At 63.2% G+C, this 452,319-nt stretch carries 457 protein-coding genes, 3 tRNA genes and 6 pseudogenes (1 of these 466 only partly in view); 234 read left to right on the top strand and 232 right to left on the bottom strand.

Features of this window, described 5'->3' with window-relative positions; genetic code table 11:
- A protein-coding gene (locus PF049_02330; GenBank protein WBY17022.1) for a DUF885 domain-containing protein crosses the window boundary here: on the bottom strand, positions 1-458 show its 5' end (the start). It extends 1,393 nt beyond the left edge of the window; the window shows 458 of its 1,851 coding nt (coding positions 1-458); its start codon is at positions 456-458; its stop codon lies beyond the left edge, outside the window.
- A 347-nt stretch (positions 459-805) separates the two neighbouring features.
- Here PF049_02330 and PF049_02325 point away from each other — a divergent pair, with 347 nt between their 5' ends.
- The 3 genes from PF049_02325 to PF049_02315 all read left to right on the top strand — a co-directional run bounded on the left by PF049_02325 (position 806) and on the right by PF049_02315 (position 5,543).
- Positions 806-1,843 carry a quinone-dependent dihydroorotate dehydrogenase gene (locus PF049_02325; protein ID WBY17961.1) on the top strand — a complete coding sequence of 346 codons (1,038 nt, stop codon included), beginning with the start codon at positions 806-808 and terminating at the stop codon, positions 1,841-1,843.
- A 10-nt stretch (positions 1,844-1,853) separates the two neighbouring features.
- Entirely contained in the window at positions 1,854-3,623 is a 1,770-nt protein-coding gene (gene ggt / locus PF049_02320; GenBank protein WBY17021.1) for a gamma-glutamyltransferase, read from the top strand.
- Between the two features lie 90 nt (positions 3,624-3,713).
- Positions 3,714-5,543 carry a long-chain fatty acid--CoA ligase gene (locus tag PF049_02315; protein ID WBY17020.1) on the top strand — a complete coding sequence of 610 codons (1,830 nt, stop codon included), beginning with the start codon at positions 3,714-3,716 and terminating at the stop codon, positions 5,541-5,543.
- Here PF049_02315 and PF049_02310 read toward each other — a convergent pair.
- The 3 genes from PF049_02310 to PF049_02300 form a co-directional block, all read right to left on the bottom strand.
- On the bottom strand, positions 5,540-5,872 hold the full coding sequence (locus PF049_02310) for a hypothetical protein (protein ID WBY17019.1): 333 nt from the start codon (positions 5,870-5,872) through the stop codon (positions 5,540-5,542). The genes PF049_02315 and PF049_02310 overlap by 4 nt on opposite strands.
- 162 nt (positions 5,873-6,034) lie before the next feature.
- Entirely contained in the window at positions 6,035-6,562 is a 528-nt protein-coding gene (locus PF049_02305) for a hypothetical protein (protein WBY17018.1), read from the bottom strand.
- 108 nt (positions 6,563-6,670) lie between these two features.
- Entirely contained in the window at positions 6,671-7,969 is a 1,299-nt protein-coding gene (locus PF049_02300; GenBank protein ID WBY17017.1) for a hemolysin family protein, read from the bottom strand.
- 192 nt (positions 7,970-8,161) lie between these two features.
- Here PF049_02300 and PF049_02295 point away from each other — a divergent pair, with 192 nt between their 5' ends.
- On the top strand, positions 8,162-8,857 hold the full coding sequence (locus tag PF049_02295; protein WBY17016.1) for an OmpA family protein: 696 nt from the start codon (positions 8,162-8,164) through the stop codon (positions 8,855-8,857).
- A 79-nt stretch (positions 8,858-8,936) separates the two neighbouring features.
- Here the strand turns inward: PF049_02295 and PF049_02290 are convergent, their stop codons facing one another.
- Positions 8,937-9,728 carry a 3'(2'),5'-bisphosphate nucleotidase CysQ gene (locus tag PF049_02290; GenBank protein ID WBY17015.1) on the bottom strand — a complete coding sequence of 264 codons (792 nt, stop codon included), beginning with the start codon at positions 9,726-9,728 and terminating at the stop codon, positions 8,937-8,939.
- A gap of 117 nt (positions 9,729-9,845) precedes the next feature.
- Here PF049_02290 and sucC point away from each other — a divergent pair, with 117 nt between their 5' ends.
- The 3 genes from sucC (at position 9,846) to PF049_02275 (ending at position 12,950) form a co-directional block, all read left to right on the top strand.
- Complete coding sequence (gene sucC, locus PF049_02285) at positions 9,846-11,045, top strand: ADP-forming succinate--CoA ligase subunit beta (GenBank protein WBY17014.1); 1,200 nt, start codon at positions 9,846-9,848, stop codon at positions 11,043-11,045.
- A 192-nt stretch (positions 11,046-11,237) separates the two neighbouring features.
- Positions 11,238-11,984: an electron transfer flavoprotein subunit beta/FixA family protein gene (locus PF049_02280; protein ID WBY17013.1), complete on the top strand. Its 747-nt coding sequence runs from the start codon at positions 11,238-11,240 to the stop codon at positions 11,982-11,984.
- A gap of 36 nt (positions 11,985-12,020) precedes the next feature.
- Complete coding sequence (locus tag PF049_02275) at positions 12,021-12,950, top strand: electron transfer flavoprotein subunit alpha/FixB family protein (protein WBY17012.1); 930 nt, start codon at positions 12,021-12,023, stop codon at positions 12,948-12,950.
- Between the two features lie 112 nt (positions 12,951-13,062).
- Here PF049_02275 and PF049_02270 read toward each other — a convergent pair whose 3' ends face one another.
- The 7 genes from PF049_02270 to PF049_02240 all read right to left on the bottom strand — a co-directional run bounded on the left by PF049_02270 (position 13,063) and on the right by PF049_02240 (position 21,063).
- A complete protein-coding gene (locus PF049_02270; GenBank protein ID WBY17011.1) occupies positions 13,063-13,770 on the bottom strand; it encodes a sigma factor in 708 nt (235 codons plus the stop codon).
- A gap of 80 nt (positions 13,771-13,850) precedes the next feature.
- Complete coding sequence (locus PF049_02265) at positions 13,851-15,071, bottom strand: DUF445 domain-containing protein (GenBank protein ID WBY17010.1); 1,221 nt, start codon at positions 15,069-15,071, stop codon at positions 13,851-13,853.
- 71 nt (positions 15,072-15,142) lie between these two features.
- The gene (locus PF049_02260; protein WBY17009.1) at positions 15,143-18,610 is read right to left on the bottom strand and encodes an efflux RND transporter permease subunit; all 3,468 of its coding nucleotides are present in this window, start codon (positions 18,608-18,610) and stop codon (positions 15,143-15,145) included.
- 3 nt (positions 18,611-18,613) lie between these two features.
- Positions 18,614-19,825 (bottom strand): efflux RND transporter periplasmic adaptor subunit, encoded by a 1,212-nt coding sequence (locus tag PF049_02255; GenBank protein ID WBY17008.1) that lies wholly within the window; start codon positions 19,823-19,825, stop codon positions 18,614-18,616.
- A gap of 226 nt (positions 19,826-20,051) precedes the next feature.
- On the bottom strand, positions 20,052-20,315 hold the full coding sequence (locus PF049_02250) for a GlsB/YeaQ/YmgE family stress response membrane protein (GenBank protein WBY17007.1): 264 nt from the start codon (positions 20,313-20,315) through the stop codon (positions 20,052-20,054).
- A 122-nt stretch (positions 20,316-20,437) separates the two neighbouring features.
- A complete protein-coding gene (locus PF049_02245; GenBank protein WBY17006.1) occupies positions 20,438-20,737 on the bottom strand; it encodes a DUF1153 domain-containing protein in 300 nt (99 codons plus the stop codon).
- Positions 20,734-21,063, bottom strand: a complete 330-nt coding sequence (locus PF049_02240; GenBank protein WBY17005.1) for a hypothetical protein — start codon at positions 21,061-21,063, stop codon at positions 20,734-20,736. Before PF049_02240 ends, PF049_02245 begins: the two co-directional genes overlap by 4 nt.
- A 146-nt stretch (positions 21,064-21,209) precedes the next feature.
- On the opposite strand from PF049_02240, the gene mnmA reads away from it, so the two are divergent.
- Both mnmA and PF049_02230 read left to right on the top strand, forming a co-directional pair.
- A complete protein-coding gene (mnmA, locus tag PF049_02235) occupies positions 21,210-22,385 on the top strand; it encodes a tRNA 2-thiouridine(34) synthase MnmA (GenBank protein WBY17004.1) in 1,176 nt (391 codons plus the stop codon).
- Positions 22,382-23,314, top strand: a complete 933-nt coding sequence (locus tag PF049_02230; protein WBY17003.1) for a hypothetical protein — start codon at positions 22,382-22,384, stop codon at positions 23,312-23,314. Before mnmA ends, PF049_02230 begins: the two co-directional genes overlap by 4 nt.
- Here the strand turns inward: PF049_02230 and PF049_02225 are convergent.
- Positions 23,311-23,676 carry a hypothetical protein gene (locus PF049_02225; GenBank protein WBY17002.1) on the bottom strand — a complete coding sequence of 122 codons (366 nt, stop codon included), beginning with the start codon at positions 23,674-23,676 and terminating at the stop codon, positions 23,311-23,313. The genes PF049_02230 and PF049_02225 overlap by 4 nt on opposite strands.
- Positions 23,677-23,700: 24 nt before the next feature.
- On the opposite strand from PF049_02225, the gene PF049_02220 reads away from it, so the two are divergent.
- Positions 23,701-24,855 (top strand): serine hydrolase, encoded by a 1,155-nt coding sequence (locus PF049_02220; protein ID WBY17001.1) that lies wholly within the window; start codon positions 23,701-23,703, stop codon positions 24,853-24,855.
- A gap of 3 nt (positions 24,856-24,858) precedes the next feature.
- On the opposite strand, the gene PF049_02215 is transcribed toward PF049_02220, so the two are convergent.
- The 3 genes from PF049_02215 to pdxH form a co-directional block, all read right to left on the bottom strand.
- Positions 24,859-25,656 (bottom strand): PhzF family phenazine biosynthesis protein, encoded by a 798-nt coding sequence (locus tag PF049_02215; protein WBY17000.1) that lies wholly within the window; start codon positions 25,654-25,656, stop codon positions 24,859-24,861.
- Positions 25,653-26,552: a cation diffusion facilitator family transporter gene (locus PF049_02210; protein ID WBY17960.1), complete on the bottom strand. Its 900-nt coding sequence runs from the start codon at positions 26,550-26,552 to the stop codon at positions 25,653-25,655. Before PF049_02210 ends, PF049_02215 begins: the two co-directional genes overlap by 4 nt.
- Before the next feature lie 64 nt (positions 26,553-26,616).
- Positions 26,617-27,252 (bottom strand): pyridoxamine 5'-phosphate oxidase, encoded by a 636-nt coding sequence (pdxH, locus tag PF049_02205; GenBank protein WBY16999.1) that lies wholly within the window; start codon positions 27,250-27,252, stop codon positions 26,617-26,619.
- Between the two features lie 166 nt (positions 27,253-27,418).
- On the opposite strand from pdxH, the gene PF049_02200 reads away from it, so the two are divergent.
- From PF049_02200 to PF049_02180, 5 genes are all read left to right on the top strand, one after another.
- Positions 27,419-28,375 (top strand): DnaJ C-terminal domain-containing protein, encoded by a 957-nt coding sequence (locus PF049_02200; GenBank protein ID WBY16998.1) that lies wholly within the window; start codon positions 27,419-27,421, stop codon positions 28,373-28,375.
- Positions 28,376-28,381: 6 nt separating this feature from the next.
- Positions 28,382-29,437 carry a YihY/virulence factor BrkB family protein gene (locus PF049_02195; GenBank protein ID WBY16997.1) on the top strand — a complete coding sequence of 352 codons (1,056 nt, stop codon included), beginning with the start codon at positions 28,382-28,384 and terminating at the stop codon, positions 29,435-29,437.
- Positions 29,434-30,240 carry an enoyl-ACP reductase FabI gene (gene fabI / locus PF049_02190; GenBank protein ID WBY16996.1) on the top strand — a complete coding sequence of 269 codons (807 nt, stop codon included), beginning with the start codon at positions 29,434-29,436 and terminating at the stop codon, positions 30,238-30,240. The genes PF049_02195 and fabI overlap by 4 nt, the downstream gene beginning before the upstream one ends.
- Before the next feature lie 148 nt (positions 30,241-30,388).
- A complete protein-coding gene (gene rfbA / locus PF049_02185) occupies positions 30,389-31,270 on the top strand; it encodes a glucose-1-phosphate thymidylyltransferase RfbA (GenBank protein WBY16995.1) in 882 nt (293 codons plus the stop codon).
- Positions 31,271-31,353: 83 nt separating this feature from the next.
- Complete coding sequence (locus PF049_02180) at positions 31,354-32,337, top strand: SDR family NAD(P)-dependent oxidoreductase (protein WBY16994.1); 984 nt, start codon at positions 31,354-31,356, stop codon at positions 32,335-32,337.
- A 30-nt stretch (positions 32,338-32,367) separates the two neighbouring features.
- On the opposite strand, the gene wecC is transcribed toward PF049_02180, so the two are convergent.
- From wecC to PF049_02130, 10 genes and pseudogenes are all read right to left on the bottom strand, one after another.
- Positions 32,368-33,669: a UDP-N-acetyl-D-mannosamine dehydrogenase gene (gene wecC, locus PF049_02175; protein ID WBY16993.1), complete on the bottom strand. Its 1,302-nt coding sequence runs from the start codon at positions 33,667-33,669 to the stop codon at positions 32,368-32,370.
- 90 nt (positions 33,670-33,759) lie between these two features.
- The gene (wecB, locus tag PF049_02170) at positions 33,760-34,878 is read right to left on the bottom strand and encodes a UDP-N-acetylglucosamine 2-epimerase (non-hydrolyzing) (GenBank protein WBY16992.1); all 1,119 of its coding nucleotides are present in this window, start codon (positions 34,876-34,878) and stop codon (positions 33,760-33,762) included.
- Between the two features lie 276 nt (positions 34,879-35,154).
- A pseudogene (locus PF049_02165) lies at positions 35,155-35,634 on the bottom strand (hypothetical protein).
- A 156-nt stretch (positions 35,635-35,790) separates the two neighbouring features.
- Positions 35,791-36,315 carry a demethoxyubiquinone hydroxylase family protein gene (locus PF049_02160; protein ID WBY16991.1) on the bottom strand — a complete coding sequence of 175 codons (525 nt, stop codon included), beginning with the start codon at positions 36,313-36,315 and terminating at the stop codon, positions 35,791-35,793.
- 13 nt (positions 36,316-36,328) lie between these two features.
- Positions 36,329-36,811, bottom strand: a complete 483-nt coding sequence (locus PF049_02155; GenBank protein ID WBY16990.1) for a disulfide bond formation protein B — start codon at positions 36,809-36,811, stop codon at positions 36,329-36,331.
- 6 nt (positions 36,812-36,817) lie between these two features.
- Positions 36,818-38,155 (bottom strand): S41 family peptidase, encoded by a 1,338-nt coding sequence (locus tag PF049_02150; protein WBY16989.1) that lies wholly within the window; start codon positions 38,153-38,155, stop codon positions 36,818-36,820.
- A 126-nt stretch (positions 38,156-38,281) separates the two neighbouring features.
- Positions 38,282-39,544 (bottom strand): peptidoglycan DD-metalloendopeptidase family protein, encoded by a 1,263-nt coding sequence (locus PF049_02145; protein WBY16988.1) that lies wholly within the window; start codon positions 39,542-39,544, stop codon positions 38,282-38,284.
- A gap of 4 nt (positions 39,545-39,548) precedes the next feature.
- On the bottom strand, positions 39,549-39,971 hold the full coding sequence (locus tag PF049_02140; GenBank protein ID WBY17959.1) for a 23S rRNA (pseudouridine(1915)-N(3))-methyltransferase RlmH: 423 nt from the start codon (positions 39,969-39,971) through the stop codon (positions 39,549-39,551).
- A 93-nt stretch (positions 39,972-40,064) separates the two neighbouring features.
- Positions 40,065-40,451, bottom strand: a complete 387-nt coding sequence (gene rsfS, locus PF049_02135) for a ribosome silencing factor (GenBank protein ID WBY17958.1) — start codon at positions 40,449-40,451, stop codon at positions 40,065-40,067.
- A 126-nt stretch (positions 40,452-40,577) separates the two neighbouring features.
- The gene (locus PF049_02130) at positions 40,578-41,231 is read right to left on the bottom strand and encodes a nicotinate-nucleotide adenylyltransferase (protein ID WBY16987.1); all 654 of its coding nucleotides are present in this window, start codon (positions 41,229-41,231) and stop codon (positions 40,578-40,580) included.
- Positions 41,232-41,573: 342 nt separating this feature from the next.
- Here PF049_02130 and PF049_02125 point away from each other — a divergent pair, with 342 nt between their 5' ends.
- Both PF049_02125 and PF049_02120 read left to right on the top strand, forming a co-directional pair.
- Entirely contained in the window at positions 41,574-42,701 is a 1,128-nt protein-coding gene (locus PF049_02125; protein WBY16986.1) for a peptidoglycan DD-metalloendopeptidase family protein, read from the top strand.
- Positions 42,694-43,104: a polymer-forming cytoskeletal protein gene (locus PF049_02120; protein WBY16985.1), complete on the top strand. Its 411-nt coding sequence runs from the start codon at positions 42,694-42,696 to the stop codon at positions 43,102-43,104. The genes PF049_02125 and PF049_02120 overlap by 8 nt, the downstream gene beginning before the upstream one ends.
- Before the next feature lie 45 nt (positions 43,105-43,149).
- On the opposite strand, the gene PF049_02115 is transcribed toward PF049_02120, so the two are convergent.
- The 5 genes from PF049_02115 to PF049_02095 all read right to left on the bottom strand — a co-directional run bounded on the left by PF049_02115 (position 43,150) and on the right by PF049_02095 (position 48,806).
- Entirely contained in the window at positions 43,150-44,838 is a 1,689-nt protein-coding gene (locus PF049_02115; protein WBY16984.1) for a long-chain fatty acid--CoA ligase, read from the bottom strand.
- A gap of 64 nt (positions 44,839-44,902) precedes the next feature.
- Positions 44,903-45,610 carry a DUF1013 domain-containing protein gene (locus PF049_02110; GenBank protein WBY16983.1) on the bottom strand — a complete coding sequence of 236 codons (708 nt, stop codon included), beginning with the start codon at positions 45,608-45,610 and terminating at the stop codon, positions 44,903-44,905.
- Between the two features lie 78 nt (positions 45,611-45,688).
- Positions 45,689-46,759, bottom strand: coding sequence for a glycosyltransferase family 1 protein (locus tag PF049_02105; GenBank protein ID WBY17957.1), 1,071 nt, complete (start codon positions 46,757-46,759; stop codon positions 45,689-45,691).
- Positions 46,760-46,776: 17 nt separating this feature from the next.
- Positions 46,777-47,688, bottom strand: a complete 912-nt coding sequence (locus tag PF049_02100) for a UDP-2,3-diacylglucosamine diphosphatase (GenBank protein ID WBY16982.1) — start codon at positions 47,686-47,688, stop codon at positions 46,777-46,779.
- A gap of 131 nt (positions 47,689-47,819) precedes the next feature.
- Entirely contained in the window at positions 47,820-48,806 is a 987-nt protein-coding gene (locus PF049_02095) for an NAD(P)H-quinone oxidoreductase (GenBank protein WBY17956.1), read from the bottom strand.
- Positions 48,807-48,947: 141 nt separating this feature from the next.
- On the opposite strand from PF049_02095, the gene PF049_02090 reads away from it, so the two are divergent.
- The 4 genes from PF049_02090 to PF049_02075 all read left to right on the top strand — a co-directional run bounded on the left by PF049_02090 (position 48,948) and on the right by PF049_02075 (position 54,441).
- Positions 48,948-49,154 carry a DUF1192 domain-containing protein gene (locus tag PF049_02090; protein ID WBY16981.1) on the top strand — a complete coding sequence of 69 codons (207 nt, stop codon included), beginning with the start codon at positions 48,948-48,950 and terminating at the stop codon, positions 49,152-49,154.
- 201 nt (positions 49,155-49,355) lie between these two features.
- Positions 49,356-51,743: an ATP-dependent Clp protease ATP-binding subunit ClpA gene (gene clpA, locus PF049_02085; GenBank protein ID WBY16980.1), complete on the top strand. Its 2,388-nt coding sequence runs from the start codon at positions 49,356-49,358 to the stop codon at positions 51,741-51,743.
- Between the two features lie 69 nt (positions 51,744-51,812).
- The gene (locus tag PF049_02080) at positions 51,813-52,832 is read left to right on the top strand and encodes a ligase-associated DNA damage response exonuclease (GenBank protein ID WBY16979.1); all 1,020 of its coding nucleotides are present in this window, start codon (positions 51,813-51,815) and stop codon (positions 52,830-52,832) included.
- Between the two features lies 1 nt (position 52,833).
- Positions 52,834-54,441, top strand: coding sequence for a cisplatin damage response ATP-dependent DNA ligase (locus PF049_02075; GenBank protein WBY16978.1), 1,608 nt, complete (start codon positions 52,834-52,836; stop codon positions 54,439-54,441).
- 68 nt (positions 54,442-54,509) lie between these two features.
- Here PF049_02075 and PF049_02070 read toward each other — a convergent pair whose 3' ends face one another.
- The 6 genes from PF049_02070 to PF049_02045 all read right to left on the bottom strand — a co-directional run bounded on the left by PF049_02070 (position 54,510) and on the right by PF049_02045 (position 61,225).
- On the bottom strand, positions 54,510-55,082 hold the full coding sequence (locus PF049_02070; protein ID WBY16977.1) for a gamma carbonic anhydrase family protein: 573 nt from the start codon (positions 55,080-55,082) through the stop codon (positions 54,510-54,512).
- The gene (locus tag PF049_02065) at positions 55,079-55,636 is read right to left on the bottom strand and encodes a GNAT family N-acetyltransferase (protein WBY16976.1); all 558 of its coding nucleotides are present in this window, start codon (positions 55,634-55,636) and stop codon (positions 55,079-55,081) included. Before PF049_02065 ends, PF049_02070 begins: the two co-directional genes overlap by 4 nt.
- Positions 55,629-56,228, bottom strand: coding sequence for a GNAT family N-acetyltransferase (locus PF049_02060; GenBank protein WBY16975.1), 600 nt, complete (start codon positions 56,226-56,228; stop codon positions 55,629-55,631). The genes PF049_02065 and PF049_02060 overlap by 8 nt, the downstream gene beginning before the upstream one ends.
- Before the next feature lie 8 nt (positions 56,229-56,236).
- Positions 56,237-58,537: a fused MFS/spermidine synthase gene (locus PF049_02055; protein ID WBY16974.1), complete on the bottom strand. Its 2,301-nt coding sequence runs from the start codon at positions 58,535-58,537 to the stop codon at positions 56,237-56,239.
- Positions 58,530-59,525, bottom strand: a complete 996-nt coding sequence (gene hemB / locus PF049_02050; protein ID WBY16973.1) for a porphobilinogen synthase — start codon at positions 59,523-59,525, stop codon at positions 58,530-58,532. The genes PF049_02055 and hemB overlap by 8 nt, the downstream gene beginning before the upstream one ends.
- Before the next feature lie 74 nt (positions 59,526-59,599).
- Positions 59,600-61,225 (bottom strand): M23 family metallopeptidase, encoded by a 1,626-nt coding sequence (locus PF049_02045; protein WBY16972.1) that lies wholly within the window; start codon positions 61,223-61,225, stop codon positions 59,600-59,602.
- 195 nt (positions 61,226-61,420) lie between these two features.
- Between PF049_02045 and PF049_02040 the strand changes: the two genes are divergently transcribed.
- From PF049_02040 to PF049_02010, 7 genes are all read left to right on the top strand, one after another.
- Positions 61,421-64,060: a helicase-related protein gene (locus PF049_02040; GenBank protein WBY16971.1), complete on the top strand. Its 2,640-nt coding sequence runs from the start codon at positions 61,421-61,423 to the stop codon at positions 64,058-64,060.
- Between the two features lie 10 nt (positions 64,061-64,070).
- A complete protein-coding gene (locus tag PF049_02035) occupies positions 64,071-64,382 on the top strand; it encodes a S4 domain-containing protein (protein WBY16970.1) in 312 nt (103 codons plus the stop codon).
- A complete protein-coding gene (locus PF049_02030; GenBank protein ID WBY16969.1) occupies positions 64,379-64,717 on the top strand; it encodes a ferredoxin family protein in 339 nt (112 codons plus the stop codon). The genes PF049_02035 and PF049_02030 overlap by 4 nt, the downstream gene beginning before the upstream one ends.
- A 59-nt stretch (positions 64,718-64,776) precedes the next feature.
- The gene (locus PF049_02025; protein WBY16968.1) at positions 64,777-65,550 is read left to right on the top strand and encodes a YihY/virulence factor BrkB family protein; all 774 of its coding nucleotides are present in this window, start codon (positions 64,777-64,779) and stop codon (positions 65,548-65,550) included.
- 210 nt (positions 65,551-65,760) lie between these two features.
- A complete protein-coding gene (locus PF049_02020) occupies positions 65,761-66,294 on the top strand; it encodes a CarD family transcriptional regulator (GenBank protein ID WBY16967.1) in 534 nt (177 codons plus the stop codon).
- A 125-nt stretch (positions 66,295-66,419) separates the two neighbouring features.
- Positions 66,420-67,400 (top strand): DUF2807 domain-containing protein, encoded by a 981-nt coding sequence (locus tag PF049_02015; GenBank protein ID WBY16966.1) that lies wholly within the window; start codon positions 66,420-66,422, stop codon positions 67,398-67,400.
- A 102-nt stretch (positions 67,401-67,502) separates the two neighbouring features.
- The gene (locus PF049_02010; protein ID WBY16965.1) at positions 67,503-67,826 is read left to right on the top strand and encodes a hypothetical protein; all 324 of its coding nucleotides are present in this window, start codon (positions 67,503-67,505) and stop codon (positions 67,824-67,826) included.
- 9 nt (positions 67,827-67,835) lie between these two features.
- Here PF049_02010 and PF049_02005 read toward each other — a convergent pair whose 3' ends face one another.
- Complete coding sequence (locus PF049_02005; GenBank protein ID WBY16964.1) at positions 67,836-68,780, bottom strand: L-threonylcarbamoyladenylate synthase; 945 nt, start codon at positions 68,778-68,780, stop codon at positions 67,836-67,838.
- A gap of 64 nt (positions 68,781-68,844) precedes the next feature.
- Between PF049_02005 and PF049_02000 the strand changes: the two genes are divergently transcribed.
- Positions 68,845-70,587, top strand: coding sequence for an acyl-CoA dehydrogenase (locus tag PF049_02000; protein WBY17955.1), 1,743 nt, complete (start codon positions 68,845-68,847; stop codon positions 70,585-70,587).
- Positions 70,588-70,616: 29 nt separating this feature from the next.
- Here the strand turns inward: PF049_02000 and PF049_01995 are convergent, their stop codons facing one another.
- A complete protein-coding gene (locus PF049_01995; GenBank protein ID WBY16963.1) occupies positions 70,617-72,080 on the bottom strand; it encodes a sorbosone dehydrogenase family protein in 1,464 nt (487 codons plus the stop codon).
- A gap of 88 nt (positions 72,081-72,168) precedes the next feature.
- Between PF049_01995 and PF049_01990 the strand changes: the two genes are divergently transcribed.
- Together PF049_01990 and PF049_01985 are read left to right on the top strand one after the other, a co-directional pair.
- Positions 72,169-72,651, top strand: coding sequence for a GAF domain-containing protein (locus PF049_01990; protein WBY16962.1), 483 nt, complete (start codon positions 72,169-72,171; stop codon positions 72,649-72,651).
- A 165-nt stretch (positions 72,652-72,816) separates the two neighbouring features.
- On the top strand, positions 72,817-73,815 hold the full coding sequence (locus PF049_01985) for a hypothetical protein (GenBank protein WBY16961.1): 999 nt from the start codon (positions 72,817-72,819) through the stop codon (positions 73,813-73,815).
- A gap of 21 nt (positions 73,816-73,836) precedes the next feature.
- On the opposite strand, the gene PF049_01980 is transcribed toward PF049_01985, so the two are convergent.
- The 9 genes from PF049_01980 to PF049_01940 all read right to left on the bottom strand — a co-directional run bounded on the left by PF049_01980 (position 73,837) and on the right by PF049_01940 (position 84,376).
- Positions 73,837-76,584, bottom strand: coding sequence for a carboxypeptidase regulatory-like domain-containing protein (locus PF049_01980; GenBank protein WBY16960.1), 2,748 nt, complete (start codon positions 76,582-76,584; stop codon positions 73,837-73,839).
- 46 nt (positions 76,585-76,630) lie between these two features.
- Complete coding sequence (locus PF049_01975; GenBank protein ID WBY16959.1) at positions 76,631-77,467, bottom strand: molecular chaperone; 837 nt, start codon at positions 77,465-77,467, stop codon at positions 76,631-76,633.
- Between the two features lie 200 nt (positions 77,468-77,667).
- Positions 77,668-78,309, bottom strand: coding sequence for a DUF4402 domain-containing protein (locus PF049_01970; protein ID WBY16958.1), 642 nt, complete (start codon positions 78,307-78,309; stop codon positions 77,668-77,670).
- Positions 78,310-78,510: 201 nt separating this feature from the next.
- Positions 78,511-79,500 (bottom strand): ParB/RepB/Spo0J family partition protein, encoded by a 990-nt coding sequence (locus PF049_01965; GenBank protein ID WBY16957.1) that lies wholly within the window; start codon positions 79,498-79,500, stop codon positions 78,511-78,513.
- On the bottom strand, positions 79,497-80,273 hold the full coding sequence (locus PF049_01960) for a ParA family protein (GenBank protein ID WBY16956.1): 777 nt from the start codon (positions 80,271-80,273) through the stop codon (positions 79,497-79,499). Before PF049_01960 ends, PF049_01965 begins: the two co-directional genes overlap by 4 nt.
- A complete protein-coding gene (gene rsmG, locus PF049_01955; GenBank protein WBY17954.1) occupies positions 80,270-80,860 on the bottom strand; it encodes a 16S rRNA (guanine(527)-N(7))-methyltransferase RsmG in 591 nt (196 codons plus the stop codon). The genes PF049_01960 and rsmG overlap by 4 nt, the downstream gene beginning before the upstream one ends.
- Positions 80,861-80,895: 35 nt before the next feature.
- Positions 80,896-82,755, bottom strand: a complete 1,860-nt coding sequence (gene mnmG, locus PF049_01950) for a tRNA uridine-5-carboxymethylaminomethyl(34) synthesis enzyme MnmG (GenBank protein ID WBY16955.1) — start codon at positions 82,753-82,755, stop codon at positions 80,896-80,898.
- Between the two features lie 55 nt (positions 82,756-82,810).
- Positions 82,811-84,079 (bottom strand): tRNA uridine-5-carboxymethylaminomethyl(34) synthesis GTPase MnmE, encoded by a 1,269-nt coding sequence (mnmE, locus tag PF049_01945; protein WBY16954.1) that lies wholly within the window; start codon positions 84,077-84,079, stop codon positions 82,811-82,813.
- 30 nt (positions 84,080-84,109) lie between these two features.
- Positions 84,110-84,376, bottom strand: a complete 267-nt coding sequence (locus PF049_01940; GenBank protein ID WBY16953.1) for a DUF6489 family protein — start codon at positions 84,374-84,376, stop codon at positions 84,110-84,112.
- 97 nt (positions 84,377-84,473) lie between these two features.
- Between PF049_01940 and PF049_01935 the strand changes: the two genes are divergently transcribed.
- The 3 genes from PF049_01935 to PF049_01925 are packed head-to-tail and all read left to right on the top strand — an operon-like array spanning position 84,474 to position 87,171.
- Positions 84,474-85,172, top strand: coding sequence for a dienelactone hydrolase family protein (locus PF049_01935; GenBank protein WBY16952.1), 699 nt, complete (start codon positions 84,474-84,476; stop codon positions 85,170-85,172).
- Positions 85,173-85,195: 23 nt separating this feature from the next.
- Complete coding sequence (locus PF049_01930) at positions 85,196-86,773, top strand: FMN-binding glutamate synthase family protein (GenBank protein WBY16951.1); 1,578 nt, start codon at positions 85,196-85,198, stop codon at positions 86,771-86,773.
- Entirely contained in the window at positions 86,770-87,171 is a 402-nt protein-coding gene (locus PF049_01925) for a nuclear transport factor 2 family protein (GenBank protein WBY16950.1), read from the top strand. Before PF049_01930 ends, PF049_01925 begins: the two co-directional genes overlap by 4 nt.
- On the opposite strand, the gene PF049_01920 is transcribed toward PF049_01925, so the two are convergent.
- The 4 genes from PF049_01920 to hemE all read right to left on the bottom strand — a co-directional run bounded on the left by PF049_01920 (position 87,168) and on the right by hemE (position 90,584).
- Entirely contained in the window at positions 87,168-87,569 is a 402-nt protein-coding gene (locus PF049_01920) for a BLUF domain-containing protein (GenBank protein WBY16949.1), read from the bottom strand. The two genes, PF049_01925 and PF049_01920, sit on opposite strands and share 4 nt — an antisense overlap.
- Positions 87,570-87,615: 46 nt before the next feature.
- Positions 87,616-88,881: a transcription termination factor Rho gene (gene rho, locus PF049_01915; protein WBY16948.1), complete on the bottom strand. Its 1,266-nt coding sequence runs from the start codon at positions 88,879-88,881 to the stop codon at positions 87,616-87,618.
- A gap of 190 nt (positions 88,882-89,071) precedes the next feature.
- Complete coding sequence (locus PF049_01910) at positions 89,072-89,515, bottom strand: CopD family protein (GenBank protein WBY16947.1); 444 nt, start codon at positions 89,513-89,515, stop codon at positions 89,072-89,074.
- Positions 89,516-89,546: 31 nt separating this feature from the next.
- On the bottom strand, positions 89,547-90,584 hold the full coding sequence (hemE, locus tag PF049_01905) for a uroporphyrinogen decarboxylase (GenBank protein WBY16946.1): 1,038 nt from the start codon (positions 90,582-90,584) through the stop codon (positions 89,547-89,549).
- Between the two features lie 336 nt (positions 90,585-90,920).
- On the opposite strand from hemE, the gene PF049_01900 reads away from it, so the two are divergent.
- The 10 genes from PF049_01900 to PF049_01855 all read left to right on the top strand — a co-directional run bounded on the left by PF049_01900 (position 90,921) and on the right by PF049_01855 (position 97,459).
- On the top strand, positions 90,921-91,757 hold the full coding sequence (locus PF049_01900; GenBank protein ID WBY17953.1) for a kinase/pyrophosphorylase: 837 nt from the start codon (positions 90,921-90,923) through the stop codon (positions 91,755-91,757).
- Complete coding sequence (locus PF049_01895; GenBank protein ID WBY16945.1) at positions 91,757-92,362, top strand: Maf family protein; 606 nt, start codon at positions 91,757-91,759, stop codon at positions 92,360-92,362. The genes PF049_01900 and PF049_01895 overlap by 1 nt, the downstream gene beginning before the upstream one ends.
- A complete protein-coding gene (locus PF049_01890) occupies positions 92,359-93,228 on the top strand; it encodes a shikimate dehydrogenase (GenBank protein WBY16944.1) in 870 nt (289 codons plus the stop codon). Before PF049_01895 ends, PF049_01890 begins: the two co-directional genes overlap by 4 nt.
- A complete protein-coding gene (gene coaE / locus PF049_01885) occupies positions 93,225-93,818 on the top strand; it encodes a dephospho-CoA kinase (protein ID WBY16943.1) in 594 nt (197 codons plus the stop codon). The genes PF049_01890 and coaE overlap by 4 nt, the downstream gene beginning before the upstream one ends.
- Before the next feature lie 64 nt (positions 93,819-93,882).
- Positions 93,883-94,572: a DNA polymerase III subunit epsilon gene (dnaQ, locus tag PF049_01880; protein WBY16942.1), complete on the top strand. Its 690-nt coding sequence runs from the start codon at positions 93,883-93,885 to the stop codon at positions 94,570-94,572.
- Between the two features lie 61 nt (positions 94,573-94,633).
- Positions 94,634-95,212 (top strand): ribosome-associated translation inhibitor RaiA, encoded by a 579-nt coding sequence (gene raiA, locus PF049_01875; GenBank protein WBY16941.1) that lies wholly within the window; start codon positions 94,634-94,636, stop codon positions 95,210-95,212.
- A gap of 95 nt (positions 95,213-95,307) precedes the next feature.
- Positions 95,308-95,772, top strand: a complete 465-nt coding sequence (locus tag PF049_01870) for a PTS sugar transporter subunit IIA (protein WBY16940.1) — start codon at positions 95,308-95,310, stop codon at positions 95,770-95,772.
- Positions 95,762-96,229, top strand: coding sequence for a PaaI family thioesterase (locus tag PF049_01865; GenBank protein WBY16939.1), 468 nt, complete (start codon positions 95,762-95,764; stop codon positions 96,227-96,229). The genes PF049_01870 and PF049_01865 overlap by 11 nt, the downstream gene beginning before the upstream one ends.
- Before the next feature lie 22 nt (positions 96,230-96,251).
- A complete protein-coding gene (locus PF049_01860) occupies positions 96,252-96,596 on the top strand; it encodes a DUF1491 family protein (protein ID WBY16938.1) in 345 nt (114 codons plus the stop codon).
- Positions 96,597-96,793: 197 nt separating this feature from the next.
- The gene (locus PF049_01855; GenBank protein ID WBY16937.1) at positions 96,794-97,459 is read left to right on the top strand and encodes a cell wall hydrolase; all 666 of its coding nucleotides are present in this window, start codon (positions 96,794-96,796) and stop codon (positions 97,457-97,459) included.
- A 91-nt stretch (positions 97,460-97,550) separates the two neighbouring features.
- On the opposite strand, the gene xth is transcribed toward PF049_01855, so the two are convergent.
- The 3 genes from xth to PF049_01840 are packed head-to-tail and all read right to left on the bottom strand — an operon-like array spanning position 97,551 to position 99,195.
- Positions 97,551-98,342: an exodeoxyribonuclease III gene (gene xth, locus PF049_01850; protein ID WBY16936.1), complete on the bottom strand. Its 792-nt coding sequence runs from the start codon at positions 98,340-98,342 to the stop codon at positions 97,551-97,553.
- Positions 98,343-98,380: 38 nt separating this feature from the next.
- Positions 98,381-98,722, bottom strand: a complete 342-nt coding sequence (locus PF049_01845) for an iron-sulfur cluster assembly accessory protein (protein ID WBY16935.1) — start codon at positions 98,720-98,722, stop codon at positions 98,381-98,383.
- 41 nt (positions 98,723-98,763) lie between these two features.
- Positions 98,764-99,195, bottom strand: coding sequence for a CBS domain-containing protein (locus PF049_01840; protein ID WBY16934.1), 432 nt, complete (start codon positions 99,193-99,195; stop codon positions 98,764-98,766).
- Between the two features lie 100 nt (positions 99,196-99,295).
- Here PF049_01840 and PF049_01835 point away from each other — a divergent pair, with 100 nt between their 5' ends.
- Entirely contained in the window at positions 99,296-99,592 is a 297-nt protein-coding gene (locus PF049_01835; GenBank protein ID WBY16933.1) for a hypothetical protein, read from the top strand.
- Here the strand turns inward: PF049_01835 and PF049_01830 are convergent.
- The 5 genes from PF049_01830 to PF049_01810 all read right to left on the bottom strand — a co-directional run bounded on the left by PF049_01830 (position 99,589) and on the right by PF049_01810 (position 104,850).
- Positions 99,589-99,969, bottom strand: coding sequence for a (2Fe-2S) ferredoxin domain-containing protein (locus PF049_01830; protein ID WBY16932.1), 381 nt, complete (start codon positions 99,967-99,969; stop codon positions 99,589-99,591). The genes PF049_01835 and PF049_01830 overlap by 4 nt on opposite strands.
- Complete coding sequence (locus tag PF049_01825) at positions 99,966-102,146, bottom strand: S9 family peptidase (protein ID WBY16931.1); 2,181 nt, start codon at positions 102,144-102,146, stop codon at positions 99,966-99,968. Before PF049_01825 ends, PF049_01830 begins: the two co-directional genes overlap by 4 nt.
- Before the next feature lie 74 nt (positions 102,147-102,220).
- Positions 102,221-102,763, bottom strand: coding sequence for a DUF2497 domain-containing protein (locus PF049_01820; GenBank protein WBY16930.1), 543 nt, complete (start codon positions 102,761-102,763; stop codon positions 102,221-102,223).
- 3 nt (positions 102,764-102,766) lie between these two features.
- Positions 102,767-104,269 carry a TolC family outer membrane protein gene (locus PF049_01815; protein ID WBY16929.1) on the bottom strand — a complete coding sequence of 501 codons (1,503 nt, stop codon included), beginning with the start codon at positions 104,267-104,269 and terminating at the stop codon, positions 102,767-102,769.
- Positions 104,270-104,271: 2 nt separating this feature from the next.
- A complete protein-coding gene (locus tag PF049_01810) occupies positions 104,272-104,850 on the bottom strand; it encodes a protein-L-isoaspartate O-methyltransferase (GenBank protein WBY16928.1) in 579 nt (192 codons plus the stop codon).
- A 212-nt stretch (positions 104,851-105,062) separates the two neighbouring features.
- Between PF049_01810 and PF049_01805 the strand changes: the two genes are divergently transcribed.
- The 3 genes from PF049_01805 to PF049_01795 all read left to right on the top strand — a co-directional run bounded on the left by PF049_01805 (position 105,063) and on the right by PF049_01795 (position 108,698).
- Positions 105,063-106,589 (top strand): fumarate hydratase, encoded by a 1,527-nt coding sequence (locus PF049_01805; protein WBY16927.1) that lies wholly within the window; start codon positions 105,063-105,065, stop codon positions 106,587-106,589.
- A gap of 91 nt (positions 106,590-106,680) precedes the next feature.
- The gene (locus PF049_01800) at positions 106,681-107,922 is read left to right on the top strand and encodes a histidine kinase (protein ID WBY16926.1); all 1,242 of its coding nucleotides are present in this window, start codon (positions 106,681-106,683) and stop codon (positions 107,920-107,922) included.
- Positions 107,919-108,698: a LytTR family DNA-binding domain-containing protein gene (locus tag PF049_01795; GenBank protein WBY16925.1), complete on the top strand. Its 780-nt coding sequence runs from the start codon at positions 107,919-107,921 to the stop codon at positions 108,696-108,698. Before PF049_01800 ends, PF049_01795 begins: the two co-directional genes overlap by 4 nt.
- A 126-nt stretch (positions 108,699-108,824) precedes the next feature.
- On the opposite strand, the gene PF049_01790 is transcribed toward PF049_01795, so the two are convergent.
- Positions 108,825-109,115 carry a UrcA family protein gene (locus PF049_01790; GenBank protein ID WBY16924.1) on the bottom strand — a complete coding sequence of 97 codons (291 nt, stop codon included), beginning with the start codon at positions 109,113-109,115 and terminating at the stop codon, positions 108,825-108,827.
- 93 nt (positions 109,116-109,208) lie between these two features.
- Here PF049_01790 and PF049_01785 point away from each other — a divergent pair, with 93 nt between their 5' ends.
- The 4 genes from PF049_01785 (at position 109,209) to PF049_01770 (ending at position 111,415) form a co-directional block, all read left to right on the top strand.
- Complete coding sequence (locus tag PF049_01785) at positions 109,209-109,331, top strand: hypothetical protein (protein ID WBY16923.1); 123 nt, start codon at positions 109,209-109,211, stop codon at positions 109,329-109,331.
- A 5-nt stretch (positions 109,332-109,336) separates the two neighbouring features.
- Complete coding sequence (locus PF049_01780) at positions 109,337-109,603, top strand: hypothetical protein (protein WBY16922.1); 267 nt, start codon at positions 109,337-109,339, stop codon at positions 109,601-109,603.
- A 94-nt stretch (positions 109,604-109,697) separates the two neighbouring features.
- Positions 109,698-110,552, top strand: coding sequence for an acylglycerol kinase family protein (locus PF049_01775; protein ID WBY16921.1), 855 nt, complete (start codon positions 109,698-109,700; stop codon positions 110,550-110,552).
- Complete coding sequence (locus tag PF049_01770) at positions 110,549-111,415, top strand: metallophosphoesterase (protein WBY16920.1); 867 nt, start codon at positions 110,549-110,551, stop codon at positions 111,413-111,415. Before PF049_01775 ends, PF049_01770 begins: the two co-directional genes overlap by 4 nt.
- A 109-nt stretch (positions 111,416-111,524) precedes the next feature.
- Here PF049_01770 and rpsI read toward each other — a convergent pair whose 3' ends face one another.
- From rpsI to PF049_01750, 4 genes are all read right to left on the bottom strand, one after another.
- Positions 111,525-112,169, bottom strand: coding sequence for a 30S ribosomal protein S9 (gene rpsI / locus PF049_01765; protein ID WBY16919.1), 645 nt, complete (start codon positions 112,167-112,169; stop codon positions 111,525-111,527).
- Positions 112,169-112,648, bottom strand: coding sequence for a 50S ribosomal protein L13 (rplM, locus tag PF049_01760; GenBank protein WBY16918.1), 480 nt, complete (start codon positions 112,646-112,648; stop codon positions 112,169-112,171). Before rplM ends, rpsI begins: the two co-directional genes overlap by 1 nt.
- A gap of 165 nt (positions 112,649-112,813) precedes the next feature.
- Complete coding sequence (locus PF049_01755) at positions 112,814-113,452, bottom strand: hypothetical protein (GenBank protein WBY16917.1); 639 nt, start codon at positions 113,450-113,452, stop codon at positions 112,814-112,816.
- A gap of 156 nt (positions 113,453-113,608) precedes the next feature.
- The gene (locus tag PF049_01750; GenBank protein WBY16916.1) at positions 113,609-114,703 is read right to left on the bottom strand and encodes a COX15/CtaA family protein; all 1,095 of its coding nucleotides are present in this window, start codon (positions 114,701-114,703) and stop codon (positions 113,609-113,611) included.
- Between the two features lie 120 nt (positions 114,704-114,823).
- Here PF049_01750 and PF049_01745 point away from each other — a divergent pair, with 120 nt between their 5' ends.
- Together PF049_01745 and thiS are read left to right on the top strand one after the other, a co-directional pair.
- Positions 114,824-115,207 (top strand): MerC domain-containing protein, encoded by a 384-nt coding sequence (locus tag PF049_01745; protein ID WBY16915.1) that lies wholly within the window; start codon positions 114,824-114,826, stop codon positions 115,205-115,207.
- A gap of 17 nt (positions 115,208-115,224) precedes the next feature.
- Positions 115,225-116,223 carry a sulfur carrier protein ThiS gene (thiS, locus tag PF049_01740; GenBank protein WBY16914.1) on the top strand — a complete coding sequence of 333 codons (999 nt, stop codon included), beginning with the start codon at positions 115,225-115,227 and terminating at the stop codon, positions 116,221-116,223.
- Between the two features lie 318 nt (positions 116,224-116,541).
- On the opposite strand, the gene PF049_01735 is transcribed toward thiS, so the two are convergent.
- From PF049_01735 to PF049_01675, 13 genes are all read right to left on the bottom strand, one after another.
- On the bottom strand, positions 116,542-116,952 hold the full coding sequence (locus tag PF049_01735; protein ID WBY16913.1) for a DUF3035 domain-containing protein: 411 nt from the start codon (positions 116,950-116,952) through the stop codon (positions 116,542-116,544).
- A complete protein-coding gene (gene lspA, locus PF049_01730) occupies positions 116,952-117,488 on the bottom strand; it encodes a signal peptidase II (protein WBY16912.1) in 537 nt (178 codons plus the stop codon). The genes PF049_01735 and lspA overlap by 1 nt, the downstream gene beginning before the upstream one ends.
- A complete protein-coding gene (gene ileS / locus PF049_01725; GenBank protein ID WBY16911.1) occupies positions 117,485-120,331 on the bottom strand; it encodes an isoleucine--tRNA ligase in 2,847 nt (948 codons plus the stop codon). Before ileS ends, lspA begins: the two co-directional genes overlap by 4 nt.
- 55 nt (positions 120,332-120,386) lie before the next feature.
- Positions 120,387-121,232 carry a dTDP-4-dehydrorhamnose reductase gene (rfbD, locus tag PF049_01720; GenBank protein ID WBY16910.1) on the bottom strand — a complete coding sequence of 282 codons (846 nt, stop codon included), beginning with the start codon at positions 121,230-121,232 and terminating at the stop codon, positions 120,387-120,389.
- Complete coding sequence (gene rfbB / locus PF049_01715; GenBank protein WBY16909.1) at positions 121,229-122,269, bottom strand: dTDP-glucose 4,6-dehydratase; 1,041 nt, start codon at positions 122,267-122,269, stop codon at positions 121,229-121,231. Before rfbB ends, rfbD begins: the two co-directional genes overlap by 4 nt.
- Before the next feature lie 3 nt (positions 122,270-122,272).
- The gene (gene rfbC, locus PF049_01710) at positions 122,273-122,857 is read right to left on the bottom strand and encodes a dTDP-4-dehydrorhamnose 3,5-epimerase (protein WBY16908.1); all 585 of its coding nucleotides are present in this window, start codon (positions 122,855-122,857) and stop codon (positions 122,273-122,275) included.
- Positions 122,858-122,939: 82 nt separating this feature from the next.
- Positions 122,940-123,986: a glycerophosphodiester phosphodiesterase family protein gene (locus PF049_01705; GenBank protein WBY16907.1), complete on the bottom strand. Its 1,047-nt coding sequence runs from the start codon at positions 123,984-123,986 to the stop codon at positions 122,940-122,942.
- Positions 123,983-124,918 (bottom strand): bifunctional riboflavin kinase/FAD synthetase, encoded by a 936-nt coding sequence (locus tag PF049_01700; protein WBY16906.1) that lies wholly within the window; start codon positions 124,916-124,918, stop codon positions 123,983-123,985. Before PF049_01700 ends, PF049_01705 begins: the two co-directional genes overlap by 4 nt.
- A complete protein-coding gene (locus PF049_01695; GenBank protein ID WBY16905.1) occupies positions 124,915-125,421 on the bottom strand; it encodes a dihydrofolate reductase in 507 nt (168 codons plus the stop codon). Before PF049_01695 ends, PF049_01700 begins: the two co-directional genes overlap by 4 nt.
- Complete coding sequence (locus tag PF049_01690) at positions 125,421-126,491, bottom strand: 5-(carboxyamino)imidazole ribonucleotide synthase (protein ID WBY16904.1); 1,071 nt, start codon at positions 126,489-126,491, stop codon at positions 125,421-125,423. Before PF049_01690 ends, PF049_01695 begins: the two co-directional genes overlap by 1 nt.
- An 8-nt stretch (positions 126,492-126,499) precedes the next feature.
- A complete protein-coding gene (purE, locus tag PF049_01685) occupies positions 126,500-127,024 on the bottom strand; it encodes a 5-(carboxyamino)imidazole ribonucleotide mutase (protein ID WBY16903.1) in 525 nt (174 codons plus the stop codon).
- A 1-nt stretch (position 127,025) separates the two neighbouring features.
- Positions 127,026-127,715: a 2,3-diphosphoglycerate-dependent phosphoglycerate mutase gene (gpmA, locus tag PF049_01680; GenBank protein ID WBY16902.1), complete on the bottom strand. Its 690-nt coding sequence runs from the start codon at positions 127,713-127,715 to the stop codon at positions 127,026-127,028.
- A 73-nt stretch (positions 127,716-127,788) separates the two neighbouring features.
- Positions 127,789-127,938 carry a hypothetical protein gene (locus PF049_01675; protein WBY16901.1) on the bottom strand — a complete coding sequence of 50 codons (150 nt, stop codon included), beginning with the start codon at positions 127,936-127,938 and terminating at the stop codon, positions 127,789-127,791.
- A 100-nt stretch (positions 127,939-128,038) separates the two neighbouring features.
- Here PF049_01675 and PF049_01670 point away from each other — a divergent pair.
- The 3 genes from PF049_01670 (at position 128,039) to PF049_01660 (ending at position 130,388) form a co-directional block, all read left to right on the top strand.
- Positions 128,039-128,113, top strand: a tRNA-Thr gene (locus PF049_01670).
- 152 nt (positions 128,114-128,265) lie between these two features.
- Positions 128,266-128,805 carry a PH domain-containing protein gene (locus tag PF049_01665; GenBank protein WBY16900.1) on the top strand — a complete coding sequence of 180 codons (540 nt, stop codon included), beginning with the start codon at positions 128,266-128,268 and terminating at the stop codon, positions 128,803-128,805.
- Positions 128,802-130,388: a PH domain-containing protein gene (locus PF049_01660; protein ID WBY16899.1), complete on the top strand. Its 1,587-nt coding sequence runs from the start codon at positions 128,802-128,804 to the stop codon at positions 130,386-130,388. The genes PF049_01665 and PF049_01660 overlap by 4 nt, the downstream gene beginning before the upstream one ends.
- Before the next feature lie 27 nt (positions 130,389-130,415).
- Here PF049_01660 and PF049_01655 read toward each other — a convergent pair whose 3' ends face one another.
- Positions 130,416-130,754 carry a GNAT family N-acetyltransferase gene (locus PF049_01655; GenBank protein ID WBY16898.1) on the bottom strand — a complete coding sequence of 113 codons (339 nt, stop codon included), beginning with the start codon at positions 130,752-130,754 and terminating at the stop codon, positions 130,416-130,418.
- 53 nt (positions 130,755-130,807) lie between these two features.
- On the opposite strand from PF049_01655, the gene PF049_01650 reads away from it, so the two are divergent.
- Both PF049_01650 and PF049_01645 read left to right on the top strand, forming a co-directional pair.
- A complete protein-coding gene (locus tag PF049_01650; GenBank protein WBY16897.1) occupies positions 130,808-131,806 on the top strand; it encodes a beta-eliminating lyase-related protein in 999 nt (332 codons plus the stop codon).
- Positions 131,807-131,823: 17 nt separating this feature from the next.
- A complete protein-coding gene (locus PF049_01645) occupies positions 131,824-132,801 on the top strand; it encodes a DMT family transporter (protein WBY17952.1) in 978 nt (325 codons plus the stop codon).
- On the opposite strand, the gene PF049_01640 is transcribed toward PF049_01645, so the two are convergent.
- Entirely contained in the window at positions 132,798-133,580 is a 783-nt protein-coding gene (locus PF049_01640; GenBank protein ID WBY16896.1) for an SDR family NAD(P)-dependent oxidoreductase, read from the bottom strand. The genes PF049_01645 and PF049_01640 overlap by 4 nt on opposite strands.
- A 54-nt stretch (positions 133,581-133,634) precedes the next feature.
- On the opposite strand from PF049_01640, the gene pepN reads away from it, so the two are divergent.
- The 9 genes from pepN (at position 133,635) to PF049_01595 (ending at position 143,428) form a co-directional block, all read left to right on the top strand.
- The gene (gene pepN, locus PF049_01635; GenBank protein ID WBY16895.1) at positions 133,635-136,280 is read left to right on the top strand and encodes an aminopeptidase N; all 2,646 of its coding nucleotides are present in this window, start codon (positions 133,635-133,637) and stop codon (positions 136,278-136,280) included.
- A complete protein-coding gene (pgeF, locus tag PF049_01630) occupies positions 136,252-137,028 on the top strand; it encodes a peptidoglycan editing factor PgeF (protein ID WBY16894.1) in 777 nt (258 codons plus the stop codon). Before pepN ends, pgeF begins: the two co-directional genes overlap by 29 nt.
- A gap of 199 nt (positions 137,029-137,227) precedes the next feature.
- Positions 137,228-137,818 (top strand): ubiquinol-cytochrome c reductase iron-sulfur subunit, encoded by a 591-nt coding sequence (gene petA / locus PF049_01625; protein WBY16893.1) that lies wholly within the window; start codon positions 137,228-137,230, stop codon positions 137,816-137,818.
- Positions 137,819-137,836: 18 nt separating this feature from the next.
- Positions 137,837-139,129: a cytochrome b/b6 gene (locus PF049_01620; GenBank protein WBY16892.1), complete on the top strand. Its 1,293-nt coding sequence runs from the start codon at positions 137,837-137,839 to the stop codon at positions 139,127-139,129.
- 23 nt (positions 139,130-139,152) lie between these two features.
- Positions 139,153-140,010, top strand: a complete 858-nt coding sequence (locus PF049_01615) for a cytochrome c1 (GenBank protein WBY16891.1) — start codon at positions 139,153-139,155, stop codon at positions 140,008-140,010.
- Between the two features lie 66 nt (positions 140,011-140,076).
- The gene (locus PF049_01610) at positions 140,077-140,607 is read left to right on the top strand and encodes an adenine phosphoribosyltransferase (protein WBY16890.1); all 531 of its coding nucleotides are present in this window, start codon (positions 140,077-140,079) and stop codon (positions 140,605-140,607) included.
- 132 nt (positions 140,608-140,739) lie between these two features.
- Positions 140,740-142,614 carry a sodium:proton antiporter gene (locus PF049_01605; GenBank protein ID WBY16889.1) on the top strand — a complete coding sequence of 625 codons (1,875 nt, stop codon included), beginning with the start codon at positions 140,740-140,742 and terminating at the stop codon, positions 142,612-142,614.
- Positions 142,611-143,279 carry an OmpA family protein gene (locus PF049_01600; protein WBY16888.1) on the top strand — a complete coding sequence of 223 codons (669 nt, stop codon included), beginning with the start codon at positions 142,611-142,613 and terminating at the stop codon, positions 143,277-143,279. Before PF049_01605 ends, PF049_01600 begins: the two co-directional genes overlap by 4 nt.
- Positions 143,280-143,354: 75 nt before the next feature.
- Positions 143,355-143,428, top strand: a tRNA-Gly gene (locus tag PF049_01595).
- 21 nt (positions 143,429-143,449) lie between these two features.
- On the opposite strand, the gene panC is transcribed toward PF049_01595, so the two are convergent.
- Entirely contained in the window at positions 143,450-144,313 is an 864-nt protein-coding gene (gene panC / locus PF049_01590) for a pantoate--beta-alanine ligase (protein WBY16887.1), read from the bottom strand.
- A gap of 99 nt (positions 144,314-144,412) precedes the next feature.
- On the opposite strand from panC, the gene PF049_01585 reads away from it, so the two are divergent.
- The 6 genes from PF049_01585 (at position 144,413) to PF049_01560 (ending at position 151,260) form a co-directional block, all read left to right on the top strand.
- Positions 144,413-145,234 carry a division plane positioning ATPase MipZ gene (locus tag PF049_01585; protein WBY16886.1) on the top strand — a complete coding sequence of 274 codons (822 nt, stop codon included), beginning with the start codon at positions 144,413-144,415 and terminating at the stop codon, positions 145,232-145,234.
- Positions 145,235-145,245: 11 nt separating this feature from the next.
- Positions 145,246-145,554 (top strand): J domain-containing protein, encoded by a 309-nt coding sequence (locus PF049_01580; GenBank protein ID WBY16885.1) that lies wholly within the window; start codon positions 145,246-145,248, stop codon positions 145,552-145,554.
- On the top strand, positions 145,551-146,954 hold the full coding sequence (locus PF049_01575) for a phosphomannomutase/phosphoglucomutase (protein ID WBY16884.1): 1,404 nt from the start codon (positions 145,551-145,553) through the stop codon (positions 146,952-146,954). Before PF049_01580 ends, PF049_01575 begins: the two co-directional genes overlap by 4 nt.
- A 16-nt stretch (positions 146,955-146,970) precedes the next feature.
- The gene (locus tag PF049_01570) at positions 146,971-147,792 is read left to right on the top strand and encodes a hypothetical protein (GenBank protein WBY16883.1); all 822 of its coding nucleotides are present in this window, start codon (positions 146,971-146,973) and stop codon (positions 147,790-147,792) included.
- 102 nt (positions 147,793-147,894) lie between these two features.
- Positions 147,895-148,725 carry a DUF2059 domain-containing protein gene (locus PF049_01565; GenBank protein ID WBY16882.1) on the top strand — a complete coding sequence of 277 codons (831 nt, stop codon included), beginning with the start codon at positions 147,895-147,897 and terminating at the stop codon, positions 148,723-148,725.
- Between the two features lie 69 nt (positions 148,726-148,794).
- Positions 148,795-151,260, top strand: a complete 2,466-nt coding sequence (locus tag PF049_01560) for a ligase-associated DNA damage response DEXH box helicase (GenBank protein WBY16881.1) — start codon at positions 148,795-148,797, stop codon at positions 151,258-151,260.
- Positions 151,261-151,354: 94 nt separating this feature from the next.
- Here PF049_01560 and PF049_01555 read toward each other — a convergent pair whose 3' ends face one another.
- From PF049_01555 to PF049_01540, 4 genes are all read right to left on the bottom strand, one after another.
- Positions 151,355-151,795, bottom strand: a complete 441-nt coding sequence (locus tag PF049_01555) for a biopolymer transporter ExbD (GenBank protein ID WBY16880.1) — start codon at positions 151,793-151,795, stop codon at positions 151,355-151,357.
- A gap of 31 nt (positions 151,796-151,826) precedes the next feature.
- Positions 151,827-152,354, bottom strand: a complete 528-nt coding sequence (locus PF049_01550) for a biopolymer transporter ExbD (GenBank protein WBY16879.1) — start codon at positions 152,352-152,354, stop codon at positions 151,827-151,829.
- Between the two features lie 71 nt (positions 152,355-152,425).
- Positions 152,426-153,229 carry a MotA/TolQ/ExbB proton channel family protein gene (locus PF049_01545; protein WBY16878.1) on the bottom strand — a complete coding sequence of 268 codons (804 nt, stop codon included), beginning with the start codon at positions 153,227-153,229 and terminating at the stop codon, positions 152,426-152,428.
- Positions 153,230-153,271: 42 nt separating this feature from the next.
- Positions 153,272-153,970, bottom strand: coding sequence for an energy transducer TonB (locus PF049_01540; protein WBY16877.1), 699 nt, complete (start codon positions 153,968-153,970; stop codon positions 153,272-153,274).
- A gap of 329 nt (positions 153,971-154,299) precedes the next feature.
- Between PF049_01540 and PF049_01535 the strand changes: the two genes are divergently transcribed.
- The 4 genes from PF049_01535 (at position 154,300) to PF049_01520 (ending at position 158,763) form a co-directional block, all read left to right on the top strand.
- Positions 154,300-155,175 (top strand): hypothetical protein, encoded by an 876-nt coding sequence (locus tag PF049_01535; GenBank protein ID WBY16876.1) that lies wholly within the window; start codon positions 154,300-154,302, stop codon positions 155,173-155,175.
- Between the two features lie 118 nt (positions 155,176-155,293).
- Positions 155,294-156,637, top strand: a complete 1,344-nt coding sequence (locus tag PF049_01530; protein WBY16875.1) for a homoserine dehydrogenase — start codon at positions 155,294-155,296, stop codon at positions 156,635-156,637.
- Between the two features lie 83 nt (positions 156,638-156,720).
- Entirely contained in the window at positions 156,721-157,701 is a 981-nt protein-coding gene (gene glpX, locus PF049_01525) for a class II fructose-bisphosphatase (protein WBY16874.1), read from the top strand.
- A 126-nt stretch (positions 157,702-157,827) separates the two neighbouring features.
- Entirely contained in the window at positions 157,828-158,763 is a 936-nt protein-coding gene (locus tag PF049_01520) for a ribose-phosphate pyrophosphokinase (GenBank protein ID WBY16873.1), read from the top strand.
- Positions 158,764-158,818: 55 nt separating this feature from the next.
- Here the strand turns inward: PF049_01520 and PF049_01515 are convergent, their stop codons facing one another.
- Positions 158,819-159,748, bottom strand: a complete 930-nt coding sequence (locus tag PF049_01515; GenBank protein ID WBY16872.1) for a helix-turn-helix domain-containing protein — start codon at positions 159,746-159,748, stop codon at positions 158,819-158,821.
- 107 nt (positions 159,749-159,855) lie between these two features.
- Here PF049_01515 and hisN point away from each other — a divergent pair, with 107 nt between their 5' ends.
- On the top strand, positions 159,856-160,626 hold the full coding sequence (gene hisN, locus PF049_01510) for a histidinol-phosphatase (GenBank protein ID WBY16871.1): 771 nt from the start codon (positions 159,856-159,858) through the stop codon (positions 160,624-160,626).
- A 9-nt stretch (positions 160,627-160,635) separates the two neighbouring features.
- On the opposite strand, the gene PF049_01505 is transcribed toward hisN, so the two are convergent.
- Entirely contained in the window at positions 160,636-161,121 is a 486-nt protein-coding gene (locus tag PF049_01505) for a hypothetical protein (GenBank protein WBY16870.1), read from the bottom strand.
- A gap of 90 nt (positions 161,122-161,211) precedes the next feature.
- On the opposite strand from PF049_01505, the gene PF049_01500 reads away from it, so the two are divergent.
- From PF049_01500 to PF049_01455, 10 genes are all read left to right on the top strand, one after another.
- Positions 161,212-161,976 (top strand): SDR family oxidoreductase, encoded by a 765-nt coding sequence (locus PF049_01500; GenBank protein ID WBY16869.1) that lies wholly within the window; start codon positions 161,212-161,214, stop codon positions 161,974-161,976.
- 165 nt (positions 161,977-162,141) lie between these two features.
- Positions 162,142-162,345 carry a 50S ribosomal protein L35 gene (gene rpmI, locus PF049_01495; protein ID WBY16868.1) on the top strand — a complete coding sequence of 68 codons (204 nt, stop codon included), beginning with the start codon at positions 162,142-162,144 and terminating at the stop codon, positions 162,343-162,345.
- A 17-nt stretch (positions 162,346-162,362) separates the two neighbouring features.
- The gene (gene rplT / locus PF049_01490) at positions 162,363-162,722 is read left to right on the top strand and encodes a 50S ribosomal protein L20 (GenBank protein WBY16867.1); all 360 of its coding nucleotides are present in this window, start codon (positions 162,363-162,365) and stop codon (positions 162,720-162,722) included.
- A gap of 154 nt (positions 162,723-162,876) precedes the next feature.
- Entirely contained in the window at positions 162,877-164,025 is a 1,149-nt protein-coding gene (gene pheS, locus PF049_01485) for a phenylalanine--tRNA ligase subunit alpha (protein ID WBY16866.1), read from the top strand.
- Entirely contained in the window at positions 164,022-166,454 is a 2,433-nt protein-coding gene (gene pheT / locus PF049_01480) for a phenylalanine--tRNA ligase subunit beta (protein ID WBY16865.1), read from the top strand. Before pheS ends, pheT begins: the two co-directional genes overlap by 4 nt.
- A gap of 18 nt (positions 166,455-166,472) precedes the next feature.
- Positions 166,473-168,020: a peptide chain release factor 3 gene (locus tag PF049_01475; protein WBY16864.1), complete on the top strand. Its 1,548-nt coding sequence runs from the start codon at positions 166,473-166,475 to the stop codon at positions 168,018-168,020.
- Positions 168,021-168,075: 55 nt separating this feature from the next.
- Positions 168,076-168,651, top strand: a complete 576-nt coding sequence (locus PF049_01470) for a pyridoxamine 5'-phosphate oxidase family protein (GenBank protein ID WBY16863.1) — start codon at positions 168,076-168,078, stop codon at positions 168,649-168,651.
- Positions 168,652-168,658: 7 nt separating this feature from the next.
- Entirely contained in the window at positions 168,659-169,354 is a 696-nt protein-coding gene (locus PF049_01465; protein WBY16862.1) for an endonuclease/exonuclease/phosphatase family protein, read from the top strand.
- Positions 169,355-169,515: 161 nt separating this feature from the next.
- Complete coding sequence (locus tag PF049_01460; protein WBY16861.1) at positions 169,516-169,854, top strand: P-II family nitrogen regulator; 339 nt, start codon at positions 169,516-169,518, stop codon at positions 169,852-169,854.
- Positions 169,851-171,236 (top strand): ammonium transporter, encoded by a 1,386-nt coding sequence (locus PF049_01455; GenBank protein WBY16860.1) that lies wholly within the window; start codon positions 169,851-169,853, stop codon positions 171,234-171,236. Before PF049_01460 ends, PF049_01455 begins: the two co-directional genes overlap by 4 nt.
- Before the next feature lie 371 nt (positions 171,237-171,607).
- On the opposite strand, the gene PF049_01450 is transcribed toward PF049_01455, so the two are convergent.
- Genes PF049_01450 through PF049_01435 form a run of 4 tightly spaced genes read right to left on the bottom strand, consistent with a single transcriptional unit; the run spans position 171,608 to position 175,071 of the window.
- Positions 171,608-173,194 carry a GMC family oxidoreductase N-terminal domain-containing protein gene (locus PF049_01450; GenBank protein ID WBY16859.1) on the bottom strand — a complete coding sequence of 529 codons (1,587 nt, stop codon included), beginning with the start codon at positions 173,192-173,194 and terminating at the stop codon, positions 171,608-171,610.
- A 24-nt stretch (positions 173,195-173,218) separates the two neighbouring features.
- Complete coding sequence (locus tag PF049_01445) at positions 173,219-174,178, bottom strand: sterol desaturase family protein (GenBank protein ID WBY16858.1); 960 nt, start codon at positions 174,176-174,178, stop codon at positions 173,219-173,221.
- A gap of 10 nt (positions 174,179-174,188) precedes the next feature.
- Entirely contained in the window at positions 174,189-174,605 is a 417-nt protein-coding gene (locus PF049_01440) for a hypothetical protein (protein WBY16857.1), read from the bottom strand.
- A 28-nt stretch (positions 174,606-174,633) separates the two neighbouring features.
- Positions 174,634-175,071, bottom strand: a complete 438-nt coding sequence (locus tag PF049_01435) for a TIGR01244 family sulfur transferase (protein ID WBY16856.1) — start codon at positions 175,069-175,071, stop codon at positions 174,634-174,636.
- A 345-nt stretch (positions 175,072-175,416) separates the two neighbouring features.
- On the opposite strand from PF049_01435, the gene PF049_01430 reads away from it, so the two are divergent.
- The 6 genes from PF049_01430 to PF049_01405 all read left to right on the top strand — a co-directional run bounded on the left by PF049_01430 (position 175,417) and on the right by PF049_01405 (position 181,801).
- Positions 175,417-176,202: a cold shock domain-containing protein gene (locus PF049_01430; protein ID WBY16855.1), complete on the top strand. Its 786-nt coding sequence runs from the start codon at positions 175,417-175,419 to the stop codon at positions 176,200-176,202.
- Positions 176,203-176,344: 142 nt separating this feature from the next.
- Positions 176,345-177,538, top strand: a complete 1,194-nt coding sequence (locus tag PF049_01425; GenBank protein WBY16854.1) for an aspartate aminotransferase family protein — start codon at positions 176,345-176,347, stop codon at positions 177,536-177,538.
- Positions 177,535-178,464 carry an ornithine carbamoyltransferase gene (gene argF, locus PF049_01420; GenBank protein ID WBY16853.1) on the top strand — a complete coding sequence of 310 codons (930 nt, stop codon included), beginning with the start codon at positions 177,535-177,537 and terminating at the stop codon, positions 178,462-178,464. The genes PF049_01425 and argF overlap by 4 nt, the downstream gene beginning before the upstream one ends.
- Positions 178,465-178,521: 57 nt before the next feature.
- On the top strand, positions 178,522-179,415 hold the full coding sequence (locus PF049_01415) for an Hsp33 family molecular chaperone HslO (GenBank protein ID WBY16852.1): 894 nt from the start codon (positions 178,522-178,524) through the stop codon (positions 179,413-179,415).
- Between the two features lie 58 nt (positions 179,416-179,473).
- The gene (gene queC, locus PF049_01410) at positions 179,474-180,175 is read left to right on the top strand and encodes a 7-cyano-7-deazaguanine synthase QueC (GenBank protein WBY16851.1); all 702 of its coding nucleotides are present in this window, start codon (positions 179,474-179,476) and stop codon (positions 180,173-180,175) included.
- Between the two features lie 42 nt (positions 180,176-180,217).
- Positions 180,218-181,801 carry an MFS transporter gene (locus PF049_01405; GenBank protein WBY16850.1) on the top strand — a complete coding sequence of 528 codons (1,584 nt, stop codon included), beginning with the start codon at positions 180,218-180,220 and terminating at the stop codon, positions 181,799-181,801.
- Positions 181,802-181,831: 30 nt separating this feature from the next.
- Here the strand turns inward: PF049_01405 and PF049_01400 are convergent, their stop codons facing one another.
- The 20 genes and pseudogenes from PF049_01400 to PF049_01305 form a co-directional block, all read right to left on the bottom strand.
- On the bottom strand, positions 181,832-182,362 hold the full coding sequence (locus tag PF049_01400; GenBank protein WBY16849.1) for a superoxide dismutase family protein: 531 nt from the start codon (positions 182,360-182,362) through the stop codon (positions 181,832-181,834).
- Positions 182,363-182,455: 93 nt separating this feature from the next.
- The gene (locus tag PF049_01395; protein ID WBY16848.1) at positions 182,456-183,574 is read right to left on the bottom strand and encodes an OmpA family protein; all 1,119 of its coding nucleotides are present in this window, start codon (positions 183,572-183,574) and stop codon (positions 182,456-182,458) included.
- A 235-nt stretch (positions 183,575-183,809) separates the two neighbouring features.
- Positions 183,810-184,259: a DUF2793 domain-containing protein gene (locus PF049_01390; protein ID WBY16847.1), complete on the bottom strand. Its 450-nt coding sequence runs from the start codon at positions 184,257-184,259 to the stop codon at positions 183,810-183,812.
- Between the two features lie 40 nt (positions 184,260-184,299).
- Positions 184,300-186,498 (bottom strand): phage tail protein, encoded by a 2,199-nt coding sequence (locus PF049_01385; protein WBY16846.1) that lies wholly within the window; start codon positions 186,496-186,498, stop codon positions 184,300-184,302.
- A gap of 63 nt (positions 186,499-186,561) precedes the next feature.
- Entirely contained in the window at positions 186,562-186,942 is a 381-nt protein-coding gene (locus PF049_01380; GenBank protein WBY16845.1) for a peptidoglycan endopeptidase, read from the bottom strand.
- A 41-nt stretch (positions 186,943-186,983) separates the two neighbouring features.
- Positions 186,984-187,762, bottom strand: a pseudogene (locus PF049_01375) (DUF2163 domain-containing protein).
- Entirely contained in the window at positions 187,759-190,092 is a 2,334-nt protein-coding gene (locus PF049_01370) for a DUF2460 domain-containing protein (protein WBY16844.1), read from the bottom strand. The pseudogene PF049_01375 and the gene PF049_01370 overlap by 4 nt, the downstream one beginning before the upstream one ends.
- Before the next feature lie 2 nt (positions 190,093-190,094).
- Positions 190,095-190,679, bottom strand: a complete 585-nt coding sequence (locus PF049_01365; GenBank protein ID WBY16843.1) for a tail tape measure protein — start codon at positions 190,677-190,679, stop codon at positions 190,095-190,097.
- Complete coding sequence (locus PF049_01360; GenBank protein WBY16842.1) at positions 190,672-190,881, bottom strand: phage tail assembly chaperone; 210 nt, start codon at positions 190,879-190,881, stop codon at positions 190,672-190,674. Before PF049_01360 ends, PF049_01365 begins: the two co-directional genes overlap by 8 nt.
- Complete coding sequence (locus PF049_01355) at positions 190,878-191,183, bottom strand: gene transfer agent family protein (protein ID WBY16841.1); 306 nt, start codon at positions 191,181-191,183, stop codon at positions 190,878-190,880. Before PF049_01355 ends, PF049_01360 begins: the two co-directional genes overlap by 4 nt.
- Positions 191,183-191,590: a phage major tail protein, TP901-1 family gene (locus PF049_01350; GenBank protein ID WBY16840.1), complete on the bottom strand. Its 408-nt coding sequence runs from the start codon at positions 191,588-191,590 to the stop codon at positions 191,183-191,185. The genes PF049_01355 and PF049_01350 overlap by 1 nt, the downstream gene beginning before the upstream one ends.
- A 31-nt stretch (positions 191,591-191,621) precedes the next feature.
- Complete coding sequence (locus tag PF049_01345) at positions 191,622-192,011, bottom strand: DUF3168 domain-containing protein (protein WBY16839.1); 390 nt, start codon at positions 192,009-192,011, stop codon at positions 191,622-191,624.
- 4 nt (positions 192,012-192,015) lie between these two features.
- Complete coding sequence (locus PF049_01340; GenBank protein WBY16838.1) at positions 192,016-192,177, bottom strand: hypothetical protein; 162 nt, start codon at positions 192,175-192,177, stop codon at positions 192,016-192,018.
- A gap of 5 nt (positions 192,178-192,182) precedes the next feature.
- The gene (locus tag PF049_01335) at positions 192,183-192,749 is read right to left on the bottom strand and encodes a hypothetical protein (GenBank protein WBY16837.1); all 567 of its coding nucleotides are present in this window, start codon (positions 192,747-192,749) and stop codon (positions 192,183-192,185) included.
- A 152-nt stretch (positions 192,750-192,901) separates the two neighbouring features.
- On the bottom strand, positions 192,902-194,089 hold the full coding sequence (locus PF049_01330) for a phage major capsid protein (protein ID WBY16836.1): 1,188 nt from the start codon (positions 194,087-194,089) through the stop codon (positions 192,902-192,904).
- A gap of 172 nt (positions 194,090-194,261) precedes the next feature.
- Positions 194,262-194,678 carry an HK97 family phage prohead protease gene (locus tag PF049_01325; GenBank protein ID WBY16835.1) on the bottom strand — a complete coding sequence of 139 codons (417 nt, stop codon included), beginning with the start codon at positions 194,676-194,678 and terminating at the stop codon, positions 194,262-194,264.
- Positions 194,675-194,995: a DUF6127 family protein gene (locus PF049_01320; protein WBY16834.1), complete on the bottom strand. Its 321-nt coding sequence runs from the start codon at positions 194,993-194,995 to the stop codon at positions 194,675-194,677. The genes PF049_01325 and PF049_01320 overlap by 4 nt, the downstream gene beginning before the upstream one ends.
- Positions 194,992-196,158: a phage portal protein gene (locus PF049_01315; GenBank protein ID WBY16833.1), complete on the bottom strand. Its 1,167-nt coding sequence runs from the start codon at positions 196,156-196,158 to the stop codon at positions 194,992-194,994. Before PF049_01315 ends, PF049_01320 begins: the two co-directional genes overlap by 4 nt.
- Positions 196,159-196,192: 34 nt before the next feature.
- The gene (locus tag PF049_01310) at positions 196,193-197,521 is read right to left on the bottom strand and encodes a terminase family protein (GenBank protein ID WBY17951.1); all 1,329 of its coding nucleotides are present in this window, start codon (positions 197,519-197,521) and stop codon (positions 196,193-196,195) included.
- 11 nt (positions 197,522-197,532) lie between these two features.
- Positions 197,533-198,057: a hypothetical protein gene (locus PF049_01305; protein WBY16832.1), complete on the bottom strand. Its 525-nt coding sequence runs from the start codon at positions 198,055-198,057 to the stop codon at positions 197,533-197,535.
- A gap of 244 nt (positions 198,058-198,301) precedes the next feature.
- Here PF049_01305 and PF049_01300 point away from each other — a divergent pair, with 244 nt between their 5' ends.
- Entirely contained in the window at positions 198,302-198,943 is a 642-nt protein-coding gene (locus PF049_01300; GenBank protein WBY16831.1) for a DedA family protein, read from the top strand.
- On the opposite strand, the gene PF049_01295 is transcribed toward PF049_01300, so the two are convergent.
- The 5 genes from PF049_01295 to PF049_01275 form a co-directional block, all read right to left on the bottom strand.
- Complete coding sequence (locus tag PF049_01295) at positions 198,940-199,629, bottom strand: Crp/Fnr family transcriptional regulator (GenBank protein ID WBY16830.1); 690 nt, start codon at positions 199,627-199,629, stop codon at positions 198,940-198,942. The genes PF049_01300 and PF049_01295 overlap by 4 nt on opposite strands.
- A gap of 246 nt (positions 199,630-199,875) precedes the next feature.
- Positions 199,876-200,307, bottom strand: a complete 432-nt coding sequence (locus tag PF049_01290) for an OsmC family protein (protein ID WBY16829.1) — start codon at positions 200,305-200,307, stop codon at positions 199,876-199,878.
- Between the two features lie 49 nt (positions 200,308-200,356).
- Positions 200,357-201,610, bottom strand: a complete 1,254-nt coding sequence (locus PF049_01285) for an aminotransferase class I/II-fold pyridoxal phosphate-dependent enzyme (GenBank protein WBY16828.1) — start codon at positions 201,608-201,610, stop codon at positions 200,357-200,359.
- Between the two features lie 6 nt (positions 201,611-201,616).
- On the bottom strand, positions 201,617-201,856 hold the full coding sequence (locus PF049_01280) for an acyl carrier protein (GenBank protein WBY16827.1): 240 nt from the start codon (positions 201,854-201,856) through the stop codon (positions 201,617-201,619).
- A 159-nt stretch (positions 201,857-202,015) separates the two neighbouring features.
- Complete coding sequence (locus PF049_01275; GenBank protein WBY16826.1) at positions 202,016-202,396, bottom strand: response regulator; 381 nt, start codon at positions 202,394-202,396, stop codon at positions 202,016-202,018.
- Positions 202,397-202,447: 51 nt separating this feature from the next.
- Between PF049_01275 and PF049_01270 the strand changes: the two genes are divergently transcribed.
- The 5 genes from PF049_01270 to PF049_01250 are packed head-to-tail and all read left to right on the top strand — an operon-like array spanning position 202,448 to position 205,765.
- Complete coding sequence (locus PF049_01270) at positions 202,448-202,750, top strand: DUF3572 domain-containing protein (GenBank protein WBY17950.1); 303 nt, start codon at positions 202,448-202,450, stop codon at positions 202,748-202,750.
- A 10-nt stretch (positions 202,751-202,760) separates the two neighbouring features.
- Complete coding sequence (locus PF049_01265; GenBank protein WBY16825.1) at positions 202,761-203,402, top strand: HAD family hydrolase; 642 nt, start codon at positions 202,761-202,763, stop codon at positions 203,400-203,402.
- A complete protein-coding gene (locus PF049_01260; GenBank protein ID WBY16824.1) occupies positions 203,399-203,860 on the top strand; it encodes a RidA family protein in 462 nt (153 codons plus the stop codon). Before PF049_01265 ends, PF049_01260 begins: the two co-directional genes overlap by 4 nt.
- Positions 203,832-204,605, top strand: a complete 774-nt coding sequence (locus PF049_01255; protein ID WBY16823.1) for a glycerophosphodiester phosphodiesterase family protein — start codon at positions 203,832-203,834, stop codon at positions 204,603-204,605. Before PF049_01260 ends, PF049_01255 begins: the two co-directional genes overlap by 29 nt.
- Positions 204,602-205,765 (top strand): GNAT family N-acetyltransferase, encoded by a 1,164-nt coding sequence (locus PF049_01250; GenBank protein WBY16822.1) that lies wholly within the window; start codon positions 204,602-204,604, stop codon positions 205,763-205,765. Before PF049_01255 ends, PF049_01250 begins: the two co-directional genes overlap by 4 nt.
- Here PF049_01250 and PF049_01245 read toward each other — a convergent pair whose 3' ends face one another.
- Positions 205,766-206,032 carry a hypothetical protein gene (locus tag PF049_01245; GenBank protein ID WBY17949.1) on the bottom strand — a complete coding sequence of 89 codons (267 nt, stop codon included), beginning with the start codon at positions 206,030-206,032 and terminating at the stop codon, positions 205,766-205,768.
- A 347-nt stretch (positions 206,033-206,379) separates the two neighbouring features.
- On the opposite strand from PF049_01245, the gene dksA reads away from it, so the two are divergent.
- The 7 genes from dksA (at position 206,380) to kynU (ending at position 212,215) form a co-directional block, all read left to right on the top strand.
- The gene (gene dksA, locus PF049_01240; GenBank protein ID WBY16821.1) at positions 206,380-206,838 is read left to right on the top strand and encodes an RNA polymerase-binding protein DksA; all 459 of its coding nucleotides are present in this window, start codon (positions 206,380-206,382) and stop codon (positions 206,836-206,838) included.
- 168 nt (positions 206,839-207,006) lie between these two features.
- Entirely contained in the window at positions 207,007-207,396 is a 390-nt protein-coding gene (locus PF049_01235) for a PilZ domain-containing protein (protein WBY16820.1), read from the top strand.
- 40 nt (positions 207,397-207,436) lie between these two features.
- Entirely contained in the window at positions 207,437-208,927 is a 1,491-nt protein-coding gene (locus tag PF049_01230) for an ABC transporter substrate-binding protein (GenBank protein WBY16819.1), read from the top strand.
- A gap of 116 nt (positions 208,928-209,043) precedes the next feature.
- Positions 209,044-209,433 carry a DUF4112 domain-containing protein gene (locus tag PF049_01225; protein WBY17948.1) on the top strand — a complete coding sequence of 130 codons (390 nt, stop codon included), beginning with the start codon at positions 209,044-209,046 and terminating at the stop codon, positions 209,431-209,433.
- 105 nt (positions 209,434-209,538) lie between these two features.
- A complete protein-coding gene (locus PF049_01220) occupies positions 209,539-210,330 on the top strand; it encodes a tryptophan 2,3-dioxygenase family protein (protein WBY16818.1) in 792 nt (263 codons plus the stop codon).
- Positions 210,327-210,983 carry an arylformamidase gene (gene kynB, locus PF049_01215; protein ID WBY16817.1) on the top strand — a complete coding sequence of 219 codons (657 nt, stop codon included), beginning with the start codon at positions 210,327-210,329 and terminating at the stop codon, positions 210,981-210,983. Before PF049_01220 ends, kynB begins: the two co-directional genes overlap by 4 nt.
- Before the next feature lie 14 nt (positions 210,984-210,997).
- Positions 210,998-212,215 (top strand): kynureninase, encoded by a 1,218-nt coding sequence (gene kynU, locus PF049_01210; protein WBY17947.1) that lies wholly within the window; start codon positions 210,998-211,000, stop codon positions 212,213-212,215.
- A 27-nt stretch (positions 212,216-212,242) separates the two neighbouring features.
- Here kynU and PF049_01205 read toward each other — a convergent pair whose 3' ends face one another.
- Both PF049_01205 and PF049_01200 read right to left on the bottom strand, forming a co-directional pair.
- On the bottom strand, positions 212,243-212,530 hold the full coding sequence (locus PF049_01205; protein WBY16816.1) for a hypothetical protein: 288 nt from the start codon (positions 212,528-212,530) through the stop codon (positions 212,243-212,245).
- A 107-nt stretch (positions 212,531-212,637) separates the two neighbouring features.
- Complete coding sequence (locus PF049_01200) at positions 212,638-213,246, bottom strand: HNH endonuclease (protein WBY16815.1); 609 nt, start codon at positions 213,244-213,246, stop codon at positions 212,638-212,640.
- 147 nt (positions 213,247-213,393) lie between these two features.
- On the opposite strand from PF049_01200, the gene gluQRS reads away from it, so the two are divergent.
- The 5 genes from gluQRS to PF049_01175 all read left to right on the top strand — a co-directional run bounded on the left by gluQRS (position 213,394) and on the right by PF049_01175 (position 216,421).
- Positions 213,394-214,224: a tRNA glutamyl-Q(34) synthetase GluQRS gene (gluQRS, locus tag PF049_01195; GenBank protein ID WBY16814.1), complete on the top strand. Its 831-nt coding sequence runs from the start codon at positions 213,394-213,396 to the stop codon at positions 214,222-214,224.
- A gap of 9 nt (positions 214,225-214,233) precedes the next feature.
- The gene (locus PF049_01190) at positions 214,234-214,464 is read left to right on the top strand and encodes an HIG1 domain-containing protein (GenBank protein WBY16813.1); all 231 of its coding nucleotides are present in this window, start codon (positions 214,234-214,236) and stop codon (positions 214,462-214,464) included.
- Positions 214,465-214,483: 19 nt separating this feature from the next.
- Positions 214,484-215,053 (top strand): cob(I)yrinic acid a,c-diamide adenosyltransferase, encoded by a 570-nt coding sequence (locus tag PF049_01185; protein ID WBY16812.1) that lies wholly within the window; start codon positions 214,484-214,486, stop codon positions 215,051-215,053.
- 87 nt (positions 215,054-215,140) lie between these two features.
- Positions 215,141-216,010, top strand: a complete 870-nt coding sequence (locus PF049_01180) for a 3-hydroxyacyl-CoA dehydrogenase NAD-binding domain-containing protein (GenBank protein ID WBY16811.1) — start codon at positions 215,141-215,143, stop codon at positions 216,008-216,010.
- 48 nt (positions 216,011-216,058) lie between these two features.
- Entirely contained in the window at positions 216,059-216,421 is a 363-nt protein-coding gene (locus PF049_01175; GenBank protein WBY16810.1) for a hypothetical protein, read from the top strand.
- A gap of 45 nt (positions 216,422-216,466) precedes the next feature.
- Here the strand turns inward: PF049_01175 and PF049_01170 are convergent, their stop codons facing one another.
- From PF049_01170 to mutS, 3 genes are read right to left on the bottom strand one after another with little or no spacing between them, the layout of a single operon-like run.
- The gene (locus tag PF049_01170) at positions 216,467-216,874 is read right to left on the bottom strand and encodes a DUF202 domain-containing protein (protein WBY16809.1); all 408 of its coding nucleotides are present in this window, start codon (positions 216,872-216,874) and stop codon (positions 216,467-216,469) included.
- 25 nt (positions 216,875-216,899) lie between these two features.
- Positions 216,900-217,310, bottom strand: a complete 411-nt coding sequence (locus PF049_01165) for a hypothetical protein (protein WBY16808.1) — start codon at positions 217,308-217,310, stop codon at positions 216,900-216,902.
- A 24-nt stretch (positions 217,311-217,334) separates the two neighbouring features.
- Positions 217,335-219,941, bottom strand: a complete 2,607-nt coding sequence (mutS, locus tag PF049_01160) for a DNA mismatch repair protein MutS (protein WBY16807.1) — start codon at positions 219,939-219,941, stop codon at positions 217,335-217,337.
- A gap of 134 nt (positions 219,942-220,075) precedes the next feature.
- On the opposite strand from mutS, the gene PF049_01155 reads away from it, so the two are divergent.
- Positions 220,076-222,352, top strand: coding sequence for an NADP-dependent malic enzyme (locus PF049_01155; protein WBY16806.1), 2,277 nt, complete (start codon positions 220,076-220,078; stop codon positions 222,350-222,352).
- 73 nt (positions 222,353-222,425) lie between these two features.
- Here PF049_01155 and PF049_01150 read toward each other — a convergent pair whose 3' ends face one another.
- From PF049_01150 to PF049_01115, 8 genes are all read right to left on the bottom strand, one after another.
- A complete protein-coding gene (locus PF049_01150) occupies positions 222,426-223,793 on the bottom strand; it encodes an NAD-dependent succinate-semialdehyde dehydrogenase (protein WBY16805.1) in 1,368 nt (455 codons plus the stop codon).
- On the bottom strand, positions 223,790-224,287 hold the full coding sequence (locus PF049_01145; GenBank protein ID WBY16804.1) for a DUF892 family protein: 498 nt from the start codon (positions 224,285-224,287) through the stop codon (positions 223,790-223,792). Before PF049_01145 ends, PF049_01150 begins: the two co-directional genes overlap by 4 nt.
- 73 nt (positions 224,288-224,360) lie before the next feature.
- Positions 224,361-225,065, bottom strand: a complete 705-nt coding sequence (locus tag PF049_01140; GenBank protein WBY16803.1) for a tRNA (guanine(46)-N(7))-methyltransferase TrmB — start codon at positions 225,063-225,065, stop codon at positions 224,361-224,363.
- Between the two features lie 60 nt (positions 225,066-225,125).
- Entirely contained in the window at positions 225,126-226,922 is a 1,797-nt protein-coding gene (locus PF049_01135) for an SLC13 family permease (protein ID WBY16802.1), read from the bottom strand.
- Between the two features lie 159 nt (positions 226,923-227,081).
- Positions 227,082-227,777, bottom strand: coding sequence for a response regulator transcription factor (locus PF049_01130; GenBank protein WBY16801.1), 696 nt, complete (start codon positions 227,775-227,777; stop codon positions 227,082-227,084).
- Positions 227,778-227,975: 198 nt separating this feature from the next.
- Positions 227,976-229,478, bottom strand: coding sequence for an RNA polymerase factor sigma-54 (rpoN, locus tag PF049_01125; GenBank protein WBY16800.1), 1,503 nt, complete (start codon positions 229,476-229,478; stop codon positions 227,976-227,978).
- A 26-nt stretch (positions 229,479-229,504) separates the two neighbouring features.
- Positions 229,505-230,296 carry an LPS export ABC transporter ATP-binding protein gene (lptB, locus tag PF049_01120; protein ID WBY17946.1) on the bottom strand — a complete coding sequence of 264 codons (792 nt, stop codon included), beginning with the start codon at positions 230,294-230,296 and terminating at the stop codon, positions 229,505-229,507.
- Complete coding sequence (locus PF049_01115) at positions 230,289-230,486, bottom strand: hypothetical protein (GenBank protein ID WBY16799.1); 198 nt, start codon at positions 230,484-230,486, stop codon at positions 230,289-230,291. Before PF049_01115 ends, lptB begins: the two co-directional genes overlap by 8 nt.
- A gap of 25 nt (positions 230,487-230,511) precedes the next feature.
- Between PF049_01115 and PF049_01110 the strand changes: the two genes are divergently transcribed.
- Positions 230,512-230,901: a hypothetical protein gene (locus tag PF049_01110; protein WBY16798.1), complete on the top strand. Its 390-nt coding sequence runs from the start codon at positions 230,512-230,514 to the stop codon at positions 230,899-230,901.
- A 20-nt stretch (positions 230,902-230,921) separates the two neighbouring features.
- Positions 230,922-232,406, top strand: coding sequence for a mechanosensitive ion channel family protein (locus PF049_01105; GenBank protein WBY16797.1), 1,485 nt, complete (start codon positions 230,922-230,924; stop codon positions 232,404-232,406).
- A gap of 33 nt (positions 232,407-232,439) precedes the next feature.
- On the opposite strand, the gene ppa is transcribed toward PF049_01105, so the two are convergent.
- Entirely contained in the window at positions 232,440-232,973 is a 534-nt protein-coding gene (ppa, locus tag PF049_01100; protein ID WBY16796.1) for an inorganic diphosphatase, read from the bottom strand.
- Between the two features lie 132 nt (positions 232,974-233,105).
- Between ppa and hisS the strand changes: the two genes are divergently transcribed.
- From hisS to metK, 6 genes are all read left to right on the top strand, one after another.
- The gene (gene hisS, locus PF049_01095; GenBank protein ID WBY16795.1) at positions 233,106-234,449 is read left to right on the top strand and encodes a histidine--tRNA ligase; all 1,344 of its coding nucleotides are present in this window, start codon (positions 233,106-233,108) and stop codon (positions 234,447-234,449) included.
- Positions 234,449-235,516 carry a peptide chain release factor 1 gene (prfA, locus tag PF049_01090; protein ID WBY16794.1) on the top strand — a complete coding sequence of 356 codons (1,068 nt, stop codon included), beginning with the start codon at positions 234,449-234,451 and terminating at the stop codon, positions 235,514-235,516. Before hisS ends, prfA begins: the two co-directional genes overlap by 1 nt.
- 19 nt (positions 235,517-235,535) lie before the next feature.
- Positions 235,536-236,387, top strand: a complete 852-nt coding sequence (prmC, locus tag PF049_01085) for a peptide chain release factor N(5)-glutamine methyltransferase (GenBank protein ID WBY16793.1) — start codon at positions 235,536-235,538, stop codon at positions 236,385-236,387.
- Between the two features lie 201 nt (positions 236,388-236,588).
- Positions 236,589-237,200, top strand: coding sequence for a DUF4167 domain-containing protein (locus tag PF049_01080; protein WBY16792.1), 612 nt, complete (start codon positions 236,589-236,591; stop codon positions 237,198-237,200).
- A 25-nt stretch (positions 237,201-237,225) separates the two neighbouring features.
- The gene (gene lnt / locus PF049_01075; GenBank protein WBY16791.1) at positions 237,226-238,830 is read left to right on the top strand and encodes an apolipoprotein N-acyltransferase; all 1,605 of its coding nucleotides are present in this window, start codon (positions 237,226-237,228) and stop codon (positions 238,828-238,830) included.
- Between the two features lie 49 nt (positions 238,831-238,879).
- Positions 238,880-240,115 (top strand): methionine adenosyltransferase, encoded by a 1,236-nt coding sequence (gene metK / locus PF049_01070; GenBank protein WBY16790.1) that lies wholly within the window; start codon positions 238,880-238,882, stop codon positions 240,113-240,115.
- Between the two features lie 51 nt (positions 240,116-240,166).
- On the opposite strand, the gene PF049_01065 is transcribed toward metK, so the two are convergent.
- The 6 genes from PF049_01065 to PF049_01040 all read right to left on the bottom strand — a co-directional run bounded on the left by PF049_01065 (position 240,167) and on the right by PF049_01040 (position 244,781).
- On the bottom strand, positions 240,167-240,574 hold the full coding sequence (locus PF049_01065) for a hypothetical protein (protein ID WBY16789.1): 408 nt from the start codon (positions 240,572-240,574) through the stop codon (positions 240,167-240,169).
- Positions 240,575-240,656: 82 nt separating this feature from the next.
- Positions 240,657-241,205 (bottom strand): MarR family transcriptional regulator, encoded by a 549-nt coding sequence (locus tag PF049_01060; GenBank protein ID WBY16788.1) that lies wholly within the window; start codon positions 241,203-241,205, stop codon positions 240,657-240,659.
- Between the two features lie 79 nt (positions 241,206-241,284).
- Positions 241,285-242,421, bottom strand: coding sequence for a CaiB/BaiF CoA-transferase family protein (locus PF049_01055; protein ID WBY16787.1), 1,137 nt, complete (start codon positions 242,419-242,421; stop codon positions 241,285-241,287).
- Positions 242,422-242,505: 84 nt separating this feature from the next.
- Positions 242,506-243,171 (bottom strand): CoA transferase subunit B, encoded by a 666-nt coding sequence (locus PF049_01050; GenBank protein WBY16786.1) that lies wholly within the window; start codon positions 243,169-243,171, stop codon positions 242,506-242,508.
- Between the two features lie 13 nt (positions 243,172-243,184).
- The gene (locus tag PF049_01045) at positions 243,185-244,054 is read right to left on the bottom strand and encodes a hypothetical protein (protein WBY16785.1); all 870 of its coding nucleotides are present in this window, start codon (positions 244,052-244,054) and stop codon (positions 243,185-243,187) included.
- A 7-nt stretch (positions 244,055-244,061) separates the two neighbouring features.
- The gene (locus PF049_01040) at positions 244,062-244,781 is read right to left on the bottom strand and encodes a CoA transferase subunit A (protein WBY17945.1); all 720 of its coding nucleotides are present in this window, start codon (positions 244,779-244,781) and stop codon (positions 244,062-244,064) included.
- 367 nt (positions 244,782-245,148) lie between these two features.
- On the opposite strand from PF049_01040, the gene PF049_01035 reads away from it, so the two are divergent.
- Complete coding sequence (locus tag PF049_01035) at positions 245,149-247,476, top strand: CDC48 family AAA ATPase (GenBank protein ID WBY16784.1); 2,328 nt, start codon at positions 245,149-245,151, stop codon at positions 247,474-247,476.
- A gap of 34 nt (positions 247,477-247,510) precedes the next feature.
- On the opposite strand, the gene PF049_01030 is transcribed toward PF049_01035, so the two are convergent.
- Both PF049_01030 and polA read right to left on the bottom strand, forming a co-directional pair.
- Positions 247,511-248,599, bottom strand: coding sequence for a mechanosensitive ion channel (locus PF049_01030; protein WBY16783.1), 1,089 nt, complete (start codon positions 248,597-248,599; stop codon positions 247,511-247,513).
- Positions 248,600-248,655: 56 nt separating this feature from the next.
- Complete coding sequence (polA, locus tag PF049_01025; protein ID WBY16782.1) at positions 248,656-251,511, bottom strand: DNA polymerase I; 2,856 nt, start codon at positions 251,509-251,511, stop codon at positions 248,656-248,658.
- 105 nt (positions 251,512-251,616) lie between these two features.
- On the opposite strand from polA, the gene PF049_01020 reads away from it, so the two are divergent.
- Entirely contained in the window at positions 251,617-252,099 is a 483-nt protein-coding gene (locus PF049_01020; GenBank protein ID WBY16781.1) for a hypothetical protein, read from the top strand.
- A 110-nt stretch (positions 252,100-252,209) separates the two neighbouring features.
- On the opposite strand, the gene PF049_01015 is transcribed toward PF049_01020, so the two are convergent.
- Complete coding sequence (locus tag PF049_01015) at positions 252,210-253,223, bottom strand: class A beta-lactamase-related serine hydrolase (protein WBY16780.1); 1,014 nt, start codon at positions 253,221-253,223, stop codon at positions 252,210-252,212.
- Positions 253,224-253,387: 164 nt separating this feature from the next.
- Positions 253,388-253,798: a host attachment protein gene (locus PF049_01010; GenBank protein ID WBY16779.1), complete on the bottom strand. Its 411-nt coding sequence runs from the start codon at positions 253,796-253,798 to the stop codon at positions 253,388-253,390.
- Positions 253,799-253,871: 73 nt separating this feature from the next.
- Here PF049_01010 and PF049_01005 point away from each other — a divergent pair, with 73 nt between their 5' ends.
- From PF049_01005 to PF049_00995, 3 genes are all read left to right on the top strand, one after another.
- Positions 253,872-255,236: a phosphotransferase gene (locus PF049_01005; GenBank protein WBY16778.1), complete on the top strand. Its 1,365-nt coding sequence runs from the start codon at positions 253,872-253,874 to the stop codon at positions 255,234-255,236.
- A gap of 4 nt (positions 255,237-255,240) precedes the next feature.
- Positions 255,241-256,533 (top strand): acyl-CoA dehydrogenase, encoded by a 1,293-nt coding sequence (locus PF049_01000; GenBank protein ID WBY16777.1) that lies wholly within the window; start codon positions 255,241-255,243, stop codon positions 256,531-256,533.
- 91 nt (positions 256,534-256,624) lie between these two features.
- On the top strand, positions 256,625-258,889 hold the full coding sequence (locus PF049_00995) for a DUF305 domain-containing protein (protein WBY16776.1): 2,265 nt from the start codon (positions 256,625-256,627) through the stop codon (positions 258,887-258,889).
- A gap of 1 nt (position 258,890) precedes the next feature.
- Here PF049_00995 and PF049_00990 read toward each other — a convergent pair whose 3' ends face one another.
- Positions 258,891-260,054 carry a copper resistance protein B gene (locus tag PF049_00990; protein WBY16775.1) on the bottom strand — a complete coding sequence of 388 codons (1,164 nt, stop codon included), beginning with the start codon at positions 260,052-260,054 and terminating at the stop codon, positions 258,891-258,893.
- Positions 260,051-261,865, bottom strand: coding sequence for a copper resistance system multicopper oxidase (locus tag PF049_00985; protein ID WBY16774.1), 1,815 nt, complete (start codon positions 261,863-261,865; stop codon positions 260,051-260,053). Before PF049_00985 ends, PF049_00990 begins: the two co-directional genes overlap by 4 nt.
- 49 nt (positions 261,866-261,914) lie before the next feature.
- On the opposite strand from PF049_00985, the gene PF049_00980 reads away from it, so the two are divergent.
- Positions 261,915-262,187: a metal-sensitive transcriptional regulator gene (locus PF049_00980; GenBank protein WBY16773.1), complete on the top strand. Its 273-nt coding sequence runs from the start codon at positions 261,915-261,917 to the stop codon at positions 262,185-262,187.
- Positions 262,188-262,233: 46 nt separating this feature from the next.
- Complete coding sequence (locus PF049_00975; GenBank protein ID WBY17944.1) at positions 262,234-262,746, top strand: DUF305 domain-containing protein; 513 nt, start codon at positions 262,234-262,236, stop codon at positions 262,744-262,746.
- A gap of 97 nt (positions 262,747-262,843) precedes the next feature.
- Here PF049_00975 and groL read toward each other — a convergent pair whose 3' ends face one another.
- From groL to PF049_00960, 3 genes are all read right to left on the bottom strand, one after another.
- Complete coding sequence (gene groL, locus PF049_00970) at positions 262,844-264,487, bottom strand: chaperonin GroEL (protein WBY16772.1); 1,644 nt, start codon at positions 264,485-264,487, stop codon at positions 262,844-262,846.
- A gap of 55 nt (positions 264,488-264,542) precedes the next feature.
- The gene (gene groES, locus PF049_00965) at positions 264,543-264,830 is read right to left on the bottom strand and encodes a co-chaperone GroES (GenBank protein WBY16771.1); all 288 of its coding nucleotides are present in this window, start codon (positions 264,828-264,830) and stop codon (positions 264,543-264,545) included.
- Positions 264,831-264,979: 149 nt separating this feature from the next.
- Positions 264,980-266,389 (bottom strand): MATE family efflux transporter, encoded by a 1,410-nt coding sequence (locus tag PF049_00960; GenBank protein ID WBY17943.1) that lies wholly within the window; start codon positions 266,387-266,389, stop codon positions 264,980-264,982.
- 238 nt (positions 266,390-266,627) lie between these two features.
- Here PF049_00960 and PF049_00955 point away from each other — a divergent pair, with 238 nt between their 5' ends.
- The gene (locus PF049_00955) at positions 266,628-267,176 is read left to right on the top strand and encodes an acyloxyacyl hydrolase (GenBank protein ID WBY16770.1); all 549 of its coding nucleotides are present in this window, start codon (positions 266,628-266,630) and stop codon (positions 267,174-267,176) included.
- 84 nt (positions 267,177-267,260) lie between these two features.
- On the opposite strand, the gene rplL is transcribed toward PF049_00955, so the two are convergent.
- From rplL to PF049_00920, 7 genes are all read right to left on the bottom strand, one after another.
- Positions 267,261-267,638: a 50S ribosomal protein L7/L12 gene (rplL, locus tag PF049_00950; GenBank protein ID WBY16769.1), complete on the bottom strand. Its 378-nt coding sequence runs from the start codon at positions 267,636-267,638 to the stop codon at positions 267,261-267,263.
- 83 nt (positions 267,639-267,721) lie between these two features.
- Positions 267,722-268,237 (bottom strand): 50S ribosomal protein L10, encoded by a 516-nt coding sequence (gene rplJ / locus PF049_00945; protein WBY16768.1) that lies wholly within the window; start codon positions 268,235-268,237, stop codon positions 267,722-267,724.
- A gap of 319 nt (positions 268,238-268,556) precedes the next feature.
- Complete coding sequence (locus PF049_00940; GenBank protein ID WBY16767.1) at positions 268,557-268,838, bottom strand: hypothetical protein; 282 nt, start codon at positions 268,836-268,838, stop codon at positions 268,557-268,559.
- Positions 268,839-268,989: 151 nt separating this feature from the next.
- Positions 268,990-269,277, bottom strand: coding sequence for a hypothetical protein (locus PF049_00935; GenBank protein ID WBY16766.1), 288 nt, complete (start codon positions 269,275-269,277; stop codon positions 268,990-268,992).
- 71 nt (positions 269,278-269,348) lie between these two features.
- Positions 269,349-270,071 (bottom strand): hypothetical protein, encoded by a 723-nt coding sequence (locus tag PF049_00930; protein WBY16765.1) that lies wholly within the window; start codon positions 270,069-270,071, stop codon positions 269,349-269,351.
- Complete coding sequence (locus PF049_00925) at positions 270,068-270,295, bottom strand: helix-turn-helix transcriptional regulator (protein ID WBY16764.1); 228 nt, start codon at positions 270,293-270,295, stop codon at positions 270,068-270,070. The genes PF049_00930 and PF049_00925 overlap by 4 nt, the downstream gene beginning before the upstream one ends.
- Positions 270,295-270,798: a DUF2975 domain-containing protein gene (locus PF049_00920; protein WBY16763.1), complete on the bottom strand. Its 504-nt coding sequence runs from the start codon at positions 270,796-270,798 to the stop codon at positions 270,295-270,297. The genes PF049_00925 and PF049_00920 overlap by 1 nt, the downstream gene beginning before the upstream one ends.
- A gap of 376 nt (positions 270,799-271,174) precedes the next feature.
- On the opposite strand from PF049_00920, the gene rpoB reads away from it, so the two are divergent.
- From rpoB to gltX, 4 genes are all read left to right on the top strand, one after another.
- Positions 271,175-275,359 carry a DNA-directed RNA polymerase subunit beta gene (gene rpoB, locus PF049_00915; GenBank protein ID WBY16762.1) on the top strand — a complete coding sequence of 1,395 codons (4,185 nt, stop codon included), beginning with the start codon at positions 271,175-271,177 and terminating at the stop codon, positions 275,357-275,359.
- A gap of 83 nt (positions 275,360-275,442) precedes the next feature.
- On the top strand, positions 275,443-279,855 hold the full coding sequence (rpoC, locus tag PF049_00910) for a DNA-directed RNA polymerase subunit beta' (GenBank protein WBY16761.1): 4,413 nt from the start codon (positions 275,443-275,445) through the stop codon (positions 279,853-279,855).
- A gap of 89 nt (positions 279,856-279,944) precedes the next feature.
- Complete coding sequence (locus PF049_00905; protein WBY16760.1) at positions 279,945-280,814, top strand: hypothetical protein; 870 nt, start codon at positions 279,945-279,947, stop codon at positions 280,812-280,814.
- Between the two features lie 121 nt (positions 280,815-280,935).
- Positions 280,936-282,261 (top strand): glutamate--tRNA ligase, encoded by a 1,326-nt coding sequence (gltX, locus tag PF049_00900; protein ID WBY16759.1) that lies wholly within the window; start codon positions 280,936-280,938, stop codon positions 282,259-282,261.
- On the opposite strand, the gene pyk is transcribed toward gltX, so the two are convergent.
- Positions 282,258-283,739 (bottom strand): pyruvate kinase, encoded by a 1,482-nt coding sequence (pyk, locus tag PF049_00895; protein WBY16758.1) that lies wholly within the window; start codon positions 283,737-283,739, stop codon positions 282,258-282,260. The two genes, gltX and pyk, sit on opposite strands and share 4 nt — an antisense overlap.
- Positions 283,740-283,786: 47 nt before the next feature.
- On the opposite strand from pyk, the gene PF049_00890 reads away from it, so the two are divergent.
- The 3 genes from PF049_00890 (at position 283,787) to PF049_00880 (ending at position 284,847) form a co-directional block, all read left to right on the top strand.
- Positions 283,787-284,107: a DUF1244 domain-containing protein gene (locus PF049_00890; GenBank protein WBY16757.1), complete on the top strand. Its 321-nt coding sequence runs from the start codon at positions 283,787-283,789 to the stop codon at positions 284,105-284,107.
- Positions 284,108-284,201: 94 nt separating this feature from the next.
- Positions 284,202-284,450, top strand: coding sequence for a DUF2312 domain-containing protein (locus tag PF049_00885; protein ID WBY16756.1), 249 nt, complete (start codon positions 284,202-284,204; stop codon positions 284,448-284,450).
- Positions 284,451-284,496: 46 nt separating this feature from the next.
- Entirely contained in the window at positions 284,497-284,847 is a 351-nt protein-coding gene (locus PF049_00880; GenBank protein WBY16755.1) for a heavy metal-binding domain-containing protein, read from the top strand.
- A gap of 19 nt (positions 284,848-284,866) precedes the next feature.
- On the opposite strand, the gene PF049_00875 is transcribed toward PF049_00880, so the two are convergent.
- Complete coding sequence (locus tag PF049_00875; protein WBY16754.1) at positions 284,867-285,646, bottom strand: CPBP family glutamic-type intramembrane protease; 780 nt, start codon at positions 285,644-285,646, stop codon at positions 284,867-284,869.
- A 55-nt stretch (positions 285,647-285,701) separates the two neighbouring features.
- Here PF049_00875 and PF049_00870 point away from each other — a divergent pair, with 55 nt between their 5' ends.
- From PF049_00870 to PF049_00845, 6 genes are all read left to right on the top strand, one after another.
- Entirely contained in the window at positions 285,702-286,448 is a 747-nt protein-coding gene (locus PF049_00870; protein WBY16753.1) for a YebC/PmpR family DNA-binding transcriptional regulator, read from the top strand.
- Entirely contained in the window at positions 286,445-286,915 is a 471-nt protein-coding gene (gene ruvC / locus PF049_00865; protein WBY16752.1) for a crossover junction endodeoxyribonuclease RuvC, read from the top strand. Before PF049_00870 ends, ruvC begins: the two co-directional genes overlap by 4 nt.
- Before the next feature lie 92 nt (positions 286,916-287,007).
- Positions 287,008-287,358 carry a hypothetical protein gene (locus tag PF049_00860; protein WBY16751.1) on the top strand — a complete coding sequence of 117 codons (351 nt, stop codon included), beginning with the start codon at positions 287,008-287,010 and terminating at the stop codon, positions 287,356-287,358.
- Positions 287,359-287,406: 48 nt separating this feature from the next.
- Entirely contained in the window at positions 287,407-287,721 is a 315-nt protein-coding gene (locus PF049_00855) for an antibiotic biosynthesis monooxygenase (GenBank protein WBY16750.1), read from the top strand.
- A gap of 114 nt (positions 287,722-287,835) precedes the next feature.
- A complete protein-coding gene (locus tag PF049_00850; protein WBY16749.1) occupies positions 287,836-288,189 on the top strand; it encodes an ArsC family reductase in 354 nt (117 codons plus the stop codon).
- Positions 288,180-289,250, top strand: coding sequence for a glycerophosphodiester phosphodiesterase (locus PF049_00845; protein ID WBY16748.1), 1,071 nt, complete (start codon positions 288,180-288,182; stop codon positions 289,248-289,250). The genes PF049_00850 and PF049_00845 overlap by 10 nt, the downstream gene beginning before the upstream one ends.
- Here the strand turns inward: PF049_00845 and ubiG are convergent.
- Positions 289,247-290,017 (bottom strand): bifunctional 2-polyprenyl-6-hydroxyphenol methylase/3-demethylubiquinol 3-O-methyltransferase UbiG, encoded by a 771-nt coding sequence (gene ubiG, locus PF049_00840; protein ID WBY16747.1) that lies wholly within the window; start codon positions 290,015-290,017, stop codon positions 289,247-289,249. The two genes, PF049_00845 and ubiG, sit on opposite strands and share 4 nt — an antisense overlap.
- 62 nt (positions 290,018-290,079) lie before the next feature.
- Between ubiG and PF049_00835 the strand changes: the two genes are divergently transcribed.
- The 4 genes from PF049_00835 (at position 290,080) to PF049_00820 (ending at position 295,375) form a co-directional block, all read left to right on the top strand.
- Positions 290,080-291,372, top strand: coding sequence for an aspartate kinase (locus PF049_00835; GenBank protein ID WBY16746.1), 1,293 nt, complete (start codon positions 290,080-290,082; stop codon positions 291,370-291,372).
- 394 nt (positions 291,373-291,766) lie between these two features.
- On the top strand, positions 291,767-292,972 hold the full coding sequence (locus PF049_00830; protein WBY16745.1) for a PepSY-associated TM helix domain-containing protein: 1,206 nt from the start codon (positions 291,767-291,769) through the stop codon (positions 292,970-292,972).
- A 26-nt stretch (positions 292,973-292,998) separates the two neighbouring features.
- Complete coding sequence (locus PF049_00825; GenBank protein ID WBY16744.1) at positions 292,999-293,163, top strand: hypothetical protein; 165 nt, start codon at positions 292,999-293,001, stop codon at positions 293,161-293,163.
- Positions 293,164-293,203: 40 nt separating this feature from the next.
- Entirely contained in the window at positions 293,204-295,375 is a 2,172-nt protein-coding gene (locus tag PF049_00820) for a TonB-dependent siderophore receptor (GenBank protein WBY16743.1), read from the top strand.
- A gap of 56 nt (positions 295,376-295,431) precedes the next feature.
- Here the strand turns inward: PF049_00820 and PF049_00815 are convergent, their stop codons facing one another.
- Positions 295,432-295,845 (bottom strand): hypothetical protein, encoded by a 414-nt coding sequence (locus PF049_00815; GenBank protein WBY16742.1) that lies wholly within the window; start codon positions 295,843-295,845, stop codon positions 295,432-295,434.
- Here PF049_00815 and PF049_00810 point away from each other — a divergent pair.
- From PF049_00810 to PF049_00800, 3 genes are read left to right on the top strand one after another with little or no spacing between them, the layout of a single operon-like run.
- The gene (locus PF049_00810) at positions 295,844-296,878 is read left to right on the top strand and encodes a nitronate monooxygenase (protein ID WBY16741.1); all 1,035 of its coding nucleotides are present in this window, start codon (positions 295,844-295,846) and stop codon (positions 296,876-296,878) included. The genes PF049_00815 and PF049_00810 overlap by 2 nt on opposite strands.
- On the top strand, positions 296,875-297,729 hold the full coding sequence (purU, locus tag PF049_00805) for a formyltetrahydrofolate deformylase (GenBank protein ID WBY16740.1): 855 nt from the start codon (positions 296,875-296,877) through the stop codon (positions 297,727-297,729). Before PF049_00810 ends, purU begins: the two co-directional genes overlap by 4 nt.
- 35 nt (positions 297,730-297,764) lie before the next feature.
- Positions 297,765-298,526: an SDR family NAD(P)-dependent oxidoreductase gene (locus PF049_00800; GenBank protein WBY16739.1), complete on the top strand. Its 762-nt coding sequence runs from the start codon at positions 297,765-297,767 to the stop codon at positions 298,524-298,526.
- On the opposite strand, the gene PF049_00795 is transcribed toward PF049_00800, so the two are convergent.
- Positions 298,523-299,335: a LytTR family transcriptional regulator DNA-binding domain-containing protein gene (locus PF049_00795; GenBank protein WBY16738.1), complete on the bottom strand. Its 813-nt coding sequence runs from the start codon at positions 299,333-299,335 to the stop codon at positions 298,523-298,525. The genes PF049_00800 and PF049_00795 overlap by 4 nt on opposite strands.
- A 154-nt stretch (positions 299,336-299,489) precedes the next feature.
- Here PF049_00795 and PF049_00790 point away from each other — a divergent pair, with 154 nt between their 5' ends.
- Positions 299,490-300,041: a DUF2306 domain-containing protein gene (locus PF049_00790; protein ID WBY16737.1), complete on the top strand. Its 552-nt coding sequence runs from the start codon at positions 299,490-299,492 to the stop codon at positions 300,039-300,041.
- 25 nt (positions 300,042-300,066) lie between these two features.
- Here the strand turns inward: PF049_00790 and PF049_00785 are convergent, their stop codons facing one another.
- A complete protein-coding gene (locus PF049_00785; protein ID WBY17942.1) occupies positions 300,067-302,196 on the bottom strand; it encodes a PQQ-dependent dehydrogenase, methanol/ethanol family in 2,130 nt (709 codons plus the stop codon).
- Positions 302,197-302,354: 158 nt separating this feature from the next.
- Here PF049_00785 and PF049_00780 point away from each other — a divergent pair, with 158 nt between their 5' ends.
- The 3 genes from PF049_00780 (at position 302,355) to PF049_00770 (ending at position 304,813) form a co-directional block, all read left to right on the top strand.
- Positions 302,355-303,248 (top strand): dienelactone hydrolase family protein, encoded by an 894-nt coding sequence (locus PF049_00780; protein ID WBY16736.1) that lies wholly within the window; start codon positions 302,355-302,357, stop codon positions 303,246-303,248.
- 67 nt (positions 303,249-303,315) lie between these two features.
- Positions 303,316-304,317 (top strand): SPFH/Band 7/PHB domain protein, encoded by a 1,002-nt coding sequence (locus PF049_00775; protein WBY16735.1) that lies wholly within the window; start codon positions 303,316-303,318, stop codon positions 304,315-304,317.
- A 22-nt stretch (positions 304,318-304,339) separates the two neighbouring features.
- Positions 304,340-304,813, top strand: coding sequence for an NfeD family protein (locus PF049_00770; protein WBY16734.1), 474 nt, complete (start codon positions 304,340-304,342; stop codon positions 304,811-304,813).
- 17 nt (positions 304,814-304,830) lie between these two features.
- Here the strand turns inward: PF049_00770 and PF049_00765 are convergent, their stop codons facing one another.
- The 3 genes from PF049_00765 to PF049_00755 form a co-directional block, all read right to left on the bottom strand.
- A complete protein-coding gene (locus PF049_00765; GenBank protein WBY16733.1) occupies positions 304,831-305,787 on the bottom strand; it encodes a complex I NDUFA9 subunit family protein in 957 nt (318 codons plus the stop codon).
- Positions 305,788-305,959: 172 nt separating this feature from the next.
- Positions 305,960-306,298, bottom strand: coding sequence for a metalloregulator ArsR/SmtB family transcription factor (locus tag PF049_00760; GenBank protein ID WBY16732.1), 339 nt, complete (start codon positions 306,296-306,298; stop codon positions 305,960-305,962).
- Positions 306,295-306,963 (bottom strand): peroxiredoxin, encoded by a 669-nt coding sequence (locus PF049_00755; protein WBY16731.1) that lies wholly within the window; start codon positions 306,961-306,963, stop codon positions 306,295-306,297. The genes PF049_00760 and PF049_00755 overlap by 4 nt, the downstream gene beginning before the upstream one ends.
- Positions 306,964-307,056: 93 nt before the next feature.
- Here PF049_00755 and PF049_00750 point away from each other — a divergent pair, with 93 nt between their 5' ends.
- The 17 genes from PF049_00750 (at position 307,057) to PF049_00670 (ending at position 325,454) form a co-directional block, all read left to right on the top strand.
- Positions 307,057-307,968 (top strand): MBL fold metallo-hydrolase, encoded by a 912-nt coding sequence (locus tag PF049_00750; protein WBY17941.1) that lies wholly within the window; start codon positions 307,057-307,059, stop codon positions 307,966-307,968.
- Entirely contained in the window at positions 307,965-308,411 is a 447-nt protein-coding gene (locus PF049_00745; GenBank protein ID WBY16730.1) for a YeeE/YedE thiosulfate transporter family protein, read from the top strand. Before PF049_00750 ends, PF049_00745 begins: the two co-directional genes overlap by 4 nt.
- The gene (locus PF049_00740; GenBank protein WBY16729.1) at positions 308,411-308,830 is read left to right on the top strand and encodes a YeeE/YedE family protein; all 420 of its coding nucleotides are present in this window, start codon (positions 308,411-308,413) and stop codon (positions 308,828-308,830) included. Before PF049_00745 ends, PF049_00740 begins: the two co-directional genes overlap by 1 nt.
- A complete protein-coding gene (locus tag PF049_00735) occupies positions 308,827-309,240 on the top strand; it encodes a TIGR01244 family sulfur transferase (protein WBY16728.1) in 414 nt (137 codons plus the stop codon). The genes PF049_00740 and PF049_00735 overlap by 4 nt, the downstream gene beginning before the upstream one ends.
- A gap of 24 nt (positions 309,241-309,264) precedes the next feature.
- Positions 309,265-310,497 carry an FAD/NAD(P)-binding oxidoreductase gene (locus PF049_00730; protein ID WBY16727.1) on the top strand — a complete coding sequence of 411 codons (1,233 nt, stop codon included), beginning with the start codon at positions 309,265-309,267 and terminating at the stop codon, positions 310,495-310,497.
- Positions 310,461-312,320, top strand: a complete 1,860-nt coding sequence (gene sulP, locus PF049_00725; GenBank protein ID WBY16726.1) for a sulfate permease — start codon at positions 310,461-310,463, stop codon at positions 312,318-312,320. Before PF049_00730 ends, sulP begins: the two co-directional genes overlap by 37 nt.
- A 70-nt stretch (positions 312,321-312,390) precedes the next feature.
- A complete protein-coding gene (locus PF049_00720) occupies positions 312,391-313,836 on the top strand; it encodes a cytochrome ubiquinol oxidase subunit I (protein ID WBY16725.1) in 1,446 nt (481 codons plus the stop codon).
- Positions 313,836-314,831 (top strand): cytochrome d ubiquinol oxidase subunit II, encoded by a 996-nt coding sequence (gene cydB / locus PF049_00715; protein WBY17940.1) that lies wholly within the window; start codon positions 313,836-313,838, stop codon positions 314,829-314,831. Before PF049_00720 ends, cydB begins: the two co-directional genes overlap by 1 nt.
- Positions 314,831-314,953, top strand: coding sequence for a DUF2474 domain-containing protein (locus PF049_00710; protein WBY16724.1), 123 nt, complete (start codon positions 314,831-314,833; stop codon positions 314,951-314,953). Before cydB ends, PF049_00710 begins: the two co-directional genes overlap by 1 nt.
- 538 nt (positions 314,954-315,491) lie before the next feature.
- Positions 315,492-315,701 (top strand): hypothetical protein, encoded by a 210-nt coding sequence (locus tag PF049_00705; GenBank protein ID WBY16723.1) that lies wholly within the window; start codon positions 315,492-315,494, stop codon positions 315,699-315,701.
- Positions 315,702-315,710: 9 nt separating this feature from the next.
- Positions 315,711-316,943, top strand: a complete 1,233-nt coding sequence (locus PF049_00700) for an NAD-dependent epimerase/dehydratase family protein (protein WBY16722.1) — start codon at positions 315,711-315,713, stop codon at positions 316,941-316,943.
- A gap of 1 nt (position 316,944) precedes the next feature.
- Positions 316,945-318,501: a hypothetical protein gene (locus tag PF049_00695; protein WBY16721.1), complete on the top strand. Its 1,557-nt coding sequence runs from the start codon at positions 316,945-316,947 to the stop codon at positions 318,499-318,501.
- Positions 318,498-320,330: a glycosyltransferase gene (locus tag PF049_00690; GenBank protein WBY16720.1), complete on the top strand. Its 1,833-nt coding sequence runs from the start codon at positions 318,498-318,500 to the stop codon at positions 320,328-320,330. Before PF049_00695 ends, PF049_00690 begins: the two co-directional genes overlap by 4 nt.
- A complete protein-coding gene (locus PF049_00685; GenBank protein ID WBY16719.1) occupies positions 320,327-321,250 on the top strand; it encodes a hypothetical protein in 924 nt (307 codons plus the stop codon). The genes PF049_00690 and PF049_00685 overlap by 4 nt, the downstream gene beginning before the upstream one ends.
- Positions 321,216-322,412, top strand: a complete 1,197-nt coding sequence (locus PF049_00680) for an endo-1,4-beta-xylanase (protein WBY16718.1) — start codon at positions 321,216-321,218, stop codon at positions 322,410-322,412. Before PF049_00685 ends, PF049_00680 begins: the two co-directional genes overlap by 35 nt.
- Before the next feature lie 153 nt (positions 322,413-322,565).
- On the top strand, positions 322,566-323,198 hold the full coding sequence (locus tag PF049_00675) for a tyrosine-type recombinase/integrase (protein WBY16717.1): 633 nt from the start codon (positions 322,566-322,568) through the stop codon (positions 323,196-323,198).
- Between the two features lie 609 nt (positions 323,199-323,807).
- A complete protein-coding gene (locus PF049_00670) occupies positions 323,808-325,454 on the top strand; it encodes a hypothetical protein (protein WBY16716.1) in 1,647 nt (548 codons plus the stop codon).
- A 63-nt stretch (positions 325,455-325,517) separates the two neighbouring features.
- On the opposite strand, the gene PF049_00665 is transcribed toward PF049_00670, so the two are convergent.
- Complete coding sequence (locus PF049_00665; protein ID WBY16715.1) at positions 325,518-326,303, bottom strand: GSU2403 family nucleotidyltransferase fold protein; 786 nt, start codon at positions 326,301-326,303, stop codon at positions 325,518-325,520.
- Here PF049_00665 and PF049_00660 point away from each other — a divergent pair.
- The 6 genes from PF049_00660 to PF049_00635 all read left to right on the top strand — a co-directional run bounded on the left by PF049_00660 (position 326,286) and on the right by PF049_00635 (position 332,907).
- Positions 326,286-326,636, top strand: a complete 351-nt coding sequence (locus PF049_00660) for a hypothetical protein (GenBank protein ID WBY16714.1) — start codon at positions 326,286-326,288, stop codon at positions 326,634-326,636. The two genes, PF049_00665 and PF049_00660, sit on opposite strands and share 18 nt — an antisense overlap.
- Before the next feature lie 381 nt (positions 326,637-327,017).
- On the top strand, positions 327,018-327,209 hold the full coding sequence (locus PF049_00655) for an AlpA family phage regulatory protein (protein ID WBY16713.1): 192 nt from the start codon (positions 327,018-327,020) through the stop codon (positions 327,207-327,209).
- 42 nt (positions 327,210-327,251) lie between these two features.
- A complete protein-coding gene (locus PF049_00650; GenBank protein ID WBY16712.1) occupies positions 327,252-327,767 on the top strand; it encodes a hypothetical protein in 516 nt (171 codons plus the stop codon).
- A gap of 204 nt (positions 327,768-327,971) precedes the next feature.
- Positions 327,972-328,343, top strand: a complete 372-nt coding sequence (locus PF049_00645) for a hypothetical protein (protein ID WBY16711.1) — start codon at positions 327,972-327,974, stop codon at positions 328,341-328,343.
- Positions 328,340-330,160, top strand: coding sequence for a type IV secretion system DNA-binding domain-containing protein (locus PF049_00640; protein WBY16710.1), 1,821 nt, complete (start codon positions 328,340-328,342; stop codon positions 330,158-330,160). Before PF049_00645 ends, PF049_00640 begins: the two co-directional genes overlap by 4 nt.
- Positions 330,160-332,907 (top strand): relaxase domain-containing protein, encoded by a 2,748-nt coding sequence (locus PF049_00635; protein WBY16709.1) that lies wholly within the window; start codon positions 330,160-330,162, stop codon positions 332,905-332,907. Before PF049_00640 ends, PF049_00635 begins: the two co-directional genes overlap by 1 nt.
- 16 nt (positions 332,908-332,923) lie before the next feature.
- On the opposite strand, the gene PF049_00630 is transcribed toward PF049_00635, so the two are convergent.
- Genes PF049_00630 through dcm form a run of 3 tightly spaced genes read right to left on the bottom strand, consistent with a single transcriptional unit; the run spans position 332,924 to position 335,920 of the window.
- Positions 332,924-334,243 carry an MvaI/BcnI family restriction endonuclease gene (locus PF049_00630; GenBank protein WBY16708.1) on the bottom strand — a complete coding sequence of 440 codons (1,320 nt, stop codon included), beginning with the start codon at positions 334,241-334,243 and terminating at the stop codon, positions 332,924-332,926.
- The gene (locus PF049_00625; GenBank protein ID WBY16707.1) at positions 334,244-334,696 is read right to left on the bottom strand and encodes a very short patch repair endonuclease; all 453 of its coding nucleotides are present in this window, start codon (positions 334,694-334,696) and stop codon (positions 334,244-334,246) included.
- A gap of 3 nt (positions 334,697-334,699) precedes the next feature.
- Positions 334,700-335,920, bottom strand: coding sequence for a DNA (cytosine-5-)-methyltransferase (gene dcm, locus PF049_00620; GenBank protein ID WBY16706.1), 1,221 nt, complete (start codon positions 335,918-335,920; stop codon positions 334,700-334,702).
- Positions 335,921-336,051: 131 nt separating this feature from the next.
- Here dcm and PF049_00615 point away from each other — a divergent pair, with 131 nt between their 5' ends.
- The 4 genes from PF049_00615 (at position 336,052) to PF049_00600 (ending at position 337,667) form a co-directional block, all read left to right on the top strand.
- Positions 336,052-336,252 carry a hypothetical protein gene (locus PF049_00615; GenBank protein WBY16705.1) on the top strand — a complete coding sequence of 67 codons (201 nt, stop codon included), beginning with the start codon at positions 336,052-336,054 and terminating at the stop codon, positions 336,250-336,252.
- A 319-nt stretch (positions 336,253-336,571) separates the two neighbouring features.
- Positions 336,572-336,760 (top strand): hypothetical protein, encoded by a 189-nt coding sequence (locus tag PF049_00610; GenBank protein WBY16704.1) that lies wholly within the window; start codon positions 336,572-336,574, stop codon positions 336,758-336,760.
- Positions 336,757-337,140: a DUF3768 domain-containing protein gene (locus PF049_00605; protein ID WBY16703.1), complete on the top strand. Its 384-nt coding sequence runs from the start codon at positions 336,757-336,759 to the stop codon at positions 337,138-337,140. Before PF049_00610 ends, PF049_00605 begins: the two co-directional genes overlap by 4 nt.
- Before the next feature lie 302 nt (positions 337,141-337,442).
- Positions 337,443-337,667 carry a hypothetical protein gene (locus tag PF049_00600; GenBank protein ID WBY16702.1) on the top strand — a complete coding sequence of 75 codons (225 nt, stop codon included), beginning with the start codon at positions 337,443-337,445 and terminating at the stop codon, positions 337,665-337,667.
- A gap of 118 nt (positions 337,668-337,785) precedes the next feature.
- Here the strand turns inward: PF049_00600 and PF049_00595 are convergent, their stop codons facing one another.
- The 3 genes from PF049_00595 to PF049_00585 are packed head-to-tail and all read right to left on the bottom strand — an operon-like array spanning position 337,786 to position 340,623.
- A complete protein-coding gene (locus tag PF049_00595) occupies positions 337,786-338,331 on the bottom strand; it encodes an AAA family ATPase (GenBank protein WBY16701.1) in 546 nt (181 codons plus the stop codon).
- Positions 338,328-339,869 carry a GNAT family N-acetyltransferase gene (locus PF049_00590; GenBank protein ID WBY16700.1) on the bottom strand — a complete coding sequence of 514 codons (1,542 nt, stop codon included), beginning with the start codon at positions 339,867-339,869 and terminating at the stop codon, positions 338,328-338,330. Before PF049_00590 ends, PF049_00595 begins: the two co-directional genes overlap by 4 nt.
- On the bottom strand, positions 339,820-340,623 hold the full coding sequence (locus tag PF049_00585) for a helix-turn-helix domain-containing protein (GenBank protein WBY16699.1): 804 nt from the start codon (positions 340,621-340,623) through the stop codon (positions 339,820-339,822). The genes PF049_00590 and PF049_00585 overlap by 50 nt, the downstream gene beginning before the upstream one ends.
- A 538-nt stretch (positions 340,624-341,161) precedes the next feature.
- Between PF049_00585 and PF049_00580 the strand changes: the two genes are divergently transcribed.
- The 4 genes from PF049_00580 to PF049_00565 all read left to right on the top strand — a co-directional run bounded on the left by PF049_00580 (position 341,162) and on the right by PF049_00565 (position 345,861).
- Positions 341,162-341,542, top strand: coding sequence for a hypothetical protein (locus tag PF049_00580; protein WBY16698.1), 381 nt, complete (start codon positions 341,162-341,164; stop codon positions 341,540-341,542).
- A gap of 365 nt (positions 341,543-341,907) precedes the next feature.
- Positions 341,908-343,695: a ribonuclease H-like domain-containing protein gene (locus PF049_00575; protein WBY16697.1), complete on the top strand. Its 1,788-nt coding sequence runs from the start codon at positions 341,908-341,910 to the stop codon at positions 343,693-343,695.
- The gene (locus tag PF049_00570; GenBank protein ID WBY16696.1) at positions 343,695-344,741 is read left to right on the top strand and encodes an adenylosuccinate synthetase; all 1,047 of its coding nucleotides are present in this window, start codon (positions 343,695-343,697) and stop codon (positions 344,739-344,741) included. The genes PF049_00575 and PF049_00570 overlap by 1 nt, the downstream gene beginning before the upstream one ends.
- Positions 344,725-345,861, top strand: coding sequence for a hypothetical protein (locus PF049_00565; protein ID WBY16695.1), 1,137 nt, complete (start codon positions 344,725-344,727; stop codon positions 345,859-345,861). The genes PF049_00570 and PF049_00565 overlap by 17 nt, the downstream gene beginning before the upstream one ends.
- Positions 345,862-345,981: 120 nt before the next feature.
- On the opposite strand, the gene PF049_00560 is transcribed toward PF049_00565, so the two are convergent.
- From PF049_00560 to PF049_00545, 4 genes are all read right to left on the bottom strand, one after another.
- Positions 345,982-347,184 (bottom strand): tyrosine-type recombinase/integrase, encoded by a 1,203-nt coding sequence (locus PF049_00560; GenBank protein WBY16694.1) that lies wholly within the window; start codon positions 347,182-347,184, stop codon positions 345,982-345,984.
- A 176-nt stretch (positions 347,185-347,360) separates the two neighbouring features.
- A tRNA-Leu gene (locus PF049_00555) sits at positions 347,361-347,447 on the bottom strand.
- Between the two features lie 206 nt (positions 347,448-347,653).
- Positions 347,654-348,790: an acyl-CoA dehydrogenase gene (locus PF049_00550; GenBank protein ID WBY16693.1), complete on the bottom strand. Its 1,137-nt coding sequence runs from the start codon at positions 348,788-348,790 to the stop codon at positions 347,654-347,656.
- 37 nt (positions 348,791-348,827) lie between these two features.
- A complete protein-coding gene (locus PF049_00545) occupies positions 348,828-350,024 on the bottom strand; it encodes an acyl-CoA dehydrogenase family protein (protein WBY16692.1) in 1,197 nt (398 codons plus the stop codon).
- A 362-nt stretch (positions 350,025-350,386) separates the two neighbouring features.
- Between PF049_00545 and PF049_00540 the strand changes: the two genes are divergently transcribed.
- Positions 350,387-350,938, top strand: coding sequence for a pseudouridine synthase (locus tag PF049_00540; GenBank protein ID WBY16691.1), 552 nt, complete (start codon positions 350,387-350,389; stop codon positions 350,936-350,938).
- On the opposite strand, the gene PF049_00535 is transcribed toward PF049_00540, so the two are convergent.
- Positions 350,939-352,093, bottom strand: coding sequence for a cupin domain-containing protein (locus PF049_00535; GenBank protein WBY16690.1), 1,155 nt, complete (start codon positions 352,091-352,093; stop codon positions 350,939-350,941). It abuts the gene before it with no gap.
- Complete coding sequence (locus PF049_00530) at positions 352,090-352,350, bottom strand: hypothetical protein (protein WBY16689.1); 261 nt, start codon at positions 352,348-352,350, stop codon at positions 352,090-352,092. Before PF049_00530 ends, PF049_00535 begins: the two co-directional genes overlap by 4 nt.
- Before the next feature lie 104 nt (positions 352,351-352,454).
- On the opposite strand from PF049_00530, the gene PF049_00525 reads away from it, so the two are divergent.
- Positions 352,455-354,347: an ABC-F family ATP-binding cassette domain-containing protein gene (locus tag PF049_00525; GenBank protein WBY16688.1), complete on the top strand. Its 1,893-nt coding sequence runs from the start codon at positions 352,455-352,457 to the stop codon at positions 354,345-354,347.
- A gap of 34 nt (positions 354,348-354,381) precedes the next feature.
- Here the strand turns inward: PF049_00525 and PF049_00520 are convergent, their stop codons facing one another.
- The 3 genes from PF049_00520 to PF049_00510 form a co-directional block, all read right to left on the bottom strand.
- Positions 354,382-355,062 (bottom strand): flavin reductase family protein, encoded by a 681-nt coding sequence (locus PF049_00520; GenBank protein ID WBY16687.1) that lies wholly within the window; start codon positions 355,060-355,062, stop codon positions 354,382-354,384.
- Between the two features lie 66 nt (positions 355,063-355,128).
- Entirely contained in the window at positions 355,129-355,911 is a 783-nt protein-coding gene (locus PF049_00515) for an enoyl-CoA hydratase-related protein (GenBank protein ID WBY16686.1), read from the bottom strand.
- A gap of 113 nt (positions 355,912-356,024) precedes the next feature.
- Positions 356,025-356,825, bottom strand: a complete 801-nt coding sequence (locus PF049_00510; GenBank protein WBY17939.1) for a crotonase/enoyl-CoA hydratase family protein — start codon at positions 356,823-356,825, stop codon at positions 356,025-356,027.
- Positions 356,826-356,869: 44 nt separating this feature from the next.
- On the opposite strand from PF049_00510, the gene PF049_00505 reads away from it, so the two are divergent.
- The 8 genes and pseudogenes from PF049_00505 (at position 356,870) to PF049_00470 (ending at position 363,157) form a co-directional block, all read left to right on the top strand.
- Entirely contained in the window at positions 356,870-358,048 is a 1,179-nt protein-coding gene (locus tag PF049_00505) for an acyl-CoA dehydrogenase family protein (GenBank protein WBY16685.1), read from the top strand.
- A gap of 38 nt (positions 358,049-358,086) precedes the next feature.
- Positions 358,087-358,902 carry an acyl-CoA dehydrogenase family protein gene (locus PF049_00500; GenBank protein ID WBY16684.1) on the top strand — a complete coding sequence of 272 codons (816 nt, stop codon included), beginning with the start codon at positions 358,087-358,089 and terminating at the stop codon, positions 358,900-358,902.
- A gap of 47 nt (positions 358,903-358,949) precedes the next feature.
- A complete protein-coding gene (locus PF049_00495; protein WBY16683.1) occupies positions 358,950-360,050 on the top strand; it encodes a histidine kinase dimerization/phospho-acceptor domain-containing protein in 1,101 nt (366 codons plus the stop codon).
- On the top strand, positions 360,047-360,679 hold the full coding sequence (locus PF049_00490; protein ID WBY16682.1) for an ATP-binding protein: 633 nt from the start codon (positions 360,047-360,049) through the stop codon (positions 360,677-360,679). The genes PF049_00495 and PF049_00490 overlap by 4 nt, the downstream gene beginning before the upstream one ends.
- A 118-nt stretch (positions 360,680-360,797) precedes the next feature.
- Positions 360,798-362,153 (top strand): PAS domain-containing protein, encoded by a 1,356-nt coding sequence (locus PF049_00485; protein ID WBY16681.1) that lies wholly within the window; start codon positions 360,798-360,800, stop codon positions 362,151-362,153.
- Positions 362,154-362,300: 147 nt separating this feature from the next.
- Positions 362,301-362,618, top strand: a pseudogene (locus tag PF049_00480) (heme NO-binding domain-containing protein).
- A gap of 94 nt (positions 362,619-362,712) precedes the next feature.
- Positions 362,713-362,943, top strand: a complete 231-nt coding sequence (locus PF049_00475; GenBank protein ID WBY17988.1) for a response regulator — start codon at positions 362,713-362,715, stop codon at positions 362,941-362,943.
- A 40-nt stretch (positions 362,944-362,983) separates the two neighbouring features.
- Positions 362,984-363,157, top strand: a complete 174-nt coding sequence (locus PF049_00470; protein WBY16680.1) for a helix-turn-helix domain-containing protein — start codon at positions 362,984-362,986, stop codon at positions 363,155-363,157.
- A 21-nt stretch (positions 363,158-363,178) separates the two neighbouring features.
- Here PF049_00470 and PF049_00465 read toward each other — a convergent pair whose 3' ends face one another.
- Positions 363,179-364,444 (bottom strand): acetyl-CoA C-acetyltransferase, encoded by a 1,266-nt coding sequence (locus PF049_00465; GenBank protein ID WBY16679.1) that lies wholly within the window; start codon positions 364,442-364,444, stop codon positions 363,179-363,181.
- A gap of 95 nt (positions 364,445-364,539) precedes the next feature.
- Between PF049_00465 and PF049_00460 the strand changes: the two genes are divergently transcribed.
- The 4 genes from PF049_00460 to PF049_00445 all read left to right on the top strand — a co-directional run bounded on the left by PF049_00460 (position 364,540) and on the right by PF049_00445 (position 369,299).
- Complete coding sequence (locus tag PF049_00460; GenBank protein WBY16678.1) at positions 364,540-365,313, top strand: crotonase/enoyl-CoA hydratase family protein; 774 nt, start codon at positions 364,540-364,542, stop codon at positions 365,311-365,313.
- A gap of 2 nt (positions 365,314-365,315) precedes the next feature.
- A complete protein-coding gene (locus PF049_00455) occupies positions 365,316-366,476 on the top strand; it encodes a CaiB/BaiF CoA-transferase family protein (GenBank protein ID WBY16677.1) in 1,161 nt (386 codons plus the stop codon).
- A 17-nt stretch (positions 366,477-366,493) separates the two neighbouring features.
- The gene (locus PF049_00450; protein WBY16676.1) at positions 366,494-367,636 is read left to right on the top strand and encodes an acyl-CoA dehydrogenase family protein; all 1,143 of its coding nucleotides are present in this window, start codon (positions 366,494-366,496) and stop codon (positions 367,634-367,636) included.
- 97 nt (positions 367,637-367,733) lie between these two features.
- Positions 367,734-369,299, top strand: a complete 1,566-nt coding sequence (locus PF049_00445; protein WBY16675.1) for an ATP-binding protein — start codon at positions 367,734-367,736, stop codon at positions 369,297-369,299.
- Positions 369,300-369,344: 45 nt separating this feature from the next.
- Here the strand turns inward: PF049_00445 and PF049_00440 are convergent, their stop codons facing one another.
- Entirely contained in the window at positions 369,345-370,220 is an 876-nt protein-coding gene (locus PF049_00440; protein WBY16674.1) for an alpha/beta hydrolase, read from the bottom strand.
- A 97-nt stretch (positions 370,221-370,317) separates the two neighbouring features.
- Between PF049_00440 and PF049_00435 the strand changes: the two genes are divergently transcribed.
- Together PF049_00435 and PF049_00430 are read left to right on the top strand one after the other, a co-directional pair.
- Complete coding sequence (locus tag PF049_00435; GenBank protein WBY16673.1) at positions 370,318-371,481, top strand: acyl-CoA dehydrogenase family protein; 1,164 nt, start codon at positions 370,318-370,320, stop codon at positions 371,479-371,481.
- Between the two features lie 60 nt (positions 371,482-371,541).
- Complete coding sequence (locus tag PF049_00430) at positions 371,542-372,153, top strand: exopolysaccharide biosynthesis protein (GenBank protein WBY16672.1); 612 nt, start codon at positions 371,542-371,544, stop codon at positions 372,151-372,153.
- Between the two features lies 1 nt (position 372,154).
- Here the strand turns inward: PF049_00430 and PF049_00425 are convergent, their stop codons facing one another.
- From PF049_00425 to PF049_00410, 4 genes are all read right to left on the bottom strand, one after another.
- The gene (locus PF049_00425) at positions 372,155-373,534 is read right to left on the bottom strand and encodes an efflux transporter outer membrane subunit (GenBank protein WBY17938.1); all 1,380 of its coding nucleotides are present in this window, start codon (positions 373,532-373,534) and stop codon (positions 372,155-372,157) included.
- An 86-nt stretch (positions 373,535-373,620) separates the two neighbouring features.
- Positions 373,621-374,694 (bottom strand): efflux RND transporter periplasmic adaptor subunit, encoded by a 1,074-nt coding sequence (locus PF049_00420; GenBank protein ID WBY16671.1) that lies wholly within the window; start codon positions 374,692-374,694, stop codon positions 373,621-373,623.
- A gap of 13 nt (positions 374,695-374,707) precedes the next feature.
- Positions 374,708-375,424: an ABC transporter ATP-binding protein gene (locus PF049_00415; GenBank protein ID WBY16670.1), complete on the bottom strand. Its 717-nt coding sequence runs from the start codon at positions 375,422-375,424 to the stop codon at positions 374,708-374,710.
- Positions 375,424-376,560, bottom strand: a complete 1,137-nt coding sequence (locus PF049_00410) for an FtsX-like permease family protein (GenBank protein ID WBY16669.1) — start codon at positions 376,558-376,560, stop codon at positions 375,424-375,426. The genes PF049_00415 and PF049_00410 overlap by 1 nt, the downstream gene beginning before the upstream one ends.
- A gap of 93 nt (positions 376,561-376,653) precedes the next feature.
- On the opposite strand from PF049_00410, the gene PF049_00405 reads away from it, so the two are divergent.
- The 5 genes from PF049_00405 to PF049_00385 all read left to right on the top strand — a co-directional run bounded on the left by PF049_00405 (position 376,654) and on the right by PF049_00385 (position 380,455).
- On the top strand, positions 376,654-377,292 hold the full coding sequence (locus PF049_00405; GenBank protein ID WBY16668.1) for a TetR/AcrR family transcriptional regulator: 639 nt from the start codon (positions 376,654-376,656) through the stop codon (positions 377,290-377,292).
- Between the two features lie 99 nt (positions 377,293-377,391).
- The gene (gene ftsH, locus PF049_00400) at positions 377,392-379,365 is read left to right on the top strand and encodes an ATP-dependent zinc metalloprotease FtsH (GenBank protein WBY16667.1); all 1,974 of its coding nucleotides are present in this window, start codon (positions 377,392-377,394) and stop codon (positions 379,363-379,365) included.
- Positions 379,366-379,397: 32 nt separating this feature from the next.
- Positions 379,398-379,673 (top strand): hypothetical protein, encoded by a 276-nt coding sequence (locus PF049_00395; GenBank protein ID WBY16666.1) that lies wholly within the window; start codon positions 379,398-379,400, stop codon positions 379,671-379,673.
- Between the two features lie 77 nt (positions 379,674-379,750).
- Positions 379,751-379,984 (top strand): DUF3072 domain-containing protein, encoded by a 234-nt coding sequence (locus PF049_00390; protein ID WBY16665.1) that lies wholly within the window; start codon positions 379,751-379,753, stop codon positions 379,982-379,984.
- 81 nt (positions 379,985-380,065) lie between these two features.
- Positions 380,066-380,455 carry a hypothetical protein gene (locus tag PF049_00385; protein ID WBY16664.1) on the top strand — a complete coding sequence of 130 codons (390 nt, stop codon included), beginning with the start codon at positions 380,066-380,068 and terminating at the stop codon, positions 380,453-380,455.
- Here PF049_00385 and PF049_00380 read toward each other — a convergent pair.
- Positions 380,452-381,558, bottom strand: a complete 1,107-nt coding sequence (locus PF049_00380; GenBank protein ID WBY16663.1) for a DUF3667 domain-containing protein — start codon at positions 381,556-381,558, stop codon at positions 380,452-380,454. The genes PF049_00385 and PF049_00380 overlap by 4 nt on opposite strands.
- 9 nt (positions 381,559-381,567) lie before the next feature.
- On the bottom strand, positions 381,568-382,539 hold the full coding sequence (locus PF049_00375; GenBank protein WBY16662.1) for a DUF3667 domain-containing protein: 972 nt from the start codon (positions 382,537-382,539) through the stop codon (positions 381,568-381,570).
- A 97-nt stretch (positions 382,540-382,636) separates the two neighbouring features.
- Between PF049_00375 and PF049_00370 the strand changes: the two genes are divergently transcribed.
- The gene (locus PF049_00370; GenBank protein ID WBY16661.1) at positions 382,637-383,452 is read left to right on the top strand and encodes a sterol desaturase family protein; all 816 of its coding nucleotides are present in this window, start codon (positions 382,637-382,639) and stop codon (positions 383,450-383,452) included.
- A 3-nt stretch (positions 383,453-383,455) separates the two neighbouring features.
- Here the strand turns inward: PF049_00370 and PF049_00365 are convergent, their stop codons facing one another.
- Positions 383,456-384,190 (bottom strand): ParA family protein, encoded by a 735-nt coding sequence (locus tag PF049_00365; GenBank protein ID WBY16660.1) that lies wholly within the window; start codon positions 384,188-384,190, stop codon positions 383,456-383,458.
- A 123-nt stretch (positions 384,191-384,313) separates the two neighbouring features.
- Entirely contained in the window at positions 384,314-384,658 is a 345-nt protein-coding gene (gene rpoZ / locus PF049_00360) for a DNA-directed RNA polymerase subunit omega (GenBank protein ID WBY16659.1), read from the bottom strand.
- A 146-nt stretch (positions 384,659-384,804) separates the two neighbouring features.
- On the opposite strand from rpoZ, the gene PF049_00355 reads away from it, so the two are divergent.
- Positions 384,805-386,010 carry a phosphatidylserine/phosphatidylglycerophosphate/cardiolipin synthase family protein gene (locus tag PF049_00355; GenBank protein ID WBY16658.1) on the top strand — a complete coding sequence of 402 codons (1,206 nt, stop codon included), beginning with the start codon at positions 384,805-384,807 and terminating at the stop codon, positions 386,008-386,010.
- An 8-nt stretch (positions 386,011-386,018) separates the two neighbouring features.
- On the opposite strand, the gene PF049_00350 is transcribed toward PF049_00355, so the two are convergent.
- On the bottom strand, positions 386,019-387,554 hold the full coding sequence (locus PF049_00350; GenBank protein ID WBY16657.1) for a replicative DNA helicase: 1,536 nt from the start codon (positions 387,552-387,554) through the stop codon (positions 386,019-386,021).
- A gap of 130 nt (positions 387,555-387,684) precedes the next feature.
- Here PF049_00350 and PF049_00345 point away from each other — a divergent pair, with 130 nt between their 5' ends.
- The 3 genes from PF049_00345 to PF049_00335 are packed head-to-tail and all read left to right on the top strand — an operon-like array spanning position 387,685 to position 389,312.
- Positions 387,685-388,179 carry a UPF0262 family protein gene (locus PF049_00345; GenBank protein WBY16656.1) on the top strand — a complete coding sequence of 165 codons (495 nt, stop codon included), beginning with the start codon at positions 387,685-387,687 and terminating at the stop codon, positions 388,177-388,179.
- Positions 388,180-388,185: 6 nt separating this feature from the next.
- Entirely contained in the window at positions 388,186-388,887 is a 702-nt protein-coding gene (locus PF049_00340) for a glycoside hydrolase family 25 protein (GenBank protein WBY16655.1), read from the top strand.
- Positions 388,884-389,312, top strand: a complete 429-nt coding sequence (locus tag PF049_00335) for a cytidine deaminase (GenBank protein WBY16654.1) — start codon at positions 388,884-388,886, stop codon at positions 389,310-389,312. The genes PF049_00340 and PF049_00335 overlap by 4 nt, the downstream gene beginning before the upstream one ends.
- Before the next feature lie 3 nt (positions 389,313-389,315).
- Here PF049_00335 and PF049_00330 read toward each other — a convergent pair whose 3' ends face one another.
- From PF049_00330 to PF049_00320, 3 genes are all read right to left on the bottom strand, one after another.
- Positions 389,316-389,597, bottom strand: a complete 282-nt coding sequence (locus PF049_00330) for a hypothetical protein (GenBank protein WBY16653.1) — start codon at positions 389,595-389,597, stop codon at positions 389,316-389,318.
- A gap of 259 nt (positions 389,598-389,856) precedes the next feature.
- A complete protein-coding gene (locus PF049_00325) occupies positions 389,857-390,990 on the bottom strand; it encodes a M14-type cytosolic carboxypeptidase (GenBank protein WBY16652.1) in 1,134 nt (377 codons plus the stop codon).
- Entirely contained in the window at positions 390,990-391,601 is a 612-nt protein-coding gene (locus PF049_00320) for a hypothetical protein (protein ID WBY16651.1), read from the bottom strand. Before PF049_00320 ends, PF049_00325 begins: the two co-directional genes overlap by 1 nt.
- 99 nt (positions 391,602-391,700) lie before the next feature.
- On the opposite strand from PF049_00320, the gene galE reads away from it, so the two are divergent.
- From galE to PF049_00305, 3 genes are all read left to right on the top strand, one after another.
- Entirely contained in the window at positions 391,701-392,732 is a 1,032-nt protein-coding gene (gene galE, locus PF049_00315) for a UDP-glucose 4-epimerase GalE (protein ID WBY16650.1), read from the top strand.
- Positions 392,733-392,822: 90 nt separating this feature from the next.
- Positions 392,823-392,948, top strand: a complete 126-nt coding sequence (gene ykgO / locus PF049_00310; GenBank protein WBY16649.1) for a type B 50S ribosomal protein L36 — start codon at positions 392,823-392,825, stop codon at positions 392,946-392,948.
- A 143-nt stretch (positions 392,949-393,091) separates the two neighbouring features.
- On the top strand, positions 393,092-393,742 hold the full coding sequence (locus PF049_00305; protein ID WBY16648.1) for an HAD family phosphatase: 651 nt from the start codon (positions 393,092-393,094) through the stop codon (positions 393,740-393,742).
- 138 nt (positions 393,743-393,880) lie between these two features.
- Here PF049_00305 and PF049_00300 read toward each other — a convergent pair whose 3' ends face one another.
- On the bottom strand, positions 393,881-394,216 hold the full coding sequence (locus PF049_00300) for a hypothetical protein (protein ID WBY16647.1): 336 nt from the start codon (positions 394,214-394,216) through the stop codon (positions 393,881-393,883).
- Between the two features lie 174 nt (positions 394,217-394,390).
- On the opposite strand from PF049_00300, the gene PF049_00295 reads away from it, so the two are divergent.
- Positions 394,391-394,945 carry a helix-turn-helix domain-containing protein gene (locus PF049_00295; protein WBY16646.1) on the top strand — a complete coding sequence of 185 codons (555 nt, stop codon included), beginning with the start codon at positions 394,391-394,393 and terminating at the stop codon, positions 394,943-394,945.
- 128 nt (positions 394,946-395,073) lie between these two features.
- Positions 395,074-395,295, top strand: coding sequence for a hypothetical protein (locus PF049_00290; GenBank protein ID WBY17937.1), 222 nt, complete (start codon positions 395,074-395,076; stop codon positions 395,293-395,295).
- Positions 395,296-395,306: 11 nt separating this feature from the next.
- On the opposite strand, the gene PF049_00285 is transcribed toward PF049_00290, so the two are convergent.
- Together PF049_00285 and PF049_00280 are read right to left on the bottom strand one after the other, a co-directional pair.
- The gene (locus tag PF049_00285) at positions 395,307-396,395 is read right to left on the bottom strand and encodes a helix-turn-helix transcriptional regulator (protein WBY16645.1); all 1,089 of its coding nucleotides are present in this window, start codon (positions 396,393-396,395) and stop codon (positions 395,307-395,309) included.
- Positions 396,396-396,596: 201 nt separating this feature from the next.
- Positions 396,597-397,469: pseudogene (locus PF049_00280) on the bottom strand (ATP-binding protein).
- A 188-nt stretch (positions 397,470-397,657) separates the two neighbouring features.
- On the opposite strand from PF049_00280, the gene PF049_00275 reads away from it, so the two are divergent.
- Both PF049_00275 and PF049_00270 read left to right on the top strand, forming a co-directional pair.
- Positions 397,658-398,365: a hypothetical protein gene (locus tag PF049_00275; protein ID WBY16644.1), complete on the top strand. Its 708-nt coding sequence runs from the start codon at positions 397,658-397,660 to the stop codon at positions 398,363-398,365.
- An 81-nt stretch (positions 398,366-398,446) separates the two neighbouring features.
- Positions 398,447-399,466: a hypothetical protein gene (locus tag PF049_00270; GenBank protein ID WBY16643.1), complete on the top strand. Its 1,020-nt coding sequence runs from the start codon at positions 398,447-398,449 to the stop codon at positions 399,464-399,466.
- Between the two features lie 158 nt (positions 399,467-399,624).
- On the opposite strand, the gene PF049_00265 is transcribed toward PF049_00270, so the two are convergent.
- Together PF049_00265 and PF049_00260 are read right to left on the bottom strand one after the other, a co-directional pair.
- On the bottom strand, positions 399,625-400,332 hold the full coding sequence (locus tag PF049_00265; protein ID WBY16642.1) for a hypothetical protein: 708 nt from the start codon (positions 400,330-400,332) through the stop codon (positions 399,625-399,627).
- Between the two features lie 331 nt (positions 400,333-400,663).
- A complete protein-coding gene (locus PF049_00260; protein ID WBY16641.1) occupies positions 400,664-401,119 on the bottom strand; it encodes a hypothetical protein in 456 nt (151 codons plus the stop codon).
- 949 nt (positions 401,120-402,068) lie between these two features.
- On the opposite strand from PF049_00260, the gene PF049_00255 reads away from it, so the two are divergent.
- The gene (locus PF049_00255; protein ID WBY16640.1) at positions 402,069-403,499 is read left to right on the top strand and encodes a DEAD/DEAH box helicase family protein; all 1,431 of its coding nucleotides are present in this window, start codon (positions 402,069-402,071) and stop codon (positions 403,497-403,499) included.
- Here the strand turns inward: PF049_00255 and PF049_00250 are convergent.
- Positions 403,461-404,257, bottom strand: a pseudogene (locus PF049_00250) (IS5 family transposase). The gene PF049_00255 and the pseudogene PF049_00250 sit on opposite strands and share 39 nt — an antisense overlap.
- A gap of 73 nt (positions 404,258-404,330) precedes the next feature.
- The gene (locus tag PF049_00245) at positions 404,331-404,822 is read right to left on the bottom strand and encodes a hypothetical protein (protein WBY16639.1); all 492 of its coding nucleotides are present in this window, start codon (positions 404,820-404,822) and stop codon (positions 404,331-404,333) included.
- A gap of 419 nt (positions 404,823-405,241) precedes the next feature.
- Between PF049_00245 and PF049_00240 the strand changes: the two genes are divergently transcribed.
- Positions 405,242-405,862: a hypothetical protein gene (locus tag PF049_00240; GenBank protein ID WBY16638.1), complete on the top strand. Its 621-nt coding sequence runs from the start codon at positions 405,242-405,244 to the stop codon at positions 405,860-405,862.
- Between the two features lie 61 nt (positions 405,863-405,923).
- On the top strand, positions 405,924-406,208 hold the full coding sequence (locus PF049_00235) for a hypothetical protein (protein ID WBY16637.1): 285 nt from the start codon (positions 405,924-405,926) through the stop codon (positions 406,206-406,208).
- Positions 406,209-406,222: 14 nt separating this feature from the next.
- Here PF049_00235 and PF049_00230 read toward each other — a convergent pair whose 3' ends face one another.
- The 20 genes from PF049_00230 to PF049_00135 form a co-directional block, all read right to left on the bottom strand.
- Complete coding sequence (locus PF049_00230; protein ID WBY16636.1) at positions 406,223-406,936, bottom strand: hypothetical protein; 714 nt, start codon at positions 406,934-406,936, stop codon at positions 406,223-406,225.
- A 38-nt stretch (positions 406,937-406,974) separates the two neighbouring features.
- On the bottom strand, positions 406,975-407,538 hold the full coding sequence (locus tag PF049_00225; GenBank protein ID WBY16635.1) for a hypothetical protein: 564 nt from the start codon (positions 407,536-407,538) through the stop codon (positions 406,975-406,977).
- 20 nt (positions 407,539-407,558) lie between these two features.
- Positions 407,559-413,270, bottom strand: coding sequence for a hypothetical protein (locus PF049_00220; protein WBY16634.1), 5,712 nt, complete (start codon positions 413,268-413,270; stop codon positions 407,559-407,561).
- 22 nt (positions 413,271-413,292) lie between these two features.
- Complete coding sequence (locus tag PF049_00215; protein WBY16633.1) at positions 413,293-414,054, bottom strand: hypothetical protein; 762 nt, start codon at positions 414,052-414,054, stop codon at positions 413,293-413,295.
- The gene (locus tag PF049_00210) at positions 414,054-414,407 is read right to left on the bottom strand and encodes a hypothetical protein (GenBank protein WBY16632.1); all 354 of its coding nucleotides are present in this window, start codon (positions 414,405-414,407) and stop codon (positions 414,054-414,056) included. The genes PF049_00215 and PF049_00210 overlap by 1 nt, the downstream gene beginning before the upstream one ends.
- A gap of 14 nt (positions 414,408-414,421) precedes the next feature.
- Positions 414,422-418,273, bottom strand: coding sequence for a hypothetical protein (locus tag PF049_00205; GenBank protein ID WBY16631.1), 3,852 nt, complete (start codon positions 418,271-418,273; stop codon positions 414,422-414,424).
- A gap of 359 nt (positions 418,274-418,632) precedes the next feature.
- On the bottom strand, positions 418,633-419,088 hold the full coding sequence (locus tag PF049_00200) for a hypothetical protein (protein WBY16630.1): 456 nt from the start codon (positions 419,086-419,088) through the stop codon (positions 418,633-418,635).
- Between the two features lie 120 nt (positions 419,089-419,208).
- Positions 419,209-420,117, bottom strand: coding sequence for a phage tail tube protein (locus PF049_00195; protein ID WBY16629.1), 909 nt, complete (start codon positions 420,115-420,117; stop codon positions 419,209-419,211).
- A gap of 69 nt (positions 420,118-420,186) precedes the next feature.
- A complete protein-coding gene (locus PF049_00190) occupies positions 420,187-420,627 on the bottom strand; it encodes a hypothetical protein (protein WBY16628.1) in 441 nt (146 codons plus the stop codon).
- A 9-nt stretch (positions 420,628-420,636) separates the two neighbouring features.
- Positions 420,637-420,933 (bottom strand): hypothetical protein, encoded by a 297-nt coding sequence (locus PF049_00185; GenBank protein ID WBY16627.1) that lies wholly within the window; start codon positions 420,931-420,933, stop codon positions 420,637-420,639.
- Entirely contained in the window at positions 420,933-421,274 is a 342-nt protein-coding gene (locus PF049_00180) for a hypothetical protein (GenBank protein ID WBY16626.1), read from the bottom strand. Before PF049_00180 ends, PF049_00185 begins: the two co-directional genes overlap by 1 nt.
- Positions 421,271-421,663 carry a hypothetical protein gene (locus PF049_00175; GenBank protein WBY16625.1) on the bottom strand — a complete coding sequence of 131 codons (393 nt, stop codon included), beginning with the start codon at positions 421,661-421,663 and terminating at the stop codon, positions 421,271-421,273. Before PF049_00175 ends, PF049_00180 begins: the two co-directional genes overlap by 4 nt.
- Before the next feature lie 73 nt (positions 421,664-421,736).
- Positions 421,737-422,750, bottom strand: coding sequence for a hypothetical protein (locus tag PF049_00170; protein ID WBY16624.1), 1,014 nt, complete (start codon positions 422,748-422,750; stop codon positions 421,737-421,739).
- Between the two features lie 119 nt (positions 422,751-422,869).
- The gene (locus tag PF049_00165) at positions 422,870-423,517 is read right to left on the bottom strand and encodes a hypothetical protein (GenBank protein ID WBY16623.1); all 648 of its coding nucleotides are present in this window, start codon (positions 423,515-423,517) and stop codon (positions 422,870-422,872) included.
- Between the two features lie 76 nt (positions 423,518-423,593).
- Positions 423,594-424,661, bottom strand: a complete 1,068-nt coding sequence (locus tag PF049_00160; GenBank protein ID WBY16622.1) for a minor capsid protein — start codon at positions 424,659-424,661, stop codon at positions 423,594-423,596.
- Entirely contained in the window at positions 424,661-426,052 is a 1,392-nt protein-coding gene (locus PF049_00155; GenBank protein WBY16621.1) for a DUF4055 domain-containing protein, read from the bottom strand. The genes PF049_00160 and PF049_00155 overlap by 1 nt, the downstream gene beginning before the upstream one ends.
- Before the next feature lie 70 nt (positions 426,053-426,122).
- On the bottom strand, positions 426,123-427,511 hold the full coding sequence (locus tag PF049_00150) for a phage terminase large subunit (protein ID WBY16620.1): 1,389 nt from the start codon (positions 427,509-427,511) through the stop codon (positions 426,123-426,125).
- 169 nt (positions 427,512-427,680) lie between these two features.
- Positions 427,681-428,217, bottom strand: coding sequence for a recombinase family protein (locus PF049_00145; GenBank protein ID WBY16619.1), 537 nt, complete (start codon positions 428,215-428,217; stop codon positions 427,681-427,683).
- Between the two features lie 204 nt (positions 428,218-428,421).
- Positions 428,422-428,961 carry a hypothetical protein gene (locus PF049_00140; protein ID WBY16618.1) on the bottom strand — a complete coding sequence of 180 codons (540 nt, stop codon included), beginning with the start codon at positions 428,959-428,961 and terminating at the stop codon, positions 428,422-428,424.
- 623 nt (positions 428,962-429,584) lie between these two features.
- Positions 429,585-429,968, bottom strand: a complete 384-nt coding sequence (locus tag PF049_00135; GenBank protein WBY16617.1) for a hypothetical protein — start codon at positions 429,966-429,968, stop codon at positions 429,585-429,587.
- Positions 429,969-430,273: 305 nt separating this feature from the next.
- Between PF049_00135 and PF049_00130 the strand changes: the two genes are divergently transcribed.
- Positions 430,274-430,813, top strand: coding sequence for a hypothetical protein (locus PF049_00130; GenBank protein WBY16616.1), 540 nt, complete (start codon positions 430,274-430,276; stop codon positions 430,811-430,813).
- Between the two features lie 154 nt (positions 430,814-430,967).
- Here the strand turns inward: PF049_00130 and PF049_00125 are convergent, their stop codons facing one another.
- From PF049_00125 to PF049_00095, 7 genes and pseudogenes are all read right to left on the bottom strand, one after another.
- On the bottom strand, positions 430,968-431,117 hold the full coding sequence (locus PF049_00125; protein ID WBY16615.1) for a hypothetical protein: 150 nt from the start codon (positions 431,115-431,117) through the stop codon (positions 430,968-430,970).
- Position 431,118: 1 nt separating this feature from the next.
- Positions 431,119-431,469 (bottom strand): hypothetical protein, encoded by a 351-nt coding sequence (locus tag PF049_00120; protein WBY16614.1) that lies wholly within the window; start codon positions 431,467-431,469, stop codon positions 431,119-431,121.
- Between the two features lie 839 nt (positions 431,470-432,308).
- Entirely contained in the window at positions 432,309-432,485 is a 177-nt protein-coding gene (locus PF049_00115; protein WBY16613.1) for a hypothetical protein, read from the bottom strand.
- Between the two features lie 885 nt (positions 432,486-433,370).
- Positions 433,371-433,733 carry a hypothetical protein gene (locus tag PF049_00110; protein ID WBY16612.1) on the bottom strand — a complete coding sequence of 121 codons (363 nt, stop codon included), beginning with the start codon at positions 433,731-433,733 and terminating at the stop codon, positions 433,371-433,373.
- 20 nt (positions 433,734-433,753) lie between these two features.
- The gene (locus tag PF049_00105) at positions 433,754-434,956 is read right to left on the bottom strand and encodes an SHOCT domain-containing protein (GenBank protein WBY16611.1); all 1,203 of its coding nucleotides are present in this window, start codon (positions 434,954-434,956) and stop codon (positions 433,754-433,756) included.
- Positions 434,957-434,985: 29 nt separating this feature from the next.
- On the bottom strand, positions 434,986-436,656 hold the full coding sequence (locus tag PF049_00100; protein ID WBY16610.1) for a recombinase family protein: 1,671 nt from the start codon (positions 436,654-436,656) through the stop codon (positions 434,986-434,988).
- 41 nt (positions 436,657-436,697) lie between these two features.
- A pseudogene (locus PF049_00095) lies at positions 436,698-437,336 on the bottom strand (magnesium chelatase domain-containing protein).
- A 173-nt stretch (positions 437,337-437,509) separates the two neighbouring features.
- Here PF049_00095 and PF049_00090 point away from each other — a divergent pair.
- The 11 genes from PF049_00090 to PF049_00040 all read left to right on the top strand — a co-directional run bounded on the left by PF049_00090 (position 437,510) and on the right by PF049_00040 (position 446,627).
- A complete protein-coding gene (locus PF049_00090) occupies positions 437,510-438,277 on the top strand; it encodes an alpha/beta hydrolase (GenBank protein WBY16609.1) in 768 nt (255 codons plus the stop codon).
- A 99-nt stretch (positions 438,278-438,376) separates the two neighbouring features.
- On the top strand, positions 438,377-438,511 hold the full coding sequence (gene rpmH, locus PF049_00085; GenBank protein ID WBY16608.1) for a 50S ribosomal protein L34: 135 nt from the start codon (positions 438,377-438,379) through the stop codon (positions 438,509-438,511).
- Positions 438,512-438,675: 164 nt separating this feature from the next.
- The gene (gene rnpA, locus PF049_00080; GenBank protein WBY16607.1) at positions 438,676-439,083 is read left to right on the top strand and encodes a ribonuclease P protein component; all 408 of its coding nucleotides are present in this window, start codon (positions 438,676-438,678) and stop codon (positions 439,081-439,083) included.
- A complete protein-coding gene (gene yidD, locus PF049_00075) occupies positions 439,080-439,289 on the top strand; it encodes a membrane protein insertion efficiency factor YidD (GenBank protein ID WBY16606.1) in 210 nt (69 codons plus the stop codon). The genes rnpA and yidD overlap by 4 nt, the downstream gene beginning before the upstream one ends.
- Before the next feature lie 58 nt (positions 439,290-439,347).
- Complete coding sequence (yidC, locus tag PF049_00070; GenBank protein WBY16605.1) at positions 439,348-441,096, top strand: membrane protein insertase YidC; 1,749 nt, start codon at positions 439,348-439,350, stop codon at positions 441,094-441,096.
- Positions 441,093-441,734, top strand: coding sequence for a ribosome biogenesis GTP-binding protein YihA/YsxC (yihA, locus tag PF049_00065; protein ID WBY16604.1), 642 nt, complete (start codon positions 441,093-441,095; stop codon positions 441,732-441,734). Before yidC ends, yihA begins: the two co-directional genes overlap by 4 nt.
- Before the next feature lie 40 nt (positions 441,735-441,774).
- On the top strand, positions 441,775-442,611 hold the full coding sequence (locus PF049_00060; protein ID WBY16603.1) for an alpha/beta hydrolase: 837 nt from the start codon (positions 441,775-441,777) through the stop codon (positions 442,609-442,611).
- 73 nt (positions 442,612-442,684) lie between these two features.
- A complete protein-coding gene (locus PF049_00055) occupies positions 442,685-443,359 on the top strand; it encodes a glutathione S-transferase family protein (GenBank protein WBY16602.1) in 675 nt (224 codons plus the stop codon).
- The gene (locus PF049_00050; GenBank protein WBY16601.1) at positions 443,356-444,231 is read left to right on the top strand and encodes a S1/P1 nuclease; all 876 of its coding nucleotides are present in this window, start codon (positions 443,356-443,358) and stop codon (positions 444,229-444,231) included. Before PF049_00055 ends, PF049_00050 begins: the two co-directional genes overlap by 4 nt.
- Positions 444,228-445,364: a succinyl-diaminopimelate desuccinylase gene (gene dapE, locus PF049_00045; protein WBY16600.1), complete on the top strand. Its 1,137-nt coding sequence runs from the start codon at positions 444,228-444,230 to the stop codon at positions 445,362-445,364. The genes PF049_00050 and dapE overlap by 4 nt, the downstream gene beginning before the upstream one ends.
- 24 nt (positions 445,365-445,388) lie before the next feature.
- On the top strand, positions 445,389-446,627 hold the full coding sequence (locus PF049_00040; protein WBY16599.1) for a dicarboxylate/amino acid:cation symporter: 1,239 nt from the start codon (positions 445,389-445,391) through the stop codon (positions 446,625-446,627).
- 13 nt (positions 446,628-446,640) lie between these two features.
- Here PF049_00040 and PF049_00035 read toward each other — a convergent pair whose 3' ends face one another.
- Genes PF049_00035 through dapB form a run of 4 tightly spaced genes read right to left on the bottom strand, consistent with a single transcriptional unit; the run spans position 446,641 to position 448,895 of the window.
- On the bottom strand, positions 446,641-447,078 hold the full coding sequence (locus PF049_00035; GenBank protein WBY16598.1) for a hypothetical protein: 438 nt from the start codon (positions 447,076-447,078) through the stop codon (positions 446,641-446,643).
- A 49-nt stretch (positions 447,079-447,127) separates the two neighbouring features.
- Positions 447,128-447,799 carry an endonuclease III gene (gene nth / locus PF049_00030; GenBank protein WBY16597.1) on the bottom strand — a complete coding sequence of 224 codons (672 nt, stop codon included), beginning with the start codon at positions 447,797-447,799 and terminating at the stop codon, positions 447,128-447,130.
- Positions 447,796-448,167, bottom strand: a complete 372-nt coding sequence (locus PF049_00025; GenBank protein WBY16596.1) for a hypothetical protein — start codon at positions 448,165-448,167, stop codon at positions 447,796-447,798. The genes nth and PF049_00025 overlap by 4 nt, the downstream gene beginning before the upstream one ends.
- A complete protein-coding gene (dapB, locus tag PF049_00020; GenBank protein ID WBY16595.1) occupies positions 448,164-448,895 on the bottom strand; it encodes a 4-hydroxy-tetrahydrodipicolinate reductase in 732 nt (243 codons plus the stop codon). The genes PF049_00025 and dapB overlap by 4 nt, the downstream gene beginning before the upstream one ends.
- Before the next feature lie 34 nt (positions 448,896-448,929).
- Here dapB and PF049_00015 point away from each other — a divergent pair, with 34 nt between their 5' ends.
- Complete coding sequence (locus PF049_00015; GenBank protein ID WBY16594.1) at positions 448,930-449,628, top strand: NAD-dependent deacylase; 699 nt, start codon at positions 448,930-448,932, stop codon at positions 449,626-449,628.
- Positions 449,629-449,962: 334 nt separating this feature from the next.
- Here the strand turns inward: PF049_00015 and PF049_00010 are convergent, their stop codons facing one another.
- Both PF049_00010 and dnaA read right to left on the bottom strand, forming a co-directional pair.
- On the bottom strand, positions 449,963-450,775 hold the full coding sequence (locus tag PF049_00010) for a HesA/MoeB/ThiF family protein (protein WBY16593.1): 813 nt from the start codon (positions 450,773-450,775) through the stop codon (positions 449,963-449,965).
- Between the two features lie 41 nt (positions 450,776-450,816).
- Complete coding sequence (gene dnaA / locus PF049_00005; protein ID WBY17936.1) at positions 450,817-452,274, bottom strand: chromosomal replication initiator protein DnaA; 1,458 nt, start codon at positions 452,272-452,274, stop codon at positions 450,817-450,819.
- Between the last annotated feature and the right edge of the window lie 45 nt (positions 452,275-452,319).

Genomic DNA, 452,319 nt, shown 5'->3' with positions numbered 1-452,319 from the left:
ATCTGGTCGAAGATGTAGCCGTATTTGCGATACGGGAAAAGCGATGCGCGCCGTTCTTCAACCGCTTCGAACAGGCGATAGGACAAGGCGTCCTGCTCCGGCAACGCATCCACGTCGAACTTGCCGCGCATCTGCTCTGCCGTGAATTGCAGCAGCTCGAACGACTGACGCTCGCCCGCATCGGTGAAATCGCCCCATTCGCCGTAATCCTCGTCGCGAATGCCGCGATAGGCCTTGCCCAGCGGCGAAAGCTCGAGCGATGCGTCGTCATACGCCTCGAACAGGGAACCGATATTTTCCGCTGCGGCAATCGCGGAGGCGTTGACCGGGCTTGCCGTTTCGGGCGCGACGGGCTGAACGGTGGCGGCGGACGCCGTGCCATCCGCCCCGTAACCGTCCACCGTCGCACATCCCCCGAGTGCCAGACCGGCCACGCCGATTACCCAAACTGCCTTCATTACCCGCTCCTGAATTCTGCTGTCTTCGCGCCACCTGTGTAGCATGAAAGCGCGATGCGCCAGAGGCAACGACAGGAAACCGGTCCGGAATGGGGTATAGCCGCGAGGAAAAGGCGCAAAAAAAAGGCGGCCCGGAACTTCGTCCCGATGGCCGCCCTGAAAGGAAAGAACTCTAGCATCGCTGCTTTAGAGCCCTTCGGGTCGCAAACGAGGTGCTACCGATTCGCTTCTGGATTTGATTGTATGGAAACGACACATCGTCCTGAGCCTTCGCTTCGTCGCACGCGGTGGCGGTCTTCAGGATCGGCTCGACACGGTTCGCCGGCTTCTTCATAGCAGCGCCCGTCATGCTGTTTCCCCTCGTCAGGCCCGCGATTTTCATGCTCGACCCGGAAAAGGCCCATCGCCTTTCCATTGCGGGCCTTTCGATGCTTCCCCCGGGCAAACCTGCCCCACGCGATGCCGTGCTGGCCTGTAATGTCGGCGGGCTCGATTTCCCCAATGCCGTGGGGGTCGCCGCCGGTTACGACAAGGATGCGGAAGTTCCCGACGCGCTGCTGGGCCTCGGCTTCGGCCATGTCGAGATCGGGTCTGTCACGCCGCGCCCACAGGCCGGCAATCCCAAGCCGCGCCTGTTCCGGCTGAAGGAAGACCGGGCCGTCATCAACCGGATGGGGTTCAACAATGCAGGCGGCGACAAGGCGGCACAGCGCCTTGCGAAGCGGAAAGGGCGTGGCGGGATCGTCGGGGTCAATATCGGCGCGAACAAGGATTCCGCCGACCGGATCGACGATTATGCAAGAATGGCGCGCCTGATGGCGCCGCAGGGCGACTACCTGACGATCAACATCTCCAGCCCCAACACGCCCGGCCTGCGCGCCTTGCAGGACGAGAGCGCCCTGACCGGTCTGATCGACGCTGTCTTCGCAGCGCTGGACGAACAACCTGCGAGGCATCCCGTCTTCCTGAAAGTGGCACCCGATCTCGAACCGGCAGACATCGATGCCATCGCCCGCATCGCGCTGGAATCGCGGCTGTCCGCGCTGATCGTGTCGAACACCACGATTTCGCGGCCTGTCCTGTCGTCCTCGGACCGCGCTGAGGCAGGCGGCCTGTCGGGTGCACCGCTCAGGGACCTTGCCCTGCAGCGGGTCCGCGATTTCCACCTGGCGACAGGCGGCCGCATACCCCTGATCGGAGTGGGAGGCATCGGTTCGGCCGAGGACGCATGGGCGCGCATCCGGGCGGGGGCCAGCATGGTCCAGCTCTACAGCGCGATGGTCTATGAAGGACCGGGCCTTGCCCGCAGGATCAACCGGGACCTGAAGGCGCTGGTGCAGCGCGAGGGCTTTTCCACCATTGCCGAGGCGGTCGGAACACAATAGCCCTGCGGGCATGAAAGCACGCACCCTGACCGCCGCCCTGGTTACAGCTCTCTCGCCGCTCGCGCTCAGCGCCTGCGCGGCAGCTTATGGCGAAGCGTCCCCTGCGCCGCAGCCCCTCCCTCCGCAGCCGCAGGAGCAATCGGCGGCGCCGGTAGCGAAGGGCGTCGTGGCGACCGCCGATTTCCGCGCAACCGCGGCCGGGGAGGAAATCCTCGCCGCCGGCGGCAGCGCGACCGATGCCGCGATTGCCATCATGCTGGCCCTGACAGTGGTCGAGCCGCAAAGCTCCGGCATTGGCGGGGGCGGCTTCTTCGTGCGCGGAACACCGGACGGCAACGTCGTGACCTATGACGGGCGCGAGAAAGCGCCGCATGCCGCCACCCCCGACTGGTTCCTCGATGCAGAGGGCAACCCGCTTCCCGGGAAAGAGGCGACCATCAGCGGGCTGAGCGTGGGCGTGCCGGGCAATGTCGCCCTGGCGAAGCTGGCCCATGAACGCCACGGGAAGCTGGAATGGGCGCGGCTGGTGGAACCGGCCATCCGGCTCGCCCGCGACGGCTTCGTCGTCAATCCGCGCCTCGTCACCGTGCTGGAAGGCCGCCTCGACCGGGCAGGCTACGATGCGAAGGCGCGCGCGACCTTCTTCGAACCCGACGGCACGCCCAAGGCGATAGGAACGACGATCCGCCAGCCGGAACTCGCGGCAACGCTGACGAAACTGGCCGAGGAGGGGCCGGGCAGCTTCTACAGCGGCGATTTCGCAGCCGGGCTTGCCCGCCATGTCGCGGCGGACACCCCGCGGGCGCAGACGATGACGGCCAGCGACGTGGAACAGTACGAACCGGCCATGCGCGATGCCGTCTGCGGGAGCTATCGCGGATACCGGGTATGCGGCATGGGCCCGCCATCTTCGGGTGGGATTGCGGTGCTGCAGATGCTTGGCCAGCTGGAGCGGTTCGACCTTGCCAGCATGGGCCCGCGTTCTGTCGAGGCATGGCACCTGTTCCTGGAATCGCAGCGGCTCGCCTATACCGACCGGGAGCTTTACACCGGCGACGCGGATTTCGTGGACGTCCCGGTGTCCGGGCTAGTCGATCCTGCCTATCTCGCCGGGCGCTCGCTGCTTCTCGACCCGAAGCGGCGGAGCGAGGATTTCGCACCCGGCACGCCCGAGGGCGCACCGCAGGCCCGCGCCGTGGGTGGCCACTACCCGGAAAGCGGCACGACTCATTTCGTCACTATCGGACCCGACGGCACCATGATCAGTTACACCTCGACCATCGAGGGCGCTTTCGGATCGGGCCTGATGTATCGCGGGTTCTATCTCAATAACGAGCTGACGGATTTCAGCTTCTCGCCCGAACGCGGCGGCGTGCCGGTCGCGAACCGTGTGGAAGGGGGCAAGCGGCCGCGCAGTTCGATGTCGCCGACCGTGGTGTACGACCCTTCCGGCAAGCCCTTCCTGGCAGTCGGCGCCGCTGGCGGACCGACCATTCCGATCCAGACCGCGAGAGCCATTGTCGGAGTAATCGATTTCGGCCTGCCCCTGCGCGAGGCGCTGGCCCAGCCGATGATCATGGGCTTTGGCGACCGCGTGATCGTGGAAGACAATAGCTGGCTGGAAGAGGCGATCCCGCAGCTGGCGGCGCTGGGTCATACGAGGATCGAGACCAGCGATTTCCTCTACCGGACCAACGGGGCCCTGCGAACCGGCAATGGGTGGGACGCGGTGTACGATCCGCGCCTCGATTCCGTCCTCCGCCTTTCGGGCGCGGAATAGGCTGCGCTTGTCGCCCGACGGGCAGCAGCGTAGAGCCAGCGCGAAAGCCGCGCAGACGGTGGACCTTCTTGGGATGCAGGAGCAGCAGGTTTGCAACTGAGTAATATCGAACAGGCGAGCAATCTCGTCGATCTCTTCCTCAAGCGCGCCGACGAGAACGGCGACAAGCCGTTCCTTGGCAGGAAGACGGGCGGCGAGTGGAAGACCCAGAGCTGGCGCGAAGTCGCCGAGCAGGTCTGCGTCCTGGCCGAAAACCTGCGCCGCATCGGCCTTGCCGAGGGCGACCGTGTGATGCTGGTGTCGGAAAACCGGCCCGAATGGTGCATCGCCGACCTCGCCATCATGGCGGCAGGCTGCATCACCGTGCCGGCCTACACCACGAATACCGAGCGCGATCATGTCCATATCCTGGACAATTCGGGCGCGAAGGCCGTCATCGTGTCGAACGAGAAACTGTCGGCCCCGCTGATCCCCGCCATCTTCCGCACAGGGATTGCCGAACATATCATCCCGATCGACGGCGTGCGCTCCTACCAAGGTGGCAATCTGCATTGCCACGAATGGGCCGGACTGGTGGACGGCGACGCACAGGAAGCCCGCGCTGCGGTCGAAGCGCGCCTTGCCGGCATCACGCGCGAGACGACGGCCTGCATCATCTACACCAGCGGGACGGGCGGCGCACCGCGCGGCGTCATGCAGCATCACGGCGCTATCCTGTGCAATGTCGTGGGCGCGGCTGAAATCCTGATGCACGATCTCGGGCTGGAGGAAGACGAGCGCTTCCTGTCGTTCCTTCCGCTCAGCCACGCATACGAGCATTCCGGCGGGCAATTCCTGCCGATCGGCGTCGGCGCGCAGATCTATTACGCCGAAGGGCTGGAAAAGCTCGCCAGCAATATCGAGGAAACCAGGCCGACCATCATGGTCGTCGTCCCCCGCCTGTTCGAAGTCCTGCGCACGCGCATCATGAAGCAGGTGGCGAAGCAGGGCGGCGCTGCCAACTACATGATGGACCGCGCGCTGCAGATCGGGGAACGGCGCGCGGAAGGCCGGACCAAGCTGCTGGACAGGCCGATGGACTTCATCCTCGAGCGCACGCTGCGTCCGAAGATCCGCGACCGTTTCGGCGGCCGGATCAAGGCGATGGTATCAGGCGGCGCGCCGCTCAATCCCGATGTCGGCATCTTTTTCGATTCGATGGGGCTGACGATGCTGCAGGGCTACGGCCAGACCGAAAGCGGTCCGGTCATCAGCTGCAACCGCCCGGCTGCCGGGATCGCCATGGACACGGTCGGCCCGCCGATGAAAGGCGTGGAGGTGAAGATCGCCGAGGACGGCGAAATCCTCTGCCGCGGCGAGCTGGTGATGAAGGGATACTGGCAGAACGAGGCCGAAACGAAGCGCACCCTGATCCCCGACCCCGCCGATCCCTCGGGCGAACCGTGGCTGCATACCGGTGATATCGGCCATATCGACGAGGCAGGCCGGATCAAGATCACCGACCGCAAGAAGGACATGATCGTCAACGACAAGGGCGATAATGTCGCGCCGCAGAAGATCGAGGGCATGCTGACGCTGCAGCCGGAAATCGGACAGGCCATGGTGAGCGGCGATCGCCGTCCCTACGTCGTCGGCCTGATCGTGCCCGACGCCGAGTGGCAGCTGGAATGGTGCCAGTCGCAGGGCAAGAAATTCGATTGCAGCGCGGTACAGGACCTGCCCGAGTTCAAGGCCGCGATCCGCGCAGCGGTCGACCGCGTGAACAAGGAATTGTCGGTCACCGAAAAGGTCCGCCAGTTCACCTTCGCGGACGAGCCGTTCGCCGTCGAGAACGAGGAAATGACCCCCAGCATGAAAATCCGCCGCCACAAGATACGCGAGCGGTATCAGGACCGGCTGGACGGATTGTATCGGAGTTAGTGTCCACGCACAGTTTTGATCAGCGCGCTGTCTGCAAGCAAAGCATCGACATGATCGCAGATTGATCGACCATCATTGGTCACCTGGCGCAGCAACTCTTGGCACTCTGCTTCTGTCCATACCCGGTCCGGTGTCACATCTGTAAGATCTCTTGGCAGATGCCGGGTCTGAAGGAATTTCTGGCCAGCTTCATCGAACAGAATTCGGACTGAAGCATGGGCTAGCAAGTTTCGATAAGGACGGTTCGAGCACCATCTCCCAATCCGCGTGTCGAGCGCTTTTGCTTTTCTACCGCCCGAGCCTTGCAGCAGATTTCGGACTTCGTTCAAAGAACTGAGAGAGCCATTTGTGATTGGCAGCTGCAATGCAATCGATAGGCGACCCAAAGCCTGCTCGGCTCGTGCGAAATGGTCGAGAATCTTCCCGCACCAGGAATATGGCTCGAACTCTGCCTGGACAGGGGAACTTTGCATTTCCAATTGAACTTGCCGTCAAGCCGCTTCCGCTTCCACATATTCGGGATAGAAGCCGGGTTCCGTTTCCGACCATCCCGGTGCTGTCGCGGCAGCTTCGCTGAGCGATTGCAGCAGCATCCGGCGGCGTTCCGGGCGAATGTGCGGCAGGGCCGCTGCGGCGACGAAGGCGCTCGGCAGCCATGGCCGGGCCTGCGCGCCGAGTAGGCGTTCGTAGAGGAAGCGGAAAGCGGAGAACCCGTCGATCCTTTCCTGCGACAGGTCGAAGGCCGCCACCCGGGTCAGCGTCCCGATGAATCCGTCGATATGGTCCCCTTCGGGATCGGCAGGCATGTCCTCGCGCAGCCGCTTTAGCTCTTGGTAGGCCACATATTGCCGCCGGATACCGGCATTCTCCGCAGCGTCGCGTGCCCATGTCTTGAACGCGTCGCACCGGCCGAAGCCGACATCCAGGCTGCGGCGGATGTAACGCTGCTCTGCAGCAGTGAAGCTTGCAAATTCGCGCATTTCGGCAATGGCGAGAGAAGCGTTGGCAGTCTGCGGCATCGGTATATCCCCCTTGTCCGGGGACCGGTATCGCGCAGGATGGTTAACAGCCGGTAAGCATGTCCGACGATTCTGCTCTGACGGGTTAGCGAGGTGGATGAACGCCCCTCATTCGGGCGTGCGGCTGACCAGCAATTTGTCGATCTTGCGCCCGTCCATGTCGACGATCTCGAACGTCCAGCCCTGTTCGCCGAAGCTTTCGCCTTCCTGCGGGAAATGCTTCAGCACCGCCAGCGCGAACCCTGCCACGGTCGCGAATTCACGCGATTCGTCGTATTCGATGCCGATCTTGTCCGCCAGCGCATCGGCCGCCATCGCGCCCGACACCAGCAGGGAGCCGTCGGCACGTTCGACGATTTCCGGGATGTCGCCCTGGTCCACATCGCTGGCAAACTGCCCGACAATGGCGGTGAGGAGATCGACCGAGGTCACGATCCCGTCGAGATGCCCGTATTCGTCATGCACCATCGCCATCGCGATATCCGCCTGCTGCAGCACGCGCAGCGCATCGAGCGCGTCGAGCTGGTCCGGCACGATCTCGGGCTTTTTCGAGAGGGCCTGCAAGTCGACCGGCAGCCCGGCAAGCTGCGCGGCCAGGACTTCGCGTACCTTGACGACGCCCAGAACCTTGTCCGGGGAGCCCTGCGCAATAGGCAGGAGCGAATGCGGGCTCTCCGCTATCTTGAGGGCGATGGCCGCCTCGTCGTCGTCGATGTCCAGCCAGTCGAGTTCGGTTCGCGGCGTCATCACTTCGCGCACAGGCCTTTCGGCAAGGCGGACGACGCCGGTCAGGATGGCGCTCTGTTCTTCCTCCAGCACACCCGTCTGGGTCGCGTCGGCGAACAGCATGTGCAGTTCTTCCGCCGTGACGCTCGCCTGCCCGCCGGGGCGGACACCCAGCAGGCGAACGATGGCGGCGGACGAGGTATCGAGGACCCAGACGAAAGGCGCGGCGATAATGGCCAGCCAGCGCATGGGTCCGGCCATGGCGACGGCGATGGGCACTGCCAGCCTGAGCGCCAGCTGCTTGGGCACGAGTTCACCGATGACCAGCGTGAAATAGGTCGTCAGCGCGATGACCAGCGCAAACCCGGCCCGGTCTGCGAGGTCGGCCGGCAAGCCCAGACCGACCAGCCGTTCGCCGACCGGGCCACCCAGGCTCGCACCCGAATACGCACCCGAGATGATGGCCACGAGGGTGATCCCGATCTGGACGGTCGAGAGAAACTTGCCGGGATTGCCCGCCAGTTCGATAGCCGTCTCGGCCCCGCGGCTTCCCTTGTCGGCCTTCGCCCGCAGTTTCGTGGGCTTGGCAGAGACGATAGCCAGTTCCGACATCGCGAAGATGCCGTTGAGCACAATCAGTCCCGCGATGATGAGCAGGTCGGTCCAGGGAAAGGGTGTCACAGTTCGCCCGCGCTAGCACAATTGTGCGGCCACGCCAGCCTGTCCGGTACATGGCCCTGCCGTTCATCACGGGAACAGGAGACCGCGACCAAGGTTGGTATAGCGAGAAGCGCGCGGTGGGCGCGCACTATCGTGACGTGCGGGGAAATGCCCGCCGGCCCTTCCGGGCCGAATTTTTGGGGAATGACCATAATGAAGAAATCTCGTATTCTCGTCTCGGCGCTGGCCGCAACCTCGCTGATGGGCCTGTCGGCCTGCGTTACCGATCCCAACACCGGGGAGCAGAAGATTTCCCGCACGGCGATCGGCTCCGTGCTGGGCGGTGCGGCTGGCTACCTGCTGGGCGACGTGATCGGCGGTTCGACCGCGCGCATCATCGGTGCCGGCATCGGCGGTAGCGCGGGCGCAGTCATCGGGAAGCAGTTCGACGACCAGATCAAGGAACTGGACGAGATGACCGAAGGCACGGGCGTCGACGTGACCGAGATCGGCGACCAGGAAGCGATCCTGGTGAACCTGCCCGATGGCGTTACCTTCGCAGTCGATTCGGCAACCATCACGCCTGCCTTCCAGGGAACGCTCGACGTGATCGCCAACAGCCTGATCAAATATCCCAACAGCCTGATCGACGTGTACGGCTTCACCGATTCGACCGGTTCGGACGCCTACAACCTCGAACTGTCGCAGCGCCGCGCGAATGCGGTTGCCGACTATCTCGCTGCTCGCGGCGTGGCCCGTGCCCGGATGGCGACGCAGGGCTACGGCGAAGATCCGCGTTACTTCAAGTCGACGAACGACACCCCGGCCGGCCGCGCAGCGAACCGCCGCGTCGAAATCAAGATCACCCCGATCAGCCAGGCCGATGTGGCCCAGGCCCAGGGCAACTGATCAGCCTCGCGCCGATGCAAGAAAAAGGGGGCCTGCAGCGATGCGGGCCCCTTTTTCATGACCGCCGCGAATTCCCGGCCTAGTCCTTGGGACGAGCGGCCACGATCCGCGCCCGGTCGGCGAGGTGGTCCACCGCCTGACGGTGAATGCCGGGGGCGCTGACGAGCAGCCCGAAACTGCGGGGATCGCGCTTGTTATAGGCAAAGACCCTGCCGAACGCATCGCTGACCGCAGCCCCTGCCTCGCGGGCGATCAGGGTTGCGGCGCCTATGTCCCATTCGAACCCCCAGCGCAGCGTCGCGATCAGGTCCGCTTCGTCGGCAGCAACCATGGCGACGCGCAGCGCGATGGAATTGGGCTTGTCGACCATTTCCATCAGCCGGTCTTCCTTCATCAGCGAATCGGCCGGGATACGCGCGCCGGACAAATCCTCCCGCGTCGATGCTTTCAGCACCTGTCCGTTGCGGGTCGAGCCCTGTCCCGCCACCGCGATCCATTCTTCCCCCCGCGCCAGTGCGCTGAGCATCCCGATGAGCGGGCGTCCTTCGCTGACCAAGGCGACGGATACCGCCCAGCCCTTGCGACCGCGGATGAAATCGCGCGTACCGTCCACCGGGTCGACCAGCCAGATCAGCCGCTGCTGCTGGCGCTCGGGCGTATCGGTCGTTTCCTCGGACAGCCACCCGGCCGCCGGCAGCAACGCGCCCAGTTCGCGGCGCAGGAAGCGATCGACGGCGAGGTCCGCCTCGCAGACGGGATCGCCCGGCTTTTTCTCCCACGACTCCAGGTCATGGCCTGCACCGGGCCAGTGGGAATGGGCGATCGCGCCCGCCTCGCGGACGATCGCGGCAAAGCGTTCGTGGTCGATCATGATCTCTGGCGCTGCAATTGGACGCGCCGCAGGCACTTTTCAAGCTGGCTCATCCATGCAAAGGCCCCACAGCAAAGCCATCCTTCCCCTGACGAGAACAACAGGACACAGCGCCCCATGAACATCCATGAGTACCAAGCCAAGGAACTGCTCGCGAAATACGGCATCGCCGTTCCCACGGGACACGCCGCGATGACGGTCGAAGAAGCGGTCGAAGGCGCGAAGAAGCTTCCCGGGCCGCTCTATGTCGTGAAGGCGCAGATCCACGCAGGCGGCCGCGGCAAGGGCAAGTTCAAGGAACTGGGCCCCGATGCCAAGGGCGGCGTGCGTCTGTCGCAGAGCATCGACGATGTCGAAGCGAATGCGAAGGAAATGCTCGGCAACACGCTGGTCACCATCCAGACCGGTGACGAGGGCAAGCAGGTGAACCGCCTCTACGTCACCGACGGCGTCGACATCGAACACGAATACTACCTGTCGATGCTGGTCGATCGCGCCACCGGCCAGGTTGCCATGATCGCGTCGACCGAAGGCGGGATGGACATCGAGGACGTCGCGCACGAGACGCCCGAGAAGATCACCACCATCACCATCGACCCGGCGCAGGGCTTCATGCCCCATCACGGCCGTGCCGTTGCCTTCGCGCTCAAGCTGACGGGCGACACCAACAAGCAGTGCCAGAAGCTGGCGAAACAGCTCTACACCGCCTTCATGGACCTCGACATGGAAATGCTCGAGATCAATCCGCTGGTGGAAGACAAGGAAGGCAATCTCCTCGTCCTCGACACCAAGATGAGCTTCGACGGCAACGCGCTCTATCGCCACAAGGACGTGGAAGAGATGCGCGACGAGACCGAGGAAGACCCGGCCGAAGTCGAAGCGAGCGAATACGACCTCGCCTACATCAAGCTGGACGGCAATATCGGCTGCATGGTCAATGGCGCAGGCCTGGCCATGGCAACGATGGACATCATCAAGCTGAACGGCGCCTTCCCGGCGAACTTCCTCGACGTGGGCGGCGGCGCGACGACCGAGAAGGTCACCGCGGCGTTCAAGATCATCCTGAAGGACCCGGCGGTCGAGGGCATCCTCGTCAATATCTTCGGCGGCATCATGCGCTGCGACACGATTGCGGAAGGCATCGTCGTGGCGGCCAGGGAAGTCGAACTGGACGTGCCGCTGGTCGTCCGCCTCGAAGGCACCAATGTCGACCAGGGCAAGGACATCCTGAACAATTCCGGCCTGCCCATCGTTGCGGCCGACGACCTGGGCGATGCGGCGAAGAAAATCGTCGCGGAGGTCAAGCAGGCGGCCTGATTCGCCTGTCACGGGGCCAACCGCGCTGCCCGATGCGGCAACCTGCCGCTACGTCAGCGCGGTGCCTCCTGCCCTGCCCTTGACGTAAACGTAAATGGAACGCAAACGCTGTTCCATCATTCGATGAAGTAAGCGGCCGCCGATGCGGCCTGCCCCGTTTCGGGGCACCAATTTCGAGAGGAAGGAACCCACATGAAAATCCTCGTCCCCGTCAAGCGGGTGATCGACTACAACGTGAAGCCCCGTGTGAAAGCGGACGGCTCCGGCGTGGATCTTGCCAACGTGAAGATGAGCATGAACCCCTTCGACGAAATCGCCGTCGAGGAAGCCATCCGCCTGAAGGAAGCCGGCAAGGCAGAGGAAATCGTTGCCGTCTCCATCGGCCCGGCAAAGGCGCAGGAAACGCTGCGTACCGCGCTCGCCATGGGTGCAGACCGCGCAATCCTGGTCGAAACCGATGACGAGGTCGAACCGCTGGCGGTTGCCAAGATCCTGAAGGCGATTGCCGAGGAAGAGAACCCCGGCATCGTCATGCTGGGCAAGCAGTCGATTTCCGACGACAGCAACCAGACCGGCCAGATGCTGGCCGCGCTGATGGATCGCCCCCAGGGCACCTTTGCCAACACCGTCGAAGTCGACGCCGACAGCGTGACGGTGAAGCGCGAAGTCGATGGCGGACTGCAGACGGTCAAGCTGACCCTGCCGGCCATAGTCACCACCGACCTTCGCCTGAACGAGCCGCGCTACGCATCGCTGCCCAACATCATGAAGGCGAAGAAGAAGCCGCTCGACACGAAGACGCCGGCCGATTTCGGTGTCGATACCGGGCTGCGCCTGACCACGACGAACGTTTCCGAGCCGCCCGTTCGCCAGGCTGGCGAGAAGGTCGAGGACGTCGACGCGCTGGTAGCCAAGATCAAGGCGCTCGGCATCGCGTAAGCGAGCCTCGAGCCCTCAAGGAAAAGGAAAACGGACATGAACACTCTGGTTCTGGTCGAACACGACAACAACTCGGTCAACGATGCCACGCTGGCTGTGGTGACCGCCGCTGCGAAGCTGGGCGATGTGACTGCACTGGTCGCTGGCTCCAACTGCGGCGGTGCTGCCGACGCTGCTGCGAAGATCGCTGGCGTGTCGAAGGTCCTGAAGGCCGACGATGCCGCCTACGAGCACCAACTGGCCGAAAACGTGGCCCCGCTGGCGGCCAAGATCATGGCGGATTACGACGCCTTCCTCGCACCCGCCACGACCAACGGGAAAAATATCGCCCCGCGCGTCGCAGCCCATCTCGACGTGATGCAGGTGTCCGACATCCTGTCGGTCGAAGGCGAGAAGACCTTCACCCGTCCGATCTATGCCGGCAACGCCATCGCGACGGTGGAATCCAGCGATCCCAAGCTGGTCATCACCGTGCGCGGCACGGCTTTCGACAAGGCCGAGGCCGAAGGCGGCTCTGCCAGCGTAGAGGACGTAACCGGTCCGGGCGATGCTGGCACGTCGAGCTTCGTGGGTGAGGAAATCGCCGAGAGCGACCGCCCCGAACTTACCAGCGCAAACGTCATCGTTTCGGGTGGCCGCGCACTGAAGGATGCCGACACGTTCGAGGAAATCATCACCCCGCTGGCTGACAAGCTGGGTGCCGGCATCGGCGCCAGCCGTGCCGCCGTCGATGCGGGCTACGTCCCCAACGACTACCAGGTCGGCCAGACGGGCAAGATCGTGGCCCCGGAAGTCTACATCGCCATCGGTATCTCGGGTGCGATCCAGCACCTCGCCGGGATGAAGGATTCCAAGACCATCATCGCGATCAACAAGGACGAGGACGCTCCGATCTTCCAGGTCGCCGACATCGGCCTCGTCGCCGATCTCTACAAGGCCGTACCGGAACTAACCGGCAAGCTCTGAGGCACGGCAACAGTTTCGACAGGTGATCGATCAAGCCCCCGGTTCGCGGCTTGTCAGGCAGGCACCTGCGCTCCGGGGGTATTCCATTCGGCAACCGCAAGACCCGTAACGATCAGGCACCCGCCATCGCAGCGTGGATGGCGAAGCAATGCCGCGCCACGCGCCTTCCGGCCTGGCGCTGCCTCTCCCGCGCGGCACGATTGCCCTGCCCGCCTTCCATCCAGTAGCGCCACGCCCGGTCCCCATCGCGGTGCGTGATGCGCTTTTCGTCCGAAGCCGCGCCGATCAGCCCCCTTGCCCAACGTGACGCAAGGTGCGCCGAAGCCCCTTCCTCCACCATTTGCTGCGCGGTTTCGTCGACGATCTCGAGCGCGGCGGCTGCGTCGTCCTCGTGGCCCAGGCCAAGGGCCACGGTGACAATTGAGGCATTGCGCGCGCTTGTCCTCTGGTCGAGCCGAACGCGGTGGCGCAGGGATTGCAGCTCTCCCCGCATCGCCCAGGTCGCGTGGGTCGCAAACGCGGCCTTTTGCGGGTCGTAGCTAGCGATGGCGCGGTGGATACCGATGGCACAGGCCTGCGCTGCGTCGTCCGCCATGTCGTCCAGACCATAGCGCCGCGTCAGGTAACGGATCCGTGCGGACAGGGCTGAGACGATGCGGCGGAATTCTCGGTCGGCTTCGCTCTGCATCCTGCGGCCCGGTGGCGATCCCTCTTCCAGAAAACCGGACCTGAGAGAGCGATAATGCTGCACCAGAACTTCCAGCGTTTGCGTGCTTTGCTGCGCCACCGCGATGCTCCCCTTCCATGACAAGTGGAGCATTGTGTGCCGCCTGCATGGCTAGCGAGTGCCGAAGGACAGCATAGGTAATGGCGGCTAGGGGATTTTGCCGGGGCCGCGGTTCAGATCAGGATGTCGAGCGTGTGGATGGCCATGCCGACCAGGCCGCCCACGATGGTCCCGTTGATACGAATAAACTGGAGATCGCGGCCGACCGCACCCTCCACCCGGTCGGTGACCGTGGTGGCGTCCCACCGGCGGACGGTTTCAGACACCAACTGCACGATCTGCGCGCCATAACGCGTCGCGACCCCGACAGCGGTGCGGCGGGCGAACCGGTTGACCTGCATCTGCAGGCGCTGGTCCTGCCGCAGCGCATTGCCCAGCTCTGCCAAACCCTTGCGCATTTCATCGCCCAGTGCGCTGTCTGGATCGCGCGCCCGGCGGATCAGCGACAGGCGGATGCGTTCCCATACGCCCATCCACCATTCCGCGAGCGCCGGATTCTCGAGCATTTCGCGCTTCAGGTCCTCGACCCGCTCCCGCGTCTGCGCATCGTGCTGGAGATCGTGCGCCAGTTTCTCCATGCCTTCCTGAATTTTCCCGCGCAGTTCATGGTCGGGATCGACCAGAACCTCGGCCAGCAGGCGGTACAGCCCGTCGAGGACGGATGTCGCAATGCGTTCGTCCAGCCCGGTCCAGCGTAGGACCGAATTGGCCCGCTGGCTGATGATTTCGCGAACCGTTTCCTCGTTGTCTTCCAGCGTCAGTCCGGTCCAGCGGATCACCCCGTCCATCAGCGGCAGATGCCGCGAATCGGCAATCGCGTTTTCCAGCATTCGCCCGACCAGCGGCGCGACATCGATCTTGGCGAATTGCGAGGCGAGCCCGCTGCGCACCTGCGTGCCGAGCCGGTTGGGATCGAGCGATTCGAGGACTTCGGCAAACAGTTCGGCCGCCCCGCCGGTGATGCGCGACCGCGTGCCGCCGTCCGCCTCTGACGCCGGGTCCACCAGGAAATCGCCCGCGGCACCGGCCACGTTCATGCCCTGCATCCGCCGCGCCACCACGGCGGGGGTCAGGAAATTGGTGCGCAGGAAATCCGCCATCGTGTCGGCGATGCGGTCCTTGTTCTTGGGGATGATCGCGGTGTGCGGGATCGGCAGGCCCAGCGGATGCCGGAACAGGGCCGTCACCGCGAACCAGTCAGCCAGTCCGCCCACCATGGCCGCCTCGGCAAAGGCATTAACGAACCCCCATGCCGGGTGCAGGTCCAGCACCTGTTTCGACGCGACGAAGATGCACGCCATCGCCAGCAGCATGAGCGTTGCGGTGATCCGCATCGCACGGGCCGCGTCGGGAGATACAGCAGTGTTGGCAGCCGCTGTCGGTGCCGAAGGGCTCTCGCGATCGATCACTCGGCAGGAACGGGGGTATGGCCGCCGGGTTCCGGACTCGTCTTCCCGTCATCGCCGGGACGATAGGTCAGGAACTTGCCGCGCAGCCACGGACCGAGCCTCCGCTCGAGGCCGTCGGCCAGGCTGAAACCCGCCGGAACGATCAGGAGCGTGAGCAGGGTCGACACGATCAGCCCGCCGATGACGACGATGCCCATGGGCTGGCGCCACGCACCGTCCCCGGTCAGGGCGATGGCGGTCGGCACCATGCCCGCCGTCATGGCGACGGTCGTCATCACGATGGGCTGGGCGCGCTTGTGCCCGGCATCGATGATGGCATCGAGCTTGCGGGTGCCGCGGTCCATTTCCTCGATCGCGAAGTCGATCAGGAGGATGGAGTTCTTCGACACGATGCCCAGCAACAGCAGCATCCCGATATAGACCGGCATGGATTGCTCGCCATCCAGTAGCCAGAGCAGGAAGATACCGCCCAGCGGTGCAAGCGCCAGCGAGGTCATGTTGACCAGCGGACTCATCAGGCGCTTGTAGAGCAGTACCAGCACGGCGAAGACCAGCAGCACGCCGGCAACGATGGCGATGATCAGGCTCTGGATCAGCTCCTGCTGCCATTCTTCCTCGCCCACGACGTCGCGGATGACGCCTTGCGGCAGGTCTTGCAGGACCGGCAGCGCGTCGATTTCCGCCTGCGCTTCGCCCTTGACGACACCCTGCGCCAGATCCGCTCCGACCAGTACGCGGCGGTTCTGGTTGTACCGCTGGATGGTCGTCGGGCCGGAACCGAAGCTGATCTCGGCGACGCGGGACAGCGGCACGCTGCCGCCGGTCATGGTCTGGACCGGCAGGTTCTCGATCGTGGTCAGGTCCTCGCGCGATTGCGTAGGCAGCTTCACGCGGATGGGAATCTGGCGGTCGGACAGGGAGAACTTGGCCGCGTTCTGCTCGATCTCGCCCAGCGTGGCGATGCGGATCGTCTGGCTGATGGCCGCCGTCGTGACGCCCAGCTCGGCCGCGAGGTCGGGGCGCGGGGTGATGATCAGTTCGGGCCGGTTGATGTCGGCGCTGATGCGCGGGGCGATCAGGGAATCGATGCCCTTCATCTGCTCGACCAGCGTGGCCGCGGTTTCTTCCAGCAGTTCCGGATTCGACCCGGCGAGCATCACGGTCATGTCGCGCCCGCTGCCGAAGCCGCCGGACTGCGAGGCGAAACGGACCCGCGCATCGGGAATTTTCGCCAGTTCGGGTGCAAGCGCCCGTTCGAACTGGATCGAGGTCCGCTCACGGTCGTCGGTCAGGCGGATATAGATCGTCGCCTGGCCTTCGCGCACGCGTTCCAGCGCACGGTCGACTTCCGGCTCCTCATACAGCAGGTCGGCAACCCGGCGGGACACGCGTTCGGTGGTCGCCAGCGTGGTTCCGGGGACCATCTCGATCTCGACCCGGCTGCTGTCATTGTCGATCTGCGGCTGGAACTGGCCCGGAACGCTGGCGAATAGCAGGACCGTCAGGAGCAGCGCGAAATAGCCGATCATCAGCATCCACGCGCGGTGATCGTAGAACCGCGCCTCCATCCACAGCCAGCCATTGCGGACCCAGCCGCCCAGGGCGCGGAACGGCAGGCCCAGCAGCTTGAGCGCGGCAAGTCCGGCGAAGAACCCTGCCAGGATGACAAGCGCAAACTGCAGCAGACCGATAATGCGGTTGCCCACCACGGCCAGCTTGGAATCGGGGTCGCTGCTGATCGCGGTGCCGATCTTTTCGGGAATGTCGAGCTCCGCAAGCGCGGCGTGACCCTGTGTCACGACGAAGGCCGGCACGACGAGAAGGATCAGGATGACCAGGAGGAAGGCGATGGCATAGAAAACACGGTGCCGGGGCGCTTCCAGACCGGCGCGCCGGGCATACATCTTCCCCCGGTCGAGCGACCAGCGAAGGATGCCCATGTAACGGTCCATCATCGGCCCTTCGCCGTGATCGGCGTGACCTTTCGCCTTGAGGAAATAGGCCGCAAGCATTGGCGTGATCATGCGCGCCACGGCGAGCGACATCAGAACGGCGACGACGACCGTGAAGCCGAAATTCTTGAAGAACTCGCCCGAGATGCCGGGCATCGCACCGACCGGGAAGAACACGGCCACGATGCAGAAACTGGTCGCGACCACCGGCAGGCCGATTTCGTCGGCGGCGTCGATACTGGCCTGATAGGCGCTCTTGCCCATCCTCATATGACGCACGATATTCTCGATCTCGACGATGGCGTCATCGACCAGCACACCCGCCACCAGCGCGAGGGCGAGCAGTGACAGCGTATTCAGGTTGAAGCCCAGCAGGTCCATGAACCAGAAGGTCGGAATGGCGGACAGCGGAATGGCAACGGCGGAAATGATGGTCGCCCGCCAGTCGCGCAGGAAGAAGAACACCACGACGACGGCAAGAATGGCGCCTTCGATCATGGCCGCCATGGAGCTGTTGTACTGTTCTTTCGTGTAATCCACGCTGTTGGTCAGCGGGATGAAGCGCACGCCGGGATTTTCTTCCTCGATCTCGGCGATTTTCTCCAGCGCGGCGTCATACACCGTGACGTCGGACGCACCCTTCGCGCGGGACATGGCGAAGTTGACGACTTCCTTGCCGCGCACCTTGCTGATCGAGGTCCGCTCGCTGTAGCCGTCGCGCACGGTGGCGACATCCGCCAGCTTGACCGTGGTGCCATTGCCCAGCTGAATCTGCTGCTGCGAAAGCTCGTAAGCGGTATCGCTGCTGCCGAGTACACGGACCGACTGGCGCGTTCCGCCGACTTCGGTCGCGCCGCCCGCTGCATCGATATTGGTCTGGCGCAGCACCGCGTTGATCTGGCTGGCCGTAACGCCGAAAGCCTGCATCCGCTGCAGGTCGAGAATGACCTCGATCTCGCGGTCGACGCCGCCGAAGCGGTTGACCTCCGCCATGCCTTCGACGCTGAGCAATTGCTTGGCTATGGTATCGTCGATGAACCAGCTGAGCTGTTCGATCGTCATGTCGTTTGCCTCGACGGCATAAATGCCGAGGAAACCGCCCGAAATGTCCTGCTTGTTGACCCGGGGCTCGAGAATCCCGTCGGGCAGGCTGCCGCGGATCGTGTCGACCGCGTTCTTCACCTCTGCCACGGCGTCGTTCGGATCGGTACCGATCTCGAATTCGATGAAGGTGTTGGAATTGCCTTCGCGCGCGGTGGAATTGATAGATGCCACGCCGTTGATCGAACGGACCGCGGATTCCACGCGCTGGGTAATCTGGTTCTCGATTTCCGTGGGGGCCGCGCCCGGCTGCGAGATCGATACGCTGACGGCCGGAAATTCGACGTCCGGGTTATTGACCACGTCCATGCGCGCAAAGGCGAGCAGGCCCGCGAACAGCAGGCCGGTGAACAGGACCAGCGGGATGACCGGGTTGCGGATCGACCACGCGGAGATGTTCTGGAAATTCATCGGTCAGCCGCCCCGTACCGTGGTGTTTTGCGGCGCGATGGTCTCGCCCTCCGTCACGAAGCCGCCTGCGCGCAAGACGACCCGTTCCGTCCCGTCGAGCCCTTGCGTGATCGCGATGCCCTCGCTCGTGACCATGCCGGTCGTGACCGAACGGCGGACCGCCTTGTTGCCTTCGCCGACAATGAAGACGAAGCTTCCGTCATTGTCGGACAGGACCGCGGATTCCGGTAGGAGCGGGGCGACGATCGTACCGCTCTTGATGACGGCGGTCGCAAAGCCGCCGGGACGCAGCTCGCTCGCATAGGGAAGCGAAATGCGCGCCACGCCCTGCCGGTTCTGTTCGTCGATGGTCGGGGCAAGCTGCCAGACCTGGCCGGTGAAGGCCTTGTCCGTGCCGGCCGGGGTCACCGTCGCCTGCACGCCGGTCGACAGCCTGGCGAGGTCGTTCTCACCCACGCGGGCGAGCAATTCCATTTCCCCGCCGCGCGCGATGCGGAACAGGGGCGGCGAACCGGCACTAACGGTCTGCCCCGGCTCGACACTGCGCTCGAGGACGAGGCCGGATACGGGCGCGACCACGTTGAGACGCGCGTTTCGCGCCTGCAGTTCGGACAGCTGTGCCTGTGCGACGTTCACACGGGCGCGCGCCGCATCGCGGGTCGCGGTCAGGCGATCGACATCGGCGCGGGAGATGAACCCACGATCGACCAGCTGGAGCGCGCGGTCCAGATTGCTTTGCGCCAGCTGCGCGTCGGAGCGGGCGACTTCTACCTGTGCCGCTTGGGCGCGGGCCTGCTGGTTCTGGACGGAGCGGTCGATCGACACGAGCACCTGGCCCGCATTGACCCATTCGCCCTGCTCGGCCGCCACGGCAACGACGCGGCCGCCTTCGCCCACGACGCCGACGGGAATGTCCCGCCGTGCGGCCAGCGTGCCGGTAGCGGAAATTTCGCCTTCGATCGTCGCCTGGCCGGGAGAGATGACGGAAACGCGCGGCGCCTGTTCGTCGCGGTCGGCCGCCGGTGTCGCAGCGCCGTCACCGCCGGTGACGAAGTAATAGGCCCCTGCAATGACGGCGGCGAGAAGCACGGCAATGCCCACCCAGACCCACAGGCGGCGCGAGGATTTCTTCTCCGGCTGGCCGTCCAGTCCGACCGGCGCTTCGTCGAGTTTCGGCGCGGTTTCGCTGTATTCGCTGGTCGAGTGGTAATTCATATCAGGCCCGTCACTGGTTTCCCTAGTGTGTTATACGGGTATATCACCCCGCGCAATCCCCATACCGCGCGCGATCGGGCCTTGGCAATCGAACCTTCTACCAACGGCGTTGAGCAAAAGACCGGCGTCAGGAAGATACTTCGCAGCGGGACTAAGTCGTGCAACGAAAAAAGGGCCGACTCTTGCGAGCCGGCCCTTGTCCGTAAATCGTTCTGAATGCGACGACTTAACGCACGCGGCCACGCTGGATCAGGTTCATGATGGCCAGTAGGACGATCGCACCGATAACGGCGATGATCAGTCCGGTCAGGCTGAATTCCTGGATCGAACCGGCCCAGCCGAATGCACCGGCGATCACATTGCCGATGACCGAGCCGATGATACCGACGACGATGTTCCAGAAGATGCCCATCGAGGCATCGCGGTTCATGACCAGGCTTGCGAGCCAGCCGGCGACACCGCCGACGATAATTGCGATAATCCAACCCATTGTTCTTTCCTCCTGTTGCAGGCGTATCGGGGCTTTCAACGGACCGATTGCGCGCCGGTTCCCGAACGAAAGCATTATAGCCTTTGGGAGGTATACACCCGTCCGGGCGTTTGCCTAGCGCGTTAGTATTTGAGCTGGCGCTCGTAGAGATCGCGGTAGTGCTGGATGCGGGTCACCCGCAGGCCCTGCATCCCCGAACGGTCCACTGCCCGCTGCCAGGAAGCGAACTCCTCGAGCGTCAGATTGTAACGCTCCAGGACCTCGTCGAGGGTCAGCAGGCCACCGTTCACGGCAGCGACGACTTCGGCCTTGCGCCGCACGACCCAGCGTTTCGTCTTGGGCGAAGGGAGGTCGGCCACGGTAAGCGGTTCGCCCAGGGGGCCGATCACTTCTGCGGGCCGGATTTTCTGGTTCTCTATCATTGTGTCTCTCGGTCGACATGGTCCGCGTGAGCCGCGGTCGGGGCAGACAATGCGTCGCCAGCTTTGCCGTCGGTTAAACCAACAAGGTTAATCGGCTTTTTATTTTTGCAATTTGGATGAGCGCCGCTCGCATCCAGGAGCTTTTCCGCTTTCAGGAAACTGCCCCCTGCCGCAGGCCGGGCGTCGGCCAGGACCGTGCGAACATCGCGGGTCGCGGCAAGGCGAGCGACCAGTTCCGGCCACGCAAAGGGGCGGAGCGAAGGCGAATCGACGCCCGTTGCAGCCTCACGCAGGGCCGTGTCGGCAAGGTTGGTGTTTTCGAACATGCCCCGTCCAATAGGGCGGGCTGGTCAAGATCGGGTAAACCCGTGATTTACTTCGGGTTAGGATTACCGGAAAAACGGCTGCGGAGCGCGGAAACGTGGATGGCGCACCCTTTGCGGAAAACCTAATTGCGCCCTATATGGCCGCCATGTCCGACACGCTGACCATGACACCGGCACAGGCTGCCGAACTGTTCGACCTGCCCGGCCCCATGGCCGAACGGCGTATCGTCGTTGCGATGTCGGGCGGCGTCGATTCCTCCGTGGTCGCAGCGCTTGCCTCGCGCAGCGGTGCACATGTCATCGGCATCACCCTGCAATTGTACGATTACGGCGCGGCCACGGGCCGCAAGGGCGCGTGCTGCGCCGGCGACGATATCGCCGATGCGCGCGCCGTGTCGGACAGGCTCGGCATCGCACACTACGTCTTCGATCACGAAAGCGCTTTTCGCGAGGACGTGGTCGAGCAATTTGCCGACGATTACCTGCAGGGCCGCACGCCGGTTCCCTGCATCCGCTGCAATATGGGTCCGAAATTTACCGACCTGCTCCGCATGGCGCGTGAATTGGGGGCCGACTGCCTGGCCACGGGCCATTATGTGCGGCGCGTGACCGGTCCGGGCGGGCCGGAACTGCACCGTGCCCACGACCCCGCGCGCGACCAGTCCTATTTCCTTTACGGGACGACGCAGGACCAGCTCGACTTCCTGCGCTTCCCGCTGGGCGGCCTGCCCAAGGCGCAGGTGCGCGAGTTGGCCGAGGAGGCGGGTCTGCGCAATGCGGCAAAACCCGACAGCCAGGACATCTGCTTCGTGCCCGATGGCGATTACGCCAAGATCGTGCGCAAGATGCGGCCCGAAGGCGGGCAGGCCGGCAAAATCGTCCATGCGGGTACAGGGGAAACGCTGGGCTCTCACAAGGGCGTCATTCATTACACCGTCGGCCAGCGCCGCGGTCTCGATATTGGCGGGCAGCCGGAGCCGCTTTATGTCGTCGGCATCGACGCGGAGCGGGCGCAGGTTCGGGTCGGGCCCAAGCGGATGCTGGCCATTGCCGAGGCGAAGCTTATAGAAACGAACCGCATCGGCCCCCTCCCCGATACACAGCTTACCGCAAAGGTTCGCTCGCTATCGAAGCCCGTGCCTGTTGCGGTTGCCGGCGCGCTGGGTGACGGGGCCCAGGCCACCCTGCATTTCGAAACGGCGGAGCTGGGCGTTGCGCCGGGACAGGCCGCGGTCATCTATGCCGGGGACCGGGTCGTGGGAGGCGGATGGATCGACCAGACGGTTGCAGCCGACCCTGCGCTCGGTGCAGCTGCCGGGTGAAACCCCCGCGCAACAGGAACGGGCGGATCCCTCCCGCCGCGCTGGCGCTGTTACTGGCCATCCTTGCCCTGCCCTTCGTCTACCACCTCCTGCCGGACAGCCGGATATGGACCGACCCCGGCTTCGCCCCTCCCCGCGTCGAACTTCGCTGGGAAGTCGAGCCGGGCGACGAAGACGCACCGCCGACCATCGGCATGGTGTTCGACGACGAAGGACTCGCTTCGGTCGGGGATGCGCCGCAAGTCCTGCCGGTCGAGACCTACGGCCCCGGCGAAATCGGCTCTTTTCCCGATCCCCCGGTCCAGCCCGACGTCGCCCGCTTCATCCTGGCCCTGCCGCACGAGATAACTCTTGGTCCGAATGCGCAGCGGGAGCGTGTGTCGACCTGTACCCTCGAGGGCGAGGCGCGATATGAAGGCCGTATTGTTCTCCACGATGGCTGCCTCCGCCTGCAACGCGGCGGGGATGCGGCGCCCGGCCCGATCGTGATGGGGTATTTCGCGGTGTTCCGCGATGCCGAAAATTACCTGACGATCGGGGCAATGGACGGACGACCCGAAGCAGCATTGAGGGTCGGCGAGCCCCGTGCGCAGCTTTCCGGCATCGGATGTTCGAAAGACAAGCCCGTAAAGGCGCCGCCAGCTCTCGCGAAGCTCTGCCAGGCGGAAACGATGATACGGATCGGCACCATCCGCCGCGAATCGATTTGCTCCGAAGACCGCATCGCGGATCTCGTCAGGCAGGCATCCGACTACCGCATTGTCAGCGACCGCCTTCGCGCGGAAAACGCGGCCTGCATCGCCGAAAACGGTCGCGGCGCGCCCTGTCCGCCTGCTGCCGCTCCATTGCCTCCGCCCGGCGCGCAGACCTGCCGGATGCCGGAGGGCGCGGCCGAGAGGATCGAGCGTGCGATGCGCCCCTCAGCCTAGCCCTCCCAGGGGTCCAGCACGCAGCCATAGCCGTCCTTGAGGCGCGCCGTATCGCTCGCCACGAGGGGGAACGTCGCGGTGACGCTCTTCGCCTCCTCGTCCTCGCTCAGCATGACCAGTTCCATGCCGGGCAACTGGTCCTTGCCGCAATCGTCCAGATCGCGCCCCGCCACGAAGCGGCAAGAGCAGGCGACCCGCGCGGAATAGGCCGTGCCGGCATTGCCATAGCCGGCGATGGGCGCACGGTACGTGTAGGCAAGCGCCGCCACGGCCAGCAGCACGATCAGAAGAACAATAGGCCATCGGCGCGCCCTTCTCGCCGGGCCGTTTCGGGCGTGGGAACGCGGGGCGGGTTTTGCCATTGCAGGTCGATTTCCATCATGCGAGTGAGCCGCACCATGCCGATGCGCCGCGCCTCCCCTATCGCCATCCCCGCCGTCATCACAAGCCTTGCGGCGCTGGCGCTGGCCGCCTGCGATTCGGACCCCGCCGAGCTGCCCCCGCTGAGCGAAGAGGCGCTGGCCGCTGTCGCGGACGACCCCGGTGCCCCCAAAGACCAACTCGCGCGCCAGCTGGACGAATGGTTTACCGACGAAACGGTGGGCGAAACCCGCGCGGCACTGGTCATGCGTGGCGGCGAAATTGCGGCCGAGCGTTATGCAGAGGGCTACGACGCGGACACCCGCTTCATCAGCTGGTCGATGGCGAAGACGGTCACTGCCGTGCTGATCGGGATGCTGGTCGCCGACGGGAAACTGTCGCTCGACGAAAGTCCGCCCATCCCGCGCTGGCGCAGGCCGGGCGACCCGCGCGGCGAAATCACGCTGCGCCAGCTGCTGCAGATGCGCGCAGGCCTGCGCCATACGGAGGCCGGCAACCCGCCATACGAATCGTCCGAAGTGCGGATGCTGTTCCTCGACGGGCGCGACGACATGGCGGATTATGCCACCGCGCAGCCGCTGGAGGACGAGCCGGGGCGGACCTTCAAATATTCCAGCAATACGACCGTAATTTTGGCCGATATCGCGGCGCGGGTCCTGTCCGACGACAGCCCCGATCCGGAGGTGCGGCGCCGGGCGGTGGCCGAGTACCTGCAGTCCCGCCTGTTCGGACCGCTGGGGATGGAATCCATGGTTCCCGAATTCGACGCCGCCGGCACCCTGATTGGGGGCAGCCTGATGCATGCGACGGCGCGCGACTGGGGGCGGTTCGGAGATTTCCTGAGGAATCGTGGCTCCTATCGCGGATCACAGCTTCTGCCGCGCAGCTGGGTCGATTTAATGACCAGCCCCAGCCCGGCCTCGGAAAATTACGGCGGCCAGACCTGGCTCAATCGCGGCATCGGACTGGACCAGGACGGCAACAAGGCCAATCGGGGTCCGGACACGCTGTATTCGGCCATCGGGCACATGGGGCAGTATGTCCTGGTCTCGCCGGACCAGAAGCTGACACTGGTCCGGCTGGGGCATTCGAGCAGCGAGGAACGCGCCGTCCTGATGGACCAGATGATGGACGTGATCGAACTCTACCCGGCCGAGTAGCGCCTAGCCCGGCAGGTGGAAGCTCCCCTCGACGACGGTCACGCAGCCACCGCCGAGCCAGGCGCGGTCTCCGTCCAGACGCAGGGCGAGATCGCCGCCACGCTGCGAGGCCTGGTGCGCGGTGAAGCTGTCCCGGCCGAGCCGCGCCGCCCAGAAGGGGGTAAGGGCGGCATGCGCGCTGCCGGTCACGCTGTCTTCGTCGACGCCGCCACCGGGCACGAAGACGCGGCTCACGATATCCGTCCGCTCGCCGGGCGCGGTGCAGATGAACTGGTCGTCGCCCAGCGCGCCCAGCCCCTTGAGATCCGGATCCAGCGCGCGCACCTCGGCCTCGCTCGAGAATAGGTAGATCCCGTAACGCGCCTCGTTTTGCCAAACTTCCACCGGACGAGCGCCCAGCAGGGCGACTGCTTCCGGCCAGTCCTCCGGCGAAACGGGAATGACCGGCAGGGCCAGCTCGTAACCCGCCGCGCTCGGCCGCACTTCGAGTTCGCCCGCCTGCCGCGTGCGGAAGGTCACCCTCTCGCCGCCGTCCCGTTCCAGCAGCACGTGACCGCTCGCCAGCGTCGCATGGCCGCACAGCCGGATTTCGGTGGCCGGCGTGAACCAGCGCAATTCCCAATCGCTGCTGCCGGTGTCGTCCTTCACGATGAAAGCCGTTTCCGCAAAATTATTTTCCTCCGCGATGGCCTGCAGCACATCGTCGGGCAGCCAGTCCTCGAGCGGCATGACGGCCGCTTGGTTCCCCGTGAAAGGACGGTCGGCGAAAGCATCGACATGCCAGTAGGGCAGGGAAATCATGGCGTCTCGTCCTCCAGTTTTTCGAACTCGTCGGCTTCGACCAGGTCGTTGCCCGGTTCGTCGACATGGCCCGCAGGGTCTATGTGGATCAGCAGCTCCGTTCCGGGAAACGCGCTGCGCAGGTCGGCCTCCACACGGTCGATCACTTCATGCGCCTCGCGCACGGTCATTTCTCCAGGCAGGTCGACATGGAATTGCACGAAATCGCGATTGCCCGCCGTACGGGTCCGCAAATCGTGCAGGTTCGACAGTTCGGGATGGGTCGCGGCCCGGGCGACGAAGGCGCTGCGGCGGTCCTCCGGCCATTCGCGGTCCATCAGGTGATCGACCGCCTCGTGGGAGGCATCCCATGCGCCATAGGCCAGCCAGGCCGCGATGCCGAGGCCGAAGAACGCATCCGCCTTGCCCAGCCCCAGCTGCGTCTGCAGGACCAGCGCCGCGATCACGGCAAGGTTCAGCAGCAGGTCGCCCTGGTAATGGACGTGGTCCGTCCGGATGGCGACCGAACCGGTTCGCGACAGGACGTAACGCTGCCACCACAGCAGCACGAAGGTCAGCGCGATGGCGGCCACCGACACCCCGATCCCCACGGGCGCCTCGCCCACGGGGGCGTCCTCCATCCAATGCTGGATGCTGCGCACGACCAGGGCAAAGGCGCTGAGCGCGATGAGGACGACCTGGACGATGGCGGCGATCGCCTCCGCCTTGCCGTGGCCGAAACGGTGATCGTCATCCGCCGGCATCGCGGCATAGACCACGCCGAACAGGGTCACGAGGCTGGCGACCAGGTCCAGCGCGCTGTCGGCCAGGCTGCCGAGCATGGCGACCGAATTCGTCTCGACACTGGCCCACAGTTTCAGGGCGACCAGAACGGCCGCCACCGTGATCGATGCCATCGCGGCGCTCCGCGCCAGCCGGTTGCGGGTCAGTCGGTCGTGATCCTGGGTCACGCAGTCTCCATTAGGGGTAGAGCAGCGTGTCGGTCCAGCCGTCTCCTGCGCGGGTGAAGACCCGGCGATCATGCAGGCGGTTCGGCCGGTCGAGCCAGAACTCGATGGCTTGCGGCGCGAGCGTGAACCCGGTCCAGTGCGCGGGGCGCTCTACCTCGTCGCCTTCGAATTGCTGCTTCACCTGCTCGAACCGGTCGAGGAAGACCTGGCGTTCTTCCAGCGGGCTGGACTGGTAAGACGCGACCGCACCCAGCTGCGAATCCCTGCTGCGGGAATGAAAATAGGCGGTCGCCGTTTCCGGATCGACTTCAGTCAGCGTCCCTTCGATGCGGATTTGCCGGCGCAGGCTCTTCCAGTGAAACAGCACCGCTGCCTGGTCGTTTGCGCGAATTTCCTCGCCCTTGCGGCTTTTTGCATTGGTGTAGAAGGTGAAGCCACCCTTGGGGCCACCGACATCCCGCCCGTGCCCCTTTAGCAGGACCATGCGCACCGACGGCGCACCATCGGGCGCAGCGGTTGCCAGCGCCATGGCATTGGGATCGTTCGGCTCGCTCTCCTTCGCCTCCGCCAGCCATTCGTCGAACAGGGCGAAGGGGTCGGTCGCGGGGATGGCGCTTTTGCCGGGGTCTGTCTCGGCAGAATTCATCGAGGTTTCCTCAATATCGGGGAAGCGTGAATGCATTGTCCAATCGATCGGGCTTTGTCGATGTTCCCACCTGCGTCCCGAAGGGACCGGCCCCAGCCTTCATTTCCGCCGATTGCAGAACGTTACCGCGCTTGCATGGGGCGCATCGCCTCCCTAGCTGCATGGAATGGCCGATCCTTATGCCACACTGGGTGTCCCGCGAACCGCCTCCGAGAAGGAGATCAAGAGCGCGTATCGCAAGCTTGCGAAAGAACTGCACCCCGACACCAACAAGGACAATCCCGCCGCCGCCGACAAGTTCGGCAAGGTGACGCAGGCCTACGACCTGCTGTCCGACAAGGACAAGCGCGCGCAATACGATCGGGGCGAGATCGACGGCGACGGCAATCCTGCGAACCCGTTTGCCGGCATGGGCGAAGGCGGTTTCGGTGGCTATGGGGGCGGAGGCGGCCAGCAGGGCGGCTTCCGGGCAGAGGATTTCCAGGGCTTTGGCGGCGGCGAGGCCGATCTGGGCGATATTTTCGAAGGCCTGTTCGGCGGCGGCGGGGCCCGCCAGCGCGGCGGTTCTCCCTTTGGTGGCGGGCGCAGGCCCCCTCCGCCGCAGAAGGGTGCCGACATCGCCTATCGACTGCGCGTCCCCTTTACCGAGGCGGCGACGCGCGCCGACCAGCGCATCACGCTGGCCGATGGCAAGACGATCGACCTCAAATTGCCCGCCGGTGTTGAGGATGGCACGCAGATGCGGTTGAAAGGCAAGGGCGAGCGCGGACCGGGCGGCAATGGCGACGGCCTGGTCACCGTATCGATCGACCGCCACGCCTATTTCGAGCGTGACGGACAGGACGTGCGGCTGGACCTCCCGGTCAGCGTTTCGGAAGCGGTGAAGGGCGCAAAGATCAAGGTCCCGACCGTCGATGGTCCGGTCATGCTGACGGTGAAGCCCGGACTGTCCGGCGGCACGGTCATGCGGCTGAAGGGACGCGGTTTCTCGACCAAGAGCGGTGGGCGCGGCGACCAGCTGGTGACCTTGCGTATCACCCTGCCAGAGGACCTTTCGTCGCTGGAAGAGGCGCTGGGGGACTGGTCCGATCCCGGAAACCCCCGGGCTTCCCTTGGGGTGTAATCCGTCATGAAGGGCTGGCGCGAGGTCTATGACCCGGACGAACGCCTGCCGGATCCCGAAGAACGGATCGTCCAGTCCCTGAGTCCGGAAGACAGGCGCCGCCACGCCATTCGCTTTTCAGGTGCTGTAACAGGCCGGGTCACCGAACGGGTCGGGCCCGGCACGCGCATTTTCGAAATCGTCAAACGGGTCGCGGTCGGTACCTTCAACGACGGGTTCATTCACGCGGGCAATCTGGCCTATCTGTCGATGCTGGCCATCTTCCCGTTCTTCATCACTGGCGCTGCGCTGTTCTCGGTGATCGGTGAGGACTCGGAGCGGGCCGCCACGATCAACGCCGTCATCCTCGCCCTGCCGCCGGTGGTGGCCGAGGTCATCGAACCCGTGGCCCGCAACGTCATCGACTCGCGGTCCGGCTGGCTGTTATGGGCCGGCGGGCTGGTGGGACTGTGGACGGTCAGCAGCCTCATCGAAACCATCCGCGACATGCTGCGCCGTGCCTATGGGACGCAGGCGACCCAGGCTTTCTGGAAATACCGCATAGCATCGGCCGGAGTCATCATCGGGGCCGTCATCCTGCTGATGCTGTCGCTGCTGGCGCAGGTCATCATCGGAACGGCGCAGCAGGTCATCGACGCGTATTTCCCGTGGCTGACAGACGTCATATCCCAGCTTGCGCTGGCGCGCTTCGTCCCGGCGCTGGGCCTGTTCGGGTCGATGTACATGCTGTTTTATACGCTGACGCCCAAATCCTATCGCAATCGCCGCTATCCGAAGTGGCCGGGCGCGCTGGCCGTCACAATCTGGTGGGTCGGGGTGACCATCGCCCTGCCCGTCGTGCTGCGGCAGTTCTTCGCCTACGATCTCACCTACGGATCGCTGGCGGGCATGATGATCACGCTTTTCTTTTTCTGGCTGGTGGGCCTAGGGATGGTGGTCGGCGCGGAACTGAACGCCGCGCTTGCCGAAACGCCCGAGGAAGAAGATGTGATCGGGCAGGCGGATAATCGCAGACGGGCGGCCGAACGTGCTGCCGCCGCTGCCAGGGAAGGTGCAGAATGACCGGATTGATGGCTGGAAAGCGCGGGCTGATCATGGGCCTCGCCAACAACAAATCGCTTGCCTGGGGGATTGCGAAACAGCTCGCCGACCAGGGCGCAGAGCTGGCCTTCAGTTATCAGGGCGACGCGCTGGCCAAGCGGGTAAAACCGCTGGCGCAGGAACTGGGAAGCGACTTCACCTTCGAATGCGACGTGTCCGACATGGATTCGCTGGACGCTGCCTTCGCCACGCTGGCAGAGCGGTGGGACAGCCTGGACTTCGTGATCCATGCCATCGGATATTCGGACAAGAACGAACTGCGCGGCAAATATGTCGATACCAGTCTCGACAATTTCCTGACCACGATGAACATCTCCGCCTACTCGCTCGTCGCGGTGGCGCAGCGTGCGGCGACGATGATGCCGGAAACCGGCGGCTCCATCGTCACGCTGAGCTATTACGGAGCGGAAAAGGTCATCCCGCATTACAACGTCATGGGCGTTGCCAAGGCAGCGCTGGAGGCCAGTGTCCGCTACCTTGCGAACGATCTGGGCCCCGACGGCATCCGCGTGAACGCGATCAGCGCCGGCCCGATCAAGACGCTGGCTGCCAGCGGTATCGGCGATTTTCGCTACATCCTGAAATGGAACGAATACAACGCACCGATGCGCCGCAATGTCAGCATCGAGGATGTGGGCGGCGCCGGCCTCTATTTGTGCAGCGACCTGTCGGCAGGCGTTACCGGCGAAGTGCACCATGTCGATGCGGGCTATCACACGGTCGGCATGAAGCAGGAAGATGCCCCCGACATCTCGGTCGAATGAACATTTGTCGAATGCTGCGATGGGCGATGCGTTAAAGCAATATCTCGGGCTCTGACGGCGATAGCCGGTCGACTTGTGTCGGTGCGAGCGCGCCTCTAGGCGGAGCCGGCGAAGGCAATCACCATTAGACAAACGGGAATAGGCGAAGATGAAGGGTATTATTCTGGCAGGCGGCAGCGGAACGCGCCTCTATCCTGCGACGATGGCGGTGTCGAAGCAGATTTTGCCCGTCTTCGACAAACCGATGATCTATTATCCGCTGTCGGTCCTGATGCTGGCAGGCATTCGCGAAGTCCTGATTATCTCCACCCCCCGCGACCTGCCCGTGTTCGAGGCCCTGCTCGGCGATGGCAGCGCGTTCGGCATCGACCTGTCTTATGCCGTGCAACCCGATCCGAATGGCCTTGCCGAGGCATTCATCATAGGGCGCGATTTCGTGAACGGACAGCCCAGCGCACTGATCCTGGGCGACAACATCTATCACGGCGACAAGATGGGCGAAAAATGCCGCGCTGCTGCCGAAGAGGCGCAGGCCCGCGGTGCCAATGTCTTCGCCTATCACGTCGATGACCCGGAGCGGTACGGCGTCGTCGATTTCGACAGCAGCGGCAAGGCAACGTCGGTCGAGGAGAAGCCTTCCGAACCCAAATCGAACTGGGCGATTACCGGTCTCTATTTCTACGACAGCCAGGTGTGCGACATCGCTGCGAACATCGCGCCCAGCGCGCGCGGCGAACTGGAGATCACCGACGTCAACCGCACCTATCTGGAAAAGGACGCGCTGACCGTCAGCCGTCTGGGCCGGGGATATGCCTGGCTCGATACCGGAACGCATGATTCTCTGCACGAGGCGAGCGCCTATGTCCGCACGTTGGAGCACCGCACCGGGATCAAGATCGCCTGTCTCGAGGAAATCGGGCTGGAACTGGGGTGGATCAACGCCGATGCCGTGCTGGCCCGGGCCGATGGGCTGGGGAAGACCGGCTACGCCGATTACCTGCGCCGCCGCGTGCGCGAACTGGCACGCTGACGCCACCGAGCTTGCACCGAATGAAACCCGCGTTCGGGCTTATTGCTTAAAAACGGACCTGCTCAACAAGGGGTGATCGCACCATGCGCGTTCTCATTACCGGGGCTGCCGGTTTCATCGGCGCGGCGCTGGCCGAGCGGTTGCTGACCCGAGGCGATCAGGTGCTCGGCGTCGACAATCTCAACGATTATTACCAGGTGTCGCTGAAGGAAGACCGGCTGAAGCGCCTCGGCGACGGCTTTTCGTTCCGGAAAGTCGATTTCGCCGACAACGCCGCCCTCTCCACCGCGCTGGAGGGGGAGGCATTCGACAGGATCGTGCATCTCGGCGCGCAGGCAGGCGTGCGGTATTCGATCGAGAACCCGCATGCCTACGTCCAGTCGAACCTCGTGGGGCACGTCAACATGCTGGAACTGGCCCGGGCGCGCGAAGTCCCGATGGTCTATGCCAGTTCGTCCAGCGTCTATGGGGGCAATACGAAACTGCCCTTCGCGGTCGAGGACCGGGCGGATCATCCCGTCTCGCTCTATGCCGCGACCAAGAAGGCGGACGAGTTGATGAGCGAAACCTACGCCCATCTCTACCGCATTTCGCTGACCGGCCTCCGGTTTTTCACCGTTTACGGGCCGTGGGGCCGCCCCGACATGATGCTCTGGAAATTCACCAAGCGCATCCTAGCAGGGGAAACCATTCCGGTTTTCAACAACGGCGATATGTACCGGGACTTCACCTTCATCGACGATATCGTTTCAGGGGTCGTCGCCTGCATCGATGCGCCGCCGGCAGACGATGGCACCGTGAAGGCGGGCGGCAGCGTGAAGCCGCACGCGCTCTACAATATCGGCAATCACCGGTCGGAAAACCTGATGGACGTCATCGCCGTCCTGGAAAGCGCGATCGGCCGCAAGGCGGAGATGGAGATGCTCCCCATGCAGCCGGGCGACGTCCACAAGACCTATGCCGATATCGAGGCGATCCGCCGCGATCTGGGGTACGAGCCGACCACGGGTGTCGAGGCCGGCGTGCCGGCCTTCGTCGACTGGTACCGCTCCTATCACCGCGTCTAGGCGGACCCGCCGGCCACCGCCCGGAAACCCTCAGCTGGCGAGACGCAGACCCGGCGCCGTGCGCTTCACGTGCGCGTCCGGCCAGATGCCGCGCGTGTCGTAGATGGCCGCGTGGGCGCGCTCTTCCGCCGGGATGACCTTGAAGACGTCATGGTCCACCAGCACGATCATGACGTCGCACGTTTCGAGCGCGGCATCGATGTCGACCAGAGACGCTCCGGTGCCGTCGAATTCCCTCGGCAATTCTGCCGCATAGGGTTCGACCACGCTGATGCGCTCGCCGTAATCGCGGGCCAGCGCCGCGGCCACGTATCGGGCCGGGCTTTCGCGGAAATCGTCGATATTCGCCTTGAAGGCGAGGCCGAGGCAGGCGACCTGCGCATTCGGGTTTTGGTCCACCAGCGCTTTGGCCCGGGCAAGGACGTGATGCATCTTCGCATCGTTGGTCTCCCGCGCCTGCCGGATCATGTTCGCCTGCTCCGGCGCGCCATGGACGATGAACCACGGATCGACCGCGATGCAGTGCCCGCCCACGCCGGGTCCGGGCTGGAGGATGTTGACCCGCGGGTGGCGGTTGGCCAGCCGGATTACTTCCCAGACGTCCAGTCCCTGCGCATCGGCAATCATGCTGAGCTCGTTCGCAAAGGCGATATTGGTGTCGCGAAACGCGTTTTCGACCAGCTTGGTCATCTCTGCGCTGGCGGCATCGGTCGTCACGCATTCACCGCGCACGAAACGCTTGTAGAATGCGAGCGCCTTGCGCGCGCAGCGTGGCGTGATGCCGCCGATGGACCGATCGTTGCGGATCAGCTCTTCCAGGATTTTGCCGGGCAGAACGCGCTCCGGGCAATAGGCGATCGAGACGTCGGGCGTCCGGTCGGTCAGCCCGGGCATGGCGAGATCGGGCCGCAAGCCTGCAATGAGGTCGCGCATCGCCGCGGTCGTACCTACCGGCGATGTCGATTCCAGGATGATCGTGTCGCCTGCCGTCAGCACGCCTGCGACTTCCGTCGCCGCGCTCATGACATGGCTGGTGTCGGGCGTGTGCTTGCCGTCCTTCTCGAACGGGGTCGGCACGGCGATGACGAATACGTCTGCCGGCTGGACCTGCGTGGACGCCTTCAGCGTGCCGCGCTGGACGACCGAGCGAACCAGCCCGTCGAGGTCGACTTCCTCGATATGGATCTCGCCCCGATTGATCGTGTCGACAACGGCCTGGCTGACATCGATGCCCGTGACCGGGCAGCCGCTACTGGCAATGACCGCCGCAGTCGGGAGGCCGATGTAACCGAGGCCGACAACGCAGACGTCGGGTTTGTTTTCGCCAATCATGGTGGTCGTGTGTCCTGCTAGCTAAGTCTGGCCGCCAGCCTTGGCAGGACGAGGTAAATATAGCGGTAACGCTTGCGCGAGTGCCGTGTCTTATTGCGCCAGCAGGTCGGCGATCCGCATCGCTGAACGGCCATCGCCGAACGGATTGTGGGCGCGGGCCATGGCTTCATAGGCTGCGGGGTCGTCCAGCAGCGCCGTCACTTCGGCCACGATCCTGTCGGCATCCGTGCACACCAGCTTCGCTGTGCCGGCATCGACGCCTTCCGGCCGCTCTGTCGTCTCGCGCATCACCAGTACGGGTTTGCCAAGCGCGGGTGCCTCTTCCTGCACACCGCCGCTGTCGGTCAGCATCAGGTGGCATATATCCAGAAGGCGGGCGAAATGCGGGTAATCGAGCGGTTCCAGCAGCGCGACATTATCCAGCCCCGACAATTCCTCGTTCATCACCGCGCGGACATTGGGGTTCAGGTGGACCGGGAACACGATCGCGGTATCGTCCCACGCGGCGATCCGTTTGACGGCGTCGGCAATGGCCCGCATGCCCTCCCCGAAATTTTCGCGCCGATGGCTGGTCATGCCGATGATACGCTTGCCGGCAAAGCGCTTCTCCACCTCGGCAAGACCGCTCGCCAGGCCGGGCTCTGCCTCGACCTTCGCGGTGATCCAGTGGAGCGCGTCGATCACCGTGTTGCCGGTCACATGGACGATGGCGGGATCGACGTTCTCGCGCAGCAACGCAGCCTGCGAAACCTCGGTCGGCGCACAATGGATCGCAGCCATGCTGCCGATGATCTTCCGGTTCACCTCTTCGGGCCAGGGATGATAGATATCCCCGCTGCGAAGGCCCGCTTCGACATGGCAGACCGGGATTTTGCGGTAATAGGCTGCCAGCGCGCCGCACATGGCCGTGGCCGTATCGCCCTGCACCACGACGTGGTCTGGCCTCACCCGGTCCATGACTTCGCCGATACCGGTCAGAAGGCGCGCGGTGAGTGCATCCAGCGTCTGGTCCGGCTGCATCACGTCCAGATCGTCGTCCGGCGTGATCCCCGCGATGTCCAGCACCTGGTCCAGCATCCCGCGATGCTGCCCCGTCACCAGGACATGGCTGTCGAACCGCTCATCGGCTTCCAGCACGTGGACGAGCGGGAAGAGTTTTATGGCTTCGGGACGGGTGCCGAATACGGTCAGGATCTTGCGCGTGGTCATGCCGCCGCCATTAACCATCGAAGGTTAAGGCGATGCTAGCCCACACGGCGAATTGCGCAGCGAATTGCGCGACGATTTGACTTAACGGGCTCGGACAACAGCCGAACCCGCACCGCGTCAGTTATCGCCGCCGATCTGTGCCGGCGCGCTGGCATCGACCGGCAACGGCTCCTCGGCGCCGTCGTCGAACGGACCTTCGCGCTCCGGGGCGGACGGGATGGCGCGGCCTTCGGTGTCGATGAGCGGCGGCGGGCTGCCGTCGACGACTTCGTCGCCTACGGGTGCGGCGCGCTCCGCCTCCAGCCGTTCGAGATACTCGCGTTCGATCGCCTCGACCTCTGCCTGGCGAATGGCCGCGTCTTCGTCAATTGTCGCAAGCCGGGCGGCGCGCGCTTCGGCGATCAACTGCCCGAAGCGCACTTCGGAGCTTTCGCGCCGCTCGCCATAGGCCGCGTCGATCAGTTCTTGGGTACAGCCGGTCGATCCGCCGGCGCCCGTGGGGGAGCAGGAAAACGTGCCGAAATCGCCGATGAACTGGAAACTTTCGACCCGTTGCGCCCACGCGGTATTGGAGGGATCGTCGCTGAAGCGCAGGGTTTCGGGAATGCGGTAACGCTCGCTCTCGGGAAGGCGCGCGACGACGACGATCTCGTCCGCATTGGCCGTCGGCTGCACATCGTCGTCGCCATAGACGATGACCATGTTCACGCGGTCGCCCGCCGAATCCTGCGCCAGCGCCGGAGTGGAAGCGGCCATGATTCCGGCGGCGAGCGGGAGAGTGAGAGAGCGCAAGTGCATTGGTTTCCTACCTTTGGGATCGGGCGTGAATGGCAGCCATAAACGGCGCACGGCCCTGAATATCGTCTGAAGTGTGTACCTGAAAAGCGTATCGGCCGCCCGGGCGTTCCCGTTTCAGATTCGCTCGCTTATTCGGATTGCCGCCTTGCAGCCCAAGCGGATCACGCCCGACAGCAGCGGATAGGCCGGTGCCTTCTCCGCGCCGGCAGCCAGCGCGGCGTCGCGGTGCTCGCGCTCGTCCTCGCGGAAGCGTTCGATCATGTCGGCGAGCCTGGGGTCCGCGCCGCTTTCCTCCAGCCGGTCTAGCTGGTCGGAATAATGCTTGTCGATTTCCTCTTCGACCGCAGCGGTGCACGCCATGGCCGCCTCGGGCCCGATCAGCGCGGTGGCAGCGCCCAGCGCGTAACCGGCGACATTCCAGAAGGGCTGGAGCGCGGTCGGGCGAACGCCGCGCTCTGCCATCAGGGCATCGAATTCGGCCCGGTGCCCTTCTTCCTGCCGGGCCATGGCGCGGATTTCCCCCGAATGGGGTCCGCGGTCGCCCATCACGGCAAGCTGGCCTTCATAGATGCGGGTCGCCCCGAATTCGCCCGCCTGGTCCACCCGGATCATGCGATCGATGTCGTTCTTGCTCGTCATAGCTTCGGTCCGTTCATGCCAACGCCGGGTCCTTGCGGCCGATCAGCCACAGGATGGCAATCGCCGCGCCGGTCGAAATCAGGAAGTTCCATCCTGCAAGAGATACGCCCAGCAGGTCCCAGGGTGCCTGGTCGCATCGCACCAGCGGCGCATTGAGGATGGAATCGAGCGCATCGCCCGCTGCCACGGTGTTCGAGGTGGCGCATCCGGTGATGCCTTCCCACCAGCCATATTCGACCCCCGCATGGAAACCGCCGATCAGTCCCGACGTAAGGATCGCCAGCGCGGCAAAGGCGGTCCAGACGCGCGCCGGGCCGACAAATGCGGCAAGCAATCCCAAAGCGACCGCTGCGAAATGCGGCCATCGCTGCCACCAGCACATCTCGCACGGATAGAGGCCGAATGCATACTGGCCGACATAGGCGCCCGCCAGCAGCAGGGCCGGAACCGCGAGGGCGATCTGCCGGGCAAGCCGGACCGAGGGCGTTTCGGTCATGCGGCCCTACTTGCGGATGGCGACGGAACTGGGCGTCGTCCGGCGCAGGGTTTCCAGAGCGTAATGCAGCTGGAAATCCTTGATGCCTTCCGCTTCCAGTTCCTCCGCCGTTTTCACGAAGCGCGGATCGATCGTCTTGTCGTTCTCGAGCTCTTCGTCCTTGAGGCCGAGCTCGTTGACGAGATGCCCGCGAAGGTCCGATTCGCGCATCTGGTATTTCGTGCGGCGGGCAAGATCGGGATCCGACAATTGCGGCACCTTGATGTCGGGCTTGATACCGCCCTCCTGCACCGAATGGCCCGACGGCGTATAGTACCGCGCCGTCGTCAGTTTCAGCGCCGCGTCACGGCCCAGCGGCAACAGCGACTGGACGCTGCCCTTGCCGAAACTGCGTTCGCCCATCACCAGCGCACGGCGGTGGTCCTGCAGCGCTCCGGCGACGATTTCACTGGCAGAAGCGGAGCCTGCGTCGATCAGGACCACGATGGGCACGCCCTTTGCCATGTCTCCGCGGAAGATGGATTCGGCTTCGTACAGGCGGTTCTCGCCACGCTCGCGCCCGCGCTGCGATACGATGCTGCCCGAATCGAGGAACAGGTCCGAAAGCGCGACCGCCTCGTCCAGCGAACCGCCGGGATTGGAGCGCATGTCGAGGACCAGGCCGTTCACCCGGCCGGACGCTTCCTGTTGCAGCGCATCCCACGCGGCATAGACGTCGGCCCCGACATCGCGGGAGAATTCGTTGACGCTGATATGGCCGATATTGCCGTCCATCAGTTCATGGGTCACAGGCTCCAGCTCGATCACGCCGCGCGTCACGGTGACGTCGAACGGCTCGTCGTGGCCGGCGCGGAACAGCGTGAGGGTGATGTCGGTTCCCGCCTGCCCGCGCATCTGCTGGACAGCATCGTCGAGGTCGCCGCCATAGATCAGCTTGCCGTCGAGGTGCGTGATGAAGTCCCCGGCCTTCACCCCCGACTGTTCCGCCGGACTGCCGCGGAACGGGCTGATGACCTTGACCGCGCCATCATCCATGATGACCGACAGGCCCAGTCCCGAATAATTCCCGTCGATCAGGGTTTCGAGGCGTTGCAGGTCGCTGCCGTCGAGATAGACCGAATGGGGATCGAGGCTGGCCAGCATCCCGTCGATCGCCCCGCGCACGAGTTGCTCGTTATCGACCTCGTCGACATAGGCCGCCTTGATCTGCTGGTAGGTCGCAAACAGCTTCGCGAATTCCGGACCGGCGCGGCCATCGACCTGTGCGAAGCCGGCCGTGGTTGCCGGAATCAGCGCGACTGCGGTGACAAGCGCGGCAGAGCGGATGATGGGAGCGAATTTCATAATACGTGTTCTCCGGACATTACCGACACTATCGCGCATCAGGCGTGAACGGAAGATGAGGATTTGGACCACTGTCCCGGCCTTGGCCCGCAGTCCTGCCCTGGGCGACAAGGGGCGAGGATACCGTCAGCCCACGTAATCGAGCGGATTGACGGCCCTCTGGCCGCGCCTGAGTTCCAGCGTGACCTCGGGATCCTCCACCCCTGCGACACCCAGCGGGGCGCCCGCCACCAGTTCCTCGCCAACGTCGACATCGCTGCGCGCGAGGCCGGTGACGAGGCTGGTCCAGCCGCCGCCATGCTCCAGGATGACGATCCGCCCGAACCCGCGATAAGGTCCGGCAAAGGCCACGCGCCCGGCTGCCGGCGCGATGACCTGGGCGCCGCCGCGCGGGACGATGGTCACGCCTTCCGAACGGATGCCCGACGGCGTGACCGATCCGAACCCCGCGACCGTCCGTCCAGCAACAGGCAGTTGCAGGTCCACCGGGGCGAGGCGGCCCCTTCCAGCGGTCGCGTTCGAGGCGCTGGCCGTGGCCGATGGGGTCGCATCGGGCGTTTGCGCGGCGACTGCCGCGTTGTCGCCGAAAGGACGCAGGACGGGGCCGGGAAGTGCCGCCAGTTCCTCGCGAAGCTCGGCCGCAGAGGACAGTTCGCGCACCAGGCCCGACAGGTCACGCGCTTCTTCCGACAGGGCCAGCGCCCGCTCCGCCTCCCTCGCCGCTGCCCCGCTGGCCTGCCGCGACACGATACGCTGGCGGCTTTCGAGTGCAGCGAGCTCACGCTGCCTGCCGCCGAGCACCGTCTCCTGCTCTCGCAGCGTGACAATCGCCTGGTCCGCTTCGCGTGCCAGCGCCTGCCCCCGCTCGATCGAGCCGCGTAGGGCAGCCGTGCGTTGACGGACCTGTGGCACGGTCGAATCGAGCAGGGCCCTGAGATAGACCGTCTCTCGCAGCGAGCCGGGCTTCAGCGCCGACACGGCCAGCGGCCTGCGGGCAAAATTCTGCAAGGCGGCGGTCAATCGCACCAGCGGTTCGCGCCTCTGCGCCAGCTGCCGGTCGAGCTTGCGTCGTGCCGCCTGGATCAGGGACAGGCGCGATTCGGCAGCCACGATCCCTGCTTCCGCTTCCTGGATGCGAGCGGCCAGCGCGGCGGCTTCCTGCGCGGTTTTCTCTGCCTTGGCGGTTGCTTTCGCCGCTTCTTCCTCGAGCTGGGCGCCGCGCTGCCGGGCCCGCTTCGCCTCGGCCTCGGCGCGTTGCATGGCGGCGCGGGTCGATTCGGGATCGTCCAGCGCGCTATCCTGCTGCCCGGTGACCGGAACCGCCACCAGCATGGCCGCGCCCAGCGCGCCAGCGCCGATCAGGGCGGTTATGAAGAGGCGCGGGCTCATGCGGTCAGCCTGCCCGATGATAGGGGTGGCCGGCAAGGATGGCGGTCGCCCGGTAAAGCTGCTCCATCAGCATCGCGCGGGCCATCAGGTGCGGCCATGTCGCGCTGCCGAAGGCAAGCAGCAGATCGGCCTCGTCCCGCTCCGCATCGGTATGCCCATCCGCCGCGCCCAGCACGAACCGGGTTTCCCGGATTCCGTCATCCCGCCAGCGTTCCAGCGTTTCGGCCAGCTTCTCGGACGCGAGATCCATCCCCCGCTCGTCGAGCAGGACGGTGCGGAAAGGGGACTGGGGATCGGGTATCCGGCCCCCTGTTTCGGGCAGTTCGGTCAGTTTGAGCGGCCATGTCAGCCGCTTTTCGTATCGCGCAACGAGCTCGGCCTCCGGGGACCGGGCAATCTTCCCGCGGGCGATGACGTGGAGGAGGATAATCGTATCTCCCGGCCTGGCCTGCGCCCCCGCGCGCTTAGCGAAAGCGGCGCAGGGTCGGATGCGGTGTCAGACCCAGTGTCAGACCCACTATTAAACGTTGCCGCCGACGGGCGGCGCGTCTCCGAACGCCCACATGCGCTCCAGATTGTAGAAGCTGCGAACCTCTGGCCGGAACAGGTGCACGACCACGTCGCCGCAATCGATCAGCACCCAGTCCGCGGCCGGAAGGCCTTCCAGCCGCACAGGGCCATGGCCCGCCTGCTTCACCGTTTCGGCCAGTTTCTGCGCCATCGAGGCGACCTGACGCGTGGAGCGGCCCGACGCGATCACCATGTGATCCGCAATCGAGCTTTTCCCGGCGAGCGGGATCGAAACCATTTCCTGTGCCTGGTCATCGTCCAGCTGCGTCAGAACCAGATGGTGCAGCGAACCGGGCTCCGCCTGTTCGAGCGGGTTTTCGGGCAGGCTGTCATCCATTTCTGCGGGAATGGAGCTGGGATCGGAATGAGGCATATCGGTTTGCGCCTGCGTCATCGGCGTCGTGGTTACTCCTGTCATGACAAGTAGATGGGGTGCGTCCGGGCAATTTGCGAGTCGGCGCGTTCACCCCGTCACGCCTTCGCCGGGGAACAGTCGGTGCGTTACCTGGTCGCGCAGCGGTCCGCTGCCCATGCGCGCAGCCCATTCCGGATCGCTGCGACGAATGGAAGTCGCCGAGCGCGGGTCGGGATCGAAACGCATCATCACCAGGGTCGGCGCACTCCATTGGCCCCGTTTGCGAAAGACGGCCGGCGACACGCGGTGGGGCGCAAGCCACGCCATTGCGGGGCTGGCAACGGCAGCGGCATCATAGCCGGGCCGTGCAATCGTCGCAATCGGCATGATTCGCGCGATGTCGCGCCAGTCTTTCCAGCGGTGGAACGAGGCGAGGTTGTCCGATCCCATCAACCACACGAAATCCCGTTTCCGGTAGCGGCGGGTAATCCGCGAAAGGGTATCCACCGTGTAGCGCGTACCAAGCTCCCGCTCGATCGCGGTGGGGCGTATCGGCGCGCGGCGAGACATCTTTACCGCGCTGCGATAGCGCGCCTGCAGCGGCGCCATGCCTTCCTTTGGTTTCAGCGGGTTCCCGGGAGAAACCAGCCACCAGACCTCGTCGAGGCCCAGCGCATCCATGGCAAACAGGGAGATACGGCGGTGTCCGCCATGGGCCGGATTGAAGCTGCCCCCGAGCAGGCCGGTTCGCATACCGGTCATACCGTCTCCGGGCCCGGCGACTGGCGGGAAGCGTTGCGAACCATGCGGTTGGCGGGGGAATCCGGCATGGGCTGCGCCTAGCAAGCATCAAGGTGCTTGTCATGGACGGGGAGCATCGGCGCAGAAGGATAGAAATGGGGTTCGCCGCGATTGGTTCCCGAAAAACCCGCGAATTTCCGCTCCGAATAACGTTTCACCGCTCGACCCTCTCGGTTCGGCCACAGAATCGCCGCCCGGATTCGACCTGCCGGGTTTCGCTGCCTAAGCCCCGCCCGGGTCAAAAAAGAAAAGTACGGGGTCGCTTTGATTTCTGGAACCGATAGCGGCGGTATTGCCGGCCGCATGGCAAACCTTTTTCCCGAGCGCGAATTCTTCATGCGCTCGCAGGGCAATGTCCGCTTCATCAAAATCTCTTCGCGCGCTCAGAAGCTGGTCGCCGGCGGTATCGTCGTCGCCCTGCTCGTCTGGGCCATCAGCATGGGCGTTATGAGCTGGCTGCAATACCGTGCAGCCGCCGATCGTCTCTCGCTGCTGGAACGCGAGGCGCAGGTCGCAACCGCGTCCGAGCGTGTCGAGGCCTATCGCGAAGACCTGGGGTCTGTCGCCAGCGATCTCGAACGCAGGCAGACCTTTATCGAAGACATGGTCGCCGCGCTGCCCAGCGATGCAAAGGCTGGCGAGACGGTAACCGATTCCTCCAGCGAAACGGCAAAGACCGTCGACAAGGTCAGCGCTGCCCTGCCCGAAGCCAGGAGCCTGGCCGAACTCGAAGCGCGCCAGCTTGCCTTCGTCGAACGCTTGACGCGCTATGCCGATCGCCGTGCGCAGCGCGCCGAGGAAGCCATCCGAAAGCTGGGTCTCAACCCGACCACGATGCTTGCCGGAGCAGAGCGCGAGGCCATGGGTGGTCCGCTGGAGAAATTCGGCGCCGACGGCGAAATCGATCCGCGGTTCGAGCGGCTGGGCCTGTCCCTTGCCCGCATGGGCGCGCTGGAGCGTGGCCTGGCAGGCATCCCTCAGGTTTCGCCCGCCGATGTCGCTGCCGTCACGTCGAGCTATGGCTATCGCCGCGACCCGTTCACCGGCGTCGGCGCAATGCATTCCGGCCTCGATTTCCGCGGTCCCACCGGTGCCCCCATCTTTGCGGCGGCAGACGGCACGGTCAGCTTCGTCGGGTCAAAGGGTGGTTACGGCAAGACGGTCGAAATCCAGCACGGCAACGGCCTGATGACCCGCTACGCCCACATGTCGCGCTTCGATGCCAAGGTCGGCCAGAAGGTCGAGGCTGGCAAGACCATCGGCGCCATCGGCAGCACCGGTCGCTCGACCGGCCCGCACCTCCATTTCGAGGTTCGCATCAACAATCGCGCGGTCAATCCGCGTCCCTTCCTGGAGGCAGCCCCCGATGTTCTCAAAGAAGCACGACGAGACACAGTCTCCGGCAGCGCCAAGGCTCGCACCGATGGCTAAGTCCAACAGCTCCGGCAGCTTTTCCGTCATCGGCGCAGATATCGTCATCACCGGCGACATCAGCGCAACGACCGAGCTTCACGTCGACGGGACGGTCAATGGCGACCTCACCTGTGCCAGCCTGGTCCAGGGCGAAGGAAGCAGCGTGAGGGGCGCGATCAAGGCGGAATCCGCCCGGCTCGCAGGGACGGTGGATGGATCCATCGATGCCCGCGAGCTGGTGATCCTGCGCTCTGCGACCATTACCGGCGACGTCCACTACGACGCGCTGACGATCGAACAGGGCGCGCAGGTCGATGGCCGGTTCGCCCCGCGCGGCAGCGGGAAGGCACAGCCGCAATCGCCACTGGCTGCGAAGCCTGGCAGCGCAGGCGACGAGCCGCAGCTCTCCATCGCTACCTGAACCGATTGCGCGGGAAGGGCCTGCCCTTTCCGGTCTGTCGCCCCGTCAGAGAACCTCGGCCCGAAGCGCCTTGCGGTCGAGCTTGCCGATCATCGTCTTGGGCAATTCGTCGCGGATGACGACTTCGTCGACCCGCTCGTGCTTGCCGACGCGCGCATTGAGCCAGTCTGCCAGTCCGTGCGCGGTGGCGTCCGCCCCCTCGTACAACGTGACATAGGCGCGCGGCACTTCGCCCCGGTAATCGTCCGGCACGCCGATCACCAGCGCTTCTTTCACCGCCTCGTTCTCGAGCAGCACGTCCTCGACCTGGCTCGGGAACACTTTGAACCCGCCGACCGCGATCATGTCCTTGATGCGGTCCACGATCTCGAGGAATCCGTCCTCGTCCACGGTAGCGACGTCGCCGGTGCGCAACCACTGCTTGCCGTGATGCTCCACGAAGACGTCCTTTGCCGCTTCTGGGCGGTTCCAGTATCCGGACATGATCTGTGGTCCGTGGATCGCCAGTTCTCCAGGCTCCCCGTCCGGGGCGATGACCGAAGGGTCCTCCTTGTCCAGCAGCAGGATTTCGGTCGATGCGACGGTCTGTCCGATGGTGCCGGGCTTGCGCAGGCCATCATAGGGATTGGCCGACACGACGCCGCTGCTCTCCGTCAGGCCATAGCCTTCGACGATGCGCACGCCCGTCCGTTCTTCCCATTTCTCGCGCAGCGGCGCCGGGAGGGGCGCACCGCCGGAAATGCATACCTTCAGGGTCGAAAGGTCGGTCTTGCCGATATCGGGATGGTCGAGCAGCGCCTGGAACATGGTCGGCACGCCCGGGAAGCCTGTGCAGCCGTATTTCTCGATCGTCTGCAGCACCTGCTTCGCCTCGAAGCGGGGCACGATGGCGATCGATCCGCCGCTTGCCACGGCATGGTTCAGCAATGCGGTGTTCGCAAAGACATGGAACATCGGCAACGCGCCCATGAAGACCTCGTCCGCCGGATCGCCGAACGGGTTGAGGCCCGCGACCTGCCGCGCATTGATCGAGAGGTTGGCATGGGTCAGCATCGCACCCTTGGGCGTGCCGGTCGTGCCGCCGGTATATTGCAGCAGGGCCACGTCGCCCGTTGCGGGCGGGCGCGTCTCGCTGCTGCTTTCCGCCAGCCAAGATCCCCATCCGGTACGGACCTGCAGATCGTCCCAGCGCAGGATGGTGTCCGAATAGGATACGGCGGCAATCTGGCTGCGCTTGAATACGCGCATGGCAACGCCCTTCAGCGGGGCAAGCATGTCGGAAATCCGGCCAACGACCAGCGTTTCGAGCGCAGACGCCTCAAGTACCTTCTCGGCAGTGGCGTACAGTTCCGGTGCATCGACCGTCACAAGCAACCGCGCACCGCTATCGGCGACCTGCTGGGACAATTCCTCGACGGAATAGAGAGGAGAGAAATTTACCACGATGGCCCCTGCCATCATCGCCCCGTAATAGGCAGAGACGTATATCGGCACGTTGGGCAGGAACAGCCCCACACGGTCGCCGCGCTTTATGCCGCGTTCGCGCAGCCCGCCCGCGAAACGCACCGACTGGGTGTAGAGATCGGCATAGCTGTAGGTGCGGCCCATGAAATGGATCAGGGGCCGGTCCGGTTGTCTTGCCGTGGTTTCGGCAAACATCTCCGGCAGCGTCATCGCTTCGAAAGTCGTATCCCACGGGACGGGATGGTGCGTCGGCAGCTTACTTACATCCATGTAAGCCCGAATGGCGGGTCACGCCTCGCGGTGCAAGGCGAAACCCGGCATTCTTTCGCAAAAATCACGCTTCTTCCGTGCCTTCTTCGGCGCGCTTGTTGGCCAGCCACTCGGCAGCTTCGGCCTCCTGCGCGGCTTCGGCAGCAGCTTTCTCGTTGGCGGTACGCTCGGCCCGCAATTCCTCGATCAGCTTGTCGCGGTCATTGGTGTCGCCGGCGGCCACTGCGGCGGCATCCCCTTCGAGCCCGGCCTTCTTGGCGGCCTTGGCCACCACGGCATCAAGCTCGCGCTGCGAACACAGGCCCAGCGTCACCGGGTCCTTCGCCTGGATGTTCTGGATGTTCCAGTGCGTGCGGTCGCGAATCGCGCCGATCGTGTTGCGGGTGGTGCCGATCAGCTTGCCGATCTGGGCGTCCGAAATCTCGGGGTGGCTGCGCAGGATCCAGGCGATGCCGTCCGGCTTGTCCTGGCGCTTCGACACGGGGGTGTAGCGCGGACCCTTGGTGCGCTTCACCTCGACCGGGGCCTTCTGCATGACCAGCGAATAGGAACTGTCCTTCTCGCCCTTCTCGATCTCCTCGTGCGTAAGTTCGCCCGAGTGGACGGGATCGCGGCCGGTATATTTGCTGCCCGCAAGATCGTCGGCCATCGCCTGCACTTCGAGAATGTGCAGACCGCAGAATTCCGCGATCTGTTCGAAGGCCAGCCCGGTATTGTCGATCAGCCAGGTGGCGGTCGCATGGGGCATCAGCGGAGTGGGTTGGTCGGCCATGAGGATATCCTTGACAAAATAGAAGGGCCGCCCCTTTCGGAGCGGCCGCTTGCTGCCCCATGTAAGCGTTTGCGCGGCTCAGGGCAAGGCGGCACGGTCCATCAGGCTCAGCCCGCTGACGAACTGGTCGGTTGCCGCGCTCCAGCTGTACCGCGCGCCGAACGCGGCGCAGTCCGCCCTGTCGCACAGCAGCGCTGCGGCCGCGGCACGGCGCAGATCTTCCGACAGGGCCCCGACGGCATCCTCGATAATGTCTGCCGGGCCGGCGACGGGGAAGGCGGCAACCGGTGTTCCGCAGGCCAGCGATTCGATCATGACGAGGCCGAACGTATCGGTCCTGCTGGGGAAGACGAAGACGTCGGCCCCGGCATAACATCCGGCAAGCTCCCGGCCCGAACGGCGGCCAAGGAAATGTGTTTCCGGGTAGCGAGCTTGCAGCGACCCGAGTGCGGGGCCGTCGCCGACCACGACCTTGCTGCCGGGAAAGTCCATGCCGAGAAACGCCTCGATATTCTTCTCTACCGCGACTCGCCCGACATAGAGCAGGATGGGTCCGGGCAGTTCCGCATATTCCGGCGGCGGCGGCGCATCGGGCGAAAAGCACTCGAGGTCCACGCCGCGGCTCCAGTGATGAAGATGGCCGAGTCCCTGGTCCCGCAATTCCCGCCGGATCGTCGGCGTGGCCACCATGATCGCCTGCGACGGGCGATGGAACCAGCGGATGAAGGGCCAGAACATGCTCGCCGGCAGGTTCGTGCGCCGCGCCAGGTAATCGGGGAACTGCGTGTGGTAGGCGGTGGTGAAGGGAATGTTCCGCCGCACGCAATAGGCCCGCGCGGCAAGGCCCAGCGGTCCCTCGGTCGCGATGTGGATCGCATCCGGCGCGAGGCTGGCCAGCGCCCGCCCGGTTGCTCCCGGCAGGGTAATGGCCAGCCGTATCTCTGGATAGGTCGGGCACGGGATGGACCGGTGGCCATCGGGCGACAGGATCGTGACGTCGCATCCACGATTCCGAAGATGCGCGGCGGTCGTGGACAGCGTGCGCACCACGCCATTGACCTGCGGATGCCAGGCATCGGTCACGATTGCGATGCGCGCGGGCAGGCTGCCGGAATGCTTTCCCGAACGGATCGCGGCGGGCAGGTCCATCTGGTCGGCGAGCGCGTTCATGCAGCGGCCCGTTCGGAAACTGCGCTCTCGCTCTCTTCCGCCTCGCGCCGGGCAACCTCGTCCGCCCAGTGGAGGATTTCCATCCGGCCATCCTCGTGCTCGACCAGTGCGTTGCAGCCTTCGACCCAGTCGCCGTCGTTCCAGTATTCGACGCTGCGCCCTTCATGGTCGAACATCCGGTGCTCGGCCGTATGGATATGGCCGCACACGACGCCGTCGACCCCGCGCTCGCCCGCCGCGCGCGCGACGACTTCCTCGTATTTCGAGATGAATTCGACGGCGTTCTTGACCTTGTGCTTCGCCGCCTTGGAAATCGACCAGTAGGGCAGGCCCAGCCGCTTGCGGACCAGAGCCACCCAGCCGTTTATCTTCATCATAATGTGGTAAAGCGCATCGCCCACGAAGGCGAGCCAGCGATGGGCCAGCATGACCGTGTCGAACTCGTCGCCATGCAGGACCATCAGCCTGCGCCCGTCGGCAGTGTCGTGAAACGCGGCGCGGGCGATTTCCACCCCGCCGAAATTCATGCCCGCGAAGGGCCGGATCATTTCGTCGTGATTGCCGGGAATGTAGACGATACGCGTGCCGCGCTTGGCACGCTTCAGGATGCGCCAGACGATGTCGTTATGCTCCGGCGGCCAGAAGATCTTCTTCTTCAGCCGCCAGCCGTCGATGATGTCGCCGACGAGATACATGGTGTCGCTGTCGGTGCGGTCGAGGAAATCGATCAGCAGGTCGGCATTGCACCCCTTAGTGCCCAGATGGACATCGCTGATCCAGATCGTGCGGAACCGGCGGCGCTTCTCGCCCTCTGGTTCGGGAATGGCGGGTTTTGCCGGGGGATGATGGATCCAGTCACCGATCGCGGTGAAGGACGAAGACGACGGCGCTTGCAACGTATCGAGCATGGGACGCTCCTGTCGTTTCAGCAGGGCCCGGGCCGGGCAACCTGTCGGAACGAGTCCAGTCCATGCCTTGCGATTGTGACAGGCGATTCACAGTTTGGTGACAGCGCCGCTTCTTTTGTTGCAGGACGGTGTCAGCCCGCGCCGATATCCAGCACGATCTTGCCGATGTGATCGCCCGCTTCCATGCGCTCGTGCGCCCCCGCCGCGTCGTCCAGCGGGAAGCTGCGATCCATCACGGGGAGTATCGTGCCATCGGCGACCAGCGGCCAGGCATGCTCCGCAATTTCGGCGCACAGCGCAGTCTTGAAACGGTCGGAGCGCGGGCGCAGCGTCGATCCGGTCATCACCAGTCGCCGGCTCATCAGATAGGCCATGTTGAGTGACGTCTTGGCACCGCCCAGAACGGCGATGGTCACATGCCGCCCGCCTTCGCGCAGGCATTGCAGGTTGCGCGGTACGTAATCGCCCGACACCATGTCGAGCACGATGTCGGCCCCTTCGCCCCCGGTGACACGCTTCACCTCCTCGACGAAATCGGCCGTCTTGTAATTGATGGCATGATCCGCGCCGACTTCCAGCGCTGCTTCGCACTTGTCGTCACTGCCGCAGGTGACGATCGACGTCATTCCGAAAGCCTTGGCCAGCATGATGGCCATGGTCCCGATCCCGCTGGTCCCGCCGTGAACCAGCATCGTCTCGCCCGGCTTCGCACAGCCGCGCTGGAAGACGTTGTGCCACACGGTGAACATCGTTTCCGGGAGAGCCGCCGCCTCGGCCAGCGGAAGATCGTTCGGTACGGCGAGGCAATGTCCGGCAGGGGCGATGCAATATTCCGCATATCCGCCGCCTGGCGTCAGTGCGGCAACCCGGTCGCCGACCGACCACTGCGTGACGTCATCGCCGATGGCAACGATCTCGCCCGCCACTTCCAGTCCCAGGATCGGCGATGCGCCGGGAGGGGCCGGATAATGTCCGGCGCGCTGGATGCAGTCGGGCCGGTTGACCCCTGCATGGGCCACGCGGATCAGGACGTCCTGCGGACCGCAGCCTGGCACGTCCACCGTCTGCACACACAGAACCTCGGGGCCGCCCGGTTCGGCAAAGCCTGCCGCGCGCATCGTGTCCGGAATGGTCAAACCCTTCGTCCCCCCTTGTGCCCGGTGCATTCCGGTCTCTCGCGGGCAGCCCTAGGGCGCAACCCCATTGACAGCAAGCCGCGATGCAGGCGAAACCCGTCGCCGGAACAGGTGGAGGCGCCGATGGAAGATGATGACCTGCCCCGCCCGCGCGGCGATGCTGCCGGCAAACTCGCCGGCGAGGACCTCGGCCCTTATTCGCAGGACGAATTGTCGCAGCGTATCCGCCTCCTGCAGCTCGAAATCGCCCGGGTAGAACAGCACCGCAGCCGGGCGGACAAGCATCGCGCCGCGGCCGACGCCCTGTTCAGTCCGAAATCCGGTACGTGACAGGCGCGGCGGGAATTTTCACCCGCATGCCCTTCGCCGGGCCCGTGCGCGAACACGGCATTCGGGCCGCGCTGGACTCTCGTCCGCCCGCCCCCATATTCCTGTCATACCCCCAAGAGGGGCGCCGCATTCCGTCCAGGCGAGCGCCTGACCGCCAGCTGCGAGTAACGCCCCGTTAACCACGAAGGTTCATTTTCCCCCATGCCCAGTTTTGCCGCAAACCTCGAAAAGACCCTCCACAACGCCCTCGCCTTCGCGTCGGAACGCCGGCATGAATATGCGACGCTGGAACACCTGCTCCTTGCCCTGGTCGGGGACGACGACGCGGCAGAGGTAATGAATGCCTGCGGGGTCGACATGGGCGAACTGGGCGATGTCGTTCAGACCTATCTCGACCAGGAATACCAGTCGCTGCAGACGGAAGACGGGGCCGATCCACAGCCCACGGCGGGGTTTCAGCGCGTGATCCAGCGCGCGATCCTGCACGTCCAGTCCGCGGCGAAGGACACGGTGACCGGCGCCAACGTGCTGGTCGCGCTGTTTTCCGAACGCGATTCCTATGCGGTCTATTTCCTGCAACAGCAGGACATGAGCCGGCTGGATGCGGTCAGCTTCATCAGCCACGGCATCGGCAAGGGCGGCAAGCAGGTCGATTCCCGTCCGGTCAACGGTGCGGAAGATACCGAGGCGGACGAGAAGGGCGACGGCAAGGGCAAGAAGGAAACCGCGCTCGACCAGTTCACCGTCAACCTCAATGCCAAGGCGGAGGCCGGGAAGGTCGATCCGCTGATCGGCCGCGGGCCCGAAGTCGACCGCACGGTCCAGATCCTGTGCCGCCGGTCCAAGAACAACCCGCTTTATGTCGGTGATCCGGGCGTCGGAAAGACCGCCATCGCCGAAGGGCTGGCACGCAAGATCGTCGAGAAGGACGTGCCCGAAGTCCTGGAAGATGCTGTCATCTACTCGCTCGACATGGGCGCGCTGCTGGCCGGCACGCGCTATCGCGGCGATTTCGAGGAACGGCTGAAGCAGGTCGTCTCCGAACTGGAGAAGATGCCCGAGGCGATCCTGTTCATCGACGAGATTCACACGGTCATCGGCGCCGGCGCGACCAGCGGCGGGGCGATGGACGCGTCCAACCTGCTGAAGCCTGCGCTTAGCGGCGGGACCATTCGCTGCATCGGTTCGACAACCTACAAGGAATTCCGCAATCACTTCGAGAAGGACCGCGCCCTGCTGCGCCGGTTCCAGAAGATCGACGTGAACGAGCCGACGATCGAGGATACGGTGAAGATCCTGCAGGGTCTGAAAAGCGCCTTCGAGGAGCACCACAAGGTCAAGTATACGGCCGACGCGCTGAAAACCGCGGTCGAGCTGTCGGCGCGCTACATCAACGACCGCAAACTGCCCGACAAGGCGATCGACGTGGTCGACGAAGTGGGTGCGATGCAGATGCTGGTCGCCCCCAGCCGCCGCAAGAAGAAGATTACCGCGCGCGAGATCGAGCAGGTCATCGCGACGATGGCGCGCATCCCCCCCAAATCCGTCAGCAAGGACGACAAGAAGGCGCTGGAAAATCTCGAGCGCGACCTGAAGCACGTCGTCTTCGGCCAGGACGCGGCGGTGAAGAAGCTGTCGACCGCAATGAAACTCAGCCGCGCGGGCCTGCGCGATCCGGACAAGCCCATCGGCAGCTTCCTGTTCAGCGGCCCTACCGGCGTCGGCAAGACCGAGGTCGCCCGCCAGCTCGCCAGCATCATGGGCATCGAGCTCAAGCGTTTCGACATGTCGGAATACATGGAGCGCCACTCGGTCAGCCGCCTGATCGGCGCGCCTCCGGGCTATGTTGGTTACGACCAGGGCGGCCTGCTGACCGATGCCGTCGACCAGAACCCGCATTGCGTGCTGCTGCTCGACGAGATCGAGAAGGCGCATCCCGACCTCTTCAACATCCTGCTGCAGGTGATGGATAACGGGCGCCTGACCGACCATCACGGCAAAACGGTCGATTTCCGCAATGTCGTGCTGATCATGACCACCAATGCCGGCGCCGCCGACATGGCGCGCCAGGGCATCGGTTTCGGCGACGTGAGCAAGGAAGACGCGAGCGAGGAAGCGGTGAAGCGCATGTTCACGCCGGAATTTCGCAACCGTCTCGATGCGATCGTGCCGTTCGGTTATCTCGGCAAGGACACGATTGCCCGCGTCGTCGACAAGTTCATCCTGCAACTGGAGCTCCAGCTGGCGGAACAGAATGTCGACATCCAGTTCGACGCCGATGCGCGCGAATGGCTGGGCGACAAGGGCTACGATCGCCTCTACGGCGCGCGCCCGATGGGCCGCCTGCTGCAGGAAAAGATCAAGCAGCCGCTGGCGGAGGAATTGCTGTTCGGCAAGCTGGCCGACGGCGGCGAGGTGCAGGTGAGCATCAGGGACGGCAAGCCCGCCTTCGAACTCACCCCCGCCCCGCCCAAGGCCAAGCGGACGACGCGCAAGACTGCCGCGAAGAAGAAGCCTGCTGCGAAAAAGGCCGCGCCCAAGAAGCCCGATGCCGATGCAGCGGACAAGGCGGATGGCGGCGACAGCTGATCCATCCAAACGACAAGCAAGGGGGCGCGAATTCGGGAACGGTTCGCGCCCCTTTTGCTTGAACCTTGCATGAGTGCCCCGTTTTCCTGGATCAGGCCCGAACCGTGGGGCATCCATGTCGTGCCTGCCGACGCCTGGGTCGATCCGGGCCGCGCGGTCGAGCGCGCGCTGGTTACCCATGGCCACGCCGATCACGCCCGCGGGGGACACGGGGCGACGATTGCCACGCCCGAAACGCTCGCCATCATGAAACTGCGATACATGACCGGAGAGGGTCCGGATGGTGGCGACACCACACCGGTCGAATATGGTGAGACCATCCGCCTGCCCGGCGGGGTTGATGCCACCTACATCCCGGCGGGCCACGTCCTTGGCAGCGCGCAGATCCTGCTCGAACATGCAGGCGAGCGGATCATCTGCACCGGCGATTACAAACGGCGTGCCGACCCGACCTGCCCGCCTTTCGAAGTAACCCCTTGCGATATCCTGATTACCGAGGCGACCTTCGGCCTGCCGCTGTTCACCCATCCCCCGATCGAGGACGAGATGGCAAAGCTGCTGGACCGGCTGGCTGCCCATCCCGATCGCTGCGTCCTGATCGGTGCCTACGCTCTGGGAAAGGCGCAGCGCGTAATCGCCGAATTGCGCCGTGCCGGACATAGGAAGCCGATCTACCTGCACGGCGCGATGGAGAAGATGTGCCGCCTTTATGAGGAACACGGTGTCGATCTGGGGGAACTGCGCCTCGTCGCGGATACGCCGAAGGACGAGATGCGCGGTCACATCGTCGTCAGCCCGCCCTCTGCCCTCAACGATCGGTGGAGCCGCCGCCTGCCCGACCCGGTTACTGCCATGGCGAGCGGGTGGATGTGCGTCCGGCAACGCGCGCGGCAGCGCAATGTCGAATTGCCTCTGGTCATTTCGGACCATGCCGACTGGAACGAGCTGACCCGGACGATCGAGGAGGTGAATCCGCAGGAAACGTGGATTACCCATGGCCGGGAAGAAGCGCTGCTGCGCTGGAACCAGCTGCACCAGCGCCGCGCCCGCGCCCTGGCCCTGGTGGGCCGCGAGGACGAGGATGAATAGGGTGGAAGAGTTTGCCGCCCTGATCGATGCACTGGTCTTTACCCGGTCCCGCAACGAGAAACTGCGACTGATCGCGGAATATCTGCGTGACGTGCCCGACCCCGATCGCGGCTGGGCGCTCGCCGCGCTGACCGACGGGCTGGATTTCCCGGCGGTGAAATCCTCGACCATCCGCAACATCATGAAGGACCGGATAGACCCGGTCCTGTGGTCGCTCAGCCGCGATTTCGTGGGCGACACGGCGGAAACGGCCAGCCTGCTGTGGGAAACCGCGCAGATGGGAAGCGATGCTGCCGACACGGAGCCCCTGACGGTCAGCGAAACGGTCGCCGCGCTGGAGGAAATGACGCGCAAGAGCGTCACCACGCAGCTTCCCGCCCTGCTGGACAGGCTCGACCCTTCGGGCCGCTATGCCCTTCTGAAACTGGCAACGGGTGCCATGCGGATCGGAGTCTCCAGCCGGCTGGGCAAGGTCGCGTTCGCGCAAGCCTTCGATGTCAGCGTGGAGGATGTCGAGGAGTACTGGCACGGGTTGCAGCCGCCCTATGGCGAGCTGTTCGCCTGGGCAGCGGGCGGTGCGGAGCCGCCCGACATCACCAACGTGCCAACCTTCCGCCCCTTCATGCTGGCACATCCGCTGGAGGACACGAGGGTCGACATGGCGGACTATGCGGCGGAATGGAAATGGGACGGCATCCGCGTCCAATTGGTCCATGCCGGCGGCGAAACCCGTGTCTATTCGCGCAGCGGAGACGACATTTCCGCGACCTTTCCCGAGATGGTCGACGCGCTGGATATCCCTGCCGTTCTGGACGGGGAATTGCTGGTGCGCGGCAATGTGCAAGGCGGAGAGGCTGGCGGCGCTGCCAGCTTCAACGCGCTGCAACAGCGCCTCGGCCGCAAGACCGTCAGCAAGAAGATGCTGACCGAAAGCCCCGCCTTCGTCCGGCTCTACGATGCGCTTTCCATCGAAGGAGACGACGTTCGCAACCTGCCGTGGAAGGATCGCCGCAAGCGGCTCGAGGCGTTCCTGCCGCGCCTGCCGGACAGTCATTTCGACATCAGCCAGATCGTCGAGGCAGGCGATTTCGACACGCTCGCCGGGATCCGCGAAGGGACCCGCGACGACGCGATCGAGGGCCTGATGCTGAAGCGGCGCGACAGCCCCTACATCGCCGGGCGCAAGACCGGACTGTGGTACAAGTGGAAACGCGACCCGCTGCTGGTCGATTGCGTGCTGATGTATGCCCAGCGCGGCAGCGGCAAGCGCTCCAGCTTCTTCTCGGACTACACCTTCGGATGCTGGGACGGCGATCCCGATTCCGGCGCGGAGCTGCTGCCGGTGGGCAAGGCCTATTCAGGCTTTACCGATGCAGAGCTGAAGAAGCTCGACAAGCATGTCCGCAGCAAGACCGTGAACCGCTTCGGCCCCGTGCGCGAAACCGACAAGAGCCTGGTGTTCGAAGTTGCATTCGACAGCGTACACGAGAGCAAGCGGCACAAGAGCGGCCTCGCCATGCGCTTCCCCCGCATCCACCGCATTCGCTGGGACAAGCCGCCCCACGAAGCCGACCGCATCGAAGCGCTGAGGGCGCTGGTGCGCGACTGACGCGGGGAGCGACGAGCGACGAGCGACAAGCGAGCAAGTAGCGCGGCGCAACACATGCCGCCGCGACGTCACCCGCCCAGCGCGTCGGCAACCGCCTTCGCATGGTCCTTCGCGTTGTGGGCATAGTGCGCCGTGCCCATCTTCATTCCGGCAATGGCAGCGTCGGACAGTTCCTTCATCGGCTTGGCCGGACGCCCTGCCCAGAGCGAACGCGGCTCTATCACCTTGCCTTCGGTCAGCATGGCGCCGGCTGCGAGCATGGAATCGCTCGCAATCACCGCCTTGTTCATCGCGATGGAGCCCAGGCCCATGAAGCCGCGGTCCTTGATGATGCAGCCATGCGCCATGACCATGTGGCCGACCAGCACATCGTCCCCGATCAGCAACGGCGAGCCGTCCGGATCGCCCGGCCGCTCCGGATCGCAGTGCAGCACGCTGCCGTCCTGGATGTTCGTCCGCTTGCCGATCACGATCCGGCTGACATCGGCGCGCAGCACGCAATTGTACCAGACCGAACTGTCTTCCCCGATCTCGACATCCCCGATGATCGTGCAGCCGGGGGCGATGAAGGCGCTGTCGTGGATGCGCGGGGTCTTGCCGTGGATCGGCACGATGTTCACGCCCGGGCGGTTCGTGGTCATTGCAAATTCTCCCATTGCTCTTTCGAGAGCGAATACTGGATCGTCGGGTTGTCTTGCGCCGGATAGGCCGGATCGTGGAAGTCGAGATCCCTCCGCCGGACCATGCCCAGTTTTTCCATCAGCTTCCAGCTGCCTGTATTCGCCGGACTGGTCAGCGCCACGAGATACGGCGCGCCGACGCGCGTGAACGCCCATTCGATGACGGCGCGCATGGCTTCCTCGGCATAGCCCCTTTGCCAGCGATCCTCGCGGATCTTCCACCCGATCTCGTGGTCGCCGGTATTGGGGGCGAGCGGGTTCTCGACGCGCTTGATCCCGCAATAGCCGACCATCTCGCCGCTCGCCTTCTCCACCGCGAGCAGGAAGCTGAAGCCCTCGCGCGCATACATCGCCATCGCTTTTGCATGGCGTGCCTCGATCTCGTGCGGTTCCATCACGCCGCCGATATGCCGCATGATGGTGGCCGAGTTCAGCAGCCGGTCGTGTTCCGCCTCGTCGCCTTCCGCAACGCCGCGCAGGACCAGTCGCTTCGTTTCGGCGACGATGTCAGCCATCCATCCTGCTCCGCAGCCTGTCCGCGCCGCGCGCGGCCCATTGCTCCCGGTCGATCCGGTAGACGATGAGCGTTTCGCCTTTCGCCCATGACGCGCTGTCTGCGAAATCCATGTCCGGGCGGCGTTCCATGCCCAGCCTCTCCATCAGGCCCCAGCTCTGTTTGTTGCCCTCCACGGTCAATGCAATGACATGAGGCGCGCCGAATTGCTGGAATGCAAGATCGATGGACGCACTAGCAGCCTCTCTCGCATAGCCCTTGCCCCACGCATCCTCGCGGAGGCGCCAGCCGGCCTCGAAATCGCCGACCGGGCCATTCGTTTCGTTGCACCTTTTGAGACCGCACCAGCCGAGGATTTCGCCGGACAGGTGTCCGCCGTCGTCGATCCTTTCGACGACCCAGAACGTGTGCCCGTATTCGCGGCTGTAACGCAGAAGCCTTTCCCGCGTCCGTGTGCGGTATGCTGCGTCCGCCACCCCGCCCAGGAAGCGGGAAACTGTGGGCGTATTGAGGTGGCGCCAGAACGGCTCCCAGTCTTCGTCCTGCCAGTCCCGCAATATCAGGCGCTGCGTGCGGTGTTCGAAGCCCGTCATGGCGGGCCCTATGGCCAGTCGCCGGTAAAGCTGCTCCACATCAGGTAGGGCAGGATCGATGCATAATCGTCGGTCCAGCTGCGTGTGGCCGGGTCCGGCATGTCCTGCCACTCGGCTTCGGGATTCGCGTTTCTCAGCTTGTCTGCTGCCGCGGCATCAGGGGAAAGGACCAGCCAGACCGAGTTCTCGATCGCGTCCGCGCCATTCGCCTGGTCGAAGCGCAGCATGGCCGACCAGCCGAAATCGCGGGCATGGGCGGACAGGACCGGACGGAGGTCGATGAAACGGTTCGAAATATGGATGACCAGCAGCCCGTCCGGCGACAGCGTATCGGCATAGGTCTGCATCGCTTCGCGGGTCATCAAGTGCATCGGAATCGCGTCGGAACTGAAGGCGTCCACGACCAGTACGTCGAAGGCGCCCTCAGGCTCCCGCGCCAGTTCCAGTCGTGCATCGCCGACCACGATCTCGGACTGCGGCGCGCATTCCTCGTGGAAGGTGAACGTGCCGTTGAAGGAATATTCCACTACCACCGGATCGATTTCGTACATCTTCCACGTCTGGCCGGGCTTGCGGTAGCACAGCAGTGTGCCCGCCCCCATGCCCACGACCCCGATGCTGGCATCGTCGCCGTAGTACGCGCCGGCATTGGAGAGTGCCAGTCCGGCCCCCGATGTCGGTCCGTAATAGGCGGTGGGTTGCAGGCGCCGCCCGGCATCGGTGAACTGCCTTCCATGCATGGTCGTGCCGTGCTTCAGCGTGCGCAAGCTCGCCTCGGGAATGTCGCCGATCGTGTAGACGCCGAAATAGCTTCGCTCACGCAGGTTCTGGACGCTCGTGCCGATGTTTTCGAACCCGCCGCGGAAGAACATCAGGATGGCGAGTACGGCGACGAGCGACCACCTCTTGCCCAGCGCAAGGACGCCGAGTACGGTGATGGCGGCAGTCAGTCCGAGCGTGACCCAGGGAAGATACCGCAGCACGGACCATTGGAGCCACACGCCAAGGGCAGCAGCGGCCGCCACCAGCAGCAGGCGCATGCGGCGCTGGCGCGCTTCCTCCCACCCCTTGCGGTCCATCCACGCCACCAGCGCACGGGGCGGCAGCAGGGCCGCTGCGGCGAGGATCAGCAGGGGATGCTCCCACACCCAGTCGAACAGCACCGGTGCGACCAGCGCAGCGAACATTCCGCCCAGCGCGCCGCCCGCGCTCATCACGAGGTAGAACAGGGTCAGGCGGTCCGGATCGGGGCGCAATTCGAACAGGTGACGATGCAGCGCCGCCGCGACGACGAGCAACATCACGATCGACCCGATGGCATCGGCAAGGTCGGCCTGTCCCGAACTCATCATCGCCTTCGCGCCGAGGAACAGGACGACAATAGGGGCAATCCGCGCAAAGAAGGCGGCAGCGCGGCTGACCGGATTGAACGCCAGCACGAAACTGAACAGATAGATGCCCAGCGGTATGACCCACAGCAGAGGCATGGCCACGAGATCGGTCGACAGATGCGTGGTGGTCGACAGCAAAAGGCCGGAGGGAACGGCAGACAGCGCCAGCCAGTGCGCGATGGTCCGCCAACCCGGTGCGGTGGATGCAGGCGCTATCGCAGCAGTCGCCTCTTCGCTTGCGGGCGGACGGTTCGCAGCCTGATCGCCGACCGTATTCCAGCGCCAGAACCCGACCAGCACCATGATGGCGACAAGCACGCCGTATCCGGTCGACCAGGCGAGCGACTGCCCGGTCGTCGTAAGCGTCGGCTCCAACAGCAGCGGAAAGGCGAGCAGGCCGGCGAAACTGCCGATATTCGATGCCGCATACAGCCAGTACGGATCGCCTGCGTCCGGGTCGGCCGCATACCAGCCCTGCAGAAGCGGGGCCTGCGCCGAGATCAGGACGAAGAGCGGCCCTACGCTGGCCAGCACCAGTGCCGGCACCCAGAGCACTTCCCAGCCTGCCCCGGCCCGCTCCAGATCGGCGAGCCCGACGGGCAGGAAAATTGCCGCCAAGGCGAGCAACGCGATATGGATGACGATCTGACGTCTGAGCGGCAGGCGCGAGAGCAGGTGGGCGTAGAGATACCCGCCGAGCAGGAGCATCTGGTAGACCAGCATCGCGCTGTTCCAGACCGCGGGCGCGCCGCCCAGCAGCGGCAGGGCCAGTCGCGCGATCAGGGGCTGGACCAGGAACAGCAGGAAACTGCCGCACAATATGGCCACCGCGAACAGCAGCGGATTGGCGCCGCGCCTGCTGCCCGTAATCGTATTCTCCAACGGCGCGGCCGTGTCCGCATGCATGGTTTCAGCCATTGAGTAATCGCGCAGCTAGAGGGGCATGATAGGTGAGGATCCCGGCGCAGCCGGCCCGCTTGAAAGCGATAAGTTTTTCCATGAGCAGCGGCTCGCGTTCGCCCACTCCGGCTGCGACACCGGCCTCGATCAGGGCGTATTCCCCGCTGACCTGGTAAGCGAAAATCGGCACGTCGAACCGGGCGCGGGCTCGGGCGATGACGTCGAGATAGGCCAGCCCCGGCTTGACCATCACGCTATCCGCACCCTCTGCAATGTCGAACGCGATCTCGCGCATGGCCTCGTCGCCGTTTGCGGGGTCCAGCTGGTAGCTTTTCTTGTCGCCTTTCAGCCGGTCGCCCGATCCCACGGCGTCGCGGAACGGGCCGTAGAAGGCGCTCGCGAATTTCGCGGAGTAGGCCATGACCTGCACATTGTGGTGCCCGCCCATTTCCAGCGCCATGCGGATCGCGTGGACGCGTCCGTCCATCATGTCGGACGGGGCCACGATGTCCGCGCCTGCTTCCGCCTGCACCACCGCCTGGTCGACGAGGACGGCGACGGTATCGTCGTTCACGACATAGCCGCGCGCATCCAGCAGCCCGTCCTGCCCGTGCGTCGTATAAGGGTCGAGCGCGACGTCGGTCAGGATGCCGAGATCGCCGCCCACCGCATCGCGGACGGCACGGATGGTCCGGCACATCAGGTTGTCGCTGTTGTAGGCCTCTGCCCCGTCCTCGCTGCGCTTCGCATCGGGCGTGTTGGGGAACAGGGCGATGGCCGGAATGCCGAGCTCCACGGCCTCCTTCGCTCGCGCCACGATCCCGTCGATCGACCAGCGCGACACGCCGGGCAGGCTGGCGACGGGTTCTTCCGCCCCCTTCCCCTCGAGTACGAAGAGCGGCCAGATCAGGTCGGCGCTGGTCATCACCGTCTCGCGGTGCAGCGCGCGGCTCCAGGCGGCGGTTCGGGTGCGCCGCAGGCGCGTCGCGGGATAGGAAGCTGTCATGGCGTCACCCCATGCCATGCTTTTGCCGAAACTCTCAATGATCCGCCCCCCTCGTGCCGGTATTGTGCCAGTACTCAGCGCCGCTGCGCGTAGGATGCATCCAGCTTGTCGATCTCGCGCCGCACCTCGACCTCTTGCGGGCCGGAGGGTTCGATGTCGGTCAGGGCCGCACCGGCTTCCACCGTCTTCAGCGAAGCGAGGCGCGACCGGAACCGGCGCAGCTCCTCGCCCGACAATTCGGCCCGGGTCACGTAGCTGACGGAGGCCGGGTCGATCTTCCGGTTGCCGCGATACATTTCGTAATGAAGATGCGGGCCGGTGCTGAGCCCCGTCGAACCGACATAGCCGATGACCTGTCCGCGCTGCACCGATGCACCCGCGCGCACGGCGATCCGGCTCATATGCGCATAGCCTGTCCCCAGGCCGCCTGCATGGTTCAGCCGCACGAAATTGCCATAGCCGCCCTTGCGCCCGGCGAAGGCCACGCGCCCGTCGGTCACCGCACGGATCGGCGTGCCGTATCCGCCGCGATAATCCTGCCCCGAATGCATCCGCTTGTAGCCCAGGATCGGATGACGCCGCATGCCGTAGCGCGAACTGATCGCCCCGGGCACCGGGCGGACGAGGCCGCTGCGGGTCTCCCCCACGCCCGACGCTTCGTAGAACTTGCCCTTGTCGCCCCAGCGCATCAGCTGCGCCTTCGGCTTTCCGTCCCGTTCGACCCCTGCATACAGCAGATTGCCGGCCTGCCGCTCACCCGTTTCGGCGCGGCGGTAGGAGATGATCATGTCGAACGTATCGCCGGAACCGACAGAGCGGTCCATGTCGAGATGACCGCCCAACGCCTTCAAGTACGCCTGTACGGCGCTGGCCGGTGCGCCCGCCGCACGCGCAGATCGGTACAGGCTGTCGCCGACGGTGCCGCGAATGCGCAGAGGCGTTTCGTCGACGGCGATCGGTTTACGAACGAGAGACAGGCCGGATGCGCCGCGCTCGACCGACAATGCCAGATCGAACCGCGCACGGAACGATAGCGATTCGAGGGGCCTCGGCTCACCCGGAGCGGTTCGGCGGCCAAGCGTTATGTCGAGCTGCGTGCCCGGTTCTATGTCCGCCGTGGCAATCGCGTTCTCGACCATGCCGGTAATCTGGGAAGCCTCGCTCTTTCCGACTCCGGCGCGCTGCAGCATGCGCTGGAAACTGTCGCCCCGGGCCAGTGTCGCGACCAGCTGTATCTGCGGACGCTCGGGCGCAGCGGCGAGTTTTCGCACCGCGCCGGTGGCCGCCATGTGCCGCCCGCTATCGCTGCCGAGGGCGAGCGGCATGATCGACTGGCTGCGAAACTCGTCCCGCACTTCGCTGTCCGCGATCATGGCGGGGGCCACTTCCAGCGGGGCGAAATCGGGCCAGAACGAGATGGCCGCAAAACCGAGCCCCAGCATCGTACCAAGCCCGCGCCACCAGCGCCGACTGCCGATATTCTCTGCCAGGCTGGGCGCGAGATCCAGCCCGTCCAGCCATGACGAGGCGTCGAGATGCCAGGCATCGAAACGGCTGCGGAACGTCGTGGTGCGGCGCAGCAGGTAGGAGCCGTCTTCGGCAATCACCTGTCCGTGCGAAAGCGCGGCGGCGCGCCAATGGCCCGCCCCGTCCTGTCCGGCATCGCTGCCGGCGCCGCCTTCGACACGTGCTACGTACATATGCCCTTCGTCCAAAAGGGGCCTGCCATGCTGTTGTGGTTTTACGACCCGGTCCGGCAGTCCCTGTGCCAAACCTGCCTGCAGGATTAAAGTTAATGTCGATTTAATCCCCGATGGGCGGGGCGGTATTGGCGATGAGTCGAAAGGCGTGCGCGCCGTCTTGCGATACCGCGCGCACAGTGCCAGACAGTGCAGATGAGCGACGCCCCGATCAAGGCGGTCCTCGGACCCACCAATACCGGCAAGACACATCTCGCTATCGAACGGATGTGCGGCCATTCGAGCGGGATGATAGGCTTCCCGCTGCGCCTGCTCGCGCGCGAAGTGTATGACCGCGTCGTGGCGATGAAGGGCGAGAAGCAGGTCGCCCTGATCACGGGCGAGGAACGGATAGAACCGCCCGGTGCGCGCTATTTCCTGTGCACGGCGGAAGCGATGGACCGGACCGGTGGCGGCCACGCCTTCGTCGCGCTGGACGAGGCACAATTGTCTGCCGACCGGGAACGGGGGCATATCTTCACCGACCGGCTGCTCAATGCCCGGGGTCGGGAGGAGACGATGTTCCTCGGCGCCGCCACGCTGGAGCCGTTGCTGCGCACCCTGGTCCCGAAGGCGGAAATCATGGAGCGCCCCCGGTTCTCCACCCTCACCCATATCGGCCCGCGCAAGCTGTCGCGCCTGCCCCCGCGCAGCGCCATCGTCGCCTTCAGCGCAGAGGGGGTGTACACTGCGGCGGAAATGCTGCGCCGGTACCGGGGCGGCGCGGCGGTGGTCATGGGTGCGCTAAGCCCCGAGACCCGCAACCGTCAGGTCGAGCTCTTCCAGTCCGGCGAAGTCGACTACATCGTTGCGACCGATGCCATCGGCATGGGGCTGAACCTCGATCTGAACCAAGTGGCGTTTGCGCAGCTCACAAAATTCGACGGGGTGGCGAAGCGGCGTCTCGCGCCGGCGGAAATGGCGCAGATTGCCGGCCGGGCCGGCCGCCATCAGCGGGACGGTACGTTCGGCGTGCTGGGCGGCGGTCTCGCCGGCAGTGATGGTGGCAGGCGCGGACGCGGCGTCCCCCTCGAATTCGAGGAAGAGGAAATCTACGCGATAGAGGAGAACCAGTTCGCGCCCCTTACGCACCTTTACTGGCGCAATGCCGAACCGCGTTTCGATACGCTCGCCGTGCTGATCGCGGATCTGGAGGCGCGGCCGCCACAGCGCGAATTGCGCGCTGCGCCCGAGGCGATCGATCTCGCCGTGCTGAAGAAACTGGCAGACGAGCCGCTTGCCCGTGACGTCAAGGGGGCGGGCCGGGTCCGGCGGTTCTGGGAAGCGTGCTCGCTGCCCGATTTCCGGCAGGCAGGCGCCGACCAGCACGCCCGTTTCGTCGCCCGGCTCTGGCGCGATCTGCAGGCCGGGTATATCGGCGCGGACTTCGTGGCCGCACGCATTGCCGAACTGGACAATGTGTCGGGCGACATCGCCACCCTGCAGGGGAGGATAGCCGCGATCCGATCCTGGGCCTATATCTGCCAGCGGCCCGACTGGGTGCTGGCGCGCGACGAAATGGCTTCCCGCGCCCGCGGTGTGGAGGCCCGCCTGTCCGACGCGCTCCATGCGCGTCTGACAGAGCGCTTTGTTAACCGGAGGACAGCGATCCTGATGAAAACCATGGGCGACGATCCGAGCCTGCTGCCCGTCACGCTGGATGATGACGGAACCTTGCGTGTCGAAAGCGAGTCCATCGGACAGGTCGACGGTTTCCGTTTCACCGTCGACACGCGGCTCGGCCACGATGACCGGCGTATGCTGCTGGCTGCCGGCGAGAAGGCGCTGCCACGCATTCTGTCGGACAAGGCCGACGGGCTGGCTGCGTCCGGGTTCGAAGGCGTCGAAATGGTTCGCGGCGAGATTTTCCACGCCGGGCAGAAACTCGCGCATCTGGAAGAAACCGCCGATCCGGCCAAGCCGCGCCTGGCGCTGGTGCGCGAGCTGGACGTCCTGCCCGATGCGGCGAAAACGCGGTTCGCCGCTGCGTTGCAGGACTGGACCGAAAAACAGCTCGAACCGCTGGCGCCCCTGTCGAAACTGGTCGAGGCGACCCGCGATCCGGAGGCCGGTTCGCAGGCCCGCGCGCTTCTTCACGCTCTGGTGGAAGGCCACGGCTATGCGCCAAGAGAGCGCGCAGGGATCCAGCACTTGCCCAAGGAAATGCGGCCCTTCCTTCGCCGCCTTGGCGTCACCTTCGGGGCGCTCGACATCTTTGCCCGCGACCTGCTGAAACCAGCGGCGCGCGCGGCGATGCACGCGGCCGGGATCGACAGGCGTCCGCTGGAGCCTGCCATGCGCTCGGTCCTGCCGGGCGAAGGCAAGCTGCCATCCGGTTACCGTCCTGCGGGCGACCAGTATGTCCGCGTCGACGTGGCCGAGAAGATCTTGCGCGCCGCGCACGAGAAGCGGGCGAAGGCGAAGGACAGCAAGTCGACCGTACTGGATGCAGCGCTGCCGGTATCCACGGGTCTTACCCCCGACAGCTGGCACCGGCTGCTGGGCGCGGCCGGTTTCCGCCTGCACAAGGGCAAGGCGCTGGCCGAGGATGCTTTCGGTCCGCCCGCGCCCGATCGCTGGAGCTGGCGTCCGGGCGGCCATGCCAATGCCCGCCCCGGAAGGGGAGCGCGGAACGACGGCCGAAAGGGGCGGGGTCCGAAACCCGGCGACGGGAAGAAGGGCTCGCCCAAGACCGGCTCGCCAGCGCGCGGCAGGCGCGACAAGCCCGCCCAAACCGCCAATTCCCCCGCAACCGGGAAGGCGTTTGCCGGCCTTGCCGACCTGCTGAAGCCCTGACGGAAGCCGGATGCGGCTGGACCTGCTGCTCTACCGCCTCCGGCTGGCCCGCACGCGGGGGCTGGCGCAGGCAAAAACGCTGACAGGTCATATCAGGGTCAACGGCAACAGGGTCCGCCGGGCAAGCCATGCGGTCTCCCCCGGTGACATGCTGACCATGCCCCATGGAAACGGGGTCCTGGTGTGCGAAGTCCTGCACCTGCCGGAGCGCCGCGGACCTGCCGCGGAAGCGCGTTGCTGCTATCGCGTGCTTGACCCCGATGCGCAAAGCGACTTAGCAGAGCGGCCAGATACGGATTGCCGAGGACCCGAGATTCCATGACCTACGTCGTCACCGATGCGTGCATCAAATGCAAATACACCGATTGCGTGGAGGTCTGCCCGGTAGACTGCTTCTACGAAGGCGAGAACATGCTGGTCATCAATCCCAGCGAATGCATCGACTGCGGCGTCTGCGAACCGGAATGCCCGGCAGAGGCGATCCTGCCTGATACCGAGGACAATCTCGAGAAGTGGCTCGAGATCAACACCAAGTTCTCTGCCGAATGGCCGAACATCACCAGCCAGAAGGAACCGCCTGCCGACGCCGACGAGCACAAGGGCGAGGAAGGCAAGTACGAGAAGTTCTTCAGCGAGAAGCCGGGCGAAGGCGACTGATTCGCTCCTGCCGGCCGCGCTTTCGCGGAACCGGCGACCTGCCCGTCAATTAAACGGGCATGCTGTCCCACCTGAAGAATGCCGCGGGCCGTCCGTATATCGGCCTCGCCGCGGCGGGTATCGCCTATTATACGTTCCTGGCCATGGTCCCGCTGATTGCCAGCGCGGTCCTGATTTTCGGCATCTGGGCCGACCCCGCCACCATCGGATCGCAGGTCGATGCCGTGGCGCAGTTGCTCCCGGGGGCAGCGGGCGAGCTGGTCGGAACGGAGATGCTGGAAATCGCAGCGGGCGACGATACCGCGCAGGGATTCGGTCTCGTCCTCGCCATCGCTCTTTCGCTGGTTGCAGCGCGCGGTGCGGCCATGGCGGTGATCGACGGGCTGGACCTTGCCTATCGCGCCCAAGACGAGCGGAGTTTCATCCGGCGAAACGCACTGGCACTGGGAATCACCGTGGCGGGTATCCTGGGCCTGGGCCTGATCGCGCTCGCCATCGGATATGCCGGGTTCACCGACGGGATCCTCTCGAGCGTCATTTCCTATTTCCTCCTGTTCTTTGCCGTCCTGCTGGGCGCGGCCCTTCTGTACCGCCGGGCACCCGACCGGCATCGTCCGCATTGGAAGGAGACCCTGCCGGGCGCGGCCCTCTTCGCCGCCGCATGGCTGGTCGGCACGGCGGGGTTCGGGACCTACGTCGCAAATTTCGGCAATTACGATGCGACCTACGGGTCGCTGGGTGCAATAGTAATCCTGCTGACCTGGATCTGGCTCAGCGCCTATCTTCTCTTGCTCGGTGCGGCCTTCAATTCGTCACGGCAGGGTATCGACTGACCTCCGGTTTGCCGCCAGCTGCCGACGACTCGCAATTTTCTTGCGACTGTGCTATATAATGCAACAACTGCCGGGGTGATGCCCCGCGCAGATGGTTAGGTTGAAAGGCAGGATCCCCCGACATTCCAGAAATCGCCGGTTGTCGCATCACCGCGGCACGAGGGTTTCTGAACGCGTCCCGGCGACCCGGCCCGATTGAAAGGATTACGCATGGCAGCCAAGGCTACCGCCTTCGATGTTGGCGATTACGTTGTCTATCCCAAGCACGGCGTGGGCCGTGTGATCGAACTTCAGAACGAAGAAATCGCCGGGATGCAGCTGGAACTCTACGTCCTGCGTTTTGAAAAAGAGCGCATGACGTTGCGCGTCCCCACCAACAAGGTCGAATCGATCGGCATGCGCAAGCTGTCGAGCGACAAGACTCTGAAGGAAGCGATGGAAACGCTGAAGGGGAAGCCCAAGGTCAAGCGTACCATGTGGAGCCGCCGCGCGCAGGAATACGAAGCGAAGATCAATTCGGGCGAGCTGGTCTCGATCGCCGAAGTGACCCGCGACCTGTTCCGCCCGGACGACCAGCCGGAACAGAGCTATTCCGAGCGCCAGATCTTCGAAGCGGCCTCCAGCCGCCTGGCCCGCGAACTCGCCGCGATGGAGAAAACGGACGAGCCGACCGCGCTCGAGAAGATTCTCGACATCCTGCGCGAGCATGCGCCGCAATATTACGAGAACACCGAAGAGGGCTGATTTCGCCCAACCGGCTTTTGCCATCGACGAAGGGCCATCCTGAAAGGGGTGGCCCTTCTGCCATGACCTTGCGAGACGTCTCCCAGTGTATTATAACGCTAACACACTTTGGACGGGAGAATGTCATGCTCACCAGCCTTTTGAAAAGACTTGCCCCGGTGGCGGCGATTATTGCCGCCTCCGCCAGTGCCGGATGCGACGGCCTCGATATTTCCATCGGAGATGACGACGGGGTGCCGCTGGCCGAACTCGACATGGGCGGCGATCCCCCGACCGGGATTGTTCTGGCCGGTCCCGACACCGTCATAGTGACCGAGGGCGAATCGCTCGACATCACGGTCGAGGGCGACGAACAGGCAGTAGATGCCGTCCGCTTTTCCCGCAGCGACGATTCGCTCGCCATCAGCCGGGAAAAGAATGGCTGGGACGAAGGGAAAGCGACCATCCGCGTCACCATGCCCCTCCCCGACAACGTCACACTGGCCGGCAGCGGCACGATCGAAGTGCCCGGAATGACGGACGCTGCCGAGGCGACGCTCGCCGGGTCCGGCACTGCGCGCCTGGGCCGTGTGTCGACCGACATGCTGGAAGTCACGATCGCGGGATCGGGCACGCTGGAGGCATCGGGTACGACCGCAATGCTGGAGCTGACGATTGCCGGATCGGGCAAGGCGAACATGGCCGGGCTGCGCGCTGAGGCAGCAGAAGTGACGATTGCCGGTTCCGGCGATGCGGAATTCGCGTCCGACGGCTCTGTCGAGGCGACGATCATGGGATCGGGCACGGTCAATGTGAACGGCAATGCGACGTGCGAAGTCAGTTCGATGGGTACGGGCAAGCTGCGCTGTCAAGGCGGTACGACCGAGGCCTCCTCTTCCGCTGAAGATCAAAGCGCGGAGGCCGCTGCGCCCGAAGCGCCAGCCGCTCCCACCCGGCCGGAAACCCCGGCAGCGGCAACGGATACGGCGAGTGCGGCGTCCGACGAAACCGCCAGCCCCGCCCTGCGCGCGGCCCGTGCCGAAGCGCGTGCCGCGAGGGCGGAAGCGGTTGCTGCGCGCGCGGAAGCCGATGCGGCCCGCGCAGAGGCCGACGCCGCAGCGGAGTAATTATCCGTCCGGCAGATATTTTCCCCGTGGTGACCTGCCGGTCATTATGGGGTAAGCCTCGGGCAGGCAATCAGGCTTTTCCTGCCGCCACGGAGTTCCATCATGCCTAGGGCCGTCCTTCTCTTCCCGCTCGCATTTCTAGTTCAGGGCTGTCTGGCGAAGGCTGCGCTCGACGTCGCGACCCTGCCCGTGAAGGCGGCCAGCCGTGCCGTCGATCTCGCCACCACCAGTCAGTCGGAAGCCGATGAGAAGCGCGGGCGCGAAATCCGCCGCAGGGAAGCCGAACTGGCCAAGCTGGAGCGCCGGTACGAGAGGGAGCGGGAAGACTGCGAGCGCGGCGATGCGGACGCTTGCGAGGATGCACGCGGGACCTACGCCGAGATCGAACGCCTGCTTCCCTCGGTCCCCGTCGAACCCACCCGCTAGCCCCTGTTGTCAGGCAGAGGCGCGGCGCAGCCGGTCATTGATCGCGGCGCCCAACCCTGCGTCAGGGACCGTTGCCACGGCGATGCGCGCATGCGGCGCCTCGGCGGCGCGGTGCAGCCCCGCGTAGAGCCGCGCCGCCGCCTCTGCCAGATCGCCGGTAGGCGATAGCGACCAGTCCCCTGCCGTTTCGCCGAAGCCCAGCAGGAACTCGTCTTTTCTTGCCTCCGCAGCATCCAGCCGGACAGGTTTCCCCGGCGCATAATGCCTCGCGAGCTGCCCCGGAGCCCTGATCCCGTCGCCCGCATCCACAGGCGGACTTCCCAGAACCGCAGCGACCTCGTCCGCTGTCACCGGTCCGGGTCGCAGTATGGACCAGCCACCTGACGGCTCCAGCGCCACGATCGTGGACTCGAGGCCCTGCCTGCTTTCCCCGCCATCGATAATTCCGTCGATCCGGCCATCGAGCGTGGACAGGACATGGCGCGCGCAGGTCGGGCTGACCGTCTCGCTCCTGTTGGCGGAGGGAGCAGCCAGCGCATGACCCGTCGCTTCCAGCACTTGCCGCATCACCGGATGCGCCGGGCAGCGCAAGGCCACGGTCGGCAGGCCCGCGGTGACTGCCGGGGCGAGGGGTGCACCGTCCCGGGCGGGCACGACCAACGTGAGCGGTCCGGGCCAGAAGGTGCGCGCCAGCAGACGTGCCCTTTCGTCCAAGTCGGCAAGACCCTCTGCCATCGCCATGTCGGGGGTATGGACAATCAGCGGATTGAACGAGGGGCGGCCTTTCGCCTCGAACACTCGGGCGACCGCCTGGGCATCATCCGCCCTTGCAGCGAGGCCATAGACCGTCTCCGTCGGCACGGCGACGATGCGCCCGGCGCACAGCAAGCTTGCAGCACGGGCGATTCCGTCGCTTTCGGCCGCCAGCCGTTCCGTAGCGTTCTTGCCGTTCATGCCTGCGCGCTATATTCGCGCCCGCAACAATCCAAGCCTTTTCGGACATGAGGAAAGACGCGTGATCCCCTATACCGCCCCCACCCAGGACCAATTGCTCGCCATCAAGGTCAATGCCGGTATCGGCGAACTGGCACAGCACGAACGCTTCGCCGCTGCCGAGGCCGACATGGTCGAGGCGATCGTCGGCGGCATCGGGGAATTCGCAGCCGGGGAATGGGCGCCACTCAACCGCATAGGCGACCTCGAAGGTGCGAAGCTGGAAAACGGCGTCGTTCGCCTGCCGGACGGCTTCGAAGCCGCGTACAAGGCCTATGTCGAGCAGGGCTGGAACGCGATTGCGGGACCGGTCGACCACGGCGGACAGGGCCTGCCCTTCACCCTAGCCTGCAATGTGCTGGAAAATCTCGGCGCGGCTAATTTCGCCTTCAACCTCCTGCCCATGCTCTCGGTCGGCGCGATCGAGGCGCTGGAGCACCATGGCAGCGATGCGCAGAAGGCGATGTACCTGCCCGATCTCGTGAGCGGTAAATGGTCCGGCACGATGAACCTGACGGAGCCACAGGCTGGCAGCGATGTCGGTGCCCTGCGTGCGACCGCCACCCCCATCGAAGAGGGCGATCATGCGGGCAAGTGGTCGATAAAGGGGCAGAAGATCTACATCACCTGGGGCGATCACGAGCTGGCGGAGAACATCATCCACCTCGTCCTTGCCCGCACACCCGGAGCGCCAGAAGGCAGCCGCGGCATCTCCCTGTTCGTCGTGCCGAAATATCACGTGAACGCCGATGGTTCGCTGGGCGCACGCAACGATCTTCGCCCCGTCAGCCTTGAGCACAAGCTGGGCATCAACGCATCGCCCACCTGCGTGATGAGCTATGGCGACAATGACGAATGTATCGGCGAGATGGTCGGCGACGAAAACCGCGGTCTCGCCGCCATGTTCACGATGATGAACAATGCGCGCATCAATGTCGGCGCGCAGGGCGTGCAGGTAGGTGAGCGCGCGACCCAGCAGGCGATGGGCTATGCCCGCGAGCGTATCCAGTCCGCCCGCGCCGGTTCGCCGGACAAGTCGCCGGTCGCCATCCTGGAACATCCCGATGTTCGCCGGATGCTGCTGCGCATGAAGGCACTGACCGAAGGCATGCGTGCCCTGCTCTATTACACGGCAGGGCAGGTCGATCGCGGTACGCTGGGCGATGAAGCCGCGAAGATGCGAGCCGAAGTGCTGGTACCGATGCTGAAGGCGTGGGCGACCGATACCGGTGTCGATGTCGCCAGCATCGGCGTGCAGATCCATGGCGGCATGGGCTTTGTCGAGGAAACCGGTGCCGCCCAGCATTACCGCGATGCACGGATCGCACCGATCTACGAAGGCACCAACGGCATCCAGGCCGCGGATCTCGTGACGCGGAAGCTGGGCCTTGCCGATGGCGAGGCGCTGATCTCGCTGTTCGAGGACATCGCCCGCGACGCAGCGGACGAGCCGGCCCTGTTCGCCCTTGCCGGCGACTGTGCAGCGATTGCCCGCTGGATGCGCGAGGACGCCAGTCTCGACGACCGGCTTGCCGGAAGCGTGCCGTTCACGGAAATGGCAGCCATCGCGGTGACGGCGTGGCAGTTGATGAAGCAGGCGAACGCGGTCGAGAGCGGCGAAGCCCCGGCACTCGCCAGGAGCAAGCCTGTGACCACCCGCTATTTCCTCGACCATGTCGTGCCCGAGGCTGCAGGCCTGAAGGCCGCGGCGACCGCCGGGGCGGACCTGCTCTATACGCTCGACGCGGACGCGCTGACCGGCACCTGATCGGCCGGTCACGCGCGCTTCGCGGAGGCTCAGTTCCCGAGCGGGGAAACCTCGCGTGCGAATTCCTCTGAGAAGCTGGCGGCCGGATCGCCGGTCAGTTCGCGCTGCGGCCTTAGCGATCCGCGCTGCTGGCGCTCGATCGCAGCGGCAGGCGCGGCGCCGGGGGCGATGACGCGCCACACGATTCCGGCGGTATCGTCCGTGACCAGCAGCGAACCGTCCTGCGCCCATTCGACCCAGGTCGGGCGGCCCTTGGTCGTGCCATCGTCGTTCAGGAAGCCGGTCAGGACGGGCTGCGGCTTGCCCTGCGGGTTGCCCCGCTCGTCGAAAGCCACATAGACCACGTCGTAACCCGATGGCGGCTTGCGGTTCCACGAGCCGTGCCGCGCGATGAACGCGCCTCGGCCGAACGCCTCGCCCATCCGGTTGCCTTCCGCGCTGAAGACGAGGCCGAGCGCAGCGACATGGGGTCCCATCGCATATTCCGGGCGGCGCGCATATTCGGTCAAATAGGCGGGCATCGGAGCCTCTACCCGTTCGTCGATATTGCTTTTCCAGTAGACCCACGGCCAGCCATACTGCGCGCCGACCGGGACATTGGTCAGGTAGTCGGGCACCAGGTCCCCGCCCAGCATGTCGCGTTCGTTCACGGTGGTCCAGAGCTCGCCCGACATCGGGTTCCAGTCGAGGCCGTTGGGATTGCGCAGGCCAACAGCGAATTGCCGCTGGCTGCCGGATTCGATGTCGTATTCCCAGATCATGGCGCGGCCTTCCTCGACCTCCATGCCCTTCTCGCCGACATTGCTGACGGAACCGACCGCGACGTACAGCTTCGTCCCTTCGGGGTTGAGTTCGATATTGCGCATCCAGTGACCGCCGCCCGGCGGCAGGTCCATCAACTTGCGCGGATTGCCGGAGACCGCGCTTTCGCCCAGTTCGTAGTCGAAAGCGAGCAGCGCGTCGTGATTGGCGACGTAGAGCGTGCTGTCGTTCCACGCCATGCCGGACGGGGAATCGAGTTCGTCCGCAATGACCTGCCGCATGTCCGCGACGCCATCGGCATCCGTATCGCGCATCAGGACGACCTGGTTCGCCGATTCGCCGGTCGCTCCGGCGCGGCTCATCAGGAGGTTGGAGATCCAGCTCATGAAGCCGCCGCTGCCTTCCTTCGCCGGGGCCCGGGTCAGCGTTACCAGAATATCGCCATTGGGCAGCGCGTAGAGGATGCGCGGGTGGTCGAGCCCGTCGGCGAAACGCTGCACGACCAGTCCCTCGGCCGCATCCGGCAATTCGCCGTCCTGCCAGCCCACCGGCTCTGCAATCGCAACGGTCGGCAGCAATCCGCCATCGGGCTCGGTCAGTTCCGGATCGGTCCCGGCCACGGCGTCGACCGAAAGATCGGCTGTATTCCCGCGCAAGAGGAAGAACAGGACCACCCCGACGAGTAGGAGGATCCCAAGGATGGTGAGGAGGATCTTGCGACGAGTGCTCATGGCGTCAGCGTTAGGCATAGCCGCCCTTTCCCGCAATGGGGCACATGGTCCTCGCCATTCGCGGCGCGTGTGGGCTAGGGGACGCACCATGTACGATTTTACACCCGATACGGAGTCCAGCCCCGAAGAACGCTATCGCCAGCTTGGCGAAGCGGCCACTGCCCTGATCGAAGGGGAAAGCGACGCGGTCGCCAACATGGCCAACCTTGCTGCGCTGCTGTGGGAGTTCATTCCGCGCATGAACTGGGCGGGTTTCTACCGCATGGTCGACGGCGAACTCGTACTGGGGCCGTTCCTGGGCAGGCCGGCCTGCATTCGGATTCCGGTCGGCCAGGGCGTATGCGGCGCGGCAGCCGCGACGGGCGAGACCCAGCTTGTGCCCGATGTCCATGCCTTTCCCGGACACATCGCCTGCGATGCCGTAACGCGTTCGGAAGTGGTCGTGCCCGTTATTCGTGACGGCGAGGTCATTGCGGTAATCGATTGCGACAGTCCGGAGGATGCCCGCTTCGAAGAGGCCGATGCGCGCGGGCTGGAGGCTTTGGCCGAGCGGATCGCTCCGCATATCTGACGCCCAAAAAACGACCTGACGTCTTCTCCCCGTTTCCGCCCCGAAACGGGACACGGGCCGTGCATCCCCCTGACTCCGGGGAACACGATGGTAGATTTTCCCTTAACGACAGGCGTGCCCCCGGTATCGGGGTGAAGTATCGCCGCTGTCCAAGGGAACTGGAACATGAAAATCCGTCACAGCTTCGTCGCATCGACCGCCATGGTCGCCGTTGCCGCCACAACGCCGGCCCTCGCCGCGCAGGAAATGAGCTACGAGCAGGACACTTACGAATTCGCACAGCCCCTGCCCGCCGGCGAGGTGCAGCCGATCTTCACGAGCGAGCCGGTCGTCCAGTCCGTCCCGGCACGTGTCGCACCGCCAGCCGTAACCGAGGTTTACGAGCGCGAGGTCGAGATCGAGGCGCCCACCGGCTATCACGGCGCGCCCGGGGTCGAGGTGATCCACCAGCCGGGCCATGCCTATCCGGCTGCGCCTGACTACCCGGTGGCGCATCATTCCGGTCCGCAGGCGTCTGTTCACCGCGCGCCGGCCTATCCCGTAAACACCTATCCCGCCCAGCATCATGCCGCCCCGCATCATACCGCGCAGCAGGTCCATGGCGGCCCGCCCCTCCCGTCCGAAATGGCTTTCGACCGTACCGGATGGCTCGATGCGTGCGAGGACGAACTGCGTGCCCGCAAGGAACGGGGTGCTGCAGGCGGCGGCCTGTTCGGCGCAATTGCCGGCGGCATCATCGGTAACCGCGTGGCCGACGGCGAACGCCTGGGCGGAACGCTGCTGGGCGCAGGCCTTGGCGGGATCGCCGGTGCCGCTATCGGATCGGCGATCGGGTCGGCCGTACGCGGGAACCCCTATCTGCGCGAGTGCAAGGCGTATCTCGAAAACTGGGAGCGCGGCGGATACAGACAGGCGAACTATGGCCAGTATTACGGACACCAGGCATATGGCTACGGCTACACCTACATGCCGGGCATCGCCTACGTCACCACGCACCAGCTCGAGCGGCCGGTCGTGCGTGAAATCGTGACCGAAGAATGGGTCGATGTCCCTGTGGAGCAGTACGAATATGAGACCGTGGTCGAGCATCAGCCGGTGCATCGCCCGGTCCAGTACATCAAACAGAAGCCGGTCCGGCAGGTGAAGTACCGCAAGGGCAAGTAAGACCCCGGCGCTGTCTCCAGATCAGGAACCGGATGCCGCCTCCTCCGCGATTTCGCCACCGGCGATCGTGGTCGGCAGCCCCGCTTCCAGTTTGATCGTCCCGAGGCGCGTGATCTCGTCGGGCTTGCCGACGGTGACGCCTGTTTCCAGTACGCTCTTGACCTCCAGGCGGCGGGCCATGCCCGGCGCGATGCGGAGCCGGTAGGTGCCGTAGGGAACGCCGTCGAACAGGAAGAACCCGTCAAACTCGCTGATCGTCTCTGCCATCACCGCTCCGCGCGCATCGACCAGTTCCAGTTGTACGCCCTGCATTTCGTAACCGCTGGTCGACAACAGCAACCCCTCGACCTCTCCGGACCGGCCGACCGGCAATTCGACTTCCAGCGGTACGCCCGGTCGCGGGACGATGACCATTCCGGTAGAGGCGGGCGTCAGGTAAGGATCGCCAAGCGACCCTTCATCCAGTCGGACGAGGACGGGCTTGTAAGGCGTAAGACCGTCGATCACCGTGCGCCCGTCCTCGTTGGTCGACACCTGGCTGATACGCATTCCTGCAGCGGCATCGACATCCGGCAGCAGCGGTTCCTCACCGTCCCGGATGCCATTACCGTTCTCGTCGAGGAACACCTTCACCACGGCCTGTCCGCGGCGGGCGATCCGCTCGTTGGTGACACGTACCCCGCCATTGGCCGGGTCGGGGCCCAGCGAGAAGGCGAGCGAGAGGCCGGCACCGATCGTACCCGCCGTGCTGTAGGAAGCATTGGCCGACAGGGCGAACTTGTCGAAAAGATGCGTGTAGCCGAGGTTGAAGAAACCGGTATCGCTACGCGGCAGGTAGTCTGCATTGACCGACAGGTCCGATCGCTCGGTCAGGCGCCTGCGCGTGGAAAGGCGAACGGATCGCAGACCCGTATCTTCGCCCGCCAGGCCGATTTCCGCCGTGCCGCGTACCCGCAGACCGAACACGCGCGCATTGGCGAGGACCTTCAATTCGGTATCGGTATCGATGCCCTCCTCCAGCGATTGCTCTACCACGCGGTGCGCAAGCTGGCTGGTTACATTCAAGCCCCTGATATTAAAGGATGTTGACCCGCTGAACTGTGTCGCAGACCGCCCATCCCGCAACGTCGTGCGGGCGACCGAAGCCTGCAATGGCAGGGTGAACCTTCCAAGCCTCAGCGAGGTGTCGGCCCGCAGGCTGACCTGGTGAGCCGTGCCCGGCGCCACGAACTCGCTTTCATATCCGCCGTTTATCCAGAGGACATCGGTCCCCAGGTTGAATCGCCCGACCCGGCCGGCCGCAGCAAGCCGCGTGGCAAATGCTCCGTCTTCATCGGCTGCTCCCGTCGCCTCCACTTGCCACGCCCCCTGGGTGCGGGTCAGGGTCGCTTCGGCGAAGTTTTTGCGCCGCCCTCGCAGGAATACACTGTGGAAGCCGCCGGAAACGCTGGTCTGCTGGTCGATGCCATGCTCGAACCCGACGCCAAGACGCCACGGTCCGCGCTGCTGTCCCGCGATTTCTGGAACGGAGCCGATCTCGATCAGGCTCTTGTTATCCTGCAAGGCGTGGGCCCAGTAATAGGTCTTGCCCGGTTCGATGGTATTGTAACCGACCGGCTGGGATATGCGCTCGCGCTTTTCCTGCCCTTGTGGGCCGTAGAGCACGATCTCGAATTCGTTACGTCCGTAATAGAGTTCCACATCCTCGAATTGGTAACGCCCGTCCCGCGCCTCTGCCTGGAAAGCGATCAGCTGCCCGTTGCGGTAGAGCTCGGCATCCCAGCCCACCGGCAACGTCCCGCGCAGTACCGTGGTGGAGAAGAGGTTGGAACGCCCTAGGGGCTGGTTGGACACATACAGCCCCCGCCCGATCCCCCCGAACGCCGTCAGACGACCCTGCTCGCCCGTCACGTCGCCGGCAATCACCTGCGTCGCCTTGAGCGGTCCAAGAAGATCGGCGTCCGGATCCTGCCGGAAGGCCCGAACGCGGACCGTGTTGGGCACGAAATTGTTGTCCGACGCTACCCGCGCCTCGATACTGGCGCCAAGCGCCTCTCCAGAGGCGAACAGCTCGTAGCGGCCATTGGCATTCGTGCCCCCTCCCTTTGCGTGACGCACGTCGGTACGCGCCACGACGTCGACCGAAGGGGTGCGCCACACACGGTAATCGGCATCGGCACGGGGATATTCCGACAGGTCGAAGCTGGCCTTTCGCGGACGAAGTCGCGCCGCGCGACTTCTGCGCTCGATCGCTTCCAGGAACGGCAGTTTCCGGTCGCTTTGGAGCGACACGATGGAATTGTAGATGTCCGGTCGGAAGGTCACGCCGAACCAGCGCGACAGGGCCTGCACCTCGACACACCAGCCCTCCGGCGTGTCGATGATGTCACCCGCCACAGGCGCCGGACCATTGTTCACGTTTTGTACCGTACCGGCTTCGCGGTCGAGTGCGAAGGATTGGTCTTCCGAGAACAGCCAGCCGGTTGCGCGGCGCGACTTCTTGTCGAGTCGCACGGGAAGATCGAGAGACTGAATGACGTCGGCCAGATCCAGGCAGACGTGATCACCGTCATTGAATTGATATCCGCGGATATCCAGCGGCATCGCATAACTGCCGACCCGCATCTGCAACATCAGGAAGTCGTCTTCGCTTACCGCGAAAGCGCCGTTCCCGTCCTGCGCTGTTGCCGGTGACGCCAGAACGCCGGAAAGCGCCGCCGCGATAGCCGCGACGGCGCCTGATTTCCGGAAGAAGGAGCGGACCGACATCGAATTTCAGACCTTGCGAAGGCTCCGCCCCGCGTCAGGAGCTTCCTCAGCCCAGATCCGCTTCGATCGACGCGATCACATCGCCACCGCGCTCCGGCGGTTCACGATATTCGAGACGAACCGGGCCGCGCAGGGCTGCGGCCTGTTCCTCGTCGAGCACGACGGTCACCATGCGGCGATCGAGTTCCGTGTAGACGGCAACCCCGCGGGCGAGGAACATCGGCTCGCCCCGGGCCGGGACGGCCACCAGATCGCCGAAGGTCGATGCATCGCCCGACCGGTCGATCGCGAAGGTAAGGACCGGGCGCCCATCGCCGGTCTGCAGCACGCGAAGATCCTGCAATGCGGCCTGCGCCTCGACCTGGCCATGGCGCACGATCAGCGGAATGGTCACGCCGTAGATCGGGATCAGCTTGACCGACAGACCCTCCGCCGGCGCGCCGTCCGACACGGCAGGGCGCGGCTTCGGAATAGCCTTGAACGAGAGATGCACGCGATATTCGCCATCCGGGAGATCCGTCGCCGGGCGCGCGGCAATGCGTACCGACTGCGGCTGCCCGGGCGGCAACTTGATGCGGCGGGGGGCGTAGCGAACCATCGACAAGGCGGCTTGCTCCAAGGCATTGGCCTCCTCGTTCGAAACTTCGACCAGGTTCCCATCGGGCCCCATGCGCCGGAGAACGAGACCGATTCGGTACGTCGCTTCTTCGCTGCCGATATTGCTCAGGACGACCTGCGCACCGCGGCGACCGTCCAGGATCACGCGTGTCGGGGCGACCAGCAGATCTCCCTGCGCCTGCGCGGCCGACGGGACCATCACGGCTCCTGCAAGCAAAGTCGCAGTGGCGAGCCGGGTTGCGTGACGGGCGATATGCTTCAGCATCGGATGAGGTCTCCTTGCGCCAGCGCCCCCGCGGCGCCGGCTGGTTCGATCCAAAATCTATGTGAAGAGGGTTAACAGCCCGCTAAGAGGCGGCGGTGCGGTTCCGCAACATGCTATGAATGTACGGAATTTCCGGATGACCAACGCAAAGAGGCCGCGCGCTTTCCAGCGCACGGCCCCCGAATTCGATCAGAGATCGATTAGTTGTAGTTCACTTCAACAGTGAAGGTGTGCTCGTAAAGGCCCGGCTCCTGACCAGCTGCCAGAGCGATCGAACCGCCGACCGGGAAGGTGGCCGTACCGCCGGTAAGCAGGACGCCGTCATACTGAACGAACAGCGGATCGCCGGAGATCGGGTCGACAGCCGGGAGGCCGCTGACCGGGTCGAGGACCGGCGTCGCCGAATCGAGCTTCGCATTGGTTTCGAATTCGGTGATGTCGATCGTGTGGACGGGGTTCACACCGTCATCATATTCCAGTTCGCCAACCGTGGCAGCGGCGTCGGGCAGCGCGATGCTGACAGCCTTGCCGTCCGAACCGGTCACTTCGAATTCGGCGACATCGGTAGCACCGGCGCAAACGAACGATGCGGCGGGGCAGGTGGCTGCGCTACCGTCGGACGGGACGGTCACGGTGCCGGCACCCAGAACGATGATCGAACCGAAGTCCAGCGAGGTGCCAGCGACGTTGGTGAGCGTCAGGCCAGCAAGAATTTCGGCGCGCGCATCGGCGTCGGCCTGGTTTGCGTTCGGATCGCCTGCGGTCTGCGCCATGGCAGGCATGGCAGCGAAAGCGACAGCGGCGATTGCAGTGCTGGCCGCACCGCGGAAAAACGTTTTCATGAGAGATAGTCCCTTTTTTGATTTGGTCTTCAAGTTGTCCCGGTGCGGGGACAACCAGCGACCGACCCCGCCGGACGGGTCTCATTCCGTCCGTGGCCTCTAGGTAGGACTACCGAGTAAGGGTTTTATGTGCGGACGTGGTTAACGCGTGAACGGTCTTGCGTTAACGATTTCACGCGGCTTGTCTGGAATTTCAGTGGGTTAGATGTCCCCGCCCGTCAGGCGCTGGCAAATCAGATCCAGCTGATCGAGCGTTTTGTATCGGATCGTGACCATGCCGGTGCGGGGGTCGGTGTCCGTTTTGATACGTACCGAGAGCCCGAGGAACTCTTCCAGATGCCGTTGGACGGCGGCGATATCGGCATCCTTTACGGGATCGCGCGACGGCACATTTGCCTTTCCGGGTTTCGCGGGAGCCCCGCCCTCCCCCTTGGCCAATTGCTCCACTTCTCGAACGGACAGCGATTTACGGACCGCCGTCTCCGCCAGAGACACGGCATCGTCATGGCCAATCAGCGCACGCGCATGACCCATGGAAAGCTTAGCTTCCTCGACAAGACCGATCACGTCTTCCGGCAGGGACAGGAGGCGCTGGAGGTTCGCCACATGGCTGCGCGACTTGTCGACCATGGTCGCGATATCGTTCTGGCTCAGCCCTTCTTCGTCGGCGAGCTTCTTGTAAGCGCGCGCTTCCTCGATCGGATTGAGGTCGACGCGCTGGAGGTTCTCGATCAGGGCCAGGGCCATGATCTCCCGCTTGTCGAGATCGCGGACGATGGCGGGAATTTCATGCAGCCGGGCCTTTTGCGTCGCACGCCAGCGGCGCTCACCCGCGACTAGCTGGTACCGGCCACCGGCAATCGGGCGAACGATGATGGGCTGGATGACCCCGCGCTGCGCGATCGAGGCAGCAAGTTCGGCCAAGGCCTCCTCGTCGAAATGCGTTCGCGGCTGGCCCGGGAGCGGCTCGATGGAAGCGACCGGAATGGACGACAGCCCCCCGCGCGGCGATGTTTCACGTGGAACATCGCCCTCCCCCACAGCTTGCTGCTCGCGATCGCTGGTGACAAGCGGTTCTTCCCGCCGCGTCTCGCCAAGAAGCGCGCCAAGTCCCTTGCCCAGCTTCTTCTTGCGATCAGCGGGACTGCGCGGCACGGGCGACAGATAGATGGGATCGTCCGAGTTGCTCATGCTGCCTTCCTTTCTTCAGGGAGCCGCCCGATGAGCTCTCTCGCCAGGCCCATATACGCCTTGCTGCCCGCGCAGGAGTGGTCGTAGACCAGTGCCGGCAAGCCATGGCTCGGCGCTTCGGACAGCCGGACATTTCGCGGTATGACGGTTTCGAACACGAGCTTCCCGAGGACTTCCCGGACGTCGTCCGCCACCTGGTCGGTCAGGCGATTGCGGCGATCGAACATGGTCAGCGCGACCCCGATGATTCCCAGATCGGGATTGAATCGTTGCTGCACCCGCTCCACCGTTTGCAAGAGCTGGCTGAGCCCCTCGAGTGCGAAGAACTCGCATTGCAGGGGAATCAGGAGCGTATTCGCCGCGCCAAGGGCGTTCAGGGTCAGGAGACCCAGCGACGGCGGACAGTCGATAAAGCAGATGTCATGATCCGCATGATCGGCCAGCGCCGCACTGAGCCGGTCCGTCCTGTCGGTGACCGAAACGAGTTCGACCTCTGCCCCGCTCAGATCGACGGTTGCAGGGACGACGTCCAGTCCGGGAATGGTGCTCGGCTGGATGCACTCGGAAAGCGGCGTCTGTTCGACGAGCAATTCGTAGCTCGAGTGAACACGGTCTTCTCCAGCGACACCCATGCCCGTGGAAGCATTCCCCTGCGGATCCAGATCGATCAGGAGGGTCCGCCAGCCGGTGGCCGCCATTGCCGTGGCAATGTTGATGGCAGTCGTGGTTTTCCCGACGCCGCCTTTCTGGTTGGCAATAGCAATGGTAATCATGTGCGTGCTCCCGCCTTCACCCTTCCTTTCCCGACGAGGATGGCTGCTTCATCATCGGTAGCGGAGCGTTCCACGTGAAACATGCTTCGCGCCTTCTTGGGAAGGTCCCGCAATTCTTGCGCTGCAGACCGCCCTTTGGGCAAGACCCAATCTGTTCGCGCGGTGGAAAACATTCCTGCGAGGTCGAGCAGCTTGGGCAGTGGCGCGAATGCCCGTGCGGTAATCACATCGGCCGGAAACGGCGGAAGAGATTCCAGGCGGCAACCGTGAACCACGCAATTTGTCAGCCCCAGATCAGTCGCAGCGTCCCTCAGCCAAGCGACGCGACGCTTGCGAGATTCCACAAGACGGAGCATCGCATCAGGACGCATGATGGCGAGAACGAGACCGGGGAATCCGGCTCCCGCCCCCAGATCCATCCAGTTGCCCGTTTCACGTGAAACGTGATCGACCAACTGCGCACTGTCGGCAATATGGCGAGACCAGACCTCGTCCATGGATGGACGCGACACGAGGTTCTGAAGTTCGTTCTCTTTTCGAAGCAAGGCAATAAGGGTATCCAGCATTGCGAAACGGGACGATGGCATTCGCGAGAGGACGAAGGCCCGTGCCTCTTCCTCGGTCACGCTGCTTCCTTTGCCAGGCGCTTGGCATGCACCATCAGAACCGCCAGGGCAGCAGGCGTTACGCCCCGAACCCGGCTCGCTGCCGACAAGGTATCCGGGCGGGCCTGCGTCAGCTTCTCGACCATCTCGTTCGAAAGGCCGGGCACGTCGCGATAAGCGAAATCGGGTGGCAGCGGGACGGCTTCGCTCGCCCGAAGGTCCCGCAGTTCCGCATCCTGTCGCTCGAGATAGGGGGCGTAAGCAGCATCCTCGACGATCTCCTGCGCAAGTTCGGCATCGATATCCGAGAGATCGAATGTTCCACGTGAAACGTGCTGCAGACCGACGGAAGGAAACCGAAGCCATTCCTTACCCGTTTTCTTCGTTCCGTCATCCCGGATGTCGGCGGCGGCGTTCACGAGCTCGCGGGATGAAAAATTCCGGTCGAGTACGGCATCGACCTTCGCCCGCTCCCCTTGGCGCTTCGTGAACCATTCGCGCCGTTCCGCGCCGACGCACCCCGCATCAAGCGCCACGGGCGTCAACCGGGTGGCCGAATTGTTTGCCCTGAGGCGAAGACGGTATTCCGCGCGGGAGGTCAGCATCCGGTAGGGCTCGCTCACGCCGTGAAGGGTCAGGTCGTCGACCATCACCGCGATGTAGCTGTTCGACCGGTCGAGCCGAGGCGCTTCCGATCCGCGAATGGCAGAAGCTGCGGAAAGTCCCGCAACCAGCCCCTGTGCCGCGGCCTCCTCGTATCCGGTCGTGCCGTTGATCTGTCCAGCACAGTAAAGACCCGGAACCTTCTGCACCATCAGACCCCGCGTCAAAGCCCGGGGATCGATATAATCATACTCGACCGCATATCCCGGCACGGCCATGGTCACATTGGCCAGCCCGTCCATGCTGCGCAGCATATCGAGTTGCACATCGACCGGGAGCGAAGTGCTTATCCCGTTCGGATAAACCATCGGGGTATTCAGCCCTTCCGGCTCCAGGAAGACCTGGTGACCGTCCCGATCTGCGAACCGGTGGATCTTGTCCTCGATAGAGGGGCAATAGCGCGGGCCCTGTGCGTCGATGGCACCGGAAAACAGGGGCGATCGGTCAAGGTTTTGCCGGATGATATCATGGCTCCGCGCATTCGTACGCGTGATCGCGCAGAAGACCTCGGGGTTTACGCGTTTCTCCGAGAGATCGGAGAGGGTCCACCCTTCCCCGTCCGACGGCTGTTCGGGGAGGCTCGCCCAATCGATAGTCCGCCCGTCGAGCCGTGGCGGCGTTCCGGTTTTCAGCCTTGCCATCGGCAAACCGAAGTCGCGGACCTGCTGCGCGAGGCGAGTCGCCGACGCTTCTCCGATCCGTCCACCTGTCAGGATCTCTTCGCCGCGGAACAGCTTTCCGCCAAGGAAGGTGCCGGTGCAGAGAATTACCGCAGGCGCATCGATCCGGGCGCCATCCCCGAGGATAACGCCAGAGATGCGTTCGCCCTTCAACTGCAACGCGGATACTTCACCCTCGACGATGGTCAGGTTGTCCTGCCGGGCCGCGATGTCCTGGACCGCCCGGCGGAACAGGGTCCTGTCGGCCTGGACGCGCGGACCCCATACGGCGCTACCCTTGGACCGGTTGAGCATCCGGTAATGAATCGCAGCTGCATCGGCAGCCCGCGCAATCACACCGTCGAAAGCATCCACTTCGCGAACAAGATGCCCCTTGCCGAGGCCACCGATGGCGGGATTGCAGCTCATCGCGCCCACGGTGGAGGCGTCGAAGGTGATCAGCGCCGTGCGCACACCCGTTCGGGCCGCTGCACAGGCTGCCTCGACCCCTGCGTGGCCCCCACCAACGACGACGATATCGTAGTTTTCGCTCATACGACTGTTATAGTGACAAATACGCCTTTCGGCACCCGTGTTTCACGTGAAACATCTATTTGCCGATGCAGAACCGTCCGAAAAGCGTATCAAGCACGTCCTCGGTCGCTGCATTACCGAGGATGCGATCGAACGCGCTTCGCGCCTGGCGCAATTGTTCGGATGCCAGGAGCAGATCGGGATGAGGAGCATCGCCCAGCGCGCTGCGGGCGATTGCAAGAAGCTCTCTCTGCCGCTGGTTGATCGTTCCGGCCCCGGGTTTGGGCAATATCGAAGAAGCGGCTCGAGCAAGGTCCTCGGTAAGACTTTCCAGCCCCTCGCCCGTCTTGCCGGACACGCGGTGGCGCGGCGCGTCCTTCATGGCCTTGCTCTCTTCGGACCGGGTCTCGATTTCCCATGCCCCTTCCGGTCCGTCGCCCTGCTGCCCCAGCCAAAGGACGATGTCCGCGCGCGTAACTTCATCTGCCGCGCGGTCCATGCCGATCTGTTCGATGGCATCGGCCGTGTGGTCGCGCAGGCCCGCTGTGTCGATAAACACGAAGGGAATACCCGCGATCGCGACCGGACGCTCGATGACGTCGCGCGTGGTTCCTGCCATGGGAGAGACAATGGCCGCCTCCGATTGCAGTATCGCGTTGAACAGGGTCGATTTTCCGGCATTGGGCGGCCCGGCCAGTACCACGCGAATGCCGTCCTTCAGCCGCTCCAGGCCCGGTCTATCCAGCACCTCGTCCAATTCCTGAGCAAGCAGCCGATAGGCAGGCAGAAAACTCTCCGGCAGGTCTGGAACATCGTCCTCGTCGGAGAAATCGAGAGCACTTTCGATCTGCGCAGAAAGGATAAGTAGCCGTTCCCGCCAATCGCCGAATTGCCGGGAAAGCCCACCTTCTGCCGCGCTGACCGCGACAGCGCGCTGCAATTCCGTTTCGGCCGAGAGAAGATCGGCAAGACCTTCCGCTTCCGCGAGGTCCAGGCGGCCATTGGCAAAGGCGCGCCGTGTGAACTCGCCTGCCTCGGCGGCGCGAAGGCCCGGTATGGCGGTCAATGCACGGCCGATGGCGGCGATGACCGCCCTGCCCCCGTGGCAGTGAATCTCCGCGCAGTCCTCCCCCGTTGCCGTGGCCGGGCCCGGGAACCAGAGGATCAGCGCTTCGTCGAGCAGGTCCCCGAAGGCATCGTGCAGCTTGGCTAGACTGGTACGGCGAGCAGGTGGCAGACGCCCGGCCAGGCTTTGCAGCGCGTTGCCGGCCTTGGGTCCGGAAATGCGGATAACCCCGATGGCGGCCGGCGGCGCTCCGCTCGACAAGGCAAAGATCGTGTCCATCGAAGACTTGCCGCCTGAACGGAGTGAGCGTCAGTCGCCCTTCTTTTCACCCTTGGGCGCGGACACATCTCGCGCAGCCATGCTGCCTTCGACGAAATTCTGGAACATTTTCAGCCCCATCTGCCCCATGGGCGCCATCGTTTTCGCAATGTCCTGCAGCTGGTCGGGGTTGGTGACACCCTTCATCGCCTTGGCCATGGTATCGACATAGACGCTGTTCGCCTTGCTCACATCGGGCAGACCCATGAAGGTCCGCGCCTCTTCCGGCGTGCAATCGATTTCCACATGGACCTTCATGGCGTTTCCTCCGTTTTTATGCTGTTGACAGATAATTGGGTTGGCGGCGGCGCTTTAGCAAGCGATACCGCACCCGAAGGCAAGAGGAGCCACGACAATGACGGCCAATGTAACCATCTCCACCCTTTCCGGCGACAACGAGTTTGCAGGATATTGTGCCCGCCCGGCGGGAGAGCCGAAAGCGGCGATTGTCGTCATCCAGGAAATCTTCGGCGTGAATGCCGGCATCAGGCGCAAGTGCGACCTGCTGGCGGAACAGGGGTATCTCGCGGTGGCGCCCGACCTCTTCTGGCAGCTGGAGCGCGGTATCGAACTCGATCCCGATATCGAACCCGAGTTTCAGCGCGCGCTGGACCTGATGGGCAAGTTCGACGCCGACGAAGGCGTTCGTGATATCGAGGCTGCGATCAAGTGGGCACGCGATGAAACCGGCGGCAAGAAAGTCGGCGCGGTCGGCTACTGCCTCGGCGGGAAGCTGGCTTACATGACCGCCGCCCGGACCGACAGCGATGCGACGGTGGGTTACTACGCCGTCGGCGTTCCCGACATGCTGGACGAGGCAAAGGCCATCGCTAATCCGCTCATGCTGCACATCCCCACCGAAGACGGATTCGTCGACAAGGAAGCGCAGAAGGCAATGCATGACGGGCTGGATGACCATCCGAAAGTTACGCTTCACGACTACGAAGGACTGGACCACGGCTTCGCCACGCAATTCGGTGAACGCCGGGACGAAGAAGGCGCGACGCTGGCGGACAGCCGGACGGACGCATTCTTTTCCGAACATCTCGGCTAAGCTGGCGCAAGGGGGGAGAAGGCATGGTTGCGTGGCGTTACCTGATCCCCCTTTTCGCGCTTGTGCTGGCAGGGCTCAGCGCATGGGTTCTGCCGTGGGCGCTTTTGCTGACAGCGCCAGCAGCCTTCATCGCCGTTTGGGATTTTCTCCAGTCCAATCATACCCTTAGACGGAATTACCCACTCATTGCGCGGATCCGCTGGATGATGGAAGACCTGCGCCCTTTCGCGCAGTCCTACCTTGTCGAAGGGGATCTCGACGGGCGACCGTTCAGCCATCAGGCCCGCGCCCTCGTCTATGCGCGGGCGAAGGGCGATCTCGATGCCCACCCCATGGGCACGGAACTCGCCGTCTATTCGGACGAGTACGAATGGATGAGCCATTCCATCGCCCCCGACGATAGCGTGCCCGACCAGTGGCGGGTCGATGTGGGCGCAGGGACCTGCAAGCAGCCCTACTCGTCCTCCCTCCTCAATATTTCCGCCATGAGCTTCGGCTCCCTTTCTGCCCGGGCGATCGAGGCGCTCAATGCCGGCGCGAAGATCGGCGACTTCGCCCACAATACCGGTGAAGGCAGTATCAGCCGCTATCACCGGGGGCCGGGCGCCGATCTGATATGGGAGCTGGGGAGCGGCTATTTCGGCGCGCGGGCGAAGGATGGCAGCTTCGATCCCGAACAGTTCAAGGACAATTCCGCGCCGGACCAGGTCAAGATGATCGAGGTCAAGCTGAGCCAGGGCGCCAAGCCGGGCCATGGCGGCGTTCTGCCGGGTGAGAAGGTGACGCAGGAAATCGCCGAGGCGCGCGGCGTGCCCGTGGGCGAAACCGTTACATCTCCCGCAGCGCATTCGGCATTCTCGACACCGATCGAGATGCTGGAATGGTTGACGCAGTTGCGGGACATGTCCGGCGGCAAACCGGTCGGTATCAAGCTGTGCGTGGGCCAGCCCCACGAGATCATGGCTATCGGCAAGGCCATGCTGGAAACGGGCCTGCACCCCGATTTCATCACGGTCGACGGCGCGGAGGGCGGGACTGGCGCTGCCCCGCTCGAACTGTCGAACAGCGTCGGTATGCCGCTGCGCGAAGGGCAGATCTGGATCCGCAACATGCTGGTCGGCACGGGCTTCAAGGACCGCGTGAAGATCGCCGCGGCCGGGAAAATCCATTCGGGTGCGCAGATGGCCAAATCCTTCGCCATCGGGGCCGACTGGTGCAATGCGGCACGCCCCTTCATGTTCTCGCTGGGATGCGTGCAGTCGATGGAATGCCATACGGGGCACTGCCCGACCGGCGTTGCGACCCAGGTGGCCTGGCGCCAGCGCGGTCTGGTGGTGGAGGACAAGGCCCCGCGCGTTGCCCGTTTCCAGCGCCAGACCCTGCATTCGCTGCGGGAAATAACGGTGGCCATGGGGCTGCAGAGCCCGTGGGACATCGCCCCGCGCGATATGCGGGAACGCGTCAACGGTGCGCGGTCCGATGCGATCGACCGCATCTATTCCTTTATCGAACCCGGTGCATTGGTCGATGATCCCGATGCGACCCCGATCGGCCATCACTGGCGCGCCGCACGCGCCGACAGTTTCCGGAGAGCTTCATGAACACCACCCAGCAGGGTCTAGCAGAATGGCATCAGCTGGCGACCTCGCCCGATCCCGAGCGCCTCGCCCGCCTCGTGCACGAAGATGCCGTGTTTCACTCACCCGTGGTCCACACCCCCCAGGAGGGGCGCGAGCTGGTGGTTGCCTATCTCTCGGCGGCTGCGGCGACGCTGGGCGCCAATGATTTCCGATATGAGCGCGAACTGGTCGACGGACAGGACGTGATGCTCGAATTCGCCTGCACGATGGACGACATCCACATAAACGGCATCGATCTGATCCGCTTCGACGACGACGGGAAGATCGCGGATTTCAAGGTCATGATCCGCCCGTTGAAGGCGGTAAACAAGGTCTGGGAGAAAATGGCGGCGCAGCTTCAGGCCGACCGCGCGCCTTAATTGGCAGGTCGGACCTTCAGGAAATCGTCGAGTATCGCCTGAACCCGCTCTCCGCCTTCCTTCGATTTCAGGATTACCCGCAATTCTTCCATTGCAGGCGGAGAATTGAAGGAAATCAGCTGCTTCATCTTCCAGTTGGGAAACCATCGCTCGACCGCGTCGCGGCGCTCCGCAATGTGCAGCGAATGATGGCGCGGATCGTCCTTAATCCGCGCCATTATCATATCGATATTGCCCGAAGGACCTTCGAGAAGCTGGAGAAACCGATTGTCCTCGAACAGGAGGAAGCCGGTCAGGTCGAGCGTTGCATTGTTTCGCGCCGATGCCTCGACAATGGCGAACACATCCTGCGTACCCGTATTGTCCGATGCTTCGCTGACATAGACGAGACGTTCCATAAGTCCCTGCTATTCCTTCGCAAAACCCCTCGGCGGGGAACCCGGATTACTGGTTCATCGTGTCGAAGAAGTCTTCGTTGGTCTTGGAATCCTTCATCTTGTCGAGGAGGAATTCCATCGCGTCGACCGTGCCCATCTGCATCAGGATACGGCGCAGGACCCACATCTTGGACAGCTTGTCCTTCTCGACCAGCAGTTCTTCCTTGCGGGTACCGGACTTGCCGACGTCGAGAGCCGGGAAGATACGCTTGTCGGCAACCTTGCGGTCGAGCACGATTTCGCTGTTGCCCGTCCCCTTGAACTCTTCGAAGATGACCTCGTCCATGCGGCTGCCGGTATCAATCAGCGCGGTGGCGATGATGGACAGCGAACCGCCCTCCTCGATGTTGCGCGCCGCGCCGAAGAAACGCTTGGGGCGTTGCAGGGCGTTGGCATCGACACCGCCCGTCAGCACCTTGCCGGAGCTGGGCACGACGGTGTTGTAGGCGCGGCCGAGACGCGTGATGGAATCGAGGAGGATCACGACGTCGCGCTTGTGCTCGACCAGGCGTTTCGCCTTCTCGATCACCATTTCGGCAACCTGCACGTGGCGCGTGGCAGGTTCGTCGAAGGTCGAGGAAATGACCTCGCCGTTCACGCTGCGCTGCATGTCTGTGACTTCTTCGGGGCGTTCGTCGACCAGCAGGACGAGCAGGAACACCTCGGGGTGGTTGTCGGTGATCGCCTTCGCAATGTTCTGCAGCAGCACGGTCTTACCGGTGCGCGGCGGAGCGACGATCAGCGCGCGCTGGCCCTTGCCCTGCGGCGAGATGATATCGATGACCCGCGCGCTCTTGTCCGCGACCGTGGGATCGAGCGTGTCGAGCGACAGCTTCTGCTCAGGGTAGAGCGGGGTCAGGTTGTCGAAATTGGTCCGCAGGCGAACCTGGTCCGGATCCTCGAAATTGACCGAAGTCAGCTTCGTCAGCGCGAAATAGCGTTCGCCTTCCTTCGGCGCGCGGATTTCGCCTTCGACCGTGTCGCCGGTGCGCAGGCCCATCTTGCGGACCTGATTGGGCGAGACGTAGATGTCGTCCGGACCGGCGAGATAATTCGCCTCGGGGCTGCGCAGGAAACCGAAGCCGTCCTGCAGCACCTCGATGGTGCCGATGCCCATGATCTTCTCGTCGTATTCCTCGTCTTCCGCGAGTTCGCGCAGGATGCAGAACATCAGGTCCTGCCGCCGCATCGTGCCGGCGGCCTCGACACCGAGTTCCTCGGCCATCTGGACGAGATCGGCCGGCGCTTTGAGTTTCAAATCCTTGAGATGCATGTGTGGTATTCCATCTGGGGGTAACGCCGGCACTTCCATCGGGCTTGGAGAAAGCGGGAAGCGGTCCCGGGCCAGGAAGCCGCGGTTACCGTATGCCGGTTGATGTGTTGCGATTAGGCGCGCGTCGTCGGCGCGTCAATCGAGAGATTGCGTGCCGCAGGCACCTCGCACGCCGCCTGCGGTCATTGGGTCAGAACGGCTTCACGATGACCAGCACGACCACCAGGATCGTGATGATGGCAGGCAGCTCGCCCCACAAACGCAGGGCTTTCTCGCTCAGCGGCCTCTCGCCCCGCGCCATGGCCTTTGCCTTGGCACTCATGAACCCGTGATAGCCCGACAGGACCAGCACCAGCAGCAGCTTTGCATGGAACCAGCCCTGCGTGTGCGCGCCGATCGTGGTCATCAGCAGCAGGCCCAGCGCCCAGACCACGATGATGCTGGGGATCAGGATAACTCTGGAAAGGGTGCGCGTGCGCTGCGCCCACAGGGCTTCTTCGTCCGAACCCGGCGCGCTCGGGTACATGTAAAGCATCTGGCGCGGCAGGATGAACAGGCCCGCCATCCAGAAGATGACGAAGATGATGTGCCCGGCCTTCAGCCAGAAATACAGCGTTGCGAGAATGTCCTGCATGGTCCCGATCTAGGCGTTCGAAGCCCTTCCGTCACCCCTGCCAGCCGCGAACCGCGGCGACCAGCGCCTCGACATTGGCAATGGGCGTGAACTGTCCGATGCCGTGGCCCAGATTGAAGACATGGGGACGATCGCGAAAGGTTTCCAGGATGGTGGTGGCCCGCGCGGCGATTTCTTCGGGCGAGCTCATCAGGATCAGCGGATCGAGATTGCCCTGCACCGGCATGCCTGCCGGCAGCACCGAGTGAGCCCAGGCCGGATCGACCGTCTCATCGAGGCCGATGGCATCGACCCCGGTTTCGCGGACATAGGCGGGAAGCTTCTCGCCCGAACCCTTCGGAAAACCGATGATCGGGGTATCCGGATGACGATCCTTCAGTGCAGACACGATGCGGGCGTTGGGAGCGATGACCCAGCGCTCGAACTGGTCGGGGGCGAGGCTGCCCGCCCAGCTGTCGAACAATTGCACCGCCTCCGCCCCGGCCTCGATCTGTCCGGAGAGGTAGGTGATGGAGCTTCCCACGATGGCATCGACGATTGCCCCCAGCACTGCCGGATCGCGGTACGCCATTTCGCGCGCTGCATGCTGGTCGCGGCTGCCCTCGCCTGCAACCATGTAGGTCGCAACGGTCCAGGGGCTGCCGACAAAACCCAGCATAGTCGCCGAATTGCCCGTCTCAGGGCCCAGGGCAGCACTGACCAGCCCCACGGTCCGGTAAACCGGGTCGAAGCGCTCAGGCACCCCTTGCAGGCTCTCCAGCGCATGATCGACCAGCTTGGGTGAGAGTTTCGGTCCCTCCCCTGCCAGGAATTCGAGATTCTGCCCCAGCGCGTGGGGTACGATCAGGATATCGGAAAACAGGATCGCCCCGTCGAACCCGAACCGGCGCAGCGGCTGGAGCGTGACTTCGCACGCTGCCTCGCTGTCATAGACCAGGTCCAGGAACCCGCCCTTTTCCTTACGCAGGGCACGGTATTCGGGAAGATACCGTCCTGCCTGCCGCATGAGCCAAAGGGGCACCTGCTCACCGCGCTTGCCGCGCAACGTGTCGATCAAAAGGCCGGGCATCGGGTCTGGTATCCAATCAATTCAATATATTTATAGAGTCTGTTGGAGTCTGTTGGCCCTGTGGAAAACGGGGATGGCGGCGCACTGCCCGATTTGTCGACCGGATTCCAGTCCTGCCTGCCATGACCGACTCGTGATGCGAACTGAGTCAAAGGAAAGCTGTCCCCGTTGTCCCCAGACTGTGGGAAAGGCAGCGATCCTGTCCAGAACCGGTTGCAGGAAAGGACTCGCAATGGCGGCAGAATTCCATCCCCGCCTTGTCCGCGATTTCCTCCCGTGGTTTATGCCGGTGTTTCTCCACAGGGCCGCAGCCGCCCGCCAACCGGAGCCCGTGCCCTGCCCCGTATCCATGTCCACCTGTTGTCGGATTCCACCGGTGAAACGCTGGAAATGATCGCCAAGGCCGCCCTCGCCCAGTTCGAGAATGCCGATGTCGTGCGCCATTTCTGGCCCATGGTGCGCAGCCAGGCGCATCTCGACCGGATCGCGCCCGAACTGGCAGCCAGCCCGGGCCTTGTCCTCTATACGCTGGTCAACGCGCAGACGCGAAAGGCGCTGGAGGAAAAGTGCCGGCAGATGTCGCTCCCCGCGGTCGATGCGCTCGATTCCGTCACTGTGGCGCTGGAAGCGCAGCTGGGGCAGGAGGCGCATGGCCGTCCCGGCCGACAGCACCGGATGGACGAAGCCTATTTCGACCGGGTGGAGGCAATCCAGTTCACCATCGCGCATGACGACGGGGTCGGTCACGAGAACTGGGAGCAGGCGGACATCCTGCTGGCAGGCGTGTCGCGTAGCTCCAAAACGCCGACCAGCATCTATCTCGCCAATCGCGGCTTCAAGGTCGCCAATATCCCGCTGGTGGTGGAAAGCCCCCCGCCCCCGGCGCTCTATGGCCTGAAACATCCCACCGTGGTCGGCCTGACGACCGCGCCCGAACGGCTGGTGCAGATCCGCCGCAACCGCCTGCTGACCCTGAACGAGCGGGAAGAAACCGCCTATATCGACAACGAGCGCGTGAAAAAGGAAGTGCAGTTCGCCCGCCGGCTTTTCTCCGACAACAACTGGCCGGTCATCGACGTGACCCGCCGTTCGATCGAGGAAACGGCCGCGGCCATCATTCGCATCCATAACGAGCGCACGAAACGCGTGAAGCCGGACGAGAAACCGATCTGATGCCGATAGCCGCCGCACAGGACCTGATCCTCGCCTCGAAGAGCGCCTCGCGCCGCGCCATGCTGGATGGTGCCGGGATAAAATATCGCTCGCGCCCGGCCGATATCGACGAGCGGGCGCTGGAGCGCGCAATGGACGGCGCGGACCCCGCCGAAATCGTGCAGGCGCTGGCCGCCGCGAAGGCTGCGGCGGTGTCCGCCGAGGAACCTTCCCCCTGGGTGCTGGGCAGCGATTCCCTGGTCGAAGTCGGCGGACAGCGCTTCGACAAGCCGCAGACCCGCGAACAGGCGGCGGACCATTTGCGCTTCTTTTCCGGCAAGCCGATGCATCTGCACAGCGCAGCGGCCCTCGCCCGGAATGGCGCGATCGACTGGATCGTGCCCAGCCTTGCCACGCTCCATGTGCGGGAGCTGTCGGATCACTTCATCGAAGGCTATCTCGGCGCCGAATGGCCGGAAATCGGGCACTGCGCAGGCGCTTTCCGGTTAGAGGCGATGGGCGTGCACCTGTTCGAGCGGATCATCGGTGACCATTTCACCGTGTTGGGCATGCCGCTTCTCCCCGTACTGGGCGCGCTGCGCGAACGCGGGATGATTGCGGAATGAGCAGGCCCTATGCCGAAGTCATCGGCGACCCCATCGCGCAGTCGAAATCTCCAATAATTCACGGCTTCTGGCTGGAACAGGCCGGGATCGATGCCGATTACCGGTCGCACCGGGTCGCGCCGGATGCGCTGGAAAGCTATCTCGCCAGCCGCCGCAGCGATCCGGCTTGGCTGGGCTGCAATGTGACCATGCCGCACAAGCAGGCGATCATCCCCTTGCTCGGACGGCTGGAGCCGCTGGCGAGGAAGGTCGGGGCCGTGAATACCGTGACGCGTGCGCGGGACGGAGAACTGGTCGGCTGGAACACCGATGTCGCCGGTTTCCTCGAACCTCTGCGGCCGCTTCTGGCAGAGCGCCACTATTTCCGCATGGCTCGGGTGCTGGGGACGGGCGGTGCGGCGCGGGCCATCGTCACAGCGCTCGCGGCGGAAGGTTTCACGATTGTCCTGGCCGGTCGCAATCCGGACAAGGCGAAGGCCATCCTGCTTGAGCTCGCCGGTGAAGGTGAAGGTGAAGGCGATCACCACGCCCCGCCGCTTTCCCATTTCGCCGAGCCGACCGATTTCGCCTTCGACGACCGGGAGGGGTGCTGCGATCTCGTCGTCAACGCCTCCCCGCTGGGCATGCGGGGTCAGCCCCCCCTGCCCTTCGACTGGAGCCATGCCCCGCCCGGCTCCATTGCCTACGACATCGTGACCGATCCGCTCGAAACACCGTTCCTTGGGGGGGCGGAAGCTGCCGGTTTCGAGACCATAGACGGCCTCTCCATGCTGATCGGCCAGGCCGCCGCGGCCTTCGAGAAATTCTTCGGCGTCCCCGCACCGCGCGATGCGGACGCTGCTTTACGTGAAAGGCTTGCCCCGTGAATCGTCCTCTCATCATCGGGCTGACCGGATCGATCGGCATGGGCAAATCGACCGTCGCTGCCATGTTCGAGGATCTGGGTGCGCCTGTCTTCGACGCCGATGCAGAGGTTCGCATCCTTCAGGGACCGGGCGGCGCGCTTCTCCCGGCGATCGAAGCGGCCTTTCCCGGGACGACCGGTCCCGGCGGGGTCGACCGCGACGCACTGGGCACTCTGGTGTTCGGCGATGCGGAAAAACTCGCCCAGCTCGAATTGCTGGTCCATCCCGCGGTGGCCGCAATCCGCGCCGATTTCATGGAAGATCACGCCGATGCGAAAGTGGTGGTCTTCGACATCCCCCTGCTGTTCGAGAAAGGCGGATTCGAAGCGGTCGATCATGTCGTGGTCGTGTCTGCGCCTGCCGAGGCGCAGCGGTCGCGCGTGCTGGCACGCCCCGGCATGACGGAAGACAAGTTCGCCAAGATCCTGGCCCTTCAGGTTCCAGATGCACAGAAGCGGGAGCGGGCCGATACGGTCATCGATACCGGCCAGTCGCTGGACGCCACGCGGGCCGACGTCGCGGCCCTGCTGGAAACCCTGTCCGCCGCCTGATCCACGCCGGCCATGCCGCGGCCCCTTGCCAGATGGCCGGACCGGGCCGATAGATAAACGACTCATGCGCGAAATTGTCTTCGATACGGAAACCACCGGCCTCGACCCCAAGAAGGGGGACCGGATGGTTGAAATCGGCTGCGTGGAGATGGTCAACCGGGTCGAGACCGGGGCCAGTTTCCATGCCTATTACAACCCCGAACGCGACATGCCGGCAGAGGCGGAGGCGGTTCACGGCCTGTCGATCCAGTTCCTGTCGGACAAGCCCCTGTTTGCCGACGGCGCGGCAGAGCTTCTGGAATTCATCGGCGATGCGCCGCTGGTCGCGCATAACGCCTCGTTCGATTTCGGTTTCCTCAATGCCGAGCTGGAACAATGCGGGCTGGCGCCCGTCAGCATGGACCGCATGGTCGACACGGTGACAATGGCCCGGCGCAAGTTTCCCGGCGCAAAGGTTTCGCTTGATGCGCTGTGCACCCGCTTCGGCGTCGACCGCAGCCACCGCGTCAAACATGGCGCGCTGCTGGATGCGGAACTCCTGGCGCAGGTCTATGTCGAACTGACGGGCGGCCGCCAGATCGGCCTGGAACTGGCAGCAGAGGCGGCATCAGACGAAGCGGAGATGGCGCAGGCGCAGATCGTGCGGCCCAGGCGCGAACCGCGTCCGGCCCGCCGGCACGAGGCCAGCGAGGAAGAACTTGCCCGCCACCGCGCCTTCATCGCCAAGATCCAGAAACCGCTCTGGACGCATTGAACCCCCGGCTCCGGAGTCCCGGATCGCGGGTTTCGGAGCGCAACAAAGGAGAAGCCGAGCCATGGATATTCGCGTTTCCGGTCACCAGGTCGAAACGGGCGCAGCCCTGCAGGATCATGCCCGCGACAGGATGGAAGGCATGGTCGAGAAATATTTCAACCGGGCCATCTCCAGCCACGTGACGTTCGGCAAGGCCGGGGCGGGCGCCTTTGCCTGCGACATCGTACTGCACGTGATGCAGGGGCTTATCCTGAAGGGCCACGCCGAAGCGCATGATGCGCACCAAGCCTGCGACAAGGCTGCCGCCAAGATCGAGAAGCAGCTTCGCCGCTACAAGCGCCGGTTGAAGGATCGCCACGAACAGGCGGATCATGCCGCGCGGCAGGAAGAGGCGGCCTACACCATTTTCGCTTCGCCCGAGCCTGCGGAAGAAGAACCCGAAACGGAAGAGGCCGGCGATGCCCCCGTCGTCGTCGCGGAGACCAAGGTCGACATCCCGGAAGCGTCGGTTGCCGATGCCGTGATGATGCTGGATCTGCGCGATACGGGTGCGCTGTTTTTCAAAAATGCTGGAACCGGTCGCCACAACATGGTCTATCGCCGCCGCGACGGATCGGTGGGCTGGGTCGAACCCGGCTGACCCGCCGGCCCCGAGCAGCCGTTTCCGGCAGCCATGCGCGGCATTCACGCCGCGTATGGTGCGGGCCCTTTCCAGCAGAGACAAGATTTTCGACGATGAGCGCGTTTTACCGAATATCGCCCGAAACCGTAGTCGTCAGCGATGCCGCGACGAAGGACGATATCCTGCGAGCAGTGGCAGGCCTGTTATCCGGAGACGAAGACGGGCCGACATCAGACGAACTCCTGAAATCTCTGCAGGAGCGCGAAGCGCTGGGCAGCACTGGGTTCGGCAACGGTATCGCCATGCCGCATGGGCGATCGGACAAGGTGCGTCGGCCCCGAGCCTGCCTGATGCGGCTGGAAAAGCCGGTCGATTTCGATGCGACGGACGGAGTGCCGGTCAGCCTGGTCCTGGGTCTTTTCTCGCCGGTGGACGCAGGCGTCAGCCACCTTCATGCACTGGCGGCCCTGTCGCGCATGGTTCGCAGCGAGGAAGTGCGCGACCTGCTGCTCTCTGCGCCGGATGCCGACGCGCTTTATGCTCTGATGGCCAATGTGAGCGAACGCCATGCCGCCTGAGAAGCCTGCAGAATCCGGGGCGATCTCGCATTACCGCGCACTGGAACGGCTTTACAGTTCCGCGCCGGTCAACAACCTTTTCCGGTCCCGCCTGCATATAGAAGAGGAGGGGCGTGCACGGCTCGTCTTCCATGTGACGCCGGATGCCTATCACGCGGCGGGCGCGGCCCACGGGACGATCTATTTCAAGATGCTGGACGATGCGGCCTTCTATGCCGCGAACACCATCGTCACCGACCGTTTCCTGCTGACGACATCCTTCAACCTGCATTTCACGAAGCCTGTGAAGGAGGGGGAAGTCATCGCGGAGGGCAAGTGGGTGAGCGGCCGCCGCCGCGTCCTGGTCGCAGAATCCCGTCTGATCGATCACGAGGGCGACGAAATCGGACGGGGGACGGGCACGTTCATGCGCTCGCACATCCCTCTTTCCGGCCTGCCCGGTTACGAATCGCCGTGAAAACGGCCGCAGGAAACCGGCCTTGACCGATTCGCGCCTGCCCGCTCACGTCGAAATCGGTGCGATCAGGCGCCTGGTCGAAGGGCGGGGCGGGTTTGCCAGCGTCTTGTTCAAAGGGGAACGCGATGCGGGAACCATCCTTCTCTTAACCATGCAAAACGGGTCCAGCGCGCAACTTTGGGAAAGGATGCCGCAGATGGACGGCACGCGTCGTTGGACGCCGGTTGTTCCAAAAGCCGTTGAAAACGAAGAGGATTTTACGGACTATTGCCGTAAAAGGCATGGTTCCGACCCGGATTTGTGGGTGCTGGAGGCAGATGTCGCTGATCCCGCACAGTTCGTCGAAACTCTGAACGCGTTAAGTTGACTTGAGCGTCAGGGCCCGTATCTGCCCGCCAGCTTCCAGCAGCGCAGGCGTCTCGTCATGGACATTGGGGTCCACGGGATAGCACGCAGACGGGGAGCGGCCGGCAGGCCAGAAAAGACCACCTAAATAATTGCATATAACGCAAACAGGTCTCCGCCTGCGTCAGTGTCCGTTCACCGCTCAAAAATGACGGTATAATGAGTCGAAAGACCCACAAGATTTCCCTTGCCGCCATCGCGGCAGGCTTTGTTCTAATCGCTGCCAGCGCCGAAGGTTCCGGCGCAAATGCAGAAGTCGGCGAAATCGAGCAGGTGCAGGCACCCGCCCCGGTCGTCGACGAGACGGTCCCGGTCTTCGTCACGGAAGAGGTGGTCCAGCCGCTTCCCGAAGAATCGACCGAAGATTCCCCGGCTGCCGAACCGGCCGAAGAACCCGCCCCTTCCGCATCGTCTCTGCGAGAGATGATCGCATCGATCGATGCCCCGGCCAATCTAAGCCGCGAACTCGAATGCTTGGCGGGTGCCGTGTATTTCGAATCGCGCGGCGAGCCGATCGACGGTCAGCTGGCCGTGGCGCAGGTCGTCATCAACCGGGCCGATTCGCACCAGTTTCCTTCCGACTATTGCGGGGTCGTCTACCAGCGCGCGCAGTTCAGTTTCGTGAAGAACGGCCGCATGCCGCGTATCTCGCGCGGCTCCAGCGCCTGGCAGAAGGCCAAGAAGATCGCCACAATCGCGCACCGCGGGCTGTGGGACAGCGAAGCCGAGGATTCGCTCTATTTCCATGCAAAGTATGTGAGCCCGCGCTGGGCCCGGGTGAAGTCGCGCCGCGTGGCGATCAACACGCACATCTTCTATCGCTGATTTCGGCGTCCTGCAGGGTCGCAGGAGATGAAAAAGGCCGCCGGCTCCCATCGGAGTCGGCGGCCTTTCATCTTGTCATCCGGTCGTCGCGCTAGTCCTGCGGCGCGAGCTCTACCCAGACAGGGGCGTGGTCGCTTGCCTTTTCGCGGCCTCGATATTCCTTGTCGACGCCGGCCGAAAGCAGCCGGTCGGCAAGTTCGGGCGACAACAGGCAGTGGTCGATCCGGAACCCGTGATCGCGCTGCCATGCCCCGCGCTGGTAATCCCAGTAGGTCCAGACGCCTCCGCGAGGGTTCAGTGTTCCCAGCGCGTCCGTCCAGCCATCGGCGAGCAGGTGGTTATAGGCATCGCGCGATTCCGGCTGGGTCAACGCATCGTCCGCCATGGCGCGCACCGAAAACGTGTCTTTCGCCTCCGGTATGACGTTAAAATCGCCCAGCACGATGGTGGGCAATTCCTGTCGCCACAATTCCTGCATCCGGGCGCGCAGGCGCTTCATCCAGTGCAGCTTGTAATCGAATTTGGGGCCCGGCTGCGGATTCCCGTTGGGCAGGTAGAGATTGCAAATGCGCACCCCGGCGACATCCGCTTCGAGATAGCGCGACTGTTCGTCCGGTTCCTCGCCTTCCGTCAGCGGTGGCAGGCCCCGCATGGTTTCTTCGGGCGCAGTCCCGTCCGCCAGGATCGCGACGCCGTTGAAGCTTTTCTGGCCGTGCCAGATCGCCTTGTAGCCGATCTTCTCGAATTCTTCCGCCGGGAAGCCATCGTCCTGAGACTTGATTTCCTGGAGGCAGGCGACGGCAGGGCGGGTTTCCTCCAGCCATTCGAGCAGGCGGGGAAGACGGGCCTTGATGCCGTTGATGTTGAATGTCGCAATACGCATGGGCGGTGTCTTGCCCGATGCGATGGCTCAGGTAAATTTCAAATCCCGAAGGACGATCCGCAGCCGCAGCCAGCCGCAGCCATCGGATTTTCCACCCGGAAGGCGGCGCCGCCCAGCGATTCCACGTAATCGACGCTGCTGCCTGCGACGAGGTCGAGGCTGACCGGGTCGATCACCAGCCGGGCCTCCGCCGTCTGGCTGGTCAGGTCGTCGTCCTCGGGCGCGTCGGCCAGTTCGAACTTGTACTGGAACCCGCTGCAACCGCCGCCCTCGACCGAAAGCCTCAGGATTGCGGGCTTGCCCTGTTTGTCGGCAATCCACGCGACGCGTTTCGCCGCAGCATCGGTCAGCATCGGGGTGCGGGTCTGTGTCTCGGCCATGAAGCACATGTAGGACGCGCGGGGCCCGTCCTCAAGCTGCGTCAGGCGGACTGGATGTAGGTCCGCATGGTCGCGGCTTCGCTTTCCACCTCGTCGATGCGGGATTTGACGATATCGCCGATCGACACAAAGCCGACGAAGCGCCCGTCATCGACCACCGGCAGGTGACGGATCCGGCGCCTGCTCATCAGGGCGAGGGCATCGTCGATCCGGTCGCGCGAGGTGATGGTGATGGCCGGCGATGTCATAACCTCGCCTACGGGACGCGCCAGGCAGGCCTCGCCCTCGTCGGCCAGGCGGTAGATGACGTCGCGTTCGGAGAAGATGCCCAGCACCCTGCCATCCTCGACCACGGGCAGGGCACCGATCCGCTTGCCTGCCAGCATCGCTACCGCCTCCCGGACAGGTAGCCTTGCTTCGCAAGTCAGGATATCGCCTGCCTCGCGCTGCGCGGTAATCCCTTCGATAAGCATTGGCGCCTCCTTTCCCTCCGGAAGAGAAGATGCCACGAAGCTGCGCAGATGGCGAATCCGGATGCAAGGCCGAAACCGCCACGATGAGGAACCAGTCCGCATGACGCCCAAATCACCGCTCGAAGACCCGGAAAAGGCTGCCTTTGCCTGGGCCCGTTACCGGCGGCTGATGCGGTTCATGCTGATGATCACCGTGGGCGTCGTGGGCATCGCGGTGGCCCTGCTCTACCTTCGGGAAGGCGTCGAATCGGTGCATTTCTACATTGCGGTCGCGCTGGGGATCGGCCTGTCGATGCTACTGACCAGCGCGCTGATGGGGCTGGTGTTCCTCTCCAATGGCACGGGCCACGATGCATCGATCGACGACCGGATCGAGGACGAGCGCCGCCGCGACTAGCCGGCTTCGCCGGGCGGGACGGTCAGCCGGAAATCCTCCACCGGATTGCCGCCGATAAGATGTTCCTGGATGATGCGTTCCAGTACGGCTTCGTCGCATGAGTGGTACCAGACATTGCCCGGCTGGACGACCGCGATCGGCCCCGCGGCGCATAGCTGGAGGCAATCCGCCTTCGTGCGCTGGACCGTGCCGCCGCGGCCCGTGAGGCGAAGCTCCTTCATCCTCTTCTTAAGGTATTTCCAAGCTTTTTCGCCTTCATCGCGCGAACAGCATTTCTGTTTCTCGGATATCGCGCACAGGAAGATATGGCGCTCGATCGTGTCGGCCCCGATCTTCACATAGGCCTTCTGCGCCTTCTCGATCTTGCCCTTGCTCATTCGGAATCCGCCTGCGGCTCCTGCTTCAGCCAGCGATCAAGCCAGCCGAACACGGTGCGGTGCCATTGCAGAGAATTGCCGGCACCAAGGACCCAGTGGTTCTCGTCCGGGAAGACCAGCAGTTCCGCCTCCACCCCCTGTTCCTGCAGCGCGGTGAAGCTGGCCAGGCCCTGCGTATAGGGGATCCGGAAGTCGCGCTCTCCGGCGATGACCAGCATCGGGGTGCGCCAGCTCTCGACATGGTTGACCGGGTTCCAGCGTTCATAGGTCTCGCGCGCTTGCGTATAGCTGCCGCCGAATTCCCAGCGCGGAAACCACAATTCCTCTGTCGTGTAATAGAACATCCGCATGTCGAACAGGCCGTCATGCTGGATCAGGCAATCGAACCGGTCCGGCCAGTTGCCCGCGATCCAGTTGACCATGTAGCCGCCATAGCTGGCGCCCATGGCGCAGGCGCGGCTGCCGTCGATCTGGCTGTCCTGCTCCAGCGCCGCGGCCAGGCCCTTTTGCAGGTCCTCCAGCGGCTTGCCGCCCCAGTCGCGGTTGATACTGTCGGTGAAGGCCTGCCCGTAACCCGTGCTTCCATGGAAATCGACGGAGATGACGGCATAGCCCTGGCTGGCCAGGACACGCGGGTTCCAGCGGCTGGACCAGCCATCGTTGAACGATCCTTGCGGTCCGCCATGGATGTAGAGAATTGCGGGCAGTCGGCCGTCATGCGCGGTGGGCTTTGTAATCTGACCCCAGACCGTGTCGCCGCCGGCCCCGGCAAAGGAAAAGCGCTGCGTGAGGACCGGATCGAGCGCGGCGATGCGATCGGTAGCCACGCCGGTGACCGCGCGCGCTTCCTGCCAGTTGTCCGACAGGTAAACCTCGGCAGGAGCGGCAATCGAATCGCGCGTGAACAGCAGCCGCCCACCGCCGAGTGGAACGATGCTGCCCAGATGCGCCTCGTTTCCGGGCATCAGGTCCAGCCGCTCGACCGATCCGGTCATGGGATCGATGCGGAAGGCAGGGCTGTCCAGCACATCCTGCGCGGTGGCGATGATCCAGCGCGAATCGGGCGTCCAGGCGAGCGAGTGGAAGCTGCGGTCGAAATCTTGGGTCAGGGCGCGGGTTTCGCCAGTGGCAAGATCGCGCAGCTGGATGACCATGCGATCCGATTCGTAACCGGGCCGCGCCATCGCTGCATAGGCCAGCCATTTCCCGTCAGGCGACGGGCTGGGCAGGGCGTCGGCGGCCCGGTTGGCATCGGTCAGGTTTACCGGAGTTGCACCTTCCCCGAGCGTGATGCGGTAGATGTCGGTATCGGTGGAGGTCGGCTCCGCCGCGTCCGACTTGCGGGCAGTGAAGAAGACATCGGCATGGTCGGCGCTGAACGCGATGTCTTCCGTCCCGCCGAATGGCTGGGTGGGCGTATCACCGACCAGCGCGTTTTCGCCCCCTGCCGGTCCATCGAGCGCGACGGGATTCGATACGCCTGCCGAACCCAGTTCGTAGGCGAAGGCGCGATTGTAATGGCCCGGCGTCTCCCACTGGTCCCAGTGGCGCACGAAGCCGTCTTCGTCGCGGTAGAGCCTGCCCGTACCGATGTCCGAACTCTCGCGGCTGGGCGTATCCAGCGTGCAATCGAGGTCGGTGCATCGGCGGTCGAGGCGGGAGACGAAGACCACGCCGCGCGCGTCCGCCGACAGCTTGTAATCGTCGATGTCGTTCAGGAAGCGCGTCAGCTGCACTGCCGGCCCGGGCTTTCCATCCTCACCCAAGACGGCGCGATGGAGCTGCATGGCCGAAGGCGCCGATGCGCGATCTTCCGCAGAGGCACCGTCTTCCGCCGAGCTTGCGGCTTTCAGGAAATACAGCGCCCCGTCGCCGCCCATCTGCACCGAAGCGGCCCCATCTGGCAGGGCGATCGGCGAAACATGCGGATTATCGCCCTGCAGGTCGATCACGGAATAGCGGCGGGTTCGCTTGAACGTCTCGGGGTCGGTTTCGGTGACCGGGACAAGCGCGAACCGGCCGCCCGGCATGGCGCTGGGCGCCCCGACCCGGGGCATGGTTACGAGATCCTCCGCCTGCATCGCGCGCGTGTCCTGCGCAAGAACGGGGGCGGTGGTCGTCAGCGCTGCCGCAAGCGCGAGGCCTGCGGCGCTACGGCGGAGAAGGGATGTGGTCATGCAGGCCGGTCTATCGCAAGTGCCGATGCCTGCAAGCCTTTTGCCAGCCTGCCGGTGCAGGCGCCTGACGCGCGTTACCGTTTCTTGCCGGCAATCCGGCTGATTTCGCTCTGCACCATGCGTTCGACCATCGGGGGCAGGTTCTCGTCCAGCCATTCGGCCAGCATCGGGCGAAGCATCTCGCGCACCATGCCTTCGAGCGAGGTTTCCCCGCTGCGCACGATTTGCGGGGCGGCAGGCGGCTGGGCGAGCATGGCCAATGCGGCGAGATTGCTGCGCATGGCGTCCGAGACGCTGTCGTTCAGCAGCGGCGAACGCTCGTCGTCGCTGTCATCGTCGTCCTGGTCGTGGTCTTCGCCGAACGCATCGCCCGTCGGTTCGACATCTTCCGAACCTACCAGCGAATCGCCGTCCGTGTCCGCAACCATGGCCGATTCGTCCAGATCGAGGACTTCCTCCGCCTCTTCCGGGGCGGCGGGTTCGGGCGTGTCCTCGACCTTGGCGGCTCGTTCACGGCGCATCCGGGCCTCTGCCGCGATCGAGCGGTTGTCACGCGCGATGACCTTCTTGATCGATTCGAGGATCTCTTCGACCGATGCCTCGTTCGGCTGTGCCATGCCCTATTCCCCCAGAACGCCGGACGTAATTTCTGCCGGGTCGTCCGGCTGCGTGTCGGCGGGGAGTGTCGCATTGGCGGCGGGGATGTCAACGGTGCGTGTCGAGACGGGCACCGGGTCCGGGTCGCGCTGCCAGTCCCACCATTGCCCCGACACGCGGTCGTAATTGACCAGCGGATCGTACAGCGTTCCGCCATCCAGGCCGAGATCGCGCGCCTCTGCCAGGCCCATCGCGGCCAGCAGGGAGAAGCCGGCAACATAGGCGTTGCGGCGCGCCGTCACGAGCTGGACCCGGGCGACAAGCAGTTCCTGTTCCGCGTTCAGAACGTCCAGCACCGTGCGATTGCCGATCGAGTTTTCCGCGCGCACGCCTTCGAGGCTGAGTTCCGCTGCCGACACGGCGGTGCGCGACGAATCGATGATCGACAGGGCCGCGCGGTAGCTGGCGAAGGAGGCGCGGACCTGCGCGATGACGTCGCGCTCTGCCGCGATGACCTGTTCCAGCGCCGCACCTTCGCGGGCCTGTGCCTGCCGCCGCAGCGCAGCGGGGCGGCCGCCCTGATAGATCGGGATTGTGAACTGGACCCCGGCATTGGCCGTCAGTTCAGACTGCGCGAACTGGGCCGAGGTCGGTCCGCCCAGCGAGCCGAAGAAGTTGGAATAGTCCGCCCCTGTAAAGACGTTGACGCGCGGCAGGCGGTTCGATCCAGCGACGCGGACATCGTAACCGGCGGCGTCGGCCCGTTCGCGCGCGGCGATAAGGTCGGGATTGCGCTCCAGCGCGACGTCCACGGCGGTATTGGGGCTGTCCGGCAGGTTGGGAAGCGGCGGCGGCGGCTCCAGATTGGTGGGGTATTCGCCCACCAGCCGGATATAGGTCTCGCGCGCACCGATGAGGTTGGAGCGCGCGCTTTGCAGGTCGCCTTCCGCCAGGGCCAGGCGGGACTGGGACTGCGCGACGTCGGTCCGGGTGAGGTCGCCGATCTCGAACCGGTCACCGGTCGCCTCGACATTGGTCGAAAGCACCTGCACCTGGTTCACGTTCAGGCCGACCAGAGCCTCTGCCTGGAGAACGTCCATATAGGCCGCGACCACCTGGCTGAAAATCGCGCTCTCGGTCCCGCGAAGGTCGGCTCGTCCCGCCTCGATCCGTTCGTCGGCCGCCCGAATCGCGTTCTTCACCGCGCCGCCCTGATAGACCGGAACGGAAAGATCCGGGCCGACCTGCAATGTGCGGTCGGGGGCCGTGAAACTGTTGCCCGAGGTTTTCAGGAACTCGATATACGTGCCTGCAACCGATGCATTGGGCCGGCCTGCGGCCCTTTCCACTGCAATGGTTTCATCGGTCGCCCGCTGCTGGGCCCGGGCCGCCTGCAGGACGGGGTTGGTCTCGTAAGCCTGTGCCAACGCTTCGCGCAGCGTGTCGGCATGGGCGGGGGTGGCCATGGCCATGCAACCCAGTGCGCTGCCCAGAAGCAGTGGCTTGATCGAAACCCTCCCCGGCATGATCAGAAGCTCCATTCCTTCTTGCGTGCAAAACCGCCGAGCGCGGGCAGGCTGGTGTCCGCCACGGTATCGAACGCCAGCCGGTCGCCGGTCCGGCGTCCCACGGCAAGGCGCGGCACGCCCCGTTCGATCAGGCCGGTGACGATCCGGCCATTGGCTGCGACGCATTTCACCAGCGCTTTGGACGGTTCCTCGATCGCGCCGTCGACCAGCACGAGATCGTAATCCTTCGCCTTTGTCTTGTTGGCGGCGACGGCGTCCGCATCGACCGTATCGACCGACGCAGCGACAGGACGAACCAGTTCGGCGAGGTATCCATTGCCGTTCTCGACCACCAGTACGCGCTCGCCCGGGCGGGGATGCGCCTCTGCCAGCATCCGCCCATGCGAGACGGGGGAGGCGAGGAAGCGGCCGTCGCCCAGCGGCAGGGCGCGGTCCATATAGGCCGTGCTGCGCGCACTCTCGGGCACGAAATCCTCGCGCGGGACGGTGCCCATGCGTTCGAGAACGAAGGGTTCGTTGACGCCGCTGGTGCGCAGTTGACTGTCGATCATGGCCCTGCGGGCGGTCTGGAAATCCATAAAACCTCTATGGGTGTATTACAATAACAACACAGCAGGTCAATGCCATAGGCGCAAACACGCAAAGCTGCCACCGTTTTGCCACCATTGCGCCAGTCGGGACCGAACATGGCGCGATGTTTGGCAGGCGACAATCGTGCCAATCGTTTTGACCCTTTAGGGACTGTCGGACTAAGGGGGAGCCCGGTTCGACTGACAGGAGCACAGCGTCGATGAGCGACATGATTACCATCACCGAAGACGATCTGATCGAAAGCGTCTGCGATGCGCTCCAGTATATCTCCTATTACCACCCGATGGATTACATCCGCGCGCTGGGCGAGGCCTACGAGGCGGAGCAGGGCGAAGCGGCGAAGGACGCCATCGCGCAGATCCTGACCAACAGCCGGATGTGCGCGGAGGGGCATCGCCCGATCTGCCAGGACACCGGCATCGTGAACGTGTTCGTCAAATGGGGGCAGGATTGCCGGCTGGCGAGCGACCGGTCGTTGCAGGAGGTCGTCGATGAAGGCGTGCGGCAGGCCTACAACCATTCCGAGAACAAGCTGCGCGCCTCGATCCTGGCCGATCCTGCCTTCACCCGCCGCAACACGCGGGACAACACGCCCTGCGTCCTGAATGTCGAGATGGTGCCCGGCAATACGGTATCGATCGACGTCGCAGCCAAGGGCGGCGGCAGCGAGAACAAGTCGAAGTTCAAGATGATGAACCCGAGCGACAATATCGTCGACTGGGTGGTCGAGCAGATCCCGTCCATGGGGGCGGGCTGGTGTCCGCCGGGAATGCTGGGCATCGGTATCGGCGGTACGGCAGAGCGCTGCATGCAGCTCGCCAAGGAAAGCCTGATGGATCCGATCGACATGGGCCAGCTGAAAGAGCGCGGCGCTCAGACCGATATCGAGCAACTGCGGATCGACATCTTCGATGCGGTCAATGCACAGGGCGTCGGGGCGCAGGGACTGGGCGGCCTGTCCACCGTGCTCGACGTGAAAATCCATGACTGGCCCTGCCATGCGGCCGGCAAGCCGGTGGCGATGATTCCCAATTGCGCGGCGACGCGCCACGCGCATTTCACCCTCGACGGGAGCGGCCCGAGCTATCTCGAGAAGCCGAACCTCGACGACTGGCCGAAGGTCAACTGGCAACCCGATTCCTCCGCACGCCGGGTCGATCTCGATTCGCTGACGCAGGAAGAGGTGAACAGCTGGAAGCACGGCGATCGCCTGCTGCTGTCGGGCCGGATGCTGACGGGCCGCGACGCGGCGCACAAGAGGATCCAGGATATGCTGGACAAGGGCGAGGAGTTGCCCGTCGATTTCAGGGGCCGCGCCATCTATTACGTCGGCCCTGTCGATCCGGTCATGGGCGAAGTCGTCGGCCCCGCCGGTCCGACCACCGCCACCCGGATGGACAAGTTCACCGAGATGATGCTCGATCTCGGCCTGCTGGCCATGATCGGGAAGGCCGAACGCGGTCATGACGCGGTCGAAGTCATCAGCCGTTACAAGGTCGCCTATCTCATGGCGACGGGCGGCGCGGCCTATCTTGTCAGCCGTGCAATCAAGGAATCGCGCGTCGTCGGGTTCGAGGATCTGGGCATGGAAGCGATCTACGAATTCACGGTGAAGGACATGCCCGTCACGGTCGCGGTCGATAGCGATGGCAACAACGTCCACACGCTGGCCCCGGCGCAGTGGAAAGAGCGTATCGCGAAGGAAAACCTGCTGCCCACAGGCTGATCCCTCGCAGGGCCGTGCGCTCGACGAAGGGCGCTGGCCTTTCGACCAGCGGTGCTGGCGCGCCTGCCCTGTATGGGCGTAGGATCAGGCCATGCTTGCCCTGCGTTCCGATCCGGATGGCCAGACGGCCCGCCTGCCATTCCGCCTCGTCTTGGCGACGATGGTGGGGCTGTGGCTGTTCTATTTCCTGCTGACGACACTCAGGGGATCGATCCTCGGCCTCGAACTGCAGCACGAAATGCTGTGGCGGCGCGGCGTGGTCAGCCTGGCAGGCGTGGCCGTGACCGCGGGACTGTGGCTTGTCTTGCGGCTGGTCGACGATCGCTCGATCGGCTGGAAAGTCGGCGTCACCGTCCTCGCCGCGCTACCGGCCTCGATCCTGATCGCCCAGATCAACCAGATGGTCTTTGCCGACCTGGAGGGGAAGATCGTCCAGAAGGTCGGCGAGCGCGAGGGTGTGAAGCTGCGCCGGGACGAGGCGGGCAACGTTCTGATCGACATACCGGGCGTGGCGGGGGAAGTGGACGATCCCGATACCGGCGGCAGCGACGGGCGCGGCGTGGTGACGGTGACGCTGCAGCGTGCGCCCAGCGGTTTCGACAAGTGGCGGCAGATCAGCGATATCGCGCTTGGCCGCTACTTCCTGCTGATCGCCTGGGCATCGCTCTACCTCGCGCTGCTGGCCGGGGCGCAGGCACAGGTGGCAGAGCGGCGCGAGGGAGAGTTTCGCCGCGCGGCAAAGGCAGCGGAGCTTCGGTCGCTGCGCTATCAGGTCAATCCGCATTTCCTGTTCAACACGCTCAATTCCCTGTCGTCGCTGGTCATGACGGGGCGCACGGAACGTGCCGAGGAAATGATCCAGGCGATGAGCAATTTCTACCGCCACAGCCTGGCCGAAGACACGATTGCCGACGTCCCGCTGGCGGACGAATTCGCGCTCCAGCAGCATTATCTCGAGATCGAGGAAGCGCGCTTCCCAGAGCGGCTGACCACGCGGTTCGACCTGCCCGGGCATCTCGCCGACTGCCGCGTTCCGGGCATGATCCTGCAGCCGCTGGTCGAGAACAGCGTGAAATACGCGGTCGCGCCGAGCAAGGCGAACGTCACCATCGCCGTCTCCGCACGGGAAGAGGGCGAGACCATCGTCATTCGCGTCGCGGATAACGGGGCGGGCGTTCCGGAACGCGTCGCCCACGGTTTCGGCATCGGCCTGACCAATGTCCGCGACCGGCTGAAAGCACGCTTCGGCGACGGAGTTGCCGTGACCTCCGGCGCGCGCGAGGACGGTCCCGGCTATGTTACCCAGATCATTCTGCCGAAGGATTGCGCATGACGAAACCGGAAAGCCAGACCGCGCCGTCCGCCGACACGGACGAACCGATGCGGACCCTGATCGTGGACGACGAGCCGCTGGCGGTCGAACGGATGCAGGTCATCTGTGCGAAGCTCGGCAGCCTGTCGGTGGTGGGCACGGCCAATGACGGCGAAGCCGCGCTCCGGCTGGCAAAGGCCCTTCGCCCCGATCTCGTGCTGCTCGACATGACGATGCCCGGCATGGACGGACTGGAAGTGGCGCGCAAACTGGCGGGGATGGCGGGCGACGACGGCGCGGGACCGGCCGTGATATTCGTCACCGCGCATGGCAATTTCGCCGTCGAGGCCTTCGATTGCGACGCCGTGGACTACGTGTTGAAGCCTGTCGCGAAAGACCGGCTTTCCCGGGCGATCGACCGCTCCGTAGAGCGCCGCGGATCGCTGCGCGAGGATGCCGGAAGCAAGTGGTTGAAGGAGCTGTGGGTTCCCCACCGCTCGGAACTGATCCGGCTCGAAACCTCGCAGGTCGACCGTGTCGATGCGGAGCGCGATTACGTCCGCCTGCATGTCGGGGATCGCTCCTACCTGCTGCTGCAGACGATTGCCGGGCTGGAGAAAAAGCTCGATCCTGCGCAGTTCATCCGCATCCATCGCTCCACCATCCTGCGCCGCGACAATATTCGCGGCCTGCGGCACGACGGGCTGGGCGTGTGGTCGGCAGAGCTGGAAAACGGCGAGGCGCTCAGGATTGGGCGGACCTATCTGTCCAAGGTGAAGGCGATGGCAGGCCGATAGTCCGCCTCGCGCGCCAGCGCGATTTCGCTGCTCTCCCGGCACCAAGGCACAAAAAACCCGGGCCGGGGACTGCGTCCGGCCCGGGTCGCAAGGGTCCCGGCAAGGGGACCCCGCCAGTTTGGCCGATCAGCCGCCGCGGATCCCGCCAGCCCGCGCGGAGGCGAAGGCGCGCACGGCACTCGCTTCGGCGCGATCGACGCAGCGCATGGCCTCGCCCGCCTTCATCGGTCCGCCGGCATGGGCGGAGCTGACCTTGCAAACCTTTCGTGCGGCTGAGTGGATGCGGGCATCCAGCGTTCGCTGGCCCTGCACGGTGCCGAGATCGAGATCGGCAGTGCGCACCTCGATCGTTTCCGCGCTTGCCGGGGCGGCGAGGGCGGTGGCTATGGCGGCAATGCCGAATGCAAGGGTTTTCATGGTCTCTCTCCTGTCGTGCGGGTCCCTGTTGCGAAGGGTTCGGGGGGATGAACAGGAACTTCCCGCCCGATCGTTTCTACGCCTGCAAGGGCGGTGAAGCGCGGTGTTCTCGACCTTCGCGCTGCCGGTATCGACTGGCGCTGCGGCCATCCGACGGGTGTCAGAAACCACCGGACGAAGGCCGGATTGCAATCGACGGGCGAGGTGGCACAGTGACGGCGATGGCCATCCTGATGATCTTCCTGCTCGGCATCGGCAATTTTGCCGTTCACAAGGCCGTGCTGGAAAGCGGACATCCGCTGATCGGGCAGGTGCCGTGGTTCGTGCACATGATGGGCGGGCGGATAACCCTCGCCTTCGAATTCCTCGTCCTGCTCGCAGCGCTCCTGCTGGCAGCCAATGGCTGGCCGGGTCTGGCCTGGGGCTATCTCGGCTATACGGCATTGAACGGTATCGCAGGCTGGCTGATCCTGACGAGAAGGGTCTGACGAGAAGGGTCTGACGAGAAGGGTCTGACGAGAAGGGTCTGACGGGAAGGGGAAAGAACGGGAACGTGTTGGCGGTCTCGAACGCTATCCCGGCATGGACCAAAGCCCGCGCACCTGGCTGATCTTGAACTGCAAGAGCGGCAGTCACACCCAGGGGCTGGAACGCGAACTGCAATCCTTGCTGGCCGAGGCCGGTTCGCCTGTGTCCCGCACCTTCGATTGCTCTTCGGAAGAGCTGCCGGAAATCGCCCGGCTCGATGCTGCTCGTGTCGGCCGCCTGGTCGTGCATGGCGGGGACGGGACCCTGAATTCCGTCATCCGCTCGCTTGACGGCTGGGACGGCGAAGTCCTGCCCCTGCCGGGCGGCACGGCGAACCTGTTGTGCAACAGGCTGTTCGACGACGTGGAAACACCTGCCATCATCGCCGCGCTGGGGCGCGGGGCCCTGGGGCCCGTCGCCCTCGACTGCATCAAGGGGCGAGACTGGATCGCCTTGTCGGAGATACTGGGCGGGCCCGGCGCCCTGTGGGCCGATGTGCGGGAGGAAATGCGTGACTGGGATGTCGCGGATACCATCACGAAATCGATGGAAGCCATTACCACCAGCCGCGACGGCCCGCTGGTCCGCGCATTCGCGGCCGGACGCGAGATCGGGCGGGAGCGCGGCTATGCCGGGGTTCGCCTGTCACCCGGTAACGAAGGTATGACGGTCCAGGCGTATCGCATCGAAAGCCTGTCAGAATTCGTGGCGCAGGGCGCTGCGATCCTCGGCCATGATTTCCGTACCGGCCCGCACGACGTGCTGGGATGCGAAGCGGAGGTCGTGCTGCGGTCCACCGAAAACGCTCCCATAGAACTGATGATAGACGGAGAACGCTTCGATGGAGGAGGCGAGGAGACATTTGTCCTTGCCCCGCTCGGCGTCGCCCTGCTTGGAAAGCCTGAATGACCCGACCGACCGATACGACATTGCTGTTCCACCTGTCCGACATCCATTTCGGACTGGAGGACAACGAGGCCCTCGACTGGGTGAAGCGCGAAATTGCGGAGCGCCAGCCCGCCGCGGTCGCCATCACCGGCGACCTTACGATGCGGGCGCGCCATTCCGAATTTGCTGCGGCCACCCGCTGGATCACCGGTCTGGGCGTTCCGGTGACGGTCGAAGTGGGCAATCACGACATGCCCTATTTCAACCCCATTGAACGGTTCTTCGATCCCTATCGCCGGTTCGAAGGAATGCAGGACATGGTCGAGAAGGAAATCGACCTGCCGGGCATCGCCATCATTCCGCTGAAAACCGCGGTTCGGGCGCAGCCGCGCCTTAACTGGTCGAAGGGCTGGGTAACGGACCGTGCACTGAAGAAATGCCTCGATGCGATCGACGCGCTGCCCCCGGGCACTCAGGCGCTGGTCGCGGTGCACCATCCTTTGCGCGAAGTCGGCACGCAGGGGACCGCGCTGACGAAGAACGGGTTGAAGGCGCTGACAGAGTTGGCGAAGCGGCCCGTGCTGGCCGTGCTGTCGGGCCATGTTCACGATGCCTTCGACCTGATGGAAGAGACGGTGCATGGCTCTGTCCGCATGATCGGTGCGGGAACCTTGTCGAAGCGTACGCGCTCCACGCCGCCGAGCTTCAACGAATTGCGCTGGGACGGCGAGACGCTGCAGGTCGAGGTCCGCAACCTGGAAGAGGTGTCCACCCCGGACATGATGATCCGGGACGTGCCGGAGGACGCCATCCCGCCGCGGTCTCCCGGAGAGCCGGTCGCGCCCGTGAACAAGGTGCCGCGCACGGACCCTCCCGTCCGATAGCTCCGTTCAGCCGGAACAGGCATGGCGCCTGGCCACGGCATGGAAAAGGGCGACCCCCTTGCGAGGGCCGCCCTTCCTGGTGATCTGTCGGCTGTGAAGCCTTGCCGAATTAGCGCTTCGAGAACTGGAAGCTACGACGTGCCTTGGCGCGGCCGTACTTCTTACGCTCGACCACACGGCTGTCGCGGGTCAGGAAGCCTGCCGCTTTGACCGTGGAACGCAGTTCCGGCTCGTAACGGGTCAGTGCCTGGCTGATGCCGTGCTTGACCGCACCGGCCTGGCCCGACAGGCCGCCGCCGCGAACGGTTGCGATCACATCGTACTGGCCTTCGCGGTCGGTGATGGTGAAGGGCTGGTTGATGATCAGGCGCAGGGTCGGACGCGCGAAATACGTTTCCTGTTCTTTGCCGTTGACCACGATCTTGCCCTTGCCCGGCTTGATCCACACGCGGGCCACGGCGTCCTTGCGGCGACCGGTGGCGTAGGCGCGGCCATGCTGGTCCAGCTCCTGCTCGCGCAGCGGCGTGGCGGGATTGTTGGCGATCGCTCCGGCATCGGCATCCGGCGCGTCGCCGGCGATGTCGCCCAGATCGGCGAGATCGGTGACCTTGTCGGACTTTTCCGAACCGGTCGGCGCAGCCGGCGTTTCGGTTGCATCCGTGGCGGGTGCTTCGCTCTTCGTCGCTTCGGTTTCGGCGCCCTTGGTTTCGGGCGTTTCAGCGGCGTCGGCGGGTTTCTTGTTGTCGTCGGCCATTATGCGGTAGCCTTGTTCTTGCGGTTCATCGAAGCAACGTCGAGCGTCTTCGGCTTCTGGCCGTCATGCGGATGCTCGGTGCCGTTATAGAGATGCAGGGCGCGCATCTGGTCGCGGCCCAGCGGGCCACGCGGGATCATGCGCTGCACGGCCTTTTCCAGGACGCGCTCGGGGAAGCGGCCTTCCAGCACCTTCGCCGGAGTCGTTTCCTTGATGCCGCCGGGGTGGCCGGTGTGCTTGTAATAGGTCTTGTCGGTCATCTTCTTGCCGGTGAACTTCACCTTGTCGGCATTGATGACGATGACGTGGTCGCCGCAATCGACATGCGGCGTGTAGCTCGGCTTGTGCTTGCCGCGCAGGATGTTGGCGATGATCGCTGCGAGACGACCTACGACGAGGTTCTCGGCATCGATGATGTGCCAGTCTTTTTCGACTTCGGCCGGCTTGATCGACCGGGTCGCCTTGTGGAGCGCCTTCATGGCTTGAAATCCTTATGTATCTGTTCCGGAGCGAGGCGTCCGATACGACGCCTCCGGGCAATGCGTGCGCAATACCCCGATCCGCGCGGCCAAATGGCCGGGAACGGCTTCTAAGTCAAGCTGGATGCGGCTTTGCGGAGAGGTAATATGATACCGCTCGGTAAATTAGGGAGCCGGCTCGCGCAATTCCCAACGCTCCGTGGACACACGCTCGCCCGCACCTGTCGATGTGACGATGCGGCGCGAGGCGGCCGAGAGAAGGCCGTCTGACGCCCGGTGCGCCGCCGAGTATTCGATCAGGACCGACCCTGTCGAACCATCCGGCAGGTCGAGCGCATATTCCTGCCGACCATTGCTTTGGACGGGATAGAACAGGTCGCGCGGAACCTGCCCCAGGAACCGCGACGATGCAGCAGTCACCTGCCGCACGAATGCGTTCATTGCGTTGGCCGCATCGCCTTCGGGCCGAATATCCCGGACCAATGCGAGTGCCACGCTCGCTGTCTCGCCGAGAGAGGCGGGTGCCGTCTTGCTACCTGGCGCGGTTATCAGGCCGTCCTCGTCCAGAATGGCCGGGAACAGGCCGCTTTCCGAGCGGCGTTCCTCGATTGCGGCGAGCGGGGCGAGGGCGGCGGGGGCATCGACGCGAACATGCGTTTGTTCGCCCTCGACGACCGTGGCGCCACCGGTCTCGCGGAAACGAATGTCCCAGCATCGCTCTACGACCAGAAACTCGCCATCCCGCAAGGAACGTTCGAGCGTTCGGCAAAGTTCAAACTCACCCGCTGGCGCAGGCTTCGCCAACGCTTGTGCATGCATCCCCGCTGCAGCAAGGACTAACACCAGCCAGAAGCCCGGCATGCGAACGCCACCCGAAAACCCCTGACCCGATACTGCGCGACCCATAAATGCCGCTCTATCAGAAGGATGCGGTGGCTCAAGGCCGCTTGGCGATGAGCCTCACGAGCGCGATGCAGCCAGCTGCGCGACAGAATCGACAGGGCGCCCTTGCACATTCGCAGCCCATGCGAATGCCGCCACCAGCAAAGCACCGACCAATTGGTGTGCCACGGCGATCCACAGCGCGACCCCTGTCACGACCGTCGCAATGCCGAGCAGCATCTGCGTGCCGAGCAGCGCATTGACCGCAATCGATGCGCGCCGGTCACGGGCCTTCACCCTCCGCGCGAAAAGGAGCAGCGCAAAAAACGCGACCCACGCCCACCAGCGGTGGATCCAGTGGATGAAGAACGGGTCGTGCGTCACGGCATGAAACACGCCGTTTGCACTGCCATATTCTGGTACGAAGCGGTCCTGCATCAAGGGCCAGCTATCCGAGACCAGACCCGCGTTCAGACCCGCCACCCATGCGCCGAACAGCAGCTGCACGAACAGCACGGTTGCCGTGACAAGCGCCCACCCATGAAGGCGTGAGGGCCGGTTCTTCCCCGTCCGCGCGAGGAATCTGAGGTCGAGCGCTGTCCAGACGAGCCCGGCGAGCGTAAACAGCGCGGTCAGCAGGTGGACGGAGAGCCAGAAATGGCTGACATCGGTCATCTGCCCCGACAGGCCCGAGCGGACCATGAACCAGCCGAATGCCCCCTGCAGCGCGCCGAGCGACAGCAGCACCACGAGCCGCAGCTTGTAGCCAGACGGGATCATGCCCCGAACCCAGAACCAGGCGAGTGGAAGGGCAAAGGCCAGCCCGATCAGGCGGCCGATGAAGCGGTGAAACCACTCCCAGAAATAGATGAACTTGAAATCGGCCAGGGTCATGCCGGTGACCGCAGCCTCGTAACGGTACTCCGGCGTTGCTCGGTATTCGGCGAATTCCGCCAGCCACGCTTCCTCGCTGAGTGGCGGCAGCGCACCGGTAACGGGCTGCCACTGCGTGATCGACAGGCCCGATTCGGTGAGCCGGGTGATTCCGCCGACGAACACGATTGTCACTACCATGCCGGCCACGAACAGCAGCCAGCGCATCAGAAGGTCGGGCCGGTCGTTCCGATTCGACTCGGCGCGGGATGGACGGAGTTGGGCGGCAGGAGTGGCCATGGCGTGCCTAGTGGGATGCCTTTCGCGCAGTTGCAAGACGGCGCATGGACCGTGTCGGCGTAGCCCCGCCGGAATCAATTCCTTGCGAAACGATACACTATTACATATCTGTGTTCGCACATGACACGATCCCTCAACCCGATGCGCCAGCGTATGGACCGGGCCGGCATACTTCTGTCGGGCCTGTGCGCCCTGCATTGTCTGGCGAGCATCCTGATCGTGTCGGCGGTGGGGATCGGCAGCCAATGGATCTTCGCCCCTGAAATCCACCGCTGGGGCCTGCTGGTCGCACTGGTCATTGCTGCCGTCACCATCGGCTGGGGAGCCTTGCGCCATCGCCGCCGTGCTCCTTTCGTCGTTGCCATGATGGGCCTGACCTTCATGGGCGGCGCACTGGCCGCCCCGCACGGATGGGAAGAGGCCGTGCTGACGATCATCGGCGTGGCGCTGGTTTCGCTTGGACACATACTGAACCTTCGTCCGCACTTGCCTGAGGCGCGCTGACCGCTATCTCGCACTGCATGAGCGAGACACAGGCCACCAGCATCACCGTAACCGTCAATGGCGATAGCCGCAGCACGTCGGCATCGACCGCCGCGCAGCTGGTGCGCGAGCTGGACCTCGACCCGGCAAGGGTCGCGGTCGAGCATAATGGCGAAATCGCCCCTCGGTCCACCCTGGCCGAGGTGGCCCTGTCCGAGGGCGACCGGCTGGAAATCGTCCATTTCGTCGGCGGCGGGGACCATGCCGGGCAGGACAGCTGGAGCGTTGCCGGGCGGACCTTCGCCTCGCGCCTGATTGTCGGCACGGGCAAGTACAAGGATTTCGAACAGAACGCCGCCGCGCTCGAGGCGAGCGGGGCGGAAATCGTCACCGTTGCCGTGCGCCGGGTCAATGTCAGCGATCCCAAGGCGCCGATGCTGACCGATTACATCGACCCCAAAAAGGTCACCTACCTGCCGAACACGGCCGGCTGCTTTACCGCCGACGAGGCGATCCGCACGCTGCGCCTCGCCCGGGAAGCGGGCGGCTGGGACCTGGTGAAGCTGGAAGTGCTGGGCGAAGCGCGCACGCTCTACCCCGATATGCGCGAAACGCTGAAGGCGACCGAGGTGCTGGCGAAGGAAGGCTTCCATCCGATGGTCTATTGCGCCGACGACCCGATCGCCGCGCAGCAGCTGGAGGAAGCGGGTGCGGTCGCGATCATGCCCCTGGGCGCGCCGATCGGAAGCGGCCTCGGCATCCAGAACCGCGTGACTATCCGCCTTATCGTGGAGGGTGCGAAGGTTCCGGTGCTGGTCGATGCGGGCGTGGGCACGGCGAGCGATGCGGCGGTCGCGATGGAGCTCGGCTGCGACGGTGTGTTGATGAATACCGCTATCGCCGAGGCACAGGACCCCATCCGCATGGCCCGCGCAATGAAACTGGCGGTCGAAGCCGGGCGCGATGCGTATTTGGCAGGGCGGATGGCGACCCGGAAATATGCGGATCCCAGTTCGCCGTTGGCGGGTTTGATTTAGAACCCGGTTACAGGCGTTGCGCGGGAGGCAGGGCGCGAGTTTTTTGTTTGGACCCTGCGGGCGGAGCGCGTCCGCGCTCCTTGCTTCCTCGCTCATGCGACCTGAAGGTCGCGTCGCTGCGGGCGGCCGGTCGGCCTTGCGGGGCCTCACGGCCCCGAACCATCCCAAGCCAATAGTTTGTCGCGAATTCCGGTGCGCGACTAGCGCGTCGCAAGGGCGACTGCACGCCCGCAGGTGCTCGACGCGAAGCGTCGAAATAGCACCGAGGACGAACCCGCGGAGGCGGGTTCGCAAATCAAAAAAGGTTATTCCGGGTCCTTAACCCGGAATAACCGCCTGCGCGGCCTGACCGTCGCCTTCCGGCGCGGCGATGATGTCGCGGGTTACGCGGCCCTTGGCGACGGTGTTCGTCCGCTCGCTGCCGACGACGGAACGGATCCCGGGAGCAGCCTCTCCGGCACGGTCGAGGACGCTGGTTTCCACGCTGGAGCGCGGGGCCGGGCCGCCGAACAGGGCGTCGAGCGCCTGTTCCTGCGCGGTGTTGCCGACCGGGCGCGGTGCGCCTTCGGACGGGGGAACGAGGTTGAAGTCCGGCGGCACGACCAGCGGGGCCTGCCGCTGCACGGCAAATTCGTCCGGACGGTCACGGTCCAGCAAGCCGCCACCGCCGCAGGCCGCAAGGGCGAGCGTGGGCAGGGCCAGGATGGCGGACTTCGCAAGGGTACGCATCAATTCGTCTCCGGGGACGCGGCTTCGGCGTCCTTTGGTGTGTCCTCTTCACTGTCGCGCAGGAAGAAGGAACGGGCAAGGATTATCAACACGCCGATGGTGATGGCCGCATCGGCGACGTTGAAGATGAGGAAGGGCCGGAATTCGCCGATATGCAGGTCGGCATAGTCGATCACGTAGCCCCAGGTGTAACGATCGTAGATATTGCCGAGCGCACCGCCCAGGATCAGCGCCAGGCCGAGGATGTCGCCCATCGCCCTCTCGCGCATCATCCAGATGGCGACGACCACGGCGATCAGCGCGGTGACGAGCACGAGAATCCAGCGCATTTCCACGCTGGTCGCCTCGAACATGCCGAGCGAGACGCCGAAATTCTGCGTCCAGCGCAGGTCGAAGAACGGGATCAGCTCGATCACGCCTTTCTCCCGCAGTTCAAGCGGCACGCGCACCAGCCACTTGATGTACTGGTCCGCCGCGCAGACGATCACCGCGATGGCGAGGCCGATCAGCCGGTTCTTCGTGAACAGGCTGCTCATGCCAGAACGCTTGCGCACCGGTCGCACAGCGCGCCGTCTTCCTCGACGGAAGGCAGCAGCCGCCAGCAGCGCCCGCACTTGTCTTCGCTGGATCTCGTGACTGTCACGCTGTCTCCATCGCCGCGCGCGACTGACGCGCAAATGAACAGCTCGGCCAGCGCTTCGTCGGTAAAGCCGTCGGGAACGGCAGAGGCCGGAACGACGACGTCGGCTTCGTTGCTGGAACGAATGGTCTTTTCTCGGCGCAGCGGCTCGATCGCCTCCGTCACCCGCTCACGCAGGTCGCGCAGTTTTTCCCAGCGCCAGACATCAGCGGTAACGGCGGGGACCTGCGGCCATTCGAGGAGGTGGACGCTGCCGCCCTGTTCGCCATCGTCCGGATAGCGCGTGCTCCAGACTTCTTCCGCCGTGAAGACCAGCACCGGTGCGACGTAGCGGACCAGCGCGTGGAACAGCAGGTCGAGCACCGTGCGGTAGGCATTGCGGACCGTGCTGTCCGGACCGTCGCAATACAGCGTATCCTTGCGGATATCGAAGAAGAAGGCGGAAAGGTCCTCGTTGCAGAAATCGACCAGCAGGCGGGTGTACGTGTTGAAATCGTATTCCAGCGCCGCCTTGCGCAGCTTGCCGTCGAGATCGGCCAGCAGCGAGAGGACGTAGATTTCCAGCTCCGGCACTTCGCCCGCATCGCTCATGTCGCCGACGAAACCGTCCAGCGCGCCGAGCAAATAGCGGAAGGTGTTGCGCAGGCGGCGATACTGGTCGCCCACGCCCTTCAGGATTTCGTCGCCGATCCGGTGGTCTTCGGTGTAATCCACCGAAAGCGCCCACAGGCGGATGATGTCCGCGCCGTATTGCTCCATCACTTTCAGCGGATCGATCGTGTTGCCGAGCGATTTCGACATCTTGCGCCCGTCGCTCGCCATGGTGAAGCCATGGGTCAGCACCTGGTCGTAGGGCGCGCGGCCGCGCGTGGCGCAGCTTTCGAGCAGCGAGGACTGGAACCAGCCGCGATGCTGGTCGCTGCCTTCGAGATAAAGGTTCGCCGGCCATTGCAGCGCCGGCCAGCGCCCGCTTTCCAGCACGAAGGCGTGGGTGCAGCCGCTGTCGAACCAGACATCGAGAATGTCGGTGACCATCTCGTAATTGTCTGCGTCGTAGCCGGAGCCGAGATAGTCGGCCTTCCGGTCCTCGGTCCAGGCATCGACGCCCTCGTCGCGGATGGCGGCCACGATGCGGGCGTTGACGTCTGCGTCCTGCAAATAGTCGTTGGTACCCTTCTTGACGAACAGCGTGATCGGGACACCCCATGCGCGCTGGCGGGAGAGCACCCAGTCGGGGCGGCCTTCCACCATGGAGCCGATGCGGTTGCGGCCCTTTTCGGGGATGAACTGGACGCGGTCGATTTCGGAGGTCGCACGGCTTCGCAGCGTGCCTTCACCTTCGAGTTCGCGGTCCATCGGCACGAACCATTGCGGGGTGCAGCGGAAAATGACCTTGGCCTTGCTGCGCCAGCTATGGGGGTAGGAGTGCTGGTAATCGTCGCTCGCCGAGAGCAGAGCGCCGACCTCGCGCAAATCGTTGCAGATCGGTCCGTCCGGCGCATTGAACGGCTTGTTGATGACGGAGCGGCGGCGTTCCTTGCCCTCTTCGTCGAGGTCGTCCGCACCCAGCCATTCCCAGTCGTCGCGATAGCGCCCGTCATCCATCACCGCGAATTGCGGTTCGAGTCCATGCGCCTTGCACAGCTCGAAATCGTCCTCGCCATGGTCGGGCGCCATGTGGACGAGGCCGGTGCCGGAGTCTGTCGTGACGAACTCGCCAGGCAGGAAGGGGCGGGGCCTGGCGTAGAACCCGCCGAGATGGTGCATCGGGTGGCGGACTATGGTTCCGGCGAGGTCGGAGCCTTTCCAGTGCTGAACATTGTCGCCATGCCTTTCACCTACTGCTCCGTAGATTTCCGAGTTCTCGGTCGCTTGTGGCCCTAAGCCAGCACGTTTCAGAAAATCGCCGAGCAACGCCGATGCGACGAGGAAGCGTGTTCCGTCTCGCTCGCGCCAAAGGACGTAATCAACCTCCGGCCCATAAGCCAAGGCCTGGTTCACAGGGATCGTCCACGGCGTCGTCGTCCAGATCACCGCATGCGCGCCGACCAATTCCGCGATCGGGCTCTCCGTAATCTCGAACGCCACGTCGATCTGGGTCGAAACGATGTCCTCGTACTCGACCTCCGCTTCGGCCAGCGCGGTCTTTTCGACCGGGCTCCACATCACCGGCTTCGATCCGCGGTAGAGATTGCCCGCCTCGACGAACTTCATAAGCTCCGCAACGATGGTCGCCTCGGCCTCGAAATCCATCGTCAGGTACGGGTTGTCCCAGTCGCCCATGATGCCAAGGCGCTTCAATTGCTCGCGCTGCGTATCGACCCATTTCTGGGCGTAGGCGCGGCATTCGGCGCGGAATTCGGCCGGGGGAACCTCGTCCTTGTTCAGCTTCTTCTTGCGGTACTGCTCCTCGACCTTCCATTCGATCGGCAGACCGTGGCAGTCCCAGCCGGGCACATAGGGCGCGTCCTTGCCCATCAGGTTCTGCGTGCGACAGACCATGTCCTTCAGCACATGGTTCAGCGCGTGGCCGATATGCATGTCGCCATTGGCGTAGGGCGGGCCATCGTGGAGGATGAACTTCTCCCGGCCTTCCCGCGCCGCGCGCAGTTCCTCGTACAGCTTCCCGCTTTCCCAGCGGGCCTGGATGCCCGGTTCCTTCTGCGGCAGGCCGGCCTTCATCGGGAAGTCGGTCTTCGGCAGGAAGACGGTGCTTTTATAGTCGGGAGCTTCAGACATGATGGGCAGGGCGGTTAGTGCATATCGCGGGGCGGATAAAGCCTGCAGATAGGTCTCAGCTGCGAAGCTGCGCGATCACCTGCGCCAGATCGCTGCGCCAGTCGGGCCGCGCGATACCGAACGTGGCCTCGGTCGCGCTGCAATCCATCCGCGAATTGAGCGGCCGGGCGGCCGGGGTGGAATAGGCGCTGGTGGGGATATCCTCGACCGTCACCGCCTCGCCCGCTTCCTCGAACACGGCTCGGGCGAAACCGGCCCATGTCGTGTCGGGCGCACCGGAGAAGTGGTAGGTTCCGGATTTCTCCGGGTCGTCTGCAAGCTGGTGCGCGATGGCATGGCACGCCTCGGCAATGGCGCGCGCAGGCGTCGGTCCGCCATGCTGGTCGCCCACCACGGTCAAATGGTCGCGGCTTTCGGCAAGGCGCAGCATCGTCTTCACGAAATTGTTGCCGTGGGCGGAGAAGACCCAGCTCGTCCGCAGGATCGCATGGACCCCGCCCGCGCTGCGCACCGCGTCCTCGCCCGCCAGCTTGGTCCGTCCATAGGCGCCGAGCGGTCCGGTGGGGTCGGAAGGCCGGAACGGCGCATCGCCCGCCCCGCCGAACACGTAATCGGTCGAGATATGGACGAAGGGAACGCCCTTGTCCGCCGCAGCCCGCGCCATCGCAGCGGGAGCCTCGGCATTGACGACGATTGCCGTGGCCTCGTCCTCCTCGGCCCTGTCGACCGCAGTATAGGCGGCCGCGTTGATCACCGCGGTGCAGTCCGCTGCGCGAATCGCCTGCGCGCACGATTCCGGATCGGACAGGTCAGCTTCCGCCCGCGACAGCGAGCGCACGTTTTCGAGCGCGGCCAGTTCGGTCCCGACCTGCCCGCTCGTCCCGAAGACGAGGACGGTCACCCTTTCGTGCCCAGTCGCTCGCCTACACCCTGCCGTTCCTGCAAGGCGCGCCACCAGTCCTCGTTTTCCAGGTACCAGTCGACGGTCGCGGACAGCCCCTCCTCCAGCGTCACACTGGGCCGCCAGCCCAGTTCGCTGCGGATGCGTTCGGGATCGATGGCATAGCGCATGTCGTGCCCCGGCCGGTCGGTGACGAAGGCGATCTGCTCCTCGCGCGGTTTGTTGGCCGGGCGCTTCTCGTCGAGCAGGCGGCAGATCGTCCGCACGATGTCGATGTTCTTCGCCTCGTTCTCGCCGCCGATATTGTAGGTGCGGCCCACGCGGCCCTTGTCCAGCACGGTCAGCAGCGCGTCGGCGTGATCCTCGACATAGAGCCAGTCGCGCACGTTCTCGCCCGCGCCGTAGACCGGGATTTCCTCGCCCGCCAGCGCGCGCAGAATGACCACCGGGATCAGTTTTTCCGGGAATTGGTAGGGTCCGTAATTGTTCGAACAATTGGTGACGATGACCGGCAGGCCGTAGGTTTCGCCCCATGCGCGGGCCAGATGGTCGCTGGCGGCCTTGCTGGCCGAGTAGGGGCTGCGCGGATCGTAGGGCGTGTCCTCGGTGAACATGCCCGTTTCACCGAGCGATCCGTAGACCTCGTCGGTCGAGACATGGTGGAAGCGGAAAGCTTCCGGCTTACCTGCCTCGGTCCAGTAGGCGCGCGCCGCCTCGAGCAGGTGGAACGTGCCCATGACATTGGTGTCGATGAACGTGCCCGGGCCGTCGATCGAGCGGTCGACATGGCTTTCCGCCGCGAGGTGCATGATGGCGTCAGGCTCGAACCCGCCGATCACCCGGTCGAGCGAATCGCGGTCGCGGATATCCACTTGCGCGAAGCTGTAAAGCGGGCTTTCCGACACGCTGGCGAGGTTGTCGAGGCAGGCGGCATAGGTCAGCGAATCGAGCGCGCAGACGTCGTGCCCGGCGGCGATAGCCTGCCGCGTGACGGCCGATCCGATAAATCCGGCAGCGCCGGTGACGAGGAGTCTCATGTCTCAGCTTTCATATTGGAAAGGCGTGCCCGCTTCGGCGAGCGAGGGTGCGGCGGCATCCTTGGCCGACAGCACGGCGTCTTCGCGGGCAATGCCCCAGTCGATGGCAAGGTCGGGATCGTCGAAACGAATCGTGCCGTCGCATTCGGGGGCGTAGAAATCGGAGCATTTGTACAATAGCTCGGTGTCCGGCTGCAAAGCGACGAAGCCGTGGAGGAAGCCGGCCGGGATGAAGAGCTGACGGCCGTTCTCCGCTGACAATTCGACCACGACATGCTGGCCGAACGTTGGCGAGCCTTCGCGGAAATCGACGGCGACATCGCGCACCGCGCCGCTGGCGACCCGCACCAGCTTCGCCTGTGCGTGCGGCGGGCTCTGGTAATGGAGGCCGCGTACCGTCCCTGCATCGCGGCTGAGCGAGTGGTTGTCCTGCACGAAATCGCACGTGATCCCCGCATCGGCGAGGGCGCGCTTCGAATATACCTCGCTGAACCAGCCGCGGTCGTCCCCGAACCGGCGCGGGGTCAGGATGAGGCAGCCGGGAAGGGCGGTTTGATCGACCTGCATGATGCCAGTATCCTCGGTCATGCGCCGAAAAAGGCGCGGAAATTTGATGGCGCGGCCTAGACCCTATTGCGGGAGAATTTGCAAGCTGGGTGCGCCTGCAGCGCTACCTGTTTGCGCGGCGGCGTTCCAGACCGTCGACGACTGCATCGATTTCGGCCTGGCTCCGATCGTCGAACCGCTGGATCAAGGCCGGGATGACCGCGAGGCTGTCGTCGACAAAAGCGTATCCGTTGAAGCTGGCCGGAATTTCGCCCAGCTGCTCGGGCAGGTCGAGGCCCGGCGGGTGCCCTTCGCCCTGCGGACCGACGATCACGATCCGTGTGCCATGTGCCTCGAGGCGGGCGATCATGCGATTGGGCCAGCCCCAGTATGCCCACTGGCGGTCGAGCGGTACGATGATCGTGCCGTTCCGGCAGCTTTGCGGAACATGGCCCGTCCAGCCGGATGCCACATAATCGCGTGAACACGCCTCGGCCTCCGCGCGGGTGAAGGCCCATGCGTCCGGCAGCAATTGCCGGATTCGCGCGACGGGCCCTGCAGAGCCGTAGAAAGCATCGCCTCGCGGGCCCGTGTCCCGGCCGGCTTTTTCAATCGCGGTGGCCAGCAGGTCGGCCTCCTCGGCGTCCTCGCTCTTGAAGCGGTAAAGCAGCCCGGCCCTGCCGGATGCCGCCATCGCTTCCTCGAGCGCAGGCATCATGCCCGTACCTTTTCCTCGGAAAGGATAGGTCGACCCGTCATCGGCGGTATAGCCGTGGCCGATATCGAGTGCCTTCAGCTCACCCAGCGTAGAATTCCGCGTGGCTCCGCTGCCATCCGTGCGGCAATCGACGGTGTCGTCGCCGAACACGGCCAGCCTTCCGTCGCGTGTGCGCGTGACATCGATTTCCACCAGATGCGCGCCGAGGCTAGCCGCCCGCTCGATCGAGGGGAGCGTGTTTTCGAGGTAATCGTGGACCGGGTCTTCGATCAGGGCGGCGGTGCAGGTGTCGCCCACGCGTCCGATGCCGGCTTCATGCTGGTGGATCCCGCCATGCGCAATCAGCTTGACCGCGCCTTTCGGCTCCGGCGCCAGCCAGCTGGCATTGAGCAGGGTCAGGCCCAGCAATGCGACGGCGAGCACGCCGCCGATGCGGATGGCCCAGCGTTTCATGCGCCTCCGTCACCCTGCGACAGGAGCGTGCGGGCGCGGCGGCAATCCTCGTCCATCTGGGCGATCAGGTCGTCCAGCGAATCGAACTTCGCCTCGCCGCGCAGGAAATGGTGGAAGGCGACTTCGATCTCCTGTCCGTAGAGATCGCCGGAAAAATCGAAGAAATGCGGCTCCAGCAATTCCTTCGGAGGTTCGAATTGCGGGCGCACGCCGATATTCGCCGCGCCCTTCAGCACCTCGCCCGTGGCCAGGATGCGCCCGGTCACCGCGTAGATGCCGTAGCGCGGGCGCAGATAGCTCTCGATGTCGAGATTGGCGGTGGGATAGCCGATCTCGCGCCCCCGCTTGTCGCCATGCTGGACGATGCCGCGGATGGCGAAGGGGCGGGTCAGCAGGTCGGTCGCGGTTTCGCAGTCGCCCTGCCTGAGCGCTTCGCGGATGCGGCTGGAAGATACCGGCGCCTCGCCCTGTTCGACGGGGGCTACGGTCCGGCTTGCGAGGGCGGGATGGGCGGCCAGAAGGTCGACATTCCCCGCCGCGCCCTTGCCGAAGGTGAAGTCCTCGCCCGTGACCACGCCGTGCGCGCCCAGCCGCTCCACCAGGATTTCGGCAATGAAATCTTCCGCGCTGGTCCCGGCGAGCTCTGCATCGAAATGGAAAACCAGCATCGCGGAGGCGCCTGCCGCAATGTAGAGTTCCTGCCGCTGTTCCAGCGTGGTCAGGCGGAAGGGCGGCGTATCAGGCTTGAAAAAACGCACCGGATGGGGATCGAAGGTCGCGACGATGGCCGGCCGCCCCTCTGCGCGGGCCCATTCGATCGCTTCGCCCGCGACCTGCTGGTGTCCGCGATGGAATCCGTCGAAATTGCCGAGCGCGATGATCGCACCGCGCAAGGGGCTGGGCACCGGTTCGCGGTGGTCCAGCCACCTCATGCCGCGTCCTGCGCCCGGCAGCGATAGGTCAGGAAGGAGAAAGCGGGCAGGTCGCCGTCCGCTTCCCGGTCGTCCCGCGCGGTCAGTTCCCAGCCTGCACCGAGCGGCTTCATGAACGTGTCGCCCGCAAAATCGGCGTGGATCTGGGTCAGCTCGATCCGGTCCGCCCGGGGGCGGAAGACGTCGTATACGGCCGAACCGCCCACGATGGCGATGTCGGTATCGGGGTCGTCCTCCCGCGCGGCGGCGAGGGCGGCCGGTACCGATCGCACGATCTGCGCGCCCTCGGCCTCGAAGCTGTCGCGCCGGGTCAGGACGATATGCCTGCGCCCCGGCAGGATGCCCGGCAGGCTTTCAAAGGTCTTGCGGCCCATGATCATCGGCTTGCCCAGCGTCAGTGCCTTGAACCGCTTCAGATCCTCGGGGATGTGCCACGGCAGTTTGCCGCCCTTGCCGATCGTGCCGTTGGCAGCACGCGCATAGATCAGGAATATCTCGCCCATCAGTCGAATTTCAACGTGGTGGTGTGGCCCATCTTGCGCCCGTCGAGCGCCCGTGCCTTGCCATAGAGATGGAGCTGGGTGGCCGGGTCAGAGAGCGATGCATGCGCCGTCTTCGCGTCCTTGCCCACGATGTTGTGCATGACCATCGCCGGTGCGACGGTTCGCGTGTCGCCCAGCGGCAGGCCGAGAATGGCCCGCACATGGTTCTGGAACTGGCTGGTGACTGCTCCTTCGATGGTCCAGTGCCCGGAATTGTGCACGCGCGGGGCCATTTCGTTGAACACCGGACCCTGCGCCGTGGCGAAGAATTCCAGCGTCAGCACACCGACATAGCCGAGTGCGTCGGCAACCTGCCGCGACAGGTCGCGCGCCTCGTCCACCTGCGCGGCAACGATTGCCGGCGCGGGGAGGACGGACCTGGCGAGCGTTCCATCCTCATGGATATTGTGCGTGCTGCCCCAGAACACGATCTCGCCGCCGCGTCCGCGAGTCAGGATGACGGAAAATTCTGCATCGAACTCGACCAGACCTTCGTAGATTGCGGGCCCGGCGGGTAGCGATACGCCATCGACCTCGTGCGCGGAACGGATGCGCCATTGCCCCTTGCCGTCATACCCGTCGCTCCGGGTCTTGAGGATACCGGGCGCGCCGATCCGCTCCACCGCGGAGGCGAGGTCGGCGCGGTTGTCGACCGGAGCGTATGGCGCAGCGCGGCCGCCCAGGCCCTCTACGAACCGCTTTTCATTGAGCCGGTCCTGCGCTGTTTCCAGCGCGCGGGGATGGGGGGCCAGCAGGTCGCCGAGCTGCGAGATCGCATCGACCGGGACATTCTCGAACTCCCATGTCACCACGTCGCAATTCTGCGCGAAGGCAGCCATGGCGGCGCGGTCGTCCCATGCGTTCTGGAACGTATCGGCGCATACGTCCGCGGCGACGATCTCTTTTTCCGGACTGTAGGTGATGCAGCGATAGCCCATCTGCGCGGCGGCCATGGCCATCATCCGGCCCAGCTGTCCGCCGCCCAGAATGCCGATCGTGCTGCCGGGTGCCAGCGGTTTCGTCTTCTTCATCGCTCGGGTCAGTCCACCGGGTGGTCGGCAACGGCATCGCTGCGCTTCGCACGCCATGCCTTGAGCCTGCCCGCAAGGGCGGTATCGCCGATGCTCAGGATGCTCGCGGCGAGCAGGCCTGCATTGGTCGCGCCAGCCTCGCCAATGGCCAGCGTGCCTGTCGGCACGCCTGCCGGCATCTGGACGATGGAAAGCAGGCTATCCATGCCCGAGAGGGCCTTTGACTGGACGGGCACGCCCAGCACCGGGAGATGGGTCATCGCGGCGATCATGCCGGGCAGGTGTGCAGCGCCGCCCGCGCCTGCGATGATGACCTTGATGCCTTCATCTTCAGCATTCCGGGCGAAATCGACCATGCGGCCGGGTGTGCGGTGGGCGCTGACGATCCGCGCCTCGTGCGCGACGCCCAGTTCCTCGAGCACTTTTGCAGCGCATTGCATTGTCGGCCAGTCGGACTGGCTGCCCATGACGATGGCGACGTCGATCGCGCCGCCTTTGCCGCCTCCTGCCTTCCCGTTCTCCCCCGCGATCATCTCAGCGATCCTTCAGGTAATAGCGTTCGCCCGGCGTCATCGCGTCGTCGAATTCGTAGACGATCGGTTGGCCGGTCGGGATTTCGAGCCCCGTGATATCCTCGTCGGAAATGTTTGATAGGTGCTTCACCAGTGCGCGCAGGGAATTGCCGTGGGCGGAGACGATGACCGGGCCGCCGTCCTTCAGGGCGGGAACGATCGCTTCCTCGTAATAGGGAAGGACGCGCTCGATCGTCATCTTCAGGCTTTCTGCGGATGGCACGTCGATGCCGGCGTAGCGCGGATCGGCCGACAGGTCGAATTCGCTGCCGTGTTCCATGTCCGGCGGGGGCACGTCGAAGCTGCGGCGCCAGATATGGACCTGCTCGTCACCGTGGCGGTCGCGCGTCTCCTGCTTGTCGAGGCCGGTCAGGCCGCCATAGTGCCGTTCGTTCAGGCGCCAGTCCTTCGTTTCCGGGATCCACAGCCGGTCGCAGGCTTCCAGTGCGAGATGCAGCGTCCGGATCGCGCGCGTCTGGAAGCTGGTGAAGGCTCGCACAGGCAGCATGTCGGGATGACGGGCAAGCAGTTCGCCGGCGGCGCGCGCCTCGGCGATGCCTTTTTCCGTCAGGCCGACATCCCACCAGCCGGTGAACCGGTTGGCGAGGTTCCATTCGCTCTGTCCGTGGCGAACGAGAATCAGCGTGGGCATTCAGGTCTCCGATCTGGCAAGCAGGGGCCGCATCGCCGGGCAGCGGGCGGCACGATGATGTCCGGGCGCCGCGTTAACCGCCACTGCCCTCCTTTGGAAGGGCTTCCGATGCTTCGTCCCGCTGGCCCATTTCGCGTGCCTGCGCCTTGCGGCGCCTCAGATTTTCCCGCAGCTTTGCCGCGAGGCGTTCTTCCCTACTGGTTGACGAGGCATTGTCGGTCATGGCGCGACCTTGCCAAGACGAACGCCCGCGCTCAAGCTTTGCTTGACTTGTCGGCCACATCCGACAATAGGCGCGCCTGCCTGGCAAACAGGTACTCGGCGCCGCGGTAGCTCAGTGGTAGAGCGCACCCTTGGTAAGGGTGAGGCCGAGAGTTCAATTCTCTCTCGTGGCACCATTTCCCCCATCCCCCCCATCCTCTTGGTGTCGCCTCGCGAATCGCGCGGCTGCCGATATTCAGGCCGTTACCGGCGGCCTGGATCCTTTCAGGAGCAGCCTTCGTCGAAGGGCGCTTGAAAAGCCGCTGCGCCCGATTCAGAAGATGGCCCCATGACACAGGGCGGAACCAATGGCGCGGGGGCACCGGGCACGCAGGACCCGGCGGAACCGGAACGGACAAGCGATTCATTTGAAGAGCCGCTTACCCGGCTTCACCCGAATCACGAGAAGGCGATGCGCGTTCAGGGCGCAGGCATCGCGCTGCCTTTCCTGATCTGCGCAGGCGTGCTCGATTTCGTGTTGCCCCTGCCGACGGGTGTCATTTTCGGACCGGTTTTCCTCTTGGCCATACTCCTCGTGCTGCGGATCCCGCACCGCCGTTTTGCCGCGCGCGGGTTTTCCATGTCCGGCGACCGATTGCGCGTCGTGCGCGGACTGCTTTTCCGGTCCGATACCGTCGTGCCGTTCGGCAGGGTGCAGCATATCGATGTCGATCGCGGACCGCTCGAGCGCTTCTACGACCTCGCGACGCTGACCCTTCACACGGCGGGCAGTCACAATGCCTCGGTCCACCTGCCCGGCCTGAAACACGATGATGCCCTGTCCATGCGCGAGGAAATCCGTGCGAAGATCAAGCGCGATTCGGCGTGACGGACGCCCTGCCTGACCGCGCGGTACAAGGCGAACCGGACGTACAGCGCACAGACCCCCTGTCGGTCGTGGTCAAGGCCATCGTCCTTTTGCCGCAACTCGTCCTTCCGATCGGCGCGGCGGCCTATTCCATTGGCGGCGACCTGGACGGCGGCGAGGCGGGTATCGATATGGGCAGCGGGATCGGCTGGCTTCTCTTGCTGCTGGCGGCGGTGATCGCTGCCAATCTGGCGGTCACCTTCTTGCAATGGCGCCGGTTCACCTACCGCGTCGGGGAGGCCGACATCCGGGTCGAAAGCGGCATCCTGTCGCGCGTCGCGCGCTCCGTTCCCTACGACCGTATCCAGGATGTCAGCCTGGAGCAGAAATTCGTCGCCCGCCTGCTGGGTCTGGTCGAGGTTCGCTTCGAGACGGGGGCCGGGGGGAAGGACGAACTGACGCTGGCCTATCTCTCGCAAGCCGATGGCGAGGCGCTGCGCGAGGTGGTGAGGGAAAGGCGCGACGATGCGCAAGGCGAAGACACGCCTGCTCAGGAGAAAGCCGTGTCCCCGGGAGCGGGGGGCGAGGCCATCTTCACAATGGGGCCGAGGCGGCTGGCCACATTCGGCCTGTTCGAATTCTCGCTGGCGGCGGTCGCGGTGCTCGCCGCGGCAGTGCAGCAGGCCGACTTCCTGTTGCCGTTCGACCTGTGGTCGGAGGATTTCTGGGGCGACGTCCTCGCCGGGCCCGGCAGGCAGCTCGCATCCCTCGGGCTGGTCGCGCAAATTACAGGCGTGGTTCTCGTCATCGGTACGCTGCTGGTCGTGGGGCTGGCGACCGGTCTCGTGCGTACGTTCCTGCGCGACTGGGATTTCCGGCTGGACCGCACTGCCAAGGGATTTCGCCGTCGGCGCGGCCTGCTGACCCGGACCGATGTCGTCATGCCGGCCCACCGTGTCCAGGCGTTGCGCCTGACGACCGGTGTGGTGCGAAGCCGGTTCGGCTGGCGGGGCCTGAAATTCGTGAGCCTCGCGCAGGATTCCGGAGATGCCAGCCATGTCGTCGCGCCTTTTGCGAAGGATGCGGAACTGCTGCCGATCGCAGCGGCAGCGGGGTTCTCCCCGCCGGGTGACGACTTGCGCTGGGCGAGGGCGAGCGGGAGTTTCCGGATAGTCAGCGCTATTGTCGAAGGCGGCACGTTCCTGCTGATCGCGCTGGGGATCGAAGTGGCTCTGGCGGTGTCCGGCGTGGACCTGATTCCCAATCAGGAACTTGTCGGCCTCGTACCGCTTGCCGCTGCGGCCGTGGTGGTCCTGTGGCAATATCTGCTCTGGCGAGCGGAACGGCACGCCATCAGCGAAGAGCAGGTCTTAATCCGCACCGGCTTCTTCTCACCCGAACTGTCCATCGGGAACAGGGTGAAGCTCCAATCGGCGGAAATTTCCCAAGGGCCGATCGCCCGCTGGCTGGGCTTTTGCACGCTGCATCTCGGTCTCGCCGGGGGCAAGCTGTCCGTGCCCGGAATGCCGGTCGACCGGGCCCGTGAATGGTGCAGCGCGGTGCTGGACAGCATGGTGACGCGGGACTTCTCCGGCTTGCTCTGACCCCTTGGCGTGCAGCGCCGCGCTAGCTCAGGCTCTAAGGTCGGACCAGTCCGGGTTCTCGTCGAACTTGCGTGCGACATAGGAACATTGCGGGACGATCTTGAAGCCTTTCTCGCGGGCATCCGACACCAGCTGGTCCACCAGCCGGGCAGCAACGCCGCGGCCGCCGATTTCCGACGGTACTACGGTGTGCGTGGCAATGCGCACATCGTCCTGCCGGATCGCTTCCTTCGGTTCCCATTCGAGGAAGCCACTCTGGTCGCTGTCGGCGAGATGCGCGACATAGCGGCCACCCTGCCCCTGCACCTCGTGCGTGATGGTCAGTTTCAGTTCGTCTTGCGTGGTTTGCATGGTTTGCGTGGTCATCGCGGACGTCTCCTTCTTGCAACCAACACAGGCCGGGCTAAGGGCGTTCCTGCATGACACGTTTTCTTTCCGACAACGCCGCCAGCGTGCATCCCGCCGTGTGGGACGCCCTGAAATCTGCCGACAGCGTGCAGTCGCCCTATGACGGTGACGACCTGTCGCAGCGGCTGGACGATGCATTCGGGGCGCTGTTCGGACGCGAAGTCGCCGTCCTGTGGGTGGCGACCGGCACGGCGGCCAACTGCCTCGCCCTGTCGGCCATGGTCCCCCCGCACGGAGCGGTCGTGTGTCACCGGGAAGCGCATATCGAGATGGACGAGGGCGGGGCGCCCGGCTTCTTCCTCCATGGTGCAAAGCTGTTGCTGGCGGACGGGGAGGGCGCGCGCATAACGCCGGATGCCGTTCGCACCGTCATCGACCCCATTCGGGACGATGTGCACCAGGTCCAGCCGCATGCGATTTCCGTCACGCAGGCGAGCGAATACGGGCGATGCTATCGCCCGGCCGAACTCGCGGCCATCGGTGCCCTGGCGAAGGAGCGCGGGCTGGGTTTCCATGTCGACGGGGCACGCTTCGCCAATGCCGTCGCGCATCTCGGCTGCGCGCCGATCAAGGCGGTCGGTCCGGCACAGGCGCTCAGCTTCGGCTGCGTGAAGAATGGCGGCATGAATGCAGAGGCGATCGTGTTCTTCGATTCCGCGCTGGCCGACGTCGTGCGATATCGCCGCAAGCGGTCGGGCCATTTGCAATCGAAGGGCCGCTTCCTTGCCGCGCAATTGCTGGCCATGGTCGAAGGCGATGTGTGGCTGGACAATGCCCGCCGCGCGAACGCTGCCGCTTCCGCCATCGTCGCCGGAGCCGCTGACCGCCTGCTCCACGCGGTAGAGGCGAACGAGGTGTTCATGCGCCTGTCTGCGGCCGAACGGGAAGCCCTGAGGAAGCAGGGATACCACTTCTACGATTGGGGCACGGATGCCGCCCGCTTCGTTGCCAGCTGGGACAGCGATCCGGCTACGGCAGAGGCGCTGGGCAATGCGATCGCTGCGCTGTGAGCCCCGACCAGTCCGACATGCTGAGCTGGCGGGTCATCGTCCCGTTCCTGCTGACCGGCACGATCTGGGGGTCCACCTGGTTTGTCATCACCGGCCAGATCGACGGGGTTCCGGCTGCGTGGTCGGTTTTCTACCGGTTCGCGCTGGCGACCCCGGCCCTGTTCACCGTGGCGGCATTGATGAAGCGGCGGCTTCGCCTGACCGGACCGGAACAGCGGCTGGCGATGATCGTCGGCCTGTTCCAGTTCAGCGGCAATTTCCTGTTCGTCTATCACGCGGAGCTTTACGTCACCTCCGGCATCGTGGCGATGATGTTCGGCCTGCTGATGGTGCCCAATGCCCTGTTTGCACGGGTCTTCCTGGGCGAGAAGGCGCGCTGTTCCTTCTGGGCGGGTAGCGCCATCGCCATCGTCGGGGTTTCGCTGCTGCTGGTGCACGAATGGCGCGCCAATCCCGACGCGGGCGTCATAGGCGGCAACGTGTCGCTCGGCATTGTGCTGGCGGCGCTGGGCATCCTTGCCGCCTCGCTCGCCAATGTCGTGCAGGCCAACCCGGTCGGTCGCGGCGTGCCGATGGTCAGCCTGCTGGCATGGGCAATGCTCTACGGCACGCTTTTCGACCTCGGGTTCGCCGTGCTCACCGCCGGGTCGCCGCCCGTTCCGACATCTGCCGGATATTGGGGCGGCATCGTCTACCTCGCGCTGATCGGGTCGGTCGTGACCTTCCCGCTGCATTACAATCTGGTCCGCGAAATCGGGGCGGGGCGCACGGCCTACAATTCGATCCTGACGATTTCCGTCGCGATGGCGATTTCGACCCTGTTCGAGGATTATCGCTGGACCGCCCTGACGCTGGGCGGGATGGGGCTGGCGGTGCTCGGCATGATCCTGGCGCTGCGCGCACGGCGCCAGAAATCGGTGCAGGTCCAGCAGAGCGCGCAAATGCGCGCCGCACCCGAAGAGGCCGGCGAACGGCAGGCCGCTCCCGAAACCTAGAGCAGGCTGCGCAGACCCTCGCGGTAGGTCGGATATTTCGGTCGCCAGCCCAGCACCCGCTTCGCCTTGCCATTGGCGACGCGGCGGTTCTCCGAATAGAAGCCGCGCGCCATCTCGCTGAGCCCGGCCGCATCGACCGTCTGGAGAGGCGGCGGAGAAACGGCAAGCAGCCGGCACGCTTCCTCGGTCACCGCATTCCCGCCGGCCGGCAAATCGTCCCCGAGATTGTATGCGCCCGGCGGGGCATCGCTTTCGACTGCCGCGACGACGCCCGACGCGATATCCTCGACATGCACGCGGCTGAAGACCTGCCCGGGAAGATCGATCCGCCGTGCCTTGCCGCTTTGCACCCGGTCCAGCGCACTGCGCCCGGGACCGTAGATTCCCGGCAGGCGGAACACCCGTGCACCGAGCTCGATCCAGAGCGCGTCTGCATAGTTCCTCGCATCGCGTCGTCCGATTCCGGTGGGCGAGTTTTCGTCGACCCATGCCCCCTGCTGGTCGCCATAGACCCCGGTCGAGGACAGGTATCCAACCCACGCGGTCGGAAATTCGCGCCCGTAAGTATCGAGCACCGGGTCGAGCCCGCTTTCCCTGTCGGGCGGAACCGAGGACAACACATGGCTCGACTGCGCCAGTGCCTCCAGCACGGCCTGCCGGTCGCCGAACGCAATCTCTGCGTCGCTGCCCGTGGCGACGACGTGCCAGCCGCGCTGTTCGAGCGCAGCCCTGATGCGCTTCGCCGAATAGCCGAGGCCGAAAATGAACATTTGCTTCATCGGGCGGTTCTACCCATCACGCAGACCTCTCGAACAGAAAGTACCCTATACCCCATGGACATCGCCCGCACCCCTTCGACAGCAGACGGAAATCCGCAACTGGCCGATGCCCCGCCCGAACCGAAGGAGCCGGCCATCATCCGGCGCGAGGATTACGCGCCGTTCGCGTGGCTGGTTCCGGAAGTGCACCTGGATTTCGATCTCGGACTGGAGACGACGAAAGTCACCGCGACCCTGAAGGTCCAGCGCAATCCCGCCGCCGATCCTTCGCCGACGATCCGGCTGAACGGTGACGGGCTGGAACTGGAATCGCTGTCCTGCGACGGCGGCGAATGTTCCAGCTGGTCGATGGATGGCGGCGACCTGCTGGTGTCGCTGGAAGGCGATTCGCACGAACTGACGATCACTACGGTCCTCAACCCGTCGGCCAACACCGCGCTGATGGGGCTGTTCGCATCGAACGGTATGCTGTGCACGCAGTGCGAGGCGGAAGGGTTCCGCCGCATCACCTTCTTCCCGGACCGGCCCGATGTCCTCTCCAGCTATACGGTGCGGATGGAGGGATCGCAGGAAGCGTTCCCGGTCCTGCTCGCCAATGGCAACGAGGTCGAATCCGGAGAGGTGGGCGAGGATCGCCATTACGCCGTCTGGAGGGATCCCTGGCTCAAGCCGTCCTATCTCTTCGCGCTGGTCGCGGGCGACCTGGTTGCGCGAAAGGACCGTTTCACCACCATGGGCGGGCGCGACGTGGAACTCGCCGTATGGGTCCGCGAGGGCGACGAGGGGCGCACCCACCACGCAATGGAATCGCTCAAGACATCCATGAAGTGGGACGAGGAAACCTTCGGCCGGGAATACGATCTCGACATCTACAACATCGTCGCGGTGAGCGATTTCAACATGGGCGCGATGGAGAACAAGGGGCTGAACGTCTTCAACACGAAATACGTGCTGGCCGACCGCGACACCGCGACGGACGGCGATTTCGACGCGGTCGAAGGCGTTATCGCGCACGAATATTTCCATAACTGGTCCGGCAACCGCGTGACCTGCCGCGACTGGTTCCAGCTCAGCCTGAAGGAAGGTTTCACCGTGCTGCGCGACCAGTTGTTCAGCCAGGACATGCAGGGCGAGGCAGTCAAGCGGATCGAGGATGTCCGCGTCCTGCGCGGTGTGCAGTTCCCGGAAGACAGCGGCCCGCTGGCCCATCCGATCCGGCCCGATTCCTACCGCGAGATCAGCAATTTCTACACCGCGACCGTCTATAACAAGGGGGCCGAGGTCATTCGGATGATGCGGGTCATGGCGGGCGAGAAGGCGTTCCGCGAGGCCTGCGATCTTTATTTCGAACGGCATGACGGGGAAGCCGCGACCTGCGAGGATTTCATCACCGCGATGGAAGACGGCACCGGGCTGGACCTGACGCAGTTTCGCCTGTGGTACAGCCAGGCCGGTACGCCGAAGGTCGACGTGGTAATGACCCATGACGGGGATACGGCCGTGCTGAGGCTGCGGCAGGACGTGCCTGCAACACCGGGCCAGCCGGCCAAGATGCCCATGCCGATCCCGCTGAAGATCGCCCTGCTCGACCGCGAGACGGGACGGCACGATGGCGAGCGGCTGGTCGTGCTCGACACCGCAGAGAAGACGCTGCAGTTCGAAGGGTTTGCGAAGCCTCCGGTCCTGTCGGTCAATCGCGGCTTCACCGCGCCGGTCGCGATCGAGCGCGTCGTCGACCAGGGCGACCTCGTTTTCCTCGCCCGCCACGACGATGACAGCTTCGCCCGCTACGAAGCGATGCAGGAACTGGTCGTCGGCGAATTGCTGGCGGCTGTCGACGGGGATAGAGACCGGGCTGCGGGCCGGGAGGCCGTGGCGAAGGCGCTGGGCACGATCCTGACCGACGAAACGCTGGACGATTCGATGCGCGGGGAATTGATGCTGCTTCCCAGCCAGACCTATCTCGCCGAACAGATGCTGGTGGCCCGGCCCGGCGCCATCCACCGCGAGCGCGAGGCACTGAAGGCCTATCTGGGCGATGCGCTGGGGGACGAACTCCATGCCCTCTACGATCGGGTGGAGGCGGTCCCCTATGCCATGACGCCTGCGGGCCGCGGCGCGCGCAAGGTGAAGACGCAGGTGCTGGTCTATGCAGCGGCGAGCGATCCCGCGAAAGCTGCGGAGTTGGCCGCGGCCCAATACAGTTCCGCGGACAACATGACCGACCGGCAAGGCGCGCTGATGGTGCTCGCCGGACTGGAGGGGATCGAGCGCACCGATGCGCTGATGGACTTCTACAACCGCTACAAGGGCAACGAACTGGTCATCGACAAGTGGTTCGCGATGCAGGCAAGCTCGCTCCATCCGTCGGTCATCGCGCATGTGAAAGCGCTGGCCGACCATCCCGATTTCACCATGAAGAACCCCAACCGTGTGCGGTCCCTGTTCATGGCCTTTTCCGGGAACCCGCATGGCTTCCATGCCGAGAGCGGTGAGGGTTACACCATGATCGCGGACACGATCCTCGAACTCGATTCCATCAATCCGCAGACGGCCGCGCGCTTCGTTTCGCCGCTCGGTCGTTGGCGCAGGATGGAGCCGGGCCGGGCGGCCCTGATGCGGCAGCAGCTGGAGCGTATTGCCGGCGCCGATGCCCTGTCGCGCGATACCTATGAACAGGTTAGCCGCAGCCTTGGCTGAGGTGCGGCCGATCCGGGCGCGCGTGCTGGAGGGCGTGCCTCATGGATTCCTGACACGCGAGGGCGGCGTTTCCACCGGAACCGTATCGGGCCTGCAATTCGGCGTCGGTGCGAGGGATGACCCCGGGGCGGTTGCCGAGAACAGGCGGCGCGGGGTCGAGGCGGTCCTGCCCGGTGCCATGCTCGCCATGCCGTACCAGGTGCATTCGCCCGATGCCGTTATCATCGACCGCGCGGTGGAAGGTGACGAACGCCCGCAAGCGGACGCCCTCGTCACCGCAACCCCCGGCCTGCTTGTGGGCGTGGTAACGGCCGATTGCGCGCCTGTCCTGCTGGCCGACCGGCGGGCAGGCGTGGTCGCTGCCGTCCATGCCGGATGGCGCGGCGCGGTGGGCGGCATCATCGATTCGGCCATTGCGAAAATGCTGGAGCTCGGTGCTCGCACCGGAGACATCTTCGCCGCCATCGGTCCCGCGATCGCGCAGGCGAATTACGAGGTCGGCCCGGAAATGCGCGGCGCCTTCGCGCCGGAGGACGAGGCATTTTTTGCGCAAGGGCGGGGCGACCGCCTGCACTTCGACCTGGAGGGTTACGTAGCGTCGCGGCTGCGACAGGCCGGCGTGACCCGGGTGGAGGCGCTCGGCCTCGATACCTATGGCGATGCCACACGGTTCTATTCCTTTCGCCGTTCCACCCATGCGAACGAAGCCGACTACGGGCGACAGGCCGCATTGATCGGCCTGCCCTGACTGGTCCAGGATAGCCACCAAGAGAGCGGAAAAGGCCATTGGCATTGCCGCAACTAGCAGCTAGTAGCCCGCCCAAACATGCGTGCGGCGACTGCCGCGGGCATCGGGGCACCGTGACCGGACACATGCTGGACCATGGCGGCTCTTTTTCGAAGAACCGGACGACCCGGACGGTCGTTCGCAGGCAAGGTAGGACTTGATGGCTGACACTTCGGGCACGGCGACTGCGACACCCGCAATCGAGCCTGCAGACCATGACGGAACCCACGACGGTGTGCGTCGCCGCGATTTCATCAACATCGCCGCGCTCGGCACGGCCGGTGTGGGCGGCCTCGCGGTAGTTTATCCGCTGATCAGTCAGATGGCGCCGAGCGCCGACGTGCTTGCCGAAAGCAGCACCGATGTCGACGTTTCCGCAATCCAGCCCGGACAGGCGATCAAGGCGGTTTTCCGCAAGCAGCCGCTGTTCGTTCGCCGCCTGACTCCTGCCGAAATGCAGGAGGCGAATGCAGTGGACACAGGCTCGCTCCGCGACGCGGAAAGCCTGGCCGACCGCACGAAGCCGGGTCACGAGGATATCCTGGTCACGATGGGTGTGTGTACCCATCTCGGCTGCGTCCCGCTGGGCGCTGCCGAGGGCGAGAACAAAGGCGAGTTCGGCGGCTATTTCTGCCCCTGCCACGGTTCGCAGTTCGATACCGCCGGCCGCATCCGCAAGGGGCCCGCGCCGACCAACCTCGAAGTGCCGGACTACGAATTTACCAGCGACACGACCATTCGCGTAGGCTGACCTGAGAAAGAATAGATCATGAGCTTTCCCTGGGCCAAACAATACACCCCCGCCAACGATCTGACGAAGTGGATCGACGAGAAGCTGCCGCTGCCGCGCCTCGTCTACAACGCGGTGGGTGCGGGCTATCCCGTTCCGCGCAACCTTTCCTACATGTGGAATTTCGGCGTGCTGGCGGGTTTCTGCCTCGTGCTGCAGATCGTCACCGGCGTCATCCTGGCGATGCATTATGCGCCGAACGCGCTGGTCGCCTTCGCCTCGACCGAGCACATCATGCGCGACGTCAACTGGGGCTGGATGCTGCGTTACGCCCACGCCAACGGGGCAAGCTTCTTCTTCCTGGTGCTGTACCTGCACATTTTCCGCGGCCTGTATTACTCCTCCTACAAGGCCCCGCGCGAGATGATCTGGCTGCTGGGTGTGGTGATCTTTCTGCTCGTGATGGCGACCGCCTTCATGGGGTACGTGCTGCCGTGGGGCCAGATGAGCTTCTGGGGCGCGAAGGTGATTACCGGCCTGTTCGGCGCGATCCCGCTGGTCGGCGAGCCGATCCAGGTGTGGTTGCTGGGCGGTTATGCGCCTGACAATGCCGCGCTGAACCGCTTCTTCTCGCTGCACTTCCTGCTGCCCTTCGTGACGGCAGGCGTGATTATCCTCCACATCTGGGCGCTGCACATCCCGGGTTCGTCGAACCCGACCGGCGTCGAGGTGAAGAGCGAGAGCGACACCGTGCCGTTCCACCCGTATTACACGGCCAAGGACGGCTTCGGGCTTGGCGTCTTCCTCATCATCTATTTCGCGATGGTGTTCTTCCTGCCGAACTATCTCGGTCACGCGGACAACTATATCGAGGCGAACCCGCTGGCGACGCCCGCCAATATCGTGCCGGAATGGTATTTCTGGCCGTTCTACGCGATCCTGCGTGCCTTCACCTTCGATTTCATCCTGCCGGCGAAGCTGTGGGGCGTGATCGGAATGTTCGCATCGATCCTGCTGTGGTTCATCCTGCCGTGGCTCGACCGTTCGCCCGTGCGTAGCGGCCATTATCGCCCGCTGTTCCGCAAGTTCTTCTGGTTCGGCCTGATCCCCTGCATCCTGGTGCTGGGCTATTGCGGCGGCGCCCATCTCTCGACCTTCACGATTCTGGCCAGCCAGATCGCGACGGCATACTACTTCCTGCACTTCCTGGTGATCCTGCCGCTCATCTCGTCCTTCGAGAAGCCCGAGCCGCTGCCCTACTCGATCACCGAAGCCGTGCTGGGGTCCGACAAGAAAGCCGTGCTGGGCGAAAACACCTCGCCCGCCGTCTGAAGCGAATAGGAAAGAGTTTTAACATGGTTCGCCTTCTCGCTATCGGCGCCGGCCTTCTCTTCACCTTCGTGGTGATGTTGTCCTTCGTTGCGGACGCGTATAACGCGGCCACGACAGAGGCGGAGGAATCGCCGGAATACGCCTTCCATCTCGAAGCCCGCGCACCCGAGGGAGGCTGGTCGTTCACAGGGCCGATCGGCACGTGGGACATCGGCCAGCTCCAGCGCGGCTACAAGGTCTACAAGGAAGTCTGTTCGGCCTGTCACGGGCTGAAATACGTCGCGTTCCGCAACCTTGCCGATCTTGGCTACACCGAGAACCAGGTCCGCGCCGAAGCGGCCACCTGGCAGGTTCCGGGTATCGACCCCGCGACCGGTGAAGCCGTGATGCGTGCGGCCGAGCCGACCGATTACTTCCCGTCGCCCTATCCCAACGACGTTGCCGCAGCTGCGGCGAACAACAATGCCATCCCGCCGGACCTTTCGCTGATCACGAAGGCCCGCCATCACGGCACGGACTACGTCTATTCGCTGCTGTCGGGCTATCAGCCGATCCCGGCAGAACTGACGGAAGAATTTCCCGATTTCCGGACGCCTGAGGGTCTCTATTTCAACCCCTACTTCGCGTATCTGAACATCGCGATGGCGCCGCCGCTCACCTCGACCGGCCAGGTGACGTTCGACGACGGGACCGAGGCGACCATCCCGCAGATGTCGGAAGACGTCACCGCGTTCCTGACCTGGGCGGCCGAGCCGACCCTGGTGAAGCGCAAGCAGACCGGCTGGCCGGTGCTCATCTTCCTGGTCTTCGCAACCGTCCTCGCCTGGATGGCGAAGCGCCAGATCTGGTCGGCGGTAAAGCCTGCCAAGCGCAAGGACTGATGGAACGGCGCCGCGTGTCGATCTCGTATCCCGCGGCGCCTTCCCGGACCTGCAGCGGTCCTGCCCATGACGCCTGACGAAATTCGCGCGTCGATCCGGACCGTTCCCGACTTTCCGAAGCCGGGAATCCAGTTCCGCGACATTTCCACCCTGCTTGCCGACGGAAACGCGCTGCGTGCCGCCGTGGACCATCTGGCAGAGCGCACGCAAGGCGCCGATGCCATCGCAGGGATGGAAGCGCGCGGCTTCATCTTCGGCGCTGCAGTGGCGATGCGCCTCGGCATCGGGTTCATACCGGTCCGAAAGCCGGGCAAGCTGCCTGTGCAGACCATCGGCATCGACTACGCGCTCGAATACGGCGCCGACCGTCTGGAGGTCGATCCCTCCGTCGTGTTCGAGGGGAGCCGCATCGCACTCGTCGACGATCTGATCGCCACCGGCGGCACGGCCTGCGCAGCAGCCGATCTCCTGTCACAGGCAGGGGCCGTGGTGACGAATGCCGCTTTCGTCATCGACCTGCCGGACCTCGGCGGTGCTGCGCGATTGCGTGCCAAGAGTCTCGAAGTATCCGCGCTGGTTTCGTTCGCCGACGAGTAGAAGACGAAGCGCATACAGGACGGGGCGCATTCACCCGGCCAACCCTTTGGGAAAGCTGGGATAGAATTTCGGCCCGGGGCGTTGTAGTCCCGTCTTGCGCCGCCCACCGGCTGCGCACCGCAGGAGGGCGGAATGGAATCGCAAGCGCTCGTTATCGCGACCGTCGGTGTGCTCGGCATCGGGGCGCAGTGGATCGCGTGGCGCACAGGCTGGCCCGCAATCGTCCTCATGCTGCTGGCCGGTTTCCTCGCCGGCCCGGTATTCGGCCTGTTCGATCCCGAAGAAACCTTTGGCGACCTGCTGGAGCCCATGATCGGACTGGGCGTGGCCCTGATCCTGTTCGAGGGCGGCCTCAGCCTCGATCTGAGGGAACTGCGCCATTCGGGCGACGGCGTCTGGCGACTGGTCGTGTTCGGCGTGCCTTTTGGCTGGCTGTTCGGGGCTCTTGCTGCCTATTACGTGGCCGGGCTGGTCTGGCCGGTCGCCATCCTGTTTGCCGGCATCCTGGTGGTGACCGGCCCCACGGTGGTCATCCCACTGCTCCGGCAATCCAGCGTGAAGACGCGGCCCGCCTCCATCCTGAAATGGGAAGCGATCGTGAACGATCCGTTCGGGGCGCTGGCAGCTGTCATCGCCTACGAATATTTCCGCATTTCCGCCGAGACGCCCGGCGCTTCGGTCTTCAATGTCGTTCCGCCGCTGATCCTGGCCGCCATCCTGGCCGGCCTGCTGGGCTTTGCAGCGGCTGCTGCCATCGCTTGGGCTTTCCCTCGCGGCGCCGTGCCCGAATACCTGAAAGTGCCGGTGCTCTTCACGACGGTGATCGGCGTCTTCGTCATCTCGAACAAGATCGAGCACGAGGCCGGGCTGGTCGCCGTGACCGTGATGGGCATCGCGCTTGCGAACATGAACGTCTCCAGCCTGCGGAGCATCCATCCGTTCAAGGAAAACATCGCGGTCATCCTCGTATCGGGCATCTTCATCCTGCTCTCCGCCGGCCTGGACTTCGATGAATTACGGGACTTCGAATGGCGCTTCGGGCTGTTCCTCCTCGCCCTGTTGTTCCTCGTGCGTCCGGCAACGGTCCTGATCAGCCTGCTGGGTAGTTCGGTCCCGTGGAACGAGCGCCTGTTCCTGGCATGGATCGCGCCGCGCGGCATCGTTCTCGTCGCCATTTGCGGCCTGTTTGCCCTCCGCCTCAACGAACTGGGTTACGGCGACGGTTCCATCCTTGTCGGGCTGAGCTTCGCGGTCGTCGTATCCACCATCATCGCGCATGGCTTCACCGTCGATATCGTCGCGAAGCTGCTGAAGGTGAAGGGCGACACGCGCCCGGGTCTGCTGATTGCCGGCAGCACATCGTGGACCATCGCGCTGGCCAAGCAGATGCTGGACCTGAAGACGCCGGTGATGATCGTCGATTCCAGCTGGCAGAGGCTGGCTCCGGCGCGCCGGGCGGGCGTACCCTATTACCACGGCGAAATTCTGAACGAGGCGACGGAGCACAATCTCGATCTCGGACCCTACCAGGTGCTGGTGGCGGCGACCGACAACGAGGCTTACAACGCCCTCGTCTGCAACGAATTCGCGCACGAGATCGGGCGCGACAGCGTCTACCAGCTCGGCGATTCGGATGACGAGGACCACCGGGCCCTGCCGGAATCCCTTCGCGGCCGGTCGCTGTTCGAAAGCGGCTTCGGCGTTGCCGATGTGCAGGAACGCCAGCAGCAGGGCTGGGTCTTCCGCCGCACGAAGTTGTCGGACCAGTTCGATTTCGAGGACGCGCAGGAAAAACTGCCCGAATCGACCCACATGCTGATGCTGTTGCGGGAGAGCGGCCGGATGCGCTTCTTCACCCATGCAGCCCGGCCCGAACCGCGCGCCGGCGATGTCATCGTATCGTTCAGCCCTCCGCAGTCCCGCACTCCGGAAGAGAATGCAGCGCGGCGCGAGCGCAAGGAACCAAAATCCACCGGAAAGGGCGGGCCCGACCCGCAGCCAGCATGAGACGACCCAGTATGAACGCCGCCCGCCCGGCACTCCGTCCCGCACTGACCGCCATCGCCTGCCTGGCCCTGGCTGCTTGCGGCGAGCGAGAGCCGGCGCCCGAACCGGAGGTCGAGGAGACGGTCGCAGAGCCTGACGCCGAAGCCACCGACCCGACGGACCGGGCATCGATCATCCGGCCCGATATCGAGATCGCTCGCACCGTGGATGTCGAACCGCTCGAAATGACGCTGGGTTTTGGCACCAGCGGAACACAGCTTTCCGCGGAGGCTGTTACAGCCCTCGCAGAGCTGATCGAGAGCCCGCAGGTGACCGAGTTCGATGGGACGATCACCTTGCGCGGCCACAGCGACGCGGGCGGCAACGATCCTGTCAATATGCGCCTCTCGCGCGAGCGTGCGGAGGCCGCTGCGCAGTGGCTGATCGAAAACGGCATCGACGAGGGGCGGATCGAAATCATCGCCTTCGGCGAACAGAACCCGGTCGCCCCCAATGCGTTGCCCGACGGGACCCCGGATGAGGAGGGACGCGCCACGAATCGCCGGGTCGAGATTACGGTAGCCGTGCCCGAAGGCGCGAACATTCCGGCTCCCGCCGAACCGACGCCTGAGCCGGCCGAGGAAAGCGCCGTCGACAGCGTGACACGTCAATTGTCCGGCGATTGAACCGGGCGGACCGAATTTGCGAGAAATGGTTGACCAGCGGCCCCTGCCGGTGGCATCGGCGTCACCTCTGGATGCGCGGGTATAGCTTAGTGGTAAAGCCCTAGCCTTCCAAGCTAGTTATGCGGGTTCGATTCCCGCTACCCGCTCCAGACCTTTCCTCCATCCTCGACCTAACCGGCGGCCTTCACCGCCATGTTATCGATCAGCCTCGTTCCACCGATTCGTGCCGCGACCAGCAGGCGCGCCGGTCTGTCGCCCGTCCTTTCCAGCCGTTGCAGGCTGTTCGCATCGGCCAGAGCGGCATAGTCGACACTGTCGAACCCGGATTCGCGCAGCACCCGTTCCAGCGTGGCGAGAGAGGTGGCCGCATCGCCGCCGGCCTCCATCTCGGCAATGGCGAGCTTCATGGCGTTGGGCAGGGCGGCGGCCATGGCCCGCAATTGCGGTGACAGGTACCGGTTGCGGCTCGACATGGCGAGCCCGTCCGGCTCGCGCACGGTCGGAATACCGACAATGTCCTCCGCCAGCGGCCGGGAGAGGTCGAGATCGCGCGCCATGTGCCTGATGACGGCCAGCTGCTGCCAGTCCTTCTCGCCGAACAGCGCCATGTCCGGCAGGACCTGGTTGAACAGCTTGCACACGACGGTGGCGACACCGTCGAAATGACCGGGCCGGTCCGCACCGCAGAAATCGCTGCTGACGCCTTCGACGCTGATCGAGCTGGCAAAGCCGCGCGGATACATGGCCTCGACTGTCGGGGCCCACAGCAGGTCGACGCCTTCCGCTTCCAGCATGGCGCTGTCTTCCGCCAGCTGGCGTGGATAGGCGTCGAGATCCTCTCCCTCGCCGAACTGGGTCGGGTTCACGAAGATAGAGACCGCCACGTGATCGGCACGCCGCTTCGCTTCGCGGACAAGGGTGAGGTGACCGTCATGCAATGCCCCCATGGTCGGGACCAGGGCGATCGTTCCGCCCCCACCGCGCAGGGCGCTCACGGCATTTCTCAACATTTCCAGCGTAGTGACGGTTTGCACGGATTCCAGCCCTCCGGTAAAACTAGCGGCTTCTGATAGCGAGGGTGTGCCATCGCCGCCACTTTTCGCATCGCCTTTCACAAGGATGATCCCGACGTCATGAAAGCCCAGTCCGCCAGGAAGCCCCATCGCATCGTTTTCGCGAACGAGAAGGGCGGCACGGGCAAATCGACCACCGCAGTCCATATCGCGGTGGCGCTGGCCTATGGCGGAGCGAGGGTCGCGGCGATCGATCTCGATCCGCGGCAACGGACGACGGATCGTTATCTCGAAAACCGCGCGGAGACGGCGAAACGGCGCGGCATCACCCTGCCCACGGCGAAATCGGCGGTGCTGGACAGCAGCGACCCGGCCGAGCTGGAAGCTCTGGTCGAAAGCCATGCGGGCGATGCCGATTTCGTCCTGTTCGATACGCCCGGCCGCGACGATCCGCTGGCTCGCCATGCCGCGACGCAGGCCGATACGCTGGTCACGCCGCTCAACGACAGCTTCGTCGATTTCGACCTGATCGGGCAGGTCGATGCGGAAACCTTCAAGGTCCGCCGCCTCAGCTTCTATGCCGAACTGATCTGGGAAGCGCGGCTGAAGCGGAGCAAGGCCACGATCGAGGAACAGCGCCGCGAAATGGACTGGGTCGTCGTGCGCAACCGCACCGGCCATACCGAAGCACGCAACATGGCCCGCATCGAGAAGGCGCTGGCTGAACTCAGCAAACGGGTCGGTTTCCGCGTGACCGCCGGCTTGTCGGAACGCGTCATCTACCGCGAACTCTTCCCCAGCGGGCTGACCCTGCTGGACAAGGGGCATCTGGGCGATCTCGGCACCAGCCACCTCGTCGCGCGGCAGGAGCTCAGGCAATTGCTCAAGGGCCTGAACCTGCCCGTCATTCCCAATGTAGCGCTGCAGCTCGAACCGGCGTAGGGTGACCGTCTATGGTGCGGTTCCTTGTCATTGCAGCGCTTCTGTCGCTCGCCTGCCGGATCGTCTTCGGCCGGTGGCCGTGGAAGTATCTGACATCGCGCAGCACACGCTCGCAGGCGCTCTTCAACGCGCGCAAGACGCTGGGCGTGCGCGCCGATGCCAACAGAAACGACATAATTGCCGCGCATAAGAGGCTGGTCGCCATGGTCCATCCCGACCGCGGCGGAACCAGCGCGCAGGTGCACGAGGCCAATGCCGCGCGCGATCTTTTGCTGAACGAACTCCCCGATGAAACGCCCAGAGGAACACCCCCGCGATGAGCCATGATTTCGTCTCCACCATTCTGCGCGAATACGACATTCGCGGCATTATCGGCGAAACGCTGGAGGCCGACGATGCCCGGGCGATCGGGCGTAGTTTCGGCACGATGCTGGCCCGCGCCGGCGGCAAGACCGTGGCGGTCGGCTATGATGGCCGGGTCAGCAGCCCGATCCTGGAAAGCGCGCTGGTCGAAGGGCTGACGGCAAGCGGCTGCAATGTCGTGACCATCGGACTGGGGCCGACCCCCATGCTCTATTACGCCGAGGCGTCAGGCGAAGAGATAGACGGCGGCATTCAGATAACCGGCAGCCACAATCCCGCCAATTACAACGGCTTCAAGATGGTATTTCAGGGGCGGCCGTTTTTCGGGCAGGACATCCAGGATCTCGGGCGGATGGCCGCTTCCGGGGACTGGGCGGACGGGACAGGCAATGTCGTGCACCGCCCCGTTCTCGACGATTACATAGACCGGATGCTCGCCGCACTGGACGGGGTCGATAGGGATCGTCTCGCCGACCTGCGCATCGGCTGGGACGCCGGGAACGGCGCTGCCGGACCCGCGCTCGAGAAGCTCGTCTCGAAGCTTCCGGGTGAACATCATCTCCTCTTCACGGAGGTCGACGGCAATTTTCCCAATCATCATCCCGATCCCACTGTCGAGGCCAATCTGGCCGACCTGCGCACCCTCGTCGCGGACAAGAACCTCGACTTCGGTGTGGCTTTCGACGGCGATGGCGACCGGATCGGCGCGATCGACGGCGAAGGCCGGGTCATCTGGGGGGACCAGCTGTTGATGATCTATGCAGAGGACCTCCTCGCAAAAACGCCTAACGCCACGATTATCGCCGATGTGAAGGCGAGCCGTGCCCTGTTCGATCACGTGGCCGAGCATGGCGGACAGCCGGTCATGTGGAAGACCGGGCACAGCCTGATTAAATCCAAAATGAAGGAAACGGGCGCACCGCTGGCCGGCGAGATGAGCGGCCATGTGTTTTTCGCCGACACCTATTACGGCTATGACGACGCGCTTTATGCCGGCATCCGCCTGATGACCGCCTCGGCAAATCTCGGCCGCTCGATCACCGAGCTGCGCGGCGCGATGAAGCCGATGGTGAACACGCCCGAGATGCGCTTCCAGGTGGACGAGGCACGCAAGTTCGCCGCGATCGAGGAAGTGAAGGCGCGGCTGGCGGACAGCCCTGCCAATGTCGACGGGACGGACGGCGTGCGCGTGACGACGGATGACGGCTGGTGGCTGCTGCGCGCCTCCAACACGCAGGATGTCCTTGTCGCACGCGCCGAGAGCGAGGCCGAAGGGGGGCTGGAGCGGCTGATGGCCCAGATCGACGAACAACTTGCGCTGAGCGGCCTCGAACGCGGGGAAAGCGTGGGGCACTGACCCTGGACGCGGCAATATGGCTGACAGTTCATGGGAAGTTCTAGGCATTCGGCCAACGAACGACGCTCTTGCGATCTATGATGCCAATCGCCGCCAACTCGGCAAGCTGAAGCTGGACAGCCCGGCGGAGCGGTATTCACAGCTGATGAATGCACGGACCGATGCGCTGAAGCAGGTCCGGGGGAATCAGAATTGGGAGGGCGGGCGACCGGAAGCAGCGGTCGCCTCCAGATCTGAGCAATGGAGTCAGCCGCAGGAGGCACACCCGGTCTCGCCGCGCGTCGTTCTTGTTGGCAGCGAGGAACAAAGGTCTGCGTCGGAAGGTTCCGGCCGTGCGTCGGAGGAATACCCGCCAGCGTTTTCCACTTATCCTTTTCTACACAAGCTGGATCGCTTTCGCCCTTATGCCGGGGCCTTTGGCCTCCTCTTGCTTGGCATCTTCATAGTCATGGAATTGGGCGACCATCTGCCTGCCGGAAACAACGAAGCTGGCGCCTATTACGACCAGATGGAGCCGCTTCCCGATGGCCCGGCCAGAGATCGCGCCCATGCGGCTGCGGCCCAGCTGTTCGGCCCCGACGTAACATGGCGACGGGTGGAGGAAGCCAATCCATGGATGGCAGCCGGGCTGGTTCGCCGCGTCGCGCTTGATGAAGAAGACGATTTCGCAACCAGTGTGACAGAGGCCCGCTCGAGCCTGCGTCTGGCTATGCTTTTTTCGCGCCTCGATTTGCCTCGCTCCGATGTCGTCGCGGTCAATCGGCTCTATCTCGGGTGGCTGAAGACCGCTCTGGAACAGGGTGACGGTGCGCCGATCGACTTGCTGCGCGGGATTTAGAGGCTCCGAGATTCCGCTGTCGCTCCTAAAAGATCTGTGGGAAGCAGATCGGATAGAACTGTTGCGCAAAGCGAGCGAGAGAGAGTGGTTATGAAGTTTGCTATGTCAATCGCTGCACCGCTGGGCGCGCTGGCCCTTTGCATGGCGGCACCGGCGACGGCGCAGGACGAAGCGATGTCGGGTGGGAAAATGTCGGACGCCGAACTGGCCGAGTTCGCGCAGATGATGGGCGGCGCGTTCCAGGCCGAACCGTTGACGGCAGAGCAGGAAGCCTTGCTCCCGCTGGCGAACGATGTGGTCGCGAAACTGGTGCCGGAAGGGTTCTACGAACAATTGATGGTCGACGTCCTCGACACGACGATGCGCCCGATGTTGTCCATGTTCTCCGGACCGGATTTCGTCGTCATGGGCAGTGTTTATCTGGACGAGGGGTTGCCCGAACTGACGGACGAGCAGATGGCCGAGCTCGCAGCCACGCTGGACCCGGCCTATTCGCGCCGCGCCGACGTAATGATCGAAGCCATGACCGGCGGCATGGGGGAAATGTTCGCCGCGATTGAGGGTCCGATGCGCGACGGCATGGCACGCTATTACGCGACCCGCTTCACCGGCCCGCAGCTGGGCGAAATCAAGGCTTTCTTCGAAACGCCGACCGGGGCGCTCTACGCCCGCGAATCCATGGCCATGGCAGCCGATCCGCAATTCATGTCGTCGATCATGGGATCGGTGCCCGGCATGATGGGCCAGATGGGCGAGTTCGAAGCGAGGATGGAAGCCGCCATGGCCGATATTCCCGAACCGCGCGGATTCGACGACCTGAGCGCGCAGGAGCGCACGCGCGCGGCCAGCCTGCTGGGTATCTCGGTTCCCGAACTGCAAGCCGCGATGGAAGCAGCCGACGCCGAGGACACCGCTGACAGTATGGAAGACTGACAGGGCACGTCCGGAGACCCGGACCTCGAACGTCGGACCCGAGTGGCCGGGTCGCTCGTTATCCCGTCGATGACCGTTCCTCCCGAAATCACCGCCTGGTTTGCCGGGCAGGACTGGCGCGTGCGCCGGCATCAGTCGGAAATGCTGGGGGCCAGCGATGCGGGTCGCCACGCCCTGCTGGTCGCAGATACCGGCGCGGGTAAGACGCTGGCAGGATTCCTGCCCACCCTTGCCGCCTTCACCCCCTCTCGCCTCGGCGATGCGCCGCAGCCCGAGGGGCTGCATACGCTCTACGTCTCGCCGCTGAAGGCGCTGGCGCACGATGTGCAGCGCAATCTCGTCCGCCCGGTCGAGGAAATGGGCCTGCCCATCAAGGTCGAGACACGCAGCGGCGATACCCCGTCCGATCGCAAGCGGCGGCAGCGGGACAAGCCCCCGCATGTCCTGCTGACGACACCGGAATCGCTGTCCCTCCTGCTCAGCTATCCGGAGGCGGAGACGCTTTTTGCCGGGCTGAAGCGCATCGTGATCGACGAGGTGCACGCCTTTGCCACCGGCAAGCGCGGTGATCTGCTCGCGCTTGCTTTGACGCGGTTGCAGGCCATTGCACCCGACATGCAGCGCGCGGCACTGTCGGCCACGGTCGCCAATCCGGAAAGATACCGTGAATGGCTGGCCCCGTGGGGCGACATCGACAGCGTCGCGCTGGTAGCGGGGGAGGACGGCGCGCCGGCCGACGTCGAGATCTTGCTGCCGGACGAGGAGCGTGTGCCATGGGGCGGCCACGCGGCGACCTGGGCGATTCCGCAGCTCTATGACCTCATCCGTGGCAATCGCACGACGCTGGTCTTCACCAATACGCGGTTCCTGTCCGAATATATCTTCCAGCACCTGTGGGATGTGAACGAGGACAAGCTGCCGATCGGCATCCATCACGGGTCGCTGAGCAAGGAAGCGCGGCGCAAGGTCGAAGGCGCCATGGCGCGCGGCGAACTGAGGGCGCTGGTGGCGACCGCCAGTCTTGATCTGGGCGTGGACTGGGGCGATATCGATTGCGTGGTGCAGATGGGCGCTCCCAAGGGCTCCAGCAGGCTGCTGCAGAGGATCGGCCGGGCCAATCACCGGCTCGATCTGCGAAGCCGGGCGATACTGGTTCCGGGCAACAGGTTCGAATTCCTGGAGGCAACCGCGGCGAAGGAAGCGGTCGACGCCGGGCAGCGCGACGGCGAGGATTTTCGCCCGGGTGGACTCGACGTTCTTGCCCAGCACGTGATGGGAACCGCCTGCGCCGGGCCGTTCGAGGAAGCTGCCTTGCTGGCGGAGGTACGGTCCAGCCTCGCCTATGCATGGATCGACGAAGAAATCTGGGACCGTGTGCTGACCTTCGTTGCGACCGGCGGATATGCGCTCAAGGCCTATGACAAGTTCCGGCGCATCGTGCGGGAGAAGGGCGCGGGCGGAGAGAGTGCGGTCTGGCGGCTGACCCATCCCGAGCAGGCGGCGCGCCACCGGCTGAATGCCGGGATCATCATGGACGGCGAGATGCTGGACGTGCGTTTCCGCAACGGCCGCTCGCTGGGCCGGGTCGAGGAACGCTTCGCCGCCCAGCTATCGCCGGGCGACACCTTCGCCTTTGCAGGGACGTCGCTGGAGGTCGAACAGCTGCGCGACATGGAAGTGGTGGTGCGGGCCTCTGCCAAGGCGGCGATGATCCCGTCCTATGGCGGGGCGCGCATGCCGCTGACCACGCATCTGGCCGACAGGGTGCGAGCCATGCTGGTCGATCGGGCCGGGTGGGCACGCTTTCCCGACGATGTCCGGGAATGGCTGGAAGTGCAGGACTGGCGGAGCGAAATGCCGGGGCCGGACAACCTGCTGGTCGAAAGCTTCCCCCATGCGAAGCGGCATTACACGGTCTATTATACCTTTACCGGGTGGAACGCGAACCAGTCGCTCGGGATGTTGATTACCAAGCGGATGGAGGATCGTGGGCTGATGCCCGGCGGGTTCGTGGCGAACGATTACTCGCTGGCCGTCTGGGGCCTGAAACCGGTGGCCGATCCGGCGCCGCTCCTTTCCCCGGACATCCTTGCGCATGAATTCGTGGACTGGGTGCAGGACAGCCATCTGCTGCGCCGTTCCTTCCGCGAGGTGGCGGTGATCGGCGGACTGGTGGAGCGACAGCATCCGGGCAGGCGCAAGAGCGGCAAGCAGGTCACCTTCAGCACCGACCTGATCTACGATGTGCTGCGAAAATACGAACCCGAGCACGTCCTCCTGGAAGCGGCATGGGCCGATGCGCGGGAAAGGATGACGGATGTGGGGCGGCTTGGCGACCTGCTCGGCACCGCGGCGGAGCGGCTGGTCCATGTCGAACTCGACCGGGTAAGCCCGCTTGCCGTGCCCGTCATGGTGATGATCGGGCGCGAGGCGACACCGCAGGGGGCGGTGGACGACGAGCTGCTGCTGGAGGCGGAGAGCCTGGCGGGACAGGCCATGCGGGTCGATGGTTCCGAAGAGCTTGGCGAGGCTTAGCGGGCGCAGCGGGGGCCGGTATCCAGATGCATGGGGCAAGAAAAAAGGGGCGGATCGCTCCGCCCCTTCTTGAAAGTCTGTTGCAGCTACGCGGTTACTCGGCCTTGCCGAATGTCCGGTATTGTTCGTTGCCGACGAAGCCGAAGCGGGTGACGCCCGAAGCCTTGATCACATTGAGAACGCGAGCCGACAGATCGTAGCTGGCGGTCGATTCCGGTTCGAACTGCAATTCGGGCTCGGGATCGATGTTCTTCGTGAACTGGAGGTTCCGGACCAGTTCGTTCTGGCTGATCGCGGTTCCGTTCCAGAGAATTTCGCCAGCCTGCGACAGAACGATCTTGTTCTTGTCCGGCTCGATCATGTTCTCTGGCGGAGGATTGGGATCGGGCTGCGGGAGGTCGATATTTACCGCATGGGTAGCGACGGGGATGGTGATGATGAACATGATAAGCAGAACGAGCAGAACGTCGATCAGCGGGGTCATGTTCATATCAAGCATCGGCGAACCGTCGTCTTTGCCGCCTGACATTGCCATGGTGTGTGCTCCTTAAATCTCTTCTACCCGATCAGCCGTTGGGGTCGACCGGGTTGGAGATGAATCCGACGGTCGGGTAACCGGCTGCCTGGACGTTGTAGATGGTCCCGGCAACGCAGCGCCACGGCGCATCCTTGTCTCCGCGAATGTGAACCTGCGGGATCGCATCGGGATCGTCGAGGATGGCTTCCGGGCCACCTGCACGCTGGACGATTGCGTCGAGACGGCGGAACGCCTCGTCATACAGTTCTTCCGAGGTCACGGGGGTGATATTGTTGAAATAGACGCGGCATTCGCCCTGGCGCGACGCGCCAAGATAGCCGGATTCACCGGCGCTGAGGCCGTTTTCGTCGGACGTGCTGACGGTAAGAAGAAGGTTTTCCACCTTATCTTCCGACTCGACCGATTCCATGATGGGGACTTCCAGCTGGTCGATCGTCTGGATAGCGACCGGAACCGCAATCAGGAAGATGATCAGCAGAACCAGCATCACATCCACGAGCGGCGTGGTGTTGATGTCGGACATCGGCGTTTCGCCGCCTGCCATCGAAATTGCCATGGTTACATCCTATCCGTTGGCCAGTTTTCGAGGGTGGAAGCAGGGCCGCCGGGACGGCCCCGCATTCGCACTTACTTCTTGACCGTGGTGGTGGTCGTCGTCGTGGCGGGCTTTGCAGCCGGTGCCTTGGCAGCGGTGGCGGCCGTCTTCGTCGAGGTCGAGGTCATCACTGCCGGCTTGATAGCGCCGTTCGAGTTGATGTTCGCCAGCAGGTCGGTCGAGAAGCTGGAGAGCTTTTCGGCGATCCGGCGATTACGGCTCTGCAGCCAGTTGTAGGCAAGCACGGCCGGGACGGCCACGAGCAGACCGATGGCGGTCATGATCAGGGCTTCACCGACCGGGCCTGCGACCTTGTCGATCGAAGCCGAACCGGCGAGACCGATATTGATCAGGGCGCGGTAGATACCGATCACGGTACCGAGCAGGCCGATGAACGGTGCGGTAGCGCCGACCGATGCCAGGAACGGCAGACCGCCGGCCAGCTTGGCATTGATGCTGTCTTCCGAACGCTGCAGCGAACCGTGCATCCAGTCGTGGGCTTCGAGCTTGTCGGTCATCTTGCCGTGACGTTCCTCGGCGACGAGGGCGTCGTCGACGAGCTGACGCCATGCGCTGTTCTTCTCGAGCTTGGTAGCGCCGTCCTTCAGCGAGTTGGTGCGCCAGAACTGCGAGCGGACCTGCTCGTACTGGCTGTTGATCTTGCGCTGTTCGAACAGCTTGGTGAACAGGATGTAGAACGAGCCCACGGACATGATCACGAGAACGCCGAAGATCGCCCATGCGATCACGCCGCCCTGTTCCATGGCTTCCATGAAGCCGAACTGGTTCTGCGGTGCGGCTTCCCCGGCCGCTGCGGTAAGAAGTTCGAAGGTCATTTGTCTGGTCCTCTCGAAAGGAGATTTAATCGGATAAAAGTCTTAGTCCGGCAGGACGTAACGGATCGCTTGCGTCGTCGTGCTGCTGATGGGGTTGCCCGCATCGTTCAGCGCAGGGTTGTAGCGTGCGTAACGCTCCATCCCGCGACAGGCTGCGTCGTCCAGCGAACTGGAGCCGGAGCTGCCAGTGACCGAACATGCCGATACGCGTCCGTTTGCGCCCACGGTGATCCGCATCGTGACGGTACCCTGTTCCTCGGCGCGAAGTGCGCGGGAGGGGTAGTCGCCCTGGATACGGCCGGCCCAGCGCTGCAGGCCGTCCGGCGACGCTCCACGTGCCTGCGAAGGCGGCGGCGGCGGCGGAGGAGGCGGCGGCGGCGGGGGCGGCGGAGCTGCTGCCGGCGGCGCGGGCGGCGGAATACGAACCGCAGGCGGCGACGGCGGCGGAATCGTCTGCACGGTACGGACCGGCGGAGGATTCGGCGCAATGCTGATGGGCGGCGGCGGAGCCACCGGCGGAGGCGGTGCCACCTCGGGAATTTCTTCGGGCGGGGGCGGCGGTTCTTCTTCTTCGGGCGGCGGCTCCTCGATATCGACCGTCGTCACGCGCTCCACGACCTTCTGGGCCGCTTCGTACGCAAGTCCGGTGACGAGGGTATAGCCGATAGCCACATGAATAAGAGCAACGATGATGATCGCAATTACGCGATTACCGCTCATCTCTTGGTCAGCGTAGGCCATGCAGTCGCATCACTCCGTCTGCACCGGGAAGGGATCCCGGCAGGGGGTTCTGTCAGGGGGGTGAAGTCCCCGACGCTATCAATCGAATCCCGATTTCCGAACCATGATGGAGTAGAGGCGAGCCCCGCTCCGGCCGTCGACCGGGAGTGTCATGGAGAGACCGATTCTGATCGTCGCCTTCCCCAAGACCGGCTGGTTCCTTAGCATTCACCGGCATCGGCGCAAACGCTTTCTCGGTTAAGCGGTAATTCACGCCAATCGTGGTCTCAATAGGTGCAAACTGCGAAAGTTCCGACTGCGGTCGGCGCCCATTCCCACCGGAGAACCCTATGCCACGCCCCTTCTGCATTCGTATCCACGGCCCTGCCCTCAAGGCGGTAGCGGCGGTCGCAGCGATGGGCGGTGCGATGACGATGCCGGCTCCGGTACTGGCGCAAAGCGGCAGCCTGCCGCCGTTTCAGGGTGCGCCGACCTATGCCGATCTGGCCGACCTCGCCGATGGTGCGCCGCTCGTGTTGAAGGCAGAGGTGAAGCGGCAGGCGCAGGTCAAGCCGGAGCGCGCCCCCGGTCTCGCGCCGGGCCACGCGCGGCTTTATCTCGAGGCGGAGACTCTCTCGCTGATCTCGGGAACGGTCCCGGTCGGCGAATCCCTGAAATATCTCGTCGACGTGCCGCTCGATTCCCGGGGAAAGGCGCCCAAGCTGAAGAAGAGCGAAGTGATACTGTTCGCGCGGCCCGTCACCGGCAGGGCGTCGGAAATCCAGCTGGTCAATCCCTCGGCGCAGCTGATGTGGTCGGCCCAGACCGAGCAGCGCATGCGCCCCATCCTTGCCGAACTCGCGTCGGCGGATGCCCCGCCGCGCGTGACCGGCATCCGCGATGCCCTGTCCGTTGCCGGGAACCTGGTGGGCGAGTCCGAAACACAGCTGTTCCTCGATACGGAAGGGCGGCGGCCTGCCTCGATCACCGTGACCCGCAGGCCCGACATGGAGCCTGCCTGGGGCGTATCCTGGACGGAAATCGTCGATCGCGCCGCCATGCAGCCTCGCCCGCAAAGCCTGCGCTGGTATCGGCTCGCCTGCTTCCTTCCCGCCTCCTTGCCCGCCGATGCCAACCTGTCGTCCGACAATGACGACCGGCAGCGTGCAGAGCGCGATTACGCCTATGTGATGCAGTCGCTGGGCCCGTGTCCGCGTAATCTCTGATCCCATTGCGAAAGGCCGCGCGCAGTCGGGCTGGCCGTCCCGATTGCAACGGGCGCTAGCGCGAGATGAAGATTAACTGCCTGCACGCGCCGCGTGCGGGCAGCTATGCGCCGGTGCCATGACACATGCCGAGAAACCTGCCGCCCGAAACACCGCCCCGCTTCGCCTCGGTATAGCGGGCCTCGGGACCGTGGGCGTCGGCGTCCTTCGCCTGCTGGAGCAAAACCGGGACCTGGTGCAGGCGCGCGCGGGCCGGGCCATAGAGGTGGTCGCCGTCCATGCACGGGACCGCGCGAAGGATCGCGGTGTCGATCTCGCTTCCTATGCCTGGGCAGAGACGATGGAGGATCTGGCCTCAAACCCCGATGTTGACCTGGTGGTGGAACTGGTCGGCGGATCGCACGGTCCTGCACTTTCGCTGGCCAAAGCCGCGCTGGAGCGGGGCAAGGGCGTGGTCACCGCCAACAAGGCCATGATCGCCCATCACGGCCACCGCCTGGCCAAGCTGTCGGAATCGGGTGGCGGCGCCTTGCGCTTCGAAGCGGCGGTTGCAGGCGGGATCCCTGTCATCTCCGGCCTGCGCGAAGGCGCGGCGGGCAATGCGCTGGAACGGGTTTACGGCATCCTCAACGGGACGTCGAACTACATCCTGTCGGAAATGGAATCCTCTGGCGCCGATTTCGCCGAAACACTGGACGAGGCGCAGAAGCTGGGCTATGCAGAGGCCGATCCGGCTTTCGATATCGACGGGGTCGATGCGGCGCACAAGCTCGCCATCCTGTCGGCCCTGTCCTTCGGCACGCAGGTGGATTTCGACGGGGTGGAGATCGAGGGCATCCGGCAGGTGCGCGCCGTCGACATCGCCCGGGCCGACGCGCTGGGCTATGTCGTGCGCCTGATCGGTGTGGCGGATATCGATGACAATGGAAGCGATGGCGACGCACCGCGCTTGCTGCAGCGGGTCCGGCCGTGCCTGATCGCCAAGAACCATCCGCTCGCGCCCATCGACGGGGCGACCAATGCGGTCGTCGCGGAGGGCAATTTCGCCGGCCGGCTGATGTTCCAGGGTGCAGGCGCGGGCGAGGGTCCGACGGCCAGTGCCGTGATGGCCGACATCGTGGCCGTCGCACGCGGCGATCGCACGCCGCCCTTCTCGGTCCTTGCAGACACATTGCGCGCCGCCGATCGCGCCGATTCGGGTGCGCGCATCGCGCGGTCCTACCTGCGCTTCAGCGTGGCCGACCGCCCGGGCGTCCTGGCAGAGCTGACGGCGGCCATGCGCGATGCCGACGTTTCCATCGAAAGCCTGATCCAGGACGGCGAGTCGGGCGAAGACGGCGTGCTGGTCGCCATGGTGACCCATGCCGGTCCGGTGGCGAATGTCCGGCGCGCCATCGCGCTGCTCGAAAATTCGCCCAGCCTGACGGATCAGCCGCTGGTCATGCCGATCCTCCGTAGCTGACGCCCCTGATTGCTCGACAGCGGCGACGGTCCCGTTTAAGCGCGTCGCGACCCATCCTCCCGCGACCACAGGACCTTGCTATCATGAGCGAAAGCCGCACCGAAAACGAACTCGACCGTGTTCTGGTCATGGAAATGGTCCGCGTGACCGAAGCCGCGGCTATCGCGGCATCGAAACTGATCGGGCGCGGGGACGAAAAGGCCGCCGACGCTGCAGCGGTAGAGGCGATGCGCGAGGCGTTCGACCATCTCTACATGGACGGCACCGTCGTGATCGGCGAGGGCGAACGCGACGAGGCGCCGATGCTGTATATCGGCGAAAAGGTCGGCGGCGCGCCGGGCAAGGGGCCGAAGATCGACATCGCGCTCGACCCGCTGGAAGGCACTACCATCACCGCGAAGGCCGGACCCAATTCGCTGGCCGTGCTGGCCGCTGCGGAACAGGGCTGCCTGCTGAATGCGCCCGACACCTACATGGACAAGCTGGCCGTGGGGCCGGGCTATCCCGAAGGCATCATCGACCTGGCGAAAAGCCCGACCGAGAACGTGAAGGCCGTGGCCGATGCCAAGGGTGTGAACCCGTCCGAAATTATCGTCTGCGTCCTCGATCGGCCGCGCCACGAAGCCATGATCGCAGAATTGCGAGAGCTGGGCTGCGGCGTGGTCCTGATCGGCGATGGCGATGTCGCGGGCGTTATTGCCACGACCGACGAAGACACGACGATCGACATGTATATGGGCCAGGGCGGCGCGCCGGAAGGTGTGCTGGCGGCAGCGGCCCTGCGCTGTGTCGGCGGCCAGTTCAATGGCCGGCTCGTCTTCCGTAATGACGAAGAAAAGGCGCGGGCCCGCAAATGGGGCATCCCTGACGAGGATTTCGACCGCATCTACAAGGTCGACGAACTGGCGAAGGGCGACTGTATCTTCGCGGCGACCGGCGTCACTTCGGGCTCGCTGCTGGAAGGCGTGAAGCGCAAGCGCGGCGGCATCATGACGACCGAAAGCGTGGTCATGCGCGCCAGTTCGGGCACGGTGCGCTGGATCAAGGGTGAGCATCGCGCCTGATCGCCGAAAGGGAACGCAACCGGGGAACCGGATGCGCGCTTCCTTGCGATTTCCCGCTGCCGGCCTAGACCGTTTGCCGACCCCCGCCCTGCTTTCGATACGCTACCTGCCAAGGACACTGCACGCATGAAAATCATGGCCGCCAATTCGAACCTGCCACTGGCCCGGGCCATTGCGGGCTATCTCGAGATGCCTCTCGTGGATGCCGGCGTTCGCCGTTTCGCGGACGAGGAAATCTTCGTGGAAATCCACGAGAACGTGCGGGGTGAAGACGTCTTCCTGGTCCAGTCGACCAGCTATCCGGCCAATGACAACCTGATGGAACTGCTGATCTGCATCGATGCGCTGCGGCGCGCATCCGCACGGCGCATCACGGCGGTCGTTCCGTATTTCGGTTATGCCCGGCAGGACCGGAAGCCTGGGCCACGCACGCCGATCTCGGCAAAGCTGGTTGCGAACCTGATTACGGAAGCCGGCGCCGACCGCGTGCTGGCGGTCGACCTGCACGCAGGGCAGATCCAGGGCTTCTTCGATATCCCGACCGACAACCTCTATGCCGCTCCGGTCATGGCGGCCGATATCCAGGCGCGTTACGGCGACCAGGACCTGATGGTCGTGTCGCCCGACGTTGGCGGCGTGGTTCGCGCCCGCGCGCTGGCAAAGCGGCTCGACAATGCGCCGCTCGCCATTGTCGACAAGCGCCGCGACCGCCCCGGCGAATCGGAAGTGATGAACATCATCGGCGACGTACAGGGCCGGCATTGCATCCTGATCGACGACATCGTGGATTCGGGCGGGACGCTGTGCAACGCGGCGCAGGCGCTACTGGATCAGGGCGCGAAAAGCGTGGCTGCCTACATCACGCACGGCGTCCTGTCGGGCGGGGCGGTCGCCCGGGTCGACGGTTCGGCGCTGAAGGAACTGGTGATTACCGATTCGATCCGGCCCACCGATGCCGCACAGGATTCCGACCGCATCCGGCTTCTTCCCATTGCACCGCTGATCGGCGAGGCGGTGCGCCGCATCGCGGATGAAAGCTCGGTCAGCTCGCTGTTCGATTGAGCCGAGCGGGGCGGGGCCGCCCACGGCGTAGGCCCCACCTGCTCATCGCGGGACGTCATTTGCTCCAGGGCAGGGGCTCGTCCGGCGTCCACCGCCCCATCGCTTCCAGCCTCCGGCTTTGCCGGATTTCCAGGTTCACCCGCAGCAGGGGGATGGCCCGCTGGGGCAGTTCGGACGGGGTCATCCCGAAGAAGTGGCGGATTTCCTTGATAAGGTGGGACTGGTCGAAATAGCGAAGCTCCAGTTCGCTCTGCTCGTCCGGCGCGACCACGCCGAGGATCGCCGCTGCCATGTCGAGTGCCCTCGCGCGCCGCAGAACCGTCTTAGGGGTCACGCCGTAATCGCGCATGACCAGCCGTTCGAGCGTGCGCGGGCTGATGCCGTGCTCCTCTGCAAAGCCGGCAATGGACATGTCGGGGGTGGACAGGCTGGCCCGCTCGAACGCGGTGATGACCGGATCGGGCGGGGCCGTATCGCGCAGGCAGAGAAACTTGCGCATCTCGTCCTCCATGGCGACCAGCCAGTCCTCGTCGCTCGCCGCCGGGTCGAAACGCGATGCCAGGTTTCCGTGGCCGACAATCGAATGGTGGTCGTAGATGCAGTCCCGGCTCTCGGTCTGCGCAGGCGCTTCGAGCACGGTCGATGCGCCTGCCCTGAGGTGCATGGTCAGGATGCGGAACGAGCCCTGGACGGTCAGCTTCATGTGCTGCGACTGCGGTCCGAAATAGAGCGCCATGCCGTCGCGCCCCGGATCGAACTTCATCAGCCCGCTGGCCGTCTCGGCAATCCAGGTCCCGCCAGTGATGATCCGCAGGCAGGCATGGTCCGTCAGCATCCCGCCGTGCAAGGCGGCTCCGGCAGGCAGGTCCAGCTTGCTGACGCCCAGCCAGTAAATCCAGTCGCGAATATCGCGCGCCGGTGCGCGCGCAGCCGAAAGCGGGCTGCCTATCGACGATCCATCGACAGGTGGCAGTCTCCTGGTCAAGAAAGCTCCATAGGCAGCACCCCGACTGGCCTGTTTCCCCTACCGGACGGGCGGAGCTGTCGTTAGGGACGCGGCCCGACCCTCTCAGTGCAAGGACACCTACAGCAATGGCTTTGGAAAAGGAAATCGCGCTTGCAGGCCGGCTCGCCGACGCGGCGGGGCAGGCTATCAAGCCATTGTTTCGCGGGGATTGGGCATCGGAGCGCAAGGACGACGCCTCGCCCGTGACCGAGGCGGACCGCACGGCCGAATCGGCCATGCGCGCCATCATCGAGGCGGAATTCCCCGGCGACGGTATCATCGGCGAGGAATACGGCACGCATAACGAAGGAGCCGGGCGGCAATGGGTGCTGGACCCGATCGACGGAACCATCAGCTTCATGGCCGGGCGCCCCATTTTCGGAACGCTCATCGCTCTTCTGCAGGACGGCTGGCCGGTCATGGGCGTCATCGACCAGCCGATTGCCGGGGAGCGCTGGATCGGCAGCATCGGAGAAGGCACGACATTCAACGGCAAGCCCGCCTCGACGCGCCGCTGCCGCCAATTGTCCGATGCCACCATCGCGTCTTCCGGCCCGCAGTATTTTACCGACGACCAGGGCGGCGCATTCATGTCGCTGGCCGCGCAGACATCGCAGATCGTCGTCTGGGGCGGCGATTGCTACAATTACGGGCTGCTGGCGAGCGGCCATCTCGACATCGTGTGCGAGGCCGGGCTGAAGCTCTACGACTATGCCGCGCTGGTGCCGATCGTGGAGGGCGCTGGCGGCATGATGGCCGATTGGCAGGGCAATCCTCTCGACGCGGAAAGCGACGGGACGGTCATCGCGCTGGGCGAACCGGCCCGACTGGAGGACGTGCTCGAAGCGATGGGCTGAGGCGCACGCCTATCGCTTGCATTCCGGCGGCACGTCCGGCGCTTCCGATACGGTGCCGCTGCGCAGCTGCTCGTACTGCCGCCCCGCGCTGCGCCGCTCTGCCGTATCGAGCACGATGTCACCGAGTTCGTCGGCCATGTCGCTCGCCCAGCCCCACGGCATTTTCCGGTCGACTTCCAGCTCGAGCAGGCAAGTGACGTAGAGGAAACTCGCATCCGCCGCCCTCTGTCCCAGCGCATCGTCCGACAGCCGCGCGGCCTTGAGCGAAAGCTCTTGCGCTCGCGCCCCGCGCATCTGGATAGCGAGTAGGTCGACATCGTCTGCGTATTGTTTCGCGATGCGACGCCGGACCCGGTCCCGCACGACAACATCGCCGACAATTGCGCGTTCGGCTTGGCTGGCTTCGAAGACCTCCGCAGGCAGCGCTTGAGGGGTCGCCGGCGCCGCGCTGCACGCGGCGCAGATTGCAGAGAGGAGACCCGCGCGCCATAGCATCGGAGCGGTTTGCTATGAGAGCGATCGATCGTCAACGCGCAACCACGCCGTTGCCGGGCACTACCCGTATCGCCCGGCGTTGGTGCCAGCATGGACAAGACGATATGCATTACTGGCGGGGCCGCCGGTATCGGCCGCGGAACTGCGCTGCACTTCCACGCGAAAGGTTGGCGCGTCTGCGTGCTCGACCGGGATGACGAGGCGCTGGACGAAATGCGCGCTTTGGTGCCGGACGACCGTTTGCTTGCAGTCGGCTGCGACGTCGGTGACGAGAGCGATGTCGGCAATGCGTTCGACAAGCTTGCGCACTGGCTGGGTGATGCTCCATTGGCCGCTCTCGTCAACAACGCGGCGCTCGCCGACCCCTATTGCGGCCCTCTCGAGGAGCTGTCGCTGGACGACTGGAACCGCTGGATCGACGCCAGCCTGACCGCAACCTTCCTGTGCAGCCGCGCAGCGATCCCGTTTCTACGACGGAAACCCGGGGCGAGCATCGTCAACATTTCCTCCACCCGCGCCCTGCAATCGGAACCGGACACTTTCGCGTATGCCGCGTCGAAGGGCGGGGTAAGCGCCCTGACGCATGCGATGGCGGTGTCGCTGGGGCCGGACATTCGCGTGAACGCTGTGCTGCCCGGCTGGATCGAGACCGGACCGTGGCAGAAGGAAAGCCAGCGCTCCGAGCCGGAACACAGGGATGTCGACCGCGAGCAGCATCCGGCAGGACGCGTCGGCCGGGTCGAGGACATTGCGGGGGCCATCGACTGGCTTGTTTCCGACGCGGCAGGATTCGTCACCGGGCAGCAGATCGTCGTCGATGGCGGGATGAGTGTTAAGATGATCTACGCGCACTAGCCCATTCCTTGCGCCCGGGCATCGCGCAAAGTCTTGCGTTTCCCGCCAGGTCCGCTATCTGCGCGCTCTTCACCGACACGTGATTCCTCTGCCGGTCTGGCCGTAAGGGCTGCCAGGGCTGGTCAGTACGTGTCTTCTGAACTCGTTATCCGACAGGAGATGAAAATGCCCAAGCTGAAGACCAAGAGCGGTGTGAAGAAACGCTTCAAGATCACCGCGACCGGCAAGATCAAGCACGGCGTCGCTGGCAAGCGTCACCGTCTCATCAGCCACAATGCGAAGTACATCCGCCAGAACCGCGGCACCGAGGTCCTCGCCAAGTGCGACCAGAAGGCCGTGAAGAAATGGGCCCCCTACGGGCTCGACTGAAGCAGGAGTACTGAGACATGCCACGCATCAAACGCGGCGTTACCACGCGCCAGAAGCACAAGCGGCTGCTCGACCAGGCCAAGGGCTATCGCGGTCGTCGCAAGAACACCATCCGCGTCGCGCGCCAGGCGGTCGAAAAGGCCGGCCAGTACGCCTATCGCGACCGCAAGGTTAAGAAGCGCAATTTCCGCGCCCTGTGGATCCAGCGCATCAACGCGGCCGTCCGCGCCGAAGGCCTCACCTATTCGCAGTTCATGCACGGGGTGAAGCTGGCCGGGATCGAGCTGGACCGCAAGGTCATGGCCGACCTCGCCATGAACGAAAGCGCTGCATTCGGCGCAATCATCAAGCAGGCGAAGGACGCGCTTCTCGCGTAACGCGCTTGCGCTGCCGGCGGCATCGCCCCGGCCGGAAACGACAAGGCGGCTCTCCCTCGCGGGCGGGCCGCCTTTTTTCGTGTCCGCCGCCATCGCGTGAAAGGGCCATGTTACCTTTGCCTTGCGAGCGATTTACGGGTAGCGGCCCAGCCCTATGGAAAGCACGGAATCTCGCCAGCAGGATACCCTGCAAGCAATCGCCGCCAGCGACACGATCGATGCGCTGGAAACGGTGCGCGTGGATGCGCTCGGCAAGAAGGGGTGGGTCAGCGCCCTCCTGAAGACGCTGGGCAAGATGTCGCCCGAGGAACGGCAGGTCGAAGGGCCGAAGATCCAGGGCGTGCGCGCCGCGATTGCCGATGCCATCACCGCCCGCAAGGCGGAACTGGAAGCAGCCGAACTGGAAGCGCGTCTGGCGTCCGAGACGCTGGACCTGACCCTGCCCGCGCCCGCATCGCCCAGGGGCTCCGTCCACCCGGTCAGCCAGGTGATGGACGAACTGGCGGAGATTTTCGCCGATCTCGGCTTTGCCGTCGCGACAGGCCCGGAGATCGAGGACGATTGGCACAATTTCACCGCCCTCAACATGGCGGAAACGCACCCCGCGCGCGCGATGCACGACACCTTCTATTTCCCCGACCACGATGCGATGGAGGCCCCCGCCTCAAGTAGCGAAGCGGTAGGCGAGAAAAGGCGCATGTTGCTCAGGACGCATACATCGCCGGTGCAGATCCGCAGCATGGTGGAGCAGGGCGCGCCGGTCCGCATCATCGCGCCGGGCCGCGTCTATCGCAGCGACAGCGACGCGACGCACACGCCGATGTTCCACCAGGTCGAAGGGCTGGTGATCGACCGCGACATCCATCTCGGGCACCTGAAATGGACGCTGGAAACCTTCCTCAAGGCGTTTTTCGAGCGTGACGACATCGTCCTGCGCCTTCGCCCCAGCTACTTCCCCTTCACCGAACCTTCGGTCGAGGTCGATGTCGGCTGGAAGGAAGAGAAAGGGCCCAATGGTTCCCGGCGCGTACTCGGCGGCAACGGCGATGCGCCCGGCCATGGCTGGATGGAATTGCTCGGCAGCGGGATGGTCAATGCCCGCGTGCTCGAATTCGCCGGGATCGACCCCGACGAATGGCAGGGTTTTGCCTTCGGCGTCGGCGTCGACCGGCTCGCCATGCTGAAATACGGGATGGACGATTTGCGCGCCTTCTTCGACGGTGACGGACGCTGGCTGGGCCATTACGGGTTCAGCGCGTTCGACCAGCCGACCCTTTCCGCCGGTGTGGGAGCACGCGCATGAAGTTCTCTCTCGAATGGCTGAAATACTTCCTCGAAACCGATGCGTCGGTGGAGGAGGTCGCTGCCGCGCTCAACCGCATCGGGCACGAGGTCGAGGGCATCGACGATCCGGCGCAGAAGCTGGACGGCTTCCGCGTGGCGGAGGTCCTGACCGCCGGACCGCATCCCGATGCGGACAAGTTGCAGGTGCTCAGTGTCGACACCGGCGAAGGCGACCCGCTGCAGGTCGTGTGCGGCGCGCCCAACGCCCGGGCAGGCATGAAGGGCGTTCTGGGCCTGCCCGGCGCGGTGGTTCCGGCCAACGGCATGGAGCTTCGCAAGAGCGCCATTCGGGGGGTCGAGAGCAACGGCATGATGTGCTCGGTCCGCGAACTGGAACTGGGCGAGGAGCATGACGGCATCATCGAACTGCCCGCCGATGCGCCGGTCGGACAGAGTTTTGCCGACTATCACGACGCCAGCCCGGTGTTCGACGTGGCCATTACGCCCGACCGCCCGGACTGCATGGGCGTACAAGGCATTGCACGCGACCTTGCCGCAGCAGGCCTCGGCACGTTCAAGCCGGTCGAGCCATCGGTCATCGAAGGCGCGTTTCCCTGCCCGGTGGAAATCCGCACCGACGATGCAGAGGGCTGCCCTGCCTTTTACGGGCGTGTCATCCGCGGCGTCGACAACAAGGCGGCAACGCCCGAATGGATGTGCCGCCGCCTGCTGGCTGCAGGCCAGCGGCCGATTTCGGCGATCGTCGACATCACCAATTACCTGATGCTGGCCTTCGGGCGTCCGGCCCATGTCTATGATCTCGGCAAGCTGAGCGGTCCCGTCGTCGCCCGCCGCGCGCGCGATGGCGAGACGGTCGAGGCGCTGAACGAGAAGACCTACACGCTGGACGGCACCATGACCGTGATCGCGGACGACAACGGCGTCCACGACATCGCCGGCATCATGGGCGGCGAACACTCGGGCGTCACCGAGGCGACAACCGATGTCCTCCTCGAAATCGCCTATTTCGATCCGGCGCGCATCGGCGTGACGGGCCGCAGGCTCGGCCTTGCATCCGATGCCCGCACTCGGTTCGAGCGGGGCGTCGACCCTGCGTTCCTGGACGACGGGCTCGCCATCATGACATCGTTGATCCAGCGCGTGTGCGGCGGCGAGGCGAGCGAGGTCGTGCGGGCCGGTTCGCCCCCAGCGCAGCCGATGACGGTGGCGTTCGAGCCCGACCTCGTGTGCCGGCTCGGCGGGATCGACGTGGACGAGGAAGAGCAGCTGCGCATCCTCGGTGCGCTCGATTTCGAAATCGGCAAGAAGGTCATCGGGGCCATCAACGATCAGAGGGGCGCGACCCGCTGGGACGTGACGGTCCCGCTGCGCCGCCACGACGTGGAAGGCCCGGCCGACCTGGTCGAGGAAGTCGTGCGTATCCATGGTATCGACAGCGTGCAGAGCGTCGCCCTGCCGCGGATGGAAGGCGTCGCGCGTCCGACCGCCACCCCGCAGCAGGCGATGGAGCGCAAGCTGCGCCGCGCCGCAGCCGCGCGCGGTCTGGACGAGGCGGTGACCTGGTCCTTCCTGCCCGTGCCGCATGCCGATCACTTCGCTGACGGGAATGCGCTGTGGGTTCTGGAGAACCCGATCAGCGAGGACATGAAGGCCATGCGTCCCTCGCTCGTGCCCGGCCTGCTCGCCGCGGCAAAGCGCAATGCCGATCGCGGGGCTGCCGGTTCGCGCCTGTTCGAAATCGGGCGGCGCTATTTCCGGGCGGCCGACGGCTCCAGCGACGAGAAATCGACGCTGGGTGTGGTCCTTGCCGGCGAAAAAGCCGCGCGGACTTGGGCGACCGGCAAGGCTGCTTCGTTCGATGCCTACGACGCGAAAGCGGAGGCCATGGCGCTGCTGGAAGCGGCGGGCGCGCCGGTCGCAAACCTGATGGTCATGAGCGAAGCAGGCGACCAGTTCCATCCCGGCCAGTCGGCGACCCTGCGACTGGGCCCGAAGAACGTGCTCGCCCGGTTCGGCGCGCTGCATCCCTCGACGCTGAAGGCCTTCGACATCGATGGCCCAGTCGTCGCAGTCGAGATCTTTCTGGATGCGATCCCGGCGAAAAAGGGCTCTGGCGGTTTTGCCCGTCCTGCCTATTCGCCGCCCGCCTTGCAGCCGGTGTCGCGCGATTTCGCGTTCCTCGTGCCGAGCGAACTTGCAGCGGGCGACCTGCTGCGAGCCGTGCGAGGCGCGGACAAGAAGGCCATCGTCGATGCACGCATTTTCGACGTGTTTGAAGGGCAAGGCGTGCCGGAGGGCAAGAAGTCCATCGCCCTGGAAGTGATCATGCAATCGGGCGACAAGAGCTTCACCGAGGAAGAGCTGAAAGCCATCTCCGACCGTGTCGTGGCCGCTGCCGCCAAACAGGGGGCAGAGCTGCGCGGCTGAGCCCGCACGCCGATCTCTATGTCCGATAAAGCCAATTCACGGCGTACCTTCGCCATCATCTCCCATCCCGACGCGGGCAAGACCACGCTGACCGAGAAGCTGCTGCTGACCGGCGGTGCGATTCACCTGGCGGGCGAGGTGAAGGCGCGCGGGGCAGCGCGGCGCGCGCGGTCCGACTGGATGAAGATCGAGCAGCAGCGCGGCATTTCCGTCACCTCGTCGGTCATGACGTTCGAACGGGAAGGGCCGGACGGGGAAACCGTCACCTTCAATCTCCTCGACACGCCCGGCCATGAGGACTTCTCGGAAGACACCTACCGCACGCTGACCGCGGTCGATTCGGCCATCATGGTGATCGACGCGGCCAAGGGTATCGAGCCGCAGACGCGCAAGCTGTTCGAGGTATGCCGCCTGCGCAACGTGCCGATCATCACCTTCGTCAACAAGGTGGACCGCGAAGGTCGCGATCCGTTCGAGACGCTCGACGAGGTAGCCGACATGCTGGCGCTGGATGTCAGCCCGCAGACCTGGCCGATCGGCATGGGCGGCGAATTCGAAGGCGTTCTGGACTTCGCGACCGGTCACGTCGCGAGACCGCAAGGCGACTCGCGCGAGTTCCTGGGCCAGTTCGACGAGGACCCGGAAATTCCCGAGCGCTTTGCCGAACAGGCGGAACTGGCCCAGATCGGTTACCCCGAGTTCGATGCGCAGGCTTACCGCAATGGTGACCTGACCCCGGTCTATTTCGGCAGCGCGCTGAAGAATTTCGGCGTCATCAAGCTGATCGAGGCCATTGCCGAGCACGCGCCGCCCCCGCGCCCGCAACCGGCCGGAGACGAACGGATCGAGCCCGAGCATGACGAGGTGACCGGCTTCGTGTTCAAGGTTCAGGCCAACATGGACCCCAACCACCGCGACCGCATCGCCTTCATGCGGCAGGTGTCGGGCACGTTCAAACGCGGCATGAAGCTGACGCCGAGCGGCCTCGGCAAGCCGATCGCCATCCATTCCCCGATCCTGTTCTTCGCGCAGGACCGCGAGATTGCCGACACCGCGCTTGCCGGCGACATCATCGGTATTCCCAACCATGGGACGCTGCGCGTGGGCGATACGCTGAGCGAGAAGAACGAGATCCGTTTCACCGGCCTGCCCAATTTCGCGCCGGAAATCCTGCGCCGCGTCCAGCTGAAGGACCCGACCAAGACCAAGCAGCTGCGCAAGGCGCTGGACGACCTGTCGGAAGAAGGCGTCATCCAGGTCTTCTATCCCGAGCTTGGCGCGCAGCATATCGTCGGCGTGGTCGGCCAGCTGCAGCTCGAGGTCCTCGTCTCGCGCCTATCGGCGGAATACAAGGTGGAGGCAGGTCTGGAAGCCTCGCCCTTCGCCACCGCCCGCTGGGTAAGCGGGGACGAGAAGGCGCTCGCGGAGTTCGAGCGTTTCAACCAGGCGAACCTGGCGAAGGACCGGGACGGCGACCTCGTCTTCATGGCCAAGAGCCCATGGGACGTCAGCTACCAGGAAGAGAAGAACCCCGACCTCGCCTTCTCGGCCACAAAGGAACGCTGACAGCAACGGTAACAGCAGCGGTGACAAGCTGCAGCCCAGCGCCTAGCCTTCTGGCATGGCAGACTTCTTCGATGCGCTGGGCGACGATCACGTCGCGATGATTGCGAGCCAGCCGGTGTTCTTCGTGGCGACCGCTGCGCCCGGCGCACGAATCAATCTGAGCCCCAAGGGGTACGACGCGTTTCGGGTGCTTTCGCCGACACAGGTCGCCTATCTGGACCTTGGCGGCTCGGGTAACGAGACCCATGCGCACCTGTCCGCCGATGGCCGCATCACGGTCATGTTCTGCAATTTCCAGCAGCCTGCGCTGATCCTGCGCATCTATGGCCGGGGAAGGCCGGTGCTGCCGCAGGATGCGGAATGGGACGCGCTCGCCAGCCGGTTCACGTTGCTGCCCGGAACGCGGCAGATCTTCGTCATCGATGTCGAAAGCGTGCAGACGAGCTGCGGTTGGGGTGTCCCTTTCATGGAACTGGAGGGGGAGCGCACAACGCTGCTCAAGGCCCATGCAAGGCAGGAGCCGGCCGCCTGGATGGAAAAAACGGCCGGTAGGACGAGCAGCATAGACGGCCTGCCAACCCGCGCGACCGACCGGTATATCGCAGGGGAACCGGGCACCCGGCCCTGCTGACAACGCCTTGGAACTGACCTTCGCCAGCTACAACATCCACAAGGCTGTGGGTGTGGACCGCAAGCGGGACCCGCTGCGCATCATTGCCGTGCTTCGCGAAATCGACGCCGATATCATCGCCCTGCAGGAAGCGGACCTGCGGTTCGGAGCGCGGGCCAGCGTCCTGCCGCGTGCCGCCCTGCAGGATACCGACTGGAAGGTGGTGGACGTCGCCAAGCGCCCGCAAAGTATCGGTTGGCACGGGAATGCCCTGCTGGTGCGCCGCGGCATCGATATCGTGCACGGCGAACCGCTCGACCTTCCGACGCTGGAGCCTCGCGGGGCTGTGTGTGCCGAGCTGGCCTGCGACGGGAAGCGCTTCCGCGTCGCGGGAATGCATCTCGACCTGTCGGGGCTCCGAAGGCGCGAGCAGTTCCACGCGGTGCTCAAGCACCTGGAAGATGCGCGGCCATGCTGTCCGGAAGTATTGATGGGCGATTTCAACCAGTGGCAGTCCCAGCGGGGTGCGATCCGCGCCTTTGGCGAGGAATGGCGCGTGCTCGCCCCCGGACCCAGCTTCCCCAGCCGCCGCCCGGTCGCGCGGCTGGACCGGATGGTGGTGTCGGCGTCGTGGGATGTGCTGTCACAGGATGTCCACCAGTCGGCATTGTCGCATGTCGCATCGGATCACTTGCCGATCTGCGCCAAGCTTCGGCTGCCGTGATTTTGGGCACTGCTTAAAAATTAAACACTGAATGAGGCGGTAACCGTACCGGCAGACCGCGCTCGTCCCGATAGCGGCGTTTGGCACACCTCTTGCTGCAAGTGCGAAGACCGGGAACGGGCCCGGTCGCAACAGGCACTGTTTCAGACAGGGGGCAGCACATGAAATTCATCATCGCCGTCATCAAGCCGTTCAAGCTCGACGAGGTGCGCGAAGCACTCGGCGGCATCGGCGTGGCGGGCATGACCGTATCCGAGGTCAAGGGCTTCGGGCGTCAGAAGGGCCAGACGGAAATCTATCGCGGGGCCGAGTACAGCACCAACATGCTGCCCAAGGTGAAGCTGGAAATCGCAGCCAGCGACGATCTGGCGTCGCAGGTCGTGGAAACGATCCAGCAGACCGCTGGCACCGATGCCATCGGCGACGGCAAGATCTTCGTCTTCGACCTCTCCAGCGCCACGCGCATTCGCACCGGTGAAACCGGGGAGACCGCGCTGTGACCTTTTCCACCAACACCAAGGGAGCCGCGACCATGCGTTTCCGTTCGCTCGTTTCCGTTGCCGGTCTTTCCGGCCTGGCAATGGCCACCCCAGTCTTCGCCGCTGTGCCAACTGCGACCGATGCGGCGGCGGAGGCTGCAGCCAGCGCCGTCGGCGGCGGCACGGCCTATATCCTCAACACACTGCTGTTCCTCATCGGCGGCTTCCTCGTCATGTGGATGGCGGCAGGCTTCGCCATGCTGGAAGCCGGTCTGGTCCGCGCCAAGAATACGTCCACACAGTGCCTTAAGAATATCGGCCTCTATTCGATTGCCGGCCTGATGTTCTGGATCGTGGGTTACAACATCGCCTATCCCGGCTTCGCCGAAGGCTCGCTGGGCCTCTTCGGTATCGGCGGCACGGCCTACGGAATGCAGGGCGTGGGCGAGGCGGACCTCGAGACGGGCTATTCCGTCGCGTCCGACTGGTTCTTCCAGATGGTCTTCTGCGCTACCACAGCCTCGATCGTGTCGGGCACACTGGCCGAACGCATCAAGATCGTGCCGTTCTTCATCTTCGTGACCGTCCTCACGGCGATTATCTACCCGGTGGTTGTCAGCTGGGAATGGGGCGGCGGCTACCTCGATTCCGTCTGGGGCTTCTCCGATTTCGCCGGTTCCACGCTGGTGCACTCGACCGGTGGCTGGGCTGCGCTCGTCGGTGCCATCATCCTCGGCCCGCGCCTGGGACGTTTCGTCGACGGCAAGATCGCGGTCTTCCCCGGCACGAACATCCCGCTCGCTACGCTGGGTACGTTTATCCTGTGGCTCGGCTGGTTCGGCTTTAACGGCGCATCGCAGCTGGCGATGGGTACGGTCGGCGATGTCAGCGACGTGTCGAAGATCTTCGTCAACACCAACATGGCCGCATGCGGCGGCGTGGTGGCCACGATCATCCTGACGCAGCTTCGCTACAAGAAGGCCGATGTCACCATGGCGCTGAACGGCGCGCTGGCCGGCCTCGTGTCGATCACCGCAGAGCCGCTGGCACCGACCGTAGGCCAGTCGATCCTGATCGGCATGATCGGCGGCGTCATCGTGGTGTTCACCGTCCCGCTTCTCGACAAGCTGAAGATCGACGACGTCGTCGGCGCCATCCCGGTCCACCTGTTCGCAGGCATCTGGGGCACGCTGGTCGTCGCCTGGACGGGCGATGCGACCTTCATGGGCCAGCTCGTCGGCGTCCTGCTGACCGGTGTCTGGGTCTCCTTGGCCTCGGCGGTGGTCTGGTTCGCCCTCAAGTTCACCATCGGCCTGCGCCCGTCGCCCGAAGTCGAGACCGCCGGTCTGGACATCGCGGAGACCGGTATCGAGGCCTATCCCGAATTCGCTCGGACCACCTGAGCGTAACGAATTGGCGCTGCGGGAGGATCCTCTCCCCCTCCCGCAGCGCCAACCCTTGTTCCTCCTGCGGACAATGACTTTGACGGGCCGGGGCATGGCGCTTCGGCCCCTTTTTTTGTATGGCCTCAAGCGCCGGCGTGCGCATCCGCGCACTTGGCTATCCTCCGGGGCCCCGACCCCTGCGGGGCCACCCCTCCGGGCGTGCGGTCGCGCTTGCGGTCGGCTGGTCGCCGACCGTACTCCGTAGCTTCATCGATAGTCTGGAACCAGTCAGGGTCGTCAGGGCCCGCAAGGGCGACTGCCCGCCCGCAGCGACGCGACCTTCAGGTCGCATGAGCGAGGAAATCGCGCGTCGGACGGCGTGCGGTCAATCAGCGTTCGGCGCTGATAACAAATTCCGCGCAGCGTTCGCCGATCATGATGCTGGGCGCGTTGGTATTGCCGGAAACGAGGCGCGGCATGATGCTGGCATCGGCGATCCAGAGGCCCTCGACGCCGCGCGCTCTCAGCGCCGTGTCGACGACGGCATCATCGTCCGAACCCATGCGGCAGGTGCCTACAGGATGGTAGACCGTATCGGCGCGGCTCCGGATCAGGTCATCGAGAGCCGCATCATCGTTGAGGTCGACCTCATGGCGGTCCCGCGGCGCATAGTCCGCAAGCGGCGGTGCGTCCGCGATGCGGTGCGACAGGCGGACCCCTTCCCGCAACGTCGCTATGTCCCGCTCGTCATCGAGGAAGTTCGGGTCGATGCGCGGGGCATCGGCGGCGTCGGCGGAATTCAGCCTGACGGTCCCCCGGCTTTCCGGGCGAAGGACACAGGCATGGAGAGAGAAGCCGTGTCCCTTCACCTTCTCGCGTCCGTGGTCTTCGAGCATGGCCGGCACGAAATGCCACTGGACGTCGGGGGCCGGTGCATCCGGCATCACGGTCCAGAAGCCGCCGCTTTCGGCATAGGGGGTCGTCATGATGCCCGTGCGTTTGCGGCGATGTTCCACCATCGCCTTCACCATGCGCAGCGACCCTTCCAGGCTGTCTCCGATCGGCACCCGGCTTTCGGTTTCCCAGCTGGAGACGTAATCGATGTGGTCCTGCAGGTCGCTGCCTACGGCAGGTCGGTCGACCCGCACCTCGATCCCGTTCTCCTTCAGGTGATCTGCCGGTCCGATGCCGGACAGCATCAGGATTTGCGGACTGTTGAATGCGCCGGCGGACAGGATTACGCCCTTGCGCGCGGTCAGAAGCGTGCTCCGGCCGCCTCGCTTCACCATGACGCCGGTCACCCGGCCGCCTTCGATCAGCAGGCGCTGTGTCAGCGTGCCGGTGCGAATGTCGATGTTGGGCTGGTTGCGAACAGGTTCGACGTAAGCGCGCGCGGCGGACCATCGCTCACCGTGGCGCTGCGTGACCTGGTAAAGGCCGAACCCTGCCTGTTTCTCGCCATTGAAGTCGTCATTGCGGGGCAGCTGCAGCCGCGTCGCACTCTCGACGAAGGCCCTGCTGGTGGGGTTGGCGTGTTTCTGGTCGGACACGAATAGCGGCCCGCCTTCGCCGTGATAGTCGTCGGCCCCGCGTTCGTTCGCCTCTGCCTTGCGGAACCAGGGCAGCACGTCGTCATAGGACCAGCCATCGCAGCCCAGATCGGCCCAATTGTCATAGTCCCAGCGGTTGCCGCGGATATAGACCATCGCATTGATGGCGCTCGACCCGCCCAGTCCCTTGCCGCGGGGCTGGTAGCCGATCCGGCCGTTCAGGCCTTTCTGGGGAACGGTGTCGTAGCGGTAATTGGTGTTCTTGAGCAGGAACGGCATGAAGCCGGGCGTCTTCACGAGCAGGTTGTTGTTGCGGCCGCCTGCCTCGACAAGGCAGACGCTCCGGGTTCCGTCCACCGCGAGGCGACCGGCCACGGCGGACCCCGCGCTGCCGCCACCGACAACGATATAATCATACTGGCTCATGCATTCTCTCCTCGAGAGAAACAGTTACGCGGCTTGAGGAGGCTCTTCAATCGGGTTTTGATCTGCCACCGTGTTTGGCGCAGGCGTTTGGGGCACGGAACCCTGTTGCCGGGCCAGCCAGCGCTGGCGGATCGTGTCCGACGTTTCGCGGCTGCCGTCGTGGCTCCAGCCCGGTTCGCGCAGCAGGTAGGACAGCTTGTGCCGCCAGGGCGCCGCCCGGATATCCCGGATCATGCCGATCCATTCATGGAACACCGCCCACAACAGGTTGAAGCTGCCCAGTTGCTTCACGATACCATAGCGAATGCGTTCCTCGTCCGGGCGCTCTTCCTCGAACGTGCCGAACATCCGGTCCCACACGATGAAGACACCGGCGTAATTGCGGTCGAGATAGCGCGGGTTCGTTGCATGGTGGACGCGGTGATGGCTGGGCGTGTTCATGACCGCTTCGAACCAGCGCGGCATCCTGCCGATGGCCTCTGTATGGATCCAGAACTGGTAGATCAGGTTGAACCCGCTGCAGATGGCGATCATCAGGGGATGGAAGCCGAGCAGCACCAGCGGCAGGGCGAAAACCAGGCCGAAGGTGAAGGCGCCGGTCCAGCTTTGCCGCAGAGCGGTCGACAGGTTGTAATGCTGGCTGGAGTGATGGTTCACATGGCTCGCCCACATCCACCGGATCCGGTGTCCGGCCCGGTGGACCCAGTAATATTTCAGGTCGTCCAGCACGAAGCATAACGGCCAGGCCCACCATTCCCAGCCGACGGTGAACAGCCGGTATTCATACGCTGCGAAAAACACAGCGACCGCCAGCCCGCCGAACAGGAGGCCTGCAACCGTGCTGCCCAGCCCGAAGCCGAGGCTGACGAGCGTATCGCGCGGCTCGTATGCGTCCGGTCGGCGGAAGCGGGCCCAGACCATCTCGATCAGGAGGAGCGCAACGAAGCCGGGAACGGCATAGTCGGTGGGTGAAAAGTCGGGCATCGAAAGCGGACTATAGGGCGTTGATCGCGTCGGCCCAAGCCTGAGCATCTCTCAGTTGCAGCGTGACCGCTCCGAAGGTCCGCTCCCCGCAATCGACCACCAGGCCTTCGCCGTCGTTTTCAGGGCTCGTCTTCGCGCTGGATGCGGGGCCGAGAATGCGGCTGGCGACATGGCTGCCATGAGGGCGCAGGAGCATTATCCGGCCATCCTCGCCTCGCGCCAGCGCGCCTCGTCCATCGGAACCCAATGCGATGGTGGCGGGCTCGAAACCGTCATGCGCATCGCGTGCCGCTTCTGCGACCTCGGCGTCGGTCAGGAGCTGCTTCTCGGGACCAAGGCCCAGCCAGCGCGCGAGCCACACCAGAAGCAGTATCGCGGCGAGAGAGCCGGCAAACTGTGCAATCAGCGATAGGCTTTCAGCGGACACGCTTGCTGGAAATGCCCGGGCCGCAGGATCAGCTGCGCGCCTGCCCTGCGAACATGTCCATCGCCGGACGGACGGGCGAGACATCGTAACCTGCATCGGCGGCGGCGGTCACGGCATCGGGGTCTGCACCCATGCTGGCCTGGGCAAGGGACCACAGCAGGGTCGAACGGGTGCCCGAGCGGCAATAGGCCAGCACCTTGCCCTCTGCTCCGCCCAGTGCCTCGGACATTGCCTTTACCTGCGGCTGGCTGAACCCGGCAGAGGTGACGGGAATCGCCAGATAATCGATGCCGGCTGCGGCAGCGGCGGATTCGATGTCTCCACCGGCAGGCTGGTCGGGCGATTCGCCGTCCGGACGATTGTTGACGATCAGCGTCACCCCTTGCGCCTTTGCGGCATCGATATCGGCAGGGGTAATCTGCGGGCTGGCCAGGACAGTGTCGGAAAGCTTCCTGAAATCGGTCATCGTGTCGTTCCCGTAATGGCTGGATATGCCTGCAAACGCGTGAGTTCTGCCGTGTCTAGCGAATTGCCCGGGCGGGACAAGCTTCGCACATTGCAGCGATGTCCGGCCTGAATATTTCGCATGGGATGAAGTGAATCCGCAACATATTTCGTCCAGTCCTGTCCCTGCTGTTAATTCGTTCGCATGGAGCGGCGTTATCCGCTACACAGAACGTCGAATAACTGCGTTGACTGGCTGCGGGGATCTCCGTCCGGCCAATTCGATGCGCGAACGGGTTTGCCGATTTTCCGTCCCCGGCAGGCTCTAATTGGTTTGCGGACGGGCGAGTAAGGTACACTACGAGTTATGGGTTACGACAGAGGACGTCGCAAAGGCCGCGACAAGCGGGACAATATCGGCGAAGACAGCTTCGATCCGTTTGGCGGAGGCGGCGATTTCGGCGGTAATCGTGGTGGCGACCGTGGCGGCTATGGCGGCGGTGGCGGTTACGGCGGCGGAGGCGGCGGCTTCGGCGGTGGCGATCGCGGCGGTTACGGCGGCGGTGGCGGCGGTGGTCGTGGCGGCTTCGGCGGCAGCGGCGGACCTCGCGGCGGCGGCGGTGGCGGCGGGTTCAACCGCATGCCGGCCCAGGTCGTCGGAACCGGCAAGGGAACCGTGAAGTTCTTCAACGCCCAGAAAGGCTTCGGCTTCATCCAGCAGGAAGGCGGGGGCGAAGACGTCTTCGTGCACATTTCCGCTGTCGAACGTGCCGGGCTCGAAGGCCTGGGCGAAGGACAGGGGCTGGAATTCAATCTCGTCGATCGCGGCGGAAAGGTATCCGCACAGGACCTGCAGATCGTCGGCGATGTCGTCGAAGTGCAGGGTGGCGGCACCGGCGCCGATCGCGGCGGTCCGCCCCAGCGCGAGCTGACCGGCGAGAAGGCAACCGGTACGGTCAAGTTCTTCAACTCGATGAAGGGCTTCGGCTTCCTCGTCCGCGACGATGGCCAGCCCGATGCGTTCGTGCACATCAGCGCGGTCGAACGTTCCGGCCTTTCGCAGATCAACGAAGGCGAACGCTACGAGTTCGACCTGGAAGTCGACCGCCGAGGGAAGCACTCGGCAGTGAACCTGGTGCCGGCGCAGGGCTAGTCTCCGGCATTTGGCCATTTCCGATGGATGTTTGACCCGTTCGGCCAGGCATCCTACTAAGACCACAAATGGCGGCTCCTTCCGGGGGTCGCCATTCGTGTTTCAGACCCAGTTTTCCATTCGGCTGAGGAGCCTTTTTCCGATGTCCATCACCCCGCTCATGCCCGTCTATCCCCGCTGCAGCGTGCGTCCGGTCCGCGGTGACAATTGCCACCTGATCGACGAGGACGGCACCCGCTATCTCGACTTCGCCAGCGGCATTGCGGTGAACCTGCTGGGCCACAGCCACGAAGGGCTCATCGGCGCGATCAAGGAACAGGCGGAGACGCTGATGCATGTCTCCAACCTCTATGGCAGCCCGCAGGGCGAGGCGCTGGCGCAGCAGCTGGTCGACAACACTTTTGCCGACACCGTATTCTTCACAAATTCCGGAGCGGAGGCGGTCGAGACCGCGATCAAGACCGCGCGTGCCTATCACCAGCATGGCGACCCCGACACGAAGCGCACGGAGATCATCACCTTCACCAATGCCTTCCACGGGCGCACGATGGCGACGATCAGCGCCAGCAACCAGGAGAAGATGCATCACGGGTTCAAGCCGCTCCTGCCCGGGTTCGTCTATTGCGAATTCGACAATCTCGACATGGCGAAGAGCCTCGTCAGCGAACGGACGGCCGGTTTCCTGGTGGAGCCGATCCAGGGCGAAGGCGGTATCCGCCCTGCCAGCCAGGAATTCATGGATGGCCTGAAGGCGCTGTGTGACGAGCACGACCTCATGCTGGTGCTGGACGAAGTCCAGTGCGGCGTCGCCCGCACCGGCAAGCTTTACGCCCACGAGCATTACGGCGTGACCCCCGATATCGTGGCGACGGCGAAGGGCATCGGCGGAGGCTTCCCGCTGGGCGCTTGCCTGGCAACGGAGAAGGCGGCGCGCGGCATGGTCTTCGGCACCCACGGATCCACCTATGGCGGCAATCCGCTGGCGATGGCCGCGGGCAAGGCCGTGATGGACGCGGTGGCGAACGAGGCTTTCCTCGCCGAAGTGACCGAAAAGGGCGAGCGCATCCGCACAAGGCTGGAACAGTTCATCGGCAACTATCCCGACCTGTTCGAACTCGTTCGCGGCAAGGGCCTGATGCTGGGTATCAAGATGAAGGTCGAAAGCCGGCCCTTCTTCGTCCACCTGCGGGACAATCACCAGCTCCTGATGGTGGCTGCCGGCGACCAGACCATCCGCGTCCTGCCCCCGCTTGTCATCGGCGACGACGAGATCGAGGAATTCTTCGAGAAACTGTCGGCCGGTGCGGCCAGTTACGAGGTTCCGGAAGCAGCATGAGCAAGCGCGATTTTCTCGACCTGTCCGATGCTGGCCGCGATACCATCGCCGCCATGATCAACGACGCACAGGACCGCAAGCTGGCCCGGCGCGACTGGGCGAAGGGCAAGCCCGACGCCGACGCCCCGCTCGCGGGACGCGTTCTGGCCATGATCTTCGAGAAAAGCTCGACACGCACCCGGGTCAGTTTCGACATGGCCATGCGTCAGCTCGGCGGATCGGCCATGGTCATGGAATCGGGCAGCATGCAGCTGGGCCGCGGGGAAAGCATCGCCGACACCGCGCGCGTTCTCAGCCGGATGGTCGATGCCATCATGATCCGGACCGACGATCATGCCAAGATCGAGGAACTGGCGGCCAATGCCAGCATCCCGGTCATCAACGGCCTGACCGATCGCAGTCATCCATGTCAGATCGTGGCCGACCTGCTGACGATGATCGAGCATGGCAAGGCGTTGCCGTGCCTCGAAGTGGCATGGCTGGGCGATGGCAACAACGTCCTCCACTCGATATTGGAGGCGGCCGGGCTGATGAAATTCAATGTCCGTATCGGATGCCCCGCAGGATACGAGCCGGAGGAGGAGTTCGTGTCCATGGCCCGCGCCGGTGGGGCCCGCGTCGACATCGTGCAGGACGCCGCACAGGCCGCCAGCGGCGCCGATGTCGTCATTACCGACACATGGGTTTCGATGGGGCAGGAGCATGCAGAGGCGAAGCTGGCGGCAATGCAGCCCTTCCAGGTCGACGCGGCCCTGATGAGGAATGCGAAGCCGGACGCCCTGTTTCTCCACTGCCTTCCGGCGCATCCCGGCGAGGAAGTGACGAGCGAGGTCATCGAGGGGCCGCAGTCTGCCGTGTTCGACGAGGCGGAAAACCGGATCCACGCCCAGAAATCCGTGCTGCGCTGGGCGTTCGGCCAGCTCTGACGCCGGCGCTCCATGCACCGGGGTGGCGATGCCGGGCATCGTCCCCATATCGGCCGCATGGACAAAATCACGGAAACATATTCGGACACGCTTCTTGGCTTCAGCCTGCCGGAGCGTGACGCACGCGGTCGCGCCGTCAGGCTCGACGATGTCGCCGATCTTATTCTCTCGGCCCACGCCTATCCGCGCCCTGTGGCGAAACTGCTCGAAGAGGCGCTCGTCCTCGCTGCGCTGATCGGCGGCGCGATCGACAAGGGCGAGGGGCAGATGACGTTGCAGGCCCAGTCAAGGGGCGGCGCGATTACGCTGCTCGTGTGCGACTACAAGGGCGGCCAGCTCAGGGGCTATGCCGACTTCGACGAAGACGCCGTAGCGGCGCTGCCCTCGCGTCCCGACCTGCAAGCCTTGTTCGGAGAGGGCCACCTGGCCATCACCTTCGACATGAATGACGAGCGGGGCCGCTACCAGGGGATCGTCCCGTTGGAGGGGCCGTCGCTGACCTCAGCCTGCCAGCACTACTTCATTCAGTCGGAACAGGTGCCCACCATCATCCGCACCGCGGTCAGCATGGAAGCGGACGGTGCACGTGCCGGCGGCCTGCTGATCCAGCACCTGCCCGACGGCGAGGAAGGGCGCGAGCGCCTGCATGTCCGGCTCGACAATCCGCACTGGGAGCATGTCTCCATCCTGGGCGGCAGCGTGCAGGCGGACGAACTGCTCGACCCGGATCTCTCCATGGAAGCGATCGTCTGGCGGTTGTTCCACGAGGAAAAGGAAGTGCGCGTCCTGAAAGGCGCGAAAGTCTCGCGTGGCTGCCGATGCTCGGTCGAGCACTACGAGGCGGTCATCGCCCGCTTTCCCAAAAACGAACAGGCCCAGATGCGCGACGACGATGGCAACATCCTCGTTGATTGCGCCTTCTGCTCAAAGGTTTTCACGCTCGGTTCCTAGAGACGAGATGCGCCGCTTTTTGCTTGGGGCGCGCAGCCGCATCCGCTAGCCGGAGGCGATGAACGGGAACACGGATACCACGGAAAAGGCGGCGGTCGTCCTGCTTTCGGGCGGGCTCGATTCGATGGTGACGGCAGCGATTGCGCAGGAGCAGGGCTTCCGCGTACATGCCCTCACCGTCGATTACGGGCAGCGTCATGTGCGAGAATTGCAGTCCGCGCGCGGCATCGCAGAGAAGCTCGGCGTGGTGCGTCACAGCGAGATTGCGCTCGACCTGCGCAGTTTCGGCGGCTCTGCCCTGACCGACGACATCGACGTTCCGAAGGATGGCGTGGGCTCCGACATACCCGTTACCTACGTTCCGGCGCGCAACCTTGTTTTCCTCGCCCTGACTACCGCCTTTGCCGAAGCGAGCGGGGCGACGGACATCTTCATCGGCGTGAACGCGCTGGATTATTCGGGCTACCCCGACTGCCGCCCCGAATTCATCGCCAGCTTCGCTGAGACCGCCCGGCTGGGGACGAAGGCAGGGGTCGAGGGCCAGCCCTTCAACATCCATGCCCCGCTGCAGCACATGACGAAGGCGGACATCGCCCGCGAGACCGACCGCCTCGGCCTCGATCCGGCGTGGAGCTGGTCGTGCTACGATCCGCTGCCGGATGGCCGGGCATGCGGGGAATGCGACAGTTGCCGGCTGCGCCTGAAAGGTTTTGAAGAAGCCGGGCTTGTGGATGGAACGGTTTACGGCAACAAGGACTGACAGGCGATCCCGCAAAGGGAGGCCTCTTCTGGGAGATGAGATTTGACAGCGGATTCCGCGCAGGCTGCCACGACCGATCCGGCGTTCGATCCCGATGGGAAGGTGCCGGCCTATAGCTGGTATGCACTCAGCATCCTGGTGATCGTCTACGTTCTCAATTTCGTGGACCGCAATATCATTTCGATCCTGGCAGAGGACATCAAGGCCGACCTGGGCCTGCGCGATGACCAGATCGGCTTTCTCTACGGCACCGCGTTCGGCGTCTTCTATGCCCTGTTCGGCATCCCCTTGGGGAAGCTTGCGGATAACTGGCACCGCGTGCGCCTGATGACCGCCGGCCTGTTTATCTGGTCCGCCTTCACCGCGCTGTCCGGTTTCGCGAAGAACTTCACCACTCTAAGCGTTGCCCGCATCGGCGTCGGCGTGGGTGAGGCCACCGCTAGTCCCAGTGCGTATTCGCTGATTTCCGACTGGTTTCCCAAGAAGATGCGCGCCACGGCGCTCGCGATCTATTCATCGGGCCTGTATATCGGCGGCGGTATCTCGCTGCTGATCGGCGGCGCGATCGTCGAAACATGGAACGGGAGCTATCCGGTCGATGCCCCGCTCGGACTGGCCGGCTGGCAGGCAGCCTTCATTGCGGTAGGCCTTCCGGGTATCCTCCTCGCCTGCCTTGTCTTCACGCTGAAGGAACCGCTTCGCGGCCAGAGCGAGGGGATCATCACCCCGCCTGCGAAGGACCCGTTCCGCGGGTTCGGACGCGAGCTTATTGCAGTCATTCCCCCGTTCACGTTGATCGGCGCGGCACAGGGCGGGATGCGCGGCATCCTGGTCAATCTTGCCGGCGCAGCCGTGATCGGCGCGGTGGCCTACTGGCTGGCCGTGGCGACGGGGAATTTCCAGCAGTGGGGGGCCGTCGGCATCGGCTATTACGCTATCTTCTCCTGGGCCTCGACGCTGAAGCGCCGGGACGAGCCTACCTTCCGCCTGATCTGGGGAACCCCTGCATTCCTTACGACGATCCTTGGCTACGGCATGGTCGCCTTCATGTCCTATGCGGCCACTTTCTGGGCGGCGCCTTATGCCATCCGGATACTGGAAGAAGCACCATCTACCGCTGGCTGGTGGATCGGCGGGCCCGGTGCAGTTGGCGGCTTCTTTGGCGTAGTTCTCGGCGGCCGGATGGCAGATTACCTGCGGCAGAGAAATCCTGCAGGCCGCCTGCTGGTGGTTGGCTTCGGACTGGTGGGCGCGGCGCCCTTCCTGTTCCTGATGTTCACCACGGAAACGCCGATGGTGTTCTACATCGCAGCCTTCCTGCAATCGCTGTTCGGCAGTTCGGCGCTGGGCGGTGCAGCGGCGACGACGCAAGACCTGGTGCTGCCGCGCATGCGGGGCACCGCAACCGCGACATTTTTCCTGGCGACGACGCTCGTCGGCCTTGCCCTTGGTCCCTACATGGCGGGGCAGGTGTCGACGATGACCGGCAGCCTTTCGATCGGGGGCCTCAGCCTTCTGGTCGCGGTCCCTGTCGGGCTTGTGCTGTTGATCGTGGCCTACCGCACAGTCCCCACTGCCGAGAGGACGGTACTGGAAAGGGCGAGGGCAGCTGGCGAGGACGTCTGAACGTCCTGCGCCCCCTGACGCCAGCGATACTCAGCTGCGCGTCAGGACGCCGCAGGCGATCCGCGGACCGGCATTGCCCGACGGATCGGTCGTGCCGTCGTCCGGATCGGCGTGGATCATGACCGCCGTTCCGTCGCTGTCGAACAGGTAACGCTCGATATCCGCGCGGCTGCCGCGCAGGTCCACCGTAGTCGTTACGGTTCCCGACGCCGGCACCATGAGGTTGGGGAGGTCGCCGAGGTGACTTCCGTCGGCGTCTTCCAGGCCGTGTCCCTCATTCGTGGGATTGAGGTGGCCACCTGCCGACTGGAAGTCCGGGCGTTCGCATTTGCCCGTCGTGTGAAGATGGAAACCATGCTCGCCCGCCGGAATACCGGTAGCAGCGATTGCGAGCGAGACGGTATCACCCGATGCGACGAGCTGGGCGGTGCCCGCCGGAACTCCGTTTGCGAGGGTCATGCGCGCGCTTCCGATGCGTTCGGTAGGAAGGTCGTAGACCGACTGGCATCCCGCGATAGCAAGAACGCTGGCAGCAAGTGCGAGGGTGGAAGGAATGCGCATGTGGGGTCTCCGAATTAGGTAACTCTCGACCACCCAACGAAAAAGGGGCCGGATCGCTCCGGCCCCTCTTCATTTTTTCGCTTGTCGCGAAACTTACATGCCCGAACCCGGACCGTAAGTGATCTCGACGCGACGGTTCTGCAGTTCGCGGACACCATCGGCAGTCGGGACGCGCGGCTGCGATTCGCCGAAGGCTTCGCTGCTGATGCGTGCACCCGGGACACCGCGGCCCGTGAGGTACTGACGGACAGATTCGTTACGACGCTCGGCCAGGCCGATGTTGTACTGGACGCTGCCCGAACGGTCGGTGTGACCTGCGAGCATGACCGAAGCCGTACCGCAGTTCGCGTAAGCCGAAACCGCATTGTTGAGAATGGTCGACGCTGCCGGCGTAATGTCCGACTGATCCCAGTCGAAGAACACGATGTACGGACCCGTGTTGCATTCCACGACCGGCGGAGGCGGCGGCGGAGGCGGCGGGGGAGGCGGCGGCGGGGGCGGCGGCGGCGGCGGGGGCGGCGGTGCTGCCGGTTCGCCGAAGTTAATTGCCAGCGTACCCAGGATCGAGTGCGAACGGAAGCGACCGTCGTTCTGACGACCGGCGCTGTCGATGATCGACACGTCGGGCTGCGTCAGCATGCGGTACTTCAGGCCCACATCGATGGTTTCCGTCAGCGGAGCGCGCACACCAGCGAGAAGCTGGTAAGCAAAGCCGGTGTCGGAATCGTCGAAACCGTCGGGCAGAGCCGTGTTGACCGTCGCGCCGATGTCGGTGCGTGCAACGCCGACACCGCCGCCGACGAATGCCTGCAGGCCGTCATCGGGACCGAAATCGGCCAGGCCGTTGATCATGAAGCTGAGGTTGCTGGTATCGCCGTTGGCAGGAAAGATGCCGTTGCGAGCCAGGCCAACCGGGCCACCGGCGGGGAAGCCGTCGGCGCCTGCGGTAATGCCTTCGATGTCGGCTTCGCGATAGCTGACTTCCGCTTCGAGGCGTGCGCCACCGAAGTCGTAACCGACGATACCGCCGAAGTCGAAGCCTTCGTCGTGACCGACTGCAAGGTCACCGGCCACACCGTTGATGTCGAGATCGATGTCTTCAACGACTGCAACGCCGCCATCGAGTTCGACGTACCAGGCATCTTCGCGGGCATGGGCCGGCACGGTAAGTGCCGTCGATGCCATCGCCATGCCTATGACGAGTTTCCGCATTATAAAATTCCCCTTTATCTAGCGAAATGGAGCCACCAAGAGGCCCCTCATCTAACTTTTCAACAGAGGTGAAGCAAGCAAACATCAGCGTCAAACTGTTGCAAGAATGCCGCGTTTTGCGGTCCAGCCTTACAAAACGCCTGATTCCTCCGCGTTGAACGTCGCTAACGGGGCTGGCGGGGGGAAGTTCCCGTCCTTTCGCAAGATTTCTTCAAGTCGCGGACTCGACCGGTTTTCAGGCAATTCCCGCATTCCGCAAAGCTTCGACGAGACCGGCAATGGCAGCCCTGGCCTCGCTGTCCTGCGTTGCGCCGCCGGCGGGAAGTTCGGGCATCGATGGCGCCTGCCATTCGCCGTCATAAAAGAGCGTCGCTCCGGAAGACCGGTCGTAGCAACGAAGGCCGTCCACGGGTTGTACGAAAACCCAGTCGCCACCCGACCAGCTGGCAAGAGCGCCTGCGAGCCCTTCCCATGCACCGGACGCGCCGGCGTCGACCAGCCATGATTTCCCTTCTTCCGGAGAGGATGGCGGAACGCTGCGCCGCTCCTCGATCACGGGGTGTAGCAGAGAGGCCACGCGGCACAGCGCCTCGTTGACGATGAATTCCTTCTGCGATTGCCCGGAAAACAGAAGCGGGAGATCGAAACGCGCGGTTCGTGCCTGGAAGGCGGTCGGACTGGTCATGGTCGAAAATTCCTTGGTCGAAGAAGAGAAGGCGTGTGGGTCAGAGATGGCCGAGGACCAGCGCGTCGGAGGCAGCGTGCGTCCCCTGCTGGCGCACCCAGACCGGACCGGCCCGTCCTGTCGCGGCAAGGTCGGCGATCGCTTCGCCATCGATGACGAAAGCCGGACTGGACGTGACCCAGCTGGCGTGCGGGGAGGCGAGCGGCCCGATGCCGACAAGGTAGGACTCGCTTTCCTCGACAAGCGGGGCGTCCACTCCGTCCGGCCAGGTCCACGCCCCTCGCGCCCGGCGAATCCAGCGCAGGCTGACGCCGCCGTTGGCCTGACGCGAAAACACGGGATGGACAGGCGAAGGCGGTCGCAGCGAACAAAGCGGATCCAGCGCAATGGCTTCGACCGGCTGGTTGTCCCCCAATGCGATCGCCGCAAGGGCGGGCGGGCCGGCCGTTGCGATTGCGGGATCGAGAGCAGCCAAGCGTTCATCGAGGAAGGCGACGGGTGTGCCCGCTGCGTGGCCGGCGCTGGCAGCGCCTTCCGTCGCGCCGCGCCCTCTCAGCAGTCCTTCGAGCTTCCAGAGTCCTTCGCCCAAGGGAGCGGGCCGCGAAAACTGCACGATCTCGCGCCCCACCAGCAGCCTGTTTGCGCCATTCGCCAAGGCTTCGAGGGAGGCGGGCGCCAGCCTGCTATCGTCGCCGGCACAACGGACCAGGAGCGCCGAACCCCCTTCGTATCGCAGGGCGGGCGAGGGAGGGAGCGGCTCCTCAAGCGCGCCCTGCAATGCATTTCCGCGCACGGGCGCCAGCGGGACAAGCTGGTCCTGTTCGACCGTGTGCAGCATCGCACTGGTCCCGGGTGGACTGGTTGTCAGCGCTGCGAAAACACGCGGCGTGTTCGGATCGCCGCTGCCATTCCAGGGCAGGCCGAATGCCATCAGCCGGGAAGGGCCGGCGACGATATCGGCCGGCGGCGTGATCCGGCCGGGATCCGCCTCGGTGTCCTGCGAGGCACTGCTCCGGTGTTCGGCAGCCTTGACCAGTTCGAGTTCGACCGCGCGTTCGCGCCATTCCCATGACGTGATGCGATAGATGCCATGCCTGCCGGGCAGGCGGACATGGCGTCCCGGTCCGATGGCGGGATCGATCTCGGCCATGCGCCAGGCGATTCTCTCTCCCTCCAGCACGGAGCGCTCTGCCGCTTCGTTGGCCAGCGCGCTGGCCCTGGTTGCGGATAGCGTGGCCGGGAACTCGATGATCTCCGGCCTGCCGCGCGGTGCCTGCCCACCCGCGCGCTGGATGCCGGGCTGGTAATCGCGCGCCGGGTCGTAATGCCGGACCCCGGTAATATCGGGCCCGCCGGAAACGGTGCGACGCGCCGCGATACCGTCTGCCTGCCCGAAGTCCTCGCCCTCCCATGCGCCGACCGATTGGATGGGCAGAAGCGGGATGTCATCTTCCGCATCCGGGCCGATTTGCGGCCGCGATACGCGCAAGGTATCTCCCGTAGCCTCCACCGAAAGCGGGTAGAGCTGGCCGAGTAGGGAGAGCTGACCGGCAACCGGGCCGCCCTCCGCCGCGAATCCTGTCAGCCCTTCCAGAGCCGACCCTGCGGCCAGGCCTGCTCCTGACGGTGCCACGATGCTGGCGAGATCGACATCCCCGTCATCCGCCAGGACCTCGAATGTCAGGGCAGGGATGCGATTGCCGAAATCGCCCAGTTGCAGGTCCTCGAACACGGCATAGGCCGTGCCGCGAAAGGCGGGCGCTGCCTCGCCCTGCGCAGAGGCGATCAGCGGATCGGGCTGTTGGCCTGCTTCTCCTGTATGAAGGCGCAGCGTGCCGCCCGCCTTCAGGTCGCCGCCGGCGCCGCGCAGCAGATTGCCGTCGGCCCAGATGCGCCCGATGCCCCTGATCGGACGGCTCGACAGAGCGACGGCGAAGGAGATGGAATAGCTGTAGCTGGTGGTGGAAGGACGGCCTTTCCCCCCGCCGCTGCTTTGGGTGCTTTCGACGAGATCGGTGGCCCAGATGATGCTGCCGCCCGAACGCGAGACGCCATGATGGCGAGCAATCGGCTGGCCATAGCTGGAGGTAGAGACGTCCAGTTCCTTCAGCCGCGGCCCGCCGCGCGAGCCGCCGCCGATGATGGCGCTGTCGAGCTGGCGTCCGGCCAGCGCGCCGATCGCACCGCCAAGCGGGCCGCCGACCATGGTGCCGACGGCGGTAAGGAGGAGTGTGGCCATGGGAACATGGTCCTTGTGTTGAGAAGACGTGGGCTTGGCCGAATCCAGGCCACTTCGCGTGCTTCAGGGGTGCCAGCGTGCGACGACCGGCCATTCGGGGTCGCCCGGTGTCAGGACGACGCGGCGAAGCCCGGCATGAGCGTGAATGAAGGAGCGCTGCCGACCTTCCGCAGGACCGGCAACGATCAGGACGTGATGCTGGCCGAAACCGATGGTGCACAGGCAGATGTCGCCTGTCGCGAAAGGCGGTGTGTCTGGGTCGAGCCGGTGAAGCGGCGCGTGTTCCATCTGCGCCACCAGCGGCGCGATGGACCGGTTGCGCAAGGCGTACCGGTCCGGAGGCCGGAAGCGGACGCCGATCCGCGCAAGCGAGGCCGCGACGAGCCCGACACAGTCGAGCCCGCTTGCCGGATCGCGCCCATGCAGCCGGAACGGGGTTCCCACCAGATCCCGCGCCGCGCCGGCCAGCGCGTGTCCGGCGGCGCTCAACCGGGGACTGCGTAGCGCGAGAGGTGGTCGTTGCCCGGCAGGAACGGTTCGCCCTGGAAATTGACAGCGTTGCCGAAGCGGCCGGAACAGGTCGCGATTCTATGGTCGCACCCTTCGCGGAGGGACACGGGCATGCCGGTTTCGAGCCGGTCTGCGGGAATTGTCCCCGGCAGGGGAATCCAGCCTTCGTCGATCGACCGGATCTGTGTCCTCAGGCCTGCAGCGGCGCCGGACAGCAATCGCAGTTCTCCATGCCCTTCGCCGCGTCCACCTGCGTGATTCGCGCTTGGTGCGTGAAGCGCGCGGCGGAGAGCGTGCAGCCTTCGCCGCAGAACCGCGCCCTGCAGGACGGGCTGGTGCGCGGGACCGGGTCGACATCCAGCATCGCCTTTGCCGATTGCAATTCGGCCACGAACGTGCCGCCGTCGCGCGATACGGCGCCCAGCGTACCGCTGAACAGCGCCAACGCCTCGCCCGTTTCCCAGTCGAGGGCGCCGACTTCCACGGTCGCATGATCGAACCGGCCCTGTTCGAGATCCGCGTCAGAAATGCTCCAATGGCCAAGCGGGCCGCGCATTTCCGCGCTGTCGCCGCCAAGCGTATCGGTCTTGCGCAGCGAGGCGGGAAGGATGCCGGGCGCTGCGCGGTGCAGGATGTCGTCCGATATCAGGTCGCGGTCATGGCTGACGAAGCCGAGCGTGCATCCGTCCGTGCGATAGATCCGCCAGTATGTCGCGACGCCTTCCAACTCGCTGGCAAAGAAGGTCCGGCTCATGTCGCCTCCCGGATCTCGATGAGGGGTACGGACGGCGCTTCCCCGACGGCGAAGCTGGCGCCTGTCACATCCAGCCTGTCCTGCGCGAAACGCACCGGCACGTCGAACAGGAACCCCGCAGTGATGCGGGAACCCTGGGCCGGAGCCTGTGCGAACACGATCGTCCCGCCATCGCCCAGCGTCCAGTCGGCAGTTTCGGAGCCGTCGACCGCGACGCGCACGGTTCCGGCGCGCGGGCGGGTGATTGGGCGGATTTGCGGATCGCCTGCCTCGCCATAGGATTTCACCAGCCGGAACGTCGCGGAGAGACCGTCGCCATCCCCGATATGCTGGTCACCGGGCGTCGGCGTGCCGGTCATCGCATTGGAACTGAAATCGAAGGGGTCGGGCAGGCGAAACCCCCGCGCCGCCCCGCGCCGGGCTCGAAAGAAGGCGATCAGCGTGCCCAGTTCCTTCTCGCTGCGTAGGCCGGGGCCGACATCGAAGCTGAGCCGGGCGTCCGACCATAGCGAATTGCGCCTTTCATGGCCCGAAGACGTCACGGCGACCGAGGTCGAGAATTCGGGACTGACCCCGGCATCGCGGCCCAGCGCCAGCGGGTAAAGCACATCGTCGAATGCCTGCATCGCGGCGTCCTCCTGATTGGGTAAGCGGGTGTATCCGTCGCGCGCGACCTGCGGCAGGGCCCAGACATAGCGCTGGGTGACGCCGCGCTGCCGCGCCTCGTCCAGCGCATCGTCGATCAGCGGCCAGAAGCGCGAGGCATCTTCCGCCCGCAGCACGAAACCGGAAAGATAGTCCTGCCGGTCCAGCGGATAGCCCAGCCGCTCGTCCACCGTCCGGTAGGCAGATTTGCGAAGTGCCTCCGCCCCGGCGGTCAGCCAGTCGTAATCTTCCAGCTGGAGCCGGTCGAAGGCGGGCCAGGCCCAGCCGGTGGGCAGGTTGGCGCGATATAGATCGGGCATGGCCGGATCGAGGATGGTCGGCGTGAAGGCCAGCAAGAGTATTTCCGCATCGCCGCTAGCTGCTTCCCGCACCGCCGAGGAGAGGGCTGCGGTCGACTCGGCCAGCACCTCGCCGGCAAGGTCGAGAACCGCGGTAAACCGGCCGCGTATCTCGCCGCGGACGTCGTCAATCCCGCGTAGCACGCCGAATTCCTCGCGGTTGCGATCGCTCATGGCGGCATCGTAGATGCAGATCGCGCCGGTTTCGGGGATCACCCACCACCATGGCTCGCCGATCTGGAACAGGACGGGCAGCCCCGCTGCTTCCTGCAAGGCGACGAAATGCGTGGCGACGGACCGGACATAACCCATTGCCGCGGAAATTGCGGGCGACAGCAAGGCAGAGGGCGGGTCCCAGCCTGTCCTCGCGTAGTTTCCGAAACGGTCGACCTGCTGCCAACCAAGCGGGCAATGCTCGGCAAACAATTCGTAGGAAAGCGAGACGACAGGGTCGATATCCGCCGCCCTGCAGGCTGCGAAGAACGCCTCGTGCCAGCAGATGGCGGGAGTGCACAACGCGCCCGACGGATCAACCAGCAAGCCTTCGCCTTCCCTGCGAAGCCGGAAGAAATGGCTCATGCCGACATAGTGAACCAGCCGGTCCCGGTAGCCGAGGCCGGTAATGTTGCGCATGATCCGCTCGGGCGTCTGGTTGAAGCTGTCGTCATAGGCGGTGGCAATCCGCTCGCCATGTTCCGGGACCATCACGTCGCCCACCGGGATCACGGCATTCGCGCCGTCGCAAACGATGTCCGACAGCTCCACCCAGCCGTCGGCACGGGCGGCAAGAGGCTCGGCGCTGCCTTCGGTAAAGCCCGGCGGCACGATGGAGATGAACATTCGGTCGATGTCGCCCGGATGCACCGCCTCGCCCGGCAGGACGAAGCCGGATTGCAATTGCGAGAACGGCAGGCGAATGACCGCGTCTTCCGGTGTCCCCTCGGCGTAGTTCCACAGCCGGACATACCAGCTGCGCGGGCTGCCGGCTGCATCGCGCCCTTCTATCGTCAATGTCGGGCCGTGCGCCGCATCGAGCGCGACGACCCCGCCGGACCGCCAGCGAAATTGCAGCGTGCAGTGGGCGTAGTCGCGCCGTGTCTCGTAGGCGAGGAGCGGGTGGTCCAGCGTGTCCTCGCTGTCCCAGATCAGCCCGGCCAGTTCGCCTTCATGGTGAAATTCGCAATCCACCCGCAGCCCGTCCGCCCCGGTCGTGACCACGCTGGCCATCATCGGGCGGGGAAAGTTCACGGTCCAGAACCGCGGATCGAAGCGCTGGATGAAATCGGTTTCCTGCCCGCGGCGTTTTTTCGCCAGCCAGAATGCCATCCCTAGTTCTCCCTGATCGCGCGGCGAAGCGCGCTTGCGACCTGGCGGCTGGAACGCTGCATGGCGGCGGGCGATGTCGCGCCCTTGTCGCCGTGTAGCCGGATGACCACGTTCACCTGCCGCGCGCCGCCATGCCCGCCGGTGGGTTCGACCCGTCCGGCGCTGGTCGGCACGAAGAGTTCCGGCCCGCGCTCGCCCACGACATAGCCGCGCCCGGGCGCGACAGGCCCGCCGGTGGCGCGCCCGGGCAGGCCAAGCAGGGCACCCAGCGTCCCGCCGAGCAGGCCGGACAATCCCGCACCGTTTCCGCGGGAACCGGCGCCTGCGAACACCCGGTCGAGGCCCAGTCCCAGCGCTTGGGCAGCGATCTGGTCCAGCGCGGCGCTGGCAGTGCGTTTCAGGTCGTCGAAACCGATACTGCCCTTGCGCAGCGCGCCCATCAGGCCGCGCTCCAGCACGCTGCCGGCTTTCTCGAATCCATCGACCAGCGTGGCATCGAAACTGCTTCGCATCTGTGCGATATCGGTCCGGAAGCCCTGCGTGCCGGCCCGTATCTCGACCAGCATTTCTTCTACGGAATCATCCATCGGCGTCGTGCTCCATCATTCTTTCGAGATCGGCGCGGGCCAGCAGATTTGCTCGCGGTGCTGACGGGTCGGTCAGGCTCAGCGCCAGTTCCGGCGGAGTCGCGGCCCAGAAGACGGGCGGGCTCCATCCAAGGTGCCGTGAGGCAATTCCGGCCAGGACCGGCACGCCAGCCGCGAAGCTCGCCTTGCCGGGCGTTTTCACGAAGAGCCTTGCAGGATTGCGCCCAGAAGGGTGCGCAGCGGCCGCGCACAGGCGGCAAGTCCCGCATCCATCACCGCCTCGCCCACATCGTCGCGGGTGAGCGCACCTGGCCTGGCGAGGCAGTGCCAGAACAGCGCGGCCATCTCCGCCAGTTTGAGCTGTCCGCTACCTGCCCGCTCGACAAGCGCGAACAGCGGGCCCAGCTCCTCTTCCGCCGCGACCAGCGCGGTGAAGGTCGGGCGCAGCAGGCAGGTGCGTCCGGCGACGACCAGTTCGGCCTCGCCCCTCATGCCGTTGGCCATCAGGAGGGCAGCACCGGGCCGGAGCTTTCCAGCTGGAGCGTGTAATTGCGCTCTCCATTGAAATCGCCTGCATGGTCCAGTCGCTGGACCAGGAAACGCCCGCGCATCCGCGTCCCGTCCTCGAAACTGAGCTCGTAATCGGCAAGCGTACCGGCCAGCGCCTGCGACTGGATCTGCGCCTCGGCTGCGGAGCCCAGGAAGATGCCCGCCGCCGATACGCTGACGGAGCGCGTGCCCGCACCCGACAGGAGATCGCGCCAGCCGCCCGATTCCTTGTGCGTGACGACCACGGTGTCGCCATTGATCGACATCTGCGTGGTCCTGAGCCCGGCGACGGTGCGGTATTCGGGCGGCTGCGCGCCGTCCGAAATCTTGAGAAGGAAGGCGGAGCCTGTCTGTGCGGTCATGAAGGGAACCTCTGCGTGTTTTTCTGGGGGGTCAGGCTGCAAGGCAGCGGAAGCGGTATTCGACGAGGCTAGCCCGTTCATGCCGGGCGCGTCGTTCGTGGCGGGTGCGAAGGAATTGGCGGGAGACGATGCGGAAATGCGGCTGGGCGGCGGGCAGGGACTCCAGCCGCCGCTCCAGCGCTTGGATAGTTTCGGCGGCATCGCCGGGCACATCGCCACGGTGCCGCAATTCCAGTGCGACGCGGATTTCGCGCCCGTCATGAGTCTTGCTGCTCCAGTCGGTCGATGCGCTGGCGATCAGGGCCAGCCACGGTATCGCGGCGCGGGTCGTTTCTGCCTCGTCCACGACATTGACGGCATCGGCGATGGCGGGATCGCCGCGCAGCCATTCGAGCAGCGCGGCGCGCAAGCGGGTTTCCATGGGATCAGTCCTCGAACAGGTCGGGCCAGAGCGCATCTGCGGCGCGGCTGGCAGGGAGGGTTCGCTGGCGAGACGTCGCCTCCACAGCGATGCGCGTGGCACGGGCGGCCAGGCGGCGGGTCAGCGCGGCGGCAGGCGGACGGATGCGCGTGTCGAATATGGCCACGCGGCTCAGGCGATCCGCATGATGCGCCAAGGCCGCCACAGGGCGGCGATGGCAGCAGGCGGCGCAGCGCGAGGCGCGGCTGCAACCTCGCCGTCCGCCCCGTTTCCGCGCGAGCGATAATGATGGGCGGCAAGGCGCAGGATACCGTGCTTGAGGCCTGCGGGCAGGCTCTCCCAATCGGCCGCAAGACCGGCGATATAGCGCACGGCGACCCTGCCGGCAGAGCCTGGCCGGACGACGCGGACGCAGGCCGTCCCGTCCGCGCCCAGCTCGGTCGCCCAGGCATCGCTCGCCAGGGCAAACCGCGCCCCGTCTGCCGGAACCCCCTCCATGCCCAACGCGGCCTGCACCGGCTGCGCCGCGATACCCTGCCAGTTTTTCACGACGGGCAGGATGCTCTCGCACTCCAGCGCCAAGGGGACTATGCCGGTAAATGCCTCGCACGCCTCGCAAGACGCGCCGAGCAGGCCGGAGAGCAGCGCGTTTTCCGCATCGCGCGTGACGCCCAGCCAGCCGCGCAGCTCGGCAAGCGCGGAACCCAGCTCGGGCCCCGCGAGGATGGTTCTTTGCATTTCGTTTTCTCCCCGCACCCCGTTCGGGGCGCGAAATCTTCGGATCATGCGACCTGAAGGCAGCATCGCTGCGGGCGCGCAGTCTTGCTTGCGGAGCCTTGCGGCCCCGAACCGTCCCGAGCCCGACCGAGCGCCCGCAGCAGCCCTCGGCCTTACTCCTCGATACGCAGCATTTTGATCGCGCTGCTGTCGAGAACCTGGCCGCCGACGCGCTTCGTCGCGTAGAAGTGGACGAAAGGCTTGTTGGTGAAGGGATCGCGCAGGATTTGCGTCGCGCTGCGTTCGGCGATCAGGTAGCCTGCGCGGAAATTGCCGAAGGCGATGGGGAATTCGCCCGCGCCGATATCCGGCATGTCTTCCGCCTCGACCACGTTGTAGCCCAGCAGGCGATCAGGCTGGCCCTCTACCAGGCCGGGCTGCCACAGGAACGCGCCGTCCGCGGTCTTCAGCTTGCGCACCTCTGCCAGCGTGGCCGAATTCATCACGAAGCACGCGCCCTGCCGGTGCCCGGCTTTCATCGTGTGGACGAGATCGATCAGCCTGGCATCGGGATTGACGCCGAAACCGGCTGCATCGCCGCTACCGACATATTGCAGCGTCCCGAATGCGCGCGCCCCGTCACCCAGGGTGGAGAACGGCGCGGACAGGAACCCTTCCGGCTGGTCGACACCCGTCCCGCCGACAAAGGCAGCGCCTTCCGCGCGGGCGAATTCCATGGCGATCTCGCTCGCCAGCCAGCTTTCTAGGTCGAGGCCCGCATCGTCGAGCATGGTCTGCGAGGCCGCCGGATTGGCGAACAGCTCGCCCGTCGGGGGCGAGATTTCCGCGAATTGCGGCGCGTCGGTTTCCGGGCGCCCGGCCGTCTCCGACACCCACCCGCTGGCCGTGCCGCCGGTGGACACGAGCTTGCGGTAGCCAGCGCTGCCGGTCTGGACGACCTGCGCGATGGCGCGGATCGGGCTGATTTCCTTCAGCTCGCGGGCGATCATCGCGTCGATGACCCGGGGCACGGCGTAGCCGCCATCGCCCGGCGCCTGCGTATTGAGCGATTTGATCTCGGTGACCGAGCCGCGGCGCAGGTACCCGTCGACGAAGCCCTTAACTTCGGGCGTGTCGATGCTGCCTCCGGATGCGGACGTTGGGGAGGGCGCGATGGCCGGACGGGCTGCCGCGCGGCTGATGCGATCGACGCGGGCCTTCACCTCGTCGACATCACTGCGTAGCGCAGCGACATCGGCTTCGGTCCGGTCCTGCCGCTCGGCAATGTCGAAGCTCTGCACTGCGGGATCGGTTTCAGGGCCTGTATCGATGGCGGAGATGTTGGAAGATATGGTGTCCATGAAGGGACCTTTCTTGGCGTGGGGGTTGGGAAGGAGCGTGAAGCAAGGATTGGCGGAGGGGCCCGGTCGGCAAGAAGCCGACCGCAAGGTCGACCGTCCGCCCGCAGGTGCTCGAGCCGGGACGGCTCGAAACAGCACCGAGGACGAACCCGCGGAGGCGGGTTCGAAAAACTTACGAAACAAAAATAACCCTGGCCCCGTCCTGCAGGGGGTGGGTGACCAGGCTGACTTCGAACAGGTCGATGTCGTCGAGCTGGCGACCGGCGGGATCGTCGCGGCTGGCGCGGGCGCGGTACCCGAAGCTCAGCCCGTCGACCGCGCGGCTCGCGAGCAAATGGGCAGGCCGGCTGGCGGGATTGTCGATCCGGGCGACGACGCGCAGGCCGCGCTCGTCCTCTTCCGCCCGCTCGATCCAGCCGATGCGCTGGTCCGGGCGATGCTGCCAGTACAGCGGCAACGGTTCGCTGCGCGTGGCCAGCGTGCGGCGGAAGGCGCCGGGATGGATCGTATCGCGCGCCGCATCGGGCGTGCCGAACAATGCGGCATAGCCGGCGAAGCGGATCGGGCCGCTACCCTTACCCGCGCTCAACGGATCATCCCCGGCACGCCGAGGCGCACGGCGATGCCGACCAGCAGCAGCGCGAACACGCCGCGCACCAGCCATTCCAGCGCCGCCTTCCACGCCCCGGCCTTGGCATCGCGCCAGGCAGAGAGCAGTTCGCGCAATTCGTCGATGTCGCCTTGCGCGCCGTCGTCCGCCAGGCCCATCCGGCCCAGCGCGCGGGCGGCTCCGGCCTCGCTCGCCTCCTCGACGATGGCGCGCAGGGTGACGAGTTCGCCGCCTTCGTGCGTGGCCTGCGCGATCAGGCGGGCGATCATGTCCTCGCGGTCGAAGGCGCGGCTCATGGCGTATCTCCTGCATCGATTCCCAGCATTGCGCGCTTTTCTCCGTCGGTCAGGAAGTCGGCGGAGGTGACGCGGGCCCACAGTGTCTCCCGGTCCTCCGCCAGAGCGGGCACATTATCGAGATCGACCGACAGCGCGGCGCCGGGGAACCACGGGGCGAGCCCTTCCGACAGGGCCGACAGGATCTTGCCTGCCAGCGGCAGCAGGCTGAGCCGCCAGAGCGCGCGATTGGCCTCGCGGTAATTGGCATAGGTGTTGTCGCCCGGCAGGCCGAGCAGCATGGGCGGCACGCCGAAGGCGAGCGCAATGTCGCGCGCGGCGGCGGCTTTCAGCGCGGCGAAGTCCATTTCCGCGGGGCTCATCGCCATCGATTGCCAGCTGAGCCCGCCGTCGAGCAGCATGGGCCGCCCGACATTGCTCTCGCCGGAAAAGGCGCGCTGCAATTCGTCCTTCAACCGGTCGAACTGTTCGCTGGTCAGGCTGGCCCCTTCGCCTGCCTCGTGGACCAGAGCGCCGCTGGGGCGGGCGGAATTGGCCAGCAGCGCCCGGTTCCATTCGCTGGCCGCATTGTGGATCGCGACCGCCCGCTCTGCCGCGGCGAGGCAGCCGGCGCCGTAATGGTCGTCGCCGGGATGGAAGCTGCGGATGTGGATGATGTCGGGCCAGCCATCCTCGTCTTCCGGCGTCAGGCCGACGACCCGCTCGCCCAGCCGGTAATCGTAGCGGCGGGGCCAGCCGTCCTCTCCGGGGACGACCGTGATCCGGTCGGGGCGCAGGGCGAACAGTTCGACCGGTCGGCCGGCGCCGTCTTTCAGGATCTGGACATAGCCGTTGCCGTGCAGGACGAGATGCGCGGCCAGCGTCTCGACGAGGCTCTGCCCGGCGCTGCGGGCGGATACCAGCGCGGCCAGCTGCGGATCGGGCTTGCCCCCGTCCTGCCTGACCGGCGCGCTGCCGACACCCTCTGCCACGATACGCACGGCCCGCTGGGCCACCGGGTTTTCGGCAAAGGAGGACTGCAGCGCGCTGCGGTAATCGAAATTGCGGCGCACCGGCCCGCCATCGAAAGCGGTCGCCCATGGCGAGATATGACCGCGCGCAATAGGCACGCGCGGCGCGCCCCCGCCTTTGAAAGCGGAGGCCAGCTGGTTGAGGAATGACATGGTGGTTCTCCGGGAAAGGGAGGAAGGAAACGCCTTACAGGGCGCGGATGGACGGGGGCGATTGCCGCCCCAGCATCAGTTCGGTCAGTGCCCAGACCAGGGCGTCGGCGCGGTCGGGCGACCTGCCCGGTCCTTCGTAGCTGCCGCCTGCCATCAGGCCGCACATCTCGTCCTCCAGCGCGGCGAACAGGCCGTGATGACGCACCCGCCCCGCTTCATAGAGCGCGGCGACGGGTTCGGCCCGGGCGGCCTTGCCCCGGCGGGCATGGACCAGCCGGACGGGCAGCGAGATATCGGCTGCGCGCAGGACGCTGCCGACCATGGCGCCGCCTTGGTTCGCCTCTGCCACCACCCGGTCCGCGCCCCACAGGGCGGCCGTATCGGCCACGGCCCGCGCCCAGCGCTCGGGACTGGCCTTGCGAATCGTGGCATCGGCCAGCACGGCCGCGTTCCCGCATCGATCGGTTCCGGCGACCACGATGCCGCACGCATCGCCGGTCGCAGAGGCCGGGGGGTCGACGCCGACCACGACCCGGGCCAGCAGGGGCGCTTCATCGCTGCGGCACTGTTCCAGCAGGCTGCGGGTCCACAGCGCGCCCTCCACATCGCCCAGCATTTCGCCCAGCAATTCCTGCCGCCCCAGCGACGTCCCGCCGAACTGGTCGGCCATCGCCTGGACGAAGGCTCCGGGCAGGTTGGCGGCATTGTCCCACGTGCTGCCCCGCGTCACCGCGACGGCTTCATCGGTTTCGAGCAGGCGTTTCATCAACGGCGACACACGCGGGGTCGTGGTGGCGACGATCCGCGGCCGCTCGCCCAGTCTCAGGCCCATGACGAGATTGTCCCATGTCCGCATGGCGCGGTCGCTCGAGCTGTCCCATTTGCCCACCTCGTCGCACCAGGCATAGCCGTGCTGCGGCCCGCGCAGTGCATCGGGCTCGGCCACGGAATAGAGCGTGGCCTGCGCGCCATTGCCCCAGGTCAGGCGGCGCAGGGACGGTTCGAAATGCGGCATCCGGCCGGGCGGGGAGATGTTCAGCAAACCGCTTTCCCCTTCCACCATGACTGCGCGAACCTCCGCGATCGACGATCCGACGAGGGCGATACGGGCGTCGGGGTCCCGCTTGGCCACCAGCCGCACCCATTCCGCACCGCAGCGCGTCTTGCCGAAACCGCGCCCGGCGCAGATCAGCCAGGTCCGCCAGTCGCCTTCCGGCGCGGTCTGGCCGGGCCGTGCCCATAGCCGCCAGTGGCGGCGCAGTTCGTCGCGCTCGGCCTCGCTCAGGGAAGCAAGAGCAGCGAAGCGCTCTTCCGGGGCCTGCCGCAACAGGTGACGAAGCCGCGCGCGGCGGCTCTTCTCCATATCCATATGCGTCAGGATTTCGCCGCCGTCGCTGCGCCGGACGCCGATGGGCGGCTGCGCAGGAGCGCGCGGGCCTGCAATTCGCGGCGACGCATCTGGTCGAGCTTACGGTCGATTTCGACGAGGATCGCGTCCTCGTCGCGATTGGCATCCATGGCCCGCTGGCGCGATACGCTGTCGCGGTGGGCCGCCAGCAGGCGCAGGGCTACGGCATTGTCGAACTTGCGCCGTGCCTTCTTCGTCGTGCCGCCCGACAATTCCCCTTCGCGCAGGCGCTGGAGCAGTTCGAGCTCGAGCTGGTCGTAGCCCTGCGCCAGCGCGGCCAGCCAGGCGCGCGAAAATTCGGCGTCCTTCGCACGCGTCTTGTAGGCGTGGCCGACGCTGGTTCCGGCCTTTTTCGCCGCTGCCGACACGTTCGACGTTTCGGCCAGGATTTCGAGGAAACGTTTCTGCCAGCGCGGGGCGGCCCGCCGCCTGGCTCGTGCAGGCACGGCCACAGGCGTGCCCGGCACAGCTGCCGGAGCATTGCTCGTCATGATGGTGTTCCCGGATGTCTGGAAGCGATTTAACCTGCGAGCCGGATGGAGCGGGAGGCGCTCCGCAGCCGACTCGTTCTATCGCGATGTTCCAGTTGTCTAGGTCAATAGCGTTACGATGTCAAGAAAAAAGAACCAAATAGGTTCGTCGCGATACATTCCAACGCGATTGCACCCCCGTCTCCGCTGTCCTAAGCGCCGCAAGGCCTTTCATGGGACCGATTTTCAGGGGCGGGACACGGCGATGCTGCGCGGATTATACGACTGGACGATGGACAAGGCGGCGCACCCCCATGCGGTGTGGTGGCTGACCTTCTTCTGCTTCATCGAGGCGAGCTTCTTCCCCATCCCGCCGCATCCGCTGCTGGGGCTGATGTGCCTGGCGGAACCGAAGAAGGCGATTCGTTTCGGTCTGATTGCGACCGGTGCGTCGGTTCTGGGCGGCGTCTTCGGCTATGCCATCGGGGCCTTCGCCTTCGACCTTGTCGGCATTCCGCTGATGAACGCCATCGGCCTCGGCGACAGCCTTCCGCAGGCGCAGTGCACCTTCGACGAATACGGTGTGGCCGCCGTCATCATTGCGGCGGCAACCCCGGTTCCGTTCAAGCTGCTGACCATCACCGCAGGCTTCCTCGGCATGGCCATCGTGCCGTTCCTGCTGGCGAGCATCGCGGGCCGCGCGTTGATCTTCCTGACCGTGGGCATTCTGTTCCGGGCCTTCGGTGCCCCGATCAAGCGGGTGATCGACAAGTATCTGGGCACGGTCACGACCGTCTTCGTTGTCCTGGTGGTGGGCGGCATTCTCGCCATCACACAGCTCGGGGGCGGGGAAGGCGAGGAAGCGGATGCCTGCGCCACCGTCCAGCAGGATGCCGCGGCGGCCTAGACGCCTTCGTCTTCGAGCCGCTCCAGATCCGCGACCTCGACCTTGCCATAGCAGCGGCGAATCGCGCCCTGCCGTTCCAGGTCGCGCAGGACGGACGCGGCGGTGGCGCGGGTCACCCCCGCCAGTCCCGCAATCTCGGCCTGCGTGATGACGATCGCGCTTTGCCCCGAATGACGCGCAGCATTGGCGATGACCGACGCGATCCGATTGCGCGCCGAACCGCCGCGAAAGCCCGCAAGATAGCCGAGCACTTCCTGCAGTTCGAGCGCCATGGCGCCCAGCAGGTCGCGCAGGATCGCCGGGTCTTGCGAAATCGCCTGTTCGTACCGCCCCCCGTCGATCCAGAGCAGTTCCGACGGCACGCGGGCCACGGCATCGGTCACCCGGCGGCTTTTTCCCATCAAGGCCAGCTCGCCATAGGAATCGCCCTCTCCGAGAGTCGCGATCGAGCGGAATTCCCCGTTCGAGCGAAACACGCCCAATTGCACGGCCCCGCTCTCGATCAGCCAGAATCCGGAGGCTCCGTCCCCGACCTGCTGGATCAGCGAAGCGGTGGGAAACAGGCGCCGGATCGCCTGCTGTTTCAGCCGACCCTGAAGCGATTCGGGCAACCGACTGAACAGGGTCGGGGCCTGCACCGTGCGCGATGTGCCGTTCCGGCTTTTGAAATGACGAGTATTTGACATTTCGCCGGGCTTTGGCTTGCTAACACCGCTGTCAGCAAGAGCGCCGCCGGTTTGGGCAAGCACTCTGGCGAAGCGCCTCGCGCGCGGCCTGTCGGTGTATGGGGGTATATCGACAGACCACGCTTGCTGCGGCCTTGCGAAGAAGACGGGAGAGAAGGCGACCGCCAAGAGTCGCTGCAGGTGCCCTTCGGGTCGCCGGGGCGGGACGGGTAGCAAGGCCGGTCCCGCCCCGTTTGGCGTAAAAAATCAGCCTTCGAAGGCGGTTTCCAGCGTGATCTCGCAATCCAGCAGCTTGGAAATGGGGCAATTCGCCTTTGCGTCGGCGGCCAGTTCCTCGAACTTCGCCTGGTCCAGCCCGGGAACCGATCCCTTCGTGCTGAGAGCCGATTTCGAGACCTTGAAGCCGTCATCCACCTTTTCCAGCGTGACGACCGCATCGGTTTCGACCGTGCCGTCCTCGTGCCCGGCCTCTGCCAGCTTGAACGACAGGGCCATGGTAAAGCAGCTGGCATGGGCTGCCGCGATCAGTTCTTCCGGATTGGTCCCGGCCTTGTCCTCGAACCGGGTCTGGAAGCCGTAGGGCTGGTCGGACAGCGCGCCCGATCCGGTCGACACATGGCCCTTGCCGCCCTTGCCGAGGCCTTCATATTTCGCAGCGCCTGTATTCGTCGTCTTCATCGTCAGTCTCCTTTGCGAGGAAGACGGATGAGACGGCGGGCCGGTTCCGTCAGATGATACCGGTTTTCTTGCCTGCCTGTTCGAACATATACAGGATGCGGTCCACTTCCTCGTTCGAATGTTCGGCGCATAGCGAGCAGCGAAGCAGGGTCATGTTGGCAGGCGTTGCCGGCGGCCGGGCGAGATTGACGTAAAGCCCCTCGTGCAGGAGAGCTTCCCACATCGCCGCACCCTGCGCGAGATCGGGCATGATCACCGCGATGATCGCGCTTTGGGCTTCCTTCGTACCGATATCGAAGCCGAGATCGCGCAGGCCCTTGTGCAGACGCTTGGAATTTTCCCACAGATGCGCGCGCTTTGCGGCGCTGTCGTCCTTCAACTTGCGAATGCTGGTGGCTGCCGTTGCCACCACGCTGGGCGGCAGGGACGCGGTGAAGACATAGGGCCGGCAGACCAGCCGCATGACTTCGAATTTCGGGTGGTTCGACACGCAGAAACCGCCGACTGTCCCGACGCTTTTCGAAAACGTGCCGATGATGAAATCGACATCGTCGATCACGCCCTGCGCCTCGACCACGCCGCGCCCGTTCTCGCCGATGAAGCCCATCGAATGCGCTTCGTCGACCAGTACCATCGCGCCGTGCTTCTTGGCGACGGCCACCATGTCCTTCAGAGGGGCGACGTCGCCCAGCATCGAATAGACGCCTTCCAGGATCACCAGCTTGCCGGCGCCTTCGGGGATGCGTTTCAGGCGTTTTTCCATCGCCTCGATATCGTTGTGCTTGAACGGCACGATTTCCGCATCGCCCAGCTTGCACCCGTCATAGATCGAGGCATGGCTGTCGATGTCGAGGATGACATAATCGCCCTTGCCGGCGATCGTGGAAATGATGCCCAGATTGGCGAGATAGCCGGTGGAAAAGACCATCGCGTGGTCCATCCCGTAAAATTCCTTAAGCGCGTCCTCGCACTCCTTGTGGCCCTGATAGGTGCCGTTCAGCACGCGGCTGCCCGTGGTGCCGGTGCCGAAATCCCTCAGCGCCTGATGGCCCGCCTCGATCACTTGCGGATCGAAGGTCATGCCCATGTAATTGTAGGTGCCCAGCAGGATCGTGTCGCGCCCGTTGCAAATCGCGCGCGTGGGCGAGAGCACCTGTTCCATGACCAGCGCGTACGGATCCTGCTGCCCGGTCGAGAGCAGGTCCTCGCGCATCTTGATCAGCGGATCGAACTTGCTGAAAAGATCCTTCTCGCCGCCTTCGACTTCCTGCGGCTTTTCCGACCGGGCAATGGCTTCGCTCATCTCGGATCAGTCCCGCTGCTTGTGCACGGCATCGACCAGCTGGCCGTAGGTTTCGATTTCCGCCTGCTGGTTCATCGAGATGATGATATCGAACTCGTCCTCGATCGCGGCAACGAAATCCATGACGGTCAGGCTGTCGAATTCCAGGTCGCCCTGGAACGTCGTGTTTCCCGTGATCGTGACGCCCTTCTTGTTGAAGGGTTCGATCTGCTCGCGAATGCGGCGGTCTGTATCTGCGCGGTCCATAGGGAGGGTCCTTAATCGCTGTATCCTGCAGGAAGCTGAACGCTTCCCCGGTTAGCGCGTGGCGCTAGCTGCGTTTGCCAGCCTAGTCCATACAGGCCGAGGTCCGAAGGGGCTGCTTCATGTAGGTTCAGCCCCCTGCCTGTTCAGCCCCCTGCCTGTTCAGCTAGCGTCCGCCGGGACCAGCAGGCGGTCGACCGCCATTCGGAACGGGCCGATCGAGACGGGTTTCGCCAGGTAATCGTTCGCCCCGGCGCTGCGGATCCGTTCCTCGTCGCCCTTCCCGGCATAGGCGGTGACGGCCAGTATCGGCACGGCCGACAGCGCGGCATCGGCGCGCAGCGCGACGATCAGGTCGAGGCCGGAGATATTGGGCAGCTGGATGTCCATGATAACGAGATCGGGTCCGAATGCGCGCGCGGCCGGCAGCACGCTTTCGCCGTCGGCGCACGGTTCCACCTCGTGACCGCCGGCGCGCAGCACGTCGCAGAACAGCTTGCGATTGAGGTCGTTGTCCTCGACAACGAGGATACGCTTTGCCACTGGTCCGGCCTCCTTCTTCGAAGGTCCCGCACTAGGCGAACCGAAAGGCACCTGACAATCATCCGCCAATCGAAATCACCTGCTTCCGCGCAAGAGGCCGAAACGCTGGCGCTGGGCGCGCTGGGCTGGGTCCTGACCGATGACGACCGGGCCGGGCGGCTGCTTGCGCTGACCGGCCTCACCCCCGATATCCTGCGGGAACGGCTGGCCGAGCGGCAGGTTCAGGCAGCAGTGCTCGAATTCCTCGCGCAGCACGAACCCGACCTCGTCGGCGCGGCGGAGGCGCTGGGCGTCGAACCGCAGGACCTTATCACCGCCCACCGGACGCTGGCCGGGGCACAGACATTCGATTGAGAGACCACGCATGACCTACAATCCGGACGGCCGACCGCTGGTCATCTCCGACTGCGACGAAGTGCTGCTCTACATGGTCAGCCATTTCCGCGACTGGCTGGACGAGACGCAAGGCATCGCCTTCGACATGGAAGGCAATGATTTCGCCAATGCGCTCAAGCGCAAGGATAGCGGCGAACCGGTGGAGCAGAAGGAAATCTGGCGGCTGCTGAATGCATTCTTCGACACGGAGATGGCGCGGCAGGACCCCATTCCCGGCGCAGTCGAGGCGATCGCCGCGCTGAAAGAGCATGCCGACGTCGTGATCCTGACCAACCTGCTGGACGAGCGCCGCGAGATGCGCGCCGCGCAATTGCAGGCCGTCGGCATCGATGCGAAGGTCTACACCAACCAGGGGCCGAAGGGTCCGGCGATTGCCGCCATCCTCGATGAATACCAGCCCAGCCACGCGATCTTCATCGACGATCTGGCGCAGCATCACGGCTCTGCCAAGGAAACGGTGCCCCATGTCACCCGCCTGCATCTGTGCGGCGAACCCGGCCTTGCCCCGCACATCACCTGCGGGGAGAAAGCGGGCCATGCCCATGCCCGGATCGACAGCTGGGACGAGGCCCTGCCCTGGATCATGAACAAACTGAAGGAACCGGCATGAATGTAGAAGCGCACCTCGAGGAACTGGGCATCGTCCTGCCGGAGGCTGCCGCCCCGGTGGCAAGCTATGTCGCCGTGGTTGTCGAAAACAACATCGCCTATGTCTCGGGCCAGCTGCCTTTCGTCGACGGCGAGCTTGCGACCGGGCGGCTGGGCGAGGATGTCTCGCTGGAAGACGGGCAGGCGGCGGCCCGTGCCTGCGGCCTGATGATCCTGGCGCAGCTCAAGGGTGCGCTCATCCCGCTGGAGCGGGTGAAACGGATCGTGAAGCTGGGCGGCTTCGTCAATTGCACCGCCGATTTCACCGACCAGCCCAAGGTCGTGAACGGCGCATCGGACCTGATGTTCGAAGTGTTCGGCGACCAGGGCCGCCATTCGCGCGCCGCCGTCGGCGTGCCGTCCCTGCCGCTGGGCGCGGCTGTCGAAGTCGATGCGATCATTGCCCTCCACGGCGATTGACAGCTTCCTGGCGCCGTCCCCCGATCCCGAAAGGACGGGGTGGCTGGGCCGGTGGACCTACGCCCATCGCGGCCTGCACGGGGAAGGGCGGGTGGAAAACGCCCGCGCAGCCTTCGCTGCCGCGCTGGAGGCGGGTGTGGGCATCGAATGCGACATCCAGCGCAGCGCCGACGACGTGCCGATGGTGTTCCACGACTGGGATTTCAAACGGCTGATCGGCCGCCCCGACCGGACCGAGGCACTGACGGCGGCCGAATGGCGCAAGCTCAGCTATCTGGAGCACGAGGACGCGCCGATGGACCTGGCGGAATTGCTCGCCATGGTGGACGGCAAGGTCCCGATCCTGATCGAGATCAAGTCCCGCAGGTCCTACGACGTCGAAACCACCTGCCTGAAAGTCCGCGATGCGCTGGCGGGCTATGACGGCCATCATGCCGTGATGAGCTTCGACCCCCGTGTCCCGCGCTGGCTGCGCCGCCACTCCCCCGAAACGCTACGCGGCCTCGTGATGAGGGAAGACGACAAGGGCTATACGCAAACTGCGTGGTCGCGCCGGATGGCGCTATGGATCGCGAAGCCGGATTTCATGGCCTATCACATCGATGCGCTGCCCAGCGCATGGGTCGCCGGGTTGAGGGCACGCGGGATGCCGGTCGCGACCTGGACCGTCCGCTCGGCGGCGGAGCGCGAGAGGGCGAGGGCCTGCGCCGATGCGCCGATCTGCGAAGGCGAGCTTCCGGCATGACCGAACTGTCGGCCCGCCTGCTGGGCTCCATCAACGAAGTCGAAGCCCGGGCGTGGGACGCTCTCAATACCTCCGGCAACCCGTTCGTCAGCCACGCCTTCCTGTCGACCTGCGAGGATTCCGGGTCGGTCGGGCCGGGCACCGGCTGGCAGGCCGCGCCGATCGTCATCGAAAGCGGCGCCGCGGATGGCGAGGGCGGCGTGCTGCTGGGCGCAATGCCCGCTTACCTTAAGGGCCACAGCCAAGGCGAATATGTCTTCGATCACAGCTGGGCGGATGCTTACGAGCGGGCGGGCGGGCGCTATTACCCCAAGCTCCAGATCGCTGCGCCCTTCACGCCCGCGACCGGCCCGCGCCTGCTTGTAGCCGACGATGCGCTGGCCCCGGCGCTGCTGGCCGCTGCGGAGCAATTGTGCGAGCAGAACGGGCTGTCGGGTGCCCATGCCACTTTCATCGAGCCCCGGCAGTTGCCGCTGTTCGAGGACAATGGCTGGATGCTGCGAAGCGATATCCAGTTCCATTGGCAAAACCGGGATTATTCCGACTTCGACGCCTTCCTCGCCGACCTGGCCAGCCGCAAGCGCAAGGACCTGAGAAAGGAACGGGCAAGGGCGCAGGCGCAGGTCGATATTCGCCATCTGACGGGGGAGGAGATCACGCAGGCCGACTGGGACGCGTTCTGGATTTTCTACCAGGATACAGGCGCCCGCAAATGGGGCACGCCCTATCTGACGCGGGAGGCGTTCACCCTGCTGGGCGAGAGGATGGGGGAGGACCTGCTGCTGGTCATGGCTTACCGTGACGGAGAGCCGGTCGCCGGCGCGCTGAACGTCATCGGCGAGGACGCGCTCTATGGTCGGTACTGGGGCTGCACGCAGCAAATCCCGTTCCTGCATTTCGAGCTATGCTACTACCAGGCCATTGACGCTGCGATCGAGCGCGGATTGTCGCGGGTGGAGGCGGGTGCGCAAGGCGGTCACAAGCTGGCGCGCGGCTATGCGCCGGTCGAGACTTGGTCTGCCCACTGGATCGCCGACCCCGGCTTTCGCGAGGCGGTGGCCGACTTTCTTACCCGGGAGCGGGAAGGCGTTGCCGCCGACAGGAATTACCTGGATCGACGAACGCCGTTCCGGAAAGGCGATCAGGCCGCCCCCGGATAGTCAGGCTGCGCGGCGACCCTCGGCCAGCCATTCGCGTGCCTGCCGCTGCGCTTCGGAAATCTCGCGGGCCGACATTTCGTCCGCGATATCGGCGCGGCACCAGCCTGCTTTCTCGTGCCCCTTGGATGCGGCGAGGTTGAACCACTTGTGCGCCTCGATCAGGTCGCAGTCGCAGCCGTGGCTGGCGGTCGAATACATGACGCCAAGATCGTAGAGCGCGTCGACATCCCCCGCCGCTGCATCGGTCAGCGCGTTCGTCACGGCCATGTCGGGCTGTGATCCGGTCACCTGCTGTCCGGCATTTTCGATGGTGGTAAACTGCATTCTGGCTGTCCCCCTGTCCTGCGCCGCCCGGAACGAGAAGCGCGACAGACACGGTTCTTGTCCATCATGGTCAACAAATCGTTAATGCCGGGATTAATGAAACGCGCCGCCCCTGTTCTGCCGCGCTTAAGCCACGGACGCGTAACTGTATTTTCGTATCGTCCATTCCGTGCTTGTGCGGCCTTGGGGCGATCCCTATAGGCCGCGCCATAAGGGTCGCTGGAAAGAGCCGGAAAACCGGACGAGGCGGCCTCGGGTATCGCGGACGAAGCTCTTTATGTGAGGAAGCCATGACCGCTGCGGCGCGCAAGGATAGCGAAGTTCTGGAGGCAGCCCAGCAGGCGCTGGGGCGCGATTACGTGCCGTCCGACGACGAGCCGTACATGAATTCCAACCAGCAGGAATATTTCCGTATCCTGCTGCTGGAATGGAAACGCTCAATCCACGATGCCGCCGATGCGACCCTGCAATCCCTCCAGGACGGGCCGATCCGCGAACCCGATCTCAACGACAGGGCGTCCAGCGAGACCGACTGGGGCATCGAGCTGCGAACCCGCGACCGCCAGCGCAAGCTGATCGCAAAGATCGATGCAGCCCTGCGCCGCATCGACGAAGGCGAATACGGCTATTGCGATAAGACAGGCGAACCCATCGGCCTGCGGCGACTGATCGCCCGTCCGGTGGCCACCATGACGGTCGAGGCGCAGGAAGCGCACGAACGGCGTGAAAAGGTTTCGCGCGACACCTGACGCAGATACGTTTTTGCACTGTTTTCGCAGGCTTTTCGAGAATTATCGACGTCTCGAAACCGGCTTATTCTTAAAGCTTCATTAGGCTTTTCCGCGATAGGGGCAGTCCACTACGGACGGACCGCGGGCATGGTGCCTTGCGGACATGCCAGGGAGCACGCAGAGACCATGTCAGGTGTCGATACCCGTCATATTGCTCGCGACAGCCTGTTCCTCATGGCCGATCTCCAGATCGGGGACGGCTCTCCTGCCAGCAAGGTGAAGGTCCGCAACCTCTCCAATGGCGGCATGATGGCCGAATGCGATCCGGCCATTGCCTCGAGGGTCCAGGGCGGTACGCATCTTTCTGTCCAGCTGCGCAATATCGGCTGGGTCGAAGGAACGGTCGCCTGGGTGCAAGACAACCGCTTCGGCATCGCTTTCTCGCGAGAGATCGACGCGGCGGATGCGCGCGCCCGGCCCGCGAACACCAATGATAGCGACACACCGCGTTACGTCCGGCCTGCCGGCCTGATGCCCGCCGCCATGGGCGACCCGTCGAAGCTGCGCAAAATCTGAACTGACGAAGGCCCGCCGGGATGCTACCCGTCCCCGGCCCATGCTGCGTCACCTTCTCCCCTTCCTGATCCCCGCTGCCCTGGCGCTGTCGTCCTGTTCCCGGGATGACGGCGGGCCGATCGATATCGTGGTGGTCGAACAGACCGACGACCTTCTAACGGGCGGAATGCGCCTGTCCTACGGGCAGCAACTGGTGCGAGGTGCGGTGTCCGAGGGACTGGTCACGCTCGATTCGAACGGAGAGACCGTGCCCGCGTTGGCTGAAAGCTGGATCGTGGTCGACGACGGGCGCAGCTTCATCTTCCGGCTGCGGGATACGACATGGGCCGACGGTACGCCGGTCGACGCCGCAAGCGTTCGCGCTGAAATCCTGCGCCAGATCCGCGATCTGGAGGGGACGTCTCTCGGCCTCGACCTCGCGCGGGTCAGCGAGATACGGGCGATGACCGGCAGGGTGATCGAAATCCGCCTGTCGCAGCCCATGCCCGCCTTCCTGCAATTGCTCGCCCAGCCGGAGCTTGGCCTGCGCCGGGACGGCAGCGGTATCGGCCCCATGCGCGCCACGACGGGCGCGGGCGGGGTGCTGCTGACCGCGGTGCCGCCACAATTGCGCGGGCTGCCGGAAGAACCCGGCTTCAGCGACCGTGCACGGTCCATCCGCATTCGCGCTCTCCCGGCTGAAGGGGCGGTCGATGCGTTTTTCGACACCGGCTCCGATCTTGTTGTCGGCGGTACGCTGGCCAGCCTGCCGCTCGCCGAGACCGGCCCCCTGTCGCGCGGCAATGTCCGGCTCGACAGCGCGCTGGGCCTGTTCGGCCTGCAGGTGACCGCCCCGGACGGCTTCCTGGCCGATGCCAGCCGCCGGGAGGCACTGTCGATGGCGATCGACCGGCCGACCCTGCTGGCGCCGTTCAACCTGTCCGGCTGGCCATCGACCACCCGGATCGTGCCGCCGGCCATGCTCGCCCAGGCCGGGCAGGATGCCGGGTCCACCTTCACCCCGGCGGAACGCTGGACGGACCTTTCGCTCGAAGTGCGCCGGTCGCGGGCCGCGCGCCGCGTCGCCGACTGGGAAGCGGCAAGCGGGCAGGAGGCAAGCGTGTCCCTCTACCTGCCGCAAGGGCCGGGATCGGACCTTTTGTTCCGCAAGCTGGCACAGGATTTCGCGACTATCGGCGTGGCGAGCGAGCGGGCAGCCGACCGGTCGGGGGCAGACCTGGTCCTGGTCGACAGGCTGGCCCGCTATGCCGCCCCGCGCTGGTTCCTCAACCAGTTCCATTGCTCGGTGCGCCGACAGGGATGCAGCGCCGCAGCCGATGCCCTGGTGTCCGGGGAGGTCGCGGGCCAGCAGACCCCCGAGACGATGCCGCCGCTGATCGAGGCGGAGACGCTGCTGGTCGACAGCAACAGCTATATCCCGCTGGGCGCGCCGCTGCGCTGGTCGCTGGTGCGCGGCGGGCTGGAGGGCTTTGCAGAGAACCGCTGGGCTACCCATCCCTTGTTCCCGCTCGCGATGGACCCCATCTCGTAAGGAGGAAGGAAAGCGCGATGAACGGCTTCGATGACAGGGACCGGCCCACAATCCGCCCCGCGGGCGAACGGGCCACGGGCAGCACAGAGGGCCGCTTTGCGGACGGGCCACAGGTCATGGGGCTGGACTTGCCGACCGGGAACGATCCCGCCTCCATCCGTCGCCGGATCGAGGCGATGGAACAGATGCTGGAACGCAGCTTCCGTATTCCGGGCTTTAACTATCCCGTGGGCCTCGATTCGATCATCGGTCTGGTGCCGGTCATCGGCGATTTCGTGACGGCGGCCATGGGCGCTTACATCGTCTGGGAAGCGCGCAATCTGGGCATTCCGAAGTGGAAGCTGTGGCGCATGGGCGGCAATATCGCCTTCGACAGCCTGCTGGGCGCGGTGCCGGTCGTGGGCGACGCCTTCGACCTCGTCTACCGGTCGAACACGCGCAACCTGCGGATCATCAAGAAGCACCTCGACAAGCACCATCCTGCCCAGCGCACCCTTGAGGGCTGAACACCGGGGCTGAGAACACCGGGGCTGAGAACACCGCGGCTGAGAAATGCGGGCCTGAATGCGTCAGGGCTGACCCTTGCTGCGGTTTGGTATAGGGACATCGCCATGTCCTCAGACGTTACCTATTCCAGCTATCTCGATCTCGACCGCATTCTTTCCGCGCAGCACCCCGTCTCGGGGGCGCATGACGAAATGCTGTTCATCATCGTCCACCAGGCGAGCGAGCTGTGGCTGAAACTGTGCCTGCACGAGCTGGAGCTGGCGCGGGAGCGCATCGCGGCGGACGATCTTCGCCCCGCCTTCAAGATGCTGGCCCGTGTGGCGCGGGCGCAGGGTCAGCTGATCCAGAGCTGGGATGTGCTGAGCACGATGACCCCGCACGATTATTCCACGGTGCGCCCGCATCTGGGCGGGTCGAGCGGGTTCCAGAGCGCGCAGTACCGGATGATGGAATTCCTGCTCGGCGGGCGCAAACCCGACATGGTGACCATGCACGAGGCAACGCCCGACGTCGCCGAGGAACTGCGGGCGGAACTGCGGCGGCCCAGCATCTATGCCGAAACGGTCGCGCTGCTGGCGCGGCGCGGGTTCGCCATTGCTGCAGACGTGCTGGAACGCCCGCTCGACGCGCCGTGGGAGCATGTGCCCAGCGTCGAGGCTGCATGGGCGGTTATCTACCGCGATCCGCAGACGCATTGGGACCTTTACGAACTGGCCGAAAAGCTGGTCGATCTGGAATACCATTTCCAGCGCTGGCGCTTCGGCCATTTGAAGACGGTCGAACGGATCATCGGCTTCAAGCAGGGCACCGGCGGAACGCCCGGCGTGCCCTACCTTGCGGGCGTGCTGAAGGCCGCATTCTTCCCTGAATTGCTGAGCGTGAGGACCGCCATATGAGCTCGTGGAAAAGCCAGCGGCGCATTTGGGATATCAGCCAGGTCCTGCGCCCTTCTAATGAAAAGGGGGGCCTGCCGGTGTGGCCGGGCGATACCGACTTCGCTTTCGAGCGCACATGGCGGATGGACGACGGCTCGCCGGTCAATGTCGGGCGGATGACGATGAGCACGCATTCCGGCACCCATGCCGATGCGCCGCTGCATTACGATGCCGAGGGGCTGGACGCGGCGAGCATGGCGCTCGATCCATTCATCGGCGAGTGCCTGGTGGTCGATGCGCGCGGCGTCTCGGGCGAGATCGACGTGGCCGACCTGCCGCATATCGAAAGCGCCGACCGCGTGCTGTTCCGCCAGTGGGACGCCTTCCCGCATGGCGAATGGCGCAGCGACTGGCTGCCGATCGCGGCGGAGACGGTGGAATGGCTCGCGCTGCAGGGCGTGAAGCTGATCGGCACCGATGCGCCGAGCGTCGACCCTCAGGACAGCAAGACAATGGACGCGCACAAGGCGGTGGCGAAGCACGATATGCGTATCCTCGAAGGTCTGGTGCTCGATGACGTACCGGAGGGGCGATACGAGCTGATCGCTTTGCCGCTGAAGGTCGGTGGCGGCGATGCGGGGCTCACCCGGGCGATTTTGCGAGAACTGCCATGAACATTCTCGGCCCCATGCTTGAGCGGGCGCGCGAACTGGATGCGGCGGACCCGCTGGCGCAATATCGCGACCGTTTCGACCTGCCCGAAGGCGTGATCTATCTCGACGGGAATTCGCTGGGCGCGTTGCCGAAATCGACGCCCGCGAGGCTGGAACAGGTGGTCCGCGAGGAATGGGGCGGCGATCTCATCAAGAGCTGGAACACCGCTGACTGGATCGGGCTCCCCCAGCGCGTCGGCGGCAAGATCGCTCCGCTGATCGGGGCCGAGGCGCACGAGGTGATCGTGGCGGACAGCGTGTCCGTGAACCTGTTCAAGCTGATCTCTGCGGCGCTGGCCATGCAATCGGGCCGCAAGGTGATCCTGAGCGAACCGGGCAACTTCCCGACTGACCTTTACATGATCCAGGGGCTGGAGAAGCAGGGCCTCGCAGAGCAGCGGCTGGCTGACCGCGATGCGATTGTCGATGCGCTAAACGATGATGTCGCGCTGCTGCTGCTCACCCACGTCCATTACAAGACCGGCCAGAAATACGACATGGCCGCGCTGACCAAAGCGGCGCAGGACGCGGGCGCACTGGTCCTGTGGGACCTGTCGCATACCGGCGGCGCGATGCCGGTGGCGCTGAACGAATGCGGGGCGGATTTCGCGGTCGGATGCGGATATAAATATCTGAATGGCGGCCCCGGTGCACCGGCCTATGCCTTCGTGGCCGAGCGCCATCACGGGGCCCTCGAGCAGCCCCTCAGTGGCTGGATGGGCCACGCGCAGCCTTTCGCCTTCGATGACGATTACCAGCCCGCCCCCGGCGTCGACCGCCTGCTATGCGGCACCGCCCCGATCCTCAGCGTCGCGGCGCTGGAGGAGGGCGTGCACCTCGTCGCCGAGATCGGTGTCGACCGGCTGTGGGAGAAGAGCCAAGCGCTGAGCGGTTTCCTGCTGGAATGCCTGTCCGAAGCCGGCGTTTCGCTCGACCTCGTCAGCCCCGAAGATGCAGACCAGCGTGGCAGCCAACTCAGCTTCCGCCACCAGGACGCCTACGCCCTGTGCCAGGCCCTGATCGCCCGCGGTGTCATCGGAGACTTCCGCGCCCCCGACGTCCTGCGGCTGGGCTTCGCCCCCGCCTACCTCCGCTTCGAAGACATGGCCGAAACCGCCCGGCACCTGGCCGAGGTACTGGAAAACGGGGAATGGCAGCGCCCGGAATTCAACAAGCGGGCGGCGGTGACATGATCGCGGCAGTCATGCGCCGCCAGAGGTTTATGCTGGCGGTTTCTTGGGCGAAGCGCGGTATTCCTCGATCGTCATGGCGTCTTCGTAGCCCTTTTCCTCGGGGCTGAGGCAAACGCCCGAAACCACGACGTTGCCGAACATCCCGCCGCGCGATCCCGCATATTTCGGGGCGATACGCGTCTCGACGCCCAATTCTTCGCCCATTTCCGTGCAGTAATCGGCAAGCTCGTTACCGGCACTGTTGATCGCCATGGCGGTGCATCCGCCAAGAGCAATAATCACCGGCACGAACCCGGCGAGACCCAGATTTTTCATGGATTTGGTATTCCCGGCACCCAGATTGGCGCGAGGCAATATTTATTTCAGTTCGGTATGGGCGACAAGGGAAAAAGCGAAGGCAGAATCCCTCTCAGCGCAACGTGTTACTCCTCCAGCTCGATGTCCCAGTAGAGCCAGTCGCGCCAGGTTTCGTGGAGGTAGTTCGGCGGGAAGCTCTTGCCGTATTGCTGCAATTGCCAGCTCGTCGGGCGGATCGGCTGGCTGGCGAGGTGCATATGCGCCTGCCGGGGCGTGCGACCGCCCTTCTTCATGTTGCACGGGGCGCAGGCGGTGGCGATATTTTCCCACGTCGTCTTGCCGCCGAGCCGGCGCGGGATCACGTGGTCGAACGTCAGCGTATCGGGGCTGCCGCAATACTGGCAGGTGAACCGGTCGCGCAGGAACAGGTTGAAGCGGGTGAAGGCCGGGAATTCGGAATGCTTCACATATTGCTTCAGCGCGATCACGCTGGGGATGGCCATGTCGAGCGAGGGGGAGTGCACTTCCCGGTCGTAGCTTTCGACGATGGTCACCCGGTCGAGGAACACCGCCTTGATAGCGGTCTGCCAGGGCCACAGGCTCAGCGGATAATAGGAAAGCGGGGTATAATCCGCGTTCAGCACCAGTGCCGGGCAAGCCGACAGGTTTCGTGTCGGATCGTCGTCGGCGCTCCTGAACCGCGCCGCGGTTTCGATCATCTCGGCCCTAAACATAGGCTGTGAACACGTCTCGCGTCCCTCCCGAATTGATACGAACATCCCTAATCAGACAAAAGCGTCAAGCCCGTGACACAGGTTATATCCATGCTTTTGCCCGGCAAAACCTGCCCCTTGGGCCCTGCATTGGTGTAAGGGGGCCCCATGACCGTCACCCGCTTCGCCCCCAGTCCCAATGGACCGCTGCACTGGGGCCATGCCTACAGCGCTATTGTCGCGCACGACCTGGCGCGGGAGGCAGGCGGGCGTTTCCTGCTCAGGATAGAGGATATCGACGGACCGCGATCGCGCCCGGAACTCAGCCACGAATTTCGCCGCGACCTGGAATGGCTGGGGCTGGAATGGGAGGAGGTGCCCGCGCAGGGCACGCGCGGGGCCAGCTACATCCTCGCGGCCCAGCGGCTGCGAGACGCCGGCCTGCTTTATCCCTGCACCTGCACCCGCGCGCAGATTGCCGAGGCCGCAACCACCATCGGTCCGGAGGGACCGGTCTATCCCGGAACCTGCCGCGGGCGCTCCGATGTCGGGGAAGAAAGCGCGGCATGGCGGCTCGATGTGCGCCGCGCGCTGGAACTGTCCGGCCCGCTGACATGGCACGATGCGCTGGCAGGCGAGCAGGCCGCCGACCCGCTTTCGATCGGCGACCCCGTGCTGGTGCGCAAGGACCTGCCGGCCAGCTACCACCTCGCCGTGACGCTGGACGATGCCGCCGACGGCGTCACGCTGGTCACGCGCGGGCGCGACCTGTTCGCCGCCACCCATGTCCACCGGCTGCTGCAGGCGGTGCTGGGCCTGCCCGTGCCGCGGTGGCATCACCACGCCTTGCTCTTGGACGAAGACGGCCGCAAGCTTGCCAAGCGGCGCGGGTCGAAAGCGCTGTCGGATCACCGCGAGACGGGCGAAAACGGCTTCGCCTGGGCGGAAAAGGTCCGTATGGGCGAATGGCCGTGTGGAAATCGGCTGGAAAAGGACTAGATACTGCCCATGCAAACGATCCTCATCATCGCCATCGTCATTCTCGCCCTGCTGGTCGTCGTATCGCTGGTGCGCGGGATCATCGCCTTCATGAAAAGCACGAAGATCGATCTGGAAAGCGGACAGGTGGACCAGGTGTCGGAAATGCAGCTTATGCAGAACAAGATGATGTTCAACCGCATCAAGTACCAGGCGCTGGCCATCGTGGTGGTGGCAATCCTCCTCGCGATTTCCCAGTAACGCCGCTAGGGCGGGCCGCATGGTCAAGCTCAACAGGATCTACACCCGCACCGGGGACGACGGCACCACCGGTCTCGTCGACGGGTCCCGCCGCGCGAAGCACGATCCGCGCATGGAGGCGATCGGGCTGGTGGACGAGGCGAACAGCGCCATCGGGCTCGCAGCCGCCGCGCTGGATGACGGCAAGAATGCCGCAACGCTGTTCCGCATCCAGAACGACCTGTTCGACCTCGGCGCGGACATCGCGACACCGGGAGAGGATTTCGAGCCGGGCGAGATGACGCTGCGCATGGTGGCATCGCAGACCCAGTGGCTGGAGACGCAGATCGACGCCCTGAACGATCGGCTGGAACCGCTCACCAGTTTCGTCCTTCCGGGCGGAAGCGAAGCGGCGGCCCGCGTCCATGTCGCCCGCGCCTCCACCCGCGCAGCCGAACGAGGCGTTGCCGCTCTCGCTGATGCCGAACCGGTCAATCCGGCGGCGCTGAGCTATATCAACCGCCTGTCCGACCTGCTGTTCGTCATGGCCCGGGTGCTGAACGACGATGGACGCGCTGACGTGAAATGGGTGCCGGGCCAGAACCGGTAAGGCGCGCTGTGCCTCTGCGGTAGCTTTCCGGGTGCGACCCCGCTAACAGCGCCTCTTTGCTGCAACTGCGAAGAGACGGATATCATTATGCAGACCATTGGCGTGATCGGGGCCGGACAGATGGGGTCGGGCATCGCCCAGACCGTGGCACAGCACGGGATGAAGGTGCTGCTGGCCGATATCGATCTCGCCACTGCGGAAGCCTCGCTCAAGAAAATCGACGCCGCCCTGGGCAAGCTGGTCGGGCGAGGCAAGATGGAAGTCGCCGATGCCGAGGCGCTGCTCGCCCGGATCGAGCCGGTCGGCGATTATTCTCCGATGGCGGAAGCCGACATGATCATCGAGGCCGCGACCGAGAAAGAGCCGATCAAGCAGGCGATCTTCGAGAAGGCGAGCGAAGTCCTGTCGCAAGGCGCGATCATGGCTTCCAACACCAGTTCCATCCCGATTACCCGGATGGCGAATTTCTCGCCCGATCCGGCACGGTTCATCGGCCTGCACTTCTTCAACCCGGTTCCCGTGATGGGCCTGATCGAAGTCATCCCCGGCCTTGCCACGTCCGAGGAGGTCACCCAGCGCACCGTCGCTTTCGCCGAAAGTCTGGGCAAGGAAGTCGTGCTGTCTCAGGACGAGCCCGGCTTCGTCGTCAACCGCATCCTGCTGCCGATGATCAACGAGGCGGTCTTCGTGCTAGGCCAGTCCACCGCCAGCATCGAAGATATCGACAAGGGGTGCCGCCTTGGCCTGAACCACCCGATGGGTCCGCTGCAGCTGGCCGATTTCGTCGGGCTCGATACCTGCCTCGACATCATCAAGGTCCTCTACAAGACCACGCGCGACACGAAGTATCGCCCCGCTCCGCTGCTGGTGAAATATGTCGAGGCCGGGTGGCTCGGCCGCAAGACGGGCCGTGGCTTCTACGACTATTCCGGTGAAGCGCCCGTCGCCACGCGGTAGGAACGGGTGGGGGCCATGCCCGTTGGTCATGCAAAGGAGATTTCCGGCATGACCGATACGAACAAGACCACCCCCGACGTTGGCGAAAGCAAGGAAGAGCGGATGGCGAACCTTGCGCCTGAAAACCACAATGACGAGCAGGACGACCATCGCAACCAGGCGCAGAAAGTCGCCCGCGAAGCACAGCAGACGACCCGCGAAACCGGCAGCCCGACCGAGAGCACGAAAAGCGACAACAGCTCAGGCCTGATGGGCGATTCGACCCAGGACACGGTCGATCATATGCGCGACATGGAAAGTTCGGGCCGGATTGATATGGACGCCTACAAGGGCGAGCCGAACCATGACGACAATGTTGACAAGTATGGCAAGGCGGTCAAGCCCGATGGCCTTCGCGGCGACGGCACCTGATTTGAACTGATTTACTCTGGTTCAGGCGGCGGCTGGTCTTCGAGATCAGCCGTCGTGCAGGACCCACAGGGCTATGGCGAGGAATACCGCGCCGGCAGTGACGCCCCATCCCAGCCAGCGAATACTGGGTATTTCCGGCGCATGAAGCTGGTGTGCGTTGAGCCGGGTAAAGGTCCGGCAAGCGCGCCGCTCTGCCGTGAACGCGACAAATGCGCCCAGCAGGATGAACGCGGTCGCGATGGCGCGGGCGAGCCATGGCGGGTCGAACTCGCCGAATACGGCCCTGAATGCGAGGCCGATACCGATGGCGGCAAAAGCCGTCCGCATCCACCCGGCAAAGGTCCTCTCCATTGCCATGATGTTGCGGTCTTCCGCCAGGTCCGTCCGTTCTGCAGCAAGGTCATTGCTGTCGGTATTCCGGTGCTTGTCGGAGATGTCGTGTTTCTCGCCCATGCGCGCCTAACGCACGAACGGCGCTCTAGGGTTCCAAACCCCCTGCGACCACCGGCGACCCGACACCCAATTGCGAGACGCCGTTCTCATTGCCTTCGATGACGCCGACCACTTCACCCTCTGCCGGGTCGTCGACGACGGGCGAGGGGTCGAACCCCCGCGCATCGTCGATCAGGCTCTCGTCATCGGCAAACTCGGTGGGAAATTGCGCGGGGGCAGGCGGCGAGGCGATCTCCGTTACGGCGGCCGGGGCAGTTGCATCAGGGTTGCGCGGTCCCGCTTCCGAAGACGCGGCGGCCTTTTCGGCCAGTGCCTTCGTCGCCGACGTCAGGGCGCCTTCATTGTCCTCGGTACCCACAAGGCTCGCCACACCGGCCAAGGTGAGGACGACGATGGCGATGGCGGCCACCCGGTTCCGGAGCATGGGACCTGACATGCCATAAACCTATCCACCGCGTCCTTAATCTTTGGTTTCGCCTGCCAGTCGCTTCAGATCGTAAAGCAGGTCCAGCGCTTCGCGCGGGGCGAGGGAATCGACGTCCAGTGCGTCCAGCCTGTCGCGCAGGGCATCGCTCTCGTCCGCCTCCGGCTGCGCCAGCGCTGCGGCAAACAGGGGCAAGTCGCCCAGGCCCGCCGCCAGCCCGCCGGTTTCCGCGCGGCCCTTCTCGAGCCGGTCGAGCACCGATTTGGCGCGTTTGACGACGCCCTGCGGCACGCCTGCCAGCTTGGCCACGGCAAGCCCGTAGCTGCGGTCTGCGGGCCCTTCTGCCAGTTCGTGAAGCAGGACCAAATCCCCTTTCCATTCACGGGCACGGACATGGTGCAGGCTCAGCGCATCGCAGCTATCCGCCAACCGCGACAATTCGTGGTAATGCGTCGCGAACAGGCAGCGGCTGCGGTTCGTCTCGTGCACCGCTTCCACGACCGCCCAGGCCAGCGCCAGCCCGTCATAGGTCGATGTGCCTCGCCCGACCTCGTCCAGGATCACGAAGCTGCGCTCCGTCGCCTGCGACAGGATGGCGGCGGTCTCCACCATCTCGACCATGAAGGTGGAACGGCCACGCGCCAGATTGTCCGATGCTCCTACACGGCTGAACAGGCGATCCACCAGCCCGATCCGCGCAGCGTCCGCCGGGACGTAGCCCCCGGCCTGGGCCAGCAGGACGATCAGCGCGTTCTGGCGCAGGAAGGTCGACTTGCCGCCCATGTTCGGCCCGCCGATCAGCCAGAGCCGATTGTCCGGTGCCAGCGTGCAGTCATTGGGCACGAACCGCTCGCCCGACGCGGCAAGAGCGCTCTCGACCACAGGATGCCGGCCGGCCGTAATTTCGAGGCAAGCTTCGTCCATTATCTCGGGCCGGGCCCAGTTTCCGTCGGCCGCCCGCTCCGCCTGCCCGGCGGATACGTCGATCCGGGCCAGTGCGTCGGCCGTCGCGGCGATGGCTTCGCGGCTGGCGGCAACCTGTTCGCACAATTCCTCGAAATGCGCCTCTTCCGCTGCCAGCGCCTTGCCGCCCGCTTCGCTGATGCGTCCGGCTTCCTCGTGCAGTTGCAGCGAGTTGAACCGGACGGCGCCGGCCATGGTCTGGCGATGGGTAAATCCGCTGTCCGGCGCCATCAGCGTGTCGGCATGCCTGCTCGGTACTTCGACGAAATAGCCCAGCACGCCATTATGCTTGATTTTCAGGTGCTCGACGCCGGTTTCATCGCGGTAGCGGGCCTCCAGCGCGGCGATCGCGCGGCGTGCATTGCCGGATGTGGCGCGCAATTCGTCGAGCGCTGCGTCGAACCCCTCGGCAACGAAGCCGCCCTGGTCGCGCGAGGTCGGCGGCGATGCCACCAGTGCGCGCTGCAGCAGGTCGACCAACGCTCCGTGGCCGCCCATTGCAGGCAACAGGCTTTCCAGCAGGGCCGGCCGGTCGGGCTTGGCCGAGAGATGGTCGCGCAGACGCCGCGATTCGGCCAGGCCGTCGCGCACCTGCCCCAGATCGCGGGGGCTTCCCCGGCCCGAGACGATCCGGCCTAGCGCCCGCCCGATATCGGGCACGGAGCGTAAGGCATCGCGCAGGTCCGACCGCAGCAGAGGATCCTCGTGGAAGAACCGCACCAGCGCGAGGCGTTCCTCGATCCCGGCGCTGTCGTATAGCGGCGCGCCCAGGTCCTCTGCCAGTTGCCGGGCTCCTGCGCCGGTTACGCAGCGATCGATGGCCGCCAGCAGGCTGCCTTCGCGCCGCCCGTCCTGTGCCGCCAGTATTTCCAGGCTGCTGCGCGTGGCGGCGTCCATCGCCATGTGGCGCTCGCCCCCCTGCACGACGGGTGGGAGCAGGAGGGGGAGGGTGCCGCGCCCGGCATGGTCCAGATACGCGACGAGGCCGCCCGCCGCTGCCAGCATGGCGCGGGAGAAGCTTCCGAACCCGTCCAGCGTCGCGACCTTGTGGATCGATTTCAGCCGTGCCTCGCCCTCGTCGCTGCCGAAATCCGTTTTCGGCCGAGCGATGGCGCCTGCCGGGCCAGGCTCCCACCCTTCGGGCACGATGACCTCGCTCGGCGAAAGGCGTGCCAGCGCCGCGTCCAGTGCGCCGTGCGCGACCTCCTCCAGCGTCATCCGTCCGGTGGAAATGTCGATGGCGGCGAGCCCGATAACACCCCGTACCTCGCATGCCGCAGCCAGCAGGTTCGCCCGGCGCGGTTCCAGCAGCGCATCTTCGGTCAGCGTACCGGCGGTCACGAAGCGCACGATGTCGCGCGCGACCAGCGCCTTCGACACCGGCGATCCCTCGCGCTTCGCGCGCTTCTTTGCTTCTTCAGGGGTCTCGGTCTGCTCGGCAATGGCGACGCGGCAGCCTGCCTTGATCAGCCGCGCGAGATACCCTTCCGCTGAATGCACCGGTACACCGCACATCGGCACCGGCTCCCCGTCCTGCTCTCCGCGAGAGGTCAGGGCGATGTCCAGCACGCCGGCCGCGACCTTCGCATCGTCGAAGAACAGTTCGAAGAAATCGCCCATGCGGTAGAACAGCAGGCACTCCCCGGCCTCTTCCTTCAGGGCCAGATATTGCTGCATCATGGGGGTCGATTTGGCTGCCACGGGGACGGCGTAGCCCCAGCGGCGACGATTCGGGAGTCACGCGGACACGGCTTTCCCCTATCGCTCGCGCCCGGCACGCGATAGTGGCACCTCCATCATTGCAAGAGGTTGGCATGGCAGACGATAACGCACCGGGTGAAAAGCAGGCCGGTTTCACCACGCGCGAGGCGCTTTTCTATCACGAGACGATCCGGCCGGGTAAGATCGAGATCGTCGCCAGCAAGCCCATGGCAACACAGCGCGACCTGAGCCTCGCCTATTCGCCGGGCGTGGCTGCACCGGTGGAAGCGATTGCCGAAAACCCCGCCGACGCGGCGAAATACACGGCGCGCGCGAACCTCGTGGCGGTCATTTCCAACGGGACGGCCATCCTTGGCCTCGGCAATCTGGGCGCGCTGGCATCGAAGCCGGTGATGGAAGGCAAGGCCGTCCTGTTCAAGCGCTTCGCCGACGTCGATTCGATCGATATCGAGCTGGACACGGAAGACCCGGACAAGTTCATCGAGGCGGTCGCCCTGATGGAGCCGAGCTTCGGCGGCGTGAACCTGGAAGACATCGCCGCGCCCGAATGCTTCATCATCGAACAGGCCCTGCGCGAACGCATGAATATTCCCGTCATGCATGACGACCAGCACGGCACCGCAATCATCGCGGCCGCCGGCCTGATCAATGCCTGCCACCTGACGGGCCGCAACCTGAAGGACTGCCGCATGGTGGTGAACGGCGCAGGCGCCAGCGCTCTCGCCTGCACCGCGCTGATCAAGGCGCTCGGTATCCCGCACGATCAGGTCATCGTATGCGATCGCTCCGGTCCGATCACTCCGGGGCGCGAGAATGTCGACCAGTGGAAGAGCGCCCACGCGGTGGAAACCGATGCGAAGGACCTGCACGAAGCGCTGAAGGGCGCGGACATCTTCCTCGGCCTGTCGGCGGCCGGCGCGCTGAAGCCGGAATGGATCGAGGACATGGCGGACCAGCCCATCATCTTCGCGATGGCCAACCCCGTGCCCGAGATCATGCCGGACGAGGCCAAGAAGGTCCGCCCCGACGCGATCATCGCCACCGGGCGCAGCGACTATCCCAACCAGGTCAACAACGTGCTGGGCTTCCCCTTCATCTTCCGCGGCGCTCTGGACGTGCGCGCGACCGCCATTAACGAGGAGATGAAGGTCGCGGCGGCCGAAGCCATCGCCGCGCTGGCCCGCGAACGCGTGCCCGAGGAAGTGGCCGCCGCCTATGGCATCAACCACAAATTCGGCAGCGATTACATCATCCCTGCTCCGTTCGACCCGCGCCTGATGGAAGTCGTGTCCTCGGCCGTGGCAAAGGCGGCGATGGACAGCGGCGTGGCGCAGGACCGGATCGAGGATTTCGATGCCTACCGCCTGAGCCTGAAGGCGCGGCTCAATCCCACCACTTCCGCGCTCACGCGGGTCTACGACCAGTGCAAGGCCAACCCGAAACGCATGGTGTTTGCAGAGGCGGAGGAAGACGTCGTCCTGCGCGCCGCGATCCAGTACCGCGATTTCGGCTACGGGACGCCCATCCTTGTCGGGCGGACGAAGAACGTCGTCGACCGCCTGCATGCCCTGGGCGTCGACGATCCGGGCAGTTTCGAGATCGAGAACTCGAACATCTCGGACAAGGTGCCGGAGATGAGAGAGTTCCTGTACAAACGCCTGCAGCGCAAGGGATACACCCAGCGCGACGTCAGCCGCATGGTCAACCAGGAACGCAATGTCTTCGCTGCGCTGCTGGTGGCGCTGGGTCATGGCGACGCGATGATATCGGGCCTGACCCGTACTTTCTCGCAGACGGCACGCGAAGTGAACCGCGTGCTGGACCCGAAAGAGGGCGCTGTCCCGTTCGGCATTCACATGATGATCGGCAAGTCGCACACGACCTTCCTCGCCGACACCACGATCAACGAACGGCCCACGGCGGAAGAATTGGCGCATATCGCCAAGGAAACGGCTGCCGTCGCGCGCCGCATGGGGCACGAGCCGCGCGTGGCGTTCCTGTCCTATTCCACCTTCGGCAACCCTTCGGGCCAATGGCTGAATAATATCCGCGAGGCTGTGGCCATCCTCGACGAGGAGGATGTCGGCTTCGAATATGAAGGCGAGATGGCGCCCGATGCCGCGCTGAACGAGAAGGTGATGCAGCAATATCCCTTCAGCCGTCTTTCCGGCCCCGCCAACGTCCTCATCATGCCGGGCCTGCAAAGCGCCAACCTGTCGGCCAAACTGTTGCGCGAACTGGGCGGGGATGCGACCGTTGGACCAATGCTGGTCGGCATGGAAAAGCCGGTCCAGATCGCGCCGATGACGGCGATCGCTCCGGACCTGCTGACACTGTCGGTGCTGGCAGCCGCAGGCGTCGTCGGGTAGGCCTCGTCTACCGGAGTGGGCGACTGTCCAATTACAATCACCCACTCCCGGACTACCGCGGATGACCCTCCGCTCAGGCGGGGTAGACCACCGTTTTCAGGTTCATGAATTCGTGCAGGCCGAACTGCGCCAGTTCGCGGCCATGGCCCGATTTCTTTATCCCGCCGAACGGGGCCTCGATCTTCGATCCGTTGACCGCGTTGAACGTGGTCATGCCGGCCTCGATATTGCGGGCGAAGAATTCCTGCTCGTCTTCGTCGGTGGTGCAAACCGCGGAGCCGAGGCCGTAGGGTATCGCGTTAGCGATCCTGACCGCGCCTTCCTTGTCCTGCGCTTTATAAAGCTGCCCGACGGGCCCGAAGATCTCGTCGGTACCTGTTTCGCTGCCCGGTTCCACATCGGTCAGCAGTCCGGCCGTCATCCAGGCGCCGTCGCGATCCAGTTTTTCCGCGCCGAACATCAGGGTCGCGCCCTCCTTCTTCGCGGTTTCGACCTGTTCCAGCACGGTATCGCGCTGTTCGGTGCTCGATAGCGGCCCCAGGCGGGTGTCCTCGTCCATCGGATCGCCCGGCTCGATATCCTTCATGGCCGCGACGAAGCGATCGGCGAAATCGTCGTGGATGTCTGCGTGGACGATCGTCCGCTTGCCGCAGATGCAGGACTGGCCATTGTTCTGGATACGGGCCGTCACGGCATCGGCGACAGCCTGATCGAGATCGGCGCTGGGCATCACGATGAAGGGATCGGAACCGCCCAGTTCCAGCACGACCTTCTTCAGGTGCTTTCCGGCCTGCTGGGCCACCGCGCTTCCGGCGCCTTCGCTGCCGGTCAGGGTGGCTGCCACGATGCGGTCGTCGGCAATGACGTCTCCGATGGGATCGGATGTGACGCACAGGTTCTGGAAGACGCCTTCGGGCCCGCCGGCTTCCAGGACCATTTCCTCCAGCTTTGCCGCGACGCCCTGCACGATGCTGGCATGTTTCAGTACGCCGACATTACCTGCAAGGATGGTCGGGGCGAGAAAGCGCACGACCTGCCAATACGGGAAGTTCCACGGCATGACCGCCAGGACCGGGCCCTGTGGCAACCAGCGGCCCACCGCCTTGCCGCCATCGCCGAGTTTCCACTCCAGCGGATCCAGCATGGGCGGTCCGTTCTCCGCGTAATGGCGAAACAGGCTGGCGCATTTCTCGACTTCGCTGCGGGCCTGCGAGATGGGCTTGCCCATCTCGGTGACGGCGAGCTTTGCCAGCTCGTCCGAATGCTGTTCATAGAGATCGCCGAGTTTCGCCAGCAGGTCGCAGCGCCGGCTGATCGAGGACCTGCTCCAGTCGGCATAGGCCTTGTCCGCCCGGGCCAGCTTTGCCTCGATGCCGGATGCCGACAATTCCTCGTATTCGGCGACGGTCTGGCCGGTGGCGGGGTTGGTCGTCGTGATCATGCTGCCTTCTCCAATGCCTTGCCACTCAGGAGGTCGTGCATGTCCGACTGGCCGTCCTGCGCGTTCTCGTAACAGGTCTGCAACGTATCGGCGTCGTCGGACAGGCCCAGCCTTTTCGCGAACTCGCTCAAGGTCTTGTAACCGGCGAGCCCGTAATAGGTCACATGCATGTATTGCGCGATGATCGCGGCATCCCGGCCGGCGTCATCGGGCAGGTCGGCGTCGAACACCCGCGCCTTCGTATCGGCGACGAGCCCGGCCATCGCTTCCGATACCGGTGCGTTCCCATCGCCCGACCCGTGTTTCTCGAGGACCGAGAGGACTTTCTCCAGCCCCTCCTCGATCCCGCAGGTTCCGTTCTCCAGGGCTTCGCGCAAGGCGTCGTCGCTCGCCCGGTCGCGCAGCTGCCTGGTCAGTTCGAGCGATTGCCGGTCGGCGCTCGCCATGGTCTGCAATTGCGAAAGATATACGGCTTTTAGGGAATTGTCGGCCACGGACCTGCTCCTGATTGGTTCAGGAGATCAAGCCATCCGGACCTCTGCCGGTTCCCCCGGCATCGCCATTTCCTCAGCCGCGGCGGCGATACCGGAAATACCAGACCTCGTGCCCCATCTGTGTGCGGGCCTTGTTCTCGTAACGGGTTTCGCACCAGCCGGATGGGCGATTTTCGAAGCTGGACCGGTGCTGCGCGACCCATTCGAACTGGTCGGTGAATCGCCGCATGACCATCAGCGCGTGGCGGACATAGACCGGGTGATCCGTGCCGAAACGAAACTCCCCGCCCGGCTTCAGCTTGTCGGCAATCATCTGCACCGGGCCGTTATTCATCATCCGGCGCTTGGCATGGCGCGCCTTGGGCCACGGGTCGGGGTGTAGGAGGTAGGCCATGGTCAGCGCGCCATCGGGAATACGTTCCAGCACCTGCAGTGCATCGCCGTGATGCAGCCTGATATTGGCGAGCTTCTCCTGCTCGATATGACCCAGCGCCTGCGCGACCCCATTGAGATAGGGTTCCGCGCCGATAAGACCGTGATTGGGCAGCAGGTCGGCGCGGTAGGCAAGGTGCTCCCCGCCGCCGAAGCCGATCTCGAGATGCAGGGGGCAATCCTCGCCGAACAGCCCTTCCGCGGTCACCGGGCCTTCCTCCGGAACGGCAAGGCGCGGCAGCAGGGTGTCGACCAGCTGCTGCTGGTGCTTGCGCAGGGGCTTTCCCTGGCTGCGGCCATAAAGGCGGTTGAGCGTCGTGGGATCGCCGGACTTGTGCGCTGTCATGGCGCGCGCGTTAGCGTCTGGGACGGGCGCGGTCCAGCGGTGCGCGGCTTGACGGCCCGCTCAGCCGAACGTCGCCCAGATGGCAAGCGAGACCGCCACGCCGACCCCGATATTCATCGGGATGCCGATCTTGACGAAATCGGCGAAGCGGTAATTCGCCGCGCCATAGACCAGCGTGTTTGTCTGGTATCCGATCGGCGTTGCGAAGCTGGCACTGGCCCCGAACATGACCGCGACGATCAGCGGGCGGGCATCGATCCCCGCCGCATCGGCCAGCCCGATGGCGATAGGGGTCATGATGACGGCGATGGCATTGTTCGTAATCGCCTCCGTCATCACGCTGGTGACGCCGTAGACGATCAGGATAAGCAGTAGCGGCGAACCGGCCATCATGAACGGCTGGATGGAGGCCACGATGAGCTCGATCGTTCCGGCATTTTCCAGCCCCTTGCCAAAAGCCAGCATGGCGAAGATCAGGACCAGCGTATTGCCGTCGAGACTGCCCCAGGCATCCCCCGGCTCGATACACCGCGTCAGCAGCACCAGCGCGACGCCGCAGATGGCCAGCGCCTCTATCGGAAGGCCGAACAGCGCTGCGCCCAGCACCACGGCTGCCAGGCTGGCGATGGCGATGGGCGCCTTGTTCCGGCGGAAGGAACGCGCGGTGCTTTCCGCCACGTCGGTCAATTGCATGTTGCCCTGCAGCGCCTGCGCCGCGTCCTGTCCCGCCGCGATCAGCAGCCGGTCGCCGGCGCGCACGCGAACTTCCGCGAGGACCGGTCCCGCAAGGTGGCGCGGGCGCGAAAGGCCAAGGACGCGGACCTGCAGGCGCGAAAGCAGCGGAATTTCCGCGAGCCTCTGGCCGACCACCGGGTGCGAGCCGGAAACCACCGCCTCGATCACACGCAGGTCGACGGGCCTGTCCGGCATGGCCGTTGCCACTCCGCCGCCCACGCCCACCAGCCCGGTACGGAAATCGGGTGCCTCGGCGAGCGAGGCGATTTCCTCGGGACTTGCCGCGACCACCAATTGGTCGCCCGCTTGCAGGACGACATTTTCCAGGTCCCGGCGCTGCAGTTCGGAACCGCGCTGGATCGCCTGTATCTTCAGTCCCGGACGCCGCGCGACATTGGTATCGCCCAGCCGCCTGCCGGCATAGCGACTGTCTGGATTGAGGATGAGGTGGGTGAGGTAAAGGTCGCTCTCGCGCTCCTCGTCCTCCATCCGTGGGCCGCGGTCGGGCAGCAGGAACGGCCCGAAAATCATCAGCACGGCCAGACCCGCCAGCGCCCCGACGAAGCCGACCGACGTAATCTCGAAAATACCGAACGGGGCTTGCCCGCGTTCCTGCGCGACCCCGTCGACCAGCAGGTTCGTCGACGTGCCAATCAGCGTCATCGTGCCGCCCAGGATGCAGATATAGGACAGCGGGATCAGCAGCCGTGTCGCCCCCGTCTTCAGGACGCCGGCAAGACGCTTGACCACCGGAATCATCACGATGACCACCGGCGTGTTGTTCATGAAAGCGGATGCGGCGAGGGTACCCAGTCCGATCTCGCCGATAGCGCGGCGCGGGGATTGCGTCGTGCGGTGGACGACCCAGCCCGATACCGCCTCCAGCGCCCCTGTCCGCAGCAGCGCGCCCGACAGGATGAACATGGCCGCAATGGTAATCGGGGCGGAGTTGGAGAACGTGCCAAGCATGTCCTTGGGAGACAGGTACCCCAGCACCAGCATCGCGGCACCCGCAACGATTGCGACGACCACGGGCGGACGGCGTTCCATGGCAAATGCGACGAAGGTCAGGAGCAGCAGGCCGAGGCCGATCTGGGCCGCGTAATCGGTAAGGAACGACATGGGGAACGCAACCGCTATTGTTGACACGCGCAAATCGCAAAAGCGGCCCATCTTGCCAAGCGAAATCGCGCGGCGATCACTTCAGAAACGCTGTGTCCGATTGCAGAAGACCCGGGACGTTTCCGCCCCGGGTCTTCTTTCGATACGAAACCGGAAGACTTACGCCGCTTCGGCAGCCTCGTCCGGATCGCGCAGCACGTAGCCGCGACCCCAGACCGTCTCGATGTAATTCTCGCCGCCGCAGGCGTGGGACAGCTTCTTGCGCAGCTTGCAGATGAAGACGTCGATGATCTTGAGTTCCGGTTCGTCCATCCCGCCATACAGGTGGTTGAGGAACATTTCCTTGGTCAGGGTCGTGCCCTTGCGCAAGCTGAGCAGCTCGAGCATCGCGTATTCCTTGCCCGTCAGGTGGACACGGGCGCCATCGACCTCGACCGTCTTGGCGTCGAGGTTCACGGCCAGCTTGCCCGTGCGGATGACCGACTGGCTGTGGCCCTTGGAGCGGCGCACCACGGCGTGGATGCGGGCGACCAGTTCTTCGCGGTGGAACGGCTTGGTCACGTAATCGTCGGCGCCGAAACCGAAGCTGCGGATCTTGGAATCCATCTCGGCAATGCCGGACAGGATCAGGACCGGCGTCTGCACCTTGGCGACGCGCAGTTTCTTGAGCACGTCGTATCCGTGCATGTCGGGCAGGTTAAGGTCCAGCAGGATGATGTCGTAATCATACAGCTTGCCCAGATCGAGGCCCTCTTCGCCCAGATCGGTCGAGTAGACGTTGAAGCCCTCGGTCGTCAGCATCAGCTCGATGGCCTTTGCCGTTGTCGGCTCGTCTTCGATCAACAATACGCGCATCGGGTAGTCCCCCTTGCCCCAGTAAACGTTTCGTTCGTGCCCCGTAAGGCCGCTAACCCCTCGTTCAGAGGTGTTGCCATGGATTAACCACAAAAGGTCTGAACGGAAAAGGTTAATATGGCGTAAACCCGCATGCCTGCGCGAGTCGCGGGGACATGAAGCGCCGTTAACGACCGGGTTAACCCGCTCTTGCGACAGTCAAAGTCCTGCGAGTTTCTTGGCCCGTCGGCGCTGGACACTGGACCCGATGCCCATCGCTTCGCGGTATTTCGCAACCGTGCGCCTTGCGATGTCGAACCCTTCCGCCTTCAGCATCTCGACCAGCTTGTCGTCGGACAGGATTTTCTTCGGCTCCTCGGCATCGGTCAGCGCCTTGATCCGTGCCTTGACCGCCTGGCTCGACGCGCCTTCGCCCTCCGCGCCCAGCCGGCCAACGCCGCTGGAGAAGAAATATTTGAGCTCGAATGTCCCGCGTTCGGTCGAGATGTACTTGTTGCTGGTCACGCGGCTGACCGTGCTTTCGTGCATCTCGATCTCCTCGGCCACTTCCCGCAAGGTGAGTGGCTTAAGCTTCGAGACGCCTTCCCGGAAAAAACCGGCCTGTTGTTTCACGATCTCTGCCGACACGGCCAGGATCGTCTTCTGCCGCTGGTCCAGCGCGTTGATAAGCCAGCGTGCATCGGCCAGCTTTTCCTTGAGCCACGACTTGCTCGCCCTGTCGGTGCAGCCGTCCTGCAATTCCAGGGCATAGTCCCGGTTCACCACCAGCCGGGGCAGGGTGTCCGGATTGAGCGCGATTTTCCATTCGCCCGCAGGGCTGCGCGACAGCAGGATATCGGGGACGACAGCCGACGCCTCGATGGAACCGAAGGCGAGGCCCGGCTTGGGATCGTATTGCCTCAGCTCGGCCAGCATGTCGGCGAAATCCTCGTCATCGACGTCGCACATCCGTTTCAGCCGGGCGAGATCGCCCTTCGCCACGAGGTCCAGATTGTCGATCAGACGCTGCATGCACGGATCGTAGCGGTCGGCCTCCCTTGCCTGCAGGGCCAGGCATTCGGACAGGCTGCGCGCGCCCACCCCCGTGGGATCGAGCGACTGGACCACGAACAGGGCGTCCTCCACATCGTCCAGCGTCGTGCCCAGCTCGCGCGCCACGGGGCGCAGGTCCGCCGGCAGGTAGCCGGCATCGTCGACCATGGCGATCAGGTGGCGCGCGATGAATTCCTCGCGCGGATTGGCGGCAATGCTGCCGACCTGTTCGAGCAGGTGGTCCGTCAGCGAAAGCTGGCCGCTGGTGCGTTCCTCGAAGGAGCCGGCGTCCTCCGGTGCTGCGGCCGCGCAGCCGCTACCCCATTCGCCGTCGCCCGTATCGCGGTCGCGGTCGATCGCGCTCACGCTGATGTCCAGCGCTTCGTCCCCGGTTCCGCTGTCGCCACCCCTGTCGCTGCCCCTGTCGCTGACGGTGTCGTCGGCGCTTCGTTCCGCGGCCGGGTCGCCGGTCGCTTCCGCATCGCCGTCCCCCTCCTGCTCGCGGCGGACTTCGCCTGCCTCCAGCAGCGGGTTTTCTTCCAGGGCTTCGGAAACGAATGTCTCGATCTCGAGGTTGGACGCTGCCAGCAGGCGGATGGCCTGCTGCAATTGCGGCGTCATCACCAGCGACTGCGATTGCCGAAGATCCAGCCTGGGACCGAGTGCCATGACCTAAACCCCGCCGCGCAGCATCGTCAGAGCGTGAAGTTTTCGCCCAGGTACAGGCGCTTCACATTCTCGTCCGCGACCAGTTCCTGCGGCGTACCGGCGAACAGGACCTGCCCGCCGTAGATGATGCAGGCGCGGTCGACGATTTCCAGGGTTTCGCGCACATTGTGGTCGGTGATCAGCACCCCGATGCCGCGCGTCTTCAGATCGGCGACGAGATCACGGATGTCGCTGATCGACAGCGGGTCGATCCCGGCGAAGGGTTCGTCGAGCAGCATGATCGACGGCTTCGCCGCCAAAGCGCGGGCAATCTCGCAGCGCCGTCTTTCACCGCCCGACAACGCCATTGCCGGCGAACCGCGCAGGCGCTGCAGGCCGAATTCGTCGAGCAAACGCTCCAGTTCGGCCCGGCGCGTGGCCTTGTCCGGTTCGTTGAGCTCCAACACCGAGTTGATGTTCTGTTCCACGGTCATGCCGCGAAAGATGCTGGTTTCCTGCGGCAGGTAGCCAAGGCCCAGGATCGCGCGCCGGTACATGGGCAGGGCAGTCACGTCCTCGCCGTCCATCAGGATGCGCCCGGCATCGGGCTTCACCAAACCCATGATGGAATAGAAGCAGGTCGTCTTGCCCGCACCGTTGGGGCCGAGCAGGCCGAGCACTTCGCCCTTGCCCACGGTCAGCGATATGTCGGTCAGGATCGCGCGCTTGTCATAGCTCTTGGCGATCGAGACGACTTCCAGCCCGCCCTGCGGGATGGGCGGCGCAGCGCCCGCCTCCAGCGCCTGTTCGTTCGGCACGGTCTCGTCGTGATCAAGCATGTCCATGGCCACTGTCTAGCATCGCCTGCCCGGCGCAAAACCCCCATTGGTCGATTTCTGGCAGGCTTTGTGCATGAGGCGTATGAAGATTGGGTTGTCGTAACCGCGCCAGATTCGCGATCCGCGCAAGATTCTTGCGAATTTCGAGGCAGGCTTGATTGCCCGTACCGACTTTGGGATATGTGTTCATCGGAGAGACATAAGGAGAGAGTCGAATGGCAAAAGCTATCGACGACAGGCGTCGCACCGTTTCCGGTTACGATCAGGCGCATGGCGCGCCGCGCGACTGGCGCAAATCGATGAGCGACAATGTCGCCTATGCCTTGCTGGCCTATACCGCGCTGCAGATTTTCGTGAGCGTCGCCGCGATGAAGGAAGGCACGTCCTCAATCCTGCCCTACCTCGCTCTCGTCATCCTCGTCGCAGCCATCATTCCGGCGTGCCGGGCCTTCGAAAACCGCTGGAAGTTCATCAGCGACGAAGAGGCGCACGATCCTGCCCTGTCCGGCCAATTCCGGCGGGACCAGCTTTTCCTGTGGGTCGTCGCCATCGGGCTCCCATTCCTGATTACCGGTCTGGCGAAGGCGTTTTTCGCACTGGTCTGACGACGCCTGACGCCGGCGCCATGCGTGTTCGCGGGAACCGGAATGCATGGCTGTCCGCTCTGTCGGTCATGAAGCCCTCTGCATTGTTCGCTGTGCGCACCTTCGCGGCCGCCATCTTCCTTGCGCTTGCCTCGCTGGTCGGTCCGTCCGCGCTGGCATTGCCGCTTGCCGGCACCGAGACCGAGGGATCCGGCACGGCGGAGGCCGCGCCGGGAATCGAGGCTTCTCCCGAGGCCGGGGCCGACGCGGCGATACGCGAACGCATGGGTGCAATCTTCGCGGAAATCTCCAGCCTGGAAAACGTGACCTACGAGGTTCGGTCCGGGGTCGTCACCCTGTCGGGCGAGGCGCCGGATGCCGACGCGATAGATCGGGCTGCGGACATTGCGGGCCGGATCGACGGGGTCGTCACGGTCCAGAACGATATCGAACGCTCCGCCAATGTGGATGACGGGATCGGCGTGCTCGACGAGATCGCGCAAAAGGCGAAGCGGTGGTCGGGCATGCTGCCGCTGATCGCGCTCGCCGTGTTCGTCGCGCTGGTCATCGGCGTCGTCGGGTACATCATCGCCGGCTTCGGCGCGCTGTGGAACAGGATCGCGCCCAACGGCTTCCTTGCCGAACTGATTGCCAGCGCCATCCGGTTCGTCTTCGTCATTCTCGGCATAGTCGTCGCGCTGGACATCATCGGCGCGGGCGCGCTGCTGGGCGCAGTCCTCGGCGGAGCAGGCGTGGTCGGCATCGCGCTGGGCTTTGCCATGCGCGACACGATCGAGAATTACGTCGCGTCCCTGATGCTGAGCCTGCGCCAGCCCTTCCGCGCCAACGACCACGTTATGATCGGGGAGCACGAGGGCAGGGTGATCCGGCTGACCAGCCGGGCAACCGTGCTGATGACGCTGGACGGCAATCACCTGCGCATTCCCAATGGCGAGGTGTTTCGGGCCGTCATCCTGAATTACACACGCAATCCGCAGCGACGGTTCGAATTCGCGCTGGGGGTCGATGCCGACGACGATGCGCGCGCCGCCCGCCGGCTGGGCCGCGAGACTCTGCAGGCCCTGCCCTTCATCCTCGACGAACCGCCTGCAGAGGCGCGCATCGTGGAGGTGGGGGATTCCAACGTCGTGATCCGCTTCATGGGCTGGATCGACCAGCGCGAGGCAGACTGGAACAAGGCCCAGAGCCGGGCGATCCCGGCGGTCAAGGAAGCGCTGGAGGATGCCGGGTTCGGACTGCCGGAACCGATTTATCGCCTCCGCTTCGATCCGCGCACCACGGCCCTGCCTTTCGAGAATATCGGCCAGCCGGCAGGGTCGGCTGCCGCGACCGGCGACCCTGCACCGGCCCCGGCAGCGACGCACAAGGCAAGAACGACGCGCCTGAGCGATGCCGACCATGAGGATGTTCGCCCCGGGGACGAAATCGCCTCGATGGTCGAGGCAGAGCGCGCGACCGGTGGCGAGGAAAAGGATTTGCTGGACAACAGCCGCCCGGTCGAGTGATCCCGTCCGGGCAGCGCTGCTGCAGGGACGCGATCAGCCGCCGGTCTTGTACCGCTCGATAGCTTCCAGGACGATCTGGCGCGATTCCGCCCGGTCGCCCCACTTGCCGATGCGGACCCACTTTTCCTTCTCCAGGTCCTTGTAGTGGGTGAAGAAGTGCTCGATCTGCTGGAAGATGATCGAGGGCAAATCCTTCGTCTCGCCGACGTCGGAGTAATAGGGGAAGGTCGTGTCGACCGGCACGCAAATCAGCTTTTCGTCCCCGCCATGTTCGTCTTCCAGGTTCAGCACGCCGATGGGCCGGGCGCGCACGACGCAGCCCGCCATGAACGGGCTGCGCGCGATGACCAGCGCATCCAGCGGATCGCCATCGGGCGACAGGGTGTGGGGCACGAACCCGTAATTGGCCGGATAGCGCATCGGCGTGTGCAGGATGCGGTCCACGAACAGCGCGCCCGATTCCTTGTCGAATTCGTACTTCACCGGTTCGCCGCCGGTCGGCACTTCGATGATGACGTTGAGATCGTCGGGGGGATTTTCGCCGGTCGGGATCTTGTCGATGCGCATGGTCGAACCTTGTAATCGCGTAGAAGGGATGTTGCGCCGCCGCGTCTAGCGCGGTCACGCGTCACTGCAACCGCCAATTGCTGCGCTGCGGCGATATTGCGGCAATCCGCCGCCTCGCCTAAGCGGCTGGTCATGAGCAAGACCCCCCAAGCCATCAGAGGCACGCAGGACATCTTCGGCGCGGATGCGGAAAGCTTCGCCTTTGTCGTCGAAACCTTCGAACGTGTCCGCAAGCTCTACCGCTTTCGCCGCGTCGAGATGCCGGTTTTCGAGAAGACCGAGGTGTTCAGCCGCGCCATCGGCGAAACGACCGACGTGGTGTCGAAGGAAATGTATTCGTTCGAGGATCGGGGCGGCGATTCCCTGACCCTGCGCCCGGAATTCACCGCAGGGATCGCGCGCGCATTCCTGACCAATGGATGGCAGCAGCATGCCCCGCTGAAGGCTGCGACCCATGGCCCGCTGTTCCGGTATGAACGCCCGCAGAAGGGCCGGTATCGCCAGTTCCACCAGCTGGACGCGGAAATCATCGGCGCGGCCGAACCGCAGGCGGATGTGGAACTGCTGGCGATGGCCGACCAGGTGCTGAAGGAGCTGGGCATTACCGATGTGACCCTGCATCTGAACACGCTGGGCGACGGCGACAGCCGCGAGGCGTGGCGCGCCGCACTGGTCGAGCATTTCCGCGCGGTGAAGGACGAGCTTTCGGAAGATTCGCAGGAGCGGCTGGAGAAAAACCCGCTGCGTATTCTTGACAGCAAGGACCACCGGGATCAGCGCTTTGTCGCCGACGCACCGAAGATCGACCAGTTTCTGTCGGGCGATGCCCGGGCGTTCTTCGATGCCGTGACCGGCGGTCTCGATGCAGCGGGCGTCAAATGGGTTCGCGCCGAAAGCCTCGTGCGCGGGCTCGATTATTATCGCCACACCGCATTCGAGTTCGTTCCCGACGAAGGCAGCGCGGCGGCGGATGCGCTGGGCAGCCAGAGCACAATTCTGGGCGGCGGGCGCTATGACGGGCTTATGGAGAGCCTCGGCGGTGCAGCCACACCTGCGGTTGGCTGGGCAGCAGGCATTGAGCGGCTGGCGATGGTTGCCCGCCCGCCGCTTTCGAATACAGAGGTATTCGGAGTGATTGCTGAGAACCCAGAATCTCTTACTCTCGCCCAAGAAATTGCGACCTTGCTTCGCTCACAAGCCCTAGAAGTCGATCAGGTATTTCAAAGTAACCCACGCAAGCAGATGGACAAATTGAAGAGAAGAGGGATCACCACAGCTCTGTTCATCGAGAGTATGCCCAACCAGAACGGAAAAAGATGCGGTTTGGTATACGCGAAGCGCACCCATGGTTTCCGCCACCCAGTACACAATATCGTCGGAAATCGAATTGGCCAGAAATACAAAATTGTAGCCTATGATCCCGATGGTTTCGAGCACGATAACCACCAGACAAAATTGATGTTCAGCGAGTATTGATGACCGTACCCGCCGAACGCCTGCGACAGATCGCCCAGCGCTTCGCCGAGATCGAGGCGCGTCTTGCTTCCGGCACGCTGGAAGGGGACGCCTTCGTCCAGGCGAGCCGCGACTATGCCGAACTCGAACCGGTGGCGAAGATCGCCGCGGAGGTCGAGGCTATGCGGGCGGAAACGGTCGAGCTCGAAGAGATGCTGGCCGATCCGGAGATGAAGGCCATGGCGGAGGAGGAACTCGCCGCAATTGCCGCCCGCCTGCCGGAGGCGGAGAAGCAGCTCGCCATCGCGATGTTGCCGCGCGACAGCGCCGATGCGAAGCCTGCCATGCTGGAAATCCGCGCCGGGACGGGCGGCGACGAGGCGGCGCTTTTTGCAGGCGATCTTTTCCGGATGTACGAACGCTTCGCTGCCGAACAGGGCTGGCGCGTCGAACCTGTCAGCATGAGCGCGAGCGAAGTCGGCGGCTTCAAGGAAATAGTCGCCAACGTCACCGGCAGCGGGGTTTTCGCCAAGCTGAAGTTCGAAAGCGGTGTCCACCGCGTCCAGCGCGTGCCCGAAACCGAAAGCGGGGGGCGCATTCACACCAGCGCCGCGACGGTCGCGGTCCTGCCGGAACCGGACGACGTCGATGTCCAGATCGACCCCACGGAACTGAAGATCGACACCTACCGCGCGAGCGGGGCGGGCGGCCAGCACGTCAACACGACCGACAGCGCCATTCGGATCACCCACCTGCCGACGAACACCGTCGTCACCTGCCAGGATGGCCGCAGCCAGCACAAGAACCGGGAGAAGGCGATGCAGGTCCTGCGCGCCCGCCTGTTCGAACAGCAGCGCGACGCCATGCAGGGCGCAGAAGCGGAAGCGCGCAAGGCGATGGTCGGCAGCGGCGATCGCTCCGAACGAATCCGGACGTATAATTTCCCGCAAGGCCGCGTGACCGACCACCGGATCGGCCTGACGCTGCACAAATTGCCGGAAATCATCGCCGGGCCCGGCCTTGGCGAACTGATTGGCGCACTGATCGCCGAAGACGAGGCGAAGCGCCTTGCAGCCCTCGCCGAATAGCGGGCCTGATTGTGTGCCCGTGACCGTCGCCGATGCCATCCGGCAGGCTGCCGGAAGATTGGCCACGGTCAGCGACACGGCTCGGCTCGACGCCGAATGGCTTATGGCAGCGGCGCTCGATGTTCCGCGCAGCACCATGCTGCTGACCCGCATGCAGGACCCCGCGCCGCAAACTTTCGCCGCGATGGTCCGGCGGCGCATGACGGGCGAACCGCTGGCCTATGTGACCGGCAGCCAGTCCTTTTACGGGCGCGAATTCATCGTTTCTCCGGCCGTCCTCATTCCCCGGGCCGACAGCGAATCCGTGGTGGAGGCGGCGTTGGGGCTTTTGCCGGAGCGTGCCCGCATCCTCGATTGCGGGACGGGATCGGGCGCGCTGTTGCTCACCTTGCTGGCGGAGCGGGCCGATGCCTCCGGTCTCGGGATGGACCGTTCGCCGTATGCGCTGGCCATCGCCCGGCGCAATGCAGAGGCGCTGGGCGTCGCAGGCAGGGCGGAACTGATCGAAGCCGACTGGACGCAGGCGGGCTGGAAATCCGGATTTGGCCGCTTCGACCTGGTCATCGCCAATCCGCCCTATGTGGAAAGCAGTGCAACACTCGACGACAGCGTCCGCAACTATGAACCGCATGAGGCGCTGTTTGCCGGGCCCGATGGGCTGGGCGACTACCGCGTCCTGATCCCGCAATTGCCATCGCTCCTGTCGCCCGGCGGGGCCGCGGTCGTCGAAATCGGGTGGCAGCAGGCCGAATCGGTCGGCGCGCTGGCGCGCGAATGCGGAGCCGACGCTGAGACGTTCCGTGACCTTGCCCAAAGGCCGCGGGGACTGGTTTTGCGCTTTGGGGTTGGCAAAGGCGCAGCGAAGGGCTAAATCGAAGTCAAGACCGGTGATAAGCGTTTATTTGCTGTCGCGGTCTTGATCCAACATTTGCCAGTGAAATGCGGGTCCCGGAGCGGGGCCTTGCGTGCTAGGCAAGTGAGGGGCCGTGACCTGAGCCACAGTGCGGGCACGGCGAGGGGCTTTGCGAGTGCGCCCCGATGAGAGCGCTACGCTACTGAGGAAGAGTATTCCTTGAACAACCAACGCAATAACAACAGGCGTCGCGGTCGCGGCAACCGCAACCAGGGCGGTGGCGGCAATCCCAATGCGATGAACCGCATCGACAGCCGCGCACGCGGCAACGCGCCCCAGCTTCTCGACAAGTACAAGAAGCTGGCGCAGGACGCGCATCACAATGGTGACCGTGTGCAGCAGGAATACTACCTGCAGTTCGCCGACCATTACTTCCGCGTCATCGCCGACAACAAGGCACGCCAGGACGAACAGCGCGCCAAGCGGGATGCCGAGCGCGGCAATGATCGCGGGTCGGACGACAATGACGACGATGGCGAGGAAAACCGCCGTCCCCGTCGCAATACGCGCCAGCGCCGCGACGGGAATGACGAGGGCCGGAACGAAAATCGCGACGACAATGCGTCCGATGACCGCGAAGTGGCCGAGGAAAAGCCCAAGGCGAAGCGTACGCGCAAGCCCAAGGCTGCCGAACCCGATGGCGAGATCGACGCAGCGGTCCTGCCGCCCTCGATCTCTGCCGATGACGGCGAGAAGAAGCCGAAGCGCGCACCCCGTGCCCGCAAGCCGAAATCGGATGACGACGATACTGCGCTAAGCGCGGTCGGCTGATCCCGTGCAGGCGCAGGGCGACGCGGTGTTGGATGCGCCGCGCGCACTTCCCGCAATCTTCGTCCGCTATCCGCGCCTAACAGCCATAGCTGCGGGCGCGGTGGGCGCCTTCGGCTACCCGCCTTACGGCCTGTGGCCCCTGGCGCTGCTTGCGATTGGCCTGCTGGGCTTCCTCGTGTGGAGCGCGGCAAGCTGGAAGCGGGCCGCCCTGATCGGCTGGCTCTGGGGCTGGTCGCATCTTTCGGTGGCGAACAACTGGATCGCCACGGCGTTTACCCACCAGGGCGAAATGCCCGCTTTCCTGGGCTGGATCGCGGTGCCTTTGCTCTGCGTCTATCTTGCAATCTATCCCGCGCTGGCAGCGCTTGCAGCCTGGCGGGCGACGCGGGGCCGAGGCGCCAACGTCTTCGTCCTTGCCTTCGCCGCTGCGTGGATCGTTACCGAGTGGCTGCGTAGCTGGGTTTTTACCGGCTATCCGTGGCCGCCGCTCGGGCTGACATTGCTCGGACCGCTCGACCGGCCCGGCTGGGCTTCGCTCCTGCCGTGGCTGGGGACTTATGCCCTGTCCGGTATGGTTGTCCTGTTCGGCGCATGGCTCGTGCTCTTCGCCTATCAGCGGCGCTGGGCCTGGCTCGCTGGCGGGTCTGCCCTCCTTGCTGCGGGGATGTACCTGCCAGGTGGGAACGACGCTGCGGAAGGGACCCTGCGCTACACGCTGGTCCAGCCCGATCTCGACCAGGCCGAACTGAACGATCCCAGACAATACGAACCGGCCTTCCTGACCCTGGCCGCGCTTTCCGCACGGGAGGACGACGCAGAGCCGCGCATCGTTCTGTGGCCGGAATCCGGGCTGCCTGACTACCTGCGACCCGGCTATCCGGCGCGCTATTACGCGGCGACCACCGCGCAGGCCGATCCCGACTACGCCCGCCAGCGGATCGGTAACGTCATCGGGGAAAACAGCCTGCTGCTGACAGGTGCACAGGACCTGCGGATCGAAACGGTGGACGGCGCTCCGAAAGCGACGGGGGCCTACAATGCCGTGACCGCGATCGACAGCGAGGGCGAACTGATCGGCAGTTACGCGAAGGCGCATCTCGTGCCTTACGGAGAATATCTTGCCCTTCGCTGGTTGCTGGAGCCGCTTGGCGCTTCCCGGCTCGTCGCAGGCACTATCGATTTCATCCCCGGCCCGGGGCCGGCGACGCAGGATTTCGGCCGATTTGGCCGCGTCGGGGTGCAGATTTGCTACGAGATCGTGTTCAGCGGGCAGGTGACGGAGCGCGGCAATCGGCCGGACTATATCTTCAACCCGTCCAATGACGGCTGGTTCAGCTATTGGGGGCCGCCGCAACACCTTGCACAGGCACGGATGAGGGCGATCGAGGAAGGCCTGCCGGTCCTGCGTTCGACCACCACGGGGATCAGCGCGGTGATCGATGCGGACGGAGTCGTTCGCGACCATCTGGGTCCGGGCGTGCTGGACCGGATGGAAGGGTTCGTGCCGCCGGCGAAGTCGCCGACCCTGTTTTCCCGCATGGGCAATGCGCTCGCCATCCTGTGGGCGCTCGTCCTGATCGGGGCGGCATACGCGGCCTCGTCGGTTGCAAGGCGGCGTACGCGTGGCTAAGTCCGTCTCAAACACATAAAGCTTTCTTTATATTGAGGCTCCCGACTTCATGCGCAGCAATTATCTCTTCACCTCCGAAAGCGTATCCGAGGGGCATCCCGACAAGGTTTCGGACCAGATTTCCGATGCCATCGTGGACCTCATGCTGGCGAAGGATCCGGAATCGCGCGTAGCCTGCGAAACGATGACGACGACGCAGCGCGTCATTCTTTCCGGAGAAATCCGCTGTGCCCCGATGTATAATGCCAAGAAGGAAGAATGGCGCGAGAACGGCGGCTGGGCGCCGGGCGCGAAGGAAGAGATCGAGAAGGTCGTTCGCCGCACCGTGCGCGAGATCGGGTACGAGCAGGAAGGTTTCCACTGGGAGACGCTGACCTTCGAGAACCACCTGCACGGCCAGTCGGTCGAAATTGCGCAAGGCGTCGATTCCAGCGGTAACAAGGACGAGGGTGCCGGGGACCAGGGCATCATGTTCGGCTTTGCCTGCGACGAGACGCCGGACCTGATGCCGGCGACCCTCGATTACAGCCACAAGATCCTCGAACAGCTCGCCGCCGATCGGAAAAGCGGCACGGCGCCGTTCCTCGAGCCGGACGCGAAAAGCCAGCTTTCGCTGCGCTACGAGAACGGCAAGCCGGTCGAATGCACCGCGGTTGTCGTCTCGACCCAGCATGCGAAGGGCTATCACGAGGGCGAGAAAGAAGCCGAGCTGAAGAAATACGTGAAGGGCGTGGTCGCCGCGATCCTGCCGGAAGGGTGGCTCAGCGACACGACCGAATGGCACATCAACCCCACCGGTGCCTTCGAGATCGGCGGGCCCGACGGGGATGCCGGGCTGACTGGTCGCAAGATCATCGTCGATACCTATGGCGGCGCGGCCCCGCATGGCGGCGGCGCGTTTTCGGGCAAGGATCCGACCAAGGTCGACCGCTCCGCCGCCTATATCACGCGCTATCTTGCCAAGAACATCGTGGCGGCGGGCCTCGCGACGCGCTGCACCATCCAGCTGGCCTATGCGATCGGCGTGTCGAAGCCGCTCTCGCTCTATGTCGATACGCACGGAAGCGGCACGGTTTCGGACGAGGCGCTGGAAAACGCCATCGGGACGATCGAGGCGCTTGGCGGCCTGACCCCGCGCGGCATCCGCGAACATCTGGGGCTCAACAAGCCGATCTATCGCAAGAGCGCGGCCTATGGCCATTTCGGCCGGACCTCGGAGGGCGATCATTTCCCGTGGGAACGGACCGATCTGGTCGGCGACCTCAAGGCCGCAGTCGGTTCATGAAAGAAAGGGCGGCCTGATCGGGCCGCCCTTTTCATTTCGGGTCGCAGGACGTCAGCCTAATGCGACGCCGGGTGCCTGCGGGCCTACAGGATTGCCGTAGCTGTCCTCGCGCAGCCATTCGCCCACCTTGCGGCCGAACTTGGCGACGGCGTTCATGTTGAAGAAGTGCATGATGCCGAGGACGACGACGACCAGCCCGATCTTGCTGGACAGGAACCGGATGGTCCCCGCGACGCTTTCGGGCGCGTCTCCGAACCGCAGGGTCAGGAGGATCCAGCCGAGATTCACCAGGTAGAAGCCCACGACCAGAAGGTGGTTGGTCGAACGGGCCAGCATGGCGTCATGCCCGAAGCACTCCTTCAGGAAGACGATGCCGTTCTTCGACAGGGTCCGCGCCACCCAGATGGTCAGGCCGACGCTGATAAGCAGGTAGGCGATATAGGCCGGGACGAGATACATAAGTTGCTCCTGTTATTTCTGTAATTTGAAATAGATGCTCGCGGTTCTGTCGTGGGTGCTCCTTGCTGTCAGGGGTTCGGGACTACGTGCCGCTCTTCCCACCGCCGGGTAGGAGCCTTGCGACCTTGCCCCCCAGCTTCATCAGGGTAATCAGCGTGGACTTGGGCAGGCGGCGCACATCGGCGTACCAGTTCGAAAGATTGCCGATGAAATCGTGCATGCGCTCGATCCGTTCGCGCACATGCGGAGCGACATCGTCCCGCTGTGCGAGGCTCTTCGAAAGCTCGCCGAGCAGCTGGATCGTCGGGTCGATTTCGCGGCGCTTTCGCTCCGCAGCGATCTTCATTAACATATTCCAAAGGTCGGTGTCCGCGACGAAGTGATCGCGTCGATCGCCCTCGACATGGACCCGTCGCACGATCTGGTAGGATTGCAGTTCCTTCAGCCCGCTCGAGACATTGGAACGCGCCAGACCCAGTGTCTCGCAGATTTCCTCCGCGTGACGCGGGCGGTCCGAAAGATAGAGCAGGGCGTGGATCTGGGCGACGGAGCGGTTGACCCCCCATTCGCTGCCCATCTCCCCCCAATGGAGAACGAAGGCGCGGACTTCGGGAATATCCTGCATCGGCATGACGACTCGCTCCGTTCGTTGTTTCTGTAATTACAGAAATCGCAGGAGCGGTCAGGGAATAGCAGCGCCGGCCCTTGTCCTAATCGTGCTTCCCGTGAGCGGGTGAGGGAGTGTCCAGCGCCAGTTCGGCGCCCGAAAACGCGAAGGGACTACGCACGCCCGCAACGCCATCCAGTTCGATCTTCATGCCCCGGTCCATGATTTGCGGATCGCTGAAAACCTGGTCGATGTCATTGATAGGACCGGCAGGCACGCCTGCCTCCGCGCAGGCGGCGAGGAGGTCGGACCGGGTCCGGGGCCGCGTTGCCTCCGCGATGATGCGGTCCAGCTGGTCCCTGTTGGCGAGCCTGCCCTCGTTCGTCGTGAACCGGTCGTCCTCCAGCAGGTCCTCGCGCCCCAGGACTTTCAGGGTCTTGCGGAACAGGCCGTCATTGGCCGGGGCGAGGACGATCTGTCCGTCGCTGGCCGGGAAGACGCCATAGGCGCTGACCTGCGCGTGCTCATTGCCCATGCGCGGCGGATTCTGGCCTGTCGCAAACAGGTGCATGGCCTGGCTTGCCAGCAGTGAAACCGAGCAATCGAGCAGTGCCATGTCCACATGCTGCCCGCGTCCGGTGCGCTCCCGCATCGCGAGCGCCGCCTGGATGCCGATGACCGAATACAGACCGCAGGTGAGGTCGGAGATGGAGATGCCCATTTTCATCGGCTGCCCGTCCGGTTCGCCGGTCAGCGCCATGAAGCCGCTCATGCCCTGTATCACGAAGTCGTAGCCTGCCTCGTGGGCGCGCGGCCCGGTCTGGCCGAATCCGGTCACCGAGCAGTAGACGAGCCCAGGATTGGCCGCCGATAGAGATGCGTAGTCGAGCCCGAATTTCGTCAGGCTGCCGGTCTTGAAGTTCTCGACCAGCACGTCGGCCCCGGCGGCCAGGGTACGAACGCGGTCGAGGTCGGCTGTGTCGCGAAAGTCTGCCACGATGGACCGCTTGCCGCGGTTCGCCGCGTGATAATAGGCAGCGGAACGTTCGCCATCGTGCTCGATCCACGGCGGGCCCCACTGGCGGGTTCCGTCGCCCTCCGGGCTTTCGACCTTGATGACGTCGGCCCCCAGATCGGCCAGCGTCTGCCCCACCCACGGCCCGGCGAGCACGCGTGCGAGTTCGAGGACTTTCAGCCCGGCGAGCGGGGCATTCGGATTGCGCGGTTTATCGAGCCACATGGTCTGGCCGATTGTGCCACCATCGTCACCGGGTCAAGGGACCGCGGCAGGTGAAACGCGCTGCAGGAAGCCGGCAAGCCTATGTCAGGCGGCCACGGCCAACGCCGTTTCGTAATGCGCCGTCGTCTTCTCTGCCACTTCATCGGCCGTGACGCCCGGCGCCAGCTCTATCAGGCGGAAGGGACCGTCATGGCTCTGACGCTGGAAGACGCCGAGGTTCGAGATGATCATGTCGACCACGTTCGTGCCGGTCAGCGGCAGCGTGCATTCGGGAATGAATTTCGGGCTGCCGTCCTTCGCATTGTGATCCATGACCACGATGATCTTCTTCACGCCCGCGACGAGGTCCATGGCGCCTCCCATGCCCTTGATCATCTTGCCCGGGATCATCCAGTTGGCGATATCGCCGTTCTCGGCCACTTCCATGGCGCCCAGCACGGTCAGGTCGATATGGCCCCCGCGGATCATCGAAAAGCTGGTTGCGCTGTCGAAATACGCGCTGTGGTCCAGTTCGCTGATCGTCTGCTTGCCCGCATTGATCAGGTCCGGGTCTTCCTCCCCCTCATAGGGAAAGGGCCCGATGCCGAGCATCCCGTTTTCCGACTGCAGCGTGACCTGCATGCCGTCGGGAATATGGTTCGCGACCAGCGTCGGGATGCCGATGCCCAGATTGACGTAGTAGCCGTCCTCGAGTTCCTGCGCCGCGCGGGCTGCCATCTGGTCGCGGGTCCATCCGTGTGTGTCAGTCATGACTATCCGTCTTTCAGTCGATTGGGTTGGGGGCGATGAACCACCGCGTTCCGATCAGGCGCTGCAGAGGAGCAGCGGATTCCGGGCGAAGCAGATGGTCGTAAAGTTCATCGAAATCGGCTTTCTCGTCGCCGAGCATTGCCAGGATACAATAATCCTCAGCCAGGTCCCTGCGCCTGGTCTGCTTCCGATCCGTTGGATAACGCATCGTTACCAGCGTGTCTTGTCCCGATACATCCAGGCCCGCGGCTGAAAGGCTGCGGCGCACCGCGCCCGCGCGATCCGCCGTATGGCCGGTAATCCAGAGCACTTCCACATCACGGTCCCTGAGGCCAGCAAGGGCCCGTCCAAGATGGGGATTGTTTCGCTGCGTGTTTGCAAGCGGGGCGAGCGCGTCCACGGGATCCATGTCGAGCAACACGGCGGATGGCTGATCGCCGCAATCGGTCAGTTCGGCGTCCAGCCTGTGCGGATTGAGCAGCATTGCGGACTGCCGCGCGTCGCCCGTTCCGGCCCCGCCGATTGCCTGGGCTAAGGCAGCGCCGAAAAACGCATCATACACTGGCTTAGCGGGCGCGGTGGCGGCGCTGTCGACCGATGATCCCATCGCCGCGCCATCGGCGACGACTTCCGGCGTTTCGGTATGTCCGCTTTCCTCCATCGCAACCATGCCGATACAGGACGCCGGTGCGAGAGTTGTGGCATTCACGCCAGCGTATTGTGCGATACCTTGTTCGGTCGCGGCAGCCGTCGCCTGCTCCTGCTGGCCGCGGGTGGCCATGATCGATCCGGCAGCGACCGGGATCAACGCCGCTGCGCAGCCGGATAGGAAGGAAGCCGCGATGGTCGCAGCGACAATCCGGGGCAAGGTGGCCTGGGACATGGCGAACTCAGGCAGTCTCGCGTTCGCGCACCGTGCGGAATTCGATCTTCTTGTCGTAGGGCGCGCCCACGATCATGCGCTGGACGAATACGCCGGGCAGGTGGATGTGATCGGGGTCGAGCGAGCCGGCCGGCACGATCTCCTCGACCTCGACGACACAGACCTTCCCGCAGGTCGCGGCCGGCTGGTTGAAGTTGCGCGCCGTCTTGCGAAACACGACGTTCCCCGTTTCATCCGCCTTCCATGCCTTCACGATGGAAAGGTCGGCAAACAGACCGTGCTCAAGGATATAATCCTCAGGCCCGTTGCCGGTGTCGAACTGCTTCACCTCCTTGCCTTCGGCCACTTGGGTGCCGACGCCGGTCTTCGTGTAGAAGCCGGGGATGCCTGCCCCGCCTGCGCGCATCCGCTCTGCCAGCGTGCCTTGCGGGCAGAACTCGACTTCCAGTTCGCCTGACAGGAACTGGCGTTCGAATTCCTTGTTCTCGCCGACATAGGAACTGATCATTTTCGCAACCTGCTTCGTGCGCAGCAGCTTGCCGATCCCTTCATTGTCGATCCCGGCATTGTTGCTGGCGAAGGTGAGGCCGGTCACCCCGCTGTCGCGGATCGCGTCCAGCAGGCGTTCCGGGATGCCGCACAGGCCGAAGCCCCCGCTGGCGATCAGCATGTTGTCCTGGAGGACGCCCTCGAGGGCAGCGGCGGCATCGGGATAGAGCTTGTTCATCGGGCCTCGTGCAAGCAGGTGGCGTTTCGGCATCGGGCAATAGGAGCCGCGCATGATTCTGTCACCCCTTCGGCACCATGTGCGGAATTCTCGAGTCCAGCTAAGCTGAAGCTCTAGTGTTGCGTATTTTGCAACAGATCATGCCCCTTTCGCACTTGCACAAAATCATGCTGCACTGCACATAGGGCAGGCCTTACAGGCATCCTCTCCCAAACTTTTCAAGCCCGGCCGGTTTATCCAGCCGGGCTTTTTTCTTGCCCGCTCCCGTCGTCGCAGGACCGATTGCGATGTTCGGTCATTTGAAAGCTGGGCGGGGCACTCCTAGCTAGGCGTCTCGCATCATGTTGAGCGAAGCACAGGAGAAAGCATGGCCGACGCGGATACGGCAGTCGAACAGAAGCAGGTGAGACTGCAGGTGGCAGCGGCCAGGCAGGAGGAATCGGGGCAGGGCATCGCCCGCATGCCGCGTTCCGCATTCCAGGCCCTGGGCATCACCGAAGGCGACGTCGTCGAGATCGAGGGCAAGCGTCCTACCGTCGCAATCGCCATGCCCGCCTATGACGAGGATCAGTCGCTGGAAGTGGTCCGGCTCGATGGCCTCCAGCGCGGCAATGCCGAGGCCGGCTCGGGCGAGCATGTTGTCATTCGTGCTGCCGAATCGAAGCCTGCGACCCGCGTCGTTTTCGCGCCCGCCAGCCGCGAAATGCGCCTGCAGGGCCCGACTCAGGCGCTGAAGCGCAATTTCTTCCGCAAGCCGGTACTGGCGGGCGATCTCGTCGCGACAACCGGGCAGCAGCCGGTCCAGAACATGCCGCCCGAAGTGCGCCGCATGTTCAACGCGCCGGCCTATGCGCTGACCCAGATCCGCCTGTCCGTCCATTCCACTACGCCCAAGGGTATCGTCCATATCGACGAGAATACCGAGGTCGAGCTGCGTGCCGAGTTCGAGGCGCCGCGCGATGCGCGTGCTGTCGTGAATTACGACGATGTCGGCGGCATTGATGATACGATCCAGCAATTGCGCGAAATGGTCGAACTGCCGCTGCGCTATCCCGAGCTGTTCACCCGCCTCGGTGTCGATCCGCCCAAGGGCGTGTTGCTGCATGGCCCGCCCGGAACCGGCAAGACGCGGCTGGCGCAGGCCGTTGCCAATGAAAGCGATGCCGATTTCTCTATCATCAACGGCCCGGAAATCATGGGGTCGGGCTATGGCGAGAGCGAGAAGCGCCTGCGCGAAGTGTTCGAACAGGCGGCGCAGAACGCGCCGGCGATCGTCTTCATCGACGAAATCGACTCCATCGCGCCCAAGCGCAGCCAGGTCAGCGGCGAGGCAGAAAAACGCCTGGTCGCACAGCTCCTGACCCTGATGGACGGCTTGGAAGCGCGCGTCAACGTAGTGGTGATCGCCGCTACCAATCGCCCCGATGCCATCGACGAGGCCTTGCGCCGACCGGGCCGCTTCGACCGGGAAATCGTTATCGGTGTGCCCGACGAAAGCGGCCGCCGCGAAATCCTCGGCATCCACACGCGCGGCATGCCGCTCGGCGACAGGGTCGATCTGAAGGAATTGTCGCGGATGACCTACGGCTTCGTCGGCGCGGATATTGCCGCGCTGGCCCGTGAGGCGGCGATCGACGCCGTGCGCCGGATCATGCCGCGCATCGATCTCGACGAGCGGACCATCCCGCCGGAGGTTCTCGAGGACCTGTGCGTGACCCGCGAGGATTTCCTCTCCGCCCTCAAGCGTATTCAGCCCAGCGCCATGCGCGAGGTGATGGTCCAGGTGCCGCAGGTCGGCTGGGACGATATCGGCGGCGTGGACGAGTCGATCGAGAAGCTGAAAGAAGGCATCGAGCTTCCGCTGAAGAACCAGGAGGCGTTCCGCAGGCTCGGTATCCGTCCGGCCAAGGGTTTCCTCCTCTACGGCCCGCCCGGCACCGGCAAGACCCTGCTGGCGAAGGCGGTCGCGAAGGAGGCGGAGGCGAACTTCATCTCGATGAAGAGCTCCGACCTGCTGTCCAAATGGTATGGCGAGAGCGAGCAGCAGATCGCCAAGATGTTCCAGCGCGCCCGCGCCGTCGCTCCGTGCGTCGTCTTCATCGACGAGATCGACAGCCTCGTGCCTGCCCGCGGTTCGTCCGGGATGGAGCCGCAGGTGACGGGCCGCGTGGTCAATACGGTGCTGGCGGAGATGGACGGTCTGGAGGAATTGCAGTCCGTCGTCGTAATCGGTGCGACCAACCGGCCCACGCTGGTCGATCCCGCGCTGCTGCGGCCGGGCCGGTTTGACGAACTGGTCTATGTCGGCACGCCGAACCGAAAGGGGCGCGAGCAGATCCTGGGCATTCATACCTCGGAAATGCCCCTGGCAGCGGATGTCGACCTCGGCGAAGTGGCCGCGAAGACGGACCGCTTCACCGGCGCCGACCTCGAAGACGTGGTCCGCCGCGCCGGCCTCAACGCGCTGCACCGGGAAGGTACGGAGGTGACCGAAGTCTCCGCCGCCGACTTCACCGAGGCGCTGGAGGACAGCCGTGCAACCGTGACCTCCAAGATGGAGGCGGAATACAAGAAAATGCGCGGCGAGCTGAAGAAGCGGGCGGCGGAAGCCATGCCGATCGGCTTCGTGCATGAGGGCATGGTCGAAAGCACCCGTGCGAAGAAGCACGGGGATACGACCGACCAGGCCGGCTAGGCTACGGCTTTCCGGTGCGAATGCGGGCGGGCCCTCAGGGTTCGCCCGGTTCGTTCGCCTTCGCATGGCCGCCCGGAACTTCCAGCCGGTGGCGGATCAGCGCCTCGGGCTGGGTCAGGTTGAGCCACTCGATCATGTGCTCGCGAACATCGCAGCGCAGGGCAAACAGATCGCCGATCGTATTCGCACTCATCGCGAGGCGCATTTCCTTCGATTCCGGATAGGCTTCTGTCAGCAGCGCGCCTGCGGTCCTCTTGTCCCACAGTTCGTGCCCCTCGACGAAACGCAGGAATTCGGCCCGGATCGCGGCGACATCGGCAATCGGGTCGAGATGGAGGAAGACCGGGCCGGTGAGCGATTCGTCGCGGCGCGACCAGTTCTCGAAGCTCTTGTCGAGAAACTCGCTGGTCGGCACGATCACCAGTCGCTCGTCCCACGTGCGCACGGTGACGAAGCTCATCTTGATTTCCTCGACCCGGCCCGTGTGTCCGTCGACCACCACCAGGTCGCCGATGCGGACCGGCTCGGTGATCGCCATCTGAAGGCCCGCGATGAGCGACTTCAGGGCCGGCTGCGCCGCAGCGCCGATGGCCAGGGCGGCCAGACCTGCCGAAGCGAGTAGCGTCGTGCCAATGTCCCGTACGCCCGGCACATCCAGCAGCATCAGGCCGACCGTGATGACGACGATGGCAACGGTCGCCGTGCGCGAGAGAATGGCGATCCGCGTCCGGCGGCTGCGCGTGGCCACGGGATCGTCGCTCGCCTCCAGCCGCATTTCCAGCGCGGCGGCCATGGCTTTCACCACGGTGTAGGCGATCCAGCCCAGGATGGCAGGCCGCACGAAGCGCGCGACCGGTTCCCAGAAGCTGCCGAGCCAGGCGTTGCTTTCCGCTGCGAGGGTGACGGACATGGCCAGCATCGCCCATTTTACGGGCTTGCGAAGCTTGTCGATGATCACCGCGCTGCTGCCATTGCGGTCGACGGCCACCAGTCGGCCCAGAATCGCGAAAATGACGCGGTAGAGAAGATAGGCGATGGCCAGGGCCAGCACCAGCACCACGCCTGCCTCCAGGGCGGCTTCGGTCGGCACCTGCCAGTTGGCGGGATTGAGCTTTTCGAACATTCCCGTCACTTATGGAACGGGGCAGCGCGGTTCAACGCCCGCGATGCAGCGCGTCGTCAGTGCGCGGCATCCCAGCTTGCCCCGGTCCCGATCTCGATCCCCAGTGGCACGCTGAGTTCGACGGCGGGCAGCGCCGCTTCCGCCATGACCCGCTCGATGACCGGGGAAGCTGCCGCGACATCGCCTTCGGGCAGTTCGAACACCAGTTCGTCGTGCACCTGCAGCAGCATGCGGACATCGTTCAGGCCGGCATCCGCCAGGGCAGGCAGCATGCGCGCCATCGCCCGCTTGATGATATCGGCGCTCGTCCCCTGAATCGGCGCATTGACCGCGGCGCGTTCGCTTCCCTGCCTCTCCGTCTGGTTCTTCGACGCGATGCGGGGGAACCATGTCTTGCGACCGAATAGCGTCTCTGAATAACCGCGTTCGCGGACCGATAGCAGCGTTTCGGAGATGTAGTTCTTGATACCGGGAAAGCGTTCGAAATAGCGGTCGATCATGGCCTGTGCCTCGTCCGCCTCGACCCCCAGCCGCCCGGCGAGGCCCCAACGCGAGATGCCGTAGAGGATGGCGAAGTTGATCGTCTTCGCCTGCGCACGGGTATCGCGGGTGACGTCGCCGTACATTTCCTGCGCGGTGCGGTTGTGGATGTCCTCGCCCTTCTCGAAAGCGTCCTTCAGCGCGTCGACATCGGCCATGTGCGCTGCCAGCCGCAATTCGATCTGGCTGTAATCGGCGGCCAGCAGGACATTGCCGTCCTCGGGCACGAATGCCTCGCGGATCTGGCGGCCAATGGGCGTGCGGATGGGGATGTTCTGCAGGTTCGGATCGGTGCTGGACAGTCGCCCGGTCTGCGCGCCGACGAGGCTGTAGCTGGTATGCACGCGTCCGGTATCGGGATTGATGGCCGCCTGCAACGCCTCGGTATAGGTGGAGCGAAGCTTGGTCAGTTGGCGCCATTCCAGCACCTTCTTCGCAATGTCCGCCCCTTGCGCGTCGAGCTTTTCCAGAACGCTCTGGTCGGTCGAATACTGGCCGCTCTTGCCTTTCTTGCCGCCCTTGTATCCCATCTTGTCGAACAGGATGTCGCCCAGCTGCTTCGGACTGCCGACGGAAAATTCCTCGCCAGCGATCTCGTGGATGTCCTTTTCCAGGCTCGCGGTCTGGCTGGCGAATTCCTCCGACAGCCTGGCGAGGCGGGAGCGATCGACCTTGATGCCTTCGCGTTCCATCCGCGCGACGACGGGGATCAGCGGGCGATCGACCCGCTCGTATATCTTCGTCCCGCCTTCTATCGGCAGGCGCGGCTTCAGGTGCCGGTGCAGTCGCCAGGTCACCTCGGCATCCTCCGCCGCGTATCGGGTGGCCTTGTCCAGCGGCACGTCGCCGAAGGGTATCTGCTTCTTGCCGGTACCGCACACCTCCTTGAAGGTCATGCAGGTATGGCCGAGATGGCGCTGGGCCAGTTCGTCCATCCCGTGGCCGCCGCCGATGCCGCTTTCCGCGCGGCCGGCATCCAGCGCGAAGCTGACGATCATCGTGTCGTCGATCGGGGCGACGTGGATGTCGTGGCGCGCCAGGACGTTCAGGTCGTACTTGATGTTCTGGCCGATCTTCAGGACCGCGTCGCTTTCCAGCAGCGGCTTGAGCGCGGCCAGCGCTTCGTCCAGCGGCACCTGTTCGGGCCGTTCGGCGAACATGTCGCTGCCGCCGCCATCGACATTGTGATGGGCAAGCGGGATGTAGCACGCCTCGCCCGCCCCGGTGCACAGACTCACCCCGACAAGGTCCGCCTGCATCGCGTCGAGCGCGCTGGTTTCGGTATCGACGGCGATTTCGCGGGCGGCGAATGCTTTCTCGATCCAGTGATCCAGCCGCTCGCGCGTCTGTACGGTTTCGTAGGCGTCGCGGTCGATCGCGGGCCAGTCGGGCAAAGGCTGCCGATCGCCGGCGGGCGCAGCATCGGCGCCCTTCTTGTCCGCCTTCACGGGATTGAGATCGTTCTTGCGATCGGGACTGCCCGAGCCTGCGTCCAGCCGCCGCAGAAGGCTGGTGAAACCATGGGTCTCGAGGAAATCGGCCAGCGGACCTTCGGGCACCCCGTCGAGCTTCATGTCTTCCAGCGGAACGGGGAGCGGGCAGTCTTGCTTCAGCGTCACCAGCACCCGGCTCAGCTCCGCATCGGCACGGTGTTCGAGCAGGCGTTCCTTCAGCTTGCTCTTCTTCATGTCGGCGGCGGCATCCAGAGCGCCGGTCAGCGATCCGTGTTCCTGGATCAGCTTGGTCGCGGTTTTCGGCCCGACCCCGAAAATGCCCGGGATATTGTCGACCGAATCGCCCATCAGGGCCAGCACGTCGCCCACCAGTTCGGGGCCGACACCGAATTTCTCCTCGACTTCCTCCGTCCCGATGCGCGCGCTCTTCATCGTGTCGAGCATGTCGATTGCGCCGATGCCGTCGCCGCCGGGACCGACCAGTTGCATCAGGTCCTTGTCCGAACTGACGATGGTGACGTCGAAGCCCTTCGCAGCGGCAGCCCGGGCGTAGCTGGCGATCATGTCGTCGGCCTCCACATCGGGTTCCTCGATGCAGGGGAGGCTGAAAGCGCGGGTGGCATCGCGGATCAGCGGGAACTGGGGGACCAGATCCTCTGGCGGGTCGGGCCGGTTGGCCTTGTATTCGCTGTAGATCTCGTTGCGGAACGAGTGGCTGGATTTGTCCAGGATGACCGCGAGATGCGTGGGCCCGTCCGCCTTGTCGAGGTCGTCGGCCAGCTTCCACAGCATGGTGGTATAGCCATAGACCGCGCCTACCGGCGTGCCTTCCGGGTTGGTCAACGGGGGCAGCCGGTGATAGGCGCGGAAGATATAGGCGGAACCGTCCACCAGGTAGAGATGCTGTTTATCGGACATGCCGCCCTGCTAGCAGCGCAGGGGAAGAAGGTCAGCCGCATTTCGTGTTGCGGGCGGCGCGAACGGACGATGTGCCTTCCTGGACATAGGATGCGGGCGCGCGCAATGATGGCGGAAAAGCGGCGGAAATGGGACATCCCGGCGCAGATTAAGGCAAGAATGTGGCGAATTATGGCAAAAAGGCTTGCGCTGCCACAAAGCCGCCACTATTTAGGGATTCGAAGCCGCCCATGTGGGGGAGGTTTCTCTACCAGGCCCGACACCGGGCCGGGTGGTCTAACCACTCGACAGAGTAAGGAAATTAATATGCGTAAGATTGCACTCGTCGCCGCTGCTACCGCAGCTCTCAGCCTTGCCGCTTGTTCGGAAGGCACGCAGGACGCTGCAGAAGCAACCGCCGAAGGCGCCATGGCTGACACCGAAGCCAACATGGACGCAATGGCTGAAGGCACCGAAGACGCAATGGCTGACGCCGAAGCCGGTGCTGAAGAAATGGCTGCAGACGCCGAAGCAGGCGCTGAAGAAGCTGCTGTCGAAGCAGAAGCTGCCATGGAAGGCGAAACCGAAGAAGAAGCTGCTGCTGATTAAGCGCGCTTCCCTTTCGGGAAAACAAGAAGGGCGGTGCCGCGAGGCGCCGCCCTTTCTTTATGTCCATTTGCCGAGCCGGCGTCGGGGTGCCGGCCTGCGTTCGTGTCCGGTCAGCCGCCCGGATAGGTTGCACCGGTCCAGTTGCGGCCGGGCCGGGCGACCATGCCGTCATAAAGGGCGCGCGCGATCTCCGCGATCTTGCGTTCGCGGTTCAGCTTCGCCCCCTGTCCGGTCACATAGATGGCGACCGCTATGGAGCGGCCATTGGGACCGCGGATGATGCCGACATCGCTCGACGTGTTGTTGAGCGAACCGGTCTTGTGCATCACTTCGGCCCCGGCAGGCATCAGCGCCGGAATCCGCCGCTTGCCCGTCCGCGTGCGGCTCATGGAACCGAGGATGACGCTGCGGCTGGCATCCGACAGGACACCGCCATTGTTCAGCGCCGCCAGCATCCGCACGATATCGCGCGGCGTCGCGCTGTCGCGCATGTCGATATAGGTCGCCGGGTCGTATTCGCCGTCGTCCCGCACCAGCGTCGCGATGTCGCGATCGATGCTGAAATTGCGGAAACCGTTGCGATAGGCCCAGGCGTTCACGGCCCGCGGGCCGCCGACTACGTCCAGCAGGGCGTCGGTGGCGGTATTGGACGACCGCGTGATCATGATCTCGATCAGGTCGCGTGCAGCCATGTAATTGCCCTTGCGCACGGGCGCGGTGGGCGAGCTGTACTTCGCCGAGCGAAGCGGAATGAGAAGCGGGAATTCGCTCGACAGGCTCCACCGCCCCTGCTCCGCGCCTTCGAGGAAGGTTGCGGCAACCGCGATCTTGCTGGTCGAGGCCATGGGGAAGCGCTGGTCGGCCAGCACCATGACTTCCTCGCCCGTGCTGAGGTCGAGCGCGGCGACCCCGATTCGTCCATCCGAACCGTCCGCGATTTGCGCAATGCGGCGTTCCAGCGCGGTATCGTAGACGGCGCTGAAACTCTGCGGCGCACGCACCTCGGTGCCGAACGTATTATCGAAGGCAGCTTCGAGATTGGTGGTCTGGGCAGAGGCCGGTGCGGCGGCAAGGCCGGTAAAGGCGGCGAGGGATACGGCGAGGGAAAAGAGAACGCGTTTCATAGGGTCCGGAACGTAGCTAAGCCATGGTTGGCAAATGCTTAACAGACTTTCGCGCGCGCTCCTGCAAGCCTGTTTCGGGTCCGGACGGGCTCCTGATGCGATGAACGACTCTGCATGTGCGACGGATCGATCACGCCGCACATGCAGGACATCGAAAAAGCCTTTTAGCTGTTGGCCAGGATCTCGCCGATCTTGTCGAGCGTCTCGCCGGTCACGGTCTTGTCGACTTCTCCGACCAGCCGCTTCTCCAGTTCCGAGTGATAGTGCCGCCGCATCTCGCCCAGCGTCTTGGGGTCGGCGACCACTACCAGTTCGCTGATCTCGCCTGCCACCGCCTTCTCGTTGAGCCATTCGGCAACGGCGGCACCGTGGGCCAGTTCGTCGAGCTGGGTACTGGTGCCCTTGTCCTGGCCGGCATCGTCCTGGTGCTTCACGCCGGCGCTGTAATTGCTCGCCGACAGGCTGGGTTCTTCCAGCTTCTCCAGCTTCGGCTCGAAAATCTGCCCGGTATTGCGGGTGAAGATGAAGCGTTCGCCATCGGCAATGGCGACATGGGCATTGTGGGGTATTTTCATGAGTGTCGTCTCTCCTTTTCCCTGTCCCAACGAGCGAGGCTGCGAATTGTTGCGTTGATAAAGGTGGCGGGGAATGCGACCACTGCCACCGATGGGAGACAGGGATAGCGATCTGGCAGAAGGGCTGGCCCGCGTGGCGGCACGGGCCGGACTGGGCCCGCCGGGTCCGCTGAAAAGGCTGACGGGCGGGGCCACGATGGAAAGCTGGCGGTTCGACGCCGGCGAAGAAAGCTACGTCCTGCGCCGTTCCCCCAGCGAGGCCTTCATGGCCGATCGCCCCTTCGGACACGATGTGGAGGCCGCAGTCATCCGCGCAGCCCATGCCGGAGGGGTGAGCGCGCCCGAAGTTGTGGCGGAGCTGGAGCCTGCCGACGGGATCGGTTCGGGCTTCGTCATGCGCGCCCTGCCCGGCACGCCCGATCCGAAGGTCATATTGGCTACCGGCGAAGCGGGCCGGCTCCTGGCCGAATGCGCAGCCCAGCTGGCACGTATCCATGCTTTGCCAGCGACCGCCATTCCGGGTTCCGTGCCGACGCTCGACCCGCGCGAGGGCATCGCCGCTTTCCGCGAGCAGTTCGAGGCTGCCGGGGGCGACAGGCCCGTCATCGCGCTCGGCATTCGCTGGCTGATGGACAATGTTCCGCCGCCTGTGGAGCCGGTGCTCAATCACGGCGATTACCGCGTCGGCAATCTGCTGGTGGAGGATGGCTGGCTGACCGGTGTGCTCGATTGGGAACTGGCGCACTGGAGCGACTGGCACGAGGACCTCGCTTTCGGCTGCATGGCTGTGTGGCGGTTCTCGCGCTACGAACGGGAGGCGCTGGGGCTGGGCAGTATCGAGGAGTATTGCGACGCGTATGAAGCGAATGGCGGGCGCGCAGTCGACCCCGGCCGATTTCGATTCTGGATGGTCTATCGCACGGTCTGGTGGGCGCTTGGCTGCCTGCGGATGGGCGAGACCTGGCGCAGCGGCGCGGACCGCACGCTGGAGCGGGCCGTGATCTCGCGGCGGACGAGTGAGCAGGAACTGGACCTGCTGATGCTGCTGGAAAGTGAGGCGGATGAAAGCGAGCGCGCCCACCGAGTCGAGCATCCCGGCTACAAACCGCTGCCGGAAGGGGAGGCCGGGTTCGGCGAGCTTGCCGCCGCGATCAGCGAATGGCTCGTTTCGATCAAGGACCGGATGGAAGGGCATGACCGTTTTCAGCTTGCGGTGGCCCGAAACGCACTCGGAATGATCGAACGGGAGGAAAGCATGGCCGCGCCGCACGATCTCGATCGCGATCTGGCGCAACGGCTGCTGGCAGGAGAGCGGTCGCTCTCCACGCCTTCGCTTCTCTGGCATTTGCGCAGTGTCGCGCTGGCAAAGGCCGAAGTCGATGCGCCCAGATACCCCGCGCTCGCTGTCGCGCGCAAGAAATGGACCGGAGAGGACTGACCGCATGGACTTCGCCATCCCGCAGGAACTGGAAGACTATTATGCCGAGCTCGTCGCCTTCATCGAGGCCGAGATCGAGCCGCTCCAGCACGAAGGCGACAACAACCGCTTCTTCGACCACCGGCGCGAGGATGCGCGGACCGACTGGCACCGCGACGGACTGCCGAACGAGGAATGGGAGGCGCTGCTGCGCGAAGCCACGAGCCGCGCCGATGCGGCGGGGCACTGGCGCTTTTCCGCGCCGAAGGAATATGGCGGGAAGGACGGATCGAACCTGTGGATGGCGGTCATTCGCGACCGCTTCGCCCAGCGCGGGCTGGGGCTGCACAACGACTTGCAGAACGAGCATTCGATCGTCGGCAATTTCCCCTTCGTCGCCATGTTCGACCAGTGGGGGACCGAGGCGCAAAGGCACGAATTCATCACCGGCGGCTTCGAGCGAAAACGCCGCGTCGCTTTCGGCCTGACCGAGCCCGACCATGGCTCCGACGCCACGCACATGGATACAGTCGCGGTGCGAGAGACGCGTGACGGGATCGACGGCTGGCGGATCGACGGGGCCAAGATGTGGATCACGGGCATGCAAGTCGCGACCCACGTCGCCCTGTTCGCCCGCACCGGCGGCGAGGATGGCGATGCAAAAGGCATCACCTGCTTCCTCGTCCCCAATCCCAGCGAGGGGCTGGAGATCGACGAATATGTCTGGACCTTCAACATGCCGACCGACCACGCGCGGTTTTGTCTGAAGGGCGTGTGGGTGCCCGGCAGCGCAATCCTTGGCGAGGAGGGGCGCGGGCTGTCGCTGGCGCAGAGCTTCGTCCACCAGAACCGTATTCGGCAGGCGGCCAGCAGCCTCGGCGCGGCGCAATATTGTGTGGAGGAGAGTGTGCGCTACGCCCGCCAGCGCAAGCCCTTCGGCGAGGAACTGGCAAAGAACCAGGCGATCCAGTTCCCGCTGGTCGAGCTGGCGACCCAGTGCGAAATGCTCCGCCTGCTCATCTACAAGACCGCGTGGGACATGGACCGGATGGACCACAAGGCAATTGAGAGGGATCTCTCCGACAAGGTCTCGATGTGCAATTACTGGGCGAACCGGCTGGTCTGCGAGGCTGCGGACCGGGCAATGCAGGTGCATGGCGGCATCGGCTACAGTCGGGAAAAGCCGTTCGAGCACATCTATCGCCACCACCGCCGCTACCGGATTACCGAAGGCGCGGAGGAGATCCAGATGCGGAAAGTCGCGGCCTACCTGTTCGGCTATCTCGGCCCGCGGCGGGAGACGTTCGCAGACCTGTGATCGCCCTTCGCAGACAGCGCCCTGCGTCCCGCTTGACCTGAGGGCGCGAATGCCGCTCTTTGCTGCCCATATATTTCGGGGAGCTATTACCATGACATCCTTCACCCGCACGCTGGCCGCCGGCCTGCTGCTTTCGACGTCCACCATCGCCGCAGCGCAGAACGCGCCCATCCTGCTCCCGGGTGCGCCCGGGGCCGAGCCGCGCGTCCTGACGGCGGAAGAGGCGACCGCCCTGTCGGACACCAGCTATTCGCCCGCCGATGTCGCCTTCATGCAGGGCATGATCGTGCATCACCGGCAGGCGGTCGACATGGCGGAACTGGTCCCCGACCGGACGAACAACGATGCGGTGACCAAGATCGCCGCGCGCATCCTCGACACGCAGGCGGACGAAATCTCGTTCATGACCGACTGGTTGAACGACCGGGACGAGCCGATCGCGATGGCAGGCATGATGGCGATGTCCGACATGCAGGGTCACGCGCATCATGCCGGACATGGCGGGATGCACAGGATGCAGGGCATGGCGACGCCTGCGCAGATGGCCGCGCTCACCGCGGCAAACGGGACCGAATTCGACCGCCAGTTCCTGACCCTGATGATCGAACATCACAAGGGCGCGCTGAAAATGGTGGAAGACCTGACCGATGCGCCAGGCAGCGCCTACGACCCGGTGATGTTCGAGTTCACCAACGACGTGGTGAAGGACCAGACCGACGAGATCGACCGGATGAACGCGATCCTGGCCGGGTTGTCGAGCGATCCGCGCGCCACGCTGGCGGCCGGTTTTCGCGATGCTGGCGAGGCCATCAGCGGCCTGCGCCTCGTCACCGCCATGCCCAAGCCCGCCGGTTTCTTCGACCCGGCGAACCCCGCGCAGCTCCAGCCCGAGAAGCCCAAAAAGGACGAGGAAGAAGGCAAGGGCGTAGTGGAGAGGACAGACAGCGCGGATGCCGGGGATGAGGAAGAAAAGCCCCAGTTCGGGGAGCGCGGCTCGCTGCTCAGTTTCGCCAATACCGACATGGCTTTTTCCGGCGACCTGATGGTGGCCGGTAGCTATCACGGCTTCAACATCTACCGGCTCGCCGCGGACGGCGTGCCGGCGCTGGTAAGCTCCGTCGTATGCCCCGGCGGGCAGGGCGATGTCTCGGTCGTCGGCGACCTGCTGGTGATGAGCGTGCAGGACAGCCGCGCACGCAAGGATTGCGGGCTGGAAGGCGTGACCGGCAAAGTGAGCGACGAACGCTTCCGCGGAATCCGTATCTTCGACATCGCCGATGCATCGCGCCCGCGTCAGGTCGGACAGGTGCAGACCTGCCGCGGCAGCCACACCCATTCGATCGTGAGCGCCGACGAAGACCGCATCGTGCTCTACAATTCCGGCACGTCCTATGTCCGCGACAACGAGGAACTGGCAGGCTGCTTCGACACCGCGGGCGACGAGACGGCGCTGTTCAGCATCGACGTTATCGAGATTCCCGTGGCCGATCCCGCGTCCGCCCGGCTGGTCGACAGCCCCCGCGTCTTTGCCGATGCGGCGACGGGCGACATCGCGGCGCTGTGGCGGGGCGGCGATCACGGGCGCAACCCCGATGGCAGCCCGACGCAGGAGACGAACTCCACGAACCACTGCCACGACATCACCGTGTTCCCGGCGAAGAACATCGCGGCGGGCGCGTGCTCGGGCAATGGCATTGTCATGGACATCAGCGACCCGATGAAGCCGGTGCGCGTGACCGACGTGACGGACAAGGGATTTGCCTACTGGCATTCCGCCACCTTCAACAATGACGGCACGAAGGTGCTGTTCACCGACGAATGGGGCGGCGGCGGGCGGCCGCGCTGCCAAGCCGGCGACCCGATGACATGGGGCGCGAATGCGATCTACGACCTGGAGGGCAGCAGCCTGCAGTTCCGCAGCACGTACAAGCTGCCGGCCCCGCAGGGCGACAAGGAGAACTGCGTCGCGCATAACGGGTCCATCATCCCGGTGCCGGGGCGCGATATCTTCGTGCAGGCCTGGTATCAGGGCGGCATCAGCGTGATCGATTTCACCGACAGCGCCAATCCGGTCGAGATCGCCTATTTCGACCGCGGCCCGGTAGACGAGGACCAGCTGGTGACTGGCGGATACTGGAGCGCCTACTGGTATAACGGACGCATCTACGGGACGGAAATCACCCGCGGGCTCGACGTGTTCGCGCTCGAGCCAAGCGAGTTCCTGACGGCAGAGGAAATCGCCGCTGCCGAGGCTGCCCAGTATGAAGGCGGCGTCTTCAACCCGCAGACCCAGACGCAGGTGACCTGGCCCGACGACATCGCCGCCGCGGCGATCGCCAGCCGCAAGGGCGGCTAGGTCAGAACCACGCGCGCAGGCCGAGGATCAGGGCGATGCCGTCCGGATCCTCGCCTGCCGCACGGGCGATGTCGGCGGTCTCGCCCAGCTTCGCTTCGTAGCCGACGCCGATATAGGGCGCGAATTCGCGGGCGAATTCGTAGCGCAGGCGCAGGCCCGTCTCGATCTTGGTGATGCCTGCACCGATTTCGCGTTCGGGTATGTCCTGCGCGGTGAGCTCGATCTCGGCGCGCGGTTGCAGGATCAGGCGCTGGGTCAGCTTGTAGTCGTATTCCCCTTCCAGCCGCGCGGTCAGGTCGCCGCGGTCGGACAGGAACAGCGCGCCGTCCACGTGCCACATGTAAGGCGCAAGACCCTGCACGCCGAGCACCAGATGACTGCGCGTTTCCGGCTCGACATCGAGCCGCGCTCCGGCTTGCAGGTCGAAGAACGGCCCGATCGCGTGGCCCCACAGGGCCTGCAGTTCGGCATCCTCGACCCCGTCTGAAAAGCCGCCTTCCCCTTCCGACTTGAAGACGAATTTGTCGATATCGCCGCCATACCAGCCCTGCACGTCCCACAGGAAACCGTCTTCGCCTTCGCGGATGCGGGCTTCTAGGCGCTCGGCCATGAAGGTGCCGACCTTCATGTCGCCATGGGTCGCGTGGTTGGTAGCGCGGGCCTCGGCCATGGCATCGGCGCCGAAGAACCGGTCGGCGGCGTGCTGGGGCCCTTCGAAGGCGCGGGCCGGGGGTCCGGAGCGGGGCAGCGCCGGATCGGGCGAGTGTCCCATGGCCGAATGATCCATCGCGCCATGCTCATGACTCGCTGGTGCATTCTTCGCCGGGCACTGCTCCGGGGGAAGGTGACCCATGGCGCAGTGATCCATTTCCGGCAAAGAGACCGGCTCAGGCGCCGAAGTTTCCTCTTCCTTCCCGCATTGCTTGGGCGGCAGATGGCCCATCGCACAATGGTCCATCGTGTCCGGAAGGGCGGGTTTGATATCCTGCGAAGGGCACTGCTCGGGCGGCAGGTGCCCGATCGCGCAATGATCCATCTCATCGCTTGGCTGCGCAGCTTGCATCGCGTGCCCGGCATGGCCCGAATGATCCTGCGCGGCCAGAGGCGGGGTGAACGGCGCTGCGGCGATCGCGGCAGCGAGCGGAAGAGCAAGACGCACGATCATGCGGGGAACGGCCGGACCGTCACGGTCTGCATCATGCCGGCATGCATGTGGTAGAGCAGGTGGCAGTGGAAGGCCCAGTCGCCCGGCTCGTTGGCCGTCACGTCGAAGGTCGCCGTGCTTCCCGGCTGGACGACGACCGTGTGCTTCAGCGGCTGGTTCATCATCCCTGCCCCGTTGACCAGCTCAAAGAAGTGGCCGTGCAAATGGATCGGGTGCGCCATCATGGTGTCGTTGACCAGCTTGACCCGCACCCGCTCGTCATAACCGAAACGGATCGGATCGTCGGTCACGGCGGAGAACTTCTTCCCGTCGAAGCTCCACATGTAGCGTTCCATGTTGCCGGTCAGGTGTATCTCGAGCTCGCGCTCCGGCATGCGGTGGGGGTTGGCGTTGCGCGCTCTGAGCTGCGTGTAGCGCAGGACGCGGTGATCGACATTGTCGAGGCCGAGGCCGGGAAAATCCATCCGGTCCGTCGGCATCGGCGCGACCATGTCGATCCCGGGGCCGACCTTCACGTCGGGCGGCAGGATGGAGGTGTCGCGCATCGAATGGTCCATCGAACCATGATCCATTGCACCATGGTCCGTCGCCGGCTTCGGCTCGGCGGGCATCGCATGCCCCTTTGCAGCTTGGTCTATCCCGCCATGGTCCATCCCGCCATGCGGGTCATGCTGCATCGCTCCGCCATGCGCGCCGTCCATCGCGCCCATGCCCATGTCCGCCATCGTCAGCGTCACCGGCTCGCGCAAGGGCGGCGGGGTTGCGCGGTGTCCGGCATGCGAGGTTAGCGAAGCCAGCCCCATGCCGCTGCGATCCATCGCCTCGGCCACTAGCGCATGGCTCCCATCGGGCGGGCGCACGATCACGTCATAGGTCTCGGCGACGCCGATCTGGAACTCGTCGACCTCGACAGGATCGACCTCCTGCCCATCCGCCGCGATCACCGTCATCGGCACGCCGGGAATGCGGACATTGAAAAACGTCATCGCGCTGCCGTTGATGACGCGCAGCCGCACCCGCTCGCCCGGGCGGAACAGGAATTCGAGATTGTCCATGGGCCCGTGCCCGTTGACGAGGAAGGTGTAGGTCGCACCCGTCACGTCGGAAATGTCGCGCGGGTTCATCCGCATCCCGCCCCACATCACCCGCTCCGATACGGGCATGTCCCCCTCGGTCGCGGTCTGCATGGTGTAGTTGTAATAATGCTCGCCGACCTTGAGCCGCCTCGCGATTTCGTGCGGGTGTTCGGGCGTAAATTCGCTCAGCAGCACCACGTAATCGCGATCGTAGCGCGAATCCGGCTCCGTCGCGTCGATCACCAGCGGCCCGTAATGTCCCGCCTGCTCCTGCAGCCCGGAATGGCTGTGCCACCAATATGTGCCGTTCTGGCGGATCGGGAATTCGTAGCTGAAAGTCTCGCCTGGCTTGATGCCGGGGAAGCTGACGCCGGGCACGCCATCGAACTGGAAGGGAAGCAGCAGGCCGTGCCAGTGAATGGAGCTGTCCTCCTCCAGATGGTTGGTGACGTTCAGTGTCAGGTCCTGCCCCTCCGTCAGCCGCACCAGCGGACCGGGCACGGTGTCGTTCACCGCGATAGCGTGGCCACTTCGCCCACCGGTGGTGAAATGGTGGTTGCCGATGGAAAGATTGATCGTGTCTCCCGACACTTCGCCAAATCCATTGCGCGCGTGGGAGAGGGACTGGCCGCGCGCCCATGCGGGAACGGAGAGGCCAGCGGCGGCCAGCGCACCGCTGCCCAGCAGGCCGGTACCCAGAAAGTTGCGCCGCGAAAGCGAAAGGGGTTGTGTCATTCCTCTCAGCTACATACCCTGGGGGGGTATATCAAGAGGACGAAGGACCATGGTCCAGCAGACAGACGCGCTGAAGAACCGGCTGGGCCGGATCGAGGGGCAGGTGCGCGGCATCACGCGCATGGTGGAGGAGGATCGCTATTGCATCGACATCCTGCACCAGATCCAGGCGGTGAAGGCCGCTCTCGCCAAGGCTGAGGACGAAATTCTGAAGACCCATGCAGCGCATTGCGTGGCCGATGCCATCGCCTCGGGCGATGCAAAGGAACAGCGCGCTAAGTTCGGCGAGCTGGTGGACCTGTTCGCCAACACGAAACGATAGGAGATCAGGCGTGAGGAACGAAGGAAACTACAAGCGCTTCATGGCGATGGTGGGCACGTCCACCCTCATCATGCTGGGGCTGATGTATCTCAATACCTATGCGCTGGACCACGTGTTCTGGAGCGAAACGCGCTTCTGGATGATGTTTGTCATGGGCGCGGTAATGGCGGTGGTGATGCTGCTGTTCATGTGGGGCATGTACCGGGACACGGCAAAGAACTGGATCATCATCGGCGTGTCTGTGGCGACCTTCGCCCTGTCGCTATTCCTCGTCCGCAGCCAGGTGAGCGTGGACGACAGCGAGTGGATGAGCGCGATGATCCCGCACCATTCCATCGCCATCATGACCAGCGAACGGGCGGGGATCGAGGATGCCCGCGTCCGCGCTCTTGCCAACGACATCATCCGCGCACAGCGCCGGGAGATCGCGGAGATGAAATGGCTAATGGAGGATATCGAGGCGAACGGGATCGCAGCGAGCGAAGAGGAAGCCCGCATGCGTCCTATTCCCGCCTTTAAAGGCGAAGTAAGCGAGGGAACGAGGCGGCCGACCCTATAACGCGGGGAACCATTTTCCCAAGCAAACGAAAAGGCCCCGCCGGATCGCTCCGACGGGGCCTCTTTCATATGGTCCGGGTGAGACCGGCGAGGTTGGCTTAGAAGCCGCCCATGCCGCCCATTCCGCCCATGTCGGGCATGCCACCACCGGCAGGCTTCTCTTCCGGAATTTCCGAAATGGCCGCTTCGGTGGTGATCAGCAGGCCGGCAACCGAAGCTGCGTCCTGCAGGGCGGTGCGAACGACCTTGGTCGGGTCGATCACGCCGGCATTGACCAGGTTTTCGTAGGTGTCGGTCGCAGCGTTGAAGCCCTGCGCTTCGTCACCTTCGCGAAGGAGGTTGCCCGAGACCACCGCACCGTCGTGACCGGCATTGGTCGCGATCTGGCGGATCGGTGCGAGGATCGCCTTGCGCACGATGTCGATACCGCGCGTCTGGTCATCATTCTCGCCCTTCAGGCCGTCGAGAGCCTTGGACGCGTAGAGCAGGGCGGTGCCGCCGCCCGGGACGATGCCTTCTTCGACGGCAGCACGGGTTGCGTGCAGCGCATCGTCGACGCGGTCCTTGCGTTCCTTCACTTCGACTTCCGACGCACCGCCGACCTTGATCACGGCAACACCCCCGGCGAGTTTCGCCAGGCGTTCCTGCAGCTTCTCGCGGTCGTAATCGGACGAGGTGTTGTCGATCTGCGTGCGGATTTCACCGACGCGCGCCTTGATGTCGTCTTCGCTGCCGGCACCGTCGACGATGGTCGTGTTGTCCTTGTCGATGGTGACGCGCTTGGCTTCGCCGAGCATGCCGAGGGTGACGTTTTCAAGCTTGATGCCGAGATCTTCGGAAATCATCTCGCCCTTGGTCAGGATCGCGATGTCCTGCAGCATGGCCTTGCGGCGATCGCCGAAGCCCGGTGCCTTGACCGCCGCGACCTTCAGACCGCCGCGCAGCTTGTTCACCACGAGGGTGGCCAGCGCTTCGCCTTCGATGTCTTCCGCGATGATCAGCAGCGGACGACCCGACTGCATGGCAGCTTCCAGAAGCGGCAGCATCGGCTGCAGGCTGGACAGCTTCTTCTCGTGGATCAGGATATAGGGGTTATCCAGTTCCACGGTCATCTTGTCGGGGTTCGTGATGAAGTAGGGCGACAGATAGCCGCGGTCGAACTGCATGCCTTCGACGACATCGAGTTCGAATTCGAGACCCTTGGCCTCTTCCACGGTGATGACGCCTTCCTTGCCGACCTTTTCCATGGCTTCGGCGATCTTTTCGCCGACTTCACGGTCGCCGTTCGCGGAGATGACGCCAACCTGGCTGATTTCCTCAGAGCCCGACACGTCCTTCGAACGGCCCTTCAGGTCTTCGACGATCTTGTGAACCGCCTGGTCGATGCCGCGCTTCAGGTCCATCGGGTTCATGCCCGCTGCGACCGACTTCATGCCTTCGCGCACGATGGCCTGGCCCAGCACGGTTGCCGTGGTGGTGCCGTCACCGGCGAGGTCGTTGGTCTTCGAGGCCACTTCGCGCAGCATCTGCGCGCCCATGTTCTCGTACTTGTCCTTGAGCTCGATTTCCTTGGCGACGGTAACGCCGTCCTTGGTGATGCGCGGTGCGCCGAAGCTCTTGTCGATCACGACGTTGCGACCCTTCGGGCCGAGCGTGACCTTCACTGCGTTGGCGAGGGTGTCGACACCCTTGAGGATGCCTTCGCGAGCGTCGCGGCCGAACTTTACGTCCTTGGCTGCCATGGTGTTTTCTCCTGAGAAATTACGTTGGTGTTGGAAAAGCGTTCGGGTCGGCGGATCAGCCGATGATTCCCATAATGTCGCTTTCCTTCATGATCAGCAGGTCTTCGCCATCGAGCTTGACCTCGGTGCCGGACCACTTGCCGAAAAGGATCTTGTCGCCGGCCTTCACGTCGAGCGGAGTGACCTTGCCGTCTTCTGCCTTGGCGCCCGAACCGACGGCGACGATTTCGCCCTCGCTCGGCTTTTCCTTGGCGCTGTCGGGAATAATGATCCCGCCGGCGGTCTTTTCTTCGGCTTCGATACGGCGGACCAGTACGCGGTCGTGCAACGGACGAAATGCCATAATGTTTGCCTCTTCAGGTTGCTGTTGTATGTTGATTGGCACTCCCACTGCGAGAGTGCCAGCGCGTCGCAAATGGTGCGCCGCCTGCATTGAGTCAACGGGGGCCGGGCTAAAAAAGTTGCGCGCCCTTTGCCGGGCTGTGCGACAGGTCAGGCAGGGCGGAGCTGCGCTGCTTCGCGCGATGTGAGTTGCAGCCGCTCGCGGGCGGTCCAGCGCCAGGTCAGCAGGATCGCGGCGACGAACAATCCGACCGCCAGCCCGATCCAGACACCGATCCCCTCCAGCGGGGTTGCGAAGCCGAGGGCCAGCGCAGTGCCGATGCCCGGGACCCAGTAGGCGAAGATGGCGAACCACATCGGCACGCGCGTATCCTGCAATCCGCGCAGCGCGCCGGCGGCGACCGCCTGCATCCCGTCGAACAGCTGGAAGGCGGCCGCAATGGCGAGATAGCTGAGGGCAAACGCAACCAGCTCTCCATTTGCGGGGTCGTATGGATCGATATAGATGGACAGCAGCGGCAATGGCACGAGGATCATGGCAGCGGCGGTCACGACCATGAAGCCCGTGCCCATGCCGATCCCGGTCCATCCGGCGCGGCCCATACCGGCTGCATCGCGCGCGCCATAGAAATAGCCGACCCTGATCGTGGCCGCCTGCCCGATGCCGAAGGGAACCTGGAAGGCGAGCGCGGCAATCTGCAGGGCCACCGTATGCGCGGCAAGCTGGGTCGCGCCGATATTGCCCATCAGGAAGGCGGCGGCCCCGAAAATGCCGGCCTCCGCGGTAATCGTGAGGGCGATGGGCGTTCCGATTGCAACAATTTGCCGGAACCGGGCCCAATCGGCGGCCCACCACCGGCCGAAGATGCGGTAGCGATGCATCCGGCGGTCGAGCCGGATCGCGGCAACATAAGCAGCCAGCGTCGCCAGGGAGGTCAGGATGGTCGCGACGGCGGCGCCCTTCAGGCCCAGTTCCGGCGCGCCGAAATTACCGAAGATGAAGGCGTAATTGGCCAGCGCGTTCACACCGATGCCGCCCGCCGTGATGGCAGTTGCGAAGATCGGGCGTCCCAGCGCCGACACGAAGTTGCGCAGGACGTTGTTGAACAGCATCGGCACCATCGACCAGATCAGCAGCACGTTGTAGCTGACGGCCAGCGCGATGATTTCCGGCTGCTGGCCGGTTGCTCGCATGATCGGCCCGAGCGCGAGGCATGCGCCCATGCCGGCGATACCGCTGGCCAGCGCCAGCCAGAGCGCCATGCGCGTTCCCCTTCGCACCGGACGAAGGGCCGGGCTGCGCTCGCCGAGTTCGGCGGAAATTACCGGCGCCACCGCCCCGGTCAGGCCCGACAATGCCCACAACACCATCCCGAACAGCGCGACCACCAGCGCCGAAGCTGCCAGCGGCTGTTCGCCCAGACGCGCGATGAAGATGACGTCGATCGCATAGGTCAGCATCTGCAGCAGGTTCGCGAGCGCCAGCGGCCAGCTCATGCGGAAGGTCGCGCCGATCTCCTCGCGCCAGCCAGAAGCGGGCACGATGTCTTCATCGGCCATTCCCGTCACCGGCGGGACCGGCACGGGTTCCGGCACCGTGTCCGGGGAGTGATCGGGAGAAGCGCCGCGTGTCATGGGGCCGGCTTGGTAGGCTGCGATGCGTCCGGTCGGCAAACGGAATTGGCGGACCGTGCCTGTAAGCCTTGGCGATGCGGCCTTCGGGGCACACGTTCAGCCCCCGTTGCGGGAGGGCGGGCTAGGCCATGGCACGAGTTTTTGAACAGGGGAGCCTTATTCCATGCCCACCATTCGATCTGCGGGCCTGCTGGCCGGTATCGCCGCTGCTACCAGCCTCGGCTCTCCTGCAATGGCCCAGGAGGTCTATGGCGGCGTCTACGCGCATGCGGTCGACACGCCTTTTACCTTCGACACGGGCGAGGGCGGGGTGGACCTGCAGGCGGGCTATCGTTTCGCCCCGATCGAGGGTCTGGCAGCTATCGGGTCGCCGGAGCCGTACATCTTCGGTTCGGTCAACCTGGACGGCGATACCAGCTTTGCCGGCGCGGGCCTTGGCTGGAAGGCGGAGATCGGCCCCGTTTATCTTCGTCCGGGGATCGGCCTGGTCGTCCACGATGCACCGTCCACGCGCGTGGACCCCGCGACCCGCATCCGCACCGATCTTGGCAGCCGCATCCTGTTCGCGCCCGAAATCGCCATCGGCACCCATCTGTCAGAGCGCGTGTCGGTAGAGGCGAGCTGGGTCCACATCAGCAACGCCCAGATCTTCGACAGCGAGCAGAACCCCGGTATCGATACGATGGGCCTGCGGATCAATTTCAAACTGTAGGAACCCAAACGGGAAAGGGCGCCACCATTGCTGGTGACGCCCCTTTCGTGATCCGCGAACGGATCGAAGCTGCAAGCGAGACGCTTACTTGAGTTCGACGGTACCGCCGGCTGCTTCGATCTTGCTCTTGATCTCTTCGGCTTCTGCCTTGGCAACGCCTTCCTTGAGCGGCTTCGGTGCGCCTTCGACCAGAGCCTTGGCTTCGCCCAGACCCAGACCGGTGATCGCACGGACTTCCTTGATGACCTGGATCTTCTTGCCACCGTCGCCGGTGAGAACCACGTCGAATTCGTCCTTTTCTTCAGCAGCGGCTGCATCGCCGCCACCAGCTGCCGGGCCTGCGACGGCGACGGCTGCTGCGGCGCTCACGCCCCACTCTTCTTCCAGTGCCTTGGCCAGCTCTGCAGCTTCCAGGACGGTCAGTTTGCTCAGTTCTTCAACCAGCTTGGCAATATCGGCCATGTTGTATCACTCCAAAATAATCGGCGGGGCGCAGCGTCATGCTGCAATCGAACCCCATTGAATGTCTGCTTTTGCGGAACCGCTTATGCTGCTTCCTTGGCGCCATAGGCACCGAAGACGCGAGCAAGCTTGTTGGCGGGCGCGTTGACGACCTGGGCGATTTTCGTCGCCGGGGCGTTGACGAGACCGACAATCGTGCCACGCAGCTCGTCGAGGCTCGGCATCGAGGCGAGTGCCTTGATCCCTGCTTCGTCGAGCACCTGTCCGCCCATGCTGCCGCCGACGATTTCGAGCTTGTCGTTCGTCTTGGCAAAATCGACAGCAGCTTTCGCTGCAGCGACCGGATCTTCGGAATAACCGAGAGCGGTCGGCCCCGACAGCATGTCTTCCATGCCGGCATACGGGGTGTCTTTCAGGGCGAGCTTGGCGAGGCGGTTCTTCGCAACCTTGTAGGACGCACCGGCTTCACGCATCTTCCCGCGCAGATCGGTGGACTGTTCCACCGTCAGGCCGAGATTGCGGGTCACGACGACCACGCCAACCTCGTTGAAGACTGCATTGAGCTGGGCGACCGCGTCGGCTTTCTGCGAACGATCCATGCCATACTCCTTCACAAATGGCCGACCGGAATGGCTCCCGGACGGCCGGCTACGTTTGTCCCGGACGCGAGCGAGGCCGCGCCAGGGGCGAGTCCGTTTGTCGAAGGGAAGGAGGAGGCGGGCAGCAACCCGCCAGGGGCCCCGTGCAGGCCGGGGCGAAATCTCTTTTCCCATCTCGGCTGGAGATTAAGAAGGGACAGGCCCTTCACCAGCTGTCTCGGACGGATGAGCGGCAGACACGAAAAGGCCCGCCGTTCGTGGCGGGCCTCTATACGCATGGCGCGGCGAGTCAAGGGCCGCGTAGAGTATCCTGCCTGTATCAGGACCCTGCGGTATCGGTCATGGTGTCGTTCATCGGCGCGTCTTCCACCATCATGGCATCGCCCGCTGCGCCTTCGTCGGTCATCGTCTCGTCCGGCACGACATCGTTCTGGAGAGGGCCGTCTTCGCCCGGCTCGTAATCGGCTGCACCTTCCATGCCGGTTTCACCGGTGGTCACGTCGCTGCCCAGATCGGCAGTATCCCCGCCATCGAGTTCTTCGCCGCAGGCAGTGACGGCGAGCGACAGGGGCAGGGCGGCAAGCAGTACGGTCTTCTTCATCGGGACATCCTTTCGTGCGGCGGACCATCCGAATGGCCCGGTATATGGGAGAAGGAACGGCCGGCCCTCGGCAATCGTTCCGGACGGCAGACACGAAAACAGCGCGCTTCCCGGGGGAAACGCGCTGTTTTCTTCAGGTTTGCAAAACCGATCAGATGCCGTCGGCAGTGTCTTCCAGTTCCTCGGCCTGCTGCTCGAGGTTCTCGGCCGACTGGTCTGCTTCTGCGGCGCCGACATCGTCGCCTTGTGCTTCGGCAACATCGGCACGTTCTTCGGCGAGGTCGGCTTCGGCTTCGACGACGCCGGCTTCTGCGTCCATCACTTCGGCTTCGGCTTCGGCCACGTCGTCCTGCTCTTCGGCGAGTTCTTCACCTGCGCCGTCGCACGCTGCGACGAGGAGGAGGGCGGGAAGCGTGGCGGCAGCAATAATCTTCTTCATGATTTGGACCCCTGTCCGGTTGATATCCGAGCTAATACTCCCGCCGTGCAAAGCGGTTCCCGAAAAAATGCCTACGCTGTTGCTGCATGGTTCCCGATGACGGGTCCGGGGCGGATGGCCGCGATCCAGTTGCCCGCGCCGATGACGATCGCAAGGGCGCCGACGACGAAGCTGTCGAGGATGAGCAGGGGCCATTTGAGCGCGTCCGGTGCGAAGATCGCCCCGATCCCCAGTCCGTAATGCACGACCATCAGCGGGAGCATCACCGTGAAGGTGAAGACGACCGCCCAGGCAAGAGAGGGTAGCATTTCGCGTGCCGAGCGCGCCGGCGACACCCAGATGCCCAGCGGCGCAGCGACCATCCAGCGCAGGAATAGCGGGGTCAGGACCAGCATCGCGGCGAACACGGCCAGCGAAACCGCAGGCGATCCCTGCATTGCGAACAGGTCCATCGCGGCAATTGCCAGCTGGATGAACAGGACGACGGCAAACGTCGCGGCGGCTCGCGGTTCCAGCGTGCGCGCAGCCGCCGCGTCGCGCCCACCCGCCAGGAAGCGGACCAGGGGATAGCCAATGAACGAGAGGGTGAAGATCTTGATCATCCCGGCCTGCATCCGTGCCGGTGCCGCCTCGGCCGCCTGCGCGCCGTCCGTCCCGTCATACATCCCGAGCCCCATCTCGACGTAATGCTGGAAAAGCTCGCCGACGACCGGGATCATCGCGATCAGGGGACATGCGAGCATGAAGGCGAGGGTCTCGCGATGGGCGTGGATGAATGCCTTTCCGAAAGTCATGAATCGTCTCCTTGGTCATAGGTCAGCAGGTCGCCGGGCTGGCAGTCCAGTTCGCGGCAGATGGCTTCGAGCGTGGTGAAACGGATGGCCTTGGCCTTGCCCGTCTTCAGGATGGACAGGTTGGCCAGCGTCAGGTCGATCCGCTGGGCAAGCTCGGTCATGGTCATGCTCCGGTCTTCCAGCAGCTGGTCGAGCCGGACGGATATGGATGTGCCCCCGGCCATCAGACCGTGCCCTCCAGGTCCTCGCGCATGGCGAGCCCCTCTGCGAAGATGCGGGCCAGCACGAGGAGGAGGCCCGATACGAGCCAGATCGAAAGGGAGGGCGACCAGCCGAGATATTCGCCCGTCTGCTCGCTCACGTCGATGGATGTCAGCCCGAAGGCGAGGTCGCCCACACCGATGCCCAGCATGCAAAGCGCAATGGTGCGCAGCGACCCGATGCTGGCGGGCGAGAACGCATCGCCCTGCTCGGAATCGCGGATCATGCGGCGCAGCCTGGTGAAGATGATGTGAGCGAGCGGAACGGTCAGGATGGACACGGCGCAGGCAACCCAGAGCCAGCGGACCAGCGCCCCCGTTTCGCGCGGATCGAACTCGGTCGCTATCTGGTTTGGCAATGCGGATGGCTCTATCGCGAGGAATGCAAACAGCAGGACGAACGGGACCCCGAGCGCCCAGTTGAGGCCGTTTAGTATGCCGAGGACAAGATGCGCGGTGCGAAGCATGGAGCGAAGCCTTTCGGTGCGAGTTATCGTTTTTCGATAAGCGCGATTCGCCTTATCGTCAATCGATAATATCGAAAAACGATAAGTAACCGATGTGGCCCGTTTGACAAAAGTGCGCCGCAATCCTATCTGGCCTCACACGCGCGCTTCGAGCACGGCCGATCCAAGCGCGGGGTTCGGCCAGGGATGGAAGCGGCGTACGCCATAATCGCGACGTTTGAAGACGAAAGCTGCAGTCCGCAGGCCCGGTGGGGCGTGCGAATCACTGCGGCCTTTTTCTGCGTCCGGCGATCATGGCCTTTCCCGTGACGAGCGAAATTTCATCGGCCGGCGGGATCCTCCTGCCGCCCGGGACGAGAGAAGGCGAAACTCCTCCATGGCGACCAAAGCGAAGAAACCGGCCCGCAAGCAGACCGGCACCGGCAAGAAGCGCATCCGCAAGATCTTCGGCGACATCCACGAAGTGGTGCAGATGCCGAACCTGATCGAGGTGCAGCGCGAGAGCTACGAACAGTTCCTGCGTTCCAACAAGGAGATCGATTACGTCTCCGGCCTGGAAAAGACCCTGCGCTCGGTCTTCCCGATTCGCGATTTCGCCGGCACGGCGGAGCTGGACTTCGTCGATTACGAGCTCGAGCCGCCGAAATACGACATCGTCGAATGCCGCCAGCGCGGCATCACCTATGCCGCGCCCATGCGCGTGACGCTGCGCCTGATCGTCTTCGAAGTCGACCAGGAAACCGAAACCCGCTCCGTGCTCGATATCAAGGAGCAGGAAGTCTACATGGGCGACATGCCGCTCATGACGGGCAACGGCACCTTCGTCATCAACGGTACCGAGCGCGTGATCGTCAGCCAAATGCACCGTTCGCCCGGTGTGCTGTTCGACCACGACCGCGGCAAGACGCACAGTTCCGGCAAGCTGCTGTTCGCCGCCCGCGTCATTCCCTATCGCGGCAGCTGGCTCGATTTCGAATTCGACGCGAAGGACGTCGTCAACGTCCGCATCGACCGCAAACGCAAGCTGCCGGTCACCAGCCTGCTGTTCGCGCTCGGCCTCGATAGCGAAGACATCCTGCATCACTTCTACGGCACCATGGAGTGGGAGCGAGCGAAGGACGGGTGGAAGATCCCGTTCGATGCGGAGGCATGGCGCAACCAGAAGCCGGGCTTTGCCCTGGTCGATGCGAAGACCGGCGAGGAAATTTTCCCTGCCGGCCAGAAGATCAGCCCGCGTGCCGCCAACAAGGCTGCCAAGGATGGCCTGGAAACGCTCCTGCTGCCGACCGAGGAAGTAATCGGCCGTTACGCATCGCGCGACATGATCGATGAAAGCACCGGCCGCATCTACATCGAGGCGGGCGACGAAGTGTCGGTCGAGAACCTCGAGGCGCTGGACGGCGCGGGTATCGACCGTCTCGAACTGCTCGACATCGACGAGATCAACACCGGCCCGTGGATCCGCAACACGCTGAAGGTCGACAAGGCCGAGAACCGCGACGAGGGCCTCGAGGCCATCTACAAGGTCATGCGTCCGGGCGAACCGCCGACCAAGGAAACGGCGGAAGCCCTGTTCGAAGGCCTGTTCTTCGACAGCGAGCGTTACGACCTGTCCGCCGTGGGCCGCGTCAAGCTCAACATGCGCCTCGACCTCGATGTCGAAGACACCGTCACCACGCTGCGCAAGGAAGACATCCTCGCCGTGGTGAAGGAAATGGTCGACCTGAAGGACGGCAAGGGCGAAGTCGACGACATCGACAACCTCGGCAACCGCCGTGTGCGTTCGGTCGGCGAACTGCTGGAAAACCAGTACCGCGTCGGCCTGCTGCGCATGGAACGCGCCGTGAAGGAACGCATGTCCAGCGTGGACGTGTCGACCGTCATGCCGAACGACCTGATCAACGCGAAGCCCGCTGTGGCTGCCGTGCGCGAGTTCTTCGGCTCCAGCCAGCTCTCGCAGTTCATGGACCAGACCAACCCGCTCTCGGAAGTCACCCACAAGCGCCGCGTCTCCGCGCTCGGGCCGGGTGGTCTCACGCGAGAGCGTGCGGGCTTCGAAGTCCGCGACGTCCACCCGACGCATTACGGCCGCATCTGTCCGATCGAAACGCCGGAAGGCCCGAACATCGGCCTCATTAACTCGCTCGCCAGCTTCAGCCGGGTGAACAAGTACGGCTTCATCGAAACGCCGTACCGCCAGGTGAAGGACGGCAAGGTCACCTCCGACGTGATCTACCTGTCCGCCATGGAAGAGCAGAAACACACCGTCGCACAGGCTTCGGCCGAACTGAACGACGACGGCAGCTTCGTGGAAGAGCTGATCAGCGCGCGCCAGAACGGCGACAACCTGATGGCTCCGCGCGAGACGATCACTCTGATGGACGTGTCGCCCAAGCAGCTCGTCTCGGTCGGTGCATCGCTCATTCCGTTCCTGGAAAACGATGACGCCAACCGTGCACTGATGGGTGCCAACATGCAGCGCCAGGCCGTGCCGCTGGTGAAGGCGGAAGCGCCCTTCGTCGGTACCGGCATGGAAGAGACCGTGGCCCGCGACAGCGGCGCGGCGATCACGGCGACCCGCGGTGGCATCGTCGACCAGGTCGACGCGACCCGTATCGTCATCCGTGCGCAGGGCGACGTCGAGCCCGGCCAGTCGGGCGTCGACATCTACACGCTGCAGAAGTTCCAGCGTTCGAACCAGGACACCTGCATCAACCAGCGTCCGCTGGTGAAGGTGGGCGACCTGATCGAACAGGGCGACATCATCGCCGACGGTCCCTCGACCGATCTCGGCGAGCTGGCGCTGGGCAAGAACAGCCTCGTCGCGTTCATGCCCTGGAACGGCTACAACTACGAGGACAGCATCCTCATCTCCGAGCGCATCGTGAAGGACGATGTCTTCACCTCGATCCACATCGAGGAATTCGAAGTCATGGCCCGCGACACGAAGCTGGGGCCGGAAGACATCACCCGCGACATTCCGAACGTCGGCGAGGAAGCCCTGCGCAACCTCGACGAGGCGGGCATCGTCTATATCGGCGCCGAAGTGCATCCGGGCGATATCCTGGCCGGCAAGATCACGCCGAAGGGCGAAAGCCCGATGACGCCGGAAGAAAAGCTGCTGCGCGCCATCTTCGGCGAAAAGGCCAGCGACGTGCGCGACACCTCGCTCCGCCTGCCGCCGGGCGTCGCCGGGACGGTGGTCGAGGTTCGCGTCTTCAACCGTCACGGTATCGAGATCGACGACCGTACGCGTGCCATCCAGAACGAGGAGATCGAACGCCTCAAGAAGGACAGCCAGGACGAACGCGCCATCCTCAACCGTGCGACCTACAACCGCTTGCGCGACATGCTGGTCGGCCAGACCGCCTCTGCCGCGCCCAAGGGCGTGAAGAAGGGCACGGAGATCGACGAGGACCTGCTCGAAGGCATTGACCGCCACGAATGGTTCAAGTTCGCAGTGGCCGACGACAATCGCCAGCAGCAGATCGAGGCGGTGAAGACCCAGTACGACGATGCGGTCAAGCTGATCGACGACAAGTTCGAAGACCGTAAGGAAAAGCTGGAGCGCGGCGACGAGCTGGCACCGGGCGTCCTGAAGATGGTAAAGGTCTTCGTCGCCGTGAAGCGCAAGCTGCAGCCGGGCGACAAGATGGCCGGCCGTCACGGGAACAAGGGTGTCATTTCGCGCATCCTGCCGGAAGAAGACATGCCGTTCCTGGAAGACGGCACGCCGGTCGACATCGTGCTGAACCCGCTGGGCGTGCCTTCGCGCATGAATGTCGGGCAGATCTTCGAGACCCATCTGGGCATGGCCGCACGCGGCCTCGGCCAGCAGGTCACGCAGGCACTGGAAGAGTGGAAGCTCGCCAACCCGAATGCGAAGGAAGACTACGCCAAGGCAGCACCGCCCAGCGCCGTCGTCGATCGCCTTAAGGAAGCCTACGGCGAGGACTATCACGACGAGATCGAAGCCCGTTCGACGGCAGAGATCGTGGAACTGGCCGGTCACCTCAAGATGGGCGTCCCGATGGGTACGCCGGTCTTCGACGGTGCCCGCGAAGGTGACGTGACGACCTATCTGGAAAAGGCGGACCTTCCGGGCAGCGGACAGGTGACCCTGTTCGATGGCCGCACGGGCGATGCCTTCGACCGCCAGGTGACCGTGGGCTACATCTACATGCTGAAGCTGCACCACCTCGTCGACGACAAGATCCACGCGCGTTCGATCGGACCGTACAGCCTCGTCACCCAGCAGCCGCTGGGCGGTAAGGCGCAGTTCGGCGGACAGCGCTTCGGCGAGATGGAGGTCTGGGCGCTCCAGGCCTACGGTGCGGCCTACACGCTGCAGGAAATGCTGACGGTGAAGTCCGACGACGTGATCGGCCGGACCAAGGTCTACGAAGCGATCGTCAAGGGCGACGACACCTTCGAGGCGGGCATTCCCGAAAGCTTCAACGTGCTCGTCAAGGAAATGCGCAGCCTCGGCCTCAACGTCGAACTCACCAGCCTGGGTGATGGCGACGAGGACGACGACGGCATGCAGATCGCCGCTGAATAATTCGGGGTGGGGCGGGCGCCGGTTCGACCGGTGACCCGCCCGCTCCTCTCGCCCCTGAATTCACCCGCAAGGGAACGTGAAAAATGAACGAACTGACCAAATTCACCAACCAGCTCGCGAAGCCGGAAACCTTCGACCAGATCCAGATCGGTCTGGCGAGCCCCGAGCGTATCCGCAGCTGGTCCTTCGGCGAGATCAAGAAGCCGGAAACCATCAACTACCGCACGTTCAAGCCCGAGCGTGACGGTCTCTTCTGCGCGCGCATCTTCGGTCCGGTGAAGGACTACGAATGCCTGTGCGGCAAGTACAAGCGCATGAAGTACAAGGGCGTCGTGTGCGAAAAATGCGGCGTCGAAGTCACCGTGACCAAGGTGCGCCGCGAGCGGATGGGCCACATCGAGCTCGCCGCCCCCGTCGCACATATCTGGTTCCTGAAGTCGCTGCCTTCGCGCATCGGCCTGCTGCTCGACATGCAGCTCAAGCAGCTGGAGCGCGTGCTTTATTTCGAGAGCTACATCGTCGTCGAGCCGGGCCTGACGCCGCTGGAGAAATTCCAGCTGCTGACGGAAGACGAACTGCTCGACGCGCAGGACGAATACGGCGAAGACGCTTTCAGCGCCGGCATCGGTGCCGAAGCGGTCAAGATCATGCTCATGGAGCTCGACCTCGAGCAGGAGCGTGATGACCTCATGGAAGAGCTTGCGACGACCAAGTCCAAGCTGAAGCCCGCCAAGATCATCAAGCGCCTGAAGGTCGTCGAAAGCTTCATCGATTCCGGCAACCGTCCGGAATGGATGATCCTGGAAGTCGTGCCGGTCATTCCGCCGGAACTGCGCCCGCTCGTCCCGCTGGACGGTGGCCGTTTCGCGACGTCCGACCTCAACGACCTCTATCGCCGCGTCATCAACCGCAACAACCGCCTAAAGCGCCTCATGGAACTGCGCGCGCCGGACATCATCGTCCGCAACGAAAAGCGCATGCTGCAGGAAGCTGTCGACGCCCTGTTCGACAACGGTCGCCGCGGCCGCGTGATCACGGGTGCGAACAAGCGTCCGCTGAAGTCGCTCAGCGACATGCTGAAGGGCAAGCAGGGCCGCTTCCGGCAGAACCTTCTGGGTAAGCGCGTCGACTATTCGGGCCGTTCCGTCATCGTGACCGGTCCGGAACTCAAACTGCACCAGTGCGGCCTGCCCAAGAAGATGGCATTGGAGCTGTTCAAGCCGTTCATCTACGCCCGCCTCGACGCCAAGGGTCTCTCCATGACCCTGAAGCAGGCGAAGAAGTGGGTCGAGAAGGAACGCAAGGAAGTCTGGGACATCCTGGATGAAGTCATTCGCGAGCACCCGGTCCTGCTGAACCGCGCTCCGACGCTTCACCGTCTAGGCATCCAGGCGTTCGAGCCCGTGCTGATCGAAGGCAAGGCGATCCAGCTGCACCCGCTCGTCTGCTCGGCCTTCAACGCCGACTTCGACGGTGACCAGATGGCCGTCCATGTGCCGCTCTCGCTGGAAGCCCAACTGGAAGCGCGCGTGCTGATGATGTCCACCAACAACATCCTTTCGCCCGCCAACGGCAAGCCGATTATCGTGCCTTCGCAGGACATGGTACTGGGTCTCTATTACCTGTCGATGGAACGGCAGGAGAGGAAGCCCGAATTCGTCGAGGAAAACGGCGAGAAGATCGAGATGCTGCCGCGCTTTGCCGACATGGCCGAAGTGCACCAGGCGCTCGAGACGAAGGCCGTCACGCTTCACACGAAGATCATCACCCGCGTCCCGCAGGCGGACGAGAAGGGCAAGATCGAAATGAAGCGTTTCGAGACGACCCCGGGCCGTATGCTGATCGGCGAATGCCTGCCTAAGAACCACAAGGTTCCCTTCGACATTGTCAACCGCCTGCTGACGAAGAAGGACATCGGCGACGTGATCGACGAGGTCTATCGTCACACCGGTCAGAAAGACACGGTGCTGTTTGCCGACGCCATCATGTCGCTGGGCTTCCGCCACGCGTTCAAGGCCGGTATTTCCTTCGGCAAGGACGACATGATCATCCCGGCCAGCAAGGAAGGCATGATCGAGAAGGCCAAGGACGAGGTTGCCGATTACGAGCAGCAGTACCAGGACGGCCTGATCACCCAGCAGGAAAAGTACAACAAGGTGATCGACGCCTGGAGCCGTACCGGCGACCAGGTGGCCGATGCCATGATGGAAGAGATCAAGTCGCAGCCGATCGACGACGACGGCCGCGAGGCGCCGATCAACTCGATCTACATGATGAGCCACTCCGGCGCCCGTGGTAGCCCCGCCCAGATGAAGCAGCTGGCAGGGATGCGCGGCCTGATGGCGAAGCCTTCGGGCGAAATCATCGAGACGCCGATCATCTCGAACTTCAAGGAAGGCCTGACCGTCCTCGAATACTTCAACTCGACCCACGGCGCCCGCAAGGGCCTGGCCGACACGGCTCTGAAAACGGCGAACTCGGGCTACCTGACCCGCCGTCTCGTCGACGTGTCGCAGGACTGCGTCATCGTGGAAGAGAACTGCAAGACGGATAACGCGCTGGAAATGCGTGCCATCGTGCAGGGCGGCAGCGTCATCGCTTCGCTGGGCGAGCGTATCCTGGGCCGCACCGTGGCCGAGGATATCGTCAATGCGGCGACGGACGAGGTCATCGTGAAGAAGGGCACGCTGGTCGACGAACCGATGGTCAAGGCCATCGAGGAAGCCGAAGTGCAGGTCGCCAAGATCCGCTCTCCGCTGGTCTGCGAAGCCGACCAGGGCGTGTGCGGCACGTGCTATGGCCGTGACCTTGCCCGCGGTACGCCGGTGAACATCGGTGAAGCTGTCGGCGTCATCGCCGCGCAGTCGATCGGTGAACCCGGCACGCAGCTGACCATGCGTACCTTCCACATCGGCGGTGCCGCGCAGCTCAACGAGACCAGCCACCTCGAATCCATCTCGGATGGTAAGGTCGTCTATCGCGACATGCCGACCATCGTGGACAAGAAGGGTCGTATCCTGTCGCTCGCCCGCAACGGCGAACTGGCAGTGATCGACGCCGAAGGCCGCGAGCGCGAGATCCACAAGGTGCCTTACGGTACCGTGCTGATGCACAAGGACGGCGAGAAGGTGACGGAAGGCGACCGGCTGGCGGAATGGGATCCGTTCACCCTGCCGATCATCACCGAAACCTCGGGCGTGGTGAAGTTCCAGGACCTGGTTGACGGCTCGACGATGGAAGAGCGCGTGGACGATGCAACGGGTATCGCCCAGCGTGTCGTGACCGAGAACCGGGCAACCGGGCGCAAGAAGAAGGAAGACCTTCGTCCGCGCCTGACCCTGCTCGGCGAAGGCCAGAGTGCCGATTCGGACGAGACCGAGGCCCAGCGCTACATGCTGGCCCCGGGCACGTCGCTGTCGGTCGATGACGGCCAGACGGTCGAAGCGGGTGACATCCTTGCCCGCGCCAGCCGCGAAGCTGCCAAGACTCGCGACATCACCGGCGGTCTGCCGCGTGTTGCCGAGCTGTTCGAAGCCCGTATTCCGAAGGATGTGTCGGTCATTGCCAAGATTTCAGGCAAGATCGAATTCGTCCGCGAATACAAGGCGAAGCGCAAGATCGCCATCGTCCCCGAGGAAGGGGATCCGGTGGAGTACCTGATCGCGAAGACCAAGGTCATCGACGTTCAGGAAGGCGACTTCGTGAAGAAGGGCGACACGCTGGTGTCCGGCTCTCCGAACCCGCACGACATCCTCGATGTCATGGGCGTGGAAGCGCTGGCCGAGTATCTCGTGAACGAGATCCAGGAAGTCTATCGACTGCAGGGCGTGAAGATCAACGACAAGCACATCGAGGTGATCGTTCGCCAGATGCTGCAGAAGGTCGAGATCACCGATGGCGGCGACACCGTGCTGCTGCCGGGCGAACAGGTCGACCTGGAGGAAATGCAGGAAGCGAATGCCAAGCTGACCCGCAGCAAGAAACCGGCACAGGGTACGCCGGTCCTGCTCGGCATCACCAAGGCCTCGCTCCAGACGCGTTCCTTCATCTCTGCCGCGTCGTTCCAGGAAACGACCCGCGTGCTCACGCAGGCGTCGGTCGAGGGCAAGAAGGACACGCTGATCGGCCTGAAGGAAAACGTGATCGTGGGCCGTCTCATCCCCGCCGGTACCGGCGCGGCGATGAACCGCGTTCGCGTCACCGCCTCCAGCCGCGATGCGGCCCTCCGCGCCCAGTGGAAGAAGCAGCAGGAAGCGCTCCTCGCTGCCGAAACCGCCAAGGAACAGCACGAAGCGGAACTGGCCCAGGATGCGGAAACTGCCGCGACCGGCGATGCCACCATGGCAGCGATGGTCGACAGCGGCACCGGGACCGATGCCGACGCCGGCGATTACCTGCGCGAAAACGAGGGCACTCAGCCCGAAGCCATCGCGAAGGAAGAGCAGGCACAGGACGACGGTGCTGCCGACGAGCCGAAGACCGACGACACCGAGTAATCGGCTAGCCCTACGGTAAAAATATCAAGCCCCGCCGGTTCGCTCCGGCGGGGCTTTTTATTCGTCGAGGCAACGCCTAATCTCGGCGCATGAGATGTCCCTTCGTCCTGGTTGCCATCGGGCTCAGTCTGGCAGGCTGCGGGCCGCAGGATGCGAGCCTGCGGCCGGAGAACGAGCTGCAGGACATCTCGACGAACGCGGAACCGGTGCCCGATCTGCAAGGGCACTGGACGGTCTCGCGACTAGATGGCGAGACACTGGACATGCGCATACCCCTGTCCGGCAGCAGCGATACGCTGGCGTGGGAACCCGGATGCGCCGGCTGGATCCTGTCATACAGGGCAGAAGAGGGTCAGCTGGTTATCGCAGACGATGTTTTTCCGCGCGGGATGCCAAGATGCGATATCGGCTATCCCGAACCCCTGCCTGCGGTCATGACAGCCCTTCAGGGGCGCTGGACTTCGACGAAAGAGCCAAACGGGAACATTGTCCTGTTGCGAGACGAAACCCGTCTCGTCCTTGAAGCACCTTCGTCGACGCCGCCGGAAACGCTGGAGGGAGAATGGGATGTCGTGCAGATCGACGGGCGCCCGTCAAAGCCAACCGGAAGCCTGCGCGTCACGGCAGATGCCCATGCAATCCGCGTCGAACCGGCATGCCTTGGGGGCGCCGTCCCCTATCGCATCGTGAACGAGCGTTTCATCGTCATGGAGATACCGGCGCCCCCTCCGCTCCCTCCGGGTGCAGAGCCGGCCCCGCTGCCCCAGGTTTGCGCGGTGGTCCCGCCAAAGGGCAGGAACACGGTTCTTTCCATCATCGGGAAGGCCGAGACGATTACACGCGGGGCCGAGCGCAAAGTTACACTGTCCGGTAGCGGCGGCAGTCTGACGCTGGCACGACGGGCTGCCGTTAGCACGCCCGGGGCAGGAACGCGGCAAAGTCAACCAAACCGGGAATAATCGACGGGAAGGGCGAGATGCGAAGCCCGATCTACCTGCCCAGCGCAGGGATGCAAAACTTCCCGTCCGCAGCCCCGGCGGCACTCGCGCTGCCGGCTCCTATCGGCTATCGGACTTGGCCATGACCACTACCCGTTTCGCCCCTTCGCCCACCGGACGGCTGCATGTCGGCAATATCCGCACGGCGCTGCACAACTGGTTCCTCGCCCGCAAATCCGGGGGGGCATTCCTGCTCCGCAGCGACGACACCGATGCCGAACGGTCGAAGGAGGAGTATGTCGATGCGATCCGCGCCGACCTCGCCTGGCTGGGGCTGGAGCCGGATGGCGAGGCGCGGCAATCCGATCGGCTGGCCCTCTACGACGAGGCTTTCGAGAAGCTGAAAGCCGAAGGCCGCGTCTACCCGGCTTACGAAACCGCCCGCGAGCTGGAGCTCAAGCGCAAGATCGCGCTGGGACGCGGCAAGCCGCCGATCTACGACCGCGCAGCACTCGCGCTGTCCGACGAGGAACGCGCGGCGAAGGAAGCAGACGGCGTCACTCCGCACTGGCGGTTTCGGCTCGACCATGACTCGCCGATCCAATGGGACGACGGCGTGCGCGGCGCGGTGAAATTCGACCCTGCGACCCTGTCCGACCCGGTGATCCGCCGCGCCGACGGAAGCTGGCTCTACATGCTGCCAAGCTGCGTCGACGATATCGACATGGGCGTGACTCAGGTGCTGCGCGGCGAAGACCATGTCAGCAACACCGCCGTGCAGGTGCAGATGTTCGAGGCGCTGGGAGCGACCCCGCCCGCTTTCGCGCACGAGGCGCTGCTGGTCGGCAAGGAAGGCAAGCTGTCGAAGCGACTGGGCTCGCTCGGCTGCGATGCATTCCGCGAGAAAGGGATCGAGCCCGAGGCGGTCATCGCGCTGCTGGCGCGGCTCGGCACCTCGCAGCCGGTCGAGCCGATCGCCGACCGCGAGAAGCTGCTCGAAACCTTCGACCTCTCCACCTTTGGCCGCGCGCCAGCCAAGTTCGACGAGGCCGAGCTGGAGCGAGTGAACACGGCCATCGTCCACCAGATGCCCTTCAGCGACGTGGCCGATCGTCTGCCCGCCGGCATGGACGAGGCCGGCTGGCACGCTGTGCAGCCCAACGTGTCGACCGTTGCCGAGGCGCAGGAATGGTGGCGGCTGGTCACCGGGCCGGTGGATGCCGTGGACTTCTCCGACGAGGATCGCGCCTATCTCGCCGAAGCGGCGCAGGCGCTGGAATGGGGCGAGAACCCTTGGGGTGCGCTGACCGGAAAGCTGAAGGAGGCCACGGGCCGCAAGGGCAAAGCGCTGTTCCTGCCGCTACGCCAGGCGCTGACCGGCATGAGCCACGGCCCCGACATGGGCGAACTGCTCCCGCTGATCGGCGAGACGGAGGCGCGCGCGCGGCTCGAGCGCGCTTCTGCCTAGCTGCCGTGTTTCTCCAGTTCGTCGCCGGTTAGCGTCACCACATGCAGCAGGTTCGTGCTGCCCGGGGTCCCGAAAGGCACGCCGGCGAGCGCGATCAGCTTGCTGCCCGCCTCGCCGAAGCCGTGGCGCAGGGCCATGCGCTTGCCCTTGGCGATCATCTCTTCGAAACTGCCGATGTCCTTCGTCGCAACGGCGTGCGCGCCCCATAGCAGGGCGAGGCGGCGCGCCGTGCGCATGCTGGGCGTCAGGACCAGCATCGGCACGCTCGGGCGTTCGCGGGCGACACGGCGGGCCGTGCTGCCGGAGCCTGTGAAGACCGTCACCGCGCCGATCTTCACTGTGTCCGCGATGGTCATGCAGGCATGGCTCAGCGCGTCGGCAGTGGTGGCGTCGGGCGGTGTGTCGAGGAAGCGCACGCGGGCGAGATATTCCGGATCGTTCTCAACCTTGGTCGCGATGCGGTGCATGATGGTGACCGCTTCTTCTGGCCAGTCGCCAGCAGCCGTCTCCGCGCTGAGCATCACGGCGTCGGCCCCGTCATAGACTGCATTGGCGACGTCGGAGACCTCGGCCCTGGTCGGGCTGGGGCTCTCGATCATGCTTTCCAGCATTTGCGTGGCGACGATCACCGGCTTGCCCGCCGTGCGCGTCTTGTTGACGATCGTCTTCTGCAGCGGCGGAACGTCTTCCGGATCTAGTTCCACGCCCAGGTCTCCGCGCGCGACCATGATGCCGTCGGACAGTTCGATGATCTCGTCCAGCCGGCGAACCGCCATGGGTTTCTCGATCTTGGCACACAGGGCGCCATAGCCGCCCATCAGCCGCCGCGCTTCGGCAAGGTCTTCGGGACGCTGGACGAAGCTGAGGCCGATCCAGTCCGCGCCCTGTTCCACGGCAAAGGCAAGATCCTTGCGGTCTTTCGCTGTCAGGGCCGGGATCGGGATTTCGGCATCGGGCACGTTCACGCCCTTGCGGTCCGAGATGACCCCGCCGACCTCTGCCGAGCACAGGATTGCGTCCTCGTCCGCCTTGATCACCCGCAACCGGATCTTGCCATCGTTGATCAGCAGGCGCTGGCCCTTTTCCAGCAGGCCGAACAGTTCGGGATGGGGCAGCTGAACCCGCGTTTCGTCGCCGGGTTCATCGCGCCGGTCGAGCGTGAAGTGCCCGGAATGGCGAATGACCGCCTTGCCATCCTTGAATTTGCCGACCCGCAGCTTGGGCCCCTGCAGGTCGCAGAAAACCGCGATCGGGCGGTGGAATTCCTTCTCCAGCGCGCGGATCGCCTTGATCGTTTCGGCATGCTGCGCGTGTTCGCCATGGCTCATGTTCACCCGGAACGCATCGACGCCTGCGCGAAAGAGGCGGCGCAGCATCTCGGGATCGCGGCTGGCAGGACCCGTCGTCGCGAGGATCTTGACCTTGCGGCCCCGGGGATCGAGTTTGGGCGGGGCGGATTTTGCAGGGCGCTTTTCCATGGCGGGAAGCTATGGCACCGCCACATTGCAACTCAAGGACGAAACGCATGGATACGAATACGCCCCGCTCGCAAGGCAGTCTCGATACGCTGGACGATGCCGTCGCAGCGGCTGCCTTCCGCAGGCTGGTGCGGCATTTGCAGCACCGCCACGATGCACAGAATATCGACCTGATGGGCTTGAGCGGTTTCTGCCGCAATTGTCTCGCCGACTGGATCATGGATGCCGGCTTCGAAGGCGACAAGGTCGCCGCACGCGAGCTCATCCACGGCATGCCGCAAGACGAATGGAAAGCCACGCGCCAGACCCCGGCAACGCGGGAACAACTGGACCGCATGGAAGCGAGCGTCGCAAAGAACGCGCGATAATAATCGTCCGATAAATCGGGTTGGCGGTTCACCCCTCCGGACTGGCTCGCTAAAGCGCGCGCAACTGATTCTCACACATGACCGGAGACCCCCGATGGCCGATACCGATGCCAATGCCGCCGATGACCGCCTGCGCCTGCTGATCGAACGGATCGAGCGGCTGGAAGAGGAAAAGAAGGGCATCGCCGAGGATATCCGCGACGTTTACGCAGAGGCGAAGGCGGTCGGGTACGATCCGAAGATCATGCGCCAGGTCGTCCGCCTGCGGAAGATGAAGCCGGACGATCGCAGCGAGCAGGAAATGGTGCTCGACACCTACAAGACGGCGCTCGGCATGGTGTGATCGCCCCTGCTGTGTCATGCTGGTGGCACAGTCAGAGGAGGACAGAATGGCCGGACCCTGGAGTGATGCGCGCGGCATCATCGTAACCACGACCCCGACGATCGAAGGACGCCCGATCGAGGCCTATCTCGGCATCTTGACGGGCGAAGTCATCGTCGGGGCGAACCTGTTCCGCGACCTGTTCGCCAATATCCGCGACATCGTGGGCGGGCGTTCGGGCAGCTACGAACGGATCCTGCGCGATGCCCGCCAGCAGGCGATCGACGAATTGCAGGCGAAATGCGGGGCGCTGGGCGGCAATGCCGTGGTCGGCGTCGATCTCGATTACGAGGTGATCGGCGATACCGGCTCCATGCTCATGGTGTCGGCCAGCGGTACGGCGGTGAAGCTTTCCTGATCAGGCTTGCCGGGCGCGCTCAACCGGCGCCCGGCAGCATCTCGCCAAGCACCAGAACCAGCGCGACCGCCGTGCCGTTGTGCATGGCGTGCAGCAGCATCGCTGCCCACAGCCCGTAATGGACGCGGGCATAGCCGAACAGCGCCCCGGCAATGAATTGCGGGATTACCAGCGGCAGCAGGATCAGCAGGGTCCCGTCGGTGTAATTGGCCAGGTGGACCAGCGCGAAAGCCAGTGTCACGAGCCAGAAGACGACCGGGAATGCAGCGGCAAACCAGCGGAAGGGCGCTCTTCCACGCAAGGTGTAGAGCGCCGCGACCGCACCCGCTCCGGTAAGAAGCGCGCCGCCGATCGCCTTGACGTTCACGGGCGCGTCGGACCGGGAGATGTCGGTCTGGGTCAGCAGGAAAAACCCCGCCGCCAAAACGCCGAGTACGAGCCAGTGGCCGGGCCTGCCCGAGAGCCAGCTGCGAAAGGCGGTTTCCTCCAGCAGGGGCGCGCCCAGCACGATGGCGGCAATCACCATCGGCGTCAGCGCGATCTCGTTCAGCGAGTTCGACGGGAATTCGAACCCTGCGGCAAGCGCTGCCATGGCCAGGATGCCGAGCAGGCTCATCGCCGCGAAATCAATTACGTAAAGGCGCAGGACGCCGAGAAAACCTTCCACGCCGATCCCCGTTGCGCGTTCCGGCAGGACTGGCCTGCGCAGGAAAGCGGCAAGCGGCGGCCTTAGGCCGGTCGAGGCAGGCGAAATGTCGTCGCGCTCCGGCGAGGGAAGGGTTGAGGGAGACGGGGTCATGGGGCTATGCGCACCTCTTACAGATTCATCCACTTACAATCGGTGCACGCGACCCATGGCAGGCCATTCCAAATTCAAGAACATCATGCACCGCAAGGGTGCGCAGGACAAGAAACGCTCCAACCTGTTTTCCAAGCTTTCGCGCGAAATTACGGTCGCGGCGAAAATGGGCACGCCCGATCCGGACATGAATCCGCGTCTGCGCCTGGCGATCAATACGGCCAAGGCGCAGTCCATGCCCAAGGACAACATCCAGCGCGCGATCGACAAGGCGAGCGCGGCGGATGGCGAGAATTACGAGGAAGTGCGCTACGAAGGCTACGGCCCCGGCGGTAGTGCCATCATCGTCGAGGCGCTGACCGACAACCGCAACCGCACCGCCACGGCCGTGCGCACCGCCTTCAGCAAGAATGGCGGCAATCTGGGGACCGAGGGCAGCGTTGCCCACGGCTTCGAACGGCTGGGCTATATCGAATACGGGCCCGAGGCAGGCGACGAGGAGAAGATCCTGGAAGCTGCCATGGAAGCCGGGGCGGAAGACATTTCCTCCAGCGAAGACGGCCACGAGATCTGGACGGCGGCAGAAGACCTGCACCAGGTGTCGAGCGACCTGGAAAAGTCGCTGGGCGAGGCGAAGGAAGTCAAGCTTGCATGGAAACCGAACCTGACCGTCGACATGGACGAGAAGGGCGCCGGCACGCTGCTGAAGCTGATCGACACGCTGGACGATGACGACGACGTCCAGACCGTGTGGGGCAATTACGAAATCTCTGACGAGGTGATGGCCAAGCTGGACGCGTGATCGTCCTCGGCCTCGACCCGTCGCTCAGCTGCACGGGCTGGGGCGTTATCCGCATCGAGGGAAGCCGCATCGCGCATATCGCGAATGGTCAGGTGCCCACCGCGCCGAAATCGCCCATGGCGGATCGGCTCGACCAGCTTTACTCCGCCATCGCTGCGGTCGTCGCTGCGCATCGCCCCGACCGCGCGGCGGCGGAGGAGATTTTCGCCAACAAGAACGCGCAGTCGACCATAAAGCTGGCGCAGGCGCGCGGCGCGGTGCTGGCGGCCTGCGGTGCTGGCGGGCTGAGGGTGAACGAGCATTCCGCGCGGCTGGTGAAGAAATCGGTCGTCGGAACCGGCGCAGCGGACAAGCGCCAGGTCCAAGCGATGCTGAAGGTCCTGCTTCCCGGCGTACAGGTCGCCGGAGCGGACGCTGCAGATGCGCTGGCTGTGGCTATCGCCGACGCGCATCTGTCGCCGCGGTGAATTCCCGCAAAGGAACAATGCCTTAGCTCGGCCGTAATACCGTCATGCCGCAGCGGCTTTGCCGAAGCAGGCGTTTCAAGCGGAGAGCCGGAATGCGAAAGATCCTGACGACTGCCTTTGCCACGACCACCTTGCTGCTGGGCGGATGCGCCACGGGCTATGGCGGCAATCCGATCGGTGCCGTGCTCGGATCGGTCCTTGGCGGGGCCGGAACGCAGGGCGGTTACGACACGAACCGCCTCAACGATTTCGAGCGGGCTGCGGCCAATGCGTGCGGCAGGGAAGCGTCGCGTTACGGACGCATTTCGCTGGAGCGGGTCGAGCAGCGCAGCCGCGACATCGTGCGCGTCGATGGCCGCATCGATTCCCGCGACCGCAATCGCGACCAATTCCTGTGCGAATTCCGCAGCGACGGCCGGATCGTGAATTTCCGTACCGGCTGATCGCGGGGAGCGATTGACTCCGGTGCATCGCCGACGGAAATGCCGGCGATGTTTCTTGTCGTTTTTCGCAACACGAAACGCGCCGATATGGACGCGCAGGCATATGCCGAGGACGCCGCGCGCATGGAGCGCGAGGCCTCCGGGCAGCCGAGATTCCTGTCCTTCAAGAGCTTTACTGCGGATGACGGGGAGGTGGTCGCCATATCCGAATGGGAGAGCCGGGAGGCGGCGGCTGCGTGGCGGCGACAGGCTTCCCACGCAAGGGCGCAGGCTCGTGGGCGCAATGCCTATTATGATCAATATACCGTCGTGACCTGCGACAATCCCGATATCCGGCGTTGGCAGGCGGGCGAACCGACCTGAAAAGACGTGCGTTCGGCCATGCTTAATATGAGCACTTGCAAGGACCTTGTCATATGCAGGTGCTGTGGCATTCCCGGCCCGGTGTGAATGTTCTCCAGCGAAGAAGTGCCAGTCATGACCATACAGCTTTTCGGCATCCCCAATTGCGACACGGTGAAGAAAGCACGCAAATGGTGCGATGCGAACGGCATCGATTACGCGTTCCACGACTACAAGAAAGAAGGCGTGGACCGCGATAGATTGGAACGCTGGGCCGATGAATGCGGGTGGGAGCCTTTGCTGAATCGGCGCGGGACGACCTATCGCAAGCTGGATGACGCGGACAAGTCGGACATGGACCGCGACAAGGCGCTGGACCTGCTGGTGGAACACCCGAGCATGATCAAGCGGCCAATTGCCCAGCACGAAGACGGTAGCCGCATCCTGGTCGGCTTCAACGAAAGCGAATGGGAGAACGCATGGTGCTGAGACTTTCCGCAAGGCTGTTGGCTCTGGCCGCATACGTCCTCGCGCCGATGCCCGCTACGGCGCAGGATGATCTTCTGGTGATTGCACATCGCGGCGCGAGCGGGGATCGCCCTGAACATACGCTGGCGGCCTACGAACTCGCGATCGACCAGGGGGCCGATTATATCGAACCCGACCTGGTCGCGACGAAGGACATGGTGCTGGTCGCCCGGCACGAGAGCGAGATCGGCGCAACGACGGACGTCGCCTCGCGCGACGAATTCCGCGACCGGCGGCGGAGCAAGACCATCGACGGCGAACTGGTTTCCGGCTGGTTCGTGGAAGATTTCACCCTGGCCGAACTTCGCACCTTGCGAGCCAAGGAGCGCCTGCCCGCACTGCGTCCCTCCAACACCCGTTTCGACGGTCTTTACCAGATCCCCACATTCGCGGAAATCGTGACATTGGTGCGGGCAAAGGAGGCGGAGACGGGCCGTGTGATCGGGCTTTACCCCGAATTGAAGCACCCCACTTTCCTGTTGCAGGACGCAGGCATCGACATGGTCGATCTGCTGGTGGCCGAATTGCGGGAAGCGGGGCTGGACGATGCGGACGACGCCGTGTTCGTCCAGAGTTTCGAAGTCGGCACGCTGGAACGGCTGGACCGGATGCTGGATGTCAGGCTGGTCCAGCTGGTGAAGGACGAGGGCGGCCCCGCCGACATGCGCGACCTCAGCTATGCCGACATGGTCTCGCCGGCGGGCCTGGCGGAGATTTCCGCCTACGCCGACGGTATCGGGGCACCCGTCGACCTGCTTTTCGGACCTGCCGGTACGGCGTTGCCGGTCATTGCCGACGCGAAGGAGGCGGGGCTGCTGGTCCATGCCTGGACCGTGCGGAAGGAAAACGCCTTCCTCCCCGAACAGCTCAGGGGGCGGGGCGGCCCGGCGCAGACGGGCTGCGACGAATCTCTTTATGCCACGCTCGCAAGCAGTGGTATTGACGGGGTCTTCACGGATGATCCGGGGCGCATGGTTTCGCCCGATCCCACCGGCAATCCGGTCTGCATGGGCGGAGGCTAGGCCGCGCGCACGCTCATGATGTAATTCAGCGAGAGATCGTCCGACAGGTGCAGCCCCTTGCCCGGTCGCCACGCGATCCCGCGTGTCTCGGTGACTTGCAGGCCCGTATCCGCCAGCAGCGCTTCCAGTTCTTCCGGGGTGACGAAATCGTCCCAGTGATGCGTGCCAGCGGGGATGGCGCCGGTGCCTTCTGCCGCGCCGACCAGGAGGAGACGGCTTGCGGCTGTCCGGTTGGGCGTGGACAGGACCATCAGGCCGCCCGGCTTCAGCCTCCGGGCAAGGCCCAACAGAAACGCGCCCTTGTCGGCGACGTGCTCCAGCACCTCTAGCGAAGTCACCAGGTCGAACTGGCCGAGCGCCGCATCCGACAGCTCTCCCGCACGATAGTCTATCTCCAGACCGCTGCCCGCCGCATGGGCGCGCGCCGCCACGATATTCTCTTCCGCCGCATCGAGCCCCGTCACTGCCGCGCCCATCCGGGCCAGCGGTTCGCATAGCAAGCCTGCCCCGCAGCCGACATCCAGCGCGCGTTTCCCTTCCAGCGGGCGCGGGCTGCGCACATCGCCGCCCCGGTGGGTATCGATCGCCTCGCGCACGAAGCCCAGCCGCACCGGATTGAGCTTGTGCAGCATGGCGGAGGAGCCCTTCGGATCCCACCATTCCGCTGCCAACGCACCGAAATGCGCGGCCTCGTCCGGGCGGATGGTGGCCGCTGCATTTGCCTGCGGCGTAGAATTGCTTCGCGCTTCGTGTCTTGCATCGCTCATGCCCGCTTCGTAACAGCGCCCGTCTGCCCGGGATAGGGGCGAGCAGCGGGAGTGACGGATACTTGGCGCGCATCGTGATGAAATTCGGCGGCACCTCCATGGCGGGGACCGAGCGCATTCGCCGCGTCGCGCAGATCGTGCGCCGCCAGGCCGCGCCCAAGCCCGATGGCACGCGTGACGAGGTCGTGGTCGTTGTCTCCGCCATGGCAGGCGAAACCGACCGCCTCGTCAATTTCGCGCGCGAGGCCCATGCCCTCTACGATCCCGCCGAATACGACGTCGTCGTCGCGAGCGGGGAACAGGTCACGTCCGGCCTTCTGGCGATGACCCTGCAATCCATGGGCTGCAAGGCCCGCAGCTGGCTTGGCTGGCAGCTCCCCGTCCGCACGGTGGAGGCGCATGCCAAGGCGCGGGTCGAGGGAATCGACGCCGATGCGCTCCTCGCCTCCCTTGCCGGAGGCTCCGTCGCCGTCGTCCCCGGTTTCCAGGGCATCAGCGCCGAAGGCCGCATCACCACGCTGGGCCGCGGCGGGTCCGATACCAGCGCCGTGGCCGTCGCCGCCGCGGTGAAGGCCGACCGCTGCGACATCTACACCGATGTCGACGGCGTTTACACCACCGATCCCCGTATCGTGGCCCGCGCGCGCAAGCTGAAGGCCGTGACCTACGAGGAGATGCTGGAACTTGCCAGCGTCGGGGCCAAGGTCCTGCAGACCCGCAGCGTGGGCCTGGCCATGAAGGAACAGGTCCGCGTGCAGGTCCTTTCCAGCTTTACAGACGACGATTCCCCTCCCGCAGACGACCTGCCCGGCACGCTGATCGTGTCCGACACCGAAATGGACGCGATCCTCGAAAGGAACGACATGGAACGCCAGCACGTCACCGGCATCGCCCACGACAAGAACGAGGCCAAGATCATCCTGACCCGCGTGCCGGACAAACCGGGCGCCGTGGCCGAGATTTTCGAACCGCTGGCCGCCGCGTCGATCAATGTCGACATGATCATCCAGAACGTGGGCCGCGACAAGGGCGAGACCGACGTCACCTTCACCGTGCCCCAGACCGACCTGCCGCGCGCGCAGGCCCTGCTGGAGGACCGGCGCAGCGGCATCGGCTTCAACCGCATCATCACCGACAGCCACATCGCCAAGATCAGCGTGGTGGGCGTGGGGATGAAGAGCCATGCAGGCGTCGCCAGCACGATGTTCCGCAGCCTGTCCGACCGCGGCATCAACATCCAGGCGATCAGCACGTCGGAAATCAAGGTCAGCGTGATGATCGACGAGGACGAGACCGAACTCGCCGTCCGCGTCCTCCACACCGCCTACGGCCTCGACGCCCCCGAGGAAGGCTGAGCAGAGGGCTGAGCACCCCCCCTCTCCGCTACGAAGTTGACAAAGTAAACACCGCCCCGCGGCGCGAAATCTCCTTTTCCCGTGGCACGTCAACAGCTTGCGCCCGAAAACGAAGTTGACACCTTGCCGGGGGCAAACGCGAAAACGCGCAACTCCTACACTTCGACGATGCCATTACGGCCCGGTGCCGCAGGTAGCGGTAGCAAGCGGGAGGCGTGTAGGAAAATCGTAATCCTGCGGGAACGCTCGGCCTCGGCTTCCGCGCTCGAATGCGCGGCCTCCCGCGCCCTGCAATGTGCTGCGCCAATCAATCCTGCGGGACCCAAGCTGAAATCAAATGCTATTGCGAATGATTATCATTGACACTTTTCGAGGGATCCATCACTAGCGCGCCATGACGCGCCGCAACATCCGGTTCTGGTATCTGGTCCACAAATGGAGCAGCCTCGTCCCGACGGCTTTCCTGCTGATGCTTTGCCTGACTGGCCTGCCGCTCATTTTCCACGACGAGATCGATACGGCTCTGGGCGAAGACTACGAGGTCATCCTGGAAGGACCGCCTTCAGCCGCGATGGCGAATGCGGGCGAGGGCGGCAAAACGGCCGGCGCGGGCCTGCCGCTCGACACCATGCTGGCGCGCGCACTCGCCGAAAGGCCGGGCGAGGTGCCGCTCTTCATGGCGTTCAGCCAGGACAGCCCGCTGCTGACTGTGACGACGGGCCCCGCACCCGACGCGCCCGGTTCGGAAATGACCCTGCTGTTCCTCGATCGCGCGACCGGCGAATCGCTCGGCCCGGCCCCATCGGGCGGCGTGATGGATTTCGTCCTGCAACTCCACACCGACATGCTGCTCGGCCAGTGGGGCATGTGGTTCCTTGGCGCGATGGGCGTGGCCTTTGTCGTCGCGCTGCTATCGGGCGTCGTGCTCTACGCACCCTTCATGCGGCGGTTGCCGTTCGGCACGCTCAGGGCGGGGCGGGCGAAGCGGACCGCGCGGCTCGACCAGCACAATCTCGTCGGCATCGTCATCCTCGCATGGGCACTCGTCATCGGCCTCACCGGGGCGATCAATGCGTTTGCAGATCCGCTGGTGGAAAGCTGGCGCGACGGCGAGGTTGCCGCGATGGCGCACGAATTCGGCAGCAAGGACGCGCTACCACCTGAACGTTACGGCTCGCTCGATACCGCGATGGCCAGCGCGCAGGCGGCGCTACCGGGACGCAGTCCACAATTCATCGGTTTCCCGGGCGGAGCATGGTCGAGCGGACGACACTATGCGATCTTCTTGCAGGGCGACCGTCCGCTGACTTCGCACCTGCTGACTCCGGCCTTTGTCGACGCGGAAACGGGCGCGCTGGCAGATGCGCGGACCATGCCTGCACTCAACCAAGCATTGATGCTGTCCAAGCCGCTCCATTTCGGCGATTACGGCGGCGTGCCGCTGAAATTGCTGTGGGCGGCGCTGACATTGGCGACGATCTGGGTGCTGTGGACAGGTATCTGGCTGTGGTTCGCGCGCCGGCCCGGCGCGGTCGACCGGCGGGTGGAAGAAATCCGGCGCGGTTCGCAGCTTGCCGACCGGCGCGGGTTTGCATCGTGAGTGTGCGACGTACCGCCCCCCGATCCATGACAGCCATTTTCGCGTGGCCGCTGGCACTCGGTATCGCCTGCCTTGCGGGCCTCGTCCTGGGCCTCACCGGTGACGGCTGGCGCGACCTTGCCGCCTGGCTGCTGCTCGGCGCGATGCCGCTCGTCATCCTCGCGGCGAGCCTGCGCCATCGCGGCACGTGACCTCCGATCCCGACATCCCCCCAAGAAAGAAAGATCTGAAATGCCCCACACCGTTCGCCTGCCTGCCTTCGTCATCGCTGCGGCTCTGGCTTCCCCCGCGGCTGCCCAGCAGGCTGAGGAGATCGTCGTCACCGCGCAGGGCCGCAACGCGACCGAAGTAGCGGCGGCAGGCGATCTCGGCGCGCTGGGCAACAAGGACGCGCTCGACGTGCCGTTCGTCGTGCGGACCTTCGATGAAAGCCTGATTGCCAACCAGCAGCCGCTGACGCTGGGCGAGGTGCTGGAGAACGACCCGACCGTTCGCACCACCTACGCATTCGGTAATGCAGCGGAACAATTCGTAATCCGCGGGTTCGAATTGTTCGGTGACGATGTCGGCATGAACGGCCTGTACGGTATTACTCCGCGCCAGCTCGTCGCGCCCGAACTGTATTCGGGCGTGCAGGTGCTGAACGGTGCGAACGCCTTCCTGAACGGTGCCGCGCCCGGCGGGACCGGCGTCGGCGGCAGCGTCAACCTGCAATTGAAGCGCGCCGAAAACTATCCGCTCGCCCGGGTCACCGCGAACTACATCGGCAGCGGGCATGTCGGCGGCAGTGCCGATATCTCCCGCCGCTTCGGCGCGGATGGCGCGCTGGGGCTGCGGATTAACGGGGCTTATCGCGATGGCGAGGTGTCGATCGACGACGAGGATCGGCGGACCGCGGTGCTGGGCGGAGCGCTCGATTTCGACCGCGGGGCGGTGCGCGCCAGCGTCGACGTCGCCTACCAGTCGATCCGCGTCGACCGGTTGCGGCCCAAGGTCGTGACCAATGTCGGCATTCCCGACGTGCCCGAAGGCGACACCAATTACGGGGCGAGCTACACGGTCACTGATCTCGACAGCCTGTTCGGCGTCGCGCGGGTCGAATGGGACGTGGCGGACGATGCCATGCTCTATGCCAGCGCCGGCGCGCTGGAGAGCGATGAATACGGCGTCTATGGCGATTTCACGCTGAGCGACCGGGATACCGGCGACGGGGCTTATTCCTTCGCCACGATCATCCCGGCGGAGCAGAGCAATCAGGCGGTGGAAGCAGGCTTTCGCACGAAGTTCGGCGCGGCGATCACGCACGAATTCAACATTGGCGGCAACGTCGCCTGGCAGGAATTCAGCACCGCGTACGATTTCCGCAGCGGCTATGCGAGCAGCCTCTATGATCCGCTCGATGCGCCGCTGTCGGACGTGCCGCTGTTCACCGGGGGCGACCTCGACGATCCCTTCCCGATCAGCAAATCGCGCCTGTCCAGCGTCTTCGCATCCGACACGATCGGCGTGTGGGACGACCGGATCCTTCTGACAGGCGGGTTGCGGCTGCAGGTGATCCACCAAGAAAGCTTCAGCTATTTCGGCGGCGACCTGACCAGCGAGTACGACGAGGATGCTGTCACGCCGGTTGTGGGTCTGGTGGTCAAACCGGCCGACGGCGTCTCGCTGTTCGCCAACCGTATCGAGGGCCTGCAGCCCGGCGCGATCGCCAATGCCACGGCGGCCGATCCGGCCGACCCTGCGACAATATTGCCCGTGACCAATGCCGGGCAGGCGCTTTCGCCCTATCGTTCGGTCCAGTATGAGATCGGTGGCAAGGTGGCCTTGGGCGGGCTGGAGGCAAGCCTGGCGCTGTTCGATATCGACCGTCCCATCGCCGGATTCGACCGCGACCCGGACAATCCGGCGCAACTGTTGTTCGCCACTTACGGCACCCAGCGCAATCGCGGGATAGAATTGTTCGCATCCGGCGAACCTGCTCCGGGCCTGCGTGTGATTGCGGGCGGCACGATCGTGGATGCCGAACTAATCGACACGATCGGTGGGCTGAACGAAGGAAACGACGCTGTCGGCGTTCCCGAATACACGGCCAATGCGAATGTCGAATGGGACCTGCCATTCGTGCCGGGCCTCACAATCACCGGCCGGGTCGTGCATACGGGGGCCCAGGCGGCGAACGTCACCAATACCCTCGGCCTGGATGACTGGACGCGCGTAGACCTCGGTGCGCGCTACGTAGTGGCCGCCGGGGATGCGCCCCTGACCGTGCGTCTGGGCGTCGATAACGTGGCCGATGCCGAATACTGGAGCAGCGCGTTTTCCGCGTTTGCTGCCGGCGACACCGCGCGCCTTCTGCAAGGCCGCCCGCGCACCTTCAAAGGCTCGGTCACGGTAGAATTCTGACGCAATTGCGGGCGGCGGGCTGTCGAAAATGCCCGCCGTCCGCCGTTCGGATTCGCCTAACTCCCCGAAATCTCCCCGCCCACGGGGGCGGCGGCTCTGAGGGTTTCGACCAGGGCCTGGCCTGCGGCCATGGCGGCGGCGGCGTCGCCTGCTTCCACCGCGTCGCGGATCGACTGCAGGTCCTCGCGCGCCGCTTCGACCAGCGGGGCGGGCAGGACGCGCTCGTTCTCGCCCAGATAGCTGGCCATGCGATCGACCACCACGGTGCGGTCGGCGCTGATCGTGGGGCGGGCCAGTTCACGCGCGGTCAGGCCGGCGCCGGAGATGGCCTGGTTGATCTCGGTCGCATCTTCGGAAATGCCGTAAGGGTCCGCGCCCGCCGTGGTCTGTGCCTGCGGCTCGCCCGCCGGGTCGGCTTCGGGCGCGGGCGCTTGCCCACCGCGCGCCGCTCCCCTAACCGCGGCTGCCATGACTATCTATCCCAAAAGCCACGCCCTGATGGAGCGCGGGCGCGAATTTCTCGGCTGCGAACACGCCGTCCTGTGCGGCGCGATGAGCTGGGTTTCCGAGCGCAACCTGGTCTCCGCCATTTCCAATGCCGGCGGCTTCGGCGTGATTGCCTGCGGGGCGATGACGCCCGACCTGCTGGACGCCGAAATCGCAGCGACGAAGGCGATGACGGACAGGCCGTTCGGCGTGAACCTCATCACCATGCATCCGGACCTGATGGACCTGATCGACGTGTGCGCGAAGCATGGCGTCGGCCATGTCGTGCTGGCAGGCGGCATCCCTCCCAAGGGCAGCGTCGAGCGGATAAAGGAGGGCGGGGCCAAGGTCATCGTCTTCGCCCCCACACTGGCGCTGGCGAAGAAACTGCTGCGGTCCGGTGGGGACGCGCTGGTGATCGAGGGCATGGAGGCGGGCGGCCATATCGGCCCCGTTTCCACCAGCGTGCTGGCGCAGGAATTCCTGCCCGAGCTTTCGGCAGATCACCTGGTTTTCGTTGCCGGCGGCATCGGCCGGGGCGAGGCGATTGCAGGCTATCTGGAGATGGGCGCGGTCGGCGTGCAACTGGGCACGCGCTTCGCCGCCGCCAGCGAAAGCATCGCCCATCCCGATTTCAAGAAGGCGTTCTTCCGCGCCAATGCCCGCGATGCCGTGGCATCGGTGCAGGTCGATCCGCGCCTGCCGGTCATCCCCGTGCGCGCGCTGAAGAACAAGGGCACCGAGGCCTTCACCGCCAAGCAGCGCGAAGTGGCGGGGCTGGTGGATACCGCCAAAGAGAATGGGGGCCTCGAGATGATGGAGGCTCAGCTGCAGATCGAGCATTACTGGGCAGGCGCCCTGCGCCGCGCGGTGATCGACGGCGATGTCGAGAACGGCAGCCTGATGGCCGGGCAGTCGGTCGGCATGGTGAAAGAGGAAGAGCCGGTGGCGGACATCTTGCGCGGCCTGATGGACCAGTGCGAACAGGCGCTCGGCCAGAGGCATGGCGCCGAATGAGCGAGCCGCTCGTCCTGACGCTCGCCTGCGAGGACCGGCCGGGCATCACGGCCGCCGTCACCTCGTTCCTGTTCGAACGCGGCGGCAATGTGCTTGAGGCGCAGCAGTTCGGCGACCACCAGAGCGGGCGGTTTTTCATGCGGGTGGAATTCGACTCCGCCGACACCTCGCGCGAGGTCCTGCGTCGCGAATTCGAAGACGTTGCGGGCCGCTTCGCAATGGACTGGAAGCTGGCCCTGCGGGACCGCCCGCGCCGGGTGCTGCTGATGGTCAGCAAGTTCGATCACTGCCTGGCCGACCTGCTCTATCGCTGGCGGATCGGGGAAATGGCGATCCGGCCGGTGGCCATCGTCTCCAACCATCCGCGCGAAAGCATCACGCATACCGATATCGGCGACGTGCCGTTCCACCACCTGCCTGTGACGCGCGAAACGAAGGCGGAGCAGGAGGCGCAGGTGCGCGCCATCGCGGACGAAACGGATGCCGAGCTGGTCGTGCTCGCCCGCTACATGCAGATCCTGTCGGACGAGCAGGCAGCCCATTTCGCCGGGCGCTGCATCAATATCCACCATTCCTTCCTGCCCGGCTTCAAGGGCGCGAAACCCTATCACCAGGCCCATGCGCGGGGCGTGAAGATGATCGGGGCGACGGCGCATTACGTGACCACCGACCTCGACGAAGGGCCGATCATCCACCAGGACGTGGAAGCCATCAGCCATGCCGACACGCCCGATGCGCTGGTGCGCAAGGGCCGCGACATCGAACGCCGCGTGCTGGCAGAGGCGGTGCGCCTCCATGTCGAGGAACGCGCATTGCTGAATGACGGGCGCACGGTGGTGTTCCAGCGATAGACGGCCAGTGATAGACGGGAAGTGGAAGAGAGAGCATGAACGGACCGGACCTGACAGGACGCGTGGCGCTGGTGACGGGCGCGTCCTCCGGCTTTGGCGAGCGGTTCGCCCGCGTGCTGGCCGCGCAGGGCGCGAAGGTCGTGCTGGCCGCGCGGCGTGTGGACCGGCTGGAGGCGCTGGCGGATGAACTCGGCCGCGAAAACGCGCTGCCGGTCGAGATGGACGCGAGCGATGCCGAGGCGCTGGTGGCGGCGGTGGAGGCGGGCGAACAGGCGTTCGGCACGATCGACATCCTCATCAACAATGCCGGCATTCCCGACGCGCAGCGTGCCCACAAGATGAGCCTGGAGCTGACCGACCGCGTGCTGGACGTGAACCTGCGCGCGCCGTGGGTGCTTTCCTGCGAGGTCGCGCGGCGGCTGATGGCGGCGGACAAGCCGGGGCGGATCGTCAACATCTCCAGCACGGCGCATTACCGCTACGATGGCGGCGGCGCGGCGCTCTATGCCGTGACCAAGACCGCGCTTGCCCGCATGACGGAGGCGCTGAGCGTCGAGTGGGCCTATGCGAACATCAACGTCAACGCGATCTGCCCCGGCATGTTCGTGACCGAGATGACCGACGGCATGTTCGAACGCATCGGCGATCCGAAGCCGGGCCTTGCTCGGCAGCGCGTGCCCGAGGTCGAGCAGATGGATTCCACCCTGCTCTACCTCGTCGATCCCGCCAGCGAATGCGTCACCGGCGCGGTGATCCGTGTGGATGACGGGCAGGCTGCAAGGGGGCGGGTTCGCTAGTCCGCCAGCCAGCCTGCCTTCCGGATCTCGGCCACGTTCGCGCGGCTGACCGGGGCCACGCTACCATCGACCAGTTCGAGTTCGACCGACCTGCCGCTGCGCCTTGCCTGTGCCACTGCGCCGTGGGCGACCCACCATGAACGGTGGACCTGCTCGCCATGCGTCTCGCCGATTTCGGCAATCGCGTCGCGCAAGGGAAGCAGGAGCATCTCCTGTCCGCCGTGGCCGATGGCGATCGTGTAGTGGTCCTCCACGCGCAGGGCCAGAACCGGTCCGAAGGCGGGCGGCAGGCGCTCGTGGAGCTTCGTATCGACCGGTAGCGAGGGATGCTCGAATGACGGGACGGGCGGCGTGGTGGCGGGCGGTGCGGCCAAGGTCCCGGTATCGCCCGTGCGCGCGGCGCTCAAGGCGAACAGACCACCGAACAGGAGAAAGATGGCAACACCCACGGCCAGTGTCTGGACGAACAGCAGGCCGAAGCGCACGTCGCCCTCCAGAACCGTTGGCGGCGCGGTCAGCCAGAACGCGACCAGGAACCCCGCGCACAGCAGCGGGAGCGCCATCAGGTAGGCCCAGTGCTCGCCGACTGCCAGCATCCTGCAGACGCCGCGCATCGGAATGACAAGAAGCTGCATGAGCATCCCCGCGCCGACGAGTCCGCCGATCCAGTAGGCGAGCCGGGCCGGCAACGGTAGCCCACCCGTGCCGAAAGCCCCGGCCAGTGCGAGTACCACCCCCAGCAAGGCGACGATGGCTGCGTGGGTTGCGAAGCCCACTCGGGTGTCTGGCGTGCTTGCTGCGTCAGTCATGCCCGTGCCTCATAGCAGCCATTCGCGAATGGGCGAATGGGCAACCACGCCCGCCTGCGTATCTCTCGCTTCGTCCACGCAATTCGCGTTGCGCGCTTCGCCTGCGCGGGCAAACTCGCAGCGGAAAAGGCGTCCAGAGAAAAGGAGTTACGAGGTGGACAATTCGATAGCCCGCGAGAAGAAAACTGCCGGCAAGCTGATCGGGACGATCCTGGTCACGGGCGCGATCACCGTTGCGATCACCATAGCCCTGACGCTGATGTCGGCCGCATCGGGCGGTTTCGCATCGGATGGCTCTGCATCGAACGGGGCCGGCGGATCGCGTCAGTGGACCTGGCCCATCGCCATACACCTCGCCACCGTGCTGCCGGCCTTCGCGATCGGCGGGTTCATGATCGCCCGGCCCAAGGGAACGCCGCTTCATCGCCTGCTCGGTCGGCTTTATTGCGTGCTGATGCTGACGACCGCCACGGCAACGCTGTTCATCCGCGCCCCGGGCGCGGGGCTTTTCGGGACGGGATACAGCCCGCTGCACCTTTTCACCGTGGTTGCCTTCACCACCGTCCCCTACGCCATCTGGACGATCCGCCGCGGGAACGTGCAGGCTCACCGCGAAGCGATGAAGGGCAGCTATATCGGCCTGTGCATCGCCGGGGCCTTCGCCTTCATCCCCGGCAGGCTGCTGTCGACGGCGCTTTTTGGATAGGGTGGGTTCGGGTGCGTTGGTCGCGTCAGCTTCCGCTCCGCGCACCCTCCATCGCCTTGTCCTCGTTCGCGCGGGCGATGACGTATTCGCGGATCGCGTCCATCTCTTCCTTGCTGAGCGATTCCGCGAAGCTGGCCATGCCGCTGTCTTTCAGCAGGCCGTCATGGACGACGCTGAGCCAGGCGGCCTTGTTGCCCAGCGTGCCTGAGCGCCTGAGGTCCGGCAGGACGGTGCTGCCGACGGCTCCGGGTGCGTGGCACACGGCGCAGTAGCGGGCGTATCTCGCCTTGCCGAGCGCAATGGTTTGCGCGCTTGCGCGGCTGGGCGGGGGGTCGAGCGGGATGTCGGCCAGCGCCGGTTCGGGCGGCAATGCCGCCTTAGCGCCCAGCCGGAAGACCAGCAGGCGCGATATGTTGCGCACCGGGGCCTTCGCCTTCATCAGGTCGCCGTCGACGCTGAGCGCATAGGGGCCGCCCCAGCCGGCCAGCACGGCGACATATTGCTGGCCGTCCACGGTGTAGGTGACGGGCGGCGCGACGATGCCGGTCTGCGCGGCGAAGCGCCACAATTCCTCGCCGCTGGCTGCGTCGAACGCCTTGAAGTCGCTGCCCGCCGTGCCCTGGAAGACCAGGCCGCCCGCGGTTGCCAGCAGGCCCCCGTTCCACGGCCCTTCGTGTTCGACGCTCCAGCGGGCCTTCTTCGCCACCGGGTCCCACGCGACCAGCATTCCGCGCAAGGTTCCGGCCACTTGCCTACGGAAGCCGAGATCGGGCGGCAAATCGCCTGCGCCAAGGTCGAAACCTACGTTGAAGCCGCGCGCCCGGTCGGGCTTCCAGTCGGCCTGAGGGGCGTAGACCATGCCTGCCTCGAAGGCCGGGATGTAGACGAGGTTTTCGCCCGGGTGATAGGCCATCGGGTGCCAGTTGTGCCCGCCCAGCGCGCCCGGCGTGACCATCGCCGGCTGGCCCGTCCGGTCGATGCGGGTTTCGGGGTTCTCGATCGGCCGGCCCGTTTCCGGGTCGATTCCGGTCGCCCAGTTGACGGTGACATAGGGATCGCCGCTGATGAACTCGCCGGTCGCGCGGTCGAGGACGTAGAAGAAGCCGTTCTTGGGCGCCTGCATCAGCACCTGACGCTCCCGCCCCCCGATTTCCATGTCGGCCAGCATGATGTGCTGCGTGGCGGTGAAGTCCCAGGTCTCGCCCGGCGTGGTCTGGTAATGCCAGACATATTCGCCGGTCGAGGGGCGCAGGGCCACGATGGAAGAGAGGTAGAGGTTGTCGCCTTCCCCGCGTCCGTCCGCGCCGGGGCTGCGATAGGCGCGGTTCCATGGGCTCCCGTTGCCGACGCCGATATACAGGAGGTCGAGTTCGGGGTCGTAGGCCATCGCGTCCCACACCGTGCCGCCGCCGCCGATGCCGTCCTCGCCCGTCAGCGTGTCGCCTTCCCAAGTGGCGGCCGCTTCGCGCAAATATTCGGGCGAGCCCTCCGTCTCCTCGCCATCCGGCACGGTGTAGAAGCGCCACAGCTCCTCGCCATCGACCGCGTCATAGGCCGCGATGTAGCCGCGCACGCCGAATTCCGCGCCGCCATTGCCGATGATGACCTTCCCGTCGATCACGCGCGGCGCGCCGGTCACGGTGTAGGACTTCGACTGGTCGACCGTGACGGTTTCCCAGACGACCGCGCCCGTATCCCGGTCCAGCGCCACCAGCCGCCCGTCCAGCGTGCCGAGGAACAGCCGGTCGCCCCATGCGGCAAGGCCGCGGTTCACGACGTCGCAGCACGCCTTGACCGCGGTTTCGCCGGGGACTTGCGGATCGTAGCTCCATAGCGGCTCGCCCGTTGCGGCATCGAATGCCTTCACCTTGCTCCACGCGGTGGTGAGGTAGAGCCTGGCGTCCATCACCAGCGGCGTTGCCTCCTGCCCGCGCGCGGTGTCCATGCCGGCGGCCCATGCAAGGCCCAGTTCGCCCACATTTTCGGCGGTGATCTGCGCCAGCGGGCTGAAGCGCTGCTCCGCATAATTGCGGCCGTAGGAAATCCAGTTCGCCCCGTCGGCCTGCGCGTTTAGCAGCCTTGCGCCGTCGATCCCGCCATTCGCTGCCGGGTCGTACCCCTCGCCGCACGAGCCGAGCGTGAACGGCAATGCCATTGCGGCCAGTGCCGCGAGCGCGAGACGCTTCATCCTATCCCCCTCCCAAGGCATCGACTCTTTTCCGGTCGCCGGTTGAAACGGAGTGTGCATCCTGCACGAAGACTTGTCCATCATCGCAAGTCGGCTAGGCTGGCCCCCGAAGAGGAGACGAGATCATGTGCAAGGACACCGGCAACACGCAGATCCCCGATACCGAGTGGTATCGCAGCCCCGTCAGCAGGCGGCAATTCGCAGCAGGGGGCGGCGCGCTGGCACTGGCCGCGTGTACCGGCATGGGGACGAATGGCGATGCCGCTGCGGGCGCTGGCGGACTTGCAGAAAACACCATCATAATCGACACGCCCGACGGAGATGCCGATGCGGTGTTCATCCATCCTGCCAGCGGCGCGCATCCGGCCATCGTGTTCTGGCCCGACATTGCGGGCGTGCGCGATGCGAACCGGATGATGGCCCGGCGAGTCGCGGCGGAAGGATACTCCGTGCTGCTGGTCAATCCCTATTACCGCGACGTAGCGGGCGAGCAGTTCGCCGATTTCGCCTCCTTCCGGGCGGGCGGCGGGTTCGACAAGGTCGGCCCGTGGCGCGACAAGCTCAGCAGCCAGGCCGTAATGCGCGATGCCACTGCACTGGTCGGCTGGCTTGACGGGCAGCAGGCGGTCGACACCGCGCGCGGCATCGGCAGCGAGGGATACTGCATGGGCGGTCCGTTCACGGTCTATACCGCCTCTGCCGTGCCGGGCCGCGTGAAGGCGGCGGCCAGTTTCCACGGCGGGGGGCTGGTGCGCGAGGACGAGCAGAGCCCGCACAAGCTGCTGACCGGCACGCCCGATACGTCCTACCTCTTCGCCATCGCGCAGGACGACGATGCCGATGCGCCGGAGAACAAGACGATACTGCGCGGCGCAGCGGATGCCGCCAATGTCCGCGCCGAAGTCGACGTCTATGCCGGGGACCATGGCTGGACCGTGCCCGACAGCCCGGCTTACGACCGCGCGGCGGCGGAACGCGCCTATGCGGCCAAGATGGCGCTTTACGGTTCGGCGCTCTGATCCGCTTTTCCTTGGCGGGGCCGGGGGCGTGCTCTAGATTGCCGCGGACTTGTGGGAAGGGGACGACATGGAACTGATTTTACTCGGACTGCTGCTGGCATTGCTGGTGGTATTTCTTCTGTCGGCGGTCACGGTGGTGAAGCAGGGCTTCGTCTATACCATCGAACGGTTCGGGAAATTCACCAAGGCCGCCGATCCCGGCCTGACCCTGATCGTCCCGTTCATCGAGCGGGTCGGCCACAAGATCAACATGATGGAACAGGTGCTCGACATTCCGGGCCAGGAAATCATCACCGCCGACAACGCCATGGTCGGCGTGGACGCGGTCGTCTTCTTCCAGGTGCTGGACGCGCCCAAGGCGGCGTATGAAGTCAGCGGCCTGCAGAACGCCATCATGGCGCTCACCACCACGAACCTGCGCACCGTGATGGGCAGCATGGATCTGGACGAAACGCTGTCCAAGCGCGACGAGATCAATGCCCGCCTGCTCAGCGTGGTGGACCATGCGACCTCGCCGTGGGGGATCAAGATCACCCGGGTCGAGATCAAGGATATCCGCCCGCCTCTGGACATCAGCGAGGCGATGGCCCGCCAGATGAAGGCGGAGCGCCTGAAGCGTGCCGAAATCCTGGAAGCGGAGGGCGACAAGACCAGCTCAATCCTGCGCGCCGAGGGCCGCAAGCAGTCCGCCATCCTCGAAGCCGAGGGCAAGCGCGAATCCCAGTTCCGCGACGCCGAAGCGCGCGAGCGCGCGGCCGAGGCGGAAGCCAGGGCGACGCAGATGGTGTCCGATGCCATTGCCAGTTCGGGCAGCCAGGCGATCAATTACTTCATCGCGCAGGAATATACGAAGGCGGTCGGCAAGTTCGCCGAAAGTCCCAATGCCAAGACCATCCTGTTCCCGGTGGAAGCGACCCAGCTCATCGGCTCGCTCGGCGGCATCGGCGAACTGGTGAAGGACGCGGTCACGGACGGCACGGTGCAGGCGAACAGCGGGGCCGAGCTGCCGAAGGGGCGCACGAAAGCCCCGGCGCGCGCCAGTGTCCCGCGCACGGGCGACGGGCGATAGATGCCGGTGACGCGAGGCCGCAATGCTTGACGGGATAGAACCGCACTGGATCTGGGTCGCCATCGGCCTGGCGCTGGCCATTACCGAGATACTGGTCCCGGGCGTGTTCCTGATCTGGCTGGCGGTGGCGGCGATTGCTACCGGCCTGCTGACCTTCCTGTTCGGCCTTCCATTGTCGCTGCAGGTCGTGCAATTCGTGGCGATTTCGCTGATCGCCGTCTACAGCGCACGGCGTCTGCTACGGGACAAGCCCATCACCAGCACCGACCCGCTGCTCAACAACCGGATGGGGCGGCTGGTCGGCGAAACCGCCATGGTGGTCGAGCCGATCGAGCACGGGCGCGGGCGCGTGCATCTCGGCGATAGCGACTGGACCGTGCGCGGCCCGGAAACCCCCGCGGGGGAGCGGGTTCGGGTCACCGGCCATGACGGTTCGATCCTGATCGTGGAACCGCTGACCCTGCTGCAGGACGAAGGCACGCAGCCGCCTGCCTGAGGGCTCTGGCCGAACGCTCAGCTCTTGCCAGCGCTCGCCAGCTTCTCGGAAAACCGGCCATGCTTGCGATAGCGGGTCATCCAGCGATCGAGGTAAAGGCCCAGCGGTGCAGGCTCGATCCCGAACGCCTTGAAGCCCGGCAGGTCGCCCGACACGGTGCTGCCCTGCTTCAGCAGGGTCCACTGGTCCGTGCCCATCGGCGTGCCGGGCAATGCGGCAAAGGCACCGGACAGGGCGTCGGGCATCGGGATGAAGCTACGTCGGCGACGCTGCGCCGCGGCGATCCGTTCGTTGATTTCCATCATCGTCAGCTTTTCCGGGCCGCCCAGTTCGTAGGTCTTGCCGCCGAACTTCGCAGGGTTTTCCGCCGCGATGGCGACCGCTTCGGCGCAGTCGTCGACATGGACCAGCTGAAGCTCCGACTCCGGTCCGAAGATGGGCAGGGCGGGCATCATGCGGATCAGCCCGGCAAACATGTTCAGGAAATTGTCGCCCTCGCCAAAGATGATGGACGGCCGCAGGATCGTCGCCCCGGGGAAGGCGTCGGACACCAGTTTCTCGCCCAGCGCCTTGGCCTGAGCGTACTGCGTCGGGCTGTCCGGATCGGCCCCGATGGCGCTGACCTGGACCATCGCGCCTGCGCCTTCATCGGCGGCCGCGCGGGCGATCGTGCCGGCCGCCTCGCCCATCAGCTTCATCAGATTGCCTTCGAACGATCCGACAAGGTTGACGACGACATCCGCGCCCTGGACACAGGCGCGCACGCTGCGTTCGTCCAGTACGTTGCAGCGGGCGAATTGCAGCTGGCCCAGATTGGCCAGCGGTTTCAGCGAGAATGCCGCTTCCGGATGCCGCGCCGCAATACGCAACCTCGCCCCGCGCGACAGAAGGGCCTGCGCGACATGCGTGCCGAAAAATCCGCTGCCGCCGAAAACGGTGACGAGCTTGCCGGAAAGCGGGCTGGACGAAGGCATGGGCGTGATCCTGAGCGGTTACGAAACGTGACGCTGGCGCTCTGCCCCAACCACCATCACAGGGCAACCGTTCCCCGAGGCGCGCAAGCGAAATACCGGCGCAAACCGGCCGAAGAAGGGCAGGGCCGCGCGTTCAGGACGCCGCGTCCGAAGCCGGGCTCCAGAAGCCGCGTCAGCCCAGCTTCGCGAAATTGGCCACTCCGGGGGCCGGACGGCGCGGTTCTTGCGCTGGCTCGCCGGCCAGCCCGCCAAGTTCCTGCGCGGTATCGAAAACCGTGGCCAGCATTCCCTCTTCGATGCGGTAATAGACGAGCTTCGCGTCCTTGCGCGTCTTCACGAGGCCGGCATTGCGAAGCACTGCGAGCTGCTGCGAAAGCGTAGGCTGGCCGATTTCGGCGGCCTCGTCGATTTCCCCGACATTGCGCTCCGTCCCGGCAAGCGCTCGCATGATCCGCAGCCGCACCGGATGTGCCAGCGCTTTCAGCGCATCGACCAGCTCCTCGTCGGTCATTTGCGAGAGCCTCGCCCGGTTTCCTTCAGGAACCAGTCGGTCTGGCCCTTTGCGGCATAGACCGTGTCGAGCGATGCGTCGGGCTGGGCGAGCAGGGCGTCCCCCCGGGACCAGTTCGCAGGGGCGAGCACAGGGCCGTCGTCCACTGCCTGGAGGGCATCCAGCGTTCGCAGCATTTCGGGCGTGGAGCGGCCCACATTCGCAGGATAGCAAGTCATCGCGCGGATGATCCCGCCGGGATCGATGAAGAATGTCGTTCGCACGGTGGCGCTGTCGTTATCGTTCGGGGCCACCATTCCGTAAGCCCGCCCGATCACGAGGGTCGGATCCTCCAGGATCGGGAACCGCACCTCGATGTCGTAGCGGTCGCGGATCAGGCGGAGCCAGGCGAAATGCGAGAACAGGCTGTCGACGGACAGCGCCATCAGCGCGCAGCCGCGTTTTTCGAACTCGTCCGCGGACCTGGCCAGCGCGACGAATTCGGTCGTGCAGACGGGTGTGAAGTCCGCAGGGTGCGAGAACAGGATTAGCCACCGGCCCCGATAATCCGACAGGCGGACCTCCCCTGCCGTGCTGCGCGCGGAAAAGTCCGGGGCGGCATCCCCGATACGCAGTCCGGCGCAGGGCGCGTCGCGTCGGGCACTGGGGTCTGTCATGTCGTTCATCAGGCCCTCCATATCACTTGACAGTTCAATAGCAAAACATATAAACAGTTTATGTAAACGTTTGGAGACAAAGCCGTGGCGGACGACCGGAACCTGAACAGCGCTGCCTCCCAGATCGAGCGCGCCCGGGCCGACAAGGGCCTTCGTCCCTCCATTGCGGGCTTTTTCGACGAGGCGACGAACACGGTTTCCTACGTCGTGCACGATCCGGCGACGAAGGAATCCGCCATTATCGACTCGGTGCTGGATTTCGAGGCGGCGTCAGGCCGGACCTCGAACGGGTCGGCCGACCGCATTATCGAATACGTCGCTTCTAATAATCTGAAAGTGAAGTGGCTTATCGAGACCCATGCCCATGCGGATCACATTTCGGCTGCGCCGTATCTGCAGGAACGCCTCGGCGGAAAGCTGGCGATCGGGCGGGACATCATCCGCGTTCAGGAGGTGTTCGGGAAACTCTTCAATGCCGGCACGGATTTCGAGCGCGACGGATCGCAATTCGACAAACTGTTCGAGGACGGAGAGACCTTCAAGGTTGGCGACCTGGAAGGCATCGCCCTGCACGTGCCCGGCCATACGCCGGCCGACATGGCCTTCATCATCGGTGACGCGGCATTTGTCGGCGACACGATTTTCATGCCGGATTTCGGGACGGCACGGGCCGATTTTCCCGGCGGGGATGCCGCCCAGCTCTATCGTTCGATCCGCCGGTTGCTCTCGCTTCCCGGTGAAACCCGCCTGTTCCTCTGTCATGATTACAAGGCCCCGGGCCGCGACGAATATGCTTGGGAAAGCACCGTCAGGCAGCAGCGCGAAGAGAACGTGCATGTGAAGGACGGGGTGAGCGAGGCCGAATTCGTCGAGATGCGGACGGGCCGGGACAGGACGCTGGCCATGCCGAAGCTGATCATGCCCTCTGTCCAGGTCAACATCCGCGGTGGCCGCCTGCCCGAACCGGAAGACAACGGGGTCAGCTACATCAAGATTCCGGTGAATGCCGTATGATGCTCCCCGGTTTCCCCGAAGCCGCCCCACTTGCCGGACTGGCGGGCGGTGTCCTGATCGGCCTCGCGGCGGCAGTGATGCTGCTCGGACTTGGCCGCATTGCCGGCGTGTCCGGCCTGGCCGCGAAGGCAGCCGGGCTTGGCGGCAGCGGTATTTCCGCAAGCGGCGCCTGGATGTTCGTGATCGGCCTGCCGCTGGGCGCGCTGGTCGTCATGCTGGCGTCGGGCGGGATCGAGGCCCGTTTCGCCAGCCCCCTGACGCTCGCGATAGCCGGGCTGGTGGTTGGCGTCGGAACGCGCCTCGGCAGCGGATGCACCAGCGGGCACGGTGTCTGCGGGGTCAGCCGCCTGTCCGCCCGATCGGTCGTCGCCACGCTCGTCTTCATGGCGACCGGCATTGCGACGGTCGCCGTCATGAATGCGCTGGGGCTGGAGGTATTGTGATGCGAACCGCTATCCCCTCGCTTGTCTCCGGCGTCCTGTTCGGTGCCGGCCTCGCCCTTGGCGGCATGACCGATCCTGTGCGTGTGCGCAGCTTCCTCGACATCTTCGGTGACTGGGATCCCACGCTCGCTTTCGTGATGGGAGGGGCCCTCATCGTGATGGCCATCGCATGGCGCATCGTACCGCGCCTCGCGCGGCCGGTTCTGGCGGCCGAGTTCCATTTGCCGACCAGGTCCGACCTGACCCCCCGGCTCATAGGCGGGGCGGCGCTGTTCGGCATCGGCTGGGGGATCGCCGGCCTGTGCCCGGGGCCGGGCATCGCCGCGCTCGTCATCGAACCGGTTTCCGCCGCCATCTTCGTGGCCGCGATGCTCGCCGGCATGGCCATCGTGCGTTTCGCAGAAGGAACCTCGTCGTGACATCGGCCCAGGTCAGCGAGGCGTTTGCGGTGTCGTCCCAGATCCGGCCCGGGGACCTGCAGGACATTGCAGATGCCGGGTATCGCACCGTGATCTGCAACAGGCCCGACGGCGAGGAGCCGGACCAGCCGACCGCGGCATCGATGCAGGACGCCGCCGAGGCCGCCGGTCTCGCCTTCCACCATATCCCGGTTTCGGGCGGCGAATTTCCGCCAGGCGCAGTCCGGGCCTTCGCCAGGGTCCGCGAAAAGGCGGATGGCAAGGTGCTCGCATATTGTCGCACCGGCATGCGTTCGATCACGCTCGATGCACTCGCCAACACCGCGAACGAGACCGCCGACCTGCGTATCGAGCGCGCCAGGCGAGCAGGTTACGATTTGTCCGGCCTGCGCGGCCGGCTCGGCGAATAGCGACATGATACAGGAGAGTCCGTCATGGCCCAAAGCCTGAAGCACGAAGTCGTCATCATCGGCGGAGGATCGGCGGGAATTGCGACGGCGGCTTCCATGTTGAAGCGGCGACCGTCGCTCGACATCGCGGTCGTCGAGCCGAGCGAGGACCATTATTACCAGCCCGGCTGGACGATGGTCGGCGGAGGCGTCTTCGAAGCGCCGGCCACCAGGCGCGCCACGCAGAGCGTGATGCCGAAACAGGCGACCTGGTTGAAAGTAGCCGTTGTCTCGTTCCAGCCGGAAAGCAACCAGGTCACGCTGGGCGACGGCACCACGATTGCCTACCGCGTCCTGATCGTCGCTCCGGGTATCCGGCTGGCGTGGGAGAAGATCGACGGGCTGGAGGAGACGCTGGGCAGGAACGGCGTCACGTCCAATTATCGCTACGACCTGGCGCCCTATACCTGGGACCTCATACGCAGCCTGAAATCGGGACGCGCGATCTTCAGCCAGCCGCCCATGCCCATCAAATGCGCCGGTGCGCCGCAAAAGGCCATGTACCTGGCCTGCGACGCGTGGATGGAACGCGGCGTGCTGGGCGATATCGACGTCGAATTCCGCAATGCCGGCGGGGTCCTGTTCGGGGTGAAGGAATATGTCCCGGCCCTGATGCAATATGTCGAGAAATACGGGATCGACCTGAAACTGGGCCATACCCTTGTCGCGGTCGATGGCCCCGGCAGGAAGGCGGTCTTCCGGAGCGCAGCGGGGGAGGAAACGGTCGAATTCGACATGCTTCACGCGGTTCCCCCGCAGGTCGCCCCGCAATTCGTCGCAGACAGCCCTCTCGCCAATGCGGAGAGCGGTTTCGTCGATGTCGACAAGTTCACGCTGCAGCACGTTCGCTATCCGAACGTTTTCGGCCTGGGCGATGCCGGGTCCATGCCCAATGCCAAGACGATGGCAGCCGCGCGCAAGCAGGCACCGATCGCTGCGGTAAATGCACTGGCCCGGCTCGATGCAAGGGAGCCGGTGGCCGATTACGACGGCTACGGCTCGTGTCCGCTGACCGTGGAACGCGGGAAGATCGTGCTGGCCGAATTCGGATATGACGGAAAGCTTCTGCCGAGCTTCCCGAAATGGGTGATCGAAGGCACCGAGCCGCGCAAGCTGAGCTGGCTCCTGAAGTCGGAGGCGCTGCCGTGGATCTACTGGAACGGCATGCTGAAGGGCCATGAGTGGCTCGCCAAACCGAATGTGAAGAAGGCCGCCTGATCGTGAGCCCCGGCCATCAGGGGCCTGGAGGCGAGCCCTCCGGCTTGCCGCGCCGTGACAAGCCCGGGCTGCTGGCGCAATATCTCCCCATCCTGGAATGGGGCCGCAGCTATGACGGTTCGGTCCTGACCAACGATCTCGTCGCAGCGGTGATCGTCACGATCATGCTGATCCCGCAGAGCCTGGCCTATGCTTTACTGGCAGGCCTGCCGCCGGTCGTCGGCCTCTATGCGTCGATACTCCCCCTCGTGGCCTATGCCATCTTCGGAACCAGCCGCACGCTCGCGGTGGGGCCGGTCGCGGTCGTGTCCCTGATGACGGCCAGCGCTGCCGGAGCAGTCGCGGCGCAGGGCACTGCGCTCTATCTCGAAGCGGCCATCACGCTTGCCGCGCTGTCCGGGGTGATGCTGGCCGTGCTCGGTTTCCTGCGCATGGGTTTCCTTGCGAACCTGCTCTCGCACCCGGTCATCAGCGGCTTCATCACCGCCAGCGGCATCCTGATCGCGACGAGCCAGCTGAAACACATCCTCGGCGTATCGGCAGGCGGCGACACATGGCCCGAAATGCTCGGCGGGCTGGTTGCGGCAATCGACACGGTCAACCCGTGGACCCTTGCCATCGGCATCCCCGCGACGCTGTTCCTGTTCTGGGTCCGCAAGGGGATGAAGCCCGCCCTCGTCGGACTGGGCCTGACCGAGAGGGCTGCCGACATCGCGGCCAAGGCGGGGCCGGTGATAGCGGTGGTCGCCACCATCCTCGCCGCTATCGGTCTCGAACTGGAGGAGCGCAGCGTCGACCTCGTGGGGGCGATACCGCAGGGCCTGCCGCCCTTCGCCCTGCCATCGACCGATCCGGGCCTGATCGGGCAGCTATGGGTGCCCGCGCTGCTCATTTCGGTCATCGGCTTCGTCGAAAGCGTGTCGGTCGCGCAGACCCTTGCGGCCAAGCGCAGGCAGAGGATCGCCCCCAACCAGGAGCTGATCGGGCTGGGGGCATCGAACATCGCCAGCGCGTTCTCGGGCGGCTATCCCGTCACGGGCGGCTTTGCCCGCTCCGTCGTCAATTTCGATGCCGGGGCGGAAACGCCTGCCGCCGGGGCCTATACCGCTGTCGGCATTGCGCTGGCAGGACTGTTCCTGACCCCGCTGCTCTACAGCCTGCCCATCGCGACCCTTGCTGCCACGATCATCGTCGCGGTTCTCAGCCTCGTCGACCTGAAAACGCCGGGGCAGCTGTGGAATTACTCCAAGGCCGATTTCGCCGCGCACATGGCGACGATTGCCATCACGCTGGTCGCAGGGGTCGAACTGGGTGTGATCGCGGGCGTCGGCGTCGGCCTGCTGCTCTATCTGTGGCGTGCCAGCCGCCCCCATGCCGCCAGTGTCGGCCGCGTTCCCGAGACCGAGCATTTCCGCAATGTCGAACGGCACCGTGTCTTCACCGTCCCGCACGTCCTGTCGATCAGGATCGACGAGAGCCTGACCTATCTCAATGCGCGGTGGCTGGAAGAATACGTGCTGGAGGAAATCGCCGAGCGCCCCGGCGTGCGGCACGTGATCCTGATGTGCAGCGCAGTCAACGAGATCGACGCCTCCGGTCTCGAAAGCCTCGAGGCGGTCAATCACCGCATGGTGGATGCAGGCATCGGCCTGCATCTTTCCGAAGTGAAGGGACCCGTGATGGACCGGTTGCAGCGGACCCGTTTCGTCGAGGAGCTGAGCGGTCAGGTGTTCCTCTCGCAAAACCGTGCCTTCAGGGAGCTCTCGGCCAATGGCGGGCCGCCAGCGGAACCGATCGCGGATGCTGCGAGGGGAATGATCTGATGCGTGCGGTGCACCACGCTGCGCGAAAAACGACATCGCCGCCTACACTCGAAAGGCTTATGACAAACCCATGTTCGAACAGCTAGACGCCCTGCTGCTGGCCCGCATCCAGTTCGCGTTTACCGTGAGCTTCCACTTCATATTTCCGGCCTTCTCCATCGGCCTCGCCAGCTACCTGGCGGTGCTGGAGGGGCTGTGGCTGAAGACCGGCAGGCAGCTTTATCTCGACCTGTTCAAATACTGGCTGAAAATCTTTGCCATCGCCTTCGCCATGGGCGTGGTGAGCGGGATCGTGATGAGCTACCAGTTCGGGACCAACTGGTCGGTCTTCTCCGACATCGCCGGGCCGGTCATCGGGCCGTTGATGGCGTACGAGGTCCTGACCGCATTCTTCCTGGAAGCGGGCTTCCTGGGCGTGATGCTGTTCGGCATGAACAGGGTCGGCAGGAAATTGCACTTCGCCGCCACGCTGATGGTGGCCATCGGAACCTTCATCAGCGCCTTCTGGATCCTGTCGGTGAACAGCTGGATGCAGACGCCGGTCGGATACGAGATCGGCGCGAACGGGCAATACCTGCCGGGCGACAGCTGGTGGGACATCGTCTTCAATCCCAGCTTCCCCTACCGGCTCGTGCACACGGTCATCGCTGCCTACCTCACGACGGCGTTCGTGGTGGGCGGGGTGGGGGCCTGGCACCTGCTGAAGGACCGGGCCAACCTCCACGCGCGCAAGATGTTCTCCATGGCCATGTGGATGGCCGCCATCGTCGCGCCTATCCAGATCTTTGCAGGCGACATGCACGGCCTCAACACGCTGGAGCACCAGCCGCAGAAGGTGATGGCGATGGAAGGGCATTTCGACAGCCATCCGGATGGCGCGCCGCTGATCCTGTTCGGCATTCCCAACAGCAAGGAAAAGCGGGTCGATTACGCGATCGAGATACCCAAGGCATCGTCCCTGATCCTGAAGCACGACCTTGATGCGCCGATGGCCGGGCTGGACACCATTCCCGATGACGAGGAACCGCCCGTCGGCATCGTCTTCTGGTCGTTCCGCGTCATGGTCGGCATCGGGTTCGCCATGCTGGGTCTGGGGATGTGGAGCCTCCTCGCAAGATCACGCAAGAAACTTTATGACTGGCCGATGCTGCACCGCGCGGCGCTGGTCATGGCCCCCAGCGGGTTCGTGGCCGTGCTGGCCGGCTGGATCACGACCGAGGTCGGCCGCCAGCCCTATGTCATCTACAACCTCCTGCGCACGGCCGACGCCGCGAGCCCGCTGGACGCCCCCGCGGTCGCTGCGTCGCTGGTGGCATTCGTGCTGGTCTATTTCGCGGTCTTCGGCGCGGGCGTGTGGTACATCCTCCACTTGATGCACAAACCGCCCCATGCCGGCGAAACCGGGGTCAAGCGCGGCGACAAGGGGCCGATCCGGACCGCCGGCATCACGCCCGGCCCGACGCAGAACCCGGGCGACGACGACACCCTGCCGGCATCGAAGAAGGAGGCGGAGTGATGGACCTGACCGTGATCTGGGCGTTCATCATCGCCTTTGCCGTCTTCGCCTATGTCGTGATGGACGGGTTCGACCTGGGGATCGGCATCCTGTTCCCCACCTTCGCCGTCGGGCCGGAACGCGACCGGGCGATGAATTCCATCGCGCCGGTCTGGGACGGGAACGAGACATGGCTGGTGCTGGGCGGAGGCGGCCTGTTCGCCGCTTTCCCGCTGGCCTATGCGGTCATCCTTCCCGCGACATACCCGCTCATCATCGCGATGCTGCTGGGGCTGGTGTTCCGCGGCGTTGCCTTCGAATACCGCTGGCGCGATCCGGGGCACCGCAGATACTGGGACGCGGCCTTTACCGGCGGATCGCTCGTCGCGGCGATGGCGCAGGGCATGACACTGGGCGCGCTGCTGCAAGGCATTGAAGTGGTCGACCGGTCCTATGCCGGCAGCTGGTTCGACTGGCTCACGCCCTACACCCTGCTCACCGGGCTCGGCACGGTTGCAGGCTACGCACTGCTCGGTGCGACATGGCTGGTGTGGAAGCTGGAGGGCGACAGCCAGCACCATGCGCGGCGCCTGGGCAAGCGGGCGGCATGGGCGACGCTGGTCCTGATGGGCGGGGTCAGCCTCTACAACGTCTTCCTCAACCCCGAATATGCAGAGCGCTGGCTGACCGCGCCCGAGATTTACTTCGCTGCGCCCGTTCCGATCCTGACCGCGATCATCGCCCTTGCCCTGCTGCGCGCCCTGTCGGTGGAACGGCACAGCAAGCCCTTCTGGCTCGGCATCGCGCTGTTCTTCTTCGGCATGGCGGGGCTGGGCGTGACGATGTGGCCCTATGTCGTGCCGCCGGGCCTCACCATCTGGGATGCCGCCGCCCCCGAACGCAGCCAGGTCTTCATGCTGGTGGGCGTTGCGATCACCATGCCGCTGATCATCGCCTACACGGCCTGGGCGTACTGGGTGTTCCGCGGGAAGGTCGGCGACGAGGGATACCACTGATGTCCGAAGCCGAAGAACGGCCCCTGTGGCAAAAGCTGGCCTGGATGGCGGGGATCTGGCTGGCAAGCGTGACAGCACTCGGCCTCGTCGCTTCCGTAATCAGGGCCTGGCTGAAGGTTTGAAGGACGCTGTGGCGGACGTTGCCGTCGCCGTTCGAGACCGCGGAAGTTGCCGATTCCCTCGTGTTTGGTGATGCCTTGGGCGGCTGTCAGGAAACAGTCTAATGGTGCCCCATAGAGGACGAAAATGGGCACTCAAATTATTGGAGAATGTTCGTGAAATTGCCTCGTTGATATCAACTTTGCGCCTCACTACCGGTCATTCGACATCTCGTCCGCGTGACCCGAAAACGGCCATTCCGCCCTTGGCCCAGCAAACGCAACTGAGCAGTTCGATAGAGGGAAAACCCGAAGGCCTCTAGTTGTCGCGTCGCCGCCGTTTCTGCTTGGGATTTGGTTAACGGTCCGGAAGCTTCGACGAATGGATCGATTGGCTGCGATATTCAATGCGAAACAAACTCGGAGAAGTTGCAAGGCTCTGCACCCGGAACGCCCGCAAGATTAAGTTTCCAGCGCCCAGCGGCAACCCGGAATTCCGTGCCAAATTGCTGTCTTGGTCAATGCGGCCTATCGGCGCCGGCCAACAGCAGCGAAATGTTGCTTGGCCGAAACCATTGAAGCCGAACTAGCAGGTCAATCGGCATCAATTTCGCGCGAAAAGGCATTCGCTGAATCTGCGGCCTTTCGTCAGACCGTGCATTTCGTGCGTATCGTCGAAAGGATTGGATGGCTCTGCGAAAAATCAGGTATGGAATTGAATACAACACGCAACTGCCTTCTGCTATGGCAACAAGCGAAGTTTCCGAAGTGAGAGTTACATATGATCGCACCAACGATAATTCTTGGTGGAGACGGCTTCTGCGGTTGGCCGACGGCACTGCATCTGTCAGCCGCGGGCCGCCCCGTGGTAATCGTCGACAATCTGAGCCGCCGCGCCATTGACGCGCAGTTGGGCGTCCAAAGCCTGACCCCGATCGCCAATATCGAAGAGCGTGTCGCGGCCTGGAAGGAGGTTTCCGGTAACAGCATCGAGTTCGAGAATATCGATATCGCCGGATCGCCAGTCGAGCTGACGCAATTGCTGGATCGTCTGCGCCCAGAAGCCATCGTCCATTTCGCCGAGCAGCGCGCCGCGCCCTACTCGATGCGTGGGCCCGAAGAGAAACGCTACACGGTCGACAACAACGTCAATGCCACGCACAACCTGCTGGTCGCGCTGGTCGAACTTGGCTTGGACGCACATCTCGTCCACTTGGGCACTATGGGTGTCTATGGCTATTCCGGGGCCGGCTTCACACTTCCCGAAGGCTATCTCGATGTCGAGATCCGCGACGACGAGGGCAACTCTCAGCCGCGCGAGATCCTCTACCCGACCAAGCCCGGCAGCGTCTATCACATGACGAAATCGATCGATCAATTGTTGTTCCAGTTCTACGCTCAGAACGACGAGCTGCGGATCACCGACCTGCACCAGGGCATCGTATGGGGGACGCAGACCGAGGAGACGCGCCGCGATCCCAGACTCATCAATCGTTTCGATTACGATGGCGAATACGGTACCGTATTGAACCGTTTTCTTGTGCAGGCGGCGGTGGGCCATCCGCTGACCGTGCACGGCACGGGCGGGCAAACGCGCGCCTTCATCAATATCCAGGACACGGTGCGGTCGGTTGCGCTCGCCCTGTCCGATCCGCCGGCGCGCGGCGAGCGCACCCGGATCATCAACCAGGCGACCGAGACGCTCCGCGTGCGCGAACTCGCCGAGTTGGTCGCCCGGATCACCGGCGCCGAGATCACGAATGTTACGAACCCGCGCGCCGAGGCGGACGAGAACGATCTGAAGGTGAGCAACGCCTCGCTTCTGCGCATGGGCCTAGACCCGATCACGCTGTCCGAGGGGCTTGCACAGGAAACCCTGGAGATTTCGCGCCGGTTTTCCGATCGGATCGACCTGGTGCACATTCCGGCCCGCAGTGCGTGGTCGGCAGAACGCGCAGAGGCCATTCGGGACGATCGAGAGCAAATATCGGCAATGCTCGAGGTGGAGGGCTGAAGTGCGACTGCTCGCCATAGGGATCGTCACCTTCCTCCTGCTTGGTGCCCTGTTCGTGTTCGGCCGGCAGGGCTTTGATGCGGATGACGAGGGGCTGGAACGGCGCGAAACGACGGTTTTCGAGGATACGCGAAGGTTGTCGTCGCAATTCGTGGATGCCGATGGTGACGAGGTATTCGCCATTCCCGTCTATCGCGAGGAGGCCCTGATCCTCTCCGGCCTGCCGTCCTACGCCACCCAGACATTCATGCTCCCGATCGATGCAAAGGCCATTGCCGGGGAATACCGGCTCGCCGTCACAACGCGTGTGGCCGAGGGCGTGGAAGGTGTGCTGCGGGTCAGCATCAATGGCGAGAAGCGTGGCGAGTTGCTGCTCGACGAAGGACGCAACCGCGAGAGCATGCAGGTCCAACTCGCTTCAACGGACCTGGTCGGGGAAGACCTGCAGATCGGGCTCAGCCTGCAGGGCCGTGGTCCCATTGCGGAATGCACGCCCGATGATGCCATCGCGGCAGTGGTCGAGGTCGAACCGGAAACCGGTCTCGCGCTCGCACTCGGGTCCGCCGACGCCAGCTTGCGGGATCGCATTGCCATTCATGGCGGGCGGGTGGACGGTGCCTGGCCGGCGGACGGGATCGACTTGCGAAGCCTCGTCAATCTCGCGCGGCTGGTCGACAAGGGATACGATTTCACGCTCGACAACACCGGATTGAGTAGCGGGGATCTGTCCGAGATCGCCCGCGAGGCGCCCTTGGCACCTTCGGAAACTACAGCGCAGTGGCCGGTGTCGCTCACGGGCGATGTCTCCAATGCGGGCGTCCGGCGGTTCGATCGCTACAGTTCGTGGCGCTTCGACTACGGCGTCGCAACGACTTCGCGCGGCACGCTGCCGTCCACGCTCGAACTGACGATGCGATACGGTCCGTCGAGCGAGGAGCGGCGGCATGACCTGGCAGTGATGGTCAATGATCGCCTCTTGCTCACTCGCAACCTGCCGGGCGCGGACGAAAACTTCATCGCGTCCGTGCCGATCCCCGCCGAAATCCAGGGGCCGGAGAACCGTGTCGAGATCGCCATCTCCTCCGCCGAGGAAGAAGTGCGCTGCGGCACCGTGACGCCGAGTTTCGCGGAATTGCTGCCAGAAACGAGATTGGCCGGGCCGGGCCTGAACCTGGAACGGTCGTTGCCCGGTATCGCTGCGCAACTCGCCGGTTCCGAGCGAGTGGCGCTTTGGGGTCAATCGATGTCGCCGGGCGAGGCGGAGCGCAGCGTCCGGCTGCTCGCGAGCCTCAATCCGCGCAGGATCCATTTCGTGACCGGCGAAGGCGACATGGCGATCCGCGTGATGGTCGGCGATCTCGCCGCGCAGTTTCCGCGCGGCCGACCTGCCGGCAATCGCTGGCTGGTCTATCGGCAGCAGGGAGAGGCCGGTGGGATCGTCGCCCGGCCTGCAACTTCCGCCAATGCGAGAGAGGCAGGGCGTGTGGCCCTGTTGATCGAAGGTGTCGGCCCAATGGCGAGCGCGCAACAGGGCGGCGCATCAGCGGCCAACCCATGAGCCCCGCCAGCGATGTCCCTCGCACGGGCTTCGCCTTTCGCTCGGTCGACAGCAGACCGACGGGTCTTTCCGCCTTCGTGCCGCGCTGGCGCGCGCCGATGCTGCTGCTTGTCTTCACCCTTCTCGCGGTGGTCCAGCTCGAAGCCTTCGATATCGGTGGATGGAGCGGCGCGTTTCCGGCAGGCGACTATGTCTTCGCGCCCTATGCGGGCGAGCATTCGATCGCGGTGAGGGTCTATATCCTGTCCTTCTTCGCCGCCTTCGCCCTGTTTGCCGCTGGCAGTCCGAAAGCGCGCGCCCTGTTGTGGCTCGATGCCAGCCTGCGCTTCATCGCGGTATGCGCCGTGCTCGACACGCTTAACGCCGGATTCCTCTCGATCGCGGGTGAGCCCTACCCGCTCAGCGTAGTGCAGATCATGGCGGGGCTGGCGGGTTTCGCGATCTTCTCGCTACTCCTGATGGAACGGGGCGTCATGCCGGAGGGCGTGCCGGTGAAAGCAGGCACTCACGATTTCCGGCGGGCCCTGCTACGGCTCGGGTTGACCACGGCGATCGCGGCGGTCCTCGCGCTGCTCGTCGGCACATCCAATCTCGCCGTGATCGAGCAGCTCCGCCAATTGACCCTGCTCGGCGGTATCGGGCCGGGCGTGATCCTGTTCCTCCCGCTGCTGTTCGTGCAGCTCTACGCGATCGCGGTGATCGAGCGCCGAATTGTCGCGCGCGAGCGCTTCGCTGCGCCCCTTTCCGTGATTGTCCCAGCGTTCAACGAAGCACATGTGATCGGTGCGACGATCGCCTATCTCGACCGTGCGGCGCTGGACTATCCGGAGAATGTCGAAGTGCTGGTGCTCGACAACGGCTCGAAGGACGATACCCCGGATGTCGCGCGCGATGCGCTCGCACAAGCGCAAGCGCTCGACGGCCGGGTCGTCAGTGTTCCGGAGCCAGGTAAAGCCAATGCGCTGAACCGCGGTATCGCCGAAGCGAAGAATGAGTTCGTCGTGAGGATCGATGCCGATACGCTGGTCGGTCCCGACAATCTGCGGCTGGCGATGCAGAACTTCGCGGACGCACCGATCGGCGTGGTCGGCGGCGTGCCATTGCCACCGGGCGGCGGGCTGTTCGATCGCGCGCGACTGGTCGAGGTGCTGGTCAAGCACGGCTATTACTCGCCGGCCCTGAGCGCGATCTACGGCCTCGTCGGCGTGCCGGGCATGTTCGTGATCTATCGCGCGGAGGCGCTGCGCCAGGTGGGCTCCTTCGCAGCGGGAATGAACGGTGAGGATACCGATATGTCGCTGCGTATCGGCGAGCTGGGCTATCATGCGATGATCGACCACCGCGTGCGCTATGTTTCCGAAGTCCCCGCGACGTTCTCGCATATGCGCGAGCAGCGCATGCGCTGGTTCCGCTCGGTCTACCACGTATCGGCAAGAGCGCGCGATCTCGTCTTCTCCTCGCGCGGAAGCATTCGCGGCAAGCTGGTGCTGCCCTATATGCTGCTGAACTCCGCTCGGCGGGCGATGATGGTGCCGATCGTGCTGTTCGGGATCGGCGAGTTGCTTTTCGCCAATGCCGATAACCTGCTCGTCTGGCAGGCGATCGCGGCGGTCCTCGTGGGTGCTCCTGCCATGGTTGCTGCCACCGCTGCCCTACTCAATCGCAAACCATCGGCCCTTCTCGCTCTGCCGGAATATATCCTGTTCCGCCTTCTACGCGCTTACTATACCTTGGAATCGATGCTCAGCATTGTCGTCACTCCCGGGCGCAATACGCTCGAACACCGCGAACGGCGCCGCATGATGTGGCGCCTGAAAGGACAGGCATGAAAGCCCTGATTTCACCGACGGCATTGCTCGCGATGGCCTTCGTGGGCTGTCCCGCCACGGCGCAGGATCCGGAGTCGGGCGATGGCGACGGGCCGCGGATCGAGGCCAGCGCGGCGATCGGTCGCGACGTCGTGCCGCCCGACGTCGTCGATATCACTGCGGTGCAGGATCGTATCGAAACCGTCGCGAGAGGCGGTGTCCGCATCGGTTACGAGCTCGGCGATACGCTGATCGATTTCGGAGCGGGGATCGAAGTGTTCCCCGAAGAAAGCCTCTACAACCGCTACCGCTTGGAGACAGGCGTGCTGCAGGAGATCGCGCTGACCGGGGATCGCGATTGGCGCCTGCGGCTCGGCGCGTCCTATGAATATGTACTGGGCGATGAAGGTCGGGTCTACGATCGCCCGCGCGCCGACGTGCAACTGGTGCGCCGCTGGTCGCCGACCAACACGACGATCGGGCGCGTGCGTTATGGCTATCGCAACCAGACCGAAAGGCGCTTCGTCGGTTACGACCAATCCGAATGGCTGCTGGAATTGCGCCATGCGTGGCGGCCCGGCAATGGTGCAACGTATCTGTCCATTACGGCGCTGGGCGATTTTCACGACGCAGATGACGATAGGTTTTCCTACGATGGCTACGGCGTCAGGCTGAGTGGGCGCACGCCGCTGGGTGGGCGATTCACCGGGCGCGGGACCTTCGCGTTGATCCAGCGTGATTATGAAGATCCGTTCTCAGGCCTCTATCCGTTCGCACGAGAAGATACCGACGTGCAGGCGACGCTGGGCGTGGAATACTTGCTGGACAGCGGCATCGCGCTGTTCGCGGAGGGCGGGTATCGGGACAACGCTTCGAACATTCCGACACGCGACTATTCGGGCTTCATTGGCCAACTGGGCGTGCGCTACGTTCCCGATTAGCCATTCGATGAAGCGCAGACGCTTTCTCCAATCCATCGCCGGCAGCCTGACGCTGGCCATGCCGGGCCCAAGTCTCGCGGCATCGCAGCGGGTCATTCCATCCCTCGCCGAACTGGCCGGACGCAAAGGCTTAACCTTCGGAAGCGCGGTATCGCGAACCGCTCTTAGAGATCCCGCCTATGCCGAACTGGTCAAGCGCCATTGCGCGATGCTGGTCGGCGAAAACGCGTTCAAGTGGAAATATCTCGAACCGCGCCCACGCAACGTTGAGCAGGACGAGGCCGAGTGGATCGCCGCGTTCGCGAGGCGCGTCGACATGCAACTGCGCGGGCATTGCTTTCTCTGGAATCATACTGAACGGATGCCGCCGTGGCTTGTGGATAGCGCACGCTCGCTGGACCGGCGCGACTATCGGCGACTGACCCGGCACATGTGGCGACATGGCGCACGACTCGCGCGCCTCTTCCCGCAGATCAGTCATTGGGACGCGATCAACGAAGCGATCGATCCGGCGACCGGGCGGATGCGTGAAACGCCTTTCACGCGCATCCTCGGCTCGCGCTTTTTCGACATCGCATTCCGCATCCTGCACGAAAAGCATCCCGAAGCGCAGCTGGTCTACAACGACACCATGGGGTGGGAAGCCAACGGCACACACCGCAATGGCGTATTGCGATTGCTCGAAGGTGCGCTGGCACGGGGCGTTCCGATCCACGCGCTCGGCATCCAAAGCCACATCGGCAAGACACTGGGCGAACTGCGTAACGAACGCGCGTGGCGCGATTTCCTCGGGGAAGTACAAGGCCTGGGGCTCGACATACATCTGACCGAGTTCGATTGCAGCGACCGCAATGTCGAGACGTCCGAACGGGCCATTCGGGATCGCGAGACCGCCGCGCACGCCAAGGGATATCTCGATCTCACGCTGGACTTTCCGAGCGTCCGCCAGCTGCTGGTGTGGTCTCTTAGCGACGGCCCTAGCTATATGAACCGCCCGAGCTATCCCGACTGGCGTCGTCGCGATGACGGCCGCGCGATGCGCGGCCATCCGTTCGATGAGACGTTGCGGCCCAAGCTACTCTACTTCGCGATGGCGAACGCCTTGCGCCATGCCCCACTGCGAGTTAGCCAACGACCGGTGGGGTCTACCGGTTCTGCTTAGCTGCCATTACCCAGCGCACATTTCTGGGGACGCTCAGATAGGAACTGATCGTAACGACGACGTGTGGAATCCCATCAGCTTTCGATATTTTTCCATCACCGATTGCCCAGTTTTGCGTTTGATTTGCGGTCATACTGACCACGAAGAACGAACATGGGACACTCACGATTTGATACGACACCGCGCCATCGTCCAGCATGGAACGCTGGTAAGAATGCAGGCACGAAGCGTCCGCTGACCCAGAAGCAAATTTGGACGATCCGCTTTCATCTCGGTCGCGATGGACGCTTGAGCGACAAGGCTCTTTTCGATCTCGCCATCGACAGCAAGCTGCGCGGTTGCGACCTGGTGAAGATCAAGATCGGTGATGTTGTAACAGGTGCTGATACTTGCAATCGGGCCACTGTCATCCAGCAAAAGACCAACCGGCCGGTGCAGTTCGAACTCACTGCCGATGTGCGAGCCACGCTACTAGCGTGGCTGGAACGCCGAGGCGGCTCGACAGACGACTATCTTTTTCCGAGCCGAGTCGACCAAAATGACCACTTGGGCACGCGACAGTATGCACGTCTGGTCGACGAATGGGTGAGCGCGATCGGACTACGCAAGGCCGAGTATGGCACCCACTCGCTACGGCGACCAAAGGCAGCGATGATCTACCGCGCCACTGGCAACATCCGAGCTATCCAGATCCTACTTGGCCACACCAGGATCGAGAATACGGTCCGTTACCTCGGCGTTGATGTTGAAGACGCCCTGCTGCTGGCCGAACGGACGGAAATCTAAAGCCACTCAGCGGTCGACCGTCCCGTAGGGTCGATCGCTCCCGGATGCGACAAAACAGTTAAGTCCAGTGAGGATAAAGCCTTATATAGTAGACGGCAGTTTCTGCGCTTCCGGAGCCGGGAACCGGACGGACAGCTTGCGGCCCAGAATCTGACAAAGGTGCCCAGCTTTGTTCGATTTGCCGTCCTGGATATGCGCGTTTCTATCCTTGAGTGAAAAATGGTGCCCAGAAGAGGACTCAAAGGGGAACAGCAATGGCAGAATTCTGCGGCAAAATGACCATGGGGGCCTCAAAAAGGGCCCCCACTAGAGCCCCCAATTTTTCATCCCTTCAGAAGGTTCGGTTCCCGAAATCTGGAGTTTTCGACCTCTGCTACGAGCATATTTCATAGCATGCCTCGGCTGAAAAGCCGCAGGGTTTGGCTTCAATCATCACGCGTAACGGCAGTGGTGAGATTGTCTCCCCCTACTTTCCAAGAGGCAAGTGCCAATTCGGCAGTTAACTACTCTTTTGCGTGAATGCGCACGAGGGCTGTTGTGCATTTGCAGTCCATACCAATTTGCATCCGCCGAGGTGGAAATTTGTGATCGAGGCAGTAGGAGTGGAAAATGTCGGCAGAATACTCAGAGCCAGTGAAACTCGTCGCGCGACAAGAGGTAATTTCTAGCGCGATCAGAACGCTTACCTCTGATCGCAACCAAGCTACCTTGTGCCGTCGATCGTATGTGCGAGAGGTGCGTGATGAACTCGTCGGCAGGGGTAGTTATGATGCTTATGCGGCAGAACATCTAAAAGACGAGACAATCGATCGCTGGGAAGCATTTTACGATTCCATTGCCCAGAGTAAGGAAGCGTCTAGCCTAAAGGTGGCTTATCTCTGTGGTCCGAATCCAGAAAATGACCTCCGCGTATTTTGTGCGGCTGGGATATTGCCTGAAAATATCTGGGCCTTCGAGTCGGATGCGACGTTGCATGACCAAGCAGTAGAGTCGGCGCTAGGGTCAGAATTTCCTTTCATCAAGGTGATTAAAGGAGGCATCGATGTCTTTCTTGAGGCCTCTCCGATGCGTTTTGACATTATCTATCTGGACTTCTGTGGCCCTCTGCCAAGTCGTAATAAGAAGCAAAAAACTCTACTTGCAGTTACTCGCGTGCTCGCGCGCCACGCGCTAAATTCCCCCGGGGCTCTAATCACCAATGTTTCCTTGCCCACCGAAGCTGGTGATGCTCTGGGACGTGCGCTCTTAGCTAAGCTGGTTGCCTGTTATCTTTATCCAAAGGAGTTCCTTGAAGGCGATGGTGATAATACCCCTGAGGGGCCAATCCCTAACGGGATGGAATTTGACGAATGGTTGGAGGTGGTCACGGGCGACCTCGAAGATTATTATGGTCAGTTCGTCACTCGCTTGCTGATGGATCATGCAAGCTTCATCTCTCCATACAATCGCTTTCCGAAGAAAAATCGGATTTATAGCAACTTTTTCAGACCCCTATTACCCAAGGACAGCACTGAGCTCACGGCATCAGCTTTTCATTTTCAGGATGATGAGATGAGCACCGGGGGCGACGTGATAATTGATGCTGGGCAGTATCCGGTCCTGTGGGCCTTTGCCGCTTTGGATAAAAAGACCAATGCGAAGGATGACAACTATCCCCAGTGGGTAAATGCTGATCCAAGTTTCGCCTCGTTGGCTGAAACGTTTTTGTCTCAGCTTCGCATCGACGGGAACAAAAATGATCTGATCGCAAATACCTGTGAGATGACATTTTCGATGCTAGGCGGCTCCAGCCAAGAGAGATTTCTATCGGAAGCGCTCTACAAAACGATTCTAGACTATGATTTCAGAGATTACTATCAATTCTGCGACCTCATGCTTGAGCATCAAATTGTTGAGTTGCTGTTCCGGCAGATCGCCGTGCCATATCACGTGAATGTCGAAATGACACGAAGGTGGCGATACCAAGCGAAGGACACTCCTATGTTCATGGATCTGACGATCTTGGATGAGTGTCGGTACCTTTACGACTGGATGCCAACGACCGAAATGGTCTCGGCAGGGTTCTCCGACCAAGAGCGTCAATTAGCCTATCGCTTCGTACTCGACGCCGTCTCGAAGCATCGCCGATGGTACAATACCGAATATTTCCACGGCACTGCGATCATTGATCAATACACAGAACCCTTTGAGGCAAAGATCCTGAAATTACGGGTCCAACTGAATGAAAATGATGAGCATCAGGCCGGAGATATGTAGTAGTAAGATAGCGTGGGGTCGGCGAGAACAACATCAATTAGTCAATTTGGCAGGTTTCGACAGCTATGTCTTATGCTGCCTCCATTCGAGCCAATAGGGCATCAATTCGCTAGGCAGACCTTCCAAGAACTCTTCGTCTAGCGGGTAGTGCGGCATTGCCTCAGATATTGCGTCGAGCAACGCAGCGCCCTGCACCAAATCCTTGCGGCGTTTGAGCGGGTCCCGCTTTGCCTGCGCACCAAGCCAGAGCTTGTGAAGGGCAAACCACCGCGGGTCAGGCGCGACTATTCGAGCCGGAGTGCCATCGCGGCAAGGAACGACCTGGTCCACCCGCCGACCGGGCAAGAGCCATTCCTGTTCGGGTAGAGGAACGGGTCGTGGCCGATCCTTTCCGGCGAGCGTTTCAACACGCGATGGCGCGACCAGCAATTCGACTTCATAGGCCTTGGCATTGCGCGCCTGAAATTCCCGTTCGGTATTGATCGTGAAAGTCGGGTCAACCGCTTTGAGCATGTCCCAAAGCTGCGTTCCGTATTCCGGTTCGTCAGCCGCCCAAGCGAGATCAAAGTCCTCTGTTTCGTCCGGCACGTCTCGGAAAGTTCCCGCCGCTTCGAGCGAGTAAGCGGCCATCGCGTTTGTGCCGACCACAAGCAGGTGGCTGCCAAGTAGGGAGCGTCTGTCTGCCTCTCGAAGGATAGGACCTGCGTCCGCCGAGAGGAGCGGCAAGCGCAGCGCACGGGCAATCCGGCTGCTTTCGCCAAGAGCGTCCTTCGCACCGTCCCGACGCTCCTTCAAAGCAATCTTTGCAGCCTTGTATTCTTCCAGCTGGGTTTGCTTTTCATCGTCCAAGGCACCGAGACTTTTCCCGTTCCCGCTGCGATCGAAGATCTCGTAAAGATACTCGTAATCGCCGACTTTCTTGCACCTCAGGTCGTAAGGCATGGAATAGAGTTCGCGCTCGGCTTCGATCCACGCATCATAGCGCTGGCGCATGTTGATGAGCGCGCGTTCCTGCTCGGCAGAGAAAGGTTGGATAACCGCCATCGATGCGGTTTATCCCACAAATCGCCATTTTTCAATAAACGCGGGATAAATCCGCCCGAGCCGGGGCAACGTGTAAAGATTTCTGCGTTTTCTTTGCATGTCCACAGCAACGTGCAAAGCGAACGCCTGTTTAGCTAACATGATCAGTGGCAATGCGATTCGCGCAGAATCCGGCAGCTGGCGCGCGAAATCACGCCGCTCAGGCGCAGAATCCGGTCGAAAATGCTCTTGCTGAGCAAGTCTGCCTCGCTTGCCACTTTTGAAGCAAAAAAATTTTCAGGTCTCGCAAGGCCCCAAATGGTCTCACATCGTTCCATCGGCGCAATGGAACCAATTTTGATCCCTTTTTGTTCTTTCCTACATGATTGCGATCCACATAGCCTCAATCACGTCACCGCAGCCTGGTGTCGCTGAGTTGAATATCTGATCGCACATTCCGCAACGGCAATCTGAAGGACAACCCATCGTCGCAGGGGAACGCGGCTTCGGTGACAGAACCTTGAAACGAAGGAATCTGTTATGCCGAATACTGAACTGCTCACCTGCCATGAGGTCATGCGCCTCACCGGCATCCGCAGCCGGACCACAATCTGGCGACGCATCCGCCGAGGTGCCTTTCCTCATCCGATAGACATTGGCGGCGGACGTATCCGCTGGCGTTCCACTGACATCGAGGAGTGGATCGAGGCCCTCCCCCTGCGCAGCTATTGACCCATCCAAGGCGGGCAATGGCCCGCAGAAAGCATCTCCCCCATGTCTATCCTTACCTTGATCAACGCGGCCCTGCAGAAGCATGGCTGGCTGATCGCCAGCCTTCCAAGCGACGAAGAAGAGCGCGCGGCCCGGCTCATCGAATTGCTCGTTGAAGACAATGCCGATGGGCGCGCCCGTCGCCACACATTGCAGCCCTGGCTCTGGTACGAACGCCCGGTCCGCGAGCGGTTTGTGGGGCACGAGTGTGACCTCACAGTCGAGGGCCCGGTCTACAAGGGCCGGGACGGAACCGGATATCCGCTTGGCAGTCAGCTTCGCACCGAATTCGGGTGGCTGGACCTCACGCCAGAAGAGACCAACCGGCTCGCAGATGACGTTCGATCAGCGATCGACCAGACCCTGCTTCGCTGGTTCACCGACCCTAAAATGGCCGCTCGCAAATTGCCTTGTCGGCAATCTCGCGATCGCCGGTACGAGGACGATACCTCCCAAAGACTGATCCTGTCTGCGACGCCTCCAACGGCAAGCATGGAGCAAGACGTCCATGCCGATTGACCGGATAAGGACTGGAGAAAGATGGGGCCACGATACTGCGTATCGGACCCGTAATTTCAATACACACCCCACGCACATGTGCATCGAGGATTTCGGCGGGTTTGAGGAGATGCGGATAGCATCGCGTTCAGGCCACTTGCCCGGAACTTGGGCAATTCCGCCATTCCTCGCGATGGCGGATAGCATCGCCATCGGAGCGGTCCGATGAGCGCGCGGGCGCAAACGGTGCGCCTCAGTCCGTCGCAATACCGGGTGCTGGCCGACTTCGCAAAGCGGAGGGGCCTGAGCGACTACGCCATGCTGGCGCGGGTCGTGGAAGCAGGCTTTCTCGCCATGCTTCACGGCACCGACAAGGAGACCGATCTTGCCGAACTGGCGCGCGAGATCGGGGCGATATCGGCGCGCCTGGCCGAGGCAGAACGGGTGCTCGACCGCACCCTGTTCACCGCCTGCGCGGCCTACGCTTACGCCCGCCATGCGGCGCTGGGAACGAAGAAATCTGACGAGACAATTGCAGCCGAAGCGCGCGCTGCGTTCGAGCGCCAGCGCTCGCTTGCCCTGGAGATCGAGCCATGAATTCGAACATCGATTTTGTTACCCGCGCCCATGCCCTGTGGCGGGTGCGCATGGCGCAATGGCAGCAACGGTTTCGCTTCTTTTCCACGATCACTTTTGGTGCAGCAGCGACTGGAGCAATCATCGCCCCGCAGCTCTTACTGCATGGCCCCGCTATAACGACAGCGGTGCAGTATGCGTGGGCCAACGTGCTGACCCTGCTCGGTTCCCTTGGGGGCAGCGACATCAAGATGAACATTGCGATGGAAGGCCAGCGCTGGACCGTGTCCGCCGCTTGGTTCGCCTCTGAACCGCTCTTCATCGATACCTTCTGGCAGGTCGTCAAAGTGATCGCTGGCGGTGCAATCACCGGGCTTGTGATAGGACTGTTCACAGTCTGGGTGCTCCAGCGAACCATGTCTGAACAGGGCAAGGATACGCTCGCCGACCGGGTCATCGGCGGCACCCGCGTGGCGGATGAAGAGGACGTCGCCGCACAAACCACATTGCTCTGTGGCAGGGATGCATTGCGCATCGGTCCGATCCCGGTTCCGCGCCGGATCGAGACCCGTCACTTTGCCATTCTCGGCACCACCGGCAGCGGGAAGACCACAGCCTTGCGCCAGATGCTTGATGGCATCGAAAGGCGTGGCGAAGCGGCGCTGGTCTATGACACATCGGGCGAGTTCATCGCGCACTATTACAACCCCGCGCGCGGCGACATCATCCTCAATCCCTTCGACGCGCGGTGTGCTTTCTGGACACCGTTCGACGAGATTTCGCACCCAGCCGACGCCGACCGGATTGCACGCCAGCTGGTCTCGGAAACCAGCAGTCAGGATGACGATGTCTGGCTCGAAACAAGCCGCATTCTTGTCGCCAACATGATCCGTTCACTCTGGGCGGAAAAGAACTGCAGCCTCGAAGCTTTGCTCGAAGCCTTGCAGGTCAAGGACAAGGAGCAATTGAAGGAGTGGCTGGGGCACACGTCGTCCGCCCGCACCTTTGCCAATGACGCCGATCGCGCCACCGGCAGCGTGCTCTTCATGCTCGCCAAGGCAGCGAACCTGATCCAGTTCCTCAAGGTCGAAGATGAGGGAGAGGACCGCTTCGCCTTCCGCGATTTCATCGCCAAGCTGGATGAGTGCGAAGGTGCAAAGCCCTGGATCTTTGTCCCCCGCAAGGAAGACTACTTCGAAGCGTCCAAGCCGCTCATGGCCTGCTGGCTCGAATGCGCGGCGAGTGCGGTACTGGGTCTGTCGCCATCGCCAGACCGCCGCATCTGGTTCGTGCTCGACGAGCTGGCCGACCTGCCTCGCGTCGAGAACCTTGCGCGGCTTTTGCCAGAAGGTCGCAAGTTTGGCGCAGCGATCGTGCTCACATTTCAGGCGCTCGGGCAGATGCGCAATCGCTATGGCGCGAACATCGCCGAAGCCATGCTCGCCTGCTGCAACACCAAACTGTTCCTGCAAACCGTCGATCAAGAAACGCGCAAATGGGCGAGCGAGACCATCGGTCAGTGCGAGGTGGAACTGCGCGTTGCTACCGACACGTTGTCGATTGGCAGCGAGGTGCCGCGCACGACCATCGCCACCCAGCGGCAATTCCGCCCCGCCGTGCTCGAAAGCGAACTGAGGCTCAGTCCACATCAAGGTTATTTGCTTCTTCCCGATGGACTGCCGGTTGCGCGCATTGGCCTCACCGCAGATCATATCACCCGGCGTGGCGAGCCGCGTCAGCCCGGTTACGTGCCTGGCGATCCGGCAGGCACGCTGTGGAGCCGGGTCAGCGAGATCGCCAAAGGCGCCGAGCCCGACGCCAAACCGGGACCGGTATAGTGGTCGCATCGGTCTCGGCTCTGTCGAGTGCCGGTCAGGCTGCCAGCTATTACGAAGCCGACGACTACTATGCCGAAGGTGGCATGGCTCCGTCCGAGTGGTTTGGCGAAGCGGCGGAAAAGCTGGGCTTGTCGGGCGAGGTCGATCGCGAGAAGTTTGCCGAACTGCTCGAAGGCCGCGTTGCCGGGCAACAACTTGGCACCACGCGCGATGGCAAAGTGGAGCACCGGCCAGGCTGGGACATCACCCTCTCCGCGCCCAAGTCGGTGTCGATCATGGCCGAGGTTGCCGGAGACAAGCGGTTGATCAAGGCGCATGGCGCGGCGGTGAAAGTGGCGCTAGCCCATGTCGAGAAGCACATGGCAGCAACGCGGATCAGGAAGGGCAGCGAGGTCCGGCGCGAGATGACCGGCAATCTCGCCATCGCCACCTTCCGCCATGCCACAAGCCGGGCGCAGGACCCGCAGTTGCATACCCACGGCGTCATCCTCAATGCCACGCAGGACAAGGATGGCAACTGGCGAAGCCTTGAGCCGCGCGCCTTTTACCAGCTGCAAAAGGAGATTGGCGCGATCTACCGGCAGGAACTGGTGCACGGCGTTGCCGCGCTGGGATACAAGATCGAAGTTGCCAAAGACTCGCTCTTCGAGATCGCAGGTGTTCCGGAGAAGGCCATCGATGCGTTGAGCCAGCGCACCGCAGCGATCGATGCCCGGCTCGCCGAGCGCGGCACGAGCCGCGCGGAGGCGAGTGCTGCTGAAAAGCAGATCGCCGCGCTCGATACGCGCGAGGCCAAGACCAGTGCGGATCATCGCAGTTTGCGAGCCGACTGGCGGGCGACTGCCGATGCCCACGGGTTCGACCAGGCAGCGCGAGACAGGCTGATCGGTAGGGCGAGAGAGTGGGTTAAAGGCAACGAAGCAGCCGCCAGCCCGGAATTGCTGGCGCGGCAGGCGGTGGCCTGGGCTGCAGCCAAGCTGTCCGAACGAGAGGCCGTATTCTCGGCCAGCACACTCGCGCGCGAAGCCGGAGACTTTGCCTTTGGCAAGGCCGGACACAGCCCAATCAGCGCAGCGATTGCCGAGGCCGGGAAGCGCGGCGAGCTTGTCACACGCACTTTCTTTGACCGGCGGGGCGCGGAGTTTGCCGGGTTCACGACGCCGCAGGCTATCGCAACCGAGCGCACAATGCTGGGCCTTGAGGAGGCGGGACGCGGCATGGAGCAAGCGCTCGCCAGTCCGGTGGCGGCAGCACGGACCATCGAGCGCGCGGCACGGCAGTCAGCCCGGTCCGGCTACGCCTGGACCGGGGATCAGAAGCGGGCGGCCGCAGACCTGCTCACCTCGCGTGACCGCGTCGCTGCGGTCCAGGGCTATGCCGGGACAGCCAAGACCACGACCGTGCTTGCAACCTATGCTCGCGAGGCCCAGCGGGGAGGACTTGCCGTGACTGCGCTCGCGCCAACCGCATCGGCAGCAACCGTGCTGGGCGAGGCGCTGAGCCTGCGTGGCGATACCGTGGCTCGGCACCTGCTCGCGCCCGAGGCGAAGAGACCAGGCAAGGAAGCCGTCTGGATCGTCGATGAAGCCTCGATGCTTTCGGCGCACGATATGACGAAACTCTTTACCCGTGCCGACAAGGCCGGAGCCCGGCTCGTTCTGGTCGGCGACGTCAAGCAGCTGGGATCGGTCGGCGCTGGCGCAGCCTTCGCCCAGTTGCAGCAGGCAGGCATGGCGACCGCCAAGCTTGCCGAGGTCGTCCGGCAGACCAATGCCGGGACCCGCGAAGCCGTGATGGCCTCAATCGAAGGCCATGCGGGCAAGGCTCTGGCCGCGCTTGAACGTGGCGGCGGCAAGGTGATGGAAGGCGCAACGCCAGATGAGCGCCTTGAGGCGATGGCCCGGCACTATCTGACTTTGTCGCCCTCAGAGCGCGCGCGAACCCTGGTCATCGAGCCATCGCGCGAGGGCCGCGACAAGCTTACTGACATGATCCGCACGAAACTGACCGGGCGCGGCGAGCTGTCAGCGGAGGCCGTCCTGTTCCACGCGCTTGAAGCGAAAGGCCTGACCCGTGCCGAAGCGCGCGAGGCTGCAAGCTATGCCCTCGGCGATGTTGTCCGGTTCAGCCGCGACTACGCCGCCAAGGGCGTGCGCCGAGGCGAGAGCTTTGCGATCGCCGCTTTCGATCCTGAACGCGGGCGTATTGCCCTGGAAGGCCGCGATGGAAGGTCGGTTGACTGGCATCCCCGGCAGTGGGGTGCAGGCAAAGCCGAGGTGTTCGAGCCCAATTCGATGGAACTCCGCATCGGCGACCGCGTGCAGTTCACGCGCAACGACCGCGAGGCCGGGCGGGTCAATGGCCTTGGCGGGTCCATTACCAGCATCGATTCCGACCGTGGCCGGGCAACCGTGAAGCTCGCCAATGGGCGCGAGCAGAAGCTCGATCTCTCCGATCCGCGCGATGCCCATTTACGCCACGCCTATGTCCAGACCGCCCACGCCGTCCAGGGCCAGACCGCCGAGCGTGTCCTGATTCACGCCGACAGCCGCTCCACCAATCTGGTTGACCAGAAGATGCTCTATGTCGCGCTGTCGCGTGCCAGGGCCGAGGCCGTGGTCGTTACCGACGATAAGGACCGGCTCGTTCGCGCGATCTGTGAGCGCGCAGGTGAGAAGCAGACGGCCATGACCGCGGGCACACCGGACGCCGGAACCTCGAAATCGATGGGTGCCGGGCTGGGCTGAGTTACTGCAATGCAGCTTACAGGCTGACTTTCTCAGATCGCCTGTAGAGTCCGGTGAGATCGTTGTGCGCAACGCGAAACTGGCTCCGGCGCTTGATCTCAGGTGTCATTGTAGACGCGTTCACCAACTTTATGGCGGGATCATAGTAGACCTGCCCTCTGGCGAACGCCTGGAGAAACATCAGGAAGTCAGTCTCTTCGCACAGGAGCACCTGTGGGCCGTAGCAATATTCAGGAGGCGGTGTTCGGAACAGTGAGGGCACATAGGCGGCCTGCGCATGCTTGCGGTTCCAGTGTGCCATCATCCCCTTGAAGCTCCAGGTCGCTGCGACCTCATCCCGGTCGCTGATCAGAATGAGCTCGCCATCAAGATCGCTGATCTTCCCGGTGATTTCATCATAGCCCGACAGCGTCATTCGCAGTCCGGTCAGCAGATGGTGCTTACGCTGGCAGTCGTACCGGCCACCAAAGTTGATGCGGTCTGCTTTCCCGGACTGATCGGGATATCCGAACCGCCGCATGAAAGCATCGACACCCTCTGTGCGGTAAATGCCCCCGGTAGGCTCAGGCGTCATCAGTGTGACCGGTGACTTCGCCTTGAAGGACAGGAAGTCGCGCACACCGTATTGCTTCACTTCCCAACCCAGATAGTCTGGCTCTGCATAGCCATTGGGCGTGACACCAAGTTCGGCTTCGAGCGTGTAGCCACCGCCATTGCGGGCAGCATATGGCGCTTTGGTGCCGTCAGCGGCCAGCTTCTGCGATGCGATCCAGTTCAGCCGGTATATCCGGCGCAGTTCGTCAAGAAGCTGCTCGCGGGGGTCCCTCGCATCATCAAGCGTAAGGGGCAGTTCGAGGAATACGCCGATCATCGGCCATTCGCGGGCGAGCAGCTCCCCCGCCACCGGGTCATCGCCTGATACCGCATAGGCCACGACTGACCCGGTGCGCGTGATGCCGACGAACAGCACGCGGCCTTCATCCCTTACCCGCATGATGTCCGATGGTGCCGCTTTGCAGCCGAGAAGGAAGCCCGACATGCGAACTTCGGGATACTTAGGATAGAGGATCAGGCCCGTGTTGGGGGCATGGTGGAGTCCGTCTTCATCCGCCCAGTAGAAGTCGACAGATGCCTTGGCGCGGTCACGCACGGCCCCGGCGACGTCAGTATCATCGCTGTAGATCTCACCATGCGGAATGATGTTGAGAGCCGAGAAGTCGCCGCCGAGATACACTTGGTTTTTCGAGTTATCGTTCGGCGCGAGACGTTTTGCGTAGATGCGGGTCGCGCCGTGATGCCGCAGGAGGTCTAGCAATTGCGCGAGTGATCCGGCCAATTAATTGCCCCTGAGCGTGATCGACGGTTCAGTCGACCTTACCCACAAGGCAAGTGCCTGCATAGTTTCAGCAAAATCTGGCTTCGTCCGGCCTTTCAGCGCGCATTCCCAGACCACGCCGACGCGCCATCCATCAGCCTGAAGTGCAGCGGCAGCCTTCTTATCATTGGCTGTATTGCGCCCGATCTTGTCCGCCCAGAATTCCTGCCGTGTCGCGGGCATTTTGAAGAGGTGACAATCATGCCCGTGCCAGAAGCAGCCATGGACGAAGATCACCGCATTGTGACGCGGGAATACGAGGTCAGGCTTTCCGGGCAGTTCCTTTGCATGAAGCCGGAAGCGAAGCCCGAGCGCGTGCAAAGCCCGGCGGACCTGGAGTTCCGGCTTCGTGTTGGCACCTCTGATCGCCGCCATGTTGCGGCTGCGCGTGGCAACGTCATGAACGTCGGCCATGCGTCAGGCCGCTTTGCTTCCCCTGACAGGCTCGACCAGAGCCTGAATATGGGGCTGCATAACGCGGGCCACGGCCTCAAAGACCGGCACTGCCACCGAGTTGCCGAATTGTTTGTAGGCCTGCGTGTCAGACACAGGGATGCGGTAGTCGTCGCCATAGCCCATGAGCCGTGCGCATTCGCGCGGCGTCAGGCGTCGCGGATTGCGTTTCGGCCCCTGACTGACAAGGATTTCCGAGCCATCCTTGTAATACCGGGCTGAAAGCGTGCGTGCGACATCGTCGGGCGTCACCAGGCCAAAGCCAAAGCCGTTGCCCGCAGCCTTGTGTTTTTCCGCATAGCCCTGGAGATACTGCCAGAGCTTGTCGGTCAGTGTGTACTTGCCGTTGACGGCAGCGTCCGGACCGAGGGTGTAAGGAGCCTCAGCTCTCTCCGAACCGTCTTCCGGATGAAGGATGCTGTTCAGCCGGACGCTCCCTTTGGGCGGGAGTCTCAGGTCGTCCCAGCTGAATGGCACGGCTTCGCGGAAGCCGACAATCACGATCCGTTCGCGATGCTGCGGCACAAAGTGCTGCGCATCGATCACCTGATGCCAGACCTTGTAGCCAAGTTCCTCGGTCAGCGTTCGCAGGATGACATCGATGGTCCGCCCCTTGTCATGGCTCTTGAGATTTTTCACGTTTTCCAGAAGGAAAGCCGCAGGCCGCTTTGCCCGGATGATGCGGGCTACGTCAAAGAACAGCGTACCCTGCGTTTCATCGAGGAAACCGTGCTTGCGACCCAGCGAGTTCTTTTTGGAAACACCGGCGATCGAGAACGGCTGACACGGGAAGCCCGCCAGCAGTACATCGTGATCCGGAATCTCGTCAGTTTCTATCGCTGTGATGTCGCCATGCGGGGGATGGTTGTCCCGGAAGTTTGCAGCGTAGGTTTCCTGAGCGAACTTGTTCCATTCGGAGGTGAACACACAGTGCCCGCCGATGGCATCGAAGCCCTTCCGGATGCCGCCGATCCCCGCGAACAGATCGATGAAGTTGAACCGGCTGCCTGACTGGACAGGCCCAACAGAAGCCATAGAGTGGAGCAGTCTGACAGCTGCCTCTCTCGGCTTTCCGTCCCCCGCTTCCCAGCGTTGCACGTGCCGGACGCTATAACCGGTCATTCGGGCAACATCGTCGAGAGAAAGACCAGCGCGGACGCGGAGAGCAGCAAATTCGTTGAGCATGACACCTCTGGGACAATTTACGACATGGTGTCGTTTTTATTCCCAGATAGCAAGCCCCGCGAGCAATTTTGTTCGCAATTTGTTCGGCGCCTGTCTGCCGAATCTGTGGAGCATTTTCAAGCTGGTTTTGAATGCTTGCTGAGAGTGCGTTGGGGGTAGAGCCCTACCGGGCTGCCCTTGCGGGCGACCTGCTCTATCCGCTGGCGCGGACCGGGCCTGTAGTCCCGGCCAGTTCGGGTGACGATCAGGAGCATTTGGAAGCGGAGCGGGAATTCCTGACGGACGCGCTCTGTCCCGCGCATTCTGCGCTCCTGAGGGCGCGGCATTCCTGAGCTAACCCGCAGGCACTCTTGCCTCTCTCATTGCCGGAGGCCCGCTGGCGCACTGATCGCGCGCGCAGGACCTCCGTCGGCTTCGCGCCGTTGCAAGGGTGCCATGCTTTCTGGATCGCCGGGCGATCCCTGGCGGGAACACCAAGGGCTTTGCCCTCTCGTTCCCGAAACCGGAAATAGACGCCCCCGTGTGGCGGGCTGTGCCCGCTGGCCCGCGCCAGGGCATCGATTCCGGTTTTCCCTCCCCCTCCCATCCTCGCCGGAAGGCAGGCCGCATGCCGCGTGTCGGACGCGGCTTTCAGCCGAAGGAGGGCAGAAAATGGGTGACCTGATCTTGAACTACCGGGCTTGCGGTGCCGAGTGCCGCGAGGACTGGTTGCGGATGCTGGCCAATGAGAACGGCTTGCCGTTCGTAACAGTGCGTCGGCTTGCCGAGGAGCTGGGCGAGCGCGAGGATTTCGGCGAGCTGGTTGATATTTGTGAGCGCGGCGGGAGGGCGGTGCAATGACCGCTGGCACTCTTTCCCGCAGTGAGCGGATTGCCCGGCTCAATGATAGGGCACGGCAGGCGATGGGCCTGGCCTGCGTTGCCGTGGCAACCGAGGGGTTCCGGGCCTTGCCCGAGCAAGATCAGTCGCGCGTGCGCGAACTGGTCGAGACGTTTGACGCCTTCACACCTGACAACGATCCTTACGGAGAACGCGATTTCGGGGCGATCTTTCAGGATGACGAAGGTAGCTGGACGACCACGCGACCTGCGCGGCCTGCCGAAACCGTGTTCTGGAAGATCGATGCATATGACCGCGATTTGCGGTTCGGGAGCGATGACCCGGCCAATCCTGCCGTGACCCGGCGCGTGCTGACGATCATGCTGGCATCGGAATATTAAAGCGGCGAGCAGCGTGCCGCCAAATGCGGTGCGCTTCCCATCCAATTCTTGGCGCTTGCTTGAACTGCAAACCGGATTCGACCGGAAGTCCGGTCTGGTTCCGCGCGGTGCAGCACGTGCGAGAATTCTCTTCTCATTGTCGGCTTCGTTTTGAGCACCCCGACTGGCCGCACTCGGTCAGCTTTCAATGTCCTGCCCGCGCCGGTTCGCTCCGCTCACCCGTGTTGGACATGAATCCTTACCTTGGCCGTTCGGCCTTCCTGTTTGGTGCAACGAGCCACCAGACACGAAAGGAAATCATCATGGCACGCAGCAATACCGCACCCGCACTGGAGACCAATCCGCCGGACTTCCTCGCCTGGCATGTCGCCAACAAAGGCGACAAGGGTTTCTGGACCCGCATCGGAGCCGCATGGTTCCACCGCGACCGAAAATGCCTCTCGCTTCAGCTGGAAGTCGTGCCGATAAATGGCCGGATCGTTCTGCGCACGCCGCTGGACGACGAGAAGAAGGAACCGGGCGCTTAGCGCCCGGCCTTCGGGCACTTTGACAAGTTTTGGATCGGAAGGCGACTGTCTGGTTTCGGAAGCAGAAAAAAGATGGCAGCCATCCGGCATGCAACCCAATCGATGACATTGCGTCTGACTACACCGCAGCCACGAGGAACTCTTGAAAGGCGGTCTGATCGGACCCTTTGATCAATTTCAGAGGAATATCTAACTCGCCGCATATTTCCCGCGCGGCACGTTCGGCCAAATTTTGATGCCGGCTAAGCAAATGTGAAGTTAGCGCGGGGCGATCGCGACGATGATCAGCCTGGCGGCGTTGGGCTATCAATTCTGGCTCGTCCCACAGGAAAGCCATGCTCTTACAACCTAGAGCATTGAAGACCTCCGCTGGAATGAATATCGGACCTGCTGCACCGTCTATGATCGTATGCCCATCGAACACCACCAGAGATCGAACTCCATGGGTCATCCGCGAGAATGCGGCCAGCATTAGAGCCTGATTATCGAGCACAGGACCGAGCCGAAGGTCCTCTGATGAACATGCGGATCCTGCCCGATGTTCCTGTTCTAGTTTAATCAGCGCGCTAGCCTGCAAGTGCAATAGATCAATGTCCATCGCTGCTCGCCGGATCGAGGTGGACTTGCCCACGCCCGATAGGCCAACGACGGCGACAGTTTTCATTGAAGCGAAAATCCCAAATCGAGCCGAGCCAACAGGGGCGCACGCCGTGTATGATCGAGCTTGAAGATCGACTGGGGTGGCTGCTTGGAAATCACTCCGGCCCTTCGGAGCTCGTCAATCTGCATAGCGGGTGACAAATGGCCTGCCAGTAGAAAGTTAATCACCTTGACCGGATTCTTGGGACTCGCATTCCATGACTGCAGCTGGCGTTCGCTGTAAACGGATCGCCCGCCAGCAAGTCGACGTAGTTCGTCGGTTGATCGAGCCAGTGCCATATTTTCGAAGATTCCGACTGTTGTAATCGCCTGCGACGGCATCCTCTCCGACTGTCCTTTGTAGAAGAACAACAAAGCGCCGCGCTCGCTCAGGTTCGCGGGCGCGTGGCAGAGATAGACTTTTCGGATTGTATTTCCCGCTTTTCGCGGTCCGGTACCGATGCCGCCAAATTCAAACAGGTCTTGTTGACGATCGTCACGAAGCTCTGGGAAGAGCACCTCGTGATAGTCTTCCTGAATCGGGATACCATAAGCAGCGACCGTAGAGTCGGCACAAAACCTCGGATATGACCGTGCCGCTACTTCGAACAAATCTGCGCCATTCTCACACGCGAGCGGCAATCGGCTTAAGCCTTTCTCAAATGTGAGTTCGCCGTCATCAGCAACCTTGGTTCGGCAAAAGCCATAGTATTCAATCAAGCTGATGAGCGCAGTCTGTTCAGGATACGTGGTGAGATACAGGACATCGTAACCGTTCTTCTGAGCGAACCAGAGGATTTGCTTCAGCAGCAGTTCGCCCAGCTTGAGACCGCGTCGCTCAGGCCGTACCTTGAATGTGCAAATCTTAAGTATCCGTTCGCCCGGCAAGGTCGCGTCGGTGTTGGTCGCGGTCTCATCTTTGCGTACGACAAGGCCGGCTAAGCCGTCGTTATCGGTCACAACCCAGCATTTGCGCAACTTCGCAACACAGCTGTCCCGCCACCAAGTGTCGAATTGCGGATAACCTTCTCTCAGACTTTCGAAGATTGGATCGGTGGTTGGGATAGTATGCGCGTCGACCTCTTCGACGTAGCGGAACTGAACCTCTTGCGGTTCATACGTCGAGCGCAAGAGCGCCGTGGCATCGGCAACAAAAAGGACGCGATCGGCAATGCCCGAGGCATAGCGGCGTGCGCGATCATGCAGCCCCCCATCCTCAGTTACGAGAAAGTCTACAACTCCAATCCGAAGTGCATGCAGTAACGTGGTATCGACTACGTCGTTTGGGCGGGAAAGCCCGCCAAATTCAGCTTCCAGGTCAGCGTTCGTCAAACCCCTAACCTTTGCAATGGTCGGGAATTTTGCGATTTTGCTCAATGATATCCGCCGTCGAGCGTCATCCTTGTCTCGCGCAATATCGTCTTTTGCGGCTTCATGGATAAAAACGCCGACACCGTGACGAGCAGCCAACTGCCGAAACGAAGCAAAATCCGGTGCTACTTCTCGCGAATCCTCAAGGCCGATGAATACATTGGTGTCGATCAGATATCTCACCCCACTCATGTCTCAGAGCCTCACGAAGTTCAGGTTTGGCATAACGATAGGATTGAGGGGGTTCAAAACCAAATCGTTCTCTTAGTTCAGTAAGATCCAGACTTCGGCGAAGCGGGCGAGCACTACGCAATTTAATGGCATGAGCACAGTCTGCGCCAGAGAAGTATGTGTCGAAATCATTTCGTCCGATGCAGGCGCGCTCCGCATATTCCGACCATATCGCGCTTGGCGTCCCAACTTCCACGCCCTCGATTTCGGCGATCCCTGTCAATGCTCGCGTTGGGCTAGTCGAGTAGATAAGGGCGATGGTCCCCTCGGGAACATACTTTGGAAACCGACGGCGGAGTTCGACGGTCTTCTCTCCCGTCTCAATCTTCTGCGAATAACGAGGCTTGACGCTAAAGATGAACTCGCGGTTCTGTGGTGCCCAACAGTCACCCAAAATCGGAACAATGAATTGGCCGTCTATAGTCTGATCGTCATGGGGCACCCCAAGATCATCGATCGCGGACGCGTCGAACCGTGCATTCAAATCGATCCCAGCCCCCAACACGCCTAAGTAGCGCTGTATCGTCGAAATACGCATGTCCGGCTCGTTCTCGATGCGTGACACCGCAGATTGCTGTACTCCTAGACGTCGGGCCACTTCGATTTGCGTTAGACCAGCGAACATGCGGGCACCCCTCAACCGCCGACCAATGTGATCGGTACCGGCTGAAGGGCGCGTATTGATGGGGTCAAGTGTTCTCGATTTTCTGGTCATTGGCGCTCCATTGGTCCCCTAGTATCATGTTGACATGATATTGGAATCCACTGATTATGGTTTTTTGATCTTGCCAGCCATGTAGGAGGCAGTCGGCACAATTCCGCAAACAAGATGCCTGTTCTGCAAAGCAGATTCATCGGCTTCTCGAAGTGTTGAGCACATCATTCCGGAATCACTCGGAAACACCCTTCATGTGCTACCACGGGGTGTTATCTGCGATCGCTGCAACAACTACTTCGCGCGAAAGGTTGAGGCACCTTTCCTCGAAAGCCCAGCGATAAAGAGTCTGCGATTTCATCAAGAGCTCGAGAACAAACGCGGTCGCGTTCCATCTATAGACGGACTGATTACTCCCTGTATCCCGGCCCTCGTAACTAGATTGCCACGAAAAAATTTGACGTCGGTCGAGGTGTCGCCAGACGCACTTGGGGCAATAGCCGCGAGACCGAATGGGCGACTAATTGTTCCTTTGACTGGATCTGCGCCATCCGACGCGGTGATTGCAAGGTTTCTCGCCAAGGTCGCGCTTGAGTTCATGGCTCAGCGATTAGTTAACGCTCCTGAAGGGCTCGCTTATCTTTGCGATGAAGAGCAGCTCGACCCACTCCGCAATTACGCCCGCGTAGGTTCGCCAAACTTGTGGCCCGTGCATATACGAACGATCTATGGTGCCAACGATTTCGTCCTCGACGCGAACGGACAACGTGTTCAGATTGTCCACGAGAGTGACTTCCTAGTAACGCCGATGGGGGAATGGTACTTTATCCTGGCGATCTTTGGCGTTGAATTCGCGATCAATATTGGCGCTCCTTCAACAGAGGGATACGTGCAATGGTTGGTAGCCAACCAAGGCTTAAGCCCACTTTATTCGGAGAAGAACTTGGCTTGCGGACCAATGCCGAGGAAAGCGCTCTGAGTTGTTGCCAGGTTACACTGCAGCCATCACTTTTCTTTATCTTTGCCGTAATCGGTGCCGGCACCATCACGGTCAAGAGCAACCGACGCGCCCATCTCCCGCACGATCGCGAAAATGCCGCTGACGCAGTAAGATGTTACGAAGCGTCAAGGTGTGGGGAAGGAGAGTGCCAAGCTGTGGAAGCGCTCCGAATGTCGCACCAGGTCGGGTGGTCTAAAATGCCCGCATTTAGGTCCAACCTATACAGCACAGGGCATCTATGGTGAAAGGCAAGCATGCGTCGAACAGCCCGAGCCCAGACTGCCAAACCAATCTCCAGGGAACTTCGGGATAAGCTAGCAATCTGTCACGAACATCCCGATCGAGTGCTATTTCTTGACATCGAAACGACAGGCTTGAGTCATTTTTACGATGAAATCACAATCGTAGGTTGGGCCATAGGCGGCAAATCCGGCACATTCATAAAGGGCCAAGATCCATCAGAGATGTTGCAGGTCGCTCAGCGGGCGATGGCGGTTGTCACATTCAACGGCATTCGGTTTGATCAGCGGTTTTTGAAGCAGGAGTTTCCGCAAGTCGGCCTTCCTGAAACACATATCGATCTGATGTACCTCTGTCGTCGAGTAGGCTTAACTGGTGGCCAGAAGGCAATCGAAGCGACATTGGGACTCAATTTTCGAGATGATCTGGAGGGGGTCGATGGGTTCGCAGCAGTGTTGTTGTGGCATCAGTATCTTCGTGGTGAACTAGGAGCTCTCAAGCGCCTGATCGCTTATAACCGGGCCGATATCGCTGCGATGGGAGGCCTAATGGATCATGCCTTGGCAATGCTGGGCTATGAACCCGATCTGATCGGCCAGCCTGTCAGGTTCGTTGATTGGTCCAACCCCAAAGACAGACAAAAGCTACCAAATGGGCTGAAGAAGGCCGCTCCAGAGTTGACGCGAGCACCAACGTTTCGCGAGTTATTTGATGGCCTTCGCGCCGAGACGTCCAGAATTGTCGGAATCGACCTGACCGGATCAGAAGCAAGGCCAACGGGGTGGTGCTTACTCGACGGGCGCAAGGCAAAGACCGAGACGATTTCTACCGACGAAGAGCTTGTTGAGCGGACGATGGCGGCATCGCCAGACCTAATTTCAATCGATTCCCCTCTTTGCCTGCCATTCGGTCGACAGACAGTGTTCGATGACGATCCGACGCGCGAAGAATTCGGCATAATGCGGTTTTGCGAGCGCGAACTTAAGCGGCGCGGCGTGAACGTTTACCCTAGCCTTCTCCCAAGCATGCAGAAGCTGACTGCACGTGGCATCAGGCTAGCACAGGTATTCAGATCGCACGGCCTGCCCGTCATCGAGAGTTACCCGGGCGCGGCTCAAGATGTGATGCGTATCCCGCGAAAGGGCGCTGGAGAAGAATGGCTTAAATTGGGTCTGAAGAACTTCGGCATTCGGGGCAAATACGAAACCACCAAGGTTACTCACGACGAGCTCGATGCAATCACTTCAGCTCTCGTCGGTACTTTCCACCTTGCCGGCCTTTCGGAGGAACTTGGTACGGCCAACGAACCACCACTGATCATCCCACGCCTGGACGTAAGTCGCACACCTTTTGTGATTGGCGTTAGCGGACCAATCGCAGCAGGAAAGACAACCTTGGCTGAAATCTTGCAAGCACATGGCTATGCCTACACCCGCTTCAGCCTGGTCATTGACGACATCCTGATGGAGCAAGGCTTGCCGCTTAACCGCAAAAACCGCCAGGCGGTCGGTATCGAGATCAATCGGGACGGACGGCAGAGAGAACTGGCAGAGCGTACGGTTTCAAGAGTTGAAGGAGCAAGTCAGATCGTCGTGGACGGACTCCGCTTCCCAGATGATCATGCCTTTCTGAAGGAAAAGTTTGGCTTCAGGTTTCACCATATTCATGTGTCCGCGCCCGATGAGGTCCGCAGAAAGCGATATGCTGCAAGGTTGGAGCTGTCACATTCGGAAGCTGGCAAGGCGTTTGAGGAAGCCAACGCTTCCGAAGTCGAGCGCATGGTGCCCACGCTTGGACGCCTCGCGCACGAAACGCTCTTCAACATCGGCACCAAGGACGATATGGCTACGTCGCTTCTGAGCCTGTCGGCGCAGTGGGAAGAGGGGAACTGATGCCAGTATCAATCGTCGTTGGTGGCCAATTTGGATCGGAAGGCAAGGGCAAGGTTTCCCTTGAGCTCGTCAGAATGGCGACTGAGCGGCAGATTGCGGTGGTTCGGGTCGGCGGCCCCAATTCCGGACATACAGCCTACGACCGTTCGGGTAGGAAGTTTGCGCTGCGCCAGCTTCCGGCGGGCGCGGTTGATCGCAATGTCGATGTCGTTTTCCCGGCCGGTTCATTTGTCGACGTTGATGTGTTGCTGCGTGAGATTGATGAACTTGATTACCCGCGCAAACGCATCTTCATAAGCCACTACGCAAACATCATCACTCCCGAGCAAAAGACCTGGGAGGTCGAGGCCGGGTTGGTTTCCGGAATTGGATCAACCGGTAGCGGCGTTGGCGCGGCGATCATGGCGCAGGTCGCCCGCGAGGCGTCCAATTTCCCGCTCCATCGGCACGATGCCGCGCATTGCGCACCTTTGGAACCATTCTTGCGCGACACGACGGCCTTGATGCGAACCTGGCTGGATGCTGGCGTTCGGATTGTCATCGAAGGAACGCAAGGGTTCGGCCTGTCACTATACGATGGTGGACATTGGCCCAAAGCCACCTCGCGCGCAACCACGGCGGCGGCGGCTTTGGCCGAGACAGGTCTGAGCCCAATGGACGTGGACAATGTTGTGCTCGTCATCCGGTCATATCCGATCCGGGTTGCTGGAAATTCCGGCCCGCTGCCAGGCGAGACGAGTTGGGAAGCGATTTCCGAGTCCATCGACGCGCAATCCGACCTGCGTGAATTTACGACAGTGACAAAGAAACTGCGCCGCGTCGGCCATTTCGATGCTTCGGTGGTGAAGGCCGCGATTGCTTGCAACAATCCAACGGCGATCGTGCTTAATCATTTGGACTATGTCGGTTCGGGACACATGGGCAATCAGGAGTACGCCAAGGTAGCGGGCTTTATAACGGAAGTTGAACGAGCAATCGGAAGGCCAATCGATCATCTTGGATTCTCACCTTTGTCGATGGAGCGCAGAAGTGCGTTTGCTGGCTGACGAGGCTGCGCCCGGAGAAAAATTGCTCGTCTCACGCGCTCGAGGCAAAAAGCTTGCCGAGGCTTGGGACAAGAAACCAAAACAGCTGAATATTCCCGACACACTTCTCACTTCGGCACACATAACTGAAGTGGTTGAGGCGACCGGTATAGTTGCGCCCTTTTTCTTCTCACAAGGTCTTCGGAAAGACCGCCTTAAGAAGGCGGCATATGAAGGCCGGATTGGAACTAGGGCATACATCTACCGAGACACAAACCGACCGGATCAAATCTTCGATCAGTCAAAAGATGAATATCTCACAGTCCCCCGGAACAGTATCGTATTTGTCGAAAGCGATCTGGATTTTCGGATTCCGGATTTCATTGCGCTGCGCTTCAACTTGCAGATTCAGCATGTTCATCGGGGGCTGCTGCTTGGCACAGGCCCGCTGATCGACCCTGGCTTTTGGGGCAAGCTATGCATACCGCTGCACAACCTGACTGATGAAGATTACCAAATCCCACGCGATGAGGGTTTGATCTGGATCGAGTTTACCAAGACAACCCTACCCACCGACGAATCCGACGCGGCCCGCGCTCCACAAGGAAGCTCTGTGGAGCCAAGGAAAGAACATTGGGATATTGAAAAATTCCTGCACAAAGCAGCGGACCAGTATCGAGGGCACAAAGTGCCTATCAAGAGTTCATTGCCAACAATGTTTGAGGCAGCGAACGCTTCAGTGAAGAAATCGGCGGCAGACGCGGAGACGGCAGCGGGCGAAGCTAAGTCTCTTCGCACTCTCAACATCTATGCAATGGTCGCGGCAGCCATAGCCCTAGCGGGGCTTACAATGGCATTTTGGAATTTTAACAGCGGATTGTCGTCACGGAATGAAGAGATAGCCGGAACGCTTAGGTCAGACACCGAGGCAATGCGCAGTGCGCTTGAGCGGCACGTTAGTGAAATAGACCGTTACAGCACAGCTCCCGATGAAGCGCGGGCTTCAGTTCCGGCACTGAGAGGTGAGGTGGAGCGGCAGCAGGCCGAAATCGATGCTCTGTCCCGGCAGGTTTCAGATTTGAAAGCCGAACTGGAGCGCGTCAGGCCCAATCCGCGCGACCCCAACCGGCCAGCTGGCTAAGGCTGCAGCCAGCTACCGATCCAAGACCGCCACCCTGTTGTCAGCTTTCGGGTAATCGGTGGTCGAACTTCAACTCCCGGGATCAGGGCGCAAAGCGGTGGCCCATGAAGCAAACCTGCATCAATGGCCTGTTTCGCCTTTTCGAAGCGTATCCAGATTATCACTCCACCACTGAGCCATTTTGACGCGCTCATCCCAGTAGTTCCCGCGGTTGTAGACCCCCCGGATCGCATTGCTGTCACCATGCGCGAGCGCCCGCTCGATGGCATCCGGATGCCACAAACCGCTTTCATTGAGCATCGTCGATGCCGTCGAGCGAAGCCCGTGAGCGGTCACTTCGTCTTTGGTGAAGCCCATGCGGCGGAAGGCCGCGTTGATCGTGTTCTCGCTCATGGGCCGTTGCCGGGTGTGGAAGGCAGGGAAAATGTACCCCTTCCCGCCGGAAATCGACTTGAGCTCACGAAGCAGTTCCAGGACCTGTCGCGACAAAGGCACGACATGAGTTCGGCGCGCCTTCATCTTGCCTTCCGGAATGGTCCAGATGGCCTTATCCCAGTCGATCTCCTCCCACTCCCCATGACGAAGTTCGCCGGGGCGGACGAAAATGTGAGGCGCGATCTGCAAAGCGAATTTCGTGACCGGATAGCATTCGTAGCCATCGATCGCGCGCAACAGTTGACCCAGTTTCTCTGGTTCGAGGATTGCTGCGTAGTGTCGCGCCTTGGGCGAAACTAGCGCGCCTTTCAGGATTGATGTCGGATCGGTCTCGCAAAGTCCCATGGCCGCTCCAAACCGGAACACCCGGCTTGCAAACGAACGGCACTTCTTCGCCGTTTCCAGATTGCCTTTCGCCTCCAGCTTCTTGAGCGCCGCCAGCATCAGCTGCGGATCGACATCATTGAGCGGCATATTCCCAACGGCAGGCTTGAGCAGATCGAGAAACCAGCGTGCCTTGCGAAGCGTGGCCTCGGCCCGCCCTTCCCGCACCATCTTCTCCTCGATGTAAGTTTGCGCCACTGATGCAAACGTGTTCTCTGCACCGAGTTTGATCTGCGCCTTTTCCCGCTTGCGCTCCCGCATGGGGTCGATGCCATCGGCAATCGCGAGGCGCGCGCGGTCCCTTTCATGACGCGCCTGTGCCAGGCCAACTTCAGGGAAAGGGCCAATCGGCATCTTCTTTTCCCTGCCGCCGAAGCGATACTTGAGATGCCAGAGCTTTGAGCCGTTCGGTTTTACGAGGAGGTACAGGCCTCTCTCATCGCCCTTTTTGTAAGGCTTGTCCTTCGGCTTAAACCCGCGAACCTGCTGATTCGTCAAAGCCATCCGGGGGCCTCACTCAGATTCGCGAACGCACCTTCGCCAAAATGAGCCCCCATTGAGGCCCCCAGTCGATGCAAAACACAGTGGAACAAAGCGGGACTCCAATCACTAGGACCGGAGAAAAAGTGGCAGAATTCCGCCATTTATGCAATAAGTTTGGACATCGCTGAACGCTGAAATGGTGCCCAGAAGAGGACTCGAACCTCCACACCCTCTCGGATACATGCACCTGAAGCATGCGCGTCTACCAATTCCGCCATCTGGGCACTCGCCTGGCGAATCCGTCATCCTGTGCGGTTTCGCCGGGGTAGGCGCGGGCAGTTAGCTCAGGGGGCGGGCTTGGTCAACACGGCAATGTCGCTTCATTGCAAAGAGTTTTTCGACCCGTGCGATTCCGGCGGGATATCCCGTATTTGCAGCGCTCCGACTGCGGGCGGATAGAGGGGCCGGCATCGAACCGGCCCCTGCATGATTAGCCCGCAGACAGCGCGATGTGGCGCTTCATGTGGTGGTCGATGCTGCCGAATTCGGACTTGAAGATCGTCAGCCGCTTGAAATAGCCGCCAATCGCCAGTTCGTCGGTCACGCCCATGCCGCCATGGATCTGGATCGCTTCCTCGCCGATATATTTCGCAGCCTGGCCCAGGCGGACCTTCGCCGCCGATACGGCCAGCTTGCGCTCTTTCTCCGGCGCATCCAGTTTCATCGTCGCGAGATAGGTCAGCGAGACGGACTGTTCGTATTCGGTATACATGTCGACCATGCGGTGCTGCAACACCTGGAACGAACCGATCGGCACGCCGAACTGCTTGCGCTGGCGCGAATAGTCGACCGTCATGGCGTGGGCGACCTTCATCGCGCCGCACGCCTCTGCGCAGGACGCGGCGATGGCTTCGTCCGCGACACGCTCGATCAGGGGCAGGGCCTTGCCTTCTTCGCCGAGCAGGCCATCCGCCGGAACCGACACGTTCTCGAAATAGACTTCAGAAGCCATGCGCCCGTCGAAGGTCGGGTAATCGCGGGTCGTGACCCCGTCGGCGGACTTGTCGACGATGAAGACGGACACCCCGTCATGGTCGCGCTGTTCGCCGGAAGTGCGTGCGGTCACGACGAGGTGGCTGGCCCACGGAGCGCCGATGACCACGGCCTTGTGACCGTTCAGCGTGTATCCGTCGCCATCCTTCTTCGCGGTTGTCTGCAGGTCGGCATAATCGTAGCGGCCCTGCGGTTCGGCATAGGCGAAGGCGAAGATGCGGCTGCCATCGACGATGCCGCCGATATGCTCTTCCTTCTGCGCATCCGTGCCGGCGTGCTTCAGGAAGCCGCCTGCGCAGACGACGGTCGGCACGAAGGGTTCGACGACCAGCCCCTTGCCCAGTTCTTCCATCACGACCATCGCGTCGACCGCGCCGCCGCCAAAGCCGCCATCCTCTTCGGAAAAAGGCATGCCGAGGATGCCCAGTTCGGCCAGCCGGGCCCAGATTTCGGGGCGCCAGCCGCTGTCGCTGTTCACGACGCCGCGGCGCGTTTCCCAGTCATACTCCTCGCGCACCAGCCGCGACAGCCCGTCGCGAACCATGTCCTGTTCTTCGGTGAAATTGAAATCCACGGTGTTTCCTCTCTAGTCTCTTCGTCTCTTGCCGGCCTTAGAGACCGAGGATCATCTTGCTGATGATGTTGCGCTGGATCTCGTTCGAACCGCCGTAGATCGATGCCTTGCGCATGTTGAAATAGGCTGCCGCGACGTGCTGGGCATGACCCGGCCCGACGGCGTATTCGTTGTTGCCCGGCACTTCCATCCGGCCATACATCGGCGTGCCGTAATGCCCGACCGCCTCCAGCGTCAGTTCCGTAAGGCGCTGCTGGATCTCGGTGCCCTTGATCTTCAGGATGGAGCTTTCCGGCCCCGGACCCTTGCCCGCCTGTTCACCGGCCAGCGTGCGCAGTTCGGTGATTTCCAGGGCGGCCAGGTCGATTTCGAGCTGGCTGACCTTCCGGGCGAAATCGACATCGTCCATCAGCGGTTCGCCGCCGACCTGTTCGGACCGGGCGATATCGCGCAGTTTCTCCACGCCGCGCTTCGACCGGGCGACGCCGGCAATGCCGGTGCGTTCATGGGCCAGCAGGAACTTGGCATAGGTCCAGCCCTTGTTCTCTTCACCCACAAGGTTCTCGACCGGCACGCGGACATCGGTCAGCCAGGTCTCGTTGACTTCGTAGCCGCCGTCGATCAGCTTGATCGGGCGCACTTCGATACCGGGTGTCTTCATGTCGATCAGGATGAAGCTGATACCTTCCTGCGGCTTGGCCGCATCGGGATCCGTGCGGCACAGGAAGAAACCCCAGTCGGCATGCTGGGCCAGCGTGGTCCAGGTCTTCTGGCCGTTGATTACGTAGTGATCGCCGTCGCGCACGGCGGTCGTCTTGAGCGAGGCGAGGTCGGAGCCTGCGCCGGGTTCGCTATAGCCCTGGCACCACCAGACATCGCCGCTGCGAATGCCGGGCAGGTGCTTCTCCTTCTGCTCTTCACTGCCGAAGGTGTAGATCACGGGGCCGACCATCGAGACGCCGAAGGGCAGCGGCATGAAGGTGTTGGCGCGCGCGTTTTCCTCCGACCAGATATAGCGCTGGGTCGGCGTCCAGTCGGTGCCGCCATACTGTTCCGGCCAGGCGGGGACGGACCAGCCCTTTTCGCCCAGCACCTTGTGCCAGGCGGTCATGTCTTCAGGCGACATGTCCTCGCGCATGCCGAAATCACCCAGGTGCTTGGGGTGGTTTTCCTCGATGAACGTACGCACCTCCTTGCGGAAGGCGATCTCTTCTGGGGTGAATTCAAGGTTCATGCGCTGTCTCTCCAATTCGTCGCTATTTGCGACAGGTCTGTGCCATGTGGACCTGTCTACACAAGGGCGAATTGCGAGTCACCGCGTCCCAAGGGGCAGGCTGAAACGCCCGACTTCGGCCATTCCCGGCATCCGGTACGGCGCGCCAAGCATGCGGTTGCCGTTACGCCTTCTGCGAAAAGCGGGGGAGCGACCGGTCCGGCCGAATGAGACAGTTGGAAGTCGGAGCGTGCGGTGAAATTTTTTTGCGGGGTTTCGGCCGGGGCGCTCTGCGCCAGCCGCCAATGGGCCCGGATGCATGGAAGCCGAAGCGCTTTCGCGAAGCTTGACTCAGGCGCGGCTTGCCCGAAGGCCTGACGGCCATGACCCGCCTCATCCTGTTCAACAAGCCGCACGGCGTGCTGTCGCAATTCACCGACCGGGGAAGCCCGACCACGCGGCAGACCCTGTCGGATTTCGTCGATGTGCCGGGTGTCTATCCGGCGGGACGGCTGGACCGGGACAGCGAGGGACTGCTGCTGCTGACCGATGACGGGAAACTGCAGGCGCGCATTGCCGATCCCAGGTTCAAACTGCCCAAGACCTATCTCGTTCAGGTGGAGGGGGAGCCGGACGAGGCGGCGCTGGCGGCTTTACGAAAAGGCGTTCGGCTGAAGGACGGCATGACCCGTCCCGCCGGTGCGGAGCGGATTGCCGACCCCGAGTTATGGCCGCGCGATCCGCCGATCAGGGTCCGCAAGTCCATACCCGACAGCTGGATCCGCCTGACCCTGCGCGAAGGGCGCAACCGGCAGGTGCGGCGCATGACGGCGGCGGTCGGCCATCCCACGCTGAGGCTGGTGCGGTGGTCGATCGGCGACTGGACGATTGCCGGGGTGGAGCCGGGGCGCTGGACCGAGCGAAGCGCCGGCTAGTCAGACTTCCTCGAAAGCCACGCAGCCGCGATTGCAGAGCGTGACGAGAAGCTGCGTCATTTCGGCATTCGCCTGCACAATCTCGACGCGCGGCGAAGCGCACAGTTCGGCGGCGAAGCGGGATGCGAGGCCCGTGCACCGGACGCCTTCGCCATCGACGTAAAGGTGCACCTCGTCCTCGCCCGTGCGGATGAAGGCGAAGCGGCTGGCGGGGTTGCGCAGGATTGCTGCACCACCGGCCAGCAGCGCAGCGACCTGCCGGGCGTCTGCCCTTTCTTCCGGCCGCCAGTCGATCAGGCCGTTCTTCGGCGCGGTCGCCAGCCGGCCGAACCAGAGGGCGAAGGCCTGCCGGTCGTTCAGCTTCTCGATTGCGGCGGCATGGAGGCGGCCAAGCGCGGCTTTCGTGATCTCGCCGGGATTGTCCTGCAGCGTCAGGTCGGGATCGGCATAGCGATCGTCCTCTGCCAGGGTGTCCAGCACCGCGTCCGTCCAGCCTTCCACCAATTCGCCCTGCGACGGCGCGCGAAAGCCGACCGAATAGGTCAAGCAGTCATGTCCGATGGCGGTCCCGCGGTGCGCAAGGCCGGGGGGCACGTAAAGCATGTCGCCCGGTTCCAGAACGAAGTCCTGCCGCGCGATAAACTGTGCCAGCAGGCGCAGGTCCTCATGCGGCAAGAGCGGCGTTTCGTCGTTGCACATATCGCCCAGTTCCCAGCGCCTGCGTCCGAGACCCTGGATCAGGAACACGTCGTACTGGTCGTAATGCGCGCCGACCCCGCCGCCATCGGTGGCGTAGCTGACCATGACATCGTCGATGCGCCAGTTCGGCACGAAGCGAAACGCATCCAGCAGCCCTGCGACTTCCGGCACGTGGTGATCGACCGCCTGCACCAGCAGGGTCCATGGCGACGTGCCGAGCGCATCGAACCGCTCCGCCGCCAGCGGGCCGTGCTCGACCGAAAGAGCGCCCTCGGCCCCGTGTACCAGTCGCGATTCGATCCCGCTTTCGCAGGCGAGACCGGCCAGTTCGTCCGGTTCGACCGGGTTAGACCAGTCGGCAAAGGCGCCGCGCACCAGCAGCGGTTTCTTCTGCCAGGTGTCGCGCAGGAAAGCCTGCGGATCGAAATCCGCAAGGGTGATGGCAGGCAGGTTCACGTGCCGCCCGCAGCGATGGCGATGTCCATGAAATTGCGCGCAGCTTCGCGGTCGGCCTCGTCCTCGAATGCGACGTCGAGGTCGGGCGCGGCGTCCAGCATGTAAAGCAGGCTCCACAGGGCGAAGCGATTGGCGCGGTCTTTCTCCATGCCCAGATCGACCAGCATCCGGTCGGTCGCGGCGGGGATGGCATCGACCTTGACCTGGGCGAGGTCGGTCGTGCCGAAATGGCGCAGCAGCAGGTTTTCCATGTCCATGAGCGGGCGCTAGACCGGGCGGGGCCGCTTGCAAAGGAGAACAGTGCCCGGCTTCGCGCCATATTCGATTGGGAAGACCCGCGCGGCTTGCTAGGGGCGCGGCCATGCTGACGATCGACGACATCACCGTGCGGCTGGGCGGGCGGCCCATCCTCGAACGCGCAAGCGCCGCCATCCCGGTGGGCGCGCGCGTCGGGCTGATCGGACGCAATGGGGCGGGCAAGTCCACCTTGATGAAGACCCTGATCGGCGAGATCGAACCCGATGCAGGCGAGATCGCCAAGGGTTCGCGCGTGAAGCTGGGCTATATCGCGCAGGAAGCACCCGCCGGATCGCTGACGCCCGAAGAAGCGGTTCTGGCTGCCGATACGGAACGTGCCGCGTTGCTGGAGGAATCGGAAACCTGCACCGACATGGACCGTCTGGGCGACGTGCACGAGCGGCTGCTGGCCATCGATGCCTACAGCGCGCCGTCGCGTGCCGCGCGGATCCTGACCGGGCTGGGCTTCGACGAGGACATGCAGAAGCGTCCGCTCGACACGTTCTCGGGCGGATGGAAGATGCGCGTCGCACTGGGGGCGCTGCTGTTCTCGCAGCCCGATGTGCTGTTGCTGGACGAACCGTCCAACCATCTCGACCTCGAAGCGACGTTGTGGCTGGAAAACTTCCTGAAGAGCTATCCCGCCACGCTGCTGCTCATCAGCCACGAGCGCGACCTTCTGAACAAGGTCGTCGATCACATCCTGCATCTGCAGGGCGGGCAGCTGACGCTCTATCCCGGCGGGTATGACAGCTTCGAAAAGCAGCGGGCCGAACGGGCGGCGCAGCTGGCCAGCGCCAAGGCCGCGCAGGACGCGCAGCGGGCCCGGCTGCAGGACTACGTCGCGCGCAACAGCGCCCGCGCCTCCACCGCGCGGCAGGCCCAGTCGCGGGCCAAGATGCTGGAGAAGATGCAGCCTATCGCCGCGCTGATGGAAGACCCCTCGCTCAGCTTCTCCTTCCCCGATCCCGCCGAGCTGAAACCGCCGATGATCACGATGGACATGGCCGCCGTCGGCTATGCGGAGGATACGCCCATCCTGCGCCGGATGAACCTGCGGATCGAGCCCGACGACCGGATCGCGCTGCTGGGCCGCAACGGCAACGGCAAGACGACGCTCGCCCGCCTGCTGGCAGCGCAGCTTCCCGCGATGGAAGGCGCGGTCAATGCGCTCGGCAAGATGAAGGTCGGCTATTTCACGCAGTACCAGGTGGAAGAACTGGACGGCGACGACACGCCGCTGGAACACATGACCCGCGCGATGGAGGGGCAGTCGCCCGGCGCGGTGCGCGCGCAGCTGGGCCGGTTCGGGTTCTCCGGCAACCGCGCGACGCAGGAAGTGGGCAAGCTGTCGGGCGGGGAGCGGGCGCGGCTGGCCCTGGCTCTCATCACCCGGGATGCACCGCACCTGCTGATCCTGGACGAGCCGACCAACCACCTGGACGTCGATGCCCGCGAGGCGCTGGTGCAGGCGCTGAACGACTATACGGGCGCGGTCATCCTGATCAGCCATGACCGTCACATGGTCGAATTGACCGCGGACCGGCTGGTGCTGGTGGACGAGGGCACGGCGCAGGAATTTCCCGGCAGCATGGAGGATTATATCGACTTCGTGCTCGGCGGTTCGCCGCCGCGCAAGGATACGGATGCCGCAGGCGGGAAGGACGCGAAGAAGGCGAACCGGGGGCGGGGCGGCCTGTCCGCGAAGGAGAAGGCCAAGCTGCGCAGCCTGCGCGCGGAACTGGCCAGGACCGAACAGGACATGGCCAGGCTGGAGAAGGAACGCACCGTCGTCGACCGCGCGATGTACGAACCGGCAAGCTCGGACCCGAGGCTGGCCGACCAGCCGATGAGCGAATTGCTCTCGCTCCGCGCAAAGATCACCGAGCGGCTGGAAGAGGCGGAGGCACGGTGGATGGAACTGGGCGAGACGATCGAGCAATTCTCGGCGGGCTAGCCGGGGCAGTTCCTCCGCGCTCAGGCCAGGGAAGTCAGATCAGCGCGCGCAGGACCTTCAGCGCGGCATCCAGATCGCCTTGCGCAAAATCGCCTGAAAGCGGGCCGGTCAGGGCCTGCTCGACCATTCCGGCCGCCAGGGCCAGTCGCTGGGCTTCGGTCTCGTCGGGCGAGCCTGCGCGCGGGCGGTGGTCGGCATAGCGCCCCCCGTGGAACAGAAGCGGCGCCTCGTCGCGCGCTTCGAAATCCACCACTTCGCCGACCATGATCACGTGGTCGCCGCCATCGTAGAGGTGGCGCGTGGTGCATTCGAAAAGCGCCGCGTGATCCGCGAAGACCGGGGAGCCGAGGCGGCCGGGGGTCCACGGGACGCCGCTGAACTTGTCCGCGCCGCGCCGCGCAAACCGGTTCGACAGCTCTTCCTGCGAGGCGGCCAGCACGTGGATAGCGAAATGGCCGCTTTCCTCGAAGGCGGCGCGCGACTGGCTGTCCTTGGCCAGCGACCAGAGGACCAGCGGGGGGGCAAGGCTGACGGAATTGAAACTGCTGGCCGTGACTCCGACCGGCTGACCTTCCGCATCCAGCGTGGTCGCGATGGTGACCCCGGTGGCGAAGGAGCCCAGTGCTTCCCGGAACGCGTCGCGGTGGCCATCGCCCATCGAGGGCGCGGTGCCGGACTGCGTGCTGCGATTGTCGTGGGAAGGAGGGCTGCTCACCTGTCCGCATCTATGCGCACAGGCGGCAGCCTTCAACTCATTCGTCTCCGCGTCCCTGCCGCCTGCCTACTTGCCGGTGAATTGCGGCTTCTGCTTGCTGAGGAACGATGCTGCGCCGACCATCGCGTCCTGCGTGCTGCCGGCGATGCGCTGGCCTGCGGCTTCTGCCGAGAGGGTGGAGGTGAAATCGGTTTCCAGTCCGCCGCGCAGGGTCTGCTTCATCTGGCCCAGCGCCACGGTCGGGCCATTGGCCAGCTTTTCCGTCAGGGCGTTCGCCTCGCCCATCAGGGCATCGTCCTCGACGCATTTGTAGATCAGCCCGATACGCTCGGCCTCTTCGCCGTGGATGCGCTCGCCCAGCATCATCATCCGGCTTGCCCGCGCCAGGCCGACCAGACGCGGCAGCATCCAGCTGGACCCGCCATCGGGAACGAGGCCGATATTGACGAAGGCCTGCAGGAAATAGCCGCTCTTGCCCGCGATCACGAAGTCCGCTGCCAGCGCGATCGAGCAGCCTATGCCCGCCGCCGGACCCTGCACTGCGGCGACCACCGGGACGCGCAGGCCCGCGAGCAGTTCGACCATCGGGTTATAATGCTTCTGCAGGGCGGTGTAGGACCGTGCGCCGCCGGTGATGGCGCTGTCGGCGCTGGATGCGAGATCCGCCCCGGAACAGAAGGCACGGCCCTCCCCGCTCAGCAGGACGGCGCGCGCGCCGTCCAGGTCGCGCAGGGCGTCGAACAGCTCGTCCGCCATCTCCGGCGGGCAGGCATTCAGCCGGTCGGGCCGGTTGAGGGTGATCTTCAGGACCGGACCGTCCTGCTCGGTACGCAAAGTGTTATAGGCCATCGCTCGCTCCTGTCTTGTTTTGTGCCGCTGCATTGCAGACCCGCTGCATCGCTGTCGAGACGCTGGTGCAGGGTTCCGTTACGGCACCCGCGACCCGCGCCGGGTAAAAAAGTTCAGCTGTCGCGGAAGTCGGGCTTCCGCTTCTCCATGAAGGCATCCACCGCCTCGTGGTGATCGTCCGTATGGTGGGCCAGCGCCTGGTAGGCGGCGCTCAGTTCAAGCAGAGGGCCCAGCTTCATGTCCTGCCCTTCGCGGAGCAGGCGCTTCGCCATGCGGGTCGAGTGACCGGGATTGACCGCGATTGCGCCTGCCACCTCGACGGCGCGCGGCAGGCATTCGTCATGCGGGACGCATTCGCTGATCAGCCCGAATTCCAGCGCCTTTGCCGCGTCGATGATCTCGCCGGTCAGCGTCATCTGCGTCGCACGCGCCATGCCGATCACGCGCGGCAGCAGCCATGCACCGCCATCGCCGGGGATGATGCCCAGTTTCACGAACGTCTCGCCGAAGATCGCTTTCTCGCTGCCGATGCGGATGTCGGCCATGCAGGCAAGGTCCAGTCCGGCGCCGATGGCAGGTCCGTTGACCGCGGCGACCACCGGCACTTCCAGGTCGTAGAGCGCCGCCGGAATCAGCTGGATGCCGGTGCGGTAGCGGTTGCGGATTTCGTAGGGGCTGCCTGCGAACATTGCCGATTTACCGACCATGTCCTTCACATTGCCACCCGCGCAAAAGGCGCTGCCTTCGCCGGTCAGGACGATGGCGCGCACGCTGCGGTCGCGGGTCATGTCGGCGCAGAACGCGGCGATTTCCTCGCTATGTGCGGTTTCCGAAATGGCGTTACGGGTGTCGGGGCGATTGAGGCTGGCGATGACGACGGGGCCATCGCGCTCTGTTTTCAGAAACGGTTCCATGGACGCTGTGCTAGGTTGCATGGCGGGCCCGCGTAAACCTAAATGTGCGGCAAGACTGCGGAGACGATGCCCTGTTCGACCAGATGACCCTTGCCGAGATACCGCGTGAAGACGAGGCGCTGCGCGAACAAGTGCGAGCGCTTGCGGCGGAGGCGGTGGCGGAGATGACGCCGGCCCAGCGATCGCGGTCGTGGTCGGGTTTCGATGCGGACTTCAGCCGCAAGCTGGGAGAGGCAGGGCTGCTCGGCCTGACCCTGCCGACCCAATATGGCGGGGGAGGCCGAGGCCCTTTCGCACGGTTCGTCGTGGTGGAGGAATTGCTGGTCGCGGGCGCACCGGTTGCCGCCCACTGGATCGCCGACCGGCAGAGCGCGCCGCTGATCCTGAATTTCGGGACCGAGGAACAGCGCCGCAAATATATCCCGGCCATCTGCCGCGGCGAATTGCTGTTCTGCATCGGGATGAGCGAGCCGGGCAGCGGTTCGGACCTTGCCAGCGTGCGCACACGCGCCGAACGCACCCAGGCCGGGTGGCGTCTCAACGGCCAGAAGATCTGGACCACCAATTCGATGCATTCGGATTACATGATCGCGCTGGTCCGCACATCGGGCACGGCAGACGACCGCCATCGCGGCCTGTCGCAGCTGATCGTGGACCTGAAAGCGCCCGGCGTGGATATCCGTCCGATCACCGACCTTGCCGGCGACGTGCATTTTGCCGAGGTTTTCTTCGAGGACGTGGACCTGCCTGCCGATGCGCTGATCGGTGAGGAAGGCGGCGGCTGGCAGCAGGTGGTCGCGGAACTCGCCTTCGAACGCAGCGGGCCGGAGCGGATCTATTCCAGCATCGTGCTGCTGGATGCGTGGCTGGCGCATTTGCGCCGCGTGCAGCGACGCGATCCGGCGACCCTGGCGCTGGTCGGCGGCTTCATGGCGAAGCTGGCGGCCCTGCGCGCCATGTCGCTCGCATGCACCGGGCAACTGGCGGCCGGGGAAAGTCCGGTGGTCGAGGCTTCGGTGGTGAAGGACCTGGGCACCGCCTTCGAACAGGCGCTGCCGATTGCCATCGGAGACGATCTGGCCGCCTATCCGGAAGAACCGGTGAGCGACGATTTTCGCGCGGCGCTGACCTATGTCACGCATATCGCGCCCAGCTTCTCGTTGCGGGGTGGGACCCGCGAAATCCTGCGCGGGATCATCGCGCGGGGTTTGGGCCTGAGATGAGGGGTCTGAGATGAGGGGCCTGAGATGAGGAGTCTGAGATGAGCGCGCCGGTGACCAACGAATATCTCGAACCGTTCGAACAGATGCTGGGCGAGCATTTCGCGCCCGCGCAGGTTCGCGCCATGGAGGCCGGCGAGGATACCGGGGCCATGCAGGCGGTCGAGGCGTCCGGCTTCCTCGATGCGCTGGTGGCCGAGGATGCGGGCGGGGCCGGGCTGGGCCTTACCGATGTCGCGCCGCTGTGGATGGCGCTGGGACGCCATGCCGTGCCCGCCGGGATTGGCGAGGCGATGATCGACCGCGCGACCGGCGAGAACGAACCGGAGCGGCGCGAGAACGCGGCCGCGCTGCTTCACGCTGCCCTGATCGCGGGCGCGGCGGACAGGCTGCTGGCCATGGCGGTCGATCATTCGAACGAGCGGGTCCAGTTCGGCAAGCCCATCGGCAAGCAGCAGGCGCTGCAGCAGCAACTGGCGGTCATGGCGCAGGACTGTGTCGCGATGCGGCTGGCAGTGGAACTGGCGGCGTCCGGCGGGTGGCCCGGGCGCGCGCAAGCGGCCATGGCAAAGACCGTCGCCGCAGAGGCCGCACCGCGCGTGGCGAACACTGCACACGCCGTCTTCGGTGCGATCGGCATCAGCGCGGAACACGACCTCAATCTCTACACGCGGGCCATCCACCGCTGGAGGCTGGAAGGCGGGGCGCAGACTTACTGGTCGCGCATGCTGGGCGAAGACGTCCTGTCCGGCGAAGTACCGGGCGATGCAAACTCAAGTGTCGACTGGGTCCGCGTCCATTTGTTCGGTCAGGCTTTACGATCGGGCGATCAACAATTGGTCGGGAAATGGCACTAGACTGCCTGAGGCGCGCATGTTCGAAGATGCCGCGATAGGAGTCTGTCTTGCGGCTTGGCCATCTCGGCACACGGGCGCTTGAGATCATCTTGCCGATCGGCCTGTTGTTGTTCGGCATTTCAACATGGGTCGCCTATGACGAGGCGCGCAGCCGCGAAATCGGATCCGCGCTTTCTGCACTGAGGGAAGATCGCACGCTGGCAGGCCGCGAATTGCAATCGCGCTTTGCCGAGATCGAGGCTGCCCAGCAATCCGCCATCGACCGGATGGAGCGGGAACTTGCAGGCGGCGGCATAGCGGCTGATGCCGGAGGCGACGAGATCGCCCGGCTCGACCGTGCCTTCGACGACATGGAAAGCCGTGTGACCCGCGAACGCCTGCGGCTGACGCAATCCTTCGATTTGCTGGTCGGTTCGCTCGAAGAGCACGCAGTCCTGCTGCTGGATGCGGAAGGGCGGATCACGCGGGCCAACCGTGCCGCGACGCAGGTCTATGGCTGGGACGCATCGAGCAATCTCGGTCTCGCGCAGGTGTGGGCACAGGTCGGAGAGCCGGGGGCAGGCCGGGGAGCCCCGGCAGGCGGTGCGGCAGCCACGCTCATGGCGCGCGAACTGCTGGCACAGGTGGCGCAGGAAGGCCGGGTCTCTCGCTCCAACGAACTGCGAGGCGGGCAGGGCCGCATCTTCTGGGCCGAAGAAGCGATCGAGGCGATTACCGACAATGCGGGCAAGCTGACCGGCTCTGCCTATATCGCGCGCGATATCAGTCAGCAGAAGGCCGCCGAGGACGCCCTGCTCGCCGCGCGGGACGATGCCCGTAACGCGGCGGAAAACCGCAAGACGCTGCTCGCGACGGTTAGCCATGAAATTCGCACGCCGATGACCGGTATCCTGGGAATGCTGGAACAGGTCCGGCAGGACAATTCGGCGCGCACGCGATCGGGCGCTGGCCACGATCGAGAATTCGGCAGAGGCACTGATGCGCGTGCTGGACGATGTGCTGCGAACGGCGCGGGCCGAAAGCAATGCTGTCCAGCTGGAGGAGCGACCGTTCGATACAGCCGAAATGGTCCGCCGGGCGGGCGAGCTGTTCGAACCGTTGGCGCGGCGCAAGGGCGTAGGCCTGGCGCTGGAGCCGGGGCCGCGTGAGATATTGCTGGGGGGACGAGGCGCGGATCCAGCAGATCCTCGCCAATTTCCTGTCCAATGCCATCAAGTTCACCGCCAGCGGCGAAGTGCGCATGGCGTGCGAAATCGTGCCGGTGGATGGCGACGACGTGCGCCTGCGCCTGTCCGTCACCGATACCGGCATCGGAATACCGGAAGACAGGCTGGACGCCCTGTTCACCCCGTTCGAACAGGTCGATGCCTCGACAGAGCGACGTTTCGGCGGCACCGGGCTCGGGCTCTCCATCTGCCGGACCTATGCCCGCGCTATGTGCGGGGATGTCGATGTGACGAGCGTGGAGGGCGAGGGCAGCACTTTTATCCTAGACCTGCCCGCACGGCGCGACCGGCGCGGCACCGCGAGGCTTCCGGGTACCGGGCTGACGGCGGCGATTGCCGGGGGCAGCGCCATTGCACGGCTGGCGGCGGAGGCTGCGCTGGAAGAACTGGGCTGCCGGGTCGTGGGCGAGGGGGATGACGGACACGATCCCGATATTGTCATCTGCCTCGACGGGGCAGCGCCCGGTCCCGGTCATACCGGGGCGCGGGTCATCACGCTTGGCGGCGTGCCCGATGCAGACATGATCGCGCAGGCGCTGGAGGACAGCTAGATGAAGATCGACACATCCGGCACGCCTTCGCCGGAACGGATGGCCGAGATACTCCAGCGCAAGCTGGCGCCCGCGCGGAAAGGCGCTGGCCGAGGCGGAGCGCGCGCTGGAAGGCCGGATGCGGGAACTCGACAGCGCCAACCGCGAATTGCGCAAGAGCGAGGAAGAGCTCGTTCGCCGGCTGGAACTGCAGAACCAGCAATTGGTGAGCGCCCAGCGCACCGGCGGTTTCGCCACGATCCACGGCGGTCCGGGGGAGCCTTTCACCAGCTCTGTCCAGCTCAGCCATATCTTCGGCTATCCGCCGGACAAGCAGATGACGCCGAAGGACGTGGTTGCCCGCATCCACCCGCTCGATGCTCGGCGGATGATGGCGGAAACGAAGCGCTTCTATTCCGAACTGCCGCCCGACATCGACTATGAATTCGACCATCGCATCGTCCATCCGGAGACGGGGACGCGCTGGCTGCGCTGGCATATGCGCCGTTCCACCGGGAAGGGCCGCACGGCGCGCGGTATCTATGGCTCAGTGCGGGACATAACCGAAATTCGCCAGAACGAGCGGACCGTGCGGATGCTGCAATTGCGGGCGGAACGGCGGGTGAAGGAGCTGGACCGCGTAACGCAGGACCTGGAGGTTGAAAGAACCCGCGCGGAGGACGCGCTGGCCGTCCGAACCGCTGCCGGTCGCGGCCGATGGCGACGGCGGCGAGGCGGTCCCGCTTCGCACCGGCGACGGGGACGCACCTTCCGTCCTGCTGGCCGAGGATACCGAGAGCAACCGGCAGATTATCGCTGCCCTGCTGGAGAAGCTGGGCTGCACGGTGCGGACCGTGACCAATGGTGCCGAGGCCGTGGACCTCGTAAGCCGCGAGGCATTCGACGCCGTGCTGAAGAACGTGCAGATGCCCGTCATGGACGGCGAAACAGCCGTCCGCACCATCCGGTCGATGGGGGGCGTCTCGCGCACACCGGTCATCGGCATTACCCCGCCCGCCTCCTCCAGCCTGACGCGAACCGCATTCCTCAACGGGCGAACCAGCCCGGCAGCGACGAGGGCGGGTTTCAGATCACGTGCAAACCGCTCCGGCGTTGCTCCGAGCGCGTCGACAGGATCGATGGACCCGAGGGCCATCATGCCGTCGGCGCCGACGGCATAAGTGCCGCTCAGCGCGTCGGGGTCGCCCAGGATCTCGACCAGCAGTCGATCGCCCGGAGCAAGCCGGAGGGTCGCCGTTCCCAGCTCACCTGGTGCGACCCGAAGGGCGCCGGGAACGGAGGGGAGGAGGGCATTGGTGCAGGAGGCCTGCGCGGAAGCTGCGTCCGGCGCGGTCCACTCGCCCTGCGGATGACGGTGCCGGCCGCCTCCTGTCCCGGCGCCCAGCGCGCCTGTGACAGGTTGGCAGGGGCCGTCCGGCAGCGCATCCGCCCAGCGTCATGGACGCGGCGGCAAGGCTGGCGAGCGGAGCGGTGAAGGGGGAACGGGGCATCGAACATCATCCGGTCAGGTTTCTGTGTGCCCCCTCCTGTTCAAGACCCGTGCCAAACCGGTAGCCTCCTTGAAAACATTGGGACTTCGCATCTTGCCTACTCGCCGTTCGCAAAATGCAACGGCTGATTTTTGCAAAATGAAAACATTTTCGCATTATGCGTCAGATTTGGCGGCACGCCGGTGGAAAGCCTGTGCGATGCCTATGGCGAATGGCTGTTCGGACGCTTCGTGGTCCTCTATCCCGACATCGTGGGACGCTATCCAAGTGCGGAATCCATGCTGGAACATGTGGGATCGCATATCGATGAAGAGGTCGTGGTGCTGTATCCCGATGCAAAACCCCCGCAGGTCAGCACCAGTTACGCAGAGGATGGTGCACTTCAGGTGCATTACAGTTCGCACCGCCCACTCGCCCATATCGCCCACGGCCTGATCCGCGGCTGCCTGAAGCATTACGGCGACCCGCGGCGGCCCGAATGGATCACGGATGCCGATCCCCCAGCGCCAGCTTCAGGATCGTCGGCGAAGAAAAGGCCGCCGCATGAACGCAGCGCGTATCCTGATCGTCGAAGACAGCGCATCGCTCGCCATGAGCTATGCCGCGCAATTGTCGGAAGCGGGGCACGAGGTGGAACTGGCCCAGACCGGGGCCGGGGCGGAGACGCAGTTGACCGGCGCGCGGTTCGACGTGACGTCATACCGCTGGAACTGCGGCGCCGCGCCCGGCGGCTCTTGCGACATCGCCCGGCCCGGACAGCCAGCAGGAGCATGATGGCGCTGCGGCCGTGCCGGCGGCATCGGCAACGCTCGGCATGACAGAGAATATGGGCGCGGATACGTCCACCACCCTGGATGCGATAGAGCGCGCGGCAATCGAGGCGCGGTTGGCGGCGATGGACGGCAACATCGTGCAGGCCGCCCGCACGCTGGGGGTCAGTCCGTCGACGATCTATCGCAAGATGGAGAAGTGGGAGCGCGCGGATTGACCGCCGCGCCCCCACACCGGATCAGACACGCTCCACCATGATGGCAGGAGCCATGCCGCCTGCCGCGCACATGGTGACAAGGCCGCGCTTCTTGTCCTGGCGTTCCAGTTCGTCGACCATCGTGCCGATCAGCATGGAGCCTGTCGCGCCGATGGGATGACCCAGCGCAATCGCGCCGCCATTCACGTTCACCTTGTCCCAGTCCAGCCCGAGATCGCGCACGAACTTCGCCGCGACCACGGCGAACGCCTCGTTGATCTCGAACAGGTCGATATCGTCCAGCGTCAGCCCGGCGCGCTCCAGCACGCGTTTCGCTGCCGGGACCGGGGCGTTGAGCATCAGCGTCGGATCGTCGCCCATATTCGCGGTCGCCACGATCTTCGCGCGCGGTTTCAGGCCGTGCTCGTCGCAATACTCCTTCGACGCGATCAGCACCGCCGCCGCACCGTCGACCACGCCGGAACTGTTGCCCGCATGGTGGAAATGCTCGATCTCGAGATCCGGGTATTTCCGGTTGATCAGCTTCCGGAACGTGGTCCCTTCCTTGTCCAGCGGTACGTCCGCCAGCTTGGTAAAGGCGGGCTCCAGCGCGGCGAGCGTTTCCATCGTCGTCTGCGGCCGGGGGAATTCTTCGCGGTCGAGAATGACATTGCCCTCGTCGTCGACCACGCTCACCAGCGACTTGTCGAAGCGGCCTTCCTCGATCGCCTGTGCGGCGCGCTGCTGGCTACGATAGCCGACCTCGTCCAGCTCCTCGCGCGTGAAGCCTTCCATGCTGGCAATCGCGTCGCCGCACACGCCCTGGTGGCTTTGCGGATGCTTTGCCTGCAGGCGCTCGTTATAGCTGCCCATCATCGGCGGGGCGATGCCGGCGGCCATCTTGTCCTTCGTCATCTGGGCCGTCAGGCTCATCATCTCGGTCCCGCCTGCAACGACGCAGTCGGCCATGCCGGACATGACCTGCGCGGCCGCCAGGTTCACCGAGGTGATGCCACCGCCGCAGAAGCGGTCCAGTGTCATGCCGCTGCTGGTAACGTCGTATCCGGCGTCGAGCGCGGCCATGCGGCCCATGTCGCCCGCCTGCTTCCCATCCTGCGTGCTGACCGACCAGATCACGTCGTCGACCGTCTTCGTGTCGAGGCCGCTGCGCTCTGCAATCGCTTTCAGCACAGTGGCAGCCAGGTGCTGCGGATGCTCTGCGGCGAGGGCGCCCTTGCCCTGCTTCCCGATGCCGCGCGGGGTGCGGACGGCATCGACGATATAGGCGGTATGGGGCTGTGCAGGCATGGAATCGGTCCTCTCTTCTTTTGTCGGTTGACGTTTTCGTAAAGGCTGGGCAGCACCGTCACAAGAAAAGTTTCAAAAAGCCACGGAGAGAGAGAATGACCGACACCGGGACCGACGAACTGCTGGCCGAAGTGAAGGACGGCGTGCTGATCCTCACGATCAACCGCCCCGAGGCGAAGAACGCCATGACCAAAGCGTGTTCGGAAGCCATCGCCGCCCAGCTCGACCGGCTGGACGAGGATGACGACCTGCGCGTCGGCATCCTGACCGGCGCAGGGGGCACCTTCTGTTCGGGCATGGACCTCAAGGGCTTCCTGCGCGGCGAGAGCCCCAGCGTTCCCGGCCGCGGTTTCGGCGGCCTGACGGAACAGAAGCCGGTCAAGCCGCTGATTGCCGCGGTCGAGGGCTATGCGCTGGCCGGCGGGCTGGAGCTGATGATCGCCTGCGACCTGGTGGTGGCGAGCTCGGGCGCGAAGTTCGGCATTCCCGAGGCGAAGCGCGGTCTGGCCGCGGCGGCGGGCGGCCTGATGGTCCTGCCCGATCTGATCCCGCACAAGGTTGCGATGGAACTGGCCCTGACCGGTGATTTCATCGATGCGGGTCGCGCCTACGATCTCGGCATGATCAACCGCGTGACCGATGGCGCCGCGCTGGACGGCGCGCTGGAACTGGCGAAGGCGATCACCGCCAATGGCCCCATCGCGGTGCGCGTGTCCAAGCAGATCATGGACGAATCGCGCGGCTGGCCCCTCGACAAACGATACGAGGAACAGGCCAAGTTGCTGCCGCAGGTCTTCATGTCGCAGGATGCGCAGGAAGGTAGCAAGGCCTTTGCCGAGAAGCGCGCCCCCAACTGGCAGGGCAAGTAATCGTGGCCGGGAACGGGGCGGGGCCCCTGCACGGCATCCGCATCATAGAATTCGCCGGGATCGGGCCGGGCCCCTTCTGCGGGATGATGCTGGCCGATCACGGCGCGGAGGTCATCCGCATCGACCGCGCTGTCGGCGGGCGGGGAGGCAGCCAGCCCATCACGACGAAGGACGTGCTGGCGCGCGGGCGCAAATCCATCGCGCTGAACCTCAAGAGCGAAGAAGGCGTCGCGCTCGCCCGCAAACTGTGTGCGAGTGCGGACGGTATCATCGAAGGCTTCCGGCCCGGGGTGATGGAACGGCTTGGCCTGGGTCCGGACGAACTGCTCTCCGACAATCCGAAGCTGGTCTACGGCCGCATGACGGGCTGGGGCCAGACAGGACCGTATGCACCCTATGCCGGGCATGATATCAATTATATCGCCCTTGCCGGCGCGCTCGCCCATTTCGGGCGCAAGGGCGAAAAGCCGACGCCGCCGATCAACATGGTCGGCGATTTCGGCGGCGGCGGGATGATGCTGGCCTTCGGGATGGTCGCCGCGCTGCTGGGCGTGGCCCGTGGCGGGGCCGGACAGGTGATCGACGCGGCCATGACCGACGGCACGGCGGTGCTGATGAGCATGATGCATGGCATGAAGAACACCGGCACCTGGCGCGAGGAGCTGGGCGTCAACCTGCTCGATACCGGCGCGCATTTCTACGACACCTACGAGACGGCGGACGGCAAGTTCGTCTCCATCGGCAGCATCGAGCCGCAATTCTATGCCGAACTTCGCAAGGTTGCCGGGCTGGAAGAGGACAGCGATTTCGACGCGCAGATGGACCCTGCCGCGTGGGACGGTCTGAAAGACAGGCTGGCTGCCCTTTTCAGGACGAAGACCCGCGACGAATGGGACGCCCTGATGGAGCATACCGATATCTGTTACGCACCGGTGCTGACCATGAGCGAAGCCGCACGGCATCCGCACAACACCGCGCGCGAGACCTTCATTGAGATCGGCGGCGATACGCAGCCCGCGCCTGCACCACGCTATTCGGGAACGCCTACGGCAAGGCCTGACCCGGCCCCGATGCCGGGCGACCAGACCGATGCCATACTGGCCGATCTGGGACTGGATGAAAGCGAGAGGGAAGCCCTGCGTGAAGCAGGCACCGTGAACTGAGAGGAGGCCAAACGGCCATGCTGCAAACAGCGACACGCACCGCATACACCGACGACCACGAGGCCTTCCGCGATACGGTTCGCAAGGTCCTGGCCGAACACATGGAGCCGTTCCTTGACGATCACGAGCGCGAGGGCATCGTCGGACGCGAGGCGTGGAAGGCGCTGGGCGAGGCAGGCATGCTGTGCCCTACCGTGGCCGAGGAACATGGCGGCTTAGGCCTCGATTTCGGTTTCAACTGCGTGATTGCGGAAGAACTCGCCTATCTCGGCTCGTCCGCCGGCTTCACCTTGCAGAACGACATCACCGTCAATTATTTCGAGCGCCTGGGCACGCCGGAGCAGAAGGCGAAATACCTGCCCGGCATGATCTCCGGCGACATCATTTCCGCCATCGCCATGACGGAACCGGGCGCGGGCAGCGACTTGCAGGGCATCAACACCACCGCGAAGGCGGACGGTGACGACCTGGTCATCAACGGGTCCAAGACCTACATCACCAACGGCCAGAACGCCGATGTCGTTATCGTCGTGGCGAAGACCGATCCCGCCGCGGGGGCGAAGGGGACGTCGCTGGTGCTGGTCGATGCTGGGGCCGAAGGGTTCGAGCGCGGACGCAATCTCGACAAGATCGGCCAGCATGCGGCCGACACGTCCGAGCTGTTCTTCAACGATGTCCGCGTGCCGAAGACCAATATCCTTGGCGGGGAGAACCGCGGCTTCATCCACCTGATGGAGGAATTGCCGCAGGAGCGCCTTTCGATCGCGGTCGGCGCGCAGGCCGGGGCCCAGCGCGCCTTCGACGAGGCGGTGAAGTTTACCAAGGAACGCGAGGCATTCGGCAAGACCGTGTTCGAATTCCAGAACACCCGCTTCACGCTGGCCGACCTGAAGGCGAAACTGCAGGTCGGCTGGGCCCATCTCGACTGGGCCATCGCCCGCCATTTGCGCGGCGAACTGACCACGGGCGAGGCGAGCGCTGCCAAGCTGTGGCACACGGAGATGCAATGGGACTGCGTCGACACCGCGCTGCAGCTTCATGGCGGCGCCGGCTACATGAACGAATACGTGATCGCCCGCCTGTGGCGTGATGCCCGCGTCCAGCGCATCTACGGCGGAACCAGCGAGATCATGAAGGAAGTCGTAAGCCGCGAGGTTTGAGCGCAGGCGCGGATCGCCTGCTTCCGCCCCCGCTGAAACGCTGGAAAACTTGGCGGGTCATCTTTGCGGTCACGCGCCAGATGCCTACGCCGAGAGAGTGAGCGCGCAGATCAACATCGGGCAGGATTCGGCCGACCGGGACATTGCCATCGATCTCGAGGAGTTGCTGGCCACCCGCTTGCTGGTCCAGGGCAATTCGGGGTCGGGCAAGTCGCACCTTCTTCGCCGCCTGCTGGAGGAATGCGCCGGGCAGGTGCAGCAGGTGGTCATCGACCCGGAGGGTGATTTCGTCACGCTTGCGGATCTGTTCGACCATGTCGTCATAGACGGGGCGGCCCATTCTCCCCGCGAGATCGAGGCACTGGCACAGCGCGTCCGGCAGCACCGGGCATCCGTGGTCCTCGCGCTCGACGAACTGGAGGTCGAACAGCAGATCCGCTGCGCGGCCCTGTTTCTTTCAGCGATGTTCGATGCTCCGCGAGAGCACTGGTATCCCGCGCTCGTCGTCGTCGACGAGGCTCAGATGTTCGCTCCGGCCGCGGCGGGGGAGATGTCCGACGACACGCGGCGCCTGACATTGTCGGCCATGACCAATCTCATGTGCCGCGGGCGCAAACGCGGACTTGCCGGGATCGTTGCGACCCAGCGACTGGCGAAACTGGCCAAGAACGTCGCGGCGGAGGCGTCCAATTTCCTCATGGGCCGAACCTTTCTGGACATCGACATGCAGCGGGCAGCCGACCTGCTCGGCATGGACCGTCGCCAGGCCGACCGCATACGGGATCTCCAGCGCGGCCAGTTCCTCGGCCTCGGTCCGGCCATCAGTCGCCGCCCGGTCGCCGTGAATGTCGGCCCGGTCCGCACACGCGGCAAGAACGCGAGTCAGGGCCTGATGCCGTTGCCGGATACGCCGTCCGAAGACATGGAGGCACTGCTTACGGACAAGCTGGAAGACGCGGTGACCGTGCGGAGCGCGCCGCCCGCGGCGGTGTCACGCAGACAGGCTATCGACTTCGACGAGGTGTTGCAGGCTGCGCCGCCATCGGCCCAGATGCGCCTGGCGGATCGTGCCGGCCCGGAAACGCGGGAGGATGATTGCGGCGCAGGGCAAGACCTGATTGGAGAAGCTGATACCGGCGAGACGAACGCGTCAGTGCCTGCCGTGCCCGCCGAAGCCGGACCGGTCGGGCCTGTTACCGATATAGCAGGCGTGATCCGCGAACTGGCGGCAGGCGAGGGTGCGACCTTCCGGCCCGCAACCTCGCTCTTCCGCGATTTCGCCGTCCGGTCCAGGCAATACGGTGTGCCGAGTGCGCATGTCGACATGATCCGGTTCCGGCGATTGTTCGCCTGCCAGATCGGCGGCCTGGACAGGCTGCAGGGGGCTGCCCGGGATGCCGCCGAGCAGATCATCGAAAATGTCGACGACGATGTTCTGGCGCCCTTCCTCGCCATGGTCGTGGCCACGGCCCTGGGCGAGGATATGCCCGGCGAAGACGATCTGGCGCTGCTTTACGGCAGTTCCTCGCCAAGCCGGGTTCGCCGCCTGCTGGACCATCTCGAGCGCAGCGGGCTGATTACCGTCCGGGAAGAATTCGGCGGAGAGCGGACGATCATCGTGCCCGGTGTTCACGACCTGATAAAATCGCGCGAAGCGGCCTGACGGCAGGCTACCGAGACCTGACTTTGCCGGGGTATCGATTGAGCCTCATTCGATGAATTGCCGCACCTCTTCAACGAAATCGTCGAACCGATCGTGATGGACCCAGTGGCCGGCGCGGTCATAGGCGCTGACCTGCACGTTCTCGCCGAAATGCCCGATGCGGCCGTCCTTCTCCGGATTGCTGGCCCAGCTGTCATTGCCATAGACCATCAGCGTGGGGCAGGCGACGCGCGCCCATAGCTCCTCCACCTGCTCGCTCGTCAGGTCGTCCGGCGGCCAGGCGTGCAGGTGGGGATCGAATTTCCAGCTCCACGTGCCATCCTCGTTGCGGATGGCGCCGTGGCGGGTCAGGTGCTCCGCCTGCGCGCGGCTGAGGTAGCTGTTGGCCTCGTGCATCCGGTCGAGCGCGTCCTCGAACGTGTTGTATTTGCGAATGGAGCGCGCGCTGGCCTCGCGCTTTTTCTCCATCCATTCCGTTCGCCGCTCGAACCACGGGGTCTGGTCCATTTCCGCCTGCACCTTGGGGCTGGGGCCCAGCCCCTCGATCGCGACCAGCTTGCGCACCTTTTCGGGGAACAGACCGGTAAAGCGGATAGCAACGTTGCCGCCCAGCGAGTGGGCGACGATGGTGACCGGTGCCAGTTCTAGCTGGTGGACCAGCTGCGCCAGGTCGTAGACGTAACTTCCGACGTGATAGACGCCTGTATTGGTCCATTCGCTGTCGCCATGGCCGCGCAGGTCGGGGCAGATGACATGCCAGTCCCGCCGCAGCTTCTCCGCCGTCCAGTCCCAGCTGCGGCAATGGTCGCGCCCGCCATGCAGCAGGATCAGCGGGGGCGCATCGGGATTGCCCCAGTCGGCATAGTGCAGCCGGGTGCGCTGGCTGATGAAGCTCTGCGAAGTGGGGCCGATCAACTCCATGAATCCGTCCTGTCGTCTATGGTCTTCGGAACGCGTTGCAGTCCGCTACCGATTATGTACGGTGGATGGCAATAAAACAAAACGAGAGGAATGCCCCATGCCCACCGTTAATGTGCCGCAGCCCGAATTCATGGAAGACGAGGAGATCGCGATCTTCGCCGATGCCGTGGGCAAGTTCTACCAGGACAAGGCGCCCGAAAAGCGGGTGCTGAAATGGCGCGAGGACGGGCAGGTCGAACGCGAATTCTGGAACGAGGCGGGCGAGGCCGGGCTGCTCGGCGTATCCGTGCCGGAGGAGTATGGCGGCCATGGCGGCGATTTCCGTCACGAGATGGTGGTCATCGACCAGCAGGCGAAGCACGGCGTGGAAGGCTTCGCCGCCAGCCTGCACAATACCGTGATCCTGCCGTATCTGGTGCGGCACGGGACGGAGGAGCAGAAGAAGAAATACCTGCCCAAGCTGGTGACGGGCGAACTGGTCAGCGCCATCGCCATGACCGAACCGGGTGTGGGCAGCGACCTGCAGGGCATCACGACGACAGCCCTGAAGGACGGCAACGGCTACCGCATTAACGGGGCCAAGACCTATATCTCCAACGGTCAGACCGCCGATTTCATCATCGTGGTCGCCAAGACCGATCCCAAGGAACGGGCCAAGGGCATCTCGCTGATGCTGCTCGAGACGGAGGGCGCGGAAGGCTTCCAGCGGGGCAAGAAGCTGGACAAGGTCGGGATGGATGCCGCCGACACCTCCGAACTGTTCTTCGACGACGTGTTCGTGCCGAGCGACGCGGTGCTCGGCGGCGAAGAGGGCAAGGGCTTCTACCAGCTGATGGGCGAGCTGCCTCAGGAACGCCTGATCATCGCCATGGGCGCCATGACCGGTATCGAGAAAGCGCTGGAAGTGACCATGGAATTCGTCAAGGAGCGCAAGGCGTTCGGGCAGACGATCTGGGATTTCCAGAACACGCAGTTCGTGCTGGCCGAACTCAATGCCAGGGCCACGGCGGCACGGGTGTTCGTCAATCACTGCATCGCGCAGCACCTGGAAGGCAAGCTGGACGTGCCCACGGCCTGCATGGCGAAACTGATGGTGACGGAGCTTCAGGGCGAAGTGGTCGACAAGTGCCTGCAGTTCCACGGCGGGGCGGGCTTCATCAACGACTACCCCATCGCCCGCATGTACCGCGATTGCCGCATCACCCGCATTTTCGGCGGGTCGAACGAGGTGATGAAGATGGTGATCGCCCGCTCCATGTAGGCCGCCTTCGGGATATTCTGCGCTCTCCTGTCGTTGAAGCGCGAACAGGGGAGACGCAGGATGAGCGAGAGCAAGGAACCCGAAAACCTCGAGGACGTCGTCGGTGGGCTGGAAAGCCTGGGCGAGGAAAACGCCGAAGTCTCGCTGGGCGATGCGCTGGAAGCGTTCGGCCATCGCAGTTTCTCGCCCCTGCTGATCGTGCTGCCGCTGATCGAGATCAGCCCGCTCGGCGGCATACCGGGCTTTCCCACCGTGCTCGCCACGATCATCGCGCTCATTGCCCTGCAATTGCTGGTCGGGCGCGACCACGTGTGGCTGCCGGACGTGATCGAGAACCGCAAGGTCGACGGGCGCAAGCTGGCCAAGGGAATGCATAAGCTCGACAAGACCGCCGTCTGGATCGACAATCACATCGGGGACCGCCTCGACTGGATGCTGAAAGGGGTCTGGCCCAGGATCGCGGCCATCGTGATCCTGCTGCTGTGCCTGTCGGTTCCGCCGCTGGAATTCCTGCCCTTCGCGAGCAGCGTCCCGATGATTGCCGTGGCCTGCATCGGACTCGCATTGCTGGTGCGGGACGGGCTGCTGCTGCTGCTGGTCGCGATGGTGCTGGGCGGCGGCTCGATGATCTTCGCGCTCAATACGCTGCTGTCGGGCAGCGGTTCGGGCTGAGCTAGGGCGTCTCCGGGCGATAACCGTCGCCGCCAAGCGCCTGCCACAGCAATACGCGCGCCCTGAGGGCCCGGCCCCGTGCCGCCGCCGTGCGTTCGCCGCTCGCATCTGCGGCCCGGCGGGCTTCCAGCACTTCGAGGAAGTTCGACAGACCCGCATTGAAGCGCGTTTCCGCCAGGCTTGCTGCACGCTGGGCGTTGGCCGCCTCGCGCGTAGCGGCGGCCAGTTCGCGGTCGGCGGCCGCGACCAGCCCATAGGCGGTTTCCGCATCGCCCAGCGCGGTGAACACGGCCCGGCGATAGGATTGGAAGACCAGTTTCTTGTCCGCCTCTGCGGCGTCGATGTCGGCCTCTATCCGCCCGAAATCGAGCACCGGCGCGAGGAGCCCGGCACTCGCGCTGCCGACAATGGCGTCCTCGCTGAACAGGTCGCCCAGGTCGAAGGCCAGCAGGCCCAGCGCGGCGGACAGGGTGAATTGCGGGAACCGTGCAGCGGAGGCGGCATAAAGCTCCGCGTCGCTGGCTTCCAGCCGGGCGGCGGCGGCCAGCACGTCGGGCCGGTTTGCCAGAAGCGAGGCGGGCAGCGTGGCCGGCGCAGGCGGCTCGCTGGCTGCGGGGGCAGGCACGGCAAGGCGGTCCAGTACCGACTGCGCGGGTTCGGCGGTCAGAGTGACCAGCCGCCCGGCAATCCGCGCCCGCTCGCTTGCCAAAGCGGCGATGCGGCTGCGGCTTGCCTCGGCAGCGCTCTCGGCGCGGACCCGGTCGAAGCCGGGGGCGATGCCTGCCCGTTCCCGCGATCCGGCAAGCGAGACGAGGCGCTCTGCCGAAGCGAGGTCGCTTTCGAGTTCGGCCTGCCTCGCGGCAAGCGTGCGCCAGTCGATGACAGCACCTGCGATTTCCGACAGCAAGGCCAGGCGAACGCCCTGCGCCTCGGCGCTCGCAGCCCCGAGACGGGCCGCCGCCGCCCGCTCGCGCGCGGCCAGCCGTCCGAACAGGTCGGGGTCCCAGCTGGCAAGAAGGTTCGCGCCGTAGCTGACGCGTTCCGTGTCGAAGGCGATCCCGCCTGGCAGGTCGCCGCCGAATTGGGCGGGATTGGTACGCGTCGCGGTCATCGCGGCATCCGCGTCGAGGCGGGGCAAGCGGTTTGCCCCTGCGCGGCGTGCAGATGCGCGTGCGGCCTCGATGCGTGCAGCCGCTTCGCCGAGTGTCGGCGCGCCGGCCAGGGCCATGGCGGCTAGCTGCCCGAATGCCGGATCGGCGGAAGGAAGCAGGGCTGCGACATCCGCCTGCGTCCCGGTGTCCGGCGCGAATGCGAAACGGTCCGGGATGGACGGAGGAGGCGTGGCGATCTCACCCACCGGACCTGCGGCGCAGGCGGCCAGTGCAAGCGACGAGGCGAGGCACAGGCCCCATGCAGCGCTACAGGAGCGTGGCCGATTGCGTGCGGGTGCGGGTTTGCTTGGGCGGCTCACGAAGCACCGTCCGCCTGGGTATCACGCCCGTCCTGCCGCGAAGGCGCGCCCGTGCTGCGCGCAGGAATGAAGGCATCGACCTGCTGCCCCACGCGGAAATCGCCGCGCGCATCGGCGGGGAGGGCGTAGATCACCTGCAGTACGCGCACATCGACCCGCTCTGCCGCGGTATTCGTCAGCTGGCGTTTGGGAACCACCTGCGGTTCGGCTCGCACGAAGCTGGCCTTCACCTGGTTTCGCGCCGCGCCGCGCGGCGACACGGTCGCCGGTTCGCCCATGGCGACGCGGGAGGCCTGCTCTTCGTCGATGTCGATGCGGATATGCAGCGGGCGCGTCTCGCCCATCGTGATGAACGGTTCTGCATTGCCGCCGCCCTGGTTGGAGAGGAATTCGCCCGGTCGGATATTCACCGCCAGTATTTCCCCGGCAATCGGCGCACGGACCACGGCGCGCCCCAGTTCGGTCCTCGTGCTGGCGGCTTGGGCCTGCGCGCTCTGGAGACGGGCCTGCGCGGCAGCGAGGCGAGCCTGGGCAAGCTGTCGCCGCTCGCGGGCCGCACTTGCCTCTCCCTCTGCGCGGATGACTTCGGCCCGGCTGACGGCGGCCGGATCGTCGACATTGCGGTAGAGCGCAAGCTGGCGTCCGGCCGTGTCCTCTGCTGCACGCGCTTCTGCGATCGCCGCCCGCGCCTCGCCCATGGCGGCGCTGGCTACGCCGATGGCCGCCTGCGTTTCCTCTGCCCTGGCGCGCAGCGCGCGGGTATCGACCGTGAACAGCGGCTGCCCCTTGTCGACGAATTGGCCGGGCTGGACCCGCAGGTCGGTGACCAGCCCGGCAAGCGCGGTGCCCACTTCGATGAGCTCGCTCGAAGGTTCGACGATACCGGCCCCTGCGACGCGCGGCGCGTCTGCCAGCTCGCCATCCGCGCTGGGCGGTTCGCGTTCCGGTTCGCCCAGTTCGCGGTCCGGCAGGCCGCCTGCGATGTAGATGGCCGCCACGACCAGCCCGATGACCGCGATCAGGGGCAGTCCCATGCGGGAGAAGCTGAAATTGTCGAGATTGAATGCCATGGTCGTCAGGTCCCTAGTGGCCGTCCGGCATTTCGGTGCCGTCATGGGTAATGCAGCCATCCTCGAGCACGAGGATACGGTCGGCGAGGTCGAATATGCGGTTGTCGTGGGTCACGATGATGCAGGCGCGGTCCTCTGCCACGGCGACGTCCCGCAGCAGGTCCATCACCCGCCTGCCGGAACTGGCGTCGAGCGCTGCGGTCGGTTCGTCGCACACCACCAGCCGCGGCTCGTGGACCAAAGCCCGGGCGATGGCGACGCGCTGCTGCTGCCCGCCCGATAGCTGGCTCGGCAGCTTGTCCGCCTGGTCGCCGATATTGAGCTTTTCGAGAATCGTGCGCGCCTTTTCCCGCGCTTCCAGCCGGTCCAATCCCTGCGCGATCAGCGGGACGGCGGCGTTGCTGGCAGCATCGATGGACGGGATGAGATTGTACTGCTGGAAGATGAAGCCGATATTCTCCAGGCGGAAATTCACCAGGTCGGTATCGTCCAGCGCGTAGATGTCCGTGCCGAACACCTCCACCTCGCCTTGCGTCGGGTAGAGAATGCCGCACATGATCGAAATCAGGGTGGTCTTGCCCGACCCGCTCTCCCCGACGAGGAAAGTCATCTCGCCCGACCGGATCTCGGTATCGATACCGTGCAGCACGGTGATGGTCTGCTGGCCGGACTTGAAGTCGCGCGTCACACCGCTGGTGCGGATGGCGGAAGATTGGGATGTCTCGGTCATCAGCGGAACACCGATGCCGGTTCGGTGCGGAACACGCTGCGTAGGGCCAGGACCCCCGTTATGGCGAGGATCAGGATGACCGCGACGAGGCTGACGAGCGGGATCTGCCACGGGATGTAGAACCCCTTGAAGAAGGGACTGCCGCTGAAGCCCCACAGGAACGCCACCGTCCCCAGCACGCCAAGGCCGTATCCGATCAGCCCGACCAGCGCCGCCTGCACTGTCACCATCCGCAATATGCGGCCATTGGTGACGCCGATCGCCTTCAGCGCGCCGAATTGCTTGATATTGTCGCGGATGAACAGGCTGAAGGTCAGCCCGACGATTGCCACCCCGACCACGAAACCCAGCACCACGGTGATGCCGAAATTGGTCGGGATGCCCGTATTCTCGATGATGAAATCCACCCCGGCCTGCGCGAATTCGTCGCGCGTCTCGGCCTTGAGGCCCGTCTGGCTCTCGATCCGGTCGGCGACCTCCTCCGCCGTAAGCCCGTCGGCCACCCCGGCCAGCACGAAGCTCATCCGGTTGCGCGTGCCCGGTACGTAATTCAGCGCCTGGCTGTATTTGGTGTAGAGCGTGACCTGGCTGGTGAAGCTGGGCGTGGCATCGGCGATGGCGCGTACCACGGCGCGCTGGTCGTTGAGCTCCAGCCGCTCCCCGATCGGGTCTCTTCCTTCGCCGAACATGTTGACCGCGCCGACATCGTCGATGATCACGCTGTCGGGCTGGGACAGGACGTCGATGCTGCCTTCCGCCATGCGTTTCGGCAGGCCGATCAGGGTGGCATCGTCGACCCCGATGATCGCCACCCCTTCCAGATCGCCGTCCCGCGTGCGGACCGATGCGGAGGAGCGCAGATGCGGCACGGCCCAGTCGACGCCCGGCACCCCGCGCACGGCGTCGAGCGCGGTGGCCGGCAAAGCATAGGTGATATCGGTCGTCCGGCTGACGGGGTCCATTACCCAGACCTCAGCCTCGCCGACATTGTACGCGCCGCTCGCCCCGCGTTCGATCAGGTTCACGAAGATCGTCAGCTGCTGCGTGATAAGCAGGGTCGAGAACGCGATCCCGAAGACGAGGCCGTAGAATTTCTGCTTGTCGCCGGTGAGCATGCGGATGGCGATCCAGAGCATTCGGGACTCGATCCTTTCCGGCCGGCGGTTGCATCACGGGGCGCGAATGCCCATAAATGAACGGTAGCGTTCAAATGAACGGAGTCGTTCAGTTTGTCAATCGATCCGGCAGAAAAACCCCTGCGACCCTCCAGCGAGGCCAAGCGCGACGCCATTCTGGCGGCGGCATCGGAGTCCTTCTTCTCCGACGGTTTCGCCGCGTCGTCGATCGAGGCGATTGCAGAGGCGGCCAGTGTCTCGAAAGTGACGGTGTACAACCATTTTGGCGACAAGAAGGGCCTGTTCACCGCCGCGGTCGAGCGGGAATGCGAGAAAATGCGCGGGCATTTCAGTATCGAGGCCATGCCCGGCTCGTCCCTGCGCGCGCGCCTGACAGCAATCGGGGAGGCGATGGTGGCGTTCCTCTCACGCCCCGAAATGGTCCGGTTCGAGCGGCGGATCGCGGCGGAGACGGAGCATGAGCCGACCATCGGCCGGGCGTTCCTGGCCGCCGGACCCCACCGGATGAAACAGGCTTTCGCAGACCTGTTGTCGGCAATGGATGCCGCAGGCGAAGTCCGGGTGCCGGATCCGGCGCTGGCGGCAGAGCAGTTTGCTTCGCTCTGCAAGGGGATGGGCGACCTCGACCGGCGGTTCGGTCTTCCTGCGGACCCTGCGCGCGACTGCCAGCGCATAGCGGGCGCGGTGGACCTGTTCTGCAAGGGTTATGCGACCGGCGATTGCGACGATTAGAATAATCGGCTTTTCCAACGCATCCCCCGCCTTCGGGCTAACTTGCCATTCACCCCCGCGCGCCTACATATCGGACATAGGAAAGGTACGCATCCGATCATGAGCGACAATAATCAGCCCGAAGAGCCCGGCCAGGGCGGTCCGAATCCCTGGGTGAAGAGCCTGATGATGTGGGGCGGGATATTCCTCGCGCTGCTGCTGGTCGTGTCGATGTTCGGCAATACGGGCCAGAATACCGGCACGCAGATCGGCTATTCCGACTTCCGCGAGCGCGTGGTCGCGGGCACCGTCGAAGAGGTACAGATCAGCGAAGACCGGATCACCGGCACGCTGAAGAACGACCAGGCCTTCTCCACCGTCCCCGTCGCCAATGATGCGGAACTGACGCGGCTGTTGGACGAAAACGGCGTGAAGTACTCCGGCACCGCACCGGAGGAGCCGAACCTGCTGCTCTACATCCTGATCCAGTCGCTGCCTTTCATCCTGATCCTGGGGATCGCCTTCTTCGCGCTGCGACAGGTGCAGAAGGGTGGAGGCGCCGGCGGCGCGATGGGCTTCGGCAAGTCGAAGGCCAAGATGCTGACGGAGAAACAGGGCAAGGTGACCTTTGCCGATGTCGCCGGCATCGACGAGGCACGCGAGGAGCTGGAGGAAATCGTCGAGTTCCTGAAGGACCCCTCGCGATTCTCGAAGCTGGGCGGCCAGATTCCCAAGGGCGCTTTGCTGGTCGGCTCGCCCGGTACGGGCAAGACGCTGCTGGCCCGCGCCATTGCTGGCGAGGCCGGCGTGCCGTTCTTCACCATTTCCGGTTCCGACTTCGTGGAAATGTTCGTCGGTGTCGGTGCCAGCCGCGTGCGCGACATGTTCGAACAGGCGAAGAAGAACGCGCCCTGCATCGTCTTCATCGACGAGATCGATGCGGTCGGCCGTTCGCGTGGCGGCGGCCTCGGGAATTCGAACGACGAACGCGAGCAGACGCTGAACCAGCTGCTGGTCGAGATGGACGGGTTCGAGGCGAACGAAGGTATCATCATCATCGCGGCGACCAACCGTCCCGACGTACTGGACCCTGCATTGCTGCGGCCGGGCCGCTTCGATCGCCAGGTCGTGGTGCCGATCCCCGACATCGACGGGCGCGAGAAGATCCTCGCCGTTCACATGAAGAAGGTGCCGCTGGCGCCTGATGTGAACAGCCGCACGATCGCGCGCGGCACGCCGGGCTTCTCCGGTGCCGATCTCGCCAATCTCGTCAACGAGGCAGCCCTGCTGGCAGCGCGCCGTAACAAGCGCCTGGTCGCGATGCAGGAATTCGAGGATGCGAAGGACAAGGTCATGATGGGCAGCGAGCGCCGCTCCATGGTCATGACCGACGACGAGAAGAAGATGACGGCCTATCACGAGGCGGGCCACGCGCTCGTCTCGCTGAACGAGCCGGCATCGGACCCCATCCACAAGGCGACGATCATTCCGCGCGGCCGTGCGCTGGGCATGGTGATGCGCCTGCCGGAACGCGACAATTACTCTTACCACCGCGACAAGATGCACGCCGACCTCGCCGTGGCGATGGGTGGCCGTGTGGCTGAGGAAATCATCTTCGGCCACGACAAGGTATCGAGCGGTGCGTCGTCCGACATCCAGTACGCGACCAACCTTGCCCGCAACATGGTGACCAAGTGGGGCATGTCCGAAAAGCTGGGGCCGCTGCAGTACGAGGACCAGCAGGAAGGCTATCTCGGCATGAGCGCGAGCCAGCGGACCATGGGCTCGGACGAGACCAACAAGCTGATCGACGCCGAGATCAAGGAACTGGTCGAAGGCGCGCTGAAGCGGGCGACGACAATCCTTACCGACCAGGAAGACAAGCTGCACCTGCTTGCCCAGGCCATGCTGGAATACGAAACGCTGACCGGCGATGAAATCGACCAGCTTCTGGAAAACGGCAAGCTCGACCGGCCCGACGAACCGAAGGGCCCGGCCAAGGTGCGGCCGGTCACCGGCAGCGCGATCCCCAAGGCCGGCAAGCGGTTCGGCAATGGCGGAAATGAAGGCGGTCCTGCCCCGCAGGGCGCGTGAAAGAGCCCGAGAGCTCGCAACGGAGATTGACTATGAACCGTGCAATTCTTTTTGCAGCCCTTGGCACCGGATTGCTGGTGGCAGGATGCTCCCAGCAGACGGAGCAGGACGCATCGGAAATGGTTGACCGTGCGGCGCAGGATGCCGAGGCCAATCTGGACGTCGCTGGCGAAGTGATCGAGGAAGGCGCGATCGACGCAGCGGACAGTGTCAGCGAAGGGGCGGCAAACCTGCGCGACAATCTGGAAGCGGGCGACGATGAAGAACCCGGGCCCGCACCGGTGCTGGGCGACGATCTGGGTTCCTGATTTCGCTCCGCCTTCACGTCGGACGTCGGGAACAAGTGTAGAACATAAGTGTTGATTCCGCAAAAGGAGTAACACTCATGACTGCACCGCAACCAAGCGAACATCCGAAGGCCGACCCGGTATCGAACGCCGAAAAGAAGCCGGAAAACTGGACCACCGGCGACGAGGCGATGACCGGCGCGCAGGCCAGCTACCTGAAGACACTGTCGGAAGAAGCGGGCCAGCCGGATGCCTACGACACCGAACTGACCAAGGCAGAGGCATCGCGCCGTATCGATGCGCTGCAAGGCGAAACGGGGCGGGGCGGGTAACACAGCCCCTCGTTGCCGGAAAGCTGCCGTTCATTGTCCGGCAGGCAGGACCCTCCCGTTAAATTTCGGGAGGGTTTTTCCATGCGCGGCGTCACGGTATTTCTTGGAGCATTGTCTTTGGCGGCCATGCCCGCTGGCCTGTCCGCCGCGCCCGGCGACATGAGCGTGGCGACGTTCCTTGCCAGGGCAGAGGCGCTGGAGAAGAAAGGGATGATGGCGATGTTCTCTTCCGACCTCAAGGTTCTGAAGGCGGAAGCGGAGGGCGCCGGGGACGCTTACCGCGCATCGCTCGCCGCCGATCGCAAGGCGGGCCGGACGCCGCACTCCTGTCCTCCGCCCAAGGGTAAGGCATCGATTTCCAGCGACGACATGCTCGCCCACCTGCGCAGCTATCCTGCCAGCAGGCGTCAGGCCATCCCGCTCAAAACCGCATTCGCCGACCTGATGAAAAAGCGTTATCCCTGCAGCTAGAATGCGCCGAGGATAAGCAGGAGCTGCAGGAACAGCCCTGTCACGATGGTGATGAACACCATGAGGGCCGCCAGCCGCCATGCCGCGCTGAACCTGCCCAGAGCGTAAGTGCCGCGTAGCTGCCTGTACATGTGCACCAGCGGGATCAGCAGCCCCGCCATCACCAGCCATCCCGGCGCGAAGCCGGCCGCACCGATGACCGACAGCGCAATGAACAGCAGGGTCATGGAGGACAGCGAATAGGTCACGAAGATGGCGTGATCGTAAGCCTTGAACCGCCGTTTCCAGAAAAACAGCAGCCACACGAACGGCACGGAAAGGGGGATCAGGAGCCAGCTGAACTTGTAACTGTTGGCCTGCAATTTGTAGACCATCAGCGACGGGTTCTCGCGCCACTTCTTGAAGATGCCGCTATCTATCGACTCGATGCCGGTCAGGTTGGCGGTGATCGACGACGTCTCGCTGCCATCGACGATGAGGTCGGTCGCGCGGTCGATCGCGTCGACTTCTTCCGATGCGTCCAGCAGCTGCTCTTCCAGCCTAGCGCGCTCCTGCTCCGTCAGGTCCGTGTCGGACAGGCGCTCGGCCAGCGCGTCGCGTCTCTGCGTTCGCTGCTCGGCCACCTGTTCCAGGTCGGCGCGCATTCCGTCCTGTGTCCTGATCTGCGTCGGAGCGGTCAGCCCGATCGCCTGGAACACGGCAAACATCAGGAACACGGCGAATAGGAACAGCGCCATGGGCGAGACGAAACGCGCCCGCTCTCCCTCGACATAGCGGCGCGTCAGTTCGCCCGGCTTCAGCACGAGCAGCGGCAGGGTGCGCCAGATCTTGCCGTCGAAATGGAGCGCCCCGTGCAGGAAATCGTGCCAGAACGCGGTCAGCGTGCGGTGCAGGCCCGCCTTCTGTCCGCAATTGCTGCAATACTTGCCGTGCAGAAGCGTGTCGCAATTCGCGCAGGTTATGGCGCCGAGCCGGGAGGTCACCGTGGCGTGCTGCTCCGGCGGCTTTTTGCCGCCCGGCCCGCCATGATCGGGCTCCAGCGATCCGGCGACGAGGCCGCCGGCCGCGATGGACCCGATTGCGTCGAATTCGTCCCCGCTCACCGGGCCAGCCTAACCCAGAATCCCGGAAAAGCTAAGCCCGGTCCCGATCACGCCCAGCACAGCGATCCCGGCGCCGATCAGCGCGGCGCTGCGCGCAGCAGACCCCGGCCAGGAAAGGTCGAACGCGCCCCGCACATGAACCGATGTATGGGCGAGCATCAGGATACCGGCCGCCGCAATCGCTAAAGAAACGGGTATTCCCGCCCCTACCAGCGCCGTTCCCGCAGCCATGACGAGCGCACCGAATGCGAGCGTAAAGACGAGGAAATGCGCGCGTTCCAGTGAACCCGCCTTGCTGCTTCCCGGCAGCAGCAAGCGCGTCACAGGCAGCAGGGCCGGGATCAGCAGCCAGCCGATCAGCGGGAATAGCGCAGGCAAGGCGGACGCGGCGCGTGCAATCGTGCCGCGCCATCCTGCCACGCTATCCTGCGACGAAGGGGCCGGGTTCCACGCCTTTACCGCCTGATCGGCGAAGAACTTGGTGCTGAGGGCCCTCTCGCGCCGTTCCTCCGCCGACAGCTTCGCGCGCGCGGCGCTGCTGTCGTCCTGCAACAGGCCGGGCGTATCCGGCCCCTCTTCGGCCTCTCCCTCGGCATAGGCATCGAGTGATGCCTGCGCGCGGGCCAGTGCCCGGTCTACGGAGCGTTCGTGACTGATCGCGCCGTCGCTCCCGCCGGTCATCCACTGGACTCCGTGCAGCACGATCATGGCGAACAGCAACATGGCGAACGGCGAGAGGAACCGCGCGCGGGCACCCGCATTATACGCCCTCGTCAGTGTTCCGGGCGAGGCGACGAGGCCGGTCAGCGTCTCGAAGAACCGGCCGCCGGGCGTCGCTACAGACCCCGCAAAGCGCTTCAACAGAGACGGGAAGCCCATGCCTATCCGCCGTTCCTGCCCGCAGGCATGGCAGAAGGCGCCGGAAAGCGACGTTTCGCAATTGCGGCAGGTCTCTGCGTCCGGGTTGGTCGGTTCCGGCATGAATGCTCCCATCTTGGCACAATCGGTATAGACCCGCCCCGCACCCACGCAATCGGAACGGCTTGCACAGGCGGGAAACGGGCCCGATATCATGTGCATGGAAATCTTCGGGATCAGCGCCCCGATCATGGGCTTCGGCGTTATCGCCGCTGCCTTCGCGCTGTTTGCGGCGCTGGAGCTGGCGCGCCCTTTCCGCCAATTCCCGCTTGGCCGCCTGCCGCGGTGGAGGACCAATCTGGGCCTCTACGCCATCGATACGCTGGCCGTTCGGCTGGTGCTGCCGCTCGCCATGGTCGGCGCAGCGGTGTGGGCGCGTGATGCGGGCTGGGGCCTGTTCAACGTCACGCAACTGCCGCCATGGGCAGAATTCATCGCGGCTATCGTGCTGCTCGACCTCGCGCTTTACATCCAGCACCGGGCCACCCACGAGATCCCCCTTCTTTGGAGGCTGCACAAGGTCCATCATACCGACACCGGCTTCGACATTACCACGGGTGCGCGCTTCCACCCGGCCGAGATCGTGCTGTCCATGGCGTACAAGATGGCGATCGTCGTCGCGCTGGGGGCAGCGCCGCTCGCCGTGTTCGTCTTCGAGATCGGCTTTGCCGTGGCCACGATCTTCACCCATGGCAATTTCCGCCTGCCATCGGGGCTCGAGGCTGCGTGGCGCAGGCTGTTCGTCACCCCCGACATGCACCGCATCCACCACTCAGCCAAAATGGATGAAACGAACAGCAATTACGGCACCGTCCTGTCGGGCTGGGACCGGTTGCTCGGCACCTATGTGGGCGCGGCGAAAAAAGGCCAGAACGGCCTGATCTTCGGTCTGGAAGGCTATCAGGACGAGCGGCCCGGCCGTCTCGGCTGGAGCCTTCGCCTGCCATTTGCGCGCCGGCACCCGGGCGAGGAATAGGGCCTATTTCCGCTTCGCCAGCTTGCGCTCTATGGCCGTCCACAGGTGCTGGAACGACCGAGCGGCGGGGCTGCGCGGGGCAAAGGCGCCGACCGGTTGCTGGCGCACTGCACATTGTTCGGCCGCGCTCGCCTGCGGAATGCTGGGCCAGTCGGGGTTTTCTTCCCGTGCCGAGCGATGGAGCGTGCGCCGCAAGTCCAGCATGGACAGCACGGGCAGGATCGGGGGATGGCGCGACGTGTTCGCCTTCACCTCTTCCACCACGCGGTCGAATGCGCGCGTCGAAAGCGGCGATGGCGGCAGCGGCACGATGATGAGGTCGGCGGCGCGCACGACCTGCGCGCTGGTTTCGTTGAGGACCGGCGGACAGTCGAAGATAATCCGCTCGTAATCCTTGCCCAACTGGGCGGCGATCTTGGCCAGCCGTTTGCGCTTGCCGATATCCATGAACTGGTTTTCCAGCGCGCGGATCGTCTCGTCCGCCGGCAGGACATCCAGCCTGCGATAACCCGTTGTCCGGATCAGCTTTTCCGGGTCCCGCTCCAGCGCGAACACGCTGGTCGCGACTTTTTTCTTCCGCGGTTCGACGCCGAGCAGGAAACTGGCCCCGCCCGATGCGTCCAGGTCCCACAGCAGGGTGCTGCGGCAGGAGATCTCGGCCGAGCACCAGGCGAGGTTGGCCGCCATCGTCGTCTTCCCGACGCCGCCCTTGACGCTGTAGACCGCTACGACTGCCATCGGTGCCTCGCTCTCCCTTGAAAGTGAAAGACCCGTGTGGACATGGGCCCGCGCCGTGCCGAGGCACAAAAAAAGGCCGCCCCGTTAAGGGACGGCCTTTTGTATCGTTCAAAGGACAAGGCCTCAGCCTTCGTAATCGGCCCCGATCGAGGTCGAGCGGGTCGGGGCGGAAGCGGTGATCCGCAGTGCCTCTGCCGACTGGCTGAGAGAACCGATTTCATCGATGTCGTCGTCGTCGTCCGGCAGGATCTTCTGCAGGTTGGTGACGACCGATTCCTTCAGTTCTTTCGGCTTGATGTTCTGTTCCGCGATTTCGCGCAGGGCGACGACGGGATTCTTGTCCCGGTCGCGTTCCAGGGTCAGCTCTGCACCGCCGGAAATGTCGCGTGCGCGCTGAGCTGCAAGCAGGACGAGATCGAAACGGTTGGGGATCTTGTCGACACAATCTTCGACGGTAACGCGCGCCATGCAGGTGCCCTCGCAAACAGGTATTGGAATTTCGGGGTTGACGCCGGATACGCCCCGGGGGCCGTAGAGTCAAGGAAATCGCGCTCCTCGGACGGCGCAGGGCGGCTATCTTGTCGGGGCGGGGCCGCCGCCGTAGGGATGCCGGGATGACCGATGTCCTTCCGCAAGACACCACAGGCGCGGCACCGCCGGTTCCACCGGAGGAATATTCCGATCCGCCCAGCTTTTCCGCCTCGGTCGACGGGCTGGATCTGTGGCTCTATCCGCGGGGCGGGGAACGTCTGGAGGCCCTGTTGGCGTTGGTCGAGGGGGCGAAGCACTCGCTCAAACTCTGCTTTTATATCTTCGCGAAGGACGATGTGGGCAGGCGCATGCGCACCGCGCTGACCGAGGCGGCGACACGCGGGGTCAAGGTCACGCTGATCGTGGACGGTTTCGGGGCGGAAGCCGATGCGAGGTTCTTCCGCGATTTCACTGCGGCCGGCGGGGATTTCCGCGTTTTCTCGTCACGCGCATCGCTGCGATACCTCATACGCAACCACCAGAAGATCGCGCTGGCCGACGATGAGCGCGCGATCGTCGGCGGTTTCAATATCGCCGACGACTATTTCGCGCCGCCGACAGACAATGGCTGGAACGACCTTGCCGTATGGCTGGAGGGGCGGGCAGTCTCGCCGCTGGTCGATTGGTACGACAACCTGCTGGAATGGACCGATTCCGACGGGGTGGAATGGAAGCATGTCCGCCACGCCGTGCGCGAGTGGGATGCGGGTGCGGGGGCGGTCCGATGGCTGATGGGCGGCCCGACGCGCAAGCTGTCGAGCTGGGCGCGCACGGTCGGCCGCGACCTGGAGAATGGCCGCCGCCTCGACCTGATGATGGCCTATTTCTCCCCGCCGAAACGGCTGCTGAGGAAGATCGGCAAGATTGCGCAGCAGGGGCAGGCCAACCTTGTGATGGCGGGCAAGTCCGACAATGCCGCCACCATCGGCGCCTCGCGCTCGCTTTACGATTACCTGCTGCACAAGGGTGCGGACGTCTACGAATTCGACGCCTGCAAGATGCATACGAAGCTGCTGGTGCTGGACGATGCCGTTTACCTAGGCAGCGCCAATTTCGACATGCGCAGCCTGTATATCAATCTCGAGATCGTCCTTCGGGTTGAGGACGCGGCCTTTGCCGACCGGATGCGCGAATTCATCGCCAGCCACCTGCCGGCCTCGCTCGACGTGACCCCGCAGGTGCATCGCAGGCGCAACACGCTGTGGAACAGGATCCGCTGGAATTTCAGCTGGTTCCTGGTCGGGGTGATGGATTACACGGTCAGCCGGCGGCTAAATCTCGGGCTATAGCCAGCGCGCTATTCGTAGCCGTAATCGCTGTAATCCTTCATGTTCGGGGACGAGAACTTCGTGATCTCGGGCTGGAAGTGCAGCGGGACGTTGCCGGTCGAACCATGACGCTGCTTGGCCACGATCAAGGTCGCGCGGTTTTTCAGTTCCAGGTAGCGTTCTTCCCAGATCGCGTATTTTTCCGCGATGTCGGGGCTGGAATTCTCGTTCGGCATGTCCGGGCGCAGCGCCTCGTGGTAATAGTCGCCGCGGAAGATGAACCAGACCATGTCGGCGTCCTGCTCGATCGAGCCGGATTCGCGAAGGTCGGACAACATCGGGCGCTTGTCCTCGCGCTGTTCCACCGCACGGCTCAGCTGGGACAGTGCGATGACCGGCACGGCCAGCTCCTTCGCCAGGGTCTTCAGCCCGCGACTGATTTCCGAGATTTCGTTGACGCGGCTGTCCTGGCTGCGCTTGGATCCCTGCATCAGCTGCAGGTAATCGACCACGATCAGCCCGATATCGTGCTTGCGCTTCAGCCGCCGCGCGCGGGTCCGCAGGCCGGAGACGGACAGGGCGGGCGTATCGTCGATATAGAGCGGCAGTTCCGCGAGCCGCTGGCTTGCATGGGCGAGCTTCTGGAACTCTTCCCGCTTCATCGTACCCGAACGCAGCGCCTCGGACGAGATTTCCGCCTGTTCGGCCAGGATACGCGTGGCAAGCTGGTCGGCGCTCATTTCCAGGCTGAAGAAGGCGACCGGCGCGCCCTGGTTCACATCGCCGCCGTCCTGCATGAACTTCAGGTGTTCTTCGGCGCAATTGAAGGCGATATTGGTGGCGAGCGAGGTCTTGCCCATGCCGGGGCGTCCGGCAAGGATGATGAGGTCGGAATCGTGCAGGCCGGCCGTCTTGTCGTCGAGCGATGCGAGGCCGGACGTCTTGCCCGACACGCCGCCGCCGGAATTCATGGCGGTTTCGGCCAGTTTGAGCGCGGTCAGGGCTGCGGAGCGGAAGGTCGACGCCTCGTTCCCGGTCGCCGCCCCTTCCGCCACTGCGAAGAGCGAGGCCTCCGCCTCCTCGATCTGGCGCATCGGCTCGACCGTCTCGCTGGTGTCCAGCGCGCCTTCGACGAGATCGCGGCCCACCGTCACCAGTTCGCGCAGCAGGGCAAGGTCGTAGATCTGGTCGGCCAGGTCGCGCGGGGCGAGCAGGCCCTGGCCGTCCGCCGTCAACTGGGCGAGATAGGTCGTCCCGCCCAGTTCCGACAATGCCCCGTCCCCTTCGAAATAGGGTTTGAGCGTCACCGGGCTGGCCGTCGCGTTCCGGTCGATCAGCGACAGTACGCGTTCGTAGATGCGGGCATGGATCGGGGCGTAGAAGTGCTGCGGGCCGATGGGCGTCTGCAAATCCTCGATCACCCGGTTGTCGATCAGCACAGCACCGAGGAACGCGGCCTCGGCCTCGATATTCGATGGCAGGCTGCGGCCCGATTCGCCCTCTTTCGCGCCACTATCGGCGGGAGTCGGCGCATCGGATCGGATCATGAGGTCTTGGTCTGCCATGGCCAGCGGTTTGGCCGCGCGGGCGGGTAGGCGCAAGGGCACTTCGGCAACACGGTGCTGTGGATATCGGGGATGGTTCGAAGGCCCTTGCGGCGGGGCGCGCCTATCTGCGAAAGCGGCTGGCGAAACCATGACCCAAACACTTCCCACCTGGCGCCTGTCGCATGTCGAACTCGACGAGGAGACGATTCTCTGGCGCAACGCCGATGTCGAGCAGGAGCGGCGCGTGGCGATCTACGACCTGATCGAGGAGAACGTGTTTCGCCCTGTCCGTGCCTCCGAAGCAGGGAAGAACGGGCCTTACCGGCTGAAACTGTCGGTGCAGGACGGGCGGCTGGCCATGGACATCCGCAGCGAACAGGACGAGGCGCTGGAGATGATCGTCCTGGGGCTGGCGCGGTTCCGCCGACCGATCCGCGAGTATTTCGCGATCTGCGACAGCTATTACCAGGCGATTCGCAAGGCGACCCCGGCCGAGATCGAGACGATCGACATGGCCCGGCGGGGGGTTCACAATACGGCGTCCGAACTGCTGCTCGACCGGCTGGAAGGCAAGGTCGAAACCGACTTCGCCACCGCGCGGCGGCTCTTTACCCTGATCTGCGTCCTGCACATCCGGGGCTGACGGCACATGGCGCGCAAGAGGAACCGGGGCGGCTGGCTCTGGAAGGGCGTATTGGCGCTGGCCGTCATGGCAGGCATCGCCGCTGCATGGCTGTGGTGGGACACGGCCCACTGGCGCCCGGACGAGGGAGCCTATCCGGACCAGGGCGTCGAGATCTCCGCCCGCGACGGGACCGTCAATTTCCGCACCCTGCGGGCATTGGGGGCGAAATTCGCCTATCTCCATGCGAGCGACGGAGAGACGGCGCAGGATCCGGCCTTCGTCGCCAATCTGCGCAGCGCGCGAGAGGCAGGGCTGCAGGTGGGCGCGATCCACCGCTTCGATCCGTGCCGCCCTGCCGACCGGCAATCCGCCAATTTCACGCGCATGGTCCCGCGCGACAACGACCTGCTGCCGCCGGTCATCGCCCTCACCCGGGGGACCGGCGAGTGCGCCGTGCGCGTGAACGAGGCCGCGGTCGAAAGCGAGCTCATGACGCTTGCCAACCAGATCGAGAATCACGAGGCCAAGCCGGTGATCCTGAAAATCACCCCGGAGTTCGAGGCGGAATACGGCATTGCCGGCCGGATAGAGCGCCAGTTATGGCTCGTCCGGACACGGTTCCTGCCCGACTATGGCGGGCGGCCATGGCTTATCTGGACGGCAAACGAGGAATTGCGCGTGGAAGCAACCGAAACCCCGCTTCGCTGGCTGGTGGTGCGATCATGACGGACACGCAGCGCGAAGATGCCCTGATTGCAGCGGCTCGGGATGCTGCGACCCGGTCCTACAGCCCCTATTCCGAATACAGCGTCGGCTCCGCGCTGGGGTTCGCCGACGGGTCGGTCGTGACCGGCACGAATATCGAGAATGCGAGCTACGGCCTAGCTCTGTGCGCGGAAACGGTGGCGGCCGCGAAGGCGATGGCAGACGGCGTGCGCGGAGGCCTGGAAATCGTGGCGGTCACGGGCCCTGCGGACAAGGGCGGGGGCGCGCCGATCACCCCGTGCGGGCGTTGCCGGCAGGTGCTGAACGAACTCGCACAGCTTGGCGGAACCGATCCGCTGGTGCTCTGCGTGGGCGACACCGAGACACGGCGCATCCGGCTGAGCGCGCTGCTCCCGCACGCTTTCGGTCCGGCCAGTCTCGACTGACCTCTAGCCGGTCGTGCCGCCTGTCGTGGCGCTTTCCGAGCCCTCGACGGGACTGTCAGGGGCCGGTTCGAAACTCTCCAGCACCTCGCCTTCGCCGTCACGCAGGCAGAAACGGCCCTTCACCGGCAGGTGGTCCGCGCCGACATCTTCGAGCACGGCGAAGGACTGCACGCGCAGGGCGTTCTTCACCATGATCTGGTCGAGCGGCCAGCCGATGAAGGCCATGCTGGCGGGAAATGTCGGATAAGTCCCGCGGCCCGCGCGCGGATCGCGGTAAGCGGCCATTGGTCTCCATCAACAGCAGGAGATCGGGGTCCTCCCGCTCGATCAGGGCGGCGACCCGGTAATGCTGCGTGTTCACCTGCTTCACATTGAGCGACAGGGCGGTGAAGCACGAGCCATTGTCGTCGTCATCCGACAGGGCAGCCCTTTCCGGCGCGAACGGCAGATAGGGATTAAGCCGGACAAGCTGGATGGCGACGACGACTGCAAAAACCGCGGCGACCGTGAACCCGGCGCGCGAACGTGCCGGCTTTCTTCGGACTCATTCGCTTTCGATCCATTCCAGCAGGGCGGCCAGGCAGTCACGCGCCAGCAACTTGCTGCGTTCCGGGCTCCATCCCTGGGCCTCGTAGGGCCAGTCCGCATTATCCTTGAAAGGCATTTCCAGCGTCATCGCGCAGGCCTTGTATCGCTCCGCCACCTGGTTGGTGCTGATGGCGAGGTTTGCCGTGCCCGGGGCGGATTTAGGATACCCCTTCGCCGTCTGGAAGTCCGGCGTGCGCCGCTCCAGAATGGACTGGTAGCGATAGAACCTGTCGCCAAGATCGTCGGTCCAGGACGGGATACCCTCGAACCCGGCAAGGAAGACGGCGGCAATCGCCTCGTCGCCGTGGACATCCATGGCGAAGTCGACACCGCTTTCGTCCATCGCCGCACGAATGGCGAGCACTTCGGGCGATGCCTCGGCGCTCGGTTCCGCCCATTCGCGGTTGAGATTGGTCCCGACCGCATTGGTGCGCAGGTGGCCCCGGCGCGAGCCGTCGGGATTGCAATTGGGCACGACATGCAGGCGGCAATGTTTGCGCAGGGCACGGCCGACCGTGTCGGTCGGATCGCACAGGACTTCCAGTGCGCCTTCCATCCACCATTCGGCCATGCTTTCGCCCGGGTGCTGGCGCGCATACAGCCAGACCTGCCGCGCGCCGTCTCCCATTTCCAGGCAATCGAGCGGCTGGCCGTCCAGCGTCTGGCCGAGGCGGCGATACTCCACGCCTTCCGAAGCGGCGCTTTCGGCGACGAGGTCGTGATGGCGTTCCATGGAGTAGGGCGCGAAATAGGCGAACCAGGCGATGTCGGTGCCGGGCGTGTAGCGGATGGTCAGCGTGCCGCCGTCCTCGTCCTTGTCATAGCTCGACGCCGCTCGGCCCCAGAAATCCCGGTCTTCGCTGACGCAGGCATCATAGTCCGGCCAGCCGGCGGGATAGGCGCTGTTTTCCAGACCGGTGATCTTCAGCTCCAGTTCCCGGTCGGCCGCGCCATGAACGCGGAAATGGAACCACTGCGCGAAATCGGACTGGTTGTCCTTGTGCAGGGCCAGCCTGGCGCTGGCGCCGGAAATGGACAGCACCTCGATATTGCCGCTGTCGAACTGGGTATCGATACCGATGTCGGTCATCAATTGGTCTCCACCAGAATTGTTTCGCCGCTGACGCCGGGAAAGTCGCGGAACAGGGCGGCTGCGATAATCGCGGCGTTGCCGGCGGCCCCTGCGGCCTCGCTCCCTTCCGGTGCGTCGAATTCGGCGCGCCCTTCCCACAAAACGTCGCCGCTGGCCACATCGCGCAGGATCACAGCCATGCGCGTGGTCACTTCGTCGCGCGCGCCGCCGCCCAGATTGATGCCGACGCCGACACCCACGCCTGACCCGTAACCACCGGTCCCGCCGCCCACGCCGACGCTGACAGGCGACCTGCGTCCGGTGTCGGTCCGCACGAACCGTTCCACCGAAACCTGCGCCACGCGCCGCGCGCCGCTGCGGCCCTGCTCGGTGTAGCCGAGGCGGGACAGCTGCTCGGCAACGACGGCCTTGTAGGGGGCAAGCTGGAGGCTGTCCGCTTCGCTGCCCGGCGCGCTTTCGACGAACAGGGTCGTGCCGCCAAGCGCCGCGTCCCCGGCGACGAATCGGGTCACCTGGACCGGGCCCGGTGCGGATGCAGTGGTACACGCCCCCAGGAGAATGGGCGCTGCAAGGGCAGCGGCGAGGCTGGGAAAACGGGCTGGTTTCATGATTGCAATTCTTTCATCTTGGCGCGCTATTGCCCTCCCAACGCGCAGACCGGCCCGAGAGTGCCTGCCGCGCGGCGCAAAAACAGCAGGACGAGAACAATGAACGATATGCCGACCACCGCCTCTTCCGGGAAGACGGTGCTGGTGACGGGCGGGGCCGGCTATATCGGCAGCCATGCAGTGCTCGCTTTGCGCGATGCAGGCCGCAAGGTCGCGGTCATCGACAATCTGGTCACGGGCTTCCGCTTCGCCGTCCCGGACGACGTGCCTTTCTTCGAAGGCGACATCGCGGATGACGAACTGGTCGCCCATATTCTGGCGGAGCACGATGTCGGCGCGATCATGCATTTTGCGGGCAGCGTGGTGGTCCCGGAATCGGTCGAAAATCCGCTAAAATATTACGACAACAATACCGGTCGCACCCGCGCCCTGCTGGCATCGGCGGTTCGCGGCGGCGTGCCGCATTTTATCTTCAGCTCGACCGCCGCGACCTATGGCGTGCCCGAAACCTCTCCGGTGACGGAGCGGACGCCGCAACAGCCGATCAACCCCTATGGCTGGTCGAAGCTGTTTACGGAGCGGATGCTGGCCGATGTCGTGGCGGCGCACCCGATGAACTATTGCGCGCTGCGCTATTTCAACGTTGCGGGTGCCGATCCGGAAGGGCGCACCGGCCAGTCGACGAAGGGCGCAACCCATCTGATCAAGGTCGCGGTCGAAGCTGCTCTGGGCAAGAGGGAGAGTGTCGGCGTCTATGGCACGGATTACGATACGCCGGACGGAACCGGGGTGCGGGATTACATCCATGTGAGCGACCTTGCCGCGGCCCATGTCCATGCGCTTGAGGCACTGGAGGCGCAGCCCGGACGCTCCCTCACCATGAATTGCGGGTATGGCCGCGGCTTTTCCGTCCTCGAGGTGCTGGACGCGGTGGACCGGGTGACGGGCGGCCGGATAGAGCGGGTAATGGAACCTCGGCGGGCGGGGGACCCGGCAGCGCTGGTTTCCGATCCGGCCCTGATTCGCAGCACGCTGCCCTGGCAGCCGCAGCATGACGATCTCGACCGGATCGTGGCGCACGCCCTGCAATGGGAACGCAGGCTGGGCGAGATTCAGGACGCTTCTTCTTGACGAAGTGCGATTCGCCGCTTAGGCGCGCGCCTTGAATTTCGGGCATTGCATCTCCATTTGCCGTGCCGATTTTATTTTCGGGAAAAACCAATGAAAGTTCGTAACAGCCTCAAGTCGCTGAAAAATCGCCATCGCGATTGCCGCGTGATTCGTCGCCGCGGCCGTACCTACGTGATCAACAAGACCAACCGCCGCTTCAAGGCACGCCAGGGCTGATTCCAGCCTTCGGGGGCACGCTGTCCCCGGCGCGTCTGCACAGTGCGGTACCGGCCCGCTTCCCGTCCCTTCTGTCCTAAGCGTCCAGCGACGCGAGGCAGGGGGCCGGGACGCGGGCCGTTGGCGTTTGGGGAAGGAGCAGCATGACCAAGCAAGGACCCGATACCGAAGCGAAGAAAGCGGGATCGGTGAAGGCGGTCGTCTTCGATGTCGGCCGGGTCATCGTCCAGTGGGACCTTCGCTGCCTGATCGAGAAGGTGGTCCATGATCCCGCCGAGCGGGACTGGGTGCTGGCCCACGTGGTCACGCCGGCATGGCATTTCCAGCACGATGCCGGGCGCCGGATCGAAGAGATGGTGGCAGAGCGCGCCGCGCTGTTCCCTGCCCATACCGATGCGATCCAGGCCTATGCGACCCGCTTCAACGAGACCATTCCGGGCCGCGTGCCCGGCACGGCGGAACTGATAGAGCGCCTGTCGGATGCGGGCGTTCCGCTATTCGCGATCACCAATTTCGGGGCCGAGTTCTGGGACCGCTTCGCCCCGACGGAGCCGGTGCTCGGCCTGTTCCGCGATATCGTGGTGTCGGGACGGGAAAAGCTGGTGAAACCCGATCCGGCCATTTTCCGCCGCGCGGCCAAGAGATTCGGGCACGCGCCGCAGGACATGCTGTTCATCGACGACAATGCCGACAATATCGCCGGTGCGGCGGCCGAAGGCTGGCAGACGCATCACTTCCACGACGCCGAAGCGCTGGAAACCGATCTGGCCGCAAGGGGGCTATTGCCGCGCTGAACGCGTCTGAGCGGCGTCTGCGTATGCGGCAGCCAAGAAAACGCCACCGGCAGCGTTCCTGCTACCGGTGGCTCAGTCGACCCACCCTGACGGAGAAGACAGGCGGGGGGAAACTCTTGTCGAAATGCGTTGGGCGGATCAGTCGCCCTGGCACTTCGCCATCTTGTCGGCAGCGAGCGGTTCACCTGCCACGGTGAAGCTGGCCACTTCGCCGACTTTGCGGGCGAAGGCTTTGCAGACATTGACGGGGCGCGATCCGGCCTTGGGCGCGACGCAAACCGTGCCGCTGCACTGCCACGGCGTACCGCGCACGATCTCGACGGTCTTGTCGGTCGGCTGGACCAGTTCGGCACGGTAGTGCGGACCGCTGTTGCGAGCGTCTGCAGCGGCAGGCGTCAGGGCCGAACCGAGGGTAAGGGCAGTGAAGGTGGCAGCGACGGAGATCGCGCCGGCCTTGGAAAAGGAGAGGGTCATGGGAGAGGGTCCTTTGAAGTTCTTTCCAACCGACGAGAAACGAGGGAAGATCGGTTACGGATCGCCACCTACCCAGATAGGTATCGAGTTGCAACCTGAAGCCCAGTTTGAATTTTGAGACCGGGGGTTTTGCGGTTACAAGGCTGGAAAACCGCATGAAAGGGCACGCCTGTTATGGCCGGAGACGTTCGTGAGCCGCTGAAGGAATTGAGCGCCTGCGGCCTGCCCGACGCGCTGGAGGCGATGGGTGAGCGCTGGAGCTTCATGATCCTGCGGGCCAGTTTCAACGGGCTTCACCATTTCGAGGAGTTCCTGAGCGAACTGGGCATCGCGCGGAACATCCTGTCGAACCGTCTTGGCCGCCTGGTCGATCACGGTATCCTCGACCGCGAACCGTGCCCCGACGATCGCCGCCGCATCGAATACCGGTTGACCGAGCGGGGGTTCGACCTGCTGCCGGCCATGCTGGCGCTGCGGCAATGGGGCCAGAAATACGGCGAGGATTTCGTCGATACCGACCCGGTGCTGGTGGACGGCCAGGATCACATGCCGGTCGGCCCCGTGGCCATTCTGGCGCATGATGGCCGTATCCTGGGCCCGGGCGACCTCAACATGATCGCTCGCAAGGATCTGCCGGAGGCGGGCAGGGACCGGGCCGAAGGCGAACTTGCCCCCGGCACGCGCGGCTGGACCGCCGATGACGAGCCGGCCACCGTTGCAGCCGAATAACCTTGGAAGCGAGCGACAATAACGACGCCGCCGGAGACGCCCAGCCTGCATCCGATCAGCCTGAGCGCACACATGATGGCCGGTACATCATCGTGCGTGGGCGGTTATGGAGGGCCACCAATCCCGACCTGCCTGAGGCCGAGCGGAAGCGCTGGACCCACGCGTTGATGGATGCGCGGCGCGCCGTGAAGGCGGCAAAGTCCTCCGGCGATCCGGCCGAGTTGAAGCAAGCGCGCGCGCAGGTTCAGGAAGCGAAGGTTGCGCTGGGCGAGCGCGGCCCTGTCTGGTGGACGGACGGAGCACCGGACGAAAACCGCAAGCTGGTGAAGAATTCCAGCTACGCCGACTGACCGCAATCGCCCTAGCGATATCGCGACAGTTCCATAATCAGTTCGATCCGGTTTCCGACACCGATCTTTGCCATCAATGACCGGGCATGGGTGCGCGCCGTTTCGTAGGCCATGCCGAGCTCGCTTGCGATGGTCTTCAGGTCGTCGGCCGACCGGACCATTCGCGCTGCAACCTCTGCCTCCCGCCGGGTCAGGCCGAATATCTCGGCAATCATTGATTCCTCCGGCCCCGACCGCGGAGCGCCGCCTGTCAGCCGGATCATGCATCCGAAGACCTTCTGCTCGCTACCCAGCGGCAGCAGGGGGACAGGCTCGAAATAAACCAGCCAGGGGGTCAGCCTGCGGGAAGATGGCAATGTCATCCAGCTACCCGCGCCCTCGGCGGAGGAAGGCTGACAGGCGCGGCGTATGTGCTGTTTAAGCGCGTCGTCCTGCGCCCCGCGCTGGACTCGCAGCTTGCCCTCGCCGACGCCCAGCGCACAGCCTGCAGACAGGATCGCCTCCGCACCCGGGCTTGCGTCGAGGACATGGGCGTTCTCGTCGACCAGGATCAGCGCTTCCTCGCTCCGCGCCAGCTCCGGGCGGCTCACCAGCAGGCGCGCTGCCCGGCTCAGATGGCTGAAGACGATATCGTGAACGCGTTCCTGTTCGGGCGTGATGGCGGTCTGTTCGGGGTGTGTGTGCAGCGCGAGAGAGACGCTCAGGCTGCCGCTCGTCGAACTGATCAGGCTGTGATAATCGCCACTGCCGAAATCGTGCCGGATGAAAGCGCGCCATGCGTCCGGATCGGACGTGTTGAGATTGCTGGTGTCGCCGAACCGGAAGCGGCCGCCATCGTGCCGCTCTATGTTGAAGCCCGGGTCGAGTTCGACCAGTTCCTCGCGGTAGAGGGAAAGGGCATCGTCCAGGCGGGATTCCTCCGGACCGACCACCGTGCTTGCCACGACGGACTGCCTGTTATTGTCGACGATGGCGAGAAACGCCGCGCGTGCGCCGGTCACACCCAGGAATCCGCGCATGGCAGACCGCCACCGATTTTCGTCGAGCGATCCCTCGTAAATGTCGTCGATGATGCCGGTCAGTGCCGGATCGAATGGCATTCCGCGCCCCCTGTCGGCGTAATTCGTACCGAAAAACGCAATTCTTTCAAGAAATACCCCAAGGGGGTGATGGCAGCGAAAGCGCCCCGACCTAGATGCAGTGCCGCGACCCGAAGGCTCTTGCAGTCCTTCTACTGGAAAGGGGGGTGGCGACTGCTGCCTCCCTTTCCTTTTTTCGTATCCTTACAGAACGAAGCGCCGTCATCCCCGCACCCCCATGCGGCGATAACTCAGCGCTTCGGCCACGTGGATGCGCCCGACTTGCCGCGCACCGGCAAGGTCCGCGATCGTCCGGGCGACGCGCAGCATCCTGGTATAGCCCCGTGCAGACAGCTTCATGCTTTCCGCTGCCTGCATCAGGAGCGTGCGTCCCGCATCGTCCGGCGACGCGAATTCCTCCAGCGCGTCTCCGTCCAGTTCGGCATTGGTCCGGGCGCCCGACGCCTCGGCGCGGGCCGATTGAACCGCTCTCGCTTCCGCCACCCGGGCGGCGACTTCGGCGCTGCCTTCTGACGGCGGGGGCAGGGCGAGGTCGGCGGCGCTGACGGGATCGACGTCGACATGCAGGTCGATCCGGTCGAGCATCGGGCCGCTGATCTTCGCCTGGTAATCGAGCGCACATCGCGGCGCACGGCTGCATGCCATGGAGGCATCGCCCAGATGTCCGCAGCGGCAGGGGTTCATGGCGGCGACCAGCTGGACACGCGCGGGAAAGCTGACATGGGCGTTGGCCCGCGCGACATCGACCCGGCCCGTCTCCAGCGGCTGGCGCAGCGAATCGAGGACCGAGCGCTGGAACTCCGGCAATTCGTCGAGGAACAGGACACCCAGATGCGCCAGGCTGACTTCGCCCGGGCGGACCTTCAGCCCGCCGCCGGTCAGCGCCGCCATGCTGGCGGAATGGTGCGGGGCGCGGAAGGGGCGCGCGCGGCTGATCGTCCCGTCGTCCAGCATTCCCGCGACCGACTGGACCATGCTGACTTCCAGCGCCTCGGCAGCGGAGAGCGGCGGCAGGATGCCGGGAAGACAGGAGGCCAGCAGCGATTTGCCCGCCCCCGGGGGGCCGTTCATCAGCCGTGTTGCACATATTACAAGCACAAATAGGCATCGGTGAGAATTGAAACTGCGTGCTACAAACGGATTGTCAGCCAAGATTCTTTTTGTGGCACCTGTAAATTTGAAGATTTCATTTGAGAGGACAGTTGGTATAAGCGCAATCTTCGCTTAACTTATTCGGCACATATTTTATATTGGGGGTATAAATGGAATGGATTCTTTTAATCTGTATAATTCTTACGGGTTTGGCATTTTGGTCTAAAGCCTATGATGAAAATAGGGCATTAGAATTCGAAGCGGCGAAGGCAGAGCGGAAGGCCTTAAAAGAAAAGAAGCAGGCTGAAATTGACAAGGATTTAGTCGTTTGGATGACGAAGATTCAACGCGAAGGTTGGTCGTTAATTTCACGTGGCCGCTTGATGCACCTAGAGGAACAGCCCCACTGCATAATTGCGCTTTCCAACACCTCACCGCTGCTTAGGGTTAACCAAATCGACGTCCAAGATGAATTCAGCCATGCCGAACCCATTTATATTAACTTGCGCGAAATAATTTCACTTAACGTGGCAAGACCAAGTGTTCGAAGGTCACGCCAAGAAAAAATCTCTTTTCCGATTACTGAAACCCAGCGCAGAAGCCCTGTCGCTCGAGGACTAATTGGGGGTGCACTTTTAGGGCCAGCAGGCTTAGTTGTCGGCGTGGCGTCTGGATTGAATTCGCAGATTACAACAAGCGTTAAGTCCGAAACAGTCAATAAGGAGTATGATGGCTTGGGGGACCCGCAGCTTATCATTGGCACTAACCGCGAAGACCACCCATACTTTAAAATAAAATGTGCTAATCAGGAGGTTGCCGATGAATGGGTTTTCCGCATTCGAGGGCGACAAAATCGTCTATCTCGGACCAAAGGGTAAGGTCTCAAACACTGCCATTCATCAGATTCGACACTGGTGGAGAGCCTCGCAGCCGTGCTGCACCTATTACAAGGCCAAATCTTGGCTCTGCTGGCGGCAATGGTGAGATTACGACGCTATCCCAGAAGTATGCCGACTCATGGCGAAAAAACAAAACCGGTACAAATTATCGGATGCAGTTGCCAATTTCCTCAGAATGTACATCTTCAAGCGATGACTCTTCCCGACACTTTTTCGCGTCGTAAACGCGCGACCCAAAACAAGTATGACCCTCTGGTATATGACATTTTACCAAACCCCCTTAGAAATCAGGTAATTCAGATTTTTGATGAGGTAATTGATTTAGCTTCTCAGGACCGCTCTAGGATTTATACGCAGTTAAACAAATTCATGCGCAAAGAAATTGGTACAACAATGCTTTCGCAGGAACCTTATCCTCCATCCGAATTTTATCGTTGGTTTTGCCACGAACAGCTTTCTGATTTTCATCTAGATGCTGTAGAAGCTATATGCCGTCTCATCTTGGAGCTAGAAGCTCGTCATCGTCGCTCGAGTCGTTATGAAATCCTGCAAAAGATAGAGGAACTGAATGCGCGCTTCCTTGAGGCGTCCGTCGGTTATCAGTTTGAGGCTGGAAGGTTGCTTCAGATAGATTCGAAATTCGAGCATAAAGAGGTGGTTGTGCCTGCGCTTGGTTTTCTGGCAGCTAAGAAATATGAAGCAGCAGAGCATGAATTTCTCGATGCTTTCGACGCGTTTCGTGAGGGGGATTACGAGACGACCTTGGTCGAAGCCTGTAAGTCCCTTGAAAGCGTCATAAAAGTTATCGGTTCTGAAAAAGGTTGGGGTTTGGACCCGAATTGGCCGCTAAAGAAATTGGTCGGTGCTGTCTTCGATAACGACCTCATTCCCTCATATATGCAAACTGAGTTCGCCGGGTTGAAAACCATCCTTGAAAGCGGGGTGGGTACTGTTCGCAATAAATCTGCGGGACATGGTGCAGGCGAGAAAAAGCGCGAAGTCCCACGGCATATTGCAGCCTTTCAACTACACCAGACCGCTGCCGCGATACTCCTGCTCATTGGTGCAGCGGACGCGTAATTCCTGAGTCGACTGCTCTACGAATGCAGTGCTTTGTCTAAAAAACTTACAGATTTGGAGCGCACACGGACCAAGACAGCGCAAGCTGGTTCTCACTGCTACCAAGAATCGCTGGCGCAAGACCGTTTACCAGTCAGCTTTGCGCTGAGCCTAGATAATCAATATACTACATCCTCACCTAAGCTCTGCCAGAACTCCTCCCAAGTCTTGTCAATAGAGGAGGGGTTTTCCGATACAACGCGCTTACAGTGCGGAGTGCTAATTTCGACGATAAGCTTATCAGGAAAGCTAGCTAGGTGCGATTCACTTGCGGGTAAAAATAGAGAGTACACGCGATTGTGTTTTTTTAATCTATAGGCGACCTCGTGTTCTCCCTGCTCGTCAAGGTCTACGGTTAGCGTTCGGGGGTCGCTCCCAACAGGAGTCAGCCGAAAATCATAGATACCATTATGACTTTTGACGTAGACCATATCGGCTTCTGCACTCGAGAAGAAATGAGGGTCAGTTATGTCGTCCACACACACGACGACTCCCTCGGGCTTCTCCATACTATCCGCAGTCAACCAAGGCTGTCGTAGAGAGAATCCATCAAAGACAGCTAAGGTTGCTAATTTTATACGATTAAAATCATCCGCAGGGTAACTCGATAGTAAAGCCGCGCGGACATTCTCTAAAACAAGCGGCTTCTCAACAATTTGAGGTTCTTCCTCTGGAATATTTCCTCTATGAATGTCAGCGGCAGAACCTTTAATAATCGCCGCTTTATAGCCATCTTCTATTCCAGATGATGAACTTAGTCTTTCGGGTTCCTGCTGGTTTGCATCACATCCCGCAAGGAATAGGAGCGCGATTAGACCTTTCTTCAAGACTGTATCCTTAGCTAGAAGCTCTTTGCGTTGAGCCGAACCACATGATTGTTGACCGAGAGATTCCCAAAAGCTTAATGTGTTCGCTGGAGCGGGAAGTTGGTTTAGGGGTGTCGGCCAAGACAGCTCCCCTGCCAGTCCTAAAAGCTTCCCGCTCCACACTGTTTGGGAAGTCGGACGGGCCTCCCAAGTGCTGCGAACTCCTAGATACTGAATCAGGACTGCTTGAGTCGCAAGCACCTATACGCCATTCGTGCCTATAGTTGGGGATGGAGCGGGGGATGGCGCCAGGGCCGCCTAGAGAATCGTAGGGTTCTCGGGGTCGCAACCCCTAAAATGAAAACCTGTAAAGATATTTCGCGGGAAAAGACCGCGCCTTGGTCTTTGAATCAATCGAATCGCTAGAGGTACGGCCACTGTAAAACTTCCCCGCGATGTTTCCGTTATATGCGAGCCGCGTTCCATCGGGGAGGGTGCGCTCAAGCACCTCGTGAATCATCTGCTCCTTCACCTCTAGATAGGTGAGGCTTCGCTTGTCCCGCGCATAGTGGAGGATTTCGTATTCCCAATCCGTGGGGTCGGCTGCGATAGCTTCTTTGAGTTCCTTGCAGGATGATTTGTAGGTCTTCCAATTGGAATGCTTGACCACCTGCTTCTTGCCTTTGCCACGCCGTGCCCAGAAGGATTTCTTCCCGATATAGAAGCGGCCCGTGGACTTGCTCGTGATAGAATAGACGAAGCCCTCGTAAGGGGAGGGGTCAAAGTCGGGAGGTACGTTCCAGTTCACCCACTACTTAGTTGGCCGCTCTCCATGCAGCCCTGTGAGCGAGGTACTCCTCGTCTTGGAGCAATTCTGGAACAGTCATTATCCTAGATAGCTCGATGGGTTTGAGAAGTGGAATGCCGTTCTTCTCGGCTCTAAGGTTGTAGCTGTTACAGGTAGCGCAAGCTTTCTTCTGGGTTAAGACGCGCTGGTCAGTACCGCAGAATTGGCAACGAACGTTATAGTAGGTAAGTAATTCGGTCATAAGCCATTCTACTGCCTAAGGGTTCAGGCCGTCAGTATTCAGGAAAGCGAGAACATGAATAATGACGCGAAGAACTGCGCGGTACCATTGGTAGAAAGAAAGAGCGATGAAGGCGCGCTGCTCCTATCATCATCCTAATTAGGGAAAGAAATTCCTTCTTGGTGATGCCTAATTTCGGTCAATCCAGATGAAATCAATCAGACCAAGAAGTAGTCACATGTCATCAATTGGATTGCTGAGTTTACGAAGCCATCCAGATGGCATGTGTAGGTGCGAAGTGCGATAGCAGTTCCACCTATATCGGTTCCTTATGATAGCGCACATGGCATTCGCTTCACTCACGCCATGCGGGTAACATCAACTCGTGGATATGTCGCTCGTTCGCTCCATCCACTGAGTAGATGTGTACTTCCTTGATTTGGTTTTCAGTCACTTCCTTGGGAGAGGTATTTTCAACATTATCTTTTATTAAAGACTTTCGTTGAATTTTTGAGCAGCGCGCCAGTTGAATGAAAAACTTCAGAAAAATATCGCTTTTCGGACCCCATGTGTCGTATATTGGATAAATAGAAGTAAGCTACTTGGACCTTCAACGCCAGTAGTACGGCGGGACCAAGTATCGCTCTTTATGAAACAAACTTAAATCCCACCAGCTGACTTTGAAGGTCCCAGTTGGTGGGATTTTTGTTTCATTAAGAGGTAATACACGTGACCACATTTCAATATCAAGACGGACCTGCGGGGTCAGGTAAGACCTACGGCATTTCAAAATGGACCGTAGAGCGCGTTCGAGCTGAAGAGAAGGTTCTAATCGCACAACCATCAAAAGACCTAATCAGAGAGACGGTACGAAACATCAAGCAGATGGACCCGAACATCAAGATTCGAACCATTGTTAGTTCTTCGAACAGGAAGAACGTGGTTGATTCCATCGTAGCGCATATGCAAGCAGCGGTACCACATCACGGAGAAGTCCTCCTCATCACTCACAAGGCATTGGACCGCTTGCCTAAGGCTTACAGGAAGTTCTGGCATCTGGTATGTGATGAAATCCCGTCAGTGTTCAATAGTATCGAACTGAAGATACCAATCACCCATCGAGGCATCACAGACCATATCAAGGTCGATAACGTTCTTGTGGATGGAATTTCGTTAGTTGAGCCTAGAAACAAGACGGCGCTAGAAGACCTAGCAAGCGGAAGGCATGGCGACCAAAACTTAGAGTCGTTCAAGGACTTGGCTAATTTGGTGCTGCGGGATGATGTGCTCGTCGTAACCAATCCAGAACATTATGCCGACTTGATAGACCCTAGTACCAAGCGCGCATCCATCAACTTCTTTGGTATCAAGAAGGAGGATTTCGCGAAAGGATGGAAGACCACAACCTTCCTTGGTGCAAACTTCTTCCAAACAGAACTCTATCACGTATGGAGCAGGCTGTTCAAAGTGTCGTGGCAACCCCATGGTGAATTGGCATCAACGCTTCGCTACACTGAGCACCATAATGGCGAGCGGTTGAAACTGACCTACTTGTTCGAGCGCAAGGCCAGTAAGCAGTTCTACAGAATTGAAGAAGACGATGGCACCGAGATGTTCGATGCGGTTTGGAATACGGTAGTTGGCCATTTGAATGGCAAGCCTTTCATCTGGCAGGTGCCAGCTGACCGATATCCTGAAAACTTTAGCCCAATTAACCGACTACCCGGCATCTCACATGGCCTGGACAAAGCGAATTGGAAAACGGTCGATAATGTGGTTCTCTTGAGCGTAAGAAACCAAGGGACGCCAGCTTGGGGCTTTCTAAAAAACATTGGGATGAGCGACAATGAAATTGCTGAAACTTTGAATCATCAAAATGCCTATCAGGCAATGATGCGCTGTTCACTACGTGACCCACTTGTTGACCGTCCCGTAGAAGCAATAGTCCCAGATAGGGCTACTGCTGAATGGCTGGCCGAGAAGTTTGAAGGATGTACCATCGAAAAAATGAAGCACTCGCTGCCTGAACCTTCGAAGAGTGGCAGACCTTCTATCGGCAAGGCACCGATGAGCCAGAAAGAACGGAACGCCCGAAACTATGCAAAGAGGAAGGCCGAGAAACTAGGCCTCGTGGACAAAGGGTATCCACAGTTTGACTGAAGCGAGCGCGACGAAGCCGAGGTAGGACTCCTTGGTTTTGTCGTAGCGGGTTGCCACTCTGCGCCAGTTCTTGAGTTTGTTGAACAAACGCTCGATGAGGTTGCCCCATTTGTATTTGGTGCGGTCGTGCGGGGCGGGATTGCGCCGGTTGACCTTAGCCGGGATCACCGCTTCCGCACCGGCTGCCTCGCTCTCTTTGTGGATCGCATCGGCATCGTAGCCCCGATCAGCCAGGAAGGCCTCGATCCGGTCGGTTATCATGCGGAACAGTGGAGCAAAGCCCTGCACATCGTGCGCCTGTCCAGGTGTCAGAACGAACCCTAGCGGGAGACCTCTGGCATCGCATATGGCATGGAGCTTTGTCGTGAAGCCGCCTCGCGATCGGCCAAGCGCCTCGGTTTTCTGAGTCCCTTTTTTATACCGACAGCACAATGATGTGCCCGGACCACCGTGCTGTCGATCATGTCGGCGGCTGTATGCCGCCCCGCCAGTTCGGCCAGTGTCTCGAGCATGGCATCGAACACACCGGTCGTGACCCATCGTCGATAACGTCGGAACACGCTGTTCCACTTGCCATATTCGTCCGGCAAGTGTCGCCACTGCGCGCCGGTCCGCGCGATCCAAATCATGCCTTCGAAATAGGGACGATTATCTAGCGCCGGGCGGCATACGCGACCACGCTCAGACGGCAGCAGCGGCCCGATCACTTCCCATTCTTCATCCGTAACGTCAATCCGTTCGCCCAAGGCCGCCTCCAAAAGCCAGCCTTGAATCAGTGGATCGGTAACGCGTCAAGGATTGCTGGCCGTCCCTGCCGGGCCACAGCGACGTTTACATCTCCGCGTTCGATATTGTCGTCTGGATATCCGTTGGTTTCAGAATGTCGGAACCTGGGGTCTTATAAACGGTCAACTCTCCGTTTTCCCAAAGGCCGACCTCGACTGCCTTGGCTGACGGATCGACAAGCAGATAGAATGCGTCGCTACCCCCCTCATTATCCTTGTTGCCCGACGTGAAGAAAACTTCGCCATCGCGTTGCAAGGGAGCGGCTGTCTCGCTGTTCTGCATCAGCACGTTCAGCTTGTCGTCGAGAAGGTTCCTGAGCGCGGGCGCTATCGGGCTTTTGTCATAGAGCCTGCTATCCAAGGGATGCTGACCGACATACTCGCTAAGTAAGGACCAATTCCCATCGTTCTCGCTCGCAGTGGGCACCGATTGGCTCTGAACTTGCTCCGTGCCATTTCGCGATGCCGTTGAATCGGTTGATTGCCCACAGGCTGCCAACAATATGGAGGAAGCTATGAGGAAATAGGTTGCACGCACTCGATTATCTCCACGAAAGTTAATTGATCACTCTCCGCACTTACCGACAGATTGCTGGTATGCAAGGTTTGTCCACGAACCCTAGCAGCGCAGGGCAAATGACACGAATAATGACACGCTGGGTGGTCCTGCGTATAATGGTCCACGTAAGCAGCAAGTCTCCGAGGGTATCTGCTTACGCTTTCAAAGAGTCTGACCCGCTATGTGCTTTTAACCCACATGGCGGGTTAGCCTTGGGCGGCGCGACAGGTAGCGCAGTGTAGCAGTAGCCGACCCTGCGTAGGCCCGTTAAGTCGGTCTCCGCCTACAGGCCCGCTCTTACCATCTCTGGGGCGGGCCAACCCTTTTCAGAAATATATTGCGCCAGAAGGCCAGCTGACCTATAAGGGATTCAACGGGCCGAACTCCTTGCCCGTCACTTGAAAACTAGCCTGCTGCTCATCGCGGCAGGCTTCTTCTATGACGGCAAAGGAGCCAATATGACTAACCCATTACCCGCTACCTCCACGACTCACAAGCGCGAGCTTACCGTATTACCCGCACCAGTGGTGCGCTATACACTGCCGCACGAGTATGACGACCCTGAGTTAGATGGTCAGACCTTCGAGTACGACCTATCGGAGTACCCACCCGGCTACCTTGCGTACCTGCGCGCTATTCATGGATGCAAGAACAACGAAGAAGTCGCGGCCCTGTTAAGCATGTGGACGGAATCCCCGTCGGCTTTGCCAGAGGTTATCGACCTAACTGAAACCGACCGCCATATTTTTGCAGAGGAGGAAGTGAAGCTAAACCTACCCAAGCCTGTTGCGAAGGAGTATGTTGGGTTTTCCGAAAGCTGTTATGTGCTCCTCTATAAGCGGGGTCAGGAGGATGCTTCCGACTACATCTCCAGAATATTCGGTTGGTGTGCGGCTAATTTGAAGGGGCCATATTCTATGTGGTCGGAGGTAAATCGCTCTATGGATGACTTAGACATTTACCTAGAGTTCTACGATACGTCAGACCATGAAGCGTTCATGGCCAAATATCCGTCCTAACGCTCACACAGAAGGGGCGGCGAAAGTCGCCCCTTTTGCATATCCTGCCGGTAAATACGGTATGACGTTCCAAACCTTCACAGAGCGAGCAGCTGACCTAGCTACCCTTTTCATGCGGTGGTTCCGTCCTATCACGTTTGCTCTGCTGACCCTGTTCTTCGTCATGGGGTACTGGTTCCCCAGTGCTGCGACTACATGGCTCGTGATGGTCGGTACCACGCCAGATTGGCTCGCCTATATCATCACCGCGCTCATCATCGGCCTTGCAGCCGAGAAGGGGATACGCGAACTAGGCGATGCTATTAAGGCGGTGAAGGTCGCACCCAAAGAAATGGACGACCTCTGACGGCTCACCAGATTTCAGAATATATCGTACCAAGCTTTTACTTTGGTCTCGTCATGCAGTTTGTGAAGTACATTCTCGATTTTGCTGGTCCTGCGCCGCACGATGGTCTCTAAGGGTTCCTTGAGTGTGATGGTCTGCTGCCGAACGAAGCCCACGCCGACAAATCCAATAGGCGCCCCTTCTTCGCTCACCAAGGGGCATTGCGCGAACGCCTCAACCCCATTGGCTTCCAGATAGCGCCTGTAAGCAGCGGGCATATCAACTTCGCTAACGTCTCCCAATATGCAGGAAGGCGTGGTTACTTGTGAACCAAACATCGTTTCGGTGATATCCTGCAAGGGTCCAAGCGGGAAGGGCTGCAACGCGGTGGGCGACAGGATGATGCCATCACGAGTCACGTACCACTCCGTCTTGACGCTGCGGAAGTGGACGGTTCTAGACATATCCTTCTCGTTGTTATGGAAGGTACGCACCAAGGCACGGTCAGCGTTGGCTTCAACGCGCAATCGCTCTAATTCCAGATTGATGAGCTTATCGGCTTTTCGGCTAGCATTGAATCGAGCAGTCTCGACTTCTGCACTAGGACTGGTGTCTTTGACCAAGAAATCAATCTTGGTGTAAAGTATGAACGCGAACGCAATAATCAATGCTGCTATGATGGTAGATACGGGGCGGTTTCGCAGTGCGGTTGCGAGTGAGGTAATCCCTTCTACTGCTTCCTTTATCATACGTCACCGCCTCCGCGGATATACCGCCTTCTCCATATTTACCAAGAAGGGGGTGGATAGTCCGTCGGCAGTGTTGCAACCGCTCTCTTCTCTTCAAGTGTTTCCGCGTGACTGATATCAAGCTTTGCCTTTTGATAAGCTGCTTCAATCATAGCCAGATTAGAAATCGTCGCAGTTATTCCAGCCTCGAATCGTGCCAAGGAGTCCGCAATGCTATCACCATGCGCTTGGGCATCCCAATATAGGAATGGGTAATCTTCTTTGAGGGTTTCCACGGAAAGAGTGTTAATTGCAGTCTGTGTCAATCTCCTATACGACCTGACCTCATTCGCCTTGTAAGCATAGACGAGGGACTTGTTTTCTCCGCTCGTAGTGTATTCGCTGGACAGAGTTTGACGTTCGATAGCTACACTCTGTGCCAATAACTGCTCACTGTCCGCATAGCAGGATACTACCTCTGAACCTTGTATATCCCAATGCTGACATTCGGGATTGAAATCAGATGGCAGTTCAACACTAGTCCAACCTTCTGGTAGGTCTCCTACCTCCATGACATAACTGTCTAAGGTGTTGGTATCTGTGATTATGGCAAGGTAACTCATATCAATACTTATGCCTCTGCTTAAGAACTGAGCTGATACGAGTTGCCGCCGATAGTCATGGTGACATTGCCCCCGTTGCCTATACGCATAAGAACCCGGCATTCCTGCTCAGAGCCAGCACTGACAGTCGTCGTTCGTTCAAACTGGAAATTAGCAGGCGACGAGATGTAACCAATCTCTGGGTCGGTTTCGCCAAATGTCGTCGCGCTTGCGCTCTGTCCTTCATCGGTCCAAGTGCCGTTAATCTTGCGCTGAACCTTGGCCAGAATCTGGCGCGCACCGTTTGTTCCAAAAGGCATTTCTGCGCTAAGATTGACCGTGTTGGTCAGCGTCGTGCTACCAGCAGTCACCGCCAATGGCCCTGCCACGACAGTCCACGCGGATGAGTTGAATGACCCAAAGCCACTAGTCTGACTAGCTCTTGAACTACCATTACTGCCGCCACCTGAACCGCCACCCGTCTCAGGTGCTGCATAGGTCTTGCTCAGTGTGACGGTTTGCTCTTGTGTCTTCCCCCCAATGACTGCGCGGACAATAACACTTGAGGTATCTGCCCCAAGGCTAGAAATGGCCAGAGTTCCCGTGCCCGTACCACTCATCGAGCGATAGGTTGCTGATGGGCTGTGGCCATTAACAACGCCGCCAACCACGCGGTAAGTCCATGTTACCCCTGTGCTCTGCACGAAGCCATTCTGGTAGAGCAAACGATAGCTAAGATTGCGGGGAAACTGACCGTTCTCAGCCGTTCCCGAGGCGCTGTGGTTGAACCTTGCAGAAATCGGACCATCCACCTTGGCCGTAACGTCTGCACCATCTTCAGCCGCCCATCGGCGGGTCCCGTAGGGCTCAATGTGCTGCGCGGTTTTATTGGTTATTCTCTCATCACCGAAATTGATAGCGTTGAGGAAACCCAGTTCACCAACACCAATACCTCTTGCCGTTACTGCGCCGTAATTGATTGCGCCAATGGTCAGTTGGCCGTTTTGACTAAGGGAAGGGGCGCGCAAGTCATCGTCAACTGCGATGGTTCCATCCGAGCGATAGACATTCTGTCCTGCCCTTGCGCCATCGCTTGCACCGACTTCGACGTAAGAGAAAGTGATATCGGTCATATCGATATAATCCGTCTCAGTCGCTGCGACTGAGCGGAAGATGACGGCTAGTTGGCCATCGCAGGGCGCGAGCGAAAATCCACTAAACCTCTGAAAATTCGAGCTGACGCTGGGATACATGAAGAAATTTTGATTCTCAAAGCTCCCATCTCCCTTGAACACTCGCAACTGAAAAAAGCATCGCGTGTTGTTGGAGGTCGCGGCGCGAGCCAAAGCTGAGAGATAAATCCTCTGGCCTTCGACAACGGGGATTCTTTTTTCTTCATCATCGAAAGCTGCTGGCAAAACAAAAGTGTGATCTTTTAATCGAATAAAGTTGAGATCGCCACTTTTGACGAAATCATGGATTGCAGTGTGATGAAAACGATATTCATCAGGCACGTCGCCATCGCCCAATAATTTGGGATTGATGTTGAGATTCTCGCCCACTGTCATGTAAGCCGAGACGCCTTGGCCAGTGTTAATCTGACCCTTCGTATTGATTCTCAGATTACTGAGGTCGAGGGGTTCATACCCGTTAAGAGCTGCTAGATTGTTAGGTCGGCCTGCAATGTTTGTGCCCCATGTGGCACCCGCTGTAGCGGTGAGGTCGCCTTGGAAAAGGCCACCGCCATTGTAGCGCATAAGCCCTGAACTGTTGGCCTGTGCCGTGGAGATTGTACCACCCAAGCGGTCAAAGGTTCGGTTGATGAAGATATCATCATTACCAAAGTCCAACTGGTCTAGGTTGGATAGTCCGCCAAAGGCACGGGTTGGTGTTGACCAATCCGCTGGCGCTATGGTGTCCGTACTTCCCTTACTCTGCGCGTTAGCCCGAGATACCCAGATTGAGGATAGGTCGCCGCTAGTTGACGGAAATTGCGTTGACCATCCATTGTTCGCGTTGGTGAGTACACCTGTTGCAAAGGTAAACGTAGCAGTCGTGGACGGTGTAGAGGGCTGGTTGAATGAGCGAGCGTATATGAGCACCGCAGCCGTTTTAGCACCTTCTTCCCCTTCTTGACCGTCTTGACCGTCTTCACCCTTAGGCCCGTCATGCCTGATTGGAGTGGACCAAACTTCACCGGATAGTAGGGTTCCATCTAGTTCTTGCTTTGCAACACTCATCCAAAGAGGGTCGCTGCCTGCCAATGGTTCGTCCGTCCAACCTGATGGTATTCCGTCGCCTACTGGTGTTGCGGGTTGAGTTGATGCTCGCTTCCAAACGAACTCTCGGTAGATGCCATCCTCGCCATTTATACCGTCAACGCCATCTTGACCCGTTGCACCGTCGCGGACCTTGGTCAGGGTCAGGGAGTCGGTGAGTCCACCTGCCGTGACTTCAATCCGCATGGACTCGCCACCAAACTCGTCAATAAAGTTACGGAAGCGGAAGTTAGACACGTTAGCGGAAAGCTGGTCAGCCGTGATGGCAATGTGCTGTGTTTCCGAGAAGGCACGTTCGGTCCCATCTTCGGTGTAGAGTTTCCAAACCGGAGTATCGGAAAGGTTCTGCCGCTGAACACTGATGGTGGCTTCTTGGGTCTTCGGATTGTCATTCTCGTTATACGGGAATACGTAGTGAGTGCTAGACAGAGTCAGCAGCGGCGCATCCGCACCTTTGATTAGGCTCCATGTATAATCAGCAGGGTTATTACTCTCGGTAGCAGTATCCTTGTTGGCGGCAATACCGATATAGGTGTGCGTTCCTTCAACTGGAGTTCCAGTGGTGAAGTTTTCCGAGCCATCTGCATTGGAGGCATAGGCAAACCAAGTATAGGTCGGTTGACCATTGGCTCCCGGTGTTCCTGGAACACCGTCATTACCCTTAATCAGGCTCCAAGTGTAATCAGCAGGATTTGTGCTTTCGGTGGCAGTCGTCTTATTGTTCGCGATGCCAATGTAGGTTTGACCAGTATTCTGACCTGTAGTGAAGCCAGATGTTCCTAAAGCGTTGTTGGCGTAAGCAATCCAAGTGTATAGGGTCTGTCCATCTTCCCCTGCTGGGCCTTGTGGCCCTGCGTCACCCGTGGCTCCAGTATCCCCTTGGTCTCCTTTAAGGCCTGCCTTACCTGCCTTGCTCTTGGAAATCGTAAACTTTTTATCGACGACCACCCCACCAAACACACCGGAACCAGTGGCCCGAATGGTCAGCGTCGCGGTGTCGTCACCTGACATACCTCCGCTAACCGCATAAGTCTGGTCAGTGTAGGTGACAGTCACGTTTTTAGGGTTAGTCAACGTGGACAGTGTGAACAGGCTGCTCACATCATGCACACCTGAAAACACCACAAAGTCCCCTGTGGCCCCGCTAAAGTCTGACACTACACCTTCCGAAGATGCAGGCACGATATGAGCCTCGTTGGTCAGGTAGCCTACTATCGCATCGTCACCTGCCACACCGTTCTGGGTAAAGTTGACGTTCTTGATTTCCACATCGGGGTGGAAGCTGGTGTCCAGCGCCATCGGCACAGTCTTGGAGAGTTCATCGACCCAGCGATGTATCTCTGTGCCATTTTTATAGATGACAACATCGTTGCCTTCATGCGCCACGGCAAACACATCACCTACGGCGGCGGTCTCATTTCCGTCATTGACCGCAACGCCTTTCCCGTTTCGGCGCGCTCGCACCACTCCATCGGGATGAAGGTAAACCGCAAAGTCAATGCTGTTAAAGTCCGCATCAAGCGCTGGGTCAGTGTTGAGACCAATCATCTGCGGGGTCAGGTCCGTCAATTCAAAGCTAACCCGAGCCTGATAGAACTTCTCTTGACTGTGAACGCTATCGGCCCATACGCCCTGACTGGTCTGGACCACAAATCCATCGGTAGTCTGAACAGTTCCAGTAGTTAGAACAGGTGTCCAACCTAGTGCGGTCTTACCGTCCTGACCGGGCGCACCATCCGCACCTGTATCACCCTTGTCTGCTACTAGCTGCCAGAAGGTGTTATTCGTCGCACTATTAGGTGGAGTGTTGCCTGTGTTGGAATTCACTAAGCTAACGAAGGAGCGGCCATTGTAGGTCACACCGTCATTCTTGGTATAGGTGGTTCCAGCATCGTATGCTCCACGCCATACAATCCTAGCGCGTTCAGCTATCTTATTGAGTAGCTTTACCTGTGCATCTGTGTATTCTGAAAACCTAGTATTGAAAGTGGCCCTCACAATGCTGGTTGATTGGGTGAAGTCCGTATAAGCAGGTGATAAACCATTCAGGTACGATACGAGTGCATTGTACTTGTTCTGGTAGGTAGTTTTCTCGGTCGTGATACCAAACTGGTCAGCTTGTGCTTCATCCAAAGGCTTGCGCGCCGCGTACTCAGCCATGATTGTGACAATGCGTTTCTTCTCGCTTGAGTCCAATTTGTTATCAGCTGTGAAGCTTTGGATTGCAGTGTTGGCGTTGTTCGCAGAGGCTTGGGCAGCATCGGCGGTGTTCTGTGCATTATTAGCCGCATCAGTTGCCGCTAAGAGGCCTCCTGCAAGCTCATTGATGAGCGGTGAAGCGTCACTGTCACTATGGACACCCCAGCAACGCTCATACCCGTATTTGACGCGCCATAGGGGCGCTGTGGTGGGGTCTTGCTTCCATTCAAGAACCAAGGGAAAGCTGGATTGGTCACTGTTGAGCGTAGATGCCGTTCTAGTGCTTTCATAGTAGAGGCCAGCTTGCCAAACCGCGTTGCTGTCTGCGACGAGATAACCACCCGCGTCCTTGAACATCTTGAGCAGTACATCTAGCGCAGGTGTTTCTTCCGTCAGGAACAGGTCGGTCTCCACACTATCAAAGTCCGAGAAATCGCCAATGCTTTGGGCCGCAATACCAGCATCAAGCATGACTGCTTCCGCAATCTCTGCAACGGAGTTACCACTTGCCATAACTACATCGGCGGATATCTTTGGGGTAGGGGTTCCACCAAACCGCATCAAACCCTTGGCTAGACACGTAGCATATTGCCCAGGTGTTAGGTCGAGTGCCGCAAGCGCATTATAGGTGGCTTGGTCTCCTACGTTTTGTGAAGGAAGCAATGGAGAGCCATATTCATAGGGCGTGATGCTCTGAACTGCCCCGTAGGCATGAACCTGATAAATTAGGTTGATTGGGTCAATCTCGACAGGCTCAACAGAACGCGGCGAGCCATAGCAGCGAGGCTTTGGTGTACCTTTTAACTCAGCTGGACCTTCTGCGCCTCCTGTACCCGCATATTCAAGGGTCAAGATGGTGTTGGTTAATTCAGCTTCGGGTCCAAACAGTTTGAAATTGGCATTGATACCTTCTTGCTCAAGAGGGCTTACCTGTCCTTCAAAATACTTCGCGTAGGTTGACCAATCTCCACCCTTAGGACCAACCCATATTTGGCAGAACGCTCCGCTCCAATCGTATAGGTTGAAATCCTCTGTTCCATGCTTTTTGTTAATGATAAAGCCAACTTCACCACGGCTTACGGCGGTCTCTCCTAAGAGGCCATTGTCAGCGAAAGCAGCGGAAAGCTTTGGCAGTCCATTTATGCAAGGTAGCCATTGTTCGCCGTTCGCTGTTACGGCTACCTCATCTGCATCACGACTAGCAAGGCGCAAGGTTACGGGGGTAGAGCCGCTAAGTGGGCTTACTTCGACAAGGATATTAAATGGAGTACTCATACTCCATATTTACCTAAAGGGGTTAGGCTTCTCGGATATATAGATTGATTCTATAGGTATCGCTGGAAACTAGTCCGGCATTGGTCTGGCCTTGTATGCGCCCTAGAATGGACTCTTGATGGTGAAGCCCATTAACGGTGTCTGGAATGAACAAGATAGTCTTGCCATTGTTCGCCCGTAGGAAGGACCGCCAGTTCTTCACAAAGTCAACTGAATCGACATTGCTGATACTGAACTTCCATGACTGTTTCATATCGTAAGCGTCAACAATCTGGATACCTCGGTAGTTTTCTATCCTGCTAGGGTCCTCGAAGTTGAAATCCGAACCAACGTCGATACCATCTGCTTCAAGCCTGATGCCTACGATGAGCCTCGATGCTTGAACCTCTGTCGCAGGGTTGCCAGCAGCAAAAGTGATATCCAATCTGACATTGTTCAAACCACGGATTGCTCCTCCGTGATAGAACACCAAGTTTCCGCTTTCTCCTGTTTCGCCATCAACTGTAAGTGTTTGGTCGATTAATGGGTCGCTGACTGTGGTAGCAGGTGAGTTAGCAGCCCTAAGCCTCACGGTATCGCCTGCCTGTAGGTTACAGTCATATAGAGCAACCGTGTCCCACTCTGCATCAACGTCAACGCGAACATTCACATGGGCGCCTGTCCTACCATTGCTCTTCCAAACCATGTTAGGAAAGTCATTGTTCAGGTTTGATGCTGGATTGGTGGCTTGTTCATCCGATTCTGAGATATCGAAGGGAAGCGTATTGATTAGGTATGTTGCCATTATCCAAAGACCCTCACTGTGGTAACGCCTGTTTCAAGGTCACACTCGAAGGATTCAAGCAGGCAGGTTCTTCCGTCTGTGTTTAAGTCCGCAAGCTGAGGAATGTATTTCAACATACCGCCTTGGAAGTCGTCCAACGTAAGAAGCCCTTGTATCTCGACCTCGTACATTTTCCCGTTTTCACTGCGCGACTGAATTAGTGAAGCTAATGCAGAGGCAGTTGCCTCATCCACGTTAGCGTCAACCGTGATGCTCTGTGCATTGCTATGCTGACCACGCAACGCTGCATTCTTCTCGGTTGCGTAGCGGTATTCACGTTTGATGAATGCTGCTCGTTCTGCGGATATAGCCATACCTCTATTTACCGTTAGAACGCTTTGAGCAACTTGCCGTTGTAGCCGTAGAAGCTACTCTTGGATGGTGCCACACCTCTCTTGGAAGCTGTTGACTGAGCCTCCGCGAGCAGTCTAGCCAATAGGTCATTAGTTAGGTTCTGTCCTGGCAGTAACGCATTGGTCTGCGCCGCGATCGCTTTTGCGGTAGGGTCGTTTGCAAAGGAACGCTCTACGTTTCCTATTGCGCCCTGTGTGGCACCGCGAAGCTGTCCAATGATATCTTGATACTCGATGGAGTTCATACCGTAGATTGAAGCGTTATCCAGTATGCTTCCAACCAAGTCCGAATAGTCGCCTTGGTCAACGGACTTACCAGCCGCAATGTCAGCTTTGAAAGTCGCGAACTCGTTCAGGTCCCGCTTCAACATAGAAGCAAGGCTTGTTCCGCCCGCTTCGCCATTCAATTCCTTGAGAATGTCTCGGAAGGTGGCGGTTTCCTGCTTAATGAGGGCCTGCATCTTGAGCGAACGATATTCTTCAAGTTCAGCCCATTCGCTTGTGGTTGCTCCTGCTTCCTTGAACAGCCCAATCAAGCTCTCGAACTCATCTGTGAACGCGGTAATCGTTGCCTGTAAGGGGTCCCTGAGGTTTTCGAGGTTCCTGAACACACCTTCAAAGCGCAATGCCTTCTCAAGCTGCGCCTCAATGTCGTCGCCCTTCTTAAGCAGTGCATTGGTTGAAGCGCGGATGCCCGTAATGGCTCCACGGTCAATAGCAACGCCTAGGGCATAGCGGATAGCTTCCGCCTGTCCGTCCTCGCCGAAGTCCTTTGCTCCGTGCTTGTTCTTGAGGCTCGTGCCGTTAAGCTGGACTTTCCAGTTGTCCTTGCGTGTACCAATTACGATGTTGCCAAAGGAACCGACACTACCGCCTAGCTGGTCAGCAATCCTACCCAAGGTGTTCTGGATTGAGTTACCGGACTGTACCGCTGAGTCGATACGAGCGTCACTGTTACCGCCTGTGGTAATCCTGTTGTTGGATACCACCGCGTATCCCTGCTTGGTCTTCTTGAACAAGCCGCCAATCGTTCCCCCTAGGACTGAACCTGCCAAGGAACCCAACGGACCAAAGACACTTCCTAGCGCCCCACCAATCTGTGAGCCTGTATCGGAGAACTTGTCCCATATCATGTTGCCCACGCCAGCTACGGCAGAGCCAATCTGTGCACCTGCGCCTGCACGACCCAAGATGTTTCCAAGTTCCTTGGTTAATTCACCATTCTTGCCGAATATCTTGCCTATGTCGCCCTTGAAATCAGCAAAGCTATCGGTCATTTCTTGGATTGGTTTGGTGAAGGTTTCTCCCTTAAAGACTTTGTTTAGGAAGTCGTCGCTGCTTTCCGCGAAGGCAGCCGATAATCCCTCTCTGTCACCTATTAGGCCGCCTATGATTCCGCTAATTTGTCCAATTGGACCAGCTGCACCTAGGTCGCCATCTGCCGCTGCAACCATCCTGTTGAGGATATTCCCGATACCGGATATCGCCCGTCCCCAAGAACCACCAATTAGGTCCCCGAGTTCTGAAATGCTGTGTCCAAAGTCAGCTTGCATCTGCTTTGCTGCATCACCGGAAACACCGTTCAATCCGTCCAACACTTCACGGTAGATTTTGTCCGCTATTTCACCTGTTCCATATGCTCCGCTTGCATAAGCAGCGGCGGCAGCTTGTTTGTCCCTTGCAATTTGCGCGGCTAAATCTCTGTCACGGAAGGTGCTGCTTAGTTGCCCACCAATCTGCGAGCCTCTTCTCACTAGGTCAGACGCAGCTCTTTCGCGCTCTACTCTTAGCTGTTCCTCCTTGCGTAAGGCTTCGTCGCGCTCATCATTGATGCCGGCGAGTGCGATACGCTGGCGTTCGTTCTGGCGAATTTGTTCTTCTACCTGTTTGGACAATTCGCCATTGATGTTCACGCCTTCGGAAAGCGCATCATTGCGGTAGTCGAGAATGGCACGCTCTACTTCTAACTGGTCCTCGGTCAAACCAAGCAAGCGCAGTCTTGTAAGTTCCTCATCCACTGCTAGGTCCAAGGCAGTGCGGTTCACATCATTGGCAGCACCTTCTAGGAAGCTTTGTGCCTCCTTGCTCATTGTACCCTTACCAATCTTGGGCAGTTCAATCGCCTTTGGTAGCTTCGCAAAAGCACCTTCAACAGCACTAGAAGCGGCTTGAGCAGGACGAACCATGTTTTCGTCCAACCGCTTCATGTGCATCCCAATGAGGTCTACCATGTCTGGAATGTGTGAGTTGAGAACAACTTGGTCGGCAAGCCAATAAAAGCTACGTTCGACAGCCTTAATCTTGTCGCTTACCCAGTTGAAAACGCTACCTAGCTTATCCTGTAGCCATGTTTTAACGCCTACATACATAGAGCGCATATATTGGGTGATGTTCGGTGCAAAATTAGAAGCTAGGTTTGTAACTGCCTTCATCATATTCAAGACAGTAGTTTTTGCCGCTTCCCATGCACCGGAGAAGTCGCCCTTTAAGAGCGAGCTAATGACATTGATGCCGCCTGATATCTGAGCACCAAAGTAATCTTTGAAGAAGTCAGCGACTGAACGAACCTTGTCCATCACAGAGGTCAGGATTGGCTCTACATTCCCATTCCACCAATCCGATATTGCGTTGCCCACACCATCTATGATTGGCTTAATCTTGTCCCAGTTTTCCCATGCGAGATAGATGCCCGCTATGACCCCTGCTAGGGCAAGAATGACTGGATTAGCAGCCATGAACACAAGGGCTTTACCGACCCCTGTAAGAAGCGGTAGAGCGAGCTTCAAAGCGCCGCCCATGAGGTTAAATCCAGTGGCGATTGTCGGCACTACCAGTCCAATGGCACCAGCTGAGACTGCCAGCGCGGCAAAGCCTGCACCAAACTTTACTAGCGTCGGGTTGGCATTGGATATCGAGTCAACAATGCCTGCTGCTTTCTCGACAAAGGTTGTTAGGTGGTCGAGCAAGCCGCTACTCACAAAAGCAATGGAGAGCTTGCGAGTTGCAGCTTCCATCCTAACCTGTGCTTCTGCGTACTTCTTTAGCCCAGCCGCATCCTCATCAGATATGATTGCTGCCTTGCTACCAAACTCTTCAAACGCCTTGCCTCCATTTTCAAGAAGCGGAATAAGGTTGGTAGCATCACTGGCGATTGCCTCCATATAGAAGACCATTTCGTCCTGAGACACGCCTGCCTTTTTCAAGCTATCGTAATAAAGCTGTAAGCCATCCTTACCAGACAGGTTTTTGAAGGCGTCTTTCGTAAGACCAACCTTCGGAGCAATCTGCTCAAAGAAGTCTTTCATTGGACCCGCGCCTGTCGCGCTAAAGTCACCAATTTTGTCTCTGGTATCCTTGAAGATATCGCCTAGTTTTTCAAAGTCGATGCCAACGGTCTTCGCACCAGCTGCTTGTCGCTGAAACTCCTCAAATGACTCACCCGAGATTCTGGCACTGTTGGCCATTTCTCTTGCCTCGGAGGACATATCGCCAGCCATCTTTGCGAAGGCTGCGCCAACACCACCTATGACGCCAACGGCTGCACCAATCCCCATGAGTTTGGATGAGAAGCCTGAGATAGCTGGAGTAGCGCCTTTGACTTCGCTCTTGATGCGGTCGAACACGCCGCCCAGTTTACGGCCCTGCGAACTGGCACCCTTCATCTTGCCAGTCATAGAGTCGATTGCATCCGAGGCCTTTACGCCTTCGCGCTGCATCCCCTTTGCGCTTTTGCCTACGCCGGAGAGGGCATCATCTACTTCACGCGCTCCCCTTCGCGCGCCAGACGCGTCTATCTTTACTTTTATGATTTTGGTTACGTCTGACATTGGGTACCTCATTTATGGTACCCGTATTTACCGCTTGGGCTTGTTTGCCTGCTCCAACTGTTTGCCTAGGAACTCTAGGTGCTTGTTATCCAGTCCACGGATTACATAAGAGAACACCACCTTTTGATATCCGGTGATGTTATACTCGTTACAAAACATAACGATAGAGCTATAGGGGATAGGTCCAGCTGACATACCAATGGGGCGTTCAGTGATTAATTCATTGAACGCCCACCAGTAGAACTCATTGTATTCAGTTGGGGCCTTGGAAACTGCTTCTATCGCGAATTCCACACCTGCTGCGGCTTGAGCATATAGAAGGCCTAAGTCCTTGGTGTTACTCCATTCAAGGACTTCGATTAGTTTCCCAGTTCTTCGTCCTTGTCTTCAACTGTTTCAACACCCTGCTCAATAGCCTTGTCGTTGTAATTTCTTACATCAAGTGCATACATGGCTAGGGTGGGGAAGGCGAAGTTGTAAATCTCGTCTGTGCCAAAAAACTCACGCGCTCTGGCTTCAGTGTATGAAACCTCTTTTCCATTGGCCTTTACATCCTTCCAATCTAAGAGGCTGAACTGTAGAAAGGCTTCTAGTAGAAGGAAATCTTCATCCTTCTTCTTCAAACGGAAGTCCTTTGCGTAGCGGGCCTTTAGCTTCTCACGCTCCTTCTTCCATGCAGGGTCTGTGAGGTCGAGGTACGCTAGTTTGAATGTCCCCCATAGCTGTTCGTATTCATCACGAACTTCAAACCAAACACCGTCTTGGGCTTGCTTAGGGTCATAACGCTGGGGGATATCAAAAGTGGTCTTTGCCATGTGTCTTTCTCCTTATTCTAGGCCGACTATTTAGCCATATGACGTAGAAGTGGCCCGGCACTTGCGCGCCGAGCCACCCAAAGCGGTAAGGAGAAAGGCCTTTCGCCCTGTTCTTGTAACTTATGTTAGTCTGGTAATGATGAGGTTGGTGTCCTCGGTTTCGTCATAACCACAGCTAAAGTTGATTTCTACGAATGCTGAACCATCGCTCAGCGTATCCTTTGGAATGTCACCATAAGCAGCTGGTAGCTTGAACTCGTAACCCGTTCCCGCACCACCAATCTGGAAACTGCATTCCTGCGCTTCACCTGTAATCGCACTATCAACTGCGAAGCTCTCGCGGTAAGCCTTAACCATTAGGTTGCACTCACGAGTACCAGCAACACCATACTCAAGCGAGGTGTCGCTACCGAGGGTGTAACGCTTGGTCTTTTCCAAGCTGGTTGAGAAGCTTAGTTCAGCGACAGCGAGGTTCTGACCAGCAACGGTAATCGTTGCAACTTCGGTACCTACGAACTCAGTTAGGCCGGACTGACTTGTAACCGAAAGAGCGTTCTCAGTAGCGGCAAGCGTCTGTCCTGCACCCATAATGTCAAAGTTGATTGAAACTTCTTCATTACCCTTTGCATCTAGCGAGAAACCGCTGACGCAACATCCAGAATAGGTTTTGTACATGTCGTCAGCAAGCTTGGTGATAACCGAGAAATACTGGTCTTCTTCAGCTGCTTTGAGGACGTCGGTATTGTAGGTGCCGCAAAGTGCATTCTGGAACAGCAAGTCCATGAAGTCTGCACGAACGAAGCGAGTTTCAATTGAACCCTCGACCATCTGCGCGCCACGGCGTGAGCCATTGCTTGAACGGTTAGGGCGCTTGGTATTGCTTTGAATCTGAGTAACGCTTGCCTGTAGAGGCTCTGCGTCAGCAGCAAGTGGTAGTTCGTAGCGGTCGGCAGCAGCCGTTGGTGTAACGCCAAAGGTTTCTTCCTTGACGATACTATGTGATAAATCTGATGCGTTCACTAAGGACATTTTCGTCTCCTGTTTATTAGTAAGTGATGCAGCCCTTGTGGATGCACTCGCTATTTATTGCGCTACCCCTTATTGCTCTCGGTAGGATTGATAGTAGATGATAGCGTCAAGCTGATAGCTTGACTCAGTGCCAGCACCTTTGGTGGAATCATGTTTGTAGACGCGCAGTTTCTTCGCAGGGTCTTGCCAATCCGCGAACGCATGAATGAACGCATCGCGTATTTCCTCTGCTTGTCCGGTCCCGTATCCTATCGGTAGATGGACCTCTAGGAAGGCAGTGCCTAGGTTCTTGTATAGGGTGACATTACCAGAGGTTGTTCGCTTGCTTCCACCGGGGCTGACAATCCATCTGACCCATGGTTTGCTTTCGTCAACATCACGGGGAGGGCCGTTCTCGGTAACAATCTGTGATGATGGAACGGATAGTTCGTTGTCCTGATAATCCGTGTAGGTCAGGTCAGTAGCCCAAAACTTTGTGTTGAGCGCATTTACGTCCATGTAGGTCTTCATATCGCCCCCTTAGAGTTTAGCGGCTGCTTCACAGGCGTTTTCCACCCACCCGCGAGGGGCTTGGTCGGAATGTCCAGCTGCTAGTGCGCCCGCGTATTCTTTGTTATTTTCTATGTTGCCATCTTCATAAGGCGCGTTTGGGGTTTCAATGTCCCAATTCCCACGGAAGCCTCCGGTATCCACTGGGCTACCTGCAATTAGATTGCGGCCTGCATCCAAAGTGACTTTCGTCGTTACCTCGTGGACGGTCTCGTCAACCAACTTTTCTACTTCGCCATCCTGCAAGTCAGATATATCAATTTTCATTATTCAACCTCCGCAAACCAGATGATTGGTAGGTTGGTAGGCTGCACCGTTGTTACCGTTCCAATTGTCCAAGAGCGGTCGCCCATGTTGAGCGTTGCGCCCTGAATTGGTTCCTTATTGAACACCCCTGTTGTCGTTTTCACGACGCGAGCGTTGTTATTCTCAAAAGGGGTAGGGGTGATAATAACTGCTAGGCAGGAAGTCGTTTCAACCGTGGATGCCGATGGCCGGTTCTTCACAGGGTCAAACTCACCAGCCGTTGTAACAGTCATGGAAGCCTGCGTTCCAAACTCGACAAGCATTTCTTGTGCGAACTCTGCAAACTCCTCATAGATGCTCATCTGACCAACCTTCCAAAGCTTACGCTTCCCTGTCCGCTCGTTCTTGCAAGCGGTGCTAGAAGCTTCGTAACACTAGGGTAGGGGTCAGCATTGGTATCTGCATACGTCTTGCTAATCTTCAATCCAGCAAGCTCTTTGCTCTCTTGGGTTGCTACTCGTTCCTTCCTAGTGGTCGGTTCGCCATTTCTGAGGATATCCAAAGCAATGGTGAACTGAGCAACGTCTGCCTTTTCCTGTTCTGCCTCGCTGAACTCATCCTTCAAGTTGTAATTGAAGTCGATGTAGTCCTGTGCGAGCAGTAGATGCTTCGCCAAGGAGTCGTCCGTTTCATCCGTCCAAGTGGTATAACCCCTGTCCGATGCGTATGTTCTAGATTCGAGTACGTTCATGTCTATATTTACCGAATGACGAAAGCCGCCTCACCTTGCGGTGAAGCGGCTTTCAATCTTGTCTAAGCCTTGCTTATCCGTTTGTGCGAAGTGCGACGATAGGAACGTTCTTACGGTTCATAACGCGGTCCCACGCGGAAGCTGCATCGTAAGAAGCAAGCGAAGGGGAAACCCTGTTAGCTGAAACGGTTGCGCTTGAAGCAAAGCCCTGAGGATGCAGAATCATCTTCTTACGAGTGATTAGCTTCTCAAGTCCGTAGTTGTTACCTTGGTCTTCCTCGCGCTCTACGACGACAGAGCCAAACTCAGGAGTACCTTCACCAAGCAGAAGGGCGCCAGCACCTAGCAGGTAGGAAGTGAATACCTTACCACTGGTTCCACCATCTACGGTTGGCATGCCATCATCAACGATAACAGTGTGACCTAGGTAGGTGTTGAACAGACGAGTTTCGGAAGCAGGCGCACAGTTATGTGGCTCAAGCTTTAGAAGGTTGCTGTAAACACGAGAAGGCATGATGATTACCGAGAGCTTATCAGCTGCATCACCAAGTGACTGGCGTGCTTCGATAATGGTGTCGATGTTTGCCTTGTTATCAGCGGTAGCGTTGTCACCGTCTGCGTCGGAAACATCAAGAACCATGTCGCCGCCATCGTTAGCTTCGTTATCCTTGATAACACCGCTCAACTTAGCAAGAGCATAAGTCTGGATTGTCTGTGCCCAATAAGGTGCAGCAACATTCTGAGCAGCATGGCGCAGGATATCTTCGCCTGAAACTGAGTTAGTGATTGCAGCCGTTCCCCACGCCTTAGCAAGGAAGTCCTTCTGTGCAATCTGCTGGGCAGTACCGATAGCGTTTACATCACCAACGGTATCATCGTCGGTTGCAACGTCAGGGTTCGTGTAATCAAACTCTGAGAAGTTAGGTACGTTGGTAATAGCGCCGGGGCCGTTAGCGTACTGGTCCAGCATGGATGAGCGAACGATAGCACCTGAGGAAACTAGTGCGCTCTTCTTTGTGACTGCTTCATTCAAGTAAGAAGTGAAGTAGCTAGGGACGATAATGTCCGATAGTCTGGTATTTGCCATTGAGTGTATTCTCCAGCATTGTGAGTTGTCAAATTCCGACAACCTCGAATGCTGTCGGGCCGGAGTTTTTGCTCCGGCCCGTTATTTATGCGGCGACACTCATACGCTGGTGTTCTTCGTTATAGTGGGGGTAGGCCAGCCTTGGCTGCAATGGCATTTGCTTTAGCTGGGTCTGTCTTTGCTAACTGTGACAACTCAGTTAGATTGACGTTCTCTCTGGTGTACTCCTTTTCGGGAGCGGTCGTTGAGGTGTTACCGCTTGCGTTTGCACCGCTGCTATCACTGGCTTTCTTGTAATGTGCGCCTGCTTCGCTGTTTAGGTGTTCTGTGATGAACTGTTCCAACGGCTTACCATCAATGCTACCTGCTCCATCTTCGTACTTGGCTTGTGCCTTGTAATGTGATGAAAGGATTTCCTTCATACCGGGCAGTAGGGATTGACTGTCTAGGACTTTGCCAATCTCGTTATCTACACGGATGGTACGGAGTTCATTGTTTAGCGTTGAAAGAGCCTCGTCCTTCTCTGCAATCTGCTTTTCGTATTTCTCGGTAAGACGCTTTTCCAATGCCGTGATATCACCTGCATTGCGCTCGGCTTCCTCTGCCTTGCTGTCGCGTTCTTCCTTAGCTGCAATGGCCTCCGCCTTCGCATCTTTCGCTTTACCGATTAGCTCACTGTTTTTGGATTGAAGCTTGGAAATGGATTCCTTGTAAGCCTCTAGTTCTGCCATGACCTCTTCAAGAGTTGGCTTGGTATCTTCTGCCATATTGTATTCCTTCCGGCGTAACCTTCTAGGGGTGCGGCGTAACCGCGGTTGATGAGAACGTAGTCCTCAATCGTATTTAGCCGAGGGAAGGGTAGAGGCGTTTTAACTCGTCCAATGTAAGCACTGAGCCGTCATTCTTGATGAATTGGTCTAGGTTGAGTTTTCCAGAACGGAAGATAGCTGCTCGCTCTGGTCCAAGTACCTCGTTCTGCGTAGCTTCACCCTTGCGCTCTAACCAATCCTTGAACGTGGTATCGCCGGGTACCTGTCCATCCATGCTTGCCCGTTGAGCAGGGGTGAGTTCGTCCCTGTCCAGACCAAGTTCACGGAACGACTTAGTTACTGGTACGCTGATGGAGCGGCAGTTGACATGACGGGGAGGCATAGGGCCTTCACCAATCGGAAAAACCTGTCCCGACAATCCAGCACAGGTTACAGTCGTCCTGCTATCCAGAGTTGCCATGAACTCCCACCCTTTGATGAGGTTGGAATTGGCCTTCCATGTTTCCTGCATCGCGACATTGCTAACCTGTGTCGTCGCAGTGCGGACAAGCGCCTGAGTGGAACGCCTGCTTTTGTCCAAAATGCCATCGCGGTATTTGGCTGCTCGCGTTCCCCTAATGCGGCGAACAATCGCGTCTGTGCCTTCACCCTCAAGCAAACCAAGCCGAACTTGCTGCTCGATGCGCTCGATGCGAGCCTTGCCCATGCCCTCGACCCAAGGCTTGAGCAGAATGCCCTGTATGGGCGTCTGAGAAGCGATTGCAGCGATGCGGCGAGGACTGGGCAGCTTGGTTGCCACGTTGACCACTATGGCCTTCTCCAACGCCTTCTGCTGGCCCCGTGCTTCTGCATCTGCAAAGTCTGTGAGTTCACCCTCAAGCGTATCGTGAATAGAAGCGAAGATTGCGCTGTTGATGGCCGAGATCTCGCTCAGCATTTCCTTGATACGTTTGGTGGTCTTTGGACCGTTATCAATTCCACGCTCATCAATGGCTGCTAGTCGTGCTGCCAGCTTTTCAATCAGCTCTTTGTCCGCACTGTTCAGGAGGCGAACAATCCTGTCACTCAGCCCCTTGCTGTAACGCTGTAGCGCAAGGGCGTGTCGTATAGCCCTGTCTTGCAGGTCCTCGTTCACTGACATTAGAAACCTGTGTCAGTTGGTGGCAGGTCAATCTGTTCATCATCAATACGCTGTGATTCCAACTCAGGGTCGAAATTGAGCGGCATGATTTCACCCTCTTTGAGCGTTTCATGCAGGGTGCGGAGGCTCAGCTGTCCATTAAGCTGCATCTGCGCCAACATGGTTGCCGTCTGTGCGGGAATAATCTGTGCCACCAAGTCGTCATTGAGGGAGTAGGACAATTCCTGTCCGTCAATCCATGCGCCCCACATCTGGTAGGCTCGCTCTAAACGGGTGGAGACGCGCTTGCTGAAACTCGTAAGCATTGCGTTCTCTGCATTGCGGCGGATTACCGCTGCTTCGGCGGCTTCTGGTGCAGGCTTCTCAGGAGCAAGGATGGAATGTCCAACGGCAGATAGGGCGTCCTTGAGATCGCGCATCTTGTTAATCACAAGCTCTTGGCCCTTAGGCTCGTATATCTGCCACTCCGTGCTGGCTTCTGTGCTTTTGAACTTCCAGTGGGCACCTGGCTCAATGGGGAAATCAATATGAATATCGTTGCCGTTTGAATCCTGTTCAGGGACATATCCCGTTGTCACTGCAATGGGTGCTGCCGTTAGGTTGATTGCAGCCGCGAGCGCACCTTCCAAGATGTAATGCTGGTGGTTCAATCCAACGACATTTTCCATCAAGCTTGGTGTGGGCTTGACGCTGTTGTCCGTGTTGAGAAGCGTGAAAGGTATCTCGGTTAGCGGAGCGCCATTATTGGTTGGGATGAAGCGCATATCCTCATACCACTGTCCTTCGTTCTCCTTATGGAGAATGACTTCGTAGACACCATTGCTGTTGATGGTCAGTTCGCGCACCATCTTACCATCATCTTCAAGCAGCCTAACCCTAGTGAGCATGACGCGAAGGCCAACGAACCCACGAGTGACTTCAAGGATGTTCTCTGCCGTATAAGCATTTAGATATGGACGGAAGCCAAGGCGCAGTTCGTCCGCTTGGCTCATGTTGTCTGGAAAGCTTGCCCGATCGGGATGGTCTGCAAGGATACCACCAAAATTGGTAATCAGGACTTCATGCACGGCCCACTTGGATAGCTCATTAAGTGTAAGGCCATCCCGTGTAGCGAGATTGGCAAGAAGCCTAGTGCGCTCACTGCTCTGTAGCTTAGGGTCTTTGCTGAATATGAGGCCATTCCAGCCTTGTGCAATTTTGAATGCTGCTGGAAAGAAACCCGTCCTAGTTTTGTGAGCCTGGTACTCGGCCGCACTATCCTGGGCACGAATCTTAGGTAGATAGGTTTCGCCCTTAGCTTTAACGGCTGCTTCACCAGAAACGTAGTCTCTGTTCCTCGTCCACTGCTCGTGCCATACTGCTATCTCTGGAGTAGGTGTATTGATTGCCAAGATTAACCCTCGCTAGTAAATTGGTAGCAGGGATTTTCCCCTGACCGTTTACTTATGCGAGGACGCTCGGTTAGAGGCGGTAGCCTGAACGAACTACATGAGCGCCGGGTAGAACTTTCTTCTCATGCTGTAAGTCCAGTAGCTCAGTGATGCCCCAGACGACGGCATCCATCCTATCCGGTGATTTCTTCCGACTTGCTGGACTCCCCCAATCCAACATCTGTGCTTCTAGCTCATCGAATGCTCCTACGTGGTGGACGAACCCGCGTTCATATTGAGCGGAGACAGGTTCCGCACGAGTAGACTTACCACCCGTTCGGGAATTAGCGTTTAGGTTCTTTGGGATATGGTGCGTGTACTGCCTTAGCGTACTCGTGAGCCATCCACCCGTCGCATTGTCCTCGAAGACGATACGGTCAGCTGACCAAGCATTCATGGCTTCTACCATTGCGATACAGATTGCATCCGTGGAACACTTCTTAGAATAATCGGCGAGAACGTAGACATGAGCATTACCCTCGTGGTCATGCGCCAGACCTTGAACCGTAAGTCCATGAAGGTCCGATTTTTTGTCATTCGTTTTGGCAGGGTCAACAGCAACCGTTATACGACTGAGGTTAATCCCTTGGTCGGCTAGAAGGGAAAGCGTATCCAGAGGCGTGATAACACTGAGCGGCTTTGGAATGCGATGTTCATTAATCCAATCAACATTGAACAAGGCATCTGAGTTGTCGCTAGACCATTCCCCTTCGATGAAACGCTTGCGTGATGCAGCTGAACCTGCGGCAAGACGCTTCATGTAGTCCTTGCTGATATTTGCCAAGTTAGCTTTGGTGTTGAGTTTGCAGGATACCCACTCGTGAGCATCTGGCATCGCATTACCGTCACTGGGATTGACACCAAGGATGAAGGCTTTGTATTCCCAATCGGAGTACCATTTAGGGTTACAGTCAAAGAACATCTTGTTCGCAAGAGTGCTGCCATCAAGCGTCTTTGTGACACTGGACATACGAGTCATTAACTGACTGACTGTTTCGTAGGTTATCTCAGGGTCGTTGCACTCGTTAATCCAAACGGTGTTGTACTCCTGTCCTAGGACTTTATCCAAGCGGTCTGCATCCAAACCATCAAACATGATGACTGACTTGTTGGGCAGAACGAGCTGCATATCGGAGAGGCGAACTTCACACTGGTCGATTAGGCCCGGAAAACAACTGGACATTACCTGACGCAGTGTGAGTTTGAATAATGAAGCCTCACATGCGTTACGCGCTCCACGGAAACATATATGTCGGGACTCAGGCGCCCGCATGGCGCGACTGATAATCAGATAGAGAATTAGGAAGGACTTACCCGAGCGGGACGGTCCATAGAACAAGAGGTAAGCGTTTTTAGCGTTAGTGGCTAGTTTGAATGCTTCTTCTTGGTCTGAGTTAAGTTCAATCTTTGGTACGGCCATACCACTACTTAGCGGGTATGGGTTCTAATCACTTTTTTGGAATGGTGAAAATAGAATCTGGTCTACGGGTCAGGTTTTGAAGATGACAATCTGTCTGAGTGGCATCTGTTTCAACCAGCCAAGGGGGTAGGGTATACCCTTCACCTATTCCTTACCCCTTTCATCCTCCCTATGCTTCCTGTTGAGTACGCCATATAGACATACGGCTGATTCCAAGCTGCTTTGCCACACTGGATGGAGTGTTGCCCTCTGCGAGCAGTTGCTTGACCTTATCCCTATCTATGGTCCGCTTACGATTGGCATAAACCCCGCGAGCCTTTGCCTTCGCAATCCCTTCCATCTGTCGTTCTCGCCGTATAGCGGTTTCAAACTGCGCGAACACGCCTAGCATCTGGAAGAATGCCATCCCTGCTGGTGTAGTGGTGTCGATGGATTGTTCAGTTGCTTGCAGACCCGCACCCTTGGCCTTCAACGTCTCCACTATGCCTTCCAAGTCCTTCACACTACGGGCCAGTCGGTCGATGCGGGTTACAACCAGAACATCACCTTCTCGTATGAACTCCATACAGAGGAGGAGTTGTTCTCGTTTGCTTGTCGAAGTGCCGCTAACCTTTTCACTAAAGACCTTTTCACATTCACTCAGGGCATCAAGCTGGATGGTAAGGTCCTGTTCATTGCTGCTTACGCGAGCGTATCCTATCTTCATGTAACATCTCCTTTAGACATGGAGCGATGTTGTCACATGAACTACCTGTCAACCGAATGTTACGCTTGGCGGAATTGATGATTGTTACGCTAACGTGAAGTGAACCTGCGTTACACCAATGAGCGCCATAGACGCTCTCTAAGGGCCGGTATGATTGTCTAGCTATCTGGGTGCCATTACGGTGTGGTCGGGGTTCTATGGCCCTTATACTCCATCCCCACCGGGACCTTTGATTATCTTTGCATCAAGGATGAATGGTTCATGGTTCACAACGTCTACCTGCTGCTTGTCTCCATACCTCTTACGGTTGAGTTTACCTAGGCGCCAACGCAAGTGAGCAACGCGCTCCTTATCCCGTAGGATATTGCCCGTACTCATAATGCCACCACTCAGGATATCGTCCGCATAATCATCCATCGCTCTAGCGTGAAGTTCATATGCTAGGTCCAGCTGTTCCACTAGGGATGGGTCTTCCCTCTGCCATCGCATCATCGTTCGATACGCTGGCATATCGTCGTCTTGGCATATGTGGAGTAGTGACTCCCCACAGGCAATGCGGTCAATTATCTTTAGAAGCAGTTTATCCGTTTTAGCAGTGGGTTGGCATCGCTTAGGGCGGATTGCTTCCTTTATCTTGTTACTCACCTTGGGGGTGAGCTGTTTTTGCCGCGTGGAAACCTGAGAAATGTCCGATTTCTTGGGCAGATTATCAGTTTTTGGGGTGGTTGTGTTTCTCTTTGCCATGCACATATTTACCACCAACAATGTCAGAGCGCGGTCTTACGTGGTTCTTGGTACCAAACCACCTTCAATTCCATACCAACTTATCGTGGAAAACAGGTGCTTTTCTAGCCTTATTCCTCGAAACTTTCACTCATTCCAAGATGGAAAACAGGTTCATATCTCTCGTCTACCCAAGTGCTCATTCGTCACCTCGTTGCTTGGAGGTCTTTTCCATCTGGTCATGTATTGTGTTGAAGCAGCTCGTGAGGGCGATGCCCGAACCAATTAGCCATACGGCAGTTAATATCAGCATAGTGTCTCCTTTCTCGACACTTCTACTTATCGGATGTTTGGAATGTTCTCCCCATAAGGGGTCGAAAGCAAGTCTATCCTTCAGCCCGCGTACTGTTCTAGAAAGGGCCGCAGGTACTCATCAAGCCAATAGCTATCCAGTTCGGGGTCGAGCAGTGGCATGAGGTCTGCTAGGTTGTCTCTTTCTAGGAAAAAGCCATTGGAACCAATCTTGAACTGGACGGGGTTTTCATAATCCGTGTTATGCTTGCCATTCAGCAATGTGATACTGATACCCTGACCTCTCGCCAATTGTCTGAGGTGCATTTCTAGCAATATAACGTCCGCTCGTCCTACCATGATTTCTCCGTAAATCGCTCGTACGCATCCTCGCAGTCAAAACCCACTATGAGCTGGTAGACGAGGTCAGTGGGTTCCGCTCCATTCATCCGTGCTGTCTTGTAAGCTTCCATATCGTCAGCTGTCAGGACATGCATGGGAGTCGCTAGGTCTATCAGTCTGTACTCATCCGCCTCACAATGGTCTGCCAGCCATTCCACTTGGTCCATCATAACGTCAGTGTCGTCTAGGAATATCTCGGCGAGTTCTCTTGGTAGGATTGTCTGGCGGAAGATTTCGCTGTTCCTCAATGCGCGGACATAATCCAGAATATCTAGGTTCTCCTCCTTGCCTATGAAGCCATACAATCGGACCATTCTCTTCGGGAAGTTCTTCATAAGCTAAGCCTCATTCTCATTGCTGCGTTTGCGTCACTTAGGACGAACGTAAGGTTGTTTGGGTTTTGGTAGGAGGCCACATATGTCGTTGGTGCAAACTCTCTTATCCATGCCTGTGCTCTGAGCATCGTCATGGTTATTTCCATGATGGGAGTGCCTTTGGGAATCTGTATGCGGACTTTGTAAACCTTCATCGCAAGCTTACTTATCAGACCAGTCGTTTGCCCTATAGAGTTGACTAGCAGGTAGGTAAGTGCAATCGCGGGTTCAGGTTACTAAACCAGAGCACACACAGGAGATACAAAATGGCTAATCTGGACTTTCTCAAGTCGGACCCAGAAATTGTGGCTGCATGGGACAAACCCGTCGAGGTTGACCCACTGCCAGCTGCTAAGGAGAAGCTGCTCAAGCAGTTGGATGAGGTCGTTGCTTCTATCAAGCGGGAGCCGAAAAAGAACATCACCCGCTGGTACAAAACCCAAAAAGGCAAGGATGGTGCATCCGTGGGCCTCAACATCGGCACCAAGTCCGTAGTGGGCAACACGACGGGGCGAACGGGCAATGATAGAATCCTCAGACGCGATGTGTTCGAGTTCTTCTCGGAAGCCAAGGAGGCAATTCAGGCCGGCAAGATGGATGATGATATCCGCAAGGCGTTGGATGGCAGTGGGAAAACCGAAAGCTCAACTGCTACTCGCGCCATTGACCCTGCGAAGGTCCACCGTCGCAACGTCACTCGATATGGTGAGGAGCGCGCAATGGAATTGCTCGAAACCAACGTCGAGAAGAAGGGCTGGGATAAGGCGAAAGTGCTTGCTGACTATAAGGCGCTGTCCAAGGAGTAAGCCTACCCTCACAGACGCTCTATGGCCCGTCTTGCAGCATTTGCAGGGCGGGCCTTTCCTTGTCATGAGAAAGGGGCGACCCGCGCTATGAAAACGAGCCGCCCCCATTGTGTCGTCTAAGGAGCCAAGGGAGACTGAAAACCCCTTGGTACTCCTATTTATCTGGTCCGTTCACCACTTCGCCTGCCTTGTTGAGCTTGCTCTTGCAGTCCTCGTGAGCGCCAAACAATTCAGCGACGAACACCGAGAGGTCATTGTCTGTCCCCACCTTGGCAGCGTCCGGTGCATCCTTGCAGATGAACATGTCACTGGGATACGTTATCCTCGATGGATTGCTGGTATGACTGCAAGCGGTCAATGACCAACCGCACAGAGTCACTATTAACGCATTCCTGAGTTTCCTGTAGGGCATCGACTTCATCCTTAATCCTTCGTGTTCGTTCATCTATCTCCCTCGTGGTCTCTGCGTTATCGTCAACCGCATCGAGGACCGTTTGAACATGGTCTAATTCCTCGTTGGCTGTCTTGAGTTGCGCTTCAAGCTCTGTTGCACGTTCCTGTGCTGCATCATAACGGGACCAACCCATGAAGATGGCAGCTAGGGCGAAGGCGGTAGCAATTAGGGCTGCGGCGAACTTGTGAGGGATAGTAGGCATGTACCTACTTAGTGCTGAGTTGGAACGGAGGTTGAGCAGTCGCCCCTAGATAGGGAAACGTCCTCCGCCCCTGACTAGTTAGCCTGTGATGGCTTGCATCGTGTAGGCCGCGAAATCTCGCTGGCACTGCTCTAACGTGTAAATGGTCTTTCCATCCGCAATGTTGGCTATCTCCGACCACATTCGCCAAAAATGAGGTTCGCCGTATAGGTCGTCAAGCGGCGCTAGGGGATGGTATGCGTAGGTCATACCTACTTGCGCTGGTTCCCCGAAGTGTACGTCAAACCATATGACCGCGTTATCGTCCTCGGCTGTCTTTTTATGGGTCTCTAAGTAGCGGTTGCCGTATTCGACTACCCGCATAAGCAAGGATTGGTCGGGTACTCGTACAGGGCTTCTCCGGGCATCAGAGAGTATGTCTCGGTTCAGGTCTGCGTTGAACTGCTTTAGATGTCGTATTTCCAAGTTCATCTGGTATGCTCCTCGCTTTGGGAGCCAGAACATCGAGCGCCGGATGGATATTAAATCAAGCAAGAAGTGGATAGACAATCTCTGTCTAGTGACCGCCGCCCTCTTCAGCTATTACACGGTCATGTGGCCCATGCCGGAGTGGTGGGCCTATATCGTGATTTGGGTTGCGCTGTTTATCAGTGCCAACATTCCCTACTATTCGCACTCATTCCGTTCGACTGCAATTTTCGCAACGGTTGGTTTCGTGCTAATGCAACTAATCTTCCGTGGATTCCGTTGGATGATAGAAGCCTATCTAAGATAGCAGCCCTGCGGTTTTCACTCATGGAGAAGGCAGAGCAATGCCCTGCCTTTCCGCTTGCGTTGGATTAACGCTTTAGGGTGTATTGCTCACCGCGTACTGTAACGATGAAGTGGTCGTCGAAGCGTTGGTATTCAACATTGGTGTCACCGAAGGGAATGTTACCGCTTTTGGTATTCCAGTGCTGGGGGTCAGTATCAGCGTGGGCGGAAAACTGTTCCAAGATATCTTCTACGGTCTGCATTGCTATCTACTCCTGTTTGCTAGAAGTACGGTAGCGTCTGCTTCCTAGGTTACGACCGAAGACTTACCTTTTCCTGCGGGTGTAGGTTCTTGGCGGACGTAGTACGTCTGTCGGTATCTTGGTTATGCCCATTCTTTGTAGCTTAGCGATACGAGCGTTCAGTGTATCAAGTGGTATCGCGGCTTGGATGGCCCATTCCTTAGGCAACATCGTTCTCGTGCCAATCGTTACAGGAATGGAGTTTCTTGGGTACTGGTTGAACGCCATGCTCCAACCTGAGCGGGAAGGGGGAGGGGCTGCTCCTATGAGTTGAAGGTAATTCCATCCCTTATTCGCCCTGTACCTAAACCCGCCTACGCTGCAATTGAGTTCTTTTGCCCATGCCTGAGCGCTTTCGGTTCTTCCGTCGAATGTGTAATTTCGCCTTACGTAGGTTCTGTTTTTCTTACTGCGGTTTTTTGCTTGGACTGCTCTCGTCGCCCAGCGGCAGTTTTCCGGTGTGTATGGACCGTCATTGTCAATTCTATCTAAGCTATAATCGGGGCCGGGCTTGGTGCCCATATCCTCTACGAAATGCTGAAAGCTCTTTCGCCAGCGTTCGCAGACTGTGATGCCTCTTTTTCCGTACCATTCGAATCCGGGGTTGTTAGGATTGTGGCACCTGTGACGCATCGCGTTCCAACTGTTCCACTCGCTTCTCGAATTCTTTGATGTATATGTTACCATATACATACTTATTCAAAGTAGGTAATACCGCGACATTAAGGGGTCGAAGCCACCCTATTTGAATCTATATGATATGCCTGTTCACCAACGCACAAAGGCAACAGGTTTGCCTTTGTGCACACTGGTAGCCAATAGGCTTTGTCGGCCCTTTGTGAGCCCTCAGCGGGCGTCTAAGAAACTAATTGCTCTTGCTATGTAGCCTGTACACCAAAGCAGGAAGCACACTGAGAACGCGCCGCTAGCAGTGAGCGCGACATTCCACCAAAAAGCGATAGCTTCGAGTTTTTGGAGTTCAGCATAGCTGCCCGAAGAGGCATAGGTTCCTGTCTCACCATTCATTGCGAGGATGCCGACCACCATCACTAGGAATGATGAGACCATTCCCCATTTGCCGATTGTGAGCGGCTCCTTACCAGTGGGTCTCTCGTCGGCCTCATCTACGAACGGAGCGATATTAACGCATTGATGCTCACGCATTTCTTCGGGCGTTCCAACAACCTTGCATTCAGCACATTGTATCATTCTTGACCCCCCTTGGTCACTCAGTCGCCAGCAATGACCTTCGCTTTGGCTTCCGCATATTCGGCATCTGTGAGAACACCTGCTGCATGGAGGTCAGCGAGCTCAGCAAGCTCGTCCGCTAGGCTTGGTCCTTCCTTGATGATGACTGGCGTTGGGTCTGCTTCGGCTGGTTCTTCAAAGGGGGCTGGTGGGAGCATGGGAATGGTCTTGTTGCACTGCGAATTCACAAGACCCAGCGAGCTATTTGCTTTGTCCATGTCCGCGAATACAGGGAGGCCGGCCTCAGTCACTACGGCGACGAAAGCCGTTTGGCCCACATAGCCTCCCATGCGGTTCTTAGCGTTGACATAGCCGCAGGTGATGAAGCCCGTATGTGTTCCGGCAATCCAAGATTTCCATTCACCAAATACGAAGCCGTAGGGCATCTCGATGATGGCTGAGCTAGGGTCGATTAGCCTGTTGCGGATTGCCTGCCTCGCTGCCTCGCTGAGCAATGCATGGTCAGGCTTCACTGAATCCCAAACTGCTCCGTCATCCCAAGATTGTACCGTGGACAGAAGGTCAGCGTAGACGGCACCGGAGAGATTGAACCTAGCATTTCGGAGCGACTTAGCTGCCTCTTCTCGCAATGATGTTGCAATGTCAGCTGAGCTTATCACATCTCTTGCCAAACCATCCGTCCATTGACGGATGGGATAATCGTCCCGCTTTCTCGAGACTGAGGCGCAGCGAATTTTCAAGTTCACCGCATAGCGGTCTGTTAGCCCTTCCAGCGCGTCGATGCAGTCATACCAGTCCTTCTTTCCTGCGTAGTCCAACGCGTCGAGAATTCTGGTCTGCTCATCGGCTAGATTGCCGCATAACATCTGCGTCGATGCTGGAACGCCGTCGCGCTCATACGTTACCGGGACGTAGCCGCCGACCTGAGCCTCAGCGAAAGCATTCGTGATTGCAGGAATGTCTGCGTCAGTCACATCCACGCTGTTGACGGACGTCAAGCGGTCACCCGGCTGTAAGTCACCCGCGCCAGTCAGGACCAAGCCATCGCCGAATGTAATACCTACATAGCATCGGTCCACTGGCCAGCCCGCATTCCTATATTCCTTCGCCTCGAACCGTGCTGCATCCCGCAAGTCTTCATCGGGCCCAGCTAATGCGGGAGATGATGAGACGGCTAAAGCCAAGGCGAGAACGGATGTTAGTGGTGTCAGTTTAGCTTTCATGGTTCGTCCCTGTTGCATGAAATGGAGTGTTACGTGTCGATGGATGTCTGAGCTGCCCAATCCTTTGCGTTCTCACCGCCGTCAAGTTCGGCAAAATATTCGCCTCCGACACTGCCATCGCTCTGAATAGTCAATAGCGCGCCGAACCCAAGGATGGCAGTATCGCGATTTACGAAGCAAGCCATCGAGGTGATAGTTTGGCGGAAGATTGAATTGACCTTCACCCGCGTTTCAAATTCGTCGATGGAGGAACGTAGCGCAGCTACGGCCTGAGCGTGTTCTTTTGGTGTGGCCTCGCTGGACTGAAGGGCTAGTCGTTCGGTAAGCTCTTGTAGCCTTTGTTTGCAATTGTTTCTTTTCACTTCGAGTGACGAAATGGCCTCTTCGACAGCTTCGCTCCCTGTGCGGCTGAGGCTATCGACGAGATTGGTCAAGCGCGCATCATAGTCGTCGAATTCGCGCTGCGCTTCGGCGGTTTCTTTCCGAAGTTTGACGAGGGCAGATTGTCGGTCATCCAATTTGCCGCGCGTGGCCATGTGGAGGAAGTTGTCTAGCACGAGAGGTTCGAGGAATTCGTATCGGACCTTGGTGTTGTTCTCGCAGCCCCGCCCACGGTTTGCGTTGTCGCACACGAGATAGCTTTCGGATTGGCGCAGCCGATACTCCATTGGTTTTCCGCTGCCCGTATTCGTTTTCTTCAACGCGCCTTTCTTGGCTTTGATGATGTAGGACATGGTGCTGCCGCAGTGCGCGCATTTGGCGATGCCGCTGAATAAGTTCGCCTGCGTTCGGCCTCGCCTGCCTCCTGCGTTTACTCGCTTGCTGCGAGCGTTCTGGACGGAATTGAAGAGGTCAGCCGAGATCGCTTGCGGGTAATAGTCTAGGATTGCTTCGCCCACTGGCTTCCCAGCCCTATCCTCGCGTGAGCGTTTCTTCGGCTGATACTCGCCTATCGCGGCGCGGTTTTGCAGGAGGCGTTTGATGTAGCTCGGTTGCCATCCGTTACCTGCACTGCTCCAAGATTCCTCGTCTCGTTCATTCAACCGCTTCGCTGTTGCATTTGCCCCGAGTCCGTCAGCCGACCACTGGAACATCTCTTCGAGGACGGAAGCGCGATATGGGTTGAGGGACATGAGCTTCGATTCCGGGTCAACGTCAATCCACGCTGGAACCCTAGAAGTCATCGCCTTCCGTTCACCCGCTTGGGCTTTTTCACGTTTGATGCGCCAAGCTTCCGCGATGCGGACGCTTTTCTTCTCGCTTTCCTCGCGCGCGACATCACCCTTGATGACGACTTCCATGACCTGAGAAAGTTCGACACGTTTATGCGCTGCAAAGGTGCGCTCGCCATCGACCACAGCGACCGTCACGCCTTGCTGTGTCATGGTTTTGAGGAAGTCATAAACCTCGTCCCAGCCCGCACGGCTGATCCGGTCCAAGTGCTCAACGACGAGGACATGGCCATTGTCATACAGCCCAGCTTCCGCGTCTTGCTCAAACTGCCAAAGCATTCCGCCCTGGGCGCGGTTCATGCCGTGATATGCTGACTTGCCCTCGTCGTGAATTTCGCGGTCCGGTGAGTGTTCCCAGCCGTGTCTGGCGCACATGGCGCGACATAGTTCAAGTTGGCGCGGGATGCCTGACCCTTTGGTCTGTTCTCGCGTTGAAATTCTGCAATAAATTGTGGCCGGTATGGACATATGTGCTCCTATACAGGGTGTTCTGTAATAGGTGCAACATGCAGCAGGTTGTGTCCGCCCGCTGCGGCAATCTCCAGCGCGCGCTTGGCCGTTTCCTGCCCCTTCACCCGCTTCAGGTCCGGGCCGCGATCGGCCTCTGCCACAACGCCCTTCTCCGGCTCCGGCAGCTGCATCGTGCCTTTCAGGTGGTTGAGCAGCGCGGTCAGGTCGGGGGCTGCCGTAACGGGAACATCGCTGGCCCAGCGCGCTTCCGTCCCCTGTCCGGCAGGGCAGATGAGGCCGAGCTGCGCGTGGTTTGCGTGGATCGCCGCCAGCAGCACGCCGGGGCTGGCGACCACCCGGCCATCCAGTGCCAGTTCGCCGACCACGACGAAATCGGCCAGCTGCTCCCTGTCGGTGACGCCCATGGCCGATAGCAGGGCGAGCGCGATGGGGAGGTCGTAATGCGAGCCTTCCTTCGGCAGGTCGGCTGGGGAGAGATTGATGGTGATCCGCTTGGGCGGAAGGGCGAGGCCCATCGCCGCCAGCGCCGCCTGCACCCGTTCGCGGCTTTCGCCCACGGCCTTGTCCGGTAGGCCGACGACGGAAAAGCGGGGGAGGCCGGACGCGATCTGGCACTGAACCTCGACCTCGCGCGCTTCCAGCCCGAGATAGGCGACTGTCCTTACTAGTGCGACCACGTTTGCTTGCCCCATACAGATAGGCGGCCTGAATCCCCCTCGGATTTCAGGCCGTTGGGCGATCGAAGCGCCTTGAAACAGCATGGTTACGCGCGAAGCAACCATTATCGTTCGCCTTTACGCAAGACGGGGCCTTCATCCCGCTTTGCATGGCCCGCCTCTCGTCTGCCCTCATGACCCTCGTCCTCGCGATGTTCGCGTGCGTCGCCGCGCCCGCGGCCGCGCAGAACTACGTCGTGATCGAGACGATCGTGGAGGAGTGGGTCGTCGAGGAATGGGTCGAAGTCGGCGCCAGCCGCGCCACCCCCTTCCACGCGGCCCCTGCCATGCCGGAGGCGGTCGCCAGCTATGGCGCGTTCCGCGTGCTGGACGATCGGACCGCTGCGCTGGTGGGTGTGACCGGCACGGCCAGCCCGGCCAATTTCGCCGCCATGCTGGAAGATTATCCGCACCTCTCAACGCTGCGCCTCGTGGAATGCCCGGGCACGGACGATGACGTCGCGAACCTGGAACTGGGCCGGATGATTCGCGGTGCCGGTATCGCGACCCACGTTCCAGCCGGCGGTTCGGTGCGCTCGGGCGCGGTCGAGCTGTTCCTGTCCGGTGCTGCGCGCAGCATCGATGACGGTGCGGAATTTGCGGTTCACAGCTGGATGGACGATCTGGGGCGGGAAGCAGACGACTATGCCGCCAATGCCCCGATCCATGCCGAATATGTCGGCTTCTACCAGGAAATGGGATTTTCGGCAGAGGATGCGCGCGCCTTTTACGACATGACCAATTCCGTCCCGCACGATTCGGCCCGCTGGCTGACGGCGCAGGACATGCGCGGCTGGATCGGTCAAGGCTACGAAGCAGCCGGCGCGGACGCCGCCGTACAGGTGCCGAATGTTGCCGCTCCGCGGATTGCCTATCTTGACTTGGGGGCGCCGACCTTCTAATCGCGCGCTCCATACGGCGGTCGTCCGGTTGCGGGCGGCCCTTTTTATTCGCGCTGCATCTGCGGCGCATCATCACAGCTTGATTTTGAGGACTTCGCCATGAAGCGGACTTTCCAGCCCAGCAATCTCGTTCGCGCCCGCCGCCACGGCTTCTTCGCGCGCAAGGCGACCGTCGGTGGCCGCAAGGTCCTCCGCGCCCGTCGCAAGCGCGGCCGCAAGAAGCTGACCGCCTGATCTTTGCCGGCGCCCCGCGAAGGGGCGCGGTATTCTCGTGTGCAGGTCTCTCTGATGGCCTGCGCAGCGATTGACCGGCAGGTCGTGACGGGCTCCCTTTCGGGGGCCCGTTCGCGTATAGGAGCATCATGGAGCAGCCCAGTTCCTCCGAATCCCTCGCTCCGATGCGCAAGCGATCCGATTTCCTCGCGGCGAATCGCGGGCTGCGCGTTGCGCGCCCCGGCTTCGTGCTGCTGGCAAACCCCAATGGCGGCCCGGCCGGGGGGAAGGGCAAGAGGTTCGGCATCACCGTCACGAAGAAGGTCGGCAACGCCGTCATCCGCAACCGGATGAAGCGGCGGTTCCGCGAATTGCTGCGCGATGCGCTTCCGCAGGAGGGGCTGCCCGATCACGACCATGTCCTGATCGGCCGTGATGCCGGTATCGAAAGGGATTTCGCGGCCTTGCGGGCAGAGCTTTCCGCCGCTCTCGAAAGGGCACGCGAAGGCAAGTCCGACCCACGCCGAGGCCGCCGCCCGAAAAGGGGCGCGCGCGGCGACAAGCCGTCGCAGGCAGGCAAGTCCCGCAAATGAAACGCATTCTGATCCTTGTAGCGCGCGCATGGCAGATCGGCCCGAGCCGGGTGCTGCCGCCTTCGTGCCGGTATCAGCCGAGCTGTTCCGCCTACGCCATAGAGGCGCTGGAAAAGCATGGGGCGATCAGGGGTGGATGGATGGCCTTCAAGCGTATAATGCGCTGCCACCCATGGGGCGGGCACGGATACGATCCCGTGCCATGACGGCTCCCGACAATCACACTTCGCGCCATTGCGGCCAGCACAACGGATAATCGTTCCCTTGGACAATAATCGCAATCTGTTCTTCGCCGTTCTGCTCTGCGCCCTGCTCCTTTTCGGCTGGGATGCCGCGGTCAATTACCTCTATCCGCAGCCCGAGACCCCGGTCGAAGCGGTGGCGAACAAAGAGCGGGCCGCCGGCAATGCGGCGATCGATACCGGCAATGCCGCACCGGCCGGGCCGGTCGACCTGGCAGAGGCGCTGGCCAGCCCCCAGCGCATCCGGATCGATGCGCCCCGCGTCGAGGGATCGATCAATCTCGTCGGCGCGCGCATCGACGATATCGAGCTGAAGGATCACCGCGCGACCGTCGACGATGACAGCGGCCCGGTCCAGCTGTTCGCGCCGCAGGGAACGGCGGGCCAGCATTTTGCCCAGTTCGGCTGGGTCGGCGAAGGGGCCAGCCTGCCCGATGCGAATACGGTGTGGCAGGCCGACGGCGACACGCTTTCTGCCGGAAGCCCGGTCACCCTGTCCTATGACAACGGCGAGGGTCAGCAATTCCGCATCGCGCTCTCGATCGACGAAAACTACATGATCACGGCGCAGCAGACGGTTGCCAATACGGGGTCGGGGCCGATCGTTGCCCGTCCCTTCGCCACCGTCACGCGGACCGATGCCCTGGCCAGCCTCGATACGTGGCTGGCGCATTCGGGCCCGATGGGCGTGTTCGGCGACAGTGCCGATTACGGCCCGGACTACGAAGACCTGGCCGAAGAAGGTGTCGTCAATCCGGAAGGCGGGACGACCCGCTGGATCGGCTTTTCCGACATCTACTGGCTGAGCGCGCTCGTCCCGCAAAGCGGCTCCAATCCCGACGGCGCCTTCCGTGCGCTGGACGATACGACCTTCCGCGCAGACGTGATCTACCAGCCCGCGACGATCGGCGCAGGGCGCCAGGTTACCCGCACCACGCAGCTGTTTGCAGGCGCAAAGGAAAGCGCGGTCCTGGACGCCTATGAAGACGGCGGGATCGAGAAGTTCGGCCTTGCCATCGACTGGGGCTGGTTCCGCTGGTTCGAGAAGCCGCTGCTATGGCTGCTGCGCACCCTGTTCGAGGCGGTCGGCAATTTCGGTGTCGCGATCATCCTGCTGACGGTCATCGTGCGCGGCCTGATGTTCCCCATCGCGCAGAAGGGCTTTGCAAGCATGGCCGCGATGAAGGCCATCCAGCCGAAGATGAAGGTGCTGCAGGAACGCTACAAGGACGACAAGCAGCGCCAGCAGCAGGAAATGAGCAAGCTGTTCAAGGACGAGGGCGTCAACCCGCTCGCCGGGTGCCTGCCCATGCTGCTGCAGATCCCGGTCTTCTTCGCGCTCTACAAGGTCCTGATCCTGGCGATCGAGATGCGACATCAACCCTTTGCCCTGTGGATCGAAGATCTTTCCGCGCCTGACCCGGCGATGATCCTGAACCTGTTCGGCCTGCTGCCGTTCACGCCGCCCAGCTTCCTCGGCATCGGCGTGCTGGCCGTCCTGCTCGGCTTCACCATGTGGCTGACCTTCCAGCTCAACCCAGTGACCGACCCCGTTCAGCGCCAGATCTTCAACATCATGCCGTGGGTGCTGATGTTCGTGATGGCACCGTTCGCCGCCGGCCTGCTGCTGTACTGGAACACGTCGAACATCCTGACGCTGGCGCAGCAGAAATATCTCTATTCCAAGCATCCGCAGCTGCGGGCCGCGGTGGAAAAGGAGAGGGCCGAGAAAGAGCGCGACGCGGCAAGGGCGAAAGAAGAGAAGGCGTGATCGGCTCCCCTGAAACGCCGGAGGAAAAGGCCGCCGCGAGGCTGTTTTCCGGGCGCGTCGATTTCCTTCTTTCCGCCCCGCAGCTTAAATTCCTGCCCGATCCGACCGTGCCGGAAATCGCGTTTTGCGGACGAAGCAATGTCGGCAAATCGTCGCTGCTGAACGCGCTGACCGGGCGCAAGGCGATTGCCCGTGCCTCGGTCACGCCGGGCCGGACGCAGGAACTCAATTTCTTCGAAGTCGGCGAGCCGCTGCAATTCCGCCTCGTCGACATGCCCGGATACGGTTTTGCAAAAGCGCCGGTGGCGGTGGTCGACAAGTGGAAGAAGCTGGTCCGCACCTATCTTCGCGGCCGCGCCGTGCTGGCGCGCACGCTGGTGCTGGTCGATGCGCGCCACGGGCTGAAAGACGTCGACCGCGACATGATGAAGATGCTGGACGAAGCGGCGGTGGGTTACCGCGTCGTGCTGACCAAGGCGGACAAGATCAAGGCCAGCGCGCTGGAGGCAACCGCGGCCAGGGTGGCCGAAGAAGCGAAGAAGCATCCCGCCGCCTTCCCCGAGCTGCACATTACCAGCGCCGAAAAAGGCATGGGGATCGCCGCCCTGAGAGCGGCCGTGGTGGCAGATGCGGTGTGATCGGGCGCGAATGAAAATTGCAGGACAGACCGCTTTGGCGATGGTGGGCATGCTCGCGCTGGCGGCTTGTTCGCCGCTCAAGACCTTCAATGCCGTCATCCCGAAGGACGGGGCTTCCCGGCAGGTTGCCGAAGCCATATCCTATGGCAGCGAAGAACGGCAGAAGCTCGATATCTTCACGCCGGATGCCGATGCGCCCGAAGCCGGTGGAGCGCGCCCCGTTGTCGTGTTCTTCTACGGCGGAAGCTGGAACAGCGGGACGCGTACCGGCTATGATTTCTTGGGCCGGGCCCTGGCCGCCCGCGGTTTCGTGACGCTGGTTCCCGACTATCGGCTGGTCCCCGACGTGCGCTATCCTGCATTCGTGGAGGATGGTGCCGCTTCTGTCCGGTGGGTGCGCGAGCATGTCGCGCAATATGGCGGAGATCCCGACCGGATCGTTCTCATCGGTCATTCCGCAGGTGCCTATATCGCGGCGATGCTGGCGCTGGACGAGCGGTGGCTGGGCTCCGATCGCGCCGCTATCGATGGCTGGGTGGGCCTTGCCGGACCTTATGACTTTGCGCCTTTCGAGGGCGAGGTGACGCAGGCTGCGTTCGGCAACTGGCCCGAACCGGCGGAAACACAGCCCATCACCTGGGCAGGCGCAGGCGACCCGCGCACCTTGCTGCTGACAGGGGCAGACGATACCACGGTCGAGCCGCGCAACAGCCGCCAGCTTGCCGAAAAACTTCGCGCGGGCGGGACCCCTGCAGAGGTGAAAATCTACCCGGACGTGGGCCATGTCGGCATTATCACATCCATCGCAAAACCGCTGCGCGGCAATTCTCCGGCGCTTGAGGATATCGCAGCCTTCGTCGACCCGGCCGGCCCTTGATCCGTTCAGTATCGACACTTGCATTCTGAACAGCTAGCCCGCCTGTTGCACGTCAATCTGGTGGGACCGGCACATGAAGCTGATTATCGGCAACAAGAATTATTCCAACTGGAGCCTGCGGGCCTGGCTGGCCGCCAGGCAGTCCGGCCTTTCCTTCGAAGAGATACTGGTCCCGATGTTCGGTGAGCAGTGGGAACAGGCAAAGTCGGATGACCAGGCGCTGGCCGCGAGCCATGGCAAGGTGCCCATCCTCTGGGACGATGACGCGGTTGTCTGGGACAGTCTCGCCATTTTGGAATATCTCGCCGACAAGGTGGGGCGCGACCGGTTCTGGCCGAAGGACGACGCCGCGCGCGGCATGGCCCGTGCCATGGTCGCGGAAATGCATTCCGGCTATGCCTCGCTCAGGGCGGAATGTCCGATGAATATCCGCAAGCGGTTCGAAGGCGTGCAGATTTCCGAGCAGACGCGGCAGGACGTCGTGCGCATCCTTGGCCTGTGGGCAGAGGCGCGGGCGCGTTTCGGGCAGGGCGGGCCCTATCTCTTCGGCACGTTCGGCGCTGCCGACATCTATTTCGCGCCGGTCGTCAGCCGGTTCCTGACCTATGGCTTCAAGCTGCCCGGCTTCGCGCAAGGCTACATGGAAGCGATGTGGGAACATGAATGGCTGCAGGCTTGGATCGCCGCAGCCGAGGACGAGGAATGGGTCATCGAGAGATCGGAATGGACCGCGGCGGGCGGGGAATGATGCGTTTTCTGACTGTTGTGGCGAGCGTCATGCTCGCGTTTCAGGCAGCGCCGGCGATGGCCTGGGGCTTCTTCGCGCACACCGTTACCGGCGACATCGCGCTCGCCAATATCCGCCCCGATACGCGCGCTGCGATCGACCGCCTCTACGCCGCCGAGCCGCAGATCGGCACGCCCGACTGCCCGCTGTCGACGATGGCCGAAGCGACCGTCTGGCCCGATTGCGTGCGGCGCGAGGGCTGGCGGTGGGGCTACACAGCCGGTTGGCATTACCAGACCGAGCCGGTGACGCAGGACTATGATGTGCGCAAGAACTGCTCGGGCGGCAATTGCGTCAGCGCGCAGGTGACCCGCAATCACCGCATCCTCGCCGACGAGAGCTTGCCCGACAATGTCCGGCTGGAAGCGCTCGCCTTTATGGTCCACTTCGCAGGCGACATCCACATGCCGCTGCATTCCGGCGATTGGGACGATCGCGGTGGCAACGACCGGGTGGTCGATTACGGCATCGTCCCGGAGCTCAACCTGCACTGGATCTGGGACGGCCCGCTGGCCGAGCGCGCGATCACCAGCGCCCGCCCCTCGCTGGTGCGTCGGTATGGCGCGGCGGAGCTTGCCGAACTGGCAGGCGGCGGTCCGGCCGATTGGGGCCGCGAGAGCTGGCAGATCAGCCGCAGCTTCATCTACCGCCAGGCTTACGACTGCAATCCGTGCGACGGCAGCTTTCCCGAGCGCACGGCCTTGTCGCAGGAAGCCATCGCCGAAGCGGTTCCCGTAGCTGAGCGTCGTGTGACGCAGGCAGGGCTCAGGATCGCACAGTTGCTCGACAGCGCGATGGCCCCGGGCCCCTTGCCGCAGGAGGACGGCGCATGAGCGATGCGCTGGACTATGCGAAGCGGCTGATGGCCGCGCCCAGCGTGACACCCGCCACAGGTGAGGTATTCGACGCGATGCAGGCCATGCTCGAACCGCTGGGCTTCGAGGTTCACCGCTTTACGCGCGGAGAAGGCGAGGAGGGCACGCCCGAAGCACCGGTCGAGAACCTGTTCGCCATCCGCCGCGGCCCCGATGGGTCGAGGCATATCGCCTTTGCCGGGCACCTTGATGTCGTCCCGCCGGGCAATGGCTGGCACAGCGATGCATTCGAGCCGGAAGTGCGCGGAGACCTGCTTTACGGGCGCGGCGCGGTCGACATGAAAGGCGCGATCGCCGCGATGGTCGCAGCCGCCGCGGATGTCGAGGCGGACGCAGGCACGATCAGCTTCATCATCACCGGGGACGAGGAAGGGCCCGCGCTCCACGGGACGCGCGCTCTCATCGAATATATGGAGCAGGCCGGGGAGAAACCGGACCTGTGCCTCGTCGGCGAACCCACCAGCGTCAACCGGCTTGGCGACATGATGAAGATCGGCCGGCGCGGATCGGTCAATATCTGGCTCGAGGTCGAGGGCAGCCAGGGCCATGTCGCCTATCCGCACCTGGCCGACAATCCCATTCCCAAGCTGGTCGCCATGCTGGCGGACCTGGACGCGTTCGTGCTCGACGAGGGGACCGACTGGTTCCAGCCGAGCAATCTCGAGATTACCGACCTCGAAGTCGGCAATGCCGCGCACAATGTCATCCCCGCCCGCGCCGAGGCCCGCATTTCCATCCGCTTCAACGACCGGCATTCGGGCGCATCCCTTTCCGAGAAGGTCATGGCGATTGCCCGCAAGCATGGCGGCATGGCGAAACCGATCATCTCGGGCGAGCCCTTCCTGACGCCGCCGGGCGAATTTTCAGACATCATCGCGGCTGCCGTGGAAGCCGAAACGGGCCTCGTGCCGGAGGCGTCGACCACGGGCGGCACGTCCGATGCCCGGTTCCTGCGCGCGGTCTGCCCCGTCATCGAATTCGGCCTGGTCAATGCAACCATGCACAAGACCGACGAGGCGGTGGCGTTGCAGGACCTCGATACGCTAAGCCGCATCTATGCACGGGTCGCAAGGGCGGCTCTTACCGACTGATCGGTCCGAGGGGGGCCACCACCTATGCTTCGTACCTGGTTTGCAATCCCGCTGTGGCAGCGCGTCGTCGCCGCCCTGATCCTGGGCATCCTGACCGGCTGGGCGTGGGGGCCGGAGGCGGAAAGCATCAAGTGGATCGGCGACTTCTTCATCAAGTCGATCAAGATGCTTGTCGTCCCGCTCATCTTCTTCAGCCTGGTGGCGGGCGTCGCGGCGATCGGCGACCTCAGGAAACTGGGCTCCGTGGGGGGCCGGGCGATGCTGCTGTTCGTGGTGACGGGGCAGATCGCGGTGTGGCTGGGCCTCGGCATGGGAACCGTCCTTGCGCCCGGCGCGGGAGTCGATACCAGCGCGATCGAGAAAGGCGCGACGCCGGAACCGAACGAGACGACGGCGGTCGACATGGTCCTGTCGATCATCCCCGAAAGCCCGGTTCAGGTCATGGCGGACGCACAGGTCCTGCCGCTGATCGTCTTCGCCCTGCTGATCGGCATCGGCATCCTGATGGCGGAAAAGGACGGGGAGCCGGTCAAGCGCATCTTCGACAGCGGCGCGATCATCATGCAGAAGGTCACGCTGATCGTGATGGAGCTGACGCCCTTCGGCGTATTCGCCCTGATGGCATGGGTCGCAGGCACGCTTGGCTTCGATGCACTTGCCGCCCTGGCGCAGCTCGTCGCGCTGAATTACGCAGGCTGCCTGATCATCATCTTTGTCATGTATTCGGCGATGATCAAGTTCCTCGCCCGCCTGCCGGTGCGCGATTTTTTCCGCGGGATCGTGGATGCAATGGCCGTCAGCTATTCCACCGCCAGTTCCAACGCGACCCTGCCCGTGACGCTGCGCTGCACCCAGCGCAACCTGGGCGTCAGCCCGTCCGTGTCGAGCTTCGTCGTGTCGCTGGGTGCGACGATCAACATGAACGGCACCGCGATGTATCTGGGCCTCGCCACGCTGTTCGGCGCGCAGATTTTCGGCGTGGACCTGAGCTGGGGCGATTATTTCCTGATCTCGATCCTCGCCACTCTGGCCGCCATCGGCGCCGCCGGTATTCCGGGCGCTGGCCTCATTATGATGGCGCTGGTGTTCGGCGCAGTAGGCGTGCCGCTGGAAACCATCGCCTTCGTAGCCGGCGTCGACCGGATCATGGACATGATGCGCACTACGACGAATGTCAGCGGGGATGCGGCCATCGCCACGACCGTTGCCGTTATGACGGGCGAGATCGACCGCGAGGAAATGATTTCCGCCGACGACGTGTAGGCGGCAGCCTGCGTCAGGCCGGGTCGTCCCGGACGAGTTCCACCGGTACGAACTCGCCGAGGCCGCAGCCGACCCCGCGCTGGATGCCGCCGCCGATGCTTTCCAGCGGATAGATAAATTCCGGGCTGCAAAGCCGCCCGCCGCGAATGTCGTAGGAAATCGAGCGTTCGAACCCCAGTCGCGGGCAGCGATTAAGCAGCGTGTTGCGGTAGATATCGCCGCCCGTCACCTCGAAGTCGATCGTCCGGTCGTCATGCACCACGGTCGAACGGATCCGGCTGGCGCTGAGGCAACCGACCGGCTCTCCCACCACGCGCGCAGCCGGGGCATCGCTGACGAAGCTGTCCGTATCGGCGTAGGCGTTGCAGCCCGCAAGGCCCGTCACCGCAAACAGCGAAGCGGCGAAGCGCGCCATGGGTCGGGCGAGGGCGGGGACGGTGCGAACGGGCATGGGCGAGCTCCTGTCGTGCAGGATACGCGGCGCAGCGCAGCGCGGCATTTCAGCCTGCCTTCTTCGAACCCTTCGCCCGGGCCGGCGGTTCCATGACCTTCTTGCGGAAGCTGCACAGGTCGATGACCGGGCAGCGCCAGCATTCGGGCGTGCGCGCCTTGCAGACATAGCGGCCATGCAGGATCAGCCAGTGATGCGCGTGCAGGCGAAAGGGCTGAGGAACCCGCTTGTCCAGCTTCGTCTCGACCTGTTCCGGCGTCTTCCCCTTGGCGAGGCCCGTGCGGTTGCCGACGCGCAGTATGTGGGTGTCGACGGCAAAGGTTTCCTGTTTGAACCAGCAATTGAGGACGACATTCGCCGTCTTGCGCCCCACACCGGGCAGGCGGACGAGATCGTCGCGTGTGTCCGGAACCTCGCCGCCATATTCGCCGACCAGCATCCGGCTCATCGCGATGACATTGGTCGCCTTGGAATTGAACAGGCCGATGGTCTTGATGTGCTCCTTGAGGCCAGCCTCGCCCAGATCCAGCATCTGCTGCGGCGTTTCGACAGCGGCGAACAGGGCGCGCGTCGCCTTGTTCACGCCGACATCGGTTGCCTGCGCCGACAGGGCGACAGCGACGACCAGCTGGTAGCAATTGCCGTATTCCAGCTCGGTCTCGGGCGAGGGATTGTCCTCCGCCAGCCGCCGGAAGAATTCGAAGATCTGATCCTTGGTCACAGATGTTTTCTCCTGCGCCATTCCTTCACGACCAGTCGCTGGAACGGCAGGCTGGCGACCAGCCACACCGCGCTCCAGATGACGAGGGGCATGGCATGGGTCGTCCACATTCCCGCACCGCGCAGCAGCCACAGCCAGAGCGCGGCCAGCGCCACCAGCATCGCGCCCGTCGCAATTCCGCCCCCGACATGGCGCATCCGGCGCTTCGCGATCATCCAGTATCCCACCGGCAGGAGCAGCAGGGACGCCGCGGCGACAAGGATGGGGAGCATGAATGGGCGCGGGTCGTCCCGCATGGCCATGCCGTACCCGATGATGGTCAGCAGGATGACGAGGAACAGGCCGGACAGGACGGCAAAGCCCTTCACAGCCCCAATACTTCGTTCATCGAATATCGCCCGGCCTCGCGCCCGATCAGCCACTGCGCACCGCGCACCGCGCCGCGAGCGAAGATGCTGCGGTCCTCTGCCATGTGCGACAGGGTGATGCGCTCCTGCTCTCCTGCAAGGATCACCGAATGATCGCCTGCCACCGTGCCGCCGCGCAGGGCCGCAAAGCCGATGGCGCTTTCGCCCCGGGCACCGGTATGGCCGTCGCGCCCGCTTTCGGTGTGGGCGGCGAGGTCGATGCGGCGGCCCCGCGCAGCCGCTTCGCCCAGGAGAAGCGCCGTGCCCGACGGGGCATCGACCTTCATCCGGTGATGCATCTCCACGATCTCGATATCCCATTCCGGCCCCAGCCTGCGCGCGGCATCCTGCACCAGATGCGCCAGCAGCGTCACGCCGAGCGAGGTGTTGCCCGTCTGCAGCACGGGAATGGCCCGCGCCGCGTCCTCGATGGCCTGGTGATGCGCCTCTTCCAGCCCCGTCGTGCCGATCAGGATGGGGATGCTCGCATCCTTCGCAGCCTGCAAATTGCGTTGCAGCGCGGCCGGGGCGGAAAAGTCGACCAGCGCATCGCTTTTGGCGGCGAGGGCACCCGGATCGTCGCCATGGTCGATGCCGCCCGCGGCGGTAAGGTCGGGCGATGCCTCCAGCACGTCGGCGATCGCCGCCCCCATGCGTCCCTTGCTGCCGATAATGCCGATGCGTGCCATTGCGCCCCTCGCCGCTAACCTGTCTGATAGGGCCATGGCAGACATTCGCAGCATCGTCATCCTGACAGGCGCAGGAATTTCCGCGGAGAGCGGCATCGATACGTTTCGGGACGCGGGCGGCCTGTGGGAGCAGCACCGCGTGGAGGACGTGGCAACCCCCGAAGGGTTCGGGCGTGATCCCGCTCTCGTCCAGCGGTTTTACGACATGCGCCGGGCCGCCGTGCAGCAGGTAGAGCCGAACGCGGCGCACTATGCCCTGGCGAAGCTGGAGCGGGAGTTTCCTGGCAAGCTTCTCCTCGTGACCCAGAATGTCGACGACCTGCACGAGCGTGCCGGCGCTTCTCCGCTGTATATGCATGGCGAACTGCTCAGCGCCCTGTGCGCTGCTTGCGGGGCGCGCCATGCATGGACCGGGCCCCTTGCCGATGGTCCGGCCTGTCCGGCCTGCGGGACACCGGCCCTGCGGCCCGATGTCGTGTGGTTCGGCGAAATGCCCTATCAGATGGAACGTATCTATGCCGCGCTTGCGGGATGCGACCTGTTCGTCAGCATCGGCACATCGGGCGCCGTCTACCCCGCCGCCGGCTTCGTGCAGGAAGCGAAGATGGGCGGGGCGAAGACGCTGGAGCTGAATCTCGAGCCGAGCGAGGGCTCGCACTGGTTCGATGAGTCGCGCCACGGCAAGGCGGGCGAACTGGTGCCGGAGTGGGTGGGGAAGATTCTTGCTGCGTAAATCGCGGGATATGAGGTGGTTAGATGCTATTGACGATTAGCGGTCCTCGCCCACCATTGCGCGTTATGGTCAAACTCTCCGCCTTCTTATCCGGCGCCCTGATGCTGAGCGGATGCACCGAATTTGATTAGCCGATCTCTTTCGATCCCGGGCCGGTAACAGGTTGCTACGTTGCACCTGAGGCACCGTCTTTTAGCATTCAAAGTTCCGGCCTTCGCAGTTTTTGGCTGACGCTGGACCGGTCATCGGGTGGCGTTCGCGCCGGATGGGATTGTACGAATCTACGAGCGGACATCGAGAGGCGTCTGCTGACTGGACGTCCGCAACCACGTCGCTAGCTGTTATTCCCGCTACATCCTCTGCAAGCGGGATCTTTAGCGATTGTCAGCGTCCGCATCCCCGGTTTCATGCCGTCCATCAGGTGCAGCTTGCCCCATTGCGGGTCTCCGAACGCAGCCTTGCGCTCCAGTAACACCCGCACGGCCTGCATCGCGGCGAAGCTGCCGGTCCAGCCGACCATTGCGCCTAAGATACCGTCTTCGGCGCAGGTGTCGCAGTCTTCGGCGTCGAAGGCATCGCCGACGAAGCAGCGGTAGCAGGGCTGGTCGGCCAAGTGACCGGCAAAGGCGCCAACCTGTCCCTGGAAGCGGCCTACGGCGGCTGACAGCAGCGGCACGCCCACCGCAACGCAGGCATCGGAGATCGCCAGCCGCGTGGCGAAATTGTCTGTACCGTCGATAACGAGGTCCGCGCCGGACACCAGTTCGCGCGCATTGCCGCTATCGATCCGCACGTCCTCGATACGCACCTGCAACTCGCGGTCGAAATTGGCGGCCCAGCGCCGGGCGGAGACGGCCTTTCCGTGGCCGATATCGCGCTCCGTATAGATCGTCTGGCGTTGCAGATTGCTCGCCTCGACCTCGCCGTCGTCCAGCAGGGTGAAGCGCCCGATCCCGGCCCCGGCGAGATATTGCAGGACCGGCGCGCCGATCCCGCCGAGCCCGGCCAGCACGACATGCGCCGATGCCAGGGCCGCCTGACCGGCTCCGCCGATTTCCGGCAGGACGATATGGCGGGCGAAACGCTCGGCTCGGGCCGGAGACAAGGGTTGTGACGAGGGCTGTGATAGGGGCTGTGACAAGCTCATGGCAAAGGCTGGTGACAGCCTGTGTGCAGCTTGTCGAGAACTCAGCTTTCCAGTTGGCGCAGCAGGCTGCGCACGTCGCCGTCCATGTCGGCATCGCGCTCGCGCAGGTCCTCGATCAGGCGCACGGCGTGGATGACCGTGGAATGGTCACGGCCGCCGAACTTGCGGCCGATCTCGGGATAGCTGCGCGGGGTCAGGCACTTGGAAAGATACATCGCCACCTGACGCGGCCGCACGACGGCGCGGGCGCGGCGCTTGCTCGACATCTCGCTGCGGTCGATGCGGTAGAACTGGCAGACCGTGCGCTGGATCTCGTCGATCGTGATCCGCCGGCGGTTGGCGGACAGGATATCGGTCAGCTGCTCTTCGGCCAGTTGCAGGGAGACGACCTGGCCCGTCAGCTGCGCATAGGCGATCAGCTTGTTGAGGCCGCCGACCAGCTCGCGGACATTGCGCGTGATGGTCCGGGCGAGGAAGTCGATCACGTCTTCCGGCACGTTGAGTGGGGCAAAGCGGGTCAGCTTGCTTTCGAGGATCTTCTTGCGCAGCTCGATATCGGCGGGGGCAATGTCGGCGACGAGGCCCATCGACAGGCGGCTGAGCAGACGCGGTTCCACCCCGTCCAGCGCCTGGGGTGCGCGGTCGGCGGCGAAGACCAGCCGCTTGCCCTCGGCCAGCAGGGCGTCGATCGTGTAGAGCAGCTCTTCCTGCGCCGAGGCCTTGCCGATGATGAACTGGATGTCGTCGACCAGCAGCAGGTCGAAGCTGCGCAGGCGGGCCTTGAACTCGATCGTCTGGTTCGATTTCAGCGCCTGGACGAATTCGACCATGAACCGTTCGGCGCTGCAATAGAAGATGCGGGCGCGCGGATGGCTGGCGAGGTACTGGTGGCCGATGGCGTGCAGCAGGTGCGTCTTGCCCTGTCCGGTCGCCGCTTTCAGGTAAAGCGGGCTGAATTGCGGCGTTTCGACCGCAGCCATACGCTGCGCGGCATTATAGCCGAGAATGTTGGTCTCGCCCGTCACGAAGGCTGCCAGCGTCAGCGAAGGGTCGAGACCGACGGAGCTGGTGAAGCCCGACTGGCCGATAGTGCCGGCCCCTGCCAGCATGGACCCGATGTCGAGCCCGTCATTGGCCGGGCGGCGGCCGTCGCCCACCGGCAGGTCGGCCAGCTTCTGGCGTCCGGGGTGAACCTGGATCTTCACGCTGCGAATCTCGCTGCGGGCGATTTTCCATGCCAGCGTCAGGCGATCGGCAAAGCGGTCGTTAACCCAGTTCGCGCTGAACTCGGTCGGCAGATAAAGATCGAGAACGCCGGTTTCGGGATCGATGCCGCCAAGCTGGATCGGCTTGATCCACTGGCTGTAAAGCTGGTGGCCCAGATCCTTGCGCAGGCCCTGGCTGATGTCGGACCAGTCGGCAGCGAGATTGATCGCGTCCTGGTCTTCCGGCGCATCGCCCTTGCGCCTTGCTGCACCGTTGCCATTGCCGTTCGCCATTACGCACACCTCTTCCGCCGCCGGAATCACGATGATCCGGCGCAT

It is taken from the genome of Erythrobacteraceae bacterium WH01K (assembly GCA_027941995.1).
GTDB lineage: Bacteria > Pseudomonadota > Alphaproteobacteria > Sphingomonadales > Sphingomonadaceae > CAJXSN01.
This window is presented reverse-complemented; position numbering and strand designations above follow the sequence as displayed.

Bases quoted from the DNA above. Each gene is read 5' to 3' on its own strand.
- PF049_02325 (WBY17961.1), top strand. From the start codon at position 806: ATGCTGTTTCCCCTCGTCAGGCCCGCGATTTTCATGCTCGACCCGGAA.
- ggt (WBY17021.1), top strand. From the start codon at position 1,854: ATGAAAGCACGCACCCTGACCGCCGCCCTGGTTACAGCTCTCTCGCCG.
- PF049_02305 (WBY17018.1), bottom strand. From the start codon at position 6,562: ATGCCGCAGACTGCCAACGCTTCTCTCGCCATTGCCGAAATGCGCGAA.
- PF049_02295 (WBY17016.1), top strand. From the start codon at position 8,162: ATGAAGAAATCTCGTATTCTCGTCTCGGCGCTGGCCGCAACCTCGCTG.
- PF049_02290 (WBY17015.1), bottom strand. From the start codon at position 9,728: ATGATCGACCACGAACGCTTTGCCGCGATCGTCCGCGAGGCGGGCGCG.
- sucC (WBY17014.1), top strand. From the start codon at position 9,846: ATGAACATCCATGAGTACCAAGCCAAGGAACTGCTCGCGAAATACGGC.
- PF049_02280 (WBY17013.1), top strand. From the start codon at position 11,238: ATGAAAATCCTCGTCCCCGTCAAGCGGGTGATCGACTACAACGTGAAG.
- PF049_02275 (WBY17012.1), top strand. From the start codon at position 12,021: ATGAACACTCTGGTTCTGGTCGAACACGACAACAACTCGGTCAACGAT.
- PF049_02270 (WBY17011.1), bottom strand. From the start codon at position 13,770: ATGCTCCACTTGTCATGGAAGGGGAGCATCGCGGTGGCGCAGCAAAGC.
- PF049_02265 (WBY17010.1), bottom strand. From the start codon at position 15,071: ATGCGGATCACCGCAACGCTCATGCTGCTGGCGATGGCGTGCATCTTC.
- PF049_02260 (WBY17009.1), bottom strand. From the start codon at position 18,610: ATGAATTTCCAGAACATCTCCGCGTGGTCGATCCGCAACCCGGTCATC.
- PF049_02255 (WBY17008.1), bottom strand. From the start codon at position 19,825: ATGAATTACCACTCGACCAGCGAATACAGCGAAACCGCGCCGAAACTC.
- PF049_02250 (WBY17007.1), bottom strand. From the start codon at position 20,315: ATGGGTTGGATTATCGCAATTATCGTCGGCGGTGTCGCCGGCTGGCTC.
- PF049_02245 (WBY17006.1), bottom strand. From the start codon at position 20,737: ATGATAGAGAACCAGAAAATCCGGCCCGCAGAAGTGATCGGCCCCCTG.
- PF049_02240 (WBY17005.1), bottom strand. From the start codon at position 21,063: ATGTTCGAAAACACCAACCTTGCCGACACGGCCCTGCGTGAGGCTGCA.
- mnmA (WBY17004.1), top strand. From the start codon at position 21,210: ATGTCCGACACGCTGACCATGACACCGGCACAGGCTGCCGAACTGTTC.
- PF049_02225 (WBY17002.1), bottom strand. From the start codon at position 23,676: ATGGCAAAACCCGCCCCGCGTTCCCACGCCCGAAACGGCCCGGCGAGA.
- PF049_02215 (WBY17000.1), bottom strand. From the start codon at position 25,656: ATGATTTCCCTGCCCTACTGGCATGTCGATGCTTTCGCCGACCGTCCT.
- PF049_02210 (WBY17960.1), bottom strand. From the start codon at position 26,552: ATGGCATCGATCACGGTGGCGGCCGTTCTGGTCGCCCTGAAACTGTGG.
- pdxH (WBY16999.1), bottom strand. From the start codon at position 27,252: ATGAATTCTGCCGAGACAGACCCCGGCAAAAGCGCCATCCCCGCGACC.
- PF049_02200 (WBY16998.1), top strand. From the start codon at position 27,419: ATGGCCGATCCTTATGCCACACTGGGTGTCCCGCGAACCGCCTCCGAG.
- PF049_02195 (WBY16997.1), top strand. From the start codon at position 28,382: ATGAAGGGCTGGCGCGAGGTCTATGACCCGGACGAACGCCTGCCGGAT.
- fabI (WBY16996.1), top strand. From the start codon at position 29,434: ATGACCGGATTGATGGCTGGAAAGCGCGGGCTGATCATGGGCCTCGCC.
- rfbA (WBY16995.1), top strand. From the start codon at position 30,389: ATGAAGGGTATTATTCTGGCAGGCGGCAGCGGAACGCGCCTCTATCCT.
- PF049_02180 (WBY16994.1), top strand. From the start codon at position 31,354: ATGCGCGTTCTCATTACCGGGGCTGCCGGTTTCATCGGCGCGGCGCTG.
- wecC (WBY16993.1), bottom strand. From the start codon at position 33,669: ATGATTGGCGAAAACAAACCCGACGTCTGCGTTGTCGGCCTCGGTTAC.
- wecB (WBY16992.1), bottom strand. From the start codon at position 34,878: ATGACCACGCGCAAGATCCTGACCGTATTCGGCACCCGTCCCGAAGCC.
- PF049_02160 (WBY16991.1), bottom strand. From the start codon at position 36,315: ATGACGAGCAAGAACGACATCGATCGCATGATCCGGGTGGACCAGGCG.
- PF049_02155 (WBY16990.1), bottom strand. From the start codon at position 36,811: ATGACCGAAACGCCCTCGGTCCGGCTTGCCCGGCAGATCGCCCTCGCG.
- PF049_02150 (WBY16989.1), bottom strand. From the start codon at position 38,155: ATGAAATTCGCTCCCATCATCCGCTCTGCCGCGCTTGTCACCGCAGTC.
- PF049_02145 (WBY16988.1), bottom strand. From the start codon at position 39,544: ATGAGCCCGCGCCTCTTCATAACCGCCCTGATCGGCGCTGGCGCGCTG.
- rsfS (WBY17958.1), bottom strand. From the start codon at position 40,451: ATGGATGACAGCCTGCCCGAAAACCCGCTCGAACAGGCGGAGCCCGGT.
- PF049_02130 (WBY16987.1), bottom strand. From the start codon at position 41,231: ATGACCGGTATGCGAACCGGCCTGCTCGGGGGCAGCTTCAATCCGGCC.
- PF049_02125 (WBY16986.1), top strand. From the start codon at position 41,574: ATGGCAAACCTTTTTCCCGAGCGCGAATTCTTCATGCGCTCGCAGGGC.
- PF049_02120 (WBY16985.1), top strand. From the start codon at position 42,694: ATGGCTAAGTCCAACAGCTCCGGCAGCTTTTCCGTCATCGGCGCAGAT.
- PF049_02115 (WBY16984.1), bottom strand. From the start codon at position 44,838: ATGGATGTAAGTAAGCTGCCGACGCACCATCCCGTCCCGTGGGATACG.
- PF049_02110 (WBY16983.1), bottom strand. From the start codon at position 45,610: ATGGCCGACCAACCCACTCCGCTGATGCCCCATGCGACCGCCACCTGG.
- PF049_02105 (WBY17957.1), bottom strand. From the start codon at position 46,759: ATGGACCTGCCCGCCGCGATCCGTTCGGGAAAGCATTCCGGCAGCCTG.
- PF049_02100 (WBY16982.1), bottom strand. From the start codon at position 47,688: ATGCTCGATACGTTGCAAGCGCCGTCGTCTTCGTCCTTCACCGCGATC.
- PF049_02095 (WBY17956.1), bottom strand. From the start codon at position 48,806: ATGCGCGCGGCAGGCTTTGCCGAACCGGGCGGCCCCGAGGTTCTGTGT.
- PF049_02090 (WBY16981.1), top strand. From the start codon at position 48,948: ATGGAAGATGATGACCTGCCCCGCCCGCGCGGCGATGCTGCCGGCAAA.
- clpA (WBY16980.1), top strand. From the start codon at position 49,356: ATGCCCAGTTTTGCCGCAAACCTCGAAAAGACCCTCCACAACGCCCTC.
- PF049_02080 (WBY16979.1), top strand. From the start codon at position 51,813: ATGAGTGCCCCGTTTTCCTGGATCAGGCCCGAACCGTGGGGCATCCAT.
- PF049_02070 (WBY16977.1), bottom strand. From the start codon at position 55,082: ATGACCACGAACCGCCCGGGCGTGAACATCGTGCCGATCCACGGCAAG.
- PF049_02065 (WBY16976.1), bottom strand. From the start codon at position 55,636: ATGGCTGACATCGTCGCCGAAACGAAGCGACTGGTCCTGCGCGGCGTT.
- PF049_02060 (WBY16975.1), bottom strand. From the start codon at position 56,228: ATGACGGGCTTCGAACACCGCACGCAGCGCCTGATATTGCGGGACTGG.
- PF049_02055 (WBY16974.1), bottom strand. From the start codon at position 58,537: ATGGCTGAAACCATGCATGCGGACACGGCCGCGCCGTTGGAGAATACG.
- hemB (WBY16973.1), bottom strand. From the start codon at position 59,525: ATGACAGCTTCCTATCCCGCGACGCGCCTGCGGCGCACCCGAACCGCC.
- PF049_02045 (WBY16972.1), bottom strand. From the start codon at position 61,225: ATGTACGTAGCACGTGTCGAAGGCGGCGCCGGCAGCGATGCCGGACAG.
- PF049_02040 (WBY16971.1), top strand. From the start codon at position 61,421: ATGAGCGACGCCCCGATCAAGGCGGTCCTCGGACCCACCAATACCGGC.
- PF049_02035 (WBY16970.1), top strand. From the start codon at position 64,071: ATGCGGCTGGACCTGCTGCTCTACCGCCTCCGGCTGGCCCGCACGCGG.
- PF049_02030 (WBY16969.1), top strand. From the start codon at position 64,379: ATGACCTACGTCGTCACCGATGCGTGCATCAAATGCAAATACACCGAT.
- PF049_02025 (WBY16968.1), top strand. From the start codon at position 64,777: ATGCTGTCCCACCTGAAGAATGCCGCGGGCCGTCCGTATATCGGCCTC.
- PF049_02020 (WBY16967.1), top strand. From the start codon at position 65,761: ATGGCAGCCAAGGCTACCGCCTTCGATGTTGGCGATTACGTTGTCTAT.
- PF049_02015 (WBY16966.1), top strand. From the start codon at position 66,420: ATGCTCACCAGCCTTTTGAAAAGACTTGCCCCGGTGGCGGCGATTATT.
- PF049_02010 (WBY16965.1), top strand. From the start codon at position 67,503: ATGCCTAGGGCCGTCCTTCTCTTCCCGCTCGCATTTCTAGTTCAGGGC.
- PF049_02005 (WBY16964.1), bottom strand. From the start codon at position 68,780: ATGAACGGCAAGAACGCTACGGAACGGCTGGCGGCCGAAAGCGACGGA.
- PF049_01995 (WBY16963.1), bottom strand. From the start codon at position 72,080: ATGAGCACTCGTCGCAAGATCCTCCTCACCATCCTTGGGATCCTCCTA.
- PF049_01990 (WBY16962.1), top strand. From the start codon at position 72,169: ATGTACGATTTTACACCCGATACGGAGTCCAGCCCCGAAGAACGCTAT.
- PF049_01985 (WBY16961.1), top strand. From the start codon at position 72,817: ATGAAAATCCGTCACAGCTTCGTCGCATCGACCGCCATGGTCGCCGTT.
- PF049_01980 (WBY16960.1), bottom strand. From the start codon at position 76,584: ATGTCGGTCCGCTCCTTCTTCCGGAAATCAGGCGCCGTCGCGGCTATC.
- PF049_01975 (WBY16959.1), bottom strand. From the start codon at position 77,467: ATGCTGAAGCATATCGCCCGTCACGCAACCCGGCTCGCCACTGCGACT.
- PF049_01970 (WBY16958.1), bottom strand. From the start codon at position 78,309: ATGAAAACGTTTTTCCGCGGTGCGGCCAGCACTGCAATCGCCGCTGTC.
- PF049_01965 (WBY16957.1), bottom strand. From the start codon at position 79,500: ATGAGCAACTCGGACGATCCCATCTATCTGTCGCCCGTGCCGCGCAGT.
- PF049_01960 (WBY16956.1), bottom strand. From the start codon at position 80,273: ATGATTACCATTGCTATTGCCAACCAGAAAGGCGGCGTCGGGAAAACC.
- rsmG (WBY17954.1), bottom strand. From the start codon at position 80,860: ATGCCATCGTCCCGTTTCGCAATGCTGGATACCCTTATTGCCTTGCTT.
- mnmG (WBY16955.1), bottom strand. From the start codon at position 82,755: ATGAGCGAAAACTACGATATCGTCGTCGTTGGTGGGGGCCACGCAGGG.
- mnmE (WBY16954.1), bottom strand. From the start codon at position 84,079: ATGGACACGATCTTTGCCTTGTCGAGCGGAGCGCCGCCGGCCGCCATC.
- PF049_01940 (WBY16953.1), bottom strand. From the start codon at position 84,376: ATGAAGGTCCATGTGGAAATCGATTGCACGCCGGAAGAGGCGCGGACC.
- PF049_01935 (WBY16952.1), top strand. From the start codon at position 84,474: ATGACGGCCAATGTAACCATCTCCACCCTTTCCGGCGACAACGAGTTT.
- PF049_01930 (WBY16951.1), top strand. From the start codon at position 85,196: ATGGTTGCGTGGCGTTACCTGATCCCCCTTTTCGCGCTTGTGCTGGCA.
- PF049_01925 (WBY16950.1), top strand. From the start codon at position 86,770: ATGAACACCACCCAGCAGGGTCTAGCAGAATGGCATCAGCTGGCGACC.
- PF049_01920 (WBY16949.1), bottom strand. From the start codon at position 87,569: ATGGAACGTCTCGTCTATGTCAGCGAAGCATCGGACAATACGGGTACG.
- rho (WBY16948.1), bottom strand. From the start codon at position 88,881: ATGCATCTCAAGGATTTGAAACTCAAAGCGCCGGCCGATCTCGTCCAG.
- PF049_01910 (WBY16947.1), bottom strand. From the start codon at position 89,515: ATGCAGGACATTCTCGCAACGCTGTATTTCTGGCTGAAGGCCGGGCAC.
- hemE (WBY16946.1), bottom strand. From the start codon at position 90,584: ATGCCCGGCCTTTTGATCGACACGTTGCGCGGCAAGCGCGGTGAGCAG.
- PF049_01895 (WBY16945.1), top strand. From the start codon at position 91,757: ATGCCGATAGCCGCCGCACAGGACCTGATCCTCGCCTCGAAGAGCGCC.
- PF049_01890 (WBY16944.1), top strand. From the start codon at position 92,359: ATGAGCAGGCCCTATGCCGAAGTCATCGGCGACCCCATCGCGCAGTCG.
- dnaQ (WBY16942.1), top strand. From the start codon at position 93,883: ATGCGCGAAATTGTCTTCGATACGGAAACCACCGGCCTCGACCCCAAG.
- raiA (WBY16941.1), top strand. From the start codon at position 94,634: ATGGATATTCGCGTTTCCGGTCACCAGGTCGAAACGGGCGCAGCCCTG.
- PF049_01870 (WBY16940.1), top strand. From the start codon at position 95,308: ATGAGCGCGTTTTACCGAATATCGCCCGAAACCGTAGTCGTCAGCGAT.
- PF049_01865 (WBY16939.1), top strand. From the start codon at position 95,762: ATGCCGCCTGAGAAGCCTGCAGAATCCGGGGCGATCTCGCATTACCGC.
- PF049_01855 (WBY16937.1), top strand. From the start codon at position 96,794: ATGAGTCGAAAGACCCACAAGATTTCCCTTGCCGCCATCGCGGCAGGC.
- xth (WBY16936.1), bottom strand. From the start codon at position 98,342: ATGCGTATTGCGACATTCAACATCAACGGCATCAAGGCCCGTCTTCCC.
- PF049_01845 (WBY16935.1), bottom strand. From the start codon at position 98,722: ATGGCCGAGACACAGACCCGCACCCCGATGCTGACCGATGCTGCGGCG.
- PF049_01840 (WBY16934.1), bottom strand. From the start codon at position 99,195: ATGCTTATCGAAGGGATTACCGCGCAGCGCGAGGCAGGCGATATCCTG.
- PF049_01835 (WBY16933.1), top strand. From the start codon at position 99,296: ATGACGCCCAAATCACCGCTCGAAGACCCGGAAAAGGCTGCCTTTGCC.
- PF049_01830 (WBY16932.1), bottom strand. From the start codon at position 99,969: ATGAGCAAGGGCAAGATCGAGAAGGCGCAGAAGGCCTATGTGAAGATC.
- PF049_01825 (WBY16931.1), bottom strand. From the start codon at position 102,146: ATGACCACATCCCTTCTCCGCCGTAGCGCCGCAGGCCTCGCGCTTGCG.
- PF049_01820 (WBY16930.1), bottom strand. From the start codon at position 102,763: ATGGCACAGCCGAACGAGGCATCGGTCGAAGAGATCCTCGAATCGATC.
- PF049_01815 (WBY16929.1), bottom strand. From the start codon at position 104,269: ATGCCGGGGAGGGTTTCGATCAAGCCACTGCTTCTGGGCAGCGCACTG.
- PF049_01810 (WBY16928.1), bottom strand. From the start codon at position 104,850: ATGGATTTCCAGACCGCCCGCAGGGCCATGATCGACAGTCAACTGCGC.
- PF049_01805 (WBY16927.1), top strand. From the start codon at position 105,063: ATGAGCGACATGATTACCATCACCGAAGACGATCTGATCGAAAGCGTC.
- PF049_01800 (WBY16926.1), top strand. From the start codon at position 106,681: ATGCTTGCCCTGCGTTCCGATCCGGATGGCCAGACGGCCCGCCTGCCA.
- PF049_01795 (WBY16925.1), top strand. From the start codon at position 107,919: ATGACGAAACCGGAAAGCCAGACCGCGCCGTCCGCCGACACGGACGAA.
- PF049_01790 (WBY16924.1), bottom strand. From the start codon at position 109,115: ATGAAAACCCTTGCATTCGGCATTGCCGCCATAGCCACCGCCCTCGCC.
- PF049_01780 (WBY16922.1), top strand. From the start codon at position 109,337: ATGGCCATCCTGATGATCTTCCTGCTCGGCATCGGCAATTTTGCCGTT.
- PF049_01775 (WBY16921.1), top strand. From the start codon at position 109,698: ATGGACCAAAGCCCGCGCACCTGGCTGATCTTGAACTGCAAGAGCGGC.
- PF049_01770 (WBY16920.1), top strand. From the start codon at position 110,549: ATGACCCGACCGACCGATACGACATTGCTGTTCCACCTGTCCGACATC.
- rpsI (WBY16919.1), bottom strand. From the start codon at position 112,169: ATGGCCGACGACAACAAGAAACCCGCCGACGCCGCTGAAACGCCCGAA.
- rplM (WBY16918.1), bottom strand. From the start codon at position 112,648: ATGAAGGCGCTCCACAAGGCGACCCGGTCGATCAAGCCGGCCGAAGTC.
- PF049_01750 (WBY16916.1), bottom strand. From the start codon at position 114,703: ATGGCCACTCCTGCCGCCCAACTCCGTCCATCCCGCGCCGAGTCGAAT.
- PF049_01745 (WBY16915.1), top strand. From the start codon at position 114,824: ATGACACGATCCCTCAACCCGATGCGCCAGCGTATGGACCGGGCCGGC.
- thiS (WBY16914.1), top strand. From the start codon at position 115,225: ATGAGCGAGACACAGGCCACCAGCATCACCGTAACCGTCAATGGCGAT.
- PF049_01735 (WBY16913.1), bottom strand. From the start codon at position 116,952: ATGCGTACCCTTGCGAAGTCCGCCATCCTGGCCCTGCCCACGCTCGCC.
- lspA (WBY16912.1), bottom strand. From the start codon at position 117,488: ATGAGCAGCCTGTTCACGAAGAACCGGCTGATCGGCCTCGCCATCGCG.
- ileS (WBY16911.1), bottom strand. From the start codon at position 120,331: ATGTCTGAAGCTCCCGACTATAAAAGCACCGTCTTCCTGCCGAAGACC.
- rfbB (WBY16909.1), bottom strand. From the start codon at position 122,269: ATGAGACTCCTCGTCACCGGCGCTGCCGGATTTATCGGATCGGCCGTC.
- rfbC (WBY16908.1), bottom strand. From the start codon at position 122,857: ATGACCGAGGATACTGGCATCATGCAGGTCGATCAAACCGCCCTTCCC.
- PF049_01705 (WBY16907.1), bottom strand. From the start codon at position 123,986: ATGAAACGCTGGGCCATCCGCATCGGCGGCGTGCTCGCCGTCGCATTG.
- PF049_01700 (WBY16906.1), bottom strand. From the start codon at position 124,918: ATGAGGTGGCTGGACCACCGCGAACCGGTGCCCAGCCCCTTGCGCGGT.
- PF049_01695 (WBY16905.1), bottom strand. From the start codon at position 125,421: ATGGGCGAGATATTCCTGATCTATGCGCGTGCTGCCAACGGCACGATC.
- PF049_01690 (WBY16904.1), bottom strand. From the start codon at position 126,491: ATGAAGAAGACGAAACCGCTGGCACCCGGCAGCACGATCGGCATTCTG.
- purE (WBY16903.1), bottom strand. From the start codon at position 127,024: ATGATCGCGGGGGAGAACGGGAAGGCAGGAGGCGGCAAAGGCGGCGCG.
- gpmA (WBY16902.1), bottom strand. From the start codon at position 127,715: ATGCCCACGCTGATTCTCGTTCGCCACGGACAGAGCGAATGGAACCTC.
- PF049_01675 (WBY16901.1), bottom strand. From the start codon at position 127,938: ATGACCGACAATGCCTCGTCAACCAGTAGGGAAGAACGCCTCGCGGCA.
- PF049_01665 (WBY16900.1), top strand. From the start codon at position 128,266: ATGACACAGGGCGGAACCAATGGCGCGGGGGCACCGGGCACGCAGGAC.
- PF049_01655 (WBY16898.1), bottom strand. From the start codon at position 130,754: ATGACCACGCAAACCATGCAAACCACGCAAGACGAACTGAAACTGACC.
- PF049_01650 (WBY16897.1), top strand. From the start codon at position 130,808: ATGACACGTTTTCTTTCCGACAACGCCGCCAGCGTGCATCCCGCCGTG.
- PF049_01645 (WBY17952.1), top strand. From the start codon at position 131,824: ATGCTGAGCTGGCGGGTCATCGTCCCGTTCCTGCTGACCGGCACGATC.
- PF049_01640 (WBY16896.1), bottom strand. From the start codon at position 133,580: ATGAAGCAAATGTTCATTTTCGGCCTCGGCTATTCGGCGAAGCGCATC.
- pepN (WBY16895.1), top strand. From the start codon at position 133,635: ATGGACATCGCCCGCACCCCTTCGACAGCAGACGGAAATCCGCAACTG.
- pgeF (WBY16894.1), top strand. From the start codon at position 136,252: ATGAACAGGTTAGCCGCAGCCTTGGCTGAGGTGCGGCCGATCCGGGCG.
- petA (WBY16893.1), top strand. From the start codon at position 137,228: ATGGCTGACACTTCGGGCACGGCGACTGCGACACCCGCAATCGAGCCT.
- PF049_01620 (WBY16892.1), top strand. From the start codon at position 137,837: ATGAGCTTTCCCTGGGCCAAACAATACACCCCCGCCAACGATCTGACG.
- PF049_01615 (WBY16891.1), top strand. From the start codon at position 139,153: ATGGTTCGCCTTCTCGCTATCGGCGCCGGCCTTCTCTTCACCTTCGTG.
- PF049_01610 (WBY16890.1), top strand. From the start codon at position 140,077: ATGACGCCTGACGAAATTCGCGCGTCGATCCGGACCGTTCCCGACTTT.
- PF049_01605 (WBY16889.1), top strand. From the start codon at position 140,740: ATGGAATCGCAAGCGCTCGTTATCGCGACCGTCGGTGTGCTCGGCATC.
- PF049_01600 (WBY16888.1), top strand. From the start codon at position 142,611: ATGAGACGACCCAGTATGAACGCCGCCCGCCCGGCACTCCGTCCCGCA.
- PF049_01585 (WBY16886.1), top strand. From the start codon at position 144,413: ATGAAAGCCCAGTCCGCCAGGAAGCCCCATCGCATCGTTTTCGCGAAC.
- PF049_01580 (WBY16885.1), top strand. From the start codon at position 145,246: ATGGTGCGGTTCCTTGTCATTGCAGCGCTTCTGTCGCTCGCCTGCCGG.
- PF049_01575 (WBY16884.1), top strand. From the start codon at position 145,551: ATGAGCCATGATTTCGTCTCCACCATTCTGCGCGAATACGACATTCGC.
- PF049_01570 (WBY16883.1), top strand. From the start codon at position 146,971: ATGGCTGACAGTTCATGGGAAGTTCTAGGCATTCGGCCAACGAACGAC.
- PF049_01565 (WBY16882.1), top strand. From the start codon at position 147,895: ATGTCAATCGCTGCACCGCTGGGCGCGCTGGCCCTTTGCATGGCGGCA.
- PF049_01560 (WBY16881.1), top strand. From the start codon at position 148,795: ATGACCGTTCCTCCCGAAATCACCGCCTGGTTTGCCGGGCAGGACTGG.
- PF049_01555 (WBY16880.1), bottom strand. From the start codon at position 151,795: ATGGCAATGTCAGGCGGCAAAGACGACGGTTCGCCGATGCTTGATATG.
- PF049_01550 (WBY16879.1), bottom strand. From the start codon at position 152,354: ATGGCAATTTCGATGGCAGGCGGCGAAACGCCGATGTCCGACATCAAC.
- PF049_01545 (WBY16878.1), bottom strand. From the start codon at position 153,229: ATGACCTTCGAACTTCTTACCGCAGCGGCCGGGGAAGCCGCACCGCAG.
- PF049_01540 (WBY16877.1), bottom strand. From the start codon at position 153,970: ATGGCCTACGCTGACCAAGAGATGAGCGGTAATCGCGTAATTGCGATC.
- PF049_01535 (WBY16876.1), top strand. From the start codon at position 154,300: ATGCCACGCCCCTTCTGCATTCGTATCCACGGCCCTGCCCTCAAGGCG.
- PF049_01530 (WBY16875.1), top strand. From the start codon at position 155,294: ATGACACATGCCGAGAAACCTGCCGCCCGAAACACCGCCCCGCTTCGC.
- glpX (WBY16874.1), top strand. From the start codon at position 156,721: ATGAGCGAAAGCCGCACCGAAAACGAACTCGACCGTGTTCTGGTCATG.
- PF049_01520 (WBY16873.1), top strand. From the start codon at position 157,828: ATGAAAATCATGGCCGCCAATTCGAACCTGCCACTGGCCCGGGCCATT.
- hisN (WBY16871.1), top strand. From the start codon at position 159,856: ATGGCTTTGGAAAAGGAAATCGCGCTTGCAGGCCGGCTCGCCGACGCG.
- PF049_01505 (WBY16870.1), bottom strand. From the start codon at position 161,121: ATGCTATGGCGCGCGGGTCTCCTCTCTGCAATCTGCGCCGCGTGCAGC.
- PF049_01500 (WBY16869.1), top strand. From the start codon at position 161,212: ATGGACAAGACGATATGCATTACTGGCGGGGCCGCCGGTATCGGCCGC.
- rpmI (WBY16868.1), top strand. From the start codon at position 162,142: ATGCCCAAGCTGAAGACCAAGAGCGGTGTGAAGAAACGCTTCAAGATC.
- rplT (WBY16867.1), top strand. From the start codon at position 162,363: ATGCCACGCATCAAACGCGGCGTTACCACGCGCCAGAAGCACAAGCGG.
- pheS (WBY16866.1), top strand. From the start codon at position 162,877: ATGGAAAGCACGGAATCTCGCCAGCAGGATACCCTGCAAGCAATCGCC.
- pheT (WBY16865.1), top strand. From the start codon at position 164,022: ATGAAGTTCTCTCTCGAATGGCTGAAATACTTCCTCGAAACCGATGCG.
- PF049_01475 (WBY16864.1), top strand. From the start codon at position 166,473: ATGTCCGATAAAGCCAATTCACGGCGTACCTTCGCCATCATCTCCCAT.
- PF049_01470 (WBY16863.1), top strand. From the start codon at position 168,076: ATGGCAGACTTCTTCGATGCGCTGGGCGACGATCACGTCGCGATGATT.
- PF049_01460 (WBY16861.1), top strand. From the start codon at position 169,516: ATGAAATTCATCATCGCCGTCATCAAGCCGTTCAAGCTCGACGAGGTG.
- PF049_01450 (WBY16859.1), bottom strand. From the start codon at position 173,194: ATGAGCCAGTATGATTATATCGTTGTCGGTGGCGGCAGCGCGGGGTCC.
- PF049_01445 (WBY16858.1), bottom strand. From the start codon at position 174,178: ATGCCCGACTTTTCACCCACCGACTATGCCGTTCCCGGCTTCGTTGCG.
- PF049_01435 (WBY16856.1), bottom strand. From the start codon at position 175,071: ATGACCGATTTCAGGAAGCTTTCCGACACTGTCCTGGCCAGCCCGCAG.
- PF049_01430 (WBY16855.1), top strand. From the start codon at position 175,417: ATGGGTTACGACAGAGGACGTCGCAAAGGCCGCGACAAGCGGGACAAT.
- PF049_01425 (WBY16854.1), top strand. From the start codon at position 176,345: ATGTCCATCACCCCGCTCATGCCCGTCTATCCCCGCTGCAGCGTGCGT.
- argF (WBY16853.1), top strand. From the start codon at position 177,535: ATGAGCAAGCGCGATTTTCTCGACCTGTCCGATGCTGGCCGCGATACC.
- PF049_01415 (WBY16852.1), top strand. From the start codon at position 178,522: ATGGACAAAATCACGGAAACATATTCGGACACGCTTCTTGGCTTCAGC.
- queC (WBY16851.1), top strand. From the start codon at position 179,474: ATGAACGGGAACACGGATACCACGGAAAAGGCGGCGGTCGTCCTGCTT.
- PF049_01400 (WBY16849.1), bottom strand. From the start codon at position 182,362: ATGCGCATTCCTTCCACCCTCGCACTTGCTGCCAGCGTTCTTGCTATC.
- PF049_01395 (WBY16848.1), bottom strand. From the start codon at position 183,574: ATGCGGAAACTCGTCATAGGCATGGCGATGGCATCGACGGCACTTACC.
- PF049_01390 (WBY16847.1), bottom strand. From the start codon at position 184,259: ATGACCAGTCCGACCGCCTTCCAGGCACGAACCGCGCGTTTCGATCTC.
- PF049_01385 (WBY16846.1), bottom strand. From the start codon at position 186,498: ATGGCCACACTCCTCCTTACCGCCGTCGGCACCATGGTCGGCGGCCCG.
- PF049_01370 (WBY16844.1), bottom strand. From the start codon at position 190,092: ATGGCATTCTGGCTGGCGAAAAAACGCCGCGGGCAGGAAACCGATTTC.
- PF049_01365 (WBY16843.1), bottom strand. From the start codon at position 190,679: ATGGATGATTCCGTAGAAGAAATGCTGGTCGAGATACGGGCCGGCACG.
- PF049_01355 (WBY16841.1), bottom strand. From the start codon at position 191,183: ATGGCCAACGGCATGAGGGGCGAGGCCGAACTGGTCGTCGCCGGACGC.
- PF049_01350 (WBY16840.1), bottom strand. From the start codon at position 191,590: ATGACCGCACAGACAGGCTCCGCCTTCCTTCTCAAGATTTCGGACGGC.
- PF049_01345 (WBY16839.1), bottom strand. From the start codon at position 192,011: ATGGAAACCCGCTTGCGCGCCGCGCTGCTCGAATGGCTGCGCGGCGAT.
- PF049_01335 (WBY16837.1), bottom strand. From the start codon at position 192,749: ATGCAAAGAACCATCCTCGCGGGGCCCGAGCTGGGTTCCGCGCTTGCC.
- PF049_01330 (WBY16836.1), bottom strand. From the start codon at position 194,089: ATGGACACCATATCTTCCAACATCTCCGCCATCGATACAGGCCCTGAA.
- PF049_01320 (WBY16834.1), bottom strand. From the start codon at position 194,995: ATGAGCCGCGCCTTCGACCGCGAGGACATGATCGCCCGCCTGATCGCG.
- PF049_01315 (WBY16833.1), bottom strand. From the start codon at position 196,158: ATGTCATTCCTCAACCAGCTGGCCTCCGCTTTCAAAGGCGGGGGCGCG.
- PF049_01310 (WBY17951.1), bottom strand. From the start codon at position 197,521: ATGGAGAAGAGCCGCCGCGCGCGGCTTCGTCACCTGTTGCGGCAGGCC.
- PF049_01305 (WBY16832.1), bottom strand. From the start codon at position 198,057: ATGACGAGCAATGCTCCGGCAGCTGTGCCGGGCACGCCTGTGGCCGTG.
- PF049_01300 (WBY16831.1), top strand. From the start codon at position 198,302: ATGCTGCGCGGATTATACGACTGGACGATGGACAAGGCGGCGCACCCC.
- PF049_01295 (WBY16830.1), bottom strand. From the start codon at position 199,629: ATGTCAAATACTCGTCATTTCAAAAGCCGGAACGGCACATCGCGCACG.
- PF049_01290 (WBY16829.1), bottom strand. From the start codon at position 200,307: ATGAAGACGACGAATACAGGCGCTGCGAAATATGAAGGCCTCGGCAAG.
- PF049_01285 (WBY16828.1), bottom strand. From the start codon at position 201,610: ATGAGCGAAGCCATTGCCCGGTCGGAAAAGCCGCAGGAAGTCGAAGGC.
- PF049_01280 (WBY16827.1), bottom strand. From the start codon at position 201,856: ATGGACCGCGCAGATACAGACCGCCGCATTCGCGAGCAGATCGAACCC.
- PF049_01265 (WBY16825.1), top strand. From the start codon at position 202,761: ATGACCTACAATCCGGACGGCCGACCGCTGGTCATCTCCGACTGCGAC.
- PF049_01260 (WBY16824.1), top strand. From the start codon at position 203,399: ATGAATGTAGAAGCGCACCTCGAGGAACTGGGCATCGTCCTGCCGGAG.
- PF049_01255 (WBY16823.1), top strand. From the start codon at position 203,832: ATGCGATCATTGCCCTCCACGGCGATTGACAGCTTCCTGGCGCCGTCC.
- PF049_01250 (WBY16822.1), top strand. From the start codon at position 204,602: ATGACCGAACTGTCGGCCCGCCTGCTGGGCTCCATCAACGAAGTCGAA.
- PF049_01245 (WBY17949.1), bottom strand. From the start codon at position 206,032: ATGGCCGTGACGAACGCGCTGACCGATGCAGCGGCGGGGGATGTCGAC.
- dksA (WBY16821.1), top strand. From the start codon at position 206,380: ATGACCGCTGCGGCGCGCAAGGATAGCGAAGTTCTGGAGGCAGCCCAG.
- PF049_01235 (WBY16820.1), top strand. From the start codon at position 207,007: ATGTCAGGTGTCGATACCCGTCATATTGCTCGCGACAGCCTGTTCCTC.
- PF049_01230 (WBY16819.1), top strand. From the start codon at position 207,437: ATGCTGCGTCACCTTCTCCCCTTCCTGATCCCCGCTGCCCTGGCGCTG.
- PF049_01225 (WBY17948.1), top strand. From the start codon at position 209,044: ATGGGGCTGGACTTGCCGACCGGGAACGATCCCGCCTCCATCCGTCGC.
- PF049_01220 (WBY16818.1), top strand. From the start codon at position 209,539: ATGTCCTCAGACGTTACCTATTCCAGCTATCTCGATCTCGACCGCATT.
- kynB (WBY16817.1), top strand. From the start codon at position 210,327: ATGAGCTCGTGGAAAAGCCAGCGGCGCATTTGGGATATCAGCCAGGTC.
- kynU (WBY17947.1), top strand. From the start codon at position 210,998: ATGCTTGAGCGGGCGCGCGAACTGGATGCGGCGGACCCGCTGGCGCAA.
- PF049_01205 (WBY16816.1), bottom strand. From the start codon at position 212,530: ATGAAAAATCTGGGTCTCGCCGGGTTCGTGCCGGTGATTATTGCTCTT.
- PF049_01200 (WBY16815.1), bottom strand. From the start codon at position 213,246: ATGTTTAGGGCCGAGATGATCGAAACCGCGGCGCGGTTCAGGAGCGCC.
- gluQRS (WBY16814.1), top strand. From the start codon at position 213,394: ATGACCGTCACCCGCTTCGCCCCCAGTCCCAATGGACCGCTGCACTGG.
- PF049_01190 (WBY16813.1), top strand. From the start codon at position 214,234: ATGCAAACGATCCTCATCATCGCCATCGTCATTCTCGCCCTGCTGGTC.
- PF049_01185 (WBY16812.1), top strand. From the start codon at position 214,484: ATGGTCAAGCTCAACAGGATCTACACCCGCACCGGGGACGACGGCACC.
- PF049_01180 (WBY16811.1), top strand. From the start codon at position 215,141: ATGCAGACCATTGGCGTGATCGGGGCCGGACAGATGGGGTCGGGCATC.
- PF049_01175 (WBY16810.1), top strand. From the start codon at position 216,059: ATGACCGATACGAACAAGACCACCCCCGACGTTGGCGAAAGCAAGGAA.
- PF049_01170 (WBY16809.1), bottom strand. From the start codon at position 216,874: ATGGGCGAGAAACACGACATCTCCGACAAGCACCGGAATACCGACAGC.
- PF049_01165 (WBY16808.1), bottom strand. From the start codon at position 217,310: ATGTCAGGTCCCATGCTCCGGAACCGGGTGGCCGCCATCGCCATCGTC.
- mutS (WBY16807.1), bottom strand. From the start codon at position 219,941: ATGATGCAGCAATATCTGGCCCTGAAGGAAGAGGCCGGGGAGTGCCTG.
- PF049_01155 (WBY16806.1), top strand. From the start codon at position 220,076: ATGGCAGACGATAACGCACCGGGTGAAAAGCAGGCCGGTTTCACCACG.
- PF049_01150 (WBY16805.1), bottom strand. From the start codon at position 223,793: ATGATCACGACGACCAACCCCGCCACCGGCCAGACCGTCGCCGAATAC.
- PF049_01140 (WBY16803.1), bottom strand. From the start codon at position 225,065: ATGACAGCGCACAAGTCCGGCGATCCCACGACGCTCAACCGCCTTTAT.
- PF049_01135 (WBY16802.1), bottom strand. From the start codon at position 226,922: ATGTCGTTCCTTACCGATTACGCGGCCCAGATCGGCCTCGGCCTGCTG.
- PF049_01130 (WBY16801.1), bottom strand. From the start codon at position 227,777: ATGCGCGTATTGTTGATCGAAGACGAGCCGACAACGGCAAAGGCCATC.
- rpoN (WBY16800.1), bottom strand. From the start codon at position 229,478: ATGGCACTCGGTCCCAGGCTGGATCTTCGGCAATCGCAGTCGCTGGTG.
- lptB (WBY17946.1), bottom strand. From the start codon at position 230,296: ATGCTTGATCACGACGAGACCGTGCCGAACGAACAGGCGCTGGAGGCG.
- PF049_01115 (WBY16799.1), bottom strand. From the start codon at position 230,486: ATGAACACATATCCCAAAGTCGGTACGGGCAATCAAGCCTGCCTCGAA.
- PF049_01110 (WBY16798.1), top strand. From the start codon at position 230,512: ATGGCAAAAGCTATCGACGACAGGCGTCGCACCGTTTCCGGTTACGAT.
- PF049_01105 (WBY16797.1), top strand. From the start codon at position 230,922: ATGCGTGTTCGCGGGAACCGGAATGCATGGCTGTCCGCTCTGTCGGTC.
- ppa (WBY16796.1), bottom strand. From the start codon at position 232,973: ATGCGCATCGACAAGATCCCGACCGGCGAAAATCCCCCCGACGATCTC.
- hisS (WBY16795.1), top strand. From the start codon at position 233,106: ATGAGCAAGACCCCCCAAGCCATCAGAGGCACGCAGGACATCTTCGGC.
- prfA (WBY16794.1), top strand. From the start codon at position 234,449: ATGACCGTACCCGCCGAACGCCTGCGACAGATCGCCCAGCGCTTCGCC.
- metK (WBY16790.1), top strand. From the start codon at position 238,880: ATGCGCAGCAATTATCTCTTCACCTCCGAAAGCGTATCCGAGGGGCAT.
- PF049_01065 (WBY16789.1), bottom strand. From the start codon at position 240,574: ATGTATCTCGTCCCGGCCTATATCGCCTACCTGCTTATCAGCGTCGGC.
- PF049_01060 (WBY16788.1), bottom strand. From the start codon at position 241,205: ATGCCGATGCAGGATATTCCCGAAGTCCGCGCCTTCGTTCTCCATTGG.
- PF049_01055 (WBY16787.1), bottom strand. From the start codon at position 242,421: ATGTGGCTCGATAAACCGCGCAATCCGAATGCCCCGCTCGCCGGGCTG.
- PF049_01050 (WBY16786.1), bottom strand. From the start codon at position 243,171: ATGACTGACACACACGGATGGACCCGCGACCAGATGGCAGCCCGCGCG.
- PF049_01045 (WBY16785.1), bottom strand. From the start codon at position 244,054: ATGTCCCAGGCCACCTTGCCCCGGATTGTCGCTGCGACCATCGCGGCT.
- PF049_01040 (WBY17945.1), bottom strand. From the start codon at position 244,781: ATGAACAAGCTCTATCCCGATGCCGCCGCTGCCCTCGAGGGCGTCCTC.
- PF049_01035 (WBY16784.1), top strand. From the start codon at position 245,149: ATGGCCGACGCGGATACGGCAGTCGAACAGAAGCAGGTGAGACTGCAG.
- PF049_01030 (WBY16783.1), bottom strand. From the start codon at position 248,599: ATGTTCGAAAAGCTCAATCCCGCCAACTGGCAGGTGCCGACCGAAGCC.
- polA (WBY16782.1), bottom strand. From the start codon at position 251,511: ATGTCCGATAAACAGCATCTCTACCTGGTGGACGGTTCCGCCTATATC.
- PF049_01020 (WBY16781.1), top strand. From the start codon at position 251,617: ATGATGGCGGAAAAGCGGCGGAAATGGGACATCCCGGCGCAGATTAAG.
- PF049_01015 (WBY16780.1), bottom strand. From the start codon at position 253,223: ATGAAACGCGTTCTCTTTTCCCTCGCCGTATCCCTCGCCGCCTTTACC.
- PF049_01010 (WBY16779.1), bottom strand. From the start codon at position 253,798: ATGAAAATACCCCACAATGCCCATGTCGCCATTGCCGATGGCGAACGC.
- PF049_01005 (WBY16778.1), top strand. From the start codon at position 253,872: ATGCGACCACTGCCACCGATGGGAGACAGGGATAGCGATCTGGCAGAA.
- PF049_01000 (WBY16777.1), top strand. From the start codon at position 255,241: ATGGACTTCGCCATCCCGCAGGAACTGGAAGACTATTATGCCGAGCTC.
- PF049_00995 (WBY16776.1), top strand. From the start codon at position 256,625: ATGACATCCTTCACCCGCACGCTGGCCGCCGGCCTGCTGCTTTCGACG.
- PF049_00990 (WBY16775.1), bottom strand. From the start codon at position 260,054: ATGATCGTGCGTCTTGCTCTTCCGCTCGCTGCCGCGATCGCCGCAGCG.
- PF049_00985 (WBY16774.1), bottom strand. From the start codon at position 261,865: ATGACACAACCCCTTTCGCTTTCGCGGCGCAACTTTCTGGGTACCGGC.
- PF049_00980 (WBY16773.1), top strand. From the start codon at position 261,915: ATGGTCCAGCAGACAGACGCGCTGAAGAACCGGCTGGGCCGGATCGAG.
- PF049_00975 (WBY17944.1), top strand. From the start codon at position 262,234: ATGGTGGGCACGTCCACCCTCATCATGCTGGGGCTGATGTATCTCAAT.
- groL (WBY16772.1), bottom strand. From the start codon at position 264,487: ATGGCAGCCAAGGACGTAAAGTTCGGCCGCGACGCTCGCGAAGGCATC.
- groES (WBY16771.1), bottom strand. From the start codon at position 264,830: ATGGCATTTCGTCCGTTGCACGACCGCGTACTGGTCCGCCGTATCGAA.
- PF049_00960 (WBY17943.1), bottom strand. From the start codon at position 266,389: ATGGCCGATGAAGACATCGTGCCCGCTTCTGGCTGGCGCGAGGAGATC.
- PF049_00955 (WBY16770.1), top strand. From the start codon at position 266,628: ATGCCCACCATTCGATCTGCGGGCCTGCTGGCCGGTATCGCCGCTGCT.
- rplL (WBY16769.1), bottom strand. From the start codon at position 267,638: ATGGCCGATATTGCCAAGCTGGTTGAAGAACTGAGCAAACTGACCGTC.
- rplJ (WBY16768.1), bottom strand. From the start codon at position 268,237: ATGGATCGTTCGCAGAAAGCCGACGCGGTCGCCCAGCTCAATGCAGTC.
- PF049_00940 (WBY16767.1), bottom strand. From the start codon at position 268,838: ATGAAGAAGACCGTACTGCTTGCCGCCCTGCCCCTGTCGCTCGCCGTC.
- PF049_00935 (WBY16766.1), bottom strand. From the start codon at position 269,277: ATGAAGAAGATTATTGCTGCCGCCACGCTTCCCGCCCTCCTCCTCGTC.
- PF049_00930 (WBY16765.1), bottom strand. From the start codon at position 270,071: ATGACTTTCGGAAAGGCATTCATCCACGCCCATCGCGAGACCCTCGCC.
- PF049_00925 (WBY16764.1), bottom strand. From the start codon at position 270,295: ATGGCCGGGGGCACATCCATATCCGTCCGGCTCGACCAGCTGCTGGAA.
- PF049_00920 (WBY16763.1), bottom strand. From the start codon at position 270,798: ATGCTTCGCACCGCGCATCTTGTCCTCGGCATACTAAACGGCCTCAAC.
- rpoB (WBY16762.1), top strand. From the start codon at position 271,175: ATGGCGACCAAAGCGAAGAAACCGGCCCGCAAGCAGACCGGCACCGGC.
- rpoC (WBY16761.1), top strand. From the start codon at position 275,443: ATGAACGAACTGACCAAATTCACCAACCAGCTCGCGAAGCCGGAAACC.
- PF049_00905 (WBY16760.1), top strand. From the start codon at position 279,945: ATGAGATGTCCCTTCGTCCTGGTTGCCATCGGGCTCAGTCTGGCAGGC.
- gltX (WBY16759.1), top strand. From the start codon at position 280,936: ATGACCACTACCCGTTTCGCCCCTTCGCCCACCGGACGGCTGCATGTC.
- pyk (WBY16758.1), bottom strand. From the start codon at position 283,739: ATGGAAAAGCGCCCTGCAAAATCCGCCCCGCCCAAACTCGATCCCCGG.
- PF049_00890 (WBY16757.1), top strand. From the start codon at position 283,787: ATGGATACGAATACGCCCCGCTCGCAAGGCAGTCTCGATACGCTGGAC.
- PF049_00885 (WBY16756.1), top strand. From the start codon at position 284,202: ATGGCCGATACCGATGCCAATGCCGCCGATGACCGCCTGCGCCTGCTG.
- PF049_00880 (WBY16755.1), top strand. From the start codon at position 284,497: ATGGCCGGACCCTGGAGTGATGCGCGCGGCATCATCGTAACCACGACC.
- PF049_00875 (WBY16754.1), bottom strand. From the start codon at position 285,646: ATGACCCCGTCTCCCTCAACCCTTCCCTCGCCGGAGCGCGACGACATT.
- PF049_00870 (WBY16753.1), top strand. From the start codon at position 285,702: ATGGCAGGCCATTCCAAATTCAAGAACATCATGCACCGCAAGGGTGCG.
- PF049_00860 (WBY16751.1), top strand. From the start codon at position 287,008: ATGCGAAAGATCCTGACGACTGCCTTTGCCACGACCACCTTGCTGCTG.
- PF049_00855 (WBY16750.1), top strand. From the start codon at position 287,407: ATGTTTCTTGTCGTTTTTCGCAACACGAAACGCGCCGATATGGACGCG.
- PF049_00850 (WBY16749.1), top strand. From the start codon at position 287,836: ATGACCATACAGCTTTTCGGCATCCCCAATTGCGACACGGTGAAGAAA.
- PF049_00845 (WBY16748.1), top strand. From the start codon at position 288,180: ATGGTGCTGAGACTTTCCGCAAGGCTGTTGGCTCTGGCCGCATACGTC.
- ubiG (WBY16747.1), bottom strand. From the start codon at position 290,017: ATGAGCGATGCAAGACACGAAGCGCGAAGCAATTCTACGCCGCAGGCA.
- PF049_00830 (WBY16745.1), top strand. From the start codon at position 291,767: ATGACGCGCCGCAACATCCGGTTCTGGTATCTGGTCCACAAATGGAGC.
- PF049_00825 (WBY16744.1), top strand. From the start codon at position 292,999: ATGACAGCCATTTTCGCGTGGCCGCTGGCACTCGGTATCGCCTGCCTT.
- PF049_00820 (WBY16743.1), top strand. From the start codon at position 293,204: ATGCCCCACACCGTTCGCCTGCCTGCCTTCGTCATCGCTGCGGCTCTG.
- PF049_00810 (WBY16741.1), top strand. From the start codon at position 295,844: ATGACTATCTATCCCAAAAGCCACGCCCTGATGGAGCGCGGGCGCGAA.
- PF049_00815 (WBY16742.1), bottom strand. From the start codon at position 295,845: ATGGCAGCCGCGGTTAGGGGAGCGGCGCGCGGTGGGCAAGCGCCCGCG.
- purU (WBY16740.1), top strand. From the start codon at position 296,875: ATGAGCGAGCCGCTCGTCCTGACGCTCGCCTGCGAGGACCGGCCGGGC.
- PF049_00800 (WBY16739.1), top strand. From the start codon at position 297,765: ATGAACGGACCGGACCTGACAGGACGCGTGGCGCTGGTGACGGGCGCG.
- PF049_00795 (WBY16738.1), bottom strand. From the start codon at position 299,335: ATGACTGACGCAGCAAGCACGCCAGACACCCGAGTGGGCTTCGCAACC.
- PF049_00785 (WBY17942.1), bottom strand. From the start codon at position 302,196: ATGGCATTGCCGTTCACGCTCGGCTCGTGCGGCGAGGGGTACGACCCG.
- PF049_00780 (WBY16736.1), top strand. From the start codon at position 302,355: ATGTGCAAGGACACCGGCAACACGCAGATCCCCGATACCGAGTGGTAT.
- PF049_00775 (WBY16735.1), top strand. From the start codon at position 303,316: ATGGAACTGATTTTACTCGGACTGCTGCTGGCATTGCTGGTGGTATTT.
- PF049_00770 (WBY16734.1), top strand. From the start codon at position 304,340: ATGCTTGACGGGATAGAACCGCACTGGATCTGGGTCGCCATCGGCCTG.
- PF049_00765 (WBY16733.1), bottom strand. From the start codon at position 305,787: ATGCCTTCGTCCAGCCCGCTTTCCGGCAAGCTCGTCACCGTTTTCGGC.
- PF049_00760 (WBY16732.1), bottom strand. From the start codon at position 306,298: ATGACCGACGAGGAGCTGGTCGATGCGCTGAAAGCGCTGGCACATCCG.
- PF049_00755 (WBY16731.1), bottom strand. From the start codon at position 306,963: ATGAACGACATGACAGACCCCAGTGCCCGACGCGACGCGCCCTGCGCC.
- PF049_00745 (WBY16730.1), top strand. From the start codon at position 307,965: ATGATGCTCCCCGGTTTCCCCGAAGCCGCCCCACTTGCCGGACTGGCG.
- PF049_00740 (WBY16729.1), top strand. From the start codon at position 308,411: ATGCGAACCGCTATCCCCTCGCTTGTCTCCGGCGTCCTGTTCGGTGCC.
- PF049_00730 (WBY16727.1), top strand. From the start codon at position 309,265: ATGGCCCAAAGCCTGAAGCACGAAGTCGTCATCATCGGCGGAGGATCG.
- PF049_00720 (WBY16725.1), top strand. From the start codon at position 312,391: ATGTTCGAACAGCTAGACGCCCTGCTGCTGGCCCGCATCCAGTTCGCG.
- cydB (WBY17940.1), top strand. From the start codon at position 313,836: ATGGACCTGACCGTGATCTGGGCGTTCATCATCGCCTTTGCCGTCTTC.
- PF049_00710 (WBY16724.1), top strand. From the start codon at position 314,831: ATGTCCGAAGCCGAAGAACGGCCCCTGTGGCAAAAGCTGGCCTGGATG.
- PF049_00700 (WBY16722.1), top strand. From the start codon at position 315,711: ATGATCGCACCAACGATAATTCTTGGTGGAGACGGCTTCTGCGGTTGG.
- PF049_00690 (WBY16720.1), top strand. From the start codon at position 318,498: ATGAGCCCCGCCAGCGATGTCCCTCGCACGGGCTTCGCCTTTCGCTCG.
- PF049_00685 (WBY16719.1), top strand. From the start codon at position 320,327: ATGAAAGCCCTGATTTCACCGACGGCATTGCTCGCGATGGCCTTCGTG.
- PF049_00675 (WBY16717.1), top strand. From the start codon at position 322,566: ATGGGACACTCACGATTTGATACGACACCGCGCCATCGTCCAGCATGG.
- PF049_00670 (WBY16716.1), top strand. From the start codon at position 323,808: ATGTCGGCAGAATACTCAGAGCCAGTGAAACTCGTCGCGCGACAAGAG.
- PF049_00655 (WBY16713.1), top strand. From the start codon at position 327,018: ATGCCGAATACTGAACTGCTCACCTGCCATGAGGTCATGCGCCTCACC.
- PF049_00650 (WBY16712.1), top strand. From the start codon at position 327,252: ATGTCTATCCTTACCTTGATCAACGCGGCCCTGCAGAAGCATGGCTGG.
- PF049_00645 (WBY16711.1), top strand. From the start codon at position 327,972: ATGAGCGCGCGGGCGCAAACGGTGCGCCTCAGTCCGTCGCAATACCGG.
- PF049_00640 (WBY16710.1), top strand. From the start codon at position 328,340: ATGAATTCGAACATCGATTTTGTTACCCGCGCCCATGCCCTGTGGCGG.
- PF049_00625 (WBY16707.1), bottom strand. From the start codon at position 334,696: ATGGCCGACGTTCATGACGTTGCCACGCGCAGCCGCAACATGGCGGCG.
- dcm (WBY16706.1), bottom strand. From the start codon at position 335,920: ATGCTCAACGAATTTGCTGCTCTCCGCGTCCGCGCTGGTCTTTCTCTC.
- PF049_00615 (WBY16705.1), top strand. From the start codon at position 336,052: ATGCTTGCTGAGAGTGCGTTGGGGGTAGAGCCCTACCGGGCTGCCCTT.
- PF049_00610 (WBY16704.1), top strand. From the start codon at position 336,572: ATGGGTGACCTGATCTTGAACTACCGGGCTTGCGGTGCCGAGTGCCGC.
- PF049_00605 (WBY16703.1), top strand. From the start codon at position 336,757: ATGACCGCTGGCACTCTTTCCCGCAGTGAGCGGATTGCCCGGCTCAAT.
- PF049_00600 (WBY16702.1), top strand. From the start codon at position 337,443: ATGGCACGCAGCAATACCGCACCCGCACTGGAGACCAATCCGCCGGAC.
- PF049_00595 (WBY16701.1), bottom strand. From the start codon at position 338,331: ATGAAAACTGTCGCCGTCGTTGGCCTATCGGGCGTGGGCAAGTCCACC.
- PF049_00590 (WBY16700.1), bottom strand. From the start codon at position 339,869: ATGAGTGGGGTGAGATATCTGATCGACACCAATGTATTCATCGGCCTT.
- PF049_00585 (WBY16699.1), bottom strand. From the start codon at position 340,623: ATGACCAGAAAATCGAGAACACTTGACCCCATCAATACGCGCCCTTCA.
- PF049_00580 (WBY16698.1), top strand. From the start codon at position 341,162: ATGGCTCAGCGATTAGTTAACGCTCCTGAAGGGCTCGCTTATCTTTGC.
- PF049_00570 (WBY16696.1), top strand. From the start codon at position 343,695: ATGCCAGTATCAATCGTCGTTGGTGGCCAATTTGGATCGGAAGGCAAG.
- PF049_00560 (WBY16694.1), bottom strand. From the start codon at position 347,184: ATGGCTTTGACGAATCAGCAGGTTCGCGGGTTTAAGCCGAAGGACAAG.
- PF049_00545 (WBY16692.1), bottom strand. From the start codon at position 350,024: ATGAACCTTGAATTCACCCCAGAAGAGATCGCCTTCCGCAAGGAGGTG.
- PF049_00540 (WBY16691.1), top strand. From the start codon at position 350,387: ATGACCCGCCTCATCCTGTTCAACAAGCCGCACGGCGTGCTGTCGCAA.
- PF049_00530 (WBY16689.1), bottom strand. From the start codon at position 352,350: ATGGACATGGAAAACCTGCTGCTGCGCCATTTCGGCACGACCGACCTC.
- PF049_00525 (WBY16688.1), top strand. From the start codon at position 352,455: ATGCTGACGATCGACGACATCACCGTGCGGCTGGGCGGGCGGCCCATC.
- PF049_00515 (WBY16686.1), bottom strand. From the start codon at position 355,911: ATGGCCTATAACACTTTGCGTACCGAGCAGGACGGTCCGGTCCTGAAG.
- PF049_00510 (WBY17939.1), bottom strand. From the start codon at position 356,825: ATGGAACCGTTTCTGAAAACAGAGCGCGATGGCCCCGTCGTCATCGCC.
- PF049_00500 (WBY16684.1), top strand. From the start codon at position 358,087: ATGAGCGCGCCGGTGACCAACGAATATCTCGAACCGTTCGAACAGATG.
- PF049_00485 (WBY16681.1), top strand. From the start codon at position 360,798: ATGCGGGAACTCGACAGCGCCAACCGCGAATTGCGCAAGAGCGAGGAA.
- PF049_00475 (WBY17988.1), top strand. From the start codon at position 362,713: ATGAACGCAGCGCGTATCCTGATCGTCGAAGACAGCGCATCGCTCGCC.
- PF049_00470 (WBY16680.1), top strand. From the start codon at position 362,984: ATGACAGAGAATATGGGCGCGGATACGTCCACCACCCTGGATGCGATA.
- PF049_00465 (WBY16679.1), bottom strand. From the start codon at position 364,444: ATGCCTGCACAGCCCCATACCGCCTATATCGTCGATGCCGTCCGCACC.
- PF049_00460 (WBY16678.1), top strand. From the start codon at position 364,540: ATGACCGACACCGGGACCGACGAACTGCTGGCCGAAGTGAAGGACGGC.
- PF049_00450 (WBY16676.1), top strand. From the start codon at position 366,494: ATGCTGCAAACAGCGACACGCACCGCATACACCGACGACCACGAGGCC.
- PF049_00440 (WBY16674.1), bottom strand. From the start codon at position 370,220: ATGGAGTTGATCGGCCCCACTTCGCAGAGCTTCATCAGCCAGCGCACC.
- PF049_00435 (WBY16673.1), top strand. From the start codon at position 370,318: ATGCCCACCGTTAATGTGCCGCAGCCCGAATTCATGGAAGACGAGGAG.
- PF049_00430 (WBY16672.1), top strand. From the start codon at position 371,542: ATGAGCGAGAGCAAGGAACCCGAAAACCTCGAGGACGTCGTCGGTGGG.
- PF049_00420 (WBY16671.1), bottom strand. From the start codon at position 374,694: ATGGCATTCAATCTCGACAATTTCAGCTTCTCCCGCATGGGACTGCCC.
- PF049_00415 (WBY16670.1), bottom strand. From the start codon at position 375,424: ATGACCGAGACATCCCAATCTTCCGCCATCCGCACCAGCGGTGTGACG.
- PF049_00410 (WBY16669.1), bottom strand. From the start codon at position 376,560: ATGCTCTGGATCGCCATCCGCATGCTCACCGGCGACAAGCAGAAATTC.
- ftsH (WBY16667.1), top strand. From the start codon at position 377,392: ATGAGCGACAATAATCAGCCCGAAGAGCCCGGCCAGGGCGGTCCGAAT.
- PF049_00395 (WBY16666.1), top strand. From the start codon at position 379,398: ATGAACCGTGCAATTCTTTTTGCAGCCCTTGGCACCGGATTGCTGGTG.
- PF049_00390 (WBY16665.1), top strand. From the start codon at position 379,751: ATGACTGCACCGCAACCAAGCGAACATCCGAAGGCCGACCCGGTATCG.
- PF049_00385 (WBY16664.1), top strand. From the start codon at position 380,066: ATGCGCGGCGTCACGGTATTTCTTGGAGCATTGTCTTTGGCGGCCATG.
- PF049_00375 (WBY16662.1), bottom strand. From the start codon at position 382,539: ATGCCGGAACCGACCAACCCGGACGCAGAGACCTGCCGCAATTGCGAA.
- PF049_00370 (WBY16661.1), top strand. From the start codon at position 382,637: ATGGAAATCTTCGGGATCAGCGCCCCGATCATGGGCTTCGGCGTTATC.
- PF049_00365 (WBY16660.1), bottom strand. From the start codon at position 384,190: ATGGCAGTCGTAGCGGTCTACAGCGTCAAGGGCGGCGTCGGGAAGACG.
- rpoZ (WBY16659.1), bottom strand. From the start codon at position 384,658: ATGGCGCGCGTTACCGTCGAAGATTGTGTCGACAAGATCCCCAACCGT.
- PF049_00355 (WBY16658.1), top strand. From the start codon at position 384,805: ATGACCGATGTCCTTCCGCAAGACACCACAGGCGCGGCACCGCCGGTT.
- PF049_00350 (WBY16657.1), bottom strand. From the start codon at position 387,554: ATGGCAGACCAAGACCTCATGATCCGATCCGATGCGCCGACTCCCGCC.
- PF049_00345 (WBY16656.1), top strand. From the start codon at position 387,685: ATGACCCAAACACTTCCCACCTGGCGCCTGTCGCATGTCGAACTCGAC.
- PF049_00340 (WBY16655.1), top strand. From the start codon at position 388,186: ATGGCGCGCAAGAGGAACCGGGGCGGCTGGCTCTGGAAGGGCGTATTG.
- PF049_00335 (WBY16654.1), top strand. From the start codon at position 388,884: ATGACGGACACGCAGCGCGAAGATGCCCTGATTGCAGCGGCTCGGGAT.
- PF049_00330 (WBY16653.1), bottom strand. From the start codon at position 389,597: ATGGCCGCTTACCGCGATCCGCGCGCGGGCCGCGGGACTTATCCGACA.
- PF049_00325 (WBY16652.1), bottom strand. From the start codon at position 390,990: ATGACCGACATCGGTATCGATACCCAGTTCGACAGCGGCAATATCGAG.
- PF049_00320 (WBY16651.1), bottom strand. From the start codon at position 391,601: ATGAAACCAGCCCGTTTTCCCAGCCTCGCCGCTGCCCTTGCAGCGCCC.
- galE (WBY16650.1), top strand. From the start codon at position 391,701: ATGAACGATATGCCGACCACCGCCTCTTCCGGGAAGACGGTGCTGGTG.
- ykgO (WBY16649.1), top strand. From the start codon at position 392,823: ATGAAAGTTCGTAACAGCCTCAAGTCGCTGAAAAATCGCCATCGCGAT.
- PF049_00305 (WBY16648.1), top strand. From the start codon at position 393,092: ATGACCAAGCAAGGACCCGATACCGAAGCGAAGAAAGCGGGATCGGTG.
- PF049_00300 (WBY16647.1), bottom strand. From the start codon at position 394,216: ATGACCCTCTCCTTTTCCAAGGCCGGCGCGATCTCCGTCGCTGCCACC.
- PF049_00295 (WBY16646.1), top strand. From the start codon at position 394,391: ATGGCCGGAGACGTTCGTGAGCCGCTGAAGGAATTGAGCGCCTGCGGC.
- PF049_00285 (WBY16645.1), bottom strand. From the start codon at position 396,395: ATGCCATTCGATCCGGCACTGACCGGCATCATCGACGACATTTACGAG.
- PF049_00275 (WBY16644.1), top strand. From the start codon at position 397,658: ATGGAATGGATTCTTTTAATCTGTATAATTCTTACGGGTTTGGCATTT.
- PF049_00235 (WBY16637.1), top strand. From the start codon at position 405,924: ATGACGTTCCAAACCTTCACAGAGCGAGCAGCTGACCTAGCTACCCTT.
- PF049_00230 (WBY16636.1), bottom strand. From the start codon at position 406,936: ATGATAAAGGAAGCAGTAGAAGGGATTACCTCACTCGCAACCGCACTG.
- PF049_00225 (WBY16635.1), bottom strand. From the start codon at position 407,538: ATGAGTTACCTTGCCATAATCACAGATACCAACACCTTAGACAGTTAT.
- PF049_00220 (WBY16634.1), bottom strand. From the start codon at position 413,270: ATGAGTACTCCATTTAATATCCTTGTCGAAGTAAGCCCACTTAGCGGC.
- PF049_00215 (WBY16633.1), bottom strand. From the start codon at position 414,054: ATGGCAACATACCTAATCAATACGCTTCCCTTCGATATCTCAGAATCG.
- PF049_00210 (WBY16632.1), bottom strand. From the start codon at position 414,407: ATGGCTATATCCGCAGAACGAGCAGCATTCATCAAACGTGAATACCGC.
- PF049_00205 (WBY16631.1), bottom strand. From the start codon at position 418,273: ATGTCAGACGTAACCAAAATCATAAAAGTAAAGATAGACGCGTCTGGC.
- PF049_00200 (WBY16630.1), bottom strand. From the start codon at position 419,088: ATGGCAAAGACCACTTTTGATATCCCCCAGCGTTATGACCCTAAGCAA.
- PF049_00195 (WBY16629.1), bottom strand. From the start codon at position 420,117: ATGTCCTTAGTGAACGCATCAGATTTATCACATAGTATCGTCAAGGAA.
- PF049_00190 (WBY16628.1), bottom strand. From the start codon at position 420,627: ATGAAGACCTACATGGACGTAAATGCGCTCAACACAAAGTTTTGGGCT.
- PF049_00185 (WBY16627.1), bottom strand. From the start codon at position 420,933: ATGAAAATTGATATATCTGACTTGCAGGATGGCGAAGTAGAAAAGTTG.
- PF049_00180 (WBY16626.1), bottom strand. From the start codon at position 421,274: ATGAGCATCTATGAGGAGTTTGCAGAGTTCGCACAAGAAATGCTTGTC.
- PF049_00175 (WBY16625.1), bottom strand. From the start codon at position 421,663: ATGAACGTACTCGAATCTAGAACATACGCATCGGACAGGGGTTATACC.
- PF049_00170 (WBY16624.1), bottom strand. From the start codon at position 422,750: ATGGCAAATACCAGACTATCGGACATTATCGTCCCTAGCTACTTCACT.
- PF049_00165 (WBY16623.1), bottom strand. From the start codon at position 423,517: ATGGCAGAAGATACCAAGCCAACTCTTGAAGAGGTCATGGCAGAACTA.
- PF049_00160 (WBY16622.1), bottom strand. From the start codon at position 424,661: ATGTCAGTGAACGAGGACCTGCAAGACAGGGCTATACGACACGCCCTT.
- PF049_00150 (WBY16620.1), bottom strand. From the start codon at position 427,511: ATGGCCGTACCAAAGATTGAACTTAACTCAGACCAAGAAGAAGCATTC.
- PF049_00145 (WBY16619.1), bottom strand. From the start codon at position 428,217: ATGAAGATAGGATACGCTCGCGTAAGCAGCAATGAACAGGACCTTACC.
- PF049_00140 (WBY16618.1), bottom strand. From the start codon at position 428,961: ATGGCAAAGAGAAACACAACCACCCCAAAAACTGATAATCTGCCCAAG.
- PF049_00135 (WBY16617.1), bottom strand. From the start codon at position 429,968: ATGAAGAACTTCCCGAAGAGAATGGTCCGATTGTATGGCTTCATAGGC.
- PF049_00130 (WBY16616.1), top strand. From the start codon at position 430,274: ATGGCTAATCTGGACTTTCTCAAGTCGGACCCAGAAATTGTGGCTGCA.
- PF049_00125 (WBY16615.1), bottom strand. From the start codon at position 431,117: ATGTTCATCTGCAAGGATGCACCGGACGCTGCCAAGGTGGGGACAGAC.
- PF049_00120 (WBY16614.1), bottom strand. From the start codon at position 431,469: ATGCCTACTATCCCTCACAAGTTCGCCGCAGCCCTAATTGCTACCGCC.
- PF049_00115 (WBY16613.1), bottom strand. From the start codon at position 432,485: ATGCAGACCGTAGAAGATATCTTGGAACAGTTTTCCGCCCACGCTGAT.
- PF049_00110 (WBY16612.1), bottom strand. From the start codon at position 433,733: ATGATACAATGTGCTGAATGCAAGGTTGTTGGAACGCCCGAAGAAATG.
- PF049_00105 (WBY16611.1), bottom strand. From the start codon at position 434,956: ATGAAAGCTAAACTGACACCACTAACATCCGTTCTCGCCTTGGCTTTA.
- PF049_00100 (WBY16610.1), bottom strand. From the start codon at position 436,656: ATGTCCATACCGGCCACAATTTATTGCAGAATTTCAACGCGAGAACAG.
- PF049_00090 (WBY16609.1), top strand. From the start codon at position 437,510: ATGACCCTCGTCCTCGCGATGTTCGCGTGCGTCGCCGCGCCCGCGGCC.
- rpmH (WBY16608.1), top strand. From the start codon at position 438,377: ATGAAGCGGACTTTCCAGCCCAGCAATCTCGTTCGCGCCCGCCGCCAC.
- rnpA (WBY16607.1), top strand. From the start codon at position 438,676: ATGCGCAAGCGATCCGATTTCCTCGCGGCGAATCGCGGGCTGCGCGTT.
- yidD (WBY16606.1), top strand. From the start codon at position 439,080: ATGAAACGCATTCTGATCCTTGTAGCGCGCGCATGGCAGATCGGCCCG.
- PF049_00060 (WBY16603.1), top strand. From the start codon at position 441,775: ATGGTGGGCATGCTCGCGCTGGCGGCTTGTTCGCCGCTCAAGACCTTC.
- PF049_00055 (WBY16602.1), top strand. From the start codon at position 442,685: ATGAAGCTGATTATCGGCAACAAGAATTATTCCAACTGGAGCCTGCGG.
- PF049_00050 (WBY16601.1), top strand. From the start codon at position 443,356: ATGATGCGTTTTCTGACTGTTGTGGCGAGCGTCATGCTCGCGTTTCAG.
- dapE (WBY16600.1), top strand. From the start codon at position 444,228: ATGAGCGATGCGCTGGACTATGCGAAGCGGCTGATGGCCGCGCCCAGC.
- PF049_00040 (WBY16599.1), top strand. From the start codon at position 445,389: ATGCTTCGTACCTGGTTTGCAATCCCGCTGTGGCAGCGCGTCGTCGCC.
- PF049_00035 (WBY16598.1), bottom strand. From the start codon at position 447,078: ATGCCCGTTCGCACCGTCCCCGCCCTCGCCCGACCCATGGCGCGCTTC.
- dapB (WBY16595.1), bottom strand. From the start codon at position 448,895: ATGGCACGCATCGGCATTATCGGCAGCAAGGGACGCATGGGGGCGGCG.
- PF049_00015 (WBY16594.1), top strand. From the start codon at position 448,930: ATGGCAGACATTCGCAGCATCGTCATCCTGACAGGCGCAGGAATTTCC.
- PF049_00010 (WBY16593.1), bottom strand. From the start codon at position 450,775: ATGAGCTTGTCACAGCCCCTATCACAGCCCTCGTCACAACCCTTGTCT.
- dnaA (WBY17936.1), bottom strand. From the start codon at position 452,274: ATGGCGAACGGCAATGGCAACGGTGCAGCAAGGCGCAAGGGCGATGCG.